The organism is Acidobacteriota bacterium, from assembly GCA_028875725.1.
Taxonomy (GTDB): Bacteria; Acidobacteriota; Thermoanaerobaculia; order Multivoradales; family Multivoraceae; genus Multivorans.
The window spans coordinates 230,687-692,059 of the sequence record JAPPCR010000015.1 but is presented as its reverse complement, the minus strand read 5'-3'; the positions used below and the strand labels follow the sequence as shown (position 1 = coordinate 692,059).

The window sequence follows — 461,373 nt, the reverse complement described above, 5'->3', positions numbered from 1 at the left end:
GACTCCTCGAACTGGACCGTCTTGCGCCACAGGCCGCCGTGCTCGTTCAACTGAAAGCCGTGGTCGCTGGTGAACACGACGATCGTGGAGTCGGCGAGATCGAGCAGCTCGAGGGCGTCCAGCAACTGGCCGACGTAGAAGTCGGTCATCGTGACCATCGCGTGGTACGCGGCGATCGCCTGCTTGCGCTGCCTCTCCGTGTGGGCGGCGTCGTCCGGCAGGATTCGGAACGCCGCGGCGGGCAGGTCGTCCGTGTCGTCCGGCGGCGTCTTCGGCAGTTGGATCTCATCGACCGGGTGCTGGTCGAAGAACTCCACGGGGCCGACCCACGGCTGGTGGGGCTTGTGAAAGCCGGCGGCGATGAAGAAGGGCTTGTCCCGGTTCCGCGCCATCAACTGGACGATGCGCGTCGCCGTGGTTCCGTCCGGCGTCATGCGCGGCGATTCACGCGTCGCGCGCCACGACAGGGGCAGACCCGCCGGCCGCCCCAGGGTTCTGAGGACGTCGGCGCGGGACATGCCGTCCTCGGAGCCGTCCGTCCAGGTGTTGTCGCGTTCGACGGACAGGTCGACGCCGGGCAGGTAGCCCGGCAGGTGAAGGCGCATTTCGGGCTCTCGGGACAGGGCGAAGTTCGACACGTCCCAGGACACCGCGTGCTCGAAGATGTTGTGCGCGATCTTGCCGACCCGGGCCGTGAAGTAGCCGTGGTCGTGGAAGTGCTCGGGCAGCATGCGCAAGTCGTCACCGATCTTGCTGCGGGGAGGCGTCTGGCCGTTGTAGATGTCCGTCGTGGGCGGCCGTAGTCCGCTCAGAAACGAAGTCCGGGACGGGTTGCAGAGCGGGTTCTGCACGTAGGCCCGGTCGAAGCGGATGCCCTCGGCGGCAAGGCGGTCGAGGTTCGGGGTCTTCGCGCCCGCGTACTGCGGGGAAGGCGCCGAGTCGAGGTAGGCGCCGAGCGCGACGTTCAGGTCGTCGGCGATGATGAACAGGACGTTGGGGCGCTCCTCCAGCCCCGTCTCCCGATTCGGCGCCGCGGCTGCCAGCAGGAGTTGGTCCGACCGGTCGGGCGGCTGCGCGACGCTGGGCACGCAAAGCAATGTGCCAAGCAGCAGGAGTGCGGTTTGTTCTCTCATGGTAGGCGTCCCGCGAGTCATTAGAGTTGCACGATTCCGAGATGTCTGTTGTTCTGCTGCCGTCGACGCCGAGATTGAGCGTATCCGCGCCGCTGCTTCTGCTTGCAGGGCTACTGACCTTGCTGGTTGCCTGCACGCCAGAGAGTCGCGCCGACCGGCTGGAGTCGGCCGCCCTGAAGCCGCGTCCCCCCGCCGTCGGCGGACCGCGCTACGGCGGCCACCTTAGAGTGGGCCACTCGCTCGAGCCCACGTCGCTCGACGCGATCCTCGGCCGGTCGGGCGCCGATGCCTACTTCTGGCGGCAGATCTTCGATCAACTGGTCGACGCGGACGCGCAGCTCAATCCTCGGCCGGAGACCTCGCTCGCCACTTCCTGGGAGATCGCGACGGATCCCGACTCGATCACCTTCCACCTGCGGGAGGGCGTCGTCTTCCATGACGGCACCCCCCTCAATGCCCATGCGGTGAAGGTCAACATCGAGCGGATTCTCGATCCGGCTACCGTCGCCACGCCGCGCGCCTCGCTGGCGGTGATCGAAGGCGTCGAAGTGATCGACGAGTACACGGTGCGCTTCGATCTGGCCGGGCCGTGGGGCGCGGGTTTCGGCATGCTGGCCGACCGTGGTGGTGTGATGAGCTCGCCGGCCGCGATCGAGTCGCTCGGCGCCGACTACGGCTGGAGCCCCTCGGGAACCGGGCCGTTCAGGGTGAAGGAAGTGATCACCGGCACCCTCGTGCACTTCGTGAGGAATGAGAACTACTGGGGCCGCGACGAGCACGGCAACCAGCTTCCGTATCTCGACGAGGTCACGGTCCGGGTGATCCGGGACGAGACCGTCCGCGCCGCCGCCCTGCGCACGGGCGAGATCGACGTCACCTACCTTCCGTACAAGGACGTATCGACCTTCGAGCGCGACGAGCGGGTCCGGATCGAGACGATGCCGGGCGGCGGCATCGCGCTGACACTGGTGTTCAACGTCGACAAGCCGCCGCTCGACGACGTGAACGTCCGGCTGGCGATCGCCCACGCCGTCGATCCGGCCGTGATCAACAGGGCGATCTTCTTCGACCGGGCGATAGAGGCGGACGCGGGCATGTGGCCGGTGGGTTCCTGGGTCCACGAGCCGGACGGCGAACGTCCCTACTACGACGTGGACAAGGCGCGCCGCTACCTCGAGAAGGCCGGGCGCGAGAGCGGCCTGGAGTTCACGGCCGTCACGCACCACAACCCCCTGCTCGTTTCCAGCGCCGAGGTGGTGCGGGCGATGCTGAAGAAGATCGGCGTCCACATGGACATCGACGTGCTGTCCAGCGGCCCGGCGACCGAGAGGTTCAATCACGGCCAGGAGTACCCGATGTTCATCACCTCCTGGAGCCGCTATCCCGAGCCGGACTGGATGGCCTCGCTGGCCTACAAGAGCGACGGCTACTACAACCCGGGCAACGTGCTGAGGCCGGACGTCGACGAGCTGGTGGAACTGGGCGCCTCGCTCTACGACAACGAGGCCCGCAAGCAGGTCTACCTCGAGCTCAACCGGACGGTGCTCGGCGAGGCCTGGTTCACGCCGCTGCTCTACGGCGTGACCTTCGCGGCGGCGCCCGGGCGAGTGCGCAACCTCGACCAGTTGATGGGCTGGGACGGCAAGATGAACTTCGCGACGATCTGGCTGGAGGAGTAGCACCAGCCACATGCGCAGCTACCTCGTGCGCCGCCTGTTGCAGGCGGTGCCCGTTCTCCTCCTGGTCACCTTCCTGGTGTTCGCGTTGATGCTGGCGATTCCGGGCGACCCGGCGCGGGCGTTCATCGGCCCCGGCGAGGCGCTCGACGAGGAGCAGTTGCAGCTCATCCGCGAACGTCACCACCTGGACGAACCGGTGATCGTCCAGTACCTGATCTGGCTCGGCAACGTCCTCCAGGGCGACTTCGGCCGTTCGACCCAGAACATGCGGCCCGTGGCGGAGGAACTCGGCGGCCGGGCGCTGGTGACCCTGCAGTTCGGCCTCGCGGCCTGGATTCTCGCCGTGCTCGTCGGCGTGCCGGCGGGGATCGCCTCCGCGGTCTATCGCGGCAAACCGATCGACTACGCGGCGACGGTGGTCTCGATCGGCGGGGTCGCCATCCCGAACTTCTGGCTCGGCATCATGGCGATCCTGCTGTTCGGCGTGGGGCTCGGCTGGCTGCCGAGCCAGGGCTACGTGAGCCTCTTCGACGATCCGTTGCAGAGCCTGCGCCACATGGTCCTGCCGGCCTTCGCCCTCGGCGTGACGAGCTGCGCGCTGATCATGCGCCAGAGCCGCTCGGCGATGCTCGAGGTGCTCGCCCAGGACTACCTGCGCACCTCACGCGCCCGGGGGTCCAGGGAGCGCACGGTGATCTGGTCGCATGCGTTGCGCAACGCCCTGCTGCCGGTCATCACGATTCTCGGCCTGCAGACCGGCAGGATCTTCGCCGGGGCGATCGTCATCGAGACGCTGTTCGGCATCCCCGGCACCGGCCAGTACATCGTGCAGGCGATCTTCGCCCGCGACTTCCTGGTCGTGCAGGCGGCGGTGCTGCTGATGGCGGTCGCCGTGCTCGCCGCCAACCTGGTCACCGACCTGGCCTGCGCCTGGCTCGACCCGAGGATCAAGTTCGGTGGCTAGCGCTACGACGACCGGCAGCCACCCGACGGTCGAGCTGCTGCGCAAGCTCGCCGGCGTGCCGCAGGCGCTCGCCGGACTCGTCGTGCTGGCCCTGATCGCCGCCGCGGCGGTGCTGTCGCCCTGGATCGTCCCGGTCGACGCCGAGGAGATGGACTTCGACAACCTCCTCTCGGGCCCCAGCGCCGCGCACTGGCTCGGCTCCGACCAGATGGGCCGCGACACCCTTGCCCGACTGATCGTCGGCGCCCGGATTGCGCTCTCCGTCAGCCTCGGCGCGGTCGGTCTGGGCGTGCTGCTTGGCGTACCGCTCGGCCTGCTCTCCGTCTACTTCCGCGGCCGCGTCGACGACGTGCTGATGCGCCTCATGGACGCTCTGGTCGTGTTCCCGAGCCTTCTGATCGCGGTCGGCCTGGCGGCCGCGCTCGGCGGTTCGCTACAGACCGTGATCATCGCCATCGGCATCGCCAACGTGCCTTGGATGGCGAGGATCATCCGCAGCCAGGGCCTGTCCATCCGCGAGCGCGACTTCGTCAAGGCCGCCGAGAGCATCGGCCTCAGCCACGGCCGCATCATCCTGCGCCACATCCTGCCCAACTGCATTGCCCCGGTCATCGTCCAGAGCACCCTCAGCATGGGCTACGCCGTCCTCACCGAAGCCGCCCTCGGCTTCGTCGGCGTCGGCATCCAGCCGCCGACACCCACCTGGGGCAACATGCTCCAGCAGGCCTTCCCGATGCTCGAACAGCAGCCACTGCTGTCGATCGTGCCGGGCGTTGCGATCTTCCTGCTGGTGCTGTCGTTCAACTGTGTCGGCGACGCGTTGCGGGACCTGCTGGACCCGCGGCTACGGGGGGTGATTCACTGAGGCGGTGGTGCGCGAGTAGTGTGGAACTCCTGAACCGGCGCTGTCGCGCCGGATGCCGGCGGGGACGCCCGCGCACCCAGTTCCGCGGCGGAGGTCTTGGCCGCCTGGCTACTTCGGCTCCCGCCCGGAAGGCAGCACCCGGCCTTCCGGGTAGTCCGCGCCGTTGACGCTCTTGTCGACAGAGCGGTTCCAGGCCTCCAGTTCCGCTCGCATGCGGGCGGCGATCTCGGGTTGCTCTTCGATCAGGTCGCGCTCTTCGCCTGGATCGTCGATCACGTTGTAGAGCTCGAAGGGATCGGACGGGCCGGAGAAGTAGTTCCTCATCAGCTTGAGGTCGTTGTCGAGCCAGGCGTGACCGCCGCTGGCGCGGAAGCCGATGGGCTGCTCCCGGCGGGCGGGCTCGGACTCGAACACGCGGACAATGGAGATGCCGTCGTGGACCTCGTTGATCGACGACGGGTCGAGCCCGGCGACCTCGATCAGGGTCGGAAAGATGTCCATCGTGCTGGCGGGGAAACTCGTGATCCTCGGGGCGATGCCGCCTGGCCATTCGATGATCGTCGGCACGCGCAGGCCGCCCTCGTAGAAGTCCTTCTTGAAGCCGCGCAGGTGGCCGGTGGTGTCAGGGCGAATGCCGGGATTCTCGGGGCCGTAGTCGATGTCGGGCAGGCCGCCGTTGTCGCTCGTGAACCACACCAGGGTGTGGTCGGCGATACCGAGTTCGCGCAGGCCCTCGCGGAGGGTGCCGATGGAACGGTCCATGGCGATGATCTCGGCATGGTGGGTCTTCGAGGCGTCGTCCAGCGACGCGAAGGGCTCTTCGTCTTCCGGGAAGGCGCCGAAGGGTCGGTGCGGTGAGGCGTACCAGATCACGGCGAACGCGGGTTTGCCGTTCTTCGCCTGCTCGGAGATGTAGCGCAGGGCTTCGGCGACGAGGACTTCGGACGAATCGCCCTCGAACTGCTTCCGCACCCCGTTCTCGCTCAGGACAGGGTCCAGGTTGAACTGGTTCGTATGGCTCAGCCAGTAGTCGAAGCCGAGTTCGCCGGGGTTGTGGGGGTCGTCCGCGGGCATCGGATTGTCGCCGCTCGGATGGACCTGGTTCAGATGCCATTTTCCGAAGTGGGCAGTCGCGTAGCCGGCCTGCCTGAACGCCGCGGCGATCGTCTTCTCCTGCTTGTTGATCGAGTCGCCGACGCGGAAGGCCCCGGTGCGATCGTTCGTGCGGCCGGTCAACACCGTCGCCCGGGTCGGCGTGCAGCTCGGTGCGCCGGCGTAGAACCGGTCCATTCGCAGGCCGGCGTCGGCCATCGCGTCGAGATGGGGCGTCTGGAGCAGTGGATGGCCGTAGTAACCCGTCTGCGCCCAACCCATGTCGTCGGCCATGAGCAGCACGACATTGGGCGGATTGTCGCCGGCTTCGGGTTGGCAGGCGAGGACCGCGACGAGCAGCGCGGCGACAAGAGAAGCGAGCTGTTTCACCATTTCCGTCTATCCTACGGTCGCGAGCAGACACAACACTCTCTAGCTGGAGGACGACATGCACAAGTACCGAGCAACGATTCCCCTGATCTTCGCGGCCTTCCTGGTCACGGCTCTTCCCGCCATGGCGCAGCGCGCTGACGATGCCGACCGGGCGAGCAAGAACGGGATGGTGAAGGGAAAGATCGACGGCGTCGCCATCACGGTGGAGTACGGACGCCCCAAGGTGAAGGGTCGGACGATCTGGGGCGGCCTGGTTCCCTACGGTCAGGTCTGGCGGACGGGCGCCGACGAAGCGACGACGATCACGTTCAGCGCCGATGTCGAGATCGGGGGCCAGAAGCTGGCCGCCGGCACCTATGCCCTCTTCACCGAGCCGGGCGAGAACGAGTGGACCGTCATCTTCAACAAGGTCGCGAAGCAGTGGGGCGCCTTCCGGCACGACGCCGGTCAGGATGCGCTGCGCGTAAGCGCCACCCCGAAGGCCATCGGGGAGCACGTGGAGGAGATGGAGTTCGTGATCGTCGATTCGTGGGTCGCGATGCAGTGGGAGAGGCTCGCCGTGCCCTTCGAGGTGAAGAAGTCGGGCTGACCCTCTTGCTCGATCGGAACCGGGCGCTGAAGTCCCGGGGTGAGCGGGTGCTCCCGGGTGGCATGTACGGTCACATGTCCACCTATCGGCTCCTGCCGCCCCGGTACCCGCAGTACTTCGAGCGGGCGGAGGGCTGCCGGCTGTGGGACGCCGACGGCAACGAGTACATCGACTTCATGTGCTCGTTCGGGCCGATGATCGCCGGCTACGGCAATCCGCGCATTCGCGCCGCCGCGGACGCCCAGCGCGACCGGCTCGACATCGCGAACGGGCCTCCGCCGCTCATCGTCGACCTGGCCGAGCGTTTCGTGCGACAGGTCAGCCACGCCGAGTGGGCCATCTTCGCGAAGAACGGCAACGACGCGACGACCGTCTGCAACATGGTGGCTCGTGCGCGGAGTGAGAAGCGGAAGATCCTCGTGGCCAGGGGCGCGTACCACGGTGCGGCGCCCTGGGCCAACCACATCTCGCGCGGCACGCCCGCGGAGGATCACGTTCACTTCCCGACCTACCGCTACAACGACGTAGCCAGCCTGGACGCGGCCTCCCGGGCGGCGGCCGGCGACCTCGCTGGAATCGTCGTGTCCGCCTTCAGGCACGACGCCGGCCACGACCAGGAGATGCCCGATCTCGCCTTCGCGCGCCGCGTGCGCGAGATCTGCGACGCCGAGGGCGCGGCGCTCATCCTGGACGACGTGCGGGCCGGGCTGCGCCTGTCGCTCGACGCGAGCTGGTCCGAGTTCGGCGTCCAGCCGGATCTGTCGGCCTGGGGTAAGGCGATCGGCAACGGCGAACCGGTGGCGGCCATTCTCGGTAGCGAGGCGTATCGCGAGGCCGCGACGCGCGTCTTCGTGACGGGCTCGTTCTGGTACCAGGCCGCGCCCTTCGCCGCGGCGATCGAGACCCTCGACCTGTTGGCGGAGATCGACGCCCCGACCGTCGTGGAGCGCCTGGGGCAGCAGTTTCGGGACGGTCTGGAGGAACAGGCGCGTCGTTACGGTCACGCGATCCGCCAGACCGGACCGCCGCAGATGCCGGCCGTGTTGTTCGAGGACGACGACAGGCGAGAGAAGGGCTTCGCCTTCTGCAGCCACGCTCTCGACCACGGCGTGTACCTGCACCCCTGGCACAACATGTTCCTGTCGGTCGCGCACACGGAGTCCGACATCGAGCAGGCGCTCGCCGGAACCGATAAGGCGTTTCACGCGCTCGGCTGAACGGGCTCGGTCAGCTCACGCGTTTCCGGTGGCGATGACGTAGAGGCGGTCGGAGATGTCCCGGACCGTCTCCTCCATCTCCGCGTAGAACTCGCCGCGGGTCGTCATCAGGCCCTGGTGCTGGGCCTGCTCCTTGCCGGGCATGGTGTTCGCCGTGTCGATCATCCCGCACATGTGCCAGCCGACGAAGTCGGGCCGGGCGGTCGCGTTCTCCATGAACTCCCGCGTCCACTGGGCGCGCTCCGCCATGTCGCGCGCGTGCTGGCCATGGGGATTGGGCATGCTCTCGGTCGGCGTGGTGTAAGCGGCGTCGCCGTTGAGGAAGGGTTGCCCCACCGTGTCGGTCAGCCGGTCCATCGTCTCGCGCTGACCCTCCCAGCGGGCGTAGTGCTGGGTGTTCACGAGGTCGGTGTACCGGCTCGTTGTGGCTGCGATCGAGTCGAGCCCGTCCGTGTCGCCGTTGATCTTGTCGCCGAGGAAGAGGTGGTTCGGGTCGGTCCGGCGGAGGGCTGTCTTCGCGACCGAGTAGTAGCGCTCGACGCAGGGCAGCAGGAAGGCAGCGTTGTCATCGCGCTCCGCCTGGTTCGAGGGAGCCTGATCGGGTCGCCAGTCCGTCGCCTCGAGCAGGTCTGACCACGCTCCGAAGCCTGTGCCGTAAGTGGCGTTGAAACCGGACACGTCGCCGTAGCGATCCCGCGTGAAGTCGACATAGGCCTGTTTGCCGGGCGCCTCGGCGGCGAAGTTGCGTAGCCGGCGGGGCCACGTCGTGCTGCCGTTCCATTCCGCCTCGTTGTCGGTCAGGGGAGGACAGTCCGCCATGCAGTAGCCCAGCACCATGGGGTCTTCACGGTAGGGCGCGGCGACTTGCCGGGCCGTGCGTTCGCACAGCGCCTCGAACTCCGGGGCGAAGATGTCCGCGTAGGCATCGGGCTTGGGCTTGAGGTAGTGCGACAGCGCCAGCGGCTCGTAGGGCGCGACGAACGGAAACCGGGCCTGACCCGGCGGATGCGTGAGCATCGTGGCGTTCGTGTGAATGCCCAGGGTGTTGAGGCCCAGCCTCCGCAAATCGGCCAGCGCTGCCTCGCGGAAGCCCCGGTTCCAGGCCCGGTCGTAGACGTCCTCCGCGCCGAATCGCCGCAGCCAGTGATCGCGGTTGTAGTCCTGCGCCCACCAGTTCGCGTGGTAGTGGTTGACGCCCCAACTGATGAAGGCGTGGCCTTCGGGAGTGACCAGCCACCATCGTCGTCCGTCGTGCTCGGTGCGAAAGAAGCCCGTGGCGTCGAACTTCAGCCCGGTCCAGCCGCCGAAGCGGTCTCGGTCACTGGCCGGTTGCGCGGCCCAGGTCGGCCCTCCAAGGCAGGCGCCGAACCCGACGAGAGCCGACTTGAGCAAGTCGCGTCGAGCAATGGGGTAAGGCACGGCGTCTTCCTTTATGGCTCCACCGATCGTACCGCCGTGAACGAAGCGACAATGAAAACAGGTTCAGAATCCGTCTTAGTCGCTATGGAGGAGGCTTCGTACGGCGATGGCGATCGCGCGGCCTCTCACACACTTCTGGTTGACGAAGGGTTGCGGTTGACATATGGTTGCATCTGCAAGGACGTAGGAGATATGCCCACGGAGATAGCGATCCAGGAGTTGCGACCCGAAGAGGCGGCTGAACGGCTCTTCAGGGCCCGCGAAGAGGACAGCGCGTGGCTCGACCGCTTTGCCGAGTGCCTCGCTGGCTATCGCGAAGGGCCGGCTGGCGGAACAAGCCTCACTGTCCGCCAGTCCGGTTCGGAACTGCTGCGCACTATCGGTCTGTGGCAACTCAGTCAGGCGAAGGCCGCCGCGTTGTTCGGCGTGAGTCGCCAAGCGTTCGCCAAGTGGCTGGAGCGCGGTGTGCCGGAAAACCGCGTGGTGGCCGTGGCGAATCTGATGAACGCTACCAAGCTGCTGGAGCACTATCTCAAGCGCGACCGGATACCCGCGGTGGTGCGGCGGCCGATACCGAGGCTTGCAGGTGTCTCCCTGCTGGATCTGCTGAGCCGTGGTGACACGAGCCAAGTGCTGTCCGCATGTCGGGACATGTTCGATTTCGAGCGCGCGCACAGGTGACGGCCGAGCTGATAGTCGAACGAATCCCCGACGGTCACTCGTGGTGGCGGATCGCCAAGCGGACTTGGGATGATCCGCTTGACCCTAGCTACGCTCAGCGGCAGGGCCGACGATGGAACCCGCCGGCCAGCTTCCCGACGCTCTACCTGAACGAGGACATAGTCACAGCGCGCCTGAATCTTCGCGCCTTCATCGTTGACGAGCCGTACGAACCGGAAGAACTACGGGAAGACAACGGGCCGGTGCTCGTGGAGTGCACGTTGCCGCGAGGCCAGGTCGTCTGCGACATGCACACGCCTGAGGGTGTGCGTGCCGCTGGGATGCCCGTCACCTATCCTCTCGATGGGAACGGCGACGTGGTCGGACATGAACATTGCTGGGCAATCGGAAAACGGGCCAAGGACCAGGGTCTGAACGGCGTCCGTGCGCGGTCTGCTAAGTCCCGGGACGGCGCGGGACGGGAACTGGCGTGGTTTCCGGCATCCGTTCGCAGCGTCGCCCGACAGGTCGCGACGCTGGCGTTTCCTGTCTGGTTCTGGGGCTAGTCGAACTACGGCGCTCTACCGAACCAGCACGTACATCACCACCAGCGCAACGGCGAGCAGCGCCGCCAGCAGCCGCGGATCCAGAACGCCGCGGATCTCGGACCGGGTCAGGAACGCGTAGGGCTTGTCCCAGGTCAGGCCGTCGATCTGCTCGGGCTTCGGCGGCGGGGTCGCCAGGCTGATGGCCACGTAGATGACGCTCAGGATGCAGAAGTACCACCAGGCCTGGAGGAGGAAGGGGATTCCGAGGCCGTTCACGGGATCGGAGACGTACTGGACGCCGCCGAGGAATCCGAAGCCCATGTCGAACAGGAAGATGATGAAGCCGGCCACGAAGCCGAAGAGCAGGGTGAACGTGCCGGCTTGACGTGTTCCGCGCCGCCAGAAGACGCCCCATAGGAGCACCGTCGCGATGGGAGGCGCGATGAACTGCGCCGGCAGCTTGTTGATCGCCTCGAAGATGGAGCCGAACCGCTCGCCCTGGGTGGACCAGGCGATCGCGACGCTCATGACGACGACCGAGCTGACGCGCCCGATGCGCACCTGCGACGTTTCCGACAGGCCGGGCCGAAAGTGCTTCGCGATGTCGACGGCGACGAGCGTCCCCGTGCTGTTCACCGCGGCCGCGATCGTGCTCATCAGGGCCGCGAGCAACGCCGCCGCCATGATGCCGATGAGCCCGGTCGGCAGCAGCTCGGTGATCAGCGTCGGCAGGGCGTCCGTCGGCTCGGTGATGATGTCCCGGAAGAGCACGTAGGCGAACACGCCCGGCAGCACCATGAAGAGCGGGGGCAGGAACTTGAGCAGGGAAGCGAACAGCGCGCCGTGCTGCGCGTCGCGCAGGGTTCCCGCGCCCAGAACCCGTTGAACGATCGTCTGGTCGGTGCACCAGTACCAGAGGCCGAGGATGGGGAAGCCGAGCAGGAAGCCGTACCAGATCGACCCGGGGTCGAATCCCTCTTCCCCGGGGAGGTGAATCATGCTGAGCTGGTTCGGCTTCGTCGCCTCGAGGAGATCGCCGTAGGAGTCGATCCCCACGCCGGGGAGCCTGGTCATCGCGATGATCGTGATCAGGATGGCGCCGCCGAGCAGGATGACGGTCTGGATCGTCTCGGTGACGACGACCGCCCGGAGGCCTCCGACCACGGTGTAGATCACCGTGATGATCGAGATCATCGCGATCGACATGAACGACGGGATGCCGAAGAACCGCTCGAACACCGCGGCGCCGGCGTAGAGGCTGATGCCGATGTGGATCAGCATCGCCGACATGATGAACATGAAGGAGAGCGTGGTCCGGGCGGCGGGGCTGTAGCGCCGCTCCATGAACTCGGGCAGCGTCGTGATCCGGCTCCTGAAGTAGATCGGCACGAAGACGAGGCTGAGCAGGATGATCGTGAAGGACGCCATCCACTCGTAGTTGCCCACGACCATGCCGACGCCGAAGCCGCTCTCCGCGAGCCCGACCAGGTGAATCGTCGAGATGTTCGACGCGAAGAGCGCGGCGCCCACCACGGGCCACTTCAGGTTGCGGCTCGCCAGGAAGTACGACTCGCTGGTCTGCCGCTTGATCTTGCGCACCGACCACAGGCCGACGAACAGGATGCCCAGCAGGTAGACGACGATGATGAAGAGATCGACGGCTGCGATGGTCATCGGGACGCGGGCTACAGTACACGCCTGCGTTCGCACCCTTCCGCTGCCGTGATCCGTTACGCGCCCGCTCTCCTCGTCGTCCTGCTCACCGCCGCCGCGGCGGTCGCGCCGGCCGCATGGGCCGAGGATCTCTTCGCCGGCGCCGACCTCGAGACGTGGCGGGGTTCGCCGGAGCTGTGGCGATTCGAGAACGGCGAGTTGATCGGCCTCGCCACCGAACGAGTGCCGCGAAACGAGTTCCTCTACGCCCCTGAGCCGGTCGGCGACTTCCATCTGTCGGTGGAAGTGAAGCTCGTGCCGAATCGGCTCAACGCCGGGATTCAGTTCCGGTCGAGCCGCCTCGAGAACGGCCACGCGGTGGGGTACCAGGCCGACATCGGTCTTGGCGTCTGGGGCCGCCTCTACCATGAGTACGGACGCGGGCAGCTCGACTGGACGGACGCCGGCGAGCGCCACGTTCGGCCGGGCGAGTGGAACCGTTACGAGATTCTCGCCGTCGGCCACCGCATCTGGACGGCCATCAACGGGCGCCTGTCGGTGGCGACCCTCGACGAAGCGGGGGAGCTCGAGGGCCTCCTCGCCTTCCAGATCCACTCGGGGCCGCCGCAGGAGGTCCGCTTCCGCGATGCCACGCTTACGCGAGACCCCGTGGTGGAGCTGGCCGGGATGAACGAAGCGGTGCTCGAGGAGGCGTTGAGACCGGCTCCGCTGCTCGGGTTCGGAGGCCCGCGAACCGCCGTCGACGCGCCGGCGCCAGCGGCCGTGGACAGCGTGCGTGATCCGACTAGCGGTACGGCCTTGCGCCGGACACCGCCGGGCGTCGAAGCGATCCTCTTCGCTTCCGAACCGCTCCTGGCGAGCCCGACCAACCTCGACGTCGACCGCCACGGCCGCGTGTGGGTCATCGACGTCATGAACTACCGCGAACACGGTGAGAACGACGAGCGTCCGGAGGGCGATCGCATCCTGATCCTCGACGATGCCGACGGTGACGGCGTCGCCGACCAGGCCAAGGTCTTCTACCAGGGTCGCGACATCGACGCCGCGCTCGGCATCGCGGTGCTGGGGAACCAGGTCATCGTGACCGCGGCGCCCGAAGTGATCGTCTTCACGGACGAGGACGGCGACGACCTTCCCGACTCGAAGGAGTCGCTGTTCACGCGGACCGGCCTCGCCCAGAACGACCACTCCACGCACTCCTTCGTCTTCGGACCCGACGGCAAGTACTACTGGAACATGGGCAACGCCGGCATGTACGTGCACGATGCGCGGGGCCGGCTCGTGTACGACCGCTTCGGTCTGCCGGTCGCCCAGCGCCGCGTCACGCGATTCCGTCCGGGCGAGTTCGACGACATCGAGCCGCACTACCTGGGAGGCATGGTCTTTCGCTGCAACCCCGACGGCAGCGACTTCGAGGTCCTGGGTCACAACTTCCGCAACAACTACGAGGTCGCCGTCGACTCGTTCGGCAATCTCTGGCAGTCGGACAACGACGACGACGGCTACCGCGGCGTGCGGATCAACTACGTCATGGAGTACGGCAACTACGGCTACCGCGACGAGATGACGGCGGCCGCCTGGGCCCAGCCCCGGACCGGGCAGAGCGACATCTCCTGGGAGAGGCACTGGCATCAGAACGATCCGGGAGTCGTCCCCAACTCGGTGTACCTCGGTGCCGGCTCGCCCGCCGGCATCACGGTCTACGAGGGGCGGCTGCTGCCCGACGTCTACTGGGACCGACCCCTGCACGCCGACGCCGGTCCCGGGGTAGTGCGCGGGGTCGCCACCGAGAAGACGGGCGCCGGCTGGAGCGGGGAGATGGTGCCGCTGCTCGGCGGCGAGGATCGCTGGGCCCGGCCCGTCGACGTCGCCGTGGCTCCCGACGGAGCGGTCTACGTCAGCGACTGGTACGACCCGGTCGTCGGCTGGAACCGTCAGGCCGATCTCGATCGGGGACGCGTCTTCCGCCTCGCGCCGCCCGGTCATCGCAGCCAAGGGTCCGAGTACGACTTCTCGACGGCCGCGGGCGCGGTGGAGGCGCTGGAGAGTCCCAATGCCGATGCCCGGTTCGGCGCCTGGCAGGCATTGCGTGCCATGGGCAGCGATGCGGAGGAGGCGCTCGCCGGGCTCTTCGAGTCCGACCGGGCGGTCTTCAGGGCCCGCGCCCTCTGGCTGCTCAGCAGGATCAACGGTCGCGGCCCGTTGTGGATCGAGCGTGCGCTGGCCGATGACGACGAGGACATCCGGGTCGTGGCGGTGCGAGCGGCGCGCCAGTTGGAGACGGGACTCGAGCGGGTGCTGGAACAGGCCGCCGCCGATGCTTCGCCGCAGGTGCGCCGTGAGGTCGCCCTGGCGCTGCGGGGCAACGAGGTCGAGGCCGCTGCCGACCTGTGGGCCCGGCTTGCCCTGCGCCACGACGGCGAAGACCGGTGGTATCTGGAGGCGCTCGGCATCGCGGCCGCGGATCGCTGGGACGAGCTGCTCGCCGCCTGGCTCGCGAGGGCGGGCGACGAGTGGAACGCCGCCGCCGGCCGCGATCTGATCTGGAGGTCGCGGGCCGCCGCGACGCCGGCGCTTCTGCGGAGGATTCTGGCGGACGTTGACCTCGACGCCTCGGATGCCGCCCGTTACCTCCGCGCCTTCGACTTCCAGGCGGAGAGTGCGGCGAAGGAAGACGCCCTCCGGCGTGTCTTTCTCGATGCGGCAGGGGATGCGGGTCCGGCGGCCGCGTTCATCGCCAGCGAGGCGGCGGTGCGTCTGGAGCGCATCGATCTGGAGAACGACCCCGAGGTCGCCTCGGCGCTCTCTACGCTTCTCAGTACGGATGTGGCAGCGGGCCCCTTCGTGCGCCTCGTGAGTCGCTACGAGCTCGATGCCCACTTTCCGAAGCTGGCCGGGATTGCCGCCCGGCATGGCGCCGAGGCGGTCGGACAGGCGGCGGTCAGTGCTCTGCTGGCCGGCGGCCGACACGACGTCATCGAGTCGTTTCTCGCCGGCGCTGCGGGTGCCGAGGCGGCGAAGCTGGTCGAAGCCCTCGGTCGCTCGCGTGAACCCGGGGCGGTCGCCCACCTCGAGGCCGCGGCGCTCGGCGACTCTCTCGACTGGGGACCTCGCGACCAGGCGGTGCGCGGACTGGCGAGAACCAGGGCGGGCGCGGAGCGGCTGGTGGAACTGGGCGAGCAGCGGAAGCTGCCCGAAGAGCTGCACGAAGTCGCGGGGGCGGCGCTCTCGAGCGTGATGCAGGTTCCCGTCCGGGAGCGCGCCGCGGTGGTGTACCCGCTGCCGTCGACGAAGAGCCCCGAGCCGTTGCCGCAGATGACCGACCTGCTCGTCCTTCTCGGCGACGTCGACCGCGGCCGCGAGGTCTTCGCCTCGGCGACCTGCGGCGAGTGTCACATCGTTGCGGGCCACGGCACCGAGTACGGCCCGGATCTCTCGACGATCGGCGCCAAGCTGGCCAAGAAGGGCCTCTACGAGTCGATTCTCGATCCGAGCGCCTCGGTTTCGCCGACCTACGCGCCCCACCTGTTCGAGCTCGCGAACGGCGAGTCCGTGGTCGGGATGCTGGTCTCGGAGACCGACAGTCGTCTGATCGTCAGAACCGAGGGCGGCGTCGTCACCGAGTACGAGCGCGCGGAGGTAGAGAGCGTCGTACCGCAGTCGGTGTCGATCATGCCCTCCGATCTCTCGAGCCAGATGACGGTCGAAGAACTCATCGATCTGGTCGAGTACCTGACGACGCTTCGCTAGCCCAGGAGATTCAGCGTGATTCAACGAACGGATGGTCCTCGTAGGAGAAGCGCTCGTGTTGTGGGCTCTGTGCTGATCGCGACGATCGCCCTCACCAGCGCCGCGTCATTGGTCCTGGCTCAATCGACGCGGACGCGAATCCGGGAGCCACTGCCGCTCGAGATCGCAGTCTCCGTGCACGGCCACCACGCACGCTCGTCGATCAACTTCTCGCCTGACGGAGCCTGGATCGCCCACACGGTGGAGACGGATGAGACCGTGCCGGGGGGGCCCCGCATGGAGGCGACGGTGACCAGGCTCGCGGATTCCGAGTCGATACGACTAGGTGGCGAGCACAGCTCCAGTTGGGCGGGAGTCTGGTCGCCGGACGGCAAGTCGGTGGCCTTTTTCTCGGACGAGGGTGGCGAGGCCGCTCTTTGGATCTGGGATGCAAGCGCGCGCCGGGCCGAGCGCCTGGGCAGCGTGGTCGTGCTGTCGTACTTCGGATTTGAGATGCCGCGATGGAATCCTGACGGCAACGCAATCCTCGTCAAGATCCTGCCAACTGGCGAGTCGATAGCCGGCGCCAACGGTGTGGATAGTCCGGTTCCCGGAGCCACTCCCTCCCGCTTTCCGGACACGGGGCCGGATGCGCCCTCTGTATGGGTGCGGCGCGTCGATGCCCCGATCGAGTCGATCGATCCTCCCGACGTGGAACCGCCGTCCGAACGCCTTCCGCCCACCGGCGACCTTCTCGACGAAGGGGATTTGGGGGTGGTCAGTTTGAGCGGGGAGGTGACAAGGCTCGTCGAGCGCAAGGCGATATGGGACTGGGCCTTCTCCCCGGACGGGCGGCACGTTGCATACACCGTGGAGAAGGGACGCGAGCCAGCGAGCGAGCAGACCAACTTCGATTTGATCGTCCACGAAGTTGCCACCGGCTGGACGCGGACTGTTGGCACCAATGTGCGGCTCCGTTATGGCATCGAATGGAGCTGGTCGCCGGACAACCGCCATGTCGCGTGGTTCCCGGCGGGACGATCCGCCTTCGCTGCGGCTGCCGCCGGCGAACCTGGACGGCTGATGGTTGCTTCCATCGCCGACGGCAACGTCACCGAGATCGGTGAAGCGCATGTACCGAGCCTTGTGCCAGGCCAAGGCTACTTGAGGCCCCTGTGGGACTCGGCCGGGGAGCGGGTGTACGGGGTCGGTGACGGCGACCTGTGGGAGGTTTCGCTCGGCACCGGCTCGCTCCGCCGCCTGACCGACATTCCAGGTTGGCGGATTGGGGTCATCGTAGCCGGTCCGCATGACGAGACTGCCTGGACCACCGATGGAGGTCGGACTCTCTGGGTCATCGCACGCACCGAGAGCGGCGGGGAATCCGGGATCTTTGCCGTCGATCGCATCTCCGGCGCGAGCCGCGCCTCGCTTACCGAGCGGAAGTTGTACTCGGGGATCCTGAACGTCGATGCGAACACCGAGACCGGCGAGCTTGCCTTCGTCTCCACCGACCAGAAGCACCTGGAGGACATCTGGACGTTCGACACGCGTACTGGAGCGTCCAGCCAGCGGTCCCGGATCAATCCGGGACTGCAACGCTACGAGTTGGGCTCCGCCAGGCTCATCGAGTGGCAGAGCCGAGACGGCGCGCCGCTGGCCGGGTCACTCCTGCTTCCTCCCGGATACCGGGAGGGCGAGCGGTTGCCCCTCGTCGTGTGGGTCTACGGAGGTGTTCACGGCTCAAGGTATGCCCGTCGCGGCTCAGACTCCGTCAACCAGTTCGGGCTGGCGGGCTACCCGGCGTTCAACATGCATGTGCTCGCCACCAGGGGTTACGCCGTCTTCTTCCCCAATGCGCCGATCCGCGTGGGGTCGCCGATCAAGGATGTGATGGAGTCCGTGATGACGGGCGTGGACGCCGTGATCGATCAAGGCTACGCCGACTCCGGGCGGCTCGCGCTCATGGGCCAGAGCTACGGCGCGTACAACGTCCTCGGCATCATCACGCGGACACACCGTTTCAAGGCCGCAGTGATTACGGCCGCGGTCACTCACCCGGATCTGTTCGCGGCCTACGTCGGGGGGGTGCATCGCCCGGGATACTACGAGCAGGGCCAGGGCCACATGGGGGGCAGCATGTGGGAGTTTCCCGAGCGCTACCGGGAGAACTCACCGTTGTTCGCTTTCGACCGCATCGACACCCCGCTTCTGATCGGACAGGGCGAGCATGACGGCGATCTGGTGCCCTCCGAGGCTATCTTCGTCGCGTTGGAGCGACTCCAGAAGCCGGTCGAGTACCGCTTGTACGGCGGTGAAGGGCATGTGATCTCCAAGCGGCCCAATGTGATCGACTTCTGGGAGCGGCGCCTCGAGTTCCTGGCCGAACACCTGAGCCTTGAGATCGACGAGGACGGAGCAGTGGTCCTCCCGGCAGAGACACCGTGAATGTGGTCGCTGATGAGCATGCGTGCGAAGGAGATGGGCAGCGCCGTGCCGTGCTCGGGCACCGAGGCGAGGTCAGCCTCACCGGCGCGCCCCGTTTCTTTCAGACGATGATGTCGTCGACGACCAGGCCTTCGACGTCTGTCAGACGGAAGTCGCGTCCCTGCGAGCGGTAGGTCAACCGTTCGTGGTCGAGACCGAGCAGGTGCAGGATCGTGGCGTGGAGGTCGTGGATGTGGACCTTGTTCTCGATCGCGTAGTAGCCGTAGTCATCGGTGCGGCCGTGGCTGTGGCCCGGCTTCACGCCGCCGCCGGCCATGAACATCGTGTAGCCGTGGGGGTTGTGGTCGCGGCCGTTTCTGGCGCCGGCTTCGGCGCCGGGGGTGCGCCCGAACTCGCCGCCCCAGAGCACCAGGGTCTCGTCCAGCAGTCCGCGTGACTTGAGGTCCTTGATCAGGCCGGCGACCCCCTTGTCGACCTCGGCGCAGCTCTGCGGCAGGCCGGTGATCAGGCCCGAGTGGTGGTCCCACTTCGTGTCCGGGCCGTGGGTCGCCTGCACGAAGCGCACGCCCGATTCCGAGAAGCGCCGGGCCAGCAGGCAGCGGAGCCCGAAGTTGCTGGCCACCGGGTCGTCGAGTCCGTAGAGCCGCCGGGTGGCCTCGGACTCGCCCTCGATGCTCATCAGCTCGGGCGCCTCCGTCTGCATGCGGAAAGCGAGCTCGAACGACTCGATGCGGCCCTCGAGCGCCTGGTCGGGGCCGGTCTGCTCGAGCTGGCGGCGCTGCCAGCGCTGGAGGAGGTCGAGCTCGCTCCGCTGGACCTCGGGCGACACCGATTCGTTGTCGAGGAAGTCGATCGTCGCGTCTTCCGTCTTCATCCGCGTCGTGCCGATCGCCGTGCCGTTGTAGGCGGCGGGCAAGAAGGCGGACGAGTAGTTCTGGACGCCGCCGTGCTGGTACGAGGGGCAGATCGTGATGAAGCCGGGCAGGTTCTCGTTCTCGGTGCCGAGTCCGTAGGCGATCCACGAGCCCATCGACGGGCGCACGAAGCGGTCGCTACCCGTATTCATCGCCAGGATGGCCCCGCCGTGGGCGGCGTTCGTGCCCCACATCGAGCGGATGAAGCAGAGATCGTCGACCACGGAGGCGATGTTGGGCAGCAGTTCGCTCACCCAGGCGCCGGACTGGCCGTGCTGCCTGAACTCCCAGGGGCTCTTGAACAGGTTGCCGGTCTCGTTGAACTGGACTCGCGGCTTGGCGAAGGGCAGCGGTTTGTTGTCGTCGCGGATGAGCAGCGGCTTGTACTCGAACAGGTCGTGCTGCGACGGGCCGCCGTGCATGTGCAGGAAGATGATCCGCTTGGCCTTAGGCGCGAAATGCGGCACGCGCGGCGCCAGCGGGTTCGTGGCTGTCGCGGCCAGGACGTCGCGCTGGAGCAGGGAAGAGAGCGCCAGGCCGCCGAAGCCGCAGCCGCAGGTCTTCAGCATCTGGCGGCGGGTGAGCGGTGGCGGCTGGTAGTGGGGGTAGCGCATGGTCGGTGAGCTGAACGTGAACCTAGTTGATGTAGATGAACTCGCTCGCCGCGAGGATCACATGGGCGAGGCGCGTCCAGGCGTAGACCTCCGCTTCGTCCGCCGGCGCCAGGCTCCGCATCTCGTCGAGGAAGGCGAGGCTGTCGGCGATCTCGGTCGCGTCGGCCGGGCGCCCGTAGGCGCGGACGAAGGCGGTATCGATGCGATCCGCGGCGTCGGCGTCCTCGATCTCCAGCAGTTGCCTTGCGAAGCCGAGCGCCGCTTCCTCGACGAAGGGGCTGTTCATCATTAGCAACGCCTGCCGCGGCACGACCGTCTCGGATCGATCGCCTACCGAGTCGCTGGCGTCGCCGAAGTCGAAGCCGCCGAAGATCGGATAGACCGCGGTACGCACGACCGGCATGTAGATCGAACGCCGCGGCGCGTCGTAGATGTCGACCCGGTCGAGTGGGCCGTACTCGCCGAAGACGTATCCCCTGGCCTTGTACTCCTCCACCCGTCCACCGATCGTCAGATCGAGCCGGCCGGCGAGCTGCAGCAGGGCGTCGCGAATCGGCTCGACCTCGAGGCGTCTCCGGTTGTTGCGCCAGAGGAGGCGGTTCTCCTCGTCGACGGCTGCGTTGGCGGCGTCGTAGTCGGTGGACAACCGATAGGTGCTCGACAGCATGATGTCTCGGTGCAGGTCCTTGAGCGACCAGCCGCCCTCAACGAAGCGGCGCGCCAGCCAGTCGAGAAGCTCAGGGTGGCTGGGAACGCTGCCGATCGCGCCGAAGTTGCTCGGCGTGTCGACGATGCCGCGGCCGAAGTGCCAGTGCCAGACGCGGTTGACGATGACGCGCGCGGTGAGCGGGTGCTCGGGGTGTGTCATCCAGCGCGCCAGTTCGAGGCGGCCGCTCGTGTCGCCGGCGACCGGCGGCGGCGGCACCAGGTGGTCCGTGACCTTCAGGTAGCCGCGCGGCTCGGGTTCTTCGGCGAGGTTCAGATGGCTGCCGCGGATATGCACCGGCAGATCGACTGTCGCGGTCTCGTCCACGGCCATGGCGTAAGGCAGTGCGGGCGGGGACGCTTCCTCCAGGCGTTCGACCTCGGCGCGCAGCCCGGCTAGCTGCTCCAGGGCCTCCGGCGGGTAGAGCTTCTCTTCCTCTTCCTGGTCGAGGCAGAGGATGCAGAAGTAGCCGTCGTAGACCAGCCAGCGCAACTCCTCCTGCTCGCGGGGGAGCCTGAAGTCGGAGGACGCGAGGTCGTCCTCGTCCTTGAGCCCGAGTCGCATGAGGTGTTCTTCCCAGGCGATCTCGATCGTCGCGAACAGGCTCGCGTAGCGCCAGGCGACCTCCTCCAGCGTCTTCGGCGCCGGTCCGCGGACGAGGCTTCGGGTGAGGGGCGCGATCAGCACCTTCTCCGAGGCGATGATCGCCCTCAGCTCCTCGGTCACCTGCTCGTAGCGATCGGGCGAGGAGGCCGCGTAGGCGTTCCAGATCACGAAGACGGTACTCGGGCTCGGGGCGTCCCCCTCGACCGGCGGGCCCTCCCGGTAGCGGTAGAAGGCCCTGACCCAGCGCTCGAGGACCGGCGGCTCCAGGCCCCGGCCCTGGGCCACTCCGGCGATCGTCTCGCGGGCTTCCTCCTGCTTCGCCTCGTCGTCGCTCCAGCTCGGGTAGGCCTCCTCCGCGGCGAGCAGGTACTCGGCGAGGGCCGCGCGGCGGGGGCCACGCAGGACGTCGTTCTGCTCGCGGACCACCCCGTCGACCTTCTCCTGCGCCTCGGCGACCAGCCTCTGCGCCGCCTCGTACTCGGCGATCTCGTCTTCCGGGGCCAGTGGCCGCTCCAACCAGCGCATGCCGGCGGCGTCGCTCATCGTCTCGGTCGAGCGCAGGATGCCGGCCATCGCGTAGTAGTCGGCGGTGGGGATCGGATCGAACTTGTGGTCGTGGCAGCGGGCGCAGCCGACCGGCAGGGCGAGAAAGGCACGGCCCAGGGTGTTGACCTGCTCGTCGACGATGTCGATCAGCATCTTGTCGACGTCCTGCTCGGCGAGCACCTTGGGGCCCAGCATCAGAAAGCCGGTGGCGGTGATCTGCTCGAAGCGCTGCGCGTCGGTCTCCGCCGGCATCAGATCGCCGGCGATCTGCTCGCGGACGAAGCGGTTGAAGGGCTTGTCGCGGTTCAGGGAATCGACGACGTAGTCGCGGTAGCGGAAGGCGTTGGGGAACGCGATGTTCTCGTCCAGGCCGTTCGAGTCGGCGTAGCGGGCGATGTCGAGCCAGTGGCGGCCCCAGCGCTCACCGTAGTGAGGCGAGGTGAGCAGCCGGTCGACGACCTTCGCGAAGGCGTCGGGGCTCGAATCGGCGAGGAAGTCCTCGATCTCGGCTTCCGACGGGGCCAGGCCGATCAGATCGAAGGTCGCGCGTCTCAGCAGCGTGCGCTTGTCGGCTGGCGCCACCGGCGCGAGGCCGCGCTCCTCGAGGTGCGACAGGATGAAGCGGTCGAGGTCATGGCTGACCCAGGCCTCGTTCCGGACCTCGGGTAGCGCGGGATCCTCGACCCTGCGGAAGGCCCAGTGCTCGCGGCCGGGGCCGTAGTCGAACGTCTCGGCGGTTCTGGTGGCCACCACCGTCTGCTTCCCGCCGGTGCGCGGGTCGGGCGCGCCGCGGCGGATCCACTGCTCGAAGTCGGCGATCACATGGGCCGCCAGCTTGCCGTCCGGCGGCATCTGGGTGAGACCCTCGTAGCGGAGCGCCTCGATCATCAGGCTGTCCTCGGGTGATCCCGGGACGATCACGGCGCCGCTGTCGCCGCCGGCGCGCACGCCTTCCGCGTCGAGCAGGATCAGGCCGCCACGGATCTTCGCGGGATCGCCGCCGTGGCACTGGTAGCAGCGCTCAGCCAGGACCGGCCGGATCTTCGACTCGAAGAACTCGAGGTCGGCGGGATCGATCTCCGAGGCGCCGGCGACCGTTCCGACCGCCGCCAGCCAGGCAAACAGGAAGGGCGCAGCGCGGATCATTGAGGACTCTGGATTGAACGGTGGATTCTACTTCCTCGTCACGTACACGTAGTAGGCGCTCGCGATGACTTCCCGCCCTTCTTCGAACCAGGTGTGCAGGGCGATGGTGCCCTCGGGCAGGGTCACCGTGAAGGTGGCCTCCGTGTCGTCGGCGCCGACTCGCGTCGTCAGTCCCTCGAAGCCGTAGGGCCTCTTGTCGCCGATGTCCAGGTGATGGTGGTCGCTGATGAACAGGCGTGCCGAGGAGATGGGCAGCGCCGTGCTGCCCTCGGGCGCCGACGCAAGCGGTACGTCGAGTTCCCGGGGCCAGCGCCGGAGCGCGAACTCGTACTCGCCCGCCACGGCCACGTCGAGCAGCCAATAGCCGGTCTTCCGGGTGCCGCGTCGAACCTGCGCCTGCTGGTCGACGAAGACGTCGAGCCACTCGCAGCCGGTCAGCATCATGGGATTCTCGATGTCGTTGCCGATAACGATCCGCTGGGGCTCGTTGGCGGTCGGGGCCACCTCGTCCCACCACTCGTAGAGATGGTCCCGCATCCTGGCGACGACGTCCGGGTGCTGGTCGATCACGTTCGTGGTTTGCAACGGATCGGATGCCAGGTCGTAGAGCTCGCGGTCTTCGAGCAGGCGCCAGTGCTTCCACAGGACCCCCGCATGACTGCGGGTCAGGATCGACTGGGTGTACGGGGAGGGGTAGTTGAATCCGGACGGCATCCGGCTGTAGTTGATGATCAGCATGCGGTCCTCGGGCACAGCAGCATCTCCGCGCAAGACGGGGGCCAGACTCATGCCGTTGAAGTTCCGGGCGGCCGGCGTTTCGATGCCGGCGAGGTCCAGAAGCGTCGGCAGGACATCCTGGACCTGAGTCAGGCCCGTGACGTCCCGCGGGTCCGCCAGGTCGCCGTTCGGCCAACTGATGAAGAAGGGCACCCGATGGCCGCCTTCCCACAACTCGGTCTTCATGCCGCGCATGCCGGCGTTGAAGTAGAGCGGGCCGTGGGTGCTGCCGTTGTCTGTCATGAAGATCACGATCGTGTTCTCCCGAAGCCCTTCCTCCTCGAGGAACTCGGCGAGCTTGCCCATGTTCGTGTCGATGTTCCGGACCATGCCCAGATAGCTGGCCAGCCGGCCCTTCAGTGCCGTGCTCATGTCGGCGAACTCGGGCCTCGCCAGCGCGGCCGCCAGCGCGGCTTCGTCCTCCTCCTTGGCGATCAGCGGACCGTGTGGCGTGTTGGGCGCGATGTAGGCGAGAAAGGGATCGCCGGACTCCGCCGAGCGTCGCATGAAGTCGATCGCCTCGGCGAAGAAGATGTCCGTGCAGTACCCCTTGAACGCCTGCCGCCTGCCGTTGCGGATGTAGGTGTCGTCGAAGTAGTCGTTGCCCCAGAAGTCGGGCACCGAACCGATGTGGGAGGAGGGGAACCACACCGTTTCGTGGAAGCCGCGGTCCTCCGGCCGGAAGGGGTAGTTGTCGCCGAGGTGCCACTTGCCGAACACCCCGGTCCGGTAGCCCGCGTCGGCGAAGATGTTGGCCATCGTCGGAATCTCCGGCCGCAGGAGCGCTCGACCGCTGCTGACGTTGATCGCGCCGTTGCGGGCGGCGTCCATGCCGGTCAGCAGTTGCCCGCGGGTCGGTGTGCACATCGGCGCCACGTGGAAGTCGTCCAGGCGCACGCTCTCGCCGCGTAGCCGGTCGAGATGCGGAGTCTCGAGCACGGGGTTTCCGTGGGCGGACAGTTCGCCGTAGCCCTGATCGTCCGTCATCACGATGACGACGTTGGGCGGCTGCGCGAACGCGGTCGTCGTGGCGAGCGCGGACAGCAGAACACCGGGAAGAGACGTTGTTAGCCTCACGATCGAGTCTCCATGGTGGGTGTTTCCAAGAGCGAGCGGTGGCACGCAGAGTAGCGGAGACCGCGCGCAAGCCCGAAGCCGGGACGGCGTTCCGTGACCGGTACGGCGACTGGGCACTCGTCGCTGGCGCCTCGGAGGGTCTTGGCGCCTCCTTCGCGGAGTGCCTCGCCGAACGCGGCATGGACCTCGTGCTCATCGCCCGGCGCGAATCGTTGCTCGGCGACCTGGCGGGCCGGCTTCGCGATCGGTACGGCGTCGAGGTGCGGCCGCTTGCGATGGACCTCGCCAGTTCCGATCTCGCCGACGGCCTCGCTACCGCCACTGCGGACCTCGACCTGGGCGTGCTCGTCTACAACGCTGCCTTCGTGCCGGTGGGGCGCTTCGTCGACAACGACGCCCGAGCGCTCGAGCGGGCGGTCGACGTCAACGTGCGGGCACCGGTCGTCATGCTGCACACGCTGCTGCCGGGTCTCGAGCGGCGTGGCCGCGGCGCGGTGATCCTGATGTCCTCGCTGGCGGGCCTGCAGGGGACGGCGCGGGTGGCTGCCTACGCCGCGACCAAGGCATTCAGCACGGTCCTCGGCGAGGGCCTGTGGCAGGAGCTCCGCGAACAGGACATCGATGTGGTGGCCTGCTGCGCCGGCGCGATTCCCACGCCGGGCTACAAGCGCTCGGGCAAGGGCCGGGTGCCGGGCATGCTCGACCCCGACGCGGTGGCGCGGCGGACGCTGGATGCGCTGGGCAAGGGTCCGCGGTTTGTGCCTGGACTCGTCAACCGTCTGGTCGCCGTGCTGCTTACGCGTCTCCTGCCGCGCAAGGCGGCGATCCGGCTGATGGCCGGGAACACCGGCGACATCGGCTGAACGCGTCCCACGCTGGGTGCGCCGGCGTCCCCGCCGGCATCCGGCGTGCAGCGCCGGCTTCCGAACTTCTGCTGCGCCTACCGGCGGTCGAACCGCAGCCGCCGCACCCGCGACGAATCGCTGATGTAGAGGGCTCTGACACGTCCGTTGGCATCTCGCTCGAAGCGCGCCGGCCAGGCGACGAAGGTGCTGAACAGCGCGCGGGCCGGAAACCTCTCCAGTAACGGATCGCTCAGTTCGAAGGCGTCCTTGAACAGGGGATCGAGTGTGCGCGGCTTCTCGAGCGGACGGCGAAACAGCAGCTTGCCGTCCTGGAACTCGACCGAGTAGGTAACGTCGAGTTCGTCGCTCGTGTAGGAGCCGACGTACTCCGCCAGCTCCTCGGGCGTGGGAGTCACCGCGGGCATCGCCCTGTAGCGGCGCTTCGGATCGTCCGCCAGGGTCGCCGTTCTCGTGCCGTCCTCGTCCGCGTCGAACGCGACGATGAGGCCGGACAGGCCGACCGCGAACCGGTCCTCGCCCAGGGGCCTGGTTCTCACCGCGCCGAAGTAGAGCCCGCCGTTTCGGACGGTGATCGGGACGATCGAGTCGGTACGGGTATGGAGGTAGGGGTCCGCCCAGCGTTCCAGGTCTTCCAGCGGGACCTCGACGCTCGGCTGCGGACTCTCCGCGTCCGCGGCCTCGTCGTCTGGCCCGAGGAAGACGTCGATCGCGCGGCGACCGATCGCGACCGGATTGATGTCGCCGTGATTGCACAGGAGAGCGAGCGACAGGCGGTCGCGGTTGGGATAGCGGGCCAGCCAGGACCGGTAGCCGGCGGTGCCGCCGCTGTGCGAGATCTCGCGTTCGCCACGGTACTCGCCGATAGCGAGCCCGAGGGCGTAGTCGCTCTCGGTCCCGTCGTTGAACCGTCCGGGAGTCTCCAGCATGTCGACGAGCTGCTGGCCGAGGAGCTTCGGCTCGTCGAGCTCCTGGTTCCAGCGCTGCAGATCGCCCACCGTCGTCAGCAGGCCGCCGTTGCCGAAGACCTCGGTGTTCGCCATGTTCTTGTGGAGCCCGCCGCTCCTGCCGGTCCCATAGGCGGTGGCGCGACCCTTGACGATCTGCGTGAAGTCGTCCCGCCAGAGTGTGTTCGTCATGCCCAGCGGACCGAAGATCCGCTCGGTCGTGAACTCGTTGAACGACTGCCCGGAAATGCGCTCGGCGAGCACCACGCTCAGGATGTAGGGAGCGTTGCTGTAGAGGTACTCCTCACCGGGCAGGAAGTTGAGATCCCTCTGCCGGGCCATGAGGGCCAGGACTTCGGCGTTGGTATGCGCGGCGAAGCCGTCGGGCCGCCCCCGGAGGGCGACCAGCGGCCGGAACGTCCTGAGCCCGCTGGTGTGGGTCAGCAGGTGGCGGATCGTGACCGGCGCGCCGAAGTCCGGCAGTTCGGGAAGATACTCACGCACCGGGTCATCGAGCGAGAGCTTGCCGTCGAGGGCGAGGAGCACGATGGCGGCGGCGGTGAACTGCTTGGAGACGGAGCCGGCCTCGAAGATCGTCTCGGGCGTGATGGCCGCCGGCTGCTCGAGGTGGGCCATGCCGAATCCGCGGGCGTAGACGGTCTCGCCGGCCCTGGTGATGGAGACGGCGCAACCGGCCGTGTCGTCCCGGTCCCACGCCCTGAAGACCGCGTCGACCTGCTCCGCCACCGTTGGCGCCGACTGCTCGACGTCCTGAGCCGAGGCACCGGCGCAGACCGCCAGGCCGAGGAGCAGATACCCCAGGAGGGTCCGGCGCCGGCGTGGGTTCGGTTGACGGAGAGGGTCATGCCTCATGTTTCGATCTCCTCTGCCTGATCAGGATCGCAAGGCCGAGCACGATACGATGCTACGCCCGATGACGCACAACCCGAGGCGGTACCTGGGCGGCGGCAGCCCCAGGCCACGGCCCCTTGTGTTCCTGTCTGCCGCCCTGGTCGCGTCCGCCGGCTTCGCCGCGGACAAGCGGCCCATGACGATCGTCGACCTGATCGACGTGCCCGGTGTTGGCAGTCCGCGAATCTCCCCGGACGGCGCCCAGCTCCTCTACACCCGCAGCGACACGGACTGGAAGAAGAACGGTCGCACCACCCACATCCGCCGGATCGGGATGGACGGTGCGGGAGACGTCCGGTTGACCTACGGCGAGAAGGGGGAGCGTAGTCCGCGCTGGTCCCCGGACGGGAACTACGTGGCCTTCCTCGCGAATCGCGGCGAGGAGGACACTACGCAGATCTACCTCCTGCCGAACGGAGGCGGGGAAGCCGCCCCGTTGACCGGCCACGAGACCTCCGTTCAGAGCTTCGAGTTCTCGCCGGACGGCGAGCACATCTTCTTCGTGGCTGCCGACCCGGAGACTCCCGAGGAGAAGAAGAAGGACGAACTGAAGGACGACGTCTTCGCCTTCGACGAGGACTACAAGCAGCGCCACCTGTTCCGGGTCGCCTGGACCGGCGACGACCGGGGCGGCGTCGAGAGGATCACCGAGGGCGACTTCTCCGTGGTCGGCTTCCGAATCTCGGCGGACGGCGCGCGGATCGCGCACCACCGGGCGCCTTCGCCGCTCTTCGACAACCGCGACGAGGGCGAGGTCTGGCTCATGGATGCCGACGGCGGCAACGCTCTGCAGCTCACCGACAACACGGTGACCGAGTCCGGCGCCGAGCTGTCGCCGGACGGGCAGTGGGTGCTGTTCACCTCCACCTCCAGTGCCGATCTGGAGACGTATTACAACGGCAACATCTTCGTGGTGCCGGCCGCCGGCGGAGCGCACCGTCTGCTGTACGAGGACATGCTGCACGAGGTCAACGGCGCCCGCTGGGCGGACGCCGGCACGATCTACTTCACCGCGAACACCGGGGTGCGAAACCAGCTCTTCCGTGCCGCGGTCGGCGATTCTCAGCCTGTGCCGCTCACCGAGGGCGACCACGCGCTGGGCTCCTGGAGCTACTCGCAGCAAGCGGGCCTGCACGCGTTCGGGATCAACCGCCGCGAGAACGCCGGCGACATCCACGTGATGCCGGCCGGGGGCGGGACTCCGAGGAAGGTGACCGCGGCCTACGACTACCTCGACGAGACCTTCCTGCTGCCTCGCCAGGAAGCGATCCGCTGGCCGGGCGAGGACGGCGTCGAAGTCGAAGGCCTCCTCTACTACCCGCTCGACTACGAGGAGGGCAACCGGTATCCCGTGGTCGTGCAGACGCACGGCGGACCGGCGGCGTCCGACAAGTTCGGCTTCGGCCGCTGGTCCAACTACGTCCAGGTGCTGGCGGCCCGCGGCTACTTCGTCTTCAAGCCGAACTACCGTGGGAGTACAGGCTACGGCGATCCGTTCCTGCGCGACATGGTCGGCCACTACTTCCACCAGGCGCACCTCGACGTGATGACCGGTGTCGACCACCTGATCGAGCTTGGGCTGGTGGACGGCGACCGCATGGCCAAGATGGGCTGGAGCGGCGGCGGTCACATGACGAACAAGATCATCACTCACACCGACCGCTTCAAGGCGGCGTCCTCAGGCGCCGGCGCGGTGAACTGGATCTCGATGTACGGCCAGAGCGACGTGCGGACCTACCGCACCCCCTGGTTCGGGGGCACTCCGTGGCAGGAGGACGCCCCGATCGGGGTCTACTGGGAGAACTCGCCGCTCAGGGACATCTACAAGGTGACGACGCCGACCCTCGTCCTGGTTGGTGAGAACGACGTTCGCGTACCGCCGCCCCAGTCGGTGGAGCTCTACCGGGCGCTGAAGGCGAACGGAGTCGAGACCCACCTATACGTTGCACCGCGGGAGCCCCACGGCTGGCGGGAGCTCCGCCACGAGCTGTTCAAGGTGAACGTGGAGATCGACTGGTTCGAGCGCCACGTTCGGGGCATCGAGTACGAGTGGGAGACCGCTCCGGGGTCTGAAGAAGACGGGGCGGTCGAGGAGACCGGCGCGAGCACCGGCTAGTCGGGATGGATGTGCGCGAGACCGCCGGTGCGGCGGGCAGTGAAACCGGGAGCGCGAAGGGGCCGAAGATCCCGGTCGCGGTCTTCGTCGTCATCGTCGTCGGCCTCCAGACAGCGGCCTGGAACGTGGCGAGTTACCGGCTGCACGGAAGCGTCGATCCGATCTACTTCGTGCTCAGCCTGTTCCTGTCGATCAACCTGCTGATCTGCTACTGGGAGGCCTGCCTGTACCTGCGGCGCGACTACATCGCGCAGCGGGCCGAGTACTGGCGCGGACGCGGCGCGGAGACCGGCCGGCCGCCGGCCATCCTGTTCCTGTTCTCGGGGATCCCGCTCACGGGCATCCTGTCGCCGACGGCATGGTCGGACGTCTGGGCGGCCTACTCCGTGTATGACGACGCCTACACGGATCGGCGGACGTTCGGCTTCAATTGCGACGTGGGCAACGGCTTCGCCACGCCAGTCCCGTCGATGGTCCTTCTTCTGTCGATGACCACCGGTTTCCTGCCGGCCGTCGTCGCCGGGATCCTCGGAGTCGCGCTCTTCTGGCAGTGGGTCTACGTCAGCTCGCTCTACATGGTGAGCTTCTACGTCTCCGGCGGACACCGGGCAATCGGCCGGCTGGACCGGCTCGTGTGGGTGTGGGCGCCCAACACGATCTGGGTCGTCGTGCCGATGTTCGGGCTGTACGTAGCGATCCGCCTGGTTCTGGACGGGACGTATGCCGTACTAGGCCACTAGTCGCCGGTCTCTGCGGCTGCCTTGGCTTCCCGCTGCTGGCGGCGGAACTCGCGGATCCGCTGCATCTGCTCCCTCAACTGCTCGGGCACGATGAAGGTGGGCATGTTCGTCTGCTGCGTCGTGTCGCTGAACGTGTAGTGGATGAAGCCGACCATCATCTCGTCGGTCGTTGCTTCGCCCCAGGTCACGTTCGACGTCGGATCGGGGTTGGCCAGGTTGTCGGTCGAGTTGTCGAACTTCGCGTCGACGCGGATCGTCGTGCCGGCCGGGATCACCCTGGGCGCCGTCGGCGTGTAGGTGAGCTGCCAGTTGAAATCATAGTTCGGCACGTCGAGCAGGACTTCCTTGCTGCCGTCCGGGTACTCGGCCGTGAACGTCATCGACTTGCCCCGCAGGTGCATGTGCGGCGTGAAGTCGAAGAGGACAGCCTCGTGTTCGGTGGTGAATGACGACCAGGAGTGGTAGTCGCTATCGCCCGCCGGAATGTTCAGCGTCGGATCGACCAGCCACAGCGTCTCCACCACGTTCTCGGGCTTCTCGTCGTGGAAGTAGAGGCCCATCGTCGTCTGGTCGGTGCCGCCGGTGCCCGGACCCGGGATCTTGTGGTAGTGCATCTGGAAGAACAGCGTGCTGTTCGGCGGCATGCGCATTCCGTGCCCTTCCGCGAACTGGAGCGGCGCGACGCCCGGACCCCAACCGCCGACGAAGGTGAGGTCCAGGGTTCCGGTCGTGCTCCGCACGCCCGCGATCGTGGCGTCGGGCGGCGCCAGGTACGTCAGTTGGTGATGTACAGCTTCGACGAATCCGGGGTGGATCTCGATCGCACGGATCCAGCGCTCCTCGTCGACCGGGTTGTCCACCTGGAGCCACTCGTAGTGATCCTCGATGTCGTCTGAGACGTGGAACTCCGGCGCCGTGTAGATGACGTCCGGCTCACCCAGCTTCCAGTCGGAATCGAAGGTGGGCGGCTCCGGCGCCTGCGAGAGGTCGCCGGCCGGCGCGCCCACGGCCACCCAGTTGTTCAGGGTCTCGATCTCGGCGTCCGTGAGGCTCGGATCCTCCACGAACTCGCCGTGCTCCGGGTTGGCGAACCAGGGCGGCATGGTGCGCTCGGTCGTGACCCGGCGGATCGACTTTGCCCAGGGGCGCGTCTCGTCGTACGTCAGCAAGGACATGGGCGCGGTCTGTCCGGGCCGATGACAGCTCGCGCAGTTCTTGTGGAGGATGGGCGCTACGTGGTCCGCCCAGGTCACCTCGGAGGGGTCTGCCGCGTTGTTGGCTGGCGGCGCGGCGAGGGCGGCGCCCGCGAGGAAGGCGAGGGCGAGAGCGAGGTAGGGGAGGCGGGACTTCATGGGTTTCTCCTTGGCCCGGTTCGTGTCCGTGGACGCGGCGAGTCTAGCGGGAAAAGGCACCGGAAACCGGCGCTTCGAGAGCTTCAGTCGAACGCCGAAAGAACCTCTTCGTCGATCTGCTGCCAGGCCTCAGGCCGGTTGCCGACGCCGCAGAGGACGATCTCCTCGGCGCCGGCTTCGACGTACTGGTGCAGCAGGTCCTGAACGTGGGAGGCGGTGCCCCAGCAGTACCAGGGCTGTCCGGGCGACTTCGCGGCTTCCTCGTCGTTCGCGAAGAGCCGGAAGGGGAGGCCGACCGTTCTCTTGATCTCCGCCGGGTCGCGGCCGGCGTCCTCGCAGTGGCGGTCGAGGACCTTCTGTTTGTGCCGGAAGACGTCGACGCCGGCGGGATGCCAGAAGTCGAGGTTGCTGATGTCGCCGTAGCGGGCGCAGGTGCGGAGCGTCCGCTTCTCGCCGTTGCCGCCGATCAGGATCGGGATGTGAGGCTTGTTGGTCGAGCCGGGCACGAGCGGCGCCTCGTCCAGGCGGTAGTGGTCGCCCTCGAAAGTGACCTTCTCGCCCTCATCCGCGGTGAACAGCAGGCGGATGAGTTGAGCCGCCTCCTCCAGGCGGTCGGAGCGCTCGCGCAGGGTGGGGAAGTCCCAGCCGTAGGCCTGGTGTTCGCGCTCGAACCAGGCTGCGCCGATCCCCAGCTCCATGCGCCCGCCGCTGATGTGGTCGACGCTGGCGCAGATCTTCGCGAGCAGGGCCGGATTGCGGTAGGTGACGCCGCAGGCGAGCGTGCCGAGGCGCACCCGCTCGGTCACGACCGCCGCCGCCGTGACCAGGGTCCACACCTCGAGGGCCGACAGGTGTTCGTCGTTGGGAGCGGCCGGCGGCAGGAAGTGGTCCGAGAACCACAGGCTGCGCCAGGTGCCGTTCTCGATCGCCTGGACCGTGGCCTCGGTTTCCGACCACGGCACGCGGTAGCTGCTGAGTTGGGCGCCAAACTCCATGGGCCGTAAGTTACTCCAAGTGGTACGCTGTTCCAAGTTTGTGACGCGCGGCGATGACGGACGACACTCAGCCCCAGACGGCCGCCGACTCGCCTGCCCGCCAACGCTCCGATCGTCGGCGAAGAGTGCCGCTGCGCACCAAGCTCGCCTTCTCCTCCGGCGGCTTTCAGGAGGGGATGGTGGTCGCCGGACGGATCACCACTCTGATCTTCTACAACCAGGTGCTCGGCGTCTCGGCGGCTCTGTGCGGCGTCGCCTACCTGATCGCGAGCATCGTCGACGCGGTCTCCGATCCGATGGTCGGAGCGATCTCCGATCGCTTCCGGAGCCGATGGGGGCGTCGCCACCCGCTGATGCTGATGTCGGCCCTCCCGATCGCGACCTCGTTCTACTTCCTGTATCAGCCCGTCTCGGGCCTGAGCGAGGGCGCCCTCTTCGCGTGGCAGGTGTGCTTCCTGGTCCTGCTCCGCATCGCGACGTCCTTCCACAACATCCCGCGCGACGCGCTCGGCGCGGAGCTCACCGACGACTACCACGAAAGGACCTCGGTCTTCGGTTGGTACAACGTCGTCGCCACGGGCGCCGCGGTCGGGCTGAGCCTGCTCGTCCTGAACGCTGTCTTTCCGTCCACGCCGGCGTTCAGCAACGGGCTCCTCGACCCGAGTCGGTACGTCATTCTGGCCGGGTTCGGCGCAGTCGTGGTGCTGGCGGCTGTTCTCGTCTGTACCTTCGGCACGGCCGACCAGATCCCCCATCTGCACGCGACCACGCGCCGGCGCTTCAACTTCCGCGACCACTACGGAGAGCTGCGGCAACTGCTCGCGAACAGGTCCTTCGTGTCGGTGACTGCCTCCTGGCTGACCATCGCCGCGGCCCAGGGTGTGCTGGACATGGTCAACATCTTCACCTGGATCTGGGTGTACGACCTGTCGACGGAACAGTTCTCGGTCCTGGCCTTCGCGAAGATTCCAGGGATCTTCGTGGCCCTTCCGCTCGCCAAGTACATGACGCGCCGCTTCGACAAGAAACCGACGGTCATCTTCACCAGCGCGGTCTCGGCCGTCCTGGTGGCCTTTCCGCACGTCCTGCGCCTGGCGGGTCTGTTTCCCGGGAACGACTCGGCGCTGCTGCTGCCCCTGCTGTTCGGACCGCTGTTCGTCGGCTATGCCCTGGTGACGGTAATGGCCATCGTGGTCGACTCCCAGTTGGTCGACATCGCGGACGACCACGAACTCCGGACCGGCAGCCGGGCCGAGGGCACGATCTTCTCGGTTCGGGAGTTCGCGATGAAGGCGACGGAGGGCTTCGGCGGCCTGATCGGGGGCTTCGGGCTGGAACTGATCCGGTTCCCGCAGAACGCGGAGGCGGAAGGAGTTTCGGCGGGGACCCTCACCGGCCTGCTGGTGATGAGCGGACTGCTCTGTCTTGTGATCTACGGCGTCGGCATTCTGTTCATGATGCTGTACCGCCTGAACGCCGCCAGGCATGAGGAGATCCTGACCGTGCTCGAAACGAGGCGTGCGGCGCGTGCGACGGGAGCCGGCGGCGGATGAGCCTGGAGCAGCTCAAACGGGACTTCGACCGGGATGGCTACGTCGTCCTGCGCGGCTTTCTTTCGCGGGACGAACTCGAAGAGCTGCGTGTCCGCGCCGCGGGATGTCTCAGCGAAGCCAGGAGAAGCGAGGAGTACCCGGGCGTCGTCAAGAACCTGAACGGGATCGATCCGTGGTTCGAGGATCAGCTCCAGCGAGGCAAACAGGCCGAGCTGATCTCGGCATTGCTGGAGGCCGAACTGGAGCCGGCCAGCGCCGGCTGCTTCGAAAGGATTCCCGGCGAGAGCTCGGGGATCAGGCCCCATATCGATGCCATCGGCCGACGGCGCAGGGGCGCGACGGCGTGGATCGCCCTGGACCGTGCCGACCGGGAGAACGGCTGTCTCTTCTACGTGAAGGGCACCCACCGGCAGGACCTGCCGAGTGTCGTTGGCCTGGAAGGCTTCGGCGCGGAGTCCGAGGGGGCGGTGGCGGTCGAGGTCGACGCGGGCGACGCAACAATCCACAACTCCCGCACCGTGCACTGGTCGGAGGCGAACCGTAGCGAGCGGCCGCGCCAGGCGATCACGTACTTCTACTGGGCGACCTCGTGCACGGGGCCGGCGCACCCTGGACGCACCCGTTCATGACCGAGATCAGTTGCCCGTGAGACGGGCAGTGTACTCACGGATGCGCTCTGCATTCGCGCCGACATCGCTGCGGCCCACTCTCGACTTGGATCGGACGTCAATGCGGCTGCCGGCGCCATCTCCGCGCACGCGAATGACGACGTCGTCCTTGAAGCCGTACCAGAAGGTCGTGTCGGTTGCTTCTATGCGTCCCGCCGCGGCGTCGTCAGCCACCAGTTCCCACCCCATTGCCCCGGCTGCGGCCAGCGCCTGGGAGAACGCTTCGGCGGGCGGTACGTCCAGCATCACCGAACGGAGATCCGGATAGCCCTCACGCTGCTGCGCGGCAACTGCGGGGTCGTACTCCGGAGGATTCGGGGCGTCGGCCCGGAGGGGGAGAATCGCGACGAAGGCCGGCGGATCGTCGGTGTCGGTCGTGATGTCATGGATCGGCGGAACCGATCGGGCAAGAGCCTGCTGCCCTGCCGGGACCATGTAGCAAACCGCGCCAAATGCGGCAGCCACCAGGCCGGCCGCGACGTTCTGCCAGTGCAGGCGCCGGAACGTGGCCCAAACCGTCCCGATCAAGGCGATGCCCGCCGCGCCTGCCGAGATGAGAGCGCCCCAACGGAGAACGGTGAAGGACATCCCGAGCCCGAGCAGGCCCGTGCGGTAGCCCAGGGCGGCGGCGAGCGCGAGCAGAGCGCCGACGGCGACGGCGCCGGCACCGGCACAGACCACGGGCGACCAGGTGCGAGACGTGGTTCCGGTCGTGCTGGTCATTCTGGCTCCTCCCCGGAGATCGTGATGAACTTGGCGATTCTATTGTCGCTGAGGAAGGCGCACCGGAGCCGCTTCCGAAGGGACTTTTCAGCGCCTCCGGATCCGTGTATACACAGGTTTTGGCAAGCGACAACGAACGCGACGGGAGAGAACCACGATGGACGATGTGACGAGCGAAGCGAAGTGCCCGGTCCTGGCAGGAGCCGACCGACATACGGCGATGGGGACCATCGCGAATCAGCGCTGGTGGCCGAGCCAGTTGAACCTGAGGGCCCTCCACCAGAACTCGTCCCTCTCCGATCCGATGGGCGAGGACTTCGACTACGCCGAGGAATTCGCGAAGGTCGACCTGGACCAGCTGAAGCAGGACATCGAGGAGGTGATGACCACCTCGCAGGACTGGTGGCCGGCCGACTACGGCCACTACGGGCCGCTCTTCATCCGGATGGCGTGGCACTCGGCGGGCACGTACCGGATCGACGACGGCCGCGGCGGCGGAGCCTCCGGCACGCTCCGCTTTGCGCCGCTCAACAGTTGGCCCGACAACGTGAGCCTGGACAAGGCGCGGCGGCTGCTCTGGCCGGTCAAGCAGAAGTACGGCCGGAAGCTCTCCTGGGCCGATCTCATGATCTTCACCGGCAACTGCGCCCTGGAATCGATGGGCTTCGAGACCTACGGTTTCGCGGGCGGACGCGAGGACGTCTGGGCGCCCGAAGAGGACATCTACTGGGGCTCCGAGGGCACCTGGCTCGGTGACGAGCGCTACACCGGCGACCGCGAGCTCGAGAATCCCTTGGGCGCCGTGCAGATGGGCCTCATCTACGTGAATCCGGAGGGGCCGAACGGCACGCCTGATCCGGTCGCCGCGGCGCGCGACATTCGCGAGACGTTCCGCCGCATGGCGATGAACGACGAGGAGACCGTGGCGCTCATCGCCGGCGGGCACACGTTCGGCAAGGCGCATGGCGCGGCCGACGCGGGCCAGCACGTCGGCGTCGAGCCCGAGGGCGCCGGTCTCGAGGAGCAGGGCCTGGGCTGGCGGAACACGTTCGGCAGCGGCAAGGGCGGCGACACGATCACCAGCGGCCTGGAAGGCGCCTGGACCACCGAGCCGGCGAAGTGGGACAACAACTTCTTCGAGAACCTGTTCGGCTACGAGTGGGAACTGACGAAGGGCGCCGGCGGCGCGTACCAGTGGACGCCGAAGGACGAGGCGGCCGCCGGTACGGTGCCCGATGCGCACGATCCGGCGAAGCGGCACGCGCCGATGATGCTGACCACGGACCTGTCGCTCAGGCTCGACCCGATCTACGAACCGATCGCGCGGCGCTTCCATGAGCACCCGGACGAGTTCGCGGACGCGTTCGCCAGGGCCTGGTACAAGCTGACCCACCGCGACATGGGTCCGCGCAGCCGCTGTGTCGGAGCATGGGTGCCCGCCGAGCCGCAGATCTGGCAGGACCCGGTCCCCGATGTCGACCACGAGCTGATCGACGATGACGACGTCGTCGAACTCAAGAGCCGGATCCTCGATTCCGGACTCTCCGTCTCCTCGCTGGTCTCGACCGCGTGGGCGTCGGCGTCGACCTTCCGGGGCACCGACAAGCGCGGCGGCGCCAACGGCGCCCGCATCCGGCTCGCGCCCCAGAGGGACTGGGCGGTCAACGACCCGGCGCAACTGGGTGAGGTCCTGCAGGCGCTCGAGGCGATCCAGGCCGACTTCAACGGCTCACAGTCCAGCGGCAAGTGGGCCTCGCTCGCCGATCTGATCGTCCTCGGTGGCTGCGCGGCCGTGGAGGAGGCGGCGAAGAGCGCGGGGAGCGAGATCGCCGTGCCCTTCTCGCCGGGTCGGACCGACGCGGTCCAGGAGCAGACCGACGTGGAGTCCTTCGCCGTGCTCGAACCGACCGCGGACGGGTTCCGCAACTACCTCGGCAACGGACATGCGAGACCCGCGGAAGCGCTGCTCGTCGACCGGGCGCAGATGCTGACGCTCACCGCTCCCGAGATGACGGTGCTGGTCGGCGGCCTGCGCGTCCTGGGGGCGAACGCCGGCGGGTCCGAACTCGGCGTCTTCACGGAGCGGGCAGGGACGCTGACGAACGACTTCTTCGTTAACCTCCTCGACATGGCAACCGACTGGCAGGCCAGCGCCGATGCCGAGGGCGTCTTCGAGGGGCGCGATCGCGGCACCGGCGAGGTCCGGTGGACCGGCAGCGCGGTCGACCTCGTCTTCGGCTCGAACTCCCAGCTCCGGGCGATCGCTGAGGTCTACGCCTGCGACGACTCGCAGGAGCAGTTCGTGCGCGACTTCGTGGCGGCCTGGAACAAGGTGATGAACCTGGACCGGTTCGACCTCGCCTGATCAGGTGCTCCGGCAGGGGAGCCGTAAGGTGGCGATTGTGCATTTGAAATGCAGAATCGCCACCTCGGGGGAGCTGTTTCCGAGACTGACGCCTGGCTAGCCGTTAGCCGGCCGGCGGCAGCAGCATCTGCTCCATCGCGGCGACGAACGTCTGGCGCGACGGCAGGCTGTCGATCAGACCGCTGAGCCGCTCCGCGTCGGCACCGACGGGGTTGTGCACCGCGACATCGTCCGCGGTCACGCACTCGAAGATCTTGTCCGCCACCTCCTGCGGGTCCTGCGGCTCACCGTCTCCGACGATCGCGGCGAAGTGGTCGCGGAGCTTCCGCGAGTGCTCGACGAGTTGGGAGTCGCCGGACTCGACGTAGTTGTCCGTATTGGAGCCGAACGCGGTGGTGAGGTAGGCCCCGGGCGCGACGGAAACGACGCGGATGCCGAGCGGTTTGTACTCGAGCGCGAGCGCCTCGGTGAGTCCCTCGGCGGCGAACTTCGACGACGAGTAGACGGAGTTGCCGAGCAGGCCCATCAGGCCCCCCATCGACGTCACGTTGACGATGCAGCCGGAGCCCCGTTTCCGCATGTCGGGCAGGGCGCGGCGCATCACGTTCATCAGGCCGAACACGTTCGTCTCGTAGATGTCGCGGACGGAGGCATCGGGCGACTGCTCGAAGAGCGCGTTGCTGCCGTAGCCGGCGTTGTTGACGACCGCGTCGATCGGGCCGAACGCGGCGGTGCCCTGCTCGAAGGCGGCGTCGATGCTCCGCGGATCCTTGACGTCGAGCCTTGTAACCAGGACGCCTTCGAGGCCCGTGAGCTCCGCTTCCTTCTCCGGCGAGCGCATCGTGGCCACGACGTTCCAGCTGTTGGCTCGGAAGGTGTGGACTGCCAGCTTGCCGAAGCCGCTCGAGCAGCCGGTGATGAGTACGGTGCGGTCTGTCATCTATCTGGATCTCCCTTGGGGTTTCTGGTTGGCGACTCAGTAAAGCGGCAGAATGGTAGACCACGAACGCCAGAACGAGGAGTACACGAACAATGCAGCGACCCACGATCGGTTTCATAGGACTCGGCGCCATGGGGGAGCCGATGGCGGCCCGCCTGCTCGATGCCGGCTTTCGGGTCGTCAGCTCGATCAACCGCAGCCGCGACGCGATCGAGCGGCTTGCGGCGAAGGGGATCGAAGAGCTTGGGACGCCGCGCGAAGTCGGCGAACACGCCGACATCCTGATGACGATCGTCTGGGACGAGGAGCAGACCGACCGCGTGCTGTGCGGTGAAGACGGAGCGTTGAGCACTCTGCGTGAGGGCGCGATCGTCGTGGTCATGAGCACAATGTCGCCGGTCTACTGCCAGGCACTCGCGAGAGAGGTGGCATCTCAACGGGTGGACGTGATCGACTGCCCGGTCAGCGGGCTCGTGGCCGGCGCCAGGGAGGGTACGCTCACCCTGATGGCCGGAGGCGACGCGGCCACGATCGACCGGTGCCGTGAGGCCTTCGACGTGCTCGGCACGACGATGCACTGCGGCGGCGTCGGCGCCGGTCAGGCGATGAAGATTGGCAACAACGCGATCGCGCTTGGCACCTGGGCGCTCGTGCAGGAGGTGCGCGAGGTTGTCGGCGCCTACGGCATGGAACTGGACCGGTTCATGGAGATCCTGAACGTGTCGACGGGCCGGAGCTTCGTCTCGAAGAACTTCCCGATGCCCCGGCGGCGCGTGACCTGGCCGGCGATGCCGGTCAAGGATCTGTCCCTGTGCCTGGATGTCGCCAGGGAGTTCGACGTCGAGGCGCCGCTGGTGAGGGCGAGTCTGGACTCCGGTCAGCCGGAGGCCTGAAGATACGGCCTTCGACTCTGAGGGCCGTTTGGAGGAATCTGGGATGAAGTACACGAAGTTGGGCAGTTCCGGTCTCGAGGTGTCCCGGATCTGTCTCGGATGCATGAGCTTCGGCGAAGAGTCGCCGGGAGCTCACGACTGGAGCCTGGACGAAGCCGCCAGCCGCCCGATCATCGAGAAGGCGCTCGATCTGGGCATCAACTTCTTCGACACGGCGAACGCCTACTCGATTGGCTCGAGCGAGGAGATCACGGGCAGGGCGTTGCGGGACATGGCGAACCGCGACGAGGTGGTCATCGCGACCAAGGTCTACTTCCCGGTTCGCCGCGGGCGCAACGCGCGGGGGCTCTCGCGCAAGGCGATCATGACCGAGCTCGATGCGTCGCTGCGCCGTCTGGGAACCGACTACATCGACCTGTACCAGATTCACCGCTGGGACGACCGGACATCGATAGACGAGACGCTCGGCGCGCTGCACGACGCGGTGACGGCCGGCAAGGTCCGCTACATCGGCGCCTCGTCGATGTGGGCGTGGCAGTTCAGCAAGGCGCTCTACACCAGCGAGATGCGTGGCTTCACGAAGTTCGTCAGCATGCAGAACCAATACAGCCTCCTCCAGCGCGAAGAGGAACGCGAGATGCACCCGCTCTGCGCCGATCAGGGCATCGGGACGATCCCGTGGAGCCCGCTGGGCCGGGGGCTGCTGACCCGCGACTGGGACGAGACCACGCGCCGGTCGCAGAGCGACCCGATGATGGCGAGACGTTTCGACGAGGCGAAGGACCGGCCGATCGTTGATCGGCTGGGCGAGGTGGCGCGGGACAAGGGCGTGTCCCGGGCCCAGGTCGCGATGGCCTGGGTCCTGGCCAATCCCGTCGTCGCGTCGCCGATCGTCGGCGTCACGAAGATGAGCCACCTCGATGAGGCAGTGTCGTCGCTCGACGTCGAGCTGACCGCCGAGGAGAAGAAGCGGCTCGAAGAGGTGTACACGCCGCGGGCGAACCTGTTCTAGTCTGGGACCTCGCGATGGTCGAGGATCAGAAGCCAACCAATGCAGATGCCTCGACCGGGACCGAGGCAGACGAAGCGCCCACTCCGGACACGGGGGCTGTGGTCGGTGGCTTAGCGGGGGTGAGAGCTCTGGTAGGGATCGTCGCGTTTCCGCGGACCAGCTTCGAGATCATCCGCGAGCGCCGGCCGTGGGTTGCAGCCCTCGCGGTGATCCTGGCGGTCCTCGCCCTTAGGACGGTGCTCGGGCAGCGGGATTTGGCTGCCATCATGGGAGGCGGGGAGTCGGCCGTGAACCTCTACGGACCCAGCACGGTCATGGCCGCGGCCGTACTGATTGCACTGCCGATCGAGGCTCTACTGGTCTGGCGGCTGTCACTCGTCTTCGGAGCCAAACTACCTTTCCTGACGTTGTTCTCGCTGATGGTCCACGTCTACGTGGTCGGTCGCCTGGGCGACCTCTTCAGCTACTTGCTGTCGAAGGGCCGTCGGGCGCTTGAGCTACCCGAGGCGTCTTCGGGATTCGAACTCGATTTCTCCAATCCTGCACTTCACACGACCGTCGGGGCGCTGCTCGAGGGGGCCGCCAGCATCGCCGTCTCCCTTTGGACGTTGATTCTGCTTGGCTTGGGCATCGGGGTAGTGGCTCGAGTGTCGAAGTGGAAGGGACTCGGCATCGCGGGGTTCTACGCGGCGGTCATGGCCGCCCTTGGGGAGGGGCTCGAAAGAACGACCAGCGTGTTCGTTCAGTCCGTTCGCTAGGCGCGGCGGAAGCCCAGAAGCCGGCGCTACGCGCCGAATGCCGGCGGGAACCCGTGTGGCGCGGTCCGCGCCACGCGCGTCACAGTCCGTGCGCCCGTCATCGGGCGCACGGATGACACGCCGGCGCACCCAGTGTGGGGCTCAGGCCGATGTCTTGAACGCCCGGTACGGCACGACGACGAAGAGCGGCAGCACGATCAGGGCGATGAAGCCCCAGGCGAGGGTGCCGTAGCCCCTGGCGACGAGGTCGATGATGCCGATGGTGGAAAGGCCGGCGGCGGCCGCCAGGACGAGGACGGCGGTCAGCGCCTTCTGCCTCGGCGTGAGCGCGCCGGAGGCGGGCCTCCAGCGGCGCGGCAGGTCGCCCAGGTTGCGTTCGACGCGATGGAGCAGCGCGTGGATCGAGCCGACCGCGGTCTCGATCAGCGTCCAGCCGGCGACCAGTCCGAAGAGGGCAATCCAGAGGGTCGCGCCGCCGGCGCGTCCGTCGGCCGCGGTTCCGATCAGTCGCAGCCAGGGCACCTCCGCCTCCATCACGGAGGCATGGGGGAACCGGAGGAGGCAGGCCAGGGTCAGGGCGAACGGAATCGTCATCGCCAGGCCGGAGAGGATCCCGGACGCGAAGGTCTCGCTGCGCCGGGTCTGGCGGTGCAGGCAGAAGAGGACGGCCGGCACGACGGCGACGTTGTAGGCGACGTACAGGACGGCCGTGATGACGACCTCTCCCGCTCCGGCCTCGGAGCCGGGCGGTGGCGGCGCGGCAGTGTCGCCGACGGGCGCGGTCAGCACGAGGACCGAGAACGCGCAGTAGCCCAGGTACAGGGCCGCGCTGCCCCAGGTCTTCGCCCGCTCGATGAAGCCGGACCCGCGCCAGGTGAGGAAGCCGACGCATGCCAGGGCCAGGATCAGGCTGAGCGGCTTCGGAAACGCCAGGGTCTGCTGGAGGACTTCGCCGATGGCCGCCGTCATGACCGCGATGACCAACAGCATCATGCTGAGGAAGAGGAGGTCGACGAGCCACCAGAACGGCCCGACCAGGTTCCGGCTCCAGGCCTTGTAGTCGTACGCGCCGGCCAGCCGCGCCAGCTCGAAGGCCAGCGCCATGACGAGCGAGAAGCAGACGGCGATGATCGCGACCGACAGCCAGCCCCAGTTGCCGAAGCGGCCGGCGTACTGGACGACCTCCCGCCCCGTCGCGTAGCCGCCGCCGATGATCATCGACTGCGCGATGATCGCCGGCAGAAGCAGGGTGTGGAAACGGGTTGGCGCCCTGCCTGGCATTACCGACGCCGTCTACCGCTAGATCAGTCGCCGGCGCGCAGGAAGCGGATGGGCGAGACGGACGGCTCGAGCGGCACGGCCACGACGTTGATCTTCCCGTCGTTGCCGTAGTCGAAGCGGACCTTGGCACCGCCGCGGCCTGACGCGGGCGAGCTGGCCGGCAGGTCGTAGGGGACGCTCCACACGTCGTAGTGGTAGTGCCGGAGCGGGAACTCGATGCCGGCGACCTCGAGGACGAGGCCGTCCCCGTCCGTGCGGACGGAGGCCTTGCCGTAGCCCTCGTGCTCGTACTCGCCGGCGTGATCCGCGAGTGGGTGGGAGGGGCTCGTGTCCGCCACCGCGGCCGCGAGGTCCTTCTTCTTCGCTTCCTCGGCCTTCTCCTCAGCTTCCGCGATCTGCTTGCGGGCCCGGCCGGCCCAGTCAATCGGCTCGAGACCGAGCATGCGGTCGAACGCGTTGCGCACGACGAGCGCCGGCACGGTTCCGGTGTGCGACGTGTTGGAGAGTGCGATGACGCCGATCTTGTCGTCGGGCAGCCACTCCATCGCCGAGATGAAGCCGTCGATGCCGCCGCCGTGGCTGATGTGCTTGCGGCCCCGGTAGGTGCTCACCATGAGGCCGAGCCCGTAGGTGGGATCGCCGATCTCCGGGCCGTTCTGCAAACGCTGCTGGAGCGGGCCGGTCAGCACCATCTGGGGTAGCTGCATGAGCCTCGCTGAGGCCTCCTTCAGGAGCTGCTCGTCGCCGACCTTGCCGTAGGCGAGATGGAACCGGACGTAGGCGGCGAGGTCGCGGGCCGACATGTTGATCGATCCGGCCGGTCCGATCGCGTCGATGTTGCGGAAGGGCACCCGCTCGATCTCCTCGTCCGCGCCGTAGCCGTAGGAGAAGTCGTCGTCCTCCTGCATCCGGATCACCGAGAAGGTGGCCCGATCGATGCCGAGCGGGGTGAGGACGCGTTCCTGGACCAGTTCCTCCCAGGACTTGCCGCCGATCCGCTCGGAGACGATGCCGGCGGTCATGAACATGAGGTTCTGGTACTGATACCTGCTCCGGAAGGAGGCGGAAGGCTCCAGGTGGTGAAGGCCCGCCAGCAGCTCCGAGCGGTTCCTGCCCGTGGCGTACCAGTACAGGTCGTGACGCGGCAGGCCCGAGCGGTGGCTCAGCAGGTCGACGGCGGTCATCTCGTCGGTCGCCGCCGGATCGTGGAGCCGGAACTCGGGGAGCACCGTCCGGATCGGATCGTCCCAGGCGAGGGTGCCGTCGTCCACCTGCATCGCCAGCAGGGTGGCGGTGAACGACTTCGTGTTGGAGCCGATGGCGAAGAGCGTGTCGGGAGTCACGGGCAGCTTCTCTTCGACGTTGCGCCAGCCGTAGCCCTTGGCGAACACGGTCTTGCCGTCCTCGACGATCGCCACGCCGAGGCCCGGGACCTTCCACTCCTGCATGATCGATTCGACCCACGGGTCGAAACCGTCGAGCCGCTCGTCGACGGTGTCTGACCACAGCGGGACGGCGACGAACGTGACGGCGAGAGCCGCCAGGACGATGTGTCTAACCGCCGCCCTCGGAGCTCGGCAGCCAAGCGGCCACGATCGCCACGTGCTTGAGGTTGACGCTCTCATCCCCAGATCTCCTCCAGAACCCGGCGGAAGTTGCCGCCGAGGATGCCCCGAATGTCGGGGTCCGTGTAGCCCCGTCGGATCAGGCCCTCGGTGAGGTCGAAGACCCGTTGGGGGTGGGCCACCTCCGGGATGTCGATCTGGTCCCGGAAACGGTACTTGCCCTGCTGGTAGGCGGCCTTGAGCCGCTCGTAGTCCGCCTTCGGCATGTCGTCGTAGCCGTAGAGGTCGATGTCGCTGCCGATGCCCACGTGCTCGGCGCCGATCCGCTTCGTCAGGTAGTCGAAGTGGTCGAGATAGTGCTCGACGGTCGTCGGCTCGTCGGCCTTGACGAACATCCGGATGTTCGTCACGCCGAAGACGCTGCCGGCCTCCTTGACCGCGTCGATGACCTCGTCCGGCTTGCAGCGGACGTGACCGTCCGCGAGCGCCCGGACGTTCGAGTGGGTGACCAGGACGGGCTTCTTCGAGGCTTCGAAGGCGTCGAGCGACGTGCGGTCGCCGCAGTGGGACACGTCGACGGCCATCCCGACGTCGTTCATCCGCTCGATGATCGCGACTCCCCAGTTCGACAGGCCGCCGTCGATCCGGTCGGTCGCTCCGGTGCCGATCAGGTTGCGGGCGTTGTAGGTCAACTGCGACACGCGCTGGCCGAGCCCGTAGAAGTAGTCGACGTCCTCCAGCGAGTGGAAGTGATCGGCGTTCTGCACGCCGAAGATCATGCCGAAGCGGCCGCTTCGAGCCGCCTCGTCGAGGTCTGCGGCTCGAGAGACGCGGAGCATCCGGTGTCCGTTGTGCGCGACGACGCCGTTGACTCCCGCCACCCGCTCCAGGACGGACTCCCTGGCGCCGAAGGGGCCGGTTCCCACGGCGTCGAGAACGGCGTCGATCCCGGAACGGTCGAGATCGTCCCAGAACGACTCGGGGATGTTCTCCGGGTTGCCGTACCAGGCCCGCATGGTCGAGGACGCGAGCGTGAGGGGACTCAGCATGTCGATGACCAGCGAGTCGCCCATCAGGTCGACTGCCCGCGTCGAGTACCGCTCCTCGCTCTGGGCGAACAGCCTGTGCCTGCCGAAGGCGAGGTATGGCGCCCCGAGCGTCGACGCGGCGAGGAGAGCGCCCGCCCCGGCGCCTTGCCCGAGCAGAGTTCGGCGTGACAGGCGGGTACGCGGTGTTGCCTTTGGCATGGTCACCACTCCGTGATCGAGAGTCCGACGTAGGGGCTACGGTGCAGAAGGGTGTATACCATCGACGCTTCGTGGTTCTGGATCGGTCATCTGTAGCAAGAGCGGCCCCGTTTCTCGCCGCGCTTCTCATCGCCTGCAACCCCGCCACAGACGGGAGCGGCGAAGCCGACCCGCAGGAGTTCGACGTCGTCTTCCAGGGCGCCCGCGTCATCGACCCCGAGAGGAGGCTCGACGAGGTCAGGAACGTGGGCATCCGGGGCGACGTGATCGCCGCCCTCACCGAAGAGTCCCTCGCGGACTCGCTCGCCGACGGAGGCGTCCTGATCGACGCGGCCGGGCTGGTGTTGGCGCCGGGCTTCGTCGACCTCCACGCCCACGGTCAGGGTCCGCGGGCCCACGAGTACCAGGCGCGGGACGGCGTCACCACGGCCCTGGAGCTCGAATGGGGCGTGCCGGACGTTGGGTCGTTCCTGGAGTCGAGACGCGGCAGGTCGCTCGTGAACTACGGCGCCACGGTCAACCACGGCGCCCTGAGAGGCCTGGAGATCGTCCCGGAGGAGGAACGTGCGGACCTCGCGGCGGCCTTCGCGGCTGCCGGCGCCGAGGACGAACCGCTCGACTCCATGCGCGATGCCGCGCAAAGGACGTACTACTCGGAACTGCCGCCCGAGCGCTTCCCGGCCATGCTGGAGCATCTGCAGCACGGGCTGGAGCAGGGCGGCCTGGGCATCGGAATGGCGACCCAGTACTACCCAGGCGCCAGCCGCAGGGAGATCTTCGAGGTCTTCCGGTTCGCCGGCGAGAAGCGGGCCACCATCCACACGCACGTGCGCTCGATGAGCATCGACGCGATGCAGGAAGTCCTGGCCAACGCGGTCGGGACCGGGGCGCCGCTGCACATCGTCCACGTGAACAGCATGGCGCTGGGAGAGATCGACACGGTCCTCGACATGATCGGCGGCGCGCGCCGGCTGGGGCTCGACGTGACGACTGAGGCGTACCCCTACACCGCCGGCTCGACCAGTCTCGAGTCGTCCATCTTCGACGAAGGCTGGCAGGACCGCCTGCAGATCGACTACGGCGACCTGCAGTGGGAGGAGACCGGGGAGAGGCTGACGAGAGAGACCTTCGAGCGGTACCGCCGCGAGGGGGGAACGGTGATCCTCCACTTCATGAAGGAGGAGTGGATCGAGACGGCCCTGGACAACGACTGGGTGATCGTCGCTTCGGACGGCATGCCCTACGCCCCGGGCGCGCACCCGCGGACGGCCGGCACCTACTCCCGGATTCTCGGGCGCTACGTGCGCGAGCGGGGCACGCTCGACCTGATGACGGCCCTGTTGAAAATGAGCCTGCTCCCGGCGGACCGGGTGGCGTCGATGTCCGATCAGATGAGGCGCAAGGGACGAATCCAGGTCGGCGCCGACGCGGACATCGTGGTGTTCGACCCGGAGACGGTGATCGACACCGCCACCTTCGAAGGCGGGCTCTCGTTCTCGGAAGGCATCGTCCACACGATGGTGAACGGCGTGTTCGTCGTGCGCGACGGTGAGACCGTGGAGGGAGTCAGCCCCGGTCGCCCGATCGTCGGTCGCTTCGCGCGTTGACCGTCGACACCAGGACCGCGGGCGAAGCCGGGTCGGCGGAGCAGGCCGCCGGCTACCCGTCGCTCGGCGCCGCCAACTACGGCGTCGTCCTCCTGTTCCTCGCCTACGTGCTGTCGTTTCTCGACCGCAACATCCTCTCCCTCCTGGTCGGCCCGATCCGCGACCAGTTCGGAATCACCGACTTCCAGTACAGCCTGCTCGCCGGCGCCGCGTTCGCGCTGGTCTACAGCTTCGCCAGCTTTCCCCTGGGCCGGCTCGCCGACCACTATTCGCGCAGGGTCATCGTCGCCGCCAGCGTCGCCTTCTGGAGTCTGGCGACGGCGGCGGGAGGGCTGGCCAACAGCGTGGCGCAACTGTTCGCTTCGCGGATGGCGGTCGGCGCGGGCGAGGCCGGGCTCGCACCGCCCGCCTACTCGATCATCACCGACAGCTTCCGCCCGGCCCATTTCGGCTACGCGATGTCCTTCTACAAGACGGGCGTGCGGGTCGGCGGCGGCTTCGCCCTGGTGATCGGCGGCCTGCTGATCGACTACTACACACGGATCGGTCCGATCGACCTGCCGGTGATCGGGACGCTGCAACCCTGGCAGGCGACGCTGGTGACGGTCGGTCTGCCCGGGGTTCTGCTGGCGGTTCTGCTGCTGACGATGGTCGAGCCGCAGCGCAAGGAGCTGGCGGTTTCACGGAGCGGAAGGGAGCATCTGCCGGTTTCCGAGTTCGTCAGGTTCATCTGGGAGCGCAAGCGCGTCTACCTGCCGCTGTTCATCGGCTCGTCCATGCTGGCGATGGCCGGCTACGGGTCCTCCGCCTGGTACCCGGAGTTCCTCGTGCGCAACTACGGCCTGAGCCGCGGGGACGCCGGAACGAGCTACGGGACGATCTCGATCATCACCGGGGTCGTCGGCATCATGGTCGCGCCCTGGATCGCCAACCGCCTTGCGGCGCGCGGCTACAGGGACGCCTACGTGCGCACCCTGCTGGCGACGACCCTGATCGCCACGCCGCCCTCGGTCGCGGCGCCGCTCGTGGGCAGCGCCACGCTCACCCTGCTGGTGCTGATCCCCGGGATGATCTTCTCGGGCGCCTACCTCGGCGTGATGGCGGCAGCGTTCCAGCCGATCACGCCCAACCAGATGCGCGGCCAGGCCACGGCCTTCTACATCTTCCTGACCAGCTTCATCGGCATGGCCTTCGGCACCAGCACACTGGCCGCCTTCACCGATTTCCTCTTCCAGGACGACGGCAAGGTCCACTACTCGCTCGCCACGATGCAGGCGATCTTCAAGCCGGCGGGCGCGTTGCTCTTCTGGTACTGCCTGTCCGCGTACCGGAAGGCGATGGAGGAGGCGGGGAAGTGGGAGGTGGATTGAGGGGAGCGTCGGTCGGCCCGCGCCGATCAGAGGACCTCCCAGCGGCCCGCTTTCGTTGAGCCGACGCGACGGATGGCTCCGGCCACTCTCAGGTGGTCCAGGTGGTACTTCACTCCGTCTGGCGTCAGGTCGACCCTCTGGCTTGGCTCATCCCTTCGCTCTGTGGAGCCTTGCAGACACCTTCTCCAAGAGTTCCCTTCTAATGGCTTCTCCGAGGTCCTCCATACCAAGTGCGCCAAGACGACCCTGTCCAGGTAGAGGTGCTCCTCAGAGGCCAGTTCTGCGTCTACCGGAAGCGGCGGTCGATCCTTGTGAGTGTCCAGGACACGCCTCGCCTCGTCTCCGAAACCGAACAGCCCGATCGGCAGTGACTTCATGTCCGTTGCCTCGGCCTTCAGCATGCCGCCACCTAGGTTGGTGCGGCCGGTCGTTTCCCGAAAGAGCCAAGCCAGAGATGAGTTCATGAAAGCCCAAAGGCAATAGTGCAACTCGCCTTCCCACCAGTCTACCGGGAGGTACAGTTCCACGTGGCTGTAAGTGTATGCTCTTCCGAAGTTCATGGTGCAGTAGAACCGGCTTCCGATGCCACGCGGCATGAACAGGGCTGGCACCTGACGTCTAGGAGAGACGGCAACTTCCGCGGTCGTCTCATAGTCCAGGTTTGCGAACTGCACCCTCTTCATCACTACCGGCACGCCTCCGGCGGCACCGGTTGCCCTGGCCATCGGGAAGTTCAAGCCTTGGCCGAATTTGATGGTACCTACTGGCGGCCGGCGCATTGCGGAGGTCTCGGAGAGTCGTCGAAGAGCCTCGCGCAGACAATCGGACATCGCTAGCTGGTGCCCCCACTTCATCGGAGAGGCGGTCTCGATCGATGCTTCCCGCACAACGTCGTTCATGGCGGCGTCGAGCATCTGATATGAAACATGAGCGCCTGCGGTCTTTCTCGAGAAGATCGACACAACGGTGTTGATGTTCTGTGCTCCCGCGTCTGGGAAGAACTTCCTCTCGGAGTCCACGATTTTCTCGAATCGTCCGCGTGTCAGAAACGACTGCTGGAACTTGCGCCCATAGTTCGTGCTGAGCCAGGCGTTTTGTGTGATGAACACCGCCGACCCGCGATCAGCTAGCAGGTGCGCAGCGCGCCAGAAGAAGTAGATAAGTAGATCGCTTCCCTTCGGCACGTCGACATCCCAGTCGTGTGCGGATTGACTCCGATAGGAAGATTTTAGCGTGGAGGGAAAGAGGGCACCGTTTCGCGACTCAACATAGGGAGGGTTGCCGATGACGATGTCGAAACCCTCGGCGACGCCGAACATGTAAGCCGGATCGAACCAATCGGCGCACGCGTTCTGGTCGTAGGGGTTCCAGCTGGCGACCCGCTTGGCAGCAGGTGATGGAAGACCGCGTGTTAGGAGCTCCACTTCGAGTGCCTGACGGATCTCGTAGTCCCGTTCGCGGCACAACAGTTTCTCGCGACGAGTTGCTGCGTGGAAATGCCGCTCGCGGTTGGCATGAAGACTGGCTTCGATCTGCTCCTGGTCGGGAGTGCGGATCGTGGCCTGGCCCGGCACACCGATCAGGGTGTTTGCGGCAAGGATGCGCGTCTCGAGATTGGGCAGAGGTCGGATTCCGAAGTTGCGAGCCGGGTCCTGCGATGTGTCCTGCTCGATCGCCAAGGAAATGAAGAAGCGCAACTTCGTGATTAGACAGGCAACGGGCTGGACATCCACGCCGTGGAGGCCGTTCTGAATCAAGTAGAGCTTCCTCCCGAAGTCCGAGTCGCGGTACTTGGTGAAGATCTCGTCGATTTCAGTGAGTCGTTCCTTCCGGGTCCTATCGTCGTCGGCCTGGAGATACGTGTCCCTCGCCCTTTCGCCCGCGCGGCGGCGCTGTTCCGCTTCCCAAAACTCGTTGTGCGGGTCGAGCCTTCGTAGGACCTGGGTTAGGACATTCAGGACGGAGATCAGGAAGGCACCGGATCCGACGGCGGGATCGAGGACGGTGAGGTCGGCTACGGCGTGGACGATGCCCTCTCGTTCGGCGGGTGTGAAGAGCTCCTCGTCTGACTCGTCGAAGGCGGCGGCCGGATCCAAGAGATAGAGTAGTCGTTCCCTCCACCAAGCAAGGTCGCCGTCGTCAGGCGCAACGGCGTTGGCGAGTGTCAGAGCTAGAGCTTCGTCGACCATGTAGTCCACGACAGGGCGTGGCGTATAGAAGGACCCGGATTGTTTGCGGGCCGTTTCCTTGGTTTCTGGGTTGACCGCCGCCAGCAAGTTCTCGAAAACGCTGCCCAGCAACTCCGGGTCTAGTGCGACCTCCTTCTCAACCTGCGTGTTCTCCTCGACCGTGAAGCGGTAGCGATCGAACAGGGGAATCAGCCCGTCGTCGTCGAAGAAGAGCCCATCGGGGAGGAGGATCTTCTTTCGGTGATCTGTGTTGTCCGTAAAGCAGTCGATTCGGTAGCCACCCCTTGTTTGCGAGAGGTCGGAGTCGAGACACTCGAACAAGCCGCCGTTGATGAACGGCGTCTCGCCGAAGAGCGACACCAGTCGGGCGGAGTCTGCCATCAGGTCCTGGTAGCGGAAGTGGCTCGGAACGCGGTGCGTTCGACGCTTGCGGCTACTGAAACCGCGGCGGTCGATCTCGGTGTTCAGCGTCGCGAAGAACAGGTTCTGCAGCACTGCGCGATACCAGGAGTGGCCGCCCTTCGCGTCGTAGTCCTTGAGCACTGCGTTCAACTTCTCTTGGACGAACAGCTCCTCGGCTACAAGACCCTTCTCCTTGATGAACCAGATGAACATGAGCCGGGTTATGAGCCGAATGACGTGGTGCTCTGGGTCGACGGTGCGGTTCGGATCCGCTGGAAACTTGGCTTCCTCCAGGGCCCGCTCGAACCATGTGAAGAGCTCCTTGTAGAAGCGCTTGTTCAGTTCCTCGGTGTCTAGAGCGTCGAGTACGGCGGCCCGGAGGCCATCGAAGTTCCGGCTCTTCCCCCGGCTCCCCATCCAGGCAAGTCGCTGGTTCAACGACAAATCGGCGAGAATGTCCACATGGGCGCGGTGGGGCGCGGAGGGCTCAACGTCCCGGATCAACGAGACGCCACTCAGGACCTCTCTCTTACCGTCTCGCTTGTGCGGCCTGCGGTCAACGAAGGCGAGCGCCATACGCCCGCCGCCGCGCTCGCGGAACAGGACGAACGCGGGCATCGCGAGGCCTTGGTTCATCTCGCGGGCGAACTGGGAGTAGCGGGTTCTGGAGTATGCGCTCCCGCGCAACTCCACCGCCACGAACAGGAAGCTCTTGGTGGAACCGGCGTCGAACCGCCCCGCGCCTTCAAGCAGGCTGGACTGAGACGCGTGCCGGATCTCGTCATCGCCAAGCTGAAACAGGACGCGAGCCGAAGTCGCTTCGGCCTTGAAGTCCCTGGCGGTCTTCGTGGCCCTTTGGTTTACCGTGAACGCCTCGGGGAGGTCCGCCACACGGCCTGTCTGGCCAGGCAGCGTTCGGTCGCTTCGGAAACCCAGACAGTCCAGCAGCCGGAACGCGGCCTCGTCGAATGGCAAGCCCGCGCCTTGGGCCAACGCATCGCGGACGGCGGTTCGCATCATGGGGTTCACGTCTGGCTCCCGGGTTCCGAGTCGATGATCGCCAGCCACGTCACCAACTCGTAGTCGCCGTCGACTCGAGGCGGTTGCGCCGCAGCGCGCGGCAGCATGCCGTCCTTGCGACCAAGCTGTTGGCCAGCCCGTCGCGCGAAGTTGCTGACGATGTTGCGGACAGCGCGCAGGATCAGGTCGTCGTAGTGGCCCATCTCCGCTCCGTTTCTCGTGCGTCGATCAAAGATCCCGCACAACTCCTCGATGGCCGAGTCTCTGCCTTGGGCGAGATCTCGGAACAGCGCGAGCGTCCTTCTGGCCGAAGTGAATCCGAACTCGACTTCGCCGTCGTCGCGGACGTAGACCAGGTCGTGGCTGCCCAAGGGGTTGATCCGGCGTCGGTCGGCACCCCGGCGACCGCGGCCTCCGGCGCCAGCGTCCTCCGGTGTTTCGTTGTCGCGTTGACGCAGACAGAAGATTGCGCCCGGCGCCACGGTTCCGCTCGGCGTGCTCGGCGGCACAACCGCGTAGAGGCCGAGAGCGGCCGCTTCGAGCGCTTCCCGCTGGGATGCGAGCAACTCCTGCAGGTCGCGGCGGAAGTCCGCCAACGAGAAGTCGGCCAGACTGACGGCGTCCTCGAAGTCCTCCAGATCGACCACCTGTTCCCTGAGCAGCCGCAACTGCTTGTCGCGGAATTGCAGTTCCTCCTGGACGATCTCCCTCGTCTGCTGGTCCTCCAGCAGATCGTCGCCCTGAGCAGCCGTCACATCGACCAGCGCCATTCGCGCCCGAACGCGGCTCTGGACGTTCAGGTAGCGGTCCAAGTCCTCGACGGGCCAGAAGTTCACCAGCTTCACGGACGCGTTCGGGGAACCAATCCGGTCCACGCGGCCGAACCGCTGGATGATGCGCACGGGATTCCAGTGAATGTCGTAGTTGATGACGACGTCGCAGTCCTGGAGATTCTGCCCCTCGGAGATGCAGTCCGTTGCCACCAGTACGTCGATTCCGTCTTCACGCGAGAACGTGCCGGCGTGCGACCCCGGGCTGAAGTTCGCCAGGATCTCGTCGTAGTTGGCTCGCCCGGATGTGGCCCGGTTGCCGCCGCTTCCCCGGACGAGTCCGATCTGGCCGCCTTCCGCCTGCACCGCCGGCGCCAGGTTGTCGTACACGTACTCCGCGGTGTCGGAGAACGCCGTGAAGACGAGGACCTTCCTGTTCGCGTGCCCGTGTTTCGTCCTACTCGGTGCCCGGAGCTTCTCCTCGATGCGCCGACGGAGTTCGGCGAGCTTGGCGTCTCGTCCGGGAACGACCTCGGCCGCCTCCGCCAGAATGTGGCGCAAGATCACCCGATCCTGCTCCAGGAGAGGGCGCCACTTCGCGATGTCGATGTGTCGCAAGTCAAAGCCGAGCTTGCCGCCGACGACGAAGTCGCCGTACTCGACGTCGGGGTCCTCGACGTCGTCCGGCGAGAGCTTCGAGTAGGGGAGGTCCAGATTGCGCGGTTCCGCACGCTCGAAGCGTTCGAACGCCGCGAAGAGGTCGTCGATCTTCCCGAGCGTCCTCTGCAGGGTCAGACGGAAGGACTCGACCGAGCTTTCGAGCCGCTTCAGGAGATTCACCTTCATCATCCCGATCAGGCTACGCTCGCGGCCCACTTGGGTGAAGCCGCTGACTACGTCACGCTCGTACTCGGCCCGCACCACGGGACTTAGGTCCTCGCGGAGGTACCCCGTGGGGTTGTACAGAGCCAGATTCAGGTTCTCGATCTGCTCGACCAGCCCATCGAAGGAGAACTTCGGGTTCTGGAGGTCGATCTCGGCATAGACCGACTCAGGCCGCTCTCGTGTCGGGAATGCGCCGAGTCGGCCCATGTCGTCTTCGTAGTGCTCCAGGATGTGCCGGCGGGACCGGGCGATGCTGACGCCATCCAGGAGACGGAGGAAGTCTGCGTCGAGAACATCGATCAAGCCTTCGCGCTTGCGCTCCGCCTGGGGCTTGCGAGCCCAGTCGGCGAATCGCCTCTGCGCCGCTTCCGTCGTCTGGCGGATGGAGTCGACGTCAAGGCGTTTCGGGCCGCCGAAGAAGCCGTCGGCCGCTGCTTCGCGGGTGACGTCGCCTCCCGCGATGAAGGAGATCTGATTCCGGAGGTCGCGTAGGTCGCAGTTGACCGGCGTGGCCGACAGCATGAGGACCTTCGTGTTGATGCCGCTGCCGACGATGTCCTCGATCAGCTTCTCGTACCGCGACTTTCGCCTGGGTTCGCCGTCGGCCTCGGTGCCCCGGGTGTTGTTGCGGAAGTTGTGGGACTCGTCGATAACGACGAGGTGGTAGTTCCCCCAGTTCACGGTAGCGAGGTCCTGGTCGCCACTCCAGCCGGAGCTACGGGAGAGGTCGGTGTGAAACAGGACGTCGTAGCTGAAGCGGTCTTCAGTAAACGGATTGACCGTCGAGTTTGCCTTGAAGCTCTTCCAGTTCCGCATCAGCTTCTTGGGGCAGAGAACCAGGACCCGTTCGTTCTGCAACTCGAAGTATTTGATGACGGCAAGGGCGGTGTAGGTCTTTCCGAGGCCAACGCTGTCCGCGAGGATGCAGCCGTTCAGTCGATTCACCCGATCGATGACGATCTTCGCGGCCTCCCTCTGGAAGTCGAAGAGCGAACGCCAGATCTCCGTCCGGCCCAGACCGCGCCGGTCGACATCTTCGTCGGTTCCGGCGAGGTCGGCCAGCTCGTCCCCGAAGAGGTGGAAGAGGGTCAGGTGGTAGATGAACTCGGGCGAGTGGTTGCAGTGAAGAAGTTCCAACTCGCGCAGCACGCGGTCCTTCACGTCTTCGGTTCGCTTCGTGTCGCTCCACCACTCCTCGAACCACGCGAGGAGGTCGTTTCGGTCACGGTCCCCGTCGACCACTAGGTTCAGTTCGACGTTCTTGCGCTCGTGGAGACCGAGCCCGGGAAGGGTGAAGTTCGAGCTGCCGATCAGGGCGTGCGCTCGGGCGCCCTGAACGTGGTACATCTTCCCGTGCAGTAGGTCGTCTTTGACCGAGTGGATCTCCGCCTTACGGCGGATCCAGTCGGCGCAGCGCTTCGCCTCGGCACGCTGCGTGAGCTGCCGAGTGGGCGCGAGACCCGCTTCCGTCAGCCCGAAGGCTCTTGCCGGCCGTTTGTCCCGCGACAGGGCACGCAGGTGTTGGGGCGCGCCGTAGAGGAAACGCATCCGCTCGACGCGTTCCAGTTCCGTCCTTAGCGCTTCGTAGGCGCTGATCGTGAAGTAGGCGGAGACGACCGAGAGCTCTGTGCCTTCCTGGAGGTGTGCCTTCAGGAAGTCTCCGGCCATGCCGCGGGAGCGGTTGTCGAGGATGCCGACAGGCGATGGAAGCTGCCTTGGGGCGTTAGGCATGGCCGCGGATGCTAGCCGCATGGCGGCTCGCGCGCACACTTGGTCAGGTATCAGCGTTCAGCTAGCGCGTCCGCGATGATCGTCAAACTGGCGGGACTTCGGCTGCGGCGGAGTGTTCTTCGCGTTGCTTTTTTCCGTCGCCCGTAGGAGAACGCCGAGCGCGGGGGTGTGGCAACTGAAGCCAGTCCGACGCAGCATAAGGCCCGCGCCGCAGCGACGGGGCCAGTCGATGGGAGCTAGGAGTCGGGCCCCGGTCGTCGGAAGCGTCCTGGAGTTCTCCGGTCTGACGATGCGGGGGGCCGCTGGTTGCGCTTGCGGAGCGCAACGATCCGCTCATCTGCCGGATCGTCGACGATTCGGCAAGGCAGTCGCGTCTTGCCGCGCACATGAGCGAGCACCTCTCCGAGGGCAGCTTCTACATCGCGGCCTGTCTCCGTTCGCTGGTTCGTCATGAAAGCTCCAGTCCCCGTCCGCGCCGATCAGAGTACCTTCTAACGGCCTGCTCTCGGTGAACCGACGCGGCGAAGGGCTCCGGCGGCCTTCAGGTTGTTCAGGTGGTACTTCACTCCATCCGGCGTCAGGCCGACCAGCTTGGCGAGCGCCTTCCGGGTGAGTTCGGGCTCGGCCCGCAGATGATCCAGGATCTGGTCGGGAACGGTTCTTCTGGGTAGTTTCTTGGGTAGTCGAGACCGTTTCCTGGGTAGTTTCTTGGGTAGTCTCGCCGGTCTTCCGGGTAGTCCGGCGAGACTTCAGGGTAGCGCCTCGGGCTGTTGGGCCCGCTCGGGTGGCCGAGGAGCGGAGCCGCCCCACCGAATTGACATGTCCATCGCCGTCACACTAAAGTTAGCCCTATGGCTAAATCAAGACAGAGGAGTATAGACCCTTTCCTGAACCCGTTTCGACCGGGAGCTGGTCACGCACCGCCGTGGCTCGCCGGCCGGACGCAGGAGCAGCAGGAGTTCAAGCGGCTGTTGGGACAGGTCCCGGTCTTCGAGAACCTCATCATCACCGGCCTTCGCGGAGTAGGGAAGACGGTGCTGCTGGAGACGCTTCGGCCGCTGGCCCGTGCGGCCGACTGGTTGTGGGTGGGCGCCGACCTTTCCGAGTCCGCGAGCTTGCGGGAGGATCACCTGGCGGTCCGCCTGTGCACGGATCTCGCTCCCCTCACGTCCGGCTTCGCGGTGACCGTCGAGCACCGGCAGGAACCCGGGTTCGGCGGGCAGGAGGTCGCGGTCGAGCAGCGTCTCGACTACCAGACCCTCCGCCGTCTCTATCAGGAGAGTCCGGGGTTGTCTCTCGACCGGCTGAAGACGGTGCTGCAGGCGACCTGGAGGGTCCTTTCCGCCGCACCGTCGAAGCCGAGGGGGATCGTCTTCGCCTACGACGAGGCCCAGAATCTGTCGGACCAACCGCAGCACGAGGAGTTCCCTGTGGCCCTGCTGCTGGACAGCTTCCAGTCGCTGCAGCGGCAGGGCCTTCCGCTGATGCTGGTGCTGGTCGGACTCCCGACGCTCTTCCCGAAACTGGTTGCCTCGCGGACGTATGCCGAGCGAATGTTCCGGGTCCGCTTCCTGGATCGCCTGAGCGAAGCGGAAAGCGAAGAAGCAATCCTCAAGCCCGTCGCCGACGCCCGCTGTCCCCTCCGGCTCACCGACGACTCGGTGCGCACGATCATCCAGATGTCAGGAGGCTACCCCTACTTCATCCAGTTCATTTGCCGCGAGGTGTACGACGTGTTCACGCAGCGAGCGGACCGTGGCCAGACCGCGTCGGTACCGGTGGCGGAGATCGAGCAGAAACTGGACACTGATTTCTTCTCGGGCCGCTGGTCTCGACTGACGGATCGCCAACGAGAACTGCTGTGGGTGGTCGCCCACCTCGACCATAGCGATGGCGAGTTCAGCGTACGGGACATCGTCCAAGGATCCGCGGCGCTCTCGAAGCCGTTCAGCGCCAGTCACGTCAATCAGATGCTCTCGAATCTCGCCGCACAGGGGCTGGTGTTCAAGAACCGCCACGGCCGCTACTCGTTCGCGGTTCCCCTGCTCGATCGCTTCATTCAGCGACAGACGATTGCGGCCGACGGATAGCGGCCAGCGCCGCGGACCGGCCAGCGGCCCCAAGCGGAGAATCGAGAATCGCGCTTTTGATCTTCCCGAAAGTCGAGGTGTTCCCCGGGCCCGCGCGTCCTACTCAGGCCCCGCGCCGACCGCCCGCCGGATCGAGATCATGTAGGCCACAGGATCGGCCGGGAAGGGCGCGGCGGGCGCGGCCATCGACATCCCTTCCGGCAGGAAGTTGCCTCGCCGTGATCGCTGGTGAAGCTCCAGCCGGTCGAGTCCGGTGCGGAACGCCTCGATCAGGCGTTTCGGGTCCACGTCGACGCCGATGGGGTTCCGCGCGAAGTCGCCGCCCTTCATCCACTCCAGGAGCGCTTCCCTGTTCGGGTAGTTGTCGTACTGGAGTTCGAGGCCGTTGCCGTCGGGGTCCTTGTAGTAGAAGGACGTCGTGCCGCCGTGATCGGTGCACCAGTAGGGCTCGACTCCTTCGTCGCGGAGGCGCTCGTAGGTGGCGAAGAGGTCCTCGGGCCCCGCGTACTGGTAGCCGACGTGGTCGAGGCCTTCCTGGGTTGGAGCCTGGTCCTGTGACTGGGGCAAGTTCGCGATGGCGATTCGATGGTGCTCCTGGTCGAAGCTGAGCCAACTGAACATCTCGTTCTCGAAGAACGCCTCGCAGCCGAGCACCAGCTTGTAGAACGCGCGCATCGCGTCGAATCGCTTCGTGCGCAGGAAGATGTGGTGGATGTAGCCGGGGCGGATGGTGGAGTTCGAAGACACGATGGACTCCTTGCTGGGATTGTTGCGGGGTCGAATCGTCTGGTCAGGCCGCCGCGACGACGTTGCGAAGCACGCCGACCCGGTCGGCCTCGAGTTCGACGACGTCGCCAGCGCGGAGGAATTTGCCCTGGAACACCCCGACGCCGGCCGGCGAACCGGTCAGCATCACGTCGCCCGGTTCGAGCTGCATGAAGCGCGAGACGTGCGCCACGCAGCGGGACACCGAGTGAACGAAGTCCGTGGTCCGCTCGTCCTGACGTACTTCGCCGTTGACCCGGGCCCGGAGGCGGATGTCGAGCGGCTCGGCGAACTCGTCGGTGGTGACCAGCGCCGGCCCCATCGGCTTGAACGTGTCGAGGCCTTTTGCGTGGCTCAGGGAGTACTCGGGACCCTCGAAGGACTTTCGCTGGAGATCGCGGGCCGAGACGTCGTTGGCGAGCGTGTAGCCCGCCACGTGTCGCAGCGCGTCGTCCTCGTCGATGGAGGCGCCGCCTACGCCGATCACGGCAGCCAGCTCGATCTCGTAGTCGACCTGGTCGGGCGCGACAGCGGGCAGCACGATCTCCTCGCCGGGGCCGATGACGGCGCTTCCCGGTGCCAGGAAGAACACCGGCTCGGACGGCGGCTCGATGCCTCGGGCCTTGAGGAACTCACGCGTCTCCTCGACGTGGCTGTGGAAGTTGATGCCCATGCCGATGACCTTGCCGGGGCGCAGGACCGGCGCGCGGAGGGTGGCGTCGCCGGGCGCGCAACGCCGCTTCGACTCCGCATCGCGAACGGTGCCGAGTTCCGGGTCCGCTCGGAGCGCCTCGCCGAGGTCCTCGTAGGGGAGATCGAGGATCTCGAGTTTACCGCCGGCCGCCTCGAGGGCGATTCCTTCGGTCGTCGTGAACAGTCTCATGCTTCCTCCACGTTCGCAGGCGTAGCCGTGCAGTAGACAGCGGCGAGCGCGGCTCCCAGACCCGCCTCGAGCTCGGAGCTTCCATCCGGGTCTCTCCAGGCGACGTGACCGTCCGGGCGCACGAGGAGGGCACCATCCGGACCGATGCCGCTGATCGCCTGCCACTCGCCGCGGGGATCCGCCAGCGCCGCGCCGTCGCCGATCGCGTGAGCGGCAAGCCCGAGGGACTCGGCGGCGGCGACCCAGCGCGCACCTCCGGCGCCGCAGATGACGGTCGGCCGGGACGGGTCGACGAGATCCAGGGTGGAAACACGGCCGCCCTCGCCTTCGACCCAGGCGTGGGGCAGACGGCTGCCCGGCCGGGTCGAGGGCACGAAGTCGAAGGTCGACGTTGCGGGCGCAGGTGGCGAGGTCCCGTCCGGAACCAGCGCGCCGCGCTCGTAGTGCTGGCCGAGGTCCAGGCCCAGCATGTCGAAGTGCTCCCTCTGTCCGTCGATCGCCGCCTGGATCGCGCTCCGGCGCTCCTCCTGTTCGGGCAGCCGCCGTAGGTCCGCCCGCGCCTCGTCAGGTGCGAGGCCCGGATCGACCTGCAGGGCTTCGACCACCTCGATCATCTTCAGGTGATTCGACAGGCTCTGCTCCGCGTTCACCGACGCGACGGGTTGCCGCTCCTGGTCGTAGGTGGCCAGCAGCCGCTCGTCGGCGCGTCCTCCGAGCACCGCCGCGATCTTCCAGGCGAGATTGAAGGCGTCGGCGACGCCGGTGTTCATGCCCATGCCGCCGGTCGGCGGGAAGCGGTGCGCGGCATCGCCGACGAGGAAGATCCGCCCGTCGCGGTAGCGGTCGGCCACCTGACAGGTCATCTGCCAGAAGCCGGTTTCCCGAATCTCGAAGTCGGCCTCGGCGCCGATGGCGTCCTCGACGAGCTGCCGGCAGCGCTCAGGGGTGAACGACTCCTGCGACACCCGTTCCGGATCGTACGGGTGCATGAAGATCCAGGTCGAGTCGATGTCGTGGGCGATGAAGACCGCGGGCTCAAGCGGATCGAGGTGCCAGTAGAGCAGGCCGGGGTGCTCCTCCACGACGTGGCGGAGATTGCCCTGGACGAATACCGAGAGGTAGCTCTGGACGTGGGCCGGTCCCTCCATGCCGATGCCGAGCGCGCGTCGCACCGGACTCCCCGCGCCGTCGCAGCCGAGCAGGTAGCGACTGCGGATCTCCAGGTTCTCGCCGGTCTTGTGATCCCGAGCCTCCGACACGACCCCGTTCTCGTCCTGCGTGGCGCCGAGCCACTCGACCTCGAAGTCGATCGAGGCGCCCGCGTCGCTGGCCGCGTCGAAGAGCACGGGCTCCAGTCGATGCTGGGGAATGTTCATCGTGGGCGTCGGCGTCGAGGCGAACGTCTTCATGATGCGTTCGGGCGATCCCAGTTGGAGGTCGCCGATCACCGGGCCGGCCAGCGTCTGGACCCAGCGGATCGAGCCCTGGTCCTGGGGTCTCGTGGCGACGGCGACCGTCTTCTCGGCCGGAATGCCGGCGGCCCGGAAGATCTCCATGCTTCGAGCCGAGACAACATGCGCCTGCGGCGCCGTGTGCAGGCCGGACCGTCTCTCCAGCACCCGGTTGGACACGCCCATCCGGCTGAGCAGCCGGGAGCAGCAGAGCCCGACCGGTCCGGCTCCGACGATCAGAACGTCGACGTCGTTCTCGTGTCGTGTCATGGGTCTCCTTCGTCCTCCACGCGGTAGCGCTCGGCCTCGGCGTCGTAGTCCTCGAATCCGACCATGCGCCGCAGACGCTCGAAGTCCACGGCGCGGTCAGGCTGCTCGCCGCTTCCCAGGGCTCGAAGAGCGTCGAGCATCGCCGCGGTGGCGGCGGAGAGAAGCGTCAGCGGGTAAGCAGCGATCCTGTAGCCGATCTCCTCGAGCCGCTTGGGCGGTAGCAACGGTGTGTCGCCTCCCTCGACCAGGTTCGCCATCTTCGGGCCGGGGACCGCTTCGCAGAACGCGGCCATCTCGCTCTCGGACCGCGGACCTTCGAGGAAGAGGATGTCCGCGCCGAGGTCGGCGAAGGCCCGGCAGCGGGCGATGGCTTCGTCCAGTCCGTCGGTGGCGCGAGCGTCGGTGCGGGCCATGACCAGAATGTCCGCGCCTTCATCGCGCGCGTCGGCCGCGGCGCGGACCCGCGACAGGGCCTCGGCGCGGGAGACGACCCGCTTGCCGCGGGTGTGCCCGCAGCGCTTGGGCGCCTCCTGGTCTTCGATCATCACGCCCGCGAAGCCGGCGGCCGCGTAGCTCGTCACCGTGCGCTTGACGTTCAGGGCGTTGCCGTAGCCGGTGTCGCCGTCGCCGATCACCGGCAGCCGGGTGGCCGCACAGATGTTGCGGCCCTGGTCGAGCATCTCGCCGAAGGAGATGAGACCCGTGTCCGGCATCCCCAGGCGGCTGGCGGAGACGGCGAACCCGCTCATGAAGGTCAGCTCGAATCCCGCCTGCTCGATGAGCCGGGCGGAGAGCGCGTCGAAGCAGCAGGGCATCACCCGGAGTCCGGGAGCGTCGAGCAGGGCGCGCAGCCGCGCCGCGGGGGAGGAGTTCATGCGGCCAACGAACGTAACATCTGCTCTCTAGGGCATCGAGCGGATGACGAGGAGATCCCATGGCTGAGTTCAGCAGGCCTACCCGAGGCCCGATCCGGGGCATCCACCACATCACGGGGCTGGTCGGTTCCGCCGCCAACGACCTCCGGTTCTACCGAGATGTGCTGGGGCTCCGCCTGGTGAAGAAGACCTGCAATCAGGAGAACCCGACCTCCGGCTGGCACTTCTTCTTCGGTGACCGCCTGGGCCACCCGGGGACGATCATGACGAACATCGTCCTCGAGGGCATCCCGATGTCGCCGGCCGTCGACGGTCGCGGTTCGATCACCGACGTGAGCTACTCGGTGTCGTCCGGGAGCCTGGACTTCTGGCGGGAGCGACTGACCGCGGCGGGCTGCACATGCACCGATCGCCCGGCCCGGTTCGGCGACCCCGTCCTCCACTTTCGGGACTTCGACGGCATCTCGTCGGAACTCGTCGGCTGCGAGGACGCCCGGATACCGGAGCTGGCCGACCTTCCCGGGGAGCACCAGATTCGCGGCTTTCACCACGCCACGGTCGCGCCGCGCATTCCCGAGCTGACCCTGCAGTTCCTCGTCGGCGTCCTCGGTTTCGAAGTGGTCGCCACCGAGGGCAGCCGCACGCGGCTCGCCGTAGGCGGCAACGAGCCCGGCAAGCTGATCGATGTCGTCGAGCGAGGCGACGGGCCCTGGGGGCGGCACGGTCTCGGCGGCCTGCACCACATCGCGCTGACGGTCGACAGCGTCGGGGACATGGAACGGTGGACCCGGATCCTGGCCGGTGCCGGCCTGATCGTGACCGGGGCTCGGGACCGCGGCTGGTTTCACTCGACGTACTTCACTGCCCCTGGAGGCATCAACCTGGAGCTGTCGAACCTCGACCCGGGCTGGACGGTGGACGAGGACCTCGACTCGCTGGGGACGATCCTCTCGCTGCCGAAGCACCTGGAACCCCAGCGGGAAGCGATCGAGGCCGCGCTTCCTCGCGTCGAGTTCTGACCGGCCGAGCCGCCATGATCGAGCCCTACGATCGCGTTCCCTTTCCCGTCTTCTTCCGCGAGGAAGCCGACTTTGGCGACGTCTACGGCGGGCCGGGCGGCTTCGTCTTCTTCGACAGTCACCTGCTGCGGCCGCGCGAGCGCGCCTCGAAGACGGTCGTCATCTTCAACCACCCGATCGGCGGCGGCGCCTGGTTGCCGCTGGTGCGGGGACTGGCGGCGGCGGGCCACCACGTCATCTACTGCAACGGGCGCTATCGGGGGAACGACACGGCCCTCATCATGGAGAAGTGCGTGGTCGACCTCGGCCGCACGATCCAGCACGCGAAGGAGGAACTCGGCTACGAGCGCGTCCTGCTCGGAGGGTGGAGCGGCGGCGGCTCGCTGTCGCTCTACTACCAGCAGCAGGCGGAGAACCCGACCGTCACCCACACGCCGGCCGGAGACCCGTACGACCTGACGGCGGCCGGGTTGGTTCCGGCCGACGGCGTGATGCTGCTGGCCGCCCACATCAGCCGCGCCGGAACGCTCACCGAGTGGATCGATGCCTCGATCCTCGACGAGCGCGAGCCGCACCGGAAGGACCCGGAGCTCGATCTCTACAACCCGGACAACCCGAATCAGCCGCCCTACTCGGACGAGTTCCTCGAGCGCTACCGGCGGGCGCAGGTCGCCCGCAACGCGCGGATCACGGCCTGGGCGGTCGAAAGGCTGGCGGCTCTGAAGAGCGAGGACGGCGCCCAAAAGGAACACTGCTTCGTCGTCCAGGGAACGATGGCGGATCCGCGCTGGCTCGATCCGGCGGTGGATCCGAACGGCCGGGCCCCGGGCAGGTGCTATCTCGGCGACCCGGAGACCGTGAACACGGGGCCGACCGGTCTGGCGCGCTTCACGACGCTGCGGAGCTGGCTGTCGCAGTGGAGCCTCGGGAAGTCGAACGCCGATGGCCTGGCGTGCGCGGCGGAGATCAGCGTTCCGGTGCTCGTTGTCAACAACGGCGCGGACGACGCGTGCACGCCGAGCCACGCGCGGCGGCTCTACGCCGCGGTGTCCCACGACGACAAGGAGTTCCGCGAAATCGCCGGGGCCACCCACTACTACCTCGGGCAGGGCGACAAGCTCGCCGAGGCGGTGGCCATCTGCGGCGCCTGGATCGACCGCTGAACCGGAGGTGCGAACGTGAACCGACGACAATTCCTCAGATCGGGCGCCGCGGCCGGCGTCGTCGCCCTGGTCGGCGGCCCCTCTTTAATCCGCGCCGCCGACGGCGGCGTGCTCCTCGGCTTCGTCGGCGACCTGCTCACCGACCGCGACGATCCGGACGAGGCCTACGCGCCGGTGCGCGATCTACTCGCCGCGCCGGACGTGCTGTTCGGCAACCTGGAGGGGCCGTACTCCGACAATCCCCGATCGGTGCCCAGCGCCGGGTTGGCCCTCGTGCCGCCGGCGCGCAATCTCGACGTTCTGAGCCGGGTCGGCTTCGACGTGCTGTCGCTGGCCAACAACCACATCCTCGACGGGGGGCGCGAGGCGATGCTCGAGAACCGGCAGCGCCTGCACGAGCAGGGGGTCAGTACCTGCGGCGCCGGCGGCAGCCTCGAGGAGGCCCGCGCTCCCGCGATCCTCGAGGCCGGCGGCGTGAAGGTCGCCTACCTCGCCTACGCCTCGGTCTTCCCCCGCGGCTACGAGGCACGGGGCAGCCTTGCCGGACTGGCGCCGCTCAGGGCTCACAACTTCTACCAGGACCTGATCGACGACGCCTACACGCCGGGCGCCGACCCGCGGGTATCGACCGTGCCCGACAAGGCGGACCACGACAACCTCGCGGCCGACATCGCGGCCGCGAAGGAGCAGGCGGATCTGGTCGTCGCCAGCTTCCACTGGGGCGACCACTTCAAGGCTCACCACCTGACCGACCACGAGCTGCGCACCGCCCGCCTGTGCATCGACCTGGGGGTCGACATCGTCGTCGGCCATCACCAGCACGTCCTGCGCGGCATGGAGTGGTACCGCGACCGGCCGGTGTTCTACGGCCTCGGCCACTTCGTCTTCGACGTCCGGCTGGACCGCTGGCCGGAGGAGATGGTCGCCGCCATGCCGGTCCTCGACGACGATGCGGACTACTACGGCGTGGCGCCGCGCAGGGGCTGGCCGCTGATGCCGCTGCACCCCGAGGCCCGGATGACCGCTCTGGGCTACGTCAGGCTCGCGGAGGGGACGCCCTCCGAGTTCGGCTTCGTGCCCTGCCGGCTGAATCCGGAAGGCGCCGTGCGCGCGGTCGATCCGGAGTCACCCGAGGGCCGGGAGGTCGTGGACTACGTCGATCACGGCTGTGCGAGCCAGAACCTGAACGGCCGCGTGGACAGGACGGGTTACGTCGACGTGGGTGGACATCGCGGCGTGCGCATCCTGCCGGCGGAGGAGCGGGCAGGAGACCCCTAACGAAGTAGGTCGACGAAGTCTCGGGGACTCAGCACGACGACCCCCTTGTAGGAAGAAACGTCGAGCAGGTCCCGGTCGCCGCTGACCACGTAGTCAGCCCCTGCCGCCAGGGCGCACGCGAGGAACTTGTCGTCGTCGGTGTCCCGGGAAACCGATTCCGGAAGCGGAGGCGACGGAACAAGAGTGGCCGAGACAGCCAGGAGTTCCAAAGCCGGCCTCAAGTCGACGGCCGGGAAGCGATCCGCCAGTTCCTCGCCGACGCGCACATACTCTTCGACAATCTCGCGAGAGAGGACGACCTCCGCCTTGCCGTTCCGCCACGCTTCCAGGACCCGACCTGGGGTGCCTCCGAAGAAGACTCCGGACACGAACACGTTCGTGTCGAGTACGACCTTCACCGGGAGCGAACGGCTGCGATCGCCGAGGCAACGTCCGATCGCTTCATGCCCGCGCGACGGGCCGCTTCGCGTGCTCGCTCCATGACCTCATCGAACTCGCGTATCGAGGGTGCAGCGATCGGTTTGAGCACGATCGTGTCCCCTTCCCCGATGACCACGAACTGAACGCCGGGCTCGAGCCCCAACCGCGTTCGGATGGCACCGGGAATCACAACCTGGCCCTTCGAGGACATCTTGGTCGTCTGAATCTCGGCCATGGCGAGAATCTTACCAGTAAGACGGCCGGTTTGCGACTAGTCCAGCCGCGGAAGCGGCGCCGGCACGTAGAGGATCGGGTCCCTGCCGTCGTAGCAGACCCAGCACTGGCCGGTCTCGCCGCCAGTCACCGCCTCGATGACGGCATCCGCGACCTGGGCGGGCGGCATGAGCCGAAGGTCGGCCTCCCTCACGAACTCGTCGGCCTCGGGGCCGAAGATCTTCGTCTCGACCGCGGCCGGGCAGATCGCGTTGAGCGTGATTCCGCGCTCGGCGAGAGGCGGTGCGAGCCCGCGAACCAGGCCGACCACGGCGTGCTTGGTCATCGTGTAGACGGGGTCCACTTCCCACGTCGCCAGCCCGGCAACCGAGGCCGTGACGACGATCGCTCCGCCGCCCCGGTTCTCCAGCGCTTGCACGGTCGCACCCACGCCGAAGACGACGCCGTCGATGTTGGCCCCCGTGACGCGGCGATAGGCGTCCGTCGGCATGGCGGCGATGTCGAAGGCGGGAAAGCCGCCCCCGGCGGCCGGATAGGTCGTCACGCCGGCGTTGAGGTGGACCAGGTCGAGGCCACCGTGAACCTCGACGACCCCGGAGACGACGCGGGTCCAGGCGTCCCGGTCGCTGACGTCCAGGTACGCGAACTCGCCTCCGACCGCGTCCGCGACGCCCCGCCCCGCGGCTTCGTCGAGATCCGTGACGACGACGTGCGCCCCCCGGCCGGCAAGCGCTTCGCAGGTGGCGCTGCCGATGCCGGATGCGCCGCCGGTGACGAGGCAGATCTTGTTGTCGAAGTCAGCCATGGTGCCTGAGCCCTCAGAGGATGATGGAGAGATTCTCGCCCATCAGCACGGTGTCGTCGATGATTACCGTGCGCCGCCGCAAGCGGAAGTCGCCGTCGCTGCGACCCAGGAGATCGCGGCGCTGGGCGGTGAGGAAGCTCCGCTCCCGCGGGCCGCGGCTCTTGAAGGCCATGAGCCCCGAGAAGACCTCGATCCCGCCGTCTTCGTGGACTTTTCCCGGCTCGACGTTGCCGACGATGCGGCGGGTGATGGACGGCGGCATCTCGGCCCAGGCCATGCCCGACTGCAGCCGTTCGATGCGCGTCCTGATCCCCGCGTAGTCGTCGTCGATCAGGAACACATCGGCTGCCTGGGTGAGCTCCCGCTCGACGGTCCAGGCGCCGAAGTCGCCGACGTCGCCCTGCGCGGTGAGGTAGCGGGTCGGGACCTGGTAGCGGACGCCAACGTCCACCATCTCGAGCCAGAGGTCGTAACGCCGCTCGTCGAGCAGGCGGGCCTCCCGCGCGTACCAGAGCTGCAGGTCGGCGAGCAGTTGAGCGTCGACGGGCGTCATGCCGACTCCCCGGTCATCTCGCGGACCCAGCGCAGGTAGAAGCCGCGCTGGTTGATGTCGCTCGCGGTCAGGCCCACCTCGCCAGGCAGCCCCGCAACCTCCCCTTCGTGCCCCAGGCCCATCGACAGGTTGAGCCGGTGTTTCCGGGCCTGGTGGCCGACCGTGTTTCTCGTCACGCCGGTCCAGTTGGCGGAGTCGTCCTGCTCGAAGGCGCCGGCGGGGCCGAACGCGGCGATCGATCGCTGGATCAGGATGTCCTTGACCCGCTGCGGGGCGTCCCGGTCGACCATGCAGTAGGACCAGAGCTCGACCTCGCCGGGGCCGATCGGGTGAATCACCCGGATGGAGTTGAGGATGGGGATCATGCCGAGCGTGGGGAACACGAGGCCATGGATCGGGAACAGGCGCGGCCTCATCTCGCCGAGGCGCTCCCTCATCTCCCCGGCGATCGATTGCAGGTACTCATTGACCTCCTCGTCGAAGCCGCCGCGCTCTCCGGGGGAGATTTCCTCGGGAATGATGTCGACGCCGATGCCGTGGCCGAGCTCGGGGCGGATCTCGCGGGCCATCGGGATCGGCGCGGCGCGGCTCTCGATCGGTCTCGGCAATTGCGATCCGTGGGTGAAGCCGACGTGGTACTCGTCGCCGACGTGATTCTCGGCGACGACCTTCCAGTTGGCGGGGATCCGCCAGCGCTGCACGCCCAGCAGCTCGGTGCCGCCGGCGCGCCGGTCGAGCAGGATGTCGAGGTACCACGCCATGTGGCCGAGGTAGTCGGCGAGCGGCTCGGCGTCCGGGTCGAAGTTGCCGAAGACGAGTCCCTTGTAGCTCTCGACCCGCGCCACCCGGACGAGGCCCCACTCCTCCTTGTCCAGCTCGCCGTAGTAGAGCTGCTTCTCGCCGGGTGCCGCCAGCAGCTTGCCGTCGCAGGCGTAGGCCCAGCCGTGGTAGCGGCAGTTGAACGACTTCGCCACGCCGCGGTCCTCGTGGCAGAGCTGCGCGCCCCGGTGCCGGCAGAGGTTCAGGAAGGCGCGGACCTCGCCCTCCAGCGTGCGGGTGACGAGAATCGGCTCCTCACCCATGTGGGTGCGAAAGAACGAGCCGGGCTCGGGCAACTGGCTCTCGTGGCCGAGCAGTAGCCAGCAGCGGCCGAAGATCCTCTCCTGCTCGAGCCGGTAAAGCGCCTCGTCGGCGAAGATGTCGGGCCGGATCCAGGAGGCGTCGGGCGCCACGCTCCGTTCGATCAGGTCAACGCAGGCGTTCATCGTGCGCCGCCCGACCAGATCAGGCTCGGGTCGTCGTCGCCGAGCACCTCGACCCGGCGCCGCCAGCCGAGGTCCGGCCCGACCAGGGCGATGACCACGACGCCGGCGACCGCCCAGCCGACCGGCCCGATCATCCCGCCGTACGAGCGGCCGACGAGCTGCTCGGCGCCGAACATGTTGCCGACGTGGTTGAGGACGCCGTGGATGAGGATCGCCGGGATGACGCTGCCGCCCGCGGCGTTGACGAAGTAGAACGCGACGATCGTCATGCCGATCGTCGACAGGAAGAAGATCAGGTGCCACTGCACCAGGGCGGCGAGAGTCTGCTGGCCGGACAGGATTCCCGGGATCTCGCGCGGGAAGTGCCACAACGCCCAGAGGACGCCGAGCACGACGCAGGCAACCAGGGGGTTGCTCCACTTGCGGACGAGCAGCGGCAGGGCGTAGCCGCGCCAGCCGAGTTCTTCGAGCAGCGCGCCCTGGTTGAGAAAGCCCGCGACAAGGAGGGTCACGACGAAGGTCCGCCAGTCCAGCAGCCCGATGTGGGCGACCGCGTTCGGAACCCTGGCCGGGTCGCCGAAGAGCTGCTCGACGATCAGCAGGCTGCTCACGAAGGTCACCAGGAAGCCGACCAGGATGGCGTAGAGCTGGGCGCCTTCGCGAAGGCTCACGTTGCCGCGGATGGGGCGGTAGAGACCGACCAGGGCGCGAAGCCCGAGCCGCTTCCAGCCGATCCAGACGATCAGCAGCGCGGCCAGCGTCGGCGCGAAGGGGAACGAGAACATGGGCAGCAGGATCGACATCTTGCTGGCGGCCGCCTGCATGTACAGCAGGACGCTGTCGCCGTGGTGGTGGAGTGTCGGGTGCGCCGCCCGGGTCGCGTCCCGGTAGCCCACGAACTCGCCGTAGGCGCTGTAGTCGGGGCCGCGTTCCCCCTGCAGCACGACCTCGACCGTCATCAGGTAGATCCAGGCCAGCAGGCCGATCAGCACGGCCGCGGCGTAGAAGGTCCAGAAGGGATGGCGTCGGATCAGGTCGCGCATTGGTGTCTTGCCCTCCTCATCGGATGTGCTCGGCGACGGTCGCGATCAGCGCGTGGTGCCAACCGGTGGCCGCGTCGGTGCGGTTGACGGTGCCGGCGAAATAGATGCCCGCGGCGGGGTCGTGGTCCATCTTCGCGCCCCAGGCGCCCGAGTGTCCCCACAGCTCGCCGGCCTGGTAACCGGTCCTGAACAGCCCGAGCCCGACACCGGTTCGCCGCGGCGCGAGACCCGGCGGCTGCTGCCAGGCGGTCATGTCGCGCAGGGTCGGGTCGGAGCCGTAGAGCTTCCGGTCCATCAGCGCTCGCAGGAAAAGGACGAGGTCTCCGGCGGTGGTGACGAGGCCGCCGCCGCCCCAGTCGAAGGACAGGTTCCCTCCCGAGCTCAACACGGCCGTGCCGCGGGCATGGACGTCGGACTCCGGCTGTCGACGGGGTCCGAGCGGCGGATCGTCCCGGTAGGCCAGGTAGGTGTCGCCGAGACCGCAGGGCTCGATGATCCGGTCCCTCAGGTTCGCGTGGTAGCTCTCGCCGGTGACTCGCTCGACGAGCAGCGCGAGCAGGACGAAGGCGGTATCGCTGTAGTGGAACGCGGCGCCCGGCTCGAACAGCGCCTCGGCCATGTCCGGCTGCGACAGGTAGTAGTTGATGACGCCGCGTTCGTTCTCCGCGTCGCCGTCCGGCAGCCAGGGGGACCACGCGACGGTCATGTCCCGCGTCGCGTTGCTGCCGATGATCGATCCCGGCGCCGCTCCGCCGGCATCCGCTGAGGTCCGGGAGCCGTCGTCGACGAAGGCGTCGCGGAACCCCGAGGTGTGCGACAGCATGTGACGGAGGGTGACGCCGGCCAAGGCGGGCCGCCCGCCCCGTGTGAGGAGCCGCTCCTGCACCTCGTCGGGGAAGACCTCGAACTCGACGTACCTGGCGTCGACCCCGGCGCGCCCGAGGGCGCCTTCCTCGGCGAGCTGAAGCACGAGGAGCGCGGTCATCGACTTGCTCACGCTCGCCGTATGGAAGCGATGCCTGGGCGTCATCGCCTCGCCGGTGTCCTCGCGGGCGACGCCGACGGCGTGCTCATAGGCGAAACCCGCCGCCGGCGCCTCGATGCGCGCCACCGCGTTCCTGGCGCCGGCCGCCGACTGGCCTTCGAGCAGCGAGTCGAGCTCGCGCTCGAGGCTGCTGGAAGCGTTCGTGGCCGGCGCGTTCTGCGTCATCCCGGGACCTGCCGGGTGGTGGCCGACAGCCGCGTCTCGCGGCGGCGAATGAAGCGCCGGATGACGGCATGGCGCTCCGCGGTGAGCGGATAGCGGAACAGGACGACGCCGCAGGCCAGCAGGAACACGGGCGCGACGACGCCGACGATGACCTGGAGCCCGAGGTTCGCCGACGCCGTGTTCTCCGGGATCGCCGGGTCGTACCCGACCCAGGCGAGCAGGAAGTAGCCCAGCGAGTAGCCGACCGCGTTCATGCCCTTGTAGATCAGGTGCTGGAGGGCGAAGTAGTTGCCGGTGCGCTGCTTGCCGCTCTTCATCAGGTCGTAGTCGGCGGTGTCCGTGAGCATCGCCATCGGCATCATCATGTGCGGCGCCTGGAAGATTGAGATCGCGGCGCCGAACAGCGCGATGACGAAGAACGGCGTCGCGCCGGGCGGCATGACGAAGATCAGCGGGAAGACGAGCGCCTGACCGAGAACGCCGAGCCCCCAGGTCCGGTGCTTGCCGAGCCTGAGCGCCAGCCAGCCGGTGGGCGGCATGGCTGCGACCTGAACCACGATGACGATGAGCAGGAAGATGGATACCCGGTCGCCGAAGCCCCAGTAGTTGGACAGCGCGATGATGAGCACGGAGTACGACACGCCGGAGGCGATGTAGTTCAGCGACTCCGCGGTCATCAGCGACCAGAACGGGCCGTTGGCCCGGACCGCCTTGAAGGACTCGATGATCGACGTCTGGGGCTGGCCGGCGCTGCGACCGACCGGCGCGCCGATGCACGCCGCCCCGAGCAGCAGCGGGATCAGCGCGATGCCGATCCAGCCGAACAGGGCCATCGTGTCGCGGTTGAACTCGGCCGAGGCCAGGAGTCCGACGGATTCGTGGGCGAGCAGCGGCGGCAGGATGAAGAAGAGGAGGCCTCCGACGAGTAGCGCCGTCGTCAGGTAGAGCGACAGTCGGGAGCGCTCGCTGTAGTCGTCGGAGAGTTCGCTCGACCACGCGCGGAGCGGGATGTTCATGACCGTCATCGCGACGTAGTAGAGGAGCAGGCCCAGCAGGAAGTACCAGTTGCCGGCGCCGGCCGGGGGCATGAAGAAGACCCACATGGCGAGCATGCCGAGGAGAGAGCCCGCCAGGAGCCAGGGCTTGCGGCGGCCCCAGCGGCCCTTCGTCGCGTCCGACAGGTAGCCCATCGGCGGATCGGTCAGGGCGTCCGCTATCCGGGCGACGAGCATCGCCGTGCCGATACCCGCAGTCGTCGCCGCGGTGTGCTGGGCGTAGAACGCGGCCAGGACCGCCGGCATCGGAGGAATGAACAGCGCGAGCGGAATCCCCGGGCTGGCGTAGAACAGCAGATGTCGCAGCGGGACCCGCTTGGCCAAGCGTCGTTCTCCTTGCCGTAGTCCGGTTCAGTATAGTCAGAAGTGACCCGCAAGTCAGTTTTGCGCGAGTTGGAGGACACCGTGCGCATCGACCACATCGAGACCATTCACCTCTACTTCGAGTACCCGGAGGGGAAGGGCTGGGTGGGGCCCTGGGGCAGGGTCAAGGGCCGCCTCGCTTCGCTGATCCGGGTGCACACCGACGACGGCCGGGTCGGAACCGGCTCCGCCTACTCGCATCCGGAGCTGGTGGAGGTGACGGTCAAGCACCTGCGCCCGTTCCTGATCGGTCTCGATCCGCTCCAGATCGAGAGGATGTGGTGGCGGCTGTTCTTCCGCACCAACTGGTACGGCCGCAAGGGCGTGGCGCTGACGACGATGGGCGGCCTCGACCAGGCGTTCTGGGACCTTCTCGGCCAGCAGGAGGGGAAGCCGGTCTGGGAACTGCTCGGCGGCGAGGATTCCCGCGTCCCGGCCTATGCCAGCGGCCTGCTCTACAGCTCACCCGAGACCGTCGCCGATACGGCGGTCCGCATGGTCGAGAAGGGCTTCCGGCGGGTCAAGTTCCGGACCGGCGTCGACGAGCAGTACGACCGCAAGACCGTCAGCCTGACCCGCGCCGCCGTCGGCCCGAAGATCGACCTGATGGCCGACGGAACCCGGCGCTACAACCTGGAGATGGCGACCTCGCTGGCGCGGCACCTGGTGGAGCACCGGATCTTCTGGTTCGAGGAGCCCTTCCAGCCGCTGGAGATCGACGACCTGGTGGCGTTGAGGCAGGTCGCCGGCCTGCCGATCGCGGTGGGAGAGTGCGAGTTCGGCGTCGAGGGCTTTCGCGAGCTGATCCGCTGCGGCGCCGCGGACATCCTCCAGGCCGACGCCAGCCGCTGCGGCGGCATCAGCGAACTGAACAGGATCGCGGAGATGACGAAGAGCGCGGGGCTCCAGTTCGCGCCCCACAGTTGGTGCGATCCGGTCGCCGTGATCGCAAACGGCCACGTCGTGGCGGCGCACCGGCACGGGCTGACCGTCGAGGTCGATCAGACCGGCAACCGGTTCATCGAGGGTCTGCTGGGGGAGCCCTTGACGGTCGAGGACGGCCTGCTCGATCTCGGCCGGCGTCCCGGACTCGGCATCGAACTCGATCCCGACTTCGTCGAGGCGCACCGGTTGCCCGACGTCACGCAGATTCCGGACGGGAACCACGGCGACATGATCTTCGGGTTCCACGCCACCGACCCGATCCCGCCGTACACGACGCTGGACGGGCGGCGGCTCGACTTCGACTAAGGCGGAGCGTCCTCGGCGCGTCGAAGGCGCCGCACACCGGGTGCGCCGGCGTCCCCGCCGGCATCCGCTCTAACGCCGGCCCGTCTGTTCGACCAGCTGCCGAAACCTCGACGACTTCGGCAGCTCCGGATCGCCCCCGAAGGCGGCCCGGTAGATGATGAGACTGTGCAGGTCGACGAAGGAACGCCGCTTTGCCGGCGTGTGGTGCCAGGCGTCGTCGATGCGATGGCGGGCGAACAGCGCCTGGTCCATGCCGTCGCCGAGAGCGTTGACCAGCTCGCGGAGCGGTCCCCGATCCTTCGCGTCGATGCCGAGGAATGAGACCAGGAACGACACGATCCGGTCGGCGATCTCGCGGTTCCGGCGGTTCCAGAGTTCCGCGAACGGCTCCTCGACATCGGTCATGCGCACCAGGCAGCGGATCATCCCGGAGTTCTTCCGGAACACGTCCGCGTACCAGGCAACGATCGTGCGGACCATGGCGTAGGCGTCCATGTCGAGGTCGAGTCCCGGGAAGGTCGACATCTCGTAGGCGACGTACTCCCGGCACAGCTCCTCGAGAAAGGCGCTCCTGCTGTCGAAGTAGATGTAGAAGGCGCCCTTCGCGACCCCGGCCTGGCTGCTGACCCGGCTGATCATCAGCGAGTCGACGTTGGTCGTCTGCAGCAACTCGCAGCCGGACGCCATCAGGCGAACCCGCGTCCGCTCGCCCTTGGCCTTCCGGAGGCCTTCCTCGGCCGCCAGCGCCTCATGGAAGGCGGCGGGTCGCCGCGGCCTACCCACGATACGCAGACGGGTGGAGACGTTGGCCTCGGGCATCAGGAGGTGCCGCGGTTGAACACGAAGTAGTCGTACGAGGCCCGCGCGATCTCCGCGATCACCGGTTCCATCGCCGCGTTGGACGGCAGCCTGGACTGCTTGACGAAGACGACGGAGATCACGTGCCCCGCATCGCCCGGCAGGGTGATGACGCCCACGTCGTTGGTCGTCTCGCCGATCGTGCCGGTCTTGTGGGCGACCGGGGTGCCCGGCGGCAGCGCTCCCGGGATCCGGTTCTCCCCGGTCTCGCAGCGGGCCATGATGTCGATCAGCAGGGCCGAGCTCTTCTCGCTGAGGATCTCCCGCTTCCAGATCTTCCGCAGAAGGGCGGCCATCGCTCGAGGCGTTGCGGTGTCGCGCGGGTCGGAGTTGAACACCTCGTTCAGCTCGGTCAGCCGGGCCTCATCCAGTTGACTCGAGTTCCCTTCCAGGATGAGACGGTTGTACTCGGCCGGCGGCATCGGCCTGGCGACGGTGGCGTCTTCCCGGCCGAGCCAGTTCGCAATGTACGCCCGGGTCGTCCGGTCCACGCGGATTCCCTCGGCGCCGAACTCCTTCATCCGCCCGGTGATGGCCTCGGCGCCGCCGGCCTCCCGAAACAGCAGGTCGGTGGCGATGTTGTCGCTGATCCGCAGCATCAGGCCGAGGACGTTCTGGATGGTCAGGCGCGAGCCGGGCGTGTCGAAGAAGTCGCTGAGGACGCCGTGAGTGACGACGTGATCGCTGGTCCGCATCGTGATGAGGTCGTCGAGCGACCTCTTGCCCTCGTCGACCTGCGCGAGGATCTCGACCGCGATCGGCACCTTGTAGGTGCTTGCCATCGGGAAGCGCTCGTCGGCGTTGAGCAGTACGCCGCGACCGGACTCGAGGTGGATCGCGGCGACTCCCACCGTCCCGAGGCTGGCCTCGGCGAGGCGTTCGATCTCGGAACCGAGGTGCTTCAAACCGGGATCGTCGCCCAGGAGTTCGAGGCGCTCGGAGGCCGAAGCCGGTGCGGCGACCAGGGCGACGATGGTGCCGGCTAGCAGGAACACGCGCAGGCGGGGACGGAAGAGGTGCAATCGAGACATCGGTTCTCCTGATGATCAGGCGTCGCTCGCGAGGCCGCGGCGCCGCGGACGGAAACTGGTATACGACTGTAACCAAACCAGCAGGGGCCGGGGAGCGGAGCGCTAGCCGGCCACGGATGAGTTCCAGGAAGCTTGGGAGGAATGAAGAGAATGGAGATACGAGGCGCCGTCCTGCGGGTGGCGATGGTCGTCCCGCTCGCGGGACCGGCCGTTGCATTCGCGGCGCAGGACGAGGTGCCTGCCTCGGCCTACGACCGCGCGGCGAAGATGCTTGGCGTCGCGTCGCTGATCTTCAACGAAACGGTGACGCCGCACTGGATCGGGGACAGCGAGGCGTTCTGGTACCGCAGCGACGACCGTGACGGCCACCGATTCTGGCGGGTCGAGCCGCTGGCGAGCGACGAGCGGCGGCGTCCGGCCTTCGATCACGCCCGGCTGGCGGCGTCGCTGAGCGGACTTCGCGACGAGCCCGCGGAGCCCCTGGCGCTGCCGTTCGAGAGCATCGACCTGTCGACGGACGGCGAGGTGTCCTTCCAGATCCCGGGCGAGAAGGGGCCCGAGTCGTTCCGATGCACCGTGGACGGCGCCGGGTGCTCGCGCGTCGAAGCGCCGGCCGCCGCGGTGGAAGAAGAGGACGAGAAGAAGGGTGACGAGGGCGCCGAGCCTGAAGTAGCTCGGCACGAGACCCCGCCACTGCCGTCTCCCGACGGGACGTACAGCCTCGTCGTACGGGATCACGACCTCTACCTCGTTACCACCGGGAGCGGCGAGGAGCGCCGCCTGACCGATGACGGCGTGCCGTTCCACGACTACGCCTCGCGTCCCGAGGCGCGGCTCTCGACGATCACCGAGAAGCGCGCGGGCGTCGTGTTTCCGCCCTCGGCCCTGTGGTCGCCTGACGGCAGGACAGCTCTCACCGTCCGCCTGGACCAGCGCGACGTGGGCGAGATGCACGTCCTGCAGACCACCGATCTCGGCGACAGCGCCCGGCCCATCCTGCACACCTTCCGCATGCCGATCCCCGGTGACGAGGGCGTGCCGTGGAGCGAGCTCCTGCTCGTGGATGCCGAGAGCGGCATGGTGAGACCGGTCGACACCGAGCGGGTCCACACGCCCTTCATGGCGCTGGCCGACCTGGGTCAGCTCTGGTGGAACGACGACGGCTCGAAGGCGTACCTGCTGCGCCGGCCGCGCGGCGCGCGCTCCATGCGGCTCGACGAGATCGACGCCTCGACCGGCGCCGCCCGCACGCTGGTGGCCGAGACCTCCAGGCACCACGTCGAGCCGACCCTCCTGATCGGCACGGGCACGCCCAACATCAGGGTGCTCGAGAGCGGCGAGGTGCTCTGGTACTCGCAGCGCGACGGCTGGGCGCACCTCTACCTGTACGGCCGCGACGGCGGTCTGCTCCGCCAGGTCACCCGGGGCGCCTGGCTGGTGCGTGACCTCGTGCATGTCGACGAGGCGTCGCGAACGGTCTACTTCACCGCGGCGGGCCTGGATCCCGCCGCCGACCCCTACCTGCGCACCTTCGCCCGCGCTTCGCTCGACCGCACGACGTCGCGCCCGGAGATCCTCACGCCCGAACCAGGCGACCACACGGTGACGGCCTCGCCAGGCGGCAAGTCGTTCGTCGACCAGTGGTCGCGCATCGACCAGCCGCCGCGGTCGCGGGTCCTGCTGCCGGACGGCCGCGTCGCGGTGGAACTCGAAGTCGCCGACTTCGAGTCGCTGGTCGAGCTGACCGCCCTGCCGGTTCCCTTCACCGTCAAGGCGCGGGACGGCAAGACGGACATCTACGGCAACGTCTTCTTCCCGCCCGGCTTCGACCCGGACGAGGAAGGAACCAGCTACCCGGTGATCGACGGCATCTATCCCGGGCCGCAGGTGCATCGGGTGACCAAGAACTGGCACGACCCGACGCTGTTCCTGAGCTACGACCTGGCGCTGGCGCAACTCGGCTTCGTCGTGGTCACGGTCGACGGCTTCGGAACGCCGCTGCGCTCGAAGGCCTTCCATGCGCGCTCGGAGGGGAACCTGCAGGAGGCCGGCGGTCTTCCCGACCACCTGGCCGCCATCCGCCAGCTCGCCGTTCGCTATCCGCAGATGGACCTCGACCGGGTCGGCGTCTACGGCCACTCCGGGGGCGGTTTCGCCTCGGCGCGCGCCATCTTCGCCTACCCGGAGTTCTACAAGGTGGCGGTGTCGTCGGCCGGCAACCACGACCAGCGGGGCTACATCCAGCTCTGGGGCGAGTCGTACCACGGCAACCCCGAGACGGTGAGCTACGAGGAGCAGGCCAACGCCTCGATCGCCCACCAGCTCGAAGGCAAGCTGCTGCTCGCCTACGGCGCCTTGGACGACAACGTGCCGCCGGCGCTGACGCTGCAGGTCATCGAGGCGTTGACGAAGGCGAACCGGGACTACGACCTGATCGTCCTGCCCTCCGGCAACCACGGTTTCATGTCCGATCCGTACTTCCTTCGCCGCAGTTGGGACTACTTCGTGCGCCACCTCGCGGGCAAGGAGCCGCCCGCGGACTACCGCCTGTCGCCGCCGGGCTCGTGAAGCTCGTCCTCGGGCACAGCCCGATCTTGGCTACGAAGCGGCTGGTGCTGGGCGCCGGCGCAATGCTCGTTCTCTGCGGTGGGCTGGCGTGCCAGTCCGAAGAGAACACCGTCGGCGTGGTTCTGGAAACCGCTCTCGGCGAGATCGAGGTACTGGTCTACCCGGACCGCGCCCCGATCTCGGCCAACAACTTCCTGGCCTGGGTCGCGGGCGGGCACTACGAGGGCGCGACCTTCTACAGGGTGACGCGCCCCGACAACACGACCGGGCCGAACCCGATCCAGGTAGTCCAGGGCGGACTCCTCGGTGAGGTCCTGCGGAGGGGAGAGTCGTCACCTCCCGGGGGCGGGCCGATACCGCCGATCGCCCATGAGACGACCGACACGACAGGCATCCCCAACGAACGCGGCACGATCGCCTACGCTCGGCTGGAGCCGGGAACCGCCGACTCGGAGTTCTTCTTCAACGTCGCCGACAACCCGGCGCTGGACACCGGCAACACGACGCGCCAGCCCGACGGCCAGGGCTACGCGACCTTTGGGCATGTGGTGCGCGGGATGGAGGTCCTCGAGGAGATCCAGGGTCTCCCGACGCTCACGGAAGCCGGGTCGGAGGTCACACGCGGCCAGATGCTGGAGCAGCCGGTGGTGATTCGGCAAGCCCGGGTCCTGGACGACTAGCTACCGCCCCCAGACCTCCTCGAAGACGCGGAGGTAGTTCTCGCCGAGGAACTTGCGGATCGTCCCGTCGCTGTGGCCTCGGCGGAGCAGTTCCTCGGTGATGGCGGGGACCTTGCCGATGTGCTCCAGGCCCTCGGGCGCGAGTTCGATGCCGTAGTGGTCGCTGCCCATGCCGATGTGGTCCGGGCCCATCACGTCGAGCGCGGTCTCGATGTCGTCGACGACCTCGGACAGGTTGCGGTGGGTGATGTGGATGAGTCCCAGCACGCCGCCGTTCTCGGCGATCGCCTCCAGCATCTTCCGGTCGCGCGGCAACTCAAGGCGCGTTCGAGGGAGCGTACCTCCGCCGAGGCGCGACTCCGGGTCGCTGTTGGGAAACATGGTGGGCGTCGTGTGGGAGAGGATGACTGGACGGTCGACGCGGTCGAGGATCTCCCAGTAGCCGCGCTCGCCGATGTGCACCAGGTCGACGACGATGTTCAGTTCCACCATCCGGTCGATCAGTGCCTTGCCGGCGGCCGTCAGCCCGCCCTGGTCGTCGGCGGCCCAGCAGCCGTCGGCGTAGATGTTGCGGCGGGTGTGGGTCAGGCTGGCCACCCGCAGGCCGAGCTTGTAGTACAGATCGAGGAAGCGCGGGTCGGCGCCCAGCGCTTCGCAGCCCTCGAAGGAGAAGACCAGGGCGACGCGTCCGTCCTTCTTCGCCTGGCGGATCTCGGCCACTGAAGTGGCGAGCACCAGGTCGTCGAGCCGCTCGACCTCGTGGTGCAGGTTCCAGGTCATCTCGAGCCCACGATGCAGCGGGCTGTTGAGCTGCTCGTCGTCGAGGTAGACCGCGCAGAGCTGCGAGGTGATGCCGCCTTCCCGCCAGCGCGGCAGGTCGTACTGGCCCATGCACCCGAACCAGACGGTGTGCGCCGACATCCCGAACAGGGCGAAGGGGCCGATGTCGAAGCCGAGCGGCGGCTGCCAGCCCTCGGAGTCGGGGAGTTCGACCCCTTGGTCGAGCTTCACCTTGCCGTCGCTGACGGGAATCAGGATGTCGCAGTGACCGTCGATCACGATCGATTCGCGGTGAAGAGCGGCGGCGCGCTCAGAGATCTCCATCAGTGTCCTCTCCCGATTCCGGCCGTTGGTGGCGGCTCAGTGCGACAGCGCCAGACCGCTGAGCAGGGTGGTCGCCGCGGCGCGCCGCTTGCCGTCCTCACCGATCGTCGCCCCGACGACGTAGCCGCGCGGCGCCCGCGACTCGATGCCGGCCGGCACGACCTTGATCTGGAGCCCGAGCCCGCGCGCCGCCTCGAGCAGTTCGGGAGAGAAGTCGCCTTCGATGACCTGCGTGCTGGGAGAACCCATGGGGCCGAACGCCGGCAGGTGCGGCGACGGAGCGTCGATCGCCTGCTTGATGTCCATCTCCCAGTCGAGCAGGTTCAGGAGGACGCTGATCGTCTTCTGGTGCAGGCCGGAGCCGATGGAGGCGAGGGCGGCCACCGGCTTGCCGTCCCGCAAGACGATCATCGGCTCGGTCGGGTCGGGGAGCCGCTTGCCGGGGCCGGTCTCGGCGATCAGCGCCTGCTGGAAGGCCGCCGAGTCGGGGATCGAGATGCCGTCGACGAAGATCGCGGTGTCGCCCCAGGCCGACGTGTTGATCGTGTGGACGACCGCGGCGACGTTGCCGTACGCGTCGATGGCGACGATGGCGTCCGAGTGCTTCGGATCGACCGGGGCGGGGACCTTCGTCAGGGGAGCGATGCCCGACTGCATCCTCTTCCAGAGACCCGCGGCGTTCTCCTTGCTGGTCCGGCCCGCCAGGGTGGCGTCGAGGTCGCCGTACAGCGTGCGGCGCATCGGTTCGGGCAGGAAGACGAGGCTCATCAGGTTGGTCATCTGGTTGACCCAGAAGAAGGTCTCCGGCGACTTCGCATAGTGACCCATGTCGCGCAGCCCGGCCGCCTCGGAGAGGTTGAGCACCTCGGCGACGTGGACGCCGCCCTGCGCCGGCAGGCCGTGGCCGTAGACGTCGAAGCCGTTGTAGGTGGAGTGCACGGGCGAGGCTGTGAGGGCTTCGTAGCTCCGCATGTCCTCCATCGAGAGCTTGCCGCCGTCGCGCTGGACCGCCTCGACCAGCCGTTCGGCCCAGGGACCGCGGTAGACGTAGTCGATCCCCTGGTCGGCGACGGCGCGGAGAGTCGAGGCGAGTTCCGGCTGCCGGAGCATGTCGCCCTCGCCAAGAAAGGCGCCGTCGTCGTCGGTGAAGATGCTGCGGGTAGAAGGCAGGCGGGAGAGCGCTTCCTTGCGCCGCTCGATCATGCTCGTGTGGATGGAGCCGAGCAGGACGCCGTTCTCCGCGTAGTGGATCGCCGGTTCGAAGAGGCTGGCCCACGGCAGCTTCCCGAAGCGGTCGTGCGTGGCGCCGAGACCGCCGAAGAAGCCCGGCACCAGGGCGGTGCGTCCGCTCGGCTGGTGCTTGGCGCCGATCGTCGTCGAGGTCGGGATCGTCATCGGCTCGGTCTCGCCACGGACCGTGTCGTAGGCGCCGTTGATGTTGAACACTTCGCCGCTCTCCGCCTCGTAGTAGACGAGGTTGAAGATCCCGGCGTAGCTGACCCAGGCGCCGCCGGCCAGCGAGATCTGGGTGAGCGCGGTGGCGATCACGGCGTCCGCGGCGGTGCCGCCCTGGCGGAGGGCTTCGAGGCCCGCCCTGACCGCCGCCGGTCCGGTGGTGCCGCTGACTACGCCGTTCTCGCCTTCGGCCAGCGGCTTGTCCGTCTCGAAGAAGGCGTTCAGCTCCTCGAGCGCCTCGCGGTCGCTCCAGTTGGCCGGGCTGAGGTCGACCGTCGCCTCGTCGGCCGCGCCGGCGAACGCGGCAGGCGTGGCGAGGACGAACCAGGCGGCGAGGCAGAGTGCGCGGAGCCTTGTCTTCTTCATCGTCTTCTCCTCAAGTGCGGGAAGCGGCTAGCAGAGCTTACGCCGACCGTGACCTGGAAGTGTGCATCCAGCGCACGAGCAGAGGCGTCAGCGCACCGAGGACCGCCGCGACGAGCAGAGCCAGCAGCCCGATCCTGGTGTAGACGTTGCCGTACGTGGAGAGCGCCGCTTCAAAGTCGGCGACCTCTCCTCCGACCGTCGTGGCGCTCGTCAGCCGGGCGATCAACCCCGAGATGTAGCTCGACGCCGCGTAGGCGAGCATGAAGGACCCCATCATCGTCGAGACGATCTTCTTCGGCGAGAGCCGGGTCACCATCGACATGCCGACCGGCGCCAGACAGAGCTCGCCGGTCACCATCAGCAGGAAGGTGAGGGCGAACCAGATCAGAGCGACCTTGCCGTCGTCCGGCCGCAGGGCGCTGCCTAGCACCAGTACAAGGAAGGCGAGACTGATCTGGACGATCGCGAGTACGAACTTGATGGGTGTCGAGGGCTCCCGGCCGCGCCGGCCGAGCGCGATCCACAACCAACTGAACAGCGGCGCCAGTGCGATGACATAGATCGCCGGCAGGGATTGCAGCGTGGAGGCCGGAATCTCGAACCCGAAGAACTCGCGGTCGACCATGCGGTCGGCGAAGAGGTTGAGCGAGCTGCCCATCTGCTCGTAGAAAGCCCAGAAGCCGATGGTGAAGGCCACCAGGACGGCGCAGGCCAGAAGCTGGTCGCGCTCCGTCCGGTCGCACCGTCGCAGCGCGTAGTAGAGGATGAAGAGGCCCAGCGCCGCGCCGGTGGCCGACAGCAGGCCGCCGACGACCGGCGGATGCTGGAGCACCCACCAGACCCCGCCGACGAGGCCCAGGCTCGCGAGGTAGATGGCGCCTTCGCGAGGAAGCCCTGGAATCACGTGCTCCCTCAGAGCTTCCGGCCGCGGCGGATCCGCGTGGCCGCGGAGGTACTTCTGGCCCCTCAGGTAGAGCAGCAATCCGGCGAGCATGCCGACGCCGGCGAGGCCGAAGCCGTAGCGCCAGCCGTAGGTCTGGCCCAGCCAGCCGCAGAGCAGGGGCGCGACCGCCGCGCCCAGGTTGATCCCCATGTAGAAGACGGTGAAGCCGGAATCCCGGCGCGGATCGCCTTTCTCGTAGAGGGCGCCGACGACCGTGGAGGCGTTCGTCTTGAGGAATCCGACGCCGGTCGCGATCAGCGCCAGCGCCAGGTAGAACAGGCTCAGGTGGAAATCGCTGCGCTCGACGACGAGCCCTCCGGCGGACGAAATCTCCGTCGCCGCCGGACCCTCGATCGTCATCAGGAAGTGGCCGGCGACCAGCAGCAGGGCGCCGAAGGTGACCCCCTTGCGCGGGCCGAGCCAGCGGTCCGCCACCGCGCCGCCGAGCACCGGCAGCAGGTAGACCATCGACGCGTAGGCGCCGTAGAGCACGAAGGCGCGGCTGTCGCTGAAGAGAAAGTGCTGCGTCAGGTAGAAGATGAGCAGCGCCCGCATCCCGTAGTACGAGAAGCGCTCCCACATCTCGACCAGGAAGCAGACGCCCAGTCCAGGCGGGTGGTCGCGGAAGACCGGGATCCTTCGCCAAAAGCTCACGCTTGGAGCATCCTCACACGCGCGAGTCTAGGATGGGGCAAGCGAGGAGCACGGACTTGGCAGACAAAGTCGCAATCGTCACCGGCGGCGGCAGCGGGATCGGCCGCGCCGTGACGCACGGATTGGTCAAAGACGGCTACCACGTGCTCATTGCCGGCCGCCGCGAGGATCGGCTGGTCGCAACGAAGAGCGGCGCGGGCGATCCCGACAAGGTCCGGACAGTAGCCGCGGACATCAGCACCGTGGAGGGTGTTCAGGCGGTGTTCGACCGCCTGACGAGCGCGTTTGGCCGGCTGGACCTGCTGTTCAACAACGCCGGCACCGGCGCGCCGCCCGTGCCGATCGAGGACCTGACCCTCGAACAGTGGAACCGGGTGGTCGGGGTCAACCTGACCGGCGCCTTTCTCTGCACGCAACGGGCGGTCAGGCTGATGAAGGAACAGGATCCCCAGGGCGGACGGATCATCAACAACGGTTCCATCTCCGCGCACGTGCCGCGCCCGAACTCCGCTCCGTACACGGCCACGAAGCATGCGATCACCGGGCTCACGCGGTCGACCTCGTTGGACGGCCGCAGGTTCAACATCGCCTGCGGACAGATCGACATCGGCAACGCCTACACGCGAATGACCGCGCGGATGTCCGAGGGCGTGGCCCAGCCCGACGGCAGAACAAAGCCGGAGCCCACGATCGACGTGCGCGCCGTCGTCGACGCGGTGCGCTACATGGCCGCGCTCCCGCTCGACGCGAACGTGCCCTTCCTGACGGTGATGGCGAACCAGATGCCGTTCATGGGGCGCGGTTGAGGTCCCCGTAGCCATCAAAGGCCGAACCTGTCGAGCAGCGCCGTCGGTGAGGGCTCCCGGTCGATGAGAGCGCGAAACAGCTCGGCGGCCGGCGCGGTGCTTCCCGCTTCCAGAATCGTCTCGCGATAGCGGTCGGCGACCTGCGTGTCCCACAGCCTGCCGGGCGCCCGCTCGAACGCACCGGCGACCTCGGCGGCCAGGACGTCGGCCCAGAGGTAGGAGTAGACGCCGGCGGCGTAGACCTCCTCCGAGAAGGTGTGCACGGCGTGGGGGACCCGCAGCAGCGGCTCGACGGCTGCCGGTACGCCGAGTTCGGACAGGACCTCTTCTTCCACCGCCATGGCGTCGATGGCTTGGCCGTCGGCGAGCTGGTGGAGCCTGAGGTCGACGATCGCGGTTGCCAGGTACTCGAGCGTGAGGCTGAAGATCCGGTCGTAGCGCAGCGCCTCGTCGAGCGAGGCGACGAGTTCTTCGGGCATCGGTTCGCCGGTCCCGACGTGGCGAGCGTGCCGGGAGAGCAGTTCCCGATCCCGCAACCAGAGCTCGTTGAGCAGCGCGGGCAGCTCGATGAAGTCCCATTCGACGGCGAGGCTGCCCAGCGACGGATAGCCGGCCCGGCAGAGGAGCATGTGCAGCGCATGACCGAACTCGTGGAAGAGCACGTTGGCGAGTTCCCAGACGAGGAGCGCGGGCTCGCCGTCCCGCGGCCTGGGCAGGCTGGATACGACCACGGTGTGGCCGCGGCTCGGTACCGGGTGAGAGGAGCGAGCCTGCAGTTGCGCCTGCCACGAACCGGGCGATTTGCCGTCCCGCTGATGGAGGTCGAGCCAGAGCACGCCGAGCGGGTCGTCGCCGCGGTGGACCAGGAACGCCTCGACCTCGGGATGGTAGGCGGGCGCATCGTCAAGCCGGCGAAAGCGGAGACCGTACAGACGCTCCGCGCTCCAGAACAGGGCCGACTTCACGGCGTCGAGGGACAGGTAGGGGCGTGCCGCGTCGGCGTCCAGACCGAAGTGCGACTGCCGGTACCTCTCCGCGTAGTAGAGGCGATCCCAGGCCTGCAACTCCCCGTCCAGCCCGTCCGCCCGGGCCAGCTTCTCCAACTCGGCGAGCTGTCGTCGCGTGGTGGCTTCCACGGCGCGCCAGACTTCCAGCAGCAGGTCGAGCGCGGCCTGCGGGTTGGCCGCCATTCGGGTATCCATCGCCAGATCCGCGTAGGACGAGTAGCCGAGCAGCCGGGCCTTCTCTCCGCGCAGACGGAGGATCTCGGCCATCACCGGCCGGTTGTCGTGCTCGCCGTCGTTGGCGCCGCGGCCCATCCAGAGCTTCCAGACCTCCTCGCGCAGTTCGCGGCGCCGCGATCGTGTGAGAAAGGGCCACACCATCGGACGCTGGATCGGCAGCGCCCACTGTCCGGGCCGTCCGCGCTTGTTGGCGGCGTCCGCCATGGCCGCGCGCCGCTCACAGCCTAAGCCATCGAGATCGTCTTCGTCGGCGAGCCAGAGAACGAGCGCGTCCTGCTCGGCCGTCAGATTGCGCATGAACTGCACCTGGAGCTCTGAGAGGCGGGCGCTTACCTGCGTCCAGCGTGCCCGCGCCTCGGGTTCGAGACCCGCACCGCGGAGGCGAAGACGCTCCCGCAGCACTTCGGTGAGTCGCCTTTGCTCCGCCGTCAGGCACTCCTGCTCGAGCACCGCGGCGATTCGTTCCAGCAGGTTGCGCTGGCCCGCGATCTCGTGCTCGAGGGCCGCAAGTCGCGGCGCCATCCGCTGGTGCAGTGCCTGCATCTCCTCGCCCGATCCGGTGCTGGCCAGGTGTCGCAGCAGATTCTCGAGGCGCGCCAGCGGCACGGCGCTGACCTCGAGCGCCTCGACCGTGTTCTCGAACGTCGGTGGCCGCGGATCGCTTGCGATCGCGGCGACGGCTTCGCGACGCTCGCCGGTGGCGAGTTCGAGCGCCTCCTCGAGGCCGCGCGGTTCGAGCCGCTCGAACGGCGGGAGACCGACACCAATGCCGGCTTCGTCCGGCCAGGGCTCGAGCAGCGAGGCTGCTTCGGTACCGGTGGCCACTTCAGGATTCGATCTCGCGCGCGGCTCTGCGCTCGATCGCCGCGATGATGACGGCATGTCGTCGACGGTCGATCGGGAAGCGCCAGATCCACATCGCGGCAATGCAGAGGAACGCCGCCGGCAGCAGCGAGAAGGCGAGCAGCAGGCCGAACCGGCCGCTCGCGCTCTGGGTCGTGACGGTGGCGTCGAAGCCGAACGTCCCCGCGATCAGGAGGCCCAGCGCGGCGCCGATGCCGACGTTGATCTTCTGCACCATGGCGTAGAAGGCGAAGTAGCTGCCGGCGTGGTCGTCGCGAAACCGCAGGCGGCCGTAGTCGACGACGTCCGCCAGCACGGCCGGCGCCGCCACCGCCTCCACCACGATCAGGGCGTTGACGACGAGCAGGGCCGTGATGAGCAGGAGCGCGGCGTTCTCCCCGGGGCCGATGAAGTAGTAGCTGAGCGAGGCGACGCCGGCGCCGACGTAGCCCACTGCCCATGCCTGTTGCTTGCCGAACCGGCGGCAGAGCGTGCCCCAGACGGGAGTGGCGACCAGGCTGATCGGAATGCTGATGACCATCACCACGGAAAGCTGCTCGCCGAGCTGCAGGTAGCCGTCGATGTAGAAGAACGAGAGGCCCGAGGCGATGCCGGCGCCGAGTCCGCCGATGGCGAACATCCCCGTGAAGCTCAGGAGCGGCCGGTTGCCGGCAACGGCGCGTCCGGCGTCCACGAGGGAGGATGATCCGTCGCCGGCCGACGATTCCTCACGCGACCGTCCGTTGGGCACGACCAGGGTGGCGACGAGGGCGGTGCCGAGCAGCGCGACCGCCGCCAGCCCCGCCGCCCAGCGCAGCGTCTCCGGCGTGAAGTCGGTGGAGCCGGTGATCGATTGCAGTGCCATGGGCAGCCCGAAGAAGGCCTGCAGACCGAGAAAGCGACCCATCGTACGCCAGGTGGTGATCCGCGCTCGCTCTTCATAGTCGTCGGAAATCTCCGCCAGCCAGGCGCTGTAGGGCACTTCCGAGACCGTCCAGCCGATGTCGGCCAGGAGATACCAGAAGAGGAAGGACCACATCGTCACCTCGCCGCTGGGCACGTAGAGGAACCAGCAGGCGATGACGGCAATGAGGGAGCCTCCCAGGAGCCAGGGCTTGCGGGTGCCGTGGCGAGCCCGGTAGCGATCGGAGAGAAAGCCGACGATCGGGTCGTTGACCGCGTCGAAGATGCGCGAGATCAGGATGACGAACGCGATCTCCTGGAGACTGAGCCCGAAGAACTTGGCGTAGATGCCCTGCAGGATGGAGATCGCCGGACCGTGAATGAAGGCCTGCGCGAACGAGGGCGCTCCGTAGGCGCCGAGGACGCCGCGGCCGAGCGCCGGGTTACCGCTCATCGGATGGCGCCCGCGAGAGCGCTTGGTCGAGGAAGGCCCGTACCGGTGGCACGACCGTTCCTGGATCGAGGCACAGGGAGTGGTCGCGCCCCGGGAACTCGTGCACGGTCCAGCCGAGCCGCTCAAGCTCGTCCCGCCGCTCCCGAACGGTGCTCGCGATCCGGATGTCCTCACCGCCGGGGTCGACGTCGCCACTGCCGCCGAAGAACACCATCCGGGGACAGTCGATCCCCGCTACGGCCCGCTGCTCCGGCCAGTCGAGCACGCTCTCGTAGAACGTCACCCACTGGGCGTACTGGGCCGCTTCGCGGAGGACGACCCGGGCCGACTGCGGTGGATCGTCGACCTGGCGGCGCGCGGCCCGGAGAATGTCGGCGTACTGACCTCCCAGGGGCGGCCAGCCGCCGATAGTCAGGGCCGACAGGCGATCGCTGCGTGCGGCCAGTTGAAGGCCGGCGGCGGCCCCCCACGAGTACGCCCAGTAGACGAAGTCCTCGAAGCCAGCCGCGTCGGCGGTCGCCAGCAGATCCGAGCAGACGCGCCGGGCCGTCATCTCCTTCGCCGGCGGCGAGGTGCTGCCTCCGATGTTCGGGTAGTCGACGAGCAGGACCCGGTAGGCGTCGGTCAACCGGTCGAGATAGCCGTCGATCGTGGCCGCGCTCTCGGGTCCGAAGATGTCGGTGTGGGACGCCATGAGCGGCAGGCCGAGCATCAGGGGCACTCCGTCCACCGGCCCCACGGTGCGGAATCGGATCGTGGCGCCCGGCGCGACCTCGACGTCGCCGTACTCGTCGATCACGACTCTGCCTTCCGGGGTGAGCCGGCGTCCAGCCGGCCGAGCGTCCGGCGCACGACATCGATCACGAAGTCGGGCGCTTCGTAGAGGAAGTTGTGCGCCGTTCCGGGAGGCGCTACGACACGCTCGGAGAGGTTGGAGAGGGTGAGGTAGCGCTCGCGGCTGCGCATGTAGAAGCGCTGCAGCCGCGCCGCGTCGAGTTGACCGGGCGTCGGCGCTTCCTCGTCGATCGTCTCGGCGACCTGGTCGAAGTCCCGCATGTCGCCGGGCGCGACGAGCCGGACCGGAATGCCGTCGAGGTCGCCCTCGTAGGGGAGAGTCGTCCAGGCGATGGATGCCATGCCTTCGGGCCTGAGTTCGTCGAAGATGGAAGCGCTGGCGCAGGCGGCCCGCGGGCCACGCTCCAGGGCGCGGGCGATGTGCCAGGCCTCGCCCAGTTGCTCGCGGATCAGCCGGTCGAGACGCTCGTACTCGGGGTTCGGCGGTTCCCGGGACAGGCGCTCGGCGAGTTCGTCCAGGCCGAAGAGCTGGAGCACCCCTACGAGTACCGGGCGCCACCGCATGCGCGCCAGGCCGGGAATCGGCGGCCCGTAGACGATCGTGTCCGGGGGAGTCGCGTCCATCAGCAGCAGCGCCGCGACGCTCCGGGGGCTCCGCCGTGCTGCGGCCGCGAAGAGCAGGCCGCCGAAAGAGTGGCCGGCGAGGACGAAGGGCCCCTCCTCTCCGGCGGCTTCGAGAGCCGCGAGCACTTCATCGGCCTCACGGTCGGTCGTGCGCGGGAACGGTCCCGGATCGCTCCAGCCGGTTCCGGGTCGATCGATCAGAATCGAACGCGCTTCCTTGCGCAGCTCACTGTGCAGGTGATGGAGCGCCAGACCACCCGCGTGTCCACCGGGCATCCAGACGACCGGCGGCCGCCCGCCGGCGTCTCCTTCCGCCAGCACGTGAATGCGGCGGCCTCCGACCCTGACCAGCACGCCGGGCGGCAGGTGGAGAGCGCGCGCCTTCCTTAGGCTCAGCAGATGGCGGAGCGTCCCCAGCACGAGCAGAACGCCCAACCCTGCAACAGCCACGGCGGCAATCCGCACTGAGCCGTCGCTTCGGAACGCCACGGCCGTCCCGATCGCCAGTGTTCCGCCGGCGGTCCACACGCCGGCGAGATCACGGCTCAGGAACGCGAGCGCGAGTTGCCGGGCGCCTGTCATCCTGTGAGTTTGACCTGTCGGCCCGCGAATTTCACCGAGGTCCGTAGCGAGGGCGCGGATCCGCGAGCGCAGTAGGAACTCGGTGAAATTCGCGGTAGGTCAGGACTTCATGAACCCTTGGGTCACGACGCGGTTCATGAAGGCGCTGCGCCTCTTGACCATCTCGCGGTGGTACATCGACATGCCGAACTCCTCCTCCGAGAACGGTTCGAGCACGGCCGGTCCGAGAAAGTCGATGACCAGGAAGGTGGCTGCCCACTCCTCGTCGACGTCGTCCTGGAGAAGACCGCGTTCGCGATTCAGCGCGACGAATCGACGCATGATCTCCAGCAGTTGACGGAGGAGAGCCTGGCTCCCCGGCGTCTTCTCCATCAGGGCCGCGCGCACGTAGAGGAGCGCGTCGCGCTCGCGCTCGACCCATTCGACGGCGTCCTCGACGAGGAGGTCAAGGGCCTCGGTGCCCAGGTGCTCACTGGCCCGCGAGCAGAGATCTTCGATCTGGGCAATGACCTGCCGATCGATCTCTTCCCGCAGGCCGGCCTTGGAGCCGAAGTGGGTGCGGATCAGGCCGATCGAGACGCCGGCCTCCGCGGCGATCTCGCGTACGCCCGCGGCCGAGTAGCCCTTCGCGGCAAAGAGATGGCGGCCTGCCAGGATGAGTCTCTGGCGGCGATTCAACTGAGTTGTGGTTGCAGTCTCCGTTGCGTTTTGGGGCATCGGTCGGTTCGCTGGGACGACCGGCTCAGAAGTCGAGCGAAAGCTCGACACCGATCTGCCGCGGATGGTCCTGGGTGTAGATGGTGGGGCCCCTTCCGGAGTTCGCGTAGATCGCGCCGTCTTCGCCCAGCAGGTTGTTGCCGAACAGGTGGATCCCGAACCTCTCGTTGCTGAAGCCGAACCGCGCGCGCATCAGATCGCGTGTGTCGGCCGAAGCTCCCGGCCCGAACTGGCCCAACTGGTCGTCGATGTGGCTCAGCCCGAGGAATGCCTGTCCGGCCCAGGTGTCGCCGAGCGCCCAGGCGTAGCTCGCCGACAGGGTTCCGGTCCACGAGGGCACGAACGGCAGACGGTCGCCGTTGCGCGCCCCTGTGGCGGCCGCGAACGTCGGATTGATGTTCGTGAACTCGGACTGGTTCCAGTTGGTGGAGAACTGGAAGGACAGCCCCGAAACGCTGGCCGGACGGTAGTCGAGTGCCAGATCGACGCCGTAGAGCTCGGAGTCGCCGATCTGGTAGTCGAGGAAGAGTCCGAAGACGGGCACGGCCTGGCGGGTGTCCCTCCAGTCCTGGAAGTAGGGAGCGACGTCGATCAGGAGGCGCCCTCCGCTGAGGGTGTACTTGGCCCCCAGCTCGTAGCTCCACAGTTCGTCGGAGTCGACTGCCACTGAACACGGCAGCCCGCCCAACTCGTGCAGCGCGCAGGTGTCGGGACTGTTGAAGCTGCCGCTACGGAAGCCCTTGGCGATGTTCAGGTAGTAGTTCGCCTGCTCGCTGGCGTCAAGGGCGAGGTTGAAGCGCGGGTTGACGCTGTCGAAGGTCGCCGGTTCCAACTGTGTGCTGAACGAGCTGCTGTACACGGACCGCTCGTCCTCGAAGGAACGGAGCCCCGCCAGCGCCACGAGCCGGTCGTCCAGGAAGGCGTACGAGACTTCAGCGAAGAGGGACAGGGACTCCGAACCGCGGTCAGCCGTGCTGTCCGGGAACACCGGCGGCTCAATCGACGAGAGGACAAGGGCGTCCGTCTCAGAGTAGTAGACGCCGACCAGCCACTGGAACGGAGAGTCGTTCTGCGAGACGAGCCGGGTTTCGTGGTTCAGGGCGTCCCCTGAGGTCTGAGCGAAGATGTCGAGGAATCCGCTCGGCGACAACGGGAACGGCAGGCCGACCTGCACTTCGTCGGTCGCGTCGATCTGCGTCGTGGTGCTGGTGAGCGAGGCGCCGCCGAAGCTGATCGTGAAGCTCCCGGTGGCGAGTTCGTACTCGCCGAGCGTGTAGTCGCCGGCGGACGCGGAGGTCGTCGTCGGGGGATCGAGGGCCGAGAGCAGGGTGCCGCCCTCCTGATCGGCTTCGTTGCCCGCGACCATCAGCCGCAGGTTGAACCGGTCGTTCGGCGTGGTGTCGAAGATGGCGCGGTAGTTGGTCACGTCGCCCGCGCCGAACTGGTCGTCGCCGGTTGTCGCCAGCAACTGGTAGCCCGCGGTGTCTTCGGTACTGGCGACCAGCCGCAGGCCCGTCTTGCTGCCCATGGGGACGTTGACCGCGGCATCGATGTAGTTGCCGTTGCCGCCGCCGTCGGTGCTGGAGTAGCCGCCGCGCAGGCTGGCCCCGAAGCCGCCGTAGTCCGGTGAACGCGTGATCAGGCGCACCGTGCCGCCCATCGAGCCGTTGCCGTAGAGCGTGCTCTGCGGACCACGCAGGACCTCGATTCGCTCCAGGTCGAACGAACGGCCCATCGGAGCGAAGTTCTGCCCGAAGACGAAGAAGGCGGCATCGTCGAAGTAGTAGCCGACGGTCGGATCGCCCAGGGCCTGCCCGATTCCGCGGATCTGGTAGCGGCGCAGGCCGACGTTGTTGGAGAGTTCTTCGGAGGCTCCCGGAACAAGGGTGATGACCTCGTTCAGATCCCGCATGTTGGCCTCCTGGAGAGCCTCGCCGGTGAAGGCCTGCACGGAGATCGGAACCTCCTGCAGTTCCTGCTCGCGCTTCTGCGCGGTGACCACGATGACTTCGCTCACCTCATCCGCGGGGGCCTCTTCCTCCTCGTCCTGTGCGCCCAACGGAGGCGCCAACAGGGTGGCGGCGAGAACGGCGGCGAGCCAGGCGAAGTTGGGATCGAGCTTGCGCATTGTGTCTCCTTGATCGGTCTGTTTGCCCCTGTATACGATCGTATCGTATACGACCGTATCGTGCGGGCGGATAGGGTCGGAACCGATGAACCGACGCTCTTTCCTGAAAGCCGGCGCGGTCGCCGCGGCAATGCCGATCGTCTCGCGGGCGCGGAGCTTCGGTCTGGTCGCGGCCCCACCGGATGTCGCGGTCGACCCGGCCATCCTCCAGCAGCTCGTCGACGATTCCGCTCGCAGCCTCGGCATCGTCGGCGCCCAGCTCGCGGTCTTCGACGGCGAGGCGGTCCACGAGGTTGCAACCGGCCTCGCGGTCCGTGAACGCGACCTGGCGGTCACGCCCGACACCCTGTTCCAGATCGGATCGACGACCAAGGTGTTCAACGCCGCCGTGGTCATGGCGCTGGTCGACGAGGGAACGCTCGACCTCGACGAACCCGTTGGGAGCTACCTCGACGGCGCGCCGGTGACGAGCGACCAGCCGCCGGTCGACATGACGCTGCGTCAACTGCTCTCGATGTCGTCGGGACTCGACAACGGGCCGTACACGGATCACGGTCGCGGCGACGACGCCCTCGGCCAGTACGTCGCCGCACTTGCCGGAATTCCCGGGATCTTCGAGCCGGGGACGGCCTACGGCTACTCGAACGCGGGCACCTGTGTCGCCGGGCTCGCGGCACAGCGGGTGATGGGCAAGAACTGGGAGACCCTGCTCGCCGAGCGGATCCTCGAGCCGCTCGGGCTCGAGCACTCCGCGAACTTCCCGGAGGACCTGCTCTACCACCCGGTGGCCCTCGGCTACTCGCAGACGCCGGTCAATCCCGAAGGCCGGCGGGTGCCGTTCTGGGGTCTGCCGCGCAGCATGGCGCCGGCGGGCGCGACCCTGTGCTGCAGCGCCGGCGACCTGGTGCGGTTCGCGGCCCTGTTCCTGCGCGGCGGCCAGTCGGCCGAGGGCCGGCAGGTGCTGTCGGAAGAGGCTGTCGAGGCGATGCAGACCCCGGAGATCGACATGCCGGCACGGGTCATCGCCCAGAAGTGGTGCCCCGGGCCCTACTGGAAGCGCTGGGGAGGCGAAGTGATCTACGGCCACAGCGGCACGAACACGGGCGGCTCGTCCCTGTTGCTTTGGTGTCCGAGCAAGGGTGTCGCCGCCGCGACGATCTCGAACGTGCCGAGCCAGGGTTATCCGCTCGCCGACCGCGTCTTCGACACCCTGTTCCCGGAGGTCTTCGGCATCGACAAGCCGGAAACCCCCACCCCGGACTCCGTGACGCCGGTGGAGGTCGATCTCGAGCGCTACGTCGGGCGGTTCGAGGCGGTGGGAAGTCGCTTCTCGTTCATCGTGGACGGTGATCGGCTCATGGCGCGGTCGCTGGGAGCCGGCGTACTCGAGTCGGAGCTGATTCCGCTCGGAAACGACCGGTTCCTGCCGCGCGACCCGGCGATGGGCGGCAACCGCGGCTGGGACGTGGCGTTCTGGGGAGACGACGGCAACGGTCGCGCGACGCACTACCTGAACGGCGTCTTCGCGCTGCGCCGCAGCGGCTGAATGGCGGCCGTCGCCGCCTCGCTCCGTCTCGAGGACCTGGCGGTCGATCCCTATCCGCACCTGGCGGAGCTGCGGTCCCGGGGCGACGCGGTGTGGGCGCCGAACCTGGGCATGTGGGTGGTCGCCGGCTACGACGACACGGTGTCCGTGCTGCGCGATCCGGAACGGTTCACCAACGACTCGCAGAAGTCCCTCATCCAGGCCACCTTCGGCCGCCAGATGCTGTCGGTCGAGGGCGAGGAACAGAAGCGCCACAAGCAGGCGTGCCTCGCTCCCTTCACCGGCAAGGCGTCGCGGGAGGTCTGGCAGCCGCGGGTCGACCGGCTCTGCGGGGAACTCCTCGAGGCCCGCGAGAGAACGGCCGCCGGCGGGGCGGCCGAGGTCGACCTGATGGCGGACTATGCCGCGCCGATCGCCCTTGAGACGATGGGAATCGTCGTCGGTTTGCCGTCCAGGGACCTGCCGCGGGTGCGCGCCTGGTACGAGGTGTTCGCCCGGTCGCTGGCGAACTTCGAGGGAGACGCGGAGCTACATCGCGCGGGCCAGGAGGCCGCGGCCGCGATGCGCGAGTACCTGGCGGAGAAGCTGGACGGACAGCAGGCGGCCGGCGGGGCGGGAAGCGGAACGCTGATGGAGGTCCTCTCCGGCCCTGGCGGAGCGCTCGCCCGCTCCGAGGCGCTGGCGAACCTGCTGATCGTCCTGTTCGGCGGCATCGAAACGACGGAGTCGATGATCGGCAACGCACTCCACTACCTGCTGAGCGAACCCGGCCTCCTGGCCGCCGTGCTCGACTCCCGGAACGAAGGGGAAGCGGCCTTCCTGGCCGCGGTCGAAGACGTGATGGAGGAGTCGCTGCGCTACGACCCGGCGGTCCAGACACTCACGCGGCACACGACAGCGGTTGTGAGCATCGGCGGCACGAAGATCGCGGCCGGCGAGACCGTGCAGTGCATGGTCGGCGGCGCCAACCGGGACCCGGCGGTGTTCGAAGACCCCGATCGCTTCAAACCCGGCCGGGCCAACGTCCGCAAGCACCTGGCCTTCGGTCTCGGCAACCACTTCTGCCTGGGCGCGCAGCTCGCCCGCGCCGAGACGCGCTCCGCGCTGCGTGCCCTGCTGGAGCGCTGGCCCGGCGTCGAGCTCGATCGTGCCTCTTCGCTACCGCCCTACGGCCACGAGTTCCGCAAGCCCGGACGTCTCGTGGTGCGCCGGAGGAACTCTTAGGGGCTCGGTACCTCGTTGTCGCGGGTCTGTTGACGATAGGCACACGATCGGCGACAATGGGTACCCGTTGATATGGCCCGTTGTCTCTGGGATCCCGCCAAGAACAGACGCCTGATCGCCGAGCGTGGGGTCAGCTTCGAGGAGGTTGCGACGCTGATCGAAGCAGGCGCGTTGGTTGACATCTTCGACCATCCGGATCCGAAGCGGCGCCATCAGCGGATCGCCGTGATCGAGATGGGCAGGTACGCGTACCTGGTTCCCTACGTCGAGACCGAGGGAGGCGACTTCTTCCTGAAGACGATCATCCCGAGCCGGAAAGCGACCAAGAAGTACCTAAGGAAGGGTGGGGGAAAATGACCCAGCGTTCAACGAAGCTCGACTCAGCAGCACTCGACCCGGAGGAGCGCGAGATCCTGAGAGCCTACGAGGAGGGAAGTCTTCGAAGAGTCTCGAGTTCGTCTCGGGTTGCCGACCGGCTGAAATCCGCGGCCCGCGAGACACTCCGCAAGGACAAGCGCATCAACATCCGACTGCCGAGCCACGACCTGGTCGAAATCAAGCGGCTGGCGGCCCGTGAGGGCGTTCCATACCAGACTCTGATCTCGAGCATCCTTCACAAGTACGCCACCGGGGAGCTTGGGTAGCCGAAGCGGCCTCCTGAGTCCTCCGTCGCAAAGGGTCGGTCGCCTCGGTCGCGACACTGTTGTCACCTCACTCCACGGCGAGCCGCCCGAAGCGGATCGCGGTGCGGCGCCGGTCGGGGCTGTCGGAGCTGTCCCAGACCGCGAGCCATCCGCCCGATTCGTCCGCGGACGGCTCCTCGAGCAGCGTGGGATAGCTGTTGAGGTTGCCGCCGTCGTAGAACGTGCGCTGAGGCGACCAGTCGCCGCCGGGCGCCCGCGTCTTGTAGTAGAGGCCGCGCCGGAACGCACTGTCCCCGTAGACGTAGATGTGGCGGCCGGAGGAGTCCCGGCCGAAGAAACTCTTGGCCCGGTGATTGGGCAGTTCGGGCTCGGGCTGCGCCGTCGACCACGTCCGCCCCCCGTCCTCGCTGCGAGTCGAGTAGGCCAGAGGGGGATCGAGCGGCCGCTCGCGGTCCATCGTGGCCGTCCGCATGACCATCTCGATCACGCCGTCACCGATGGGAGCGATCTTCCCCTCGTGCAGGAAGACCGGATCGTCGTCCGGATACGGAACGTAGCCGGCCAGTTTCCAGTGAAGGAGACTCTTGCTCTCGAGCACGAACTGGCGCCGGTCGCCATGGGGGTCATGTCGTCGCGAGTTGCGGTGGGCGGGCAGCAGGTAGTGACGGACTCCGTCGCGCTCTACCGTCTCGATGCCCGCGACGATGATCAGCGAGCCCTGGTAGCCCATCGCCAGCTCGACGTGGTTCCAGGAGTAGCCGCCGTCGGCCGTGTATGCCGCCACGAGGTCGGCGTTCTCGCTGTCCCGGTAGTGCATCGGAGCGCGCATGACGAAGAGCCAGACGACGTCCTGGTTGGGAGGCCTGAACAGCACGGAGTTGTTGTAGGCGTACTGCACGCTGCCGTTGCGCACGCGGTGGTCGAAGACGGTGATGCGTTCGTCCCAGGTCCTGCCGCCGTCGTGGCTGAGCGAGCAGACGATGTCGCCCATGTCCATCTTGCCGCGCACCTGCAGGCCGTAGGCGGCGATGAGGTGATCGTCGGTCCAGCGCGCGACGAAGGGCTCCCAGATCTTGTCGTAGGGACCTTCAGGGTCGAGCACGTCGATGGTGACGACGTCCTCCACGTCTCCCTGATACGTCTCGTCACCGGCGGCCCACGCCGCGGTGGTGCCCAACGCGAGAAGACACGAGGCGAGGAGAACCGGCGCGGCAAGGCGTTGTGCGTGTTCGAGGGAAAAGACGGGCATGGGTTCCTCCTGTCGCAGAGAGGCCGCGTCGCGTTGATAGCGTCGATGGCTGCTCCAATGATGCCAAGACCCTCCCGCGCCCGGTTCTGCATGACCTTGCTCCTGCCGGGAATGTTCCTGGCGAGCTGCACGCCGGCACCGCCTACGTTGGGCTTGGGGGAGGACGAAGTGGTCGTGCTCACCGGTGGCACCGACATGGTGTATCTGCAGCGGGCGGGCTTTCTCGAGACGATCCTGACGGACGCGTTCGCCGGCGCTCGGCCCACCTTCCGCGATCTCTCCTGGGAGGCGGACACCGTCTTCCGGCAAGGCTCTTCGCTGGAACGCTGGCGCGAAGACGGCTTCGGCGATTGGGACGCTCAGCTCGAACGGGTCGGCGCGACGGTAGTGATCGCGCAGTACGGCAAAGCCGAATCGATGACGGGAGCCGAAGGGCTCGAGTCGTTCAGGTCGGCCTACAACGCGTTGATCGACGGATTCCTGGAGCATGCCGACCGGGTCGTGCTCGTGTCTCCCACGCCCTTCGAGAGGCCGGCGAGCGAGTTTCTACCTGACCTTTCGCATCACAATCGGTCCCTTGCGCGGTACGTCCGGGCAACGAGGAAGATCGCCGCGGAGCGAGGCCTCCTCTTCGTCGACCTCTTTTCGGATGCGAGGCCGGGCTTGACGGAAAACGGCATGCATCTCAAGGAGGAGTCGCTACGGCACGTATCCGAGACGATCGCGGAGAAGCTCGGCTTCGAGGTCCCGTCCTGGGACCGGCTGGCCACGCTTCATGCGGCAGTCGCCGAGAAGCAGCGCCTGTGGTTGGACTACTGGCGTCCCGCCAACTGGAAGCTGCTCTTCGGGGACGACTCGACCCGGCGTTTCACCCAGTCGAGCCACGGCTATCTCACCTTCCGTGAGGAGTGGCAGCAGCTCGTCGGCCTGATCGAGAGCGCGGAAGAGCGTGTCTGGACCGTGGCCAACGGCGGTGCGGACCCGGGGCATCGACGTCCCGAGCCGGAAGAGTTGTTCGGCCATCCGGACGCGGATATCGAGGCGGAGCTCGCTTCGTTCACCGTGCCGGACGGCATGGAGGTCAATCTCTTTGCGTCGGAGGCGGACGGTCTCACCAACCCGATTGCGATTCGCTGGGACACGGCCGGCCGCGCGTACGTGACGGTCTCGACGACGTATCCGCATGTCTTCCCGGGTGATGTCCCGAACGACCGGATCATCGTGCTGGAGGATGCAGACTTCGACGGCGTCGCGGAGAGTTCGACCGTCTTCGCGGAGGGGCTGAACATTCCGACGGCCATGGAACTCGGCGATGGAGGCGTCTACGTCGGCCACCATGGCGAGCTGCTGTTTCTGAAGGACACGGATGGCGATGGACGAGCCGATACCCGGCGCGTTCTCCTCAGTGGATTCGGAACGGGCGATAGCCACCAGACGATCAGTTCCTTCACCTGGAGTCCCGGCGGCGAGCTGTACATGGGGCAGGGCGACGGCATCGAATCGCGCGTCGAGACCCCGTGGGGGTCGGCCGACCTGTACCAGTCCGGGTTCTTCCGCCTGCGCCCGCGCCTGCTGCAGATGCATCCCCTGCTGGACGACTTCATGGGCCCCGGCAACCCCTGGGGCGTCGCGTTCAGTGAATGGGGCCAGATCTACAGCGTCGATGGCGCGGGCGGCGTGACGAATCTCTCGCTCGGCCAGATCCCGACGACTCACCGGAGCCGCCTCGGCACGATCGGGGCGCCCGGCGGATATGCCGGCATCGCGTATCTCGACGGTCGTCACCTGCCGGCGGAGTACAGGGGCCAGTTCGCGATCGGCGACTACCAGGCGAATCGCGTCAAGCGGTTCTCCGTCGCGACCGATGGATCGGGGGCGGCCCTGAAGTGGGAAGAGCCGCTCATCCACTCCAGCCACCGGAACTTCCGCCCGGTGGATGTGAAGGTCGGCCCCGACGGCGCGGTCTACGTCGTCGACTGGTACAACCCGATCATCTGCCACCAGGACGACGAGTATCGGGATCCGACGCGCGACAAGGCGCACGGCCGGATTTGGCGGATCACGTCTTCCTCGGTGCCCCTCGTGAAGCCTCCGAGACTCCTCGATGCGCCGCTTCAGGATGTGGTGGCGGCCCTCGAAGCTCCCGAGCGCTGGACGCGCTACCAGGCGAAGCGGGAGCTCACCCGCCGCGACACGGAGACGGTCGCCACCGCCCTTGGAGAGTGGGTCGCGAGCCTGAACCCGGAAGGCGATGCGTACGAGCGCCACCTCTTCGAAGCGGTAGGCGCCTACGCGACGATCGAGGTTCCGGCCCCGGAGGTCCTGGGGAGGTTGCTCGAAGCGAAGGAGCCCGGCGGACGCGCCTTCGCTTCGCGCATCGTGGGCCGATGGCACGACCGCCTCGAGGATCCGCTGGCGCTGCTCGCCAGGCGCGTGGAAGACGACGACGCGCAGGTACGGATGGAGGCCGTTGCCGCGGCTGCCGCGATCCCCCAGCCGGAGTCCATCACCGTGGTCGCGCGCGCGGTCGATCGCCCGATGGACGACTCGATGGAGTACGTCTTCTCGCAGGCGATTCAGCACCTCAAGCCGCACTGGGAGGCGGCGCACGAACGCGGAGACCTCGAGTTCGCCGAGTCGGCCCATCTCGCCGAAGTGCTCAACCGTGCCGGGGGAAGGGAGAGGCTCGCGGACCTGCGCAGGACCGCCCTGTCCTACCACCTCGACGAAGACACGCGTCTGACCGCGATCGAGAATCTCCTGGCGGTTGGCGGAAAGGAAGAGATCGAAGAGTTCGTGCTCATGCCGGATCGCTATGTGAGCGGCGGGAAGTACGACGCCGGCGCACATGCAGGGATCCTGGCCGCGGCCGCCAGGGCGACGCGCTCCGGAAGCCTCGAGCCGTACGACGATCCCTGGGGTCTGGCGAAGATGCTGGGGCACCCGAATCTCCAGCTTCGCGCCAACGCCGCCGTTCTCGCCGGGGTCTGGAGGGCCGAGGACGCGCGGGAGAATCTGCTCGTAATGGCCCGGGACGAGTCGTTGCCCGAGTTCGTGCGGACGGCCGCTTTCGGCGCCATCGCAAGTCTCGAGGCCGAGGGTGCGCGAGAGCTGCTCGCGGCCCATGCCGGTGCGCCGCACGCTCCCACGCTGCGCGTCTCAGCAATCGAGGCGCTCGTCGGCCTCGACTCCAGGGCGGCGGCGAAGCTGGCGGTCAGGCTGTTCGGGGAACCCGGCCTGGACGACACCACGGCCACCCGGGCGCTCGTCGCATTCCTCAACCACGAGGGAGGTGTGCCGGCTCTGACCGGGGCGATCGAGTCTGCCGGACTCGGCCGCGACGCCGCGAAGTCGCTGCTCCGTTCCTTCTACGCGAGCGGTCGTTCGGACAACGTCCTGCTGGCCGCGCTCAGTACGGCGAGTGGAGCGGATGCGCTTGAGCTGGACTACGACGCCGGCTTCGTGAAGAGCCTCGCCGAAGTCGCGGCGGAGCAGGGCGATGCCGCGCGGGGCGCGGTGCTCTTCGTCGACCTCGGCTGCGACTCCTGCCACCAGGTCGGCGACCAGGGAGGCGCGGTCGGGCCGGATCTCTCGGCGGTCGGCACGACGCTCTCCGCCGAACGGATCGTCGAAGAGACGTTATGGCCGAATCGCGCGATCAAGGAGGGATTCACCGCGCTGGAGATCACGACGTCCGATTCCATGATCCACCAGGGGTACAAGCGCTGGACGAGGGATAGCGAAGAGGCCGGCGATCTCGTGATCCAGGATCTCGCCACGGGGGAGCTGGTCACGATCAAGGCGGAGAACATCGAGGACGTCCGTGTGACGGGAAGTCCGATGCCCACGGGCCTGACGTCGTTGCTGTCACAGGCCCAGCTCCTGGACCTCTTCAAGTACGTCACGACCCTGGGCGCGAGGAGCTAGCAGAGGAGCTGGAGGGAAGTGTGAAGAAGAAGACCTGGAAGTCCGTCATTGCCGTGCTCGCGCTCGTAGCCGCCACGGCGTGGACAGCGGCTGCGGCGCAGCAGGAGGAGGACGCCGGGTTCGTCTCCATGTTCGATGGCGAGACGCTGGACGGCTGGCACGCGGTGCCGGCCGACTCCATCTCGGACTGGTCCGTCGAGGACGGCATGATCGTCGGACGGGGCAGCGTGGACCGCCTCGTCTACCTCGTCTACGACGATGTCGAGTTGACGGATTTCGAACTGGAGGCCAGCTACCGTTTTCCCGGCCGCGGCAACAGCGGAATCCAGATCCACGCTGTGAAGGACCTGAGCGGCAAGCGTCCGTTCGTGGGCTACCACGCGGATCTCGGTCACCTGGGGATCGGGCCGCAGGTTCTCGGCGCCTGGGACTTCCACTTCGCCAATCGCGAGGAGTACGCCTGCTTTCGCGGTACGAGTCTCGTGATCGATCCTGACGGAACGACGCACACCACCGAGATCGAGGATCCGTTGACGGAAAGTGACATCAACCGCCAGGGCTGGAACCGGGTCCGCGTCGTCGCCAGGGGGCGGCACTACCAGTTCTTCATCAACGGAAAGCTAGCCTCCGAGTTCACCGACAACGCGAAGGAAGAACGTTTCGACAGCGGCGCGATCGGCCTGCAGATCCACGATGCGGGGATGCGCGTCGAGTTCAGGGACCTTCGGCTGAAGAAGACCGCTTCCGGCAAGTAGGCTCTGACTCAACCAAAAGTGCCCGCACACGAAGGAGCAATGACGATGACTGGAGTGCATTCGAGCCGTTGGACCGCAGCGGCCTTCCTGGCGCTCGCGATTTCGCTGACCGGCGCACACGCTCAGCCCGGCGCCGACTCAGGCCCGAGCTTCGGCCAGATCAACCCGGAGCAGATGGCGCGGATGGCGAATCCTGGCGAGGACGGGCCCTTCTACATGATCAACCTGATCAAGTACCGGGAGAAGGCGGTCTACGCCGACGGTCGCGAGACCGACCTCACTGGCGAGGAAGCCAACAACCTCTACCGGCCGGTTGACATCCTGGCGGAGATCGGCGCCGAGCCCGTCTTCATGGCCCAGGTCGAGAAGATGCGGCTGGGCGACGGCACGAAGTGGGACCACGTGGCCATCGTTCGCTACCCGAGTCGACGGGCGTTCGTGCAGATGACGCAACGGCCGGACTTCCAGGCCCGATCGGTCCACAAGGACGCCGGCGTCGGCAAGACGATCGTGATGGTGTCCCATCTCATCGACCTCCCGGCGCCCGAAGGCTCCAGCCCGCCGAAACCGGCGTATCCGGCGACTGCCGACGACCGCGCCTTCGAGATGATCCACGTGCTTCGCTATCGCGACACGGCTCGGTACGAGGAAGGCTCAACCGAGTCGGCCATCTCCGGCCGCGAAGCGATGAAGAAGTACGGTACGGCCGCCGGCTCGGTCGCCGGGCCCATGGGTGTCCGCCCCACGGCGTGGTTCAGGATCGAAGGAGTCCTGATCGGCGACGGTCGGCCGTGGGACGAAATGCGGATCAACCACTTCCCGAGCCACGCGACCCTGGCGAAACACCTGGAGAGCGAGGTTCGGGCGGAAGCTCAGCGTCACCGGGCCGCGGCCCTCGAGGACACCTACGCGATCCAGGCGCGCCCGCTGATCAACCGGCTCGGCGGGAAGTAGCGTCCGACCGATCAGTCGGCTCAGTCTGGAAGTCGCTGATTACGCAGGGAGGAAGGATGACGAAACCAGTTTGCTTTGTCATGGGCGCCGGCGCCGGAATCGGTGGTACTGCGGGCAGGAGGTTTGCTCGCGAGGGGTACCACGCGGTTCTCTGTCGGCGGAGCGACGAAGACGGGCTGAACGCGTTGGTCGCCGGCATCCACGAGGAGGGAGGCGAGGCGTCCGGCTTTCTCCTGAACGCCGTCAAGGACCACGTCATCGAGGATCAGATTGTCCAGGTGGAGGAGGAGATCGGCCCGATCGAAGTGATGATCTACAACCTCGGCGCCCAGATCGGCAATCGGGAGCTCACCGATACCAGCTACAAGGCCTTCGAGCTCGGCTGGCGCATGGCGACGTTCGGCCTCTTCCGGACCGCCTCCGTACTCTTGCCGCGCATGGTCGGGCGAGGCCAGGGAACGCTGATCGTGACGTCGGCCACAGCCGCGGCGCGCGGCAACGCCGGGCAGCACTCCCACGCGGCCGCGATGGGCGGGCGACGCCTGCTCTGCCAGACCCTGAACGCCGAGTTCTCCTCAAAGGGAATCCATGTGGCGCATGTGCTCGTCGATGGTTCGGTCGACGCACCGGACACGCTGGGCAAGATGCTCGGTCCGGAGCGCTACGAGGCCCTCCGGAGCACGAAGGGAGCGGTAGACGGCCTCATCCTTCCCGAGCAGGTGGCGGAGACCTATCTCCATCTCGTCCGGCAGCATCGATCTACCTGGACCTTCGAGCTGGACCTGCGCTCGTACAACGACAAGCCCTGGTGGAACTGAGGCGGCGAGGGGCGACGATTCGTTCGCACGCGTCCGAGCCGCAGGCTCGGCCGCGCCGCCGAGATCCCGCTGGGGCCGCCCTCGCGCCTTCGGCGTGTGTTGGTCTTGCTTGGGATTCGTTCGCACGCGTCCGAGCCGCAGGCTCGGCCGCGCCGCCGAGATCCCGCTGGGGCCGCCATCGCGCCTGCAGGCGCGATGGCGTCCCCAACGGGATTCGAACCCGTGTTGCCAGCTTGAAAGGCTGGAGTCCTGACCTGGCTAGACGATGGGGACGCGGATTCGGGCCGTGGCTGCGGTGCCGACCGCTGTCGAGCCGCGGAGTATAGCGGCTGCCAGGCTCTCCGTCGCAGCAGCTCGGCTGCATCGGCCGCGCCGCACTCCTCCGCCCACCCGACGCCATCGGCGGTTTCTCGTCGCGTGTACAGTGTGCGAATGGAGATCAAGGTAGATACACGAGGAAGCGAGGCCGGTCCCCCCGGCTACTTCGACGACGCCGACGGCTTCCTCATGCCGCTGGCTCCAAACACGAGGTCCCGTCGCATTCCCCTCGGCGGTTTTCCGACCGGTCCCGAGATCGGCACGCGACTGCCCGACGTGGTCGCGGTCGACCAGCACGGTCGCTCGGTCGAACTGCATGCCGACCGCGGCGGCCAGCCGGCGGTTCTGGTCTTTTCCCGATCGGCGGTGTGGTGACCCCCCTGCCGAACCCAGCTGGTCGAGCTGGAGCGGGGGATGCCGGCTTTCGATGCCGCCGGGGTCAAGCTCTACACCCTGACCTATGACGAGGTGGATGCGCTCGCCGACTACGCGAAGGCCATGGGCGTCACGTTCACCATGCTCTCGGACCCGAACAGCGAGGTGATTCGCGCGTTCGGGATCCTCAACACGCTGATCCCGCCCGACGAGCATCCCTGGTACGGGATCCCCTTCCCCGGGGCCTACGCGATCGATGCCGACGGCATGATCGTCGCCAAGTTCTTCGAGCGCAACTTCGGTGCGAGATTCGGATCCGAGCAGCTCCTCGCCGCGGCTCTCGGCCGAAGGTTCGAGGTCGAGCCCGCGCCCAGCCCGGCTGAGGAGGTGAGTGTCGACGTGCGCCTCGACGCCGACCGGCTGCTCTCGGGCGTCCTTCACGAGATCGTCGCGACCTTCCGGGTGCCCGAAGGGCAACATCTCTACGGCGAGCCGGTGCCGGACGCTCTGGTCGCCGCCACGATCGAAGTCGACGACGCTCCCGGCATCATCAGCCGCACGCTGGTTGCGCCGCCTACTTCCAGGTTGACCCTCGCCGGGTCGGGCGACACCCTCGAGGTCTACGAGGGCGACGTGGTGCTGCGGCTACCGATCGCGCAGAACGGCAGGGCCATGCAGAAGGCCGACGGCAAGCGCCATGTCGACATCAGCGGCAGGGTCCGTTGGCAGGCCTGCGACGACGTGGAGTGCGGTCTGCCTCAGTCGCGGAGCTTCGACTTCCGGGTTGAAGCCGGTTTCCCGGTCCTGCCGGACATGGGACCGGGAGTGGGACGGGTACCGGAGATGAACGGTGCCGCCCACTTCAAGAAGATGATCGATCGACGGAAGTAAGCTCTCCGACCATCTAGGCGACCGGCCGGTCACCCACGATCGAGACCCGCTCGCCGAAGCGGGACTGCGGGTAGTAGTCCCACACGGCGTGATGCTGGGTGCAACGGTTGTCCCAGAGGGTGAGCGTATTGGGCTCCCAGCGTACGCGACAGGTCAGGGAGACGGTCGTGGCGATGTGCCTGAAGAGCATGTCGAGCAGGCCCCGGCTCTCCCATCGACGCATACGGCGGATGTGTGAGGTGAAGCCGCTGTTGACGAACAGGGCCTTGCGGCCCGTCTCGGGATGGCGGATGACAACGGGGTGCTCGGTCCTCGGGTACTGCTTTCCGTCGGGGGCCGCGTAGCCGTACTTTCCGATGTAGGGCAGTGCGCCGTCGTGCACGGCCACGAGACCCTCGAGGAACTGCTGCATCCGCCCAGAGAGCGTCTCGTAGGCGCGGTACATGTCGGCGAATAGCGTGTCGCCTCCCGAGCCGCACTCGGGAATCTCCTTGATGTAGAGCATCGACGCCATCGGCGGCTTCTCGTCGCAGGACACGTCGGTGTGCCAGCCGTCGCCCGACGTGTACTTCGACTTCTGCGTGGTCTTGATGACGAGGATCTCCGGGTCGTGCCCGCCCTCGTACTCGGCGCTCTTGTGCAGCGGGTGGACGTGCAGCGGGCCGAAGGACCGGCCGAAGTCCTTGTGCTGCTCGCGGGTGAGCTCCTGGTTGCGGAAGACCAGCACCTGCCAGTCCAGCCAGGCCCGCCTGATCTTGTCCTGCTGCGACTGGGAGAGCGGCCGGGACAGGTCGACTCCCTCGATCTCCGCGCCGATATGCGGAGTCAGGGGTCGGATCTCGATGGAGACGGCGGTGGGCGTTCCATCGGGGAGCGTTTCGGAAGCGGTTTGCATGTCCATGATGTCAGTCTCTCCTTGCCTCGCTGTCGTCGATGGTCTGTCTGTACGTGCTCTCCCACAGCCACTGCTGGGCCGACCTGCCCTGTCCCTGGCGCTTGGGCTCCGTGAACCCCACGCGACCTGCGTGCTCCCGTATCAGTTCGGCCGCTGGAACCGGAGAGTGATGGTAGAGAACCTGCGCCACCTGAGGATAGGCGTTCAGGTCTTCAAGCGCCCGCGACCATTCGGTCGGGTGACTCTGCTGAAAGTCGATCGCGAGCCCCGTTGCGATCGCCAGATAGGCGGCGCGAGCGCGCGTCTTGCGGTCCTGTGCGGACAGTAGGGAAGCCTCCACGGCATCCCCCAGTTCCGCCTGCAGTCGCTGCGTTTCATCCGAGAGGGAAGGCAAGGGGGATACGTTCGACGGGTTCTCGACAGGAATGCGATAGACCGCTCCACGCGCATCGGCGACTCGCTGGCCGCCGTTCTCGACGATCACGTGTTCCGCGAGGCTGATCAACCTGTCGGCAAAGGACGTAATGGTCTCGTCCTTGGGCATGAGATCGCGGGTGGTATTCGCGTACCGATCGCGAATCTCCCATTCCTGGGACATCATCCAGCGATACCCCTTCACGACGCCGGCGATGGTCCCGGCCGTGGCGGCGTTGTTGTCGGCGTCCCAGCCGAAGTTGAAGGCGAATCGAAGGGTCTCCGCGAAGTCGCCGTCGCCGTACAGCAACGCGGCGATCGTCGATGCGCCGTTCAGCTCGTAACCGTTCCTGTCGCGCATCGCACCGTCGTGACGACTGTACTTCTCCTTGACCTTCAGGCGGGCGGCGCGCCAGTCGTCAGGGTACTGCCGATGCCAGGCCCGAACGTCGCGGATGATCTCGTTGAACACGCTCTCCGGGTCCAGTGCCGCGACTCCCGCATCCAGGATCGCGGACAGGTCGTCCGTCAGGAACGCAGTAGAGATCATGGCCGTGAAGAGTTGAGTCGATTGCGCAGGCTCTCCGTCAATGGCTACATGGGTGTAGTGGAGCCCGATCTTTCCCGCGGTCCGGGGCATTCCGGGCGCTATCAAGCCGAACGTCTCGCTGAGGAACTGTCCAGAGATGTTGAACTCGGCCCAGGGATTCAGCACGATGTTGCCGGTCATGGGCGGATCGAAGTCGAGATCCATCAACACACGAGCGTACTGGTTCGAGCACCAGATGTTGCGGTTGATTCGCGTCTTCCACAGTTCCGCGATCGTGTCTGACGGCAGGAAGAGCGTTCCATCCCGCTGCATCGCATCGATGTAGACCCACTCGAAATCGGTGTCGTCGTCAGTCCTGGCGCCGGTGGGTAGAGCGGGCGTGTATTCCGATACGTCTCCTGGTTCGCTGATGTAGCGATGCTCGTGAGGTATCCCGTTCAGGTTCCCGAGCATCTGGCCGAGTAGTCCGCCCCGAATCTTGTCCCGCACGACATCAGCCGCCAGGTCGACGAACTCGTCATCGGACGATTGCCCGTATGCGGGTGGTAAATGTGTCGCGAGGACCGCAGCCAACGCGATCGACAGAGCGGTCCTGAGAATGCGCATGGCTTCTTCTCCCTGTTTCGTGCCCTCACGGACTGTCTACTCACGCGGGGAGTAGATGACCCAGATCTTCGTGTAGCCGTCCGTTTCGAAGACTCCGGTCCACTCTTTCGGCACCGTCACCGCCTCGCCGGCGTTGATCACGAGCTCCGTCCCGTCTGAGGACGTCAGAGTGACGCCGCCTTCGAGGAAGTACATGAACTCGTCGACACCGTACGGCTGAGTGATCTCTATCCGTGTTTTCCCGGACTTGTACATGCCGGATGAGAAGCTCCTGTCGCTCGAGACCAGCGACGTGGCCGTCTGCGTCACATGCCCGTCGGCGTGGGTCTGCTCGACCACGTCCGGGCGCTCGAAGATCTTGCCGCCGAGTTCCGGCTTGCTGATCTTGGCGGGCCGAACGGTTTCGTCGCTTGCGGCCACCATGAAACTCCCGAGGACCGTTGCACAGAGGATGATCAGGACGCTTCTCTTCATGGGTGGACTCCAAACGCCACGAACTCCGCCGGGGACTCGTTGCCGCCGATCGCGACGACGATGAACTGGCGACCTTCGTGCAAGTAGGTTATCGGCGCACCGGTGGTACCGGAGGGCAGCTCGGTCTCCCACACCACTTCGCCCGTGGACTTGTCGTAGGCGCGGAACTTCCTGCCCCAGTAGCGGCCTTCTTCCCCCTCGATGCCGGGGATGGCATCGCTGCCTTCACCGATGAACAGCAGCGTCTTCGTCACCAGCGGCGCCGGCCGCCCGGCGACCCCCAGGGGCGGCACGTCGAGGCCCTCGAGCAGGGGATGGTCTCGAGGCCCATCGCCGTTGGCTGCCATCCACACATGCTCGCCGCGATGCAGATCGATTGCGGTGATCCGACCATAGGGTGGTTTCACGATCGGGAGTCCGTCGAGGGTCGGCACATCGGGCGCGTCGTACCCCATGACGTAGCCGAGCGTGGCGTCGCTGGCTTCCGGCTGTTTCAGGGAGTACACGCTCGGCCAGGTGTGGGACACGGCGTAGTAGACGCCGGTCTCGGGATCGAAGGCGCCGGTGTGCCAGTTCCCGGTTCCCCAGAAACCCGGATTCGTCAGAGTGCCGATCTTCCCCTGCTCGTCGTCCATCAGGCCGGGCGGCGTGAAGATCGGCCCGAGCCGGAAGGGCTTGACGAGCTCCAGGGCCCGCGCCCGGAGCTCCGGCGTGAAGTCGATCAGGTCGTCCTCCACGAATCCCTGCCGGTCGAAGGGCGGCGGCTTCGTCGGGAAGGGCTGGGTCGGCGACAGTCGTTCCCCGGGGACCCGTGAGCCGGGCACGACCCTCTCCTCGATCGGCCACACCGGCTCCCCGGTACGGCGATCGAAGACGTAGAGGAAGCCGGTCTTCGAGGGCTGCATGACGGCGTCGATCCGCCTCCCGTCGACCGTGATCTCGCCGAGGGTCGCCGGACCGACCGTGTCCCATTCCCAGACGTCGTGGCGCACCATCTGAAAGTGCCAGACCCGCTCGCCCGTCCTGGCGTTCAGCGCCACGAGCGAGTTGGAGTACAGGTTGTCGCCGGGCCGGTGGCCGCCGTAGTACGCCGCGGTCGGGGCCGAGAGCTGGACGTAGACGTGGCCCAGTTCCTCGTCGGCCGACAGGCAGCACCACGACCCGAGGTCACCCGAGTACTCCCACGAGCCGTCGCCCCAGGTCTCGTGGCCCGGCTCGCCTGGCCGCGGCACGACGTGGAAGGTCCACAGCCGGCGGCCCGTGCGGACATCGTAGCCGCGCACATCCTCCGGCGTCGCCTCCTTCTTGCTGCCGCTGTCGCCGGCGCCTCCGGTGTATCCGGCCACCACGACGACGTCGCCCACGACGATCGGCCCGGCAGTCCAGGTGAAATCGCCTGCCAGCGGTCCCGGGAGGCGGAGGCTGACGCGTCCCTGGTCGCCGAAGTCGCCGTCGAGCTCGCCACTCGATGCGTGGATCGAGTACAGGTAGTTCTCGCGTGCGAGGAACAGTCGTTGCTGCTCGCCGCCCGTCCAGAGGTCGACGCCTCGAGGGCTCAGGCCGCGCGCCTCTTCGATCGTCGGCTCGAACGGCGCCTGAGACCACAGGGTCTCGCCGCTCGCCGGGTCGACGGCGCGCAGCAGGCCGACGAGGTTGGTCAGGAAGAGGCGACCTTCAACCATGATGGGCGTCGATCGCAGGTTGTTGCCCGGGCGCAGTTCGGGAAACTCCTCCTTGAGTTCCGGTTCCAGACCCGGCCGTCGCCACACGATGCGCAGATCGCCGACGTTCGAGGCGTCGATCCGGTCGAGCGGCGAGTAGCGCTTGAAGGTGCGGTCGCCGCCGAAGTACGGCCACTCGCCTTCCTGCGCCGCCAGCGTCGACCCCAGGACCAGCACACCGGTCCAGGCGACCAGGGTTCGGATCATCCGAAGCAGGTTATCCAAGGCCGGCCCACGATGTGCGCCGACCAGCTCGCGTCAGTCGACGATCGCCTGCATGATGGCGTTCTGGAAGTCGACCCGGAGCGGACCGCCCGGCGTCTGCACCATGAGAACCGCGGCCAGGTCCTCCTGCGGATCGACCCAGTAGCTGGTGCCGAACGCGCCACCCCAGCCGAAGCTGCCGGTGGACCGGTGGTCACCGCGGGCCGCGACGCCGTCGAGCACGACGTCCACGCTCAGTCCGAACCCCATTCCGGGGCTCCTCGCCTTCTCGTACAGGTCGCCGACGTGGTTCGACCCCATCAGTTCGACGGTCCGGGAGCCCAGCAGCCGCGTGCCGTTCAGCTCCCCGCCGTTGACCAGCATCTGGGCGAACTGCAGGTAGTCTTCGGCCGTCGACCAGAGACCGCCGGCGCCCCCGTGCAACGTCGTCGTGGCCAGCCACTCCGGCAGCGCCGGGCGGAGTTCGAGGCCGTCGGGGGTGCGAATGTACAGCGTCACGACGCGCTGCTTCTTGTCCTCCGGCACGTCGAAGGCGGTGTCCTTCATTCCCAGGGGCTCGAAGACCCGCAGCCGCAGGAACTCGTCGAACGTCAGACCCGAGGCGACCTCGACGATGCGCCCCAGCGTGTCGATCCCCGCCAGCGCGCTGTACTTCCAGCGGGTGCCCGGATGGAAGTCGAGGGGGGCCGCTCCGAGCGCGGCCGCCCAGTCCGCGACCGTGCCGGTCGGATCGCGAGGGGCGATGCGCGCCGTCGCCTCGCGTGCCGCGCCGCGGCTGCCCAGACCCGACGTGTGGGTGATCAGGTCGTGCACCGTGACCTCGCGCTTCGCCGGCACCGTGTAGATGTCGCCTTCCTCGCCTGCGGCGTCCGATCGCGGCATCGCGACCTTCGTGTTCTTGAACTCCGGAATGAAGCGGGACACCGGATCCGACAGACGGACCTTCCCCTCTTCGACGAGGATCAGGATGGCGACGGCGGTTACCGGCTTCGTCATCGAGGCGATCGGGAAGATGGCGTCCTTGCGCATCGGGGCGTTCGTCTCGATGTCCATGAGGCCTCGCGCCTCGAAGTGGGCGACGCGGCCGCGCCGCGCGACGACGGTGACGGCGCCTGAGATCTGCTTCGCGTCGATGGCGCGCTGGATCATCTCGCCGATTCGCTCGAGACGTTCCGCGGACAACCCCACGTCCTCCGGCACCCCGGCGGGCACCTGGGCGCTGGCCGTCGTGACCGCGAGCAGGAAGACGAGAACGAAGATCGCCGGCCACCGCGGCCAGGCTCCGTCACGGGCACTGTTGACGCGCACCGGCAGCTCCTAGAACCAGTAGCGGAGCGACAGCGTGACGTCGCGCCCGGGCAAGGGCGCGAAGGTCTTCAGGAGCGACGTATGCACGCGCGCCTCCTCGTCGGTCAGGTTGCGGCCCCGCAGGAGCACGTCGACGATCTCGTTCTTCAACGTGAAGCGCCGGCCGACGTGGGCGTTCAGCATCGTGTAGCCGTCGGTCGGCGTCTCCTGCTGTGCAACATCGTTCTGGTCGTCGACCCAGCGCCACTCGACCGCTGCCCGCCAGTCGTGGCCGTGGTAGTGGAGGCCGGCGCCCAGACTCATGGGCGGAATCCTCGGCAGGTTTCCGCCTTCGTCCAGCTCGGCGTCGACGGTGTCGCCCAGGATCTCCATGTGAAGGTCATGCCCGTTCCACTCCGCAAGCTCGATCCGCGCGTGGAGCTCGGCGCCGGTCATCATCGCGTCGGCCTGACTGTAGCGGACGACCGGGAATCCAGCCATCTCCGCGCCGGTGAACGCGTGGTAGATGAAGTCCTGGAAGTCCTGCCGGAAGAAGGTCAACTTGCCCTGGAGGATTCCCTCCTCCTTGCGCAGAGTGAGGTCCAGACCGGCGCCGACCTCCTGGTCGAGATCGGGATCGCCGATGTCGAAGGTCCGGGTGGGTATGTGAGCCCCGTCCGAGAACAGTTCTCCCGGGCTGGGGAGACGAACTGAGCGGGAGGCTGAGAGGCCAAGGTTCCACGCCTCTCCGGCCGACCAGACCAGGCCGGCCGACGCGGAAACGCCGTCGCCGGACCAGGCTGGTCCGTTCGCCGGATTGTGCTCGGCCTGTTCGAAGCGGGCGCCGAACTGCCAGCGGATCGAGCCCCTTTCGATCTCCTGGTTGGTGAAGGCTGCCCAGGTGTTCGAGTGGGTCGGGGGGATGAAGGCCTCGGCGCCGATTGCGGCGAGATCGCGGTTCACATGCTGCACACCGATGCTGCCCCGGCTGGCGCCCCGCTCGCGCTGGAACATCTCGACCCGGGTCTCGAACAGCTCGTTCGTGTAGAGGACGCCGGTGTGGCCGGCTTCGAACTCGACGTGCTCGTAGTCCGTTCCGGACATCTGCACGTCGAACCTCTCGAAGGCGGACGCGAGCAGGTAGACGCTGCTTCTGAGGTCGATGCGCTGCTGCCTCATGTCGAGGCGAATGTTCTCCTCGTCCTCGCCGTGCTCGTCCTCGTGGCCGTGCTCGTCCTCGTGGTCGTGCTCGTCCTCGTGGTCGTGCTCGTCCTCGTGATCGTGCTCGTCCTCGTGGTCGTGCTCATCCTCGTGGTCGTGCTCATCCTCGTGGTCGTCGTGGTCGTCTTCGTGCTCGTCGTGGTCGTCTTCGCCGTGATCGTGATGCGCATGGCTGTGGGCGCCCGGAGGAATGCCGTAGTCGGTGCTGAAACCGCTGAACGAGACGCCCAGAAAACCGCGGTCGCCGAAGAAGCGGGTGACGCCGAAGCGGCCGCTCTCGGTCCTCAGGTCGGTGTTCGGGACGATGCCGAAGGAGTTCTCCTCTTCGTGTTCGTCGTGTTCGTCGTGTTCGTCGTGTTCGTCGTGTTCGTCGTGTTCGTCGTGCTCGTCGTGGTCCTCGTGGTCCTGGTGGTCCTCGTCCTCGTGCTCGTCATGCTCGTCGTGGTCGTCGTGGTCCTCCTCGAGGCGGGCGTAGCCCGGGATCTCGTACGGATCGGCCGTCCGGCTGACGGCCCCGATGTGCCAGGCCCATTCGCCGCCGCCGCCATTGAGCTGGAGCGCGCCCGTCCTCTCGCCGGTCGCCGAACCCCCGATCAGGTCGATCTTGCCGCCGAAGGTCTTTGCCGCCCGGTTTGTTGGAATGCGACCGTCGACGACGTTCACGGCGCCGCCGATGGCGCCCGAGCCGTAGCGGAGCGTGGCCGGACCTCTCAGCACTTCGATCTGATCGGCCAGGAGCGGGTCGGACGTGATCGCGTGATCGGCGCTTTCCACGGAAACGTCGCCGGTTCCCATGCCGCCGTTGAGCACCCGAACACGGGCGCTCGACAGGCCGCGGATGACCGGCCGCGCCGCTCCCGGCACGAACGCGCTCGAGGACAGGCCCGGTTCCCCCGCCAGGGTCTCGCCCAGCGTCGCCCCCGTGCGCAGTTGCAGATCGGCGCCGCCCAACACGGAGATCGCGTTCGGCAGCTCGGACTCGTTCCGGAGATCGCCGGAGGCGGTCACGACGATCTCGTCGAAGTGGGTGACGTGATCGTGTTCCAGCTCGACGGTCGTCTCCCGGTCGGCCTCCACGGTGATCGACTGGCTGGTCCGGCCGACCGACGGGATGTCGACGACCAGGAGATAAGTGCCGGGAGCCACGGCGTCGAAACGAAACGTCCCGTCCGCCGCCACCGGGGCGCTTAGGGACAGCTCATCGAGTCGGGCGACGGCCAGCGAGAGGCCGGCGTCGCCGGAGCTGCTGACCGTTCCGGCGACGGATCCCGTCGCCTGGCCATCGGCTGCGGGCGGACTCAGAAGGAGGGCAAGGGCGAAAAGAGTGGCGCCTGTGATTGCCTGGCGCCAGCGGGGACGGCGTTGCGAATGGGAGTTCGAGTACTTGTTGTAGGTAGCGGGCATGGTTTGGAGTTCCTGGGTAGTTCAGTCCGAGTCGAAGGGTGTTCCGGCGCTGGCTGCGGAATCGGCGGCGGCAGCGCACCGAAGTTGTCGGCCGCGCGATGCCGCGATTCCCTGCGATCAACTACGGCTGACCGCGATGGCGTCGCCGCCATCGCTCCGACGTGGGGCGAGTGACGCCTGGTTTGCTTCCTGGCGGCTCCGACGCTTCGCGCTCAGCGTGGGTCGGAGTCGCTGTCACTCAGCCTGCGGGCGGACCGCGAGCGGCCTGCGGCCTGGACTCGCTACGCCTGGCGCTGCCGTCGTTCTCGGGCCTTGCCACGGCCGTGGCGAGGTCGAGCGGCCTCGCCACGGAGCTTCTGCCGACCTCGTCGGGCTTGGAGCTTGCGGTCCTGCAGGCGACGCAGGAGTGTTCGTGCGGCGCGGCGGCGTTGCCGAGGCGGGCGCCGTTCGTGGCCCCGGTGGCCTCGGCTTCGCGGTCGAGCGTACTCCAGGCGTTGCTCGCTGCCGGTGCGTCGTGGAGGTAGCAGACCACGCCCGAGGCGGTGAGCAACGTGGCGATCGTCAGCGCGAGGGCGTTGACGATGACGAGCGGCGAGTGGGACCGGTGCGGCACGGGAGGGCCTTTTATCACGTATTCGCGGATGCGGACGCCCTGATCTCGAACCGCCCTTGCGAGGGCGAGAACCGGATCGCTTCGGTGTCGAAGGCCTGGCCGACGTCGCCGCTCTGGCTCAGCTCCTCCGGCGTACCGACCGAGAAGCCGCCAGCGCCGTCGAGCAGCCAGACGCTGTCGGCTAGCTGAAGCGACAGGTCGAGGTCGTGGCTCGAGAGGAGGACGACCTGCCGCTTCTGCTTCGCCTGGAAGCGCAGGAGGGCCATGATCTCCACTCGGCTCGGAAGGTCGAGGAAGGCCGTGATCTCGTCGAGGACCATGAGGCGCGGGGTTTGTGCGAGCGCCCGCGCGATCATCACGCGCTGGCGCTCGCCGTCGCTGATATCGCTGAAGTAGCGGCGCAGGAACGGCCCGACGCCGGCCACTGCGACGGCGTCGGCGATTGCCGCCCGGTCGCTGTTCGCCTGCCCACCTTGCCAGCCCGTGAAGGGCTGCCGGGCAAGCGCGATGACGTCCTCGACACGGAGGCCCGGATTGAACTGCCGCTCCGTCAGCACGACGGCGATCCGGCGCGCGCGGGTCGCCGGACGCATGGAGGCGACGTCTTCGCCGTCGAGGAGCACGGCGCCGTCGAGCGACGTCTGCAGCGCAGCGATCGTGCGCATCAGGGTCGACTTGCCGGACCCGTTGCGGCCGAGGATGCAGATGAAGTCGCCAGGCGCCGCCCCCAGGTCGATGCCGGACAGGACGACTCCCCGCGTGTTCCGATAGCCCACGGCGAGGGATCGCAGATCCAGCATCAGCGCCACTGCCTCACGGCCGGCGAGAAGATGAGGATGAGAACCACGACCGGTGCGCCGATGATTGCGAGGATCGCGTTCAGATGCAGGAAGTGCTGCTCCCACGGTGCATGGACGATGGCGTCTCCGGCAAGGGCAAGCAGTGCACCGCCCAGGGCGGCAAGCGGCAGGAGCGGGAGAATCCGCGCCGTTCCGGCCAGCGCCCGCGCGAAGTGCGGCGCGATGAGACCGACGAAGCTCACCGGGCCGCAGAAGGCCACGACGGGCGCCACCAGGAGCACGGCTGCCGCAAGGACGGCATGTCGGAGCGCCGTCACCTTGACGCCGAGGCTGCGCGCGTAGGTCTCGCCCAGAAGCAGCGAACTGAGGGGCTTGGCCGTCGCGACGGCGACGCAGGCGCCGACGAGGATCGGCAGCGAGAGCCACGCCAGCGCCGAAGGGGCGACGCCGGCGAAGCTCGCATCGCGCCATCCGCCATAGACCCGGCCGCCCGCGCGGGCGGCGAAATGAAGAAGCACGCTCGTGAGGCCCTGGGAGGTGAACCCGAGCATCAGGCCGATCACGAGCAGCGTGATGGCGCCGACGCGGCGCCCGAGCGCGAGCATGGCGAGCGCCGCGACCGCGACGCCCGCGGCGGCCGCGAGCGTGATGCTGGGGCCCTCGAAGAAGGTCAGGAAGGACACGGCCGCGGGACCCGCGAAGGCCGCCGCGGTCACCGTGAGCGCGACCCCGAGCTGGCCTCCCGCCAGCAGGCCGAGGGACCATGCGTCGGCAACGGGGTTGCGGAAGAGCGCCTGCATGAGCACTCCAGCCATGCCGAGCGCAGCGCCGGCGATGATCGCGGCGGCTACCCGTGGGAGGCGGATCTCGAGGACGATCTGGCGGGCCAGATCGCTCGACTGCGTCCCGGTCAACGCGCCGACCGTGTCGGCCAGTGGCAGCGCGATCTGCCCGTAGGTCAGGGTCAGCAGCGAGAGGGCGGCGAGCGACCCGAGGAGGGCGGCGCCGCTAGTGCTGACTCGCGCCGCCATGGCCTGCCTCCCAGGTCTCCAGGGCGAGGTACCGCCAATCGCCGTCCCGAAGTTCCGGGTGCAGCATCTTGATGACGTCCCCCAGGCGCCAGTCCGGCCGGATATCCCCCATCTCCCATACTTCCCACGAGTCGGCGGTCGGATGGCGTTTGCCCGGCTCCCAGAAGACGCAGCCCTCCCGGTACGCCTTGAAGCGCGCGAGCACGGCGTGGTCGTCGAACCTCGGGGACAGGGGGTCCCGGATCATCCAGCAATCGGCGTCCGTGGCGTCCCGCAGGAGCCGCTCGGTCGAGAGATCGGAGAAGGTGTCGAGCTCCGGATCGTCCTCGGCGCCCATCACGAGCTCCGCGTTGGCGTCGCGAAGGAGCGCTGCATCGGAGTTCCGCTGCGTGACCGCCCAGCGATTGCCCGCGCTCCGGTACCAGGCCCAGAGAATCGATCGCCGCGGTTGCCCGTCAGCGAGGGACTTCAGACGGTCGACCTCCTGCGCGACCATCTGGACGAAAGCGTCGGCTTCAGCCTCCTTCCCGGTCAGCAGACCCATCAGACGGACCCAATCGACGCGGCCCATGTAGTGCGGCTCAGCATCGATGAAGGTCGGCACGACCGGAACGCCAAGCGATTCGACGCGCTCCATGTGCCGGGTGTGCGTGAGATCGGCCATGCGTGCGATCAGCACGTCCGGCCGCACCGCCACCAGGGCGTCGAGCGTTGGCGGCATGTGCCAGCCATAGCCGATCTGCTGGATCTGACCCGACCGGGCCTTGCGGCGCAGGTCATCGTCGTAACTGGTACTCCCGCCTACGGCGACGATCCGGTCCTCGACCCCGAGTACGCGCAGCATGGCCTCATGAGGGTGATCGTTGACGGCGATCCGTTCGACGGGCGTTCGGATCAGCGAGGCCCCGGCTAGATCTCCCGACAGGGTTGGCGGCTCTATGTCCCGCGGAACCAGCACGAGGCGGGCCCGCTGCGGTGGCCCGCCCGCCGTTCCGCCCCAGGTGACGATGGATGCCTCGATGTCGACAACGCGATAGCCGTGCCGTTCGACGACGCTGAAGATCCCCGTATAGGGCATCTCCACAGCCTTGCCCTCGACGGGTCCCGGATCGTGGGACACGCTGGGCCCGCAGGCGGTCAGAAAGACGCACCAGCTGAGTGCCGTCAGAAGAGACGGCGCCCCGATCCCGGTTGGCGCGTTCCGCGCTAACCGCGACCCACTCCCTGCACCCGTCATCGGGTGCAGGGATGGCACTTGCTTCGCTGCGTTCCGCGGCGCAGGCTCCTAGAACCAGAACCGGGCCGACAGGGTCACGTCCCTGCCGGGCAGCGGCCTGAAGTTCTTCAGGAACGACGTGTGCACGCGCGCCTCCTCGTCCGTCAGGTTGCGGCCCCGCAGTAGCACGTCGAGGATCTGGTTGCCGAGGATGAAGCGCCGCCCGACGTGGGCGTTGACCAGCGTGTAGCCCTCGGTTGGGGTCTCCAGTTCAGCGACGTCGTTCTGGTCGTCGAACCAGCGACCTTCCACCGCGGCGCGCCAGTGGTGGCCGTGGTAGTGGAGGCCGGCGCCGAAGCTCATCGGCGGAATCCGTGGCAGGTTGCCGCCCGCGTCCAACTCGGCGTTGACCGTGTCCGCTATCGCCTGGATGTGCAGGTGATGGTCGTTCCGGTCGAGCAGCTCCAGCCGAAGCCGGAGTTCGGCCCCTTCGGTGGAGGCGTCGGCCTGGGTGTAGCGGAGGACAGCGAACCCGTCTTCCTCTTCGCCGGTGAACCGCTGGTAGATGAAGTCGCTGAAGCTCTGGCTGAACAGCGTCAGTTCGCCGGTCAGCGGCCCTTCCGTCTTGCGCAGCGACACGTCGAACCCGGTGCCGACCTCGTTATCCAGGTTCGGGTCACCGACCTCGTAGCTCAGGGTGGCGACGTGCAGGCCGTCGGAGTGGAGCTCCTCCGCCGCGGGCAGGCGGGCCGAGCGGGCGACCGACACGCCTAGCGTCCAGTCGGAGCCGGCGTCCCAGACCAGGCCCGCTGAAGCGGACACGCCGTCGTGCGAGGTGTCCCGAGAACTCATCGGATTGTGGTCGAGCTGCTCGAAGCGAGCGCCGAACTGCCAGCGGACGGGACCGGCCTCGATCTCCTGTGAGGTAAAGAGAGCCCATCCCTGGGACTGTGTCGGCGGAACGAAGGCTTCCTCGCCGATGGCGGCGAGATCGCGGTCCGAGTACTGGAGGCCGACGGAGCCGCGGCTGCGGCCCCGCTCGCGCTGGAACATCTCGAGTCGGGTCTCGAGGTAGTCGTTGGAGAACGTCGTGCCGACGTCGGGGCCTTCGAGCTCGACGTGCTCGTAGTCGGTCCCCGTCATCCGGACCTCGATCCTCTGGAAGGCGCCCGCCATCGGCAGGGCTTCGGCCCGCAGGTCCACGCGGCGCTGCCTCATGTCTACGCGGATCGGGAGCTCCTCTTCCTCGCCGTGCTCGTCGTGGTCGTCATGGTCCTCGTCGTCATGGTCCTCGTCGTCGTGGTCCTCGTCGTCGTGGTCCTCGTCGTCGTGGTCCTCGTCGTCATGGTCCTCGTCGTCGTGGTCCTCGTCGTCGTGGTCGTGCTCGTCCTCGTGGTCGTGCTCGTCCTCGTGGTGGTGATGGGCGTGGGCGCCGGGCGGGAGCCCATAGTCCGTGTTGAAGCCGCTGACCGAGATGCCGATCGAGCCACGGTCGCCGAAGAAGCGGGTGAAGCCGAAGCGCCCGCTCTCGGTCATGTAATCCGTGTTCGGGACGATCCCGAAGGGGTTCTCGTCTTCGTGCTCTTCGTGGTCGTGTTCGTCGTGATCCTCGTCTTCGTGGTCGTCGTGGTCTTCGTCCTCGTCGTCGTGATCCTCGTCTTCGTCGTGGTCGTCGTCGTCGTGATCATCGTCGTGATCGTCGTGCTCCTCCTCGACCTGTGCGTGGCCGGGAATCTCGTACGGATCGGCTTCCCGGCTCACGGCACCCAGGTGCCAGGCCCATTCATCGCCGCCGCCGTTGAGATGGATCGCGCCCATTCGCTCGTCGGCCACGGACCCGCCGCGAAGGTCGATCGTGCCTCTCAGCGCGCTGACAGGCTTCTCGCTCGGGATCCGGCCGTCGACCATGTTGACCGCGCCGCCGATTGCCTCGGAACCGAAACGGAGCGTGGCGGGTCCGCGAAGCACCTCGATCTGTTCGGCGTGCGCCGGTTCGAAGGTCACGGCGTGGTCGGCGCTGACGACGGAGGCGTCGCCGGTGTCGAGTCCGTTCTCCATGACGCGGATCCGGGCGCCGCTCAGGCCGCGAATGATCGGCCGGCTGGCGCCTGGCACGAACGACGTCGAGTGCACGCCTGGTTCGCCTTCCAGCGTCTCGCCCAATGTGGCGCCGAGACGCAGCTGGAGGTCCGGGCCGGACAGCACGGAGACGGGATTCGCCAGCTCGGAGGCACGACGCTGGTCGCCGGTCGCGGTGACGACGACCTCGTCGAAGTGCGTCCCGTGACGCATTTCGAGCTGGACATCCACCTCGTCGCCGCCCGCCACGGTGATGGTCTCGCTCGCCGTGCCGAAGGCGGGAATCTCGACGACGACGAGATAGGTGCCGGCCGGCACCTCGTCGAAGCGGAACGCTCCGTCCGTGGACACCGCGGTGCTGACGCCGAGTGCGGGGATGCGCGCCACGGCGAGCACGATTCTCTCGCCGTGGGTGTCGACGGAGCCGGCCACGGAGCCGGTCTCCTGGGCGGCGGCCGTCGGCGGAATGAGGAGGAGGGCGAGGGCACAGAGAATGGTGCCCGTCACCGCCTGGCGCCGGCGCCGCTGGTGGGAGTTCAAGGCCTTGGTGTGGTTGGCGAGCATGGTTGCGAGTTCCTGGGTCGTTCAGTCCGAGTCGAAGAAGGTTGTGGCGCTGGCTGCGGAATCGGCGGCGATGGGAGCGCAGCGGAGCACCTGTGGCACGATGCTGCGTCTTCGTGGATCAGCTACGGCTGACCGCGTCGTCCTCGTGATCGTCGCGGGCGAGGGGACGGCCTCCGACGCCTCGCGCTCAGCGCGGATCGGAGACGTGTCGGCTCAGCCGGTAGGCGGTCCGCGCGCGCTTTGCTGCCAACGCTCGCCAGCGCTTGGACCGGACCGGGGATCGGATCCTGACTCGGCCGGGAAGAGGTCAAGCCCGGCGATCGAACTCCTGCGATTCTCGACGGTCCGGGTGCGGCCCAGTTTGCATGCAACGCAGGAGTGGTCGTGCGGGGCCGCGGCCTGGCCCAGCGTGGCGCCGTTGGCGATGCCGGAGGCCTCCGCTTCGTGGTCGGCCACGCAGTAAGCGACGTTCGTCTCGACCGTGTCGTGACCATGGCCGCCTGCCTCCCAGGCTCCAGCGAGCAGGGTGGCGGTCGTCAGCGCGATAGCGGAGAAGACAGCAGGTGGCGAACCGGGCCGGCGCAGCATTGGCTGCGGAGGTTACCAGAGCCGGCGAGGCCCCTAGCGCCGCCGAAGCACCACCTGGTGAGCGCCACGGCGGTCGTCGCCTTCGCCGGCCGCGGCGCTGAGCGCGAAGTCGCCGGCCGGGACCGCGACCCCTTCGAAGGTGGTGTTGCTCTGCTCGGGCGCCAGTTCCTGGCGATGCGTCCCATCCCCGATCTCGAGGAGCACCGGACCGGCGGATCCGGCCACCAGCCGCACCTCGATGTCGAACGTCGCGTCCTCCCTCGCGCCCAACAGCCATCGCCCCCGCGAGGTCGGCCGCCAGCCCTGATCGTCGGTGATCCGCCGCCAGTCCTGGCGCGTGAGGACGGTCACAGGTTCCTGGTCGGTGCCGACGACGATCCGTGGCGGCGCGTAGTTGTCCGGCCGGGTGGAGCTCACGTCCTTGAACCACTCCAGGTAGTCGTCGCTCATCCCGGCTGCGATCTCGGGTGCGTTGTCGATCAGGTTCCGGGTTTCGGCCGGATCCGCCTCGAGGTCGTAGAGCTCGAGATGGAGTTCGCCATCCCAGTCCCCCTCGCCGCGCGGGGAGGGATGGACCAGCTTGTAGCGCTGGCCGACTGCGGCGAAGGAACGAAACGCGGTCGGTTCGTCTCCCCGATGGAACTGGAAGTACAAGGTGCGGTCGGGCCAGACCGCCGCGTCGCCGGCCAGCAGGCCGAGCAGGCTGCGGCCGTCGAGATGGAGCCCAGCGGGCGGTTCGACGCCGGCAGCGTCCAGGAGAGTGGGGGTGATGTCGATGTGTGCGCCGATCCGGTCGACGGCTTCACCGCCGGACGGCAGGCGTTCCGGCCACCGGGCCAGCAGAGGCGACCGGATGCCGCCCTCGAACACGGCTCCCTTGCGGCCGCGGAGTCCGGCGTTGTAGCGGTCACGGTCCGGGCCGTTGTCGACCAGGAAGACGACCAGCGTGTCCTCCGCGAGGCCCAGTTCGTCGAGCCGCGCCATCAGTCGGCCGATGTTGTCGTCGATGTTGCTGATCATCGCGTAGCTGCGTGCCAGCCGGTCGAGGATCTGCTCGCTGGCCTGGTCGGGATCGGGAAGCGCCGCGCTCAGGTCTGCCTGCCGGTAGTGCTCGAGCCAGTCCTCCGGAACGTCGTGGAACGGGCCGTGGGGCGCGTTCGTCGGTACGTAGGCGAAGAACGGCCGGCCGTCCCCGGCCGCCTCCTCCATGAAGTCCAACGCGGCGTCGAAGTAGACGTCCGTGCAGTAGCCCGTCGTCTCCTCGCGCTGTCCGTTGCGAAATAGCACGGCGTCCGTGTACCTGCCCTCGCCGCCGGGTGGGTCCGAGGGCTGTCCGATGCCGCCTCCGCGGTGGACCAGGCTCTCCTGGAAGCCCTGGTCCATCGCGCGCATCGGGTGGGCGTCGCCGAGATGCCACTTGCCGAAGATGCCGGTGGCGTAGCCGGCGTCCCGGAGCATCTCGGCGATCGTCACCTCCTCCGGTTCCATCATCGCCCGGCCGATGTACGTGTCGATGGCGCGGGTGCGGTAGTTGTAGCGACCCGTCATCAGCGAGGCGCGCGTCGGCGTGCAGACCGGGCTGACGTAGAAGCGCTCGACCTGTGCGCTCTGCGCCGCCAGGGCGTCGAGGTGCGGCGTCTGGAGGACGGGGTTGCCGGTGAAACCGAAGTCTCCGTAGCCCTGGTCGTCGGTCATGACGAGAACGATGTTGGGTCGCTCGGCTTCTTCGGCCGGTTCGTCGGCCGGTCGGCCGCCGTCGCAACCCGGCGTCCAGACGGCGAGCAGAACCGCGACGAGCTGTGCGCTACGCTTCATCGGTTTCCCTCCACATGACAGGCCGAGGACAGGATATGGCAGCAGAAGAGGTTCGCTACGAACGACGCGGCCCGGTGGCGGTGCTGACGCTTGACCGCGCCCGCTACCACAACGCCCAGAGCTGGAAGTTGCTCGATGATCTCGACCGCCAGCTCGACCGGGCGATGGCCGACGAGGATGTCCGGGTCGTCGTGCTCAAGGGCAACGGGAAGCACTTCTCGTCCGGCCACGACCTGGGTACGCCGGAGCAGCAGGCGGACGTCGAGGCCCGGGGACTGACCCAGTGGGTCGGCATGGACTGGTACGAGGCGTTCCGCTGGTACAACCTGGACAACACGGTCAAGTGGCGCAACCTGCCGAAGCCGACGATCGCCATGGTGCATGGCTACTGCATCTTCGGTGGCTGGATGATCGCGGCGGCGATGGACCTGATCTTCGCCGCGCCGAGCGCCCGCTTCCTGGCGAGCCTGTTCGAGACCTTCACCGTGCCCTGGGACATCCATCCCCGCAAGGCGAAGGAACTGCTGTTCGAGAGCCGCTTCATCGACGCCGAGGAGGCGCGCGAATTGGGCCTGGTCAACCGGGTCTACGCGGAGGATGAACTGGAACGCGAGACGATGGCCTATGCGGAACGGATCGCCGAGAACGACCCGGCGGTGCTGCGCCTCGGCAAGCTCGCCGTGAACAAGGCCCAGGACGCGATGGGCTACAGCGCGAACGTCGAGGCGGCGTTCGCCGACTACCTTGTGGTCCGGGAGATTCGCGGCAGTACCAGCCGGGTCGAGGGCAACCGGCGGCTCGTCGGCGTCGACCTGGCGCTGCGGGGGCAGCGCGGCGGACGCGCCGGACAGACGCCGTTGGACCCGGTAGACAGCTTACGCGCTTCAGAAACGGGGGAGGACGCATGAGAACAGTTCGCACTGGATTTGCCTTTCTGCTGTGCATGAGCGTGGCCGCCGTGGCGGCGGCGCAGGACGGTGACGGCACGCGGATGTACAACACCGCCAAGCAGAAGCTGATGAGCGGCGAGGGCATCGTCGGCGTCAGCATCTCCTCGCCCGATCCCGACAGCTACTGCGCGGCGGCCAACGCCGGCTTCGACTTCACCTGGATCGAGATGCAGCACAGCCCGCTGTCCTACCAGGACGTGGCGAGGATGCTCTGGGCCTGCCGTGACGCACCGGCCATCCCATTCATTCGGGTGCCGGACGCGACGGAGGGCGACATCCAGAAGGCCGTCGATCTCGGCGCACTCGGCATCGTCGTGCCGATGGTGCGCACCGCCGAGAAGATGGAGCGGGCTGTGCGCTTCGCCAAGTTCCCGCCCGAGGGTCGCCGGAGCCTGGGCGGCGGCCAGTACGGCGCGCTCTGGGGCCGGGACTACCGGGCCACGGCGAACGAGAACATCCTGATCGTGGCGATGATCGAGTCGCCGGCAGGTGTCGAGGCGGTCGAGGAGATCGCGGCCGTGCCCGGCGTCGACGTCGTCTTCGCGGCCTCGACCGACCTCTACAGCTTCTCCGGCAAGCGCCAGGGGGAGCCGGAGTACGAGGCGATGGTCGACCGCATCCGCGACGCGGTGCTCGGTGCCGGCCTCAAGCTGGGCGGGCCGCTGGCCTGGCGTGACCGCGAGGGCTTCAGCTTCTTCCAGGCGCCCGGAGTCGGCAACCTGATCCGCCGCGGGGCCCAGGCGCTGCTGGAAGAGACGGCGTCAGGAATCGCCGAGATCGAGGGCTCGGAGAACCAGTAACCGGCTCAGATGTGCCGGCCCTGGCCGCCGTCGACGTCGATTACCGCGCCGTTGACGTAGGAAGCGGCCTCCGAACACAGGAAGACGATCATGTTGGCGACCTCCTCCGAGGTGCCGTAGCGGCCCACCGGAACGCTCTTGCCGTTGTTCCGGATGATGTCCTCCCAGTCGCCGCCGCGGGCGTTCGCGATCTCCTTCGCGGCCCGCTCCCACATCGCGGTGTGGATCAGGCCCGGCAGCACCGAGTTGAACAGCACGTTGTCGCGGCCGTACTTGCCGGACAGGGCCTTGCCCGTGGCGACCATCGCCGCCTTCGAGGCGCCGTAGTCGATCAGGGCGGCGCCCGGGTACTTCGCGGCGCCGCTCGCGATCATCACGACCCGGCCCCACTTCTGCTTGCGCATGCCGGGCAGGCAGAGCCGCGTGCTGCGCACGGCCGAGAGCAGGTTGAGCCGGAACAGATCCTCCCAGTCGTCGTCGCTCATGTAGAGGAAGTTGCGCGACGGCGAAGCGCCGACGTTGTTGACAAGAATGTCTACCGTGCCGCCGGCCAGCGCGGCCTCGAAGAAAGAGTCGATCGACGAGCGGTCGGCCATGTCGGCGACGTGGCCGTGGGCACTGCCCTCGCCCGCTGGCGGCTCGTAGCCGTCAAGCTCGTTCACCGCCTGCTCGCTGCGGGCGCAGAAGGCGACCTCGGCGCCGTGATCGGCGAGCAGGCGGACGGTGGCGGCGCCGATACCGAGGCTGGCGCCGGTGACGACCGCACGGCGGCCGGTCAGGTTCAGGTCGATCATCGTTGAGGTCTCCTGGCTGGGATTCGGAGGATGAGTGTAGTGCCCGCGGCGTTGCTATGCTCCCCGTTCATCTCTGACGGGACGGGAATGAAGAAACGACGCCAGTTGATCCTGCGACGGCGGCCGGTGTGGCTCGCCGTTCTCCTCTTGATGTTGGGCGTGCCAGCCGCGGCGCAGGACTCCGGCGATGCGACTCCCCGCCACTACGACGGCAATCCCGACATCAACGGCGTCTGGCAGGCGATCAACTCGGCTCACTGGAACGTGGAGGACCACAACGCCGTCGGTGGGCCGGCGGAGTACGGCACCCTCACCACGATGCCGCCGGGGCAGGGCGTGGTCGTCGGTGGCGAGATTCCCTACCAGGACTGGGCTCGCGAGCAGCAGCGGGAGAACTTCGAGAACCGCTGGCGCGAAGACCCCGAGGCGAAGTGCTACTTGCCGGGAGTGCCGAGAGCGACCTACATGCCCTTCCCGTTCCAGATCCTCCAGGGGACGACCCACGTCATGATCGTCTACGGCTTCGCCGAGGCGAACCGGACGATCCACATGGACAAGGAGAATCCGGAGCCGGCGCCGATCGACAGTTGGATGGGCCGTTCGCATGGCCGCTGGGACGGCGACACCCTGGTCGTCGAGGCCTCCGGCTTCACCGGTCAGGCCTGGTTCGACCGTGCCGGGAACTTCGCCAGCGACACGCTGCGCGTTACCGAGCGCTACACGCCGACCGGCCCGAACACGATGACCTACGAGGCGACGCTCGAAGACCCCAACGTCTTCACCCGTCCCTGGACGATCCGCATGCCGCTCTACCGGCGCCTGGAGGAGAACGTCCGTGTGCTGGAGTACAAGTGTGTCGAGTTTTCCGAGGAGCTGCTCTATGGCCACCTACGCCGACGCGAAGAAACCACGACCGGCGACGATCCCTAGCGCTTCGGCCGTTGCGGCCGCTCTGCTGCTGGGACTGACCGCGGTCCCGGCGGCGGCCGGCGACGTCACCGTGCAACTGACCACGTCCGCCCGCAGCGAGGCGGTCAAGTGGTACGAGCGCCACCTGGACTGCGAGCCGATCGAGAGCCGCGCCGAGGCGGTCGACTGCGGCAACGCGACGATCGAGTTCAGGCAGGGCCCGATCATGGGCGCCAGCCAGGGCACCGGCATCGACCACATCGGCTTCTCTTTCGCCGACCTCGAGGAGAAGATGGCCGAGCTGGAAGCGGTCGGCGTACGGGGTTCCGGCGTTCGGCTCCAGCGCTACGACGACGGTTCGACTCTCCGCGAGAGACCCGGCCTGTTCAAGGTCGGACGCATCTTCGATCCCTGGGGGACGCGGATCGAAGTCGTGGAGGACCTGGACACGCTGGGCTTCCACCACGTCCAACTGAGCGCGAGCGATCCGGAGCGGACTCTGGCCTGGTACCGGGAGACGTTCGGCGGCGCGCCGGAGAGCCTGCGCGGGACGCAGGACGGCCTCCGCTTCGGCGAGGTCTGGCTGTTCGCCTCGAAGCACCCGGAAGGCCAGCCCGCGCCGAGTGCCGGCCGGGCGATCGACCACCTGGCCTTCGAGGTCGCCGATCTCGACACGGCGGCCGTGGGGCTGCGCGATCGAGGCGTCCGCTTCACGGCGGACCCCGAGCGGCCGGCGGGAGGCCGTTCCGACGCGAAGCGCGGCTTCGTTTCCGCTCCCGACAACGTGCGGGTGGCGGTGCTCGAACCGGGCTGGCAGGGCGTCGACGCCGACTTCGGGTCGGACGCCGACGAGGTTGCCTCGGCTGAGCCGTACGTCGTGCCGCGGACGCCCTGGGGTACGCCCGACCTGCAGGGAATGTGGTCCGGCAACAAGGCCCACGGCATTCCGCTGGAACGGCCCGAGGAGCTGGCCGATGTCGAGGAACTGACCGCGGAGGAGGCGGCCGCCCGCCGGGAACGCGGCACCCTGGGGAGCATCTGGGGCTACGAGCGCGAGTGGCGCGACACGACTCTCGGCTACGTCAAGTCGGCACCGTCGCGCCAGGTGGCGATGATCATCGATCCGCCGGACGGGCGCATTCCGCCGCTCACGGAGGAGGCCCTGGAGCGACAGCGCAACGCCCGCCAGTCGTTCGGCGATTACGTGAGGCGCCGGCCGGCGGGGCCGGAAGACCTGAGCGCCTACGTCCGCTGCATTACCCGGGGCGTGCCGGGGATGATGATGCCCTCGATCTACAACAACGGACTGCAGATCAGCCAGAGCCCGGGCTTCGTCGCCATCCAGAAGGAGATGATCCACGAGACCCGCGTCGTCCCCACGGCCGAGCGGGAGCCGCTCGGCCCTGGCATCAGGCAGTGGCTCGGCGATCCCCAGGGTCGCTGGGAGGGCGACACCCTGGTGGTGGAGACCACGGGCTTCAACGGCCGCACGAACTACCGCGGCTCGAGCGAGAACATGAAGCTCACCGAGCGCTACACGCGGCTTGGGCCGAACCGGCTCGAGTACCAGTTCACCGTCGAGGATCCCACAGTGTGGACCAGGCCCTGGACCGGCCGGTTCGAGTTCGAGCTCGACAACGAGCAGTACGAACTCGTCGAGTACGCCTGCCACGAAGGCAACTACGGGATGACGAACATCCTCTCCGGCGCCAGGGCGCGTGACCGCGAGGAGGCCGCGGCCGCGGCGGCGGAAACGGGCTCGGGAGCGCGGTAGAGAACCGCACCGACAACGACGCCCGTTCTCTGGGTGCGCGGGTCTTCTGACCCGCTGCCGCCGAAGGCGGCGTCCAATGTCGTCGCCGGCCTTGGCCGGCGGCCACATTGCTTCGGGCTGTGCCGCTCCGCGGCTCCGGCCGAGGGCCGGTCAGAAAGACCCGCGGACTCAGAGCGCCGTGGTCCTGCTGGCGACGCCGCCTTCAGGTTGACTCACGGGGGAATCGGCTTGGCCGTCGGCCGAGATGCGGTTCTGGGCCTTCAATTGTCTGTTCAACCGCGCTAGTGGTTGCGAGAGTGCACCCTCCAGCTTGTCGAAGTGCTTACAGAGCCAAGCGATCATCTCCGGCCAGTTCTCGTCATCGTAGCCGTCGAACGGTTCTGAGCGGCAGATGCGACTCGCCTTCTTGTCGTCCAGCCTTTGCCACTCAAGTTCCGCGCCAAAGGACTCTTCGATTTCTCCTCTGTTTCTTTCGAGCTGATCGAAGATCCACTTGTTCTCGTCTGCCTTGGAGCGTGCGAGAGAGAGTTCAACGCGCGCCGCTTTCTTTAGGAAGATCAGATTGTAGGAGCAGCCGGACACACCTGTTGCGCTAGCGAGCCAATGCTCCTTGGAAGGACTGATGTTCTCGTACCGGGGGACGCCTCGGTCACGCAGTGCGTCCAGAGTCCTCGACCAGAACGCTTGCCGCAATTCATGGCGACGCTTCAGCGTGCTTTCGACGGCTCGTTCTTCGGTCTCCTTGGCAGCCATTCCGATCATGTAGTCCGAGGCCTCGGGCGTGGGAATGATCTGCTGGAGGTCGAGCAAGAGCTCCTCGCCCAAGGTGTAGGGCGACGCCCGAAAGCACTGGACCCGCACGCCGTGTCCGGTGAGCCAAAGCACGGTTGATGTGACCTCTTTTCGGAAGTTGGCAGCGACCAACATGAGCCTCTGGTCATTGCCGGCGTTCAGGATCGTGTCATCAAGGTCCTCAACCTCGAGGAAGGTGCACAGGTTCTCTTCGGCTTTGCCGCCATCAGTCCTGCGGTCGAGGTGTCTCTGGTAAATCTCGAGGATCTGCCTCTTCGTGAGACTGGAGCAGTAGGCCACGTACTTGAGTGCTTGCCACACGACGTCGCGGCCCGTGTCGTCGAGCTTGTTCTCGATGACTACCAGCTGGCCTTCCTTGTCAAGTGCCAGCAAATCGAGCCGTTCGCGGGTGTCGGCGAAGCCGGCAAACTCCTTCTGGATGATCAGGAGCTCCTCGCCGAGCGCCTCGGGCGTGTTCGCGACCCATTCCTGAAGATCGGGGCGTTCCTGCAGATTGAGCGCGGCAAAACGCCTTTGTTCAAGGCGTACGAGGCGTTTCTCGGTGAGGTTGACTTTGAACATCGGCTCGATCCTCGCTCATGTTGCTTTGAACGGCCGAGGCCGGATCTCGTCCGGCGCCATCGTCTTGAGCACCTTGACCGGAGTGAGACACAGCTCGTCAAACCGGCGCATCGTCTGCTTGGACATGAGGCCGGCTTCGGCCAAGCCCACTACAGCCTCGTGCGCGGCCGCTAGTGCCTCACTCTTGTACTGCCTGCTCATTGCATTCCACTTCGATGACCGCTCCAGTTGCTAGCGCCGCCGGGAGGCCCGCCGGGTCCAGCCCCGAGCAACTCTCGATGCGTTGAGAGTGCCTTCGCGACGCTCTCGGGGGAAGTGAACCAGACGGTCGGCTCTCCTTCGGCCGGCTGGAGCTCGCCGCGGGCGATCGCCAGCGCGCGTGCCTTCATCTCGTCGTAGTCAGTGTTGCCGATCTTGAGCGACTTCATGGTCTTCATGGTGGCTACCAAGAGCCCGCCAACGTTACACTCCCACAACCATGGCTGAACCCCTCCGCGGAACCCGGCAGCCGCCACGCGAACCGAGGCGCCCGCTCGTCCCGCGGGACTTTCCGGGCTGCCGCGCTGTGCATCTGCCGGTCGAGGAACTGGACGACCACGAGGGTCGCATCGAGTACTGGGAGGCGCGGACCGGGACGGCGATGGTCCTGGCGGAGCCAGCGACGCTCTACCACGAGGCGCCGTCGGCCGGCGTGACGGGCCTGGTCGAGATGATCTCCCAGGCGCGCGGCTCGAAGATTCTGGCGCTCGGTTCGGCGAGTCTGGTGCAGTTCGGGGTAGAGGGGCAACGTGAGGTTCTGATGCAGCCGGACGCGATGTTCTTCCTGGATCGCCCTTGGCCGCGGGGGCGGACGATCGACATCGACGCCGGTCCGCTACCGGATGTGTTGCTGGAAGTGGACCACACGACCGATGTCCGGCGGCGGAAGCTGGAGGTCTACGCTTCCTGGGGTCTTCCGGAGGTCTGGGTGGAGGTGCCGGCACCGGAGTGGATGGCTCCCCGGAGTTCGGGTCGACCGGGACTGACGATCTACCTGCTGGAGGGCGGCGGTTACGTCGAATCGGCCGTCAGCCGGGCGTTTCCGGGCTGGCGGGCGGCCGAGATCCACCGGGCAATGAACGAGGAGACGAAGTCGGCAGAGACCGTGGCGGCGCTACGCCGGGTGGGCCGCGGGCTGGGCAGGGCGTCGGGCACCAGCCCGGACGACGACCCGTTCCTTGGCGCCGAACGGGCCGAAAGTCGCTCGGAGATGCTCCGGGAGAATCTCCGACAGACTCTCGCCGCCCGGAACATCCGAGTGACTGAAGCCGTCGAGGCGTGGCTTTCAGGTGTCACTTCGGTGGAACGGTCTGCCCAGTTCCTGGAGGCCGCCATCGACAGTCGGGACGCGAGCGACTTCCTGCGCCGGGTCCGGCCGGCCGGCGACGCTCCGCCAGACGACGGTTAGCGCCTCGCGCCGGTGGTAGGGTTGCCGTTCCGCCGAGACACAGCAGCAAGCAGGACGATGCCCATGTACACGACGCGATCTCTCCCGCGCGCGACCCTCCCCGGCCTCGGTTTCGCTCTGGTCGCGGCCCTGGTTCTCCTGGCGTCGCCCGAACCGGCGGCCGCGCACCACGCCTTTGCCGCCGAGTTCGACGCCACGAAGCCGGTGCGGCTGCGCGGCAAGGTGACGAAGGTCGAGTGGGTGAACCCGCACGCCTGGATTCACATCGACGTCACCGACGAGAACGGCACGGTGACGGCCTGGATGGTCGAGTGCGGACCGCCGGGCGCCCTGGTTCGCCGCGGCTGGAAGAAGAACTCGGTTGCTCCTGGGACCGAGGTGCTCGTCGAGGGCTACCAGGCGATCGACGGTGCGCCGCGGGCGAACGGCCGTGACGTGACCCTGCCGGACGGTCGGCGGCTGTTTGCCGGATCCTCGGGCACCGGCGCGCCGTACGACGATCGGGACTCTTCGGGCTAGCCGTAGAGCACAGGCGTTGCGGCGGCTCCGCTCGGACGCCACCTGACGCTCGGAATCTGACAGAGCTACAACGTCACGGTGAACTTCCGGCTCGGCAACGTCGGCTGAGCGTGCGCCCCGGCCGGGGCTCGAGCTGTTTCAGCGCGCTTCGGGCGCCGCACTCGGTGGTAGCGTTGTGGCTACAACCAAACCTGTGCCCGAGGAGGTGCCGGATGAAGCTTGAACGTTTCCTTCTCCTGAGCCTGGCGGTGCTCCTGGCCGCCCCGATCGCCGTTGCCGCGCAGGACGAGATTCCGCGGCGGCCCGATGGCAAGCCGGACCTCTCCGGTGCCTACGACGTGGCGACGCTGACGCCGCTGACTCGGCCGCGGGAGTTCGGCGACCGGCTGACCCTGACCGACGAGGAGGCGGCTGCGATCGCTCGCCGCAAGGCCGAGATCTACGAGGCGGACTTCAAGCCCAGCGATCCGAATCGCGAGGCGCCGCCGGTCGGCGGGGCGCCGATCTTCGACCCGGGCCTCGAGGTCGCGTCCGGCGGCAGCGGCGGCTACAACGCGTTCTACATGGATCCGGGCGACAACGTGATCAGGATCGACGGCAAGTGGCGGACCTCGATCATCACGGATCCGCCGAACGGTCAGTATCCGGAGATGACGCCTGCCGGGATGGCGCGTACGGCAGCTCAGTTCGCGGCGTTCGGCCACAAGAACACGGGAACCGCCTGGTGGCTGGAGGAGAACGAGGACGGCTCCGGTCCCTACGACAACATGGAGCAGCGGCCCCTGCCGGAGCGCTGCCTGATGGGCTTCAGTTCGACCGGCGGCCCGCCGATGCTGCCGGCGCTCTACAACAACCACAAGCGGATCGTGCAGACCGGAAACCACGTGATGATCCTGATCGAGATGGTCCACGACGCCCGCGTCGTGCGGATCGGCGCTGAGCACGCGCCGGCCCAGGAACGGCGGTGGATGGGCGACTCGATCGGCTGGTGGGAAGGCGACACTCTGGTCGTCGACACGGCGAACTTCGGCGAAGAACCGGGTCTCGGTTCGGCCACGAAGGACCTGCACGTCGTGGAGCGTCTCCAGCGTCTGGCGGACGGCGACCTGCTGTACGGCTTCACGGTCCGAGACCCGAACGTCTGGGAGACGGCTTGGAGCGGCGAGTACGTGTGGCGGTCGACGCCCAACAAGGTCTTCGAGTACGCCTGCCACGAGGGGAACTACGCGCTGGGCAACGTGATGCGCGGTGCGCGCCTGCTGGAGGCTGACGCGATCGCCGCGGCGGGCGGCGGCGAGTAGTCGAGCCGGCCGGGCGCGCGAGCCCATGCGCCGCTTCCGCTCTCCCGGCCTGGGAGTCCTGGGTCTGGGACTCCTCCTGGCGGCGGCGAGCCCGCCCGCGCGCGGCGCCGACGAGTCCCCGAACATCGTCGTCTTCGTCGCCGACGACGCCGGCTGGTCCGACTTCGGCGCCTTCGGCAACCGCGCCGTGCGGACGCCGAACCTGGACCGTCTTGCGGCAACCGGGGTCGTGTTCGAGAACGCCTTCCTGACGACGGCGTCGTGCAGTCCGTCGCGGATCAGCATCCTCTCGGGCCGGTATCCGCACGCCACGGGCGCCGAGGATCTGCACACGCCGTTGCCGACCGGGGTGGATCTGCTGCCGGCCTACCTCGCCCGGGAGGGCTACTTCACCGGGCACATGCGGAAGACCCACTACGGCCCGGATGGCGAGCGGCAGTTCGACTGGTTCTCGGAGGAGACCTGGGAAGGGCTGCCCGGTTTCCTGGACGTGGCGGGGGATCGGCCGTTCTTCCTCTGGATCGGCTTCCGGGATCCGCACCGGCCGTACTCAAGTGACGCGGTCGATCCGCCCCATGATCCGGGCGAAGTCTCGGTGCCGCCCTACCTCGTCGACGACGAGGAGACGCGGTCCGACCTGGCCCTCTACTACGACGAGATCTCGCGGATGGACGGTGAGATCGGTCGAATGCTGGCCGAACTGGACCGCCGCGAGCTTCGGGAGGACACCCTGGTCGTCTTCCTCAGCGACAACGGGATGCCGTTCCCGCGCGCGAAGGCGACCGCGTACGACGCGGGCATCCGCACGCCGCTGATCGTCTCCTGGCCGGGCGTCACGCCGTCGGGCGCTCGCTATCCGGGCCTGACCAGCGTGATCGACCTGGCGCCGACCCTGCTGGAGGCGGCCGGGGCGGGGATCCCGGAGAGCTTCCAGGGAGAGAGCTTCGCCGCGGCGCTGACCGATCAGGCCTCGCCGGGGCGCGACTACGTGTTCGCGGAGCGCAACTGGCACAACTGCGACGAGCACATCCGCGCGGTGCGCGGGCCGCGCTACAAGCTGATCCGCAACGCCTACACGGAGTTGCCGCTCTGTACGCCTGCGGATGCGTCGCGCAGCCCGTCCTGGTACAGCCTGACGGCGCGCCGTGCGGCCGGGACGCTGACGCCGGGTCAGGCCCGCCTGTTCGAGGCGCCGAGGCCGGTGATCGAGGTTTACGACCTGGAGTCGGATCCGCACGAACTGGTGAACCTGGCCGGTCGGCCGCAAGTGGAGCAGATGGCCCGGCAGTTGAGCCGGGTGCTCGATGCCTGGATCGAGGAGACGGAGGACTTTCCGGCGAGCCGCCGGCGCCGGGCGGACAACACGGATCGCGTGACCGGCGTGAAGTTCTCGCAGAAGGTGCCGCCGCTGGAGCCCTGACTAGGGATCCAGCACCGGCAGCACGATCCTTGACGGATGCTCCGCCGAGTGGTGCACCGCGTTGCGCGCCACCCGCCACTCGCTCTCGTCGTAGTTGTTGCCGCCGGTGTTCAGGTTGCGGTCGTAGCGGGGGAAGTTGCTGCTCGAGACTTCGATCCGCAGCCTGTGACCGTCGCCGAAGACGTTGGCTGTGGCGAGGGGGCCCAGGGTCACTTCGTAGACCTCCCCCGGATCCATCGAGACGTGGCGGTCGAATCCCTCGCGGTAGCGCATGCGCAGGATGGTGTCGTCGAGGTTGAAGGCGCGGCCGTCCGGGTGGACGTCGATCAGTTTGACCGTGAAGTCAGTGTCCGGCGCGTCTGATGAAACGTGCAGGATGACGTCGACCGAGCCGACGACGGCCAGCGGTTCCTGGAACGGCTCCGTCGTGTAGACGAGCACGTCGCTGCGGGCTTCGACCGAGCGCTGATCGAAGGCGCCGGGCTCGTAGTCGCCCATGCAGCAGAAGGCGCCGCCGTGGGTCGGCACCGGTGAGCCCGGGTCGTAGACAAGGCGGTCGGCGTCGGCACCGCCTCCGCCGCCATCCGCCGTCAGCCTGCCGTCGCCGGCGGCACTGTTCGCGCTGCCGTCGCTGTCCAGGTAGAAGGTCATCGCTTCGGCGCCGGCCGGCGGCCAGTTGGCGGCGTCTTCCCAGCGGTCCTCGCCCATCAGGAAGTAGCGGACCCTGGCGTAGCGGTCTTCGAAGCCGTTCGCCTCGGGCCCGTTCGCCTCGTGCTTCGTGAAGCGGTCGAGAAAGCTCCAGAGCATTTCGTCGAAGGCGAAGTCCGTGTCCCCGAAGTTCCGTTCGCCGACGACGAGCGGGTTGGTCAGCCGGTACATGTTGCAGTGCAGGCTGGGTGCGATGACCATGTACTGGTGGTCGCGGACCTCCGGGTCGGCGTTCTCGCGGACGTGGCCGTAGAGCGCCAGGTTCGGCGACACGGACAGGTCGTACCAGGAGTTGGCCCAAAGCGCGGGCACGCCGAACGGCTCGTCGTCGTGGTACAGGCCGCCTTCGTACCAGGCCGGATCGTCCGGCAGGCGGGCGGCGAACTCCCCGAAGATTCCCTTCGGCCCGCCGACGGATTCGATCAGCGTCTGAACGGGGAGATGCCAGAGGGCCTGCTTCCAGTCGACCTGGGGCATCTTCGCGGCGAGGTCGAAGTAGGTCGCGAGCCGCTCGAGGTCCTCGCGACTGGTGTCCGGCGGGAAGGTGGGGCGTTGCGTGTTCTGCTCGCCGAAGAGCCAGACGGCCATCGGAAGCTGGAGCGCGCCGCCGCGGTAGAAGTTCCCCTGTTCGTGGAACGGTCCCATGCGGCCGATGCCGGCGCCCTGCCCCATCGGTACGGCGGCGGCGTGGGCGGGATGCCGCATCGCGGCGAGTCCCATCTGCCATTCGGCGGTCGAGGAGCAGCCGAGCGTGGCGACCTTGCCGCTGGACCACGGCTGGTCGGCAATCCAGGTCAGCGCGTCGTAGCCGTCCGTGCGTGGCCGGCCGAGGATCTCCCAGTCGCCCTCGGAGAAGAACTTGCCGCGCTCGTTCTGGACCACGAAGGCGTAGCCGCGCGCGATCGCGTCGAGACCGAACTTGAGCAGCGCGCTGGGCCGCTCCAGGTTCGGTTCCGGCAGCGGGCTGAAGTTGTACGGTGTCCGCCAGAAGATCGCCGGAACGGGACCCCCGGCGTTCCGCGGCCTGTAGATTTCGGTGGCGAGGCGGACACCATCGCGCATCGGTACCATGACCATCCGATCGACTTCGGCGAGACGGTGGAGGTCGGCCCGGCGCACCGGGTCCGGCGTCCGGTGGATCTGGCCGAGGACCGGGGGAGTAGCCAGGGCCAGGGAGACAGCGATTGGCAGCAGCCTGATGACCGTTCGAATGTGGTGCATATGACGTTCTCCTGGCGGGCGAAGTCAGGTTCCTTCCTGGTTCTTGCGCTGGGCATTCTGCCAGTTGCGTCCGCTTCGGATTCGGCGTCCGGTCAGATCAGACGGGTCGCCGTGCTGGTCGCCGATGCGGATGACGAGCGGATCGCCATGGCCGCGGAGGCGGTCTCGTTCTGGAACGAGGCGGCCTCTGATCTGGGGCTGGCTGCGCCGTTCCTCGAGCCGGGACGGGAAGCTCCCTCGCAAGGACTGCGGCCATTCGAGAACTACGCCCACCAGCTCTCGCAGCTTGCCGGCCGCCTGCACTCGTCCGACCCGGGGCCCAGGCCGCCCGAGGCGCTCTTCCGGGTGGACGCGGACGTCGTCGTGCTGCTCTCCGCCCAGAGTCTCATGCCCTTCGCCTGGCCCTACGGCGACGATGGCCGCTACTTCGTCGCCATTCCTTCGGGCGACGAGCGCGAGCACGTGGTTCGCAACGTGATTGCCCACGAACTCGGGCATGTCCTTGGCCTGAAGCACACTCGCGAGCCAGGTGTTCTGATGTGCCAGCCCTGCGATACCTCGGCGCGCAATGACGGCCAATCCCGATTCCTGCCGCTGACCGAAGTCGACCGCGAGCGGCTACGCTCCTTCCTGGGAGGAACCCGACCATGACGACCAACTGGACCCGGAGACGCTTCATCGCCACCGCGGCCGCCGCGGCAGCGGCCGGAACCGGACTCGGCCGTTCACCCGCCGTGGGCCAGGACGGCTGGCGCGCCGGCCCGCTCCGGCACCTGATTCCGGCGGCGAGCCACGATCGCGTGGCGCTCAAGTGCTCCTTCGCCGATCCGCTCGATTTCGTGCCGGTGCTCCGCATCGGCGGCCGCCTGGTCGCTGGCCGGAGCACCGACACGGAACGGCGTTTCTTCTCCTTCGACGCGAGCGGACTGGAACCCGACACGGAGTACGCCCTGCAACTGCTCGGCGGCGGCGGCGAGACGCTGTGCGATCCGTGGCCTCTCCGCACGTTCCCGTCGCCCTCGGCTCAACCCGAGTCGGTGCGGTTCCTCGCCTACACCTGCGCCGGAGGCCATCCCGAGTCGGGCTTCTTCCTGCCGCTGGCGGTTCGCCGCCGGCTGTTGAGGCGAGCGCTCTCCTTCCGTCCGCGGGCGCTGATCGCGATCGGCGACCACATCTACTGGGACCAGCGTACGGTGCTCTACAACCGTAGCGAGGAGCGGGGCCGGCGTTCCCGCGAGTTCTACGAACGGATCGGCTGGCTGGACCTCAGCCTGCCCGTGCTGGGAACCAGCAACGAGACCTCGATCAAGGCCGCGGTCGGGCCGCAGATCGCCGAACTCTACGGGGTCATGCTGCGGTCGACGCCCTCCTACTTCGTCAGTGATGACCACGACTACTACGAGAACGACGATGCCGACCCCCAGATGGTCACCCTGCCGCCGGACCGCTACCAGGTGGAGTTCGCACGCTTCACCCGCAACGCCTTCCTGCCCGAGTTCCTGCCCGACGTCGAGCGTCCGCGGGCCATCTCCGGCGCCGGCGCCGGCGACCGGGAACCCGGCATCTCCGAGGCCTTCGGCACGTTCCGCTACGGTCGGCTGGCCGAGGTCCTGATCTACGACTGCGCCCGCTACCTGTCGCTCAAGGGAGTCCACGCCGGTCTCGTGCCGCCGGAGGCCGAGCACTGGCTGCATCAGCGCACCCGGGACCAGTCGGTCGCGCAGTTGTTCCACGTACCGTCGCACCCCTTCGGCTGGTCGGCGGGGAAGTGGCGCGAGTGGTACCCGGACGTCGCCGATCTCGACGACGGCGGCGCCACCGTGTCGCGGATCGGCGACTTCGCCGGCAGCAACTTCAGGCTGACGACGGAGCGCGAGAAGTACTTCTGGCAGGAGGGATGGCTGCGGCAGCATCAGCGTCTGCTGGAGTCGCTGACGTCCCAGTCGCAGCGGACCGGCATCGTGCTGTCGGGCGACCTGCACGCGATCGGCCACTCCGTGCTCGAGCGAAGCGGCAGCCTGGACCTCTCGGCCAATCCTGTCCACGCCGTGCTGACGGGACCGCTTGGCACCCTGACCGGCTGGCCTTCGGCGGCGCGCGGGACGCCGCCGCTGGCGGCCACCGGGGTCGAGCAGGACGTACGGGGCGAGACGTTCGAGAAGAACGGTTTCGCCCTCTTCGACGCGACGCCGTCCGAGGTCACGGTGCGGCTGTTCGCCTGGAAGACGGGGGAACCGGAGTCCGCGATCGACGACCTCGAGCCGTACCACACGGCCGTCATCCGGCGCGGCTGAACGCGCATCTCCGCGCCGCGGGTTTCACCCGCGGCCATGGGTTACTGTTCGCCGGATGGCCGAGGCTCCGAAGCGGCGGAACAGGCGGGCGCGCAAGGGGCCGGGACTCTTCTCCCGCTTTCTGAACGTCGTCGAGTTCCTCGGCAACCTCCTGCCGCATCCGGTCACGCTGTTCGCGGTGCTGGCTCTGCTCATCCTGCTGGTTTCGGGGATGGCGGAGTTGCTCGACTGGCAGGTCGAGGACCCGCGGCCCGCCGGCGTTTCGGGCCGCTCCGAGGACGGGATGATCCGCGCGGTCAGCCTGATGAACCCGGAGGGTATGCGGCGGATCGCGATGAACCTGGTGACGAACTTCACGGGGTTCGCGCCGCTGGGCACGGTCCTCGTCGCCTTGCTCGGGGTTGGTGTCGCCGAACGTTCCGGTCTGCTCGGTGCGCTGCTGCGGGCGCTCGTCCTGGGCGCGCCGCGGAACCTGCTGACCGCGGTCGTCGTCTTTGCCTCGGTCGTCTCGAACACCGCGTCGGAGATGGGCTATGTCGTGCTGATTCCGCTGGCGGCGGTCGTGTTCCGGTCGGTGGGCCGCCACCCGCTCGCCGGCCTGGCCGCCGCGTTCGCCGGCGTCTCTGGTGGCTACTCGGCGAACGTGCTGATCGGCACCGTCGATCCGTTGCTCGCCGGGATCACGACCGAGGCGGCGCGCATCATCGATCCGTCCTACGCGCCGGGTGCGGCGAACGAGATCCCGGCCACCGCGAACTACCTCTTCATGTTGGTCAGCACCTTCATGATCACGGTGATCGGCACCCTGGTGACGACCCGGATCGTCGAGCCCAAGCTGGGGGCGTTCGAGCCGAGCCGGGCGGCGGACGACCTGGAGGATCCGGAGGATGGCCTGAAGACGCTGTCCCCGGAGGAGAAGCGGGGTCTGAAGCTGGCGGGCGTGACCGTCCTTGTCATGCTCGGGGGGCTGGCGCTGCTGGCCCTGCCCGAGAACGGCTGGTTCCGCGATCCGGCGGCGAACGCGCTCCTGATCGACGACCTGAGACCGATGCTGCGGAGCGTCGTCTCCCTCATCTTCGTCTTCTTCATCGTGCCGTCGATCGTCTACGGCCGGGTCACGGGGTCCGTCCGGAACGACCGCGACGTGATCGACGGCATGGGCCGGGCGATGAGTTCGCTCGGGCCCTACATGGTGCTCGTCTTCTTCGCGGCCCAGTTCGTCTCCTTCTTCAACTGGACCAACCTGGGGACCATCACGGCGGTGGTCGGCGCCGACCTGCTGACCCGCTTCGACCTGACCGGACCGATCGTGTTCATACCGTTCATCCTGATGTGCTGCTTCGTCAACCTGATGCTGGGCAGCGCGTCTGCGCAGTGGGCGGTGACGGCGCCCATCTTCGTGCCGATGCTGATGACGGTCGGCTACAGCCCTGAGGTCATCCAGGCCGCCTACCGGATCGGCGACTCGACGACGAACATCATCACGCCGATGATGAGCTACTTCGGCCTCATCCTGGCGGTGGCGATGCGGTACGACCGGAAGCTGGGAATCGGCACCCTGATCGCGACGATGATCCCGTATTCGATCTCCTACCTGATCGGCTGGGTGACGCTGTTCTACGTTTGGGTGTTCGCGCTCGGCCTGCCGGTCGGCCCCGGATCGCCGACCTACTACACGCCCTGAGCCGGCTCAGGCTTCGCTCGCGGTCGCTCTCCGGCACGCTGTCAAGGTCCTGTTACCATGACTCGTTCCGCCCCGGCGCGAGTCGGTGCGGAGGAGGGGAGATCGCCTATGGCCAGACCTGGTCCGACCACTTTCGCGAAACGTCAACGAGAGATGCGCAAGCGCCAGAGGCGCCAGGAGAAGCTGGAACGGCGCGCGCAGCGGAAGATCGAGAAGGAACAGGCCGCCCTGGAGGCGCCGGAGAACACGACCGGAGAGGACCCGGACATCGCGGGGATCGTCCCGGGCCCGCAGCCGCTGCCCGACTGGGACGACTGACCCCGCCTGCCTACGGGCCGCCGCCGGACGCCACGGCTTCGGCCTCCTTGGCGCGGGCGCCGGAAAGGATGTTGTACAGGCCGTAGTTGCCCTCGTGGCAGGCGTACTCGTACAGCGCCTCACCTTTCTTCATCAGCAGGCGGGCGGTGAAGGGCCGGGTGAAGGTCGCCGGGTCGTTCACCGTGTACTCGTACATCAGCGTGTCCTCGTCGACGCGTCGGAACCTCTCCGTGACGTGCATTTCGTAGGCGTCGCCCACGGAGCCGGCCACGCTGCCGCTGAAGCTCGACACCAGGTCGCTGAAGTTCCTCGTCTCGACCACCAGGGTGTCTCCTTCCCAACGACCGCGGGAGTCGCCCATCCACTGGCGCACCGAGTCAGGAAGGTGAGGGCGCCCGTCGAGAGGCACGATGCGGGTGTCATGGACCATCTCGTTCAGGATCGCCACATGGTTGGCGGACTGGAAGATCTGGATGTTCTGGTTGTAGCCGCCCGGCGTGATCGGCGGCCCCACGTTGAAGCCGAGGATGCAGCGCTCGGCCAGTCCGCGATCCTCGTAGCTGTCGAGGCCGATGCCGCCGACCCGAAGTCGCACCGGGCGGTCGATCGGCTTGTCGTCACCGCGCGTCTGGCGCTTGACGTCGGGGAGAGTGTCAGGAAGTCGGCCGTTCGGCGGGTCGATGATCAGCGACGTCCGGAGGTCCTCGACGACCCTGGCGCCACGGTCGAACCAGAAGTTGTTGTAGCCGCCGACTTCGCCGCCCGCCTCGAGCCTTCTCTCCTCGGGGTCGCTGGGCAGATCGGCGACGCGCGCGCGTTCCACGGCCGCCGCCTCTATCTCGCCGGCCCGGGCCTCGTCGATCGTTGCTTCCTGGTCCTCCGGCCGCTGGAGCGGGGTCAGCGTGCGGAAGTCCCAGACTCCCGAGATGTCGGGCTTGCCGTCGGCTGCCAACGGCGGAGTCCAGCCGGGCGCGTTCTGGGCCGGCAGCGCGGCCGGCAGCGCGGCGATCGTCAGCGCTACGGCGAGAGCCGGATTGCGCGGGAAACGGAGGTGAGCGCTTCGGTGGCGACGCATGTCGTCCCTCCTCTTCGTGTCGAGAGTTGTCGGCCAGTGTAGCCCGCGCTCAGCCGCCGGCAGCTTCCGCCGTCTCGGCCGGCGCGCTGAACAACCGCTCGACATGGGCTTCGGGCAGTGGCTGCGTCAGCTTCGACACGATGTACGTCCCGGCGATGGACACGACCTCGCCGACCACCGCGCAGGAGTACGGGTTGATCTGGTAGTGCGCTAGCCACTGCGCAACGCCGGACAGAGGGCCGAGCGAGCCGGGATCGACGATCATCCAGGGCAGACCGCTACGCAGCAGAACGAAGGTCAGCATGCCGCTCACGAGGCCCGTGTAGGCGCCGGCCAGGGTAACGCCGCGCCACAGGCCGCCGACGACCAGGGGACCGGCGAAGGCCGCCATCATGCCGCCGGTGCCTACCCAGACGAGCAGCGCGATGTTCATGTCCTGCATCGCCCAGGCCATCCAGGTGCAGAGGATCAGGACGACCACCGTGCTCCAGCGGCTGATCACGAGCACCTTGCGGTCGACTTCCTTGTCGCTCAGGTGGGGTGAGTACTTGGGAACGATCGACCGGCGGTAGATGTCGTTGGCGACGATCTGGGACGACGACACGACGAGCCCGTCCGCGGTCGACATGATCGCGGCCAGGATGCCGACGCCGATCAGGGCGGCGAGCCAGGTCGGGAACAGTTCGATGAACAGCGCCGGCAGCGCCTCGTTCGCGTTGCGGCCGGCCTCGAGTAACTCGGTACCCAGGACGCCGCGGGCCAGGATGCCGCCGAGCCCGAGCATGCCCATCGTCAGCCCGACGGCGAAGGCAAGCTTGACGAAGCGCATCCGGTCGCCGTCGTTCCTGAGCGCCCACACCTTGTTGCCGATGTGCGGGAGCATGCCGAGCGGGATGTGGGCGAAGAGGACGCAGGCGATGGCCCACCAGGAGTCGTAAAGCGAGTTCGACTTGTTGAGCGGCCCGACGAGGTTCGGGTCCTGCACGCGCAGGTTGTCGACCAATGCGCCGAGCCCGCCGTCCATCCCGGATGCGAACAGGAACATGATGATGACGACGATCGCGACGCCGAGCATCATCATTCCCTGGATGCCGTCGGTGAGGATGTCGGCGTGAGCGCCGCCGAGAACGACGTACACCAGCAGAACACCGGAGGTGATGATCAGGGCCGTCAACGGTTCGAGGCCGAGCATGATCTCGAACATGACCAGCCCCGACACGAGCTGTCCGGCGATGTAGAAGAACAGCACAAGCGAGAAGATCGAGACCAGCAGGCGGACGCCGTCGCTCCGGTAGCGATCGCCGAGGTACTCCGGGATCGAGCGGTTGCCGAACTTGTGGCCCGAATTCGCGACCAGCCTGATCGTAATCAGGACCCCGAAGTAGACCCCCATCGGATAGAGGAACTTGCCCCAGACGCTGGCCATACCGAAGTCGTAGCCGAGGCCGGGGCTGCCGAGGAAGGTGGCCCCGCTGGCGGTGGTGGCAGCGAACGCCAGGGCAAGGAAGTAAGGGCCGTAGCTGCTCCGTGCGGTGGCGAAGTCGTCCGCGTTGCTGATCCGCCGGCTGGCGATCCAGCCGAACGTCAGCATGCCGACGATGTAGAGGACGAGGAACATCCACGACCAGGCAAACAGACTCATATCCCTTTCCTCCTCAACTCCTCAGTCGTCCCGTGTGTGGCCTACCGGGTGCGCCGGCGCCCCCGCCGGCATCCGGTCGCTCGCGACCGGAGATTCTCCGCAAGGCCAGGGCGCACGTCAGTCGACGATCGCTTCGTACGCGAGTCGCTTGCTGGTGAAGCGGGCCCTCGCCGAGGCGCCGAAGTCGCGGCTCTGGATCATGCCGACCACGACCAGGTCCTGCACCGGGTTGATGCCGAACCAGGTGCCACCGATTCCGTACCACCAGTACTCGCCCTTGGCGCGCTCGTGGTCGGTCGCCGGGTTCGGATCGGTGACGATCGAGAAGTCGAGGCCGAAGCGGTTGCCCCGGTAGATCGGCCCCATGTCGGTGACGCTCGCCGGCAGGTGGTCGGTGTGCATCAGCTTCACCGTCTCCGGCTTCAGGATGCGGATGCCGCCGAGTTCGCCGCCGTTGGCAAGCATCTGGGCGAAACGCATGTAGTCCGCGGCGGTGGAGACGAGGCCGCCGCCGCCCGAGAGGAGATTGGGCTTCTGGAGGTACTGACCGAACTCGACCTTCGCCAGCTTGCCCTCGTTCGTCGCGTACATGTGCGAGAACCGGTCCGCCTTGCCGGGCTCGACCCAGAAGGCGGTGTTCGTCATCCCGAGCGGGCCGAACAGGCGCTCGTTCAGGACCTCATCGAGAGGCTTGTCGGCCAGGACCTCAAGCACGTAGCCCTGGACGTCGACCGCGACGCTGTAGTGCCACAGCGATCCCGGCTGCTGGCGGAGGGGGATCTTCGCCAGCTTGTCGATCATGTCCTTGAGCGTCTGGTTGAAGTCGAGGACGTTCGCATTCACGTAGAGCGTGTCCACCTGGGACTGGGAGAACAGCCCGTAGGTCAGGCCCGCCGTGTGGCTCATCAGCTCCCGCATCGTCATCGGATGGTCGGCGTCCTCGGTGATCGGCATGCCGTCCGGTCCGTCCTCCTTCGCCACCTTGAGGTCGGCGAACTCGGGGATGAACTTCGACACCGGGTCGTCCAGGGTGAATCGGCCCTCGTCGTAGTAGGTCATCAGCGCGACCCCGATGATCGGCTTGGTCATCGAGTAGATGCGGAAGATCGTGTCCTTCTCGACCGGGAGCCCGTTCTCGATGTCGCGCTTGCCGTAGGCGTCGAAGTGGACGACCTTCCCCTTGCGCGAGACCATCGTGACGACGCCGGCGAGCTGGCCGCCGTCGACCATGCCGTGCATCGCTTCGTTGAGCTTCTCGAGGCCGGCCGGGTCCATGCCGACGTCGGCCGGCTTGGCGTGCTGGAGTTTGGGCTCGGCGGCGAACGCCGGCGCGAGAACGAAGACCGCCAGCAGCAGGGCAGCGGCGGCGGTGGCGAGCGGGGCGTACTGCCCCCGAGGACGCAATCGGATCACGCGTGGTTCCTCCTTGCGGGGTTGAGCGGAGCGTCGGCGAGAGTACTACGGTTTGCCGAGGCGCAAGCCCGGAATGAGGCAGGGGGTGGAGGCCTTGTACTCCGGGTACGACGGATACCTGGCGGCCGAGATGGACTCCGCGAGCGGTATCGACCCCACGACGAGGCCGATCAGTCCCAGGCAGCCGAAACCGGTCCAGTGGAGCCACTCGCCCGACGCCGCGACGGCGAACAGGTAGAAAGCGCACCACATGCCCATCTCGCACAGGTAGTTCGGATGGCGGCAGATTCGGAAGAGGCCGCGATTCATGAACGGTTGAGCGACTTCCTCGCCGGCCGCGACCCGGCGTTTCTTGTCCTGCTGGAAGGCCCACATCTGCTCGTCGGCGACGGTCTCGCCGATCAGCAGGAGAAGGAACAGCCCGGCGGCCACGAAGTCGAGTCCGCCCAGCGGCGTGTCCCCCGCCTCCCAGGCCGCGTGGATCGGCGACGTGAACCACCAGATCAGCAGCATCTGGCCGGGCGCGATGAACGTCGCGTTCATCACCTGGATGGCGACGGGGCCGAAGCGCTCCCTGACGGTGGCCCAGCGGTAGTCCTCGCCGCCCTTCCAGTAGCCCCCCTTGCGGGCGAAGTTGAAGGTGAGGCGTAGTCCCCAGAGCAGCACGAGGAGGGTCATCACGTTGACTCGCGAGAACTCGAAGTCCGTGGAGAAGGCCACGATCAGGCAGTAGACGGGCGGGCAGATCGACCAGAGGCGGTCCACCCAGGAGTACTCGCGGGTGATGACCGAGCTGAGCCAGCACAGGATCGCCAGGATCACGTACAGGTCGAGCGCAGCGCCCATCGGCGTGCCGACGAGCGGGTGGGGAATGAAGTTGACGTCCGGCATGGGGATCGCTCTCCCGGCCTCAGTCGCCGGACCCGGAACCGGTCGAGGCGCCCGACGCGCTCTGCTCGATCGCCTCCCGCTCCAGCAGCCGCGCGCCCCGCATGATGTTGCCGAAGGCGTAGTTCCCTTCGTGGCAGGCGTATTCGTAGAGCTTGTGCGAGGTCGCGGGCCACGGGTACTCGCCGCTCCAGGCCGTTTCGTAGGCGGGATCGTCGACCGTGAACTTGTAGCTCAGGTTCCCGGCGTCGATGCGGCTGAACTGCTCCGTTACCCGCATGTCGCGCGAACCCCGCGTGACCGAGCCGGGAATCTCCCGGAAGTTCGTCGTCTCGACGACCAGGGTGTCGCCCTCCCACCAGCCGATCGAGTCGCCGCTCCACTTGCGGATCGTGTCGGGCAGATGTTCGGAGTCGAGCCGGATGATCCGCACATCGTGCATCCACTCGATCAGGATCATCACGTGGGTGTCCGTCTGCACGATCGTCTTCAGGTTGTTGTACATCCCCGGCATGGACGGCGGCCCGGAAGCGCCGCGCGTGAGGATGCAGCGTTCGGCGAGGGGCCGTAGTTCGTGATCGTCGTAGGGGCCGACCGGAAGGTCGAGCCACCAGGCCGTGCCCGTGTTCTCGTGGCGGAAGGGAGCCAGCCGATTGCTCCTTTCCTGTCCATGCTCGCTGAGCGACGGATAGCGGCCGTCCGGCGGGTCCGTGATGATCGACGTGCGGTACTTGCCGTCGAGCGTGAAGGCGCCCGTGCCGATGTCGACGAAGAAGGCGTTGTAGCCGCCGACCTTGCCCGCCGCGCCGGTGAACTCGGGCGCGTAGATGCCGGTGCCGCCCTTCGGCGGAGCCTCGCGGTTCGGATCGCTCGGTGCGTGGTCCTTGTCGAAGTTCGTCGACCAGTGCTCGGCGAGCGCTTTGGCTTCCTCCGGCGTCAGCTCGAGCCGGTCGCCGAACTGCTCAGGCCGCTGGGCCGGCGTCAGGGTGGCGATGTCGTAGGTGCCCGAGAGGTCGGGGCGGCCGTCATGGCGTCGCGGAATCTCCTGGGCGTCCGCGGCGGAAGCCGCGAACATCATCAGGGCCGCCGCCACGGCAATCACGACGAGGGCACCTACCGAGATGACCGCGGTACCCCAGACCCTCCAGAACGAAGACCTCCGTCGCCTGATCTGCATCTCGACCTCCCGTCTGATCGGCTGTTCGTGACGATGAGTCTAGCGTCCGCCACGGGGAAGCTGCGAAACCGCGCGATCTGTGACATCCTCCCCTCGCCTCGCGGCGAGGCACGCGAGATCAGGACACGACAAGCGGACTGGGAACCATGGCGGAACCGAACTCTCGACTGACGTGGGCGCGCTGGATCGTACTCGGCCTGATCGGCGCCGGCCTGCCGATAGCCGCCTGCCGGCGATCCCTGTCCGGACCGGTCGACGTGCCCGTGCTGGCGGATGTCGTGACGATTGCCTTTTACGTTCTCGCCATGGTCTGCCTGGGGGTTTCGCTGGCCGCGTCGCTGCCCCGGTCGGGGTAGCTGATTCCCATCCCCCCGGGGTTTCTGACATCCTCGTTCTGCCGCCATGGCAGACAAGCGAACTTCGGCCCCATCCCTGGTGCTCTGGGGCTGCAGCACGTCGCGTACGCTGCGCGCGCACTGGGTGCTGGCTGAGCTGGGGCTCGACTACGAGCACCGGCCGATCGGGCCGCGGACCGGCGAGACGCAGACGGAGGAGTTCACGAGGCTCAATCCGCGCCAGAAGATCCCGCTGCTCCAGGACGGAGCGCTGACCCTCGCCGAGAGCGCGGCGATCGTGAACTACGTGGCCGTGACCTACGGCGAACCGGTCGGCCTGATGCCGGCGGCGGGAACGGAGGAACGGGCGCGGTACGACCAGTGGGCGTTCTTCGTGATGATGGAACTCGACGCCCACACGCTCTACGTGATCCGCAAGCACCGCGACCTCGCCTACCTCTACGGCGAGGCGCCGGCGGCGATAGAAGCCGCGAGCGAGGGTTTCGCCAAGCAGTCGGCGGTGGCGGAACTCGAGTTCGCCGATGGGCGGCAGTACCTGCTCGGCGACCAGTTCACGGGCGTCGACATCCTGCTCGGCAGTTGCCTTGACTGGGCGGTTGCCTACCAGGAGCCGATCGGCCCCCGGCTTGCCGCCTACCGGGACAGGTTGAACGCCCGTCCGGCCTATGTGCGCGCCGCGCAGGCGAACTTCTTCACCAGGCCGGAGTTGTTGCCGCCGTCGCTTCAGGGCGACGCGGCGTTCGCCGGGTCGTCCTGAGCGGTCGAGAGGTGAGAGGATAGAGGGGGCGCATCCCATGTCCCCGCTTGCCATCAAGATCATCGCCGGCCTGGCGATCTTCGGGATCGCCATCGTCGGCGGCATGATCCCCATCCTCGTCGCGAAGCAGCAGGCCAGCCGGCGGTACCTCTCCCTGGGCAACGCGCTGGCTGGGGGGATCTTCCTCGGTGTCGGGTTCGTCCACCTGCTGCCCGAAGCCGATGAAGCGCTCCGGAACCTCGTGGACTATCCCCTGGCGCCACTGCTCGCGGCGCTGGGAGTCGGTCTGCTGCTGTTGATCGACCGGGTCGTCCTCGAAGGCCGCAACTCGATGCTGGGCCAGGAAGGGGAGCGGACCAGGCCGCCCTTCTACGCCTTCGTCCTGCTCATCGTCCTGTCCGTGCACTCGATCATCGCCGGGATGGCTCTAGGACTTCAGCCGGAAGCCGCGGCCGCGCTGGTCGTGATGCTGGGCATCCTGTTCCACAAGGGATCGGCCGCGTTCGCCCTGATCGTGACCGCTCACTCCGCGGGCAACCGGAAGCTGTGGCAGACGCTGTGGCTCTTCTCCGTCATGACGCCGATCGGGATCGTGCTCGGCACGGTGGCGGGACACGTGTTCGAGGGCAGAACAGCCCTGATCTTTGAAGGCGGCTTCAACGCGATCGCCGCCGGCACGTTCATCTACGTGGCGGTGATGGACGTGCTCGATACGGAGATGTCCAGGGAGCGGGACCGGATCGCCCAGTACGTTCGGAGCTCCCTGATGGGTGAAGACGACGTTCCGATGCCCGAGCAGGACCGCGACCGGTGGCTCAAGATCGCACTCGTGGTGATCGGAATCGGGATGATGGCGGTGATGGGCCTCTGGCATCAGCATTCCCACCTCGGCCATTCGCACGATGACGGCCACGATCATGGGCAAGAGCTGCATGAGGCTCACGACCATGATGCCCATGACGAGGCCGGTCACGACGACCATGATCACGAGGACGCGGGCGCCGGGGATCACGACGAGCCCGGCCACGACGAGGACGAGGCCGGCCACGAAGATCATGACGACCATGATCACGAGGACCACGCGTCGGCGGTCGGGCCGCCCGGGAGACGGGGGCTACTGCCGGAAGCAGGTGCGCTGGCCGTCTAGCACGCCAGTGTCGGAGTCGAGTTCGCTGGTGGCCTCGGCGCCGTTCTCGCGCAGAAGGAACGCGACGAGGTCGGCCGAGGCCGCCGGCCCGATCGTCCCCTCCCGACCTTGCGGCATCGTCTCGCGGATCGACCGGTAGAGGCCGCTGGCGGCGCGGTTCTGCCAGTAGCTCGTGAAACTGCGGCCTGCGAGCGCCGCGCCCTGGGTGCCGCCCCGCAGCGTCGGTCCGTGGCACTCGGCACACTCTTCCTGGTAGAGAGCGGCGCCGCGTTCGGCCTGCTCGGCCGAGAACGTGGCGCAGGGCGCCGACGCCTCGAGCAGGGGGGCGTCGATCATGACCATGGGCGGCGGTTCGCCGGCCGCCGCCGCGACGGCCGGCTGTTCGATCGGGCCGCGGCCGGCGCTGTCGGACAGCTTGAAGGCGTAGAGCATGTTGGCGCCGGAACGCGCTCTCAGGTTGCCGAGACGGTTGAACAGGCCGCTCAGGAGGTCGCCGCCGCCCGTGGTCATCGCCGACATCATCCCTGCCGGCTCCTCGAATCGCCACAGGGATTCGCCGGTGCGGGCGGAGACCGCGTCCAACCGCCCGACCGTCGTCTTGTTCGGCGCCAACCGCATGTTGAAGGCGATCCCGTACCCCTGCGGCGGGCCTTCGCCGGTACCGGTGATGGTCGGCGACATGCAGACGTCCTGGAGCGGCGCGTAGACGGCTTCGGTCAACGGGCTGTAGGCCGCGGTCGGCCAGTCCTTGCCGCCGCTCGCGGCGGGGCAGACGACGCCGTACTCCTCGTCCCGGGCCTTCGGGATGACCTCCTCGTTGACCGTGACCGTGCCGGTGTGCGGGTCGATGTGGGTGATCACGTTCTGGAAGACGGTCTCCCGCGCCCACAGGAACTCGCCGGTCTCCCGGTCAAGGGTCCAGAAGATGGCGGTCTTGCCGGGGAAGCCGGTCATCACCCGCCGCCGGTCGCCGCGTTCGAGGGTCGGATTGATGGACCAGGCTGCCTCGTCGTCCGGCTCCATCTCCAGGTCGACGAGGATGCGCTCGAAGGGGTGGTCGAGGTCCCAGTTGTCCCGCGGCAGGTGCTGGAAGTACCAGGCGAGTTCGCCGGTGTCGGCACGGAGCGCGAGGGTGCTGTTCGAGTAGAGGAGCGAGCCGGCGCCGCTGCCGCGCAGGACCTCCGGCGACGGCGCGGGCACCGACGTGCCCCAGTAGACGAGGCCGAGGTCAGGGTCGTACGAGCCGACGTGCCAGGCGCCGACGTGGAACCGGCGCTCGAGCGGCAGGCCACCCCAGGTTTCGTCCCCGGGTTCGCCGGGCCGGGGGATCGTGTGGAAGCGCCACAGCTCCCGGCCGTCGACCGCGTCGTGCGCTGTGAGGTAGCAGCCGCCGGCGACGGACATGTTGCAGGAGCGCCCGCTGATCACCTTGCCGTCGGCGATGATCGGGCCGGACGAGTGGGCGATCCTGCTGTCGCCGACCCGGGTCTCCCAGACCAGCTCGCCGGTGTTCGCGTCCAGCCGGATGATGAAGGCGTCCATCGTGGCGACGAAGAGGCCGTCCTGCCAGATCGCGATGTTTCGCGTGATCCGGCCCAGGCCCTGACCGAAGCGCCGCGCGGGGTCCGCGCCTTCGGGATCGAGGTAGTCGTGCTCCCGGCGGTACTCCCAGATCAGGTCGCCGGTGCGCGCGTCGAGGGCGTGGATCACGTCTCCGGTCTGCGGCAGGTAGACGATGCCGCCTCGCACCAGAGGAGTCGCTTCGTTGGGGCCGTCCTCCATCGGCGCGGCCCAGGCGAAATCGAGCTGGCCGACCGTCTCCGTGTTCACCGCGTCGAGCGCGCTGTAGGCCCAGGCCGACAGGTTGCCGCGGAAGCTCAACCAGTCCCCGTCCGGCGTGGCGGCCAGTTCAGCGTCGGTAACCGCTTCGATCAGGGGGCCGGACTGACCGTGCGCGGGCGGCAGGGTCAGAAACACCAGGACCGCGGCGGCCGCCGCGGTCCCCAGTCGCACGTCGCCGGCTACATGGTTCGAGTTCATGCCACGCTCCCTTGTGCTTCCTACCCGAGCCCCAGTTCCTTCATTAGTTCCGCCTCCGTCACCCTCGGACAGTCGTCGGCGAAGTCGTAGCGGTCGGGCCTGGCGTCGTTGTAGATGTGGCGGTCGAGCGTGAAGTCGCCGTCGTCTTCCAGTGCATCGACGCTGACGATCAGCATGCCCTCCGGCTCCTGCGCCAGGCGCCAGAACAAGCTGGATCCGCAGCGCGAGCAGAAACCGCGTTGTGCCCAGGGAGTGCCCTGGTACCAGGTCAGGCCGTCGTCGTTCAGCCATTCGGTGTTGGGTTCGGGGCAATGGACGGACATCAGCGGGCCGCCGGACCAGCGGCGGCACATGCCGCAGTGGCAGATGCTGTAGGTGCGTTCGGGCACGTCGACTTCGAACTCGACCGCGCTGCAGAGGCACTGGCCGCGCATACGGGTACCGATCGCTGTGGACTCATTCATCGACTTCTCCTGCTTGCGGCGGGGCGACCTGGAACGGCACGGAGGCCATCTGCTTGTCCCAGACTAATGCCAGGCGGCCGCCCTCCGGGGTCACGTCGAGGAATTGCCACGAAAGCTGCTCGAAGGACATGGGCAGGGGCTGGAGCGTCATGTCGGTGCGCAGCACGTCCCGGTCCGGCGTGTAGCCGTAGGCGCCGAAGAGCGCCTCCCGCTCCTGGTAGTCGTAGGTCTCCTGCGCCGGCCACGTCGAGATGATCAGGATCCAGCGTTTCGGGCCGAGCTGGATGAACATCGTGTACTCGCCCGGCTCGAGGCGGGTGTCGTCGATGACGAGTGGCAGCTCGGTGATCAGTCGTGTGGTGTAGTTCGCGCCAGCCCGCCACACCGGGGCGCCATCGTTCAGGAACGCGATGAAGTCCGGCGGCCCGAAGATGTCCCGGCCGCGGCGCAACGGCCGGCCGAACTTGACCTCGATCCAGCCGCCGTTGACGTAGCCGGAGCGGGGGTCGAAGTAGCCACCGATCTGGGTTGCCGCGGAGCCTGCCGGGCTCGCCGGCTTCCGCTGGGCGGTCGCGGCGTCGCCGCCCGCAAACAACTCGACGCCCGCGACGAGGAGCGCCACGGACGCCGCGATTCCGAACCGGCTCAGCGCCACCGCGCCGGGGCTACTTGACTGCGTCGAGTGTGATGTCGAACGACTGGCCCGTGGGCGTCTCGATCGAGATGACGAATTTGTCGTCGGCGGGGCGACTGTAGCCGAGCTTGGCCAGAACTGCTGCTCCTTCGCCCGTGTTCTCGAACTTGATCATCCGGTCCTTCGATTCGACGAGCTTCATCACCAGGAAGCCCTCGTAGCGGGGCTTCATGCCGGCGTCCCACTGCTTCAGGCGCAACACCAGGGAGTCGTTCTCCTCCTCGATCGAGATCAACTCGATCATGTTCGTGGCGCCGTCGCCGGTGAAGCCGCGAACGAGCGCGGCCATCGAGCCGTTCTTGGGCTCAGCCCAGTTCTCTTCCAGCGCACCCGGTCCCATCGCACCGCTCCAGGTCCCGGTCATCCAGGCCAGATCGGCCACCGTGGGCCCGTGGTTGTCGGCAGCGACGCCGGTCACGGACAGAAGACTGGCGATCATCAGAACGAAGAGTGTACGGCGCATGGATTGTCCTCCAGGGGAGTTGAGCGGCCGACCATAGCAGCCGCGGATGCGCTCGAATGCAATCAGCAGTAGGTAGATCGCCCCAACGACCAACAGCGGATAGGCCAGCACCATCAGGAAGCCGAAGCTGAAGAACGCGGTCTTCATGGCGATTGCGTCCGGTTCTGTGACGGCGAGGGTGCGCGCTGGAGCGGCTACTCGGAGCCCCCGCCGCCGGTCGACGCGGCGTCGCCTTCGAGCGCCTCCTCTTCAAGGAGCCGGGCGCCGCGGAGGATGCCGCCCAAGGCGTAGTTCCCTTCGTGGCAGGCGTACTCGTAGACCTTGTTCTTGCTGGCGGGCCAGGGGTACTCGCCGCTCCAGGGCTCGGTCCAGGTGTTCGGGTCGTCGACGGTGAAGCCGTACAGCAGGGTGTCCTCGTCAATGCGGCTGAAGCGCTCGGTGATGACCATCTCCTTCGAGCCCTGGGTGAAGCTGTAGTCGTCGCCGAAGTTCTTCGTCGTCACGACCAGGGTGTCGCCTTCCCAGCGGCCCGCCGACTCACCGAGCCAGCTCTCGACGTTGGCGTCGTGCGCGGAATCGATGCGGATGATCCGGGCGTCATGGTTCATCTCGACCAGGATCATCAGGTGCGTGTCCGTCTGCACGATCCGTTTCATGTTGTTGTACATGACGGGCAGCGCCGGCGGTCCCGCGGTGGAGCCGAAGCCCAGCAGGCACCGTTCGGCGTGCGGCCGGAGTTCCGGATCGTCGTACGGGCCGAAGTCCCGGTCGATCCACCAGGCGGTGCCGGTGTTCTCGTGGCGGAAGGCCGCGCCTTCCGCATACCTCTGCTTCGCCGCATCGGTGAGCGCCGGCATCCGGCCGTTCGCGGGCTCCGTGATGATCGAGGTGCGGTACTCGCCGTCGAGCTGGAAGTTGCCCTCGCCGATATCGACGTAGAAGGCGTTGTAGCCGCCGACCTTGCCTGCAGCGCCCGTGAACTCGGGCGCGTAGATGCCGGTGCCGCCCTCCGGCGGCGCCTCGCGATTCGGGTCGCTTGGCGCGTAGTCCTTCTCGAAGTTCCGTCGCCAGTGGTCGGCGATCGCCTGCGCCTGTTCGGGCGTCAGGGTCAGGTTGTCGCCGTACTGCTGGGGGCGCTGCAGCGGCGTCAGGGTGGCGATGTCGTAGGTGCCGGAGAGATCGGGCTTGCCATCGTGCCGGCGCGGGATGTCGTCGGACGCGACGATGGCGCCGGCGGCCGCGAAGGCGAGCAGGGTGGTGAGGATGAGAGTGCGTCGTGCCATGTGCGGCGTCCTCCGGGTTCTGGTTGCGGACTATGTTCCGGATTGTAGCCGGAAACTGGCTGGCCGGTCAGGATGCTTCGGCTTCGACGATCCGGTCGGTCGTCGTGTCGCGCCGGATCTCGAACCAGCGCCGGCAGCCCTGGGCGTGGAACCAGCGCTCGGTGACGATCCCCTCCTCGTTGTCGTGGTGGAAGGCGAAGTCGAGATCGCGCTCGTCCGGGTCGGTCAGATGGTCCGGTACCCGCCGGATCTCGCCGTGGACGAACTCGTGGACCGAGCGGTCACCGCAATAGGGGCAGGGGATGCGCAGGCTCATCGCTAGTGCGTCCCCGCCGACCCGCGGTCGGCCATCGTGCGGTCGCGGGCGAAGCGGTCGAGCCCGAACGGTGCGATGAGCTCCGGAGTCTCGCCGCTGGCGATGAGTTCGGCCATCTGCTCGCCGCCGGCCGGGATCGCCTTGAAACCCCAGGTGCCCCAGCCGGTCGTGATGTAGAAGCCCGGCACGCCCGTGCGGCCCATGATCGGCGAGTAGTCGGGGCTCATGTCGCAGACGCCGGTCCACTGCCGCAGCACCCGCAGGTTCGCCATGAAGGGCAGCAGGTGGAGCGCGCGCCGACAGACGTCCTGGACGAAGTCGTGGCTCGAGCGGTACGAGAAGCTGGGCTGCGGGTCGATCTCGGCGCCCAGGAGCATCTCGCCGCGGGCGGTCTGCGAGGCGTAGAAGAAGAGCTCCGACGAGGCGACGATGGGCCCGAACTGTCGCTGGTAGTGGTTCGTGACGAACGCCTGGAGCCGGTGGGTGCGGATGGGCAGGCGAAGGCCCGCCATGGCCGCGATGCGGCTGACGTGGCCGCCGACCGCCGAGACGACGGCGCCGGCGGCGACGTCGCCCGCCGCGGTCCTGACGCCGGCGACCCGCTCGCCGTCGAGGATCAGACCTTCCACCGGCGTGTTCTGGTGGACGTGGGCGCCGCGCTCCATCGCGCCTTCGGCGAGCGCCCAGACCACCCGGTCGTGACGGGCGGTGGCCCCCTGCGGATGGTAGGAGGCGCCCAGCACCGGCCAGCGGCCGCCACCCGACATGTCAAGCTGCGGGCAGAGTTCCTGGACCTGGGACGACCCGACGAACTCGGTTTCGGCGCCGAACTCGGTGTTCAGCTTCGCCCGCATCCGTTCGGCCCGCACGGCGGCTTCCGAGTGCGCCATCCACAGAATCCCCTTCTGCTGGTGCATGAGCCAGCGGTCCGTCTCCTCTTCCAGGCCCCGGTAGAGGTCGACGCTGCGCTGGTAGAAGCGGACCGCGGCCGGGATGCCGTAGTTGGCGCGGATGATCGTCGTGTTCCGTCCCGAGTTGCCCCCGCCGATGTAGCCGCGCTCGAATACGGCGACGTTCGACATCCCGTGACGGGTCGCCAGGTAGTAGGCGGTGGCCAGCCCGTGTCCGCCGGCGCCGACGATCACCACGTCGTAGCTCTTCTTTGGCTGCCGCCAGGTCAGCTTCATCTGGCGCTCGACGAACTCGTTCATGAAGCGTCCCCCTCGATCTCTGCGAGTGAGCCGGTCAGGCGGCGCTGGAAGGCGGATGCGAAGGGGGCCGGCGTGAGGATGAGGGTCCTCCCGGCCTCGAGCCAGAGCTTGGCCGGGATGCCGGCGACCTCGCCCTGGGCGAGGGCCGGTCTCGCGTCGGGCCGCCGCCACTCGCACTCGCGGTCGAGGAACCGCTCGGCCGTGACTTCGTCGAGCCAGACGTAGCTGAACGCGGTTTCGCGTTCGACGAGCGCGTGCGGGTCGCCGGCGACTTCGAAGTCCGGCGGCGCCGTCACCAGGAGTTCGTCGGGAGCGGTGCGGAAGGCGAGGGCGCCGGCGGTCCAGGGCGGCCGCTCGACCAGTGCGTCGAGGGCCTTCGACGTAGCCGACACGCGGGTTGCTTCCAGCCGGCGCAGCAGCGGGGGCTCGGCTGGGGCTTCGGCGGCGAGGTCGGTTGCCTCCGAACGCGCAACCGGGAACTCACGGATGTTCTCCGGCGTCTCGCTGGCTGTGTCAACCGCGGTTCGAGCCCGTTCTCCGTCCGGGTCGTAGGTCGGGCCGTCGACCCGTCGCGCCGGTCGGCCATCGACCGTGACCTCGCGGGGCAGTTTGCCCTCCGCACTCAGGTAGAGCCAGCCGAGCATCGGCACGCCGCCGTCTGCTGCCGTGCCGGCGTCGGAGGTCACGTAGCCGGCATAGTGGTCGCCGTCATGGATGGCCGCGCCCTCGGCGGAGGGAGTCTCGACGGTCTCCGGTGGCGGCGGATCGTCCGCCCGGAGCGTGACCAGCCGTTTGTCGAGCGGTTGCTTGTTCGTCCGCAGGGTGGCCTGGCGCCCAACGAAGTCACCCTTGTTCAGGTTGACCGCCCACTCGTGGGCCAGTCGGCGCGGAGTCGAGTCGTAGTCCGTGTCCTGGCCGATGACGATGTGACCCTTCTCGAGCCGCAGACGAAGCAGGGTCTCGAGCCCGTGCGGCTGGACCTTGAACCCGGCGCCCATGGCCAGCAGCCGCCGCCACAGCGTGGGGGCGTCAGCGGCCGGGTGGTGGAGTTCGTAGGAGAGCTCGCCCGTGAAGCTCAAGCGAACGACCCGGCAGTCGACGCCGGCGATCCGCACCGCCCGATGCCGGCCGAACGCGGGAAGCTCCCGGGCGCCGGCGCGCGCCAGCAGTCGGGCCGCCTGAGGTCCGGTGACGTTGATCGCCGCCAGCGACGCGGTCTGGTTCAGGATGCGGACATCGCAGCCGAAGGCTTCGGCCCAGTCGCGCAGCCACAGCTCGAAGAAGCCGGACCCCCCGGAGGTCGAGGTGAGGAAAAAGCGGTCGCCGGCGCCCTGGTCCGCCTCCCGGCAGAGCATGCCGTCGTCGAGGAGATCCCCGCTGCTGGGCCCCGCGGTCACTTCGCGGCACAGGATTCCGTCGTCTAGCAGGTAAGCCCGTTCGTCCAGCATGAGGACATAGCGGCAGCGGCCGGAACGGATCGTCGCGACCCTGGTGGGGACGATCCGTTCGAGAAACGCTTCGGCGTCCGGCCCGGAGATCAGCATCTTGCCGAGCGGACTCACATCGCCGAGCGAGACACGCTCGCGCACGGAGCGATACTCGTCGTCTCTCCGGCCGTAGGTCCAGGGCCGCCACCAGCCGCCGGCGCGGTCCATTCTCGCGCCCAGGCTCAGGTGCTCGTCGTGGAGAGGCGAGCGGGCGGTCACGGCGGTATGCGCGCCGGCGGCCAGTTCGCGCACCGTCAGTTGCCGGTTGAGCGGCCGGGCGGTGAACGCGGGCTGCAGCCGGCCGCCGCGCTCCAGCAGGAAGCTGCGCAGGTAGGGCAGGCAGACGCCGCCCTGGCAGGTCCCGGTGCCGGCTAGCGTCGCCCGTTTGAGCAACTCCATCTCGTGGAAGCCGCGCCCCCAGACGCCGTCCAGGTCGGCAACGGTGACGCCGCTGCAGGGGCACACCGTTCCCTCCCGGGGGCAGGGCGGTAGTTCCGGTTCCGCCGCGGCGCTGCCGACGACTCGCACCGGCAGGTCGAAGGCCATCCGGGCCAGGGCGTTGCGCGGATTGCGGCCGAGACCGAGGATCGCCGTGTCGCATTCGATCCGCTCTTCGGTGGCGCCGGTGTCGCCGTGCCGCCGGACGACCACCGCCTCGATTCGGCCGTCGCCCTCGAAGCGGACAAGCTCCCAGCCGCCTTCGCCGACCGGGAAGTGGGCGGCCAGCGAGTCGGCCGGCAGGCCCGCCGACCTCTCGCCCACGGCGACGGCACGGCCCAGGTCGATACCCGCGGCCACGAGCTCCGCTGCCCCACGCGCCGTGACCAGCCCGTCCAGATCGCTGCCGGGAACGACGGGCTGAATCTCCGCGGCGCCAGTGGCGACGACGATCTCCCGCCGCGGATGGACGTGTAGCACGCGCCCCGCTTTGTCCGAGGCCACGACCAGCGGTCCGGGATAGACGCCGGTGACGTGCTGCCCCTCGCGCGCGTCCAGAGTCACGACATGCAGGCCCGCCTCCCCGGCCTCCCGCGCGGCCTCGCGCCCCGAGTCGCCCTGTCCAATGACGACCGTGTCGCAGTGGACATGACGCACCGGCGCCGCGTTCCCGGCCGATGTCGGGTCCTTGGCCAGCAGGGCCGGTTCCTCGTCGCCGAGGTGTTCGCGCGTCACCTCCATGCCGGCCACGGCCTGTACCTGACAACTCCGCGTGTAGGCGACGCCGTCAACCGTCACGAGGCAGTTCGGGCAGTCACCGCCCGCGCAAAGGCACCCGCCGCCGGTCGGATGCAGACCGACGCGAACCAGCGCGACCAGCAGGCTGTCGCCCGCCTGCGCCTCGACCCGCCGCCCGTCCACCAGAAGAGTCGCCATCCAGACGGGGATGGTACGACGGATCCGAATGCAGACAGCGACGCCGTCCAGCCCGTGCGGTTCGGGAAGGGGTCAGCTGCCAGGTGCGTCTGAACGAGCGACCGCCGCCGACATCTCCGTAACCGGCGACGGACCGGAGCGAGTGAAGCCGAGTGCGCGCAGCCCTTTCCATCACCTCCCAAGCGCGCACGTCATCCTGGCAGCTGACCCCTTCCCGAACCGTACGGGCGGCACCGCTCCGACGGCGCTACGATTGCGGCCGGCCATGACTCCCTCCCTCTCCGGTCAGGTGATTCTCGTCACCGGTTCGACCCGCGGCATCGGCCGGGCGACCGCCGAAGCCGCGGCCGCGCTCGGCGCCACGGTTGCGGTTCACGGGCGGGAACTCGCCCAGGTCGAGGCGGTCTGCGGCGAGATGGGTTCGGAGAGCGTCCTGCCGCTGGCGGCCGACTTCGACGACCCGGAGAACGCGGCGTCGCTCGTCGACGACGTGGTCGAGCGCTGCGGCCGGATCGACGGCCTGGTCAACAACGCGGGCGGCGGCCGCCCGGTCGCCTTTCGCGGCCTCGACCTGGAGTCCTGGCGTGCGACCCAGCGCGTCAACCTGGAGGCCGCGTTCGCTGCGTCGCGCGCCGCCTACAAGGTGATGCGCAAGGCGCGGAGTGGCAGCATCGTGAACATGGCGTCACTGGCCGCCCACGGTCCTGGCGGCTGGATGGGTGCGGACTACGCGGCCTCGAAAGCCGGCATGGTCAGTCTCACCCGCAGCCTCGCCCTCGAGGCGGCCCGGTTCGGCGTCCGCTGCAACGCGGTGTCGCCGGGCTTCATCGAAACGGACATGACGACCGAGCTCTCCGAAGACCAGCGGCAGCGACTGCCCGTGCCGCTCGGGCGCCTGGGAACGCCGGCCGAGGTCGCCGCCTGCGTCACCTTCCTGCTGTCGCCTTTGTCGTCGTACATCACCGGCCAGGTGATTCACGTCAACGGCGGGTTGTCGATGTATGGCTGAGCCACGTCGTGTCGCGGTCACCGGTCTCGGCGTCGCCTGCGCCATCGGCACGGACGTCGAGTCGTTCCGGACCAGCCTGTTCGCCGGTCGCGGTGGCATCGCCAGGCTCGAGTCGCTCGACACGTCGGAGATGAAGGTCGGTATCGGCGGCGAGGTCGATCCGGAGTTCGTCCCGGCCGGGCTCAAGCGCCTGCGCCGCCGGCCGGCGGATCGGGCGGTCGACCTGGGGCTGGTGACCGCCGCAGAGGCGCTCGAGGACGCGGGCCTGATCGACGGCGCTCCGCCCTACGAGCCGCAGCCGGTAGCGGTGATCCTGGGAACGGCGGTCGGCGCGGCCGAGAGCAACACGACGCTGCAGCAGCGTTTCGCGGAACGCGGGGTCCGCGGCCTGCGGCCGACCAGCGTGCCGCGCGTCATGGACAACGCGATCTCGGGCGGCATCTCGATCCACTTCCGGCTCACGGGCGCCAACTTCGTCGTCATCTCGGCCTGCACGTCGGCGACCAACGCGATGGGGGCGGCCTACCGGATGGTGAGGCACGGCTACGCCGACACCGTGCTGACCGGCGGCGCCGACGGCTTCTTCGACCCGTTCTACTACGGCGTCTGGAACAACCTGGGCGTGATGTCGAAGAACCCGGATCCGGCCCGGGCGTGCCGGCCGTTCGACGCCGACCGCGACGGCTGCGTCCTCGGCGAGGGCGCGGGCATGCTGGTGTTCGAGTCGTGGGATCGGGCCCGAAGCCGGGGCGCCCGGATCCGGGGCGAGATCGTGGGCTACGGCGAGTCGTCCGATGCCGCTCACATCACCAGCCCGAGTGCCGAGGGCCAGGCGGTGGCGATGCGGGCGGCTCTGGCGTCCGCCGGAATCGAACCGGCTGATCTCGGTGCGGTGAACGCCCACGGCACCGCCACGCTGGCCAACGACGTCTGCGAGAGCGGGTCGATCTGCGCGGTGCTGGGCGGCGCCGCCGAACGCGCGCCGGTTTCCGCGAACAAGTCCTACTTCGGCCACACGCTGGGGGCCTCAGGCGCGATCGAGTCGGTCGCTTCCCTGCTTGGCATCGAACAGGGTCTGCTGCCGCCGAACCTCAACCTCGAGCATCCCGACCCGGAGTGCCGCGTCCGGCTGGTGAGCGGCGATGCGGAATCGCTCGAACGGCCTTTCGTGATGAAGAACAGTTTTGGCTTCGGAGGCAGCAACGGCGTCCTGGTGCTGGGTCCCGGAGAGTAGGGACAGCTCAGATAGCGCCCGCGGGCGTGGGGCGGTTTCTCCTGCGAGCCCCCGCACGATAGGTAGCACCCACAAGACCTATCTCCCAAATGGAATATGTCCGGGCTCAGTGCTCATCGGCTAGCATGTCGAACTCGCAAGTGGGGCCGGTGTTGAGAGGTGTGCGACTGGTGTATGGCTACGAACCCGAGGTCTTGACCAGCGTCGGGTCGAAGGTGGCGTCCGAAACTCGATGAGAGTGCCGTCCGCGTACTCGGATTCGTACCCGCGGGTTCGGTCCTCCGACCCGGAGGGTGTGGACAGCTACATCCGCCACACGACCATCGGCGACCCCGAACTCGACCCGGTCCTCGAGGAGCTCTCCGACCTGCCGCCAGCGGATCTGCACCGTTACATTCGCGCCATCATCGAGTGGGAGGGCGACACCTTGTGCACCGCGCCTCGGGTGCTCCGCGACTTCTTCGACACCCTCGAAGAACCGACCTGGCTGGACTGGGACGGCCTGGAGCCGGGAATTCGCACGTTCTACAAGAACGCGGATCTCATGCTGGGCGCGTTCGTCACCGGAGTGCTGGTCGAAGGCTTCTCGACCTTGATCGCCAAGTCCTTCAGCATCACGGGAAGGGTGAACTACACCACCAGGCGCCTCAAGCAGAACAACCGCCAGTTGCTGGACATCTTCTTCCCGAGAGGCCTGTATCGGAACGGCGAGGGCTGGAAGCTGTCAGTCCGCGTCCGCTTCGTGCACGGGCGGATGAGAAGTCTGCTCGCGAAGTCCCCGGATTGGGACCACGAGGCCTGGGGCACTCCGCTGAGCGCCGCGCACCTGGGCTATGCGATCTCCGTGTTCTCGAAGCGCCTGCTCGACTACTCGACGCTGCTGGGCGCCAAGTTCTCGGAGGAAGAACGCAAGGGCGTCATGGACGTCTGGCGCTACTCCGGCTTCCTCATGGGCATTCCGGAGAGCATCCTGTACGCCTCCGAAGAAGAGGCCACGCGCGTGTACGAGATGGCCTACCTCTGCGAGCCGCCACCGAGCGTCGAGTCGGGACACCTGGCGAACACGCTGATCCAGTCGATACCCACCGTTGCGCAGATCAAGGACACAGCCGAAGAGAAGAAGATCGTGAAACTGGCGTACCGCCTTTCACGAGCGCTTATCGGCAACGAGCTCGCCGACGGCTTCGGGTACCCGAAGCAACGACCCTGGCACGTCGGAACGCTCGCACTGTTTCGGGCCAGACAGCGTCTGCTGCGGCGCTGGTCGGGCGCCGAGACTCTCCGGGCCAACAACATCACCCAGCTCCTCCAGATCTCGGTGTATGACGAGGGGGGCCTCAGCTACAGGATGCCCGACCACGTCAAGGCCGAGGAACAGAATCCCTGGTAGAAGGCGATTCCGTTGGAATCGCCCCTTGGGTAGAGGCGCGCTCCGTAGCGGTCAGGCGACTTCCGGCTGACTCTCGGCTGCGCCGGCGCCCGTCGCGATGCGAAGGCCGGTCTGAAGGTTCACGTGCAGCATCGCCAGTGCCGGAACGACCAGCATGAGTAGCGGCGTGGCGATCAGGATGCCGAAGCCGAGCGCCGCCGCCAGCGGAACCAGATGCACGGTCGCGGCGTCCGTTTCGAAGACGAGCGGAGCGACGCCGACGAATGTGGTCACCGAAGTCAGGAGGATCGATCGGACGCGGGCCTTGGCGCCGGCGATGATCGCCTCCTGCGCCCCCAGGCCGGCGCTTCTCTTCTCGTTGATGAAGGTGATCATCACCAGCGAGTCGTTGACGACGACTCCGGTACAGCCGACCAGGCCCTGCACCGACATGAAGCCGAAGCTGAGGCCCAGAAGCAGATGGCCCGCGACGGCGCCGACCAGGCCCAGAGGAATGGCGGCCATGATGATGAGCGGTTGAGACCAGGACCCGAAGGGGATGGCGATCAGCGCGAAGATGATGATGAACACGACCAGCATCGAGCCCGACAGGGCGCCGATGATCTCTCTCTGCTGCCTCTGCTCGCCCCCGACTCCGTAGCCGAAGCCTGGGTGCTCGGCCGCGAGCGGGGCCAGAATGTCCCGCTCCAGAGCGGGCGTGATCAACTGGCCGGTGACGACATCCGGGTCCACGTTCGCGGTGACGGTCACAACGCGCCGACCGTCGACCTTGTGAATCGCGGTGGAGGACCGTACGAACTCTGCGGAAGCGACGTGCTTCAACGGCACTTCCGATCCGCCGGGCGTGCGCACGACGAACCGCTCGAGGTCCGCGATCGAACTTCGCTCCTGCTCCGGCAGCCGGAGATACACCCGCATGTCCTCGCGGCCGCGCAGCACCCTGAGGGCCTCGGAGCCGAAGAAGGCGGATCGCGTCTGGCGGGCCAGGTCCTCCAGGGTCAAACCCAGCGTCCGTGCCGGCGGCTTGAGTTCCAGTTGAATCTCCCTGAATCCGTCGTCCTGATTCGTGCGGATGTCGAACACGCCGTCGACCTGCTGTAGCTCCTCCACGAACTCCTGAGCGATGGCCTCCAGCTCGACGGGGTCGGGATGCGAGAGCTCCAGGTAGACGGGCGGCGGGAGTTCGAGCGCCCCCGACGAGAAGACGAGGTGCCTGAGCCCCTGCACCGTGCCGGTCTCTTCCCGCCACAACCGCTCGAATTCACTGGCCGGCACGGCGGCGTCTTCCGGAAGCGCGAACTGGACCGCGCCGACGTGGCTGCGCGGAACCGACGCCCGGTCGCCGCGAAGCGGATTGAAGAGCTCCGCGGGTTCGCCGACGGTGATGGCGCTGTTCCAGTCTTCCGCGGCGGCGCTGCCTGGATGCTCGCTCGCCAGCCGCTCCGCCACCCGGCGCCCCGTCTGCTCCACCAGCTCCCCGACCGCCGCGGTCCGGTCCGCCGGCGATCCGGTGGGCAGCTCGAAGTTCGCGGCGATGACGTCGCCCTCCACCTGCGGCAGGAACTCCACCCTGACCAGCCCGGAACCGATGAGGACGGTTACGAGCAGGACCGCGCCCGCGGCTGTCGCCAGCACGATGGGCGGATGATCCGTGGCGAGACGAAGGCCCCGGTCCAGCGGGCCGTCGATCAGCCACTGCAGACCGCGGTCCACGGCGCGTTGAATCCGCAACAACCGGCGGCCGGCCCACGTCGACGCGGTTCGTCCGGGCGGCGGCAGATGCGAAAGATGACGGGGAAGAATCAGAAGCGACTCCACCAGCGAGATCATCAGGATGATGATGACCACCAGCGGCACGCTTCTCATGATCTTGCCGGTGGAGCCCGGGACGGTCAGCAGGGCGCAGAAAGCCGTCACGGTAGTCAGCACGGAGAAGATGACCGGAGTGCTCATTCGCTGCGCGCCCCGAATCGCCGTCGTCAGCCCGTCGCGGTCCCGTCTTCGTTCCGCGAAGATGTTCTCGCCCACCACGATCGCGTCATCCACGACGATCCCCAGCGCGAGCACCAGAGCCATCATCGAGAACATGTTGATGGAGACGCCCAGGATCTGCATGCCCCACAGCGTTCCCACCAGCGCGACGCTCAGCCCCGCGGCCACCCATAGCGCGAGGCGGATTTCCAGGAAGAACGTCAGGGCGAGAAAGACGAGAAGGAGCCCCAGGACGCCGTTCTCGATCAGGACCGACAGACTGCCGGCGACCAGCGTCGAGTCGTCCCGCCATATCTCGACGCCGACGCCGGCTGGAAGAGCGGGGATCACCTCCGTCGCCAGATAGGCCTTGACGGCTTCCGAGATCTCGAACACCTGCTCGTCCGCGGTGCGGGTGACGTCGACGCGAATGGCCCTGTTGCCGTTGAAACGGGTGATCAGGTCGGTGTCCGCGAAGCCGTCGCGCAGGTCGGCGATGTCGCCCAGGCGAAGCGACGTGCCGTCGGGGCGGGACAGGACGATGATGTCCTCGAAGTCGTACTGCTCGTAGTTCTGGCCGATCGTCCGGACCCGGATCTCCTCCCCGCCCGTCGAGATGTTGCCCGCGGAGAGGTCCATCGAGCCCCGCCGCACGGCGCCGGCGATGTCACCCAGAGTGAGGCCCAGGGCCCGGAGCCGGTGCGACGGGACCTCGATCGAGATCTCGTACTCCCGGAAGCCGCTGGTATCCACGTAGGACACTTCGGGAAGGGCCGCGATGCCATCCTCGATGTCGTACGCCAGCTCCTTGAGCGTCCGCTCCGGCACGTCGCCGTGAACCAGGAGGCGAATGACGCTTTGCCGGCTCGTCACCTCGCGCACCTCGGGCCGTTCCGCTCCAGCGGGGAAGCTGGGAATGCGATCCACCCGCGCCTTTGCCTCGTTGAGAGCGCGATCGATGTCGGTGCCGCTCTTGAACTCGGCGGTGACCGTTCCGAGCCCCTCGGAGGCGGAGGCTTCGACCCGCTTGACGCCGTCCAGTGACCCGAGTTCCTCCTCGATCTTGCGGACGATCGCTTCATCGACCTCCTGCGGGGCGGCGCCCGGGTAGGGAACCATGACCTGAACGCGATCCAGCGATGCGTCCGGGAGCATCTCCTGGACGAGTTGTCCCGCCGCCAGCAGCCCGGCGAACAGCAGGAAGACCATGAGGAGGTTGGCGGCAATGGGGTTGCTCGCCATGAAGGCGATCGGACCGCCACGGACTGTCGGGTCGCCGGCCTCGCTCATCGGTCGCTCAGCCCGGAACCTCCGCCGCCTGCGCCTTCTGGAAGGCGGGTCTGGCCATGCAACGGTCGCCGTAGGCCTCGAGCACCGGCGACTCCGGGAGCATCCCGAACATGCGCAGGAAGACGGCGCTGCTGCCCAGCATCACGTCGGCGGCGCTGAACTCGTCGCCCAGGATCCACGGGCCATCCCCAAGGCCCTTCTCCCAGACCTCGATCGTCTTCTCGAAACTGCCCCAGCCCAGCCGGCCAGGATTGAACGCTTCCGCCTGGTGCTCCTCGGGTACGACGGTCCGGAGGCCCGACTCGAACATCGCCGGCTCGATCATCGCGGCGGAGTAGATCAGCCAGTGCACGAAGCGGGCGCGCAGCGGATCGTCGAGCGCCGGCGCCAGCCGGCCGGAGGCGTAGCGATCGGCGACGTACAGGCAGATCGCCGCCGAGTCCCACATCTTCACGTCGCCGTCCTCGAGTGCGGGCACCTTGCCCATCGGGCTCGCGGCCAGGTGTTCCGGAGTCCGCTCCGGCTTCGTGACGTCGACGTGCACGAGCTCGTAGTCGACACCCGCCTCCTCAAGCATCCAGACGGCGCGGCTGGACCGCGTCTGGGGGCACCAGTAGAGCTTCATTCGTAAGCCTCCGAGTCCAGGTGTTCGGTACCGGCCGGCGCCCGGCCGATCTCCCTCATGTTCGTGAAGAAGCCGCGCACGTCGAGTTCGATCACAACAGGCGCGTCGCTCTCGTTGAGCCAGAACCAGCCATGGTTGCCGGAGTAGCCCGCGGTCAGGCCGCCGCGGCCGCCCGTGACGTCGAACTCCTCGGCGTAGCGGACCGGCTCGTCGTCGAGGTCGTTGAACGGGTCGGCGTGGAAGTCCGAGTAGAGCGTTCCGCCGTCGGTTTGCCAGGAGTAGACGATCGTCATCCCCTCGATCATCTGCAGCTTGTACTCCATCTGTTCGTTGGCGCCGATCTCGATCGTGACGGTCTCGGCCCGTAGCTCACGGTTGCCGGTCATCTGGGCCGAGAGGCCCTCCTCGGCCTCGGCCATCGGCTCGGTGCCGGCCGCCTCGTAGAGCCGGTCGAGGCCGAGCAGGCTGCCGATCCGGGTCGGGTCGATGCCGTACTCGGCCGGCAGGATGACGACTACGAAGACGACCGCCGCGGCGGCGAGCGTGATCGCGAGGGTCTTCAGCAGCTTGCCAGGCGCCGGCGTTCCGAGATCGCCGCCCGGTGCGGGAGAGGAATCCGTCATGACATGAAGTACCCCGTCAACTGGTAGGCGACCAGCAGGAAGCCGGCCGTCATCAGCACCGCGTTCGCGGCATAGCCGTGAGACTGGAATCGGCCGCTGGCTCGCCAGAGGTTGAAGCTAAGCAGGATGATGGCGAGGGCGGCGAACTGCCCGAGTTCGACGCCCACGTTGAAGGAGATGATGTTCCCGACCAGGCCGCTTCCCGAGATCTCGACCGGCTGCAGCTTGGTCGCCAGACCGAAACCGTGGAACAGGCCGAACACGAGCACGGCCGCCCGCGTGTCGATCTGGACCCCCAGAGCCCGGAACCCGCCCAGGTTCTCGAACGCCTTGTAGGCCACCGACAGGCCGACGATCGCGTCGATGAGAAACGGATTCGCGTGGATGCCGCCGAGCACCCCGACCAGCAGGGTCACGCTGTGGCCGACCGCGAACAGCGTCACGTAGAGCGCGACGTCGCGGAACCGATAGAGGAAGAAGATGACTCCGGCCAGGAACGCCAGGTGGTCGTACCCGGTGACCATGTGCTTGGCGCCCAGGTACATGTAGGGCCCGACCGCCAGACCCTCGTTGTTGGTCAGGAAGAGCTCGTCCTGGTCGGCGACTCCGTGCGCCCACAGGCCCGACGACAGGAACAGCGCGGCCAGCGTGAGGACCGCCGCTCTTGTGATGGTCCGGCGGCGGCTCACGCGACTACGCCGGCGAGCGGCTACTGCCGCGCCGCTTGACAGGCGACGAACTCCTCGCCGAGGTCCGGCAGCTCCTCTTCCACGAGCGGAAGGGACGCGATGTCCGGTCCGCTCGCGTACCGCGCGTCGCCGAGCTGTGGGCCGAAGTTCGTGAAGGTCTCCATCATCGCGTTCATGGCGCCCCGGTTTGCCAGCATCCTTCCGAGACCGCCCGGGACCTGCGGATCGCTGACCGTTTCCTGGACAACCTTGACTGTTCCTTCTTCGTCGCCGGGGGTCAGGAACCACCTCAGGTACATGCAGAGCACACGCCTGCCCTCGAACTCGGGCGTCAGATCGTCCGCGCCGACTATGTCGTTGATCACGCGGCCGTCGCTCGTGCGTAGCCAGCCCGAACGGACGATCGTCACGCGCCTCGAGATTCCCGAGCCGGAGATGCGGTTGCGCAGGGACTGAAACGGCTGCTCCAGAGATGTCGCGGTTTCCTCTTCACAGATTCCCTGCCACTCGGGACAGGCGTCGGCATCCTCCAGCATCGCGATCGCCGAGGGGATCGACCCCTCTACGACCACGTCGGCCCGGAACAGGCGGAACTCAGTGCCGTCGATCTCGCAGGATTCGATCGTTACCGGGCCCTCGGCTCTCTCGGGCTCACAGTCCTGCGCCGTGCCGGGTTGCGCGGCGAACGCCCCGAGAGCGAAAGCAAGGGCCAGCACCCTGCCCGCCACTGAACGACCGTCCTTCTCGCGCACCGCCGGCACACTATCAGCAGAGCGCGGGCCGGCCGTGCCGACTTTCAGAGTCGCAGGCGGAGCGACGCGCGGAACGCACGCGGTTCGGCCGGGCTCAGGAAGCGCGGATCCTCGTAGCCGTCGCCGAGCACCTCGTCAGGTTCGCCAAGGGCGCCGAACGTCGCGTACTCACGGTCCGTCACGTTGGACACCTCGAGATCGAGATCGAGCGAAGGGGTAAGTTCGATGCGGCTCCAAAGGTCGCCACGCCACGCCGAGTCGACCGGCTCCAGCAGATTCGCCTCGTCGCCTCGCAGGTAGCGTGTCGAGTCGCCGAGCAGCCGCGCCCCCAACACCGCCCGGTCGCCGATTCTCAGGTCGGCGCCCGCCCGGAACTGGCGTCGCGGCACGCCGGGCAGGAAGTCGCCCGGCTCGACCTCGATCTCCCCATCCTCGGCCAGGGGATGCGGCGGGCTCGACAGGGTCAGGTGGTCCTGGAAGGTCGCGTCGAGCAGGGTGTAGGAGGCATCCCAGTTCAGCCGGCCGTGGCTGCCGCGCAGCCACAGCTCCAGCCCCTGCCGCCGGGTCGCGTCGACGTTCGTGAAGTAGCCGGCGCTGGTGCCGGCGCCGCTCGAGACGAAGATGATGTCGTCCCGACTGTCGCTGTGGAACAGTGCCGCGCTCCACCGCAGCAAACGGCCGCCTCCGCGCAGACCGAGTTCGGCGCTGGTCGTCACCACCTGGTCGAGCGGCGGGTCGGCGACGAAGGCGTTCGGCAGCCGGCACGGGTCGTCCGGATCGGCGCAGGTGAGCTCGACCGGCGTCGGCACGCGGGACGACTGCGACACGTTGCCGAACAGCAGCTGGGACGACCGTCCCTGCTCGCGCGCCTCCCAGACGAAGCCAACCGAAGGCACGAGGCGGGAGAAGCTGTGATCGCCGTCAAGCGCCGTACCGAGTTGATCGTTGAGCTCGATCCGACTGTCGTTGTAGCGGGTCTGAAGGGTCCAGGTCAGCCGGTCGCCGGCAGTCGTCCAGTGCCGCAGCGCCCACAGGCCGGCATGGCCGGTGTCGGCTCTCAGTCCGACTTCGGAACCGGGAAGCAGCATGCCGCTGCCGATCGTCGTCCTGGTGTCGGTGAGCGAGGCGAGTTCCGTCTCGAAGGCGAAGTCGGCGCGCCCGCCGTCCCACGAGGCGCCGGCGAGCCAGCGGCCCGAACCAGTCAGACCGGAGATCTGGATCGAGGCGCCAAGGCCTTCCTGCTCGGTGCGGCTCTGGTTGTTGACCGCGTCGAACTCGTCGTGGTCATCGTCGTCGTCGTGATCGTGGTCGTCGTCGTGATCGTGGTCATCGTCATCGTCGTCGTCACCCTCGAACGCGTCCGCGTTGTAGGTGGCGACGTCGTTGCCACGAAGGTAGACCTGCGCTTCGAGTTCGAGCCCCGGTCCGATCATCCGGCCGATCCGCAATCGCGGAAAGAACAGCTCGTTCCAGGTCCGGTCCGGATGCGTGAAGACCTCGGCGCGGTCGATCTCCAGCAGTTCCACCGGCGTCACGCCGTTTCCGATCAGGTCGTTCTCCGCGAGGCCAACAGCGAAGTCGATCCGCTCGCGCTCGCCGCGATGCGAGAGCTTCACCAGCGCTTGCCGCAGCGAGCTGGGCGAGAAGTCGCGCCAGCCGTCCTCCTCGAAGGAGCGACCGCCGACGAACCAGCCGTACTCGTCGTCGGCACCGAGTGCGCCGCCGGCGCCGAACTCGCCCGCCCGGCGACCGAAGGAACCGGCCTCGAGCGTCAGGTCGACTCGCTCCGAGTCGAAGCCGCTGCGCGTGTTCAGGGCGAGCGCCCCGCCGAGCGTGTTCAGGCCGAACATCGGGTTCGCGCCCGGCAGGAGTTCCACCTGTTCCGCCGCGAACGTCGGCACCAGATCCCAGGCCACGACATCGCCGAAGACCTCGTTGACGCGCACCCCGTCCTCGTAGACCGAGAGGCCCTGGTTCGCGCCCAGGAGCGGCGACGCCCCGAAGCCCCGGTAAAGCACGTCGGACTGCAGCGCGCTTCCCTGCGCCGGCGCCAGGCTCACGCCGGGCAGTTCCGCCTCGAGCAGAGCGCCGACACCGGACACAGCCGCCAAGTCGAGCGCTTTCGGCGCGACACGATGGACGGTCCACGGCACGTGGTCCGGCGATTCGCCGAGGTGGTCGAGAGGAGCGAGACCGATGACGTCGATCTCTTCGCCGAAGTTACCTTGTGGGGCCGAGCCGTGGGGCGGCTCCCTGTCGGCCTCGGCGGCGCCTTGCTCCGCGGGAAGGACAGGCGTCGCCGCAAGCCACAGAGTGACTAGCAGGCTGAGCCGGCTTCCTCGGTACCGCTGCGCCATAGACGCTCGAGGCTAGCCGACCGATCGGTCCCGGCAGCCAGTTGGCCCGCCGCTAGACTGCCCGCCATGCTTCATCTCCCTGCCCGAGCTTCGATTCCCTCACTCGTTTTGGGTGCCTGTTTGGCAGCCCTGTCGCCGGCCGCCGCCCAGCCGCCCCGCATCAACACCGACGAACTGCCCCGGCTCGAAGCGTTCTCGCACGCGACCCGCGTCGGTGACCTGATCTTCGTGGCCGGGACGCTCGGCACGGTCGGCCAGAGCTTCGACCTGGCGCCCGGCGGCATCGGCCGGCAGACGACGCAGGCGCTCCGGAACATCGAGACGATCCTCGAAGCGGCCGGCTCAGACCTGGCCCACCTGGCGAAGTGCACCGTCTACCTGACCGACATGGCCAACTTCGAGCAGATGAACGTGGCCTGGGTCGCCGTGTTGGGTGGCAGCCCTCCGGCCCGGGCGACGATCGAGTCGCCGACCCTGGCGTTGGGCGCCGCGGTGGAGATCGAGTGCATCGCCCAGCGCCGAAGTCCGGAGCCGAACTAGCGCCAGCGACGGTGGCCCCAGAGGTACTGTTCCGGGTCGCGGCGGATCGCTTCCTCCAGAAGTGAGTTCAGGGTTCGGACGATCGCCTCGACGTCCGCGTTCCGGTCGCCGCTCCTTTGCTGCTCGATCAGCGGCGACAGGCTCAGCTCGAAGGTCATCGGCGCCATTCGACGGCAGACCAGGAAAGTCAGCGGCGTCCGGGCGACCAGGTGCAGCATCGCGGCGGTCGTGTGGGTCTTCGCGGGATGGCCGAAGAAGGGCACGTCGATCCCCCGGCGGGCGTGCTGATCGACCAGCAGGGCCAGGATCTCGCCGTCGCCGAGAAGCTTGAGGAAACGCCCAGGATCCGGGTCGTACTTCGGGATCATCCGAAACGCGCCCCGCTGCCGCCGCTCGAGCGCCAGCTTCTGCACCCTCGGGTTGGTCATCGGCCGGGAGATGCCCGCGACCGGCTTGTAGCGCGACAGCCACTGGCCCGCGATCTCCCAGTTGCCGAAGTGACCGGAGACGACGATCAGACCGCGGTCGGGATCCTCCAGCACCGCCGCCACATCGCCGGGAATGTTCACCCGCAACCCTTCCGGGTCGTCGAGCACGAGCGCCGACTTCATCGACTCGACGAGCACCATACCCATGTGGCGGGAAGCGCCGCGGCCGATCGCCCGCGCCTCGGTGGCGTCATGGGTCACGCCCGCGCGCAGGATGTTCGAGATCGCTACGCGGCGCCGCGGCCGGTCGGCGGTCCACCACAGCGAGCCCAGCGCCGCAGCCCAGCGGGAAGCGGCGACAGGCGGCAGTAGATCAACACCGAACAGCGCCAGCCGCGCCGCCCAGTATTCGAGAAGGTGGAGCACCCGGCCCAGGAGGCTGCGCTCAGGCTCCGTTCTGCTGCAGCAGCGTAATGATCTCGCCGACGGTGCGGGTCTTTACGACCTGCTTCGGATCGAGCGCGATCCCGAACTCCTCCTCCACGTCGTAGAGCACATCGAGGATGGTCAGTGAATCGAAGCCGAGCGACTCGATCGGCGTCTCCGAAGCCACCGCGTCCCAGTCATGCTCTTCGACCGCGCTCTCGCGCAGCACGTCCCGCAACCGGGAGAGAACCTCGGAGGTGCCGTCAGCGTCCATGGGCGGAGGTTATCGCCAATCCGAAAGCGGCACAGGCCCGCCTGGTCTCACGAGCCTCCCGCCGCCGTCTGCACGGCCATGCCCTCGGTGGCGAGCCGGACGCCGCCGGTGACGACCGGTTGATTCACCTCGAGCGTTCCGGTGACGTACACGACGTTGTCGGAACGCTGCAGGACCTGCACCGGCACGATGGTCACTTTGCCGTTCCGTACCGCCCAGACCTCGTCCCCGGTCCTGAGCGCCGAGTCCGGCAGCTTGAAGTACTGCGCTGGAGCGAGACCCTGGAGCTCCACGTCCACGAACTTGCCGACCAGCAGAGGCGGAGCCGTGCCGGAGTCGGGGTCGCCGTCTACCGGTGAGCCGCTCGAGAACGGCTTCGGAACACGAACGATCACGTCGATGGTCCGTGTCTGTTCGTCCAGGGTGACGGCGCCCCGATCCAGGTAGCCGTCCCAGGCGTAGATCCCCTCGCCGTACTCGGCGATGACGCGCGCCGCGATCCGGGTGTCCGCCTCGCCGGCCCGCAGATCCCAGAGGCCGGGTAGCAGGGCGGCGGCGTCATCGGAGAGCGGGACCACGACCTCGACCGAGCCGGACGCGTAGAGCCGGCCCACGCTCTGGCCGGCAGCGACGTACTGCCCGACATCTACCGACTCGGAGCGGACGATGCCGTCGAACGGGGCGCGGATCTCGGTCCGCGCCAGGTTCAACGCCGCTTCCCTCAGGACGGCGCCGTCCCGCTCCAGGGCCCTTCGGGCAGCCTGAAGCTGGGGCTCCCACAGGGCCAGGGGGCTCGGAGTGTCGGAGTTCGCCTCGCTGCCCTGACGCTCTCTGAAGCGCTCGTACTGGGAGCGCGCCACGGCCGACTCCTCCTCCACCTTCAACACCTCGACTCGCTGCAACGCGACGTTGGCTCGCGCCTGCTGCACCCTGTTGCGGTAGTCCGTGTCTTCGATGCGGAACAGCGGTTGTCCCTCGCGCACGCGTCCGCTGCTCTCGAAGGCCGGGTCGACCCAAACGACCTTTCCGCTGACTTCCGCGGTGACGTCGACTTCCGCCCGCGGTTGAACCGTGCCGGCGGCGTGGACCGGGATGGCGCCTTCCCCCGCCTCCACCGGCGCCGTCAGCGCGAAGGGGACCAGCGAAGGAGGAGGCCTGGAGGCAGGCTCGGGCCTCAGCAGCACCATCGAGGCGGCGGCGGCGAGGGCTCCGATCAGGATCAGGCCTCCGATGGCCCAGCCGGTTCGTTGACTCATCTGCGGGGATCTTGCCTTATTCCGCAGCCGCCCTGTACGACGTGGCCGCAGATCAGACGGATGTTATCCACCTGCAGGCGCGCGAAGCTCGTTGGTTCGAGTGCGAAGAGGTTCCGCACGCGGTCGACGTCGACGGGGCGTCCTCCAGGTTGGGCGGGGTTCCGGACGATGTCGTCGATCGGAACGGTGACGGTTGTCCACTCCTCCGGAGTGAGCGTTGCGAACGGCAGTTCGAGGGCGCCAGCATCAAGGGAGCCGCTGTCTAGCCTGACCTTCAGGCTGCTCGCTGTATCCGTGGCGTCGCCGAACACGTACAGGTCGAACTGCAGCTCGCCGGCGAAGCCTCCGGTTTCGGAGGCGCTGCCCACGCCGAAGAGCGTCAGCCGCTCCTCGTCGGCCGGGCGGATCGAGAAACTGCCCTCACCGGATGTAGCGACATCGATCACCATCCCGCGACCGGCGCGTGCGACTTCCGCGACGGCAAGCGCTCCGTTCACGCCATGGACGGCGAGGTCGAGCGTCACGGCGTCCTCCTCTCCTGGCAAGTGGAGCGGTCCCGCGGCGTCCACGTAGAGGTCGTAGACGGTCCGGTAGACATCGGCCGGTGCCGGCGGCATGACCGCGGCGGACGTTCGATCGAGGAGATCGGCGCATCCAACGCCGGTCGAGACGCTGATGCCGCATTGGTACACGCGCACGTAGTCGACCCTGAGTTCGCCCGGCAGTGCGCTGGCCACAGGGTCGCCGGGCAGATTGCCGCCGACGGCAAGGTTCAGGAGCAGGTGGAACGGGCGGTCGAACGGTGCCGAAACGCCGCCGGAGACGTGGGCGTTCGTCTCGGCGTCCCTGTAGTAGTTCCAGTACCTGTCTCGCCGGACCGTATAGAAGTGCTCGCCGTCCACGAACCAGCGGATCTCCTCCTCGTCCCACTCGGCGGCGTAGACGTGGAAGCCGTCCGCGGGATCGACATCCGCGTACCTCTTGTGATCGAAGGTGTTGAGCGGCCAGGCCATCCCGTAGTGGAGCGCGGCCTGGGCGAACGGGGCCGGATCGCGGGAGAACACCTCCAGGATGTCGATCTCGCCGCCGGCGGCCCAGCCGCCGTACGCGGAGTCGGTGGGCAGCATCCAGAAGGCGGACCAGAGGCCCTGGCCGCCGGGGGCCTGGATTCGCGCCTCGAAGCGGCCATGGGTCTTGTCCAGCTTGCCGGCGGTGTTGATGCGCCCGGAGGTGTACGCATGACCGTCTCCGGCGTCCTCCTCGCGGGCCGTGATGACGAGGACGCCGTCCGACACGGAGATGTTGGCGGCCCGGTAGCTCTGCAGCTCGTTGTTGCCCCAGCCGGGTATGCCTTCGGCCGTGCCGTCGCCTGTCTGGATGTTCCACCTGGAAGCGTCCAGGGCCGTGCCGTCGAACTCGTCTGACCAGACGAGTTCCCAGCCCTCGCCATCCCCGCCGGACTGGGCGTCGCCGCAGCCGACGAGGAGTAGCGAAACCAGCAGCACGCACTCGATCGCCAGGTACCGCATGGCCCGGCGCCTGGTCGTCACTCCGGCTGCGCGCTTGCCGTTCGGACCTCCATCCCGTCGGTGCCGACCTGGATCCCGCCGACGATGGCGGCATCGCCCGGCTGGAGAGCGCCGGTGACGTACACCTCGTCGTCGGCACGCTGCAGGACCGTGACCGGCAGAATCGTCACCCTGTTGTCGCGCACTACCCAGACTTCGTTGCCGGGTCTGAGGGCCGGCCGCCTGATCCTGAACCAGGCGTCCGGCGCGATCCCCTCGAGTTCCACGTCGACGAACTTGCCGACCAGCAGCGGTGGTCCGCCGGCGTCCGGGTCCGTGCCGCTGCCGTAGGGCTTCGGAACGCGCACGATCACGTCGAGGGTGCGGGTCTGCTCGTCCAGCGCGCCTTCGACCCGGTCCACGTATCCGTCCCAATCGGAACGCCGGCCACCGTAGTCCGCCACGACTTGAACCGCCACGTCCCGGTTGCCGTCGCCGGCCCGCAGATCCCACAGGCCGGGAATGAGCGCCGCTTCCCGGTCGGAGAGCGGGACGACGACTTCGACGGCGTCGGACGCATAGAGCCGCGCCACTCCCCGGCCCGCCGCGACGAATTGCCCCACGTCGACGGACTCGGTCCGCACGACGCCGGAGAAGGGCGCCTTGACCGCCGTTCGCGCGAGGTTCAGTTCGGTCTCGGCAAGGGTGGCTGCGTCCCTGGCCAGGGCGGCTTCGGCGGCTTCGAGTTGAGGCTGCCAGAGCGCGAGCGGACTCGCTTGGGAAGCCTCTCCGCTTTCGGCCTGGCGTTCCTTGAACTGTTCGTACTGCTTGCGCGCGACCTGGGCTTCTTCCTTCGCCTTGAGGACTTCGACCCTCTGGAGCGCGACGTTGGCTCGCGCCTTTTCCACTTCGCGCCGGTAGTCGACATCGTCGATGCGGAAGAGCACCTGCCCATCGCGCACCCGACCGCCGCTCTGGAACGCCGGGTCGACCCAGACCACCTTGCCGCTCACCTCGGCGGCGATGTCGATCTCCGCCCGCGGCCGCACCGTCCCGGCCCCGAAGACGGGGATCGCGCCCTCGCCGGCCTGCGCCGGGGCGGTGATCGCGAAGGGAACCTGCGAGGGTGGAGGTACGCGTTCCGGTTCTGGCCGCTGGGAAACCATGAACACGGCGAGACCCGTGGCCCCGACCAGTATCGCGCCGGCAACGAGAAAACCGGTTAGTCGACTCATTTGCCGGTCCTACTCCGTCTGTGGCGGCGGTTGTGGCGGCGCCTGGGCTGCCGGTACTTCGTTCGCCGAATCCGCTGGCGTCCAGGCGCCTCCCAGGGCGCGGTGGACGGTCAACCGGGAGAGCGCGAGATCGCGTTCGGCGCCGGCCAGGGCGGACTCGACGTTCAGGCGGGTCAGCAGCGCGTCAAGGAAGTCGGCGTAGCCTCCGATGCCCGCCTCGTATCTCTGGGAACGGAGCTTCTCCGTCGCCCGGGCCTCTTCCAGGCGGGAGGCGAGCAAGGCGTGGCGACGGCCCTCGTTCCCGTGCACGGCCAGAGCCGTTTCGACCTCGTTGACGGCGGTCACGACGGTGCGGCCGTAGGTCGCCGCGAACTCCCCGAACCGGGCCTCCGCCAGGGCCACGTTGCTGCGCAGCCGCCCGCCCTGAAGGACCGGCGCGAGCAGGTTGGATGCCAGGTTGGTGAACCACTGGTCCACCTTGAACAGGCTGTCGACCTTGGAACTCTGGAGCCCGATCGAGCCGGAGAACGAGAGGGTCGGAAGGAGCTCGGCGCGCCGGGCGTCAACCTGGAAGCGGGCCGCTTCGAGCCGGTGTCTTGCCGCCCTTACGTCCGGCCTCTGCATGAGGAGGTCGGCCGGGATCCCCGGCGGAACGGGATCGGCCGTGGTTTCTGGCGCCGGCACTTCGGGCAGCAGTTCGGCCAGATTGTCCCGGTAGCCGCCCAGGAGGACGGCGAGACGCCCCTCCGCGTTCGCCAGCCCGTTCTCGAGCTGGGGTTGGATGGCCTGCGTGTTCCGCAACTCCTGGCGGATGCCGTAGAGAACCGAGGAATCGGCGAGACCTCGGTCGTAGCGGGTGGAGGCGACGTCCTCGCGCTCCTGGAGGACTTCGACCATCTTTCGGTTGATAGCGATTCGCCGCCGAAGGTCGACGATCTCGAAGTAGGCGCCGATCGTCTCGGCGAGGACTCCGATTCTCGCGGTCTGGTAGTCGGACTCCGAGGCGAGGTACTCGGCGCCGGCGGCGAGGGCGGAGCTGTTGGCGCGTCCCCAGAAGTCCATCTCGTAGGAGAAGTCGGCGCTCAGGGACCAGGTCGTGATCGCGAGCCGTTCCGGCAGGGTGAAACCGGGGGCGAGCCGTTCCAGCCCGAGTTCCTGAATCTGGGCGCCGAAGCCCGTGTTGGTGGGGTTCGTCAGGTCGTTGATCCCCGCGCCGCCCTGGACGACCGGCCGGATCGCGGCCCTGGCGATCCGCGCTCGTTCCCTGGCCTGCTCCACGCGGGCGACCGCGGCGGCCATGTCCAGATTCGAATCGAGCACCGAGTCGACGATTCGGTCGAGCGCCGGATCGGCAAACGCCTTCCACCACTGCAGCGGCTCATGGGCGTCGGCGGTGACGGCCGCGGGAGTTTCCTCGAAGCTTGCCGGCATCTCCGGCGCCGGACCGGGCAGTTCCGGCGGTGGCGCCAGCGAGCAACCGAGGACCAGAAGCGCTGCACCAACTGGCGAGAGCGGGGCGGCCTTCCTGGAGTTCATCGACACTGGCTCCGCAGTCCTCTAGCACCGCTCTCGGGAACAAGCGCGACGATACCACGCGGGCGCCCAAGACTGCCGCCGCTCTGGCCTGCGCCACCCGCTCGTTGTGCTTCCGCTACCACTCCTCGGAATCCTCGTCGTGAACCGAAGTCGGCAGGGCGAAGGAGGGGCCGAACTCGTCGAGCGCCGACACGTCGAGCATGGCCGTGAACTTGGTCCTCATGAGTCGCGATCCCCATCCGGGTCTGATCTGCTGTAGCGCCCGTTCCAACCGGTTCTTCAGTCGCAGCAGCGGCAGGTCCTTGATCTTCTTCGGCGGCGGATAGTTCAGTTTGTCGGCCAGGTCGTTGCCGATCAGGCTCCTGGAAACCGAGTAGATGTACTTGGCCTTGGCGCGCCGCTCCTCGGTCTCGGTGAATCCGAGCAGAAGCGGGGCGCTGTTGACGATGCTGTTCGCCATGATGATCGCGTCGAGGTCCGGCGCCGGTTCGCACTGCGCGGCCGTGTCGAAGGCGCGGAGGCTGCTTTGCATGTCATGGAACATGATCTGTTCCGGCACTCCCATGACGATGCCGGTGTAGCGCCATACGTGAACGTAGGCGTCGCGTTCTTCGGCGCTGAAGTCGCCGCCCAACGCTTGTACGTGCCTCATCAGCCGCCCGGAGAAGGCGGCCGATGCCAGCAGGAGATGAGCAGCGCTGATTGGGACGCCGTGGGTTGGAGAGTTCCATTCCGCCAGGTCCTTGAGCAGCATTCTCGACTGCGCGTGCACGAGGCGAATCCGCAGCGTCAGCCTCCAGCCGTCACCGCCAGGCTCCATCCCGCCCGGGAGAAACTGCTCGACGAGCTGGATCAGGTTCTGTTTGAGCCGGCGAACTCCGTTCCCCATGATCCTTCCTCGGATGCGGAAGGACTTGCTGATCAGTGTGGAGAAGCCCTCCACGATGGCGGCTCCCACGAGACCAGCCAGGACCATCTCCGAGTTGCGAAGAAACGCCTTGGTTGCCGCGAGGGCCACTTCCGCGTCGTACCAGTTCGGGAGTACGGAAACCTGCTCCACGAGCTCGTGGAGGGAGTGGGGAGCTTTCTCCGGCAGGTCGCCGGGGTTCTGGATCGCCGCAGCCAGTATTGCGGCCGCCTGCGCCGGTTCGAAGTCCCTGGCCAGGTCCTCGACGACCCGGTCCGCCGGAGGATCCCCGATCGTCGTGTGCACGATGTACGTGTCCGCCGTTTCGGCGTCGCGCGCACGAGCCTCGCGGTAGCCGTCGCGATAGCTTGACGGGATCGCCTCATCGGCGGGCATCGCGGTCATGTGCCGCGCCGACTGACGGTTACGGTGACCGGTCCCTTGACGCCAATCCCGTTGCTGAACTGCCTCGGTGGGGCGCTTGAAGCCGGTTCGAGGCGCAGGCGCTGAGCGAAGCCGGCATGCGCGAACACGAACATCCTCTCCGCAAACCCACCGAACGGGCAGCTCCGGTCCCCGACACCGAACGGGATGTAGCCGTGCTCGGGGCATCCGCGGCCTGTGGGTGCTGGATCGTCCAGCCAGCGCTCCGGTCGAAAGTCGTCCGGGCGGTCCCAGTAGTCCGCTCTGCGGTGCAGCACGCGCGCCCCGACGTTCGTGACGGTCCCCTTCGGCACCAGGTGACCGCCGACGACGCGATCCTCTCCCGGGCGCACCGGTAGCAGAACGTAGGCCGGCGGTGCGAGTCGAACCGTCTCCTGGAAGACGGCGCGAGCGTAGGAGAGCTTCTCGAAGTCCGCGACCTGGACCGGACGGTCTCCCAGGACGTCGTCCACCTCCTGCTCCAGGCGGCTGCGCACTTCGGGCACCCGGGCGAGGAAGTGGACGCCGTAGGTCATCGCGGCGGCTGGCGCGTCCGGGTAACCGCAGAGGAAGGCGAGAGCCTCGTCGCGGATCTCCTTGTCGGTGAGGTGAGCCGCGCCTTCGACGCCCTGCTCGCGCGCCTGGACGTAGTGAGCGACCATGTTGTCGCCGGGGTGGGCGGGATCCTGCGCCCGCCGGATGGCCTCGTGGATCACGTCGTCCATCGCCTTGAGCCAGCGGCGGATCGGAATGTAGAACGGCGAGTACTGCTTGGTGAGCACCGATGCTCCCGGGAAGAGAGCCAGGAACAGGTCTACCTTCACGGCCTTCAGCACGTTCATCTGGACGGACGTCGGAACGGCCAGTTCTTTTCCGACGACCGCGTCGAGAAGCGTTCTCGAGGTGAAGAGATCGAACTCCCTCTTGATATCGATTGTGCTTCCCGGCCGACACTTCTTGCGCATGGCCAAAGCGCCCTCCCTGATGATGCCGGAGTAGCCGCGCATGCGTTCCTCGTCCAGCCCGGCCAGCATCAGTGAGCGCCGCTGATCGTGCTCACGATCGAGGAGAGTGGCCAGGCAACTCTCGAGCATCGGGCCGGTGGGGAACCACTTCAGAAAGTGGGGCTCCTGGACGTCCTGGACGAGCTCGGCGTCGAACACGGCGCAGCACTTGAGGAACGGGAGTTGGTAGAAGACGATGTCGCCGTACTCCCGGTGGAGGTCGTCCATGAACCCGGGATAGTCGGATTGCCTTCGAAACAGATTGCCGAGTCGGCGGCCCCTCGGGCCTGGTGGAAGGCTGGGCGACGCGGGGTTGGGTGATGTCATCGTTGTCCCTTTCTCCGGAGGGTACCTAGACGCTGACTGCGTCGGATCTCGCACGCCCCGTCGTGGCGCTGTAGTGCAAGGAAGTCAAGGCAGGCACGACGAGCATCAGAATGCCCGTGGCGAAAACAATGCCAAAGCCGATGGAGGCGGCGAACGGAATGAGGAATTGCGCCTGGATGGACCGTTCGAGCAGGAGCGGTGTGAAGGCCAGGAAAGTTGTCGCCGACGTCAGGAAGATCGGACGGAAACGGGCCTTTGCGCCTTCGATGATGGCTTCCCTGACGGGAACTCCATCTCGTAGTTTCTTGTTGATGAAGTCAACCATGACAAGAGAATCGTTCACGACTACGCCGTTGAGTCCGAGGATTCCCATCATGGAGACGATGCTCAGACCAATACCGATGATCAGGTGGCCGAGGATGGCTCCGATGATTCCGAAAGGAATGACGGCCATGATGATCAGGGGCTTCGTGTACGAACCGAGGGGAATCGCAAGTAACGCATAGATCACCAGCAGGGCCAGGAGGAACCCGCGTCCCAGGGTGTCGGTGGATTCGACCTGCTGCTGTTGCTCGCCCGCGAACGAGTACGTCAGTCCGGGGTTGGCCTCGGCGAGTTCCGGGAGGATGGCGTTCGTCAGGGCTGCCGTGACCTCGGCGCCTGTGGTCGCGCTCGTGTCCACGTCGGCCGTGACCGTCACGGTGCGCTGTCCGTTCTTCCGCCGGATCGATGCGGGCGCGACTCCCAGGTTCACCGTGGCGACCTGGCTCAAAGGAACCGTGACGCCGGCCGGCGTGCGGACCATGTAGCGCTCGACGTCGGTCGCCGTGTTTCGCTCCTCCTTTGGCAGGCGCACGTAGACGCGGACATCTTCCGGACCCCGCTGGAGACGGAGCGCCTCATCGCCGAAGAACGCCGCCCGAACCTGCCGGGCGAGCCCGGCCAGAGTGAGGTCGAGCGTGCGCGCCTCGGGTCGCAGTTCGATCCGGATCTCCTGGAAGCCGGCCGAGTGGTCCGACTGGATGTCGAAGACTCCGTTCACCTCCCGGAGCCGATCGGACCGAGGCGCCCAGAATCCGGGTGCGAGAGCTCGACATGGACGGGGAGGCCCAGGTTGAGCAGCTCGGCGGTGAACCGGACGCCCTGGGCCTCCGGCACGGCGCCGGCCTCCGCCCGCCATTGCTGCAGGAAGGCGCCCGCGCTGATGTCTCGGTGCTGGGCCCCGAGCAGTTTGAACTCTACGCTCGCGATGTTGCCGCCCGGTGTCAGACTCGGTTCCTGAACCAGTCCGCCTCCCCGCTCCAGTCCGGTCTTCATGCCGACCGCCAGCGTGACGGCGCTCAGCAGGGGTTCCGCTTCCCCGGAGCGACCGATCGAGAGCCGGTCGATGGCTCGGCGGCCGGCTTCCTCGAGTTCCCTTGCGATCTCGGTCGTGCGCCACGCGGGCGTTCCCGCCGGCATCTCGAGGTTGGCCGTCACGATGTCGCCCTCGACGGGTTCGGAGAGGATCACGTCGATGATCCCCGCCGGAACCAGCGATACGCACAGGATCACCATGCCGACGGCGCAGGCGAGCACCACCACGGGCTGACCGGTGGCCAGGCGAAGACCCCGGTCCAGCGGGCCGTCGAGGAACCACCTGAACCCGTCGTTGACCCGGGTCTGCGTCCAGTGCAGGAAGCGATCCAGGGGGTTGGAAGGTGTCCACTCCGGCCCCGGCAGATGGGACAGGTGGTTCGGGAGCACCAGAAGCGACTCGATCAGCGAAAGGAGGAGTACGGAAATCACGATGATGGGGAACGCGCCCATCACCTCGCCGAAACCGCCGGGAAGGAAGAGCAGCGGAGAGAACGCCGCGACCGACGTGAGGACCGCGAAGATCAGGGGCCGTTTGATCTTCTGGGCGCCCCTGATGGCGGCGGCGAGTCCGTCGGCGCCCTTCTGACGCTCCAGGTGCACATGCTCGGCGACGACGATCGCGTCGTCCACCATGATGCCGATGGCCAGGACGAAGGCGAACATCGAGATGGCGTTGATGGAAACGTCCAGGACGAGCATCACGGCCAGGGCGCCCGTCGCCGCGATGGCGATCCCGGAAGCGACCCAGAGGGCGAGCCGGAGGTTCAGGAACAGGGTCAGGGCGACGAAGACGAGCAGCAACCCCAGGAAACCGTTCTTGACCAGGACGTAGACCTGTTCACCGTAGATCTCCGCGTCGTTGTTCCAGATGGCGACTTCCACGCCGGCGGGAAGTGAAGAGACGATCTCTCGCTCGACCTGCTCGACGACCGCGTCCGCGACGTCCAGGACCTTCTCGCCGGCTGCCCGGTACACCTCGACGAAGGCGGCGGGCTGCCCGTTGTAGCGCGTGATCAGATCAACGTCCTGAAAGCCGTCCCGCACGTCCGCGATGTCGCGCAGACGAACGACGGTCCCGTCGCTCTTGCTGAGAACGACGATCTCCTCGAAGTCGTACTCGTCGTAGCTCTGGCCCGTCGTACGGACCCGCATTTCCGCGTCCGCCGTCTCGATGCTGCCGGCTGCCAGGTCGAGCGAGCCGTCGCGAACCGCGTGGGCGACGTCGTCGAGCGTCAGGCCGAGAGCTTGCAGCCTGGCCAGAGGCACTTCGATCGAGATCTCATAGTCGCGCACGCCGCGGGTTTCCACGTAGGAGACGTCGGGAAGCGCGGCGAGCTTCTCCTCGGTGCGGTACGCCAGTTCCTTGAGAGTGCGTTCGGGGACGTCACCGTGCAGGACCAGCCGGATCACGCTCTGACGGTTGGCTCGCTCGCGAATCTCGGGGCGCTCGGCTCGTCCGGGAAAGGACTGAATGCTGCCGACCACCGACTCGATGTCATTCAGCGCACGGTTGATATCCGCGCCCGTCTCCAGGACGGCCATGACGGATGCCATGCCCTCGGCCGCGACAGAGGTCACGTCCTTCACGCCGTCGACGGTCCCGACCCGTTCCTCGATCTTGAGAACGATCGACTCCTCCACCTCGTACGGTGTCGCGCCGGGATAGGGCACGGTGATTTCGATGTGGTTGGAAGAGGGTACGGGGTACATCTCCTGTACGAGGCCGGGAATCGAGGCCAGCCCTGCAGCCAGGATGAAGACCATCAGGAGGTTGGCCGCCACCCCGTTTCGCGCCATGTAGGCGACGGAATCGCGCGGGTACGCGTCGTCGTTCCTCACGCGACCGGGTCAGGCCCCTGCCGATTGGGGCTAGAATCAGAAGCGTCATGAAGCCCACAGAATCGAGCTTGACGATCAACGCGTCCCTGGGAACCGTGTTTCGCGCCGTTTCCGATCTGGATCACTTTTCCAAAGCTGTGCCTCAAATCGATCGCATCGAAGTCCTGTCGGACACGGCGGCCGGCGTTGGAACGCGTTTCCGTGAGACGCGGCTCGTGGGAGGAAGGGAGACGGCATCCGAACTCGAGGTGGCCGAACTCGTGGAGAACGAAAAGGTCCGCTACGTGTCGGACACCTTCGGCACCCGCTGGAACAGCACGTTCACGGTCGCGCGGGTCGGCGAGCGGACCCGGCTCACGATGACGATCGAGGGTCGGCCGCACACGCTGCTGTCCAGGTTGGCCGCGCCCCTGATGAGACTCCTCACAGCCAAGGGCGTTGCCGCCGACATGAAGGGCATCAAGGCATACGCGGAGGGCGTGGAGGGGGGCTGGGCCTGACATGACACTCGGTCTTTGGCGTGCTTGCCCTGTGAAGGCCAACGGCTGCACTTTTACAACAGAGTGGCACTCGGTTGCACCTACCATTCGGTAGATCAAAGTACGAACGATCAAAGAGAATCAGGGGCGGAGATCACCAAGATGAAGGCGGTTGGGCACCTGCCAGTTTTGGGGTTCTAGGCGGCTCCTACTAGACTCGTGATTCCTGCCATGGCCGACCTCGAAGATCTTCTGGTCAAGACGAGCAGAACATTCGCGCTTTCCATTCCCCAGCTCGAGGGCGCGACGCGGGATCAGGTGACCCTGGGCTACCTGCTGCTGCGGATTGCCGACACGCTCGAGGACGCGGCAGTCTGGAGCCGGGAGCAGCGGGTCGGGGCGCTGTTCCGGTTCGCCGACCTGCTGGACGACACGGCAGGCGCCACGACGGGAGAACTGGTTACGTCCTGGCTCGCCGAGCCACCCTCGCCTCACGAGGGCTACCTGGAGCTACTCGAGGCGACGGATGAGGTGCTTTCGGCGTATCGCGCTCTTGATCCGCCTGCCCGCTCGGTGGTCGGTCATCACGTTCGCCGGACCTGCGTGGGTATGGCGCACATCGTGCGGCGCGCCGACCGGGGCGGCGAGCTCCGCCTCAAGGGCATCCCCGAGCTTCGGGACTACTGCTACGTCGTTGCCGGCATCGTCGGCGAGATGCTGACCGAGCTGTTCCTGCTTGGCGCACCGCTGGAAGAAGTGGCCGAAGCGCTTCGGCGTCGCGCGGCGGCGTTCGGCGAGGCGCTGCAACTCGTGAACATCCTCAAGGATGCGGCGGCTGACGAGGATGAGGGCAGGTCGTTCATTCGAGACGGCTGCGACCGGAAGCTGGCCTTTGGCCTGGCCCGCGCGGACCTCGAAGTGGCCGGCGAGTACGTGGCTCACCTGCAGCAGGCCGGCGCGCCCCGCGGCTACCTGGGGTTCACCGCGCTTCCCGTTCGCCTTGCCTGGGCTACGCTGGACCGAGTCGAGGAGCGGGGCCCGGGATCCAAGCTGACCCGTCCCGAAGTGGCCGAACTCGTCGCGGCCCTGCACGCCGACCTGGACGCCGGCCAGCCGGCGGCCCGCGCCGCTTCGCGCTGAGCTACCAGTCGCGCGAATCCTCGTCGTGGAGGGTGGTCGGCAGCGCGTACGAGTGCTCGATCTCGCCGAGATCCGAGGCGTCCAGCAACGCGTCGAACCGCTTTCTCAACCGGTTCGCGAACAGTCGGGGGAACACCTTCAGGGCCGCCTTCTCCGCTCTGTTCCTCAGGAACAGCAGGGGTACCTGCTTGACGAACCTCGACTTCGGGAATCTGAAGGAGTCCGCCAGGTCGTTGCCGATGAGTTCCCGCGATACCTGGTAGATGAACGCCGCCCACTCGCGCCGTTCCTTCGTTTCCGTGAAACCGAGCAGGATGGGCGCGCTGTTGACGATGCTGTTCGCCATGATGATCGCGTCGTCGTCCGGGGGCGGCTCGCAGGTCGCCGCGGTCTCGAAGACACGGCACGCCGAGGCGTGGTCGTGGAACATGATCCCCTCGGGTATTCCCATCACGAGGCCCGTGTATCTCCACACGTGGACGTAGGCATCCTTCTCCTCCCGGCTGAAGTCACCACCCAAGCGCGCGACGTGGTCCATCAGTCGGCCTGAGAAGGCGGCCGCGCCCAGCAGCATGTGCGCCGCGCTGAGCGGCATGCCGTGCTCCGGCGCGTCCCATTCGTCCGACTGCTTGAGCAACATCCTCGCCTGGGCATGTACCAGGCGGATGCGCAGGCTCAGCTTCCAGGCGTCGCCGCCGGGCTCCAGACCGCCCGGCATGAACTGCTCGGTCAACTGCAGGGTGTTCTGCTTGAGCCGGCGGACGCCGTTCAGGATGATCCGGCTGCGGATGCGGAACGATTTGCTGATCAGGGTGGAGAAGCCCTCGACGATCGCGCCGCCCACGAGTCCTCCAAGGACCATGTCCGAGTTGCGGAGGAAGGCTCTCGTGGCCTTCATGGCGATCTCGGGATCGAACCAGTCAGGGACGATGGCCGATGACTCGATGAGTTCGCGGAGCGCCTCGGGCGTGTCCTCCGGTGGATCGTGGTAGTGGTCGACCGTCCTGGCGATCGTGCGGTGAACGTGGTGCGGCTCCACGATCGCCGCCAGTTGTTCGACCGCCCGGTCGGCCAGCGGGTCGCCCAGGGTCGTGTAGCGGATGTAGCGCTCTGCCAGATCCGGATCCTGCGCCCGGGCCGCTTGGTAGCCGTCGACGTAGCAGGCGGGAATGTCGAAGGCTTGTTGATCGAGAGGTTGGCGCATCTCCCAATTGGGAGAATAGTCGGCCCGGCGAACGAGTGGAAGGGGCCGTCTTTTGCCGCCTCCCTATACTCCCACCGATGGATCCGAAGCGCGACCCGGCGGAGATGGACCGCCGCGATCCGCTGGCGCCTTTCCGCGAACTGTTCGACCTTCCGGAAGGTCTGATCTACCTCGGTGGACACTCCCTTGGACCTCCGCCACGGACGATGCGGGACCGCGCCGAGGCGCTGATCGGCCGGGAGTGGGGAACTGACCTGGTCGCGGCCTGGAACCGGAGCGACTGGCTGGAGTTGCCCGAACGGATCGGGGCGCGCATCGCACCGCTGGTCGGCGCCGGCGCCGATGAGGTGATCGCGGCCGATTCCGTTTCGCTCAACCTGTTCAAGCTGCTCGGGGCGCTGATGCAGAAGGCGCGGGGCCGCGGAGTCGTGCTTGCCGACAAGGGCAACTTCCCGACCGATCTCTACATGGCGCAGGGCCTTGCGCGCCTTCTGGAGGGATCCGGGGCGACGCTTCGCCTGACGGCGCCCGACGACTTCGAGTCGGCCCTGGGATCCGACGTGGCCGTGGCGACCGTTTCGCACGTGGACTTTCGCACCGGGCGGCGACGCGACCTGCGGGCGCTGACCGCCGCGGCGCGCGCGAACGGCGTACCGCTGGTCTGGGACCTCAGCCACAGCGTGGGCGCCGTCGCCATGCGGCTCAACGACGCTGGCGTCGAGTACGCGGTCGGCTGTGGCTACAAGTACCTGAACGGCGGTCCGGGCGCGCCGGGGTTCCTCTACGTGGCGCGTGAGTTTCAGGACTCCCTCGAGTCGCCCCTCACCGGCTGGATGGGGCATGCCAGTCCGTTCGACTTCGAGACGCAGTACCGGCCCGCGCCGGGAACGCGCCGATTCCTGACCGGAACCCCTCCCATCCTGTCGCTCGCGGCTCTGGAGGACGGCTTGCGGACCTTCGAGGGCGTGGAGATGGCGGACTTGCGTGGCAAGAGCGAGGCGCTGGGCGACCTGTTCCTCCGGCTCGCCGCCGAGCGTCTCGCGGAGTTCGACGTCACTCCGGCGAGTCCCGCCGACGCCGGCCAACGAGGCGCTCAGGTTTCACTGTGCCACCCGGAGGGCGACGCGCTGGTCCAGGCGTTGAATGCCCGGGGCGTGGTCGGCGACTTCCGCGGCCCGGACCTGATGCGGTTCGGCCTGGCGCCGCTGTACGTGCGCTACATGGACGTGTGGAGAGCGGTCGAAGCGCTCCACCTCATTCTGGCGAACGGAGAGCACCGTGACGATCGCTTCCGGCGGCGCAGGCGGGTGCCCTGATCTTCCCGAGAGCCTCCGGCGTTTCAACGGAGTGCGACCAGCGATCTGTGGTACGGTGTTGCAACTAGTACCCAACCGAACCCGACCCGAGGAGACCCGATCCATGAAGCAGGCGCTCGCTTTGCTGATGATCCTCGCGCTCGCCGCTCCGCTCGCGGCGGCGAACAACAACAACGACGCTCCGACAGCCACGCCGACCTACTACGGCGCCGTGCAGTCGATCCTGGAGCAGGAGTGCCAGGTCTGTCACCGCCCGAACGGCGCGAACCTGGGCGGCATGGTGGCGCCGATGGCGTTCACCAGCTACCAGGAGACGCGGCCCTGGGCGCGCTCGATCGCCCGCCAGGTCGAATCCGGCCTGATGCCGCCCTGGCATGCGGATTCACAGCATGCGGGCACGTTTGAAAACGAGCGCTCGCTTTCGGACGAGCAGAAGGCCACACTGATGGCCTGGGCCAAGGGCGGAGCTCCGATGGGCAACGTTGCCGATGCACCGCCGGCCAAGGTGTGGGAACGCAGCGACGGCTGGACGATCGGCGAGCCGGACCTGGTCATGGACATGGGCCAGGACTTCTTCGTCGAGGATGACGTCCGCGACCAGTACGTCAACTTCGAGACCGTGATCACGGAGGAGATGCTGCCCGAGCCGCGCTGGATCAAGGCGGTCGAGTTCCGTCCGGGCGGCCCGGTCGTGCATCACATCATCGCGCGTCCGTTCGGGGGCATCGCTCCGGGCAACGACCCGACGGTTCACCATGACGGCTTCGGCACCCTGGTCAAGCCGGGAACGACGATCCGCTGGAACATGCACTACCACAAGGAGCCCGGGCCGGGTACCGGCACCTGGGATCGTTCCTCGGTGGCGCTCCGCTTCTATCCCAAGGACTACAAGCCGGACCACGTGATGCAGAGCAAGTCGATGGGCAAGTTCGACTTCGAGATTCCGCCCGGCGAGTCGAACTACGTCGCCAAGACGACGACGAAGTTCGAGCGCGACGCGCTGCTGCTCGGCTACACGCCGCACATGCACCTGAGGGGCAAGTCGGCCCACTACCTGGCGAAGTACCCGGACGGCACCGAAGAGGTACTGCTTGACGTGCCCAGGTACGACTTCAACTGGCAGACGCATTACAAGTACCCGGCGGGCGGCAAGAAGATCCCGGCTGGGACCGAGATCGAACTGACGATGGCCTGGGACAACTCGGCGGACAACCCGTCGAATCCCGATCCGACCGCGACCGTCGTCTACGGCGGCCCGACCACGGCCGAGATGATGTTCGGCTTCGTCTCCTACGCCGATGCCGAGGCGGGGTACAACCCGTCGAACACCGGCTTCCTGAATCAGCAGCGGTTCAACCGGGAGGACTTCAGGAAGCTGATCAAGGAGCGTTTCGACGTCGACTGGGACTCGCTGAGCGAGGAGGAGCAGGGCAAGCTGTTCCGCCAGCTTCGCCAGCAGCAGCGTCGGAACGCGGACAGCGACGGGAGCGAGGGCACGGTCAGCGGCCGCTGATCCTTCGCAAACGCCCTCGCTTGGGCGAGAATGGGACCCCGTCCCGGTCGAGACGCTTCGGCCGCGACGGGGTTTCGCCGTCATGACCTTGACCGTCCATGTGTTCGGGCTGCTCAGCGTGCTTGGCGCTGCCGTGTTCGGCGCCGCGGGAGTCCCGCGAGGCGCTGTACCGGGACGCAGGATCTGGTTCTTCCCCGCGGCCGGGTTCCTTGTCACCTGGCCGGTCGCATCCGGGATCGGCGGCGCCGACCCGATGGCCGTCGGCGTGACTGCCGTGGCCATCGCCCTGGCTGCCCTGCTCGGACGCCCGCCGCTCTACGTCGCCTCCTTCGCCTCTGGCGCGGCGGCGGCTCTGTGGGGCCGCTACCTGGAGGTCCTGGGCTTGCCGGTCTGGATCACGGTGCCGGTGGCCGCCGCGATGCCGGCGGTGGCGGTCTGGTTGAGCGCGGTCAGACCGGTGTTCGCGCCGCCTCGGCTCCGCGAGGAGGGACTCCTACTTGTCCTGGCGCTTGGGCTGGCGGTCGCGTTCCTGCCTGAGCTCGTCGTCGGCTGGCAGTCGGCGGCGGCGCTCAACACCGGGTCGCTGCGGGATCCCTCGACCGTCGCGCAGCCTGCGGCCTGGGCACTGGTTGCCGCCGCCGCGGCGGCCGTCGCCGGCGGCTTCGTCGCGGCGCGGCGGAGAAGAGCGCCGGCCGTGGTCGGACGGAGGCGCCGGTGAATCTCCTCGGAACGCTAGAGAACGGCCTGTTCGCACTGAGTCAGGTGCTCAGGTTGCCGGTCATCGTTCTTCTCTGGGTCTGCGTCCTCTCCGCGTTCTTCCTGGCCGGCGGCTGCGTGGCCGAGTACCTCACCAGGCGGCGCGAGCGCCGCGGCTTCGACCTCGACCGCTGGCTCGACCAGGGTCCGGTGCTCTCCGCCGACACGGCGCGGCTGGAGCAGCTCCCGGCGACTCTCCTCAGCCTGGTAGGCGCGGTGACCGGGCGGCTCGGCGATCCGGGTTTCCGCCACGGCGGCCTGGAGCGGGTCTTGCTCGAGCACGAGGCGACCGTCGAGCGGCGCCTGAACGGCTCGCGGCTGCTGGTGCGGGTGGGCCCGAGCCTGGGACTGCTCGGTACCCTGATCCCGATGGGCGCGGCCCTCGCATCGCTGACCGCCGGCGACCTGGAGGCGATGGCCAGCCAGATGGTGGTCGCCTTCACGACTACGGTCATCGGCCTCGCCACCGGCACGGCCGCCTTCGCCGTGCTCGTGGCGCGTCGCGGCTGGGTCGCCGAGACGACGCTGGAACTGCGGTTTCTGGCGGAACGGATGAACGCCGAACTCGGCGCAGTGGAAGAATGAGCCCGCGATGGCCCGGTTTCTGAAGCTCCCGCCTCCGAACGCGCCGATCGAAGAGGACGATCCGCTCGCGGGCGTGGTCAACATCTTCGACGTTTCGGTCGTCTTCATCGTCGGGCTGATGATCGCGCTGTTTTCGGTCTACCGGATCGGCGATCTGATCGACCCGAACAGTGAGGTCACGCTGGTCAAGACGAACGAGGACGGTTTGCGCGAGATCATCGTCAAGCGCGGCACGGAGATCGAGGCCTACGAACTGACGGGCGAGACGCTGGGCGGGGACGGAGAGCGCCTCGGCACTGCCTACCGCCTGGCGGACGGTCAGATCGTCTATGTGCCTGACTAGGCGATCGATTCGGCGCCGTGCCGCGGGCATTCTGATTGGCGCGGCCTTTCTGGCTGTGCCGCTGGCGGCGCAGCAGCGACTGTCGGACGTTCGCCTCTCGTACCTCTGCGCCGACACCAACCTGCCCGCGATCGCGGCGGCGTGGAAGGACCTTCTTGCCGAGCACCCTGATCTGCGCGGCCGGGTGGAACTCACCCTGCTCACCGAATCGCTGTTCGACGAGGTCGATCCCCAGTCCTTCGTCGACGCGGACGCGCTCGTGCTGAGCGTGCACGACCAGCACACGATCGAGCGGTTCGACGCGACCCACGGCATCGACCTGATCGGCCAGGCGGTGCGGCGCGGAACCGTGTTCGGGGTCGGCGAGGGACTCCTGGGGCGCGACCACTACGAGCCGCTCGGCGTGACCTGGGACCAGCGGGCCCGCGCGTACTGGGAGTACTCCGGTTTCGCCAACCAGCTCGGACTGCTCGAGTACGTCCTCTCGGTGGCCGGCGTCGACGGTCTGGCGCCCGGCGAACCGCAGCCGAACCTGGAGGCGGGGTACTACTACCCGGGCGAGCCCCGCGGCCGGGTCTTCGAGACCTGGCAGGAGTTCGACGACTGGAGAGCCCGCGCCGGCGGCAAGCGGCCGGACGCGCCGCGCATCGCGGTGGGCTTCTACGGCGCCGACTTCGACTCGGGGAACACCGGCCTGGTCGACGCCGTGGTTGCCGAGATCGAGCGACAGGGCGCCGAGGCGGTGCCCGTGTTCGGCTATCCGGCCGGTCTCACGTTCGAGGCACTCCTGCTCGACGACAGCGGCGAACCAAGGGTCGACGTCGCCATGGCCTTCCTGTTCCGGTTCGCGGGCCCCGACGCCGGATCGTCGCTGGCGAAGCTCGACGTTCCGGTACTCAGCCTGATCTCCCTCTACGGTCGCGGCGAGCAGGAGTGGCGCGAGTCGGAGATGGGGCTGTCTCTGTTCGAGGGAACGTTCCAGGTCGTGTCGCCGGAACTCGCGGGCCTCGTGGCGCCCACCGTGGTCGGCAGCCAGGAGCGGATCGCCGATCCGGACACCGGGCTCACGATCGTCGCCCGCCGGCCGATCCCGTCCCGGGTGGCGATGGCCGTGCGCCGTGCGCTGCGCTACGCGGCCCTGGCCGCGACGCCGAACGCCGGGAAGAGGCTGGCGTTGCTGTACTACAACTATCCGCCCGGCAAGGCCGACATCGGCGCCAGCTACCTTAACGTCGCCGAGTCGCTGGCGAACGTCCTGGAGCGGCTGCGCGACGAGGGCTACGACCTTGGCGGCGGCGAGATCGACCTCTCCGCCGATGCGCTGCTGGCGAAGATGCTCGACGGCGCCCGGAACGTGGGGAGCTACGCGCCGGGAGAGCTCGACCGGATGCTCGACGGCGGCGATGTCGTCCGTATCGGCATGGACGCGTACCGCGGCTGGCTGGACGCAATCGCTCCGGAACTCCGGGCGAAGATGGTGGCGGACTGGGGGCCGCCGGAGGTGGCGGAAGTCATGGCTGCCGGACCGCGTATCCGCGGCGTCGAGCGGGAACTCGTGGTGCCCGTCATTCGCTTCGGCAACGTCGCCTTGCTGCCGCAGCCTGCGCGGGGTTGGGGCGAGGACCTGACCCAGCTCTACCACGCCGACGATCTGGCGCCGCACCACCAGTACGCGGCCGCCTACTTGTGGCTGCGCGAACCGGAGGACGGCGGCGGCTTCGGCGCCGACGCTGTCGTTCACGTCGGCACGCACGGCACGCTGGAGTGGCTCGACGGCAAGGCGATGGGCCTGAGCGCCGCCGACGCCCCGGACGCCCTGCTGGGGGACCTGCCCGATCTCTACATCTACAACGTCGACGTCGTGGGCGAGGGCCTGGTCGCGCGCCGGCGCGGCATGGCGACCGTGGTCGATCACATGGTGCCGCCCTTCGTCCAGAGCCGGCTGCTGCCGGAGTTGGCCGCCCTGGGCGAAGTGGTGGACGACTACCACCAGAACGTCCACAAGAACGAGACCCTGGCCGAAGCGTACGCGGACCAGATCCGCGAGCGTTCCGAGGCGCTCGGCATCCTCAAGGACCTGCAGCTCGAGTTGGGCGACTCAGGCGTGATCGAGCACGAGGCGCTCCACGAGATCGAGGACTACATGACCGATCTGCGGTCCGAGCACATTCCCTACGGGCTCCACGCCTTCGGGCGGCTGCCTGAGCCGGAAATGCGACGGAGCACCGTGGAGGCCGTGGTCGCGGTCGATCGCAGCCTGCTGCCGGACGCCGCGTCCGTGCTCGCCGCGGACATGGAGCAACGGATCGTCGAGTCCGCGCCGCGCGAGCTGGACAACCTGGTGCGGGGCCTCGGCGGCGCTTACGTGCCGCCTGGCGGCGGCGGCGAGCCGATCCGCAAGCCGGACGCGTACCCCACCGGCAAGAACCTCTACGGCATCGATCCGGACAAGGTGCCCAAGCCGGCGGCCTGGGACCTCGGCGTCAAGCTGGCGGACGAGATGTTGGCGAGTCACGTCGAAGAGCACGGGCGCTATCCCGAGAAGGTCTCGTTCGTGATCTGGGGCGCCGAGACCCTCCGGCACGAGGGGGTCATCGAATCCCAGGTCTTTCACCTGCTCGGGACGCGGCCGGTCTGGAATGTCCGCGGCGACGTCGTCGACGTCGAGGTGATTCCGTCGCGCCGGCTCGGCCGGCCGCGAGTCGACATCGTCATATCGTCCGCGGCCGAAGGCATGTTCAGCAACGTGACCCGCCTGATCGACCAGGCGGTGCAGCGGGTCAAGGCGCTCGACGAGGCGGAGAACTACGTACGGCGTCACTACCTGGCGACCAGGGCCGCCCTGGTCGAGCGCGGCTACAGCGAGGAGGAAGCGGATCGCCGGGCCGGCGTCCGCATCTTCGACGAGCCGCCCGGGAGGTTCAACCTGAACACGTCGCGGATCGCGGCGGCGAGCGGAAGCTGGGACTCGGATGTCGCGCTGGCCGACGAGTACATCTCGAAGATGGGGCACGGCTACGGCAACGGCTTCTGGGGCGAGCCGATGGAGGACGTGTTCCGGCTCACGCTGTCGGGAGTCGAGAAGGTGGTCCACAGCAGTTCGACCATGCTCTACGGCGCCCTCGACAACGACGACTTCTTCATGTACGCGGGCGGCCTGGCGGCGGCGGTGCGGAGCATCGACGGAGAGAGCCCGGAGCTCGTCGTCACGAATACCCGCGACCCGGGCAGCCCCGAGATGACGGGGATCGACCGGTTTCTCGGCGCGGAGTTCCGATCCCGCTATGTCAACCCGACCTGGATCGAGGGCATGCAGAAGGAGGGCTACGCCGGGGCTGGCGAGATGCGGGCCTTCGTTGAGTACCTCTGGGGCTGGGACGCGGTGGTTACCGAGACCGTCGACGACCGGATGTGGCAGGAGTCCTTCGAGGTCTACGTCGAGGACAGGCATGAACTCGGAATGAGGGAGTTCTTCGAGGAGAACTCGCCGTTCGCCTACCAGGACATCGCCGGCCGCATGGTCGAGACGATTCGCAAGGGCTACTGGGAAGCCGGCGAGGAGACCCTGCGCCGGCTCCTGACCGAGTACGCCGGCAGCGTCGCCGAACACGGCGCGGCCTGCTCGGGTCATACCTGCGCCAATCCGCGGCTGCTGCGCTACGTGATCGAGCAGGGCGCGGTCCTGAACGTCCCGGCACCCCTGCTGCAGGCCTTCCGCGCCGCGATGGAGTCGGTGATCGCCATGGACATCGAGCGCGCGGCGGTCGAGGCCGATGCCTTCGCGGAAGCCAACGAACAGCGGATGGAGGCCGAGCGGGAGCAACTCGAGTCAGCGCCGCCGCTTCCGGTCGAGGGCTACCGGATGGAGGTGACGGAGAGCGAGTCTTCGGAGGCGCCGCGGACCGGGGCCCGGACCGAGCGGTGGTGGGGCGGTGTCGCCGCCGGCCTGCCGGTGCTGGCGCTGCTGCTCCTGTGGTGGCTGCGGCGGCGGTAGCTACAGCTAGCGGAGACGGTCGAGCAAGCCGGTGGCGCGGGAGGTCGTCCGCATCACGGCGGCGCGCACCGAACGCCGGGTCGCCAGTACGCTGACTCTGCGCTGCGCCCGGGTCACCGCGGTGTAGAGCAGTTCCTTCGTGTTGACTCGGGACTCGGCCGGGCCGGGAACGAAGACCACGTGCTTGTACTCCGAGCCCTGGGCCCTGTGGACGGTGAGGGCGAAGAAGCTCTCGTGCTGCGGGAGGCGGGAAGGCGCAACGAGGAAGCGCTCGCCGTCACGGTCGAGATCCGGGAACCAGACCCGCGGGTGGCCCGAGTCGCCGGGAACGACGACGCCCGTGTCGCCGTTCGAGAGATTGGTCTGGCGGTCGTTGCGGCTGACGATGATCGGGCGCCCGACGTAGAACTCGTCGTGTTCGGTCCGGCGTCCCAGCTCGGTGAGCCGGCGTTCGACGAGGCGGTTGAAGCGGTCGGTGCCCCAGGGGCCTCGCCGGTGGCTGCACAGGACCCGCCGCTCCGGGAACGGAGCGGCCCGGAGCGGGTCGGCCGCGAGCTCCCTCATGTGGTCGGACCATTCCCGGGCGCATTCGCGGGCGAAGGCGTCGAAGGCGGCCTCGTCATCGATCGGCTCGAGCCGCGTCGTGTCGTCGCTGCCGTCCCGAAGGACGCGCACCGCCCCGTCGGCGTCGCCCGCGACCACGGCGGCGGCGAGCCGGCCGATGCCGGAGCGCTCCCTGAAGCGGTAGTTCTTTCTCAGGGTCGTCACGCAGTGGGTGAGCGGACCGCGGTTGCCCGCCTTGCAGAGGTCGCTGAAGACGGAGCCAGGCTCCACCGAGGCCAGCTGGTTCGCGTCGCCGAGGAGAATCAGCCGGCAACGCTCCGGCAACGCGGTCGCCAGGCGGACCATCAACTGCAGATCGGCCATCGAGCATTCGTCGACGACCAGGGCGTCGAGGCGGTCCATTCGGCTGGTCCGGCTCGCCAGCAGGCGGTGGACGGTCCACGCCTCGGCCGGAAACTCCCGGAGGTCCGGCACCCGGTCGAGGAGACCCTCGCCCAGCTTCTCGCGGACCGACTCCTGGATGCGCGAGGCGGCCTTTCCGGTGGGCGCCGCGAGGCCGATCCGGCGCGGGTGGGCCAGGCCTGTGTCGACGAGCGTCGCGATCAGCTTGGCGGCCAGCGTCGTCTTGCCGGTGCCGGGGCCGCCGGTGACGATGCAGAGCCGCCGCTCCAACGCGATGCGCAGCGCCGCGACCGCCTCCGCGGTTCGATCTTCCCCGGCGTCGAAGACCCGTGCGGAGGTGGACTCGGCGCCGGCCGACAGATCCCTCTCCGCTGCCAGGGCGCGCAGACGCGCCGCCAGCCGGCGTTCGGCGTGGAACAGGCGGTGCAGGTAGAGGCGGTCGCCGTCCAGGACGAGGGGCCGGTCGGTCGCCGCGTCCGCGTCCGCGGTGACGACGGGGCTTCCAGCCAGCGCCTCGCGCAGCGCGGCGCTCGCGGGCAGGGCGATCGCCTGCAGGTCGGCCGCCAGCGTTTCCTCCGGGCGTTCCGAATCGGGTCGCTCGACCAGCGTCGCGATCGGCTTGCCGGCGTTGCCGAGGTCGAGGCAGGTGTGGCCGTTCCGGTGCAGCGCGCTGGTCGTGGCCGCGGCCAGGGCAACGTCCTCGCCGGCGCCGAGGTCCATCGTCAGCCGGGCAAAGTAGCAGTCGATGTCGGCGAGAACGCCGGCTCCTGTCAAGGCGTCGATCTGTTCGTGGCTGTTCATGGCGTTCCGCCAAAGCAGGCGTCGATCGCTTCGATGCAGGTGCGGGACGGACGGTCGTGGAACACGCCGCTGCCGGGAGCGTTCGGCCTCATGCCGCGCAGGAAGAGGTAGAAGGCGCCGCCGATGTGGCGGTCGTAGTCGTAGTCCTTGAGCCGTAGCGTCAGCAGGCGGTGCAGGGCGGTCAGGTAAAGGAGGTACTGGAGGTGGTAGCCGTGGTGGCGCATCGACTCCGCGATGGCCGCTGTCGAGTACGAAGCCGGGTCCGGGCCGAGCCAGTTCGACTTGTAGTCGAGGACGTACCACCGGCCGTCGTGCCGAGCCGTGAGGTCGATGAAGCCGTGCAGGAAGCCGTCGATCCCGGTGTCGCCCCCGGCGAGCCGGTGATCGTAGCCGTGCTCTTCGAGGCAGTGTGCCAGCTTCGCGCGCTCAAGCCCGCGGAGCGGCAGGTGGAACTCCATTTCGGCGACGGGCCGTTGGAGGTCCGACAGCCGGAACACGCCGCCAGCCTCGCCCGGCGCCATGAGTGGCGTCTCCAGACCGTTCTCGACCAGGGTTCGGACCGCCGGCAGCCACTTGTCCTGGAAGCCGTAGCGGGCGAGCGCGTTCTCGCAGGTCCGCTCCAGGCTTCCGGCGTCCGGGTCGCCGAGCCGCCGCTCGAAGATCTCGTGCAGGCACCGGCCGGAGCGGCCGCCGCTGGGGAAGGTGAAGACGGTAGGGCCGTCTTCTTCCCGTTCCAGCGCGTTGGCGGGCGCCGTCTGTTCGACGACGGCTTCTCCGTCGGAGAGGTCGATGTCGTCGCGGTCGCGCACGAGCAAGCCGGCGCCCGCGCCGGCCCCGGCCGACAGGGCGGAGTAGCTCGTCCGCTGCCGGATCCGTTCGAGCTTGCGTTCGAGCTTGCGGGCCTCGAGAGACCCGGCCGCCTCCGCGCCTGCCGCTTCGGTGTCGGCTTCGGCCGCCTCAGTGTCGGCGTCGGCATCCGCCGCCTCGTCGATCATCCGCAGCGAGACGGCGCCGCGGGCACGGTGCGCGAGTGCCTCGACCTCCGCCAGCCACTCGCCCTGCCCCAGTGCCTTGACTCGGGCGACGTTCTCCTTCAAGGCTCCGGCGTCGTCGTCGTGGATCGCCGTTCCGCGGCCGTGAAGGAGCCAGGCCAACGGCGCGTGTTCGGCTCCGGCTTCGGGCGACCAGGTCACCACGCAGCGGTGCTCCGCCCGCGTCAGCGCCACGTAGAGGAGCCGCAGCTCGTCGGCGTGCTCTTCGACGTGCTCGCGATCGTAGGCGTCGTCCGATGGGTCGAGATCGAGCACTGGCGTCCCGTGTTCGGGGTCGTAGTAGTCGGCCGTCGGCTTTCTGTTCCCGCCCGTCGCCTGCGCGCGGCCGTCCCAGGCGAAGGGGTAGAAGACGATCGGGAACTCCAGGCCTTTGGCCCGGTGGGCGGTGACGATCTTCACCAGGTTCTCGTCGCTCTCGAGGCGAAGCTGGGCCGTTTCGTCGTTGGTCTGCGCGTCCCCCCTGGCTTGCCGAAACCAGTCGAGGAGGCCCTGACGCGAGGGCCGCCGCCGGCTCTCGACTTCGTGGAGCAGATCGGTGAGGTGCAGGTAGTTCGTCAGCCGCCGGGGGCCGTTCGGGTAGGCGAGCAGGTTCGCCGAGCAGTCGGCGGCGTCGCTGGCGAACAGGATGCCCCGCATCAGCGCGGCGATACCGTGCTCCTGCCAGACGTCGGCCCACTCGCGCGCGAAACCTCGCCAGTGGCTCCAGGCGTCGTCGTCGTCGCGCAGCGCGGCGAGGTCCTCCAGGTCTAGTCCGAACAGGTCGGCGGCGAGCGCTCCGCGGAGCAGTTGCGTGGCGTTGTACTCCGATTCGTCCAGGCACAGGGCGTGGAGAAGGCGATGGAGGCCGCCCGCCTCGTCGGACTGAAAGATGTTGTCGTCGCCGATCTCGACGCTGTCGATCCCGAGTTCGTGCAGAGCTGCCGCTACTGCCTTGCCCTGGGCGCCCTTGCGCACGAGCACGGCGATGTCGCGGGCGGCCAGGGCCCTGGGCCGGTCGCCGCCTGCCAGTTTCGCCCTGCCGTCCTTGCCCGCCGCTATCAGGCGCGCGATGTCCCGGGCGGCCTGTTTCGCGGCCAGGGCGGTCAGCTCCGGCTTGGTCCGCGGCTTCCCGTCCGCCTTCGGGATCAGGACGAACTGGAACGGGGCCTGATCGTCGTCCTCGTCCTGGATCACGAGCTCCCCGGGTTTCCGGTCGGCCGGCGCCGCCCGCGAGAACCCGAAGTCGGAGAGGACGAACGGCCGTTCCCGCGAGAAGAGCTCGTTGACGGCGCAAATGAGTCCGGGCGTCGAACGGTAGTTCTGTTTCAGTTCCAGCGCTTCGTCCGAAGAGCCCAGGCGCTTGTGAGCCTCCAGATAGGCGAACACGTCCGCGCCCCGGAAGCGGTAGATCGACTGCTTCGGGTCGCCGACGACGAAGAGTCGCCCGCCGGCCACGCCGGCGCCGCCCGGGTAGATCGTCTCGAAGATCCGGGCCTGCAGCCGGTCGGTGTCCTGGAACTCGTCGATCAGGGCGATTGGGTACCGGGAGCGGATTCGACGCGCGAGCTCGGTTCCGCCGGACCCGTCGAGCGCGCGGTGGAGTTCGACCAGCAGGGCGTCGAAGCTCAGGCTGCGGTCGACTCGGGTGGCGTGTCGCAGGGACCGGCCGGCGTCCTCGAGGAGGCTGAGGCGCTGGCTTGCGAGCCACAGATCGCCATAGGCCGCTCCGGCTTCCGCGATGTCGTCGAAGTGGTGGAACAGCGGGGCGGCAGGCGGCGGGTTCTTCTTGTAGAACCCCGCCTTCAGCGCCTTGGCGCCGAAAGCGCCGGCGCAGTCCGGGGCGAGTTTCTCCGGGGCGCCGGTCTCGAACGCCTCGAAGACCATCCGGCCGCGCACGCGTACCCGTGTCTTCTTCCGTGCTGCCGCGGTCCATCGCGCCGGGTCGGCGACTTCCTGGAAGGCGGCTCTCTGCCCCGGGTCGGACCATTCGGTCTGTGCCGCGCGGACCGCTGCCAGCCACGCGCTCCGCTTCGACTCGAGCGCGCTCGGCAGCGCCTCCGGCGAGCGGACCCCCCGGGTTTCCTGGACCTGGGCGTGATGGCGGGTGACCCAGGTCGTCGTGTCTTCGTCCAGCACGAACTTCTGCGACTGCGCGTGCTCCAGCAGCGACACGGGTTGCCCGACCATCCGGCGTCGCCAGAAGTCGCGCGCGGCGTCGCCGACGGCCAGCGCGTTGTCTCCGCTCACTTCGAACGTGAACGGAGTGCCGGCATGAAGGGCGAACTCGACGAGCGTCCGCTGGCAGAAGCCGTGGATCGTCGTGATGTTCGCCCGGTCGATGTCGCGGACGGCGCGGGTGAGGCGTCTCAGGGCGTCCGCGTCCTCGATCCCGCGCCGCCGCCAGCGCCGCCCCAGCCTGCCGGCCTGGGAACCGGGTTCCACGTTGGCGCCGGAGGCGGCTCGCCGGGCCGCCTGGAGGAGTCGCCGCACCCGGGTGCGCAGTTCGCCCGCGGCGGAGATCGTGAAGGTGACGATCAGGAGTTGGTCGATGTCGAATCGCTCTTCGACGATCAGGCGGGCGACCAGGGTGGTCAGAGCGTAGGTCTTGCCCGTCCCGGCGCTCGCCTCGATCAGAAGGTCGGCGTCGAGCGGTCGGTCGAAGGCGTCGGCACGCTCGGTGGCCGCGGTCATGCGCTCGCCTCCCGCAACGGACGGAGCAGTCGTTCGGCCAGGCGCTCGAAGTCGTCGCCGCTCGGGTCGTCGCCGAAGATCAGGCGGTGGCGGGGGTCGTTGCCTTCGAACCATGGCTGCTTCGACCATTCGTCCTGGACCTTGCGGCTCCAGGCGCGCTTCTCCGTCCAGACCCAGGACGTCGAGGCGAAGAACGGCAGCGGCCTGCGCTGGCTCTCGCGCCAGACCTCGACCCAGTCGCCGAGCAGCGACCGCGCTTCATCCCGCTCGGGCCCACGGAGCGCGACGTGTTCGACCTGGTCCTTGCTGCCGAGGAGGTGGGCCGTCGCCGGCTGCTGCCGGCCGGCGACGAGCGCCAGGAGCCGCAGCCAGACGCCGATGCGGTCCTTCGGACGGAGGCTCCCGATGCGCCAGAAGAGCAGTTGGTTCGTTCCCTCGTCGAACTGCCCGACCGCACCGACCAGGCGCACGTTCCCGAACTCGACCTCGACTCGGTGTCGGGGCGCCTCGCGGTGCCGCTGGAACGGTTGGAGTTTCTCCATCAGCGCCGCGACCTGGGCCGCGGACTGCCGGTGCTGCACCAGGCCGAGGTTGCGCGGCGGCAGCAGGCCCCGGGCCGCGGCCAGCTCGATGGTCCGCTCGTCGCCCTGCTCGCCGATTCCCGCCAGGTCGCTCTTCAGTTGCCAGGATTCCAGGGCGTTCAGATCGAGCGGCTCGTCGGCCGCAACGTCGTCTTCGCGGACGTCGAGGAGGATGTCCAGCCGCTTGCGGAGAAAGTCCTGAGAAGGGCTGGCGGCGAAGCGAACGAGATCCTCCAGTTCGAGTTCCACGGTCTCCTCGCGAGGCTCCGCGGCGAGTTCGCCCGCGAAGCGGTCGGGCTCGTCTCCGCTCGCGCGAAGCGCCTCGGCTGCGTTCCGCATCGACTCCGAGTAGCTGAACAGCGCGGTTTCGCCCGGCTCGAAGTACTTCGGGCTGAACGGCTGCAACGGGTGTCTGGTGGCCCAGCGATCACGCTCTTCGTCGTCGTTCTTCCCGCCGGGGTCCGGGAAGATCTGTTCCAGGTACTCGGCCAGCTCGCTTGCCACCGCGGATGGCGGGATCGGCTTGTCCTCCTGGAGGTCGCGCCCGGTGTACGTCAGCACGAAGTGGCGCCGTGCGGCGAGCAGGGCTTCGAGGAAGGCGAGGCGGTCCTCGTTGCGGCGGTCGCGGTCGCCGGGCTGTCGCGCCTCGCCTTCGAAGAGGTCGGCCTGGAAGTCGAACTGCGGGGGCCGCGGCCGGCGCGGGAAGGCGCCATCGTTCATACCGACGGCGCAGATCACCCTGGCCGGGAAGACCTGGCCCGACGCAAGGTCCGCGACCGCGATGCCGTCGTCCAGTCGCGGCGCCGAACGGGCGGCCTTCTCGGCCATGTCGTTCAGCACGTCGCGCAGGACGGGAAACGGGATGGCGCCGGCGGCGCCGGCGCGCTTGCACTCTTCATCGAACTCGGAGAGCAGCCGGGAGACCGTGTTCACTTCGCGGACCGCTTCGGGCCCGGCGCGATGGTCGCTGGTGAAGAAAGCGTCCAGGACTTCGGCCTGAAGGCGCTCCATCCACGCGGTGGCGTCGTGTTCGGCGTCTGTCCAATCGTTCAGCGCGAAGGCGAGGTCGCAGTAGCGGCGAAAGCGGCCGAGCAGTTCGTAGTCGGCGGCGCCGGTGTGCTGGCCCCAGTGGTCGAGCGCGCTGGGCGCGATGCCGTCGACGAGCGTCTCGCCCTCCTGCATCGCGTAGCCGAGCAGGAGCCGGTCCAGGCCACGGCGCCAGTTGTGGTTCGGGGAAGCCGGTACGTCGAGCTCGGTACGGTGTTCGCCGTCCCTTCCCCAGCGGATTCTGGCCATGGCGACCGCACCCCGGATCGTCGCGAGACCGGTGTCAGTGATGCCGAACTGCAAACGCACGGATTCGGCGAGCAGCGGCGCCAGCACATCGTTCGCCGCGTACCGGGAGCCCGGAAGCTCGAGGAGGTCTAGAAAGGCGGCCAGCGCGGCGCCTTCCTTCAGTCGTCGCCTGCCGATGCTGACACCGACCCGGCCGGCGGACCCGAACACCGCCTCGACCAGGGGCGCGTACGTGTCGAGATCGGGCGTGAGGACCAGCACATCGGCCGGCTGGATGTCGGAGTACGTGTCGAAGAGGCCCAGCAGGCGATCGTGCAGGACCTCTACCTCGCGGGTCGGCGAGTGACAGACGTGGATCTGGATCGAGTCGTCCGATCCGGTCCTCGCGCCCGTGGCCACCGGCGCCTCTGGATCGTCTTCGAGAATGCGCCGCTGGACCGAGGCCAGGCAGGTCGGGCGAGCGGCGACATCGGCAAGGTCTTCCGCGGTGCCGCCCGCACGCCCGGTCCCGGCGTCGGCCGGCATGTCGCCGGAGCGCGGATGATCCACGACGACGACCCTGTCCGGTTCGGAACCGATGAGAGCGCGCAGGTCCCGGGCCGAACGGCCCCAGGCGTCGAGCAGTTCGTTGGACTCGACCTCCCCGGCACCCGCCGGCCTGCTCCAGAAGTCGTGGCTGGGGCTGAGCAGGTAGAGGTGGACGTCCATGACTCGCGCGGCGAGCCTGAGCACTTCGACGTAGGTGGGCGACAGTGCGGCGGGGTGAAAGAAGCTCACGCGCTGTCTCGTCCCGGCCGCACGCGGCCGTTGCTCCAGCCGGTCCCGATAGCGGTCGATGGCGTCGACCCAGTGTTCGGCGCCGGGCGCTGCCGGTGCGAGTTCCCGCCACAGCCGTGCGTGCCAGCCACTTCCCTGGCCTTGCTGCCACGCCCTGATGGCGTCGGGCCGGTAGACCCGGCAGCGGTCGTAGGCGACGGCGAGTTGATCGGCGAGTTCGAAACGCTTGCGAGAGTCGCCGTCCTCGAGGTAGCGCGCGATCTCGTCGTCGCCCGTCCAGTTCTTCAGGCGCTCGAAGATCCGCCAGCGCAGGTGAGGCGGCCCGTAGACCGACTCACCGGTCAGTTCGGCGACCTCTTCGCGCATCGCGGCCCAGGCGAACTGCGCCGGTTGCTCGACTCGCAGATGTGCGGCCACCCCGAGATGGGAGGCGAGTTGCAACCGCAGCCACTGGCCGAGCAGTGCATCGGGCACGACGATCCGTTCCGGCTCCAGCGGTTCCGCGGGATGCCGGCTCATCTCCTCGGCGAGCCGCCTCGCCAGCGTCTCCAGCCGGTGCGAGGCGTGGACGCGGAACGCGGCGTCCGGCTGGTCCATCAGCAGCGAGAGTTGCTTGCCCGTCGCGTTCGGCATTCGCGTGATTGTAGGCCGCATCGCGAGGCTGCTAGGGTCCGGCTTCGCAGCCCGATTCTTCAAACGTGATGAGGATCACCAAGCCGAGAGTCTGAGCACCACACCAGGACGCAGGCAGATCGAGGGAAGGGGAGTGAGAATCTCCCACCGCCCCGCGACTGTGATCCGGACGAAGCCGGCGATTGACCACTGTTCCGCACAGGAATGGGAAGGGCCGGTCAGTAGGACGAAGGTAAGTCAGGAAACCTGACTGCCTGCCGAGGCAATCGATGCTCCACCGGCCCGGAAGGCCGCCCGGAGCAGGAATCCCGAGAGGGGGAGGAGAGCCCGAATGAACAGTCGAACAGAAACCGAATCGGTGCGCAGGCGCCTGGGCGTCGTGCTGGCCGTGCTGATGCTGGCGCCGACGATCACGTTTGGCGAGGAAGAAGCCGAGACCGAAGAAGGAACCCCGATCGTCGCGGAGGAGATCGTCGTCAGCGCGAACCGCTACGAGGCGCCTCGCTCCGAGGTCGGCAGCGCGGTCACGGTGATCGACGCCGGGGAGATCGAGCAGAGAAACCAGGTGGCGGTCCTCGATCTGCTCCGAACCGTGCCGGGCGTCGAGGTCACCCAGACCGGAGGCCCGGGGAAGGTTGCGACCGTGAGGGTGCGTGGCGGCACCGGCGGCCAGGCGGCCGTTCTGGTCGACGGTGTTCGGGTCAACTCGGTCACCGGTGGCAGCTACGACTTCTCGAACATGCTGGCCGCCAACATCGAGCGAATCGAGGTCCTTCGCGGGCCGCAGGCGACGTACGGCTCCGAGGCGATGACCGGCGTGATCAGCATCACGACCAGGCGGGGCGAACCCGGCTGGCGGTTGAACGCGACGGCCGAGGCGGGCAGCAACGAGCACCAGCGCTTCGACTTCGGCCTCCTTGGGGCCACCGACGTGTGGGACTACAGCGTCTCCGGGACCGACCTGAGCACCGACGCGGTTTCCCACCGCTACATCGAAGGCCAGCCCCTGGAGGACGATCCCTTCGAGAACCAGACCTTGAGCGCCCGGTTGGGCGCTACCTTCCTCGAGGATGGCCGAGTCGACCTGCGGGCCCGCTCCGCGAGCGGCGATACCGCGCTCGACGGCTTCGGTCCCGAGGATCTGAATGCGATGGCCGCGAAAGACGACGAGACCCTCGCGCTCACGGTCGAGAAGGCTCTTGGTTCCTTCTGGCGCCAGACCGCGCGAATCGGTCGCACCGAAGGACTCCTGGTCGGCACCGATCCGGACACGTTCTGGAACAACTACACGGTCGACTCGCAGATCCAGCAGATAGACCTTCAGTCGGACGTGATGCTGGGCGCCGACAACGTCCTCAACCTGGGCTACTCGACCGAAACGCGCAAGGGAGTGAGCGCCGGCAACTTCGACGAGGAAGCCGACCTCGACTCCTGGTTCGTGCAGGACCAGTGGTCCATCACGGACAACACGCACGTCACGGCCGCCGTGCGCGGCGACGAGCACTCGGCGTTCGGGTCGGAGACCAGCCACCGAGTCACCTTTGCGAGTTCGTGGGCCGAGGGACAGGGCCGTGTCCACGGCAGCTACGGCACGGCCTTCCGGGCGCCTACTTTCAACGAACTCTACTATCCGTTCTCGGGCGACCCGAATCTGCTGCCCGAGACCACGGAGGGCTTCGACATCGGCGTCGAGCAGCGCTTTGGCGAGTCGGGCGTCAGCGCCGATCTCACGTGGTTCGACATGGAGTTCGATCAACTGATCCAGTTCTACTTCCCGACGTTCTCCTTCCGCAACGTGGCGAATGCGAGTTCGAGCGGCGCCGAGTTCACGCTGCGCTACCGCCCGAATGTCGACTACAGCCTGGAGTTGTCTCACACCTACAACGAGACGGAAGACGAGTCGACGGGCGATCCGCTGGCCCGGCGGCCTAAGAACCGCACGACCCTGGTGGCGCAGTTGCGGCCGACGGAACGGTTCTCGGCGGCGGTGATGGCCGCGGTGGTGTCGGACCGTGTCAACTCGGACGGCGCCGTCATGGACGACTACACCAAGGTCGACCTCAACCTCAGCTACACCCGGTCCCTCTGGCAGCCCTTCGTCCGCATCGAGAACGCTCTCGACGAGGACTACTTCGAGGTTCCCGGTTACGTCACGCCTGGTCGCACCTTCGTCGTCGGCTTGCGGCTGCTACGGCGCTAGCCGTCGGGCGGCAGGTACTCCCATGTGTCCAGTGCGAACCGGCACTCCCGCTGGACACGTTCGACCGTGCTTGCATCGATTGCGTAGCGGTTCTTCTGATAGCCGGCGATTCCGCTCAGGTAGCTCTCGATCCCGACCCGCGCCGCCTCCCAGCCCGGCAGGTCCAGCGTTGCGTAGACGGCCTCGAGCTCCGACAGCGGATTCCGCTCGAGATCTTCGAAACGCAGCTCCGCAAGCTGTCCCTTCGGGATGGATGCACGGTCCTCGAGGTACTGATGCAGGGTCTCCCGCAGGAGGAAGAGCGCAAGGTCGTCCGGAGCCTCCTCGGTGATCGAGTGAAGCTGGTGCATCGGTATGACGGAACGGAACATGTGCGCCAGGGATTCGTAAACGACGTACGGATTGCGAACGATGTGAATGAACCGCGCGTCCGGGAAGAGGCGCAAGAGATGGGGTATCCGCCCCGTATTGGCCGGACTCTTGAGCACCAGCCGCCGGCCGCCGGCATCCAGCGTCGCCTTGCGCAGCACCTCCATGTAGACGCGCTCCCACTGCTTCATATCCCTGGCCGAAAGGCCTCGCATGAAGCAGTACCTGTTGAAGTACCACTCTCCCCGCTGGGGGAACGAGAGCGCATGGAGGGAAGAGAAAGGACTCGCATTGGCGACTGCCAGATCCTCCTCCACCGGCATGTCCATGGACACCTTCATGTTGTCCATCGGCCGGGTCGCCGGCGCGAGTCCGGCCATGAGGCGCTTCAACCGGCCACGGCCGGTGAGGAAGAAGGTCGGCACGGCGGCGTGGAAGGTCGAGATCCAGGCGTACTGGGGATCCTGCGACATCAGATTGAGCAGATGGGTCGTGCCGCTGCGGGCAACGCCGAGCACGAAGACGGGCGGTTTGTCGATCTCCACGCGGGCGACGGCCCCGCCCCAGCGCAGTCGTTCGAAGATCCGTAGAGGAGCAGCCAGCGTCGTCGGAATGAGGATCCGCGCCACCTTGCCCCAGTAGGCCGGCGGGGCGCCGCCGTTCTCCCAGAGGAGGCGCAGCCATGTGCCCGGAGGGGCCATCGTGCTCGAGTGCGGGAGGACCTTGTCTTTGCCGGGCACTGGAGTCTCCTCCTCAGGCGGTGAGGGAGGCGTCTCTTTCTCTTCTGCGCCGCGCGACGAACCTGAAGGAATCGGCCGGCCTGGGCGACAGACCGTAGGAGACCTTCAGCCTGTAGCCCGGGGGCCTCATCTCCAGGTCGGCCTCATGGAAGATCGTCGCAAGGGTCAGTGCGATCTGAATCTGGGCGAGGCCCTTTCCCAGGCAACTGTGCGCTCCCGCGCTGAACGGAACGTACACACCGGCTGCCCGATGCTCCGCCCGCTCCGGCGTGTACCGGTCGATGTCGAAACGCTGCGGATCGGGGAAGTGCTCCGGCAGATGGTGCGCTGCTCCGTAGGCGATCACGATGTCTGCGCCGGCCGGAATCGTGTGGCCGGCAAACACGAACGAGTTCGTTACACGGCGCAGCACCGCGGGCGTGATCGAGTACACCCGCATGGTCTCCATCGCGAAGCGGTTCGTGACGTCAAGTCGTGACAGTGGAGGCGCGGCTGCGGCTCCGCTGTCGAACAGGGCGTCCGCTTCGGCCCTCATCGCGTTCAGGAACCGGGGGCGCTTCAGCGCCTCGTAGAGGGCGAAGACCACTGTGTACGCCGCCGTGTGAAGCGCCGCGATGAGGATGGACCCGACGACGCCCGGCAGGTCCTCTTCGGGGAGCAGCCGAGGGTCTCTTCGGTGAAGATCGAGCAGATCGTCCACTACGTTCGATGGTCCGCCAGACGGCTTGTGTCGCTCGTGCACTGCCATGATCTCCTCGAAGAGCGCCCGATAGGACCTTCGAGCGCGAGACACCCGCGGGAGCTTCAGCCACCACCTTGGACGTCGTCGCGCCACCTCCACGTCCAGGATCGTCCCTAGAAGGCGGTCCAGGTCGTCGGAGCCGTCGACCATGTCGAGGTTGGCCAGCAGTGCGCCGGCCTGGCGAGTGATCATGCGCTGAAGCGCGGAGCGGGCGGCAACGGGACCGCCCTGGAGCCAGCCGGCGATTTCCGTTCGGGTGATGCGCATGAAGTCCGGCATGCGCTCCTGGAGGCACTGGGGCGAAAGGCCCGGGGCCATCGTCTTGCGCATGCGGACGTGTGGGGGGCCCTCCTGGGCGATGATCGTCTTGGAGGCCCCCATCTCCCAACTGAAACGCAGCCACTCGTTGCCGGTTCGCAAGTGGGCCTTGCCCTGGCGTTGCAGAAACTGAACGGCTTCCGGACCGGCCAGAACGAGCAGGCGCCGGTTCAGGGCGCGCACGCGAAAGACAGGGCCCAACTCTTTGTACTGTCTGGCGAAGAAGATGCTCAGATCCCCGGTCATGCTGAGGGCGCTGCCGAGGAGCGGCAGACCCTTCACTTCAGGTATCTCGCTTGGCGGCCGGGCCGCCTGCGGCGCCGGCTCGGCGAGACGGTTCTGGCGAATTACCGGGAGCAGGAAGCGGCCGATCAGGTCAAGCTTCCGGATCTGCTCGATCCGTGCCCGCAGCCGGCTCCTCTCCTGCGGCGTGAGGAGGCGACGCAGAACGCCGCTGGCGTCGCTCAGGCAGATGAGCACGACATCGCGCGGATCGGGTATCTCGTCGCTGAACAGCACCCGCATGATTCGCAGGCGCGCTTCCTCCATCTGGCGCCCGTCACGGGTCGGATAGCGCCTGGAACGCGAGACGGCGGACGAGAAGTACATGCCGCCGGCATCGGTTTCCAGGATTCCGTTCTCGACCAGGCGAGCAAGCGCACGCTCACGGATCTCGTTGCCCCGCTCCGCGGTGCGGGCGATCCAGTAGTCCGCGTTGCGATCGCCCGGGCCGGTCGCTACATCCGCCAGGGTCGGGTCGAGAAGCTCGTCGTCAAGAGGCGTCGAGTCCACCAGGACGAGTCTTTCGAGGTCCGTGTCGATCCGTCCCTCCAGTGCCAGATCCATCAACACGGCGCCGGCGACGACGATGTCCAGAAGGTGCTCCGAGTAGGACTTCGGCAGATCGCCGTGCTCTTCGTCGAGGATGAGCAGGAGAATCTCCTCGGCGAACCTGATCGTCATCCCCGGCTCCCTGATCGAACGCGGCGATACTCAGCGAGCGCCGCGAGCGGGAAGTACTGCGCGTAGCCGTGGTAGCGGAGATAGAAGACTCCCGGAAACCCGACACCGGTCCACCAGTGGTCGTACCAGGAACCGTCGATCCGCTGACGCTCCTGAAGAAAGGCGGCGGCACGGTCCAGCGCCGCGCGAGCCGCGCCGGGTTCGCGTGGTTCCGACCGCGCTCCGACGGTCGCGCTCAGGCCCAAGATCGCCCAGGCCGTCTGGGATGCCGTGCTGTTTCCGCGCCCCCTGGCGGTCGGATCCTCATAGGAACGGAGCGACTCGCCCCATCCCCCGTCTCCGTTCTGGACCCGGAGCAGCCAACTCCGGCCGCGCCTCAACGCCAGCTCCAAGGCTTCCGATCGGTCGTGGGGCGCCGCCAAGGCGAACTCACCGAGGGCCCGGAGCGAGAGCCCGGTCCCGTAGATGTGGTTGGCGCCCCAGCGCCCCGGCCAGCTTCCGTCCTCCTCCTGTTGCCGCAGCAGGTACTCGGCGGCCCGCCTGACCGACGCCTCGTCCGGATCGAGCCCCGCAGCAAGCAGGGCGCGGATCGCCCGGGAGGTGATGTCAGGCGTGCTCGGGTCGATCATCGCGTTGTGATCGGCGAAGGGAATGAAGGTGAGGACCTCCTTGTCGCAGCGCCGGTCGAAGGCGGCCCAACCGCCATCGGGGTTCTGCATACCCAGAAGCCAGGACCGTCCCCGGGCCAGTACATCTTGCCGCCGCGCCTCCAGCGCGCCATTGCCCCGGACCCGGGCCAGGACCAGCAGTGCCTCCGCCGTGTCGTCGCAATCGGGGTAGTAGTCGTTCCGGTACTCGAAGCTCCAACCGCCGGGTGCCTCCTGGAGACTTCCGTGGCTCCAATCGCCCGCGACCGAGACCTCCCGGTCCAGCAGCCACTCCAATGCTCCCTGGATCAGGGCCTTCCCGTCGTTAACGCCGGCATCGAGTAACGCGTTCACCGTCAGGGTCGTGTCCCAGACCGGCGACAGACACGGCTGGAGGCGGATCTCCCCGTCCTCCTCGATCTCGAACCGTTCGAGTTCCCTCAGTTGAGCTTGAACCAGGGGATGTCTCACGTCGTATCCCAGGCACCGCAAGGCGATGACGGCGTTGACGATCGCCCCGAAGATCGCGGCTAGACCGTCAGCGCATTCGATGCGCTCGGTCAACCACCTTTCGGCCTTCAGCAGGGCACGGCGCCGCCACCAGGGAAGAGGGCCGATCCACTCGACCACCTTGAGCAGCGCGCTGAGCGCGGTGAACCCCTGCGCCCAGAACAGCTTGATCAGCGGAGGCCGAACAGGAGCGGGGACGAACTCCGTCTCGAGCTCATCCAGCGTGACGTCGAGCGGTACGTTTGGCCTGTGGGCCCAGATCACCGACAGCGGCACGACCATCGCCCGCGTCCACGAAGACATGTCGTAGATGTTGAAGCAGAACCACCGCGGCAGGAGGATCATCTCCGGGGGCACCGCCGGCGCCTGCCGCCAGCGCCACAGGCCGAAGATCGCCAGGTACAACTTCGTGTACGAGTTGCAGGCACGCAGCCCTCCCGCGCCAAGGATCGCGCGGCGTGCCGCGGCCATATGCGGCGAACGCGGGTCGTCGCCGGCGAGCTTCAGGCACAGGTAGGCCTTGACCGACACGCTTGGATCGACCCGTCCGCCTGGATACGTCGTCCAACCGCCGGTCGGCATCTGCTGGCTGCGCAGGCGCCGGCAGCAGGCGGCGATTCTCGGATCGTCGACGCGGCCGAGGAAGTAGAGCAGCAGAACGTATTCCGATTCGAGGATCGTGTCGCCCTCGAGCTCAAAGCGCCAGTGACCATCCTCCTTGCGACTGCTCAGGAGGTTGCGAACGGCGGCCTCGATCGCCTGGCTGAGGTTTCGGGCCGGTGCTGTCTTCGGACGTTCCTTGAGAACTGCTGCGGGGCCGATCACCGGGCACCTCGGCGAGGAGTTGCGGCACTACGTTGAGCGGGGCGACTCAATTGAACTCTGTCCGTTGAAGCTGTCCGACCGAACGGGGAGCCTATAGGAGGCTGTGTGAGATTTTGGCGAATTTGTCGTCTCTTCGAGCGATGTTTTCGTGGCTTGTCCCGGCGGATCGACACAGGTGGCCGACTCCGGATCGCGCGGCGGAAATGCGCGAGGCGATGCCTCGCTCCTTGAGTTCCGAACGGGCTATCGTCGGCATCCGATGGTCAACGTGCTGAGGACGATCTACCGCCGGTTGCACGCGGCCCTGTTCGCCGCCCTGCGGCGGTTGGGGTGGAACGTGGCGCGGACGGCCGACTTCTACTCGCCGTTGCCGGTGCTGTCAGAGGTGGCGGAGTCCCGGGAGTCGTGGGACCGACCGAGCGAGCTGGTAGGCGTCGACTACGACCTGGAGGCGATGAAGTCTCTGCTCGCAGCCCTGGTCGAGACCCATGGCGGAGAGTTCGAGGAACTGCCGCCGCACAGTGAGATCAGGGCATTGGGCTACGGCCCGGGATTCCCGGTCATCGACGCGCTGACGACGTACCTCATGGTGCGGGACCTGCGGCCGGCGCGCTATGTCGAGATCGGGTCCGGCCTCTCGACCTACTACGCGTGGCTGGCCGGGGCGGCGAACGGGCGTGACGGACGTGCCTGCGAGATGACCTGTATCGATCCGTTCCCGACCGGCCGGCTGAGCGAACTGGAGGGGCCGGCCGTGAACGCGGTCGTCTCAAAGGTCGAGGCCACGGACCTCGAACTCTTCGACACTTTGGACGCGGGCGACGTGCTGTTCATCGACTCGACCCACGTGCTGAAGCTCGGTGGGGATGTGGCGTTTCTCTTCCTCGAGGTGCTGCCGCGGCTGCGGCCCGGCGTCGTGGTCCACATCCATGACATCCACTTCCCCTACAACACTCCCTACCCGGCCGAGCAGTACATCTTTCTCGCCAAGTGGCCGCTCTACCGCACGGAGGCGATGGTCCTGCAGGCCTTCCTGAGCTTCAACCGGGAGTTCGAGGTGGTGCTCTCCGCGCCGATGATTCGTCACTTCGACGAGCCCTACCTGGAGCGAACGATTCCCGGCTACCGCCCGGTCGAAGTGGACGACTACGACACCCACTTTGGCTCGATCTGGTTGCGCCGGCGGTTGCCTGCCGGCTGAGCTGGTAGTGCCGCCCAGTGGGCGGCGAGTCCCATGCGAGTCAGCGCTGCGAAGACGCGGCGTTGACTCCTAGCCGGTCGGCAGGGGCTCGATGGCGAGGCCGGCGAGTGCCGGGCGAAGGCGCTCCAGTCGCTCGTTGTCGATGTACACGATGAGCCGGTACGGCGCGCAGGGCGGCTGCTGGCTGACGAACCAGGCGGAGTAGTCGCGGGCGAAGCGGCCGTCGGTGCCGCGGTCGATCTTCCCGGGGGTCACCACCGAGCCCTCGTGGAGCACGAGGACCGCGAGGCGGACCTGGTGGAGATGGTCGTAGTCGGTTTTACCCCAGTTCAGGTGGTACTCGCCGTGGCGAGCGTGATGAGTGGAGGTCAGGCCGAGAGGATCGTGGATCGTCGTTTCGTCGAGGATCCAGCCGAAGAGCCCGATCGCTTCGGCGGCGGCGACGTCGCCGGGCGCAAGGTGGGGCTTCAGGCGGGTCGCCATGAACTGGTAGCAGCTCGTGATCGGATGGAAGGTGAAGCGCGGGCCGGGTGTGGTCTGCCAGGGACTGCGGCTGAGCATGAAGACGGCGCTCACGGACAGCACGGCGAGCACCCAGGCTGAGCGCCGTCTGGCGGGGCCCGGCATGTCCCAGTCCTCGAACGCACTTGAGAGGCAGAGGGCCAGCGGAGCCGCCAGCACCGGTGCGAACACGGTCAACAGCCGGTAGTGAGGCATCCAGTCGCCGCCGTTGACGAGGACGGCCGGCAACTCGGACACCACCACGAGCAGGCAGAACCACAGGGCCCGGTTCGCGGGCCTTCGGACCAGTGCGATTGCGGCGCCGAGGATCAGGGGCGCGTGAGCGATCTCGAAGCGGACGGTATAGGACAGGCCCGACACCAGATTGGCCAGCAGCGTCTCGGTTCCGGCCGAGACGGCGGACTTGGCGGCCACCGAGTTGGGCAGGAGGGCGCCGTAGTAGCCGAGCCGCCAGATCGTGACGGCCCCGACGACCGCGAGAGCCGCAACCGAAAGGGTGACGGCTCGGGTACGCGCTTCCGTCCTCTCGGCGGATTCGGACGTTCCCAGCAACTGATAGCCGGCGACGATCGGCAGGACGACCAGGCTCTCCGGCCGGGTCATGAAGAGCAGCCCCAGAAGGACGCCGATCAGCCGCGTGTCCGCTTCCTCGATGGTCTTGCGCGCGACGAGGATGACCAGGAAGGCGAACAGGCCGCCCTCCAGGCCGTTGCCGGCAACCAGCCAGAAGCGGCCATGGACCGCCACCAGCGCGACCGCGGCGAGGCAGGCGCCGACTGAGGCGCCAAGGCTGCGGCCGAGGAGATACGACTCGCGCAGCGCCAGCAGCGCGAAAGCCACGCCCAGCACGAACGCCGCCGGCTCAACCGGCAGACGAATCGTCTCGACTGCCGCGAGCAGCAGGGTCCACGACAGGCTGGTCGCCCCCTCCACGCGCTCGCCGAGGTTGAAGACCAGACCGTTGCCGTCGGCAAGGTGGCGGGCGTAGCGGAAGGTGATGAAGGCGTCGTCGATCGTGCGGATCGGGAGGAACAGGAGGGTTAGCAGCGGCAGGGCTGCCGCCGAGGCGCCGAGGAGTCTGAGCGTTCGGCGATCCGTCACGAGGTCGTCCCGATGTCCGCGTCGCCCGCTGTCTCGGCGCCGGTCGTGGCGGTGCGGAAGAACCGCCGGTAATCGGGGAGGAAGCGAAGCGTCAGGAGGCCGCCGGCGAGTGCCGCCGCCGCGATGCTGGCGATCAGCCGGGCCCAACTGCCTGTCGGCAGCAAGACCGCGACGGCAATGAAGAACGGTAGGGGCAGCAGGTAGACCTGGGCAAGACTGGCGACCAGCCGGCGTCGTCGGCCCGCGAAGATGCCGAGCACCTTGAGGAACATCAACAAACTGCCGATGCGCAGGAAGTTCGCCCAGGCCATGCCAATGGGGCCCCAGAGGTAGGTGAAGAGGAAGCCGAAGCCGATGAGAGCCAGCATGTTCAGCACTACCGTGGTCACCCACAGGCGGTCCCGGTTCTGCACCTTCAGCGCTTCGCCGCCCGTTGTCGTGAAGACATCGACCAGGGGTACCAGACAGAGAACGCGAAGTAGCGGCACCGTGTCGTCCCACCCGGGCCCGAGAACCACCTGGACTGCCTTCTCGGCGTTGAAGAACAGGAAGTAGGCCGAGACGACGATTCCGGCGAGGAAGACCAGCGTGCCGAGCCGCAGGGTCTCCGCGAACTCTGCAGCCTTCTCGCGGAACTCGACCAGGGCTGGCAACAGCGGCCTTGGGGTCACGGTCAGGGCGACCAGGAAGGCGAAGTAGTAGGCCTGACCGTAGTAGCCGACGAAGGTGGTGGTCGAGAAGATCTCGATGATGTAGATGTCGATGCGGTTGAAGACCTGGGCCGCGGCCCAGACGACGAACAGGTAGCGGCTGGCGCGGAGCAGGCCTCGGAGTCGCTGCCAGTCGACGTCTAGCTTGACCCGGCCTCGCGCTCGCCACAGCAGCAGAACGGCGAAGAGTGCCGATGCCAGCAACTCGCCGCCCACGAAAGACCAGACTCCGGCGCCGAGGTGGGCCAGGCCGACCGCGATCAGGCCGTACACGAGGCTGCGCAGGATTTCGAAGCCGGCGATTTCGCGGATTCGGAGCCGCCGTTCGAAGAAGGTCCGGTAGACCATGATCGCGGCATCGATGACGATCCACACGGCCAGACCGCGCAGGACATTCGGCAGGTCCGGATTGAGGTAGGAGAAGACGCCGGCGAATGCGACCAGGGCCAGGGACATGGCGGCGCCTACACTCAGGCTCCAGGCGAGCACTGTGCCGTAGGACTCGCGCGGATCGCGCATGAGGTGGTGGGTCAGGCCGAGGTCGCGGATTGCGGAGGCCATCACCACGAACTGCAGCGCGAGGTCGAAGAGCCCGTGAAACTCCGGGAGAATCAGCCGGGCCAGGATGGCGCGTGCGGCGAACGCAAGTAGCAAGCGCAGCAGCATCGAGCCATAGGCGCTGACCGAGGAGTGCAGCAGCCGCTGCTTCGCCCCCGGCTCCGCCTGAGCCGAGTCTTGATGCGGGTTCGATTCCACCTAGAACGCGATCGTACGGTAGCTCAGGCAGCCCCAGAGCCGCCCCAACCTCCAGCCGGCGAGCCAGATCCACCGGCCCCGGGCCGATCTCGATAGGAGTTGTGGACTCCGAAGCAGCAGCGACCCGAGTCGCAGCAGGCCTGGCAACGCCTGCAGCCGCGGCATGCCGCGCGGTCGGTACCGCGTGTAGATGTACACGTTGTACTGCCCGTACCGGACCGCCTGGCGGAAAGCGCCCCGAAGGGTCGCCGGGAACCGCACGTGGACGACCGCCTCGGGAGCGAAGACGAGGCGGTGGCCTGCGAGCTGGAGGCGCCAGCACAGATCGGTGTCCTCCAGGGCAACGTACTCCTCGTCGAAACCGCCGAGGGCCTCGAAGACGTGGCGCCGGATGCCGAAGCCGGAGCCGCCCGCGTGGTCGAGGAAGGGCGGGTTGGTGTAGCTGCACAGCCCGTGCTGCTGCGCGGCGTCGCCGTGCAACCGTCGCGCCTGTTCGCCGTTCAGACGCTCGATCTCGTGGCGGCTCGCCGCGGCCTCGTGGCGCTCCAGCTCAGGCAGGAGGCCGTCGATCCAGCCTTCGGCGACTACGTCGTCCGCGTCGCAGAACAGGAGGACGTCGCCCGTTGCCGCCGCCGCGGCGACGTTCCTGGCGTGCGCCGGCCCCTTGCGGTCGGCGGCGGGTATGACGCGCAGGCCGGGCAGCCGGTCGCGCCAGGACGCAGCGAGCTCGGAGGACCCGTCGGTCGACCCGTTGTCCGCGACCAGCACCTCGATCTCGCCCCGCCAGGTCTGCCGGCGGAGCGCTTCGAGCTGCGCGTCCAGGGTCTCGGCGGCGTTCAGGCAGGGGATGATGACGCTGACGCGCTCGATCGTGAACGGCCGCGGCCCTGCCTCGTCCTCCGTCACTCCAGGTAGCCCATCGCCTCGAGCGCCTTGCGCGCGGCCTCGGTGTGCGGCGTGACGTTCTGCGGCGAATCGCGGATCCATCTGCTCAGGCGTCGACCGAGCCGGTCCATGACATCCGGAAACTCGGAGGCCACGTCCTTGAGTTGCAGCGGGTCGGACGGCAGGTGGTAGAGCTCGATCGTCGGCTTCTCATGGTCCCGGTTCGGCGGACGCAGGACGAGTTGCCACTCACCGTCCTGGATGCTCCGCAGGTGACGCTGGTAGGCCCCGGCATCGGCGTAGGCGATCGGATCCGAATCGGCGCCGGTCTCGGCTTCGTCGGCCTGGAGCTGTCCCCGCAGCAGAGGTGCCCAGCTGCGGCCCTCGAAGCCCTCGGGCATCGGTTCTCCCAGCAGCTCGACCAGAGTGGGGAAGAGGCCGATCAACTCGACCGGCTGCTCGACGCGTGCGCCCGTGTCGACCCAGGGCTCGCCGACGAGGACCAGCGGCACGTGGACGCTGCTGTTGTAGGGCACCGGACCGTGTTCGAAGGGGACGCCGTGCTCGTTCAACTCTTCTCCGTGGTCGGAGGTCAGCACGAACAGGCTCCCGTCCCCCATGCCGAGGGCGTCGATCTCGTCCAGCATGGCGCCGATCGCCCGGTCGGTCACCCACACATTCGCGTCGTACTGGGCGACGTAGTAGCGGAGTTCCCGCTGGTCGCCGAGCGCGCGGCCCTCGGCGCCGGTGAGATCGACGATCTGGTCGCTCGTGTAGTGCTCGTCGTCGATGAACGGGTTCTCGGTTCCGGGCTGGAGCAGGTAGGGGGCGTGCGGGTCGGTGTAGTGCAGCCAGACGAACAGCTGCTCCTCGGAGGCCAGTGAGGCGAGCAGGGGATGGGCCAGTTCATTCACGCGGTCGGCCCACACGTGCCGCCGGAACGCCATCGGCCGCTGCTCGACCGGGAGTTCGTCGACGGCGTCGAGGGTCGCCTGGTCGACCCAGGTCTGCTCGTAGTGGTCGAAGCCGCGGCCCCAACCGAGCTCCCGGCTCAGCACCGGGTTGGAGATCACCGCCGCCGTCGTGAAGCCGCGTTCCTGGAACCAGGCCGGCAGCGCGACGTAGTCGTCGGGGATCGTCTGCGCGGCCGTGTTGATCAGTCCGGTCGTGTGCGGGTAGAGGCTAGTGAACATCGAGGCGAAGGACGGTCCGGTCTTCGGCCACTGGACGATTGCCCGCTCGAAGACGACTCCCCGCTCGACCCATTCGTCGAGCCGCGGACTCGTGTTCCGGGGATAGCCATGCCAGCCCAGGTGATCGGCGCGCAGCGTGTCGACCGTGATCAGGAAGACGCGTCGCGGTGCCTCGGCCGCCGGCTCGAGCGCCGACTCAGGATCGGCGCCGCAGGCCAGGGCGAGCGCTGCAAGCGGAAGGAGGGCCAGCGCTTGCAGGCGGCAACATCGCATGGCTTCCTGCCGGAGACTAGCAGTCGGGGGAGGGGCGGCCCAGCGAGTGTAGTGCATCAGCCCAAAGTGTGAGCCGAGCCGCTTGGACTACGGCGTTCTAACTCTCTTCGTCGTCGGTCTTGAGTTCGAGTTGGGGCAGTACCTGTTGAAGGTACGGCAGAAGTTCCTTCTGGAGAACGTCGACCAGATGCTCGGCCCGGTCTACATACACGTTGGCCGCATCTATGCGCTTGTTCACTGCGTCGACGACGACACCTTGTGCCTTCAGGAGTTCTCCCTGTGTGTCGATGACCTTCCTGTTGGCGGCTTGTCGTGCATCCTGAGCCTCCCAAGATCTCTGGTTCGCTGCCTTGAACTCCTTCAGCCGATCGATGACTTGGTCGGACCAGTCCTTGATCCCGTCGAGTCGCTCTTCGATCTTGCCGAGCCGGTCGTTCATGGCTCCGATCGTCTCGGTGTGCAGGCCCGATAGACGTGTATCAAGGTCGCGGTGGTGCCGCTGGCTGTCTTCGCGGAGGTGGTTTAGCTGAGCTTCTAGTTCTTCGAGCTTCGTCCATGTCTTCTGGTGGAGTTCAACGACGGTTTCCTCTATGCCTTCGAGGCGATTCTGGTCTTCCATGCCGTTAGCTCGGGTCGGGATCGTTGACCTCTTCGACTTCGATGTCGAAGAGGGTGCGTTGGTCGTCGCGGCATAGCGCGACAGGGAGGCGTGTCTCAGGGCGCTGCTTCACGGAATCGTGGCTCCTGCGAGTGATCGGCAGGCTCGATTGCCTGTCCGCTCCGGGTTCGGCCATCCCCGAGCCCGAGGTCGCCCACCGTAGCAAGTTCCGTGGTCATCGTGCCTGATTGGCTCACGGTGACTGTGCGGGACCAGCCTCTACGCTGCTCACCACCGGTAGTGACTCGGGCGATTCGACGGAGGAGCCAGGCAGTCCACCACCTCGACCAGGTAGCGAAGGAGGCGGCCGGAAGCCCGGGTCATTGCCCGTGGTCTCGTCCGAGAGGACTTGAGGACCAACCGGCAGTTCACGTCGTCCTTGGTCAAGGACATCGAGATTCGTGGCGAGGCCGCGGCGCAAGCACCCGTACTCGGTCAAGGAACTCGGTCGTAACTCTGCAAGTGGCTGTCAAGCGCCCAGATGCGGACACGGCGGCCCTTGTGCCGGGTGCATTCCGTTTCCCAGGCCTTGATGATCGACAGATCGCTCAGGTCCGGGCCTGCCTTAGCGTGATCCGGATAGTCATTAAGCCATTCTGCGAGCTGCCGTTCGTCCGGGAATCGAATCGGTACCCAAGGCGCCTCTCCTTGGAGGGCCTCACGAATCCGGTCCCGGAACACCTCTGCGTACCGTCGCCGGAGCCCGCCGTTCCGGAGATCAGCGATGTGATCGCCAGTTTCGAAGATGGCTGCCAGTGGCAGAAGAAGGCTGGCACGAGCCTCAAGGAGCGCGCCGAAATCCGCAAGGACCTTCTCGCGGTTCTGATTGAACGATGGGACGTCGAGCACGTTGAGCAGTACGCTCGTGTCGACGATGATGACGGCCGACATCTCCGACTAGCCCGCCTGCTTCTTGATCGCCTCCAGCCAGGCGTGGGCGCGTCGTCGGCGCTCTTCCGGCCTCCGCCGGAACTTCACGACTCGCTCGAGGATTCCCTGCGTCAAGAGGTGGCCCACCGCTCCTTGGGCGATGAGCTCGGGATAGTCCGGAAGGTCGACGAGGCGTTGGAGACAGCTGGACCCAGTCGTCGGATCCCGGTAGCAGAACACCACGTTCGGCACTGCGTCGTCCGGCAGTGCGTCGAGCAGAGCAGGGTTGTGGCTGCTAATGAGAACTCGGAGGTTTCGCTCATTGGCAACTGTGGAGAGCCTGTCTAGCATGAGCTTCGCGCGGCTTGGATGCACGCCGTTGTCTATCTCCTCGATCACGACGATGCTGCCCTCGGGTGCGGACAGTACCGCCGCGGCGATGCCGAGCACGCGGAGCGTGCCATCGGACAACAAGGCTGCGTCGTACTCGGTCTGCTTTCCGCCGAAGGTCTCGGTCAGCTTCACCATCGCCTCGTTGCGCGGAGTCTCGATGAAATCGATCTTCGTGATGTCCTGCTCGGGTAGAGCCTTGATGAAGTGGAGAACCTCGCTCTTGGTATGCGCCTTTCGACAGAGGTTGAACAACACGCCCGAGAGATTCGCGCCGTGGCCGCTCAGCGTCCGTTCCGTCTTGAAGCTGTATGCTCGCATCGTTGACGGTTGCGGGTCGAGGAACACGATGTTCGACAACCAGCCCTGATACCGCGTCGTCGTTTCGGGGATCACCCTTTGCGCCATCTTTTGGTGCTGTCCGAACCGTGCCGAACTCTGGAGTTGCAGCAGCACCGCCATCTGGTCGGTGCAGGTGACCTGAGGCTTCATGCCCCCGCGCGCAAAGTTGTTGTACGCGACGCGAATGTCTCCACCAGCCACCTGTGAAGACACGACTTCGAAGAGCGGGACGCGTTGGAACGACCCGGTGAGTCGTTCGTCCGTGATATGGAGATCCTCGTCAGTCTGTCGCTCGAGCGTGACGGAGTACTGATTCCACTTCGGATCCTTCGTCACGCAGGATAGCGAGAACCTCCGGCGGCCTCCGTGGCCGAGATCGTTTACGGTTCCCCGAATCGCTTGAGCGCTTTCCTGAAGCGCGTAGCGAATGGAGCCGAGCTTGTTGCCCTGTGCGAACCACGAGAGGAAACGGAGAGCCTCGACGGCATTGCTCTTTCCCGACGCGTTCGCTCCAACCAGGACCGTCAGCGGCCCGAGCTTCAGCGTCGCTTTCTCGTAGCTCTTGAAGTTCCTTATCGTGAAGCTGGACAACATCTTCTGCCTCCTGCGGTCTCGGAGCCTCGACCGGTGCGGCCAACTCTACCGGCGAAAAAGGTCAACGCGCCTGCGCCGCGTCCGGTGGTCCGACCTGTAGGCTGACGCCCGTTCAGGGCCAGCCATTCAAACCCCGAAGACCTTCATCACTTCGTCGCCGAGGTGGTTGATGACCTTGACGGCGATCCGGCCGGTGGCGGGTTTAGGGAAGGGGCGGGAGGTGTCGCTGTGCAGAGTGGCCCAGGCGTCGGGGTCGATTTCGGCCTTCAGGGTGGTTCTGAGGGACTTGTAGGGGTCGCCCGCGCCCAGGAAGTAGGCCTGACGGACGAAGAAGCTCTCTTCGTTGTAGTCGGTGTCTACGAACCAGCAGGCAATGCCTTCGGGGCCGTCGCTGCGGACTTCGCCGGCGGATGGGTCGAAGACGTCGACGCCCTTGATCTTGACCTGGAGCCAGTCCGGCTCGCCGTTGGTGCCGGTGGCGGGTTCGATATCGATGTCGGGCTCGCCGAAGATGACGAAGAGGTTGGCGGTGTTTGTCTTCTTGAGGTCGTCGGCCATGTGGAGGTCGGCGTTCATGCGGGCCTTGAGCACGGGGACGCGGCCGAGCTTCGTGAACTCGGTGGCGTGGGCTTCGAAGTTGAAAGCGCAGGCGATCAGGGCGTCGAAGCCGGCATCGGCGGCCTCGCGAGTGGCGCTCACGAGATCCGGGCGGGAGACGGTGCCGAACTCCGGACCGATGAAGACGCCTGCGCTTCGTTCCTTGCCGACACCGTCGGTGTAGCGGCCCTCGGCGCAGACGAGGTCGCCCGGCCACGGCTCCAGAGACGAGAAGACGATCCGGCCAGCCTTTCTGGCTTGCTGAACGCCGGCGGTGCGGAGGTTCTCAAGAATCACGTGGGCGAACTCGTGGCGGGACACGTCCGCGCCCCCGTCGTGGCTCGCGCGGGGCTCGGCGACGAGGAGTTCATCGTCTTCGTCCAGGGCGGCCAGACGATGCGGCGAAACGCTCTCGACGGTGAAGGGGCCGGCGACGCGGACCTTCTTGTTGTTCTGGTAGGGCTTGTCATAGAGCTGCTCGTAATCGGCGCTCGCGGCAATGCAGGCGTCGATTTCGCGCTGGCGGGCGATCCGGGCCTGCCAGAAGCGCTCGTGCGCCTCGCGCGCGGCCTCGTTCCAGTCGCTCTCCGGCTCCCTGGGTACCTCCCATTCGAGCAGGCCGTTGGCCGGGGCCGACTCGCCGGACGGAAGAGCGACTGAGCTTCCTGGTGAAGCCCGGAAGTCGATCTTCTTGCCCTCGCGTGCACCGGTCCCTACGGTGAACGGAATGGCGTGATTCTGCAGCGCGTGATTGAGATCGCTCAGGGCGGCTTCGACGTCGGCTTGCATCCGCTCGTGAATCACGTCGATCTCGGCGTTGTTGGCGATCAGCTTGAGCGTGATGTGGGGGACGCGTTCGTACACGAAGCCCTGGCGGACGTCGTTGTACGTGGGCGCTTCCGATGGAGTCTTGCGGGCGAGCGCGGCTTCCCTGAGTTGGCCCTCGCGACTGTCAGCGAGCAGGTAGTACGGGTAGCGCGCACCCATGATGCGTGCGCGGGCGAGGGCGAGTGCGACGCGGGACGTATCGATGGTGATCCAGCGCCGGCCCCACTGCTCAGCGACGTACGCGGCGGTACCGGAGCCGCAGGTTGGGTCGAGAACGAGGTCGCCGGGATCGGTGGTCATGAGAAAGCAGCGCTCGACCACTTTAGTGTTTGTCTGGACGACAAACACTTTCCGGTCTGTGAACGCACCTGTCTGTGTGTCACGCCACACCGATGTATGCTCAGCAACCGGAAAGTCGGTCAAGAAGCGAACGTAGGCCAAGCTGTTTCGTGAGGGTATGCCTACGCGTTCCGCACGACCGAGCCGATCGAGTCCTTCCTTGGTCGTGGTCCAGTGTCTCGCCTGTCCCGGATGGAAGGTCTGGCCCTGGTACTCAAAAGCCACGGTGCCAGAAGGCGTCGCCCCTTGCGACGTGATGTTGTCATGCCGATAGACTGCATGCCCCTCGTTCGCAAGTTCCGCCACTCGTCTACGCGTTCTGGATACTGGCACCCTTGTTCCGTCGGGTCGCTGAACGCGCGAGTACCGTTTGCCGACATCATCTGCCAGAGTTCGGGAGCGGAACAACTGGCGGTACTTCACCGCGTTCCTACGTCGTGCGTACCAAAGGAGATAGTCACTATCCCTACCCAGCGTTCCGGCTACAAGGTTCGCCGTTACCCTGAAACTGATTTGTGACAGGAAGTTCTCCGCCCCGAACACTTCGTCCATCACCGCCCGTACACGGTGCACGTTTTCGTCGCCGATCTGCACGAACACCGATCCGCTCTCGGTCAGCAGATCCCGTGCCACGTTCAGCCGATCCCGAAGGTAGGTCAGGTACGAGTGAATGCCGTCCCGCCAGGTATCCCGGAACGCCTTGACCTGCTCCGGCTCCCGGGTGATGTGATCCTTCTTCCCATCCTTGACGTCCCGGCTCGTCGTTGACCACTGGAAGTTGGAGTTGAACTTGATGCCGTAGGGCGGGTCGATGTAGATGCACTGCACCTTTCCGCGCAGCCCCTCCCGTTCGGTCAGCGACGCCATGACTTGCAAGGAATCGCCGAGAATCATCCGGTTGGACCAGTTGGCGTCGTGCTGGTAGAACTCGGTCCTGGCGTCGCCGTCCGGCAGGCCGTTGAAGTCGCCGAAAAGGTCGGGCTGGATCGCCTGGTCGCCGGGCTCCTGTTCGCGGGTCTGGCTGCTCACGCGGCCCAAGTCGTCGATCAGTACCTTGGGATGCATCTTCTCCTGGATGAAGAGCGGCGGAGCGGGCACGACGAGTTCGGACCAGTCCTGCATGTCCTTGCCGCGCCAGACCAGTTGAGGGTCGAGGTCCGGGTTGCGCCGCTCATAGGCGACGCGAATCGGGTCCCGGTCGTACGCGTGCATCACCGGCTGGTACTCGGCGGTGGGGATGTTGCGGCGCGTCGCTTCGCGGTGGATCAGCGTTTCGACCTTCTTGGTCTTTTTCGCCATGTCGCTAGCCGTCCACCGAGCCAGGGACGTGGGCGATGCCGAGTTCCTCCGCGAGCTGCCGGAGTTTCCGATCAGTCGTCCACAGGGTCGCATTCCCGTCCTCGAGCACGGCGCCGAGGAGGTTGGCGTCCACGTAGCCGATCCCTCTTCCCATCCAGGCGTGTCGTTCGATCAAGGCCAGGAGGTCATGGTCGGACGGAGTCTTGAGCGACGGCAGACCCTCGAGCTGCTCGAGGAAGCGGTCGCGCTCGGGCAGGTTTCCACATGCGAGCTCGCCGACCACCATGGCATGACAGAGCACTTCCTGGGCCTCCACGCGCTCCTGCAACTCCCGATTGGGAGCGCGGAGATTGTCGATCCAGACGGAGGTGTCCACCAGGATCATCCCGCTTCCGGGCTCCGGCGTCGCGGAATGTACTCGGCGTCGGGCATTGTGCCGCCGATCGCGGCGAGGAACCGGGCGGCCTCCTTGGCGCGCTCCTCACTGGCGAGTTCCTCCAGTGCGGTCGCGATCCCGGCATCGAAGTCGCCCTGCATCTCGTGCGGATCCTCAAGTTCCAGGAACGCCCAACGGCCGTGGCATCCGAGGGTGTTGACCGCAGGCACCCACAAGGAGTCCATGGCCTCTTTCTTGGCTTTCGCGTCTTCTCCACGCTTGCCCTTGACCTCCACCACGACGTGCAGGGGTTCGTCTTTGCCGAGGCCATAGTCGAGGGTCACGATGAAGTCGGGCACGTAGCGGTGGGTGGCGCCGCCGAACCGGTACGGCACGTCGAAGCCGAGGCTGCGGTTCTTCACCCAGGCAAGGACCTGGGGGTGCGAGTCGAGAACGCGGCAGAACTCGCCTTCCCACGTGCTGTCGAGGATCGCCCAGTTCAGGTGGCAGCGAGGCCGGGTGGCGTAGCGTTGGGTGCGCGAGGTAGTGAAGTTCACGCCGCGGGTCGTGCCGATCGGGTTGTAGGGATCGAGCAGCGCCTTGACCGGCTGATGGTCCAGCTCTGAGCGGGTGACGGCATACGCGATCTTCTCGCAGGCGCGGTCTGCGAGTTCGACCATCATCAGTTGCGCGGGATAGGTGTTCCCCTTGCATCTGAGGCAGTCTTGGAGCCATGTGCTGGTTATGCGCTTCAACTGGCCGAAGAGGTGCAGTTTCGGTTCCTCGTTCGCGTCGCGCCAATGCTCGAAGAGCAGCCGCCTGGTCAGTTCGTAGAGCACCGTTGACTGGCGGACGCTGTCCAGCCGCTCGGGCGTGAGATCGTGGCCCTCGCCGATGATGCCCTGATTGTGCGTGATCGTCGGCCCCACGAGCTCCGGCGTGAGCTCGAGCACGGAGTCCTCCGTGAATGAGGCGGAGAGGCGGTCGTTCGGGAGTTCGACGCGGTAGCCAGTCACGCGCGGGAAGCGGATCTCCGCGTCGTCCCGCTCCGGCGAGAGCGCCTTGACCTGCACCGTTTCGGCGGGCGGCTGAGGCGGCGCTACGACGGGCTTGGCGGTGAAATCGAAGGGCACGCCGAAGACGTCCGCGTACTCGACGTCGAAGAGGCCGCCATCGTTGAGTTCGTAGGACTGTCGGCGCAGGGAGCGGCCGATCACCTGTTCGCAGAGCAGTTGCGTCCCGAAAGCCCTCAGGCCCAGGACATGAGTGACGTTGCTGGCGTCCCAGCCTTCGGTCAGCATGGCGACTGAGACGACGCACCGGATGTCGCCGCCGAGCCGGCCGGCCTTGCCGACGGTGTTCATCACCTCGCGCAACAGGTCCTGATCCGTGAGCTTCTCGGCTTGCTGGCGATCGCCGGTGCGTTTGACGATCTCCCGGCGGAAGCGGTCGATCTCGTCCGCGGCGGCCGCACGAAAGCCCCTGTCGAGCGCGTCGCCGGATTCAAGCTGCTGGCTATCGATGAGCAACGTGCGGGGTCTGGGCAGCGGCGCCCCGGCAGCATCGAAGTTGCGGAACAGGGTCAAGCGACCGTTGTGAAACGTCCCCGTGCCGTTTTCGGACTCGCGGTGGAAGCCCGCGATGTAGTCGTAGACCAGCTTCGACGTGGCTGTGTTGTTACACACGACGATGAAGCAGGGCGGCACGTCGATGCCGGATTCCTCCCAGAGGCGGTACGTCTTGTCGTAGTGACCGTAGAGGGCCTCCAAAGCCGTTTGCAACTCCTTCGGCAGCGACATCGGGTCGGGCGTTGCGCCGCTCCCCCGGCCTTTCTTCGGCATCTTCCTACCGATGTGCTCCCACAGGTTCCGATACATCGGCATCTCGGCGCCGGGGACGTTGTCGACTACCGGTACTCGTGGGAGCTTGACGATGCCGCATTCGATCGCGTCCATCAGAGAGAAGTCGCTGACGGTCCACGGAAAGAGCGTGCCCTCCGCGTAGCCGGAGCCGCGCAGGAAGAACGGCGTGGCCGAAAGGTCGATGACCCGTTTCAGGCCCAGTTTGCGTTGGGCCGCCTCCAGGCCGGAGATCCAAACGCGCGCTGCCTCCTGGTTGCGCTTCGCCTCAAGGCGATCATCGCCCTTCAGCTTGCCTTCTTCGCCTTCGCCGGCCTTCTCGCGGTAGCAGTGGTGCGCCTCGTCGTTCAGGACGAGGACGCCCTTCACGGTCATCAGTTCCGGCATCACGCGAACCAGCATCTCGCCTTCGGTCTCGCGGGTCGCGAGCTCCGGGCCGCGGCCCTGGAGCAGCGCGCGGCTGCCCTTGGCTAGTTTCATCGTCTCCCGCCGCCCGAAGGCGTGGTAGTTCGTGATGACGATCTTCGCCTTGTCGATCTCGCGCAACATGTCCGGGGGAACGAGTTCGCGGCTGGCGTAATAGCTGTCCGGGTCGTTCGGCTTGAGTACTCGCAGCCGGTCCCGGATGGTGATGCCCGGCGTGACGACGAGAAAGCCGCGCGTGAAGCGCCGGCTCGCGGGGTGGCGAACGGCGTTCACCGTCTGCCACGCGATGAGCATCGCCATCACGGTGGTCTTGCCGGCGCCGGTGGCGAGTTTCAGCGCCATGCGCGAGAGTCCCGGGTTCGCCTGCTCGCTGTCCGCCTGGATCTTCTCCAGAAAGTCGCGCCCGCGCTTGCCGACGGCGGGTGCGACCTCGGTCAGCCAGATGGCGGTCTCAACGGCTTCGACCTGGCAGAAGAACGGGCGGATGCTGCTGAACCGGTGATGGCGCCAGTGCTTGAGCAGGCGCGCGGTTTCGGGCGTCACGCGCCACTGCGACTCCGGCAGCGTGCGCCAGGCGGCAATCTCCCTGCGCAGGCCGCCGATGAGCTTTGTCAGTTCGTACTGCTGACCATCTTGCGTCTCGAGTGCCTCGATGTCTTCGTCCAGGGTGAGCCGCCGTTGCGCCTTGCGACCGGTCTTTCTCGCCGTGGGAATTGGCGAAATGAAGGACACCGCGCGACGGCCTTCGCCGATTCGCTCCGTCGGCTGACGGCTTTCGTCCAACACCCAGTGCCGCCCAGGCAGTTCGTAGGGCGAATTGAGGATGGGGGACCGGTGGAAGTTCGTGGCGTCCTGCACGGGCGTTTGGAGCTTAGCCGGTGTCAGTCCGCCGCGAGCACCTCCTTCACCGCCCGATGGGCCTCGCGGATCGCCGCGTCCGTGTGGGGGCTCGCGGCGGCGTCGGCGCCGGCGATGACGACCCGGCCGAAGGGTTGCCTCGCCGTTACGACGGGCCGGTCGTCGCCCGCCTCGAAGGCCCACTCCGGCGGATCGAAGAGCGGGTTGTAGGTGTAGGTGTAGCCGTGCGGCCAGCGGTTCACCGTGATCGCCGCGATGTCGCGCTGGTCGTCGAAACCGCTCGGGCCGAGCATCCGGTTGAGCTGGTCCCGGATGTTGGCTTCCACCGCCTCGAACGTGGTGCGGAGAAGGTCCATCCGGCCGGCTCGATGCTGCTCGCGCCGGGACAGGCCCGGCTCGCACGGATAGCGGTACATCGAGATCACCAGCGGCTCGTCCGGCGAGGTCGACGTCCGGTAGTCCCCGAGCGAGAGCTGCTCGGCGAGCCCCACCGAGGTGTGGTAGCCGCCTGGGGCCTCGATGTAGGAGACGCCGGCCTCGGTGAAGGCGCGCCAGTTGCGCAGCAGCACGCTCGTGTACTGGAGCGGCGACTTGACCGGCCAGGACAGGGCGTCCCGCTGGGCTTTCGGAAGTTCGGGAACCAGATGGGGAACGATGTTGTGCCAGCAGGCGAGAATGACCCGTCCGGCCGTGACGGTGTGCCCCCGGTCGTTCCGGACGTAGGTGACCCGGGCCGGGCCACCCTGCCCGGGCTCGACCCGAATCACGGTGGAGGACAGCCGGATCCGGGTGCGGTTCCCCGCCCGATCCAGCATCCCGTAGTCGAGCGGCGCCGTGACGACATCCTCCATGGTCGATCCCGGGACACTGCCCGGAACAAGCCCGCGCACGAGGAGCCGGGCGATCGTGGCGTTTCCGTCCGGGAAGTAGACGTCGGGATCTCCTTCGTACGCCCGCGCCTGGTTCTCCCGGCCGTGCTGGCCGCCCGGCTCGTCCGCCAGCAGATCCGGGGGCGTCTCCGGAATCTCCATGCCCGAGAAGCCGGGCAGGCCCTCCTCCCAGGCGTAGCGTGCCGGGTAGGCGTCGATTCCGGTGCAGTAGATGCTCTTGGGCCGGTGGTCGAAGAACCGGATCACCCCCGGATCGCATTTCGCGTGTTCGAGGAGAAAGTCCCTGTAGCTGATGGTGGCAAGGTACGCCTTCTTCCCGCCCGGCGAGAGGTCCGGCAGGTAGTCCGGCTGCTCCTCGCCGTGGAGCCGGATCAGATCGGCCCGGACCGCCTCCGACAGTGGCGTGTCGGCGAGAAACTCGGCGAAGGGGCGACTCCCGACACCGGCAACCAGCACGTCCGTGCCGAATGTCTCGCGGTCGAAGAACATGCCCTGCTCAAGCCCCAGGTTCTCGTACGTGTCCGCTACCGAGGCGACGGACTCGTAGTAGCGCCCGCGGTCGATCCCGATCTCCTCGAGGAGGCCCCCCGCGATGTCCCCGTACTGGGAGGGCGCCTCGACGTACAGGGTGCCGCCGCTCATCAGGTAGGTCCGCCCGTCGAGCCGGAACTCGTTGCGCTTCGCGTGGCCGCCGAAGTCGTCGTGGTTGTCGAGCAGCAGCACGCGGGCGTCCGGGCCCGCCTGCTTCGAGAAGTAGTGCGCGGCCGCCAGTCCCGAGATGCCGGCGCCCACGACCACCAGGTCATACGCTTCGCCGGTTTCGGTGGCCGTCCACTCCCGCCCCTCCTGGACCAGTTCGTGCGCGACTTCGAACGAGCCGGGGTGGGAGCCGCGCATCCCCGTGCGCAGCGGCGGATAGGCCGCCGTGCTCTCGCGTTCGATCTCCCGCTGGAACGCGGGCACGTCCCGGCAGGCCAGGGCGGCGCCGGTCAGGGCGACGGGAATCCCCGAAAGAAAGTCGCGGCGGCTGATGCCGTCTCCGGACCGTCGCGCCTTCCGGGTTGGTGTCATGGTCTGGAGTCGAGTGTACATTCGGGTTCCGCTAGAGTCTTCTGCGCGACCATGACTCCAACCGTGGCGCCGAACTTGGCAAGCGCAACCGCCAGTCGCCGGCAGTTCGTCGTCGGGGTGTCATCGCTGTTCGCGGGGAAGGCAGTCCTGGCAAGCGCTGCCGCCGCCGCTTCCACGCGCCGCCGGTCCGCCGTTCGCGGGCACGACGTCGATGTCGTGGTGGTCGGCGGTGGCTTCGCCGGTGTCGCCGCCGCGCGCGATTCGATGAAGAACGGCTACTCGACGCTGCTGCTCGAAGCGCGCGACCGGCTCGGCGGCCGCACCTGGACCGCCGACTTCGACGGCGACCAGGTCGAACTCGGGGGCACCTGGATCCACCACACCCAGCCCTTCGTCTGGGCCGAGAAGGAACGCTACGGCCTGGAGATCGAGGAGACCCCCGGCGCGGTGGCGGATACCGGCTACCTGATCGCGGACGGCGAGCGCATCCGGCTGACGGAGGCCCGGTACGTCGAGACCTACGAGGCCTGGCGGCTCTACCACGCGGAGGCGCGATGGATCGTTCCGCGGGCGTGGGACATCCTCCACAACCGCGACGCCGCGCTCGCCGCGGACCGGCTCAGCGCGACGGACCACATCGAGCGGCTCGAGCTCTCGTCCCTCCAGCGGAGCTATCTGCGAGCCGTCATCGCGATCATGGCGAACGGCCAGCCGGAGACGATGTCCTACCTGGAGCTGATGCGCTGGCACCTCGCCGGCGGCGGCTTCCTGCCAACGGTGGAAGACTCCGTCGCGCGCTTCAAGCTGAAGCGCGGCACGCGGAGCCTGCTCCAGGCAATGGTCGCCGACGCGGGATTCGAGGCGAGACTCGAGACGCCCGTCGAGTCCATCCGCGATCGCGGCGACGGGGCCGTGGTGGTCACCGGCGCAGGCGAAGAGATCCAGTGCCGGGCCGTCATCTGCTGCCTGCCGATGAACACGATCGCGGACGTCGCCTTCGACCCTCCGCTCGCCGCCGGCGTGGTCGAGGCGGGCCGGCAGCGCCACGCCGGCGCCGGCTTCAAGCTCCTGCTCAAGGCCGAAGGCGATGTCGGCAATGTCGCCACCTACGCGATCGGCGAGCCGATCGACTTCGTGATGACCTACAAGCAGGCCGCGAACTACACGCTGCTGGTGGCGTTCGGCAAGGACCCCGCCGACCTCGACGTGAACGACGGCGACGCGGTGCAGCGGGCGCTGCGGGCTCACGTCCCGCGCGCGGAGCTGATCGGCAGCATGAGCCACGACTGGAACGGCGACCCGTACTCGCGGGGCACCTGGGCCGTGTACCGGCCCGGCTGGGTGACTCGCCACTACGACGAGTTCCAGCGGGACCGGGGCCGCATCCTGTTCGGCTCGGGCGACCACGGGGAAGGCTGGCGCGGCTTCATCGACGGCGCGATCGGCGGCGGAATCAGGGCGGCGCAGCGGGCGAAGAGCCTGCTCGGCTGAGCATCCGGAACGAGTCTCAAACGAACCTCGAACGAAGATGCGCCCGGAGACCGGACGAGAGCGAGAACCAGGGCGCCAAGGCGCGGCGGAGTTGCCGCGCCGCGCGAGCGTGATCGTGATCGGCGGCGGCGTGATCGGTTGCTCGGTCGCCTACCACCTCGCACGCTCGGGGTGCTCAGATGTCCTGCTGCTCGAGCGCCGGCAGATCACTTCCGGCACGACCTGGCATGCCGCCGGCCTGCTCGGCCAGTTGCGGCAGTCGGTCACGATGACGAATCTCGCCCGCTACACGAGCGAGCTCTACGCTCGCCTCGAGCAGGAAACCGGACAGTCGACGGGCTATCGCCGCTGCGGTTCCTTCTCGGTCACCGCGGACCCCGAGCGGTTCGAGGAACTCAGGCGTGCGGCTTCACTGGCGAAGGTGCTCGGGCTGCCGGTCAATGTGGTGACGGCGAAGACGATCGGGGAGCGGGTGCCGCTGCTCGAGACGTCCGACCTGCTCGGCGGACTGCACATTCCGGGCGACGGCTATGCGAACCCGACGGACGTCACCCTGGCGCTGGCCGCGGGCGCCCGCGCCGCCGGCGCCCGGATCGTCGAGCAGGTGCCGGTGACCGCCGTTCGCACCGTCGGGGGACGTGTCGTGGGCGTGGCCACGGAGCAGGGGGACATCGATGCCGACTGCGTCGTCCTCTGCGCCGGCATGTGGACCCGGGAGTTGGCCGCGTCGATCGGCGTCAACGTTCCGCTCCATGCGTGCGAGCACTACTACGTCCGGTTCGACTCCGTCGAGGGGCTTGACGCGGACCTGCCCGTTATGCGGGACTATGACGCCATCTCGTACTTCCGGTACGACGCGGGCAAGCTGATCGTCGGCGTCTTCGAGCCGAACGCGCGGCCCTGGGGCATGGACGGCATTCCCGAGGACTTCTGCTTCGACGAGATCGCCGCCAACCGCGAGCACTTTGAGCCGTTGCTCCGCGGCGCCAGGGAGCGGATGCCGGCACTCCAGTCGGCCGAGGTCCTGCAGCTCTTCTGCGGCCCGGAGAGCTTCACGCCGGACGTCCGCTACCACCTCGGTCCGGCGCCAGAGTGCGAGAACTGCTTCGTCGCGGCCGGCCTGAACTCGATCGGGATCCAGTCCGCGGGCGGGATCGGCCAGGTCGTCTCCGAGTGGATTCTCGAAGGGCATCCGCCGGCCGATCTCTGGGAAGTCGACGTGCGCCGCAGCATGCCCTTCCAGGGCAACCGCAAGTACCTGCAGGAGCGGGTCTCCGAGAGTCTGGGTCTCCTCTACGCCATGCACTACCCCTATCGCCAGTTCGAGACGGCGAGGGGCGTGCGCCGGTCACCGCTGTACGACCGTCTGGAGGCCGCCGGCGCCTGTCACGGTGAACTCGCCGGCTGGGAGCGACCGAACTGGTACGCGCCGGAGGGCGTACCGGCCCGCTATGAGTACAGCTACGGGCGCCAGAACTGGTTCGAGTACTCGGCCGCCGAACATCGGGCCGTGCGCGAGAACGTGGGACTGTTCGACCAGTCGTCGTTCGCGAAGTTCCGTCTGGAAGGCCGGGATGCGGCGGGAGTACTCAACCGGGTCTGCGCCAACGACGTCGACGTGCGTCCCGGCCGCATCGTCTACACCCAGTGGCTCAACGAGCGGGGCGGCATCGAGGCGGATCTCACGGTGACGCGGCTCGCGGAAGACAGTTTCCTCATCGTCACCGCCACCACCTCGGAAACGCGTGACTTTCACTGGCTCAAGGGCCACATTCCGAGCGACGCGCACTGTGTGCTGACGAACGTGACCTCGGCGATGGGCGTGATCTCCCTGATGGGCCCGGCTTCCCGCGCGCTGCTGCAGTCCCTCACGCCGGCCAACCTGGCCAACGAAGCGTTCCCGTTCGCGACCAGCCGCGAGATCGAACTGGGCTACGGCCTGGTGCGGGCGTCGCGCATCACCTATGTCGGCGAACTCGGTTGGGAGCTCTACGTTCCCACGGAGTTCATGGCCGGCGTCTACGACGAGATCGCGGCTGCCGGCGAGGCCTTCGGTCTCGTCCATGCTGGCTACCACGCCCTGGACTCGCTGCGCATCGAGAAGGCCTACCGCCACTGGGGCCACGACATCACCGATCAGGACTCGCCGCTCGAAGCCGGCCTTGGGTTCGCCGTCGAGTTCGACAAGGCCGGCGGCTTCATCGGCCGCGAGGCGCTGCTCAGGCAGAAGGAGAACGGCGTCCCGAAGCGCCTGATCCAGTTCAGGCTCCGGGATCCGCAGCCGTTGCTCTACCACAACGAACCGATCTGGCTGGGCGACGAAATCGCCGGCTACGTCACCTCCGGGAACTACGGCCACAGCCTGGGAGCGGCCGTCGGCCTCGGCTACGTCCCCATGTCGCTGTTGCCGGACTTCCCCGAACTGCCCAGTCGCTTCGAGATCGAGGTCGCCGGCGTCCGCGTCCCCACCGAGGCCTCCCTCCGACCCATGTACGACCCTGGCAACAGCCGCGTTCGGAGCTGAAACGGAGTAGGCTCGCCCTCGCTACGGACGTCGGTGAAACATGCGGGCTAAACCTACCCAGGCCGTGATCCTGGCCGGTGGCCGGGGCACCCGCCTGGCACCGCTGACGGACACTCTGCCGAAGGCGTTGATTCCGTTCCACGGCAAGCCCTTCCTCGGCCACGTCGTCGACATGCTGCGCGAGCAGGGCTTCGAGCGCGTCCTGCTGCTGCTCGGCTACCGCGCGGAGGCGATGATCGACCACTTCGGCGACGGCTCGGCCTACGGTGTCGAGATCAGCCACCGGGTGACGGCTCCGGATGACCTGACGGCACACCGGGTCAAGGACGCCGCCGATCAGCTCGAGGACCGGTTCCTGCTCCTCTACTGCGACAACTACTGGCCGATGCAGTTCGACCGGATGTGGCGCGCCTACGTCGATTCCGGGGCGGCGGCCCAGATCACCGTCTACGGGAACCGGGACGGCTACACCCGGGACAGCGTGATCGTCGGGGAGGACGGCTTCGTCACCGTCTTCGACCGCGGCCGGACGACGCCCGGGCTCAGCGGCGTCGAGATCAGCTACGCGATCCTCGAGAAGTCGGCGGTGCTGCCGCTCCTGCCGGACCGCCAGGAGCTGTTCGAGGAAGCGGTCTACCCGGCGCTGACCGCGCGCGGCCAGCTTCACGCCTACTGGAGCGAGCACCGCTACTACAGCGTCGGCGGTCACGAGCGGTTGCCGCTGACCGAGGCGTTCTTCGCCCGCACGCCGACGATCATCCTCGATCGCGACGGCGTGCTGAACGTGCGCCCGCCGAGGGCCGAGTACGTCTGCAGGCCGGAGGAGTTCCGCTGGCTGCCGGGGGCGCGCGAGGCGCTCACCGCCTTCAACCGGGCCGGCTGGCGGGTGCTGGTCGTGTCGAACCAGCCGGGAATCGCGCGGGGGCGAATGACCGAGGACGATCTGGCCGCGGTCCATCGGCGTCTTTGCGGCGAAGCGGAGGAGGCGGGCGGACGCATCGACCGCATCTACTACTGCCCGCACGGCTGGGACGAAGGTTGCGACTGTCGCAAACCGGCGCCGGGGATGCTCTTCATGGCGCAGCGGGACCATCACCTCGACCTCACCCGGACGACGTTTCTGGGCGACGACGAGCGCGACGGGCAGGCGGCCGATGCCGCGGGCTGCCCGTTCGGCCTGGTCACCGGGAGCGAACCGCTGCTCGCGCACGCCGAGCGGCTGCTGGGCCTTCAGGCGGCCGGCAGAACGGCGGTGGCGGGATGAGTTCCGCCTTCGTTCGACGCCCGGTCCTGGTCACCGGCCACCGCGGTTACCTCGGCTCGGTCATGGCGCCGTATCTGATCGAGCACGGCTACGACGTCGTCGGGCTCGATACCGGCTACTTCGACGAAGGCACGATCTCCGGCGACCCGCTGCCGATTCCGTCCATCCGCAAGGACATCCGGGACCTGGAGCCGGCCGACCTGCGCGCCTTCTACGCAGTCATCCATCTCGCTGCGCTCTCGAACGACCCGATCGGCAACCTGGACGAGACCTGGACGGAGGAGATCAACCATCGTTCTTCCGTGCGTCTGGCGGAACTCGCGCGGGAGGCCGAGGTGCGTCGCTTCCTGTTCTCGTCGTCCTGCATCATGTACGGCCAGTCCAGCACGGAAACGGTGGACGAAACTTCGCCGCTCGACCCGCGGACCCTCTACGCGCGTTCCAAGGTCCGGAGCGAGGAGGCGATCCGGCAACTCGCGAGCGACGGTTTCTCGCCGACGTTCCTGCGCAACGGCACGGTCTACGGGCTGTCGCCCCGGATGCGATTCGACACGGTCCTGAACGATCTGACGGGGGCCGCCTTCGCCAACAGGCGGGTCGTCGTCTTCGGCGACGGCAAGCCGTGGCGGCCGGTCGTCCACGTCGAGGACGTGGCGGCGGCATTCGGCCGGGTGCTTGAAGCGCCGCTCTCGGTCGTTCACAACGAGGCCTTCAACACCGGGGGCGACCATCTGAACCACCGGGTGATCGAACTCGCCGAGATCGCTGCGGACCTGGTGTCCGGCTGCGAAATCGAAGTCCGCGGCGAGCCGGGCGCGGACCAGCGCACCTATCGGGCCTCGTTCGAGAAGTTCGCTCGCGCCTTCCCCGACTTCGAGTTCCGGGACGCGGCCGCCGGCGCGAAGCGGTTGATCGCGGACTACCGCGACATCGGCCTCGATGCGGGGCTCTACGGCGACCCGCGCTTCGTTCGCCTGCGCTGGCTCGAGCGGCTGCTCGGCTCGGGACGGCTGGACGGCTCTCTGCGCTGGAAGGCCAGCGGTGAAGAGACAGAACGGGAGGAGAAAGGATGATTCAGGGCGTCAAGGTGGTTCCGCTTCGTCAGATCGTCGACGAGCGGGGCAAGATCATGCACATGCTGAAGGCCACGGACGAGCATTTCCTCGGCTTCGGGGAGATCTACTTCTCGACCGCCTGGCCGGGAACGATCAAGGCCTGGCACATCCACCGGTCGATGACCGTCAACAACGCGGTGATCAGCGGCCGGGCCAAGCTCGTGATGTACGACCTGCGTGAGGACTCGCCGACCCGCGGCGAACTCCAGGAGGTTTTCTTCGGCGAGGACAACTACGTCCTGGTCCAGATTCCGCCGGGGATCGCCAACGGCTACAAGGCGTACGGCGACAGGCAGGTGATCATGGCGAACGCCGCCACCGAGCCGCACGACCCGGACGAGATGGAGCGCCTCGATCCCTTCACGGACCGGATCCCCTACGACTGGGCGCTCCGGCACGGCTGAGGCGGCTGGAACTCTCGCAGACGTGGACCAGTCCAGGCTGATCGTGACCCGCACTCCGCTGCGGGTGTCTCTGGTCGGCGGAGGCACCGACCTGCCGGCGTTCTACCGGCGCGAGGGCGGCGCCGTGCTCTCGACCACGATCGACCGCTACGTCTACGTCACGGTGAAGCGCCACAGCGAGCTCTTCTTCGAGCCGGTGCGCGTCAACTACTCGCGGAGCGAACAGGTCGAACGGATCGACGAACTGGACAACAACATCGCCCGCGAGTGCCTGCGCTTCGTGGCCGTCGACCCGCCGGTCTACATCTCGACCGTCGGCGACGTGCCGGCTTCCACGGGCCTCGGCGGCTCGAGCGCCTTCGCCGTCGGCCTGCTGAACGCGCTGCACTCCTACAGGGGCGAGCGCGCCTCGGCAGGGCAACTGGCGGAGGAGGCCTGCCACATCGAGATCGATGTCCTGGGCGCGCGGATCGGCAAGCAGGACCAATACGCGGCGGCCTACGGCGGGCTCAACCTGCTGTCGTTCAAGCCGGACGGCGGAGTGACCGTCGAGCACCTGCGGATCCCCGGCGACCGGCTGCGCGAGCTGTTCCGTTCCGTGCTCATGTTCTGGACCGGACACCAGCGGGACGCCAGCGCTGTCCTCTCCGAACAGGACGACCGCACCGATCTGAACCTGGAATCGCTTTGCCGGATGCGCGACCAGGCGCGCGACCTGCACCGGGACCTCGGCGCGGGCGACGTCGACGTCGAGGGCATCGGCCGGCTCCTCGACGAAGGCTGGCGGATGAAGCGGGAACTCGCGGGATCGATCACCACGCCGCTGATCGACGGCTGGTACGACGCGGCGATTGCGGCCGGCGCCCTGGGAGGCAAGCTCTGCGGCGCCGGCGGCGGCGGGTTCCTTCTGTTCGTCGTGCCGCCCGATCGGCAGGCCGCGGTCCGTTCGGCGCTTGCCGACCTGTACGAGTTGCCCGTCGGCCACGAGTCTCACGGCTCGCAGCTCGTTGCCCCGTTCCACCATGGTTGATTGCCTCGTCTGTGCCGGATCAAGCGTCGAGAGGTTCCTCGACCTCGGCAGCACCGCGCTCGCCAACAAATTCCCGAGCGCCGAGGGCCTGAGCCGCCCCGAACCCCGCTTCCCGCTGCGCGTCGGCTTCTGCCACGGCTGCGGCCATGTGCAGCTCGTCGAACGCGTACCGCCGGCCGCGATGTTCACGGACTACCTCTACGTGTCGTCCGCCTCCGACACGCTGCGGGGCCACTTCGACGATCTGGCGGGCACGCTCACTGCCAGGCATGGCCTCGCCGACGGCGGCCTGGTCATCGACATCGGCTGCAACGACGCTTCGCTCCTCTGCTGCTTCCGCGACCGCGGCACCAGGACCTTGGGCGTCGACCCTGCCGAGAACCTGGCCGAGTTCAGCCGCGAAACCGGGATCGAGCGCTACCGCGGATTCTTCGGCGCGGACACTGCCGGCGAGATCGCTGACCGGTGGGGTCGGGCGGCGCTGGTGACCGCGACGAACACGTTCCCGCACATCCCCGACCTCTCGGGCTTCGTCGCCGGCCTCGACGCAGTGTTGGCGCCCGGCGGCGCCTTCGTCCTCGAGGCGCACTACCTGGTCGATCTGCTCGACCAACTCGCGTTCGACACCGTGTACCACGAGCACGTCTCCTACTGGGCGCTGGGTCCGATGATGCGGCTCTTCGCGGACCACGGCATGGAGGTCGTGCGGGCGGAACGGCTGCCGATCCACCATGGCCAACTCCGGGCCACCGTGATGCGGCGTGGCGAGGGCGAGGTGGACCGCAGCGTGGACGAGGTTCTGACCGCCGAAAGGCAACTCGGCATCGACCGCGTCGACACCTGGCGCGCGTTCGCCGGGCGGGTCGACCGGTTGAAGGCGGAGGTCGTGGACTGCCTCAATGGACTCAAGGCGGACGGCCGCCGTCTCGCTGGCTACGGCGCTCCCGCCAAGGGCAGCACGCTGCTTGAATTCTTCGGTGTCGGCCCGGAAACGCTCGACTTCATCGCCGACCGCAGCCCGCTCAAGCAGGGCCGCTACACGCCGGGCTCCCACATCCCGATCGTCGCGCCGGAGCGGCTGCTGGAGAAACCAGCGCCGGACCACGTCCTGCTCCTGGCCTGGAACTTCGAGGAGGAGATCCTTGAGCAGCAGGCCGAGTTCCGCCGCCGCGGCGGCAGGTTCATTCTGCCGGTGCCGGAAGTCCGCGTCGTGTAGCCGCCAGGCCAGCCGCCGTGTTCCGGTTACGACAAGGCTCCGCGCCTGCCAGCGTTCTGTTGCTCGGCCTCGCGTGCGCCGCGCCGGAGCCGGTGCCGCAGGAGCCGCCGTTTCGGGGTACGGCCTTCATCGACCCCGATCTGATCGTCGCGTCCGATCCCTCGGCGCTGCGGAATCTCGAGTACGCGGGCCGGGACACCCGTAGGATGTTCGACCGACGGGCGGACGCCTTCGTGCTGACGGACGCCTACCTGTTCGACGCCACCTTCGAGGGTGAGACGGTCGTGGAGGTCCAGGTCAACGCGGAGCTCGGCGATCCGGTTCTCGCCGAGCGCCATGCAGCCTTCTACGCCCGGGCCATCGGCCAACTGCCGGCGGGCCTGCGGGCGTTCGTCGAGACTGTGTGGATCCACCGCGGCGACCAGCCCTTCGGCGGCGGCAACGACAACATCCTGATCCACACGGGCAAGGCAGAGGAGTATCTGCGCGACGGTGTGTTGGAAGAGATCCTGATGCACGAGGCCGCGCACACCTCCCTGGATCCGGTCCATGCGGCCGCCGAAGACTGGTTAGCCGCGCAGGCCGCGGACGGCGGGTACATTTCCGACTACGCCCGCGACCATCCCGGCCGGGAGGACGTCGCCGAGAGCTTCGGGCCTTTCTTCGCGGTCCGGCACCGCCCGGAGCGGATCTCCCGCGACATGGCGGAGACGATCGAGGCGACGATGCCGAAGCGCATCGAGTTCTTCGACCGCCTGGACCTCGACATGCATCCCGTCCGGTAACGGGCGGACGCGCTACTGCTCCCGGAAGCTGTACAGCTTCGACCGCGTTCGCATGACCAGCCGGTCGCCGGCCAGTGCCGGGGACGCGAGGGTCATCTCGTCCAGTGGATTCGCGTGGAGCTGCTCGAACTCGTCGCCGGTTCCGAACACGAACGTCGTGCCGGCCTCGTCGGTGGCGAAGACGCGGTCGCGGTAGGCCCAGGGCGAGGTCGTGAAGTGGCCGTTCGAGTCCTCGATCCGCGCCCGATACAGCCGTTCCCCGGTGGCCGCGTCGTAGCGGGCGAAGATGCCGCGGTCGTAGACCACCCACAGGGAGCCTTTGTAGGGAATCGGCGTCGGGATGTAGGTGCCGGCGCGGTCGTCGTTCCAGACAACGAACTCGCTGCTCGTCTCGTCATCGCCGAGGGTGAGATCGCCGGCGGCGCCGGGGCGGATCGCCGTAATCGGGCGGTTCTGGTCTCCGTGAACGCCCGACGTCACGTAGAGCAGGCCGCCGTAGGCGAAAGGCGTCGGCACGGGGAGCAGCGAGTGCCGCGTCAGCCGCCACAGCTCCCGGCCCATCGGGTCGTAGCTGATCACGGTGTAGGGGCCGAGAGCCACGATCTCGGTGCGCTCGTCGTGGCGCCAGACGAAGGGTGTGCTCCAGGAGGTTCGGTGGTTCGGGGCGTGCGGAGCGGCGAGCCGTCCCCGGGCCGCGCGCCAGAACTCGCGGCCGTCCTGCTTGGAGAAGGCGGCGAGGAACGGATGCTCCTGGTTGTCGTTCAGGATGACGACGAGGTCGTCCGTGAGGGCGGGCGAGCCGCCGGTCCCGAAGTCCATGTAGATCTGGAACGGGTCCAGCCGCCGCTCCCAGCGCAGTTCGCCGTCGAGCGAGTAGGCCCACAGGCCGAGACCTGTGCTGTAGACGAAGATCGTCTCGCCGTCGGTGACCGGCGTCTCGGAGGCGAAGGTGTTCTTCGAGTGGCGGCCGCCGGGAGGCGGTCCGGCGAAGAAGGTGCGTCGCCAGAGTTCGGCGCCGTCCTCGAGCGACCAGGCGATCAACTGGTAGTCGAGATCGACTTCGTCGGGGAACTCGATGAAGCGTTCGTCGTGGCGCTTGAGGACCTCCTCCCAGGGAAGCCCCTGTTCGCGGAGTTCGCGCATGAACTCGTTGCTGTACTCGGTGCCGAACTCCGGCCGCTTGGTCGCCTCGGTCGATCTGGCCGCCGTGGTCAGGAAGACGGTGTCGCCGACGACGATCGGCGACGACCAGCCGGAGCCCGGCACGTCGACGCTCCATTCGACGTTCTCGGTGGTCGACCAGTGGAGCGGCAGCCGGTCGTTGTCCGAGACGGGAATGCCGTCTGGTCCACGGAAGCCGGGCCAGAGTGGCCCCGACGCCGGTTCTGCCGCCGACTGCCCGAGCGCGGCCGCGACAATGCTGGGCACGGCGAGTGCAGCGAGAAGGAGGCCGCGCGTGCCACCGGCCGCATACTGGGTGCGCCGGCGTCTCCGCCGGCTGCCGCCGCAGGCGGCTGGGAGAACGCGCCGGCCGCAAGGCCGGCGTCCATTTCGGCGCATGGCGCGGATGTTACCCGCCGGCTCTGCGTTACGCTGACCCGCGTGCTTGGGGAACGAGTACCAACCGTTGCCGCCCTCGTCCTGAACTACAACGGGCGCGACATCACGTTGCAAGCGTTGGCGAGCCTCGAAGGGATGACGTACCCCGCCTGCGAGTTGATCCACATCGACAATGGTTCCAGCGACGGCTCGAGCGAGGCGGTGGCCGCTGCCCACCCGAAGGTCACTCAGATCCGGGTCGAGGAGAATCAGGGCGTCGTCTACGGCCTGAACCTGGGAATCGAGCTGGCGGTGAATCGCGGCGTCGACTACCTCCTGTTGCTCAACAACGACATCGAGGTCGAGCCGGACTTCCTCGACGAACTCGTCGCGGTAGCCGAGGCGGGTCCCGCTATCGGCTGCGTGGGTCCGAAGATCCTCTACCACGGCGAGCGCGACCGTCTCTGGTCCGCCGGGGGCCGCATCCGCTTCCGCGAGTCGATGACCCGGGAGCGCGGCGAAGGCCACGTCGATCGCGGCCAGTTCGACCGCGACGAGGAAGTGCCCTACGTCAACGGCTGCGCGATGCTGGTGCGCCGCTCGGTCGTCGAGGAGATCGGCCTCTGGGATCCGCTGTTCCATCTGGCGCTCGACGACGCGGACTGGTGCATGCGGATGAAGGCGCGTGGCTACCGCTGCTACTACGCGCACCGGGCGGTGCTCTACCACATGGTGGCGCGGACCGTCGGCGGCTACCGGGCCTCGCGTACGTTCTTCAATGGTCGCAGCGCCGCGCTGTTCGTGCGCCGCTACGGCGGGCCGGCGCAGTGGTGCTCGTTCCTCTTGTTTCTCTCGGCGGGCCTCTTCCTGGCCTTCTTTCGCGAACTCGTCCGCGGCAACCAGGGCGCCGTGATCGCCAAGTTCCGCGGCGTGATCGAGGGCCTCCGGGCGCCGATGGAACCGCCGCCGGGGATCGACCTGCGCGAGGACCACGCGCAGGCTGCAGGTTCGGAGCGGTTATGACAGTATTGCCACCTTATGGTGGTACGTGCGACCTACTCGCTCGACGAAGCTACCGTCCGGCGCCTTCGGCGAACGGCGGAGCGGCTCGGCAAACCTCAAAGCCAGATCGTTCGCGAGGCGATCGCCGACTATGCGGCCCGTTGCGACAGGCTGAGCGAGGTCGAGCGGCTCAGGATGCTGGAAGTGCTCGGCCGACTGCGCAGCGCGCACGTGACGGGCTCGGCGGAGGCGGTCGAGGCCGAGTTGCGTGAGATCCGCGAATCCCGTCGCGTCGGCTGGGACCGCGATTCCGATCGGCGATGATTCACCTTGACACCTCGGCCCTGGTGGACGCTCTCGTTCCTCCTCACCGTTCGTTTGACCGGCTGATGTCCTTCGTTGAGGACGGCCACCGTTTGTGCATCTCCACACTGGTTCTGTACGAGTGGCTTCGCGGACCGCGAACGGTGGCGGAGCGACTGGCGCAGGAGCAGATCCTGCCGGCCGCCGCTGCCGTACCGTTCGACGCCGAGGCCGCGGCCCGAGCTGCCGAGATCTACGAAGTCGTCTCGCGGCCCCGCCGCCGCCAGGCGGACATCGCGATCGCGGCGTGCGCCCTGGTTCAGGGCGCCGCGCTCTGGACGCTCAACGAGCGCGACTTTGCGGATGTACCCGAGCTGGAGATCGTCCAGTAACCCCGTGTTGAAGAACCTGCGCGAGGACACGCGCCGTCTGCGCGCGATCAAGACGAAGCCGTTCCCCTTCTATGTCCTCGAGTCGCTGCTCTTCGAGAACGGCTACCAGGCCGTCGTCCTCTACCGGATTGCCCACTGGTTCAAGAGCCGTCGCATCCCGGTCGTGGGGCCGTTCGTCGCCCGGCTGTCGCTGTTTCTGAACAGCGTCGACATCGCGCCGGGGGCCCGCATGGGACCGGGCCTGTTCATCAGCCACGGCATCGGCCTGGTGATCGGCAACGGCGTGCGCATCGGGCGAAACGGAACGTTGCTCCACCAGGTGACGATCGGCGCCCCGACCGGCAGGCGTCTGGACCAGATGCCGACCCTCGGCGACAACGTCTTCGTAGGCGCCGGCAGTCGCCTGATCGGAGAGATCGAGATTGGCGACGACGTCTTCATCGGCGTGAACTGCGTCGTGACCGAGGACATCCCGGCCGGCACCAAGGTCACGACGACCGCGGGCCTGGCGCTGGAAGCCGCCGGTGGCGCGGAGGGCCTTGGTACGCTTGGGAATCGCCCTTGAGAACAGTGAGGAGCCGCCGCTCTGATGCATGAAGTCAGTCGCTTCTACGGGATCATCGTCGAGATGGAGTGTGGAGACACGCCTCCGGCCCACTTCCACGTCCGATACGGCGGCGCGGTTGCGTTGATCGGCATCGAGAAGCTGACCATGTTGAAGGGCCGCCTCCCGCCGCGCGCCCTCGGCCTGGTGATGGAATGGGCCGACCTGCACCGGGCCGAGCTGCGGCAGGCCTGGAAGCGCGGGCAGCGCTCGGAAGACCTGGGGAAGATCGCGCCGCTGGAGTGAGTGCTGGATTCGATGGCGCCGTCAGGCGCTGTACAGAATCCGCTCGCCGGCGTCTTCCCGCTGCAGCTCTCCCAGGTCCTCCAGCCAGCGCAAGTGCGCGATCGCTTCCCCGGTCGCGAACCAGCGCTGCATGATCGGGAAGTCGTCCCAGGACCTCGCGCGGATGTCCCAGGTCATCTCCCTGGCGGTCTCGTAGGCGTTGCGGCCGCCGTTCGCGCGCAGGATGTCGACGACTTCCTGGCCGCGGACTTCGTGGTGCTCACGGAGTTCGCGGCAGCGGCCCTTGAAGTCGTGGATGAGACTCCGGTGGCCTGGCAGGCAGAGGTCGACGTCGAGCGCCTCGACCTTGGCGATGCTGTCCAGGTAGAGGCCCAGGGGATCGTGGTCGTCGGCCCAGGCCTGGATGTTGGGCGTGATGTCGCCCAGGATGTGGTCACCGGCGATGAAAAGGCGTTTGGCCCGGTCGTAGAGCGAGATGTGGCCGAAGGTATGCCCCGGCGTGTCGATGACCTCCAGCCGGTAGCCGGCGATCTCGATCACGTCGCCCTCGTCCAGCGGTGCGTACTCCATCATCCGGCCGCTGAAGCGCGCGCCGGGGTGCCGCTTGAAGGACTCGGCCAGTTCCTCGGGCGGAAAGCCGCTGCGCCTGAGATAGACGCCCATCGGGCTGTCCTCGGACCAGCCGCCGTGGGCCCGACCCATCGAGGCGGCGTCGATGGCGCCCATCGACGCGGTTCGGCCGGGCCGCAGCAGTTCCGGAATCAGGCCGTGGTGGTCGGCGTGGAGATGGGTCGCCAGGAAGTCGGTCTTCTCGAGGTCCACGCCGATCTCGTCGAGGCCGGCGGTCAGGACCTCCCGGCACTCGGGACGGTTCATTCCCGTGTCGATGACAAGCCAGCGGTCGTCCCCGGCGAGGACGTAGCAGTTCACTTCCTTGAGCGGATTCCGCGGCAACGGAACGACGACCCGGTAGAGCGAGTCGAGGACTTTCTCGGCGACTTTGTTGGTCATGGGCGCGGAGGGTAGCAAGCGGCTACGATTCCGTGTCCGGAACGAGAGGAGACCAACGATGCCGCTGACCGAGAGCCACGTTCCCGCCGACACGAGTTCACCCGTTCTCGAGACGACCGTCGGCGGCATTCTCCGGGAAGCCGCGGCCGCGGCCCCGGACACCGTGGCCCTGATCGAGGGCGTGCCGGGCGAGCGGCGGTCCTGGACCTACGCCGAACTCCTGGCCGACGCGGAGCGCGTGGCGCGGGCGCTGGCGGCGCGCTTCGAGAAGGGCGAGCGGGTCGCGGTCTGGGCGCCGAACATCCCGGAGTGGGTGCTGCTCGAGTACGGCGCGGGCCTGGCCGGCGTGGTCCTGGTGACGGTCAACCCGGCGTACCAGCCGAAGGAACTCGAGTACGTGCTGCGCCAGTCGCGGTCGTCCGGCATCTTCTACCTGCGCTCGTTCCGCGGCAATCCGATGGAGGAGTCTCTCAAGCAGGTGGCGGACGGCCTGCCGGAACTCAGGGAGATCATCCCGTTCGACGAGTTCGAGGAATTCGTGGCCTCCGCCACCGAAGACGTCGAGCTCCCCGAGGTGAGTCCGGACGACCCGGTGCAGATCCAGTACACGTCGGGAACCACCGGCTTCCCGAAGGGTGCTTACCTCCATCACCGCGGAATCACGAACAACGCGCGCTTCACCGCCGAACGCCTCGGTGTCAAGCCTGGCGACGCCTACGTCAACCCGATGCCCCTGTTCCACACGGGCGGTTGCGTGCTGGGCGTCCTCGGTCCATGCCAGCAGCAGGCGACCCTGGTCAACCTGGTCATGTTCGAACCCGGGCTCATGCTGGCGTTGGTCGAAGAGCTGCGCGCCACCCACCTCCTCGGCGTGCCGACGATGCTGATCGCCGTGATGGAGCATCCGGATTTCGCGAGCCGAGACCTGTCGTCCATCCACACCGTCTGCTCCGGCGGCGCGACGGTGCCCGCCGACCTGGTGCGGCGGATCGAGAGCACGCTCGGCGTGCAGTTCTCGATCATCTACGGCCAGACCGAGGCGTCGCCGGGCGTGACGCTGATGAAGCCGGACGACAGCGAGGAGGACAAGGCGAACACCCTCGGCCCGGTCCTGCCGCAGACCGAGATGAAGGTGATCGACCCCGAGACCGGCGCCACCGTGCCGATCGGCGACGCGGGCGAACTCTGCTGCCGCGGGTATCTCGTGATGCTCGGGTACTTCGAGATGCCGGACAAGACGGCCGAGACGATCGACGAGGACGGCTGGCTCCACACCGGCGACCTGGTGACGATGGACGACCGCGGCTACACGACGATCACCGGCCGGCTGAGGGACATGATCATCCGCGGCGGCGAGAACATCTACCCGCGCGAGATCGAGGAGCTGCTGTTCGAGCACCCGCAGGTCGCGGACGTCGCGGTGGTGGGCCTGCCGGACGAGCGCTGGGGCGAGATCGTCGGCGCCTTCGTCCGCGACGCCGACCCGGCCGACCCGGTCTCGGACGCGGAACTCCACACCTACTGCCGCGAGAACCTGTCTCCGCAGAAGACGCCGAAGGCCTGGTACCGGGTCGATGAGTTCCCGCTCACGCCGTCCGGGAAGATCCAGAAGTTTGTCCTGGTGGAGGAGTGGCGGAAGGGAGCCTACAGCGCGGCCTGAGATCTGACATGATCGCCGCTCTTCACGCAGACTTCTTGTCGCCGCTCCGCTGCTAGCGGCGTTCTCGCATGCAGGCTCTCAGATCCAACGTCGACGTTCGCTCGGAGCAGTTCAGGAAGAACCGCGCCGACATCCTGGAGCAGATCGACCAGGTCAACGACCTGCTCGAGCAGGTGGCCGGAGGCGGTGGGCCGGAGGCGATGAACCGCCTGCGCAGCCGGGGCAGGCTGCCGGTGCGCGAGCGCGTGGCGAACGCCCTCGACCGGGACAGCCCTTTCCTCGAGATCTCGCCGCTGGCGGCCTGGAACTCGTACTACACGGTGGGCTCCGGCTTCGTGCTCGGCGTCGGCGTCATCTCGGGCACGGAGTGCGTGATCCTCGGCCACGACCCGTCGGTGCGGGCCGGCGCCTTCAACGAGTTCAACTCGAAGAAGCTGATGCGCGGTCTCGAGATTGCGCGGGTCAACCGGCTCCCCTACGTCCAGTTCGTGGAGTCGGCGGGCGCCGACCTGCGCGGCAACACGGGCGACGATCCGGATGCGCAGACGAAGCGCACGGTCGGCCACTTCGCTGAATCCGGCCGGCTCTTCTACGAGATCTCCGAACTCTCCAAGATGCGGATCCCGACGGTGTCGATCGTCTTCGGCGCCTCCACCGCTGGCGGCGCCTACCAGCCGGGGATGAGCGACTACAACATCTTCGTGAGGAACCAGGCGATGGTCTCTCTCGGCGGGCCGCCCCTGGTCAAGATGGCGACCGGCGAGGACGCGGAACCGGAGAGCATCGGCGGCGCGGACATGCACTGCCGCGTTTCGGGACTGGGCGACTACCTGGCCCAGGACGAGATGGACGGCATCCGCCTGCTGCGCGACGTGGTCCACCACCTGAACTGGCGCAAGGAAGGCCCCGGCCCGAGCCTGCCGCCCGACGACCCGGTGCTCGATCCGGAGGAACTGCTTGGCCTCGTCTCCCGCGACCTGCGCTCTCCGCTCGACATCCGCGAGGTGATCGGGCGGGTCGTCGACGGTTCCCGCTTCGAGGAGTTCAAGCCGCTCTACGGGCCGACGATCGTCTGCGGCTGGTCCTCGATCCACGGCTACCCGGTCGGCATCCTGGGCAACAACGGCGCGCTGTTCTCCGAGTCGGCGGAGAAGGCGACCCAGTTCATCCAGCTTTGCAACCAGATCGACGTGCCGCTGCTGTTTCTGCACAACATCACCGGCTACATCGTCGGCACCGACTACGAGCAGGGCGGGATCACGAAGAACGGCTCGAAGATGATCAACGCGGTCGCCAACTCGACCGTGCCGCACCTCTCGGTGATCGTCGGCGCTTCCTACGGCGCCGGCAACTATGGCATGAGCGGCCGCGCCTACGGCACGCGGTTCACGTACATCTGGCCGACCGCGAAGATCGCGGTCATGGGTCCGGAGCAGATGGCCGGCGTGATGACGATCGTCACCCGGGCGGCGGCGAAGCGGCGCGGAATCCCCTTCGACGAGGAGGCCGACCGAAAGCGCGCGGCCGGCGTCATCCACTGGGCCGAGAAGCGCTCGTTGGGTCTCTACGCGACGTCCCGAGTTTCCGACGACGGCATGATCGACCCGCGCGACACCCGCACCGTGCTCGGCCTGTCGCTGTCCGCCTGCCACAGCCGGGCAGTCGAGGGGGCGAAGGGCTATGCCGTCTTCAGGATGTAGCGGCGTCGTGTTGAGGGCGGCATGATCACGCGGCTCCTGGTCGCCAACAGGGCTGAGATCGCGCGGCGGATCTTCCGTTCGGCGCGCGACATGGGGATCGCGACGGTCGCGGTCTATGCCGACGGCGACGCCGATGCACCCTTCGTGGCCGAGGCCGACGAAGCGATCGCGCTCGAGGGTCGGTCGTCGGCCGAGACCTACCTGGACATCGAGAAGGTGCTGGCCGCGGCCGCTCGTACCGGCGCCGACGCGGTGCATCCCGGCTACGGCTTCCTGTCCGAGAACCCGGACTTCGCCCGCGCCGTGACCAAGGCCGGCCTGGTCTGGGTCGGGCCGTCGCCCGAGGCGATCGCCGCGATGGGCGACAAGCTCTCGGCCAAGGAGTTGATGCGCGAGGCGAAGGTGCCGACGCTGGAGGCGGTGGAACTCGGAGAAGACAGCGACCTGGCTGCTGCTGCGGCGGAAGTCGGCTTCCCGGCCCTGGTCAAGGCGGCGGCGGGCGGCGGCGGCCGCGGCATGAGGGTGGTCGAGTCGGAGGCGGAACTCGCCGCTGCTGTCGAGGGTGCTCGCCGCGAGGCGGCGGCTGCGTTCGGCGACGGCACCGTGTTCCTGGAGCGCTGGCTCGCCTCGTCGCGCCACGTCGAGATCCAGATCCTGGGCGACCTGCACGGCAACCTCGTCCACTGCTTCGAGCGGGAGTGCTCGATCCAGCGCCGCCACCAGAAGATCATCGAGGAGGCGCCGTCTCCCGTCGTGAGCGAGGACCTGCGGGCGCGCATGGGGGCCGCGGCGGTGGCCGCCGGACAGGCGATCGGCTACGCCTCGGCAGGGACGGTGGAGTTCCTGGTCGAGCAGCCGGCGGACGGCTCCGCCCCGACCGACTTCTGGTTCCTGGAGGTGAACACCCGTCTGCAGGTCGAGCATCCGGTCACCGAGGAGATCACCGGGCTCGATCTGGTCCGCGAGCAGTTACGGATCGCTCAGGGGGAGCATCTCGGTTTCGCCCAGGACGACCTGGCGATCGGCGGCCACGCGATCGAAGCGCGGCTCTACGCCGAGGATCCGTCGAACGACTTCCTTCCCCAGACCGGGCGGATCGAGCGCTGGCAGCCGCCGTCGGGCACGAACGCCCGGTTCGACTCGGGCGTCGAGAGCGGCAGCGACGTCGGCATCGAGTTCGATCCGATGCTCGCCAAGGTCATCGTCGGCGCGCCGAGCCGGCGCGAGGCGTCGCTCCGGCTCGCCCGGGTGCTCGAGACGACGCGGATGCAGGGGATTCGGACCAACCGCGACTTCCTCGTCGCGACGCTGCGGTCGCCCGAGTTCCTGGCCGGCGACACGACGACCGACTTCATCGAGCGCGTGGCGCCGGAAACCGTGCGCCTGCCGTCGGCCGACGAGGTGGTCGCCGCGGGGATCTGCGCGGTCATGGCCGCCCAGCACGATCGCCGGCAGGCGGCCCGCATCCATCCGACGATCAGGAGCGGCTGGCGCAACACGGTCATGCCCTACGAGCGGGCCGACTTCGAGACCGGCGCCGGCGATGCGCTCCAGATCCAGTACCGGATCCAGCGCGACGGCCGGTTCGATACGCGCGCCACGGCGGGAGAGGGCGATTCGAGCCAGCACACGGTCGAGTTCCGGCGGCGCACCGGGGACGGTGTCGAGGTCGTCATCGACGGGCGCAGGCTGCGGGCGACCGTCACTTCCCGCGGCGACCGCTGGCTCGTGCACGGTCCGGAGGGCGATGTCGAACTGCGAGAACTGCCCCGCTTCCCCGTCGCCGGCCTGGAGGCCGTCGCCGGCGGTCTGACCGCGCCGATGCCGGGCAAGGTGATCACGACCCACGTGGCGGTTGGAGATCGGGTCGAGTCGGGTCAACTCCTCCTGGTCCTGGAAGCGATGAAGATGGAGCACCGCGTGACGGCGCCTGCACCGGGCACGGTCTCGGAGTTTCGCGTCGCCGAGGGCGAGCAGGTCGCGAACGGCGAGCTGCTCGTCGTGATCGACGAGGACGCCGCCCAGGTCGCGGGGCGTTGACGCGAGGAGGATCCGCATGTCGAACCAGCCTGGTACGGAGTGCACGCTCTACGAGGTCAAGAGCGGCGCCGCCTGGATCACGCTGAACCGTCCGGAGCGACGAAACGCACTGTCGCCGACGCTGGTTACCGAGGTCTACGACCACGTTGCCGCGGCGCAGGCCGACGACAACGTGCGCTCGATCGTGATCACCGGCGCCGGCAAAGGCTTCTGCTCGGGCGCCGATCTCAAGCGGCAGCCGGGTGAGAGCGAGCCGGAGCGCATCGTGCCTTATCCGGACGTGCTGACAGCGATCTGGGAAGGCGAGAAGCCGGTGATCGCCGCGGTGAACGGTCACGCCTTCGCCGGCGGCCTGGGCATGGTCGCGGCCTCGGATCTCGTGATCACCGCCGAAGAGGCGATGTTCAGCTTCAGCGAGGTGCGGATCGGCGTCATCCCGGCGATCATCGCCGTCGTCTGCCTGCGCAAGCTCGGGCCGCACCACGGCATGAGGCTCTTCCTGACCGGGGACCGCTTCAGCGGTCGTCAGGCCGTGGACTTCGGCCTGGCCCACAAGGCCGTGCCGCGCGACGAGTTGATGGCGACGGTCCAGGAGGAGATCGACGCGATCAACCTGGGCGGCCCGAACGCGGTCGTCGAGTGCAAGAAGCTGGTCCGGGCGGTTCCCGACATCTCGCTCGCCGAGGGGTTCGAACTGACCCAGGGCTGGAGCCGGCGCATGTTCCAGAGCGAGGAGGCGGCCGAGGGCATGGCGGCGTTCCGCGAGAAGCGCAAGCCGAGTTGGGCGGCGGCCGTCGGGTCCGGCGGAGAGTCCTCGTGACGATCCAGCTCTACCACTGCCAGGGCGCCCGGTCGCTGCGTGCAGTCTGGACGCTGGAGGAGATGGGCATCGACTACGACCTACATGTGCTGCCCTTCCCGCCGCGGGTGTTCAAGAAGGACTACCTGGGGACCAACCTCCTCGGCACGGTTCCCTACATGATCGACGGCGACGTTCACATGACGGAGTCCTCGGGCATCGCCAAGTACCTGGTCGACCGCTACGGTCCGACGCCGCTCGCCGTCGACGTGGACGACCCGGAGTACGGCGCGTACCTGAACTGGCTGTTCTACAGCGACGCGACGCTGACTTTCCCGCAGACGCTGTTCCTGCGCTACACGCGGCTGGAGCCCGAGGAGCGGAGGGTGCCGCAGGTCGCGGAGGACTACCGCCGGTGGTTCCTGGGCCGGTTGCGGCTGGTCGAGTCGGCGACCTCGGACGGCCGTGACTTTCTGTGTTGCGACCGCCTCACGATCGCCGACATCTGCGTCGGCTACGGCCTGAAGTTGGCGGAGTCGCTCGGCATCGACGACTTCGGCGAGAACGTGCGGCGCTACTGGACGCGGCTGCAGGAAGTCCCCTCGTACCAGCGGATCCGAGAGGTCTGAGGCGCGGCCGCGGTGAGACGGCGTCGGCTGGACACGCCTGAGCTGGCGCCGGATGGCCGTCCCTGCGGCCGCTCGCGCTCTCCGGGAGGATGGGAAGGCGGCGCTCGCTTCGGTCGGCTGCGCTGCGAGAGGTCGGAGGTCTCTGGAACAAGTAGGCAGTCGCTTGCCTCCAGCCCGCTGGGACGGCCATCCGGTGCCAGCCCAGGCTGGACGGCGTCGGCGGTCCAGGGCCGCTTGGCTGGCGGTGTCTGGGCTCGGCGTTTCGTTGTCGGCTTGGCTGGGCTTGCCGCGGCTTTGGTGGTGGGTTGTGGGCCTAGGCAGAACCTGCCTACTCCCGAGCAGCCGATCGCGTACGACCACCAGGTTCATATCGAGGCCGGGTTGGAGTGCGTTCGTTGCCATCGGGGTGCTGAGGAGGGGGTTCATGCGGGGATGCCGTCGGTGCAGTCCTGTGCGGGTTGTCATCGGCGGGAGATTCCGGATCACCCTGAAGTCCAGAAAGCGATGCTCGCGAATGAGAACCGGGAGCCGATCCTGTGGGCGAAGGTCAATGTGATTCCCGACTCGGCGATGGTGCACTTCAACCACAGGGCCCATGCGCGGGCGGGGGTCGAGTGCTTGACGTGCCACGGTGACGTGGCTTCGATGACGGTGGCCGAGCCGGTGCGGAATGTGGCCGACATGGGCTGGTGCGTCGAGTGCCACCGCGAAAACGAGGCCAGTGACGACTGCCTGGCGTGCCATCGGTGAGGATGCGATGAGCAGCGGCAACGGCAAGCGCGGCGAACCGCGGGTCACGATCGGGCGGCGGGACTTCTTCAAGGTCTACGCCGCGGCCGGGGTGGCAGTGCTTCAGGGCTGTCGGCAGCGTGACCAGGAACTGATCGAGTCGCCGGTGCGGCGGAGCACGGCTCTGCCCGGCGCCTCCGTGTGGCGGCGCTCGATCTGCGAGCAGTGCGGCGCCGGTTGTGAGATCGAAGTGCGAACGGTCGACCGGCTGCCGAAGAAGATCGAGGGGCTGCCGTCGGGGTTCGTCAACGCGGGCGGTGTCTGCGCGCTGGGGCACTCGGCGCTGCAGGAGCTGTATCACCCGGACCGGGTGACGGAGCCGATGCGACGGGGGTCCTCGGGCGAGTTGGAGCCTGTCTCGTGGGAGGAGGCGCTCGAAACCGCGGCGACGGCGATCGCGGCCGCGCCTGATGCGACAACCGTTGTCGCGGGTGCGCCGTCTGGGCCGCTTCTTGGCCTTTGGCGGAGGTTCGCCGCGACCATCGGTGCGCCGCCACCGGTTCATTGGCAGCCGGCCGACACCGTCGTCGAGCGGGAGGCCACGCGGCTCGCGTTCGGCGAGTCGATACGGCCTGCCTACGATCTGGCCCGAGCCGATTACGTGCTGAGCATTGGTGCGCCCTTCCTCGACGGTTGGCGGAGCGCCGCTCATTTCGCAGGCTCCTGGGCCGAACTGACCGCCGACCGGCGGGGCAAGCTGGTGCAGGTCGAGGCGCGCCACTCGTTGACCGCGGCGAACGCCGACGATTGGCTGCCGGTACGGCCGGGAAGCGAGGGGTTCTTCGCGCGCGGCCTGGCCGGAATCCTCCTCGGAACGGGAACGGTCGGGGAGGAGGGGCGAGCCGCCTACGAGGCGCTCTATCCCGAAGCGCCGCCCGACCTCGCCGCGACCGCAGAGCGCTGCGGTATCGATACCGGCCGGATCGAGCGGCTTGCCGCCGAGCTCTCACGCGGCCGTCGACCGCTGGTGATGGTCGGCGGATCGGCGCTCGAGGGCGAGAACGGCGTCGCCGCGGGTGCCGCCGCGCTGGCGCTCAACCTGCTGCTGGGCTCGGTGGGCCGCGAGGGCGGCGTGTTGGCCGGCATCGACTTCGGTTTCGAAGACCGGCTGGCCGGCGACGCCGCCGCAGCGTTGCGGCCGGGGGCGCTGCCGGATCGGCTGCTCGGGGACGGCGAATCAGGCGTTGTCGTCGTGTCGGAGGCCGATCCGCTCCACGGAATGCCGGGCCTCGAGGCCGCCTTCGAGGCCGCCGGCACGGTGATCGCCTGCTCCGCCTTCTTCGACGACACGACGTTGCGGGCCGACGTCGTGCTGCCAGTCCAGACGGACCTGGAGCGCTTCCAGGCGGTGGAGCCGGATCCGGTGCGGGGCGTTCCGGCCCTGCTCATCGCGTCGCCGACCGTGGCGCCGCGCGGCGAGGCGCGGCATCCCGGCGATGTGGCGCTGGCGCTGGCCGCGGCGGCCGGCAGCGCTTCGCCCTGGCCGGGCTTCCAGGAGGCGGTCGAGTCGGCGCTGAGCGAAGCCTTCGCGGCGACGAGGGCGGCCGGCGACGACGCGAGCGATCCGGTCGCCCTGCCGGCGTCGCTGATCGCAGGCGCGCTGAACGCCCGGCAGTTCGTGCGGCGGACGACCGATGCCGGCGGCCTGGTGGGGACCGAAGAGATGAGGCGCGCGCCGGTTCCGGCCGCCGGGGACGACGCTCCGGCCGGGGTCGCTGATCCGGCTTCGCTGCCGCCGCCGGCCGCCCCGGCGGGCGTCGAGTCCTTCACGTTGATTCCGTTCGAGTCGCTGAAGCTGGGCGATGGCCGCGGCGCCAACCGGCCGTGGCTGCAGGAGTTACCGGACCCGCTATCGACGGTGATGTGGGGATCCTGGGTTGAGGTGGCCACGGCCGACGGGGATCGCCTGGGCATCAGCACCGGCGACATCGTGCGCCTCACCGGAACCGCGGCCGAGATCGAACTGCCGGCGATCGTTCTGCCGACGGTGCGGCCGGGCACCATCGGCGTGCCGGTCGGCGGTGGTCACACGGACTTCGGCCGTTACGCCCGCGGCCGGGGCGTCAACGTGAACGGCCTGCTCGATCCGAACCGTCGAGTGGCCGGCGCCGACGCATTCATCCGAGGCGATCTGCGCGTACGGCTTGAACGGCTGCGCCGACCTCGGCGCAGCGAGCGGCCGGTGATCTACGGCCGCGGCCTGCGCCAGGCCGAGGAGATACCGGTCGGCTGGGCGCCGCATGACTCCAGCCCGGCGCACGCCGCGCTGGAGGAACGCGGCCTTGTGCGCCGACTGGGCCGGCCCCGGCGCGCGGCTGCCGCGGCGACCCGTGAGGAGAAGGCATGACGCGTTGGGGCATGGCCATCGATCTCGACCGCTGCACCGGCTGCGAGGCCTGCGTCGTTGCCTGCGCGGCCGAGAACAACATCCAGACGGTCGGCGAGGAGCAGGCCCGCGAGGGCAGGACGATGCACTGGCTGCGGATCGAGCGCTACTACGAGGGCGAGTTCCCCGATGTCCGCACGCGCTTCATGCCGGTGCTCTGCCAGCAGTGCGGCGCCGCGCCCTGCGAGCCGGTCTGCCCGGTCTACGCGACGTACCACAACCCGGAAGGCCTGAACGCGATGGTGTACAGCCGCTGCATCGGCACGCGGTTCTGCGCCAACAACTGCCCGTACACCGTGCGCGTCTTCAACTGGTTCGACGCCGAGTTTCCGGCGCCGCTCGACTCGCAGTTGAACCCCGACGTGAGCGTTCGGCCCGGCGGCGTGATGGAGAAGTGCACATTCTGCGTCCAGCGCATCCAGGCCGGCAAGGACGAAGCCGCGCAGGAAGAGCGTGAGGTCGCGGACGGCGATGTGAAGACGGCTTGCCAGCAGTCCTGCCCGACGAAGGCGATCGCGTTCGGCGATCTCGAGGATCCGGACAGCGAGGTATCGAAGTGGGCCGAGTCGCCCCGAGCCTTCAGCCTGCTGGGCGATCTCGATACGCGGCCCGGAGTCGTCTACCTGAGTGGTTCCGAGTGGCGGGAGCCGGCCGAGTGACGGCGGCGTCCCAGCCCTCGGCCGCCGTCCTCGACGGTCAACTGCTCGGCCGTCTCGACCGCCGGCGTCCGGGTCTGCTCGTCGGTTCCCTCGCCAGCGGCGCGCTGGCTCTGGTCTTCATCTACTGCTGGGGCTACCAGATCGCGAACGGCATCGGCGTCACCGGCATCAACCGGCCCGTGTTCTGGGGCTTCTACATCATCAACTTCGTCTTCTGGATCGGCATCAGCCATGCCGGCACGCTGATCTCGGCGATCCTGCGAGTAACCAAGGCGGAGTGGCGGCGGCCGGTGACCCGTTCGGCCGAGGCGATCACCCTGTTCGCCCTCGCGATCGGCGGCCTGTTCCCGCTGATTCACCTCGGCCGGGTGGCGATCTTCTACTACATGATCCCGTACCCGAACAGCCGGATGCTGTGGCCGAACTTCCGCTCGCCCCTGGTGTGGGACATTGCCGCAATCACGACCTACATCATCGGTAGCGCGCTCTACCTGTTCCTTCCCCTGATTCCGGACGCGGCGGTGATGCGGGACCGCGCGGCGGCCGGCCTCAAGAAGCGCTTCTACGCGGTGCTGGCGCTCGGCTGGCGCGGCACCGCGCAGCAGTGGCACAGCCTGGAGTGGGGGATCCGCATCCTGGCGGTGGCGATCATCCCGGTGGCCGTCTCGGTTCACACGATCGTGTCCTGGGACTTCGCGATGACCCAGACGCCGGGCTGGAAGAGCACGATCTTCGGGCCCTACTTCGTCGTCGGCGCGATCTTCTCGGGGATCGCCGTGCTGATGATCGCGATGGCGTTGCTACGCCGCGGCCTCGCGCTCGAGCGCTTCCTGACCGACCGGGTGTTCAACAACCTCGGGCTCCTGTTCGTAACGATGTCCCTGGTTTGGGGCTACTTCACGTTCGCCGAGCACCTGACCGTCTGGTACAGCGGCGACCTGTTCGAGAAGAACGTGCACCACGTCCTGCTGCACGGCGACTTCGCGGTCCCGTTCTGGACGATGGTCGTGGTCAACCTGGTGATTCCGGTCGCCGTGCTCTCCTTCCCGCGCGGCCGGCGCCCGCTGCCGACCGCCCTGGTCGGCTGCGGCGTGCTCGTCGGCATGTGGCTCGAACGGTTCCTGATCGTCGTGCCGGCCCTGTCGACGCCGCGGCTGGCCTACAGCATCGGCGACTACATGCCGAGCTGGGTGGAACTCGGGATCATGATCGGAGCGGTCGGTGTCTTCGCCTGCCTCTACTTCACGTTCACTCAGTTGCTGCCGATCGTTTCCGTCTGGGAGATGCGGGAGGGCTGGCGGCACGGGGGAAGTGGCGAAGCGGGTGGTGCGACTTCGGACGCCGCGGCGACCTCGGGGACGGCGGCACCGGTACCTGGCGGAGGTGGGGCATGACGGCGGCCGCAGAGCGGCATGTGGTCGAAGCCGCCTACGAGCGCGTCGAGGACGTGCGGGCGGTCGTCGAAGCCGCGCTCGAGTCGGGCGTCGCGGCCTCGCAGGTCGAAGTGCGGAGTCCGGCGCCGCTGGAAGAAGGCGAACTGCCGCTGCCGAAGCTGAAGTCCCGTGTGTTGCTGTTCGCCCTGTCCGGCGCGGTCCTCGGCGGCCTCACCGCCTTCGGCCTGGCGGCCGGCACGGCGCTGGCCTATCCGCTGCCCACCGGCGGCATGTCGATCGTCGCCGGGCCGCCAATAGGCGTGGTGACGTACGAGGGCACGGCGCTCGGGCTGATCATCATGACCGTCCTGCGCGTGCTCTGGGAGGGTGGCCTGCTCCCGGGCCGGGCGATCCGGAGTGGCCGTGGCCGGGCTTCGGATCTGGACCACCACGTCGCGAACGGTCGGTTGTTGTTGCGGGTCCACGGCCTGAGCGAAGAGCAGGCCGGCCCGCTGCGCGACCTGAGTCGTGCTTCCGCCGTGGAGGTGGGATAGGGCCCGGCGCCTCGCCCCTTTTGAGACGCCGGACCCTGGCCGTCCGCTGCCCACTGACGGGCTAGCGAACGGCTACATGGCTACTAGAACTCGAAACGGATTCCCGCTTCGAAGCGCCGCGGCTGCACGTACGCCGTGGCTGCATCCAGATCCAGGCCGCCCGCGCAACCCTCGACTCGTGTGCAGACCGTCGTGACCTGCTCTTCGTCGAAGACGTTGAACACCGCGCCGATCAGCTCGAAGCGCAGGTCGCGTCCGAAGATGAAGCCCTTCGATACCTGGACGTCCATGCCGTAGCGGTCGTTCGCTTCCCGGCTGCCGCGCGGCTCCGTGAAGATACGGCCGTAGGTCTCGGATGCTACCGTCGGCGCGTAGACGCCCGCGGACGACCAGAAACCCTCGACCGCCAGCCCGAAGTCGAGCGGCAGATCGACGAAGCCGTTCACCTTGACCCGGTGCCTCCGGTGGTCCGAGAGATACCCGTACGTGTTCTCGAAGTGGTCCGGATAGATGTCGAAATCGACCCCGGCGTTCTGCGTATAGCCGACGTTTCCTTCGGACTGGGAGTTCGTGTACGAAGCGAGAACGTGGAACCAGTCCGTGAAGCGGGACTCGAAGTCGAGGACGAAGCCGCTGTAGTCGCGCACCAGTCCCGGCAGGTTCGCCATGACGTAGAAATCGCAGTCCGCCCCGGCGGCCGGCGCCGGCAGGTTGCCATTGCAGGTGTCTTCGAAGATGTCCAGGGTCTCCTTGGTGATGTAGGTCAGGCCGATCGATGTGCGTCGGGTCAGTTCGCGTTCGACGCCGACGCTCCACTGGTCGGCGTAGGTCGGCTCGAGCGCGGCCGAGATCCTGCTCGCGGTACTCGAGAACACCCTGTTGTAGAACCAGCCGTTCGGATCAAACCCTGCAGGGTCGGCGATCCAGTTCGAGAAGGTCAGGCCGCCGACTGTTTGTTCACCGGGGTACGCGTCGCGGCAGTTCGCGCCCAGTTGCGGCCGGAACGACGAGCAGGAGATCCAGCGGACCGTCGGGAACTGGTTGACCCTCGCGAAGCTCGGCAGCGTGAGGGCGTTCGGGTGCATGAAGCGGCCCCAGTTTGCGCGAGCGACTGTCCTGGCGTCGCCGCCGATATCCCAGGCAATCCCGAACCGCGGCTGCAGCTTGGACAGGGCCGCCACCTCGTTGCCGATGTCGTTCTCGAACGCGACTTCATCGTGGCGCAGACCGAGCTTGAGCGTCAGGTTCGGCAGTACGCGCCATGTGTCCTGGACGTACGCGGTGAACTGCCTGCCGTCGTTCTCGGCCGGCGACTCGATGGGCGAAAAGAGGAGCGTGTAGGGCGCGCCGAAACGGTCGCCAAACGAGTAACCGCCTCCGGTGGCGTTGTTCTGGGTGGCGAAGAAGTTGCTGGCGTACTCCACACCCACCTCGACTTCGTGGTCGCCCGCGGCGCCATCGGTGAACCAGACCAGATTCGTCGTTAGGTCGTCCCGGTCGCGGGTCGAGAACTGCTGGTTCGTGTAGTTCACCGAACGCGAGCCGTCGCCGAAGGAGTCGACGTGACCGATCGTGTCGAAGTCGCGGCTCTGCGGGAACGAGTTCAGCTCGCCGCGGACCGTCCCGGCCTTGATGTGCCACTGCAGGTTCGAGGTCAACAGTCCGAGCGCGTCAACGCCGAGAATTGTCTTCGGCTGCTCCTGGTAGCGGGTGGCTTCCGGCGCCACGGAGCGGGAAGCGTTCGCGTTGGTGATCGTTGCGTCTTCGCCGATGTACCGGCCGGTGAGCTGCCACTCCGGGCTGGCCTGCCACGTCAGCTTGCCGTTGAGGTTCATGCCTTCGAAGTCGCGGGTGGCCGGCGACTCGGTGGGGGTGTTCTTCGATCTCACCGGGTTGGCCGCGGCGAAGAACCAGAGTTCGTCCCGGCGGATCGGACCGCCAAGTGTGGCGGCCGTCTCCTGGAACTCGACGACGTTGTCGTCCGTGTCGAAGTGTTCGCCGCTGGTGTTGAAGTCCGTGTCGCGGTAGCGCACGTCCAGACTGCCCGAGAACGAGTTGCCGCCGGACTTCGTGACGACGTTGACCACGCCGCCGGTCGCGTTTCCGTAGCGAGCCTCGAATCCGCTGGTCTCGAAGTTGATCTCCTGGACCGTGTCGAAGTTCATGTTGATGTTCCAGGTCGCTGTGACCGGATCCGTCGTGTTCACGCCGTCCACGACGAAGGAGTTTTCGCCCAGAGTCGAGCCGAAGACGTTCGGGTTCGATCCGCCCGCGACGCCGCCGACGTCGGTCAGCACACTCTGGTAGCTCCGGTTGGCCGAGCCGATAGAGGCTTTCTTGAGGTACTCGGCGCCGAATGTTTGCGAGGTCGACACCTGTTCGGGATCGACTACGGGAGTTTCGGCGACGACCATCACTTCTTCACCGAACTCGCCCGCAGGCATCGAGAAGTGGATTTCGGTGACGCGGTTCAGTCGGACCTCGACCTCGGTCCGTTGTTGCGGGATGAAGCCATCCAACTCGGCTTCGACGGTGTAGACGCCCGGCGGCAGGCTGGGGAAACTGAAGCCGCCGTCGGCGTTCGCGAAGTCGGTTCGAGAGCCCATCAGGTTGGGCGAGTTGACGGTTACCGTGACGCCGGGAAGCGCTGTGCCGTCGGCGTCCATGACCTGTCCGGCCAGCCGGCCCGTGAGTTGAGCGGCCGTCGGGGCGGCCAGGAAAGCAAGCGCCAGAGCGGCGCATAGACCGAGGACCGCGCTTCGGCTCAGGCCGGTGCGGTTTTTTCGGTGCTCGGTTTGAAGATGTGACAACACGGAAGGTCCCTCCTGTTGTGGGGCGCAAGTCCGTTGAGCAAGGCGGATGCCAGTTGTTGTGACGAAGGGCGGCGAGGCACCGGATCAAGCCGTTTGGTGTTGTTCCCGCGCGGGTTTCTGGATTTCGGACCCTGGTTGGCTCTCAGACGTTCCAAGATGGCAATTCACTGCCCTGGACGGATCTCCTACGAGGCTCTGGATCCGGCGGATCCATGATTCGGATCCCGGATTCCGGTTCTTGAATCAGGCGGCCGTCCGAAGTGGCGACCGGGACGCCCGGACTGTGGCGTCTGCCGGCCGGCTGCGATAGCTTCACGGCCTCAAATCACAGAGCCCTGTCTTTCTGGGAGAAGGAGCAAGAGAGCCATGCCCGATCTCGATCCGTTCGGCATCGACGCCGAGTTGTACGACCTTTCGATGTCCGAGGGGGCCAAGCCGCTTCTGACGAAGGTCAAGAACTTCATGGCCGACTACGTCGAGCCGATCACCGAGGAGTACTACCGCCGCGGCGAAGGGCGGGAGGACCGCTGGAGCTACGGCGAGGGGCAGTTGGAGCTGCTCGACGGCGCCAAGGCGAAGGCCAGGGAGATGGGCCTGTGGAACTTCTTCCTGCCGGACGCCGAGACGGGCGAAGGCCTGAAGAACCTCGACTACGCCTACATCGCCCAGGAACTGGGCAAGAACCCGCTCGCCTCGCAGTGCATGAACTGCAGCGCCCCGGACACCGGCAACATGGAAGTGCTCGAGCGCGTCGGCACGGAAGAGCAGAAGGAGAAGTGGCTGGAGCCGCTGCTCAACGGCGAGATCCGATCCTGCTTCGGCATGACGGAGCCGAACCTGGCCTCTTCGGACGCGAAGAACATCGGCACACGCGCGACCCTCGATGGCGACGAGTGGCTGATCCAGGGCGAGAAGTACTACATCTCCGGCGCCGGCGACCCGCGCTGCAAGATCATGATCTGCATGGTCAAGACCAGCCCGGGCGGGCCGGCGCACCGCCAGCAGTCCCAGATCCTGGTGCCGATGGACACCCCGGGTGTGAATGTCCTGGGGCCGATGAAGGTCTTCGGCCACGACCACGCGCCCCACGGCCACATGCACATCAAGCTGGACAACGTGCGCGTGCCGAAGGAGAACATCCTGCTCGGCGAGGGCCGCGGTTTCGAGATCTCCCAGCTCCGGCTGGGTCCGGGCCGCATCCACCACTGCATGCGGTCCGTGGGCCAGGCGGAGAAGGCCCTGGACCTGATGGTCAAGCGCGGCATGTCCCGCGAGGCCTTCGGCCGGCCGATCATCCAGCTCGGCAAGAACATCGAGGTCGTGTCGCGCGCCCGCATCGACATCGAGGCGATGCGTCTCATGGTCCTGCGCGCCGCCAAGGCGATGGACGTTCTCGGCAACCGCGAGGCGCGGGTGTGGGTCCACGCCGTCAAGGCGATGATCCCCGAGCGCACCTGCCAGATCATCGACCAGGCGATCCAGATGCACGGCGCCACCGGCGTCTCGCAGTGGACGCCGCTTGCCGACATGTACACCGGTCAGCGGACGCTACGCATCGCGGACGGCCCGGACGAGGTCCATCACCTCGTCGTCGGCCGCGCCGAACTGCGGCGGTACACCGAGGAGGAGAGCGCCGCGAATTAGTTGGCGTCACCAGCGGCGCGAGGGCGCGGCGGCGTCGGCTACACCCGCCCGGGCGAGCGCCGGAAGGCCGTCCCTGCGGCCGCTCGCGCTTTCCTGGTTGGTGGGGTGTCGGCGCTCGCTTCGGTCGGCTGCGCTGCGTGGCTTTCGAGGTGCGTGGAGCGGCATGGGGAGACGCTTGCCTCCAGCCCGCTGGGACGGCCTTCCGGCGCTCGCCCGGGCTGGACGTTGCCGGTGGTCGCGGCTCAGCGGCCGCGGATGTGGCTTCGGACGCTTTGGGAGGGCGTTGCGAGACCGAAGATCGGCGCCCGTCTACGTCTAAGTCGATAGCGCCTGAGTCGTCTTTGAAGTAGACGTGGATAGCTGTCGTGTGTATGCTCCATACACATACTGATGGACGAGGCGCAGAGGAGAATGGCCAGAGTGCAGTTACTGATCCCGGATGAGGACCGAGACAGGTTCGTCCATCAGGCCAGGAGGGAGGGCATGACGCTGAGCGCGTGGTTGAGGGCGGCCGCACATCAGCGGCTGGCTGCAGGGCAGCGATCCGATCCGTTCGAGACGCCAGAGGACCTCGAGGCGTTCTTCCAGGGCTGCGATGCGATCGAAGGCCCCGATGCCGAACCGGAGTGGGGCGAACACCTCGCGGTCATCGATGAGTCGCGTAGACGGGGCGCTTCCAGTACGTGATCTTCGTTGACACGAACGTGTTCATGTACGCGGTAGGCCGTCCGCACGCGCTAAGGGACACGGCTCGCAAGTTCTTCGCGGACTGTGTCGACAATGCAACGCCTCTTTGCACCTCGGCTGAGGTGGTCCAGGAGCTGGTTCATGCCTACCTGCCAGTGGCCCGACTACGGGCGCTCGACCGGGCGCTGTCGTTGATCACCAGAGCCAGGGTTGAGGTCTGGCCGCTTGAACACGAGGACGTGACGTTGGCCAGACAGCTCCACGAACTGCACCCAGCTCTGGGAGCCAGGGACCTCTGCCATCTCGCCAGTTGCCGCCGTCGCGGTGTGCGAGAGGTGCGTACCTTCGATCAGGCGCTGGGAGCCGTTGCTGGCGCGAGCGCCGGATGAGGGCTTGTTGGGGCCGCGATCGGACGTACACCGGAGTTGAGTAGTTCCTGAGCCTGACCCCAGGCGGACGCGGCGGCCAGAAGGCCGCGGGCGCCAACCTGGAGCCGCAGCCTCACAAGGAGTAGACCCGGGCCGCGGTCCGGTAGAACATGGCGTCCTGTTCGTCGTCCGGGAAGCCGGCCGCGATCTTCTTCAGGCCGTTGTACATCGCGTGGTACGGGATCGAGAGCTTGTCGACGGGGAAGTTGCTCTCGAACATGCAGCGGTCCGGGCCGAAGCACTCGATCGTGTGCAGGTAGTAGCGGCGCTGCGCGGCGACGAGCTCGTCGGAGGTCGCGGGAGTGGCGCGTTCGCTCCAGCCGAAGCCGTTGTCGGGCATCGCGAGGCCACCGATCTTGGCGACCACGTTGGGGCACGCGGCGATCTCGGCGATGTCGTCCTTCCAGGCCTCGAAGATCTCCTCGCGCCTGTCGGCGTAGGGGCCGACGCCCAGCGGCGTACCGAAGTGGTCGAGGATCATCGTCGTCCCGGGCACGGCGCGCGCCAGGGCCGCGAAGTCGCGGTTCTGGTGGTGGTAGTGCCAGGTGTCGAAGGTCAGGCCGCGGTCGCCCAGCACCTTCATGCCGCGCCGGAAGTCCTCGCGGGCGTAGAGGCCCTCGGGCGCGCGCCCGGCGATGCGCAGGTGCTCGGGGTGGGGGTCGCGGGCGCCGGAGTGGCGGATGCCCCGGAACAGTCCGTTGCCGGCCTCCTCGTGGGAATCGAGCACTTCCGCGACGCCTTCGCCCAGGGTCAGGTTCGCGTGGCTGACGATGCCGGAAATCGTGGCCCCATCGCCTTCGGCCGAGGCAGCGGCGTTCTCCGCCACGAATTCCGTCTCACCGACGCACCGCAAGTGCTCCGGACCGTCCTTCCGGTAGCAGGCCCGGCACTCGACGAACACGGTCTTCTCGACGTTGTGGCTCTCGCCGTCGGAGCCGACTGCCTCCGTGTCGCCCCACAGGTCTTCGAGCAGATAGTCGCCGGTGGGACGCCGCCAGAGATGGTGGTGTGGATCGACGATCCGGCGGGACGGGTCGACGGTTTCTTCCTGGACCTGGGCAAGCCACTCGGGCGTGCCGGGATCGGGTGCTGACATGGCGTCTCCTGCGTCGTTGGGGGCGCTACCGTAGCAGCCTTGGGCGTCCAGCCAACGTGGGCGGGCGCAGCTGCAGGCCAGCGCTTCGCGCTGGATGCCGGCCAGAAGGCCGGCGCACCCGGTCTTCTGTCGCGCAGGCTCCTAGTGCTTGTAGTCGCGGTGGTGCTGCGCCAGCAGATCGCGGCCGAAATCGCCGTCGAAATCTCGCCAGACGGTGTGGCTGTGGTTCGCTCGGTTCTGGACGTTGTCGTACTCGATGACGAAGTCCGGCGCCTGCACGCGGTAGTAGTGGGGCGCGCCGGGCTCGCCCGGACCGATCCAGACGAAGTGGATCGCGTCGCCGGCCGCTTCGACCTGGGCGCGGCGCTTCCCGGCCAGGTCCGGCGGAACGTTTCCAGCGTACTCTTCGATCAGGGCGTCCAGGAGGCTCCGCTGGCCGGGCCGGAGGGCGCTTGCGGGCAGGCCCTCGGGTTCCCCTGGTTCCACTCGCGGCTTGTTCGACGTGAAGATGTCGCGGGGCGCGTCGGCGCCGATCACGGCCTGCTTGCGCTGGTCGTTGTCGAGGGAATCGAGCAGCGCGCGGGCGAGGTCCTCTTCGTTGCCCAGGGCGCGTAGCCCTTCGCGCGGGCCGCTTGGGACGCGGTGCGGGTTGGCGCCCAGGAACAGGGGAGTGGAGGCGGTCGCTTCGCCGGCGACGACGGTGAAGTTGAGCGACACGTGGTGTCCCTCGAAGCTCCAGCCCCAGTCGCGGTCCTCGCCGGGCTCGCCGAAGAACGTGACGTGGTAGCGCAGGGGGTCACGCATCGACGTGAAGCGGTTGGCGCCGGCAGCCTCCTCGAGCTTGCGCAGCACGGACTCCAGGCTCATCACGGTGGCCGTCTTGCCGTAGCCCGTGCGGCTGAGCGAGGCGCTGAGCAGGGCGTGGAGCAGGTGGTGCTGGTCGGGGCTCATGTCCAGCATCGACAGCCCCTTGCGCTCCTTGGGGATGAAGTGCCAGTCGACGCGCTCGGCGGCGTCGAAGTCGAGCATGACGGTCGCCCGCTGCTCGTCGCTCAAGGAGGCGAGCAGGTTGTTCGCCGCGGAGGCCATCGTGTTGGAGGTCTTGTCGTTGCCGGCGGCGGTGAGGAGTCCGGCCGCGCCGGCGCAGCCCAGGGCGATCAACAGCATGCGTGCGGACATCGTATGTCTCCTGCGGTTCATCGGCACCGCCGGCGTTGTCGCCGGGTGCCGCGCTCGTTGCGGGTTTGGGCATTGCAGCGTATCGCGCCGCGGCGGGTGCGCGGGTCCCCGGAAGTCCAGGGCTAAGCTCGCGCGATGATTCGGCTCGCCGCGCTCGTCGCCATGGCACTGCTTGCGGCCGTTCCCGCCGCCTCGCAGGGCCGGCCCGGCGTCCGGGCGCTCGGGATCGAGCAGCCGGTGCGGGTCGACGGGGAACTGGCCGATTCCGCCTGGCTGGAGGCTGAATGGGCAGGCGGCTTCACCCAGCGTCAGCCCCGCCCTGGAGAGCCTTCCAGTGAGCCTACGGAGTTCGCCATCGCGTACACGCCGGACACGCTCTACGTCGCGGTGCGGGCGAACGACCGCGAGCCGGCGAGGATTGTGGCGAAGGAGATGGAACGGGACAGCGACCTGTTTCAGGACGACTCGATTCTGCTCCTGTTCGACACGTTCCACGACGGGCGGAACGCCTACCTGTTCCTGACGAATCCGAACGGCGCCCGTACGGATGCACTGCTGACCGACGAGGGCAGGGACGTGAACTGGGCCTGGGACGGCGTGTGGGACGTGGCTGCGCGCAGGACCGGCCAGGGCTGGGTGGCGGAGATCGCGATACCGGTCTCGACGTTGCGCTTCGATCCCCAGAGCGAGGTCTGGGGCCTGAACGTGCAACGGCTGATCCGGCGCCGGAACGAAGAGACCCACTGGGCGCCCCTGCCGCTCGAGGCCAGCCGCAACAGCGACCTGACCCAGTTCGGGCAGGTTGCCGTTTACCGCGTCTCGCTGGCCGGGGAGATGAGCGGATTGCGAGGTCTTCGGCCGTCACGCCAACTCGACATCATCCCCTACGCGGTTGCCGGCCGGAGCGACGACCGGGTCCTCGGGGGCAGTAGCAACGACTTCGACGGCGGACTGGACCTCAAATGGGGGCTTACCCGCTCCCTGGTGCTCGACCTGACCTACAACACGGACTTCGCCGAGGTCGAGGTCGACGACCAGCAGGTCAACCTGACCCGGTTCTCGCTCTTCTTCCCGGAGAAGCGGGACTTCTTCCTGGAGAACGCGGGCGTCTTCGACTTCGGGCCGCGGCCTCGGGTGCCGTGGGGTCAGCCGCTGATGAGGCCGTTCTTCTCTCGACAGATCGGGCTCGAAGGCGGTCGCACCGTGCCGATCGACGTCGGTGCGCGGCTCACGGGGCGCGCCGGGGGCTGGAACGTCGGCGTTCTGGGGGTCGGCTCTGCCGGCCTCCCGGCGGGGGAGGACGGAGAGAGCGCTGTGCCCGCGGCGACGTACGGCGTGGCGCGTTTCACCAGGAACATCGGCGAGCGATCGACGGTCGGAGGCATCTTCACCCAGCGCGGGCGGGAAGGACACGGCAGCGAGCGGCTGCTCGGACTCGACTTCGACCTGAAGCCGACCCAGCGGACGGAGGTCTCGGGGTTTTGGGCGGAAAGCGACCTCGGGCTGGGCGCCGCCGAAGCGGAGGACAACCAGACCCGAGGCGCGGGTCTTGCTTACCAGGGGCCGGAGCTCACCGCCAGCGCGGACTACGTGGAGGTGCAGCCGGACTTCGAGCCGACGGCCGGTTTCCTGCTCCGGCGGGACTTCAGGATGTTCTATCCGCGCCTGGAGTGGCGCCCCAGGATCGAGAAGTGGGGCCTGCTCAATTGGTGGTCCGACCTGGGAGTCGAGCGCTTCGAACGGAGCAGCGACGGCCGGTTGGAGAGCGAGAGAATCGCCCTCTCGCCTTTCGGCTTCGCCACCGAGAGCGGTGAGTTCCTGTGGTTCGGCCGGCGCTGGTCCAAGGAGCAGTTGTTCGAGCCGTTCGAGATCTCCCCGGGCATCGTCGTTCCCACCGGCCTGTATGACAACGAAGGCTTCGCGGGCGGCTTTTCCACCAGCGGCAAGCGGGCGGTCTGGTACGACAACCTGACCTTCTGGGGCGGCTTCCTCGACGGCGACTGGTTGTCGACATCGTCGACCGTGACTCTGCGGCTGTCGAGGCGGCTGCGCGCCTCGACTTCCTGGTCATACACCGACGTGTCGCTTGCCGCCGGCAGTTTCAGCTTCGATCAGTTCCGGCAGCGGTTGGACCTCTCGTGGACCCCCAACCTTCGTCTGAACCTGCTCGCTCAGTACAACACGGCCGACGAACTGCTCGGCGTGAACGCGCGCTTCCACTGGATCTATCGCCCCGGATCGGACCTGTACGTCGTCTACAACGAGAACTGGATGGCAGAGGCGATCCACCGCCGAGTGCCCCTCGGCCGGCAGGTGATCGTCAAGCTGAACTACCGGATGCAGCGCTGACGCCGCATCAGGCGACGCTCGGGTCGGCCTGGACCGCCAGCTCACGGACCACGAAGGACGACCGTCCGCTGTTCTCCTCCCAGATGCCGACCGCCAGGCGGTACGAGCCCGGCGACAGGAGCACTTCGCTGCGGACGGCGATGTACTGGCCTGCCGCCTGCTCGAGTTCGGCGACCGGCACGTTCAGCTCGAAGTCGAAGTGCTGGGGAGGCATCCGGCTGCCGTCGTCGCGCTGGACCTGGACCACGACGCGGAAGAAGCCGCTGGCGACGGGGGTGCGGGTCGCCCGGGTGGGTGCGAGATCGAGGTCGCCGATCGGCAGACTGGCCCTGACTTCCAGCGGCGTGTGCCCGGGCTGGTCCGGCCGCTCGCGCGACGCGGATCTCCTGACCTGGACCTCCATGCCGTGGTTGTTCTCCTCCCAGCCGAACAGCAGCGTTCCCCAGGCCCGGCTGGCGAGGTTCTGCTGGATCGTTACCGGCGCGTAGCTCGCCCGGTAGCGGAGCGAGCCGCTCCGGGCGAGAGGCCGCTGGCGCAGCCGGAGCGTGATCTCGCGAATGCCGGTGTCGCCCATCGAGTCGGGGGGCGTGAAGGAGAGCGAGTAGTAGGTCGAGATGTCGGTGCGGGTCGACTGCAGGAACTCGGCGACGCCGGTATCGGAAACGAAGGAGAGCCCGCCGGTCAGGCCGGCCAGACTGTTCAGGCCGCTCCGCACGTTCGACAGCTCGACGATCGAGCCACGGTCCTTGGCGCTCTCGCCGAGTTCGCTGATCGCCGGGTCGATGACCGGCGGCTTGAGTGGGTAGAAGGTGACCCGGTGGGTGTTCGCGAGTGCCGCCAGTTGATCGAAGGCGTCCGCGCAGCTCAGTTCGGCGGCCATGGTCTGGAAGGCGAACGCGCCGCCGTCGTCGACCTGGACGATGTTCGTCGCCACGCCCATGCGGTCTGCCCGGTCGACGCCGAAGGGCCGGTGATTGCGATCGTTCAGGTCGAGCGAGCCGCGGGCGCTGATCATCTCGTCGCCCTCGATCTGCCGGGAAGCGCCCGCGAGGCGGTCGTACATCGTCTTGGCGGCGCTGTCGAGGGGGTGGCGGGGTAGGCCGTCGCTCACGAACAGGATCGCCTTGCGGCCGGGAACGAAGGCGAGCGCTTCGACCAGCGAGCGAACCGCGCTGACGGTCAGCAGGGTGTCCTGCCGCAGGGCCTGGCCGAAGCTCCGGAGGTTCGCCTCCACGCTGGCGAGGGAGGCCTCGCCGAGACGGTAGCGGCTGCCCTTTGCCGCCATCAGACGCAGCGCCTCCCTCATGGCCAGGGAAACGGAGCGCTGGTGGGTGCGCAGGGTCGTCGTCGGGATGTCTCGGTTCATCGCGGTTTCGATCGTCGCCCGCACCGCCGCGCGGTCGCGGGTGGGCGACAGCAGCGGTTCGAGGCGCTCACCGAAGGCCGCGGCCGCCACCCAGGTCGGGTTGGCTGCAATCTCCTCGTCGAGGGCTCCCGCGATTTCGGCCAGGGCCGCGTCGCGGTGCTTCCGCTGCAGGTGGCGCTCGTCGATGAACAGGAGAATGGTCAGGCGTCCGGTGACGGTGGTGCGGAGGTCCTCTCCTGCGGCCACGCTCAGTATCTCGACGGGTTCGTCCTGGACCTTGAGTTCGAAGTCGTCCTTGGTCAGGCCGGTGACCGGCCGGTCGGAGGAGTCGGTGACGACGGCGTCGAGACTGATCAGCCGGACGTCGATCGACTCGCGGAGCACGATGTCCTCTCGAATCTGCCCCTGCTGCGGCTGACCGTCCTGCGCGTTGGCCCCTGTTGGACCCGCGAAGTGGGACGCGGCCGTGAGCGCCATTGCGGCGGTAGCGACCAGCAGCCTCGGCGGCCGGCGGTGGCATTCGGAACCGGTCAACGGACACCCATGTTAGCGCCAGCTGTTTCGAGCCCGAGTCGCGGGGAACCGGGCGAGCAGGCTGCTATCCTCACCGTTCGCGACCAGAGGAGGCAGTGTGATGAGACGGAGTCTCGTGGAACGGACGGTGTTGACGCTGCTTGCGGCGTTGGTGCTCGCGGTGGCACCCGCGGCGGCCCAGGACACCGATTACAGGGCGCCACGCACTCACGACGACAAGCCGGATCTCAACGGGATCTGGCAGGCGCTCGGTGCGGCCCACTGGGACATCGAGCCGCACGCCGCACGTCAAGGCCCGGTGGTCGAGATGGCCGCGCTGGGCGCGATACCGGGCGGTCTCGGCATCGTCGAAGGCGGCAGGATCCCGTATCTGCCGGAGGCCCTGGAGAAGCGCGATCAGAACCGCGAGAACTGGCTGGCTCTCGATCCGGCGGTGAAGTGCTACATGCCGGGCATCCCGCGCGCCAACTACATGCCGTTCCCGTTCCAGATCGTCCAGACGCCCGATCACGTGCTGATCGCCTACGAGTTCGCCAGCGCCAGCCGCGTGGTCTACATGAACCGGGAGGGTTTCGAGGCACCGTTCGACACCTGGATGGGACACTCGATCGGTCGCTGGGAAGGGGAGACGCTGGTGGTCGACGTGACAAGCCAGGTGCCCGACACCTGGCTCGACTCGAGCGGCAACCACCACACGGACGCGATCCACGTCGAGGAGCGCTGGACCGCGATGAGCCCGTATCACCTCCAGTACGAGGCGACGATCACCGACGAGAACGTCTACAGCCAGCCCTGGAAGATCAGCCTGCCGCTCTACCGCCGGGTCGACACGAACATGCAGCTTCTCGAGTTCAAGTGCGTCGAGTTCGCCGAGGAACTGATGTACGGCCACCTGCGCAAGGGCGCCGACTCGGGTCCCTGACTGGCACGGACATGGAGAGGAGAACAGCGATGAAGTTCCAGCGAATCGTCCTACTGGCAGGGGGCCTCGCCCTGGTGCTCGCCATACCGCTCGCCGCTCATCACGCCTTCTCGGCCGAGTTCGACGCGGATCGGCCGCTCCAGCTTCGCGGCAAGGTGACGAAGATGGAATGGATCAATCCCCACGCCTGGATTCACCTGGAGGTGATGAATGACGACGGCAGTGCGACCGTCTGGATGGTCGAGGGCGGCACGCCGAACACGCTCGCCAGGCGCGGCTTCACGAAGAGGTCGCTTCTGCCGGGGACCGAGATCGTCGTCGACGGCTACCAGGCGAAGGATGGCTCGAACAAGGCGAACGGCCGCGACCTGACCTTCCCGGACGGCCGCAAGCTGTTCATGGGTTCATCCGGCACGGGCGCCCCGCGCGACGGCCGGGATCCGACCGAGCAGTAACGGAAGCAGCGGCTCGGGAGCTACTGGCCGCCGCTGGCGGCGCTGCGCGTCTCTTCCTCGAGTAGTCGCGCGCCCCTGAGGATGTTGCCCATGGCGTAGTTTCCCTCGTGGCAGGCGTACTCGTAGACCTTGGCCGGTGTGCCGGGCCACAGGTACTCGCCGCTCCAGGGCGCGCTCCACACGGTCGGGTCCTCTACCGTGAACGCGTAGAGCAGGTCGTCCGCGTTGACCCGTGTGAAGCGCTCGGTCACCTTGAGGTTCCGTGAGGCCAGGAAGAGCGCCGGGCGGTCGATGAAGTTCGTCGTTTCGACCACGAGCGTGTCGTCCTCCCACCAACCGATCGAGTCGCCAAGCCAGCGGCGCTCGTCTTCCGGGATGTGCTCGCCGCCAATGCGGACGATGCGCGCGTCGTGCACCATCTCGACCAGGATCATCAGGTGGTCTTCGGTCTGCACGATCCGCTTGGCGTTGTTGTAGAGCACGGGCAGCATCGGCGGTCCGCCGGTGGAGCCGAAGCCGATCAGGCAACGTTCAGGCACGCCCAGGTTCTCCGGGCCGTCGTACGGCCCGGTGCCCTCGACCTCGAGCCACCAGGCGGTGCCGTCGTTGCCGCGCCGGCGACCGCGCCGCTCGGACATCCGCTGTAGCGTCTCGGCGGTCAGTTGCGGCATCCGGCCGTTCGGCGGGTCGACGATGATCGAGGTCCGGAACCTGCCGTCTATCGAGAACACGTCGCTGCCGCGATCGGTCCAGAAGTTGTTGTAGCCACCGACGTTGCCGGCGCCGCTCGTCTCCCGGAACTCGTCGCCGAGACCGATTGGCGGCGCGCCGCCGGGCGGCGGCGGTTCGTCGATCCGGCGGACGGCGGCCCGGGCCGCTACGCGCTGGCGCTCCCGTTCGACGATCTCTTCCGCCTGCTCGCGCGTCAGGTAGAGGTTGTCGCCGAACTCTTGAGGTCGCTGCAACGGAGTCAGCGTGGAGATGTCGTAGTCGCCGGTCAAGTCGGGACGGCCGGAGGCCGTGCGCGGGATCGCGTCGTCGTCGGCAGGCGCGGCGGGCACCGTGAGGAAGGCAAAGGCGGCGGCCGTGGCGGCAGCGAGAGTAACTCTGCTCGGCATGTTTTCTCCTCTCATCGATAGCCCGTTGGTGCCACCGTTATAGCAGCATGCCGCGGCTCAGGCAGGCAGAGAGGGTTGGCGCCGGGCCTTGTTGGTCGCCATGCACAGTGGGCACGAAACGCCCTGCCTATTCGCCGAGCGCCGGGAGCGACCCGGCGCCTGGTGTCGACTGTTGTATTCGGCAGGAGACCCGGCTCGCAGGCCCACGGCGCGACGACAACCAACGGCGAGAAGCTACCGCGCGGTCGATTGTCCGTCAAACGACCCGGCCGCCTGTCGGGGTGGGACCGGGCCGGACGCCGATCGTTCCGGTCAGCGTAGGGACGCCGTCATCGCCGCGACCGCCAGGCCCGCCAGACCCATCTCCAGCACCTTGCCGGCCGCCCAGTTGATCGCGGCGATGGCGAAGCCCGCCGGCCTGGAAAGCCGGAACACCGCGGCGGCGCCCAGCCCGAGCAGGAGAAAGGACCAGACGAACACGAAGGAGTGGATCATCAGGTCGAGAATCGCGCCCGGCGCCATTTCGGCTACCTGCCCCAACACGTCCAGGCCGGCATCCGGTCTGCTGTCGAGGACGTTCCGCTGTAGCCCAAGGATGCCGTCGACCCGGGTGGTGCTCAACAGCGAGCGGACCACCAGCCCCACGGCGCCGACGAGGCCGACATGCAGCGCCAGCGAGAGGCACTGTTCAAACCGCGCCCGACCTTTCAGGGCCGCCGCCACGAGCCGGAGCACGACGGCCTCGACCAGGAGCAGGAGGGGGATGGCCGCGAAGGCGAACGAGACCATCCCGTAGGGGATCTCTAGGGGATCGCCGATGCTGTTCATCGCATCGGCGAACCACGATGTCGTCAGCAGAACGGCCAGGACGATCAGAGAGCTGCCCACGGCCAGGCCGGCGACCCACGGGTGGTGCTCGCGGATGACGACGAAGCTCTTCCGCGGGGCGGTGAAGATCCAGATCAGCGCCTTGAACCAGAGGTGACGGCTCGCCTCCGGTTGCCCGCCCATGAGGGGACTGTATCGCCCCGGGATCGGCCTCCGCGACGGCCGCGTCAGGCCGGCATGAGACGGGCCGCCAGACCGGTCGTCGCGGCCGTGACGGCCGTCGTCGCCGCCCAGTAGATCGCGGCCAGCAGCCATGCCTTGCGCTGCGGCACCTCGAACACCGCGGCGGCGCCCAGCGCGAGCAGCGCGAGAAACCAGATCGTGAACGGGTTGATGCTCGCGTAGACGACGTTGAGCGTCTGGTTGTCGCCGGCCAGCAGCAGGTCGAGTCCCATCGGCGCCCGGAGGTCCAGTTGCGATCGGATCGCGTCGGTGCCGCGAACATGGAGGAGAAGGAAGTTGGCCCAGCTCTGGAGATGAGTGATCACGGCCAGGTGGATGATCAAGGCGAGGGACTGGACGAATCGGAGCCGTCCCTGGAGGGCGATCGCCAGGAGCCACACGAGGACGGTCTGAATCGCGAGTCCGACGGCCACGGAGAGGGGACCGGTGGCCATCGCCAGCCAACGCCCTGCCGCGGCTGCCTGTTCGAATTGCGCCATCATGGCGTCGACCTGGTCCGGGCTGCCCGGCATCCGCTCCGTCAGCTGGGCCCGCATGGCCTGGAGGCCCAGCGGCGCCGAGACCAGGGCCAGGGCGGCGTTTCCGGCCAGGACCAGGAGCAGCGTTGCGAGCCATGGGTTGCGGTGCCGGATGATCTCGAAGCTCTGCCGCGGCCACGCGAAGAGCCCGAGCAGCGCCGTGAGCCAGGCGTTGCGGCCCTGTGAGTGGTTGCCGCCGGTTTCGGTGTTGCGTTCGCCGTTGATGCTGCCTGGGTGCTCGGTCATGTCGCACTCCTGTTGCCGATCCAGGAAAGGCGGGAGAACCTCTCGCGCCTGGAGATGCTGAGAATGAGGTTCTCGAGCCGCCCGGCGCCGTCTTCCCCTTCGGCGGCGGGTAGTTCGCGGAACTCCTCGCGGGAGCACGACAGGAGGACCTTGCCGTCCCTGATGACGGCGATGTGGGTCGACACGCGCTCGACGTAGTCGAGCATGTGGGAAGTGAGGAAGATGGCTACTCCCTGCTCGGCCATTTGCTCCAGGATCGACATGACGGTCCGGGCGCTCAAGGCGTCCATTCCCTCGAATGGCTCATCGAGGAACAGGACCCGCGGCGCGTGAAGCGTCGCTGCCGCGAGGCGGATCTTCTTTCTCATCCCGTGCGAGTAGGTCGTGATGGGGCGCCTGGCCGCGTCTTCGAGGTCGAAGACCGAGAGAGCCTCGTCGGTCCGCTGCCCGGCGTCCTCCCGGCTCAGGCCGTAGATGCGGGCGTAGGAGAGCAGCAGCTCCTCGCCGGTCAGGCTCTCGAACATCACGCTGTGATCGGGGACGATGCCGAGTTGTTGCTTGAGGCCTGTGTCGTTGAGGTCGATCGGCCTGCCGAGCAGGCGGACCGTGCCGCTCGTGGGATTCAGCACCCCGGTCAACATGGACCAGGTCGTTGTCTTTCCGGCCCCGTTGGGACCGACGAAGCCCAGGATCTGTCCCTCCCGGACGTCCAGGTCGACACCGTCGACGACGACGTTGCCTCCGTACGACCGGGTCAGGTTCTCTGCCTTGATTACTTCCATCCGTGAGATGTTCCTTGTGGTTGCAGGGGCGGGAGGGGTTACGGGCAGGGGTCTAGTGGGACGGGTCCTTAAGCAGGAGTTCGCGGCCGCGGGTTGCCAGCAGCCGTCTCTGCCTTCGCCGTGAGGCGTATGCGGCCGCGACGGCGAGGAGGAGGACGGCGACCGCGATGATTCCGGCCGTCGGCGGCGTCATGCGCTCGCGTTCCAGGAGCGCCCAGAGAACAAAGGAGAGGGCGCCCGGCAGGCCGACGAGGTGTATGGCGACCATTGTGGCGCCAAGCCTGGCGCCGTCGGGGTCGTGCAGGAGCCCTTCGTTGCGCTGGGGCCAGCGAAGCTGAAGCAGGCCGTACGTTGCGGCGGCCATGAGGAAGCCGGCGAGCATCAGGCAGACGGCGACGAGGAAGAACGGCCAGCCGAACCACTCAAGCGGCGTCAGTCCCAGGATGAACGCGACGGTGAAGAGGATAACGACGTTCATCGCACGGCCGGGTGCGCTGAAGATCCCCCGGACCGGGAACGGCAGCGTGAGCGACTCCCGCCATGCGTGGCAGGTCGGGGGCTGCTTTCCGATGCGAAAGTCGTTCAGAAAGATGGCGAGGAGCGCCGCCAGCCCCACCGCGAAGCCTCCTGCGGTGGGCACCAGGACGAGGGTGGTACCCAGGACCAACGCGAGAACCAGGCGTGCCGGCTTCAGACGCAGGAGGCACTCGATCTCGACCAGCGTCAGGACGCCCGTTGGAGTGAGACGCTTCGCCTTGCGGAGCAGCCTGGCAAGAGGCAGGCTTCCGGAAGCCGTGCGCCGGTCGCCACCGGGACGTTCCAGGTAGCCGCGAAGCAGGAGCCGATTCTCGAGCACGGCCAATACGCCGAGAACGGCCATCAGGACGCCGAGTCTCGCCAGATTCGACGCCGAAGGCCCCGGTTCGTGGACGATGCCGGCGACAAGGCCGGGCGGCGTGTAGCCGAGGCCGCCGAGAAAGGCCGACTCCTCGATCGTCCGAGTGAGCCCTTCGGAAGCGATCTCCCCGCCGAAGGCCAGCACCCCGAGCATGATCGCGCCCTGGCACGCGGCAACGATCGCCACGATGGCCAGGGCGCCGAGCTTGCCTTCGACCGGCCGGTTGACGAGAAGCGACAGGATCGCCGCGGTGCGGCCGAAGATCCAGACCAGGCTCAGGATGGCGAGCAGGGTGATCGGCGCGCCGCTGACGCCTCCCGATCTTGCGACGGCGAGGTAAACGCCGGCTGGACCGAGAACCGGGAGCCAGTAGCCGATCGTGCTAAGAGCGAAACGGAGCCCGTACAGGTCCCGGAAGCCGACGGGGAGCCGCAGCAGGTCCTCCAGGTCGAGCAGCCAGGTCACGGGCACTCGAAGCAGCACCTGGGCGAGCAACGCGATCGCCGTCACGGAGCAGGCGATCAGGCTGAGGAGGTTTCTCCGGAGGACGTCGCTCTCGATGGCGAAGATCGCCGGAAGCATGCCCGCCGTCGCGACGGTCGCGAACGCGAGGAACAGGGCGGCAAAGAAGATCGCCACCGCCAGCGGCTGCTTGCTCCGCCGGACGGCGTCCGGCAAGGCCAGCCGCGCGAGCGTCAGCAGCCGGTCGACCCGGCTTCGCGCTTTCATGAACGCCGCCATCGAGTCCTTGATTCGCAGTGTCCGGCTCTAGGAGGAAGGCCGACACCAGGACTGGCGGCGGGCCGCGCTGGCCGCCTTGCAGAGGAGCGACGAGACCCCCCACCGCTTCGCCTGACGAAGGGAGCGACCCTAGGCCCAGGGGCACTGGCCAAGCAAGGCAGGGGGTCCGGCTCGCAGGCCCACTGCGCCTCTGACAACCAACGGGTGGACGCTAGCGCGCCAGGATGGCGTCCGTCAAACATCTCTGCGGAGTAGAGAGACGATGGCCACGGAGGAGACGTGGGAGGTCGACCCGATGGGTTGGGCAGGGCTCCTGACTTCTTCGTGGCCATCGAACTCTCTATTGACGTGGTCTTACTGCGTCTGAGGGACGCGACCTAGGAGCAGAGCGGAAGTAGAACGGGTGCGTAGGCTCCGGCGAGGGCGAGACCGACGCCGCCGGTCGCAGCGCCTACTGCGAGAGCTGTGAAGCTGAAAGCGAGGACTCCGCCGACGCAACTCCAGTTCGTTCCGCCGATCGCCGCCGCGAGGACGAGGTCATCGGCTTGCCCGGCTTCGGCCGAGTAGCCGCCGTCGGGGACCGGGAAGTCGAGAGCGCTACTGGCCCCTGCCGTTGGAGCGAATGCGAACGCGAGAATGATGAGGAGAACTGTGGCTAGTGCTTTCCTGGACATGTCGTTCCTTTCGAGGATCAAGTGGTTTGGGTTGATTGGTTGACTGACTGGTTGCGTCGAGTGACTGAGCTCAGAAGAACATGGCGCAGGCCATGCCGGCGCCGCCCAACAGGACGCCGGCGACCGTGCCGACGCCGCTCAGGGTGAGAGCGAAGCCGGCTCCCGTGGCGGCTCCGCAGAGGAAGTCGGAAGTGGGGCCCGTTCCTGCTGTTCGCATCAGAACCTGGTCGGTAAGGAGATGCTGGCCGAGTCCAGGGGCAGGCTCGAGAACGGACACGGCTGGGTGTGCGTCGGAGTCCCCGGGCCAGTAAGGCGAGGAATCAGGCGCGTGACCGGCTGCCGAGGACAGCAACGCGGTACACGCAAGGATGGGCAGAAGAGGCTTTGTCATGACTAGAGTTCCTTTCTTTGTCGGAACGAGTGGCTCAGAGCGGGATGTAGCAGTGAAGGGCGATGAGGGCGCCCAGGCCGGGAAACGCGCTGTCGACCATGGTCGCCAGCGCCCAGCAGTTGAAGTCGACGACCCAGTCGACTCCGCCGGTGACAGGCGCGAGGCCTGCCTCGGGCAGGTTCGCGATCAAAGTTGACGTGACATCCATTTCGCTTTCCTTTCAGCGTTGCGATTGGCAGGGACGCTAGAAAGGCAGGGGGATGGGAATGCACTGGTCGGTGGGACCGGGCCAGGGGTTCGGGAACGGCAGAGGAAGCGGGAAGGGCTGGCCCGGCCCGGGAAAGGGTGGGGCGTCGCAGGGCACCGGGAAGTACCAGGCCGTTTGGACCGGCGCCTCCGTCCGGATGGCGTAGCCGTTCCATTCGGCAGCCGGCTCGAGGCCCAAGGCGGCGATCAGCGTGACGTCGCCAGAGTCCGGCGCCCCGCTGGCGGTCGGCGTCGCCATTGCGGTTCCGGCGACGAGCAGGATCAAGGCGGAGGGAAGTGCAATGCGGAGTTTCATTGAGGGCTATCTCCTTCAAGGGTTGTGGGTTGGGGTGAAACGGACGGCATCGTGGCCGTCCGGGGAATCGGTGGCGGGTCGCCGGTGAAGGCCAGAACGACGCCGTCCCAGGAACGTTCGAAGGTCCTGGAAGTCATGCGCAGCCGCCCGAGGGAGGGATCGTCGATGACGAGTTCGTCGCTGGCGCTGCGGATGACGACGAAGTGGTCGCCGTGCACGTGCGCGATCGCGGGCAGCGGGATGTCGCGAAGCCGCTGGACGGGAAGCCGGAGGCCCTGGCTCGTCACGCCTCGCTCCTCCGCGGCCTTCTTGAGCGCCAGCAGGCTGGTGCCGTCCGGCCCGGTTCCGGTGGCGACCTCGAGCTCGGCGAGGGTCGTGTCCCGAATGCCCCAGTGGTCGAGGACCATCTTCAGGGCCGCCGGGCCGCAGTCGGAGCGCCTCTGCTGGCGGACGATCTCGCCTGGGGCCGGCGCCGATGGGTCGAGGGTGGCGGCCCAGGCAAGCCGGTCCATGGTCGGCCCGAGCGCCCGGGCCGCGACGGTCACGAGACCGGCCGCCAGCAGCAGACCGGCGGCTGCCGCGTGCGGTGGGCGAACCCGGAACCTCTCAGAGCGCATCGGTTCCGGATTCCAGAAAGGAGCGCCAGGCGATCTCTGGACGTTCTCCGGTGGTGACCGCGAGGATCCGGGACTGCCCGTCGACCAGGAACACGAGCGGCACGTGGACGACGCCGAAGCGCCTGGAGACGGAGGCGTCCGGGTCGGCGATGGCGAGAAGATCCTGGTCGTTCGCTTCGGGCGCATGGGCGCCGGCGACGACCGCGATCAGGTCGAAGGCCGGACCCTCGGCCCGGGCCATGCGCCGCAAGGCGGTGATGGTGCGGTCGCAGTTTCCGCAGCCCGCCCTGGCGAAGGTCACGACCCGTAGCCGGCCGGGAGAGGCCGGCAGGTCTTCACCGTCCGCGAAGCCCGGCAGCGCGGGGAACACCGCGCCGACTTCGGGGCGCTGAGCCTGCCGGGCTCGGAGCCCGGACTCGAACCAGAGCAAGCCCCCCAGGGGGGCGAGAACGGCCAGGGTGACGGTGGCGATGGCCAGGCGGCGACGGTTCATCGCCGCCCTCCGACGATGCCGGTCGCCCGGCGGCGGATCGCCGGTCTTGCCCGGCTGTACAGCATGGAGACCAGTGGTTCGGACCGCGTGCCCAGCATGCGGAACGCGCGTGCCAAGCCTGCTTCGAGAGCACTGGCCGGAGGCTGGGAGAGCCTGGGTTTCCATTCGCGCAGCCGATAGCGGGCGCGCGGATCTGTAGGCGGTTGCCTGAGAGTCGGAGAGGGGTGTGGGGACGTCATCGTCCAGCTCCAGTGGTTCCGTTCGCAACGGCCGGACGGCCGTTGGCGGGTTGTCGTTGAGGTCGATGGCCGCCGTTCAGTGGCCGCGTGTATCGACTAAGACGCAAAAGGGCCCTCGGAACCCATGGCGGTTCCGAAGGCCCTTCGATGCGGCCGGAAGAACCGGCCTTAACTGGCGCCCGGCGCTAGCTCAACAGGAGCCGGAGATCGTCGGCGGTGAGATCCCGCAGGGACGATCCGCCGCCTTCGAGGATCGCGTCGGCGATCTGCCGCTTCGAGCGCTGGAGTTCCAGCATCTTCTCCTCCACGGTGTCGCGGGCGATCAGGCGATAGGCGAACACAGGCTGGGTCTGGCCGATGCGGTGGGTGCGGTCGATGGCCTGCGCCTCGACGGCCGGATTCCACCACGGGTCGAGCAGGAAGACGTAGCCGGCGGCGGTCAGGTTCAGGCCGACGCCGCCCGCTTTCAGGCTGATCAGGAAGATGTTGGTGTCGGGGTCGTTCTGGAAGTGGTCGACCACCTCGCCGCGGTTCCGGGTCTGGCCGTCGAGGTAGGCGTACGGGACACCCTGCTCCTCGAAGTGGCGCCGCACGTAGGCCAGCAGCGACGTGAACTGGGAGAACACGAGGCACTTGTGCCCCTCGTCGAGCACCTCGGACACCTGCTCGAACAGCGACTCGAGCTTGGCGCTGCCGGCGTCGTTCCAGGACTCGTCGATGAGCCCCGGGTGGCAGGCGACCTGCCTCAGGCGAAGCAGCGCCTCGAGCACCTGCATCGCCGATCCGCCGACCCCCTTGTCCTCGACCTGCTTCAGCAGGCTGTCGCGGTAACCGGCCCGGAGGTGGTCATAGATCTCCTGCTGCTTCGGGTTCAGGGTGCACTGCAGGATCTGCTCGGTCTTCTCGGGCAGGTCCGGGAGCACCTCTCGCTTGCTGCGGCGGAGGATGAAGGGCCGCAAACCCTTGGCAACGAGGGCGAGTTCCTGTTCGCTCGGCGCTCGGCCGCCGGCAAGCACGTCCAGGGCCGGCAGCCGGCCGAGCAGGCCCGGGTTGAGGAACTCGAAGATCGAGCCGAGTTCGCCTAGGTGGTTCTCGATCGGAGTGCCGGTCAGCGCCAGGCGGTGCTGGCCGTTCAGCAGGCGGCAGGCCTTGGCGGTCTGCGAGGTCGCGTTCTTGATCGCCTGGGCTTCGTCGAGGATCACGGTGTCGAAATCGACGGTGGAGAGGTAGCCGATGTCGCGGCGGACGGTGCCGTACGTCGTGACGACGAGGTCGGCGGAGGTGACCTCGTCCCGCAGTTCCTCGCGGTCGCGACCGGCGTACTCCAGCACCTTGAGATCCGGCGTGAAGCGGGAGGCCTCGTCGATCCAGTTGTACACCAGGCTGCGCGGCGCGACGACCAGGTAGGGCAGCTTCGTCGTCCGCGAGGCGGTGCGGTACATGCGAAGCAGCGCCAGCGCCTGGATCGTCTTGCCCAGGCCCATGTCGTCCGCGAGCACGCCGCCGAGGCCGAACTCGCGCAGGAAGCACAGCCAGCCCAGCCCGAGGCGCTGGTAGTTGCGAAGCGCGCCGACGAAGCTACGCGGCTCTTTCTTCGGCTTGATCGACGAGAAGGTGCTCAGTTTCTCGCGTAGCTCGGCGAAGGTCTTGCTGACGTTTACCGGTGGCGTCACCGCCAGGAGCGCGTCGACCAGCAAGGCCTGCGAGGGCAGGAAGCGCAGTCCCTCTTCGCTCGAGGCCTGCGCGAGCTGGCTGAGCGAGCCGTAGTTCTCGACCCAGGCCGCCGGCAGGAGTCCCTTCGAACCGTCGTCCAGCTCGACCGATCGTCGACCCTCCGAGATCGCCGACAGGATCTCCGAGAACTCGATCTGGTCCCCGCCGAAGTCGATCTGGCCGCTGAGCTCGAACCAGTCGACACCGCTCTCGATGCGTAACGCCGGCGGGTTTGGCGGCCGGATCGAGGCGCCGTGGGCTTCGACCTCCCATCCCTCCGCGAGCAGCGGCTCCGCGACCGCGGGCAGGTCGCGCGGCTCGAGCTCCAGGCTGTGGCCGGCCTTGGATGCGACCGGCTTCAGGCCGAGCTCGAGGAGACGGACAAGCGCGTCCTGTTCGACTTCCAGGTCGCGCCTGACGAAGCGGTGTTCCTCCCAGTCGACCACTGCCGACCTCGAATCGCCAGCGTCGACCGTGAGGCTGCCGTAGCCAAAGGAGAGCCGGGCCTCGAGTTGGGGGTTCATCCACTCCGGCGCGTCCTCCGGCTCGAGCGCCAGACGCGGCTGGGGGACCGGGGACTCTTCCGAGAGGTAGACCTCTTCCGGAAGTTCCAGAGGAGGCAGGGTGGGCAGCTCCAGGAGGCTGGTCACGGCCGCTTCCAGGTCTTCGTCCGGGATGACCAGATCGCCGCTCGCGCCGAGCAGGGTGTACCAGGGCTGGTCGCGCTGCGGTTCGAGGTGCAGGCGGCCGATCGAGTTGTCGAGCAGTAGCAGCGTGTTGCCGGCTGCTTCCGTGTCGGCACCGGACGTGACGCCGTTGCCGTTTGGGAACGGCAGCACCAGGGCAGCGCGGCTGAGGGGTGTCGTTTCGTCGCCGCGCTTGAGCAGCCCGCGGAGCCGGATCCGGCTGGCGGCGGCGATCTCCAGTTGCAGGGTCAGGCGCCAGGGCTCGCCGTCGTCGAAGCTCACCGGGTGCAGGTTGGCGAGGGACCGGCCGTCCCACCAGAAGAGCTGGCCGTCCGTACTGAGGCGGGGCAGCAGGTGATCGACCCAGTTCAGGGGCACGAAGACGCGCTGGATCTGAGGGCGCCCCGGTGGTCGGCCACGCCCGGCCTTCCGCTTCCGCCCCTGGCGTTGGGGCGCCTCGGGCGGCAGCGCGGTAACCATCGCCGGCTCCGCGGCCGGGAACGCTCCGTTCGTCGGGGAGGCGTCGGCGTCAAGCGAGTTCAGGCCAAGCAGTTCCTCGACTTTGGCGTGGTCGATGTTGAGACGCTTCAGTTTGCCGAACTCGCCTTGCGGATTCCTCTTGCGGCCGAAGATGTCGATCATCAGGCCGCCGGCGTTGCGGCTCGTCGCCGCGTTGATCAGGAACCGGATCTCGGGCTCTCCGTGCCTTGCCGCAGAGGTCTTCTCGGGAAGGCCCCGCTGGTCGATGTCCTCGCGGACGGCGTCGACGACCGACCTCCAGCTCGTCGTTGCCGGTGTTCGCCTCCGGCGCCGGCTACGGCTCCTGCGGGTGCGCCGGGAAGGGCGGGGAGGTGCGTTCGCAGCGGCGGTCGGTGTGTCCATCGTGTTCAATGCCGATCCTGGTATGGAGACCTGTGGAGGCCGGGTCTTCCGCAGCGAAACGCGGCCTGATCCGGCTGGCTGGCTCTTCGGCTCCTTCGCGGCGAGTTCGAGCAGCGACGCCCAGATGTGGCCGCAGGCCGTGCCGCCGGCGAACTGCGGGCAGTCGCACACCGCGTGGAGAATGCGCTCGTCGGGGACTCTCGACCAGTCAATCTCTACGGTGCTGACGTCGTTCCCGGCCGGAGTGTTCGCGGCGGCGCCTTCGCAGGGCGCCAGCGGTTCGACGATAGCCCGGACGCTCGTACCGTCGACTTCCAGCTTCACGTTTCCCGCCGAAAAGACCGCTTTGCCCCGTTCGCGGTCCTCGGGGCGGAAATGAGACGCACTGCGCTGATGAAGCGCGACCGTGCGCGTCTTGCCCGCGCCGCCGCGTTGACGGGGACGCCGGCGGCGGCGGGTCGGCCGCCGCTTGGAGACGGCAGGTGTCCCGGTGGGGTGTTCGCCTTGCGCTTCTGGCATTCCGGTGGGGTATCGACCCGTTGAGTCCACTGGCGCCGCCGGCTGGCAGTTCAGTTCCTCCCGGAGGACGGGGCGACGTGGTTGACGTCTCGGGAAGCTGAGGCGCGGCCGCTTTGAGGCATCTGGTGGCGACAGCCGGGGTGGACGGTCCCCTGCCTCGCGGCGCCGTGAAAGCTCCGCGATTGTAGCCCAAAACCAGAGATGAGGCCAGACCACCTGTTACGATCGATCGCTCCGACGAGACACCGCCCTGGATCGAGCGAGGAGTCGACGATGGCGCAGACCGCGACGGCGCAACTCGAAAGACCGGCAGCCCGAAGAGAGGCGCGGCCGACACCGGAACGGCAGACCGAGACCCGGCAGCCTTTCGACCTCTCGAACGAGATGGCGGCGACCGTCGAGCAGCTCGGCATGGCGGAGAATGTCCACGACATGCAGGAGCAGGGCTACACCATCCTGCGCGAGGTGGCGCCGCTGGAGGTCACGGAGCAGTTGCGGGAAACCTGTCTGCGCCTGGCGGAGGAGACGGAAGGACGGGCCAAGGGCCGTTCCGCCGCGCTTCTGCTCGGCCGCGACCCGATCTTCGAGGATGTCGTCCTCCGGCCGAAGATCCAGACCCTGGCCGAGGTCATGTGCGGGAAGGGTGCTCTGCTTTCCCAGTTGATCTGCAGCATCCGGCCGCTCGGCGCGGCGAAGCTCCCGCTGCACGCGGACCAGAACTGGCTGCCGGCCCCGTTCCCGGTGCACAACCAGCTTCTGACCCTGTGCTGGGCATGCGACGAGTTCACCGAGGCCGGCGGCTGCACCAAGGTCATTCCGGGAACCCACCGCCTGCGTCGCCATCCGAACGACGAGGAGGTCGCGACCGAACCCGGCGCGACTCCGACCGAGTGCCCGGTGGGTTCCGTCGTGGTCTGGGACGGTTCGATCTGGCACGGCAACTACCCGCGCGCCATTCCGGGCGAGCGCGTCGTGCTGCACATCACGTTCTCTCGTCTGGCCTTGCGGCCGGTCGAGGACTACAGCCATCTCGACGAGGAGTGGCTCGAAGGCAAGCCGTACCCGCTACGCGTGATGCTGGGCCGCGAGGATTTCCTCGGCAGCACGACGATCGAGCGCGGGCACGCGGACTACGCTCACCTGGTCCGCACCTTCAACTGGGCGAAGACGTAGCGCAGGCTCCTACGGCTGGATCAGGTAGGTGAACTTCACCGCGATCTGGCGGTGCGTGCTCTGCCGGTAGCGGAGGTCCTCGGCCATCCAGTTCTCGTTGTAGACGACGAACAGGTCGGAGCCCGGCTTGTAGATCCAGTGCAGGCGGATGTTCGTTCCGAGGTCGCCGGAGAGGTCGTTGTACTGGAGGATCGTGTTGAGCCGCAGGTTCGGGGTGAACGTGAAGTTGACGATCTGGCTGTAGAGGCCGACGTCGAAGGCGCCCTGGGGGAGTTCGACGTCGTTGAAGACCCAGCGGGTTTCCGTCTGCAGGTTCTTCGAGAGGCGGAGAGTGAAGGTGACGCGGCCCGAGGTCTGGGTGCCGTTGTAGAAGTCGCCGGCGCCGATGACCCCGCGGAAGCCGAGCAGGCGGCTCTGGTTGGTAAAGCTGGCTGCCTCGATCGTGTCGAACTCGTAGCGTCCCGGTGGGATCACGATCCCGGGCGACACTTCGAAGGGCGCGACCAGGTTCTCCGTTTCGTGAACGTAGCCCAGCCGCCACCGGTCCTCGGTGGTCATTCGCATGCCGATGGGCGAGAACTGGATCCGCTGGGTTTCCAACTCGCCGTCGTCGAGGGTCTCGTAGTAGTCGACGTACAGCTCCGTGAACCAGGAGCGGACCGGACCCCGTTCGATTCTGGGCAACCACTGGATCTGCGGGTTCAGGTGCCGGACGTTCCGCCGCAGGAGGAAGCCAGCCTTGGTGTCGTAGTCCTTCTCGATCTCCTGGGCGTCCAGGAACACGGTCAGCGCGCGGCCCTGGTAGTCGAAGTTCAATCCGTAGGCCGATTCGCCGGCGTCGGCGGAATCGTCTGACGTGGCGCTCCCGGAACTGGCGGACGGCTCCTCGCTGATGCCGCTGCTGGACCAGAAGCCGCCGAAGATCACCTTCGGGCCCGGCTTGTAGACGAAGTCGACACCGGCGACCCGATTCGCCAGTTCGCCGTCCGGCGCCGCTTCGGTGAGCATCGCGCCGATCGACGACCGCTCGCCGACGTTGCGCTTCAGGCGGGCGACCGTGAACGCGTTCGGAGGCGGTGTTTCACCCTCTCCCTCGAGGCCGGCCGTCGCGACCCGCAGGATGCCGATGTCCCAGCCGCCCACGCGCCCGGTAAGGCGAGCCCCCCAGTCGATCGGTACTTGCCGCCCCGCGTCCAGACCGACTCGCCGCGAGAAGAACGCCTTGAGCACCGGCGGTTCGTAGAAGCGGCGGTGAGGAGGGCCGAAGTCGAAGATTCCGGCGTTCTCGAGGAAGAAGTCGCGCTTCTCCGGGAAGTAGAGCGAGAACCGGGTGAGGTTCGTCTGCAGCTCATCGACTTCGACCTCGGCGAAGTCCGTGTTGTAGGTCAGGTCGAGGGCCAGGGAACGGGTGACGCCCCACTTCAGGTCCAGGCCGTAGTCGCCGTCGGTGGCCGGGTCGAGCTCGAGGCGGGGGTCCTCGCTGACGTCGCCGATGACGTAGGGCTTGATCTGAAGCTGCGCCGACTGGCTGAGTCCGGTCAGCCCGGTCAGTTCTCCCGCCATGGACACCCGGTGCACGGGCTGGACCTCGGAGCCGACCTGGCCGAGGACGCCGACTTCGCGCGGCAGACCGGACCAGTGGGTCATCTCGCGCTTGTGCGCGATGTAGCGCTGGACGTTGAAGCCCCAGGCGGGAGCGGCCGGATCGAAACGGAGTGTCGAGATGGGGATGGCGATCTCGGTGGTCCAGCCTGCAGCCGTCTTCCGGGACGCGACGGACCAAATGCCGTCCCATTCCAGGTTCAGGTCGCGCCCCTCGTCCGTTACCAGAGTGTCGGTCCTGGCGCCGTTCAGGTTCGTTTCAAAGGCGTAGGCGTTCCGCCGATCGTGGAAGGTGTCGAGCAGCAGCATGATCGAGTCGTCCTGGAAGATGCGGCTGTCGCGCTCCATCTCCTTGGCGATGATCGCGTCCGGGTCCGCGTCGAAGGCGGTGATGCCGAAGAAGATCGTGCTGTCCGTGAACACGACCCGGACTTCCGTCTGCTCGGTCGCCGGTACGCCGTCGAGCGGTTCGTGTTGCATGAAGTCGGTGCCGACCTCGGACGCCTGCCAGGCCCGGTCGCTCAGATCGCCGTCGACGTTGGGACCCTGCTCGACCCGGGTGGCCGCCATGGTCGGGCGCTCGTCTGCGGGCGCGGAATCCCGCCGGCCCGCGAGCGGCGGCGCTGTCAGCAGGAGGAGCGCGCCCGCGGTCGCCGCCGCGGTCGTCGTTCGTATGGGCACGGGTGTGGCTTCGGCGGTTGGCGGTGAGAACCTGGACCCGGCGGCGGCGCTGGAGCGCATCCTGTTTACGTCCAGGAACGGGCGGAGGCTAGCAGCACCGTCAGGGCTGGATCAGGTAGGTGAACTTCACCGCGATCTGGCGATGGGTGCTCTGCCGGTAGCGCAGATCTTCGGCCATCCAGTTCTCGTTGTAGACGACGAAGAGGTCGGAGCCGGGCTTGTAGATCCAGTGCAGTCGGATGTTTGTCCCGAGGTCGCCGGAGAGGTCGTTGTACTGAAGGATCGTGTTCAGCCGCAGGTTCGGTGTGAAGGTGAAGTTCACGAGCTGGCTGTAGAGGCCGATGTCGAAGGCGCCCTGGGGAAGTTCGATGTTGTTGAAGACCCATCGGCTCTCGGTCTGGATGTGCTTGGAGAACTTGAAGTTGATCGTCGTGCGGCCGGACACCTGGGTGCCGGTGTAGAAGTCGCCGACGGTGATACGGGAGCGCAGGCCGAAGAAGCGGCTCTGGTTGCTGTAGACGGAGAACCGCGCAGCGTCGAACTCGTAGTAGCCGGGCGGAATCACGACTCCCGGCGAGACTTCGAAGGGTTCGACGAGGTTCTCGGTTTCGTGGAGATAGCCCAGGCGCCAGCGGTCTTCTGCCGTTGTCCGCATGCCGATCGGGGAGATCTCGATTTGGCGGGATTCGAGCTCGCCGCCGTCCAGGGTCTCGTAGTAGTCGGCCCTGATCTCCGTGAACCAGGTGCGGACGAAACCCCGCTCGATCCGTGGCAGCCACTGGATCATCGGGTTCAGGTGACGGACGTTGCTTCGCAGCAGGAACCCCGCCGCCGGGTGGTAGTCCTCTTCGATCTCCTGGGCGTCGAGGTAGACGGTCAGTTCGCGGCCCTGGTAGTCGAAGTTGAATCCGTAAGCAGCCTCTCCGGAGTCGCTGGAGCCACCGGCCTCGGCCGTTTCCTCGCTGGCGCCGCTACTCGTCCAGAAGCCGCCAAAGCCGAGCGTGGACGTGGGCTTGTAATCGAAGTCGACACCGACGACCCGGTTAGCCGCCGCGCCGCCGGGAGCCGTTTCAGTGACCATCGCGCCGACTGACGAGCGCCGGCCGACGTTGCGCTTGAGGCGCGCGACTGTGAACGCGTTGGCCGGAAGCTGGCCGTCTTCCTTTGCGATGCCGGCCGTCGCGACCCGAAGAACACCGAGGTTCCAGCCTCCGACCCGTCCGGTCAGGCGGGCGCCCCAGTCGATCGGGACCTGTTTCCCCTCGTCCAGGCCGACCCGGCGCGAGAAGAAGGTCTTGAGCACGGGAGGTTCGTAGAAGAGCCGGTGGGGTGGGCCGAAGTCGAAGATGCCGGCGTTCTCCAGGAAGAAGTCGCGCTTCTCCGGGAAGTACAGCGAGAACCGGGTCAGGTTCGTTTGCAACTCATCGACCTCGACCTCCGCGAAGTCCGTGTTGTAGGTCAGGTCGAGCGCCAGGGAGCGGGTGACTCCCCACTTCAGGTCGAGGCCGTACTCCCCGTCCGTGCCTGGATCGGCGTTCAGGCGTGGATCCTCGCTCACATCGCCGATGACGAAGGGCTTGATCTGAAGTTGCGCTGACTGGGACAGCCCGGCGAGCCCGGTGAGTTCTCCCGCCATCGATACGCGATGTACGGGCAGGACCTGGGAGCCGACCTGTCCAAGGGTGCCTACTTCGCGTGGCAGGCCCGACCAGTGGGTCATCTCGCGCTTGTGCGCGATGTAGCGCTGCACGTTGAACCCCCAGGCCGGAGCGGCCGGGTCAAAACGGAGAGTGGAGATCGGAAGCGCGATCTCGACCGTCCAGCCGAAGCCGGTCCGCCGCGCGGCGGACTGCCAGATGCCGTCCCACTCCAGGTTCAGGTCGCGACCTTCGTCGGTGACCAGGGTGTCGGTGCGGGCGCCGTTGAGGTTCGTCTCGAAAGCGTAGGCGTTGCGCCGATCGTAGAAGGTGTCCAGCAACAGGATGATCGAGTCGTCCTGGAAGATGCGGCTGTCCCGCTCCATCTCCCTCGCGATGATCGCGTCGGGGTTGGCGTCGAAGGCGGTGATGCCGAAGTAGATCGTGCTGTCGGTGAACACGACACGGACTTCCGTCTGCTCGGTGGCCGGCACGCCGTCGAGCGGTTCGTGCTGGATGAAGTTCGTGCCGACCTCCGAGTCGGCCCAGACAGCGTCGCTCAGGTCGCCGTCGACGTTCGGCCCCCGCTCCACGCGGGTCGCGGCCATGCTCGGGCGCTCGGCGCCGGCTTCCGGTTGCTCCTGACCGGCGACGGGGGCGCCCGCGAGGAAACCCAACAGGCCCACAGTCGCGGGCAGGCTCCGTTTCACGGGACGCAGGCTAGCAGCAGCGTTCTTCGTCCAGCCGCCGCCCGCGCTGCGGTAACGTCCGCCCCCAATGCCTGACGAACACCTGGACCTCCTGGAACTGGCCGAGCGGGCCTGGCGCGGAGAACTCGACCTTCAGTTCGAGCACCACCCGGTGCATCGCTACTACCCGGGCTCCTGCCGGCTCATGGACGGTGTGCTCGGCTTCAAGGGCATCGCCGGCTTCTACGTCGTCGACAGTTGCGACGGTCTGGTGATGCTCGACGCCGGCCACCTGCTCGACGTGAAGCGCTGCTTCGAGGAGACGAGGAGGGAATGGCCCGACACACCGGTCGTCGCCGCGATTTACTCGCACCATCACGCGGACCACGTGTTCTCGGTCACCGCCTTCGACGCGGAGGCGGAACAGCAGGGCTGGCCGCGGCCGACGGTCTACGCCCATGAACGCGTGCCGGCTCACTTCGACCGCTACCTCGCGACCCTCGGCTGGAACACGGCGATCAACCGGCGCCAGTTCGCGATCGACGCGCCTCACTATCGCTGGCCCGACAGCTACCGATACCCGGATGTCCTCTACCGCCGGAACCTGACCTTCCGGCGCGGCGAGCTGACCTTCGAGCTGACCCACGGCCGCGGCGAGACGGATGACATCACCTGGACCTGGATCCCGGAGCGCCGCATCCTCCACACCGGCGATCTCTTCATCTGGGCGGTGCCGAACGCCGGCAACCCGCAGAAGGTGCAGCGCTACGTCGCCGACTGGGCGGACAGCCTGGAGCGGATGCTGCCCCTTGGGGCCGAGATCCTGCTGCCTGGGCACGGCCTGCCGATTCTCGGCGCCGACCGGGTGCGCCGCGCACTGGACGGCACGGCGCGCTACATGCGGTCGATCGAGGAACAGAGCGTGGCGGCGATGAACCGGGGCTTGAGTCTCGACCAGGTGCTCCAGGCGGTGGAGCCTCCCGCCGACCTCGCCGACGAGCCCTACCTGCAGCCGGTCTACGACGATCCGAGCTTCCTGGTGCGGATGGTCTGGCGGCGCTACGGCGGCTGGTGGGACGGCGAGTTCGACAACGTCGTGCCGGCGACGAAGAAAGACCTGGCCGAAGCCTGGGTCGAACTGGCGGGCGGAGTGGATCGCGTAGTCGAACGAGCGCTGGCCGCTTCGGCGGAAGGCAACCACGCCGTGGCCTGCCACCTGATTGAAGCGGTCCAGCACGCGGCTCCCGGGAACGCCGAAGTCCACGAGGCCCGGGCCGCCGTCTACCGGGCCAACGCCGGCACGCAGGTGTCGTCCATGGCGCGCAACATCCTGAACCACGCGGCACTGGCCAGCGACCGGGGCCGCCGCGATCTCGCCTCCGATGAGTGAAGCAGGAACCGCCGACTACGAGGCGCCCGCCATCGGCCGCGCTGTGGCCACGGCCGGAGCGCTTTGGGCGGTCGGCGGGATCGTGGGTCTGCTCCTGTGGGCGGTCTACCGGCTGGCCCGAATCTCGATCGCGGCCTTCGACCACCCGTTCGCTTGGTACCACTGGGCTTCTCTGCTCGCGATCATCCCCTTCATGGCCTGGTCGGAAGGGCTGCGCGGCTTTCAGTTGCGGTTCTCGCCACGCGTGGCGGAGCGGGCGATGACGGTTCGCAGCCAGCCGACCCTGCTGCGGGTCGTGTTGGCGCCCCTCTACGCGGCCGGCTACTTCGAGGGGACGCGACGCGAGCGTCTCGGCGTCTGGTTCGGAACCGTCGGCATCCTGGTGCTGATCGTGCTCGTCCACCGGCTGGATCAGCCGTGGCGGGGCATCCTGGACGCGGGTGTGGTCGTAGGGCTGTCCTGGGGGACGATCGCGACGTTGGCACTGAGCGTGCGGGCCTGGAGGAGCTAGGGCTCGATCGTCTTCAGGATGAAGCGCGCCATCGTCTGGCGCAGGTGCAGCGAGAGGTCGGGATCGGTCACGCCGTGGCGTGACTTCGGGTAGAGCATCATCTCGAAGGGCTTGCCGGCCTTCTGGAGCTTCCAGGCCATTTGCAGGGTGTTCTGCATGTGGACGTTGTCGTCCATCGTGCCGTGGATGATCAGCAGGTCGCCGTGGAGATCTCCCGCCGTCTCGAGCACGGAGGTGCGCTCGTAGCCGTCGGGGTTGTCGTCGGGAGTCGACATGTACCGTTCGGTGTAGATCGAGTCGTAGGCACGCCAGTCGACGACGCTCCCGCCGGCGATACCGGCCCGGAAGCGGTCGGACCGGGTCAACGCGAAGAGCGTCATGTAGCCGCCGAAGCTCCAGCCGTCGAGGCCGATCCGCTCCGCGTCGACCCACGGCTTTGCGCCGAGCCAGTCGACCGCCTCGACGAGGTCGACGAGTTCCTGCTCGCCGAAGTTCCTGTACACCGGCCAGGTCGACTCGACGCCCTTGCCCGAGGCGATCCGGTTGTCGACGACGAGGACGACGATCCCCTGCTGGGCGAGATACTGGAACCACATGCCGCGTGAGCCCTGCCAGCCGTCGCGCACCTGCTGAGCGTGGGGGCCGCCGTAGACGTGGACCCAGGCTGGGTAGACGCGTTCGGGATCGAAGCCGTGCGGCCGGATGAGCATCGCCGCCAGGTCGACGCCGTCGCTGGTCTCGATGGTCAGGAGCTCCGGCGGCGAAACTTCGAACCGCTCGATGTCCGGCACCTCGCCGCCGCCGAGTTCGTGCGTCGCCTCGCCGTCCTCTGCGCGCCGTAGCGTCATCGCGGTCGGCGTGTGGAGGTCGCTCGAGGTGGCGATCCAGTACTTGATCGGGCCGTCCTCCGGAAAGTTCGCGCGGTGGCTGCCGGGTTCTTCGGTGAGCAGGGTCGGGTCCGAGCCGTCCAGAGCGACCCGCAGGACATCGGCACCGATTGCCGAGCGGTAAGTACCTGAGACGTAGGCGGATCCAGCCTCTTCGTCCACCGCGTTCAGGGCGCGCACTTCCCAGCGTCCTTCGGTGAGCGGCTTGCCGAGTTCGCCGTCCGGGTCGTAGCGGTAGACGTGCTGGAAGCCTGTCCGTTCGCTCAGCCAGAGAAAGCCGCCGTCCCTGAGGAAGCGGGGCGGCCCGAGCACGTTGACCCAGGCGTGGGACTCCTCACGCAGGATGCGCTCCGATGCGCCGGTGTCCGGATCGGCCCGATGCAGGTCGAGGAAGGTCTGCCGGCGGTCCTGGACCTGGTACCAGACATTGCCGTCGGGTGAGAAGGCGACGTTGACGATCAGGATCTCGGCGTGTCCGTAGAGGCCTGGATCGATCCAGGTGACGCCCCCGCCACTGGCCCTGGCGACGCCAAGCCGGACGCGAGGGTTCGGATCGCCGGCCTTGGGGTAGGGGTAGACCTCGAGCGGCGGCCGGAACGGGACGTGATCGACCACTGTGAAGCGGGGCACGTCGCGCTCGTCGCTCTGCAGGAAGGCGATGCGGCGGCTATCGGGGCTCCACCAGTGGGCCTGGTAGTTGCCGCGGCCGTAGATCTCCTCCTGGTAGACCCAGTCGAGCTTGCCGTTCAGCGTGTTCTCGCCGCCGTCGGTGGTCAGGCGAAGCTCGTTGCCTCCCAGGTCCACGACGTACAGGTCCGCGTCGCGGATGAAGGCGACACGGCGGCCGTCCCGCGAGAACCGGGCGAGTTCCTCGGCTTGCGGACCCCGGGTCAGCCGGGTAAGCGTTTCGTCGTCGAAGCTCCAGACGAACAGGTCCGAGGCGAGGTCGAGCAGCAGCCGGTCGGCGCCGGGCGACATCCGCAGGGAAGCGGGGCGCGCCCTCGACGCCGCGTCCTGAAGGCTCAGGTCCAGTTGCTCCCGGAGCGCGGTTGCCAGGGGCTCCGGGTCGTAGAACGGGCGGCTTTCGCCCGACGCCGCGTCGATGGCCGTCCACGACCAGCCATCCTCGGCATCCTCTCCCGAGAGGTACTCCTCGCCGCCGGGCAGCCAGCGGAGTCGCGGCAGCTCCGGCGAGAAGTCGAGCGCCTCCGGCCCGTAGATGTGGTGGAGCTCCAGGGGCTCCTGCTGCCCTGTTGCCGGCTGAAAGGCCCAGACGGCTCCGGTAGCGGCAAGGAGATACGCAAGAATCACGCGGCGGGGAGAGTTCGACATGGCAGAACAGTAACGGAGGACCCGAGTCTCGGTGGCGGCTGATCTCTACAGGTGGCTCCGACGGATCTTCTGGCGGTCGTGGTTGGAGGATCTGGTGGAGCGTGTACTGGATGAGTTGCTCCCACCTGGCCGGCGGCTTCTGCCGATCAAGCGGGTACCCGAAGCGTCCGGCATGGCGGGACAGACGACGCCGGCTCCGGATCAGCTTCGCGCGGTGCGCAAGGCGGTCGCCCGTTCCAGGCGGAGGCGCGTCAGGCTGGACGAGTTCATGGAGGACACCTCCGTGGCCTGGAGGGAGTACGCGGTCGACCACGGCCTTCCCGGCCAGTTGATCCTGAAGGGAGTCGCGATCGACCACCTCGACGAGACGCTGGCGCGCCTCGAGGGCAGACGCTCCTAGCGCCCCGAGCCTGCTTCGCTGCGTTCCGCGGCGCAGGCTCCTAGAACTCGAACTCCAGCAGCACGTCCACGCTCTGGCCTTCCGCCGTGACGGTGAACCGGTTCATTCCGAGCCGGAAGTGTTCAGCCAGTTCCTGGAAGTCGACCTCGCCCAGACCGTCGACGACGGAGATCTCGATCCGTCGAATCGTCTGGCCGTTGACGGCGGTGACGTGGGCCTCGTCGGTATCCACCGCCAGCCCCGTGAACAGGAGCGGCAGGCTGGCCAGCCGCACCTCGGGGTCGATGCTGTCGTACGGGATGCTGACTTCGAATCCAGGGATGTCGGCGCGGAGAACCGGGAGATCCCGCGCAGCCATGACGTCCACTCGGCCGGAGCCGCGGTCTGCGCGTCGAAGATGACACCGCGACTCAAGTGCGCCTGCTTGCCCTTGATCAGGATGAAGGGCCAGGCGATGACCTTGGCCAGGACCGCGGCGGTCACGAAGCGGCCCCTGCCGGAACGGTCGTAGCCGCCTGCGAGGCGGATCGAGGTGTCGTCCACCGCGGCAACCGTGTTGGCTTCGACCTCGAGTCGACCCCGGATGCCGGCGACCTTGGCCCGCCGGGCCTTGCTGACTTCGGACCAGACCACGGTGCCCGCTTCGATGACGACGCGGCCGTCGATCACGACATCCTCGGCGACCTTGGCGCGGACGCGGTCTCCCAGCCGGACGAAGTTGCTTGATTTCTTCTTGGTCGAGAGGCTCTCGTCGAGGACGCAGTAGACCGTCGTTCCGGCCGGAATCCGCACGCTTTCGGCGATTCCGGCGGTTGGCAGTGCGGTGAGCAGGACGGCGGCGACCGCCGCCCGGAAGAGACGGGTTTGGTGCACGGATGAGACCTCCCGGGTCGTGAGCGTTGGCAGTGGGATCTACGCCGCGGGGCGGCCTGTGGTTTCAGTGCTCGCCGCCGAACCCGGGATCACCTCGAGGACCGCCGGTCGGCTTGGCCCCGGTCGGCTCCTGCGATACCGTGACCGCTTCGCGCATGAGCTTGATCGTCTGGTCCTGGCTGTTCCTGGTCGTCTATCTGGGCGGCATGCTGGCCTTCGGCGTCATTGGCCGGAACCGGGTCCAGGGCGCCGACGACTTCGCCACGGCTCGGGCCGCCTACGGCCCTTTCTTCCTCGCCCTCGCATTCGCGGCAACGACCGCGAGCGGGGCGACGTTCCTCGGCTTCCCGGGCCTCGCCTACGAGCACGGGACGGCGGCGCTGCTCTCGGCGGTCCTCTACCCGGCGGGCGTCTATCTCGGTGTGCTGATCTGCATGCGTCTGGTGGCGAACGTGGGCGAGCGGTTCGGCTCGCGCTCGATTCCGGAGTTCCTGGGGGACCGGTACCAGTCGGACGGCATTCGCGTGATCGTCACTGTGGCGTCCCTGCTCCTGTTCTTCTACCTGGCCGGCCAGCTCCTGTCGGGTCTGGTCATGTTCGAGACCATGCTCGGTCTGTCGCCGGCCTGGGCGCTGGGTATCACGGCCGTCGTGCTGATGGTCTACGTGTCGCTGGGCGGCGCCCACGCGGACATCCTCACCGACGGCGTGCAGGGCTTCCTGATGCTGCTGATCGGCGTGCTGGTCATCCTCCTGTTCCTCTTCGGCGCCGGCCTGGACGGCGGCTTCGGCACGGTCATCTCGAACATTCGGGGCCAGGACCCGAACCAGGTCGGCTGGATCAACCGCTCGACGCCGCTCTACCACTCCTGGTGGTCGCAGTTGGCGGTGCTGCTCGCCCACATTCCGCTCGGACTGCTACCCCACATCGGCAACAAGATCTGGGCGCTCAAGACGGGCAAGTCCCGTTTCACCTTCCTGCGCTTCGCTTCCGTCTTCGGCGTCACACTGGGCATGCTCGGCCTCGGCGGCGCCCTGGCGCGGGCGGTGCTCGGTGGCCGGCTGTACGAAGAGGGCTCGACCCCGAACGAGGCGCTGCCGGCGCTGTTCATCGAGCTCTTCCCGGCCTGGCTGGCCGCGCTCATCGGCGTCGGCATCCTGTCGGCGGTCATGTCGACGGCGGATGGGCTCGTCGTCTCCTCGTCGCAGATCGTCGCCAACGACCTTTACCGGCGGACGATCGCGCCGCGCTTCCACTCGCACCTGAGCGACGAGCAGCTCGACCGGCGGGTGCTGGTCATCAGCCGCTGGGCGACCGTCGGGGTCATGGTTGCCTGCGTGGCGATGGCCTGGATGCTGATGGACATGAACATCGCGATCCTGGTCTGGACCGGGAACGGCGGCATGATGGCTGCCTTCGCGGGGCCGCTGGTGCTCGGCGCGCTGTGGAGCGGCGTGACGCGTACCGGCGCCTACACGGGGTTGATCGTAGGCCTCAGTTCCTTCCTGATCCTGCACACCGGAATCATCGATCCGGCCTGGTTCGAGGGCAGCTTCCTGCACCCGGTGTTCTCCTGGCTGCACGGCGAAGCGCCGAACCCCACCTCCTGCGCGGCGCTCGCCGGACTGTTCGCGATGGCTTGCACGGCGGCGGTGTCGCTGGCGACGAAGCCGCTGCCTGCGGCCCATGTCGGGTCGCTGTTCCGGCGCGTGCCGGCGACGGACTGAGCGTAGTATCCGCCGCCGGAGGAACGCCATGCCAAAGATCGACGAAGCGGCGAAGGATGTCCTGTTCCGGGACGCCCGCAGCCAGAACAGGTGGTTGCCGCGGGACGTGCCGCGGGAAACCCTGCAGGAGCTCCACGACCTGATGAAGTGGGGACCGACGAGCGCGAACTGCTGGCCGCAGCGGGTCGTCTTCACCGTGAGCGATGAAGCGAAGGAGCGGCTGGCTTCGATCGCCATGCCGGGCAACCAGGACAAGATCCGGCAGGCGCCGGCGACCGCGATCCTGGGCTACGACCTGGCGTTCTTCGAGAAGATGGACGTGCTCTTCGCCCACAATCCGGGCATGGCCGAGATGTTCCGCAACAACGCGGAACTCGCCGAGGTGACGGCGTTTCGCAACGCCACCCTGCAGGGTGCCTACTTCATGCTGGCCGCGCGCTCGCTCGGCCTCGACAGCGGTCCGATGTCGGGGTTCGACAACGCGAAGTGCGATGACCTCTTCTTCCCCGGCACGACGATTCGCTCGAACTTCCTCTGCTCGATCGGCTACGGCGACCCCGAAGGCCTGTTCGGACGCTTGCCGCGGCCGGAGTTCGAGGAGGTCTGCCGCGTCGAGTAGCTCAGCGGCGCCAGAAGGCGGGCAGGAGGATCGCGGCGACGGCGACGATCTCGAGTCGGCCCAGCCACATCAGGAAGATCAGCACTAGCTTCTCCCAGCCGGCGAAGAAGGCGTAGTTGAGCGACGGGCCGGCCGCGCCCATCGCCGGGCCGACGTTCGACAGGCAGGCCAGCGAAGACGACAGCGAGGTCACCAGGTCGTTGCCCGCGAGGGCGAGGATGGCGGCGACTCCCAGCCACAGGAAGGCGAAGAGGGTCATGAAGCCGCCCAGGCTGCGCGCCACCTGGTCGCTGATCGTCCTTTTGCCGATCCAGAGGGCCAGGACCCGGCGCGGGTTGAACATGAGATGGACCTCGCGCAGCGCCATCTTCAGCGTCATGACGAGCCGGCCGACCTTGACGCCTCCCGCAGTCGAGCCGGCGCAGCCGCCGATGAACATGGCAAGCAGCAGCAGCGTGCGCGACGTGTCGCTCCACGAGTCGTAGTCCCTGGTCGTGTAGCCGGTCGTCGTCATCAGGGATACGGAGTTGAACGCGGCTTCCCGAAGGGCCTCCAGCAGCGGCAGGTCCGTGCTGCGCCAGCGGTCCAGCGTGACCAGGGCCACCAGCACGGCTGCGATCGAGGCGTAGGCGCGAAACTCGACGTCCTTGTAGAGCTGGCTGGGCCGTGAGCGGACCGCGAAGATCAGGGAGAAATTGATGCCCGCGATCAGCATGAAGACGATGATCGTCCACTCGATGAACGCGGAGTCGAAGGCGGCAACGCTCGCGTTGTAGGGGGCGAAGCCGCCGATCGACACCGTCGTGAAGGCGTAGCAGAAGGCCTCGTACTGGGTGGCGCCGCCGGCGAGCAGCAGCAGGATGAGGACGATGGTCAGGCCGACGTAGATACGCCACAGCACGGTCGCCGTCTTCTGCACCTGGGGCTGGAACATGTCCTGGGTGGGCCCCGGCACCTCCAGGCGGTAGAGCAGGCGGGCGCCCGGGCCCAGGCTGGGAAAGAGGGCGACGAACAGGAGCAGGATCCCCATGCCGCCCAGCCACTGCGTGAGGCCGCGCCAGAGCAGGATGCTGGGACTCACCAGCTCGATGTCGGTCAGGATCGAGGCGCCCGTCGTCGTGAACCCGGAGGCGGACTCGAAGAGGGCGGAGGCCGGATCCGCGATCTCACCGCTCAGCAGGTAGGGGAGAGCGCCGAAGAAGGAGGCCAGGATGTAGGCGCCGACCACCACCAGGGTCGCTTCGCGCCGGTAGATCTTCTCGTGCGGCTTGCCCCACCAGTGAGCGGCCGCACCGGCGAGAGCAGAGACGATCAGCGACCCTCCGAGTGCCGCCGCGGGCCGGTCTTCGCCGTGCCAGATGGCGAACAGGAAGGGGATCAACTGCGCCCCGGCCAGCAGCAGGAGGAGCCGCCCGACCAGACCGGAGACGGCGCGCAGGTTCATCCGGTACTACGGGGCCTGTTGCCGACGGTCAGGGAGCCGCGGCCACCACGGCTTCGGGCAGCGCCAGGGCCAGCAGCTCGTTTTCGAAGTCCGTGCCGCTGAGCGCCATCACGATGTACTGGCGCCCCTGGTGGAGGTAGGTCATCGGTGCGCCGCTGACGCCGGCCGGAAGCTCGGTCTCCCAGACGACGTCGCCGGTCGCCTTGTCGAAGGCCCTGAACTTGCGGCTGCCCGCGCCCTCGGGCTGGACGACCATGACATCCGAGCCGTCGGCCAGGAACACCAGGGTCTTGGTGACCAGTGCCGAGACCCGACCCTGCTGGCCGAGCGGCGGCAGGTCCAGGTGGGCGAGCGCGGGGTGATCGCGAGGGCCGTCGCCGTTCGGGACCATCCAGAGGTGCTCCCCGGTGTCGAGGTCGATCGCGGTCAGCCGGCCGTATGGAGGCTTCGTGATCGGCAGGCCGTTCGGCAGGGTCGCCCATTCGTAACCGTCTGCCTCGCTCAGGTCGACCCGGTAGCGCAGGTTGGAGCGCGCGGGGTCTGGCGGCTGGCGCAGGCCCAGGATCGCCGGCACGGTGACCGACGGCAGGTAGAGCACGTTCGTCTCCGGGTCGAGCGCGGCGCCGTTCCAGTTCGTACCGCCGACCGCCCCGGGAACCTGGATCGTCGGTTTCGTGTCGGGGCCCTCGATCAGTGTCGGCGGTTGGAAGATCGGGCCGATCCGGTACTGCGAAACGTACTCGAGCGCCATCGCCCGCAGTTCCGGCGTGAAGTCGATCAGGTCGTCGATGGCCAGTCCCTGGAGGTCGTAGGGCAATGGCCAGGTCGGATGCGGCTGGGTCGGCCACGCCTGCTCGCCGGGAACTTCGGAGGGCGGCACGGGTAGCTCGACGATCGGCCACACCGGCTCGCCGGTCTCCCGGTCGAACACGTACAGGAACGCCTGTTTGGAAGGCTGCGCCAGCGCCTTGATCGGCTTGCCGTCAACGACGATGTCGGCGAGCACGGGCGCCGCGGGGAAGTCGTAGTCCCAGAGTCCGTGGTGCACGGCCTGGAAGTGCCAGCGCCGCTCGCCGGTCGCGGCGTCGAGAGCGAGGATCGACTCGGCGAACAGGCCCTTTCCCGGGCGGTGGCCGCCGTACCAGTCGTTGCTCGGGGTGCTGGTTGCCGCGTAGGCGATGCCCAGTTCCTGGTCGCAACTGATCCAGGTCCAGACGTTGGCGGCGCCGGCCTCGGCCGCTTCGGGGCTGTCCCAGGTATCGAATCCGAACTCGCCCGGCTCGGGGATGATGTTGAAACGCCAGCGCAGAGCTCCGGAGCGCGCATCGTAGCCCCGGATCATCCCCGGCGGGTTCTTCCGCCGCGACCAGGCGTCGGACGTCGATTCACCGACCACGATGGAGTCGCCGCAGACGACGGGTGCCGATGTCCAGAAGTACTGACGGCGCGTCACGCCGCTGCCGACGTCGAGCATGTCGGCGCGCCCGCCGTCGCCGAAGTCAGGGTCGAGGGTACCGGTGTCCGCGTCGAGGGCGGTCAGCCGGCCGTTGCCGGTGAAGAAGAGCCGCCGCCTCTCTCCCTCACTCCAGGTCACGCCGCCGCGGACGGAGCCGCGGCCCATGTTCCGTGGCGGTTCGTCCTCGAACGGATCGTAGGTCCACAGAATCTCGCCGCTGGCGGGGTCGAGCGCGGCCGCGGCCAGGCCGGTCGCGACCAGCACCCGTCCGTCGCGCATCATCGGCGTGTTCTGGAACACGAAGGGCGGAATGACGCCCTCGTGGCGGGCGGCGATCCCGTAGTCGATCGACTTCCAGCGCCAGGCGACCTCGAGCTGATGCACGTTGTCGCGGTCGATCTGGTCGAGAGGCGAGTACTTGCTGCTGCGGCTGTCAGCGGCGTAGTTGTGCCATTCGCCGGCAGGCTGGGCCTCGGCAGCGCTGGCTGAGGCCGGTCTCAGGTCCGCGCCTGCCTGGGCGTGGGCCGCGGCCGCGGCTCCGGCCGCGCTCAAGGCAACGGCGACGAGGCGCCGTCGGATCTCGGGGCGCGGGATCATTCGTCGGGTGGCGCCGGGTCGTCGTCCTCCTTCGCGTCCCCGGCCTCGGCGGCTGCACCCTCATCATTCCGGTTTCCCAGCGTCTTCACGAACTCCTGCAGTTCTTCCTCGGTCCTCGGCAGTCCCTGAGCAGAAGAACCGAGCGCCCTGCTGAGGGACTCCTGCCAGGTCAGGCGCTCGCCCGGCGTGCCGTCGGGGTTCGGCTTCGGATCGAGCCACTCGAGGGAGTAGAGGAAGCCGTCCATGCGGGAGACCGTGTCGTCGTACCACTTGTTCCGGTTCTCGCCGTCCGGCCCCCGACCGAAGTTGAAGAAGCCGTGGCCCTGGTCGTGGTAGCTGACGAAGTCGCATCGGTTCTTGTGGTCTCGCAGGCCCCGGCAGAACCGGTCCGCCGTGCTGTGGGGCACGGTCTCGTCGGCCTGGCCGTGGAAGAGGATGGTGGGCGGCAGGCCGGCCCGCAGATGGTGGAACGGGGACATCGATTTCGGCGGCGCGCCGAAGCGTTCCTCAAGCGCCGCGAAGCGCTCACGCTCCTCCTCCGTTGGCGCCGGGTCGCCTTCGACGGGAGCGAGGACGGTCGCCGGATTGAACAGAACCAGGGCGTTGGGTACGGGACTGACGCCGTCGGGATCGGGATCGTGGCCGGGCAGGGTGGCCGTTGCCGCCGCCAGGTGCCCTCCCGCTGAGCCGCCGCCGGCCGCGATGCGGTCGGGGTCGATGCCGAGCCGGTCCGCGTTCGCGCGCAGCCAGCGGACCGCGCTCTTGGCGTCCTCCACGCATTCGTGCGCCGTCACGCCGTGTCTGGTGGCCACGCGGTAGTCGGCGACGGCGGCGACCATGCCCCGTTCCGCGAGGTACTGGCACTGCGGCAGGAACTGCAGCGGGGAACCCGAACGCCAACCGCCGCCGAAGAAGAAGACGATCGCGGGCCGCTGATCGTCCGCCGTGTGCTTCTCGGGGTTGCAGAAGTGCATCTTGAGCTCGACCTCGCCGACCGTGCGGTAGACCTCCGAGGTCGTTCCCTCCATCTCCGGCGGGTAGGGCCGCTGGGCCTTGAGGGCGTCGGCGCCGAGGGCGAAGAGGACGGTGGCGGTCAGCACGGTCGCGAAGCCGGGCGGGCGTCGGTTGGGTCGGATGTTGGTCGAACGGGTCATGGGCACCTCTCGGGAAGGACTTGGACGGAGTCTATCGGCGGGCCGTTTCGCGGATGCCTTCCTCGGCGTCCCCGTCGTCGACGCTCTCGTCCGTGCCGCCGCGGATCCACGTCAGGCGGTACAGCTCGTGCGGTTGCAGTTCAGTCTCCAGGGCGCGCCGGATCACCATTGAAGAGCCTGGACGGGCGTCGAAGGCTCCGCGCTCGAGGAAGGCGAAGACGCGCTCGCGGTCCTTGCAGGCGTCGTCCTGTTCGTCGCAGCCGAAGTCGTTGCCGTCCGTGTCGAGCAGGAACAGGAGCGGGTCGGGCGACACGAACCTGCCCTCCAGGCTGCGGAACGCTCGCCAGAGATCGAGGGAGGGAATCGTCCAGCCGTCTCCCGATTCGGCGAATCCGACCGCCTCGGTGACCGGACCGTCCGGCAGCACGGTGATGACGGCCGGGAACGGATCGAAGACCCGGCGCGACAGCTCCCGCAGGGTGAAGGCGTCGTCATCCGGAACCTCGAAGATCTCCAGCAACGGCTCGCCGGCCTCCAGGAGCCGCTCGATCAACTCGAGTTCGAGGTCGCGTAAGGCAGGCTGGTCCGGCGGCCGCTCGGGGGCAGCCGGCGGAGCGGTGTTCAGCGCGAGCTCCCGCGGCGGCGCGACGAGCGTCGATTCGGGCAGTTCCTCGCCCCGGGCGGCCGCGAACAGGGCCCGCAGGCACTCGAAACGGCGGCCCGGGTTCTCGTCCATGTAGCGCCACAACGCCGCGACGCGCCGGTGGTAGCGGGCGGCGTCGACGGCGAAACCGCGCAGGCCGCGCTCGACGGTGTCGAACTCGCCGGCAGTCGCCTGTGTTCCGCCGTCGAAGACGAACTCCAGCGATACCGTCTGCGGCGGCGGTTGCCGGTCGTCCGGCTCCCGCCGTTCATTGTCCCGGACGGCCTGGGACGGACGGATGGGCGTGTTGGCGAAGAACTCCTGGAGTTCGGCATCCGGGTTGCCGACCAGCGCCCAGCGGCGGTAGCTGGTCAGCTCCCTGCCTGCCCGCTCCCACTCGGCGCCGTCGGCGAGCGGCTCGTACAGGCGGTCGAAGCGCAGATGCCAGACGTCGTAGCCGTTCATCAACGCCTCGGTCCGGTCGTTCAGCCGTCGCTCGATCAGTGCGTGCCCCTCGGGGACCGCGTGGCGGTGGATCGAGACCTCGGCCTCGAGCCTCACGTAGCCGTTGGCGTCGGCCGGCTCGACGATGTCGTCCTCGGCCTGCTGCGTGTCCTCCACCGACGGCGGGTAGAACTCGAGGTGCAGGGTCTCGGCCACCGGGTCGTCGGTGCAGCCGGCGAGCGCGATGGCGAGCAGCGCCGCGATCGCTCCCGGGAGGGCGCGGCGGATTGCGGCTCCGGGCGGGAGGAACGGACGATTGCGGCTGGCGACCATGGCCGGGTGGCCTAGTTTGCAACACGCGTAGGATCGACCGTCTTCCCGCAGACTCGCGTCGAACCGATGAACCTCTTCGCCCTGCTCTACGAGCGTCTCGAGACGGCCCTCGATCGTCCGAGCCTGGTGCCAGCCGGCGCCGCCGAAGGCGCGTGCGGGCCGGCGTGGACGTATCGCCATCTCGACGACGCTTCGGCCCGGTTCTCGGCGGCGCTGCGCCGGCGCGGCGTCGAGCCCGGGGACCGGGTACTGGTCCAGGTCCCAAAGTCGGTGGAGGCTGTGGCGTTGTACCTGGGCGTGTTGCGCTGTGGTGGCGTGTACGTGCCGCTGAATACGGCCTACACCGAGCGGGAGGTCACGTTCTTCGTCGACGACGCGTCGCCGCGGGTCGTCGTCGGGGCAGAGGCCGTCGGACGGCAGGCGGTGGGCATCGACGCGCTCTGGTCGGAAGCCCGGGCGCAAGAACCCGATGCGGCGGTCGAACCTCGCCGAGACGACGACCTGGCCGCCATCTGCTACACGTCGGGCACCACGGGGCGCTCCAAGGGCGCGATGATCACCCACGGCAACCTGACCTCGAACGCCCTCGCCCTGCACGAGATCTGGGGCTTCGAGCCCGGGGACGTGCTGCTCCACGCGTTGCCGATCTTCCACGTCCACGGACTGTTCGTGGCGCTGCACACCGCGTTCCTGAACGCCTCGAAGGTTCTCTTCCTGCCGCGGTTCGACGGCGCGGAAGTGCGCCGTTTGCTGCCGGAGGCGACGGTGCTGATGGGCGTGCCCACGTTCTATTCGCGGCTGCTGGCGGAGCCGGGTTTCGGCAGTGCCGACTGCGAGAGCATCCGGCTGTTCGTTTCCGGGTCGGCGCCCCTGACGGAAGCCGTCTTCGGTGACTTCCAGGCCCGCACCGGTCACCGGATCCTGGAACGCTACGGCATGACGGAGGCGGGGATGATCACCTCGAACCCGCTCTCCGGGGAGCGGTTGGCCGGCACGGTCGGCTTTCCGCTTCCGGATGTCGAAGTGCGGGCCGTGGGTGAGGACGGCAGCGAAGTGGCAGCCGGTGAAGTCGGCACGCTGGAGATTCGCGGCCCAAATCTGTTCCCGGGCTACTGGGGCCTGCCGGAGAAGACGGCCGAGGAGATGCGCGACGACGGCTTCTTCGTCACCGGCGACCTCGCGAGCGTCGACGGCGAGGGCCGGGTGACCCTGGTCGGCCGAGGCAAGGACCTGATCATCGCCGGCGGCTTCAACGTCTACCCGAAGGAAGTCGAGGACCGGCTCGATGAGGTAGCGGGAGTAGCGGAATCGGCGGTGATCGGCGCGCCGCACACCGACCTGGGCGAGGGCGTGGTCGCCGTGCTGGTCGCCGGAGACTTGCCGGTCGAAGACGATACGCTCCGCTCCGCGCTCGATGCGGGGCTGGCGCGCTACAAGCACCCCCGCCGGTTCTACTGGGTCGACGAGCTGCCGCGCAACGCGATGGGGAAGGTACAGAAGAACGTGCTGCGCGAGCGGTACCGCGACGCATACGACGGATGAAGGAGAAGGCTCAATGACGCAGACAGAGAAGAGGCTCGACGGCAGGGTAGCCCTGGTCACCGGAGCGAGCCGCGGCATCGGCAAGGCGATCGCCGAGCTGTTCGCCGAGCACGGCGCGCGAGTCGCCTGCACGGCGCGGACGCTGTCGGAGGGGGGGCACTACCTGGGCGGTTCGCTCGAGACGACGATCGAAGAGATTCGGGCCGGCGGCGGTGACGCGACCGCCTTCGCCTGCGACGTCTCCGAGTACGAGAACTGCGAGCGCCTGGTGAACGAGGTGCGCGACGTCCTCGGACCCATCGACGTGCTGATCAACAACGCCGCCCTGACCTACTTCATCCCGGTCGTGGATTTCCCGATCAACAAGTGGCACCGCTCGACCGCGGTCAACTTCCACGCGCCGTTCTATCTCTCGAAGCTCGTGCTGCCCGGGATGATCGAGCGTGGCGCGGGCAGCATCGTCAACGTTTCCTCGGGCGCGGCGATCGGCCCCGGCCGCGGCCCTTACAAGGGTCCGCAGTTCGCGGGCGGCTCGCTGTACGGCGCCGAGAAGGCGGCCCTGGAGCGCTTCACCCAGGGCCTCGCCTCCGAGGTGTACGAGCACGGTGTCTCGGTGACCTGCTACAGCCCGTCCCAGATTGTCCCCACGCCGGGCGTCGTCCACCACCGGCTGATGGAGGGACGCGACCCGAACGAGGCGGAAACCGTCGAGATCATGGCCCAGGCGGCCCTGCTGCTCGCCACCGAGCCGCTCGACCGGGTCACCGGCCGGGTCACCTACAGCCAGGCGATCCTGGAGGAGTTCGGCTGGATCGAGAAGGGGCGGGGACTCGGCACGGAGCGACAGGGCTCCGGCTACAGCATGATCTGACCTACTCCCCGCCCTTCACCGGCCTGCCGGCAGCGATCCACTCCTTCTCGAGCTGGCGTGCTCCCCTGAGCTGTCCCAGCATCGAGTAGTTGCCTTCGTGGCAGGCGTACTCGTAGTTGTATTGGTCGGTCCTTGGCCACGGCATCTCGCCGCCGTAGGCCGCGGTGTACTCCTCGTCCTCGACCTCGAACTGGTAGAGCAGCGACTGGCCGTCGATCGGGCTGAAGCGCTCCGTGACCTTCATCGCGCCGCGCGGCACGCCGGCCGACTCTCTGCCGTGCAGCATCTGGGGTGCCGCTTCGCGACGGAAGTTCGTCGTCTCGACGACCAGGGTGTCGCCTTCCCAACGGCCGATCGAGTCGCCGGAGTAGGACTGGTACGGCGCGGGCGAATGCTCCGCGTCGATTCGCACGACGCGGGTCCAGTGCATCCACTCGATGTGGATCATCAGGTAGTCGTCCGTCTGCACCAGGGTCTTCAGGTTGTTGTAGGAGATCGTGCGAATCGGGATCGAAGCGCCGGGCTGGTAGATGCAGCGGACGCCCAGGACCATCGTCTCCGGGCTGTCGAAGGGTGTGTCGCCCGACTCCAGCCACCAGGCGGTGCCGTCGTCGTTCATCCAGATGAACCTGGGCAGGGCGCCGCGATGCCTCTGAGCCTCTTCCGTCAGCGGCGGCATCCGGCCGTTCGGCGGGTTCGTCAGGATCGACGTTCGGTACTTGCCGTCGATCCTGAACATCGTGTGGCCTGGATCGAACCAGGCGTAGTTGTAGCTCTGGCGGTCGATGAAGGCGCCCTTCTCCGGTGGCGGCCTGTCCGGGGCGCTGGCCGCGTCGCCGTCCAGGACGCGCTGACGCTGGTTGGCTTCGACCCCGGCCGCCTCCTCCGGGCTGAGGACGAGTTCCTCGCCCCGCTCGGGCCGGCGCTCGAAGGGCGTCAGCGAGCGGATGTCGTAGCGGCCGGTGAAGTCGGGCTTGCCGTTGGGCGTGCGGGGAATGTCGTCTGCGGCCGCTAGGGCGGCGCCGGCGCCCGAGGCGAGCAGTGCGCAGATGAGAGCGATGGTCTTCCGCATCTCCGTTCTCCTTGTTCGTTTCCCTGAGCCTACCGCCCTAACCCGACGCCTCTCCCACCCAGAACGGGCTCGACCACGCCATGCTGCCGTCGATCTGGCGCACACGGAGGTAGTAGTAGTCGCCGGGCCGGACTTCGCCCTGGTCGGTGAAGCTGAACTCCTGGTCGAGGGCCCGTCCCTCGGTCACGATCTGAGCCGAGAGCGCGTCCGTGTGCTCCAGCACCTGGTACTCGCGTCGCTCGACCTGGCCTTTCAGGTCGCCGAGCCGGAACCGCACGGTGTTCGCCGGCAGTTCCTGGGGGATGCGAACGTAGCCGCCCGAGCCGCGCGATTCGGTCGTCGTCTCCATGTCGACGGTGATGACCGTGTCGGCGCTTGCGCCGCGCAACTCGAGAACGAGTGACTTCGGACGCCCACGGGTCGGGAAATCGAAGTCGATCCGGTTGGGGTCTTCCGCGTTGCGGGCGGTTCGCCAGGTCGCGGGCTGCGTGAACCAGGGATCGTCGTAGTCGACCAGCTCGGCTCCGGCGACCTGGATCGCTCCCCTCCACGGTCGGCCGCCGCGCGGGGGCGTGCGCTCGCCGTGGATCTCGGTCGACGACTCGAAGGTGATCTGCACCCTCGATTCGTCGGACAGAGCGCTCTCCAGGTATCTCCTGGTGTAGACGATCGCGCCGTTCTTGATCACGTCGATCGCGTCGATCGGGGCCGTGCCGCTGACCCGGCAGTCGATCCGGCGCACCGCGGCGTCCTCCTGGCGCGTACCCATGCGGGTGCCGTTGAGAGTTGCCTCGAGGAGGATCCGCTCGCCGGTTGTCGCATAGGCGGCCCGGTCGCGGAGCGCGCCGAAGATGGCGTCAGCGTTGTTCTCGGGCGCGTAGACGGCGGCCAGACCGCCCAGTTGACGGTTGCCGGCCCCGGTGTAGCCGGGGTGGCCGTTGTGAGTGTCGGATGCGCCGATGAAGCCGACCTCGAAGCCGTTCTGCAGGTACTTGTTGCCGAACCAGTCGAAGGTGCCGTGGCCGGACTGGATCTCGACCAGTCGCCCCAGGTCGGGGTCGCTGTTCGTCCAGTCGGCGGGCTGGTGGGCGTGGGGGATGACCAGCACGTCGTTGTTGCTGTTCTGAGCTCGCAGCCCCGCGTACAGTTCGTCGAGGAGGGGCGCCTCCTGGTTCGGAACCCGGCTGCGGCCAGGCGTGTCGCGGAAGAACACGTTGTGGTGCCCGCCGAGCGGTGACCGCGACGTCCACTCGAAGCCGAGGATCGTCGTGAACTCGCCTTCGATCCGGTACTCCTCGACCAGCTCCTGCAGCCTCCGCCACTCGCTGTCGTCCATCCAGATGTCGTGCTCGGAGAGGCTCAGGAAGTCGAGCCGGGCGACGTCGCGGCCGAAGCGGTAGTAGCCGTCCGGCGAGCCCTGGCCTTCGGCAAAGGCGGTGTGGCCGTGCGTCTCGCCCCAGTAGACGCGGGCTTCGGGATCGTCTTCGACGCGGAGGGGGTTGCTGGTCGCCCGGATCGTTCCGTCCTCGTTCCGAACGGAGAAGCGGTAGACGCCGGGTTCGGCGAGGCTCACGTTCTCGAATAGCGAGATGGCCGGACTGCCGGCCTCGATCGTCCGGAACGGCTCACCGTCCAGCAGCACGTCGAGCGCGGGCATGACGCCGGACGACAGGTTCTTCAACCGGTCCTCGGCGCGGACGGCGAGGGTGAAGGGTTCGCCGGGCGCAACGATCGACGGGGCGACGGCGTTGACGGAGCGGACCTCGTCCCGGCCCAGCACCTCGAACGAAGGCCAGGCCGGTCGGAACAGGTCGCCCGTGCCCTCGATGTCGGCGTAGACGTGCAGGATCACCTGGTCGTTGGAGGTCTCCTGCAGTGCGAATCCTGACCCGCCGCCGGACGTGTCGCCGTAGGTGATGGTGACCGTGTCGCCTTCATCGAGCGACGCACCGCTCAGACGGAACTGCAGCACGGACCGCGGCACGCCGGGGCGAACCCGGCCGCTTCGGTTGCGGAAGTGCATCCCCAGCCAGTCGCCCCACGGCTCGCTGGAGGTCAGCGTCGCGGCCGGTTTCGACGTTTCGACCGTGACGTAGTTCGGGCCGGCCGGGTCCTCGGCCTGGATGCCCGTCCGTGATCCACGCACCAGGAGACCGCCGCCCTCCGCCATGCCGAGCGTGCCCACGGTGTAGGTCAACCGGACCGTCACCCGGTCGCCGGCGCGGAAGGGACCGGGCGGGTCGAGCGTCAGCGTGCCGACCGCCCCCGGGTACTCGTCCTTGATCTGGAACTCCCGGGTGTAGAGGCGGATGAACTCCGGGATCCGCGGCACCGGAATCGTCGCTCCGCCTCCGAGCCCCCGGAGCGAGCGGTTCGCGTTCGCGAGGAGCTGCGGGAAGACGTCGGGGACCGGTCCGCCGGTGAGTGAGTAGGCGTTCGACCACCGCCACAGCGTGTCGAGCCGATCGCTTAGAACGGCGACGTCTTCGGTGCTCTCGGGCGCTTCCAGCTTCAGCGCCTCGACACGTTGCCGCAGCTCGGGTGTCAGGTAGTCGCCGGAGTCCTGGGTGGTGCAGCCCTGGGCGACCATCGCCAGGGCGAGCGGAGCGAGGAGCACGGGGTGGGTTGCGAAGCGGCGTCGATTCAACATGGCGAACCCTCGCGGTTTGGCTGCCGGTCTCTCAGATTGGCGGGACTCTCCCCAGTACCATAGCGGGCCGAGATTCCTGGGAGGTCCGCATGACGAAACTTGCTTCAGTGTTCGCGACCGTTGTCGTCCTCGCGACCGTGTTCGCCATCCCGGCCGCGGGGCAATCCGAAGCCCCCTCGTACGACCCGCCGCTCGACATCGGCGTCGTCCTGTACGACGGCGCCGAGCCGCTCGACGTCTTCGGACCGGTCGAGATGTGGCTCAACGCCGGGCCGGGTCTGATCCGTGTGCACCTGATCGCGGACTCCGTTCGTCCGGTCGCGCTGACCACGACGACCTATCCGGCCGAGATGGCTCCGAAGGTGGAGGCCCAGTACAGCTACGACGACGCGCCGCCGCTCGACGTGATCATGGTGCCGGGAGGTATCGGCACACTCCGGGAAGTCGAGAACCAGCAGTTGCTGGACTTCATCGCTGAGCGCGCCGCCGAGGTGCAGCTCACCACCTCCGTCTGCACCGGCTCGGCCATCCTCGCCAAGGCCGGCGTCCTCGACGGCCTGCCGGCGACAGGGAACAAGGCCTTCTTCAGCTACATCGCCGGCTTCGGCCCCGAGACCGAGTGGGTGAAGGAAGCCCGCTGGGTCGACGCCGGCCACGTGATGACCTCCTCCGGCGTCTCCGCCGGCATCGACATGAGTCTGGCCGTCGTCGCCCGCTTCTTCGGGCAGGACGCCGCGCGGATGCTGGCCCAGGCCACCGAGTACGAGTGGAACGAGGACGCGGGCCGGGATCCGTTCGTCGGGAACCTGGACTCGGCCATGCCGTACGTGGAACGCCTGGAGGAGGCGGTTTCGGAGTCGTCCGGTTCGGGATTCTGAGCCCGGCCCCTGGCCCCCGGAACGGATAGAAGGCGCGGGCCCTAGGGGTAGGGTGTGATCACGCCGCAGGCCGCTCGGGAACCGCCTGCGCAGCCGGCCGCCTCGCCTTCGGGGCAATAGGTGTCGGGGTTCGTGTGGATGATGAAGGCGCTGCCGTCTTCGTCAAACACGGAGAGCGGCCCGTCGGAGAGCGTCACCCGCGTTGTCGTCACCATGTGGTAGCCGCGGCCCTGGCGGTCCAGGGTCATGTTCGTCAGGTCACCGGCGTGGAACGGGTGGTTGCCGTCCGGGCTGGTGTTCGAGTTGGGGCCGGGGTCGAAGTGCCCGCCCGCGGTGCCACATGGATTGCACGACGCGGTTTCATGGATATGGACCGCGTGCTTGCCTCGCGTGATGCCGGTGTTGGCGTACAGGCGGAGATAGATGTCGACCGCCTTGACGCCTTCGTCCGAAGGCCGTTCCTGTAGATAGCCGAAGCCGACACGGTTCGTCGGAATGTCGCAACTGTAGAGGACGGCCCGTCCGGCCGCCGTCGCACCTGCCGTGGCGGCGGCGAAGTCCTCTTCGAGGTTCTGGGCGGACACGCCGGCGGCTCCGCCGAGCGAGAGCAGGGAGAAGGCGGTGAGCGGAAGGATCGTCGTTTTGCGGCAGTTCGTGCGCATGTGTTTGGGGCTCCTCCAGTAGACATCAAGGCGATGAGTAGAGGTCAAGATGATCCGGGCAGGATTCCCAGTCTAGGGCAACGGCGGTTGCTCGGCTCCGTCGGCCGGTTCGTCGCCGTCGCCGCGAGTCATCGTGTCGACCGTGGTCGCGGCGCCCATGTGGCAGACGACGTTCGCTGCGGAGCGGAAGACGTCGGGCACGCGGTCGATCCCCAGGAGGATGGCGAGTCCCGCCAGCGGCACGCCCACCACGTCCAGAGCCGGAGCAAGCGACACGATGCTGGCGCTGGGCACCGGAGCGACCGTCATCGCGGCGAGGAAGATCGCCAGCACCGCCGCGGCGATCATCCCCGCGTCGAGCGGCACCCCGTACATGGCGGCCAGGAAGACGAGCGACGCGCTCTGGAACAGCGCGCTGCCGGGCCGGTTGATCGACGCCGCCAGCGGCAGGATCAGCGTGTACTGGCGCTCGGACAGGCCGAGCTTCTTCGCCTCCTGCAGCATCATCGGCAGCGTCCCCACCGACGTCGTCGTGGTGAAGCCCACGGTGTACGTGCCCACGGTCGCCGGGATGAAGCGCCAGGGCGGTACGCCGCCCAGGAACCAGACCAGGGGCAGGAGAACGAGGCCCTTCAGGATGAAGAGGCCCACCACGACGGCGACGATGAAGACGGCAAGGTTCTGCAGCATCGCCGTCCCGGTCTTTGCGATGACCGGCGCCGCGAGACCGAAGACGCCCACCGGGGCCGTCCACAGGATCCAGCTCATCAGCTTCGTCAGAGCGTCGCCTAGCGCCTCCGCGAAGGACGTCAGCGTCCGCTGTTTCTCGCTCGGCAGGGCGGTCGTCGCCGCGGCCAGGAGGACGATGAAGATGAGCAGGGAGAGCAGGGCGCCGTCGGCGGCGACCTGGACCGGATTCCGGGGGACCAGATTGACCAGGAAGTCGACGATGCCGACACCGGCCGGTTCCAGCTCCGCCGCGGGTGTAGGCGGCGCCACGTGTGCCGTGAAGGTGAGGGCGAAGCTCATCACCCCCATCCCGATCAGGATCGCCGGCAGGGTCGTCGCCCAGAAGAAGCCCACGGCCAATCCCCCCAGCCGACCCAGCTTGCGCAAGTCGCCGATCCGCCCCACGCCGACGAAGACGACCGCCGCCACCAACGGGATCACGACCATCTGGATCGCGCGCAGGAAGACCTGACCGAGCGGCTCGACGGCCTCGGCGGCCCACAACAGCGCGGGTGAACCCGTTGCCGAGGCGGCGATGCCGAGCCCCAGGCCGAGCGCCAGCCCGATGAGAATGGCGCGTGTGTTCACGCGCTTAGGGCACCTCAGCCTGGTCGTATGCCCGCCTGAACACCACCTCGGACATCCACCGCTTGAAGCCGTCGTCGTCCATGAACTGCTTGAACAGTTCGGTGTCGTCCTTCATCACGTTCTGCATCACGCGGAGCAGCGCTCTGTCGTGCTCGATGCGGGTGTTCTCGCGATCGGAGTTCCGGCGCGCGTTCCGGAAGGCCGTGTCCGAGGCGACCCTGGCTGGGATGTCGAACGCGATCATCCGCTGCACGCGGTCTTCGTCCGCCCATTCGATGCCGCCGAAGTGGTCGTTGAACGCCTTGATGATGTTCGAGAGGTGGTCCAGGTCGGATTCCGGCCGTTGGCCGCCGCTGGCCGGGGGCGTTGGATCGACCTCGGCGTCCTCGTCGGGCAGGAGGATCTTCTGCATCGCCTGCTTCTCGGCCCGGTAGCTGTCCATGTCGACCGCCTCGAGGATGCCCCGCGCCAAGTCCTCCTCTCTTGGCGCCGGCAGCTTCGGGATCAGGAAGTTCAGGAAGATCGACCGCTTCTCCCAGTCGGCGTTCGAGAACGGGAGGATCGAGGAGAGGAAGCCGTAGGCGCGCACGAACGCCTTCGCCTTGCCCTTGAAGTCGACCTGTCCGTCCTCGTCGAGTTCGCTCAGGTAGACCGCGACGCACTGGTCGAGGATCGGGTCGAGGCGGTCGCGCTCGGCGCCGTCCAGATAGCGCTCGACGAACAGGTCGATCTGGTCCGCCGAACAGACCTGCGCCGCGTCGAGGTCGGCCTGCAGGTCGTGCAGCCGGTCGGGGTCCGTCTCGTTGGCCAGGATCGTGCCGCGGTAGTAGTTCGCGAACGAGTCGCGGATGATCTCCGTGTCGTTCAGGAAGTCGAGCACGAAGACGTCGTACTTGCCCGGATGCGCCCGGTTGAGCCGCGACAGGGTCTGCACCGCCTTGATGCCGGCGAGCGTCTTGTCGACGTACATCGTGTGGAGCAGCGGCTCGTCGTAGCCGGTCTGGAACTTGTCGGCGCAGACCAGGAACCGGTAGGGGCGTTCCTGGATCTTCCCCGCAATCTGCCTGGACGGGAAACCGTTGAGCGAGGCTTCCGTGACCTTCGCGCCTCCGTAGTCGTGTTCGCCCGAGAAGGCGACGATGGCCCGGTACGGGCTCTTCCTCGCTTCCAGGCAGTCGCGGATGGCGTGGAAGTACTGGATCGCGCGCTGGACACCGTTGGTAACCACCATGGCCCGCGCCTCGCCGCCGACCTTCCGCGGTGCGGCGACCTGGTCGTGGAAGTGGTCGGCCATGATCTCGGCCTTCAGCCGGACGGCGTGGTTGTGCCCTTCGACGAAGCGCCGCAGTTTCCGCTGCGCCTTCTTGACGTCGAACTCCGGGTCGTCCTCGACGCTCTTCGCGAGCCGGTAGTAGCTCCTGACCGGCGTGTAGTGCTTCAGCACGTCGAGAATGAAGCCTTCCTCGATCGCCTGCTTCATCGAGTAGGTGTGGAATGCGCGCCGCTTGACGGTGCCGTCCGGTTGTCGTTCGGGAACGCCGAAGAACTCCAACGTCTTGTTCTTGGGAGTGGCGGTGAAGGCGAAGTAGCTGGCGTTCGGCAGCAGCTTGCGCGACTCCATCAGGCGGTTGATCTGGTCCTCGTACGTCTCCTCCTCGCCGCGGGCTCCGGCCTCGGAGAGGGCGCCCGAGACCGCGGCGCTCGTCCGCCCGCCCTGGCTGGAGTGGGCCTCGTCAATGACGATCGCGAACCGGCGTCCGCGCTGTTCGTCGCCGATGGCGTCCAGGACGTGGGGGAACTTCTGAATCGTCGTGATGACGATCTTCTTGCCGCCCTCGAGGAACTGGCGGAGGTCCGCCGAGCTGTCGGCGTGGCCGACGGTCGTCGCGACCTGGGCGTACTGCTTGATGGTGTCCTTGATCTGGCGGTCGAGAATGACGCGGTCCGTGACGACGACGATGGAGTCGAAGACCGTGCCGCCGCCGCGCGTCTCCAGCCCGATCAGCCGGTGGGCCAGCCAGGCGATCGAGTAGCTCTTGCCGCTCCCGGCCGAGTGCTGGATCAGGTAGCGCCTGCCGGCGCCGTGCTCCCCCGCGTCGGCCAGGAGCCGGCGGACGACGTCGAGTTGGTGGTAGCGCGGCCAGATCTGGGTCTTCTTCGTCCGGCCCGTCTTCTCGTCCTTTGACTCGACGATCTGGGCGTAGTTCTCGATGATCTCCGTCAGGCTCTCGCGAGTCAGTATCTCGCGCCACAAGTAGTCCGCGGCCAGACCGTCCGGGTTGGGCGGGTTGCCGGCGCCGTCGTTCCAGCCCCGGTTGAACGGTAGGAACCAGGACGCCTTGCCGCGCAGGTGGGTGCAGAAGCGCACCTCCCGCTCGTCCGCCGCGAAGTGGACGATGCAGCGGCCGAACCCGAACAGCTTCTCCCGCGGGTTGCGGTCCTTCCGGTACTGCTCGACGGCGTCGCTGACCGTCTGCTTGGTCAGGCTGTTCTTCAGTTCGAACGTGATGACCGGCAGGCCGTTGACGAACAGCGCCAGATCGAGCGCCAGTTGGGCTTGGTCTCCGCTGTAGCGGAGTTGGCGCGTGACGGTGAAGCGGTTCAGGTCGAAGCGCTGTTGCGCGACCTCGTTGCCCGCCGACGGCGTGCCGTAGAACAGCTCCAGCTCGTGCGCGCCGTGGCCGAGGCCCTTCCGGAGCACGTCGATGGTGCCGCGCTTCGCGATCTCGCCCTGGAGCCGGGCGAGGAGCTTCCGCCGCTCCGGCCCGTCCTCGTCCAGGGCCAGGCCGGCCGCCGCGTCGGGCTGGGTGGCGTGGAGGAAGGCGGAAAGCTGGGCGAGGTCGACGCAGTAGTTCCGGTCGTAGTCGCCGGGGTCGCCGGCGGTCCAGCCGGCGGTGGCGGCGCTCGGCTCGGTGGGTTGGGGGAGTTCGCCGGGCTTCGGCGGATCGCAGGGGTGGCCGGCGAGCGCGGTGCAGATCAGGCGTTCGAGACCGCGCTCCGTCGTGTCGGTTGTCATGACGCGGTCGGCCCCGCGAACGGGTTCACGACTCGTATGCCGTCGTAGTCTTGGTGGTGGCTCAGGTCCTCCGAGTACACCTCCGAGCAGCCGGAGGCACGTGCCGCGGCCAGTATCGCGCCGTCCCAGTACGCGATCTGGAATCGTCGGCTGAACATCACCGCGTCGTAGAAGACGGCGACGGTTGTTGGTTGTACGCGAAACTCGAGGATCGGTTCAAGGAAGGCCAGAGCGTCCGTGTGGGACAGGCGGTCCTCGCGAGTCGGCCGCGTGGCTTGGTGGTAGAACTCCTGTAGGACCTGGACGGACACTACGAGGTCCCTCTCGCGGAGAGTGTCCAGCGCCACCTTCCGCTTCGGAGCGTCCACGGAGCTGCGGCTGGCTCCGTACAGGAGAACGTTCGTGTCGACGAAGCGCCCCGGCATCAAGCGTTCCCGGCGTTCTCGTCGCGCGTTCGAGCCTTGGCCGCCTCAGTTCGAGCCCGGCCACGGTCATAGAGTTCTGAGCGGGATAGATTCGCGGCCATGTCGAGGCCAACGCCGCGTCGCTCAAAGTCCTCCGTCACTTCGCGCAGCAGGCGCCGCCTGCGTTCGAGCGGCGTTTCAGCGGATGCACTTCCGGCTGAGTCCATTGCCAAGGTGCAGAGATAGCTCCGCACGAGTGCGGAGACGGATGTGTCGAGTTCCGCCGCGCGGATGCGCGAGCGCCGGTAGGTTTCGTCGTCGACGGATACGGTGATGTTCCTCATAGCTACAGCCTCACGGTTCCTGTGCTGCACAGCATACTAGCTCGAATCGGCACTCCTGGGCGGCTCGCTGCCTAGCAGCCTTTCTTGGGGCACGGCCGAGGCGGCCTTGCCGGGCCCGGCCGCTACTTGGCTTGAGCGCGCCATTTGCCGCCCTTCTCCTGTTTGACCATGGCTGCCTCGGCTCGCGCCGGGGCGTGATCATAGGGCACCCCGGGGGCCACGCGGTGCGCGTTAACCGTCGCTAACGGCCCGTCGGCCCGATCGTCCCGTCGAACATGCTGTCCCGCGGGTCATGACGACCGGCCTTGAGAATCGGGTCCCGCCGTGCGGAATGCAGGATCACGGGAGGGCTCGGTGTCTACCAACACGGTGATGGCGTTATGGCTACAGCTCGGCGGACCGCAAGCTGTTTCATCAACTGTTCGCAGATTCTCGTGCAGCCGCGACCCGTGCGTTCACCTCTGCCCAGGTCTCAGGCCCCACGGGGGTCGGGAGGCTCGCTTCGAGCTTGCTGAACTCCCTGTGCACTCTACGCCGGGAGGACACGCGATTCCGGACCAGTGTGTAGAGGACGTACATCTCCAGCGACGAGAAGCCGAGCCGGACGCATTGACCGATGTACGTGAGTGTGGGCGCTTCGGCTGGGGCCGTCAACCCGTCCGAAGACTGTGAAGCGGCAATCCTGGAAGCAGCAAAGTGGAGATGCGCGAGGGTGGGCAGGATGTTCACCACGAACTTCCTCGCACCGGTGGAGCGCTTGAGGTCTCGTGGAGTGTCACCTAGAACCGACTGGACGACGTTCAGCGGTTCGCCCTTCATCCAGAGGCCGAGGGCGTTTCGAAGCTTCGGCACGGCGTAGCCAACTCGGTCCCCATCGGTTGCAAGCCTGCTAAAGCGTGAGCCGAACTGCCTTTCGAGATCCTCAGGGCGTAGCACGCGCAGGGCGTGCTCCGGCCAGCGAAGTAGCCAGTCGAAGAGCCACTCGCACCAGTCCATCACGGGTGTGCTGGAGGCCGGGCCGGATTCCAGGATATCGGCCCTCAGGACCGAGACTGTCTCCTCGGGAAAGCCCACGGAGGAAGAAAGCTCTCGTACAGAGGCGGCGATTTCGTCGTCAGGGTCTATGTGTCCGAGAGCCGCAAGCGCCGACCTAGTGCGGCTCTCAATCCAGGCATCCTTCCCCTCCCGGCGCTTCTTGAAGGCGGCGAACGTGCCTTGAAGCGCTCGGCCAAGCTGGGTTTCCGGCGATTCGTCGTCGGCCGAAACGCAGAGGCGTGAGATCACGTAGCGATCAAGCTCATCGGGGGAACGGGCTTCGGCGTGAATTCGATCAAGCACGGCAGTAAGGGGATCGTCAATCGCCAGGCACTGGTCAATCTGTCCGAAGACCTCGCGTAGGCGCATCCACCTTTCGCCGATCCTCGAGTCCGTCTCGTCGAATGGTACGACCCGGCCGGGAATCACGAGGACCATGCCCGTGGCGTTCTTTCCGGCTCGTCCGGCCCGCCCGGCGGCGTTGAGAAGCTCGCGCGAGTCCAACACTTCCAACGCACCGGTCTGCTCATCGAAGCGGCTGTCCTGGGCGATGATCACGAACTCGCTCGGCAGGTTCATGCCCTGCCCGAGCGTGCCCGTGGCGGAGAGAACCGCTAGACCGTCTGGCCGGGCGTACATCGATTCAATCAATCGCCTCTCTTCTGGGAGCAGCAGTCCGTGGTGAGTAGCAGCCCGGGAGATGACTTTGTTGTCCTCGACCTGGAGGTAGAGCTGGTCGCTGCCACCCAGTTCGTCAATGGCGACGCCGACCAATCGGCTTTCCTGCGGTGTCAGCTCGATCCCGGATGGCCCAAGAGCCTTCGAGGTCCGTTCGGCGATCTTGGCTGCGACCGGAATAGACTGCGAGAATACGAGGGTCTTGATTCCCGCCCGTGCTGCTGGAGCAGCGAGTACGGAGGCAACTACTCCCGCGTTTGGGATGAGTCGCCAACTCGCGTTTGCCGAAAGCTCGGGACGTTGCGTGCAGATGGGAAGGTAAGCGTAGGCGTCACGACGCTGCGATGCCCAAGTCTGGCGGACACTGAAGAAACCGTGAGGTTGGGCTGTAAGCCTGCGCTTCACGGCAGCCGGTACAGATTGGGTGGTGCTCTTCTGCTTTTCGGTTTGCAGAAAAGAATTGAGCTTCTTCAGCCGTTGCTGAGGATAGACCACACAGCCCCGGAGCTGACGGGTTGGCTTCCACGGCATCGACAGATGCAGCGTTTCGCGTCCCGTGAGCTCCTTCAGCCATGCCGCCATCTCGTCCGCATTCTTGATCATTGCGGATAGGAGTAGAAGGTCCGCCTCGGGCGCGAGACGGACGACACGGAGAATACACAGCATCGCGTCAAGAGAACGGCGATCTGTCGATTCTCTCGGGTGTATGAGGTGGCACTCGTCGAACACCATTAGACCTACGCCTTCGAGTGCGAGAGGACGGACATGGCTGAGTTGAAGGCAGGCCTCGGGCGTCATTACTTCAATGTCTGCAGGCGTGTCGGTGTCGGTAGAAAAGGAGAACTCGTACTCCCTTACGCTACGTGTTCGGCGCCCAGGAAACGCGGCCCGAAGGTCGGTTACGGTCTGGTCGACAAGTGCGTGCGTCGGCGCCACGAACACGACCCGTCTGCCAGCCAGGAGCGTTGCTGCGATCTTCAGGTGGGAGACACCGGTCTTTCCTGCTCCGGTGGGGAAGGACACTACGGACGACAAGCCGGGGTTGAGGTAGCGGTTGGCTATGGCCTCTTGGAGGTTGGGCCAGAGATAGGGTCTCTGCTCGGCGATCTTCTGGAGAACGAGGTGCCACCGATGAGGCTCGATTTCGGGCGGGGGAAGTACGTTGACTACCGCAGCGGCCGCAAGTCGGTCAGAAACGGCAAGCAACAGCGTCGCCAGGTGAAAGGGTCCGGGGAAGAGTGCCGGGCCTGGGGCCGACTTGGAGCGCCCGTTGCCGAAGGCAGGACGGGAAAACGCATCCCCGGGGTGGAATGCAAGTTCCTGGACGTGGCGCAGGATGGCCGACGCGTCGTCTTCTCCGTCGGGTCGACCGGCGAGGTAAGAGGCTAGAACGCGGGCGGCTAGGAGAATCTGGTAGTAGAGCGCGGCGGTTGGTGCCGCAGGATCGGCTGCATCGACCGCCTCCTCAATGGGAGAGAGGCTGCGTTCGTTTGTCTGGGCAACATGGCCGCGTGCGAGTTCCACCAGCGTCCAGAGGAGTTCGCTTTCAATGCTCGGAGCACTGGGAATCTGAATTCGATGGGCGATCTCGGTGGCGTCAGCGGCGGACTGGGCCACCAGAAACAGGAGCATCGCACTGACGTCTGAGGTGATGGCGTCGGCGGTGAGTCTCGCCGGATTCGCTGCGATGCCCGAGAGACTGTCGATCTGGTAAACGAGCTGATGGGCTGTAGCGGCGACGAAGGCGGCGGAGCGTCGGTCTTCCCGATCTGGGCTCACGGCCACCAGGGCTTCGTTCGTCCGGGCCAGCCGCTGCGCGAAGGTGCGGGTTGTGCTTAGTTCCTCGGGCGGGCTCTCGCCGTCGCGCAGGCGAACCCGGAGCGCGACGATACGCGCGAACGCCTCGGTGAATCTGTCGGGCAGGGTCTCCCGATCTAGGTTCCGAAGCGGCGGGGTAGAGCGAATCAGGCCTGCGGTCACCTGGTCATACATGCTGCTCGTCCAGTACTGCCAGTGCCTTCTCAGCGAGGCCCTGCAGCCAGGGTCGGAGGTCGGCTAGAGGCATGAGTTCGACGCGTCTTCGGAGCAGGTCACCGGGTACGGCTTCTTCGTACCCGGCAAAGAGGCTGGCTCGATCCTGGGGCGTGAACTGGCCCTGGCTCACGGTCGTGGCGACGCGGTATGCGCGCTGGTCGTCCCAAAGAATACTCGCCACGACGTGATCAACTTGCTCTATGCCGTTGCAGTTGAGGATGGTCGAGACGCCGTCGATCAACTCGTGATCTCGCGAGCCGGTCTCGTACTTCTTAAGTTCTGGCAGGATTCCGGCGCGAAACTGCTGCCGTGGATTCTTGGTTGCCTTGTCCTCGCAGACTACGACTCTTGCGATGGCGTCGTCAGAGTACTCGATGATCAGGCCGTCCTGTCCTGATTGTGCTCGCATCATCTGCGGTGGACGGATGAGGGTTCGCTGGGGCGTTGTCTTCGATTGCAGGTGCGCAGCCATCCAAGAGATCACCTGGAAGATCCAACCATCTCGGTGCGCGGGCCCTTCGTCTGGCCTGACCGTCAGAAGGTGTCGTGCACCTTGGAGCCCGGCAGTTGCCATGTCTGGAGGAGCGCATCCGGTCTCCCGCAGGATCTTCTCGACGACAGCGGCTTGGCCGACGGCGACGCGGGCGAGCATGCTCGCCAACTGCAGTTCGTCGTCGACGGTCCAGGTGGAACCGCGCCAGTTGGGGTCTGCGCCGATCGGCGTGAAAGAGATGGGCATCGATTGGGCTTCCAAGCCATTTGTATCAAGCTCTGGCGCAGGACGCCTGCGTTGACCTGGTTTTGGAAGAGGCGTCCTTTGCGAGTTAGGCGGCTTCGTAGGGAGCGGCTGCCCGAGCACAATGGGTATCCACCGGCTAGGCGACATCCCGCCCAGAGTGGCCAAGAGGATCTTCTTCTTCAGGCAGAGCTACGGCTGCACCGCGCACGTCGAGTTTGCCGGTGACCACGTCGGCCAGAAGTCGGACGCTGTACTCGCGTAGAAGACTGATCCTTCGGCGAGAAATCTCAATCTCTGAGGACGCTTGGCGCACGCTTCGGCCAATGGCCTCCGCAATCTCGTGCTGCTCCTCTGGTGCCGGAAAGGGCAGATGAACTCTCGCGAAGTTCTCGAAGCTCAGGTCTTGGCCATCTCGAATGAAGTTCGCCGTCGACTGCAGCGCGGCGATGTAGCCTCGTGATTTGAAGAGACGGCCGAAGTAGTCGACGTTCAGAGGCACGGCAGCTTGAAGCACGATGTAGGAAGACCGAATACAGCCGCTACGCCATGCCCGTTCGAGGCCACCCTGGAAGCTCCTCATGCTGATCACAAAGTCATCCACTTCCACGTGCCGCCGTTGCTGTAGGTTGCGGGTGATCTTGGTCACCTTTCGCCCAATCTTCGCCTCGTACTCCGCCTGCGCAATCACACCGTAGGCCTGAGTCGCCGAAAGCTGAGTGTCTCCGGACCGGGCCAGTTCCTTCCGGGGTCGAAAGACACGCCGGCTCGGTCGAACCTCCCAGTGCTTCGGCACTTCTGGCAGCCAGTCGAGGCCGGACTCCCGATAGGCGGGATAGGGCTCGCCGGTTCGGACATCGATCTGGCCCGTGACAGCCTGATGGATGACGGCCTGCTTCTGCTCCTCCAGCGCCGCGATCAACTTCTCCTTGGCTCGGATGTACTGCCGGATGCGCCGGTCGACGTAGTCGAGGAAGCGAACGATGGCTGTCTGTTCTTCCAGCGGGGGAATCGCAACCGGTACTGCCGACAACCTCGTTTCGGCGATAGCCGGATATGCGACGCCTACTGATTGGGCCATTACGAAATCGGTGAAGGGTTGGCTGCGACAGAGAGAGCCAACGAAGGCTGGTTCGGTCGCGGCTTGGGGCGTCAAGACTGCGAAGCCTGTTGAGGCGACAAGGTCGTCCCCTCCCGCAGGCACATGCAAGACTGCCTTCAGGTAGGTCCTTACGGTGGAGACGATCGTGTCTCCCCCACGAAGGACACGCCTGGCTCTTGACGGAGAAGTGCCGAACCTCATGCGTACGGGATCGCCAACCAGGACGCCCGCCTGGACTGCACCAATGTCGATGTAGTGGAACTCGTAGTCCGGGTCGGTGTCCTCCGGGAGCACGGTCTGGTTCACTCGGAGCCAGTCCTTGATGCGACGTACTTCCCAGTGCGCCGGCACATCCCCGAGCCACTCGACGCCGGAGTCCCTGGTTTCGGCATAGGTGGGTAGGCTCAGGACCATCGCAGAGTCGTCTTCAAGGAGTGGGCTCGGTTGCATGACTACGTCGTCGCCGACAATCGGGGCGGCGGGAATGGCGCGGTGTGGCGGGTTGCCGTTCGCCAACTGTTCACGAGGCCGTTCCCTTCGGCGCGTTGGCTGGCGCGGCATCGCCACTCCCCGGCGGCGCGTTGTCCGAACGCGGGTCGAGAATCCCGTTCCCGCGCCGCTGAGCGGATCGATTTGCCACCCACGCCGTTCCGCTGCGGGTCTCGTGCCTGAGCAGCCCCGTTTTGCCGTTCAAGTGCCTATGCTCCGGGATCTGGACGCGATGTGCCGAGCTCGCTCAGCTTGACTTTGCGGGACCGGTACAAGATGCGACGGAGGATGGGGTCCGTGATCTCTCGGTTGTTGATCGAGTCCACCCGTTCCTCGGGAGTCATGGTCTCCAACTTCCGACTGATGCGGTCCCTCTGCTCGCGCATGAAGCCGACGCAGTCGAAGCTCTTGTCGTTCGGGTCGCGATAGTTCTCGCCCAGGATGGCCGGAGGCTCGTACATCTCGATCGAGGGATGACCGAGTTCCCGGTTGACGGCGTTGAACCGGGGCCTGCGGTAGACGTTCAGGAGGTGCTTGTGGTTCCAACTCGCAAGTGTGTCGACGTTTGCGAGCGTGGCGAAGGCGACGTGCAGGGCGACGGGTCGCGTGGCCGCGCCCGCTTCGATGTAGCGGTCGGCGAGTTCCTCGGCTGCTCCCGACGGTTCCAGAAACTCCGAGTACTCCCGCGGCACTGTACCTGGCAGCGCTCTCGCGGCCTCGGTCGCCGATTCCAACTCGCCCGCGACCGCGGCCGACAGGACGAGGGTCATGTCGCCGGCACGGAACCGCTCCAACAGCTTCCGGGACGACTCCCTGATCCAGTACTTCTCGTTCTCGCAGGCGGAGAACACGGAGGAGTCGACGTACACGCGGGGCGTTTCCGGCCAGGACGGAACCGGGTACATCGCCTCAGCGGTCATCGTCCACCTCCTTCGACGGACCGGGCGCCATGCCGCCCATGATCTCGGCCAGCAGACCCTCGGTCTGCGTCTCCAGCGCCAGGATGTCGGCCTGGATCTCCGCCAGCGGCCGCATCGGCTCGGGCTTGAAAAAGTAGCGGTTGAAGCTGAACTCGTAGCCGGTCCTCACGGTCCTGGGGTTGTACCACGCATCGGGGGCGTAGGGCAGGACCTCGCGGCGGAGGAAGGCCTCGATGCCGCCCTCCTCTTGCAGCGGGATCTGCTCGGTGTCACGAAGTTCGGTGTCCGGCTCGTACTCGACGACGGCAGTCCGGCCGTCGACCTCGGCCTCGAACAGGCCGCGCAGCGGGTCGGCGGCCACGCCCCCCTTGTGGATTCTCCGGATCACGGGCGGCGCCTCTTCACTGTGGCGGCCGGAGGCCTTGAGTTCGCGGATCTCGGGCACCTTGTACGCGCGGTCCGCGTCGGTTCCTTCGATGCGTAGTGGCCGCTCGACGGTGACCTTCCAGTAGCCGAAGGCCTCGTTGTCGAAGATCCTGCTCTCTTCGGTCTCCTTGAAGGCGAGGAAGGCGTCGCAGATGCAGGCGATGTCCGCTTCGCCGAGTTCGCAGTTCTTCTTGCCGAGGTTCTTGCGCAGCGGCTGGAATCGCTTCGTGGCGTCGATGAGCTGCACCTTGCCCTGGCGATGCTCCGGCTTGCGGTTCGTCAGCACCCAGACGTAGGTGGCGATGCCGGTGTTGTAGAACATGTTGAGCGGCAGGGCGACGATGGCCTCCAGCCAGTCGTTCTCGATAGTCCAGCGGCGGATGTTGCTCTCGCCCTGGCCGGCGTCGCCGGTGAAGAGGGAACTGCCGTTGTGGACCTCGGCAATCCGGCTGCCGAGCGGCGTGTTCCGCTTCATCTTGGCGAGCTTGTTGGCCAGGAAGAGCATCTGCCCGTCGCTGCTGCGGGTAACGAGGGAGTACTCCGGGTCGCCGGCGTGCTCGATCAGGAACCGCGGGTCGCGCATGTCCTTCTTGCCGCCCATGCGCGCGAGGTCCGTCTTCCAGCTCTTGCCGTAGGGCGGATTGGAGAGCATGAAGTCGAACTCGCGGGCCGGGAAGGCGTCGTTCGAGAGCGTGGAGTGCTCCGGCCCGCCGACGATGTTGTCGGCGGCCGCGCCCTCACCCTTGAGCAGCAGGTCGGCCTTGCAGATGGCGTAGGTCTCGGCGTTGATCTCCTGGCCGAAGAGGTGCGTGGAGACCTCCTTGCCGCGCTCGGCGGCGAGCGACTGGAGCACGTCCTCGGCCACGGTGAGGATGCCGCCGGTGCCGCAGGCACCGTCGTAGAGGGTGTAGGTGGCGGACTGGAGCCGGTCGGCCACGGGCAGGAAGACGAGGTTGGCCATCAGCTTGACCGCGTCGCGCGGCGTGAAGTGCTCCCCGGCCTCTTCGTTGTTCTCCTCGTTGAAGCGGCGGATCAGCTCCTCGAAGATCGAGCCCATACCGTGGTTGTCCAGGCCGGCGTGCTTCACGTCGCCGTCGCCGTTCATTACCGGTTCGGGCCCCAGGTTGATGTCGGGCGAGGTCAACTTCTCGACCAGCGTCCCGAGCGCGTCGGCTCTCGATAGCCGCGGGATCTGGTTGCGGAACTCGAAGTTGTCGAGGATGTCCTGGACGTTCGGAGAGAAACCGTCGAGCCAAGCCTCGAAGTCGGCCCGGAGCTGTTGCCGGCTCGCGCGGGCGCGCAGGTCGCGTAGCGTGTAGCTGGATGTGTTGTAGAAGTCCTGCTTCGCTGCGTCACGCAGGGTGGCGTCCTGGTCCACGATCTCGAGCTCGTCGAGTGTCGCCTTCACCTGCAAGACATGCTGCTTGCGCGGTTCTAGCACCGCGTCGAGCCGCCGCAGCAGGGTCATCGGCAGGATGACGTCGCGGTACTTGCCGCGGACGTAGAGGTCGCGGAGGACATCGTCGGCGATGCCTCAGATGTAGCCGGTGATCCAGCTCAGGGAGGCGTTGTCCACTTCAGTCGCGACGCTCGGAGGGCAGAGGCGTCACCTGTTGCCGCGAACCTCGTCCAGCAGCGCCATGACTTCTCGTGAGGCCATCGCTCCTCCTGGGGCGGCCGTGTGTACAGCGCGGCGTCGTTGGGCCGGCCTAGACGGACCTCGCCTGCCTGCGCCTGCCGCATCAACTCGGCGTCGGGGTCGGGCGGCTCGACTGGCCAGCGTTCGGCCTCGTATGCCTCGACGAGCGTCGCGAGGACTTCGAGTTCGCCCCCTTCAGGCGTGCCTGACGCTGCACCCATCAGGCGGTCTATGGCCCTCAGCGCCTCGTTGTAGTCCGTCTCGTTCGTGATCGTCTTGATCTTCATATCGCTTCATGGCGCGATGGCCTCGTCAGTGACGTGGTGCAGCCGGATGACCCTGGGCGCCCCTTCGTCGAAGTGGCAGAGCACGGCGTCCCGAACCATCCACTTCAAATCGTCCAAGTTGTCGCCTTCGGTGAAGATGTCGTGGCCGAGCGCCTTGGCGTCGTAGCCGCCCTCGCACGCTTCTGTGACCTCGAAGATGATCTCGGTTTGCCCCATCCGATCTTCTTCCGTTGGGCTGAGGCTAGCCGATCCGACGTGCTGGTCGGGCTGCTACGCCCAGAGACCCCGAATCACCTCGCCCTTCACCAGCTCTCTCGGCTGGTCCAGATGATTCAGGATCTCCATCGCCGGATCGATCCCTAGCGTGTAGTACACGGTGGCGAGAAGGTCGTTCGGGTGAACCGGCTTCTCGCGGGGGGCGGAGCCGGTCTCGTCGGACTCGCCGTAGAGCTGGCCTCGGGAGACGCCAGCGCCGGCGACCAACGCGGTGTAGCAGTAGGGCCAGTGGTCGCGGCCGTCCGGTGAGTTGCTGTTGCCGGAGGTGCTGACGCCGAGCCGCGGTGAGCGGCCGAACTCGCCGACGGCGACGACGAGGGTCTCGTCGAGCAGGCCGCGGTCGTCCATGTCGGACAACAGTGCCGAGAGCGCCCGGTCGAGGACGGGGCAGTGCAGGTTCTTGAGCGGCCCGAAGTTGGCGGCGTGGGTGTCCCAGGAGTCGACTTCGGGGTTGCCGTTGGCGACCGCGGGCCAGTTGAGCTGGACGAAACGGGTGCCGGCCTCGATCAGCCGCCGGGCCATCAGAGCGCCCTGGCCGAAGGTGTTCTTGCCGTAGCGCTCGCGTATCTCGTCGTTTTCGTTCGAGAGGTCGAAGGCCTGGCGGGCCTTGCCGGAGAGGACGAGGTCGTAGGCCTTCTCGTAGTACTCGTCGAGGGCCGAGTCGGCGACCGCCTTCTCAAGCTCGGGGAGCGAGGCGTTCAGGCCCTTGCGGAGCTCGAAGCGGCCGGCGAGGCGCTCGGGCGAGGTCTCCTCGCGGAGTTCCAGGTCGCTGAGTTCGATCGGCTGGTTCGGGTCCTGGTAGAGCCGGTAGGGGTCGTAGGCCTTGCCGAGGAAGCCGGCGGCGCCGCCCTTGCCGATCACGTTCGATTCCTGCAACGGCCTCGGCAGCTCGATGAAGGGGAGCATCGCGTCGTCCAGCGGCTTGAGCCTGGAGATGTGGGAACCGGCAGTCGGGAAGTCGGCCGGGGTCGGCGGCTCGAGCTGGCCGGAGGGCGAGACGCGGTCGGGCGGGTAGCCGGTCAGCATCTGGTAGATCGCAGCGGTGTGGTTGAAGAGTCCCTTCGGCGTGTAGCTCATCGAGCGGATCAGCGTGCACTTGTCGACCTGGTCGGCAAGCAGCGGCATCGTCTCGGAGAGGCGGATGCCGGGAATCTTCGTGTCGATGGCGCCGAACTCGCCGCGGATGTTGGACGGCGCGTCGGGCTTCGGGTCCCAGATGTCGATGTGGCTGGGTCCACCCTGGAGGAACAAGAGGATGACCGACTTGGCGCTGCCGAAGCCCTTGCCGCCAGCGAGCGCATCGGCGGCGACGGTCGCGGCGTGCGCGTCGCGGAGCGCCAGCGTCTGGCTGAGCGAGATGCCGAAGATGCCGAGCGAGCCGACGCGGAGGAACTCGCGCCGGGTCGGGCCGTCGCAGGTGTGGCCGGACTGTCCTGGGATGACGAGCATGGTCGGGGCTCCTTTGCGGCTGCGGGCTGAGAGCTTACGAGTTGAAGAGGAAGGCGTTGGAGTTGAGGAGTGCCCACATCAGGTCCTGGGCCGCCGCGGTGCGGCTGGCCGAGGACTCGAAGTGGCCCTCGGCGAGCTCGGCTTCGTCGCCGGTCGGCAGACGGCCGATGGCGGCGAGGTAGAGCTCGGCGATCAGCTCTTCGTTGTCCAGGCCTCCGAGGACGAGGTTCGCCACCCGGCCCTCGGGGTCGGCGATTGCGTCGGCGATGACGGAGCCGTTCAGCAGGCTCAACGCCTGCGGCAGGCTCATCTCCGTCTTCCGCTCGCACTCGCAGGCGGTCTCACGGTCCGGTTTGCCGAACAGGTCGAGGAAGCCCTCGATGCCCATGCTCGCCGTCATCACGTGCGGATCCGGGAGTGCCGTGGCGTCGAAATCCTCGGGAAGGGTGTCGATCTCGAACCGGGAGTCGGTGGCGCGGGCGACGGCGTCGGCCAGTTGCTCGGCGCTCAAGCGCCTCGGTTCGTGGCGGGAGAAGTTGATCCGGTCGTCCTGGTTCCACTCGTTGGTCTGGAAGGACGACTGGTAAGCCCGGGAGGTGGCGATCGTCCGCATCAGGTGGCGGAGGTCGAAGTCGTTCTCGATCAGGTCGGCGGTCAGCGCGTTCAGGAGCGCCGCATTGACTGGCTGATTCGATGCGCGGATGTCGTCGACCGGGTCGATGATCCCGCGGCCCATGAAGTAGCTCCAGACACGGTTCGCGATCGCGCGGGCGAAGTAGGGGTTGTTCGGCGACGTCAGCCAGTCGGCCAGCGCGGCCCGGCGGCCGAGACCCTCACCGAGGTCCGGCGCGCCCTCGACGGCCACCAGGTACCTGGGCGGCACGACGGCGTTCGTCTTCGGGTGCAGCTGCTCGTTGTCGCGTCGCTTGTCGAAGACGATCTCCTCGCCGGTGCGGAAGCCCGGACGGACGCCCAGGCCGGCAAAGAAGGCCGTCATTTCGAAGTACTGGTTCTGGGTCCAGCGCTCGAACGGGTGGTCGTGGCACTGGGCGCAGACCATCCGCACCCCCATGAAGAGCTGGGTGGTGGTCTCCATCGCCTCCTTCGGATCGCGGGCGGCACGGAAGTAGCTGGCGGCCGGCTGATCGAGGGTGCTGCCGGAGGCCGTGACCAGTTCGCGGACGAGCTGGTCGTAGGGCCGGTTCTCCTCGATCGCCTCGCGCAGCCAGCCGCGGAAGGTCAGCATGCCCTTGTAGCTCATGAACTTCCGGTTGCTGCGCAGCAGATCGCCCCACTTGAGCGTCCAGTGGTCGACGTAGCCGTCGCTTGCGATCAACTCGTCGACCAGGCGGTTCCGTTTCTCCAGCATTGGGGAGTCGTCGGCGAGGAAGGCGCGCACGCGTTCCGGAGTCGGAATCTGGCCGGTGAGGTCGAGCGAAGCGCGGCGCAGGAAGGCGGCGTCGTCGACCGGCGCGGAGGGCTGGACCTCGATTCGCTGGAGCTTCTCGTCGATCAGCTCGTCGATGTAGTTCGTCTGGGGCAGGGCGGTCCACTCGAAGCCCTCGCGGCCGCTGAGCACCGTGACCGGCGCGGTGGTGAACTGCCCTTCGTAGCGGACGAGCAGCGTGCTCTCTCCGCGGCGGAGACCCGTTGCGACGGGGCCGGAGGGCGCGTCCTCGATCGCCATCGTCTCCGTGTTGCTGCTCGTGATGTGCGCCTCGCGGGTCACGTCGCGGCTGCGGCCGTCGCCGTAGTGGGCGATGACGATCGTCTGCTGGCTCATTCCCGGCCGGCGCATGAAGACGTCGCCGGGATGGATCTCAAGCCGCTCGACACGGTCGGTCGCCGGGTCGCCGTAGGGCACGCCGCCGGAGATCCAGTCGAGGATCTGGTGGTAGTAGCGTGAGCCGTAGTCGAGCCGCAGGCCGCCCTCGTGGGCCACCTGCATCGTCGGCTTGGCGAGCATCAGCGAGCGCGCGGGCTCGGCGCGGTTGAAGCGCCGGCCGGACATGTCGTAGAGCAGCGACTGGTAGTCGAACTCCGGATCGTAGCCGCGCAGCGACAGCTTGAAGCCGTTCTTGCCCTTGGCCGCGCCGTGGCAGGTGCCCGAGGAGCAGCCGACCTTGTTCATCGCGGGCAGGACGTCGCGGACGAAGGTGACGGGGGGCGCTGCGTTGGCGGTCGCGGCGGCTTGGACCGTGACCGGTACGGCGGCGCTGAGGCCGCCGGCGTGGATGGTGAGGGAGCCGTTGCCGGGAGTGGTCGGTGTGAAGTAGCCGTCGTCGCCGCGCTCGACGGGGGCGCTCGTGATGTCGACCTCGGCTTCGCCCGTGAGGTCCATGCGTTCGCCGCTTTCGAGGATGCCGGTGACGAGTAGCTTGCGGCCGTCGCGGAGGTTGTCGAAGGTGAGTTCGGCGGGGTGGACAACGAGGCCGACGGGTGTGGTCGCGCTCGGCAGGGCGGCGGCGAAGCCGAAGAGAAGGGTGACGGCGCACCCGACGAAACGTGTCATCTGCCCTTCACCTCCATTCGCGCGCTCACCGGCACCGTAGTGTAGGCGGAGCGGACTTCTCGCTCGCCGGCCAGCCAGGACGACGACGTGATCAAGAAGTCGTAGTCCCCTGCTTCCACCTGGTCGGACGCTTCGCAGGCCAGCCGGAACTTGCCGTCGTCCTCGTCCTCGATTTCGGTGCTGTCGCAGACGACGCCGGTGGGCAGGGCGTCGGCGCGCAGTTCGACGGGCTGGCGGAAGCTCTCCTCACGGTGGAGGACGCCTTCGACCGTGCCCTTTCGGCCGGACTTGACGGTCGCTCCGGTGACCTCGATCCGGTAGCCGGGGACGATCTCGAGCGTCACGCCGGGCGTGTAGAGACGTTCGGGACGTCCGCCCACCGTGACTTCGCCCGTGAGGGTCACGGTGTAGCGGTCGTGCTGCGTGCCGTCGCTGCTTCGGATCAGCTTGCTGCCCTCGGACTTGTTGTAGTCGGCCTTCTCGGTCGTCTCCACCCGGAACTCGCCCACGCCCACGCCGATCAGGGCACTGACGACCATGGGTGGTTTGGTCGCGGTCTCTTCGCCCGGCGGGGGTTCGAACTTCCACCCGAAGTCGAACGGCATGCCCTTGACCAGCCTGACCGTCTCGGGCGCCAGACCGACGAGCCGCGGCCCGGTTCGGCCGGTGAGGAGGACAGGCAGGCGCGTCTCCAGCCACGGAGCGCTGAACGACCGCTCGGCCTCTGTCGTGTAGCTGCGGCCGTCGCCAGCGCGCACGCTGGTCACGCTTCCCGGCATGGTCGCCCGCCGGCGAATGACGGTGCCGTCCTCGAGCACGGCTTCGCCCCAGATCTCCAGGTCGAAGCGCTGGCGCGTCGCGTCGAGATCGGCGGTGACCAGGATTCGGCCGGAGCGCGCCAGCGTGCGGGTGTCCAGGTCGCGAACCTCCCTGGTGATCCACCCGTCCCTGGCCTCGATGCCGGGCGGCGGATCCTCGACGTAGAGGCGGATCGGACCGAGATAGCCGCGGCGCACGGCGCCGACGTCGATCGGCTTCGAAGCGCCGCTGTTGAGCGTCAGTTGGGCCGTGCTCAGGCGCAGCTCGAAGTCGGGGCCGTTCGCCGTCGCCGTCAGCCGGTAGCCGAAACGGGGACCGCCGCGCCCCACGAGGTCCTCGACCGCGACGTGCAGCTCGTCTACCCCTTCCGGCGTCTCGACCAGAACCCAGGGGTCGAAGGAGGTGGCGGTCGGCGACAGCAGCCGGAAGGTGTCGGGATCGGGGATGTCGTCACCGGAGGACGCCAGGAACTCGCCGTCCCGCGTCGTGACGGTCAGCACGCCGAACAGGTCGGAGGAGCCGAGCGCGGCGCCATCGACCTCGATCAGGAGTCTCTGGCCCGGCTCGGCGGCGATCCGGTAGCGGTCCACTTCGCCGGCGTGGTCGATCCGCCCGTTGACGACCACGGGCGTGTCGAGGGCCTCGTCGTCGGCCGTCTCACTCTCCAGCACCTCGGGATGGCTGCCGACGACGACCCGGAACGGCAGGGCTGCGCTGGTCTTCGAGGAGGGGGACGGGCCGACGATGTCGAAGGCGTTGTCCGTCTCGACGGCGCGGGCGGCTTCCCTGGTGGCAGCCTCGCTGCCGCCGGTGAGCCCGAATCGCGTCTCCTCGCCGCGGCGCGCCCCCAGCGGGAAGACCGCGTCGGCGTACGCGTAGTCCGAGGCGGCGATCAGCTTCATGCGGTAGAAGTTCCGCCTCTGGTTGCTGAATCGGGCGTCGTGGACTTCAACGACGTACTCGCCCGCCTCCGGCGGCTGCCAGTCGAGGCGGGCGTCGACGTCGATGCCGGGTCCCTCCTGGTTGAAGGCGATTTCGCGGCCGTCGCTGTCGAGCAGCCGCAGCACCGGATCGATCGCCGAGCCCACGCGCCGCGCCTCGACTTCCAGCACGATCCGCTCGCCGGCTTCGGCGCGGAACCGATAGCGGTCCCGCTCCGCTCCGTCCAGCGTGCCGTTGACGACGACCGGCAGCGCATCGATGCGCGGCGGTTCGCTTGCGGCGCTGCCGTCGCGCAGGCTTTGCTCGGAGACCTCGGACACGGTGTCCACCCGGAACAGCAAGCCGTTCGACAGACCGTCTTCGCTCATGGCGCGTAGCGGGTAGAGCCCCGGCGCGGCGTCGCTGTCGATCTCCACCAGGAAGACGGCGGCCTGGAGGTTGCGGTCGTTCGGCCGCCGCTGTTGCTGCAGCCGGTCCTCGTCGGCGGCCTCGCCGAGACGGGCGAACGAACCGGGCAGCGTGCTCTCGATCTCCATCTCGCCCGCGACGCCGTAGCCCTCGATGACCAGCCGTAGAGCGCGGCCCTGCTGGCCGCCGTGCGGATGCATGTCGACGAGATTCGGCGGCGGCCCCGCGGCGGCGACCGTGGCGATGGCGATGCCGGCGAAGGCTTGGGGCGCACTTCGCAGCAGGTGGCGGCCGTTCACCGTGCTCCCCCGGCGGTCGTCGCTCCCTGGAGCTTGCCTTCGAGCGGCACCGGCACGAACTCGTGCACCAGCTCCCCGCCGTCGGCGCGGTAGAGCCTCAAGCGACCGTCGAAGCCGGCGGTGGCAAGTTCGGCGCCGGCGGGGTCGAACGCCAGCGTGTAGATGCCGGCACGGTGTCCCGCGGCGGTGGCGGTCCGTTCGCCGGTCTCCAGGTCGTAGATCGGCACCGTTGCCGCGGCGCCTCCGACGGCGAGACGCTCGCCGCGCGCGTCCACCGCGAGCGCGAAGATCTCCCCGTCCTGGCGCTCGAACTCCCGGACCAGGGTCGAGTCGTCGGCGATCAGCATTTTCCGGGCGCGGTCCATCCGGTAGTAGTAGGGCACACGATCCTCGCCGCCGATGACGACCGCCTCGATTCGCGGGTTCCGGACGACGGCCGACAACTCGCCGCGCAGCAGGTTGATGTTCTCGACGAAGGCGCCGCTCGAGGCGTCGATCAGCTTCGCGGCCCTGTCGCGGCCAACGGAGACGATGCGGCGACCGTCGCCGCCGAAGACAACGCCGAGCACCCAGTTCTCGTGGTGGTTCATCCGCAGCAGCTCCCGACCGCTGGTCGCCTGGTGGATGCGGACCGTGTGATCGGCGCAGCCGATCGCGAGCCGGCGTTCGTCCGGCGACACGGCGAGGCCGAACAGCGTGTCGTGGCAGAGCATGTTCGAGACGCGAAGCTCCCGGCCCTCGACGTCCCAGATCTGGATCTCGCCGAAGCGCGCGGGCGTGCCGCCGGTAGCGATGAGCCGCCCGTTCCTGAGAAACGCGAGCCCCTGAATGCGCTCCGAGACGCTGCTGAAACGGGCCTCCAGGCTGTCGCCCCTGCCGATCTTCGAGCGACGGTGGAGCAGCACCTCCCGGTTGCCCGACACGGCCAGCCACTCCCCGTCGGCGGAGTAGGCGACCGCCGTGATCACCGGCGGCTGCCGGTAGACGATAGGCCCCGTCGCCGCGCCGAGCCGCATCTCCTCCGGCGTGTCGTCGGCGGCCCCGGCCGCGATCCAGTCACTGATCGCGGCGATCTCCGCCTCCGCCAGCGGTTCCGCCCGCATCGGCATCACCGGCTCGATCTCCCCCCGGAGCATCTGCAGCATCCGGCTCTCATCCGGCTTGCCGGCGACGAAGGCAGGACCGCTCATCCCGCCCGCGGCCAGCCCGTCGAAGCTGGTCAGGTTCAATTCACCACCCAACTGCGCCGGCTGATGGCAGCCCTGACAGCGCTGCTGAATCACCGGCCACACATCCCGGTAGTAGCTGGCGCCTTCCTGCGCAACCACCGCCGAACTCTGGATCCCAAGGAACAGAACCGAGGTCACGGCCATCGCGCGGATCAGGAGCTTCCTGCAGTCGACGGTGTCCAGCCGGGCGGGAGGTCCGGAGGGGCGGACTCCAGCGGGCCTGGAGCGAGCGACTTCCGACGCCCGCCCAGAAACCGACGACCGACCGAAGCGAGCGGAATGAAGTGAGCGCCGGACCCCCATCCTCCTCTGAGCGCGAACGTCCGATGGAGACCGCCCCTCCGGACCTCCCGCCCGGCGGGTGCCCGCCGCCCTACGCCAGGATCTCGTTGACCACATTGCCGTGGACGTCGGTGAGGCGGAAGTCGCGGCCGCCGTAGCGGTAGGTGAGGTTGGTGTGGTCGATGCCGAGGAGGTGGAGGACGGTGGCCCAGAGGTCGTAGATCGTGACTTCGTCCTCGACGACGTGGTAGCCGAAGTCGTCCGTCGCCCCGTGGATCGTGCCGCCCTTGATGCCGCCGCCGGCGAGCCAGATCGAGAAGCCGAACGGGTTGTGGTCGCGGCCGTCGGCGCCCTGGTGGAACGGAGTGCGGCCGAACTCGCCGGCCCAGATGACCAGCGTCTCGTCGAGCAGACCGCGCGCCTTCAGGTCACGAAGCAGGCCGGCGATCGGCTGATCGACCTGGAGCGCCATGTTCCGGTGGCCGACCTCGAGGCCCGTGTGCTGGTCCCACGGGTTGGCCGCCTGGCCCGCGTCGGTCGGTTCCGGCAGACAGCTCAGCTCGACGAAGCGGACGCCGCGTTCGACCAGCCGCCGGGCCAGCAGGCACTGGCGGCCGTAGTCCGCCGTCGTCTGGTTCGCGTGATCCAGCGCGTAGAGCTCACGCGTCGCCCTGGTCTCGCCGCCGATGTCGCAGAGTTCGGGCACCTCGGCCTGCATCCGGAAGGCCGTCTCGTAGTTGCGCACCGCCGCCTCGACGTCGGCGTGCCCACCGAGCCGCTCGAGGAAGGCCTGGTCCATCTCCTTGACGAAGTCGAGCCGCTCGCGCTGCGCCGACGGAGCCTCCAGGGCCTGGATGTTCTGGACCGCGTCGTCGGCGTCACCGCGCAGAATAGAGCCCTGAAACTCGGCCGGCAGGTAGCCGTTGCCGTAGATGCCGACGCCGCCGTGCGGGATGCCGGCCTGGCCGCTCTGCAGGACGACGAAGCCGGGCAGGTTCTCGTTCTCGGTGCCCAGCCCGTAGTTCACCCAGGCGCCGGCGGAAGGGTGACCGACGAGCGGGAAGCCCGTGTGGAAGAAGTAGTTGCCCTGGGCGTGCTCGTTCACCGTGCTGGTCATCGAGCGGATGACCGCCAGGTCGTCGACGCACTCGCCGACGTGGGGGAACATGCTGCTGACCGGGATGCCGCTCTCGCCGTACTGCCGGAAGGGAAAGGGCGAGGCGAAGATGTTGCCGTTCTCGTTGAACTGGGTGCGCTCGATCTTCGTCGGCATCGGCTTGCCGTGATCGCGGTCGAGCCGCGGCTTCGGGTCGAACGAGTCGACCTGGGAGACGCCGCCCGACATGTACAGGAAGATGACGTGTTTGGCGCGGGCTCGCGGAGCGCCGCGGGCGGCCCCGGGCAGGAGCGCCGAGCCGAGCATGCCGTTCAGCGCGATGGCGCCGAACCCGGTGGAAACCTGTGCCAGCATCCGCCGGCGGCTCATCAGGGAACAGGTGTGTTCGGTCATCGGAGGTACATGAACTCCTTCAAGTTGAACATGGCGTGCGCCAGTCGACGCCACGCATCGCCGCCGCCGGCGCTCTGCTCGAGCTGGTCCGCCTCGGCCTCGAGGCGAGCGATGCGGGACCAACTGCCGCGGTAGATCCGCGCCTGCTCCGCTTCCGACGGCGCTTCGATGTTGCCGAGCGCCGAGGCAGCGATGTCGGCAGGGGCCAGGACGCGGTCGTAGAGGCGAGCCTGAAGCACGCCCAGCGGCGCGTCTCCGGCGCCCGCGAACCGGAGGCGACCCTTCTCCATGCTCATCGGAAGTTCCTGGCGGACGCTTTCCGGGCCGGCCTCAACTCCGTTCCGGTACGCGGTCCAGGCGCCCTTGCGGTCCCGCGCCAGGACCAGGTGGACCGGTGCGTCGCCCGCGTCCGCTTCGCCCGGGAGGCCGGCTACCCAGGCCTCGAGCGTGTACTCGTCGAACGTCCGCCGGATCGGCTTCGACGTCACGACATCCGACGTCCCCAGCCACAGTGCGCCGTCGTGCAAGCGGACGTGGCGGCCCAGCTTGAGCGGCAGATTACCGGAGGCGTCGTAGGCCCGGCCGTTCTTGGGCGGGTCGTCGAACTCCCAAGCGGCGACCGCCCTGGGCGCCGACGCCCGGTGGTAGAAGCGGAGCACGCCGCGTGTCTTGTCCGCGGTGAAGTCGCGGATTCCGGCGCTCTCCTCGCGGCGTTCCAGGGCGGCCGCGCTCCATGCTTCCATGTCCTCCCGGGCGGGCTTCCGGTCGACGGCCTGGCTGAGGAACTGTTCGGCCGCGCCGAGTTCCGGTTCGGTCGGGGGTCGGCCGAGGGCGAGCCGGAACATGGCGGCGATTCGTTCCCGATCGCTGTGCAGATCGGGGTCCCGGGCGATCCGGTCGGCGAAGCGAGTGGCCAGGTGCATGACCTGGGTGTTGTTCATCATGAGCAGCGACTGCGCGGGCACGTTCGTCTGGTCGCGCTGGCCCTTGGTCGTCACCGGGGTCGGCAGGTCGAGCGTGTGGAGCAGGGGATCCGGCTGATTCCGGATGACCTGGACGTAGACGCTGCGCCGGTTGGACCAGCCGGTTTGCGGGAGGGTCCCGCTGGCTGCCACCGGTTCGAGTTGACCGGCGGCGAGCAGCATCGAGTCCCGCACCGCCTCGGCCTCCAGGCGGCGGAGATGGGCATGGGAGAGGAGGTCGTTCCGCGGATCCCGTTCACGGGCGGCTTCCGACGGCGTCGACTCGAGCTGGAAGACGCGGGTCGAGGCGAGCCGCCGCACGAACTTCTTCAGGGACCAGCCGTCCTCCTGCAGCGTCGTCGCCAGGTGATCGAGGAGGGCGGCGTTCGACGGCAGCTCGCCCATCTGCCCGAAGTTGTCCGGCGTTGCGACGATGCCGCGGCCGAAGGTGTGGGCCCAGAGGCGGTTCGCGATGACGCGGGCGGTGAGCGGGTTGCCGGGGTCGAGGACGCTGTCGGCCAGGGCCAGCCGCGGGTGGACCGAGTCCGCGTAGGGCTCGGGGTCGATCGCCTCGAGGAAGCGCTGCGGCACCGGTTCGCCGAGCCGCCGGTGGTTGCCCCGCTCCATCAGCGGCTGATCGAAGCGCGGGCCGGCGAGTACCGCGGGAGAGCGGGTCGGCACGGGGATCGCCTCCTCGAGCTGCCTGATCCTGTCGACGATCGCACGCGCTTCCGGTACGTCGCCGAGGTCGTTCGGCAGCAGGCCGCGGCGCACGAAGCTCGCCAGGAAGCGGGCCTGGGCGTCAGTCATCGCACTGTCGCGCCAGGCCTCGGCGGCTCCGCGAAGCGCTTCGCCGTAACGGGCCGCCAGCTCGCCGCGGTCGCCGGGCGCTCCTTCGATCTCGAACAGGGGCGCCGTGAACTCGGCCGGCTCGTCGCGGGGAAACTCGCCGTCTTCGTCGAGCACGACCGCCTCCGTGATCCCGAACCAGGAGCGGTTCGACCGTCCGCCGGAGCTCTCACCCGTCATCGGGTGATCGGCCGCCGTCACCAGCTCGATGTAGGCGTGGTCGCCGTCCCAGTAGTCGAGGTTCCAGTGCTGCCAGCGCCACTCGCCGTCCGAGAGCGTTTCGATCGGATGGACCTCCCCGCGCTGGGGGTAGTTCTGGACCGCGTAGCGTGCGACCGCCCCGCCGCGGCCGGCGATCCGCACCGCCAGTTTCTGCCTGGTCCCGATGAGGAACCGCGGCGAGGAGAAGGTCCCATTGTGGCGGTTCGTGAGCGAGTGCGTGTAGACGCCAGCTGGCAGGATGTCGGCGACGATCGTCCCGCCGCCCTGAGTGACCTCGTAGCTCCCGGCTTCCTGCGGCTTCGCCTCGGGAAGGCCGTTGCCGTGCCGGTACCACTGCTCGACGTCCCCGGTTCGGCTCAGGTCCCAACGCCTGACAGCAGGCGCCTGTCGCCTTGCCTCGAGTTGCTGCCCGCTCCGTTCGTAGGCGGCGGCCAGCTCCTGCCACTGCTTCGCGAAGGCCCCGCGGCCACGGATTCGACCGGCTCGAACCCAGGCATAGAGCGGGTCGTAGGGAGACTGGCCGCCCGTGAGTGCCGCGGCCCACGGGCCGTCCGGCTGCTGCAGCCGGGCCGGCACCTCGGCCGCGGCTTCGATCCATGCGTCGGCCAGCACCTGCCTCAGCTCGCCCTTGAGCCGGACCAGGTCGTCCCGGTGGGCGTTCCGGCGCGCCTCATTGTCTATCGTCTGGACGCCCGGGCGGCCGTTGACCATCGTGCCGTAGAGGGCGTAGAAGTCGGTCTGGCTGATCGCGTCGAACTTGTGGTCGTGGCAGCGCGCGCAGGCGACGGTCATTCCCAGGAACGCCTTGGAGACAACGTCGATCTGGTTCTCGGTGAAGCGGACCTGCTCGTCGAGGGCGTCGGTGGGGCCGAAGCCGTGCAGGACGAAGCGGTACTGGGCGATGCCGATCGCCGATTCGTTGATGCCGAGTTCGGCGTTCATCCGTGGCTCGTCGAGCAGGTCACCGGCCAGGTGCTCGCGGATCAACCGGTCGACGGGCACGTCGGCGTTCAGCGCCCGGATCAGGTAGTCGCGGTAGCGCCAGGCGTAGGGCACCGGTGGGTCGCCCTCGCTGCCGTGCGTCTCGGCGTAGCGGACCCAGTCCATCCAGTGCCGCGCCCAGCGCTCGCCGAAGGCCGGGTCGGCGAGCAGCCGGTCGACTTCGTCCGCCACCGCGGCGTCCCGGTCGATCGCGGCGCGGCGCTCGAAGTCGTCGACCTGCGCCGGCGTCGGTGGCAGGCCGGTCAGCACGTAGGAGAGTCGGCGCATCACGTTGCGCGGCTCGGCAAGCGGCGCGGGCTCGAGCCCGGCGTCGGCGATGCCGCGGGCGAGGAACCGGTCGATCGCGTTGTGCGACCAGTCCGCATCGGCGACGTCGGGAGGTGTGGGCTGGGTGATCGGCTGCAGGCTCCACCAGCTCTTCCGTTGTTCGAGCGTTGCCTGCCATGACGTGACTTCCCTGAGCGCCTCGGCCGAGGGCGGTTCGTCCCGCGGGTCGGGCGCCCCGATCTCGATCCAGCGCTCGAAGTCGGCGACCACGTCGTCGGGCAGCTTCGCTCCGCCCAGGGGCATCCGGAAGTCGAGACTCGGGTGCCTCATGGCACGCAGAAGAAGGCTGCTGCGGGGCTTGCCCGGCTCGATGGCGGGACCTCGCATGCCGCCCTCGAGCATGCCGCCGCGGTAGTCGAGACGCAGTCCGCTTTCCGCGATCTCCGTGCTGTTGTGGCACGTGTAGCAGTGCTCGACCAGGACCGGGCGGATCTTCTGCTCGAAGAACTCGAGATCTTCCGGGGCGAGTTCCGACGCGGCGGCCGGTCCTGCGCCGAGCAGTAGCGCGGCCAGGATCGCGACGCCCGAGCGCGGCGGAAACCTCGGTTTCAGGTTCATTGGAACGCCGTTCAGTTTACAACGTGGGTCGACCTTGCGTAGCGGTCGATCACGCTTCCCGTCACGCCCTCGCGGATGATCCCGAACAGCTCTCCGCGCCAGCCGCGGCCCTTCGATACCTCGGTCGAGATGACGACGACGACCATGTCCTCGGCCGGAGAGACGTAGATGTACTGGCCGCCGTAGCCGCTGGCGATGTAGGCGCCGCGTTCGCGCGGCCCCCTGAGCCACCACAGGTAGCCGTAGCCGCCGTAGATTCGGCCGCGTCCACGGGGGGCGGCGAGTCCTGCGGGGCGGGTCGATCGGTCTACCCACTGCCAGGGAAGCAGTTGCTCGCCACCCCAGCGGCCGCGGTTCAGGTAGAGCTGACCGAACTTCAGCATGTCGCGCGGCCGAAGCGAGAGGTTGTTGCCGCCGACGTGAATGCCCTGCCGGTCACGGGCCCAGGCCGAGGGGCCGATTCCCAACGGGTCGAAGAGGTGCCGGCGAGCGAAGTCGTGGGTGCTCCGGCCGGCGGCTCGGGCGAGGGTCGCCGACAGCAGGTGGGTGCCGCCCGTGCTGTAGGAGAAGCGGGTACCCGGCTCGGCCTGCAGCGGGCGGGCGAGCGCGGCGCGGACCCAGTTGCGCGACGCCACCCACGAGCCGTAGTTGCCGAAGCTGGTCGATTCGAGACCGGAAGTCATCGTCAGAAGGTGGCGCACCGTGATCGCCCGCTTGTCCGGGTCGTCGAGTTCGCGGCCTTCCGGCAGCACGCCGGCGATCTCCTGGTCGAGGTCCAGCAGCCCCCGTTCGATCGCCAGACCGGCCAGAGCCGAGAGGACGCTCTTGGAGGCCGACTTCAGGTTGTGCGGCCGGTGGCCGGCGGAGCCCCGGAAGTGCCGTTCCGCAACGAGCCTGCCGTGGCGAGCGACGAGGACGCCCTGCAGCCCGTCGAGTTCGCCGATCCGTTCGAGGGCCTTCTCGAGCCGTTCGGAGTCGAGGCCGACCTTCGCGGGAGTGGCGGCTCGCCAGTCGCCGGACCAGTCGTCTTCGCCCGGAGGGACCGCTAGTTGAAACTCGACGAGAATACCCGGGTGATCCGAGATCGAATCTGCCTCCGCCCACTCCATCCAGAGGGGCCACCAGCCGGAATTGCGGGCATCGAGCAGGACGTGGTCGATGCCTCCCTCCAGGAGATCGCGGTAGCCGGCTTCCCGAAAGCGGACCAGCGCCGGATGGTCCCCCGGCAGGTTCAGGTCGCCGGCGATCAGGACGGGACGCTCCGGCCGGGCGACGATGCGCTCCAGGAGACCCGCGGCCTGGGCGCCGGCGAGGTCGGCGTCTCCGTTGGCGAGATGGACACCGACCAGGTCGAAGGTCAGGTCGGGGTGGTCGATCCGTGCGGTCAGCGCGATGCGGCGTTCGAAAGCGTCCCGGTCCGGCGCCAGCCGCCATACCTCGGGGTCATCGATGGGAAAGCGGCTGAGGATCGCCGAACCCTCCTCGAAGCCCAGCCATCGCAGCGAGCCGTTGGCGCGGGCGTAGACGGCGTGGAAGCCGATTTCACGGGACAGGCGGTCGGCCAGGCAGCCTTCGTCGACCGTGCACCAGGCCTCCTGCAGCACGACGATGTCGGGTTGCAGGCGCGAGACCTCCGCCGCGAGGCGGCTGGCCCGGATCGACCGATCGGAGGGACTCTCCTGGACCACCAGGCGGTCGCCGGGGTCCGGGTAGCCGTGCCAGGCGTTCAGTTGGAGGATGCGAAGCCGATCCGCTGTCGGCGCGGCCGTGGCCGAGTCCACGCTTCCGGCGGTGCGCGGCTCCGCCGGCGACTGATCGGCCAGGTTCCTCGTGAAGACCGGGCTCGAGGCCACCGCCAGCAGGCCGAGGACCCCCGCCGTAATGCGGACCGCGGGATGGCCCTGACGCAGGACGAGGGCCGCCAGCGCTGCTACCGCTCCGCCGGCCGGCGCGGCGATCAATAGCAGCCGCGCCAGGTCGGGCTGAACGACGGTGAACGATCCGGCGAGCCAGGGCAACGAACCCAGCGCGCCGGCGATCAGGCCGGCTGCCGAGGTCAGGAAGGAGGAGAGGTTGCGCGTCAAGACGGACTCCGGAAGCCCGGAAGCCTAATCCGCCCGCCCTGCGGAGACCGGACCAACGGAGGCCGTTCGAGTAGGAATCCAGGTGCTACCCTAAGGAGTTACAGGGGACGAGCGACATCGAGACAGCGGCTCCGCCGCAGAAAGGAGGTCCGGAATGGGCAATCGAGGAACCCCTCGGAGGATCTCTGCGACCCTTGTGCTCTGCTCGGTACTGGTTCTCGCCGCGGGCTGCGCCGCGCCTCCGGAAGAGCCGCCCGCCCCGGAAGTGGATCCGAGAGCCGAGGCCGAGGCCGCGTTGGGCGAGTTGGCGGCCAAGTACCTTCAGGCCGTCAACCGGGGCGACGCGGATGGACTGGCGGTGCTCTACACCGAGGACGCGATTCGGCTTCCGTCGGACGGCCGGCGCATCGAGGGCAGGGACGCCATCCGGCTGTTCGCCGCCGCGGACTACGCCGACACCGACTGGGACATGCAGCTTCGCGTCGACGACAGCGACTACAGCGGCGATCTGGCCTTCGTGCGGGGCACGTACGCTCTCACCCTCACCTCGAAAGAGGATTCGTCCGTCGTCTACCAGGAAGTGGGCAAGTGGATGGACATGATGCGCCGCGGGGAAGACGGCTCCTGGTTGATCGCGCGGGAGATCTCGAATCGGGACCATCCGCAGGGCCAGATGCCGGCGGACGCGATGCCGCAGGAGGAGGGCTGATCATGAAGAGCACGACCCGCTGGCATGAGCGTCCCGGGATCAGTCTCCTGGCTGTCCTGCTGGTCGGCTTCGTCGTCGTTGCCTGCCCCCCGGTCGAGGAGGAGGTGGCGGAGGATCCGAACGCGGTCGAACCCAGCCGCGGCGACGAGGACGCCCTCAACGCCCTGGTTGCCGACTTCATGGTCGCGCTGAACACGGGCGACGCGGACGCGATGGCGGAGCTCTACGCCTCGGACGCGGTCCGCATGCAGCCGGAAGGCCCTCCGATCAGCGGCCGCGAGACGATCCGGCAGAACATCTCGCAGTTCTTCGAGACCGGCAGCCTGGACGTGCAGCTTCACGTCGACGAGACGGTGTTCAGCGGAGAGTTGGCCTACGTCATGGGCACATTCGCCCTGGGTGTGATTCCGAACGACGGATCGCCGAGGACGGACACGCTCGGACACTGGATGCGGCTGATGCGGCGTGAGCCGGACGGCAGTTGGCTCATCGCGTACGAACTCTGGAACTTCCAGGCGTAGACCGAAGTCGGCGGCTGCGGGGCGGCCGGGTATGATCCGTCGCCGCTCCTGATGTCCGAACCGTTGCCGCAGTCCCTGACCTTCATGGGCGCCCCCGGGTCGCCCTACACGCGGAAGATGCGCGCAGTGCTGCGCTACCGGCGGATCCCGTACCGTTTCCTGATCTCCGGCGCCGACGGCCGTGAGGATCTGCCGGCCGCCAAGGTCCGGCTGCTTCCCACGTTCTATCTGCCGAACGCCGATGGCGAGATCGAGGCGGTCGTCGATTCGACGCCTCTCATCCGGCGCTTCGAACGGGAGTTCGAGGGACGGTCGGTGATTCCGGCTGACCCGGTCGCGGGGTTCATCGACTACCTGCTCGAGGACTTCGGCGACGAGTGGCTGACCAAGGCGATGTTCCACTATCGCTGGGCCTACGAGGCGGACATCGAGAAGGCCGGCCAGATCCTGCCCCGCTGGCGGCAGGTCGAAGGTCCAGAGGAGCAGTTCCAGCAGGCGGCGAAGATGGTCTCCGAACGCCAGATCTCGAGGCTCTGGGTCGTGGGCTCGAACGAGACGACGGGCCGCGTGATCGAGGCCAGCTATCGGCGCATTCTGGAGCTGTTTCGGGATCACCTGACGGAGCGGCAGTTCCTGATGGGCAACCGCCCGGGCGCTTCCGACTTCGCATTCTTCGGCCAGTTGACTCAGCTCGCGGCGTTCGATCCGACGCCGATGGCGGTGACCCTCGAAGTGGCGCCGCGCGTCTATGCGTGGGTCGATCGGGTCGAGGACCTGTCGGGGCTCGAGCCGACAGACGACGACTGGGTCGACCGTGAGCTTCCCGAGACGCTCCGGGCGCTCCTTGGCGAAGTCGGCCGCGTCTACGCTCCCTTCCTGATCGCCAACGGGAGAGCGCTGGCGTCGGGCGCAGAGCGTGTCGAGTGCGAGATCGACGGCCGGCACTGGGTGCAGAAGCCGTTTCCCTACCAGGGCAAGTGCCTGATGTGGCTGCGCGACGAGTACGAGGCTCTGTCAGCTGACGACAGGTCGGCTGTGGACGATCTCCTCGCCGGCACGGGTTGCGAGGCCTTGTTCGAGGGGGCGGGAGCCCCGCCCTAGGTGCCTTCGAGCGGCCGGCCGGGTTTCTGGAAGTCGTTCAACCCGCGGTTCTACGGCTGGCGGATGCTGCCCGCGGCCTGGCTCATCTACGGCCTGGGTGCCGTGCCCTTCTACAGTTGGGGCATCTTCCTGCCTCAGATGCTGGACGAGTTGGGAATGTCCCGCGCGGACAGCGGCTGGGCGTTCGGCATCTGGACCTTTTGCGGCGGCGCCGTGGCGCCGTTGATCGGTGTTTGCCTGACCCGGTTTGGACCCCGTCCGGTGTTCACCGCCGGCTTCCTGGCCGTGTCGGTTGCCTACTATCTGACCAGCCGGGCCCAGGATCGCTGGGAGGTGCTGCTCTACTTCGGTTTGTTCGCTGGAGTTACTCACACGTTCTCCACCGTTCTGCCGACGCAGACGCTTGCAGCAAACTGGTTCCTTCGATGGCGTGCGACCGCCATGGCCTTCCTGCTGGTTGCGGCCGGCGTGATGGCGCCGCTGATCTACCGTTTCGCTCACTCGCTTCTGGACCGGGGCGGCACCTGGCGGGACGGCTGGGTGATCATTGCTGCACTCTGTGCGGCCCTGGGCGTGCTGTCGTTCCTCGTCCTTCGTAACACGCCGGAGTCGATGAGCCAGTTGCGGGACGGGGCCCGTTCGCTGGATGAGCTTCAGGCCGTGGCGATTCGGACCGGCGCCGAGACCCCGGACGAGTGGGTTGCGAAAGAGGCCGTGCGGACGCCGCAGTTCGTGTTGATGGTGCTCTGCGGTCTGGGTTACGCCGTTCCCTGGGGCGTGCTGGCCAACCACGGCAATCTGCATCTGCTCGATGTCGGGTTCGAGAGCGGTGAAGCCGCCACTCTCCTTGCGCTCATGGCCTTCGTGAGCATCTTCGGCCGTGCCAGCGGCGCCCTGGGTGATCGGATCTCGCCACCTCGTCTGCTTGGCCTGGCTCTGGCGATGGAAGGAGCAGGAATGGCGATGCTCCTGTTCGTCCGCACTACGGGGCAGGCGCGCGTCGCTCTGATCCTTCTCGGCCTGGGGTTCGGCATGGCCTACATCTGTCAGGCCGCTACCTTTGCCCGTTTCTTCGGACGCCGCGCGTTCGCGACCACCACCGGGGTCCGTTTCGCCGTCGGCGCCGCGTTCGGTGCGACCATACCCGCCGTCACAGGCTGGGCGTTCGACACTCAGGGCACCTACGCCGTCCCGTTCCTGACGATCGCCGCGGTCACTCTGACCGGCTCGGTGGTCGCCTTTCTTTTGCAGCCGCCGCGGAAGAAGAGCTGACCGCCGTCGCCGTTGCAGCGTCCGGAGGCCCCGGGCGGGGTTGGCCCCGAACCTGGGTGCGCCAGGCGTCGAGGGCCCGCTGGCGGGCCGAGCCGTGGTCGACCATGGGCAACGGATACGTCTCACCCAGCCGAACGCCTGAGCGGTCGAGCACGGCCTGCGGCGCAAGCCAGGGCGCGTGGATTGCGCGGTCGGGCAGCCGGCGCAGTTCCGGCAGCCACTTCCTGAGGTAGGCGCAGGCCTCGTCGAAGCGCCGCGACTGGGTGACCGGGTTGAAAACCCGGAAGTACGGCGCCGCGTCTGCGCCGCTTCCCGCGGTCCACTGCCAGCCACAACTGTTGTTGGCCCAGTCCGCGTCGACCAGAGTGTCCCAGAACCAGTCCGCGCCGCGCCGCCAGTCGATCAGCAGGTGCTTGGTCAGGAAGGAGGCGACGAGCATCCGCACGCGGTTGTGCATCCAGCCCGTGGTCCAGAGTTCGCGCATCCCGGCGTCGACGATGGGGTAGCCGGTCTGGCCGCGCTGCCAGCGCCTCAGATCGGCTGGTGTGTCGCGCCACGGCATGCGGTCGAAGCTGGGTCTGAGGTTCCGGGTCCCCATCTCCGGGTTGTGGAACAGGAGGTGATAGCTGAACTCGCGCCACCCGAGCTCTCGCAGGAAGGCCTCACATGGTCTGCGAGGCAAGGCGGCGGCCGCCGCCGCGACCTGGCGCGGACCGATTTCGCCGAAGTGGAGGTGGGGCGACAAACGGCTGGTTGCTTCGATGCCGGGCCGGTCGCGGTCCTGGTCGTAGTGCTCCGCTGCTCCGGACAGGAAGGCGCGGAGGCGTCGCTGCGCACCCTCCTCGCCGGGCTGCCAGATGTCGCGGAAGCCGGCCGCCCAATCGGGCTCGTGGCAGCGGAACTCCCAGCCTTCCAGATCGTCGCTGCGAGGCCACGCGGCCGGCGCCTCGGGCGGCGGGGCAGCGGCTACCGGGCGGGCGAAGCCGTGCGCGACGCACTTCCGCCAGAACGGCGTGAACACCCGGTACGGCCGGCCGGTGCCGCTTCGGATGTCCTCCGGCTCGAAGAGGAGGCTGGCCTGGAACGTCCGCGTTTCGGTGCCGGCTTCGGCGCAGCGTTCCTCGATCTCCGCGTCGCGTTGCGTGATCGCCGGTTCGTACAGCCGATTCCAGACGACTGCGGACGCACCGGTCTCGCGAGTCAGCGCGGCGATGGTTGGGGCGGTCGTTCCGCGGCGGAGGATGAGCCGACTCCCCTGGCCTCCCAACGTCCGGTCGAGCGCCTCGAGGCTGCCGTGCAGCCACCACCGCGACGCGCCGCCGAGCGGCCGCTCGCCCTCTTCCTCGTCGAGCACGAAGACCGGAACGACGGGACGTCCGGCGCCGGTGGCCCACGACCACGCGGGGTTGTCGTTCAGCCGCAGGTCCCGCCGGAACCAGACGAGAATCGGCTGCTTCGTGGTTGGAGGCATGCAGGCGGAGCGTACGACGGTTGACGACGATGGCTCGACAAAGCAGAGTGTCCAGGCGATGAGGCGACCGAGAAACGGACCGACTGGCCTTCGGGCCGCCGTTTCGACCGTCGTCGTTGGCTTTTTCCTGCTCGTGCTTTCCGTGCCGGTTCCACCGGCCGCCGCCGAGGACTGGCCGCAGTGGCGCGGCCCGGGGCGTGACGGCGTCTCTACCGAGACCGGGCTTGCCGGCCGCTGGCCGGCCGGAGGACCGCCTTTGCTGTGGCGCATCGACGGCCTCGGTGAGGGGTACGGCACGGTCGCGGTTGTCGAGGGCTCGCTCTACGTCCAGGGGACCCGTGACGGTCGAAGCCTCGTGTTCGCCCTCGATGCGTCGGACGGCAGCGTCCGCTGGGAGCGCGAACTCGGCTCGCGGTTGCGGGACGGCCGGGGCAACGGTCCGCGGGGAACTCCGACCGTGGCCGGCGATTCGCTCTACGCGTTGACCGGCGTGGGCGACCTGGCGCGCATCCGGCTCTCGGACGGCAGGGTGGCGTGGCAACGGAACATCCTTCGTGACTTCGGCCAGCGCAACATCAGTTGGGGGATCAGCGAGTCGCCGCTGATCGAGCGCGACTGGGTGGTCGTGATGCCGGGCGGCGACGGCGGTGCGATCGCGGCCCTCGACCGGGAGACGGGCGCCACAATGTGGACCAGCACCGGCCTGACCGACCGGGCCGGCTACTCCTCCCTGATCGCCGTCGACCTGGAGGACGGCGGCGATCCGCTGCGGGCGATCGTCGGCTTCACGGCGCGGGCCGGCGTAGGCGTGCGGGCCTCGGACGGCGAACTGCTCTGGCACTACCGCGAACCGGCGAACCGCACGGCGAACGCGGCGACGCCGATCTACGCGGACGGCCTCGTCTTCTACACCTCGGACTACGGCACCGGCGGCGGCGCGCTCCGGGTGCGGGCGGCGGGCGACAACGTCAGCACCTCCGAGGCGTGGTTTCAGTCACGCCTCCGGAACCATCACGGCGGCGTCGTGCTCCACGAGGGACATCTCTACGGGTTCTTCGGCAGCGCGCTCGCGTGCGTCGACTTCGAAACCGGCGAAACCGTGTGGAGGGACCGCAGCGTCGGCAAAGGCTCGCTCGTACTCGCCGACGGCAAGCTCTTCCTGTTGGGGGAACGCCATCTGGCTGGTCTGGCCGAAGCGACCCCCGACGGCTACGTTGAACGGGGCCGTTTCAGCCTGGACAACCGCGGCCGCCCGAGCTGGGCCCATCCGGTGGTCAGCAACGGTGTGCTCTACGTTCGAAACTGGGACGAGCTGCTGGCCTACGACGCTTCGTCGCCTAGGAGCTCACGCCGCTAGTTCCGCTCCGTCGTGCCCATCAAGTACCTCGGTTCCAAGCGGCAGTTCGTGCCGCTGATTGCCGACATCGTCGAACGGCTTCGACCGGCCGGCACGGTGCTCGACCTGTTCTCGGGCACGTCGAGGGTGGGCGCCGCTTTGAAGCGGCGGCAGTACCGCGTTCTGGCGAACGACTACCTGGCCTGCGGCGAGACCATTGCCCGCTGCTATGTGGAGGCCGACGGGACGTCCGAGCAGCTCCGGCTGGCGCGATTGCTGATCGACGAGTTCAACCGGCTGTCGCCGTCGGCGGGCTACTTCACGGAGGTCTTCTGCGAGAAGAGCCGCTATTTGCAGCCGAAGAACGGCGCCCGGGTCGACGCGATCCGCGAAGAGATCGAGCGCAAGGACCTCGACCCGGAACTCCGGGCGATCGTCCTCGTTTCCCTGATGGAGGCGGCCGATCGTGTCGACAGCACGACGGGCGTGCAGATGGCCTTTCTGAAGCAGTGGGCCCCGCGTGCTTCCAACGACCTGGAGCTACGGCTGCCGGAGATCGCTCCGCGCGCTGAAGCTGGCAAAGGGAAGGCCCACCGCATGGACGCCGCCGACGCCGTGGATGTGCTCGAAGCGGACATCGCCTACCTCGATCCGCCATACAACCAGCACAGCTATCTGGGCAACTACCACCTCTGGGAGAGCCTGGTGATGTGGGACAAGCCGGAGCACTACGGCGTCGCCTGCAAGCGCGTCGACTGCCGCGAGCGCAAGAGCGACTTCAACAGCAAGAAGAAGTTTGGGGCAGCGTGGGAACGAGTCGTCGATCGGGTGCGTGCGCGACACCTCCTCGTCTCGTTCAGCGACGAGGGCTTCATCGGCCGCGAGGAAATGGAAGCGATCCTGGCCCGGCGCGGCGAGGTCCAGGTGATCGAGAACGACTACAAGCGCTACGTCGGCGCGCAGATCGGCATTTTCAACCCGAGCGGCGAGAAAGTCGGCCGCGTGAGCCATCTGCGGAACAGGGAGTACCTGTACGTCGTGTCGCCGCAGAAGCTGCCTGAGGCTGCGGCGCGAGCGACCATCGGATCAGTCGCGCAAGGGACCTGATCGCTCGCTGTCGGCGAAGGCGATCTGGAAGGCCGGCCGGCTTTCGAGTCGGCCCATGTAGGCGACGACGTTCGGGTAGCGCTCGTCCAGCACTCCCAGTCTTTGCGCCAGGGCCAGCGAGTAGCCCATCATGATGTCGGCGGCGGTCAGTTCGCTGCCCAACAGGTAGTCGCGGCCGTCGAGCGCCGCCTCGACGGCGTCGAGGCAGATCTCGGCTCTTGCCCGTCCGTCCTCGACGACGGCTGGGATGCGTTCCGGCTCCGGCTTCAGGATGCGGTGGTGGACCATGTCGCCTAGCGGGCGCGCCAGGCTCGCCTCGGCGAACCAGGACCACTGCAGCAGCAGGGCGCTTTCCGGCGTACCGGGTGGTGGCTCCAGGGCGCCTTCGTCGTAGCGCTCCAGGATGTAGTGGACCATCGCGCCGGACTCGATCATCGTGAAGCGGTTGCCCTCCGCGTCTGAATCCGTCATGGCCGGAACCTTGCCGATCGGGTTGAGCCGCCGCCATTCGGCTGACTTCCGGTACTCCGGGCTGAAGTCGACCGGGACGACTTCGTAGGGCAGGCCGAGCTCCTCGCACAGCCAGATGATGCGCGCCGAGCGGGTGCGCGGCACGTGGTAGATCGTGATCACTTGTGCCGGAGAGGTCGCAGACTGAGCGTGTCTACGCCAGGGCGCGGTCGAACAGGGCCAGCAGCCGGCTCCATGCCCGCTCCGCCTGGGCCTCGTGGTAGACCGGCGTGTCGGGCGGGCACCAGCCGTGCATCGCACCTTCGTAGACCTCGATCTCGGCCGGCAGGCCCGCCGCCTCGAAGGTCTCGCGCAGCACGTCCTTGGCCTCGGGCTGCCTCTGGTCGTCGTTCTCGGCGATTGCGAACAGGTAGTGCGCCGTCATCTTCTCCACGAGAAGGTGCGGGCTGTCCGGCCGGTCGGTGACGAGGCCGCCGCCGTGGAAGGAGGCGCCGGCGCCGACGCGGTCGGGTATGGCGGCGGCCGTCCGCATCGTCATCGGACCGCCCATGCAGTAACCCATCGTCCCCATCTTCCGGTCCTGGTCGACGGAATCCTGGCTGTCCAGGAAGCTCACGAACGCCCTCGCGTCCGTCACGTTGGTTTCCGGGCTCAGCGACTGCATCAGCGGCCGCAGCGTCTCGCGCAACTCGGCGAAGTTCGTCCCCTCCGCTATGGGGGCCTTCTTTGTCCGGTAGTACTGGTTGACCGCGAGGACCGAGTAGCCCGATTCGGCGAGGCGCGTGGCCATCTGCCGGATGGCGGGCCGCAGGCCGAAGGCGTCGGGCCAGATCAGGACGCCCGGATGGGCGCCACTCGCGGGATGGACGAAGTAGCTGTCGCAGACGCCGTCGGGGGTCGTGATCTCGATCTCGGACTCGCTGACGCTCTGGGCGTCGGCCGGCCGCGGCAGCAGCACCGCCAGCCCGGCCCCGGCCGAGACGGCACCGAACTCCCGGCGGGTCAAGCGCTTGCCCTGCAGGTACCTGGCGTTCTCGGCGTTGGTTGTGTCGTCACACATGGTGGTCTCCTTGCTGACTGGAACTTCGATGAACCGTTTCGGACTCTAGCTGGACGTGGCTCTCGTCGGGCTAGTCCTGGCAGCCGCGGAAACGCTCTACGCGCACGCGGTCCGGTAGCCCGAGGGCTTCGGTGCGGCCCACCTTCGACGTGTAGAAGGCGAACAGGGTGCGCCGCTTCAGGTCGCTGAAGAAGGCGGCGCCGGCGACGAGCTCTGAAGGGTGCGCCTCGTGTTCGTCGCTGATCTCGCGCAGCATGTCGATCTGGCGGGCCGCGCCGAGACCGACGAAGGACGAACCGTGGAGTTGCTGCGCGCGACGGTCGATCCAGTCGAGACCGCCTAGCGCCGCGAGTTGTTCATCGCCGTCGGCGAGCGAGAGTTCGAGGTCGATGAACTCGTGGACGGCCGCGTCCCGCGCCCCCGGAGTGTCCGTGCGCGGCAGGATGTGCTCGCAGAGGGTCGCGAGCAGTTCGCCCTGGGCCGGGTTGAGCAGCCGTGGCGTCCAGGTGGATCCCTCGGCCTGGTACGCGGCCACCGCGGGGATCGCGGCGCGGATCGGCTCGGCTTGCAGCGTGGCGTAGCCGAACGCGCCGGCGCCGGCCGCCAGGACGTTCCGCCTCGTCGTCCGCTTGCTCATGCCAGTTCTCCCCGCTTGTGCTGATCGAGCAGGTACTCGCTCGAACGTAGCGCTAGCGCCATCATGGTCAGGGTTGGGTTGACGCAGCCGATGCTGACGTAGCAGGACCCGTCCATCACGAACAGGTTCCTGATCGTGTGGGACTGCTGGTACTGGTTGAGGTACGAGGTCTTCGGATCGTCGCCCATGCGCGCGGTGCCGACCTCGTGGATCCCCGAACCCAGCGGCGCGGGCTCGGTGTTCTGGGTGATGTTTGTGCAGCCGAGCGCCTCCAGCATCGCCCGGCCTTCCTCGATGATGTCCTGGACCATGGCGTACTCGTTGCTGCCCAGGGTGGTGTTCATCTGCAGTACGGGCACGCCCCACTTGTCGGTCACCTCCGGATCGAGCGTGACCCGGTTCTCCGGCCGCGGCAGGATCTCGCCGAAGCCGCCGAGGCCGATCGTGGAGACGGTGCTCGACTGGACCGCGTTCTTGAAGTCCGCGCCGAAGCCGGGTATGCCGTTGCCGTGCTGCCAGGTCGTGATGTTCTCGCCGCCCTGGTAGCCGTAGCCGCGGATGAAGTTGGGGTTCTTCGTCGCCGGGTCCTTCAGGTTCTGGAAGCGGGGGATGTAGATCCCGTTCGGCCGGTTGGCGCGCTCCGGCTGAGCGCCGGCTCTCGCTTCCAGGACGCCGCGCACCCCGGTCGCGTAGATGTGGTCCATCACGTAGCGGCCGAGGCAGTCGCTCTCGTTGGCGAGGCCGCCCTCCGCCGAGTTCAGCAGGATACGAGTCGAGGCCAGGGTCGAGGCGCAGAGCACGACGATGTCGGCCTTGGCCTCCCGGGTCTGGTCCGTGTTCTTGTCGACGTAGGTGACGCCCGAGGCGAGGTCGCCGGCCTGCATGTCGACCTTGATGACGGCGGCGTCCGGCACCAGCGTGAACCGGCCGGTCGCTTCGCAGTCGACGAGCGTCGTCTGCGGCGAGTTGAAGTAGGAGTTCGTCTGGCAGCCATAGTGGCACCAGCCGCAGTAGTGGCACATGTCGCGGTTGTTGTGCCGGCGTGTGAGGACGGCGTTGCGGCCGATCGTCATCGGTCGGTTGAACTTCTCGGCCAGGGTCTCCTTCAGCATCACCTCGCCGCAGGTGAAGGCCATGGGCGGCAGGAACTCGCCGTCCGGCAGGATCTCCAGGCCCTCGTTGCGGCCGTTGACGCCGATGTAGCGCTCGATCCGGTCGTAGTACGGCGCGAGGTCGGCGTAGCTGATCGGCCAGTCCATGCCGTAGCCGTCGAGGCTCGCGGCCCTGAAGTCGTAGTCGCTCATCCGGTACGACTGCCGGGCCCACATGATCGAGCGGCCGCCGACGACGTTGCCCTGGATCCAGTTGAAGTGGGTGCCCGGGGCCTCGGTGTACGGGTTGTCGACGTCGTCGATGAAGAAGTCCGCGTTGACCTGGGTGCAGGCGTAGCAGTACGACTGACGGTGGCGGCGCTGCAGGAGTTCGTTGCGCGGGTCGGGCCGCCCGCGGAACTCCATTTCGTGCGGCAGGGTGTGTTGCCGGAAGTCCTTCTCGGGGTCGAAGGCGCGGCCCGCCTCGAGCATCAGCACCTCCATTCCGGCCTCGGCCAGAACCTTGGCGGCCCAGCCGCCGGTTGCGCCCGAGCCGACGACGACCGCGTCCCAGGTCTTCGTGTCGGAGGTCTGCTTCATGCGGGATGGTCCTCGGCAGGGTCTAGCGGACGACGGCCTCGCTCGACGCTTCGACGTTGTAGGGGAGGGCGTCCTCGCCCTCGAGCCCCAGGCGCTCGTTGATGGCCAGCAGGTGGTGGTCGACGCCGATCTCGGTGCCGGGGCGGAAACCCGGGACCGTGATGACCTGCGCCAGGACGCCGCCCAGCCCGCGGTGGATCACGCCGCGCGGCAGGTAGATCAGGTCGCCGGCACGGACCTCGTGGACATCGAAGAGCTGCTCGGCGAGTTCCGGGGTCATCGTCTCGGGCGACTCGATGTCCTCGACGTGGTAGCTCGTGAGCAGCTTGTCTTCGTCGTTGCTCATCTGCACCAGGTAGAACTCGTCGAAGCCCGTGTCCGCCGGGTGGTAGTGGGTGAACGAGTCGGTGATCCGCACCCGGTGCGCGTTCAGGCCGTGGAAGGTGTAGGCGCCGTTGTCCTTCAACCAGGTGAGCAGGATGCGGCGGTAGGCGCCGGTTTCCGTGGCGCAGCCGCCAAGGACGTCCGTGATGTCCGGGTCCCAGTCGGGGCGGATCGCCGCCGGCACGTTTTCGTCCGGTGCGTCGGGGACATCGAACACGAGCGCTGCAATCGCGGGTTCGACCGTCAGCCGTTCGCCGGGGCGGAGCACCGCGATGTCGCCTACATGGAGCTCGGTCCCGGTCGTGCCGGAGCCGGCGTGGATCTCGGCCGTCGCGGGCGCCTCCTCGACCGGCGTCTGCACGAAGACGATCCGGCTCGAGGCGGCCGCCTCGATCTCCGTGGCCGCGGCCAGAAACTCCATCGCGTAGCCGGGATTGCCCGCTTCGAAGTGCTCCTTGACGCGGGCGAAGGCGGCCTGGCCCTCCGCATCGTCGTCGAAGAGGTGGGCGCGGACGACCTCCGCCCGTGGCTGCGCGCTCACGGGTTCCGGATCCGAGCTGTCGGCTTCGGCTCCCGCTTCGCCGGTGGTGCAGGAAGTGAACGTCACCGAGGCCAGCAGCATCGCCGCCGGCAGTGGCAGGCATTTCCGTGGGTTCACGAGCGGGACGGTACCATGCCGGAATCTTCCCCGAAGGCGCAAGACGGCAGAGGAAACGGCCCATGTCACGCTCCAACCCACCCGGACTTTCCGTTCCGTTGCTTTGCCTGGCGGTTCTCTCCGCGCCGGCGTTCGCGGCGGAGGACGATCCGATGATCGAACTCACCAGACGAGGTGGCGATCGCGTCTTGATCACCGTCGACGGCGAGCCCTTCACCGAGTATCGCCCCGGCGGCGAGGCCGACGGCGGCGGCCACCTGCCGTACCTCTACCCGGTCCTCGGACCGGGAGGGCAGGCGCTTACGCGCAACTGGCCGATGTCCGAGCTGGAAGGGGAGGAACGGGACCATCCGCATCATCGCTCACTCTGGTTCGCTCACGGCGCGGTGGGCCTGGCGGACGGCGGCAAGCGGTACGACATCTGGAATGGCCGCGACGGCTCGGCCATCGTCCATCAGGAGATCGTGACGGTGGAGTCCGGCACGGCCGGGGTGCTGTGCACTGCGAACTCCTGGGTCGACCCGGGCGGCGACGAGATGCTCCGCGAGGAACGGACGATGACCTTCCGCGCCGGTGCGTTCGACACGGGTCAGGCCTGGCGGGCAATCGACTTCGACGTCCGGCTGAGGGCCGGCGACCGCGACATCGTCCTGGGCGACACGAAGGAAGGCACGATGGCCATCCGCGTCGCGGCGACCCTCCGCCACCAGGGCGAGCGCGCCGCTGGCTCGATGCGGAACAGCGAAGGCGTCGAAGGCGTGGACGTATGGGGCAAACGCGCCGCATGGGTCCACTACACCGGCCCCGTCGACGGCAAACGGGTCGGCATCGCGATTTTCGACCACCCGGAGAACTTCCGCCACCCGACCTGGTGGCACGCCCGCGCCTACGGCCTGTTCGCGGCGAATCCCTTCGGAGTCCACGACTTCGAGAAGGCGGAGAAGGGCACCGGCGACTGGACGATTGGGGCCGGAGGCGAGCTGAGGCTGCGGTACCGGCTGCTGTTCCACGATGGCGAGGTGTCGCCAGAGCGGCTTGACGGCGAGCTACGGCGTTACGCAACCGACTAGCTAGCGCTGGTGCGCACCGGCTCTGCGCGCCGGACGGCGGACCCGTCGTGCTAGCCTCCCCGCGGTCGCTCGGGCTTCCGGTCCAGCGTCATCAGAACGTACCGAGAACAACGCCTGGAGAGATTCCCAATGCGGCCAGCCCATTTCGTTCCGATCGCGATTCTCGCTGCCTCCCTGGCGGCCGGCAGTTCGGCGTTCGCCGGTGACGAGAGCGCCGTGGCGGCCGTGAAGGAGGTCTTCGAGACCGGTGTTGCCGCGCTCAACGAAGGCAACCTCGATGGTTTTCTGGACACCGTGCACGACGAGGCGCTGTCCTTCTACGCCTGCGGTCCCACGTCGGGCAAGCAGGGCCGGGAAGCCTGCGCGCTTGACTGGCGCCTCTTCTTCAATACCACGACGAAGGCGCGCTTCGAGACCCGGAACGAGGAATACCGGATCATCGGCGACACGGGAATCGCCTACGGCGAGTACTCGCTGTCGGTGAACTACGACGGGCAGGGACGGCAGACCGTGCACGAAGGCCGCTACACGATGACCTACACGCGAGTGGGCGACGAGTGGCGGATCGCCATGCAGCACAACACGCCGGTGGGCGACTCGCCGCAGCCGGTGCGCGAGCTGGCGCGCGGCGCCCGTTGAGTCTGGCCTAGTCGAAAGCCGGTCTGACCGCCTTCTTCGTCTCCGGCGCCCAGATCCGCACCTGGCTGAAGCGGCCGGTGTCGTCGAACGACCCGAAGCCGACGCGGCCCCAGCCGAGCGGATCGCGGTCGGTCGAGACGGTCGGCTGCTTCCCGCCGTCGAAGTAGACGCGCAGCGCGCCGTCCTGGCGTTCGACCCTGACCCGTTTCCAGCCGCGGCCCCAGTCGACGCCTTTGTCCGGGATCGCGCCCATCGGCGCCCGGTCGGCGTTGTCGACCAGAAAGATGTTGTGTGCCCGGTCGTCGGGTTCGGTGGCCAGGTGGGCGTAGTAGTAGCGGTTCGGGCCCTCGAAGCCGAAGAAGAGACTGAGATCCCGATGGCCGTACTCGCGGCCGGTCTGCCAGGCCTCGGCTTCGAGGACGAAGTCGCCGAGCAGGAGATCGTCGATCAGGGCGATGTTGAGCGGCGAACGGTGCTTCGGCTTGTACCTGCTGCCGCCCTTGAGCTCGAGGTAGCCGCGCCAGTCTCCTGCGCCGTACCCCCACGCCCGCTGGTCGCTGACCGTGAAGTCGTCGAGCGCCGAGGCGTCCGTGAAGTCCTGGGAGTAGACGAGTTCGTAGCCGTCCGGCACGCCTGACTGGGCGTGGAGGCTGCCGGCGACGGTGATGACGATGACGATGAGAGCGGCCGAACCGAACCAGACCGGCGCCTTGCGCCGGATGCCGGCGAGGGCGCGGGCGCACTCAATCGGTCGTACTGTGGGTGTCCGGCGCATCAGACGGTCCGCGGGACGACGAAGGGCTCCCGGTACTCGCGGGTCAGCAAGCGGCTCGCCTCCACGTCGCCTTCGATCGTCTCCGTGTCCGGGTCGATCGTGAGCCACGGGCCGACGATCGGCTGTTCGATCTCGGGATCGATGCCGTTCTTTACCAGGTGGTCGAGGAAGCGGTCGGCGGTGTCGCCGGCATGGCGGAGCTTCGAGGCGATCCTCGACACTTTGGCCGGTCCGCCCGCTTCGCCGCGCAGGTAGGAAATGTTGCCGAGGTGGCAGAGGGCGCTCGAGAGGTGGCCGTCCTCGATCGAGGCGGTCAGATCCCCGCTGCGGCGGCTGCGCACGGCGTCGACGAAGTTCGCGTAGTGATTGGCGCCGCCCTTCCAGGACTCCAGCTTCTTGCCCTTCGCGTCGAATGCCGTGGCTTCCGTGTAGCTGGGGATCTGCAGGTGACCGCCCTCGCAGTGCACGATGACGCCGATCTGCGCTCCGAGGTACTCGTCCATGCCACGCCGGCGCCATTCCTCCTTCTGAGCCTTGGCGTCGCGCGGCAGTCCGCGGACCTCGAACAACAGCGGGGCCCGCTCGTAGTCGTGGTACACGAACTGAGTGTTCGGCGTGTTGCCGTCGTCGACGTAGCCGAACCGGCCGCCGACGCTGATCGTTCGCGGCGGCAACGCGGGCTCGCCCAGCGCCCAGCGCGCGATGTCCATCTGGTGGATGCCCTGGTTGCCCAGGTCGCCGTTGCCGGTGTCGAAGACCCAGTGCCAGTCGTAGTGCAGGCGTTCGCGCATCAGCGCCTTCTTCGGCGCCGGGCCGCACCAGAGGTCGTAGTCGACCGCCGGGTCGATTCTCTGCGCGCCTTCCACGCGGCCGATGCTCTGGCGCGGCTTGTAGCAGAGACCGCGGGCGAGCTGGACTTCGCCGATGTGCCCTTCATTGACCCAGGCCAGTGCGTCCTGGATCGAGGGTGACGAGCGGATCTGGGTGCCGGTCTGGACGATGCGGTCGTACTTGGCGGCCGCGTGGACGATCTGACGGCCCTCCCAGACGTTGTGGGAAACGGGCTTCTCGAGGTACACGTCCTTGCCGGCCTGGCAGGCCCAGACCGCCTGCAGCGCATGCCAGTGGTTCGGTGTCGCGATGGACACGGCGTCGATGTCGTCGCGCTCGAGGAGTTCCCGGTAGTCGACGATCGCCAGCGGATCGGTGGCGCCGTCCTCGATCGCTTTGGCCTTCGCCGCTTCGAGCACGTTGCTGTCGACGTCGCATAGGGCGGCGACCTCGACGCCGGGCAGATCGATGAACTGATTGACGTGGTCTCTGCCGCGTCCGCGGAGGCCGACGACGGCGACGCGGAGCACCTCGTTCGGACTCGCGGCAGCCGTGCCGGCCGAGGCCCGGCATCCCAGAGTCGTCGTGGCGGCGGCGGCGGCGGCCGAGCCGAGGAATACGCGGCGGGTGATCGCGGACATGGTGTTCCTCCCAGAGTCGGAAGCGCCCGTAGGCGGCCTCTGATTGTAACCGTCGCGGCCTGCTAGCGTGGCCGGTTGATGCTGCCGGACGGCTATCGGAGAACCCTTGGCATCCTCGCAGCGGCGGTCTGCGTCGCCTGCCTTGCCGCCTGTGCAGCCGAAACGCCGGCCGAGCCGCCGAACATCGTCTTCCTGCTGGTCGACGACCTCGGCGCCATGGACATCGGCGCCTTCAACCCGGACACCTTCTACGAGACGCCGAACATCGACCGGCTGGCGGCCGCCGGTGTGTGTTTCACCAGAGGCTACGCCGCGAACCCGGTGTGCAGCCCGACACGGTTCAGCATCATGACCGGCCGCTACCCGACCCGGGTGGGTGCGACGAACTACTTCGCCGGCCGCCGTGAGGAGAAGTTCGCGCCGGCCCCGCTCACCGACCGGATGCCGCTCGAGGAGTACACGCTCGCCGAGGCGCTCCGGGACGGCGGCTACAACACCGCGTTTCTCGGCAAGTGGCACCTGGGGCCGACAGAGGAGTTCTGGCCGCTGGCCCAGGGCTTCGACGTGAACATCGGCGGCCACCGCGGCGGCATGCCCCGGAGCTACTTCTCGCCCTATTCGAACCCGACGCTTTCGGACGGTCCCGAGGGTGAACATCTCACCTCCCGACTGACCGATGAGGCGCTCGACCTGATCGATGGTTACGCGGCCGACGAGGAAGGCAAGCCCTTCCTCATCTACCTTTCGTACTACACGGTACACACGCCGCTGCGCGCGCCGGCGGACCTGATCGCGAAGTACGCCGCGAAGGCCGGCGTCGAGGTGGGCGCGCGGTCGAACCCCGAGGACTTTGGACACGAGGAGCAGATCTGGCCGCGCGACGAACCGCGGCGCGTGCGCGAGGTTCAGAACCACGCCGTCTACGCGGCGATGGTCGAGGCCCTGGACACGAGCGTCGGCCGCATCCTGGACCACCTCGACGCGCTGGACCTGACCAAGAACACGATCGTCGTCTTCTTCTCCGACAACGGCGGCCTGTCGACGGCGGAAGGGTCGCCGACCTCGAATCTGCCACTAAGGGGCGGCAAGGGCTGGCTCTACGAGGGCGGCATCCGGGAGCCCATGATCGTGCGCTGGCCGGCCGTCGCGGCCGCTGGCGGCATGACCGCGGCGCCAGTCATCAGCACGGACTTCTACCCGACGCTGCTGGAAGCGGCGGGTGTCGAGCTTCGGCCCGAGATCGAAGTCGACGGATCGAGCTTCCTCGACCTGCTCCGTGGAGGCGAAGCGGGTGAGGACGCCGCGGCCGCAGCCTCCGAGCGGGATCTGTACTGGCACTACCCGCACTACGGCAACCAGGGCGGCTTTCCGGGCGGGGCGATCGCACGCGGTCGCTACAAGCTGATCGAACGCTACGAGGACGGCCAGGTCCACCTCTACGACCTGGAGGCCGACGTCGGCGAGCGGAACGACCTGGCTAGCGAAGAGCCCGAGCGGGTCGCCGAGATGCGGGCTCGGCTTCACGCCTGGTATGGCCAGGTCGGCGCCGAGTTCCTGAGTGCCCTGCCGGACGGCCCGGAACCCTGGCAGCTACCGGTGCGATCGCCGAGCGGCCCGTAACTTCCGGCACGGCCCCGGTTTGATGCTGCCGGTAGGCTTTGACCGGTGAGCACCAGCGGCAGGGTTTGGAACCTGGCGGCGACGACGATGGTGGCCGTTGCCTGCACGGGTCCGGTCGACGACGGCGGATCCGGAGAACTGCCCGTGGAACCGCCGAACATCGTGTTCCTCCTGGTCGACGACCTCGGCGTCATGGACGTCGGCGCCTTCAATCCCGACACCTTCTACGAGACGCCGAACATCGACCGTTTGGCGGCGGGCGGGGTTCGCTTTCTGCGCGGTTACGCCGCGAATCCGGTGTGCAGCCCGACCCGGTACAGCATCATGACGGGGCGTTACCCGACCCGGGTAGGTTCCACGAACTGGTTCTCCGGCCGCCAGGAAGAGACGTTCGCTCCCGCGCAGCTCAACGACTGGATGCCGGTCGAGGAGTACACGCTCGCCGAGGCCTTGCGGGACGGCGGCTACAACACGGCCTTCCTCGGCAAATGGCACCTGGGACCGACGGAGGAGTTCTGGCCGGAGGCCCAGGGTTTCGACGTGAACGTCGCCGGCTACGTTCGGGGGAGGCCCAGTAGCTACTTCTCGCCCTACTCGAACCCGCGGCTCGAGGACGGGCCCGAAGGCGAGTACCTCACCGAACGGCTGACCGACGAGGCGCTGGACCTGCTCGATGGCTATGCGGCGGACGAGGACGGCAGGCCCTTCCTGCTCTACCTCTCGTACTACACCGTCCACACGCCGCTGGAGGCGCCGGCCGAGCTGATCGCGAAGTACGCGGCGAAGGCGGGCGTCGAAGTGGGCGGGCCGGCCGATTCCGACGACCTGGGATTCGAGGAGCAGATCTGGCCTCGCGACGAGCCGCGCCGGGTGCAAGAGGTGCAGAAGCACCCCGTCTACGCGGCGATGGTGGAGAGCCTGGATACGAGCGTCGGCCGAGTCCTCGACCGCCTCGACGCTCTGGACCTGGCCGAGAACACGATCGTCGTCTTCTTCTCGGACAACGGCGGCCTGTCCACCTCCGAGATGTTGCCGACATCCAACCTGCCTCTCCGGGGCGGCAAGGGCTGGCTGTACGAGGGCGGCATCCGTGAGCCGCTGATCGTCCGCTGGCCGGCCGTGGCGGCCGGTGGCAGCGACGTGGCGTCGCCGGTGATCAGCACCGACTTCTACCCGACGCTGCTCGAGGCGGCCGGCATCGACTTGCCTGCCGATGTCGAGGTCGACGGCAGGAGTTTCCTCGACGTGCTGCGCGGCGGCGAGGCGGGCGAAAAGGCAGCCGCCGCAGCAGCGGTGCGTGACCTGTTCTGGCATTACCCGCACTACTCCCACCAGGGTGGCTTTCCCGGCGGCGGGATAGCTCGCGGCCGCTACAAGCTGCTCGAGCGCTACGAAGACGGCCAGGTCCATCTCTATGATCTGGAAGCCGACGAGGGCGAACGGAACGACCTGGCTAGCGAAGAGCCCGAGCGGGTCGCCGAGATGCGGGCTCGGCTTCACGCCTGGTATGGCCAGGTCGGCGCCGAGTTCCTGAGTGCCCTGCCGGACGGCCCGGAACCCTGGCAACCGCAGGTCCAGGCTGGGGATGGGGGTTGAGCCGGCGCTACACGCCTCCGGGCCACCATCGCAGCGTCGCGGCCTTCCGGGAGCACCTGCGCGGGCTCGACCCGGCGTTCGACTGCGCCGACGAGCTGCTCGGCCCGGAGGGGCCGCTGGCGGAGCCGCTCGCCTTGTTTGGCCGCGAGGCCGGCAACCGGTTCGCGGTCCATCCGATGGAGGGTTGGGACGGGAACCGCGACGGCAGTCCGAGCGACCTGACGCTGAGGCGTTGGCGGCGGTTCGGCCTGAGCGGGGCGAAGCTGATCTGGGGCGGAGAGGCGGTGGCCGTGGTGCCGGAGGGGCGCGCAAACCCGAACCAGCTCTTCATCGACGGCGATCGGCTGGATGACTGCGTTGCGTGGCTCCAGGCGCTTCGCCGCGAAGTCCTGACGGGACATGAGGAGAGTGGAGTAGGCGGCGACCGCCCGGTCGTCGGCCTGCAGTTGACCCACTCGGGTCGGCTTTCGCGGCCCGATGCGCCGCCCGCGTTGCCGCGGCCGTTGCGGGCACAGGTCCATCCGGTGCTTGACGCGCGGCTGGGGGAAGCCGCGCACCGTCCTCTCGTGAGCGACGAACAGTTGGAGGAGATCGCCGGCGCCTACGTGCGCGCCGCACGTTGTGCCGAAAGGGCGGGCTACGACTTCGTCGACATCAAGTGCTGTCACGGCTATCTGCTGCACGAGCTGCTGGGCGCGCACACGCGGCTGGGACCCTACGGCGGCTCTTTCGAGAACCGGGTGCGGCTGCCGCTTGAGATCATTGCGATGGTGCGCTCAGCGTGTCCGGACCTCGGCATCGGCGTACGGCTCTCCGTCGGCGACGTGGCGCCCTTCGGCGCGGACGGCGCCGGAGTCGGCGTGCCGGAAGTCGAGAGCGCCAGACCGGCCGATCTCGGCTTCGGCCTGAACCCGACGGATGTCGGGTTGCCCGAGCCGACCTGTTCCGAGGCGATCCGCTACGTCGCTCTGTTGGTCGAAGCCGGCGTCGAGGTCGTCAACGTGACGATGGGGTCGCCCTATAGCTGCCCGCACCTCTCGAGGCCGTTCACCTATCCTGCGTCGGACAGCTACCTGCCGCCGGAAGATCCGCTGCGCTCGGTGCTACGTCAACTTGCTGCGGTGCGCACCGTGCGCGCGGCGTTTCCGCGACTTCCCCTGGTGGGCACCGGCTACAGCTACCTCCAGGAGTGGCTGCCGCACATCGCCGAGGCGGAGGTTGACCAGGGCCACGTCGACTTCGTCGGTCTCGGGCGGATGGTGCTCGCCAATCCGCGCCTGCCGGCCGACGTGCTGGCTGGGCGGCCGCTCGAGCGCAGGGCGATCTGCCGTACTTTCAGCGACTGCACGACGGGACCGCGCAACAACATGGTCAGCGGTTGCTACCCGCTGGACGAGCACTACCGGCAAACGCCCGAGTTCGACCGGATCAGGGACATCAAGAAGGCGGCGGCCTCGTTGTGAGCAAAGCGACAGAAGTTTCTGGCCAGCTTGCCGCAGCGTCGTTGCCGCGGCTCTGCTACGCCGCGCTCCACGTCGTCGTTCGAGACGGCTACGCCCAGGCTGGCCACTCGATGAAACGACCCGGTTCGGCGCGCGAGATCGAACACTGGATCGACTGGAAGGCGACGGCCGGTCTGCGCCGCTGGGTCGACTCGCTCGGCTTCGGCGTCGCGGAAGCGATGGACACGGCCCAGCGCTTCGAGATCGGCTGGCCCAGCGCGCGGCGGTTGATCGAGCTCTGCGCCTCGCTCGAACTCCGCAACGGTTTCGTCGCCGGGGCCGGCAGCGACCAGTTCGATGCGATCGGCAGCAACACGCAACTCATCGACGCGGTAGCGGAGCAGGCGGAGTTCATCGCCGAGTCGGGCGGCGTCCCGGTGCTGTTGCCGATGCCGCGGCTCACCGCGACGGGCGCCTCCGAACGGGAGTACGTCAACGTTTACGGCGCGATCATCGATCAACTCGAAGGTCCGCTGTTCCTGCACTGGCTGGGCGAGATGTTCCACCCGGCAATGCGCGGCTACTTCCCGGGCAACAGCCTGGAGCGGGTCCTCGCCCGCCATGCCGACAAGGTGCGCGGCGTCAAGCTCTCGCTTCTGGACGAGGAGTACGAGGTGCTGCTCCGGCGGCGAATCGGCATGCGCGGCCAGATCGTACTGACGGGAGACGACTACCACTTCGCGCGGTTGCTGGAAGGTCAGCCGGCGGCCAGGGGTTCCAGACTCGGCGGCACGTTCGAACTGAAGGGCCGCACGGTGGCTCTGGGCGACTTCAGCCACGCCCTGCTCGGCGCCTTCGACGCGGTAGCCGAGCCGGCTGCCGCGGCGCTTCGCGCGCTCGGCGACGGGGACGTCGAGCGCTATCGCGAACTGATGGGCCCGGCCGAAGAACTCGCCCGGTTCATCTTCCAGCCGCCGACGCGTCACTACAAGGCCGGACTCGCCTACCACGCCTGGCTGCGCGGACTGCAGGACAATCCGATGCTGGTCAACCGCGAGGATCTGGCGCGGGACGAGGCCTACTACCGCGGGGTCGCGACTCTCGCGCGGCGCGCGGGCACGTTGGGCGATGACTGACTGGCGGTTGACCGGCAGTCTGGTGTTCCTGACCCCGGCGCTGCTGCTCTACGCCGACGCCGCGACGGCTCAGCAGACCGGACGCATCGAAGGGACGGTGACGCTGCGCGGCGCCGCCTCGCCCGACGGCATCGGCATTCTGGCCGAGACCGATGCCGTGCCCCGGCCCAGGTCGACGGTCACCGACGCGTCCGGCCTCTACGCGCTGCCGCGGCTCTACCCGGGCCTCTATCGGGTCACGTTCACGACCCGGGCGGGAGCAAGCCGAACGGTCGAGGCCCAGGTGCTGCTCGGCCAGACGACGACCCTGGACCTGGAACTCGAAGCGGCGGCCGCCGCTGTCAGCGAGGAACTGGTCGTCATCGGAGAGCGGATCGCCGTCCGCGGTCGCGCCTCCGTCGCCAGCGCCATCGACGGCGAGGCGGTGCGGGACATGCCGCTCGGTCCCGACTATCGCAGCCTCGTTCGGCTCGCTCCGGGCGTCCAGGTGACCCAGGACAGCGTGCGGGGACCGGCCAGCGGCGGCAGCGGTCAGGACAACGTGTACCGTTTCGACGGCGTCGACGTGTCGCTGCCGATGTTCGGCACGCTGTCGGCGGAGCTCTCGAGTCATGACGTCGACCAGGTGACGTTCGAGCGCGCCGGCGCCACGGCGGTGGGCTTCAACCGCAGCGGCGGATTCACGATGGACTCGACGGCGAGGTCCGGCACGAACGCCTTCGCGGGCAGCGTCGAGTACACGGTGGAGCCGCCGCGCCTCCAGGCGGAGCCCGAGACGGACCTGGAATCCGTGGCCGGGCACGACACGGACCGCCAGCGGGCCGTCGCCACCCTCGGCGGCCCGATCGTTCCGTCGCGGCTCTTCTTCTTCGTTTCCGCCTTCCGGCCCACGGAGGAGCGGACGAACGCGGCCACGGCCTACGGACCGGTCAAGGACTACGAGAACGCGCGGCGCGAGTTCTACGGCAGGCTGACGCACGCGCCGTCGGACCACCTGCTGCTCAATGCCGGCTACCGAACCTCGCGGCGCGAGGAGAGCGGCGTCTCGGTCGGACCCTACGAAGCCGATTCGGTCTCGCTCGGCGGCGGGGCGGACCAGCGGGTGGCGAACGTCGATGGTGTCTGGCAGACGGGCCTTGGCGCCCTTTCGTTCCGGTTCAGCGACTACGACCTCGAGGGCTCGTCCCGGCCCGACGTGGCGCTGGCCGTTCAGCCGGCGCTCGACGGCGCCCTGGACGTGGAGAATCTGGACCGGATGGGTTACTTCAGCGTCCCCGAGTACGTGGACGGCGCCGATGCCTACAACGCCGCGGTCAGGCCCCTGGTGGAACGCTACGGCTACACGGACGAGCACGGCGCGCGCCGCGGCGGCGGCGCCGTCGGCGCGCATCCGTCGATCAACGACCAGGCGTTCTACCGGCGGAGCTTCGAACTGGCGTTCGATCACGGGTTCGGTCGGGGCGCGGTCAGCCACGACCTCCACTTCGGGTTGCGGGCCGCCGAGGCGCGCGAGACGTTGAGCCGTGAATCGAACGGTTGGGGCGCCATCGAGGCCCCGGGCGGCGTCGACCTGGCGGAGGACGGCACGCCGGTCTTCTACGTCGCCACGGTGCAGCAGATGAGCCTCCGGCGCCCGGACGGCACGGCGGTCTCGCCCATCGACTCCTTCACGGAGACCGCGTCCCTGGAGGTCCACGACCGCCTGACCGCGGGCGACTTCACCTTCGACGCCGGGGTGCTGCTGAGCCAGGACGTCCTCTACGGACAGGGTCTGCGTGCGGCGCCGGGCACTGTGTCCGGCTTCACCCTGGCGCCGGGCGAGAAGTACCGGATGTACACGATCGACTGGCGGGACATGATTCAGTCGCGTCTCGGCGTCACCTGGTCCTACCGGGCGGAGGGCACGGTCTTCGCCAACTACGCCCGCTACCACCCGGAGGCGACCTCGCTGGCGCGCGCGGCCTCCTGGGACCGAAACACCCGCGCCAGCCTCCGCGTTCTGTTCGACGAGGGCGGCCGGATCATCTCCCACGAGCCGTACCCGGGATCTTCCGGCAAGGTGTTCCAGGACGGCATGAAGCCCCGCCGCATCGACGAGTGGACTCTCGGCGCGACCCGGACGTTGTCGCGGGGACTGTCGCTCAGCGCTCACCTGCGCCGGCGGGAGGGCGGACGTTTCTGGGAGGACACCTGGAACGGATCCAGGGGTTACGACAGCGCCCCGCCCCACATCGCCGTCCGCGGCCCCTACGTGCCGCGTCTCGATGCCGTTCGAGCGGAGATCGGCGGTTCGAGCTACGTGATCGCCGAACTCGACGACGCGTACACGGAGTACTCGGAGGCCGCGCTCGAACTGGTGTGGCGGGGTGAACGCGGCTACCTGAACGCTTCCTACGTGCGGAGCCGCTACACCGGCAACTTCGACCAGGACAACACGACCCGGAACAACGACGCCAACCTGTTCATCGGTTCGTCCAACCTCGCTGACGGCTATGGCCGCCAGCTATGGGACAACAAGGACGGGACGCTGCGCGGGGACCGGCCGCATCTCGCCAAGGTGTTCGGCCGTCTCGACCTGCCGTGGCGGGCGAGCGTCGGCGCCTTCGTGTTCTTCCAGTCCGGACAGCCGTGGGAGGCATGGGATTCGGTCGCCTACGGATTGCCCTCCTACTTCTCGTCGACCAACCGCTACGCCGAGCAGGCCGGCAGCCGGCGCAGTCCGAGCCACTGGCAACTGGACCTGGGCTACACGCAAGGTCTCCGCCTACCGGGCGACCTGAGTGCCCGGTTGCGTGTCGATCTCTTCAACCTGTTCGACCGCCAGACGGGCTACAACAACAACCCGTTCCGGCGCGACGCCGCCTTCGGAGAACCCCGCGACCGCTTCGACCCGCGGCGGGTGCAGATCTCCCTGGGCGTCGAGTTCTGATCCGTGCCTCGGAACGTCACGGACGGGGTTGCGGCGGGCGCCGGCAGGGCCGAGATCACGGTCCGCGACGCGCGGCGCCTGGCGCTGGCGCGGGCGGGCCTGTTGAATCCCGGGTGGACCGGTCTGCCGCGCGCGGCTTCGGGCCGCGGCCCGCGGGCGAGGCGGGCGGTCCACACGCTGATCGAGCGCTTCGGTTACCTGCAACTCGACACGATCTCGATCGCCGGCGCCCGCACCCACGCCCTCGTGCCGCTGTCTCGCTGGCCCGGAATCGACCGGAACCTGCCGGAGGAACTCCTCCAGCCGGGCGAGCCGCTCTTCGAGTACTGGGGTCACGAGGCGAGCTGGATCCCGATCGACCTCTACCCGGCGTTCGGCTTCCGCCGCGAGGAGTATCGAAGCGGCAGGACCTGGCACAGCAAGGGGATACGCGAGCACCCCGACGTGGCGAAGGCGATCCTGCGCCGCGTCGAGGCCGAAGGGCCGATGCGGTCCCTGGACCTGACGGGGCCGATGCTGGGAGAGGTGTGGCGTTCGAAGCGGGAACGGTGGGTCGCCTACTCGCTGTGGTCCACCGGGGAACTGGCCATCCGCTCGCGGCACAACTTCCAGCGCACGTTCGATCTGCCCGAGCGGGTGATCCCCGAGCGTTGGCGGAGCGAGGACTGGAGCCTGGAGGATGGGATCCGGGCGCTGATCCTGCGCGCTCTCGAAGGTCACGGCTGGGCGACGATCGGCACGCTGGCCGACACCTGGCGGCTCAAGAATGTGCGACCCCAGATCAGGTCTGTGCTCGAGGACCTGGCGTCGGCGGGCGACGTGGTGTCCTGCGACCTGATGACGGTCGACGGGAAGCCGCGGCCGGGATGGGTGCGCCCCGCCGATCTGGAACTCGCGGCCCGGCTGCGGCGTGTGCGTCCCGCGCGGAACCGCGGCGTTCTGCTCTCGCCGTTCGACCCAGTGCTCTGGCGGCGCAACCGGGTGGCGCATCTGTTCGGCTTCGACCAGATCCTCGAGATCTTCAAGCCGGCCTCGAAGCGGCGCTACGGCTACTACTGCATGCCGGTACTGGCGGGTGACCGTCTGGTGGCGCGCTACGACCTGAAGGCGCACCGGAAGCAGGGTCGGCTGGAAGTGCTGTCGTTGCACTACGAGGCGGTCGGTCCGAAGACGCCGGCCACGGACCGGGCGGCCGCGGAGAACGCGCTGGCGAGGTTCGCGGAGTCGGTGGAGCTTGCCGTTTCGGACTAGGCTTCGTTCCGCGATGGAAGCCCTCAGACTCCCTGATTCGCTTGCAGGCCTCTTCGCCGTCGCCGCGCTCACATTCGCGGGTTGTGGAGGCTCCGGCAGCGATGTCTCCAGCGACGAAGGCGCGGCGCGTCCGCAGGTCGCCCTGGTCATGAAGTCCCTGGCCAACGAGTTCTTCGAGACAATGGCCGAGGGCGCCCGCACGCACCACGAGGCTCACCGGGACGCGTACGACCTGTTGGTCAACGGCACCCGGAACGAGAGCGACCTCGCCCAGCAGGTCGCCCTGGTCGAACAGATGGTGGCCTCCGGCAGCGACGCGATCGTCATCGCGCCCGCCGACTCGAAGGCGCTGGCGCCGGCGTTGGCACGTGCCCAGGCGGCTGGCGTGGTCGTCGTCAACATCGACAATCGGCTCGACGTCGACGTGGCGGCCGAGGCGGGCCTCGACGCGCCGTTCGTCGGCCCGGACAACCGCGACGGCGCTCGGCGGGTCGGCGAGGTGTTGGCGGAACGGCTGGCGCCGGGCGACCAGGTGGCGATCGTCGGCGGCATCCCGACCGCGTTCAACGCCCAGCAGCGGCAGGCCGGTTTCGAGGACGCGATGAACGCGGCCGGCGCCGAGATCGTCGACGTCCAGAGCGGCGGATGGGAGCAGGCGCAGGCGAACACGGTGGCGGCGGCGATGCTGCGCGAGCACCCCGGGTTGCGCGCGATTCTCTGCGCTAACGACAACATGGCGCTGGGCGCTTTTGCGGCGCGACGGCAGAGCGGTCGGGACGACGTGCTGATCGTCGGCTTCGACAACATCGACGCCGTCACCGAACTCGTTGCCCAGGGCGAGATCCTCGCCACCGCCGACCAGCACGCCGACCGGCTAGCGGTCTTCGGGATCGAAGCCGCTCTCGAGATTCTGCGCGGGGGGACTGCGGAGGACCTGAAGACTCCGGTCGACGTCGTCACCTCGTCCGGCTAGGGAGTCTCGTCACGATGGCCTGGCCTGTGGGCAGGGCGAGCGGAGCCTCGGGCCGGTCGGAGAAGAACTCGTCGACGGCGTCCTTCTCTCCGCTGGCGGCGGGGAAACCGTAGTCGTCGAAGACGACGATCCCGCCGGCGGAGAGCCGCGGATAGAAGTACTCCAGGCAGTCGAGCGTCGAACGGTAGAGATCGACGTCTACGTGGACGAAGGCGAAGCGAGAGTTCTCGAGCCCGTCGAAGGTCGAGGGGATCCAGCCCTCATGGATCTCGAGGGTCCCTGAGAAGCGGCCAAGGAGGTCGCCCACGTACCGGGCGGACGTCGCCTTGAAGACGCCTTCTTCGAGATCGGGATCTCTTTCCGGATCGGGCGTCGGGAGCCCCTCGAAGCTGTCGAAGAGATGGAGTGTCTTGCCGCTTCCTTCGAGGACCCTGGACAGGAGGAGCGCCGTGCCTCCCCGATAGACGCCGCATTCGGCGAAGTCGCCGGTCACCGAGAGAGCCTGGCGGCCGAGGCGGTAGAGGACCTGGCAGCGATCGGCCGAAACGACCGTGTACGGCTCGACGCCTTCGTACGCCTCCCGGAAGTCGGGCTCGCCGCGCCAGGGCGCCCAGATCGGCGACGGTGAGCTCCACTCGCGGTAGAAGCTCTCCTCCGTGCTCGCGACGGCGTGAGCGTCTCGCCGCGAGCGGGAGAAGACCTCGAAGTCGTAGCCGAACCGGCGCAGCATGCCCTTCGCCAGCCGGTACGCGACCGCCTTCGAACCCCCGCGGACCCTGCGAACGAGAGAGCGCACTAGGCGGGACGCAGGGGCGTTGTCATGGAATCGGGGCTCTTTGAGCCAGCCGCGACTGTATCCTCGCCTCGATGCTCGCCGGGCGTTCCGACCGATGACGCTGGCCGTTGCCGGCTGGCGCCGCTCGTTCTCTCTCGGTTACCGGGGAGGACTGGTCCTGGTCATCCTCGGCTTGAGCGTGGCCTTCGGCCTGATCACGGATCACTTCTGGAGCGCCGTGACGTTTCGCACGCTGGCGAACCAGTTGCCGCCCCTGGTCATCGCGTCGGCCGGCCTGACGCTCGTGCTGATCGCCGGCGGCATCGACCTTTCCGTCGGCTCCGTGCTGGCCCTGGCGGCGGCCGTGCTGGGCGTCCTGACGGTCGATCAGGGGTTTCCACTGGTGCTCGCGGCGCTTGTGGCACTCGCGGTCGGCGGGTTGTGTGGCGCGATCAACGGCGCCCTGGTCGCGCGCTGGTCCATACCGTCATTCCTGGTCACGCTTGGGATGCTCGAGATCGCCCGCGGCTCGACCTACCTGGTGACCGCCTCGAGGACCAGCTATCTCGGCGACCGGGTAGCCGCGCTGGGCGCCAACCTTCCGGTCCTGGGATTGTCGGTCGCGTTCGTCGGTTCGCTTGCGGTGGTCGGAGGCCTGCAGTTCGTCCTCTCGCGAACCGCCTTCGGCCGCTGGGTGTTCGCGGTCGGCGGCAATCGCACGGCGCTCCACCGCTGCGGCGTACGGCCCTCCCGGGTCCAGTTCGCGGTGTTCACGCTCGCCGGGTTCCTGGCGGCGGCCGCCGGGTTGTGCCAGGTCGGCTACCTGCAGTCCGCCGACCCGAACGCCGCGATCGGCATGGAGTTGTCGGCGATCGCAGCAGTAGTCATCGGCGGCACGTCACTGCTTGGCGGGCGCGGCTCGGTGACTGGCACGCTCCTCGGCGTGCTGGTGATCGCGGTGCTCCAGACCGGGCTTGCGCAGGCCGGCGCCACCGAGCCGACGAAGCGGATTATCACCGGCGCGGCGATCCTGCTGGCCGTGGCGACGGACCTCTGGCGCCGGCGCCGGAGCGCGGCCGCCGTTTCCTGACGCCGGAATGGCGGAGCCGCTGCAGCGGCTATTCTCAACGTGTTGTCCCGGAACTCCGTAACCCTAGAGGAGCCCGCCATGAAGAGTCGACTGGCCATCCGGATGCAGGTGCTGACCTTCGCGGCGTTTGCCGCTGCCGCGCCCGTCGTTGCCCAGGAGCGCGCGATCGAGTTCCCCGATGTCGACGGCTACCGGACCTTCAGTGTCGATCTGCATACTCACTCCGTGTTCTCCGACGGCATGGTGTGGCCGATCATCCGCATGCAGGAGGCCGAGCGGGACGGCCTGGCGGTGCTGGCGGTCACCGAGCACCTGGAGTACCAGCCGTGGCAGGCGGACATCCCGCATCCGGACCGGAACCGCTCCTGGGTCGTCGCCAGCGAGTACGGGGCGGAGTCGGAGTCGGACGTGATCGTGGTCAACGGCGCCGAGATCACCCGCAGCATGCCGCCGGGCCACGTCAACGCCGTGTTCATTCAGGACGCGAACGCGCTGCTCGTGAAGAGCAGTGGTGCGGACTACATGACCCGGCTCCGGCCCTCCACGCCCGAGGAACAGGCGGCCAGCGAGCGCGAGGCTCGGCGGGCGATCGAGGTGGCCAACAAGCAGGACGCCTTCGTGTTCTGGAACCACCCGAACTGGCCGGCGCAGCGCCCCGACGGCGTGGCGAAGCTGACCGACATGCATCGGGATCTCATCGCCGGCGGGCTGCTCCACGGCATCGAGGTGGCGAACGGCGACTTCTACTCGGCCGAGTCGCTGCAGATCGCGCTCGACAACGACCTGGCGATTCTGGGCGTTTCGGATGTCCACTATCTGATCGACTGGGACTACCGCCCCAACGACGGTGGCCACCGCACGGTGACGCTGGTGTTCGCGGAAGAGCGGAGCGCGGAGTCGATCAAGGAAGCTCTGCATGCGAACCGCACCGTCGCCTGGTTTGGCAACTGGCTGATTGGCCGCGAAGACGCGCTGGTGCCGCTGCTCGAGGCTTCGCTTCTGTTGACGAAGGTCGAACGCAGCCAGGGCGACGAGCTGATCGACATCCGGCTCTCCAACATGTCGGACGCCGCATTCGACCTGCGTGTCACCAGTGGGCACCGGTTCAACGGACCCCCGTCGACCATGCGGATCGAGCCGCACAGCGACCTGGATCTGGCGATCAGCGGGGAATCTCGGTCGAGCTTCGAGATGGGGTTCGAGGTGCTGAACGCGATCACGGCGCCGGAGACGCACCCGACGTTGCTACTCGGGGTCCAAGTCCCCGAGTAGCCGGAACTAGTCGCGCTCGCCGCGTCTCTGCCGGTCGACGATCCTGCGCACGGAGTCCAGATCCGCTTCCCAGAACCCCGCCTGCTTCTCGATGGGGGGTTCGACTAGCGGTCGGACAACACGGAAGCCGAGGAAGCGAGCGTTCGTGTGGTACCAGACGCTCTGGGGAATCTGGGGGTCCATCCGCTTCCACGAGAGCTGCGAGCCGCGGCGGGCGGCGCAGCGAAGGGCGGCGGGCTCGTCCTGCCAGGAGCCGCCGCGGACGCTGCGGGGATACTCCTTCTCCGGCCAGGCGATCGGGTCGGTCACGAGCGCGTCGTCGCCAGGCTCCGGGTAGTCCGCGTAGGCGTCGAGGGTCCATTCGGCCACATTGCCGTGCAGGTCGAAGAGGCCTAAGGCGTTCGGTTCGAGTTGAGCCACCCTGCGGTAGCGCCGGTCACTATTGCCGGCGTGCCAGGCGAAGCGGTCCATCTGCGCTTCATCGTCGCCGAAGGACCACGCGGTTTCGCTGCCGGCGCGGCAGGCGTACTCCCACTCGGCCTCGGTCGGCAGCCGGTAGAAGCGGCCGGTCTTCATCGACAGCCACTTCGTGAACTGGCGTGCCGCGAACTGGGTCATGGAGATCGCGGGAAAGCCATCCGTGCCCATGCCGAAGTCCATCGGCCGGTAGGGCGGCGTCGGCCTGCTGACCGCGTCGGCCCAGGCGGCTGCGGGTTCGTCGCCGCCGCGGTCCGTGTCGAACATGAATACGCGGTACAGGTCCCAGGTCGTCTCGTGCGTCGCCATCCAGAACGTGCCGACCTGTATCCGCCGACGCGGGGACTCCAGCGCGCCGCGGCCGGTCTCGCTCTCCGGGCTTCCCTGAAGGAACTCGCCGCCCGGCACCGGAGCCATGTCGAGGTGCGTTTCACCACCATCGGCGCCGACTCCGACGATCCGCTCGCGGTAGGGCCGCATTTCGGCTTCGGTGGCCGCGACGGCGTCCGGTACGTCGACGGCCGGTGGCCGGCCCGGCGGCATGTCCGGGTAGCGGCCGGCGCCCGGTTCCTGGACCGCGGCGGCGAGAAGCGCGACCAGGATCGGGAGTCCCTTCAGCACGGGAACGGTCTCAGCGGCCCCGGAAGTTCGCTCGCCGCTTCTCGAAGAAGGCGGCGATGCCCTCCGCGGCGTCCTCCGTTCGTGCGGCGTCGGCGATCGCCTGCGACTCGAACTCCATCTGGGACTCGAGGTCCTCCGAGAAGGAGCGCATCACGAGTTCCTTGGCGGCCCCGAACGCCCAGGTCGGCCCGGCGGCCAGTTGCCTGGCGAGTTCCCCGGCACGGGCGTCCAGTTCGTCGGCCGGGACGACTTCGTTGACGACTCCCCATTCCTGGGCCTCGGTGGCGGACAGCGTGCGGTTCGTGAGGATCAGCTCCAGCGCACGGTGGCGTCCGAGCAACCGTGGCAGAAAGTAAGTTGAGCTGCCGTCCGGCGTCAGACCGGCGCGCGTGTAGGCCATTGTGAACACAGCCTGCTCAGAGGCCACAACCAGGTCGGCTGCGCAGGCGACGGAGAACCCGGCGCCGGCAGCCGGCCCCTGGACCGCGGCGACGACCGGCGCGCTGCCCCGAGTCAAACGCGTGATCGCGGCGTGGAGGTAGACCGTCATCTCCTTGAGGCCGCGAGGCAGAGCGTCGCCCGCCCTGGCGAAAGAGGCCAGGTCGCCGCCGGCGCAGAACATGCGTCCCTCGCTGCGCAGCAGAACGGCCCGCACCTCGGGGTTCTCGTCGCACTCGATGCCCACTTCCAGCAGATCCTTCGTCATCTGCAGGTTCATCGCGTTCGCCGCTTCGGGCCGGTCGAAGGTCACCCGGGCCACGCCGTCATCGAGTTCGAAGAGCAGCGTCTGGAGTTCGTTCATGGCGGCGGATGGTAGCGAAGTGTTCGCGAAACCGCGTGTATCGGAGATCGCTGGCCGGCTTGAGGATGGACTCCGCTACACTCCGCCCGCTGATGCTCCGGTCGACTTCATCGGTGTGGCTGTTTTGCACTTTGGCCTTCGCGCCGTCCGCGAGCGGAGTGCCGGCGGCGCCCACCGAGTTGATCGGCTACGCGACCAGCGAATCCAGCGTGCGTCTCGCCTGGAAGGACAACTCAACTGGCGAGGACACGTTCGAGGTGCTTCGGTCCGCTTCTTACGCCCCCAGGAACGTGGCCTTCTCCGGGTCGCGGATCCGTTCCGTCAGCGTGAACACTGTACAGGTCGACCTGACGGGTCTGAGCCCCGGCTACCATGCCTTTGCCGTTCGGGCGAGGAACGCGGCGGGCGCTTCGGAAACGAGCAACAGCGTCGCGTTCCTTTTGCCGCGCAAGCCGTGCAATGAGAGCGAGACAGGGACGTGCCTTCAGAGGGGGCGGTTCGATGTCTGGGTGCACTTCGGGACTGACGACGGCACCGGGCATGCCAAGGTCAAGCGCGTCGACCTCGGTGATGCGGCGACCCTCATCTACTTCTTCGACGAGAGCAACGTCGAGATGCTGATCAAGATCCTGGATGGGTGTCGCATCAACAGCCGGTTTTGGGTTTTTGCCGCAGCCGCAACGGACCTGGAGTACTACCTCTACGTTTGGGATACGACGACGGGCGTGGCCGCTATCTACTACAACTCGCCAGGGACGGCACCTCGCGCGGTTACGGACACGCAGGCGTTCGCGACTTGCGACAGGTGAGTGGGGCGGCTACGCTGCCCCCACGTTTTCCAGTAGACAGTCGAGTTCGCAACGGTAACGGGAGAACAGAGATGGACGGAACCTCCAGGCGCAGTTTCATCACCGGGGCTTCGGCGGCGCTGCTGGCCGGCGGCGTCGGCGGCGGGAGAGCGGCCGCCGCCAACACGAATTCGGACGTAGGCCGCGCGCGCGGCGACGCGACGCTGCGAATCGGTCTGATCGGCTGCGGCGGACGTGGCACGGGCGCCGCAGCGCAGGCCATGTCGACGTCGGGACCGGTCGAACTCGTGGCGATGGCCGACGCGTTCGAGGATCGGCTGGAGAACTGCTACGCGCAACTCGCCGAGCTGGGCGAGAACGGGTCGTTCGACAATGGCAAGCGCCTCCAGGTGCCGGCCGAGAACCGCTACGTCGGCTTCGACGCCTATCGCAAGGTGATCGACTCCGGCGTCGACGTCGTCGTCCACGCGACGCCGCCGGGCTTCCGGCCGGAACACTTCGAGTACGCGATCGAGCAGGGCAAGCACGTGTTCATGGAGAAGCCGGTCGCGGTCGACGCGCCGGGCGTCCGGCGCGTGCTCAAGGCGGCCAAGGCGGCCAAGGAGAAGAACCTCAAGGTCGGCGTCGGCCTGCAGCGTCACCACAGCACGATGTACAACGAGACGATCGACCGCATCCACGACGGCGCGATCGGCGACGTCGTCGCACTCCGCGTCTACTGGAACGGCTCGGGCGTCTGGGTGCGGGCGCGCAAGGCGGGCCAGACGGAGATGGAGTACCAGATGCGCAACTGGTACTACTTCAACTGGCTCTGCGGCGACCACATCGTCGAGCAGCACATCCACAACATCGACGTGGGCAACTGGGTCAAGGGTGGACACCCGGTCGAGGCCCAGGGCCAGGGCGGCCGGCAGTGGCGGAACGGTCCCGACCACGGCGAGATCTTCGACCACCACTTCGTCGAGTACACCTACGACGACGGCGCCGTGATGCTGAGCCAGTGCCGGCACATCCAGAACTGCTGGGACCAGGTCGCCGAGTACGCGCACGGAAGCAAGGGCCGGGCGAGCCTCGCCTCCGGCCTGATCGAGGCGCCGGGAGGCTGGAACCACCGCGAGCCGGAGGACGAGAAGAGCCCGTACCAGGTCGAGCACGACCGCCTGTTCGAGGCGATCCGTGAGGACAAGCCCTTCAACGAGGCGAAGAACGGCGCGATCGCGACGATGACGGCCGTGATGGGCCGGATGGCGACCTACTCCGGCAAGAAGATCACCTGGAAGGAAGCGCTCAAGTCCGACGTGTCGCTGGAGCCCGCGACCTACGCCTGGGACGCCGACCCGCCGACCGTGCCGGACAAGAAGGGCCGGTACGCGGTGGCGGTGCCGGGAGTGACGAAGGCGTAGCGGGCGGCGCGCAGCCCGGAACCCCTTGTCGCCATGGCGACGTCAGCTGCAGCGCAGCAGATCACCGAACAGGCTGTCATTGATGCACAGAAGGCCTGGGGCGAGGGCATTGTCGCGATTGCCAAGACTCATGCCGATGGCGGCGACTACGCCGCCCGTGCGACGAAACACATCAAGGACCTCTATGCGTATGGCGAAACCGACGTCATGTTCAAGCCGACCATGGCAGCAGAGAACCAGTTCCGCGACAAGTTTGACGGAGCTCTGAGCTACTTCATCGGGCAAGACGGAACGGAGGACAAAGGGTTCGCGATCTCGGGCTGGACCAATGTTCGGTGGGAGAACAACGGCATCTACACCAACGACGCCTCCGCAATGGCCATGGGCAACTACTACTTCACAGGCCCGGACGGTAGCGAGACAAAGGTCGAGTTCACCTTTGGCTACATCCTTGTTGACGGTGATCTGAAGATCAATCTTCATCACTCATCGCTGCCCTACAGCCCCGAATAGTCGCGGAGCCGGGCCGGTGGCCGTCGATGTCGAGTGGACCTGGTCGCGGCTGGCGGTCGACGGCGCCCGCTAAGGCGCCGCCTTGAACGCGGCCAGGAACTGGTGATCGCCCCAGGCGATCCGCAGCACCGCGCCCGGTTCGACCTCGAGGAACTCGATCGTCAGCTTCTCGGTCGGCTCGTCGGCCCTCGAGTGCTCGAGCGGAACCTCGACGGCGTCGGCCGACGCGTCGCGCTGGCTGCCCCAGATGTCGGCTTCGCCGTTGAACACGAGGCTCCAGCCACCGGCGGTGCGCTTGGGCCACAGGCTGTAAACGCCGGGATAGTCGGGCGAGGCGTTGCCGTAGGGGACGACGATTCCGTCGAAGGAAAGCGAGGCATGGGTGAGCAGCTTGACCGCCCGGCCGCTGTTCCAGGCGAAGACGTCGCCGGCCGCGAGGCTCTCGAACGCTCGGTAGTCGTCACTGTCCGCCAGGAGGTCCGGATAGGAGATCCGGAGTTGCTTGCCGGCCAGTTCGATTTCGGCCAGGTTGCCGTACCGCAGGCGGCGGAACTGCTCCCGCCGGGCCGCGGCCCTTGCTTCGGCGTCGCTGTCCTCGGTCTGGGCGGTCGTGGGAGCGGACCCGGATCGGCCAGGAGTGCTCGGTTCCTGAGCGGCGATCGGGGCTGCCGCGACCAGGATGGCGGCCAGCAGGGCCAGGGAAGCCAGAGGAACCAAGGGGATCTGCGTCGTCGTCGTTCTCACGGCGAACTCCGGTAGAGGTTGCGAAGGATCGGGCGGTAGTGGCGGAGCTTACAGCCCGCGGTCGGCTCCACGGTCGGATCCGCTCGTCGGCAGTAGACTTCGGGCCGAAGTTCACCGTCTGGACACCGTCGCATGACCACTCCTGAACAGGATCCGCGGATCCGGCCCGCCGAGGACGCCAGCCCGCTCCGCTTCGTGACCGCCGCGTCGCTGTTCGACGGACACGACGCGGCAATCCACATCATGCGGCGGATGATCCAGGACCGCGGGGCCGAGGTGGTCCACCTGGGCCACAACCGCGGCGTCGACGAGATCGTCCGCGCGGCCGTGCAGGAGGACGCCGACGCGATCGCGATCAGCTCCTACCAGGGCGGCCACATCGAGTTCTTCCGCTACATGATCGACCGGCTGGCGGAGGAGGGCAGGGAAGACGTCCTCGTCTTCGGCGGCGGCGGCGGCACGATCACGCCGGAGGAGATCGCGGAACTCGAGGCCTACGGAGTCGAGCGAATCTACCATCCCGACGACGGTCTGAAGATGGGCCTGCCGGCGATGATCGACGACGTCGTCGAGCGGACGCATGCGAAGCGGCGGCCGGCGCCCGAACCGCGCTTCAGCGTGCGCGTTGCCTCGGAACCGGGCGGGGACATCGAGTTGTCGCGCCTGCTCTCCGCCATCGAGCGCGGGGCGGTTGGCGAGTCGGACCTGCGCCGCTTGCGCAAGGAGTGGCAGTTGGCCGGCGCCGGCGTGCCGGTCGTGGGCCTCACCGGGACCGGCGGCGCGGGCAAGAGCAGCGTCGCCGACGAGCTGCTGAACCGCTTCCTCGAGTGCATGCCCGAAACGTCTTCCGGAATGCGGATCGCCCTCCTGGCGGTCGATCCGACGCGCCGGCGGACGGGCGGCGCCCTGCTCGGCGACCGCATCCGGATGAACAGCCTGCGCAGCGAGCGGGCCTTCATGCGCTCGATGGCGACGCGGCGGCAGCACCTGGCGACCAGCGAGGTGCTCGGCGACGCGATTGCGCTGCTCAAGGCGTCCGGATTCTCGATGATCCTCGTGGAGACGGCCGGCATCGGCCAGAGCGACAGCGAAATCGTCGACTTGGTCGACCTCTCGATCTACGTGATGACTTCGGACTACGGCGCGGCGAGCCAGCTCGAGAAGATCGACATGCTCGACTTCGCCGACGTCATCGTGCTGAACAAGTTCGACCGGCGCGGCGGCCAGGACGCGCTGCGCGACGTGCGGAAGCAGTGGCGGCGCAACCGGCTCGCCTTCGAGGTCGCCGATGAGGACGTGCCGGTCTATCCGACGATCGCCAGCCAGTTCCAGGACCCGGGCATCAACTGGATGTTCTGGAACGTGTGCCGGCTGCTCCGGGCAGGGCTCGACCTGGACGGGACCGCCTGGACGCCCGAGCTCGACCTGGACGAGCGCGCGCCGCAAGCGGCGGTCCTGATCCCGGACAATCGCAACCGCTACCTTGCCGAGATCGCCGAGGCGGGCCGCGCCGCCGAGGCCGATTCCGAGCGCCGTGCGGCGGCCGCCTCGAAGGCGCACGGCTGCTACCGGGCTCTGGCTGAGCTGGACGACCCGGACCTTCCGAAGCCTCTTGCCGCGTACGCGGCGACGGCGCTCGATGCGGCGCCCGACCAGACCCTGGCGCGGCTGCGCCGGAGCTACCAGGAAGCGCTGGCCGACGTCGGCGCCGAGGCGGCGGAACTCCTGAAGAACTGGCCTGATCGCGTCGACGCCGCGCGCGCCGACCAGTACAGCTATCCGGTCCGCGGGCGCGAGGTCACCGGCGAGAACTACGTGACCACCCTGAGCCACCTGCGCATGCCGAAGCTGGCGCTGCCCGAGTACTCGGACTGGGGCGACCTCCTGCGTTTCCTGATGAAGCACAACCTGCCGGGCGCCTACCCGTACACCGCCGGCGTCTACCCCTACCGTCGCCGGGGCGAGGAACCGACGCGCATGTTCGCGGGCGAGGGGATCGCGGAGCGCACGAACCGGCGATTTCACTTCGTGTCGCGCGGGCAGCCGGCGAACCGTCTGTCCACCGCGTTCGACTCGGTGACGCTCTACGGCTCGGATCCGGGGCTTCGGCCCGACATCTGGGGCAAGGTCGGCAACTCGGGCGTTTCGATCGCCACCGTCGACGACATGAAGCGGCTCTACTCGGGGTTCGATCTCTGCGACCCGGCGACGTCCGTGTCGATGACGATCAACGGCCCGGCGCCGACCATCCTCGCCTTCTTCATGAACGCCGCGGTCGACCAGCAGGTCGAGCGTCACCTGCGGGAAACCGGCGGTCTGGAGCAGGCGCTCGCGGAGATCGACCGGCGTCACGGTGGTGACGGACCGGTCTACCGCGGCGAGCTGCCGGAGGAGAACGACGGCCTGGGACTGGAGCTGCTCGGCATCTCGGGCGACCAGGTGGTCGAGCGCGACGTCTACGAGCGCATCCGCACCGACGCCCTGAGCCGGGTTCGGGGCACGGTCCAGGCGGACATCCTGAAAGAGGACCAGGCCCAGAACACGTGCATTTTCTCGACCGAGTTCTCGCTACGGATGATGGGTGACGTCCAGCAGTTCTTCATCGACCACAACGTGCGCAACTACTACAGCGCCTCGGTCAGCGGGTACCACATCGCGGAAGCCGGCGCGAACCCGATCACGCAGTTGGCGTTCACGCTCGCCAACGGTTTCACGATCGTCGAGTACTACCTGGCGCGGGGGATGTCGATCGACGACTTCGCGCCCAACCTCTCGTTCTTTTTCTCGAACGGGATGGATCCGGAGTACGCCGTGATCGGCCGGGTGGCGCGGCGAATCTGGGCGCGTGCGATGCGCGAGCGCTACGGCGCCTCCGCCCGCAGCCAGATGCTGAAGTACCACATCCAGACCTCCGGCCGCTCGCTCCATGCGCAGGAGATTCAGTTCAACGACATCCGCACCACGCTGCAGGCGCTGTACGGCATCCTTGACCGTTGCAACTCCCTGCACACGAACGCCTTCGACGAGGCGATCACGACGCCGACCGAACAGTCCGTGCGGCGCGCGCTGGCGATCCAGTTGATCATCAACCGGGAGTTCGGGCTCAACCGGAGCGAGAATCCCTGGCAGGGCTCCTTCGCCCTGGACCAGTTGACCGACGCGGTGGAGGAGGCGGTCTACCTGGAGTTCGAGCGCCTCGCCGAGCGGGGCGGCGTGCTGGCGGCGATGGACACGATGTACCAGCGCTCGAAGATCCAGGACGAGAGCATGGAGTACGAGGCGAAGAAGCACGACGGCAGCCTGCCGGTCGTCGGCGTGAACACCTTTCTCGCCGAGGGCCAGGACTTCGCCGAGACGGTCGAGGCGGAGCTCATCCGCTCAACGGACGACGAGAAGCAGCAGCAGATCGACAGTCTTGCCGCCTTCCATCGGCGTCACGGCGACCATTCAGGGGCGTGTCTCGAGCGGCTCCAGGACGTGGCGCGACGCCGCGGCAACGTGTTCGAGGAACTGATGGAGACGGTCAAGCACTGCTCGCTGGGCCAGATCTCGGACGCGCTCTACCGAGTGGGCGGCGAGTACCGGCGCAGCATGTAGCCCGGCGCTAGCCGCACGGAAACGCCGTGATGTCCGACTTCGTGCTCGCGGTCGCGCCCTGCGGGTTGCCATGCGTCCAGCGGCTGCCGTCGGGTCCCGTAATCCACAGGTTGAAGTCCAGGGTGGTCACCGGCGCCACGAACGCCCAGCGGTGGCCGTTGACTCCACAACCGTCGAGCACCTTGACCAGGACTTCCGGGTTGTTGCGGCCGAAGAACCACAGAATGCCTGCCTCGCTGGACCAGGCTTCGGCCTTGACCGGGCCCGATTCACCGTCCTGCGTGACGTAGCACATGCTGACCTCGTAGCCGCCGTCGAATTCAAGGACGACGGTGGTGGGCGTGCAGGTACCGACCGGATCCGGGGCCGGTCCGGGATTCGGATCCGGAGTCGGGTCGGGGCTGGGTCCGGGTCGCGGCGCGCTGCCCCTCCCGGCGAAACCGTCCTTGATCCAGTCGAAGACCTTCGTGTTGGGCACGGTGCCGCGCACGTTCTCGGCCGTGCGGCCGACCGCGTAGATCATCACGTCTTCGCCAGCGTGCGTTTCTATCGCCAGCGGGACCGTAGCCTCCTGCCGGTACGCCGTGTGGCTGGTGCCTGTAGGAACGGCGCCGCCGTGGCCGGGTGTCCTGTCGGTGTTCGGATTGACGCGCGAACCGCTGCGATGCCCGGGTCCGTTGGCGTAGCCCAGGATGGTGTAGGGAATGCCGCTCGAGTCTCCGCTCTCCGCGATCGTGCCGGCGCTGTTGATCTCGTGGACCGTTCCCAGGATGCCGTTGTGCGGCTGGTTCCGGAACGACGCGGGCACCGAGCGGGGGGTGTAGCGCAGATCGCCGAGCGGTCGCATCGGGTAGCCGGCGACCGTGAAGACGTGGCTGTGGTCGGCCGTCGCGAGGATCAGGGTCCTGTTGAGATTCACGCTTCGCTGTGCGGCGCTGATCGCTCGATCGAACATCCGGGTGTCGGTGAAGGCGCGAAAGGCGTTCCCCTCGTGGTGCGCGTGGTCGATTCGTCCGCCTTCGACCATCAGGAAGTAGGGCTTCCCCGTCGCGGCGAGGATCTGGATCGCCTTCCTCGTCATCTCCTCCAGGCTCGGCTCGCCGCTGTCCCGGTCCGTTTCGTACTCCAGGTGACTCGAGGCGAACAGACCGATTGCGCGGCCGGAACCGCCCAGCGAATTGAGCCCCTGCCGGTTCCAGACGTAGCGATAGCCCCTTTGCTGTAGCTCGTTTCTGAGGTCGCGGCCGTCCGACCGTCGTCCCGGAAGACCCTCGTCGTCGCTTCCCGAAGTGGGTAGGAAGTGTCGCCTGCCGCCCCCAAAGATGACGTGGAGCCCCTCCCCGAGCCGCGTGTTGTAACCCCCGCCGCCGGGGGTCATCTGGGCGGCGATCTCGTTTTCCAGGTTCCGGTTGTTGACATGGGCGAACACCGCCGCCGGCGTCGCGTGGGTGACGCGCGTCGTCGTGACGATGCCGACGGCGTAGCCCATCGAGGTCGCCAGTTCGCCGATGTTGGTCAACCGCGGGCCGTCGCCGTTGTCGTTGAAGTCCGCGTACTCGGTAGTCGGGCCGAAGCCGATTACGCCCGTGTTCGTGTTGACGCCGGTCATCATCGCCGACATCGTGGCGGCGCTGTCGGGGGTGATGTAGTCGGCCGACGCCGTGCGGGAAACGGCGGTGTAGGGCATGCGGTCCATCGTCAGTTGTCCGTCGACGCCCACCGTCGCGATACGAGTGAAAGTGACAGTCGACACCCCCATGCCGTCGCCGACGAACAGGATGACGTTGTTCTTCTGGGCGGAGGCGGGCAGCGCCGCGCCCAGCAGGAAGGCGACCGTCCAGCGAGCGCACCAGGACGCCGTGAGGACGCCGTGGCTGCGTCGGATCGATACGAAGGAAATCGGCATGGTCAGCCTCCTGTCTCCATGGCCCGCTTTCCAGCACCAGGCTCTCGTGGGACCGGGCCGCCGCGTGGATCTGTACCTGTTTCTTCTGAAGGATAACGACTGCTAGATTGCGCGGCCATGAGCGACTGGCATCACGCGGACATTCTCGAAGCGATCGCCGAGCACCAGCCGGGCTCGCCGGCGCAGGCGTTTGTAGATCCTCTGGGCGGCGAACCGGCGCGCCGCTACTCGCAGGCCGAGATGCACCGCCGCGCGAACGGCGTCGCGGCGACACTGATCGCGCGCGGCGCGAAGCGCCAGGACAAGGTGGCGCAGTACCTCTACAACGTTCCGGAGTACCTGGAGTCCGTGCTCGCCTGCTTCAAGGCGTCCCTGGTGCCGGTGAACACGAACTACCGTTACGTGGAGGGCGAGCTTCTCTACCTGTGGGACAACGCGGACGTCGTGGCGGTTGTCTTCCACGGTTGCTTCGCGTCGCGGATCGCGGATCTCCGATCGAAGATGCCGGGAATCCACACGTGGCTCTGGGTCGACGACGGCTCGGGTCCCTGTCCCGAATGGGCGATTCCCTACGAGCAGGCCGCTGCCGCGGCGCCCGACGACTCGCTGACCTTCCAAGCGCCGTGGCCGCGCAGCGGCGACGATCTCTGGCTGCTGTACACCGGCGGCACGACCGGCATGCCGAAGGGCGTCATGTGGAGGCTCGACGACCTCTGGCTGCTCGGCAACGACAACCGGCCCGAGCCGTTCGATCTCTCGGGCGGCGTGGAGGGTCTCGTACCCCAGTTCGACGAGCTCCTGATGCGACGGGTTTCTCTTCCCGCCTGCCCCCTGATGCACGGCACCGGATTCCTGACCGCCCTCGGCGGCATGCTGAACGGCGGCACGGTGATCACCCTGGCCAACCGCCGCTTCGATGCCGTGGCCACGCTCGAGGCGATCACCACGGAGAAGATCAACGGGATGGCGATCGTGGGCGACGCGTTCGCCCGGCCCATGGTGCGCGCGCTCGAAGCGGAACCGGATCGCTTCGACCTGTCCAGCCTTGAAGCCGTGGTTTCCTCGGGCGCGATGTGGAGCGCCGAAGTGAAGCGTGAGTTCTTGCGGTTCTGTCCGCCGGAGACGATCCTGACGGACAGCCTCGGGTCGTCCGAGTCGATCGGCATGGGCCGCTCGGACTCGACCGCCGGCGAGGCGACCGAAACGGCCTCCTTCGTGCTCGGTGACAACGCCTGCGTGATCGACGACGACGGCAACAAGGTCGAGCCGGGTTCGGGGGTGCTTGGGCGGATCGCCGTCACCGGTCACATTCCGGTCGGGTACTACAAGGACCCTGAGAAGACGGCGGCCATATTCACCGAAGTCGACGGCGTCCGCTACTCGATGGCGGGCGACTACGCCACCGTCGAGGCTGACGGCTCCCTCAAGCTCTATGGCCGCGGCTCGGTGTGCATCAACAGCGGCGGCGAGAAGATCTTCCCCGAAGAGGTCGAGGAAGTGCTGAAGACCCACCCTGCGGTCCGTGACGCGGTGTGCGTAGGCGTTCCGGACGAGCGTTTCGGGCAGGCGGTCACGGCCGTCGTCGAACTGGACAGCCCCGGGCACTTCAGCGAGCCTGACGTCATCGGTTGGGTGAAGCGGGAACTGGCGTCCTACAAGGCGCCCAAGCGCATTCTGGTGCGGGACACCGTGGGCCGGGCGGCGAACGGCAAGGCCGACTACAACGGTCTGCGCGAGTGGGCGGTCGGGCAACTCGCCGCAGGCGAGGCGGCCCAGTGAGTCAGTCGGCGAAGCAGAAGGTCGTCGTCCAACTGCCGGGGATCGCGAAGACCGCTTCCGTCGATACGCGCTACACCTTTGAACTGGAGGCGCTCCTTCCCGTGGCGGAACTCGTCGAGGTAGCGGCGACGTCGGAAGAGGAGTTCCTGGCCGAAGCATCGGACGCGGCGGCCGTCATCACTTCCTGGGGTTTTCGCATCAGCCGCTCGGTGGTCGCCGGCCTCGACGAGTGCGTCGTGATCGGTGTGGGCAGCGTCGGCGTCGACATGGTCGACGTCGAGGCGGCGACGGAAGCCGGCATCGTGGTGACCAACGTGCCGGATGTGTTCATCGAGGAAGTGGCCGACCACACGATGGCGTTGATCCTGGCCGGCGCGAGACGGATGCGGGAGATGGACTCCATGGTCCGCCGAGGCGACTGGTTCAAGGGGCGGCCGTTGCTCAACGAGGTGCCGCGACTCTGGGGCCAGACTCTGGGGCTCGTCTCGTTCGGGAACGTGGCGCGGGCGGTCGCGCGGCGGGCGAAGCCGTTCGGCATGCACGTCATCGCGCACGACCCGTACGTCAGCGAGCTGAAGATGACGGGAGAGGGTGTCGAACCCGTCAGCTTCAGCGAGTTGCTGGAGCGGTCCGACTACCTGTCGATCCACGCGCCGCTCAACGGGGAGACCCGGCACATGCTCTCGGGTCCCCAGTTCGCGGCGATGAAGGAGACCGCGGTGCTGATCAACGCCGGCCGGGGCCCGACGGTCGACGAGGCGGCTCTGATCGAGGCGCTGGATACCGGCCAGATCGCCGCCGCGGCGCTCGACGTGCTGGAGAGGGAGCCGCCGGCCGCGGACAACCCCCTGCTGGCGATGGACAACGTGATCCTCACGCCGCACGTCGCCTCGGCCACTACCCGCATGCGGCCCGAGACGCGGCGGCGCGTCGGTCGTGAGGTCGCCCTGGCGCTCTCCGGCCGCTGGCCGATGAGCTGCGTGAATCCGACTGTGCTCCCTAGAGTGGAACTCGAACGCTGGCAGCCGGTGCCGATGGAGCGCGGTCCGAACCGCTAGTCCGCCTGCTTCGGTGTACTGAACCAGGCCAGCCGGCCACAGTACGGCTCAACCACGTTCCAGGACGTGATGTCGAGGTACACGCAGGCGACCGCGGCGGTGACGAAGCGGGGCGGATCGTCGCCTGTCAGCCGGCGGACGAGCTCGGCACAGGTGGGCTGGTGGCCGACGATGAGAATCGAGTGCGCTTCGTCGGACTGTTCGCGCAGGAGGTCTACTGCGCTGCCGGGGGAGGCGAGGTAGAGCGTCGGCTCCAGAATCGTCGTGCGGTTCCAGTTGCCCGCCGCGACCGCCAGTTCGATCGTCTGCCGCGTGCGCACCGCGGACGAACAGAGGATCCGGTCGGGCACGGCCTGCCGGTCGGCGAGTCTCCGGCCCATGGTCCGGGCTGCCTTGAGGCCGCGGGCGTTCAGTGGCCGTTCGTGGTCGACGCCGCCGTAGGCGGCGCTCCAGTCAGACTTCGCGTGCCGTAGCACGTAGAGGACGCGCACGGTGGACGACGCTAGCACCCGGCCGCGCTGTAGCATTCGCGACCATGCGGGGTGCGAATCGATGGCGCCGGGCGGCGTGGCTCGCCTTTCTCGGCTTCGCGATAGCGATTGCGGGTGGGGCGCAGTCGACGGATCAGCCTGCCGGTCCGGCGGCGAGTGTCAACGTCGAGACGTTCGATTTCGCCTGGCGGAAGATCGCCGGCACGTTCTGGGACCAGTCGATGGGCGGCGTCGACTGGCAGGCGGTCGGCGATGAGCTGCGGCCCCGTGCCCGGGCCGCCGCGAACAACGCCGAACTGCGTCTCGTTCTGCAGAACATGCTCTCCCGGCTGGGCCAGTCCCACTTCGGCGTTCTGCCGGGGCCGGGTTCGGTCGAGAGCCCGTCGCCGGTGGACGACTCGGGCGACACGGGCAGGTGCACGCGGGCGTTGATGCGGGCCGTGGCGGGCGATGGCGGTTCCGCCGCGTCGGACGCCGGGCCGGGTTTCGATGTCCGCTTCATCGACTCGATGCCCGTTGTGAGCCGGGTCGAACCCGGTTCCTCCGCGGACCGCCAGAGCCTTCGCACCGGCCTCGAGGTGGTTCGGGTCGAGGACCAGAAGCTCGCGGTGCTCGCGAGTTGTCTCGAGCTCGATTCCCTCGATCCGTCGGTCGCGGGAATGGTGCGGTTGCGGGCCGTCGAGGGCCTGCTCTTTGGGGACCCGGGCGATCCGGTCGCGGTGGAGTTCTCGGACGCGGCGGGCGATCTGTCCACGTTCGAACTCGAACGGGCCCACCATCCCGACGCCGTGGAGATCGGCTTCGGCAACCTGCCGAAGATGCGGTACCTGTTCGAGACCGAGGTGCTGGAAACGGGTGCCGGCCGAGTGCTGTCGGTGCGCTTCAACGTCTGGTTGATTCCAGTGGTCGAGGCGTTCGAGGCCGCGCTCTACGGTGAACCCGCCGAAGGCGCGCCGGCCATCGATGGCGTACTGATCGACCTTCGGGGCAATCCCGGGGGTGTCGCCGGGACCGCTGTTGGCGTCGCTGGCTACCTGCTCGGGGACCGGGTCCTTCTGGGCAAGATGAAGAACCGGAGCACGGAGCTGAATCTGAACGTCTATCCGCGCCAGATATCGAGCGCCGGCAAGAGGATCGAGCGATTCGCGGGGCCGGTCGCCGTGCTGATCGACGGCGCCAGCGCCAGCACCAGCGAGATCTTCGCCGCCGGCCTCCAGGACCATGGTCGGGCGCGGCTGTTCGGCGGGCCGACCGCCGCGGCGGCCCTGCCGTCGGTCATCGAGAGGATGCCGAACGGCGACCTGCTGATGCACGCGATCGCCGACTTCGAGCGGCCCAGCGGCGAACGGATCGAGGGCAGGCCGGTGGAGCCCGAATCTCCGGTGTCGCCCACTCGTGAGGGGCTTCTCGCCGGAAGGGACGAGCCGCGCGAGGCGGCGCTGGCCTGGATCGTCTCGGAACTCGAAAGGGATGGCGGATGAACATCAGCCTCTGGAGCGAGGGAGTCAGTCTCGGCCGCTTCGGTAGCGAGGGTGCTCTCGGCCCACCCTGGTTGTGGGTGGTCGCGGGCCTTCTGTTGCTCTTCCTGGGGCGCCAGCTCTACACGGCGTTGATCGGTCTGGTCGGTTTCTTCGTCGTCTATGGCGTTCCGCAGGATCTGCTGCCCCTGGCGAGCGAGATGCGGCTGCTGGTGGCGGTCGGCGTCGGCGTTCTCGCTGCACTGCTTGCCTTCATCGTGCGCAAGGTCGCGGTGGCCCTCGCGGGCGCGATGCTGGGCGCCGGGACGGCGTTGTGGGCGATCAGCTTCTACGGCGCCCGGTGGGACATCCTGTGGTGGATCGTGATCGCGGCGGCCGCGGTGCTCGGCGCGTGGGTGCTTCGCGTCGTCTTCGAGACGGCGCTGATCGTCGTCTCGTCGTTCATCGGCGCCCTGCTCATCATGGCGGCGGTCGGCCTCGAAGGGCTGGCCGCGCATGCCGGTGTCGCGGTGCTGATCGTTGTCGGGGTGGCGTTCCAGATGGGACGCCGGCGCAAGGCCGAGCGGGCCGCGAAGAAAGCGTCCGCCGGCTAGGGTTCCTGGCGATTCGGCTTCGTCAGGGCGACCGTTCCGGGGCCGGTCGCGGTGACGGCCGTCGCGGCCGCGCTCAGCATTGCCGCCTGCCCGGGGAGTAGCCGCTCCGAGCCGGCGGCGTTGAGCACCTCGACTTCGCCTTCGAGTGCGAGGACGATTCGCACACCGTTGTCGTCGGCGAGCGGTGCGGGGGAGCGGCCGGTCAGGTTCAGAACCTCGAGCCGGAAATCGGCCACCGGCGGCGTGAAGCCGACGCGTCGTCCCCAGGGCCGCTCCGCGACTTGTGGCTCCAGCAGGCCTTCGTCGCTCCCCTCGTAGACGAGGATGTCGAGAAGCGCCGCGGCGTCGACCCGTTTGGACGTGAGCCCGAGTCGCAGGACGTTGTCGGAGTTCGCCATGACCTCGACCCCCGACCCTTCCAGGTAGCTGTGGGGCACGCCCGGTCCGGTGAACAGCGCCTGCCCAGGGTCGAGATGGACCAGTCGCAGGATCAAGGGTGCGATGAGCAGCGGATCTTCGGGATGGAAGGTGGCAATCCGGTTGATCCAGCGCATTGCTTCGCTCCGTTCCGGGTCGGCTTCCTCCGCGGCGTGCCGGGCGGCATTGGCGGCCCTGGCCGCAAGCTCCGTCCCCGCGTGCTCCCTCAACGCGGCAAGCAGCGGCCGGTAAGCGGCCGCTCCTTCTGAGCTGAGGCGCCGGACGTGCGGAGCGAGTTCTTCCAGACCGAGCGCGCCGAGCAGGCCGGCTGCTTCCACGGGCGGCCGGAAGCCGGAGAGGGCGGAAAAGGGGGTCAACGCGTAGAGCAGCTCCGGCTTGTGGTTCGGATCCCGGTAGTTGCCAGATGCGCCGGCCGCGAAGCCGCGAGCGGCCTGCTCGCGGCTCGGATGGGCCTGGATCGACAGCGGCCGGCCTGCCGAGAGGACCTTGGTCAGGAAGGGCAGTGCGGAGCCGCCGCCCAGGACCTCGACCGGCCGCTCGGCGATCAACCTGTCAAGCGGAATCGAGCCGGCGTCGCCTGACCCGAGGACGACGTCGGCCGGTGCGTCCGGGTGGCTACCCAACCAGAGCTCGGCTTCCGGCCTGCCCGTGGGCTCGCGGCCGCAGAGACGGGGAATGAAGTCGGCCGTGCCCCAGTCGTAGTTTCGGACGCGCGGCAGCAGCCGGAGGGGGCGGTCGAGCGGTGTCATGGTGTGGCGGACCTCTCGAGCCACGACCGGGCCTCGTCCTCCGTGTCGATGTCGACCAGTGGCAGTTCCGAGTCGAGTTCCAGTTCCTGGACGCGAGCGGCCAGTTCGCACAGCAGGGGACGCGCGCCTTCGTCGCCTCTCAGTCCTTCCAGCCGGGTGAACCAGTCGCGGCCGAACGTGACAGGAGCGCCGCGCCGCCCGCGGAAGGTCGGCACGATGATGGAGCCGGGCCCGTGGAAGACGCCGAGCAGCCGGTCGATGACGGCCGCGTCGAGACCGGGTTGGTCGACCGGCAGGAACATCGCGCCCCCGGCGTCATCGGCGACGGCGGCCAGGCCGCAACGAACCGATCCGCTCTGGCCGTCGGCGTAGGACGGGTTGTGGGCCGCTCGGAGGTCGAGGTCCTCGACTTCCGACTGCACGCGCTCCGCCGCGTAGCCGGTGACGAGGACCACTTCCCCGAGGCCTGACGTGAGGGCCGCCCGGCAGGTTCGGCGGACCAGGCTCTCGCCGCCGATCCGGTAGAGCTGCTTCGGCTTGCCCGCGCCGGTCTCGAACCTTGTCGAGAGCCCGGCGGCGAGGACGACGCCGGAGACCGGGCCGGTCATCGCTTCCCGGCAGCCTGCCTGCCGTTTCGCACGGAGACCAGTTCGGCGGCGATCGCCATCGCGATTTCCTCGGGCTTGCGGCCACCGAGGTCGAGGCCGATCGGCGCATGGATCCCGTCGATCAGCTCATCCGCCAGGCCCGCTTCCCGAAGTGCCGCGACCCGCTTCGCGTGGGTGCGGGAGGAACCCAGGGCGCCGACGTAGCGGACCCCGGCTTCGAGAACGACCTGCAGCGCCGGGTTGTCGAGTTTCTCGTCGTGCGTGAGGAAGACGCAGTAGGTGTTGGCGTGGAGCGGCACCCGGGCCAGGTAGTCCGCCGGCCACTCGACGACCAGCTCGTCGGCATGGGGAAACCGCTCGGCGGTGGCGAAGGCGGAGCGGGCGTCGACGACGACGCTGCGAAAACCGAGGCGGCGCGCGAAGTGCACCAGGTGGATCGCGACGTGAACGGCGCCCACGACGAACAACTGGGGCAGCGGCTCGAAGGTCTCGATGAAGACTTCGACGCCCTCGATCGCGCGCAGACCGGTGGCCGGCAGCGTCTCCGCCGTGGCGAGGGTCAGGGCTTCCCGGTCCAGGTGGGACTCGCCCAGCGTTCCTTCCGCCCGGCCGTCCGGCCACACGAGCGTGCGCGCTCCGAGCCCGCCGCCGTCGGCGCGGGTGAACGCGACGACTCTTTCGCCCGCGAGCAGGGACCGGCGGAGGGACTCGAAACCCATCGGGGCGAGCCTCCCGCCTCAGCCGTCGATGCGTTCGACCAGCACCTCGACCTCGCCGCCGCAGGTCAGGCCGACGGACCACGCCAGCTCGTCCGAGATGCCGTAGCTGAGCCGCTTCGGAAGGCCGTCCTCCAGCACCGACTGGGCCTCCTCGATCACCGCGCCCTCGATGCAGCCGCCGCTGACCGAGCCGGCGATGCTCCCGGTGTCGGACACGGCCATCTTCGAGCCGAGGGGCCGCGGCGAGGAGCCGACCGTGCGGATCACGGTCGCGACGGCCACGCGTTGGCCGTCCGCGCGCCAGCGGTCCACGTCGGGGAGGATGTCCAGCACGGGCCGGATTCTAGCCGGGTGGCGGCCCCCCCGGGGCTATAGTGGCTTGAAGGAGGTGCGGAGCGATGAAGATGCGCCGATCGGGGATGACGTTGTGGCTGGCTTCGGCCCTGCTCCTGGCTGGCTGTGCCGTGCGCATTGGTGAAGGCGCGGCGGAGCCCGAACCCGAGCCGGTCACCGCGCGCAACCAGCCGGGCACTGGCATGGGTCTCTACGAGCCGGAGCAGCACGAGTTGTACGACGGCCGCTTCGTCATCGTGGGCACCGACGTCCACCAGGTCGGCCGGCTGGACGACGAGTCTCCTTGGGACCACATGGGCGACGACGCGAGCAACGTGGCGCCCGTCGGCGGCGAGATCCTGATCGACGTCGACGAGATCGCGAACACGGGCACGTTCCGCGCCGAGCTGCAGCTTCCGGAAGGCGAGTACATCGTCGAACTGGACCGCTTCCACGAGTTCTCGCCGTGCCAGGACGGCGGCATCGCGGCGTACCTGTTCGAGCACGGCGACGCCGGCTGCGGCGACTCGAACTGGCCAAAGAGTCTCCTCTACGTCGCCGGCTGGGGCTACGGCCGCGCGACGCTGGACGGCGAGGAGCTGTACAGCGAGTACCAGATCCACTTCATGGTCACGCAGGGAATGCGCGACCGCGAAACGCTTCAGGTGCAACTCGAGCCGACCGACGGCCCCGCCGGGTCAGTCAACCCCGCGGCCCAGCAACTCGACTTCTACATTCGGAGCCCGGAAAACAACGACGCCAACCACCCCAACCGCGAGGTCTTCGACCACTTCTTCGCCATGGCGGTGACCTGGAAGTAGCCGGCTGCCGATTGCGGCGGCAGCGAGACGGCGGCGGTTGTGGCCGCCCGGCCGGGGAGCGGAGGGGGAGGGTCCCGGCGGCCGCTTGCGCTCCCTGAGTAGAAGGAACGTCGGCGCTCGCTTCGGTCGGCTGCGTTTCACGTCGGCGTGGGTTGATGGGAGGTCGGTGGGCGTCACTTGCCTCCAGCCCGCTGGGACCCTCCCCCTCCGCTCCCCGGCCGGGCTGGACACATCTGAAACACTGCGACGACCCATGATCCGTCTCACTTGCTACTTCTCAGTCATGTTCCTGGCCACTGCTGCGTCCGCGGAGGTGCGGCTGCTCGATACGCCTGCAGCAGAGAAGAGCAGCAGCTATGCCCTGAACGTGGGACCCGGCGGGACGGTCGTCCTCAGTTGGGTCGAGCGCCTGAGCGGGGGCGGTCATGCGCTGCGGTTCACGGAGTTGGACGAAGACGAGTGGGGCGATGCGGCGACGATCGCTTCGGGCAACGACTGGTTCGTCAACTGGATCGACCACCCCGCGGTCGTGTCGTTGCCCGGCGACCGGCTGGCGGCGCATTGGCTGGTGCACGACGAGGATCGGAAGGGTGACTACGGCTACGGCATCCGGCTCGTGTTCTCGGACGACCGGGGTGTGACCTGGCGAGAGGTGTTTCGGGCGAGTGGCGAAGGCGTTGACGGATACGCCGGATTCGTGGCCTATGCCCCGGCCGGGGACGGTTTCGAGATGGCCTACCTGTCTACCGTCGGTGACGACGATGGGAAGCCGGCCGCCGCGGGACACGGCGAGGTGGAACCGCGGATGATCCTTCGTTCAGCCCGCTTCGATTCCGCCGGCGTGCTAGTGGGCGATCGCGAGGTAGACGCCGACGTGTGCAGTTGCTGCACTACGGCGATGGCGCCGGGTTCGGATGGCCTGTTCCTGGCTTTCCGCGACCGGCGCGAGGGCGAGTTCCGGGACATCTCGTTTGCGCGCCTCCAGGACGAACGCTGGAGCAGCCCGGAACTTGTCCACCGCGACGGCTGGCACATCCGGGGTTGCCCGACGAACGGCCCCTCCCTGGCTTCGGGCGAAACCGGTCCGGCTGTCGCTTGGTTCACCGCCGCCGCCGGCGAGTCGAAGGTGCTGGCTACCTTCTGGAACACCAGCGCGCAACGGTTCGACGATCCGATCCGAATCGACGACGGTTCCCCCCGCGGCTGGGCCGGTGTCGCCACTCTCGAAGACGGTAGCGCCGCAGTCAGTTGGGTCGAGCGCTCGGAAGCCGGCCCTTTTGAACTGCGGGTCCGCCGTGTCAGTCGAGTCGGAAGCATCGGGACACCACTCACCGTAGCGCCGGCGCCGTCCGGCCGTAGTGCCGTCGGCGTACCCAAGCTCGTCCGTAGCAAAGACCGCCTCGTCTTTGCCTGGAGAGACGGCGGCGTACACACCGCCGCAGTGCCCGTCGCGGCTTTGGACTAGTCGCCGGCGCCAGTCGCGGCGCCGGACGCGGCGTGCTGTTCGTAGTCCTCCTCGGACAGGAAGACGAAGTTGGTCCAGCCGATCGCCATGTCGTCGACGGTCCGGTTGCCCCAGCCGACCCAGGCGGTCGGGTCGGGGTTGTAGGGGTTGTTCTCCGAGTTGTCGTGGTACGAGGTCACGTGCAGCACGGTGCCGGCGGGGAAGACCGGCGGGTGCTTGTACGGGTAGGCGATCTGCCAGTTGAAGTCGTAGTTCTGGATGCGGGTGAGCAGTTCGCGGCGGCCGTCGGGGTGGATCGCCTCGAGCTCCATCCCCTTGCCCCGGTAGTGCATGTGGGCCTGGAAGCTGATCAACTGGATCGGCCGGTCGAGGACGCGGTAGCCGTCGTGGCGGACGTTGTCGGCGCCTGGCGGGATGGAGAGTTCGTTGTTGCGCCATCCGCGGTTGCTGGGCAGGCCGGCGAAGAGCCGGGTGGAGACGATCCGGTGCTTCGGCACGACGCCTCGGGGGTAGAAGCCGAAGCCGACTCGCTGGCGGTCGCGGATCACCTCGCCGATCGAGTGGTAGTGGCCGCTGAAGCGGATCTTCGCGCCTGCCAGCAGCAGCTTGCCGGTGTTCTCGGCGTAGAGGTCGCCGGTGTTGCCGACCGCGTACTCGATGAGCAGCGAGCCGACCGGGTTGCCCTCGGCGTCGCGGCGGTTCGGGTCGTCGTCGCGCTCGAAGAAGTCCTCGCCGACGTACTCCGCGTCGTCCTGGATCGCGTAGACCATCGTGTGGTGAACGGTCGCGCGGCCCGCCTTGCTCGGCTTGACCTCGATCCAGCGGATGTAGCGGTCCTCGGTGAGGCCGGTGTCGGCGATGAAGTTGACGAAGAGGTCGGGTCCCTCGGCCGGCACCACCATGTCCTCCTGCATCTCGACCACCAGATCGGGCTCGCCGTACTCCCAGGCGTCGCCGTCGGGCCACTCGATCGGCGCCGGCAGGTCGGCGGGGTTGCCGCGCGGGGCGCCGCTGTCGACCCAGGCGGTGACCAGGGCGATCTCCTCGTCGCTCAGACTCGGGTCCGGTTCGTAGATGCCGATCGTGCGGTCGATGTGCCAGGGCGGCATCTGCCGGGACTCGACCCGGCGCTTGATGGACCGCGCCCAGGGCCGGATCTGCTCGTAGCTGAGGAGCGACATCGGCGCGGCGGTTTCGGGCCGGTGGCAGCGCTGGCATGAGCGCTGGAAGATCGGCGCGATGTCGCGGCTGAACGTCGGTGTGTCCTCGTCGGCCGCCGCGGCCGGCGAGGCAGCCGGAGCGGCCAGGAACGCGAGGGCCAGGGTCGCTGCCGGGGTCAACAGGGGGAGTGCGTTCTTCATCGTTCGCTCCCGGTCGTGGCCGGTTTCGGGTCGACGCAGACGCCGTGCTCGGCGGTGGCGGTGTCGACGCGCCTTGCCAGGTGGTAGGCCATGGAGATGTTCTCGATCAGGTAGAGCGTATCGAGGCCGCCGCGTTCCGTGGTCTTCTCGGTGTTTCCGGCCAAGGTCACGGACCAGCCCAGGTTGCCCTCGTAGTCGGCCGGCAGGACGATCAGGCAGACGTTGCGCTGGCGGCCGGATTCGAAGACGGTCGGCTGGCCGCGGTCCGCCGGTCCCGGATCGAAGCCGTTCTCGTCTCCGGCCGCGATCTCGACCGCGACCGAGTTGTGGTTGAAGTAGCCGAAGACGAGGACCGCGGTGCCGTCGTCGTTCGGTACGTAGCCCTCGTAGACCGGGTAGATCGGCCGGGTCGGCTGAGCCCAGGCCGCCGGCGCGAGCATGGCGCCCAGCACCAGGAACACCCACAGCGCCGCGGCCTTCGACGGTGCCTCCTTCATCGCGCGATCAGGCGGCAGGGTAGGTGTAGCTCGCCTGGAGGCCGAGCGGGATGCCCAGCAACCAGTAGCCGATCAGGAAGATCGTCCAGGTGATGAGCAGGGTCACGGCGTACGGGATCATCAGCGACAGGACGGTGCCGATGCCCGCCTTCTTCGTGTATCGCTGGCAGAAGACGACGACGAGCGGGAAGTAGGGCATGAGCGGCGTGACGATGTTGGTCACGCTGTCGCCGACCCGGTAGGCGGCCTGGGTCAGCTCGGGCGAGATGCCGAGGCTCATCAGCATCGGCACGAAGATGACGGAGAGAACGGCCCACTTGGCGGAGGCCGAGCCGACGAACAGGTTGACGACCGCCGACAGCAGAATGATCCCGACCACGGTCGCCTGGGCGGGCAGCCCGAGATCGCGCAGGAAGTTCGCGCCCTTGAGCGCGATGAGCAGGCCGACGTTCGAGCTGCTGAAGGCCGCGATGAACTGGGCGGCGAAGAAGGCCATGACCAGGTAGTAGGCCATCGTGCGCATCGCGTCGCTCATGCCGTCGACGATGTCGCGGTGGGTCTTCACCGTGCCGGCGACGTAGCCGTGGACGACGCCGGGGATCAGGAAGAAGACGAAGATCAGCGGCACCAGCATCTGCATCAGCGGCGCCGAGAACGCGGTCAGTTCGCCGGCCTCGCTGCGAAGCGGCGACGTGTCGGGCCACGCCCAGATCAGCAGGACGACCAGGCCGAGCACCGCGGACCCCATGCCGGCCAGGAAACCGAGGCGGTCCCTCCGGCTCGGCTCCTCCATCTTCGGCATCTCGTCCGGGTCGCCGTCGATCTCGGTGCCGCGGAGTCTCGGCTCGATCACGCGGTCGGTCAGGTACCAGCCGACAGCGATCACGAGGATGGAGGACAGCGCGGTGAACCCGAGGTTGCAGAGCGGATTGACCAGAACCTCGGGGTCCAGGATCTGGGCCGCGGACTGCGTGAAGCCCTGGAGCAGGGGATCGATGCCCGAGGGAATGAAGTTGGCCGAGAAGCCGCCCGACACGCCGGCGAAGGCGGCAGCGATTCCGGCGAGCGGATGGCGGCCGGCCGCGTAGAAGATGACCCCGCCGAGCGGGATGACGAGGACGTAGCCGGCGTCCGCCGCCGTGTGGCTGACGATCGATGCGAGGATCAGCATCGGTGTCAGCAGGCTCTTCGGCGTGAAGCCGAGGATCAGGCGCAGGCCGGTGTTGATGAACCCCGTCTTCTCGGCCACGCCGACGCCGAGAAGCGCGACGAGCACCACGCCCAGCGGAGCGAACCCGGTGAACGTCGTCACCAGCCGCGCCATGAAGGTCGCCAGCGCCTCGCCGGTGAGCTGGTTCTGGATCCGGACGGGTTCGCCGGTCACCGGGTGGATGTCCGCGAACTGGATCGGCGCCAATAGCACCGAGGCGATCCAGGTCAGGAACAGCAGGAGCAGGAAGAGGATCGCCGGGTCCGGCAGCTTGTTGCCGACGACCTCGATGGCGTTCAGGAACCGGTTGAGAAGTCCTTTCGGCTTGCCGTTGTCGGCCTGTTGCGCCTCGTCGCCTGCCTTCGCCATACGCCGGCTCCTCCCGTTTCTACCGCTGTGGACGGAAGCGCCATCTTAGCGCCCGCGCGGCCGCCGGCACCGTCATGCCGCTTCCCATAGTCGCCGAACAGGCACGGCGTACAAGCGGTCGCCGAAACTCGTACTGATCTCGCCGTCATAGAGCACCACGCCGCGGACGAAGCGCTCGCCCGCTGCACTGGCCAGCTTGCGCAGACCGCTGAAGTCCGCCCGCGTGACCGTGGCGCCGGCCTTGACTTCCACCCCGGCCAGGGACCGGGCGCCGCGCTCGATCACGATGTCCACTTCCGCGCCTTCCTTGTCTCGGAAGTGGAAGAACCTCGTGGATGCGCCATGCCAACTGGCCTGGCGCCGCAGCTCCTGGAACGCGAACGTCTCGAGCAACCGTCCCGCCAGGGTGCGGTCGGCGGCGAGCGACTCGGCGTCCACGCCCAGCAGCGCCGACGCAAGTCCGGTGTCGCCGACGTGCAGCTTGGGCGTCTTGATCAGGCGGCTCAGCCGGTTGCTGTGCCATGGCCGGAGCCGTTCCAGCAGGAACAGTCGCTCCAGAAGCGTGACGTACTCGCCGATCGTGGGACGACTCAGGCTGAACGGCGTCGCCAGACTGCTGAGATTGAACAGTCTGGCCGTTTGCGAGGCAGTCGCGGTGAGGAGCGCCGGCAGGACGTCGAGCGACCGGATGCGCGTCAGGTCGCGAACGTCGCGCTGGATCTGCGCTTCAATGTAGTTGTGGTGCCACTCGGCCTGACGCACAGCGGTTGGACGGCGCAGTGCCGCGGGGAATCCGCCGCCGACGATTCGGTCGAGGAGCTGCTTGCCGAGCCGCTCGGTTCGACGAACCCCGAAGCCGTCGCCGAAGAGGGCGCTCAGGAAGCCAGTGCCGGACCAGGAAGCGCCTCGTGCCGCCGGGTTGGCCAGCTCACGTTGCGTCAGCGGATACAGCGGCACGATCTGCAGGCGACCGGCCAGTGACTCCGACAGTGTCGGCAGGAGCAGCACGTTGGTGGAACCGGTGAGCAGGAAGCGGCCGGGCACCCGGCGACGGTCCACCTCCAACTTGATCGCTTCGAAGAGCGCGGGAACGTGTTGGACCTCGTCCAGAATCACCCGCTCGGGCAGATCCGCGACGAAGCCAGCGGGGTCGGCTCGGGCGCCGCCTCTGACGACTGCATCGTCGAAGCTGATGTAGGCGTAGTCCCGGTGTTCAGGTCCCGAGGCCGGCTGGATGCCGGTCCAGGCCGTGAAGTCCTCTCCCCAGGTCGCGTGATCCGCGGTACAGGCGTACTGGGCGAGGGTCGTCTTGCCGCACTGTCGTGGACCGTGGATCAGCACGACCGGCGAGTCTTCCAGCGCCTCGGCAAGCCGCTGCTCGGCGCCGCGTCGGTAGAAGGTCGGCATCGTCATGCGGCTGATCGTAACGTTGGATCCCGTCTGATTGCAAGGTTTGGTGCCGTCCGTTTGAAGGGTTTTGGCCCGGCCGATTGCAAGGTTGCGGGCCGGTCCATTGCAGGTCTCGCGGCTCCGGTGAGCCGGAAGCGACGAGCACCGACTTGAAGCCGAGCCCGAACCTGCCGATCGACGCCGTGTCCCTCTTGCTCGACAGGTGAGCGAACATGAGGGCCGTGATGCCGTTCTCATCAACCGGCAGGCCGTCGTCCGCGCAGTAGAGGCACCCGCCCCGTGTACCTCGGCTGGCCCAGGTAGGCGTTTCGACTTCCCGATCAGACGACGATCCGACCCATCCGCTCCACGAACCAGAACGCCGCGATGATCCCGGTGGCGTAGATCGGCGCCCGCACGATGAGCTCCGGCAGGACGATGCCGACTCGCTTGACCAGGGCCAGCAGGGCAAGCACGACCGCAACGACGAGGAGCTGCCCGACCTCGACGCCGACGTTGAACAGGAAGAGCGCCAGGGCGATCGCCCGCTGCGGCAGGCCGATCTCGGCCAGGGCGCCGGCGAAGCCGAAGCCGTGCAGCAGGCCGAAGGCGAAGGCGATGAGCCACGGGCTCTTCGTCGTGATCGGCGATCGCTGATCCTCGGGACGCAGCAGCTCGACCGCCAGGAACAGGATGGACAGGGCGATCACCGCCTCGACCGGCGCGGGGGAGATCCTGACGACGTCCAGGGACGAAAGCGCGAGCGTGATGCTGTGGGCGAGGGTGAACGACGTGATCACGCCGACCAGGCGCCAGGGATCGCGGACGTAGAAGAGCAGGCCGATGACGAACAGAATGTGGTCGATGCCGAACACCAGGTGCTCGACGCCGAGCCGGAAGTAGGGCCAGGCGTTGCCGGCGGCCTCCCGGTCCACGGTGACCGAGGGCTCTTCCGGCCGGAGCAGTTGGGTGAGGCTGTCGCCGTTCGTGAAACTGATCCGGAGCAGGACGTCCGTCAGGGTCCGTTCCAGACCGTCGATGCCGAAGGTCTCGCCGTGGAACATGCGGTCCGGGTCGCCGTCCGCCGCCTGGCACTCCACGGTCCAGCGCTCGACCAGGGCGCCGGCCAGGTGCTCCGGTGGGTGCCGGACGGTCTCGGTGCAGTGTTGGGGCAACACCGGGTCGAGCACGAGCAGGAGCGCGCCGCGGCGAGGCTGCTTCCAGAAGACCTCGAAGGTTCCGGGCTCCGCCTCGTTCAGTTCGAAGTAGCCGGGACGGACCTCGTGGGCGTCCGCAGGGACGGCCGCTACGAAGAACCCGGCGAGAGTCGCTACCGCCAGGAGCAGGTGGCCGAAGGGGCGGCTCAGGGCTCGTCTCCGCCTTCGTCCGCGGCGCCGCCCTCCAGCTCGGAGACGAAGTCGACCTCCTCGATCACGACCCGGTACCGCTCTCGCAGGCTTTCGTGCGCGGCCCGGTTCGCGGCGTCGCGGGCGTCGCGCTGGGCGTCGTCCAGCACTCGCCGGCGCACGTCCTCGAACATCGCTGGCTGCGCTTCCGTGCGGACGGAGAGCCGGACGACGTGGTAGCCGTAGGCGGACTCGACCGGTCCCGCCCACTCGCCGATCGGCAGTGTTTCCAGTCCGTCGACGAAGGCACCGCCGAACAGTTCGGCCAGGTCCTCGGCGGTTCGGCGGCCGTACTCGCGGCGCAGCATGAAGGGATCGCCCAACCGCCGCCAGAGCGTGTTCTCGGGCGCGGCGTCAGTGCCCTCGGCGCGAAGCTGTTCGAGGATGTCGGAGGCCGCGCTGGCCGCTTCCTCGTCGCTGCCGCGGCGGTCGGGGCTGACGTAGACGTGGCGGAGCGTAAAGCGCCCCGGTTCCCCGTAGCGTTCCGCGTTCTCCTCGAAGTACTGCCTGAGATCGTCGTCCGCCACCGTGTCCGCGACCGCCGTGTCCTCGATCAGGAAGGACATCTTCTGGGCCAGGCGCCGCCGGACGATCGTGTCGTCCTGGTCGAGACCCATGCGCGCCGCTTCGCGTACCAGGATCTCTTCCCGGACGTGATCGTCGATCAGTGAGTCAAGCTCCGCCACCGTCGGCAGCCGGCCGATCTGCGCGCTCCAGAGGTCTGCCAGCCGGATCGCCTGCGCCCGGTTGACGACGACCGTTCGGCTTTCCGCGTCGAAGACCCCGCCGGCCATGCGGTCGAGCGCGAACACCCCGACACCGATCACCAGGAACACGAACAGGGGATCGCGAACGAATCGTCGGAGTCGCGACTCAGGCATGAGCGGGCAATACTACGCTCTCGGCGTCGAAAGCCACGAAAGCTGAGGGAAGGAGCATCGTGATGACCAAGAGGATAGTCACTCAGAATGTCGAATGTCGGTGCGCCGGTCTTCTGGCCGGCTGCCGCCGCAGGCGGCCAGGCAGACGTGCCGGCTTCCGGCCGGCATCGACTTTTCTCATCACCACCTCCCTCCTCCTCCCGATGATGCCCGCTGTCGCCCAGCCCGCCGCCGAGCCGCAGAAAGTCCTCTTCGACTGCGACATCGGTTCGGACATCGATGACGCCTACGCCCTGGCTCTGCTGCTGGCGAGTCCGGAGATCGAACTCGTTGGCATCACCGTCGGTCATGCCCGCACGCCGGATCGCGCGCCGCTCGCTCTGCGCATGTTGTGGGAGACGGGGCGCGACCACATCCCGGTCTACGTCGGCCGGGAGACGCCCCTGGTCACGCTGCGCGACGGCAAGCCCCATGAGCAGTTCGCCGAAGCGCCGTACAACCGGCAGTTCCACTGGGCGCGCGGCTTCGACGAGCTGCAGCCGCGGGCGCAACCGGCCGCGGAGTTCATCGTGGAAACCCTCGCGGCCAATCCAGGCGAGATCACGCTGCTCACCGTCGGCCCGGTGACCAACGTCGGCGACGCGCTGGAACTCGATCCGGACATGCTGAAGAACGCGAAGCGGATCGTCTCGATGTACGGGTCGATCCGCTCCGGCTACGACGGCGGCGACGCCCAGCGGGAGTGGAACGTCCTCGCGGACGCCGCCTCGTCGCGCATCTTCGACATCGGCGTGCAGGCCGGCGGCACGGACGTCGTCTACATCCCGCTCGACGTGACGGACCACGTCCGCCTCGACGCCGACCGGCGACTCCACCTGCACATGCGAGGTACCCCGTTGACCGATGCGGTGACGGCTCTCTACTCCCTTTGGCGGAACGAGGAGCGGAACCAGACCACGCCGCGCCTGTTCGACGCCGTCGCCGTCGGCTACCTCCTGTGGCCCGACCTTTTCGGCGTCGAACACGGTCGCGTTACCGTCGACGAGCGCAGCATGACCCTGTTCGAGTCCGGCGCCGAGCCGGCCTCAACGGTCGCGCTGGAGATCGACGACGACGGGTTCATCGAGCGGATGATGCTTCGCTTCCTGGAGCAGAACCTCCGGCGGTAAAGACTGGGTGCGCGGGTCTTCTGGCCCGCTGCCGCCGCAGGCGGCTGGAAGAACGTGCCGGTCAACGTCCGGCTCCTCATTTACAGTGCCGCCAGCAAGTCCCCCAACTGCTCAAGGCTCGCCAGGTTGTGGACCGGCAGGAAGTCGTCGATGTGGGGGAGAGCCGCCACGATGCCTCGGGTCAGCGGCTGATAGTCCGGTGACCCCAGCAACGGGTTGAGCCAGATGAGACGGTGGCAGCTCCGGTGGAGGCGCTCCATCTCCTTGCCGAGGAGGTCGACGTCGCCGCGGTCCCAGCCGTCGCTGATGATGAGCACGGCGGCGCCCTGGCCGAGGAGCCGCCGGCCCCAGACGAAGTTGAACTCGCGCAGGGATTCGCCGGTGCGGGTACCGCCGCCCCAGTCCTCGATGCGCTGGGCGGCGGCCTGAAGAGCCCGGTCGACGTCGCGTTCGGTGAGTTCGTGGGTCAGGCGCGTGAGGCGGGTGCCGAAGGCGAACGCTTCCACCCTGGAAACGCCCGGATCGGCGGACCGGGGGTGAGAGACGGCATAGATGAAGTGGAGGAGCAGCCGCGAGTAAGGCTCCATCGAGCCTGAGATGTCGCAGATGACGACCAGGGGCCGGCGGCGGTGCTTGCGGTCGCGGCCGACGAGGTCGATCAGCTCACCGCCGTGCGCGAGGTTGCGGCGCAGCGTGCGCCGCAGGTCGAGGCGATGTCCGCCGCGGCTGGGCCGCAACCGCCGTGTGCGGCGCGTCTCGAGTTCCCAGTGCATCGTCGCCATCAGGCGCTTGATGTCGTCGAGTTCGTCGCCTTCGAGTTCAGCGAAGTCCTTGCTGCGCAACGCCTCACGGGCGCTGTAGAACTGCGTGCGTGCCGTGCGGTCCTGGTCGTCGGGACGTTTGCTCTCGCCATCGTTGTCGCTCAAGGCCAGCTTCTGGATCGCGGCCCGTTTCGTCCGTTCCGTCCGGCGCTGGATCATCAGGCCGAGTTCGAGCTGCTCCAGTTCCCGCGGATCGCGCGCCTGCCAGAAGAGCTCGAACGCCTTGTCGAACCACGGCAGATCGCGTCGCCGGCTGACGAGGACCGCCCGGGCGGCCGCCTTCACGTCGCGCTTGCGGGCCAGGTCGACGAGTTCCAGCGCGGCCACCCAGTCGCGCAACTGGGTCGGCGTCACGTCGAGGCTGCCTACACGCAGCAGGCGGCCGAACAGGACGATGTTGCGGAGCAGGTGGCCGCGCGTCGCGGCCGCCTCAGCCATGGTCGCCGAGGGTCAGTTCAACCGCCGAGAAGGTGGCTAGTAGAGTCGTGCCACCCGTAAACCCACGGAGAGCGAGATGACCGAGAGGCCCCTGCGACTTCTGACTGCCGCCCTGGCATTCGCTGTGCTGCTTGCGCCGACTTCCGCCGCCGCGCAGTTGCCCCCGGACACGCAGGTCGATGTGGCGGAAGCCGGGGCCGCGACGACTTCCGCCGGCAGCGGTCGGCGCGTATCGGGCGAGACCTTCCATGACGCGCTGCGTTCGGGTGGGAACGGTCCGGAGATGGTGGTGATTCCGGCGGGCGGTTTTCGTATGGGCTGCGTGTCGGGTGTGCGTTGTGGGGACGGCGAGCTGCCGGTGCACCAGGTGACGATCCCGCAGGCTTTCGCGGTGTCGAAGCACGAGGTGACGTTCGCGCAGTGGGAGGCTTGCGTGTCGGCCGGCGGTTGCAGTCATCGTCCGGACGATGAGGGCTGGGGTCGCGGCAATCGTCCGGTGGTGAACGTGTCCTGGGATGACGCTCAGCAGTACGTGAGTTGGCTGTCTTCCCAGACGGGAGCGGAGTACCGTTTGCTGAGCGAGTCGGAGTGGGAGTATGCGGCCCGCGCTGGTACGTCGACGGCTTACAGTTGGGGGAACGAGATCGGTTCGGGTCGTGCGAACTGCAGTGGTTGCGGGAGCCGATGGGATTGGGAAGGGACGGCTCCCGTGGGTTCGTTTGGCGCGAACGGGTTGGGTCTTCACGACATGCACGGGAACGTGGTCGAGTGGGTGCAGGACTGCTGGAATGGTAGCTACAGGGGTGCGCCCTCGGACGGGAGCGCCTGGCAGTCGGGCGATTGTTCCCGCCGCGTCTTGCGCGGCAGTTCCTGGTACGGCTATCCGAGGTTCCTCCGCTCCGCGAACCGCAACAGGTACACCGCCGGCAACCGCTTCCGCAACAACGGTATCCGAGTAGCCCGGACGCTGACCCCCTGAGCCCGCACGCTCAGAAGCCTGAGCCGACGGGGACGCGGGCGCACCCGGTGCTCGGTCACCGGCGTAGCCGGTTCCTGCCGTGCCAGCTACTCTGACCGGCTCTTCCGTAGCAGCCTCCGCACCGCCTCGTCATCGATCTTGTCGAGGTCGTCCTGGTACTTGAGCAGCACACCCAGGGTGTCGCGCAGGATGGCGTCGGAGAGCGTCTCCTGGTCGAGAGCAATGAGCGCGTTCGTCCAGTCCAGCGTTTCGGCGACGCCGGGATGCTTGAACAGGTCTTCCTCGCGGATCGCCTGGACCAGGCGGACGATCTCGGCGGCGAAGTGCTCGGGCGCCTCGGGGACGCGGCGGAGCACGATCTGCACTTCCTTCTCGTAGTCCGGGAAGTCGATCCAGTGGTAGAGGCAGCGGCGCTTCAGCGCGTCGTGGACCTCGCGGGTGCGGTTCGAGGTGACGACGGCGACCGGGGGCGTTTCGGCGGCGACGGTGCCGATCTCCGGGATCGTGATCTGGAAGTCGGCCAGGATCTCGAGCAGGTAGGCCTCGAACTCCTCGTCGGCGCGGTCCAACTCATCGATCAGCAGCACGGGTGGCGCCTGACCTCTGCGGCTCTGCCGGACCGCCCGCAGGAGGGGCCGTTCGAGCAGGAAGTCGGAGGAGAAGACGTCGTCGACCGCGGTGCGGGCGTCGCCGCCGCCGGCCGCTTCCAGGCCGCGCAGGTGGAGCAACTGGCGGCGGTAGTTCCACTCGTAGACGGCGGTCGAGACGTCGAGACCCTCGTAGCACTGGAGCCGGATCAGCTCCGAGCCGAGGCAGCGCGAGAGGGCCTTGGCGACCTCGGTCTTGCCGACACCGGGCTCGCCTTCCAGGAAGATCGGCTTGCCCATACGGAGCGACAGGTAGATCGCGGTGGCGAGGTCGCGCTCGGCGATGTAGTCCTCGGCGCGCAGCGCCGCGATGACCGCGTCGACGTCGGGGAAGCCCCCGTCGCGCGGTTCCGGCGAGCGCTGGAAGTCGGGGGAGACGGTCATTACAGGTCGATGATCGCTTCGATCTCGTCTGGCAGCGGCTTCGGTTTCGACAGCAGGGAGATGCCGAAGAAGAGCGTCAGCGACAGCAGCAGCGAGATGGCGCCGCCGTGGATGCCGTGGGGCACCTGGATCTCCCTGATCTCGATGAAGAAGTTGACCGCCAGGCTGGAGATGATGGCGACGTTCGCCGCGAGCGCGGTCGCCCGTTTCCAATTGAAGCCGATCGCCACGGTGGGCACGAGCGCCGCTGCGAACGTTCCCCAGCCGAAGGTGCCGAGCAGGGCGACCAGGTCCTCCTTGGAGAGACTCACGAACAGCGCCGCGCCGACGGCCAGGGCGAGCGTCGCCGTGCGCGCCCAGAACAGCTCCTTCTTGAGCGGCTTGCCGGTAATCGCCTTGGGAATGTCATGGATGATCGCCGCCGCGCCGATGTTCAGGAAACCGTCGGCGGTCGACATGATCGCCGCGAAGAGGGCGGCGAAGACGATGCCGGCCAGGATCGGATGCGCGTAGGCTTGGAGGAAGGCGTAGGCTGCGTCATCGGGCTGGCCGAGTTCGGGGTGGTCTCCGCCGACTACGAGCGCTCGCATCGCGAAGCCGATCGCGATCCACAGGAGCGCCGCGAGAACGCCGGCGACCGCGCTGACAAGGAAGATCTGCTTGAACTGCCGGATCCGCTTGTTCATCATCAGTTTGGTGACGATGTGCGGCTGTCCGCAGGCGCCGGCCACGAACAGGAAGTAGTACGACAGCGCCCCCATGATGCCCAGGGTGCCCCAAGGTCCGATCGCCTCCGGATCGTCGTTCACCAGGGTCATGGCGCCGCCGGCGAGGCCGCCGTCGACGGCGTTGACCGCCGCGATGACCACGAGCACTCCGGCGACCGCCATCACGGCGCCCTGGACGACATCGGTGTAGACGCCGGCGATGATGCCGCCGGTCACGCAGTAGAAGACGAGGACGGCGACGGAGATCGCCATCGAGGCGCCCAGGCTCACATGGGGCATGCCGTCGACGCTGTTCAGGATTTCCTGCAGCACGACCGCCATCGCCATGATCTGCGCCGCCAGGTAGCCGACGACGCCGAGGATGATCGCCACGGCGGTCAGGAACCGGGTGACCTCGCTCTGGTAGCGGAGGGCGACCGTGTCGGGCAGGGATACCGTCTGGTACACCTCCGAGAAGATGCGCAGCCGCTTCGCCACCAGGAAGAACGTGAAGCAGCTCGCGACCGTGCCGCAGACGATCATCCACACGGACGTCATGCCCTGGCTGTAGACGAGCCCCGGGCCGCCGACGAAGCCGAAGCCGGAGAGCGTGCTCGAGAAGAGGGCGAAGGCGGTGACGATGATCCCGAGCTCGCGGCCGGCCATGAAGAAGTCCTGGGACGACTTCGTGCGCCTGAGCGCCCAGATGCCGACGCCGATGCATAGCGCGAAGTAGATGAGCAGGCAGGTCAGGACGACCGCGTTGCGACTCTCCTCCATCAGCCGCCCTCCACTTCTCTCTGACCCTCTGTCTCCCTGAGTCGCTGCGCCGCGGCGAGTTCCGTTACCTTCCGTTCGTCCTCCTCGGTGAAGAACCAGCGGTCGAAGATGCGCATGTAGACGACCATGAGGTACACGGGGAAGGGCCACACCGCGTAGAACACCCACGCCGTTGGCCTGGGGAAGCCCAGGAACAGGGTGTGCGTCTCCTCGACCGAGTAGCGCTGGTAGGAGAACACCAGAGCAGTGAAGATCGCCGCCAGGACCAGGGTGCCGAAGACCAGGGGCTGCTTCGCAGGTCCCAGGGAGGCGCCGCCCTCGCGCCGCCGTTCCATGCCCATCGCCAGGCAGCCGCCGAAGAAGAGCACCTGGAAGAGGACGAAGGCCCAGCCGATCCAGAGCGTCGTCGCGTGACGCTCTGCGCCCGGGCCGCCCTGGCGCATCGTGGCGAAGCGATCGTGCTCGAAGCCGCTGCTGCTCACAACCTGCTCGGTCGAGCCGTCCTGTACGACGACTTCCGTTGGCGCGACGAACGCCGCGCCGACGGCGAGGCACATCCCGATCAGCGTGAGGAAGACGAACCAGTGGAGTTTCATGAAGGGCGTACTTGCGCTGGGGAAAGCTGCGGCAGCCTACCCCAGCCGCGCGGCGCTCGGGGAACCGCGTTGCTATGGTCCCCCGCCATGGACGGTGAGGCGGCAGGAAGCCAGAAGCCGCTTGCCCGCCTGTTCGCGTACATGCGCCTCGCCCCCGGCGCCTACGTCCTGGGCGGGATACTCACGCTCGTCTACGCGACCTTCTTTCAGCTCATCCCGCTGTCCATCCGGCGTATCGTCGCCGCCTTCGAGAACGCCCCGGACGAGGTCGGCCGGGCGATCCTCGGGCTGGTCGCCGCCTCGCTCTGCCTGGCTCTGGCGCGGCTGTTCTCGCGCACCGTCATGTTCAACATCGGCCGGCAGATCGAGTTCCGCATTCGCAACGACTACTTCGTCCATCTCCAGAGCCTGCCGCAGTCCTTCTACCTCGCTCACCGCACCGGCGACCTCATGTCGCGGGCCGTGAACGACATCAACAGCATCCGGATGTTCCTGGGGATGGGTCTGTTGAACCTGCTGCAAACGCCGGTGCTGTTCGCGGGCGCCATGATCGTGCTGCTGCCGGTGGACGCCACGCTGACGCTCTGGGCGCTGGCGCCCTTCCCGCTTTTCGTCCTGATCACGCGCCACTACAGCCGCTACATGTTCCAGGCCAACCTGGCCGGCCAGGAGCAGCTCGGCAAGGTCTCCACGGTCGTGCAGGAGAACGCTTCGGGCGCGCTGGTGGTCAAGGCCTACGACCTGTCCAACCTGGAGCGCGACCGCTTCGAGGACCAGAACCAGGAGCTCTTCCGGCGGATGATGAAAGTCGGGGTCATGCAGACGACGATGTTCGCCAGCGTCGGCCTGGTGCCGTCCCTGTCGGCCGCCGTCGTTCTGTGGCTGGGCGGCCAGCGGGTACAGGCAGGCCTGCTGGGGGCCGAGGACCTGTGGCTGTTCTGGGGTCTGATCGCCATGCTGACGTTCCCGACGATGATGCTGGGCTTCGTTGTGTCGATCACGCAGCGTGGCCTCGCGGCGCTGGAGCGGCTGGGCTCCGTTCTGGACATCGTGCCGTCGATTCGTGATCGCGAGGATGTCGCCGCGGTTTCGGAGATCAAGGGACGCGTCGAGTTCCGCAACCTCACGTTCACCTATCCGGGGAGCTACGTGCCGGCGCTCAAGGGCGTCGATCTGACCGTGGAGGCCGGCAGCACGGTCGGCATCGTGGGACCGGTCGGGTCGGGCAAGACGACGCTCGTCAGCCTGGTGCCGAGGTTGCTCGAGATCGACGACGGCGCGATCCTGATCGATGACGTGGACCTCAACCGGATGCCGGTCCGCCTGCTGCGTTCGAGCATCGCGATGGTGCCGCAGGACAGCTTCCTGTTCTCCATCCCGGTGGCCGAGAACATCCGCTACGGCGTACCCGATGCCCACATCTCGGAGGTGAGGCGGGCGGCCGCGCGGGCCCAGGTCGAGCGGGAGATCGAGGAGTTCGAGGACGGTTTCGACACCGTCGTCGGCGAACGCGGCGTTACCCTGTCGGGCGGCCAGCGCCAACGGGTCGCCCTGGCGCGGGCGATGATCCTGCGTCCGTCGATCCTCATCCTGGACGATTCCCTCTCGAGCGTCGACCACGGCACCGAAGAGGCGATTCTGGGCGACCTTGAGGGCCGGCGGCGGGGCCGCACCTGCTTCATCGTGGCACACCGGATCTCGGCCGTACGGCACGCGGATCAGATCGTCGTGCTCGAGAACGGGCGGATCACCGAGCGCGGGACCCACCGCGAGCTCGTCGAGCTGGGCGGCTTCTACGCCCGCCTGCACCATCGTCAGGAGCTGCTGTCGGAACTCGAGGTTGGCGATCGTGGCGCGGCGCTGCCCGAGCCGGCCGCTGGCGTTCCTGCCCCGGCCGCTGCGGACCAGCAGCGGTTGCCCCTGGGGGAGCCGTCGTGAGCGAGGAGCGGAGCGAGTCCGCCCAACTCGGCCGCGAGCGGGATCTGGGCAAGGTCTACGACACGGAGCTGATCAAGCGACTCTGGCCGTTCATGCGGCCGTATCGCGGCTGGATCGGGCTCAACTTCGCGTTGATTCCGCCGCGCGCCGTCCTCGAACTGATGCCGGCGCTGGTCGTGGGCGCCGCGCTGAACTACCTGACCGAGGGGGTGACGACGACCGAGGTGGGTTGGATGGCGCCCTTCGTCGTGCCGCGCCTGGGACTCGGACCCCTGGCCTGGATGTTCGGGCTGGTGTTCGGCATCTCGATCGTCACGTTGATCATGGACTGGCTGCGAGCCTTCACGATGATCTCCCTCGGCCAGCGCACGGTCCGCGACGTCCGCAGGACGCTGTTCGATCACGTCCAGCGGCTGCCGATGCGCTTCTTCGATCGCTACCCGGTCGGCCGCCTCGTGACGCGGCTCACGAACGACCTGGAGCACCTGGCGGAGATGTTCTCGGCTGGCGTCATCGCGATGGTGGCCGACGTGTTCGTCATGGTCGTCATCCTCACCATGCTGTTCGCGATCGACCCGCGGCTGGCGCTGGCGGCATTGGCCCTGGTACCGGTCCTGGGCATCGCGGCGGCGATCTTCCGCTACAAGGTACGGGAGGCCTACCGGGAGGTGCGGGTCAAGATCGCGCGCCTCAACGCCCACCTGCAGGAGACGATCTCCGGCATGAAGGTGGTCCAGTTGTTCGCCCGCGAGCGGCGCAACTTCGAGGACTTCAGGCGCGAGAACGCCTCTCACCGCGACTCCTGGCTGCGCTCGATCCGCTACGACGCGCTGCTGTTTTCGACCGTCGACCTGGCGACGAACCTGACCCGGGCGCTGGTCTTCTGGTTCGGCTTCAGGCTGGCGGGCGCGGACGGGATCACTCTGGGCACGATCTACGTGTTCACCGACTACATGGCTCGTTTCTTCCGCCCGCTGATGGACCTGTCGGCGAAGTACTCCGTCATGCAGTCGTCCATGGCGAGCGCCGAGCGAGTGTTCCAGTTGCTGGACGAACCTCGGGAACCGGAGGGCAAGGTCGAGACGCCGGCCGCGGCCGCGGCTGCGGCGGCGGCGGAGCCGGGAGCGCAACCGGCTGGCTGCGAGGTGGAGTTCGACGGCGTCACCTTCGCCTACGGCGCGGAGACCGTGTTGCGCGACGTCTCCTTCCGGGTCGGCGCCGGCGAGCGGGTGGCGATCGTCGGCCACACGGGCTCCGGCAAGACGACGACGCTCAAGCTGCTGGCGCGTCTCTACGAGCTGCAGGAGGGATCGATCCGGGTCGACGGCAGGGACATCCGGGATATCCCGAAGCCGGAACTGCGGCGGCGGATGGCGTTCGTGCTCCAGGACGTCTTCCTGTTCGACGGCGACCTGCGCTACAACATCGTCCTCGGCCGCGACGTGGCCGAGGATGTGGTCGACGAGGCGGCACGCGCCACCCACGTCGACGACCTGATCGAGCGGCTGCCGAACGGCTGGGCGCACAAGGTCAGCGAGCGCGGCGTCAACTTCTCGACCGGCCAGCGTCAACTGCTCTCCTTCGCCCGCGCCCTCGCCCGAGAACCGCAGCTCCTGCTGCTCGACGAGGCGACCTCCAGCGTCGACACCGAGACCGAGGCGTTGATCCAGGACGCCCTCCGCCACCTGATGGAAGGCAAGACCTCGATCGTCGTCGCCCACCGCCTGTCGACGATCAAGGACGTCGACCGCATCTACGTCTTCCATCACGGCGCCATCTGCGAACACGGCAACCACGACGAACTCCTCGACCGCCGCGGCGTGTACTGGCGCCTCTACCAGTTGCAGTACGCGCAGCAGGAGACGGCGGCGTAGCCTTCCGATGGCATCCACTCAACAGACGGAAGAGCGGCGGCACGTTCGGTTCGAACCCGACGAAAAGCCTCCGCGAGCGCTCGGCCTCGGGCTCGGGGTGCAGCTCGCGATGCTGGCCGTCCCGAGCATCGTGCTCGGCCCGACGATCATGATCACCCTCGCGGGCGAAAGCGACGCCTACCTTTCCTGGGCGGTCGGGGCCGCGCTGGGCATCAGCGGGATCACCACTGTGGTCCAGGCCCTGGGCGTCGGGCGCATCGGCGCCCGCTATGTGCTGCTCATGGGCAGCAGCAGCGCGTTCATCGCCATCTGCATCGCGGCACTGGAGCAGGGCGGTCCCAGCCTGCTGGCGACGCTGGTCGTCATCTCGTCCCTGTTCCAGTTCGTCCTCGCCGCCAAGCTGTCCCTGTTGCGCAGGATCTTCACGCCGACGGTCGCCGGCACCGTGCTCATGTTGATACCCGTGACGCTGGCGCCGGTCATCCTGCGCAAGCTGGCCGACGTGCCCGAAGGCGCGGCGCCGGCGGCCGCGCCTGCGGTCGCGGGCGGTACGCTGCTCGTCATCACCCTGATGGCGCTCCGTTCGTCCGGTGCGTGGCGGCTATGGGCGCCTGCCATCGGGATCGTGACCGGCTGCGCGATCGGGGGGCTGGCCTTCGGCATTTACGACACGGCGGGCGTGCGCGAAGCGGCCTGGATCGGCTTGCCGCGGTTCGCCTATCCCGGGTTCGACTTCGGCTTCGGGCCTGAGTTCTGGGCCCTCCTGCCGGCGTTCGTGATGCTGACCCTGGTCGGCGCCATGGACACGCTCGGCGACAGCATCGCCATTCAGCGGGCGTCCTGGCGCAAGCCGCGGGCGATCGACTTCCGCTCGATTCAGGGAGCGATGTCGGCCGATGGCGTCGGCAACCTGCTGTCGGGCCTGGCGGGCACGGTGCCGAACACGACGTACGCGACGGGTATCGCGATCGTCGAGCTCACGGGCGTGGCGGCGCGTTCCGTCGGCGTCTCCGTCGGCGTCATCTTCGTCGGGCTCGCCTTCATCCCGAAGTTCATGGCGGCTCTCATCGCGATCCCGGGCCCGGTGGTGGCCGCCTACTACCTGGTGCTCGTTGCGCTTCTCTTCATCTTCGGCGTCAAGATCCTCATGCACGAAGGCCTCGACTACCGGAGGGGTCTCGTGGTGGGCGTGGCGTTCTGGCTCGGCGTCGCCTTTCAGCTCGACTGGATCTTCCCTGAGTACTTTCAGGGGCCGTGGAGCGAGTTGCTCGGCAACGGCATGACCGTCGGTGGAGCGACCGTGATCGCCCTGACCCTGTTCGAGGAACTGACCGGGCCGCGCCGCCGACGCCTCAAGGTCCCGCTGAACGCCGGCGCGTATCGGAAGGTCGACGCCTTTCTGGCCCGAGTCGGGGAGCGCGGTCGATGGCCCGAGGAGATGGTCGAGCGGGTCCGGGCGGTGGGGGAGGAGACCCTGCTGCTGCTGATCCGGCAGGACGACCAGCGAACGGCCGGCGACGAGCGGGACCTGCTGCTGATCGGTCACGGGGACCGGGAAGAGGCGGTGCTGGAGTTCGTGGCCGCGACCGACGCGACGAACCTCGAGGACCAACTGGCGGTGCTCGGCGAGCCGGCGGCGGGCGGACCGGTGGAGGAAGAGGTCTCGCTGCGACTGCTGCGCCACTACGCGTCGTCCGTCCGGCACCACCAGTACCACGACACCGACGTGGTCACGGTTCGGGTGACGGCAACGCAGGCGCGGTGAGTTCCGGGTGGCGCTATCGCGGCCGCGACTGGTGCTCGGGCGCCTCGATCTCCGTTTGCAGTCCCGCGTCGCCCTGATCCGCCATCCACGCCTGTAGCTGCTTGTGCAGCGTTTCGATCGTCTCCCTGTGCGCCGGGTCGGCCGCCAGGTTCGTCAACTCGTGCGGGTCCGCCTCCAGGTCGAAGAACTCGAACTCCGGCCGGTGCTGGTAGCGCTCGTAGAGCGCCTGTGCCGCCGGATCCGTTTCGGCGGCGTCCCGCCACGAGAAGTAGAAGCCGTCGCGGTTCTCCTCCGTGACCAGGTTCGTGAAGCGGTTCTCGTGGGCGATGTTCCAGATCAGCTTGTAGCGCTCGTCGCGGACGGAGCGGATGGGGTAGGGCTCCAGGTTGGCGATGATGCCGGTCGTCGTCTGGATGCCGTAGACCACGTCGCGGTGCTTCGGACCGGGCTCGAGCAGCAGGTCGAGCATGCTCCGGCCTTCGATCTCGGGCGGCACGGCGCCTCCGGCTGCCTCGATCCAGGTCGGCAGCAGGTCGTTGATCTGGAGCAGCGCGGCTGAGGTCTGGCCGGCCGGAATCCTGCGAGCCCAGCGGGCGACAAGCGAGGTGCGGATACCCGCTTCGTACAGTGTCCACTTGGCCAGGGGGCCGCTGATCCCCTGCTCGCTGTAGAACATGGTCAGCGTGTTCTCGTGCGCGGCATGCTCCCGGAGCAGGTCGAGGACCTGGCCGAGCTGGCCGTCCATGAAGGTGATCTCGGCGTAGTAGCGGGTCAGCGCCTCGCGGGTTTCCGGCGTGTCGACGAAGTAGGGCGGCAGTTCGAGGGACGCCGCCTCGTACCGGGACGGATCACCCTTGCTCCAGGGCTGGTGAGGTTCCGTCGAGGCGACGATCAGCGCGAACGGCTGCTCCCCGTCGCGGCCGATGAACTCGCCGATCCGCTCAGGATCGAGGTCGCGCCCCGCGACCTTCTCGAACGGGTAGACGTCTTCCGGCGCCACGTGTGACTTGCCGGCCAGGCCGACCCGGTAACCGAGGCCTGTCAGGTAGTGGACGACGCTCTTCGTGCCGGGCTTCGCCTTGGCGTGGTTCGGGTAGGCGCCGCTCCGCACCGGGTACTGGCCGGTGTAAAGCATGTGCCGGGTAGGCGAGCACATCGCGGTTGCCGTGTACATGTGGGTGAAGGTCGTCCCCTGCTCTGTCAGGCGATCGAGGTTCGGTGTGTGAACCTGCGGGTTGCCCAGCGCGCCGGCGTCGCTGAACGTCATGTCGTCGGCGATGAACAGCAGGATGTTCGGCCGGTGGGCGGGCGGCGTCCATCGGTTGGCGGCGGGGGTCGGCGGCCGCCAGGCGCCGGCGGTGCGGATCGCTCCCGGTTTGGAGGCGAGCAGGGAGTCGATCGCCTCGACGCGGGCGGCGTCCTCCTGCGCGAGGTTCGCCGGATCGAGCGGCGACTGCTCGCTCGGGTCGGCGGCGACGTCGAACAGGCGACCGTTGTCGTAGCGCTTGAAGCGTTGGTCGAAGGCATAGCGCGCCGGAGGGCCCGCGTACCAGCGCGACTCGTAGTGGATGAACAGGGCATCGCGGTCGAGCGCCGGGCCGCCCTTGAGCATCGGCAGCAGGCTCTCGCCGTCGACGGCGAGGCCCGGCGGCAGCCGGGCGCCGGCCGCTTCGACCAGGGTCGGGAACACGTCGCCGACGTCGACCAGGGTGTCGTTCACCTGCCCGGTCGGGATCGTGCCCGGCCACCAGGCCAGGTAAGGCACATGGCTTCCCGTCTGCAGCGACCGTCCCTTGCCGCCGGGGACCTCCCGGCCGTCGCGGACCGACGTGATCCGGGTCGAGGTGCCGTTGTCGCCGATGAACAGCACCAGCGTGTTCCGGTCGAGTTCGTGCTCCACGAGTCTCGCCCGGACGCGGCCCACCAGGTGGTCCATGTAGGCGACCATCGCCGCGAACCGCTCCTGGTTCGACTCCGCGTCCCGGTCGTGCGGCGTCGTCACGAACGGATCGTGGGGCAGCGCCATCGGGTAGTAGATGAAGAGCGGCTCGCGGGTCGCGGGATCCGCCGCCGCGTGCTGGTCGATCGCCTCGAGGACGAAGTCATTGGTGAGGTCCGGCCCGAAGACGTCCTCGCCCCAGGTCTCCTTGCGATCGTTCGTCACCAGCGTCGGCCCCCAGTAACGCGAACCGCGACCCTCCCGCCTGAGCTGCCACAGCCGGTGCTCGTCGAAGCCCGCCTGCTGCGGCGAGGCGCCCTCGTGGACCATGTAGAGGTTGTTCGTCAACTGCCACTTGCCCGAGATCACCGTCCGGTAGCCCGCCTGCGCCAGCACGTGGGCGAAGGTCACATCGGCCGGGTCGAGATACATGAACTCCCGGTAGTTCCGGTAGTTGTGCAGCCCGGTCATCAGCTTGACCCTGGTCGGCGTGCACAGCGGCTGCGAGTGCCCGTTCTCGAACCGCACGCCCTCCGCGGCGATACGGTCGAGTTCCGGCGTCTCGTAGGACGTCCCGCCGTACGTGCCGAGCGCCTCGACGCCGAGGTCGTCGGCGAGGATGACGATGATGTTGGGTTGGGAGGCTGGTTGGGCGAACGTCGCACTGGTCGTCGAAAGCAGGGCCAGGTGGACGAGCAGGACGATTGAGAGACGGGACTTGGCGTGCATGGGCGTCAAGTTAGCAGCCGACCGGCACTGGTCCGACGCTCGTTGACGGGCGGAGCGCCTAGGCATAGGCTCGGCATATGCCGAATGTTGACGAACGAGCGGAACCAGTAGTAGCGCGTGTAGCACGCCTGTTCCGCAACGGTCGGAATCAGGCCCTGAGAATCCCCCGGGAGTTCGAACTGGACGCCGACGAAGTGACCATTCACCGCGAGGCGCGGCGCCTGATCATCGAACCGATCGATCGGAAACCCTCGATCGCCGAGGTGCTCGCTGGGCTCGAACCCCTCGAGGAGGACTTTCCCGAGATTGAGGACCCTCCGACCAAGCCGGAAGATCTCCTCTGATTCAGTCGGGCCGTGTTGCGGTACCTGCTGGACACGAACGCCGTGTCCCAACTGATTCGACGGCCCGACGGTCAGGTCGCTCAGCGAGTCGCGGCACTCGAGCCCGGTAGCTTCGCCATCAACGTGATCGTGGCGGCCGAGCTCCGGTACGGTGCTGAGCGTCGCGGGTCTTCGCGACTCACACGACAGTTGGAGGCTGTCTTGTCGGCCATTGACGTCTTGCCGCTCGAGGAACCCGTCGACCGCCACTACGGTGAGATCCGGAGCGAACTCGAAGGATCAGGTCGGCCGATCGGCTTCAATGACCTGCTGATCGCCGCGCACGCAAGGGCGCTTGGCCTGACTCTGGTGACGAACAACGTCGGCGAGTTTCGGCGTGTGAGCGGACTCTCGGTGGAGGACTGGCAGTGAGGGAGCCTGCGGCTACGGGGCCCGATCAGGCGCCCGGCGGCTGCGCCGGATGGCCGCGGCAATCGCCAGCACCACGGCCAACGCGAGGCAGAGCAGGAGCGCGGACGCCTTCGACCGGGTGAACAGCGACGCGATCGCCACCTGCTCCGCGGAAACGTCCGGGTAACGAGTCAGCATGACGATGATCTGGACGTTTTCGAGAAGATCGAGCGCTCCCGCCACCAGGGGCAGCCAGGCCAGCCTCCAGGCCCGTTCCGTTGGCCGGAACCGGAAGACAAACCCGGCAAGGAAGCTGGCATAGACGAGCGGCAGCAACGTGTCCAACGTCGCTGCGGACCATGCGTACACTCGTCGCCCCTGGTCGCCGTAGCTTTCCATCTCGGCGATGACCTCCTGGTGCGTGTAGCCCGCCTTTACATCGAGCATTTCGCCTCCGATGGGCAGCGCCGGGAACACCGCGAACAGGAGAACGAGGGTCGTTGCCAGCGTGAGGCCGAGAACGAGAGTTGCGCTGACGAAGTCGAGATATGCCCTCATGGTTGCCTCTCCCTGTATCGATTCCGAGAGACCAGCCGCCCGACTCCGAGCTTTCAGGCAACCACGGATCGCCGGCCGAACACCGCGGCGCCCACGATCAGGATCGCCGCTGCGGCGTAGGGCAGCGCCAGCAGGCGGATCGCCACCGGCACGTGCGCCATCGAGTGGGCAGAGAAGACGACGTACCACGCGGGAACGCACCAGCCGGCGGCGAGAACGCCGAGCCAGCGCCAGGGCTCTTCCAGGGAACGTCGCCGCTTCAGGACGAGGACCGTCGCGGCGATCAGGGTCAGTGCCGCACCGCCGATCAGGATGAGAGCGACCGCGGTCGAGCCGAAGCCAACGGTGCCCAGGTTGTTTCCGACCCGTTCGAGGAACCTCTCCATGGTCGGCCGGGAGGCGTAGAAGACGTCGATATCGGGATGGATCGAGCTGCGGGGCGCTCCGTAGAGCCGGTGCGTGAGTTGATCCCAGAACTTGAACAGCACCGGCTCCCTGAACACGAACTCGGCGATGACGACGCGGAGCAGGAAGACGGCGGAGAGAGAGCCGACGTAGGCGCCGCCGCAGCGCAGGTAGAGGGCGGGCCACCAGTTCCGGGCGACCGCGACCGTGGCGTGGACGGGGGGCGGCGCCGTGGAGAGGGCGAGGAGCACGCAGACCAGGCCGATCAGGGCGCTGCCAAAGAGGAGCTCGTGGTAGGCGATCGCGGCGCCGAAGCCAGCGAAGAGGAGGACCTGGCGTCCTGGTTTCCAGTTGGCGATCCCGAAGGCCGGCACCGCGACGAGCAGGGCGAGAGTCAGGAGGTTGGAGGCACCGGTGGTGAAGCTCCCCGCGCGACGGTCCAGGTCGAGGAACAGGAACAGGCAGAGGAAGAGGGCGGCGAGGGCGGTTGCCTGGAAGAGGTGCTCGCGCCAGTGTTTCGGGTTGCCGGCGCCCTCTCGGGAACCGCTTTCGGGTTCGCGCCTGGTGAAGAGCAGGACCGTGCGTCCCAGCGCGCCGACGAACCCGAGCCCGAGCAGGCCGAACGTCAGCATGCGCAGCGTTCGTCTCAGGCCGTCGACGCCGAGCGGCGGCAGCAGCCACTGCAGCATCACCCGTTGGCCGGCCCAGTACTGGTGGTAGAAGACGGTCAGGTAGTCCGAGTCGTCGACCGCGCCCAGGCTCAGGCGCTGCTCGAGGGCGTCGCAGGGGCGCTGGGGCCGGGTGTAGCGGTAGACGCGCCGGGGCGAGACGGTGCGTTCGCCGAGCGTGCCGCCGCGGTCGAGCGCCATCAGGCTCAGCAGGCAGTCGTTGAAGCGCTCGGCGGAGTCCTCGAGAGTGCGTTCCGGGTGCTCGTACGAGGCCCGGAGAGCGTCGGCAACGGGCTCTGGGTCGGCGGTAGCCGCGAGCCAGTTGAGGCTGAGGAAGGAGGCTGTGGCGACGATCGTCACCGCGGCTACCAGGACGGCGGCTCGCAAGCCTCCGAGGCGCTGCTCACCCGCGGCCGCGGCGGGCGCCCAGAGCAGCGTTTGGAGGATCCGGAGACCGTCCCGAAAGGCGTGCAGTTTGCTTCGCGACCCTGGCGGGCGCGCGAAGTAGGGGCACTCGATTTCGTCCCAGGCCATTCCCGCCGACGCGGCGAATAGGGTCATCTCGGTCTCGACCTCGAAGCCGTCGGAGTGGGCGGGGAAGGCGTCGACGTACCGGCGGGAGAAGGCACGGTACCCGGAGAGCAGGTCGCGGACGGCTCGGTGGCAGCGCCACCGGGCGAGCAGGCTGAAGAGGCGGTTGCCAAGGCGCCGGATCGGCGTGTAGGCGCCTGGCTCCGTGCTCCGGCGGACCGCCACGACCATGTCCAGGTAGCGCCCGGCCAGGGTGGACACGAGACGCCCGGCGCTGCCGGCGTCGTAGGTGCCGTCACCGTCGGCGATCAGGAAGACGTCGGCGTCCACCTCGCGGAACAGGCGGCGGACGGCCCGGCCCTTGCCGCGTTCCTCCTCGACGAGGACCTCGGCGCCGGCCCTACGGGCGGCCTCGGCGGTGGCATCTTCCGATCCGTTGTCGCAGACGTAGATCGACGCCTCGGGCAGGGCAGTGTGAAACTGGCCAACCACGCTCCCGATCGTCGCCTCCTCGTTGAGGCATGGCAGCAGGACGGCGACTCGCCCGGCGGGCCTCGTCGCCGGAAGCTCGGTGCTGGATCGTGCGGGGCTCACATCGCGCCGTTGCGTCAGGGTGCGTCGCTGCGGCCCCCCGTTGCGGCTGCCCCTTCTTCGGTTGGCGGCCCGAGCGCGAACAGGTGCTCACTGCCGCGGATGTACAGCCGATCGCCGACGATCGCCGGCGTTGCCCAGACCGACTCGCCGAGCGAGAAGCTGCCGAGCACCTCGTGCTCCCGGCCGGCGCGGAAGAGCGCCGCGTCGCCGTCCGTGTTGACCATCAGGATGCGGCCGCCGCCGCCGACCATGGAGGCCGAGTAGCGGCCGCGGATCGGCAGCCGGCCTCCCTCGTAGACGACTTCGCCGGTGCGGGCGTCGAGGCAGGTGATCACGCCGCCGTCGTTGGTCAGGTAGAGGAGTCCGTCGTAGAGCAGGTTCGAGGGCACGTAGCCGGTGCCCTTGCGGTAGGTCCAAACACGCGGGTCGTCGCCGGTCAGATCGCCGCGACTGGCAAGCGGGATGGCGAAGACGACTTTGCCCGGATACCCGGAGGTGAACACGGCCAGGTGGTCCACCGTCATCGGGATGTGGATCGCGTTGTTCTGAAGGCCGGTGGCCCGCCAGAGTTCGCTGCCGTCCGCCGGGTCGTAGGCGATGACGTACTCGTAGCCGGTGGTCAGCAACTGCTTCTGCCCCTCGTGCTCGACCGGGACGGGTGTTGCCCAGCTCGCCTGCACCGGCCGGTCGCGCTTCCAGACCTCCTCGCCTGTGGCGGCATCGAGTGCGACGATGAAGGAGTCGTCGCCGCTGTCCTCGTCGGCCAAGACGATGAGCAGGCCGTCGTGCAGCACCGGCGAGGTGCCGACGCCGAGGCCGACCGTCTTGATGTCGCCGATGTCGCGCTCCCACACCGGCTCGCCATCGACCGTGTACGCGTAGACGCCTTCCGAACCGAAGTAGGCGTAGACCCGCTCACCGTCGGTGACCGGGGTGGGCGAGGCGTAGGAGGAATCGGAGTGACGGTCGTCGTAGACGCGTCCGGCGTAGGCCGTGTGGGACCAGAGCAGGTCGCCCTGTTCGGCGTCCAGGGCGATCACCCTCATCGTGTGGTGGCGGTTTCCGTCGACCGATTGCGGGTGCTTGAAGGGCTGGCCCCCGAAGCTGTGCTCTGGCGGTCCGGCCCCGGGAATCAGGTCGCCCACGATGGCGGTGGTCAGGAACACCCTGCCGTCCGAGATTACGGGCGACGAGTGACCGCGGCCCTCGATCTTCGCCTTCCAGAGGAGGTGGCGGTCCAGGTCGAGGTCGGCTGCCGGGCCGGGGCCGGAACGGGCGATGCCGCTGCCGTCGGTACCGCGGAAACCGGGCCAGTCGTTCGATTCGGCCGCAATCGCGGGCGCTGCTGCGAAGGTTGCGGCGAGGAGGAGGTGGAGGCTCTTCGACACGGGATTCTCCTGAACGTTACGGGGTCTTGATCGGGTCGGCTGGACGGCCGGGCAGCGTCCGTGGATCCTCGGCCAGCTTCTCGAGCAGGAGCTCGACGGCTTTCGCGAGTTGCGGGTCGCGCCCCTCGAGGATGTCCCGGGGCAGGTTCGTGACCTCGATGTCCGGGTCGACGCCGTAGCCCTCGATCACCCAGTTGCCCTCCGGGTCGGCGGAGCCGGCCTCGGGCACGTTGACCGAGCCGCCGTCGATGAGCGGCGCCCGGCCGTAGATGCCGACCACGCCGCCCCAGCTCCTCTTGCCGACGATGGCCCCTAAGCCCGCGCGGCGGAACTGGTACGCGAACTGGTCGCCGTCCGAGGCGGTGTCCTCGTCGATCACGCAGACGAGGTGACCGTGGAAGACGCCCCCGGGCGAGGTGTCGACGGAATCCCGGTTGCGCTCGAAGTCGAGCATCAGCGTCTCGCGCCGCAGGCGTTCGATGATCATGGGCGACACGTTGCCGCCGCCGTTCGAGCGGACGTCGACGACCATGGCGTCCTTGCGGACCTGGCCGTAGTACCACTTGATCCACTCCCGGATGCCGCTCGCCGACATGTCGGGGATGTGGAGGTAGCCGATCCGACCGCCGCCGAGCTCCTCGACGATCCTGCGGCTCCGTTCGGTCCAGGCGAGATAGATCAGCGCGTCCTCGCTCGCGATCGGATCGACGAGGACGTTCCTCGCCTCGCCGCGGTCGGGGCTCGAACCGACGGTCAGTTCCAGCGATCCCCGCCCGGCCTCGCGCAGAAGCTGGAACGGATTCGTGTCCGGGGTCAGCTCGCGGCCCTGGATCGCGAACAGGTAGTCGCCCGCGTCGATGCCGACGCCGATCTCGGTCAGCGGCGAGCGGTAGCGTGGCTCCTCGTTCTGGCCTTCGAAGATGCGGGCGATCCGGTAGCGGCCGGCGTCCTCGTCGAGCTCGAAGCGGGCGCCGAGCAGGGCGGCGCGTGGCCGGTCCGGTGCCTCGTAGTCGCCGCCGCTGACGTAGGCGTGGGAGACGTTGAGCTCGGCGACCATCTCGCTCATCAGGTAGTTCAGGTCACTGCGATGGCCGACGTGGGCGAGCAGGGGGCGGTACTGCTCGCGCAGCGCTTCCCAGTCGTAACCGTGCATGTTCGGGGCGTAGAAGAAGTCCCGGAACCGCCGCCACACCTCGTCGAAGATCTGGACCCACTCGTCGGCCGGCACGCGGTCGATGGTCAGGCCGGCGAGGGAGATGGTCTTCGCCTCGCCGCCGCCAACGTCGAGGAGCCGGAAGCTGCCGCGTTCGCTGACCAGCAGTTTCCTGCGGTCGCCGGAGAGGACCAGACCGCCGATGCCCTTGGCCAGGCTCTTGCTCTCTCGCGCCTTCAGGTCGTACGAGAAGACCTCGGTCTGCACGTCGGAGGAGCGGCCCAGGTAGCCGGCGCCCCCGCGCACGTAGAGCAGTTTGCCTTCGGCCGCGCCCAGGCCGAAGTAGTTGTCCGCGTCGACCGGGACGCGGGCCACGCGCCCTGCGATGCCGTCGAGGTCGATCCGGTCGCCGTCCTTTCCGTCGTCCTCGATGTCGTCTTCTTCGTCGTCGCTGTCGGCGTCGCTTTCGTGCTCCTTGCCGCCGTCGCCGTCCTCCTCGCCTTCCGCGTCGTCGTCTTCCTCTTCTTCCTCGATCTCGACTTCGTCGCTCCGCGGCGGGAAGGGATGGGCCGTGTCCTCGCGCAGGGCGAGCGCGTAGATGTACGTCTCGCGATCCGCGGCATAGTTGTACTCGAAGCTGCCGATCTGTGGCTGGAACTGCCGGTCGGAGAGGAAGAAGAGGTAGTCGCCGCCCGCGCCGAAGACGGGAAAAAAGTCATTCCACATCTCGGACGTCACGCGGGTGAGCGTCCGGTTCTCGACCTCGAACAGGTGGATCGAGCCGAACTCGTTCGGGTCGCCGAGTTCGACTGCCAGGTAGTCCCCTTTCGGCGACCAGTCGTAGCTGGTGCCGAAGGGCCGGGAGTCGTCGGCGACCTCGATGACCTCCCGCGGCCCGGTCGCGGCGCCGTCGCCCGTCCGGTCGCCTGCCTCGACGATGCCGAGCCGTCCCTGCTGGTCGATGAAGGCGATGCGGTCGCTGCCGGGCGACCAGAGCAGGTTGTTGTAGTGGCGGCCGACGCTGCCTTCGGTGAGTTGCACCGGTTCGCTGCTGCCGTCCTGGTCCACCACCCAGATCTCGGTTTCTCCGCTGCGGTCGGAGGTGAAGGCGATCCGCCGGCCGTCGGGCGACCAGGCGGGGTCGCGGTCGTTGGCGCCCGAGCTGTGGGTCAGGTTGCGGGTCGGTCCGTGCTCGACCGGCACGCTGAAGATGTCGCCGCGGGCGGAGAAGGCGGCGCGCTTCGCCTTCGGGCTGAGCGAGTAGCCGGAGACCCGGTTTGACGCCGAGACCCTGCTTGGCCGGCGGGCGAGCTGGTCCGTCGGTACGTGCACGGGGACGGCCCTCGCGCTGCCGGAGGCGGTGTCGAAGATCTCGAGCGAGCCGGCCTTCTCGTAGACGATGCGCCGGTTCGCCTTGTCCGCGCTGGGCCAGCGTACGTCCCAGCGGTCCTCTTCGGTGAGTTGCTCGATGTCGCCCGAGGCCGTGTCGTAGGCGTAGAGGTTCAGGGTGCCGTCGCGGTCGGACGAGAAGTAGATGGTGTCGCCGATCCACATCGGGTCGCGGTCGGAGCGCTTGTGGTTCGTGACCTGGATCGACTCCAGACTCTCGATGTCGAGGATCCAGAGGTCCTGCGCCCAGCCTCCCTCGTAGCGCTTCCAGTGCCGGAAGTCCCGCGTCACCGGCGAGTAGACGACGCGCTTGCCGTCGGGCGAGAGATCGCCGCCGCCCGACTCGGGCATCGGCAGCGCCCGCGGCAGCCCGCCGGAGACGTCGACCAGGAAGAGCTTCGTGTCGCCGAGGTCCCAGCCGTCGCGAAGCGACCGGAACAGCACGGACTCGCCGTCCGGCGACCAGCCGTAGACCTGGTAGTCGTAGCCCCAGCGCGGCGCCAGCGGCCCGGCGGCGGGGTAGAAGGTCAGCTGTCGTGGCGCGCCGCCGGCCGCCGGCACGACGTACACCTGTTCGTCGCCGTCGTACTGGCCGGTGAAGGCGATCCACTGGCCGTCCGGCGAGAACTTGGCGAACAGTTCCAGGCCCGGGTGCGAGGTGAGGCGGGTCGCCGTGCCGCCGGCTGCAGGCGCGAGCCAGATGTCGCCCGCGTAGGTGAACGCGACTCGATCGCCCGCGAGATCGGGGAATCGCAGGAGCCTGGTCGGCTCGCCGGTTTGGGCGAGGCCCGGCGTCGGGATGGTGGCAAGCGCGAGCAGAGCGACGCCGCATCGAGCCGCGCGCTGGAACTGTCGGGTGACGGTCATGGGAACCTCCGGTCGGGGCGCGTCGCTCCGGGGCGAGCAGCGCCGCGGCATTGTCTCACGTTCACCGGTTGGCCGGGCGGCATCCGGGGGAGGCGCCGGCGCTTCCGCTAAGCTGCCGCCGCTTCGCCAGACAGGTCTACGCGTCCTGGTTGGGCAGGTTGCAGCAGAAGGGGAAACGAGACGCCGGCGACAGGCCGGCCCCAGGGGAGACGGCAGCATGAGTGGGATAGAGATCACCGGACCGCGGGACTTCGAGGCGGCGGAACACATCCTGACGCCGGAGGCGCTCGAGTTCGCGGGCGACCTTTGCAGGCAGTTCGAAGAACGCCGGGTTCAGTTGCTCCAGGACCGGGTCGATCGTCACGCCCGCATCCAGGCCGGCGAGGATCCGACGTTCCCGCCCGAGACGCAAGAAGTCCGGGACGGCGACTGGAAGGTGGCGCCCACGCCAGCGGACCTGAACTGCCGCTGGGCCGAGATCACCGGCCCGGTCGATCGCAAGATGATGATCAACGCGCTGAACTCCGGCGCGAAGGTCTTCATGGCCGACATCGAGGACGCGCTCAGTCCGAGCTGGCGCAACGTGATCGAGGGCCAGCAGAACCTGTACGACGCCGTGCGGCGCCAGTTGGAGTTCACGAACCCCGGCAACGGCAAGGAGTACCGCCTCAAGGACGAGATCGCGACCCTGCTGGTGCGTCCGCGCGGCTGGCACCTGATCGAGAAGAACGCGCTGATCGACGGCCGCCCTGTCTCGGCCGGCATCTTCGACTTCGGCCTCTACTTCTTCCACAACGCGAAGGAAGCACTCGGTCGCGGCAGCGGTCCGTACTTCTATCTGCCGAAGCTGGAGAACCGTCACGAGGCGCGGCTCTGGAACGACATCTTCGTCGCGGCCCAGGGCGCGCTCGGCGTACCGCAGGGCAGCGTCCGCGCCACGGTGCTGATCGAGACGATTCTCGCTGCCTTCGAGATGGAGGAGATCCTCTACGAGCTGCGCGACCACTCGGCGGGGCTCAACGCCGGGCGCTGGGACTACATCTTCAGCGCGATCAAGAAGTTCGCGTTTCGCGAGGACCTGGTGCTGCCCGACCGCGGCCAGATCACGATGACCGTTCCCTTCATGCGCTCCTACACGGAGCTCCTGGTCCGCACCTGCCACAGTCGCGGCGCGCACGCGATCGGCGGCATGGCGGCCTTCATCCCCAGCCGGCGCGATCCGGAGGTCAACGCGACGGCGCTGGCGGCGGTCCGCGCCGACAAGGAGCGCGAGGCCGGCGACGGTTTCGACGGCAGTTGGGTGGCCCATCCGGACCTGGTGCCGATCGCCCTGGAAGTGTTCTCCACGAAGATGGAAGGCCGCTCCAACCAGAAGGAGCGGCTGCGCCAGGACGTCTCCATCGAGCCCGGGAGCCTGATCGATCTGAACGTGCCCGGCGGTTCGCTGACCGAGCAGGGGCTGCGCAACAACGTCTCCGTGGGGCTCCAGTACATGAACTCCTGGCTCAACGGCAACGGCGCGGCGGCGATCAACAACCTGATGGAGGACGCGGCAACCGCCGAGATCGCCCGGGCCCAGCTCTGGCAGTGGGTCCACCGCAACGCGCGGATGGACAACGGCGAGAAGGTCACGGCCGAGCTCTACGAGCAGGTGCGCGACGAGGAACTGAGCCAGCTCGGAGGCCGTGAAGCCAGCCGCTACGGCCTCGCGGTCGAGTTGCTCGACGACCTGGTGCTCGGCTCCGAGTTCCAGGAGTTCCTGACGCTTCAGGCGTACCAGCACATCTAGGGGTCCTTGGGGCGCGATCGCTGCGTTACGCTCGCGCCAATGCAGCACGCGATCGAGTTGGACGCGCTGCGAACGGAGATCGGCGCCGCGGCCGCACCGATGGCGGAAGCGGTTTCGGCCTGCGTCCACTGTGGCTTCTGCCTTCCGGCGTGCCCGACCTACGTCGAACTCGGCGAGGAGATGGACTCGCCGCGCGGCCGCATCGTGCTGATGAAGGAGGTCCTCGAGGGCAACCTCGACCTGGAAGAGGCGCTGGGCCATATCGACCCGTGCCTGGGCTGCATGTCCTGCGTGACCGCCTGTCCTTCCGGCGTCGAGTACGGGGAACTGCTGATGCCCTTCCGCGAGCTGGCCGAGGACAGCCGTCGCCGTTCGGGATTCGATCGCTTCTGGCGTGGCCTGATGCTGGACACGCTGGCGAGCCCCGCCCGGTTGCGCTGGATGCTGCGGCTGGGCCGCCTGGCTACGCCATTCCGCGGGTTGCTGCGCGCACTGTTGCCGGCCCGGCTCGCCGCGCCGCTCGACCTGCTTCCGCAGTCCACGGACCGGGCCGAAGTCGGGTTCGGGACGTTTCCGGCGGTGGGCGAGCGACGCGCCCGGGTTGCGCTTCTGGCCGGCTGCGCGCAGCAGGTCCTGGCGCCGCGCATTCACCGGGCGACGATCGAGGTGCTCACCCGTCGCGGCGTGGAGGTCGTCGTTCCCAGGGAGGAAGCGTGCTGCGGCTCCCTCGCCTTTCACGCCGGCGATGCCCGGCGCGCCCGGGCTTCGGCCGGCGCCCTGATGCGGATCTTCCGTCCCGAGGGTTTGCTGGCGGACGTCGATGCGGTGCTGACCAACGCGGCGGGCTGCGGCTCGGGCCTCAAGGAGTATGGCCTCCTGTTCGCGGGACGGCCCGAGGAGAAAGCCGCCCGTGCCCTGGCCGCCAAGGTGCGGGACGTGTCCACCTTCCTGGCCGCCCTCGAAACCGGGGCGCCGCCAGCGCTACCGGAGCCGCTGCGCGTCGTCTACCACGATGCCTGTCACCTCGCTCACGCCCAGCGGGAGCGGACGGCGCCGCGGCGACTGCTGACCGGCGTGCCCAACCTGACCCTGGTCGAGCCGCGCGACTGGCAGATCTGCTGCGGTTCGGCGGGGATCTACAACCTGGAGGAACCCGAACTCGCGGCCCGGTTGGGACGACGCAAGGCGGAGGCGTTGCTGGAAGGCGAGCCGGACGTGATCGCGACCGGCAACATCGGCTGTCTGACCCAGATCGAGAGTCACCTGCGGCGCCTGGGCAGCGGGGTTCCTGTCCGCCACACGATGGAGATCCTGGCCTCCGCACACGGGGCGAACTGAGGGCTCTCCTGGTCGGTTATCCTGCGCCCGTTCGTTGACCGCTTCTTCTTACCCTTTCACTACCTTCAGACCCGGATGACGACAACGACTCGCATTGGACTCCAGGGCTTCGGACTTCTTGGCCGGAGCCTGTTTCGCCTTTCCCTGGACCGCCCCGAAGTCGAGATAGGGGCCGTGGCCGAGACCGCCGACCCGGAGATGCTCCGCTATCTCCTGCAGTTCTCGACCCTGCCGTGGCGCTTCGACGGCGAAGTTGCTCTGGACGATGGAAGCCTGAGCATCAACGGCTGCAGCGCGCCTGTGGTTCCTGCGCGGGGCGCGGGCGAGACTCCCTGGGGCGACCTGGGCGTCACGACGGTCGTGGACTTCCGGGACAGCCAGCCGACGCGGAGCGAACTCGAGGGGCATCTCGCGGCTGGCGCCGAGCGTGTCGTGCTCTGCGCTCCGCCAGGCGGGGAACTGGACCGGACGGTCGTCGTCGGCCTGAACGAGGATCAACTCGAACCGTCGGACCGGATCGTCTCCGCCGGCTCGTTCACCGCGCACTGCGCGGGGCCGTTGCTGCGCATCCTCGATGGGGCCTTCGGCGTCGAACAGGCGTTCATCAGCTCGGTTCGCGCCTACGGGGCGGGTTCGAGGCTGGCCGACGTGCCGGCGCCGGAACTTCGCAAGGGCCGGGCCGCGGGCGAGAACATCATTCCCGCCGCGACGGGAGCGGCCGAAGAGCTCGCGAGCGTGCTGCCTGAGCTGAACGGCAAGTTGTCGGCCTCGGCGATGGATGTGCCGGTGTCGAACGGCTCCGTCGTCGATCTGGTCTGCTGGCACCGCGACGGGGTGACGGTCGACTCGGTCAACGACGCGGTGGCGGCTGCCGCCGGCGGCGAGTGGAAGGGCCGGCTGCGCTTCGAGCGGGAGGCAATCGTCTCCGCCGACACCGCGGGCAGCCGCGCGACCTGCATCTTCGACTCGCAGGCGACGATGACCCTGGGCGAACACGTCTCCAAGACGATCGCCTGGTTCGACAACGGCTGGGGCTACCTGCACCGGCTCCTGGAGCTTGTCGCCGCGCTAGAGGAAGCGGCCGGCGCCGAAGGGGGTGTCTCGTGATCCGCGTCGGCATCAATGGCTTCGGTCGCATCGGCCGCAGCGTCTTTCGCATCCTCGCCGGCCGGCCGAACGTCGAGGTCGTCGGCATCAACGACCTGTTCGACGCGGACCGCCTCGCCTATCTGCTGCGCTACGACACCGTGCAGGGCGTCTTCGATCAACCGGTCGAAGTGGCCGGGAACGGTTTTCGAGTCGGCGGCCGGGACATCCGGCTGTCGGCGGAGCGGGATCCGTCCAGGTTGCCCTGGAGCGACCTCGGCGTCGATGTCGCGGTCGAGTCGACCGGCGTGTTCCGGACGCGCGCCCAGGTGGCGCAGCATCTCGACGCTGGCGCTCCGCGGGTCGTCCTCACGGTTCCCGCGAAGGACGAGATCGACGCCATGATCGTGCTCGGTGTCAACGACGACGATCTGGGCGCCGAGCATCGGGTCGTCTCGAACGCCTCCTGCACGACGAACTGCCTGGCGCCCCTTGCCAAGACGCTGGACGACGCCTTCGGTTTCGAGGAGGGCTTCATTACGACCGTCCACGCTTACACCAACGGCCAGCGCCTCGTCGACTCGCCGCACAGCGACCCGCGTCGCAGCCGTTCGGCGACCGCCAACATCATCCCGACGACGACCGGCGCCGCGCGCGCCGTTGGCAAGGTGCTTCCGCACCTGAACGGCAAGCTCGACGGCATGGCGATGCGGGTGCCGGTGGCGGACGGCTCGATCGTCGACCTGACCTGCCGGCTGCGTGGCGCTCCGACCGCCGAGGCCGTCAACGCGGCGGCCTCGACTGCTGCGGAGTCGAACCTGGCCGGCATCCTCCAGTACTCGGAAGACCCCCTCGTCTCGACCGACATTCTCGGCAACCCCCACTCGTCGATCTTCGACGCGCCGCTGACCCGGGTCAGTCCGGCCGGGGGCGGCGGCGTGTATGCCCGCGTCGTGTCGTGGTATGACAACGAATGGGGCTACTCGAACCGGGTCGCGGACCTGATCGAGCGGCTGGCGCAGTTCGAGTCCTGAGCCGGCAGAACAGGGGACCTGGATCGTGCAGCGTCGAGCCAAGATCGTCGCCACGATCGGACCGGCGAGTTCGAGCGAGAAGACGCTCGCGCGTCTGATCCGCGCAGGCGTCAACGTCGTCCGGTTGAACCAGTCGCACGGCACCAGGGAAGAACACCGGCGTCTGATTCGTCTGGTGCGGGAGGTCAGCAAGGAGGTCGGCCGGCCGGTCGGTGTGATGGTCGACCTGATGGGGCCCCGCCACCGGCTCGATCGTTTCGAGGGGGCGCGGGTGCTCAGGGAGGGCGATGTGGTCGGCCTGGGCGCGAGCACGGAGGCCGATCTGCCCCTCCACCGGGACATGGTCCGGCACGTCCAGCCGGGCGAGCAGATCCTGATCGACGACGGTCGCGTGCAACTGGAGGTGCGCTCGAAGGATGGGGAGAGGATCGAGGCGGAGGTCGTCGTCGGCGGTGCCGTGTCGAGCCGCAAGGGCGTCAACCTGCCGGACAGTCATCTGCCGTTCCGGATTTCCGCGAAGGACATCGAGGACATTCGGCTGGCGGTGGAGGAGGACGCCGACTTTCTCGCGGCGAGCTACATCGGTACGCCGGCGGACGTGGTCCAGGTGCGGGAAGCGTCGCGGGAGGCAGGCCGGCCGCTGCAGATCATTGCCAAGCTCGAACGGCGGCGGGCGCTCGACCACCTCGACGAGATCGTGCTCGAGTCCGACGGGGTGATGGTGGCGCGCGGCGACCTGGGAGTGGAGATCCCCCTGCACCAGGTGCCGGTGGTGCAGAAGCGGATCATCGAGAGCGGTTGGCGGCACGCCCGTCCGGTGATCGTCGCGACCCAGATGCTGGAGTCGATGATCGAGCATCCGCGCCCAACCCGGGCCGAGTCCTCGGACGTGGCGAACGCGGTGTTCGACGGCGCCGACGCGATGATGCTCTCCGGCGAGAGCGCCGCCGGGCGCTATCCGCTGGAGTCAGTCCAGACGATGCACCGGATCATCACCGAGTCGGAGCGCTACAACCTCTCGAAGCACACCTCGCAGCCGGTCGGCTTCCACACGATGGAAGTCGGCCCGTACGACATCGAGCCGCCGCACCGGCCGGGCACCCTGGAGATCCCCGAGACGGTCTCCGCCGCGGCGATCCTGTCGGCGCGCCATTTGACCGCGCAGGGCATCGTCGTCCTCAGCCAGGGCGGTTTCACGGCTCGCCAGGTTGCCTGCCGCCGGCCGTCGACGCCGGTGTTCGCCTTCACGCGCGAATCGCGGTCGATGCGCGAGCTCCAGCTCGTCTGGGGCGTTCACTCCGTGAAGATGGACCAGGAGGTCTACCACCACGACGAGGTCGTCGCGATGGTCGACCGGCAACTCCTGGTCGGCAATCTGGCGCTGCCCGGCGACACGATCGTGCTGCTGATGGGCGACCCGATCCAGGACCGGCCGCCGACGAACCTGATGCGGATTCACCGCGTGCGCCCGCAGTAGCTGGCGCTACGATCACGCCCCATGAGCGACAGCGACCTCCACGTTTCGATCGAGAACGACTACGCCTTCCTCCGCGACCCGGTCCGCCGCATCTGCGAGCAGTTCCCGGGCGAGTACTGGCGGCGGCTCGATGCCGCCGCCGAGTACCCGACGGAGTTCGTGCAGGCGCTCACCGAGCACGAGTACCTGGGCTGTCTGATTCCCGAGGAGTACGGAGGCTCGGGTCTGCCTCTGCGCGCCGCCTGCGTGGTGCTCGAGACGATCCACTCGAGCGGCTGCAACGCCGCCGCCTGCCACGCCCAGATGTACACGATGGGCACCGTGCTGCGCCACGGCAGCGACGAGCAGAAACAGCAGTACCTTCCGAAGATCGCCAGCGGCGAACTCCGGCTTCAGGCGTTCGGCGTCACCGAGCCGGTGACGGGTTCGGACACCACGCAGCTCAGGACCACGGCGGTCCGCGACGGCGACAGCTACGTCGTGAACGGCCAGAAGATCTGGACCAGCCGGGCGCTCCACTCGGACCTGATGATCCTGCTCGCCCGCACGACGGCGGCCGACCAGGTGGAGAAGCGTTCACGCGGCCTGTCCGTGTTCCTCGTCGACCTCCGCGAGGCGCGAGGCAACGGTCTGGAGATCCAGCCGATCGACACGATGATCAACCACGGCACGACCCAGGTCTTCTTCGACGACCTGCGCATCCCGGTCAGCAGCCGGATCGGGGAGGAGGGTCACGGTTTCAGGTACATCCTGAGCGGTATGAATGCCGAGCGCATCCTCCTCGCCTCGGAGGCGATCGGCGATGCCCGCTACTTCATCCGCCGCGCCGTAGAGTACGCCAACGAGCGCGAAGTGTTCGGAAGGCCAATCGGCCAGAACCAGGGCATCCAGTTCCCGATCGCCCGCGCCCAAGCCGAAACCGACGCCGCCGAGATGATCGTCCGCAAGGCCGCCGCCCTCTACGACGCCGGCCGCGAATGCGGAGCCGAAGCCAACAGCGCCAAGCTCCTCGCCTCCGAAGCTGCCTGGAAGGCCGGCGACACCTGCTTCCAGACCTTCGGCGGCTTCGCCTTCGCCACCGAGTACGACATCGAACGCAAGTGGCGCGAATGCCGCCTTTTCCAGACGGCGCCGATCTCGACGAACCTCGTGCTCACCTACCTGGCCCAGCACGTCCTCGGACTGCCGCGCAGCTACTGATGCCGGAACGGCCGGCGGACGCGTGCCGGTCGGAGACCGGTTCCTTGTGTCGGACCCGCGATTCAGCCGAGTCGGGCGAGGTTCTCGTCGCACTCCGCTACGCCGGCGACGATGGGAACGGCGGCGTAGAGCGTCTTTGCCTGTTGCCACAGGAGCCATGCTTCGTCGGTTGCCCCGAGGGCTTCCTTGAGGATCGCCATCGGTCGGATCACGTTCGCGTAGTCGAGCGCAGGTGGCTCGTCTTCGGCGGCATAGAGGGCCAGGGCCTCGTCGTAGCAGGTCTCCGCCACGGCGAATCGCCGCGCGCTGCGATGCGCGTCGCCAACGTGACGGATCGCATGAGCCAGCAAAAGCGGATCGCCGGTCCGGCGCGCGACGGCGACGGCTTCCTCGTAGCGGGCGGCCGCGACGTCGTCGCGGCCGGCATCCTGTTCCACATGCCCGAGCCGCCGAAGGGCTGTCGCCAACTCCCGGTCATCGCCGGCGCCACGGCACAACGCCACCGCTTCGCTGAGCTGCTCTCGAACGAGCCGCGCAGTCTCCTCACGCTCGACGGGGTTGGCAGTCACCGTCGCACGCAGCTTCCAGGCCGCGTTCGAGAGCTCGCGAGCCCGATTCAGCCGGGAACGCCGAGAGGTTTCACCCATTGCCGGGACAGGTTAGCGGGGCATCCCCGGTCCTCCGGATCTCCGTAGCGCCGGCAACCGACGCGGTCCAGCCTGCGGAGAGGGCGGGGGGAGGGTCCCAGCGGGCTGGAGGCAAGTGACGCCCGGCGCCCCTTCAGTCACCGACGCCGACGTGAAACGCAGCCGACCGAAGCGAGCGCGTCCGTACCATCCATCCAGAGAGCGTGAGCGGCCGATGGGACCCTCCCCCCGCCCTCTCCGCAGGCGGGTCCGAACCTCGGCTGCCACAACGCGCCCCAAAGGCGCGAGTCGCGAAGCGACGAGCCTACGAAGCGAGCCTGCTACGCCCGATCCCGGGCCGCCGCCAGTGCTCGCTTGCCGTAGACCTTGCCGACGTGGACGCGGTAGTCGCCGGAGGCGAAGATGTCGCCGATGGGATCTTCGGCGTCCAGGCCGGAGGCTGCGGCGGCGATCGCGTCGTCGGAGAGGTCGGTGCCGACGAGACTTGATACATCGACGGTGGTCGGCGTGGCGGAGACGCCGCCGACGACCAGGCCGGCGGCGGTGCAGCGGCCGTTCTGGACGGTGACGGCTGCGGCGGCGCCGACGACGGCGTAGCCGGAGGCCGGGTGCTCGAACTTGAGGTAGGCGGAGCCGCTGCCGCTGCCGAGCGCCGGGACATCGACGTGGGTGAGGATCTCGTCTTCGCCGACGTCCGTCATCAGCAGGTCCTGGAAGAAGTCGCCCGCGGCGACCGAGCGGGTGCCGGAAGGCGACTGCAGGTGGACGGAGGCGCCGAGCAGGACGAGCACCGGAGGTATGTCGGAGCCCGGGTCGGCGTGGGCGATGTTGCCGCCGATCGTGCCGCGGTTGCGGACCTGGGCGTCGCCGATGTGACCGGCCGCTTCGGCGAGCACCGGGCAGTGGGCCGCGAGCACGTCGGAAGCCGCGATGTCGGCGTGAGTCGTCAGCGAGCCGACCCTGACCGAGCCGCCCGCTTCGGAGATGCCCTTGAGTTCGTCGAGGCGGCCGATGTCGATGACGACTGGCGGCTGGGCGAGACGCAGCTTCATCATCGGGATCAGGCTGTGGCCGCCGGCCATCAGCTTCGCGTCTTCGTGCTCCTGCAGCAGGCCGAGGGCTTCATCGACCGATCCGGCGCGGCGGTAATCGAATTGGGCTGGGTACATATCGGTGCTCCTGATTCGGCAGCTTCGGTTGTTCGGCTGCGGATGTTAGACGGACGCAGTTGTTAGCTGTTGACGGCCCGCCACACCTTCTCGGGCGTGAGCGGCATGTCGATGTGGCTGATCCCGAACGGTGAGAGCGCGTCGACCACGGCGTTGACCACCGCGGCCGGCGAGGCGATCGCGCCCGCCTCGCCGACGCCCTTGACGCCCAGCGGGTTGTGCGGGCACGGGGTCGTCGTGCGGTCGAGCTCGAACGGGATCAGGTTGTGAATCTTGGGCACGGCGTAGTCCATGAGCGAGCCGGACACGAGCTGGCCGCTCTCGTCGTAGACCGCGTTCTCCCACAGCGCCTGGCCGATGCCCTGGGCCAGCCCCCCGTGGAGCTGGCCGTCGACGATCATCGGGTTGATCACGTTGCCGACGTCGTCGACCGCCGCGTAGCGCAGCAAGTCGATCGAGCCGGTTTCCGTGTCGACCTCGACCACGCAGACGTGGGTGCCGAAGGGATAGGTGAAGTTCGCCGGGTCATAGAAGCTCGTGGCGGAGAGGCCCGGCTCCAGGTCGTCGGGGTAGTTGTGCGCCAGGTAGGCCTGGAGCGCCACGTCGCCTAGAGCGAGCGCGCGGTCGGGCGAGCCGGCCACGCGGAAGCTGCCGTCCTCGTACTCGAGGTCCTCGGCCGAGGCTTCGAGCAGGTGGGCGGCGATCCTCTTGCCCTTCTCGATGATCTTCTCGACGCTCTTGACGATGGCCGAGCCGCCGACGGCGGCGCTGCGGCTGCCGTAGGTGCCCATCCCGAACTGGACGAGATCCGTGTCGCCGTGGATCACCTCGACCGCCTCGGGGTCGATGCCGAGCTTGTCCGCGACGATCTGGGAGAAGGTCGTCTCGTGTCCCTGGCCGTGAGACGAGGAACCCGTGTAGACGGTGACCGAGGCGGTCGGGTGGACGCGCACGTCGGCGCTCTCCCACTGGCCGGCCTGGGCGCCCAGCGAGCCGACGACCGCCGACGGCGCCAGCCCGCAGGCCTCGATGTAGGACGAGAAACCGATACCGATCAGCTTGCCGCCGCCGTTGCCGCGGCGCGACGCCTGCTGAGTCCGCAGGTCGTCGTAGCCGATCATCTCCAGCGCGCGGTCCATCGCCGGTCCGTAGTTGCCGGAGTCGTAGGCTAGGGCGACCTGCGTCTGGTACGGGAAGGCGTCCGGCGACACGAAGTTGCGGCGCCTCACCTCGACCGGGCCCAGACCGGTGGCCTCGCCGGCGAGATGCATCAGCCGCTCGACGACGTAGGTGGCCTCTGGCCGCCCGGCGCCGCGGTAGGCGTCGACCGGGGCCGTGTGGGTGAACACGCCGGTGACGTGGCAGTGGATCGCCGGGATGTCGTACTGGCCGGACATCAACGTGCCGTAGAGGTAGGTCGGCACTGCCGGCGCGAAGGTCGAGAGATAGGCGCCCATCGCGGCCGCGGTGTCGACGCGCAGGCCCGTGATGCGGCCGTCCGCGTCGAGCGCCAGCGCGCACTGCGTCGAGTGGTCGCGGCCGTGGGCGTCGGTCAGGTTCGTCTCGGTCCGCGTCGCGGTCCACTTGACCGGCCGGTCGAGCTTCATCGAACACAGGCCGACGATCGCCTCGTCGGCGTAGTGATGGATCTTGCTGCCGAAACCGCCGCCGACTTCGGGAGCGACGATCCGCACCTTGTGCTCGGGCATGCCGAGCGACGCGAGCGTCATCAGCAGCCGGTGCACGTGCGGGTTCTGGCTCGTCATGTGGATCGTCATCTCGCCGGTGGACGAGTCGTAGGAGGCGAGCACCGCGCGCGGTTCGATCGCGTGGGGGATCAGCCGGTTGTTGCGCAGGTCGAGCTCGACCGTGTGCGCGGCGGAGGCGAAGGCGGCGTCGACCGATTCGCGGTCGCCGATCTCCCAGTCGAAGGCCACGTTCCCGGGCGCGTCCTCGTGGACCCCGGGCGCTCCGTCCTCGAGAGCGGCCACGACGTCGGCCACCGCGTCGAGCGGTTCGTAGTCGACGGCGACCCGCTCGGCGGCGTCGCGGGCGAGGTATCGGTCCTCGGCGACGACGACGGCCACCGCGTCGCCGACGTGGCGGACCGTGTCGGCCGCGATCATCGGGTGAGCAGGGGTCTTCAGGTCCGGTAGCAGCCAGCCGACAGGAACCACGCCGGGAATGCCGGCGGCCGCGACGTCACGGGCCGTGAGCACGGCGAGGACGCCGGGAAGCGCCTCGGCGGCGGAGGTGTCGATGCCGCGAATCCGGGCATGAGCGTACGGGCTGCGAACGATCGCGGCATGCGCCATGCCGGCGGCCTGGAGGTCGTCGGTGTACTTGCCGCGGCCGGTGATGAGCGCCGGGTCCTCCCGGCGCTTGATCGAGGTGCCGAGTACCCGTGCCATGTCAGCTCATCCTCTCCGCGGCGTACTTCACCGCTTCGACGATGTTGTGGTAGCCGGTGCAACGGCAGATGTTGCCCTTGAGTCCCTCGCGGATCTCCTCGTCGCTCGGGCTCGGGTTCTGGGCCAGGAGGTAGTTCGCGGAGAGGATCATGCCCGGCGTGCAGTAGCCGCACTGCAGGCCGTGCTTCTCCCAGAAGCCCTCCTGGAGCGGATGCAGGTCGCCGTTCTGGGCCAGCCCCTCGATCGTGGTCACCGAGGCGCCGTCGGCCTGCGCCGCTAGCATGGTGCAGGATTTGACCGCGTCGCCGTCCACCAGCACGGTGCAGGCCCCGCAGAGGCTCGTCTCGCAGCCGATGTTGGCGCCGGTCAGGCCCAGATCCTCGCGCAGGAAGTGGACCAGCAGGCGTCGCGGTTCGACCGCTGCCTGAACGGGCTTTCCGTTGACTTCGAGTTGAATGGACACGGTCATTGCTGGGTGTCTCCTTTCTATGAGCACGCTCGGAGCGAGATGGCGATGGCCGCCAGGGCGACCAGGGCGCCGCCGACCAGGTAGGGCCAGAACTCTCTGGCCATGCCGGCGGCGAAGCGGCCGGCGAAGGCGGCCTGGGACGGGGCCGCGGGGGCGGCTTCGGAGGTGTCGGCTGGAGCGGGTACGGATGCCGGTGCAGGCTGACGCGCGGCGAGTTGCTGCTCCAGGCCCTGCAGGCCCTGTCGGGTCAGCACCTTGGCCGAGCTGTCGAGCAACCGCTGGCCGACGGCGGCGATGCGGCCGCCGACCTGGGCGTCGATCTCGTAGTGGAGCAGGGTGCCGCCGTCGCCTTCGTCTTCCAGGCGGATCGAGCCGTTGCCGTTGACGAAGCCGGGGGCGCCCTTGCCGTCCATCTTCAGGTTGTAGCCGTTCGGCGGATCGAGATCGAGGAGTTCGACTCCGCCCTCGAACACGCCCTGGACGGGCCCAACCTTCATCTTCAGCTTGCCGCGGAAGCGGTTGTCGCCGACCGGCGCCATATCCTCGCAGCCCGGCAGCGTTCGCGAAAGGACCTCGGGATCGAGGATGGCTTCCCAGACGACGCCGCGCGGTACGGCCAGCGTGTGCGAGCCCTTGATCTTCACGTTCCGCGGGGGAGGGCGTCAGGGGCCCGGCGGCGAGCCGCAGTGTGAAGTAGTAGCCGTGGCGGACATGGCGCAGCAGGGTGCAGATCTACCACAGAGTCCGGCGCCCTTCTATGCCCGGACGTAGCGAACGACCGGGTCCTGCTCGGACTCCAGTTCGCCGACGTTCTCGGCCACGAGTTCGCCTCGCTGGTAGAGGTACTCGACGTGCGCTCCGGCCTCCTCCAGGGCGAGCAGCACGGTGTAGCCGCGCACCGCTCCGAAAAGCCGGCGGCTGATGTCCGCGGTGGTCTGCGGCGCCTGGCAGGTGTCCATGATCACGTCCAGCCGTTTGTCGTGGGACTCGCGAATCTCCCCGACCCGCGCCGTCACGTCCTCGATCGGCTCCTCGTGGCCGCCCAGACCGACCCGCACGCCGTCCAGCTTCTCGACCTTGCCCAGCGCATCGAGGTAGTGGCCGAGGCCCATGTTCAGGGTCAACGACTCGGGCGACTGGTGGGGCGTGATCCGCGCCAGCACGTGGTCGGCGGTCAGCAGCACGTCGTCGATGCGCAGGCAGACCTGGCCGGGGCAGTGTCCCGGGACGTGCAGGACCTCGATGCCGAGGTCGGCCCCGTTCCCGTCCCGCACGGGCTGGCCCTCCTCGAGCAGGAACTGGACCGGCACCGAGCCGTAGCGCGCCTTGGGCGCCGTGTACATCGTCATCAACTGCTCGCGCTTACCGGCCGACAGGCCGGCGCGGTGCAGGAACACGCGGAGTTGCTGCGAGGCGACGACGACCCGCTCCTCGTAGTGGGTCAGCACGCGGCGGTCGAGGACGTGGATGCCGACCGGCGCGTCGGTGTGGCTGCGGACGAACTGGAGGCCGCCGAAGTGATCCATGTGGCCGTGGGTGATCAGGATCACGTCGATGTCGGTGAGGCCGACGCGGGCGCCGAAGCGGTCCTCGATCGAGGCCATGCCGCGGACCAGGTTTTCGTTCGAGAAGTCCATGCCCGAGCCGCAGTCGACCAGGATGCGACGGTCACCGTCGTCGATCAGGTAGACGTTGCCGAAGAAGTTCGGGAACACCTCGAAGTTCAACGCGTAGACGACCCGCCCGGCGGCGGTCACGAAACGCCGGGGCGACTCGAGCTGTTTCTTCGCGCTTGACGTACCTGCCCGCATGGGCCTAGCAAGCCCTCGTGTGGGCCGGCGTTGCGGCCCGGGTCAGTTGGTCAGCGCGGAGACGAGGGAGTCGACCGCCTGGTCGGCGATCTCGCCCATCTCGTCGTCCGTGCGGTCCTGGATCGGGTGCCGCACGTAGACGACCTCGGGCGTGGAGCCGAGCGACTTCGACTGCGACTCGGCGGCGTCCTGGAACTCGCACGAGGCGACGAACACGGACGGCAGCCCCATCTCTTCCAACTGGGTCGTGTCGTGCACACTGCACGACGTGCAGGACCCTCAGTCGGCTAGCGCTTCGATCACCGCGTCGCAACGCTGGGCGATCTCGGCGCGCAGGTCGGCCGGCGCCACCTTGGAGAAGGTGGGCTTGGTGAAGCGGAGAACGTTGGCGCCCCGGCTGGCGATCCGCTCCTCGACGCGATCGAGGAAGACGTCGCCACGAGCCTTCGAGATGTCGAGCAGGGCGATCGTCTTGCCGCCGATGGCGTCGAGGCGCGGCGCCGCCGTGCGCGCGGCGGCCGCGGCCTCGTTCGTCGGGTCGATCAGAGTCTGGACCATGGGAGTCTCCTGAGTGAGGCCTGAACGATACACGACGCAACCAGGAACTGGCGCCGCGGAACTGGGTGGTAGGGTCGCCGGCCATGACCGAGGCACCCTCGACCTCCGCTCCGCCGCCGGGCTTCGACCAGGGTCTGGTCGCCGTGGTCAAGAAGGACTGCCCGACGTGCCAGCTGGTGGAACCGGTCCTGGCGGAGGTTCGTCGTCACCGACCGGTCCTCGTCGTGACCCAGGACGATCCGGCGTTCCCCATCGATGGCGATCCCGTCCATGACGAGGACCTGACCCTGTCGCACCGACTGGGGATCGAGATCGTGCCGACGCTCCTCACGCGGGAGGATGGCGCCACGTCGGCCACCGCGATCGGCTGGAACCGAGAGCAATGGGAGGACGTGACCGGCATCGGCGACCTCGGTGTCGATCTGCCGCCGAGCCGTCCGGGTTGCGGCGCCCTGAACGTCGAACCGCCGCATGTCGAGCGGCTCGCCGCCCTCTTCGCCGATGGCGGGGCACGCCGGGTCGAGCTCGGCGACCAGGAGGACGAGGTCGAGGCCTGCTTCGCCCGCGGCTGGACGGACGGCCTGCCGGTCGTGCCGCCGACGCCCGAGCGGGTCGAACGCATGCTCGCGGGCACTCGCCGGGACCGCTCCGAGGTGCTCGGGCTGGTGGCGCCGGACTATGGCGAGTGCACGGTCGAGAAGGTCGCGGTCAACGCCGTGATGGCCGGCTGCCGGCCGGAGTACCTGCCGGTTGTTCTGGCCGCGGTCGAGGCGGCTCTGACCGAGGAGTTCAACTGGCACGGCCTGGCTGCCACGACCTACTTCGCCGGCCCGATCGTCGTCGTCAATGGTCCGGTCACGAGCGCCCTCGGCATGAACTGGAAGATGAACGTCCTGGGACAGGGCAACCGGGCGAACACCACGATTGGCCGCGCCCTGCAGCTCGTGCTGCGCAACGTCGGCGGCGCCCGTCCGGGCGAGGTCGACCGGGCGACGCTCGGCAACCCCGGCAAGCTCAGCTTCTGCTTCCCCGAGCGCGAGGCCGACTCACCGTGGACGTCGCTGGCCGTGGAGCGGGGAGTCGCCGAGGGCGAGTCCGCCGTTACGCTGTTCGCCGGCGAAGGGCCGCGAGGCGTCGTGGACCAGCTCTCCCGCGAGCCGGAATCGCTGGCCCGTTCCCTGGCCTCGGCGCTTCTGGCGGTTGCCCACCACAAGCTCGTCGTCGGCTTCGACGCCATGCTCGTCGTCGGTTTCGAGCACGGCAACGTCTTCCGGCGGGCGGGCTGGGACAAGGCCAGGCTGCGGCAGGAACTCGACACAGTGCTCGTTCGCTCCGGCGCGGACCTCGTGCGGGGCGCGGGCGGCATCGCGGAGGGCCTGCCGGAGAAGATGGCGGGCGCCCAGGTGCCGAAGTTCCGGCCCGGCGGGTTGCTGCTGGTTCATGCCGGCGGCAACGCGGGTCTGTTCTCGGCGGTGGTCGGCGGCTGGGTCAGCGGCCCGGTCGGCAGCCAGCCGGTCACCCGGGTGGTTGGAGACTGAGGCGGCGGACTCCGCTGCGCCGGCACGGCCCGTGTCCACGTTGCTGATGGTCCGCCACGCGGAGAGTACAGCGAACCTGGCGAGCCGGTACACCTGGCACGACCACGAGCCGCTCACCGAGCTCGGGCACCGGCAGGCTCGCGAGGCCGGCCGGTTGCTGGCGGAGCAGTACGAGCCGTCTCACCTGTACTGCAGCCGCTTTCGCCGCGCCCGCCAGACCGCCGACGAGATCGCGGCGGAAGTCGGCGTTCCGGTGGTTGAGGTCGACGGTATAGAGGAGCGCTGCTTCGGAGAGCTGCGGGGCAAGCCCTGGGAGGTCTACCGGACGGCCGTGGCCGATCTCGACGTCGAGGAGTTCTGGCACCACCGGGCGCCGGGCGGGGAGTCGCTCGTCGACGTCGCCTCGCGCGCGGCGCCGGTGGTGGCCGGACTGGCCGACCGTCACCAGGGGCGGCAGGTCATCGTCGTCTCTCACGGCGGCGTGATGGCCGCCCTGCGCGCGTGGATCGCCGGCACCTGGCGGCACCGGCCGACGCCCACGCGCAACGCCAACGGTTTTCGGCTCGATCGCAACGGCTCGCACTGGATGGCGCCGAGCCCACTGTTCGACACCTGAGCGGCGCCGCCCGCGAGGTTGCGTTCCTGCCGCGACGACTCCTAGAATCAAGGATTCGATCGTGCAATTCCGTTTGCCTGGTGCCGGATTGCACGAGACGCCCGGGAGGGCGCGCCGCTTCGATGCCCTGAGGTTGCCGGATGATGGAGAACCTGAAGTGAACAACTTCCGCACTCGTACCCTTGCGCTGCCCGGAGCGCTGTGCCTGCTGCTCGCGGCGGGCTGCGGCCCCGAGGTTCCGACCGTCAACTTCTCGGTCGTCCTGCCGATGACCGGCCCGGCGGGGATCTACGGCGAGGAGATCGCCAACGGGATCCAGTTGCGTCAGGACCGGCTGATGGCCGGCGACGAGGAACTCGCCTACAACGTCGTCATCGAGGTGATCGACTCCGAGGGCGACCCCGATCAGGCCGCGTCGTTGCTCGATACGGCCTTCTCGACGTCGCTGGCGGCGATCGGCGGCGCCACGAGTGACGAGGCCCTCGCCATGGTGCCCGTAGCCGACGACGCGGATCGGGTGCTCGTCTCGCCTTCGGCGTCGAGCCCCGAACTGAGCGGCGCGTCGGAGTACTTCTACCGCCTCTTCCCGAGCGCGGAGATCGAGGCGTCGACGATGGCGACTTTCCTTCGCGACCGGGTGAGCGTCCAGCGGCTCGCCCTGGTGGTCGAGGATTCGGCCTTCGGTACGTCCCTTGCGGACGCGGTGGAGACGGTATGGGGAACGGAACTGGCGGGCCGGGTGACCTTCACTCCATCCTCCGACCAGAACGCGATGGTGCAGGAGGCCCTGGGGTACGAGGCGGACGGCATCTACGTCGCGGCCTCCGGCGCGGCTCTGGCGGAGGCGATCCAGGCGCTGCGTCTGGCGGGTTTCGAGGGTCGGGGCAAGAGACTGGCCACGAGTTCGTCGCTGATGATCGAGGCGGTCCTCGAAGCCGCCGGTCCGGCGGCGAACGGCGTCTACTTCACGGCGCCGGTGTTCGACCTGGAAAGCCCGGACGAACCGATCGCCTCGTTCGTTGCCGACTACCGCGAGAAGTACACCGATCCGGCCGCCTGGACCGCCTATCAGGAGGCGGTAGCGGAGGACGAGCGCGCGAGTACGGTGCTGCAGGGGATGGACCTCGGCGATTCGGGCCTCGCGACTGCCAGAGCCGAGGCCGAAGCGGCCGCGGATGTGCTGGCTGCGGCGGAGGACGCGTTGAACACGCCGGGCTACTACGCCGGCCTCGGCTACGACTCGATGGGGGTCCTGATCGCCGCCCTGACTGAACTCGAAGTGATCAACGTGCCGAGCGACTTCCTGAAGGGCATGCGTGCGATTCGGGAACTCCAGGGGGTCACCGGCACGATCCAGTTCCGGGAGACCGGCGACGTGCAGAAGTTCACCCGCATCTACGAGGTCGTCGACGGCAAGCCGGTCGACTTCGAGAAGTACTGGGATGGGGTCCGTCAGGAGCGCATGCGGGAACTCGAGAGGCTCCAGCAGCAGATCGAGCGGATGAATCGGAACCAGTAACGACACGGCGCGCCGTTTCGGATCGCTATACTCTCTCCGTCAAACCTACCGAACGGTCGGCAGATAGTCCTCCCCGTCAACCAGGAGAACAGTTTCCATGTCCGGAATCGTCCGCTATGGCAGCTACGTACCCTTCAACCGCATCCAGCGGTCCGCCATCGGCGGCGGCCGCGGCGAGCGCGCTGCCGCCAGCTACGACGAAGACTCCGCCTCGATGGCGGTCGAAGCCTCGCGCGAGGCCTTGCGGGAACTGCCGGAAGGCGCCGAGGTCGACACGGTGGCGTTCGTCTCGACCAGCGCCCCCTACTCGGAGAAGCTGAACGCCGCCACCCTTCAGGCGGCAACGAACCTGCCGAAGTCGGTCACCGCCCTCGACCTGGGCGGCTCGACCCGCTCCGGTCTCTCGGCCCTTCTGGCCGGCATCGACATGGCGTCGGCGGGGCGGACGGTCCTGGTCGCCGCCAGCGACGTGGTCGTCGGCGCGCCGAGCGGTCCGCGCGAGTCGGGCGGCGGCGACGCCGCGGCGGCCTTCGTCCTCGCGGGCAACGGCACGGAGCCGATCGCCCGGCTGATCGGCCGCGCTTCCTGTACGGAGGAGGTGCTCGACGTCTGGCAGAGCCCCGGCATGCCCTTCGCCAAGCAGTGGGAGGAGCGATTCGGCGCCAGCATCTTCACGCCGCTGCTCGTCGACACGTTCGCCCGCGCCCTGGCGGACGCCGGAGTGGCGGCTTCCGATCTCTCCAAGGCCGTGCTGGACGGCACGAACGCCCGCGTCTTCCGCGGGTTCATGCGGCCTGCCGGACTCGATCCGGCGCAGCTTGCGGACGGCATGGCGGGCTCAGTGGGCCGCGCCGGGGCCGCTCACGCCGGCCTGACCCTGGCGAGCGCGCTCGACGGTGCGTCCGCCGGCGACCGGATTGCCGTCGCGTGCGTGGCGGACGGCGTTGACGTGGCCGTGTTCGAGGTCACCGAGGCGATCGACGATGGCCGGCCGAAGCACAGCGTGGCTTCGTGGGTGGAGTCGAAGCGCGACGACCTCGCCTATACGACCTACCTCAAGTGGCGCGACGTGCTGCCGTTCGAGCCGCCGAGACGCCCCGATCCCGACCGGCCCGCGGCGCCGCCGATGCAGCGCGCCGAGCGCTGGAAGTTCGGCTTCCTGGGGTCGCGCTGTAACCGCTGCGGCAACACGAACCTGCCGCCGCAGCGCGTGTGCGTCGTCTGCCAGGCCTCCGACGATTCCACGATGGAGCCCTACGCGGACAGCGAGTGCCGGATCAGCACCTACACCCTGGACCGGCTCGCCTACTCGCTGCAGCCGCCCGTGATCGGCGCGGTCGTCGATTTCGACAAGGGCGGCAGGATGCTCTGTCAGCTCACCGACGTCGACCCGGACAAGGTGGCGATCGGCGATGAGTTGGAAATGACGTTCCGCCGCCTGTACACTGCGGGAGGCGTTCACAACTACTTCTGGAAGGCGCGCCCGAGGCGCTGAAGATCGATACAGGAACCACGGATCCGTCCGAAGAACGACCAAGGAGCACCAATGGCCAGCAAGGGAATCTGTGATCGCGTAGCCATCGTCGGCATGGGCTGCACCAAGTTCGGTGAACACTGGAACCGCAGCGCCAGCGATCTGCTGGTCGATGCCGTGCAGGAGGCCTACGGCTCCGCCGGGATCGAGCCCGACAACGTCGACGCCTACTGGCTCGGCACCACCGGCAGCGGCATCTCGGGCCTGACGCTCTCCGAGCCGCTCAAGATCCAGTACAAGCCGGTCACCCGCCTCGAGAACATGTGCGCCACCGGCAGCGAGGCGATGCGCAACGCCGCCTACGCGGTCGCGTCCGGCGCCTACGACCTGGTCATGGCGGTTGGCGTCGAGAAGCTGAAGGACTCGGGGTTCTCCGGCCTCACGGGCAGCGCCCCTCCGGGCGACGGCACCGAGTCCGGCATGACCGCGCCGGCGAACTTTTCGCTCCTGGCGCCCGCCTACGCCGAGAAGTACGGCGTCGACCTGGAGACGATGCGGGACGTTCTCACCAAGATCGCCTACAAGAACCACTACAACGGCGCCCGCAACGAAAAAGCGCAGTTCCAGCGCGAGGTCCCGGTCGAGAAGATCAACTCCTCGCCCAAGATCGCCGGAATGCTCGGCATCATGGACTGCTCGGGCGTCTCCGACGGCTCCGCGGCGGCGGTCATCTGCCGCGCCGAGGACGCCCACAAGTACAACGACAACCCGATCTTCATCAAGGCGCTGTCGTTCGTGGCCGGTCCGGCCGAGGGCGCGAAGAGGCAGGACTACGACTTCACCTCGTTCCCCGAGGTCGTCGAGAGCGCCCGGGATGCCTACGACCAGGCGGGCATCGAGGATCCGCGCGAGCAGATCAGCATGGCCGAAGTCCACGACTGCTTCACGCCGACCGAGCTGGTCCTGATGGAGGACCTCGGGTTCTCGCCGCGCGGTCAGGCCTGGAAGGACACGATGGACGGTCGCTTCGACCTCGACGGCGACCAGCCGGTCAACCCCGACGGCGGCCTGAAGAGCTTCGGCCACCCGATCGGTGCCTCCGGCCTGCGGATGATGTACGAGATGTGGCTCCAGCTCCGCGGCGAGGCCGGCGAACGTCAGATCGCCGATCCCAAGCTCGGCCTGACCCACAACCTCGGCGGCGCCCCTGGCCGCTGCGTCAGCTTCGTCTCGGTCGTCGGCCTGTAAGGCCCCGGCACAGACAGGACGTGCAACGACCCCGCTGGCAGGCCAGCGGGGTCGTTTGTTGTGGCGCGGGCCTTCTGGCCCGCGTGAAGGCTGCCGCCGCGAAGCGGCGACCTACCGCGCCGCCCGCGTCAGCGCCTCGTCCATCGCCGCCAGCGCGAACTCGACGTCGGCGTCCGTCAGCACGAGAGGCGGCTTGATCCGCAGCACGTTGCCGTACAGCCCGCCCTTGCCGACGATGGCGCCGAGGTCCTTGAGCTCGTCGAGCACCCGGCCGGCCAGGGGGGTGCCCGGCGTCCTGGCTTCCCTGTCGGCGACCAGTTCGACGCCGATCATGAGTCCCTGGCCACGGACATTGCCGATGGCCTCGTGACGCTCCGCCAAGGCCCTGAGACCGTCGAGAAGCCGGTTGCCCTGGACCTGGGCGTTCTGCTGCAGGCCCTCCTCCTCGATGACCTCCAGCACAGCCAGCCCGGCCGCCGACACCAGCGGATTGCCGCCGAAGGTGTTGATGTGGAGTCTCTGCGCCAGGGCGGCGGCGATCTCCGAGGTGGTGGCGACGGCTGCCAGCGGCAAGCCGTTGCCGATGCCCTTGGCCATCGTGACGATTTCGGGGACGACGCCGGAGCGCTCGAAGCCCCAGAAGTTGTCGCCGGTCCGGCCGAAGCCGGTCTGTACTTCGTCGGCGATGCAGACGCCGCCGTGGGCCCGGACGATCTCGTAGACCTCGGTGAGGTAGTTCGGCGCGCCCATCGTCACGCCGCCGGCGCCCTGGATCGGCTCCGAGATGAAGGCGGCGACCTGACCCGGGGTGGAGTAGCGGATGAGTTCGGCCACGTCCTCGGCGGAGCGGCTGGCGATCTGCTCTGGCGTACCGGAGAACGGGTTGCGGTAGGGGTCGGGGTTGAGCGCGTGGTGCACCGGCCCGCCACGCTGCACGCCGGACTTCCACGTGTGGATGCCGGTCAGCGCCCCGGTCGGCGCGCTGCCGCCGTGGTAGGCGTTGCGGATGCCGATGACGTCCGCGTTGCCGGTGTGGAGCCGGGCCATCTGGATGGCCAGATCGTTCGCTTCGCTGCCGCTGTTCACGAAGTAGATCCGGTCCAGACTCGGCGGCAGCTTGGCCAGCAGCGCCTCGGCGAACCGCGGCATGTTCGGGTGGAGGAAGGCGGTCGAGCCGTGCGCCAGCAGCGCCATCTGCTTCTGGACGGCGGCGACGATCTTCGGGTGGGAATGGCCGCAGGCGACGGTGCAGATGCCCGCGAAGAGATCGAGATAGCGACGGCCGGTCTCGTCCCAGACGTACTGCCCGCAACCTTCGACCAGCATCACGGGTTCGCTGTAGAGGGTGAACAGGGCCGGGTTCACGTGCTGCCGGCGGAGTTCCAGGATCTTCTCGCGGCCCGGTCCCAGGTAGGGCTCCGGCTGGTGGCTGCACGGCGGCAGCTCCAGGGTGCGGGATCGGGAAGGGGGCGCGACGTCGAGTGCCACGGTCATGGTTACAGTTCCTCGCGGCCCGCCTTGGGGACCGTTCAAGTAGTTCGCTGTTGCGGCCGCGCAGGGGCGCGGCGGCGTGGGCGGTAACCCTAGCTCAAGAGATCGACGATCGTGAGGGCCATCACCTGCGTCGACCGGGTGATGTCCGAGAGCAGGCAGCGCTCGTCGGGCTGGTGGGCCTGTTCCAGTTCGCCCGGCCCGTAGGCGACGCACTGGCCGATGCCGCCGATGCGCTGGAAGTGCTTGTGATCGTACGTTCCGGGGCTCGCCACGAGCTCGGCGGCGGTTCCGGTCGTCGTCTCGATGGCGCGGGTGAGCGATTCGACCAGGGTGCAGTCGTTCGGCGTATGGGTCGGCAGAACGCTCAGCAGCTCCTCGACGTCGAACCGTATGCCGGGCCGGCGGGCCTCGACCGCGTCCAGCACGCCCCGAACCTCGGCGCGCACGGTGTCGGGTCCCTCCTCTAGCAGGTAGCGGCGGTCGACGACGAGTTCGCATGTGTCGGCGACGCAGGGCGACGGCAGGCCCTGGCCGTGGCCGTCCAGGGCAGCCGAGGAATCGAGGCCCTCGATGACCTGGCCGCCGGTGATCGAGTTCATGTTGATCGTCGGCCGGCGCGCTCCTTCCGGCACCACGGGCAGTTCGGTGACGAGGTCGCCGATCGCCTCCTGGAGCCCGAGCGCCGCCTCGGCGGCCGCCTCGATGGCTGAGACGCCGAGGAAGGGCATCGAGCCGTGGGCGATGTGGCCGCGGGCCGTGATCCGGAACCAGAGCACGCCGCGATGGCCGATGCAGATCCGGCCGGGGCTGAAGGGCTCGGGGATGATCACGTAGTCCGTCGTGCGGCTGGTGACCCGACCGCTCGCGGCGAGATGGGCTACGCCCGCCAGCCCGCCGCTCTCCTCGTCCACCGTGCCGCTGATCTCTACCGTCCCGCGCAGCCCGATGCCGGCGCGCCGCACCGCTTCGGCGGCGAACACGGCGGCGGCCAGGCCGGCCTTCATGTCGGCCGAGCCGCGGCCGTACAGGTAGCCGTCGCGGATCTCGCCGCCGAACGGATCGACGGTCCAGCCCTCGCCGGGTGGCACGACGTCAAAGTGTCCGTTCAGGTGCAGCGCCGGCCTCGCCTCGCGGCCGCGTCGCCGGCCGAGAACGTTGATCTTCGGGCGTTGGGGGTCGCCTCCGGGCCCCTGGATGTACTCTGTCTCGAAGCCGTCGGCCTCGAGACGGACGCCGAGCAGCTCGGCGCATTCCCGGTAGGCGTCGCCAGGAGGATTGACGCTCGGGATGCGGATCAACTCGGCCGCGAACCTGGCCGCTTCCTCGCCGCAGACGGCGGCCTCGGCGAGGACGCGATCGGTGAGGCCCGACGCCATGCGGGCGGAACCGCTCTGTACGGACGTCATGAGACGATGCCTTTCCGGTGGATGAGTTCTGCGCCGGTGGCTGCGTTCTAGGAGTCGGTAGTACTCTTGCCAGACTACTATGTTCGGCCAGTGTGGATTGCGGATCGGTGGATTGCGGATCGCGGCTCTCGGAGCGCTGGCTCTTGGCGGCTGGAGTCCGGGCTTGGCTGAGGAGGCCGCTGGCGACCCCGGTCTGACGGCGGTCGACGGACTGCGGGTCGGCCAGTTCACTTACGAGGAGCGGCCCACCGGCTGCACCGTCGTGCTCGCGTTGGAAGGCGCGGTCGGCGCGGTCGACGTTCGCGGAGGCGCGCCGGCGACCCGCGAGACGGCTCTCCTGAGTCCCCACAACATGATCCAGGAGCTCCATGCCGTGGTCCTCACCGGTGGCAGCGCCTACGGTCTCGACGCGTCGGGGGGCGTGATGCGCTACCTCGAGGAGCAGGATGTCGGCTACCGGGTCGGGGCCGGAGTAGTGCCGATCGTGGTCGCCGCGTCGCTCATGGATCTCGGCATGGGCGGCGCCAGCAAGCCGCGGCCGGACGCCGACTGCGGCTATCGGGCCGCGGCCGCGGCCGGCACGGGCCCCGTGGCCCAGGGCAACGTGGGCGCCGGCGCAGGCGCCACGGTCGGCAAGATGGGCGGACGCGGATCGCGGATGAAGGGTGGTCTCGGCAGTGCGTCGATCAAGATGGAACAAGGGCCGTCAGCGGGCCTGGTGGTCGCGGCTCTGGTCGCGGTCAACGCGGTCGGCGACGTGATCGACCCGGCCACGGGCCAGGTGGTGGCGGGGGTGCGCGGCCCGAACGACGAACTGCTCGACGCCCGCAAGCTGCTGCGGAGCGGCCTCGGCCGCGACCGGCGCGCCAGCCGGCGGGAAGCGGAGAACCGGGAGAATACGACGATCGCCGTCGTCGCGACGAACGCGACCCTGAACCAGGCCGAGGCCACCCGCGTGGCGCAGATGGCCCACGATGGTCTCGCCCGCTCCATCGTCCCTTCGCACACGCCGGGCGACGGCGATACGGTGTTCGCGGTCGCCACCGGCGTTCTCGAAGGGCCGGCGGACGTCAGTCGCATCGGCGCGCTCGCCGCCGAAGCCCTTGCCGACGCGGTGCTCAACAGCGTGCGGCACGCGGAGTCGCTCCCCGGCATCCTCGCCGTCCGCGACCTGCCCTGAACTGGTCGTGATGGCTTCACCGAACCCGTTCCGTCTCGACGGCCGCGCGGTCGCCGTGATCGGCGCCGGATCCGGCATCGGCGAGGCCGCGGCCGAGGCCTGCGCCCGCCAGGGAGCGCGGGTCGCCTGCTTCGACGTGAACCTGATCGCCGCCCGGGCGACCGCCGACCGGATCGCTGCCGCCGGCGGTCGGGCCGATGCGGCCGAACTCGACATTCTCGATCCGGAGGCGATGGGATCGGCGCTCGCCTCGCTGGACGATCTGCGTGGTGTGGTGGCGACACCCGGCGTCAACGTGCGCAAACGCTTGCTCGACTACCAGCCGGACGAGTTCGACCGGGTCGTGACGCTGAACCTTCGGGGCGCGATGTGCGTGCTCCAGGTCGCGGGACGCCTGTTCACGGACGCCGGCGGCGGCAGCATCGTGCTGCTGTCTTCGATCCGGTCCCAGGTGACGGAACCCGGGCAGGGCGTCTACGCGGCGACCAAGGCCGGCATCGTCCAGCTCGCGCGCACCGCCGCCGCCGAGTTCGGCCGCAAAGGCGTCCGCGTCAACGCCCTGGCGCCGGGCGTGGTCGACACGCCGCTCACCAAACCGATCCAGCAGAACGAGGCCTGGAACAGCGCCTACGCCGGAAAGACGGCGTTGGGCCGGTGGGGAAGGTCGGACGAGATCGGCAACGCGGCCGCGTTCCTGGTCTCCGACGCGTCGAGTTACATGACCGGCGCCGTGCTCTTCGTCGACGGCGGCTGGACCGCGATCGACGGCCGCTTCGATCCCCCCGCCTGAGCCGCATCGCCGGCACGGCCGCGAGTAGACTCGGCGCCGTCGTGCCCGCCCACGAAGACCTGTTTCGACTCGACGGCAGGACGGCCGTCGTCACCGGCGCCTCGTCCGGCCTCGGCATCGTCTTCGCGCACGCCCTGGCCGCGGCCGGCGCCTCCGTCGTCGTTTCGGCGCGGCGCCTCGACCGCCTCGAGCAGCTCGCCGCGGAGATCGAGCGTGAAGGCGGACAGGCTCTCGCCGTTGCCTGCGATGTCGCCAGCGAGGAGGACGTCGACACGTTGGCGACGAAGGCGGTCGACCGTTTCGGCAAGGTGGACGCGCTGGTGGCGAACGCCGGCGTGTCCGATCCGAGGCCGGCCGAGCAGGAACCGCTCGACGTATGGCAGCGGATCGTGGCGGTGAACCTAACCGGCGTCTTCCTCTGCAACCGTCGCTTCGGCGCCATGATGCTGGATCAGGGATCGGGCTCGATCGTCAACATCGCATCGGTGCTGGGCGTCGTCGGCGCCGGCCAGATCCCGCAGGCCTCCTACACGGCCTCCAAGGGCGGCGTTGTCAACATGACCCGGGAACTCGCCGCACAGTGGGCGAGGCGAGGCGTGCGGGTGAACGCGATCGGCCCGGCCTGGTTCGAGTCCGAGATGACCGAGGAGATGTTCGCGTCGGATCAGGCCCTGCGCTGGATCCGCCGCAAGACGCCGATGGGTCGGCCGGGCCGCGGCGGGGAACTGGCCGGTCCGGTCGTGTTCCTTGCCTCGGATGCGTCGAGCTACATCACCGGACAGACGCTGCTCGTCGACGGCGGCTGGACGGTCGTGTAGCCGGCGGCACGGCCGTTAGCGGCAGCGATGACTCTCGAGATCGCCTTCCTGCTGGTCGTCCTGGCGGCCATGGTCGTCCTGTTTCTGACCGAGAAACTGCCGATCGACCTGACGGCCTTCCTCGGACTGACGCTGCTGGTCTTCACCGGCTACGTGGCCGTCGACCAGGCGTTCACGGGCTTCGCCTCGTCGGCCGTGATCACGATGCTGTCGATCTTCATCGTCAGCGCCGGGCTGATGCAGACGGGCGTCGCGGATCTGGTGGGCGGCGCCATCCATCGCTTCGTGGGCAGCCGCGAGGCGCCGCTGATCGGCGCGGTCATGCTGGTGGCGGGCGTTCTCTCGATGTTCATGAACAACATCGCGGCGACCGCCGTGCTCATGCCGGCGGTGGCGAGTCTGGCGCGCCGCGCGCACCTTGCCCCTTCGCGGCTGTTCATGCCGCTCGCATTCGGCGCGATCCTGGGGGGCACCTCGACTCTGGTCGGGACGCCTCCCAACATTCTGGCGGCGGCGATGCTGCGGGACCGCGGACTCGAGCCGTTCGGACTGTTCGACTTCACGCCCTTCGGTGTGGTGCTGCTCCTGGGCGGCGTCGTCTTCATGCTCACCCTGGGGCGGCGTCTGCTGCCGGGTCGCCGGGCGGCTCCTCCCGGCCGTGGTGAGTCGGAGCTCGCCGACCTCTACGGCCTGCACGAGGGGTTGTTCTCGATCCGCATTCCTTCCGGGTCCGAACTCGACGGCGCGACGCTGCGCGAGACGCGGCTCGGCACCACGCTGGGGGTGCAGCTCCTTGGCGTCGCGCGCGGCGAGGACTGGCAGTTGGCGCCCGGTGACGACACCCGGTTGCTGGCCGGAGACGAACTGGTCGTGCAGGGCGACGCCGAGGAGGTGGAGCAGACGCTGCGCCTCCAGGGCGTCGATCTGGGCACGGCGACGACGCTCGGCACGGCCACGACCGGCGAGATCGGCGCGCCGGAGGCGGGGGTGACCGCCCTCAGGGCGCGCGTGTCCGCCGCGTCGCCCCTGGTGGGAAGCACCCTGGCGGAGACGCGCTTCCGTGAAGAGTGGCGTGTGTTCGTGATCGCCGTGGAACGCGACGGCGATGTGCACGTCGACCGGCTGGGCAGTCTGCGGATCGAACAGGGCGACATGCTCTACGGACTGTTCGGCGACGACGCGCCGGAGATCGGCCCGGACGTGCTCACGATCGAAGAGAGTGGTCCCGCCGCGCTGGACCGCCTCGAGGATCAGCCGCTGCTGGTCATCCGCGTGCCGGAGAACTCGACGCTTCTCGCCAGCGGCGCCGGCGTCGAGTGGATGGGCCGGTTGATGGGACTGACAGTCGTCGCGGTCGAGCGGGAGGGCGAAGTGATCTGGGGGCCCGGGCCGCAGATCCGGTTCGAGGCCGGGGACAGGCTCTTCGTCAAGGGCAGGGAGCGGCGACTGCGGGCCCTGTTGAGGATGGGCGGCGTCGAGCTGACTTCGGGGGTGGCCGCTCCGGCGTTCGAGTCGGAGGAGGTCGGCATGGCGGAGGCGACGCTGGCGCCGCGATCCGGCCTCGCCGGGCGGACCCTCGCGGACATCGAGTTCCGCGACCGCTATGGCGTGCAGGTCCTCGCCATCTGGCGCGAAGGACACCCGATTCGCAGCGGACTGACCCAGCTCGCGTTGCGGGTCGGAGACGCGCTGTTGCTCCAGGGGCGTCGTGGCCGGCTGGGTCTGCTTGCCCGTGAACCCGACCTGCTCGTCCTCTCGGATGTCGCCGATGAGCCGCGCCGTCTGAAGAAGGCGCCGTATGCGGTCGGATGCCTCGCCCTGATGGTGGTCCTCGTGGTGACGGGAGTCGCACCGATTCAGGTGGCCGCGTTCGCCTCGGCGAGCCTGATCGTGCTGTGCGGCGCGCTGACCATGGAGGAGGCCTACCGGGCGGTCGAGTGGCGGGCGATCTTCCTGGTCGCGGCGATCCTGCCCGTGGGGTCGGCGATGGAAAGCAGCGGCACGGCGGCGCTTCTTGCGAGCAGCGTGATGGACCTGGCCGGGCCGGTCGGTCCGTACGCGGTGCTGGCGGCGCTGGTCCTGCTCTCGAGCCTGCTCAGTCAGTGTCTGGACGGCGCGCCGGCCGTGGTGCTGCTGACGCCGGTCGTGCTGGAGGCGGCTTCGGGCCTCGGCCTCTCGCCCTACCCGCTGATGATGGGCGTGGCCCTGGCGGCGTCGGCGGCATTCATGACGCCGTTCAGCCACAAGGCGAACCTGCTCGTCATGGGGGCCGGCGGCTACCGCAGCATGGACTATCTGCGGGCCGGCACGCTGTTGACTGTCGTGCTGCTGGCCGTGATCGTGTGGATGGTGCCGCTCATCTTTCCGTTCTAGGTAGTATCGCCTTCTCGCGCCCCTAACGTGACGGAACCCTCGGGAGATCCCATGGCGTCTTCGAACGAACGAACCCTCCGCATCCTGACCACCTCAGCCTTCGCGCTGGTGGTCGCGGCCTCCGCCGCGGCCCAGACCACGGGTGACATCCGCGGTCAGGTCCGCGACGCCAACGGCGACGGCCTGCCGGGCGTCATGGTGACGGCGACGATCGAGGACCGCGGCGTCTCGCGGACTACGATCGCCGGCGTCGGCGGCAACTTCGTCATCTCGTCGCTCCAGGTCGACGATTACGTCGTGACCGCGTCGCTCGACGGCTTCCGGGACCACCGGGTGGAGGGTGTGCGGGTCAACATCGCCGCCACGGTCAACCTGGAGATCGAGCTCGGCTTGATGGCTGTAGAGGAGGAGGTCACAGTCACGGCGTCGCCCATCCTCGACGTGACGAGTTCCAGCGTCGGGACCAGCTACACGGCGGACTTCATCGATGACCTGCCGACCGACCGGAACTTCTGGGACCTGATGGCGGTGTCGCCCGGGATCAGTCAGTCTTCAGAGGGCAGCACTTCGTTGACGGCGTTTGGTTCGAGTACCGCCTCCAACTCCTGGCGGATCGACGGTCTCGACACGACCTCCTCGGACACGGGTCACGCGTTCTGGTGGCTGAACCCGGCGACTATCGAGGAGGTACAGGTGCTGGGCCTCGGCGCGCCGGCTGAGTACGGAAGCATGTCGGGAGCGGCGTTCAATGTTGTGACCAAGTCCGGCACGAACGACTTCGCCGGCACGATCGACTGGTACCACATGAACGACGGCCTGACGGAAGAGAACGCCGAGATCGATGGTCTTCCGTTCCATCGCGAGGAGTTCGACGATCTGACCGGGACACTCGGCGGTCCGTTGGTGCGCGACAAGGCGTGGTTCTTCGCCTCCATTCAGACCACGGAGGATGCGTACAGCGATCCGGGGGTCGATCCGATCTTCCCGACCGCGTATCCGACCGAGCGCTACGACATCAAGATCAACGCGGCGTTCAACGACAGCAACCTGATGGAGGCGAAGTACCACTTCGAGGACTACGACTTCGTCTACGCGTTCGCGAACGCGACGCCGGACGCGATTACGACCGCGTTTGGCAACAATCCGGCCTGGGGGCTCCAGTTCCAGTCCGTGCTGACCCCGAACGACTACCTCGAAGTGCTGTATGCCGGCTACAGCAGCGACGACAACCAGCTGTCCGCCACCGGCAGTACGGCGCCGCCCTACGTCGACTACTCGCCGCCTGATGGCGGTCCTCCGCAATACAGCGGCAGCCCGACCTACCAGTATCGCTGGGTGCTTGGCCGTGACCAGTTGGACGTCAAGCTCTCGCACCACGCCGACGACCTCCTGGGCGGCGACCACGACTTCAAGTTCGGCATCTCCTACGGTACCGGCACAGGCGATACGCGGTACGGTCTTGGCCCGAACGGCTACCAGTTCTACCGCTACGAGTACTACCCGGGCTATCCCTACTACTACCGGTACTCGGCGCGGCCATACCACTACGGCGCCGACACCAGGGCGATTTCGGCGTTCGTCGACGATTCTTGGCAGGTCAACTCGAACCTGACGCTGAACATCGGCGTCCGGTACGACAAGCACAACGGCGAGATTCCCGACTTCCCTACGCTGAGTGACGACTGGAGCGACACATCGGACATCATTCCTGGGATCAAGGACGTTGTGGACTGGGCGCTGATCTCGCCGCGCATCGGCATGGCGTACCAGATCGGTGACCGGCAGGTCCTGCGAGCTTTCTACGGCAGGTTCTACGACGCGGACGTGACCGGCAACTGGTACGCACCGCCGCCGGATCCGACCCTCTACATCACGGAATCCGGTCCCACGCTGGAGGGCCCGTGGACCTTGTCTTCGACGTTCCAGTACCGGGACAACCTCCACAATCCCGATCTGAGGGCACCGGAAACCGACCAGTTCACTCTGGGTTGGGAACGCCGCCTGGGTGAGAACTTCAGCTTCGGCATCCAGGGGGTCTACAAGGAAGGGAAGAACCTGATCGGCTGGGAGATCCTGAACGACGGCGCCTATGAGGAGGTGCCGTGGACGAATCCGTTCACCGGCGAAACGGAGCAGCTATTCAGCATCATCGAGCAGCCGACCACCCGGAAGGGCAACCGACCGGGCCCCGGCTCCAAGGCTCCGCCGGGGGTGGAGTACAACCAGCAGTACGAGGGTGTCGTGCTCACCCTGAACAAGCGATACAGCGACGGTTGGAGCCTGCACTCGTCATACACCTGGTCCGATTCGACCGGGTTCATTCCGCGGCCCCTCGAGCAGTCCCAAGGAAGTCCGTTCTACACCGCGAGCGACGGTCGCGACCCGAACAACTGGATCAACGCCGAACAGGCGCTGCAGAACGACCGCGAGCACATGCTCCAGTTCCAGGGGAGCTTCGAGCTGCCGTGGAAGCTCCTGGGCACGGCGACCTACAGCTTCATGACGGGGAGACCCTACAACCGCCAACTGAGGGTCGGCTTGGCCAGGTCGCCTTCGCCGCTCGCCCAAGGTGGCGTAGACGTGATCGCGATTCCGGCCAGCGACGACACGCGCTTGCCGGATCAGAACAATCTGGATCTCTCCTTCGGGCGCCGATTCGATGTCGGCCAGGTCCAGCTCAAGCTGGACCTTCAGGTGCTCAACGTATTCAACGAGGACACCTACGACGGATGGGAGACGCTCCAGGTACCAACGGACGAGGTGTACGTACCCAGCGGCTACCTCTTCCCGAGGCGCGTCATGATCCGCTTCGGGCTCGAGTTCTAGGAGTTCACAACCGCCGAGGCTGGGGCTGGAATCGGGGCGCTAGCGCCCGTGGTAGAGCGTCGCGTCCTCGGTGTGCAGCCCGCGCGGGTCGTCCCGCTTCGACTCGTAGAGCCGGCCCTCCGCGTCGACCAGATCGTCCCTGAAGATCGCTTCGTCGACGGCGACCTCGCTCGGGCAGGAGATCTCGATCAGGTTGCCCGCCGGGTCGCGAATGAACATCTGCATCGCGCCGTCGGGCAGCCGTCGCACCTTGCCCCAGGGTGAGGTGTCGATCGCGCCGAGCTCGCGCATGCGGAAGAAGATCGAGTCGAAGTCGTCCACCTGCAGGCAGAGGTGGCCTCGGAAGGAGGCCTGGTCCTCCCACTCCGTGACGTGAAGCTGCTGCTCCTCGTTGATCTTGAAGAACTGGGCAGGGAAGTCGAGGTTGAACGTCGGCAGCGGTTCTAGCCCGAGTTCGTTCTCGTAGAAGGCGCAGGCCTTCTCCAAGTCGTCGACGACGACCGTCGCGTGCTGGATCTGGAGCACCTTGGCCATTTTGGCCGAGGCTATCGAAGCCGACCGGGCTGACGAAACACCGATCTGGAGATGGCGCGACCAACCAGAGCGTGCCAGTGAGAGGCGACTGTGGCATACTTCGCACATCATGTCCGACGTGGCCACACCTGTCAGCGTCCGCTTCGGTGCACAGGGCCGACTCGTCGTACCTTCGCCGCTACGCGAGGCCCTGGGCTTCAAGCCTGGCGACCCACTGGTCGTCCGCGTGCAGGGCGGCCGGCTCGTGGTGGAGAGCAGGGAGTCGGTGGTTCGGCGCATACAGGAACGGTTCGGCCTGCCAGGCAGGAACGTGGTCGATCAGCTCATCGCGGATCGCCGTCGGGAAGCTCGTTTGGAGGACGAGGCGTCCTGAGCGTTGTACTGGACTCCTCTGCAGTCCTGGCGTTGGTGCACTCTGAGCCCGGAGCCGAGCCTGTGGCCGATGCTCTCGGCGATGCGGTCATGTCCACGGTCAACTGGGCGGAAGTGGTCGCACGGGTTCGAGGTAACGCGACGAATGGCGGCGGCGGAGGCCCTTCGGCTCTGCGCTTTGAGCTCTACGCCCTTGGCCTCCGCTTCGAGGAGTTTTCGGCGGAGCAGGCCGACCTGGCGGGTGAGCTCCGCCGCTCGACGAGGGAGTTCGGTCTCTCGCTTGGCGATCGTGCCTGTCTCGCCCTGGCACTCGTGAGGAGTGAACCTGTATTGACGGCCGACCGGGTCTGGCAGCGGTTGAGTCTTGACGTGGACGTCGAAGTGATCCGCTGACGGGCTGCCAGCCGTTGCCGACCGCTCGTTAGCGGATGAGCGGCAGCAGCTCCTCCGCGGAGCGTCTTGTGAGCATCGTGTAGAACTCGTCGCTCAGCAGGTTGCTGCCGTGGTCCTCGATGAACTTCTTCTGCTCCGGCGTGATGTCGGTCGGCTCGGTCTCCACCGCGTTCGGGTGCCGGTTGGCGGGAGTGCGGTCGATCGAGGCCACGAACTCGACAGTCAGGGCGCCGTCGTAGCCGACCTCGCGTAGCGTCCGGACGATCGCGGCCCAGTCGAGGGCGCCCATACCGGCAGCCATCCGGTTGCTGTCGGCGACGTGGAAGTCGACGAGGCGGCTGCCGGCCTGGCGGATCGAGCCGAGCAGGTCGCGGTCCTCCATGTTCATGTGGAAGGCGTCGAGGCAGACGCCGCAGTCGGGGCCCGTCGCTTCTGCGAGGGCCAGCGCCTGGGCGCCGCGGTTGATGAAGTAGGTCTCGAAGCGGTTGATCGGCTCGATGGCCAGCAGAACGCCCGCGGCCTGGCCGTGCTCGTAGATCTCCTGCATGCTCTCGACGGCCCAGTTCCACTCGTTCTCGGGCGTCGAATCGGGATCGACCTTGCCGACGGTGCCCGGCACGATGGAGATCTCGTGGCCGTCGAGTTCCTTGACCATCGTGATGCAGTCCTTGACGTACTGGACGGAGCTGGCGCGCTCCGCTTCGTCCTTCGCGATCAGGCTGCGGCCCTCCATCATCAGGGTGACGGAGCCCCAGCAGCGGATGCCATATTGACGGAGCAGTCCGCGCACCTCCGCCGTGTCGTAGAGCTCCGGCTCGCCACTGATCTCGAGCGACTCGTAGCCGTACTCCTTGAGGCGCACGAGCGTCTTCTCCAGCGGCTCGGCGCGCATCCAGTTGTGCATCGACAGGTGCATCGTCATCGACCTCCGGGTTGCCGCGGGAAGATAACAGGGTCGAGTCGGAGCGGGGCGCTGCGGAGCGGAGCGATGTCGGACGCACCCGCCCAGTCGGGGCCGGAGGGTTCGGCTCCCAGGTGACGCTCCCGCTGAGAGGAGATGGGAGGGGTTGCGCTCGCTCCGCTTCACTCGCTCCGGTTTGGCGTCGGTTTCGGGGAAGGTGTCGGCCGTCGCTCGTTCAGAGGCACCTGGGAGCCGACCCCTCCGGCCCCGACTGGGCTGGAGGTCGTTGCCGAGAGGGCTGACGCACGAGTTCGGCACCGAGACTCGCCAAGGAATCGCCGTTCTCGTGCGTCATACCGATGAGTTGGGATGGCAGAAGCGGTCCAGCACGTCGTCGAGGCCAGGTGGGCATCCGCCGGGCGGTGCTCTAGTGTGACGGGCGTGGTCGTGGGCGACGAGGAACTGGTTCGGGCCGCTGCCGCGGGTGATCGGGGCGCTTTCGAGGAGTTCCTCGACCTTCACTATGACCGGATCTTCCGGTTCAGCTTCCGGCTGACGGGGTGTCGGGAGGAGGCCGAGGACCTGACGCAGGACATCTGTCTCGCTCTGCCGGCGAAGTTGAAGAGCTTCCGCGGCAAGGCACGGTTCACGACCTGGTTGTACAGGGTTGCCATGAACGCGGCGCATGACCGGCGGCGCCGGGCCGCGAGTAGAACGAAGGCGGCTGAAGGCTGGGGAGACATCGAGATAGGTCGCCGCGCGGAGGCGACAGGCAGGGCCGCGGATCTGGACTGGCTGCGTCGCTCGATGGCGGCGCTGCCTGGTGATCTACGGGACACGGTCGCGCTCACGATCGACGGCGAGATGACTCACGCGCAGGCCGCCGAGGTGCTCGGGATCTCCGAAGGCACCGTGAGCTGGCGGCTCTCCGAGGTCCGCAAACGGCTGCGGGCGATGTGGCAAAAGGAAACAGGACGATGACCGATCCACTCGATGATCTGAAGCGCGCATTCGCGGACGCGACGCCTGAGCCGGATGCCGACAGGCGGAAGGCGAACCTGGCTCGCGCCCAGGAACTCTTCGATCGCGTCCAAGACTCGGGCGCCGAGCAGCGTCGTACCGATGGCCGCACCAATCCCTGGGCGGCCATCGAACAAGGAGTACGACGCATGCTCAGCGCACTGACTTCCCGACCTGTCCTGGCTGCCGCCGGCGTTCTGGCCGCGGTTGGGTTGACGGCTCTCTTTGTAACTGCCACGCGGAACGCGACGCCGCCGTCCAGCATGATCGTCGCGGATGCTGGCGTTGCGCCGGAGCCGATCGCCGCACCCGCAAGCGACGCTGACTCGGAACGTTCTACACCCGCACCGACCGACCGACAGGCCGCTGTCGATGGCGACCTGGCGGTGATCCCGACGGCTCCGGTGAGAGAACCTGCCGAGCCCCAGCCGCCGGTCCGCGAAACCGCGTTGCCGGTTGACAGCGAGGCGTCGGAGACGGTCGTTGACGAGCTGGATCGCCAGCCGGAGGCGCCACCTCCGGCTCAGGAACGGAGTTCGCCCGTTACCGTGGCAACGGCTGACGCGGAGTCCTTCAACGCGACCATCGCCGCCCTGGAGAGACAGAGGGAGGCGCTCAGGACTCAACTGGAGGCGTTGGCCGAAGTTGTGGCTCCGCCCCCGCCGCCGCCAGCCCCCGAACCGGTGCTTCCGCCCGGCGCACGCCTGGCTGAGTCGAGCACCGGGAGAGTCGGCAGACTCTCGAGATCGATAGAGGCGCTCTCGTTTGTTGCGGAAACTCCCCTTCCCGCCTCGGCCGTCGATGCGACGGTCGCCCCGCGGTCCAACACTGAAGCCTTCGCCAACGAAGACGCCAGTCCGGTGAAGGTCGCGAGCGAAGAACCCGTCTCGACGTTCTCGATCGACGTCGACACCGCCAGCTACTCCGTCGTCCGTTCCTCGCTGACGAACGGCTACCTGCCGGTGCCCGAGTCGGTGCGGATCGAGGAGCTGATCAACTACTTCCCGTACGGGTACCCCGCGCCGGGGGAACGCGGGGCGCCGTTCCGGCCGACGGTGTCCGTCTCCGAGACGCCATGGAACCCGGACACGCTGCTGATGCACATCGGCATCCAGGGACGGCGGCCCGCGACCGACGACCGCCCGCCGCTCAACCTGGTCTTCCTGGTCGACACCTCGGGTTCGATGGACCAGCCGAACAAGCTGCCGTTGCTCGTGCAGTCGTTCCGGCTGATGGTCGGCCAGCTCGATCCCGCCGACGAGGTCGCGATCGTTGCCTACGCCGGCAGTGCGGGCCGCGTGCTGGACCCGACTCCGGCCGGCGAGCGCGGCGCGATTCTGACTGCGCTCGATCGACTGCACGCTGGCGGTTCGACCGCCGGGGCGGCGGGAATCCAGTTGGCCTACCGGGTCGCCCGGGACATGGCGGCGGAGGGCGAGGTGACCCGGGTCATCCTGGCCACGGACGGCGACTTCAACGTCGGCATCTCCGACCCCGACGAACTCGAGGGCTTCATCGCCCGCCAGCGCGAGAGAGGCGTATACCTCTCGGTGCTCGGGTTCGGCCGCGGCAACCTGGACGATGCGACGATGCAGGCGCTGGCCCAGAACGGCAACGGTCAGGCGGCCTACATCGACACGCTCGCGGAGGCGCAGAAGGTGCTCGTCGACCAGCTCGTCGGCACCCTGTTCCCGATCGCGAACGACGTGAAGATCCAGGTCGAGTTCAATCCGGCCACGGTCGCCGAGTACCGTTTGATCGGTTACGAGACCAGAGGCCTCCGGCGCGAGGACTTCAACAACGACCGGGTCGACGCCGGCGAGATCGGCGCTGGCCACTCGGTTACCGCGATCTACGAGGTGACGCCAGTGGGGTCGCCTGCGGTGCTGCACGACGCTCTGCGCTACGCGGGCCGTCCGGCCGACCCGCCGGTCGCCGACGGGAGGCGTGGCGGCTCCCGGGAACTCGCCTTCCTGCGGCTCCGGTACAAGGAGCCGGGCGAGGAGTCGAGCGAACTCATCGAACTGCCGATCACCCGCGACGCAGGCGGGGTCGACGCTGAGCAGCGCTTCGCGGCCGCGATTGCCGGCTTCGGCCAGCTCCTGCGGGATGGCGCCTACACCGGCGACTGGACCTGGAGCGACGCGGTCGCGCTCGCCGAGGCCAACACTGGCGACGACCGGTACGGCTACCGTCGCGAAGCAGTCACCTTGATGCGCCTCGCGGAGAGCCTGGCTCAGTAACGGGGCCCTGGCGCGGCCGATACTGAGTGCGCCGGGGTCCCCGCCGGCATCCGGCGCGCGGCGCCGGCTTCCGAACCTCCCGCCGCGTTACTTTGCGCCCAGGAAGCCCCGCAGGCAGCGGGTGACGGCGCCGGGCGCTTCGGCCATCAGCATGTGGCCGGCGTCCGCCACGGTCACGAAACCGGCGCCGCCCCTGTCGCCCCCGGGACGCGGGCCGCGGATGCGGTCGGCGAGCGCGCGGCCGGCCCTCGGCGGCGTCATCCTGTCCTTCGCGCCGGCCACGACCAGCGTGGCGCAGCTGACGCCCGCTGCGCTCTCGCTTCCTTCCCACTCGTTGCAGGCGGCGAAGTCGCGGTGGAGTACTTCCGGCAGGCAGCGGTCGAGCAGCGCCATCGTCGACCCGAGCATCCACAGCCCGGGGGACTCCGCGCCGCCGAAGTGGGCGCCGGTCCCGTGCCCGAAAGCGGCGATGAAGCGATGGGCGTCGAGGGGCCGTTTCAGCGTGTCCGCCAGCAAGCCGGGGTTGACCCGGAGCGTCTCGCCGGCACCGAGCAGGGCCAGCCGGCTCAGACGTGCGTCCAGCCGGGAGGCCGCGTCGACCGCGATGCAGGCGCCCATCGAGTGGCCGATGAGCGCGATGTCCGAGCTGCCTGCCCGTTCCGCCGCCGCTTCCGCGAAGTCGGCGGTCCAGGCGGCGTAGTCGGCGATCGTCGTGACGGCGTCCAGGTCCTCGGACGCGCCATGACCGGGCAGGTCGGGTGCGGCGACGTTCCAGCCGTGTTGGGCCAGCGACCGGGCCTGCAGCGCCCATACCGTGTGGTCGCTGCCGGCGCCGTGGAGCAGCAGCGCCAGGGGTAGCCCTTCCCGCCAGGCGGAGCCGCCGGTGCCGCAGTAGGCCTTGCGGCCCTGGATCTCGAGTTCGGTCAGGAGGCCACCGCCCGCGGCCGCTGCGCCCGTCTCTGCGAGCGTTTCAGGGCCCGGTCGAGATCGGCCACGAGGTCCTGGGGATCCTCGAGCCCGACCGACAGTCTCACCATCTCCTGGGTGACGCCCGACTCGGCGAGCTCTTCGGCAGTCATCTGCTGGTGCGTCGTGCTCGCCGGGTGAATGACCAGGCTCTTCGCGTCGCCGACGTTGGCGAGGTGCGACCATAGCTCCAGGCCCTCGATGAAGGCGATCCCCGCCTCGAGTCCGCCGCGAATCCCGAAGGTCAGAAGGGCGCCGCTGCCATTTGGCAGCAGCTTCCGGGCGAGGTCGTGCTGCGGGTGGCTGGGCAGGTCGGGGTAGCTCACCCACTCGACCGCCTCGTGCTGCTCGAGGAACCCGGCGACCGCGCGCGCGTTCTCCACGTGGCGGGCGACCCGGAGCGGCAGGGTCTCCAGTCCCTGAATCAGGTAGAAGGCGGCCTGCGGGTTCAGGCAGGCGCCGAAGTCGCGCAGCCCTTCGAGCCTTGCCTTGAGGATGAAGGCCGGCGGCCCGTAGTGCTCGGCGAAGGCGATGCCGTGGTAGCCCGGACAGGGCTCGGTCATGATCGGGAAGCGCCCGGTGGCGGCCCAGTCGAACTTGCCGCTGTCTACCAGGACGCCTCCCAGGGTGACGCCGTGGCCGCCGATGAACTTGGTCGCCGAGTGCATCACAAGGTCCGCGCCGAGATCGATCGGCCTCGACAGGAACGGTGTTCCGAACGTGTTGTCGATGAGCAACGGTACGCCGATCTCGTGGGCGATCGTGGCGACAGCGGGGATGTCCAGGACGTCGATCCGCGGGTTGCCGATCGTCTCGCCGAAGAACAGCTTGGTGTTCGGACGGGCGGCGCGCCGGAAGTTCGCGGGCTCGGTCGGTTCGACGAAGGTCGTCTCGATGCCGAACCGGCGCAGCGTGTGGTTCAGCAGGTTGTGCGTACCGCCGTAGATGGCCGCCGAGGAGACGACGTGGTCGCCGGCGGAGAGAATCGTCGCCGCCGCCAGGTGGAACGCCGACTGTCCGGAAGCGGTGGCCACCGCGCCGACGCCGCCTTCCAGCGCGGCGATCCGCTCCTCGAACACCGCCACCGTCGGGTTGGAGATCCGCGAGTAGATGTGCCCCGCCTCCTCCAGGTTGAACAGTCCGGCAGCGTGGTCCGTGTCGCGGAACACGTAGGACGTCGAGTTGTAGACCGGCACGGCGCGCGCTCCCGTGGTCGGGTCGGGCCGCTGGCCGGCGTGAAGGGACAGGGTGTCGAACTTGTAGAACCAGTCGCTGCTCATCGCGTTGTCTCCCGGGTTGAGCTCGGCGCGAGGCGGACCGCGAGTGTAGCCGTAGCGCGTCCGGGGATGTGGCAGAGTGGCGTCCCGAGGAAGCCGGATGGGAATCGTCGAAGAGTGGCATGAGTGTCTGGACCGGGGGGAGATCCTGCTCCTCGATGGCGGCACCGGGACGGAACTGGAGCGGCGGGGGGTGCCGATGGACTCGGCGGCGTGGTGCGGCACGGCGGCGCTGGAGCACCAGGACGCGATCCGGGACCTGCACGAGGAGTACATCCGTTGCGGCGCGGACGCGATCATCACGAACACCTTCGCGACTCACCGTCCGTTGCTTGAGGCCGCGGGTCTGGGCGACCAGGTCGCGGTGATCGTGCGGCGGGCGGTGGAGGCGGCG

General features: G+C 67.9%; 358 protein-coding genes, 1 tRNA gene, 3 pseudogenes and 1 riboswitch (2 of these 363 only partly in view). Of the genes and pseudogenes, 163 read left to right on the top strand and 199 right to left on the bottom strand.

Annotation, left to right across the window (positions count from 1 at the left end; all coding sequences use genetic code 11):
- A protein-coding gene (locus OXI49_14345) for a sulfatase (GenBank protein ID MDE2691693.1) crosses the window boundary here: on the bottom strand, positions 1-1,133 show its 5' portion. It extends 472 nt beyond the left edge of the window; only the first 1,133 of its 1,605 coding nucleotides appear in the window; its start codon is at positions 1,131-1,133; the stop codon falls past the left edge of the window.
- Positions 1,134-1,174: 41 nt separating this feature from the next.
- Between OXI49_14345 and OXI49_14340 the strand changes: the two genes are divergently transcribed.
- From OXI49_14340 to OXI49_14330, 3 genes are read left to right on the top strand one after another with little or no spacing between them, the layout of a single operon-like run.
- The gene (locus tag OXI49_14340) at positions 1,175-2,812 is read left to right on the top strand and encodes an ABC transporter substrate-binding protein (GenBank protein ID MDE2691692.1); all 1,638 of its coding nucleotides are present in this window, start codon (positions 1,175-1,177) and stop codon (positions 2,810-2,812) included.
- A 10-nt stretch (positions 2,813-2,822) separates the two neighbouring features.
- On the top strand, positions 2,823-3,776 hold the full coding sequence (locus tag OXI49_14335) for an ABC transporter permease (protein MDE2691691.1): 954 nt from the start codon (positions 2,823-2,825) through the stop codon (positions 3,774-3,776).
- Positions 3,769-4,641, top strand: coding sequence for an ABC transporter permease (locus OXI49_14330; GenBank protein ID MDE2691690.1), 873 nt, complete (start codon positions 3,769-3,771; stop codon positions 4,639-4,641). Before OXI49_14335 ends, OXI49_14330 begins: the two co-directional genes overlap by 8 nt.
- A 108-nt stretch (positions 4,642-4,749) precedes the next feature.
- On the opposite strand, the gene OXI49_14325 is transcribed toward OXI49_14330, so the two are convergent.
- Positions 4,750-6,126: a sulfatase-like hydrolase/transferase gene (locus OXI49_14325; protein ID MDE2691689.1), complete on the bottom strand. Its 1,377-nt coding sequence runs from the start codon at positions 6,124-6,126 to the stop codon at positions 4,750-4,752.
- Positions 6,127-6,181: 55 nt separating this feature from the next.
- Between OXI49_14325 and OXI49_14320 the strand changes: the two genes are divergently transcribed.
- Together OXI49_14320 and OXI49_14315 are read left to right on the top strand one after the other, a co-directional pair.
- A complete protein-coding gene (locus tag OXI49_14320) occupies positions 6,182-6,715 on the top strand; it encodes a DUF2911 domain-containing protein (GenBank protein MDE2691688.1) in 534 nt (177 codons plus the stop codon).
- Between the two features lie 5 nt (positions 6,716-6,720).
- Complete coding sequence (locus OXI49_14315) at positions 6,721-7,932, top strand: aminotransferase class III-fold pyridoxal phosphate-dependent enzyme (protein ID MDE2691687.1); 1,212 nt, start codon at positions 6,721-6,723, stop codon at positions 7,930-7,932.
- A gap of 15 nt (positions 7,933-7,947) precedes the next feature.
- Here OXI49_14315 and OXI49_14310 read toward each other — a convergent pair whose 3' ends face one another.
- Positions 7,948-9,351, bottom strand: coding sequence for a beta-galactosidase (locus OXI49_14310; protein MDE2691686.1), 1,404 nt, complete (start codon positions 9,349-9,351; stop codon positions 7,948-7,950).
- Positions 9,352-9,387: 36 nt separating this feature from the next.
- On the opposite strand from OXI49_14310, the gene OXI49_14305 reads away from it, so the two are divergent.
- Both OXI49_14305 and OXI49_14300 read left to right on the top strand, forming a co-directional pair.
- Positions 9,388-10,032: a hypothetical protein gene (locus OXI49_14305; protein MDE2691685.1), complete on the top strand. Its 645-nt coding sequence runs from the start codon at positions 9,388-9,390 to the stop codon at positions 10,030-10,032.
- Positions 10,029-10,577 carry an RES family NAD+ phosphorylase gene (locus tag OXI49_14300; GenBank protein ID MDE2691684.1) on the top strand — a complete coding sequence of 183 codons (549 nt, stop codon included), beginning with the start codon at positions 10,029-10,031 and terminating at the stop codon, positions 10,575-10,577. The genes OXI49_14305 and OXI49_14300 overlap by 4 nt, the downstream gene beginning before the upstream one ends.
- 15 nt (positions 10,578-10,592) lie before the next feature.
- Here the strand turns inward: OXI49_14300 and OXI49_14295 are convergent, their stop codons facing one another.
- A complete protein-coding gene (locus OXI49_14295) occupies positions 10,593-12,233 on the bottom strand; it encodes a sodium/solute symporter (GenBank protein ID MDE2691683.1) in 1,641 nt (546 codons plus the stop codon).
- A 48-nt stretch (positions 12,234-12,281) separates the two neighbouring features.
- Between OXI49_14295 and OXI49_14290 the strand changes: the two genes are divergently transcribed.
- Together OXI49_14290 and OXI49_14285 are read left to right on the top strand one after the other, a co-directional pair.
- Entirely contained in the window at positions 12,282-15,983 is a 3,702-nt protein-coding gene (locus OXI49_14290) for a DUF1080 domain-containing protein (GenBank protein MDE2691682.1), read from the top strand.
- A 60-nt stretch (positions 15,984-16,043) separates the two neighbouring features.
- The gene (locus tag OXI49_14285; protein ID MDE2691681.1) at positions 16,044-18,410 is read left to right on the top strand and encodes a prolyl oligopeptidase family serine peptidase; all 2,367 of its coding nucleotides are present in this window, start codon (positions 16,044-16,046) and stop codon (positions 18,408-18,410) included.
- A 100-nt stretch (positions 18,411-18,510) separates the two neighbouring features.
- Here the strand turns inward: OXI49_14285 and OXI49_14280 are convergent, their stop codons facing one another.
- Genes OXI49_14280 through OXI49_14270 form a run of 3 tightly spaced genes read right to left on the bottom strand, consistent with a single transcriptional unit; the run spans position 18,511 to position 24,796 of the window.
- Entirely contained in the window at positions 18,511-19,938 is a 1,428-nt protein-coding gene (locus OXI49_14280) for a DUF1501 domain-containing protein (protein ID MDE2691680.1), read from the bottom strand.
- Positions 19,939-19,960: 22 nt separating this feature from the next.
- Positions 19,961-22,942: a PSD1 and planctomycete cytochrome C domain-containing protein gene (locus OXI49_14275; protein ID MDE2691679.1), complete on the bottom strand. Its 2,982-nt coding sequence runs from the start codon at positions 22,940-22,942 to the stop codon at positions 19,961-19,963.
- Between the two features lie 27 nt (positions 22,943-22,969).
- A complete protein-coding gene (locus OXI49_14270) occupies positions 22,970-24,796 on the bottom strand; it encodes an arylsulfatase (GenBank protein MDE2691678.1) in 1,827 nt (608 codons plus the stop codon).
- Between the two features lie 38 nt (positions 24,797-24,834).
- Between OXI49_14270 and OXI49_14265 the strand changes: the two genes are divergently transcribed.
- A complete protein-coding gene (locus OXI49_14265) occupies positions 24,835-25,659 on the top strand; it encodes an SDR family NAD(P)-dependent oxidoreductase (protein ID MDE2691677.1) in 825 nt (274 codons plus the stop codon).
- A 77-nt stretch (positions 25,660-25,736) separates the two neighbouring features.
- Here the strand turns inward: OXI49_14265 and OXI49_14260 are convergent, their stop codons facing one another.
- Positions 25,737-27,479, bottom strand: coding sequence for a serine hydrolase (locus OXI49_14260; GenBank protein MDE2691676.1), 1,743 nt, complete (start codon positions 27,477-27,479; stop codon positions 25,737-25,739).
- Between the two features lie 61 nt (positions 27,480-27,540).
- On the opposite strand from OXI49_14260, the gene OXI49_14255 reads away from it, so the two are divergent.
- Positions 27,541-29,634 carry a S9 family peptidase gene (locus OXI49_14255; GenBank protein ID MDE2691675.1) on the top strand — a complete coding sequence of 698 codons (2,094 nt, stop codon included), beginning with the start codon at positions 27,541-27,543 and terminating at the stop codon, positions 29,632-29,634.
- Between the two features lie 11 nt (positions 29,635-29,645).
- Positions 29,646-30,374 (top strand): hypothetical protein, encoded by a 729-nt coding sequence (locus tag OXI49_14250; protein MDE2691674.1) that lies wholly within the window; start codon positions 29,646-29,648, stop codon positions 30,372-30,374.
- Here the strand turns inward: OXI49_14250 and OXI49_14245 are convergent.
- Both OXI49_14245 and OXI49_14240 read right to left on the bottom strand, forming a co-directional pair.
- The gene (locus OXI49_14245) at positions 30,371-31,726 is read right to left on the bottom strand and encodes a hypothetical protein (GenBank protein MDE2691673.1); all 1,356 of its coding nucleotides are present in this window, start codon (positions 31,724-31,726) and stop codon (positions 30,371-30,373) included. The genes OXI49_14250 and OXI49_14245 overlap by 4 nt on opposite strands.
- 83 nt (positions 31,727-31,809) lie before the next feature.
- Entirely contained in the window at positions 31,810-32,721 is a 912-nt protein-coding gene (locus OXI49_14240) for a TIGR03560 family F420-dependent LLM class oxidoreductase (protein ID MDE2691672.1), read from the bottom strand.
- Between the two features lie 125 nt (positions 32,722-32,846).
- On the opposite strand from OXI49_14240, the gene OXI49_14235 reads away from it, so the two are divergent.
- Both OXI49_14235 and OXI49_14230 read left to right on the top strand, forming a co-directional pair.
- A complete protein-coding gene (locus tag OXI49_14235; protein ID MDE2691671.1) occupies positions 32,847-34,274 on the top strand; it encodes an MFS transporter in 1,428 nt (475 codons plus the stop codon).
- Entirely contained in the window at positions 34,271-34,903 is a 633-nt protein-coding gene (locus OXI49_14230; GenBank protein MDE2691670.1) for a phytanoyl-CoA dioxygenase family protein, read from the top strand. Before OXI49_14235 ends, OXI49_14230 begins: the two co-directional genes overlap by 4 nt.
- Before the next feature lie 6 nt (positions 34,904-34,909).
- Here OXI49_14230 and OXI49_14225 read toward each other — a convergent pair whose 3' ends face one another.
- Positions 34,910-35,665 (bottom strand): DUF1499 domain-containing protein, encoded by a 756-nt coding sequence (locus OXI49_14225; GenBank protein ID MDE2691669.1) that lies wholly within the window; start codon positions 35,663-35,665, stop codon positions 34,910-34,912.
- A gap of 166 nt (positions 35,666-35,831) precedes the next feature.
- Between OXI49_14225 and katG the strand changes: the two genes are divergently transcribed.
- On the top strand, positions 35,832-38,030 hold the full coding sequence (gene katG, locus OXI49_14220) for a catalase/peroxidase HPI (GenBank protein ID MDE2691668.1): 2,199 nt from the start codon (positions 35,832-35,834) through the stop codon (positions 38,028-38,030).
- A 103-nt stretch (positions 38,031-38,133) separates the two neighbouring features.
- Here the strand turns inward: katG and OXI49_14215 are convergent, their stop codons facing one another.
- The gene (locus OXI49_14215; GenBank protein ID MDE2691667.1) at positions 38,134-38,970 is read right to left on the bottom strand and encodes an SDR family oxidoreductase; all 837 of its coding nucleotides are present in this window, start codon (positions 38,968-38,970) and stop codon (positions 38,134-38,136) included.
- Positions 38,971-39,059: 89 nt separating this feature from the next.
- On the opposite strand from OXI49_14215, the pseudogene OXI49_14210 reads away from it, so the two are divergent.
- The 4 genes and pseudogenes from OXI49_14210 (at position 39,060) to OXI49_14195 (ending at position 41,633) form a co-directional block, all read left to right on the top strand.
- A pseudogene (locus OXI49_14210) lies at positions 39,060-39,491 on the top strand (NAD(P)-binding domain-containing protein).
- Between the two features lie 84 nt (positions 39,492-39,575).
- Entirely contained in the window at positions 39,576-39,863 is a 288-nt protein-coding gene (locus OXI49_14205) for an NAD-binding protein (protein MDE2691666.1), read from the top strand.
- A 43-nt stretch (positions 39,864-39,906) separates the two neighbouring features.
- Positions 39,907-40,875 (top strand): aldo/keto reductase, encoded by a 969-nt coding sequence (locus OXI49_14200; protein MDE2691665.1) that lies wholly within the window; start codon positions 39,907-39,909, stop codon positions 40,873-40,875.
- Between the two features lie 14 nt (positions 40,876-40,889).
- Positions 40,890-41,633, top strand: coding sequence for a hypothetical protein (locus OXI49_14195; protein ID MDE2691664.1), 744 nt, complete (start codon positions 40,890-40,892; stop codon positions 41,631-41,633).
- Positions 41,634-41,774: 141 nt separating this feature from the next.
- On the opposite strand, the gene OXI49_14190 is transcribed toward OXI49_14195, so the two are convergent.
- The 3 genes from OXI49_14190 to OXI49_14180 are packed head-to-tail and all read right to left on the bottom strand — an operon-like array spanning position 41,775 to position 45,726.
- Positions 41,775-42,914 carry a hypothetical protein gene (locus OXI49_14190; GenBank protein MDE2691663.1) on the bottom strand — a complete coding sequence of 380 codons (1,140 nt, stop codon included), beginning with the start codon at positions 42,912-42,914 and terminating at the stop codon, positions 41,775-41,777.
- Positions 42,915-42,937: 23 nt separating this feature from the next.
- The gene (locus OXI49_14185; protein ID MDE2691662.1) at positions 42,938-44,539 is read right to left on the bottom strand and encodes a serine hydrolase; all 1,602 of its coding nucleotides are present in this window, start codon (positions 44,537-44,539) and stop codon (positions 42,938-42,940) included.
- Positions 44,536-45,726, bottom strand: a complete 1,191-nt coding sequence (locus OXI49_14180; GenBank protein MDE2691661.1) for a membrane dipeptidase — start codon at positions 45,724-45,726, stop codon at positions 44,536-44,538. Before OXI49_14180 ends, OXI49_14185 begins: the two co-directional genes overlap by 4 nt.
- A 71-nt stretch (positions 45,727-45,797) precedes the next feature.
- Here OXI49_14180 and OXI49_14175 point away from each other — a divergent pair, with 71 nt between their 5' ends.
- Entirely contained in the window at positions 45,798-47,333 is a 1,536-nt protein-coding gene (locus OXI49_14175; protein ID MDE2691660.1) for an amidohydrolase family protein, read from the top strand.
- Positions 47,330-48,703, top strand: coding sequence for an MFS transporter (locus OXI49_14170; GenBank protein MDE2691659.1), 1,374 nt, complete (start codon positions 47,330-47,332; stop codon positions 48,701-48,703). Before OXI49_14175 ends, OXI49_14170 begins: the two co-directional genes overlap by 4 nt.
- Positions 48,704-48,729: 26 nt before the next feature.
- Here OXI49_14170 and OXI49_14165 read toward each other — a convergent pair whose 3' ends face one another.
- Complete coding sequence (locus OXI49_14165; protein ID MDE2691658.1) at positions 48,730-52,314, bottom strand: Eco57I restriction-modification methylase domain-containing protein; 3,585 nt, start codon at positions 52,312-52,314, stop codon at positions 48,730-48,732.
- Positions 52,315-52,319: 5 nt separating this feature from the next.
- Positions 52,320-55,700 carry a helicase-related protein gene (locus OXI49_14160; GenBank protein ID MDE2691657.1) on the bottom strand — a complete coding sequence of 1,127 codons (3,381 nt, stop codon included), beginning with the start codon at positions 55,698-55,700 and terminating at the stop codon, positions 52,320-52,322.
- An 851-nt stretch (positions 55,701-56,551) separates the two neighbouring features.
- Here OXI49_14160 and OXI49_14155 point away from each other — a divergent pair.
- On the top strand, positions 56,552-57,790 hold the full coding sequence (locus OXI49_14155) for an AAA family ATPase (protein MDE2691656.1): 1,239 nt from the start codon (positions 56,552-56,554) through the stop codon (positions 57,788-57,790).
- Positions 57,791-57,889: 99 nt separating this feature from the next.
- Here the strand turns inward: OXI49_14155 and OXI49_14150 are convergent, their stop codons facing one another.
- From OXI49_14150 to OXI49_14135, 4 genes are read right to left on the bottom strand one after another with little or no spacing between them, the layout of a single operon-like run.
- Positions 57,890-58,537 (bottom strand): VOC family protein, encoded by a 648-nt coding sequence (locus tag OXI49_14150; GenBank protein MDE2691655.1) that lies wholly within the window; start codon positions 58,535-58,537, stop codon positions 57,890-57,892.
- A 43-nt stretch (positions 58,538-58,580) separates the two neighbouring features.
- The gene (locus OXI49_14145) at positions 58,581-59,438 is read right to left on the bottom strand and encodes a fumarylacetoacetate hydrolase family protein (protein MDE2691654.1); all 858 of its coding nucleotides are present in this window, start codon (positions 59,436-59,438) and stop codon (positions 58,581-58,583) included.
- On the bottom strand, positions 59,435-61,159 hold the full coding sequence (locus tag OXI49_14140; GenBank protein MDE2691653.1) for an FAD-dependent monooxygenase: 1,725 nt from the start codon (positions 61,157-61,159) through the stop codon (positions 59,435-59,437). Before OXI49_14140 ends, OXI49_14145 begins: the two co-directional genes overlap by 4 nt.
- Positions 61,156-62,034, bottom strand: coding sequence for an isocitrate lyase/PEP mutase family protein (locus tag OXI49_14135; protein ID MDE2691652.1), 879 nt, complete (start codon positions 62,032-62,034; stop codon positions 61,156-61,158). The genes OXI49_14140 and OXI49_14135 overlap by 4 nt, the downstream gene beginning before the upstream one ends.
- 59 nt (positions 62,035-62,093) lie before the next feature.
- Between OXI49_14135 and OXI49_14130 the strand changes: the two genes are divergently transcribed.
- From OXI49_14130 to OXI49_14120, 3 genes are read left to right on the top strand one after another with little or no spacing between them, the layout of a single operon-like run.
- Positions 62,094-63,053, top strand: a complete 960-nt coding sequence (locus tag OXI49_14130) for a VOC family protein (protein ID MDE2691651.1) — start codon at positions 62,094-62,096, stop codon at positions 63,051-63,053.
- A gap of 14 nt (positions 63,054-63,067) precedes the next feature.
- Complete coding sequence (locus tag OXI49_14125; protein ID MDE2691650.1) at positions 63,068-64,216, top strand: alpha/beta hydrolase; 1,149 nt, start codon at positions 63,068-63,070, stop codon at positions 64,214-64,216.
- Between the two features lie 15 nt (positions 64,217-64,231).
- Entirely contained in the window at positions 64,232-65,494 is a 1,263-nt protein-coding gene (locus OXI49_14120; GenBank protein ID MDE2691649.1) for a CapA family protein, read from the top strand.
- Here OXI49_14120 and OXI49_14115 read toward each other — a convergent pair.
- The 8 genes from OXI49_14115 to OXI49_14080 are packed head-to-tail and all read right to left on the bottom strand — an operon-like array spanning position 65,491 to position 72,403.
- On the bottom strand, positions 65,491-65,892 hold the full coding sequence (locus OXI49_14115; protein ID MDE2691648.1) for a putative toxin-antitoxin system toxin component, PIN family: 402 nt from the start codon (positions 65,890-65,892) through the stop codon (positions 65,491-65,493). The two genes, OXI49_14120 and OXI49_14115, sit on opposite strands and share 4 nt — an antisense overlap.
- On the bottom strand, positions 65,889-66,149 hold the full coding sequence (locus OXI49_14110) for an AbrB/MazE/SpoVT family DNA-binding domain-containing protein (GenBank protein MDE2691647.1): 261 nt from the start codon (positions 66,147-66,149) through the stop codon (positions 65,889-65,891). The genes OXI49_14115 and OXI49_14110 overlap by 4 nt, the downstream gene beginning before the upstream one ends.
- A gap of 36 nt (positions 66,150-66,185) precedes the next feature.
- Complete coding sequence (locus OXI49_14105; protein MDE2691646.1) at positions 66,186-66,953, bottom strand: SDR family NAD(P)-dependent oxidoreductase; 768 nt, start codon at positions 66,951-66,953, stop codon at positions 66,186-66,188.
- Positions 66,954-66,966: 13 nt separating this feature from the next.
- A complete protein-coding gene (locus OXI49_14100) occupies positions 66,967-67,506 on the bottom strand; it encodes an aromatic-ring-hydroxylating dioxygenase subunit beta (protein MDE2691645.1) in 540 nt (179 codons plus the stop codon).
- Positions 67,503-68,771, bottom strand: coding sequence for an aromatic ring-hydroxylating dioxygenase subunit alpha (locus OXI49_14095; GenBank protein ID MDE2691644.1), 1,269 nt, complete (start codon positions 68,769-68,771; stop codon positions 67,503-67,505). The genes OXI49_14100 and OXI49_14095 overlap by 4 nt, the downstream gene beginning before the upstream one ends.
- Positions 68,768-69,814: a CPBP family intramembrane metalloprotease gene (locus OXI49_14090; protein ID MDE2691643.1), complete on the bottom strand. Its 1,047-nt coding sequence runs from the start codon at positions 69,812-69,814 to the stop codon at positions 68,768-68,770. Before OXI49_14090 ends, OXI49_14095 begins: the two co-directional genes overlap by 4 nt.
- A gap of 16 nt (positions 69,815-69,830) precedes the next feature.
- Positions 69,831-71,024: a serine hydrolase gene (locus OXI49_14085; protein ID MDE2691642.1), complete on the bottom strand. Its 1,194-nt coding sequence runs from the start codon at positions 71,022-71,024 to the stop codon at positions 69,831-69,833.
- The gene (locus OXI49_14080) at positions 71,021-72,403 is read right to left on the bottom strand and encodes an MFS transporter (GenBank protein MDE2691641.1); all 1,383 of its coding nucleotides are present in this window, start codon (positions 72,401-72,403) and stop codon (positions 71,021-71,023) included. The genes OXI49_14085 and OXI49_14080 overlap by 4 nt, the downstream gene beginning before the upstream one ends.
- Before the next feature lie 42 nt (positions 72,404-72,445).
- Between OXI49_14080 and OXI49_14075 the strand changes: the two genes are divergently transcribed.
- A complete protein-coding gene (locus tag OXI49_14075) occupies positions 72,446-73,693 on the top strand; it encodes a mandelate racemase/muconate lactonizing enzyme family protein (protein MDE2691640.1) in 1,248 nt (415 codons plus the stop codon).
- Positions 73,694-73,762: 69 nt separating this feature from the next.
- Here the strand turns inward: OXI49_14075 and OXI49_14070 are convergent, their stop codons facing one another.
- Positions 73,763-74,512 (bottom strand): TetR/AcrR family transcriptional regulator, encoded by a 750-nt coding sequence (locus OXI49_14070; GenBank protein ID MDE2691639.1) that lies wholly within the window; start codon positions 74,510-74,512, stop codon positions 73,763-73,765.
- Positions 74,512-75,582 carry a class A beta-lactamase gene (gene bla, locus OXI49_14065; GenBank protein MDE2691638.1) on the bottom strand — a complete coding sequence of 357 codons (1,071 nt, stop codon included), beginning with the start codon at positions 75,580-75,582 and terminating at the stop codon, positions 74,512-74,514. The genes OXI49_14070 and bla overlap by 1 nt, the downstream gene beginning before the upstream one ends.
- A gap of 150 nt (positions 75,583-75,732) precedes the next feature.
- Between bla and OXI49_14060 the strand changes: the two genes are divergently transcribed.
- Positions 75,733-78,150, top strand: a complete 2,418-nt coding sequence (locus OXI49_14060) for a DPP IV N-terminal domain-containing protein (protein MDE2691637.1) — start codon at positions 75,733-75,735, stop codon at positions 78,148-78,150.
- Complete coding sequence (locus OXI49_14055; GenBank protein ID MDE2691636.1) at positions 78,147-78,830, top strand: peptidylprolyl isomerase; 684 nt, start codon at positions 78,147-78,149, stop codon at positions 78,828-78,830. The genes OXI49_14060 and OXI49_14055 overlap by 4 nt, the downstream gene beginning before the upstream one ends.
- Here the strand turns inward: OXI49_14055 and OXI49_14050 are convergent, their stop codons facing one another.
- From OXI49_14050 to OXI49_14040, 3 genes are read right to left on the bottom strand one after another with little or no spacing between them, the layout of a single operon-like run.
- The gene (locus OXI49_14050; GenBank protein ID MDE2691635.1) at positions 78,831-79,934 is read right to left on the bottom strand and encodes a membrane dipeptidase; all 1,104 of its coding nucleotides are present in this window, start codon (positions 79,932-79,934) and stop codon (positions 78,831-78,833) included.
- Between the two features lie 36 nt (positions 79,935-79,970).
- Complete coding sequence (locus OXI49_14045; GenBank protein MDE2691634.1) at positions 79,971-81,755, bottom strand: gamma-glutamyltransferase; 1,785 nt, start codon at positions 81,753-81,755, stop codon at positions 79,971-79,973.
- A 37-nt stretch (positions 81,756-81,792) separates the two neighbouring features.
- The gene (locus OXI49_14040) at positions 81,793-83,352 is read right to left on the bottom strand and encodes a peptide MFS transporter (GenBank protein ID MDE2691633.1); all 1,560 of its coding nucleotides are present in this window, start codon (positions 83,350-83,352) and stop codon (positions 81,793-81,795) included.
- A 32-nt stretch (positions 83,353-83,384) separates the two neighbouring features.
- Between OXI49_14040 and OXI49_14035 the strand changes: the two genes are divergently transcribed.
- Positions 83,385-84,158, top strand: a complete 774-nt coding sequence (locus tag OXI49_14035) for an SDR family NAD(P)-dependent oxidoreductase (protein MDE2691632.1) — start codon at positions 83,385-83,387, stop codon at positions 84,156-84,158.
- A gap of 14 nt (positions 84,159-84,172) precedes the next feature.
- Here OXI49_14035 and OXI49_14030 read toward each other — a convergent pair whose 3' ends face one another.
- The 6 genes from OXI49_14030 to OXI49_14005 all read right to left on the bottom strand — a co-directional run bounded on the left by OXI49_14030 (position 84,173) and on the right by OXI49_14005 (position 92,448).
- Positions 84,173-86,227 (bottom strand): M3 family metallopeptidase, encoded by a 2,055-nt coding sequence (locus OXI49_14030; protein ID MDE2691631.1) that lies wholly within the window; start codon positions 86,225-86,227, stop codon positions 84,173-84,175.
- Position 86,228: 1 nt separating this feature from the next.
- Positions 86,229-87,602: an MFS transporter gene (locus tag OXI49_14025; protein MDE2691630.1), complete on the bottom strand. Its 1,374-nt coding sequence runs from the start codon at positions 87,600-87,602 to the stop codon at positions 86,229-86,231.
- The gene (locus OXI49_14020) at positions 87,592-88,401 is read right to left on the bottom strand and encodes an alpha/beta hydrolase (protein MDE2691629.1); all 810 of its coding nucleotides are present in this window, start codon (positions 88,399-88,401) and stop codon (positions 87,592-87,594) included. The genes OXI49_14025 and OXI49_14020 overlap by 11 nt, the downstream gene beginning before the upstream one ends.
- Positions 88,398-89,603 carry an alpha/beta hydrolase gene (locus OXI49_14015; GenBank protein ID MDE2691628.1) on the bottom strand — a complete coding sequence of 402 codons (1,206 nt, stop codon included), beginning with the start codon at positions 89,601-89,603 and terminating at the stop codon, positions 88,398-88,400. Before OXI49_14015 ends, OXI49_14020 begins: the two co-directional genes overlap by 4 nt.
- Positions 89,604-89,702: 99 nt before the next feature.
- Positions 89,703-90,320: a helix-turn-helix domain containing protein gene (locus tag OXI49_14010; protein ID MDE2691627.1), complete on the bottom strand. Its 618-nt coding sequence runs from the start codon at positions 90,318-90,320 to the stop codon at positions 89,703-89,705.
- Between the two features lie 25 nt (positions 90,321-90,345).
- Positions 90,346-92,448, bottom strand: a complete 2,103-nt coding sequence (locus OXI49_14005) for a TonB-dependent receptor (GenBank protein MDE2691626.1) — start codon at positions 92,446-92,448, stop codon at positions 90,346-90,348.
- Between the two features lie 85 nt (positions 92,449-92,533).
- Here OXI49_14005 and OXI49_14000 point away from each other — a divergent pair, with 85 nt between their 5' ends.
- From OXI49_14000 to OXI49_13985, 4 genes are all read left to right on the top strand, one after another.
- On the top strand, positions 92,534-93,994 hold the full coding sequence (locus OXI49_14000; protein ID MDE2691625.1) for a serine hydrolase: 1,461 nt from the start codon (positions 92,534-92,536) through the stop codon (positions 93,992-93,994).
- The gene (locus OXI49_13995) at positions 93,995-95,218 is read left to right on the top strand and encodes a cytochrome P450 (protein ID MDE2691624.1); all 1,224 of its coding nucleotides are present in this window, start codon (positions 93,995-93,997) and stop codon (positions 95,216-95,218) included.
- Between the two features lie 72 nt (positions 95,219-95,290).
- Positions 95,291-95,575, top strand: a complete 285-nt coding sequence (locus OXI49_13990; GenBank protein MDE2691623.1) for a BrnT family toxin — start codon at positions 95,291-95,293, stop codon at positions 95,573-95,575.
- Positions 95,572-95,862 carry a CopG family antitoxin gene (locus OXI49_13985; protein ID MDE2691622.1) on the top strand — a complete coding sequence of 97 codons (291 nt, stop codon included), beginning with the start codon at positions 95,572-95,574 and terminating at the stop codon, positions 95,860-95,862. Before OXI49_13990 ends, OXI49_13985 begins: the two co-directional genes overlap by 4 nt.
- Positions 95,863-95,929: 67 nt before the next feature.
- Here OXI49_13985 and OXI49_13980 read toward each other — a convergent pair whose 3' ends face one another.
- Positions 95,930-97,111 carry a sialidase family protein gene (locus OXI49_13980; protein MDE2691621.1) on the bottom strand — a complete coding sequence of 394 codons (1,182 nt, stop codon included), beginning with the start codon at positions 97,109-97,111 and terminating at the stop codon, positions 95,930-95,932.
- Between the two features lie 60 nt (positions 97,112-97,171).
- Between OXI49_13980 and OXI49_13975 the strand changes: the two genes are divergently transcribed.
- Genes OXI49_13975 through OXI49_13960 form a run of 4 tightly spaced genes read left to right on the top strand, consistent with a single transcriptional unit; the run spans position 97,172 to position 103,565 of the window.
- Positions 97,172-101,038, top strand: a complete 3,867-nt coding sequence (locus OXI49_13975; GenBank protein ID MDE2691620.1) for a HEAT repeat domain-containing protein — start codon at positions 97,172-97,174, stop codon at positions 101,036-101,038.
- A gap of 20 nt (positions 101,039-101,058) precedes the next feature.
- Positions 101,059-101,793: a DUF1080 domain-containing protein gene (locus tag OXI49_13970; protein ID MDE2691619.1), complete on the top strand. Its 735-nt coding sequence runs from the start codon at positions 101,059-101,061 to the stop codon at positions 101,791-101,793.
- A 45-nt stretch (positions 101,794-101,838) separates the two neighbouring features.
- A complete protein-coding gene (locus OXI49_13965; GenBank protein ID MDE2691618.1) occupies positions 101,839-102,747 on the top strand; it encodes a hypothetical protein in 909 nt (302 codons plus the stop codon).
- Between the two features lie 56 nt (positions 102,748-102,803).
- Positions 102,804-103,565, top strand: a complete 762-nt coding sequence (locus OXI49_13960) for an SDR family NAD(P)-dependent oxidoreductase (protein ID MDE2691617.1) — start codon at positions 102,804-102,806, stop codon at positions 103,563-103,565.
- A gap of 196 nt (positions 103,566-103,761) precedes the next feature.
- Here OXI49_13960 and OXI49_13955 read toward each other — a convergent pair.
- A tRNA-Glu gene (locus tag OXI49_13955) sits at positions 103,762-103,838 on the bottom strand.
- A 159-nt stretch (positions 103,839-103,997) separates the two neighbouring features.
- Between OXI49_13955 and OXI49_13950 the strand changes: the two genes are divergently transcribed.
- From OXI49_13950 to OXI49_13940, 3 genes and pseudogenes are all read left to right on the top strand, one after another.
- Positions 103,998-104,258, top strand: a complete 261-nt coding sequence (locus OXI49_13950) for a hypothetical protein (GenBank protein MDE2691616.1) — start codon at positions 103,998-104,000, stop codon at positions 104,256-104,258.
- A gap of 15 nt (positions 104,259-104,273) precedes the next feature.
- Positions 104,274-104,525 (top strand): annotated as a pseudogene (locus OXI49_13945) (redoxin domain-containing protein).
- Positions 104,526-105,149 (top strand): protein-disulfide reductase DsbD family protein, encoded by a 624-nt coding sequence (locus tag OXI49_13940; protein ID MDE2691615.1) that lies wholly within the window; start codon positions 104,526-104,528, stop codon positions 105,147-105,149.
- A 13-nt stretch (positions 105,150-105,162) separates the two neighbouring features.
- On the opposite strand, the gene OXI49_13935 is transcribed toward OXI49_13940, so the two are convergent.
- The 13 genes from OXI49_13935 to OXI49_13875 form a co-directional block, all read right to left on the bottom strand.
- Complete coding sequence (locus OXI49_13935) at positions 105,163-106,050, bottom strand: TauD/TfdA family dioxygenase (GenBank protein ID MDE2691614.1); 888 nt, start codon at positions 106,048-106,050, stop codon at positions 105,163-105,165.
- A gap of 4 nt (positions 106,051-106,054) precedes the next feature.
- Entirely contained in the window at positions 106,055-107,614 is a 1,560-nt protein-coding gene (locus OXI49_13930) for an ADP-ribosylglycohydrolase family protein (GenBank protein MDE2691613.1), read from the bottom strand.
- A 36-nt stretch (positions 107,615-107,650) separates the two neighbouring features.
- Positions 107,651-108,088: a cupin domain-containing protein gene (locus OXI49_13925; protein MDE2691612.1), complete on the bottom strand. Its 438-nt coding sequence runs from the start codon at positions 108,086-108,088 to the stop codon at positions 107,651-107,653.
- Positions 108,085-110,016: a PQQ-binding-like beta-propeller repeat protein gene (locus OXI49_13920; protein ID MDE2691611.1), complete on the bottom strand. Its 1,932-nt coding sequence runs from the start codon at positions 110,014-110,016 to the stop codon at positions 108,085-108,087. Before OXI49_13920 ends, OXI49_13925 begins: the two co-directional genes overlap by 4 nt.
- Before the next feature lie 51 nt (positions 110,017-110,067).
- Positions 110,068-111,342, bottom strand: coding sequence for a serine hydrolase (locus OXI49_13915; GenBank protein ID MDE2691610.1), 1,275 nt, complete (start codon positions 111,340-111,342; stop codon positions 110,068-110,070).
- Between the two features lie 9 nt (positions 111,343-111,351).
- On the bottom strand, positions 111,352-113,946 hold the full coding sequence (locus tag OXI49_13910; protein ID MDE2691609.1) for a TonB-dependent receptor: 2,595 nt from the start codon (positions 113,944-113,946) through the stop codon (positions 111,352-111,354).
- A gap of 238 nt (positions 113,947-114,184) precedes the next feature.
- Positions 114,185-114,559, bottom strand: coding sequence for a hypothetical protein (locus OXI49_13905; protein ID MDE2691608.1), 375 nt, complete (start codon positions 114,557-114,559; stop codon positions 114,185-114,187).
- Between the two features lie 14 nt (positions 114,560-114,573).
- Positions 114,574-115,359: an ABC transporter ATP-binding protein gene (locus OXI49_13900; GenBank protein MDE2691607.1), complete on the bottom strand. Its 786-nt coding sequence runs from the start codon at positions 115,357-115,359 to the stop codon at positions 114,574-114,576.
- Entirely contained in the window at positions 115,359-116,390 is a 1,032-nt protein-coding gene (locus OXI49_13895; protein ID MDE2691606.1) for an iron chelate uptake ABC transporter family permease subunit, read from the bottom strand. The genes OXI49_13900 and OXI49_13895 overlap by 1 nt, the downstream gene beginning before the upstream one ends.
- A complete protein-coding gene (locus tag OXI49_13890) occupies positions 116,368-117,510 on the bottom strand; it encodes an ABC transporter substrate-binding protein (GenBank protein ID MDE2691605.1) in 1,143 nt (380 codons plus the stop codon). Before OXI49_13890 ends, OXI49_13895 begins: the two co-directional genes overlap by 23 nt.
- A 165-nt stretch (positions 117,511-117,675) precedes the next feature.
- Complete coding sequence (locus OXI49_13885; GenBank protein MDE2691604.1) at positions 117,676-120,249, bottom strand: TonB-dependent receptor; 2,574 nt, start codon at positions 120,247-120,249, stop codon at positions 117,676-117,678.
- A 213-nt stretch (positions 120,250-120,462) separates the two neighbouring features.
- Positions 120,463-120,837, bottom strand: coding sequence for a hypothetical protein (locus OXI49_13880; GenBank protein ID MDE2691603.1), 375 nt, complete (start codon positions 120,835-120,837; stop codon positions 120,463-120,465).
- Positions 120,838-120,870: 33 nt separating this feature from the next.
- On the bottom strand, positions 120,871-122,652 hold the full coding sequence (locus OXI49_13875; GenBank protein ID MDE2691602.1) for an arylsulfatase: 1,782 nt from the start codon (positions 122,650-122,652) through the stop codon (positions 120,871-120,873).
- Between the two features lie 35 nt (positions 122,653-122,687).
- Between OXI49_13875 and OXI49_13870 the strand changes: the two genes are divergently transcribed.
- Complete coding sequence (locus tag OXI49_13870) at positions 122,688-123,560, top strand: enoyl-CoA hydratase-related protein (protein ID MDE2691601.1); 873 nt, start codon at positions 122,688-122,690, stop codon at positions 123,558-123,560.
- Positions 123,557-124,402 carry an aldolase/citrate lyase family protein gene (locus OXI49_13865; GenBank protein ID MDE2691600.1) on the top strand — a complete coding sequence of 282 codons (846 nt, stop codon included), beginning with the start codon at positions 123,557-123,559 and terminating at the stop codon, positions 124,400-124,402. Before OXI49_13870 ends, OXI49_13865 begins: the two co-directional genes overlap by 4 nt.
- Before the next feature lie 5 nt (positions 124,403-124,407).
- Here the strand turns inward: OXI49_13865 and OXI49_13860 are convergent, their stop codons facing one another.
- Complete coding sequence (locus OXI49_13860; protein MDE2691599.1) at positions 124,408-125,196, bottom strand: SDR family oxidoreductase; 789 nt, start codon at positions 125,194-125,196, stop codon at positions 124,408-124,410.
- Between the two features lie 87 nt (positions 125,197-125,283).
- Here OXI49_13860 and OXI49_13855 point away from each other — a divergent pair, with 87 nt between their 5' ends.
- Together OXI49_13855 and OXI49_13850 are read left to right on the top strand one after the other, a co-directional pair.
- The gene (locus OXI49_13855) at positions 125,284-126,126 is read left to right on the top strand and encodes a hypothetical protein (GenBank protein ID MDE2691598.1); all 843 of its coding nucleotides are present in this window, start codon (positions 125,284-125,286) and stop codon (positions 126,124-126,126) included.
- Positions 126,077-127,879: a VOC family protein gene (locus tag OXI49_13850; GenBank protein ID MDE2691597.1), complete on the top strand. Its 1,803-nt coding sequence runs from the start codon at positions 126,077-126,079 to the stop codon at positions 127,877-127,879. The genes OXI49_13855 and OXI49_13850 overlap by 50 nt, the downstream gene beginning before the upstream one ends.
- A 168-nt stretch (positions 127,880-128,047) precedes the next feature.
- On the opposite strand, the gene OXI49_13845 is transcribed toward OXI49_13850, so the two are convergent.
- Together OXI49_13845 and OXI49_13840 are read right to left on the bottom strand one after the other, a co-directional pair.
- On the bottom strand, positions 128,048-129,253 hold the full coding sequence (locus OXI49_13845; protein MDE2691596.1) for a DUF4268 domain-containing protein: 1,206 nt from the start codon (positions 129,251-129,253) through the stop codon (positions 128,048-128,050).
- Positions 129,254-129,450: 197 nt separating this feature from the next.
- On the bottom strand, positions 129,451-129,690 hold the full coding sequence (locus tag OXI49_13840; GenBank protein ID MDE2691595.1) for a hypothetical protein: 240 nt from the start codon (positions 129,688-129,690) through the stop codon (positions 129,451-129,453).
- Between the two features lie 41 nt (positions 129,691-129,731).
- Between OXI49_13840 and OXI49_13835 the strand changes: the two genes are divergently transcribed.
- The 4 genes from OXI49_13835 to OXI49_13820 all read left to right on the top strand — a co-directional run bounded on the left by OXI49_13835 (position 129,732) and on the right by OXI49_13820 (position 133,940).
- Positions 129,732-130,700 (top strand): Uma2 family endonuclease, encoded by a 969-nt coding sequence (locus OXI49_13835; protein ID MDE2691594.1) that lies wholly within the window; start codon positions 129,732-129,734, stop codon positions 130,698-130,700.
- Between the two features lie 63 nt (positions 130,701-130,763).
- Entirely contained in the window at positions 130,764-131,219 is a 456-nt protein-coding gene (locus OXI49_13830; protein ID MDE2691593.1) for a DUF6152 family protein, read from the top strand.
- Between the two features lie 212 nt (positions 131,220-131,431).
- Positions 131,432-132,520: a hypothetical protein gene (locus OXI49_13825; GenBank protein ID MDE2691592.1), complete on the top strand. Its 1,089-nt coding sequence runs from the start codon at positions 131,432-131,434 to the stop codon at positions 132,518-132,520.
- A gap of 25 nt (positions 132,521-132,545) precedes the next feature.
- The gene (locus OXI49_13820) at positions 132,546-133,940 is read left to right on the top strand and encodes a sulfatase (GenBank protein MDE2691591.1); all 1,395 of its coding nucleotides are present in this window, start codon (positions 132,546-132,548) and stop codon (positions 133,938-133,940) included.
- Here OXI49_13820 and OXI49_13815 read toward each other — a convergent pair whose 3' ends face one another.
- A complete protein-coding gene (locus OXI49_13815) occupies positions 133,941-135,869 on the bottom strand; it encodes a CocE/NonD family hydrolase (protein ID MDE2691590.1) in 1,929 nt (642 codons plus the stop codon).
- Between OXI49_13815 and OXI49_13810 the strand changes: the two genes are divergently transcribed.
- The 4 genes from OXI49_13810 to OXI49_13795 all read left to right on the top strand — a co-directional run bounded on the left by OXI49_13810 (position 135,870) and on the right by OXI49_13795 (position 140,165).
- Entirely contained in the window at positions 135,870-136,520 is a 651-nt protein-coding gene (locus OXI49_13810) for a matrixin family metalloprotease (GenBank protein MDE2691589.1), read from the top strand. It abuts the gene before it with no gap.
- Positions 136,517-138,163: a hypothetical protein gene (locus OXI49_13805; GenBank protein MDE2691588.1), complete on the top strand. Its 1,647-nt coding sequence runs from the start codon at positions 136,517-136,519 to the stop codon at positions 138,161-138,163. Before OXI49_13810 ends, OXI49_13805 begins: the two co-directional genes overlap by 4 nt.
- Before the next feature lie 55 nt (positions 138,164-138,218).
- A complete protein-coding gene (locus OXI49_13800) occupies positions 138,219-139,847 on the top strand; it encodes an AbgT family transporter (protein ID MDE2691587.1) in 1,629 nt (542 codons plus the stop codon).
- A gap of 108 nt (positions 139,848-139,955) precedes the next feature.
- On the top strand, positions 139,956-140,165 hold the full coding sequence (locus OXI49_13795) for a hypothetical protein (GenBank protein ID MDE2691586.1): 210 nt from the start codon (positions 139,956-139,958) through the stop codon (positions 140,163-140,165).
- Positions 140,166-140,175: 10 nt separating this feature from the next.
- Here OXI49_13795 and OXI49_13790 read toward each other — a convergent pair whose 3' ends face one another.
- From OXI49_13790 to OXI49_13770, 5 genes are all read right to left on the bottom strand, one after another.
- Positions 140,176-141,240: a hypothetical protein gene (locus OXI49_13790; protein MDE2691585.1), complete on the bottom strand. Its 1,065-nt coding sequence runs from the start codon at positions 141,238-141,240 to the stop codon at positions 140,176-140,178.
- Positions 141,241-141,289: 49 nt separating this feature from the next.
- Positions 141,290-142,882 carry a sodium:solute symporter family protein gene (locus OXI49_13785; GenBank protein ID MDE2691584.1) on the bottom strand — a complete coding sequence of 531 codons (1,593 nt, stop codon included), beginning with the start codon at positions 142,880-142,882 and terminating at the stop codon, positions 141,290-141,292.
- 117 nt (positions 142,883-142,999) lie between these two features.
- Positions 143,000-144,295, bottom strand: a complete 1,296-nt coding sequence (locus OXI49_13780) for a serine hydrolase (protein MDE2691583.1) — start codon at positions 144,293-144,295, stop codon at positions 143,000-143,002.
- A gap of 45 nt (positions 144,296-144,340) precedes the next feature.
- The gene (locus OXI49_13775; protein ID MDE2691582.1) at positions 144,341-145,186 is read right to left on the bottom strand and encodes a DUF1295 domain-containing protein; all 846 of its coding nucleotides are present in this window, start codon (positions 145,184-145,186) and stop codon (positions 144,341-144,343) included.
- 19 nt (positions 145,187-145,205) lie between these two features.
- Positions 145,206-146,360 (bottom strand): hypothetical protein, encoded by a 1,155-nt coding sequence (locus tag OXI49_13770; GenBank protein MDE2691581.1) that lies wholly within the window; start codon positions 146,358-146,360, stop codon positions 145,206-145,208.
- A 146-nt stretch (positions 146,361-146,506) separates the two neighbouring features.
- On the opposite strand from OXI49_13770, the gene OXI49_13765 reads away from it, so the two are divergent.
- The 3 genes from OXI49_13765 to OXI49_13755 are packed head-to-tail and all read left to right on the top strand — an operon-like array spanning position 146,507 to position 148,620.
- Positions 146,507-146,716 carry a hypothetical protein gene (locus OXI49_13765; protein MDE2691580.1) on the top strand — a complete coding sequence of 70 codons (210 nt, stop codon included), beginning with the start codon at positions 146,507-146,509 and terminating at the stop codon, positions 146,714-146,716.
- Between the two features lie 46 nt (positions 146,717-146,762).
- Positions 146,763-147,473 carry a glutathione S-transferase family protein gene (locus tag OXI49_13760; protein ID MDE2691579.1) on the top strand — a complete coding sequence of 237 codons (711 nt, stop codon included), beginning with the start codon at positions 146,763-146,765 and terminating at the stop codon, positions 147,471-147,473.
- Positions 147,474-147,510: 37 nt separating this feature from the next.
- Positions 147,511-148,620 (top strand): ZIP family metal transporter, encoded by a 1,110-nt coding sequence (locus OXI49_13755; GenBank protein ID MDE2691578.1) that lies wholly within the window; start codon positions 147,511-147,513, stop codon positions 148,618-148,620.
- Here the strand turns inward: OXI49_13755 and OXI49_13750 are convergent.
- From OXI49_13750 to OXI49_13715, 8 genes are all read right to left on the bottom strand, one after another.
- Entirely contained in the window at positions 148,588-150,660 is a 2,073-nt protein-coding gene (locus tag OXI49_13750; protein MDE2691577.1) for a PQQ-binding-like beta-propeller repeat protein, read from the bottom strand. The genes OXI49_13755 and OXI49_13750 overlap by 33 nt on opposite strands.
- Before the next feature lie 20 nt (positions 150,661-150,680).
- On the bottom strand, positions 150,681-151,124 hold the full coding sequence (locus OXI49_13745) for a GFA family protein (protein MDE2691576.1): 444 nt from the start codon (positions 151,122-151,124) through the stop codon (positions 150,681-150,683).
- On the bottom strand, positions 151,117-151,779 hold the full coding sequence (locus OXI49_13740) for a DUF2911 domain-containing protein (protein ID MDE2691575.1): 663 nt from the start codon (positions 151,777-151,779) through the stop codon (positions 151,117-151,119). The genes OXI49_13745 and OXI49_13740 overlap by 8 nt, the downstream gene beginning before the upstream one ends.
- A gap of 10 nt (positions 151,780-151,789) precedes the next feature.
- Positions 151,790-152,428, bottom strand: a complete 639-nt coding sequence (locus OXI49_13735; GenBank protein MDE2691574.1) for a DUF6265 family protein — start codon at positions 152,426-152,428, stop codon at positions 151,790-151,792.
- 47 nt (positions 152,429-152,475) lie between these two features.
- Positions 152,476-153,564 (bottom strand): hypothetical protein, encoded by a 1,089-nt coding sequence (locus OXI49_13730; protein ID MDE2691573.1) that lies wholly within the window; start codon positions 153,562-153,564, stop codon positions 152,476-152,478.
- 67 nt (positions 153,565-153,631) lie between these two features.
- Complete coding sequence (locus tag OXI49_13725) at positions 153,632-153,880, bottom strand: sarcosine oxidase subunit delta (GenBank protein MDE2691572.1); 249 nt, start codon at positions 153,878-153,880, stop codon at positions 153,632-153,634.
- Between the two features lie 2 nt (positions 153,881-153,882).
- Positions 153,883-155,091 (bottom strand): FAD-dependent oxidoreductase, encoded by a 1,209-nt coding sequence (locus OXI49_13720; GenBank protein ID MDE2691571.1) that lies wholly within the window; start codon positions 155,089-155,091, stop codon positions 153,883-153,885.
- Positions 155,088-157,952, bottom strand: coding sequence for a 2Fe-2S iron-sulfur cluster-binding protein (locus OXI49_13715; protein MDE2691570.1), 2,865 nt, complete (start codon positions 157,950-157,952; stop codon positions 155,088-155,090). Before OXI49_13715 ends, OXI49_13720 begins: the two co-directional genes overlap by 4 nt.
- 265 nt (positions 157,953-158,217) lie before the next feature.
- On the opposite strand from OXI49_13715, the gene OXI49_13710 reads away from it, so the two are divergent.
- From OXI49_13710 to OXI49_13700, 3 genes are all read left to right on the top strand, one after another.
- A complete protein-coding gene (locus OXI49_13710) occupies positions 158,218-158,961 on the top strand; it encodes an SDR family NAD(P)-dependent oxidoreductase (GenBank protein MDE2691569.1) in 744 nt (247 codons plus the stop codon).
- Positions 158,954-160,195, top strand: a complete 1,242-nt coding sequence (locus OXI49_13705) for a beta-ketoacyl-[acyl-carrier-protein] synthase family protein (protein MDE2691568.1) — start codon at positions 158,954-158,956, stop codon at positions 160,193-160,195. Before OXI49_13710 ends, OXI49_13705 begins: the two co-directional genes overlap by 8 nt.
- A gap of 232 nt (positions 160,196-160,427) precedes the next feature.
- Positions 160,428-161,585, top strand: a complete 1,158-nt coding sequence (locus OXI49_13700; protein MDE2691567.1) for an oxygenase MpaB family protein — start codon at positions 160,428-160,430, stop codon at positions 161,583-161,585.
- A 51-nt stretch (positions 161,586-161,636) separates the two neighbouring features.
- Here OXI49_13700 and OXI49_13695 read toward each other — a convergent pair whose 3' ends face one another.
- Genes OXI49_13695 through OXI49_13670 form a run of 6 tightly spaced genes read right to left on the bottom strand, consistent with a single transcriptional unit; the run spans position 161,637 to position 169,892 of the window.
- Positions 161,637-164,846, bottom strand: coding sequence for an efflux RND transporter permease subunit (locus OXI49_13695; GenBank protein MDE2691566.1), 3,210 nt, complete (start codon positions 164,844-164,846; stop codon positions 161,637-161,639).
- A gap of 7 nt (positions 164,847-164,853) precedes the next feature.
- Entirely contained in the window at positions 164,854-165,471 is a 618-nt protein-coding gene (locus tag OXI49_13690; protein MDE2691565.1) for a glutathione S-transferase family protein, read from the bottom strand.
- Positions 165,468-166,094: a hypothetical protein gene (locus OXI49_13685; GenBank protein ID MDE2691564.1), complete on the bottom strand. Its 627-nt coding sequence runs from the start codon at positions 166,092-166,094 to the stop codon at positions 165,468-165,470. The genes OXI49_13690 and OXI49_13685 overlap by 4 nt, the downstream gene beginning before the upstream one ends.
- Positions 166,091-166,783, bottom strand: a complete 693-nt coding sequence (locus tag OXI49_13680) for a HupE/UreJ family protein (protein MDE2691563.1) — start codon at positions 166,781-166,783, stop codon at positions 166,091-166,093. Before OXI49_13680 ends, OXI49_13685 begins: the two co-directional genes overlap by 4 nt.
- A 20-nt stretch (positions 166,784-166,803) precedes the next feature.
- The gene (locus OXI49_13675; GenBank protein ID MDE2691562.1) at positions 166,804-167,535 is read right to left on the bottom strand and encodes a hypothetical protein; all 732 of its coding nucleotides are present in this window, start codon (positions 167,533-167,535) and stop codon (positions 166,804-166,806) included.
- A gap of 44 nt (positions 167,536-167,579) precedes the next feature.
- Entirely contained in the window at positions 167,580-169,892 is a 2,313-nt protein-coding gene (locus OXI49_13670; protein ID MDE2691561.1) for a TonB-dependent receptor, read from the bottom strand.
- A 120-nt stretch (positions 169,893-170,012) separates the two neighbouring features.
- Here OXI49_13670 and OXI49_13665 point away from each other — a divergent pair, with 120 nt between their 5' ends.
- On the top strand, positions 170,013-170,432 hold the full coding sequence (locus OXI49_13665) for a RidA family protein (GenBank protein ID MDE2691560.1): 420 nt from the start codon (positions 170,013-170,015) through the stop codon (positions 170,430-170,432).
- Here the strand turns inward: OXI49_13665 and OXI49_13660 are convergent.
- From OXI49_13660 to OXI49_13615, 10 genes are all read right to left on the bottom strand, one after another.
- Complete coding sequence (locus tag OXI49_13660) at positions 170,429-171,286, bottom strand: hypothetical protein (GenBank protein ID MDE2691559.1); 858 nt, start codon at positions 171,284-171,286, stop codon at positions 170,429-170,431. The genes OXI49_13665 and OXI49_13660 overlap by 4 nt on opposite strands.
- A 19-nt stretch (positions 171,287-171,305) precedes the next feature.
- Positions 171,306-171,560 (bottom strand): acyl carrier protein, encoded by a 255-nt coding sequence (locus tag OXI49_13655; protein ID MDE2691558.1) that lies wholly within the window; start codon positions 171,558-171,560, stop codon positions 171,306-171,308.
- A 47-nt stretch (positions 171,561-171,607) separates the two neighbouring features.
- Entirely contained in the window at positions 171,608-172,816 is a 1,209-nt protein-coding gene (locus OXI49_13650; GenBank protein MDE2691557.1) for an efflux RND transporter periplasmic adaptor subunit, read from the bottom strand.
- Positions 172,813-174,345 carry a glycoside hydrolase family 16 protein gene (locus tag OXI49_13645; GenBank protein ID MDE2691556.1) on the bottom strand — a complete coding sequence of 511 codons (1,533 nt, stop codon included), beginning with the start codon at positions 174,343-174,345 and terminating at the stop codon, positions 172,813-172,815. Before OXI49_13645 ends, OXI49_13650 begins: the two co-directional genes overlap by 4 nt.
- Before the next feature lie 17 nt (positions 174,346-174,362).
- Entirely contained in the window at positions 174,363-175,559 is a 1,197-nt protein-coding gene (locus OXI49_13640) for an efflux RND transporter periplasmic adaptor subunit (protein MDE2691555.1), read from the bottom strand.
- Between the two features lie 9 nt (positions 175,560-175,568).
- Positions 175,569-177,095: a TolC family protein gene (locus OXI49_13635; protein MDE2691554.1), complete on the bottom strand. Its 1,527-nt coding sequence runs from the start codon at positions 177,093-177,095 to the stop codon at positions 175,569-175,571.
- Between the two features lie 115 nt (positions 177,096-177,210).
- On the bottom strand, positions 177,211-178,407 hold the full coding sequence (locus OXI49_13630) for an oxygenase MpaB family protein (protein MDE2691553.1): 1,197 nt from the start codon (positions 178,405-178,407) through the stop codon (positions 177,211-177,213).
- Positions 178,404-179,756, bottom strand: coding sequence for a cytochrome P450 (locus OXI49_13625; protein MDE2691552.1), 1,353 nt, complete (start codon positions 179,754-179,756; stop codon positions 178,404-178,406). The genes OXI49_13630 and OXI49_13625 overlap by 4 nt, the downstream gene beginning before the upstream one ends.
- A 25-nt stretch (positions 179,757-179,781) precedes the next feature.
- Entirely contained in the window at positions 179,782-180,798 is a 1,017-nt protein-coding gene (locus OXI49_13620; GenBank protein MDE2691551.1) for an efflux RND transporter permease subunit, read from the bottom strand.
- Positions 180,795-182,954, bottom strand: a complete 2,160-nt coding sequence (locus tag OXI49_13615; protein MDE2691550.1) for an efflux RND transporter permease subunit — start codon at positions 182,952-182,954, stop codon at positions 180,795-180,797. Before OXI49_13615 ends, OXI49_13620 begins: the two co-directional genes overlap by 4 nt.
- 47 nt (positions 182,955-183,001) lie before the next feature.
- Between OXI49_13615 and OXI49_13610 the strand changes: the two genes are divergently transcribed.
- Positions 183,002-183,454: an SRPBCC family protein gene (locus tag OXI49_13610; protein ID MDE2691549.1), complete on the top strand. Its 453-nt coding sequence runs from the start codon at positions 183,002-183,004 to the stop codon at positions 183,452-183,454.
- A 210-nt stretch (positions 183,455-183,664) separates the two neighbouring features.
- Positions 183,665-184,573: a squalene/phytoene synthase family protein gene (locus OXI49_13605; protein MDE2691548.1), complete on the top strand. Its 909-nt coding sequence runs from the start codon at positions 183,665-183,667 to the stop codon at positions 184,571-184,573.
- 1 nt (position 184,574) lies between these two features.
- On the opposite strand, the gene OXI49_13600 is transcribed toward OXI49_13605, so the two are convergent.
- Positions 184,575-185,777, bottom strand: a complete 1,203-nt coding sequence (locus tag OXI49_13600) for an oxygenase MpaB family protein (GenBank protein MDE2691547.1) — start codon at positions 185,775-185,777, stop codon at positions 184,575-184,577.
- A 77-nt stretch (positions 185,778-185,854) separates the two neighbouring features.
- Between OXI49_13600 and kynU the strand changes: the two genes are divergently transcribed.
- The 6 genes from kynU (at position 185,855) to OXI49_13570 (ending at position 194,284) form a co-directional block, all read left to right on the top strand.
- Positions 185,855-187,093 (top strand): kynureninase, encoded by a 1,239-nt coding sequence (gene kynU / locus OXI49_13595; GenBank protein ID MDE2691546.1) that lies wholly within the window; start codon positions 185,855-185,857, stop codon positions 187,091-187,093.
- Positions 187,094-187,196: 103 nt separating this feature from the next.
- Entirely contained in the window at positions 187,197-188,606 is a 1,410-nt protein-coding gene (locus tag OXI49_13590) for a hypothetical protein (GenBank protein MDE2691545.1), read from the top strand.
- 82 nt (positions 188,607-188,688) lie between these two features.
- Positions 188,689-189,324, top strand: coding sequence for a hypothetical protein (locus OXI49_13585; GenBank protein ID MDE2691544.1), 636 nt, complete (start codon positions 188,689-188,691; stop codon positions 189,322-189,324).
- Positions 189,321-189,947: a MotA/TolQ/ExbB proton channel family protein gene (locus OXI49_13580; protein ID MDE2691543.1), complete on the top strand. Its 627-nt coding sequence runs from the start codon at positions 189,321-189,323 to the stop codon at positions 189,945-189,947. Before OXI49_13585 ends, OXI49_13580 begins: the two co-directional genes overlap by 4 nt.
- A 7-nt stretch (positions 189,948-189,954) precedes the next feature.
- On the top strand, positions 189,955-190,290 hold the full coding sequence (locus tag OXI49_13575) for a DUF2149 domain-containing protein (protein ID MDE2691542.1): 336 nt from the start codon (positions 189,955-189,957) through the stop codon (positions 190,288-190,290).
- On the top strand, positions 190,277-194,284 hold the full coding sequence (locus OXI49_13570; GenBank protein MDE2691541.1) for a cobaltochelatase subunit CobN: 4,008 nt from the start codon (positions 190,277-190,279) through the stop codon (positions 194,282-194,284). Before OXI49_13575 ends, OXI49_13570 begins: the two co-directional genes overlap by 14 nt.
- A 6-nt stretch (positions 194,285-194,290) precedes the next feature.
- Here the strand turns inward: OXI49_13570 and recD are convergent, their stop codons facing one another.
- The 3 genes from recD to OXI49_13555 are packed head-to-tail and all read right to left on the bottom strand — an operon-like array spanning position 194,291 to position 203,060.
- The gene (gene recD / locus OXI49_13565) at positions 194,291-196,051 is read right to left on the bottom strand and encodes an exodeoxyribonuclease V subunit alpha (protein MDE2691540.1); all 1,761 of its coding nucleotides are present in this window, start codon (positions 196,049-196,051) and stop codon (positions 194,291-194,293) included.
- Complete coding sequence (gene recB, locus OXI49_13560) at positions 196,048-199,773, bottom strand: exodeoxyribonuclease V subunit beta (GenBank protein ID MDE2691539.1); 3,726 nt, start codon at positions 199,771-199,773, stop codon at positions 196,048-196,050. The genes recD and recB overlap by 4 nt, the downstream gene beginning before the upstream one ends.
- Positions 199,770-203,060, bottom strand: a complete 3,291-nt coding sequence (locus OXI49_13555) for an exodeoxyribonuclease V subunit gamma (GenBank protein MDE2691538.1) — start codon at positions 203,058-203,060, stop codon at positions 199,770-199,772. The genes recB and OXI49_13555 overlap by 4 nt, the downstream gene beginning before the upstream one ends.
- 122 nt (positions 203,061-203,182) lie before the next feature.
- A riboswitch (cobalamin riboswitch) is annotated at positions 203,183-203,308 on the top strand.
- A gap of 83 nt (positions 203,309-203,391) precedes the next feature.
- On the opposite strand from OXI49_13555, the gene OXI49_13550 reads away from it, so the two are divergent.
- Entirely contained in the window at positions 203,392-205,260 is a 1,869-nt protein-coding gene (locus OXI49_13550) for a TonB-dependent receptor (GenBank protein MDE2691537.1), read from the top strand.
- Here the strand turns inward: OXI49_13550 and OXI49_13545 are convergent.
- The 3 genes from OXI49_13545 to shc are packed head-to-tail and all read right to left on the bottom strand — an operon-like array spanning position 205,257 to position 210,374.
- Positions 205,257-206,369, bottom strand: a complete 1,113-nt coding sequence (locus OXI49_13545; protein ID MDE2691536.1) for a sulfotransferase — start codon at positions 206,367-206,369, stop codon at positions 205,257-205,259. The genes OXI49_13550 and OXI49_13545 overlap by 4 nt on opposite strands.
- Positions 206,370-206,382: 13 nt before the next feature.
- Complete coding sequence (locus tag OXI49_13540) at positions 206,383-208,392, bottom strand: cytochrome P450 (protein MDE2691535.1); 2,010 nt, start codon at positions 208,390-208,392, stop codon at positions 206,383-206,385.
- Entirely contained in the window at positions 208,389-210,374 is a 1,986-nt protein-coding gene (gene shc, locus OXI49_13535) for a squalene--hopene cyclase (GenBank protein ID MDE2691534.1), read from the bottom strand. Before shc ends, OXI49_13540 begins: the two co-directional genes overlap by 4 nt.
- A 268-nt stretch (positions 210,375-210,642) precedes the next feature.
- On the opposite strand from shc, the gene OXI49_13530 reads away from it, so the two are divergent.
- Positions 210,643-211,575: a class I SAM-dependent methyltransferase gene (locus OXI49_13530; GenBank protein ID MDE2691533.1), complete on the top strand. Its 933-nt coding sequence runs from the start codon at positions 210,643-210,645 to the stop codon at positions 211,573-211,575.
- Between the two features lie 69 nt (positions 211,576-211,644).
- Here the strand turns inward: OXI49_13530 and OXI49_13525 are convergent, their stop codons facing one another.
- The 11 genes from OXI49_13525 to OXI49_13475 all read right to left on the bottom strand — a co-directional run bounded on the left by OXI49_13525 (position 211,645) and on the right by OXI49_13475 (position 228,412).
- Entirely contained in the window at positions 211,645-213,198 is a 1,554-nt protein-coding gene (locus OXI49_13525; protein ID MDE2691532.1) for a hypothetical protein, read from the bottom strand.
- Positions 213,195-214,664 carry an oligosaccharide flippase family protein gene (locus OXI49_13520; protein ID MDE2691531.1) on the bottom strand — a complete coding sequence of 490 codons (1,470 nt, stop codon included), beginning with the start codon at positions 214,662-214,664 and terminating at the stop codon, positions 213,195-213,197. The genes OXI49_13525 and OXI49_13520 overlap by 4 nt, the downstream gene beginning before the upstream one ends.
- A complete protein-coding gene (locus tag OXI49_13515; GenBank protein ID MDE2691530.1) occupies positions 214,665-215,570 on the bottom strand; it encodes a glycosyltransferase in 906 nt (301 codons plus the stop codon).
- Entirely contained in the window at positions 215,567-217,015 is a 1,449-nt protein-coding gene (locus OXI49_13510) for a sulfatase (GenBank protein MDE2691529.1), read from the bottom strand. Before OXI49_13510 ends, OXI49_13515 begins: the two co-directional genes overlap by 4 nt.
- A gap of 97 nt (positions 217,016-217,112) precedes the next feature.
- Positions 217,113-217,634 carry a hypothetical protein gene (locus OXI49_13505; GenBank protein ID MDE2691528.1) on the bottom strand — a complete coding sequence of 174 codons (522 nt, stop codon included), beginning with the start codon at positions 217,632-217,634 and terminating at the stop codon, positions 217,113-217,115.
- A 474-nt stretch (positions 217,635-218,108) separates the two neighbouring features.
- Positions 218,109-218,564: a hypothetical protein gene (locus tag OXI49_13500; protein ID MDE2691527.1), complete on the bottom strand. Its 456-nt coding sequence runs from the start codon at positions 218,562-218,564 to the stop codon at positions 218,109-218,111.
- A 6-nt stretch (positions 218,565-218,570) separates the two neighbouring features.
- The gene (locus OXI49_13495; protein ID MDE2691526.1) at positions 218,571-219,869 is read right to left on the bottom strand and encodes an AAA family ATPase; all 1,299 of its coding nucleotides are present in this window, start codon (positions 219,867-219,869) and stop codon (positions 218,571-218,573) included.
- Between the two features lie 126 nt (positions 219,870-219,995).
- Positions 219,996-222,932 (bottom strand): site-specific DNA-methyltransferase, encoded by a 2,937-nt coding sequence (locus tag OXI49_13490; GenBank protein ID MDE2691525.1) that lies wholly within the window; start codon positions 222,930-222,932, stop codon positions 219,996-219,998.
- 4 nt (positions 222,933-222,936) lie between these two features.
- Positions 222,937-223,317, bottom strand: coding sequence for a type II toxin-antitoxin system VapC family toxin (locus OXI49_13485; protein ID MDE2691524.1), 381 nt, complete (start codon positions 223,315-223,317; stop codon positions 222,937-222,939).
- Entirely contained in the window at positions 223,314-226,451 is a 3,138-nt protein-coding gene (locus tag OXI49_13480; GenBank protein ID MDE2691523.1) for a DEAD/DEAH box helicase family protein, read from the bottom strand. The genes OXI49_13485 and OXI49_13480 overlap by 4 nt, the downstream gene beginning before the upstream one ends.
- Before the next feature lie 23 nt (positions 226,452-226,474).
- Positions 226,475-228,412 carry an FAD-dependent oxidoreductase gene (locus OXI49_13475; protein MDE2691522.1) on the bottom strand — a complete coding sequence of 646 codons (1,938 nt, stop codon included), beginning with the start codon at positions 228,410-228,412 and terminating at the stop codon, positions 226,475-226,477.
- 51 nt (positions 228,413-228,463) lie between these two features.
- On the opposite strand from OXI49_13475, the gene OXI49_13470 reads away from it, so the two are divergent.
- From OXI49_13470 to OXI49_13435, 8 genes are read left to right on the top strand one after another with little or no spacing between them, the layout of a single operon-like run.
- A complete protein-coding gene (locus OXI49_13470) occupies positions 228,464-229,903 on the top strand; it encodes an NAD(P)/FAD-dependent oxidoreductase (protein ID MDE2691521.1) in 1,440 nt (479 codons plus the stop codon).
- A gap of 37 nt (positions 229,904-229,940) precedes the next feature.
- Positions 229,941-232,427: an FAD-dependent oxidoreductase gene (locus OXI49_13465; protein MDE2691520.1), complete on the top strand. Its 2,487-nt coding sequence runs from the start codon at positions 229,941-229,943 to the stop codon at positions 232,425-232,427.
- 40 nt (positions 232,428-232,467) lie between these two features.
- Positions 232,468-233,691: an HAD-IIIA family hydrolase gene (locus OXI49_13460; GenBank protein MDE2691519.1), complete on the top strand. Its 1,224-nt coding sequence runs from the start codon at positions 232,468-232,470 to the stop codon at positions 233,689-233,691.
- Positions 233,688-234,764, top strand: a complete 1,077-nt coding sequence (locus OXI49_13455; GenBank protein ID MDE2691518.1) for an SDR family oxidoreductase — start codon at positions 233,688-233,690, stop codon at positions 234,762-234,764. The genes OXI49_13460 and OXI49_13455 overlap by 4 nt, the downstream gene beginning before the upstream one ends.
- The gene (locus OXI49_13450) at positions 234,761-235,210 is read left to right on the top strand and encodes a dTDP-4-dehydrorhamnose 3,5-epimerase family protein (GenBank protein ID MDE2691517.1); all 450 of its coding nucleotides are present in this window, start codon (positions 234,761-234,763) and stop codon (positions 235,208-235,210) included. The genes OXI49_13455 and OXI49_13450 overlap by 4 nt, the downstream gene beginning before the upstream one ends.
- A gap of 22 nt (positions 235,211-235,232) precedes the next feature.
- A complete protein-coding gene (locus OXI49_13445) occupies positions 235,233-236,240 on the top strand; it encodes a GHMP kinase (protein MDE2691516.1) in 1,008 nt (335 codons plus the stop codon).
- A complete protein-coding gene (locus OXI49_13440; protein ID MDE2691515.1) occupies positions 236,233-237,456 on the top strand; it encodes a class I SAM-dependent methyltransferase in 1,224 nt (407 codons plus the stop codon). The genes OXI49_13445 and OXI49_13440 overlap by 8 nt, the downstream gene beginning before the upstream one ends.
- Positions 237,457-237,515: 59 nt before the next feature.
- Positions 237,516-238,241: a hypothetical protein gene (locus OXI49_13435; GenBank protein ID MDE2691514.1), complete on the top strand. Its 726-nt coding sequence runs from the start codon at positions 237,516-237,518 to the stop codon at positions 238,239-238,241.
- 12 nt (positions 238,242-238,253) lie between these two features.
- On the opposite strand, the gene OXI49_13430 is transcribed toward OXI49_13435, so the two are convergent.
- Positions 238,254-239,669 (bottom strand): PQQ-binding-like beta-propeller repeat protein, encoded by a 1,416-nt coding sequence (locus tag OXI49_13430; GenBank protein MDE2691513.1) that lies wholly within the window; start codon positions 239,667-239,669, stop codon positions 238,254-238,256.
- A gap of 174 nt (positions 239,670-239,843) precedes the next feature.
- On the opposite strand from OXI49_13430, the gene OXI49_13425 reads away from it, so the two are divergent.
- From OXI49_13425 to OXI49_13405, 5 genes are read left to right on the top strand one after another with little or no spacing between them, the layout of a single operon-like run.
- A complete protein-coding gene (locus OXI49_13425; protein MDE2691512.1) occupies positions 239,844-240,803 on the top strand; it encodes a glycosyltransferase family 2 protein in 960 nt (319 codons plus the stop codon).
- Positions 240,804-240,818: 15 nt separating this feature from the next.
- A complete protein-coding gene (locus OXI49_13420; protein ID MDE2691511.1) occupies positions 240,819-241,106 on the top strand; it encodes a ribbon-helix-helix protein, CopG family in 288 nt (95 codons plus the stop codon).
- On the top strand, positions 241,103-241,477 hold the full coding sequence (locus OXI49_13415) for a type II toxin-antitoxin system VapC family toxin (protein ID MDE2691510.1): 375 nt from the start codon (positions 241,103-241,105) through the stop codon (positions 241,475-241,477). The genes OXI49_13420 and OXI49_13415 overlap by 4 nt, the downstream gene beginning before the upstream one ends.
- Before the next feature lie 7 nt (positions 241,478-241,484).
- The gene (locus OXI49_13410; GenBank protein MDE2691509.1) at positions 241,485-242,042 is read left to right on the top strand and encodes a serine O-acetyltransferase; all 558 of its coding nucleotides are present in this window, start codon (positions 241,485-241,487) and stop codon (positions 242,040-242,042) included.
- 24 nt (positions 242,043-242,066) lie between these two features.
- A complete protein-coding gene (locus tag OXI49_13405; protein ID MDE2691508.1) occupies positions 242,067-242,327 on the top strand; it encodes a DUF4160 domain-containing protein in 261 nt (86 codons plus the stop codon).
- A 21-nt stretch (positions 242,328-242,348) separates the two neighbouring features.
- Here the strand turns inward: OXI49_13405 and OXI49_13400 are convergent, their stop codons facing one another.
- Positions 242,349-243,338, bottom strand: coding sequence for an MBL fold metallo-hydrolase (locus tag OXI49_13400; protein MDE2691507.1), 990 nt, complete (start codon positions 243,336-243,338; stop codon positions 242,349-242,351).
- A 58-nt stretch (positions 243,339-243,396) separates the two neighbouring features.
- Between OXI49_13400 and OXI49_13395 the strand changes: the two genes are divergently transcribed.
- The 10 genes from OXI49_13395 (at position 243,397) to OXI49_13350 (ending at position 255,927) form a co-directional block, all read left to right on the top strand.
- A complete protein-coding gene (locus OXI49_13395) occupies positions 243,397-244,998 on the top strand; it encodes an AMP-binding protein (GenBank protein ID MDE2691506.1) in 1,602 nt (533 codons plus the stop codon).
- 68 nt (positions 244,999-245,066) lie between these two features.
- Complete coding sequence (locus OXI49_13390; protein ID MDE2691505.1) at positions 245,067-246,698, top strand: acyl-CoA carboxylase subunit beta; 1,632 nt, start codon at positions 245,067-245,069, stop codon at positions 246,696-246,698.
- A 21-nt stretch (positions 246,699-246,719) separates the two neighbouring features.
- The gene (locus OXI49_13385; GenBank protein ID MDE2691504.1) at positions 246,720-248,738 is read left to right on the top strand and encodes an ATP-grasp domain-containing protein; all 2,019 of its coding nucleotides are present in this window, start codon (positions 246,720-246,722) and stop codon (positions 248,736-248,738) included.
- Between the two features lie 16 nt (positions 248,739-248,754).
- The gene (locus OXI49_13380) at positions 248,755-249,558 is read left to right on the top strand and encodes an enoyl-CoA hydratase-related protein (GenBank protein ID MDE2691503.1); all 804 of its coding nucleotides are present in this window, start codon (positions 248,755-248,757) and stop codon (positions 249,556-249,558) included.
- Positions 249,555-250,166, top strand: a complete 612-nt coding sequence (locus OXI49_13375) for a glutathione S-transferase family protein (protein MDE2691502.1) — start codon at positions 249,555-249,557, stop codon at positions 250,164-250,166. The genes OXI49_13380 and OXI49_13375 overlap by 4 nt, the downstream gene beginning before the upstream one ends.
- A gap of 504 nt (positions 250,167-250,670) precedes the next feature.
- On the top strand, positions 250,671-250,916 hold the full coding sequence (locus tag OXI49_13370) for a cytochrome c3 (GenBank protein ID MDE2691501.1): 246 nt from the start codon (positions 250,671-250,673) through the stop codon (positions 250,914-250,916).
- 7 nt (positions 250,917-250,923) lie between these two features.
- Positions 250,924-253,302, top strand: coding sequence for a molybdopterin-dependent oxidoreductase (locus OXI49_13365; protein ID MDE2691500.1), 2,379 nt, complete (start codon positions 250,924-250,926; stop codon positions 253,300-253,302).
- Positions 253,299-254,000: a 4Fe-4S dicluster domain-containing protein gene (locus tag OXI49_13360; GenBank protein ID MDE2691499.1), complete on the top strand. Its 702-nt coding sequence runs from the start codon at positions 253,299-253,301 to the stop codon at positions 253,998-254,000. Before OXI49_13365 ends, OXI49_13360 begins: the two co-directional genes overlap by 4 nt.
- Positions 253,997-255,394: a polysulfide reductase NrfD gene (nrfD, locus tag OXI49_13355; protein MDE2691498.1), complete on the top strand. Its 1,398-nt coding sequence runs from the start codon at positions 253,997-253,999 to the stop codon at positions 255,392-255,394. The genes OXI49_13360 and nrfD overlap by 4 nt, the downstream gene beginning before the upstream one ends.
- A complete protein-coding gene (locus OXI49_13350; GenBank protein MDE2691497.1) occupies positions 255,391-255,927 on the top strand; it encodes a DUF3341 domain-containing protein in 537 nt (178 codons plus the stop codon). The genes nrfD and OXI49_13350 overlap by 4 nt, the downstream gene beginning before the upstream one ends.
- Positions 255,928-256,010: 83 nt before the next feature.
- Here the strand turns inward: OXI49_13350 and OXI49_13345 are convergent, their stop codons facing one another.
- Positions 256,011-258,740, bottom strand: a complete 2,730-nt coding sequence (locus OXI49_13345) for a TonB-dependent receptor (protein ID MDE2691496.1) — start codon at positions 258,738-258,740, stop codon at positions 256,011-256,013.
- 366 nt (positions 258,741-259,106) lie between these two features.
- Between OXI49_13345 and OXI49_13340 the strand changes: the two genes are divergently transcribed.
- From OXI49_13340 to OXI49_13330, 3 genes are all read left to right on the top strand, one after another.
- Entirely contained in the window at positions 259,107-260,384 is a 1,278-nt protein-coding gene (locus OXI49_13340; GenBank protein MDE2691495.1) for an acyl-CoA dehydrogenase family protein, read from the top strand.
- Between the two features lie 390 nt (positions 260,385-260,774).
- Positions 260,775-261,071, top strand: coding sequence for an antitoxin (locus OXI49_13335; protein ID MDE2691494.1), 297 nt, complete (start codon positions 260,775-260,777; stop codon positions 261,069-261,071).
- Positions 261,068-261,460 carry a type II toxin-antitoxin system VapC family toxin gene (locus OXI49_13330; GenBank protein ID MDE2691493.1) on the top strand — a complete coding sequence of 131 codons (393 nt, stop codon included), beginning with the start codon at positions 261,068-261,070 and terminating at the stop codon, positions 261,458-261,460. Before OXI49_13335 ends, OXI49_13330 begins: the two co-directional genes overlap by 4 nt.
- A gap of 112 nt (positions 261,461-261,572) precedes the next feature.
- Here OXI49_13330 and OXI49_13325 read toward each other — a convergent pair whose 3' ends face one another.
- The gene (locus tag OXI49_13325) at positions 261,573-262,595 is read right to left on the bottom strand and encodes an amidohydrolase family protein (GenBank protein ID MDE2691492.1); all 1,023 of its coding nucleotides are present in this window, start codon (positions 262,593-262,595) and stop codon (positions 261,573-261,575) included.
- 141 nt (positions 262,596-262,736) lie between these two features.
- Entirely contained in the window at positions 262,737-263,774 is a 1,038-nt protein-coding gene (locus OXI49_13320; protein MDE2691491.1) for a DUF3500 domain-containing protein, read from the bottom strand.
- A 135-nt stretch (positions 263,775-263,909) separates the two neighbouring features.
- On the opposite strand from OXI49_13320, the gene OXI49_13315 reads away from it, so the two are divergent.
- Positions 263,910-266,123: a DUF5916 domain-containing protein gene (locus OXI49_13315; GenBank protein MDE2691490.1), complete on the top strand. Its 2,214-nt coding sequence runs from the start codon at positions 263,910-263,912 to the stop codon at positions 266,121-266,123.
- A gap of 7 nt (positions 266,124-266,130) precedes the next feature.
- On the opposite strand, the gene OXI49_13310 is transcribed toward OXI49_13315, so the two are convergent.
- A complete protein-coding gene (locus OXI49_13310; GenBank protein MDE2691489.1) occupies positions 266,131-268,023 on the bottom strand; it encodes a VWA domain-containing protein in 1,893 nt (630 codons plus the stop codon).
- A 100-nt stretch (positions 268,024-268,123) separates the two neighbouring features.
- Between OXI49_13310 and OXI49_13305 the strand changes: the two genes are divergently transcribed.
- Positions 268,124-268,945, top strand: coding sequence for a hypothetical protein (locus OXI49_13305; protein ID MDE2691488.1), 822 nt, complete (start codon positions 268,124-268,126; stop codon positions 268,943-268,945).
- 29 nt (positions 268,946-268,974) lie between these two features.
- Positions 268,975-269,400 (top strand): DUF6152 family protein, encoded by a 426-nt coding sequence (locus OXI49_13300; GenBank protein ID MDE2691487.1) that lies wholly within the window; start codon positions 268,975-268,977, stop codon positions 269,398-269,400.
- Positions 269,401-269,420: 20 nt separating this feature from the next.
- On the opposite strand, the gene OXI49_13295 is transcribed toward OXI49_13300, so the two are convergent.
- The 11 genes from OXI49_13295 to OXI49_13245 all read right to left on the bottom strand — a co-directional run bounded on the left by OXI49_13295 (position 269,421) and on the right by OXI49_13245 (position 281,550).
- The gene (locus tag OXI49_13295) at positions 269,421-270,518 is read right to left on the bottom strand and encodes a hypothetical protein (protein MDE2691486.1); all 1,098 of its coding nucleotides are present in this window, start codon (positions 270,516-270,518) and stop codon (positions 269,421-269,423) included.
- A gap of 312 nt (positions 270,519-270,830) precedes the next feature.
- Complete coding sequence (locus OXI49_13290) at positions 270,831-271,529, bottom strand: YIP1 family protein (GenBank protein ID MDE2691485.1); 699 nt, start codon at positions 271,527-271,529, stop codon at positions 270,831-270,833.
- 44 nt (positions 271,530-271,573) lie between these two features.
- Positions 271,574-272,353, bottom strand: coding sequence for a YIP1 family protein (locus tag OXI49_13285; protein MDE2691484.1), 780 nt, complete (start codon positions 272,351-272,353; stop codon positions 271,574-271,576).
- Positions 272,350-273,135: an ABC transporter ATP-binding protein gene (locus OXI49_13280; GenBank protein MDE2691483.1), complete on the bottom strand. Its 786-nt coding sequence runs from the start codon at positions 273,133-273,135 to the stop codon at positions 272,350-272,352. Before OXI49_13280 ends, OXI49_13285 begins: the two co-directional genes overlap by 4 nt.
- Before the next feature lie 52 nt (positions 273,136-273,187).
- Positions 273,188-274,762 (bottom strand): hypothetical protein, encoded by a 1,575-nt coding sequence (locus OXI49_13275; protein MDE2691482.1) that lies wholly within the window; start codon positions 274,760-274,762, stop codon positions 273,188-273,190.
- A gap of 756 nt (positions 274,763-275,518) precedes the next feature.
- Positions 275,519-275,665, bottom strand: coding sequence for a hypothetical protein (locus tag OXI49_13270; protein ID MDE2691481.1), 147 nt, complete (start codon positions 275,663-275,665; stop codon positions 275,519-275,521).
- Between the two features lie 208 nt (positions 275,666-275,873).
- The gene (locus OXI49_13265; protein MDE2691480.1) at positions 275,874-276,047 is read right to left on the bottom strand and encodes a hypothetical protein; all 174 of its coding nucleotides are present in this window, start codon (positions 276,045-276,047) and stop codon (positions 275,874-275,876) included.
- A 36-nt stretch (positions 276,048-276,083) separates the two neighbouring features.
- The gene (locus tag OXI49_13260) at positions 276,084-276,401 is read right to left on the bottom strand and encodes a hypothetical protein (GenBank protein MDE2691479.1); all 318 of its coding nucleotides are present in this window, start codon (positions 276,399-276,401) and stop codon (positions 276,084-276,086) included.
- Complete coding sequence (locus OXI49_13255; protein ID MDE2691478.1) at positions 276,398-277,018, bottom strand: cysteine peptidase family C39 domain-containing protein; 621 nt, start codon at positions 277,016-277,018, stop codon at positions 276,398-276,400. The genes OXI49_13260 and OXI49_13255 overlap by 4 nt, the downstream gene beginning before the upstream one ends.
- A complete protein-coding gene (locus OXI49_13250) occupies positions 277,008-277,511 on the bottom strand; it encodes a hypothetical protein (protein ID MDE2691477.1) in 504 nt (167 codons plus the stop codon). The genes OXI49_13255 and OXI49_13250 overlap by 11 nt, the downstream gene beginning before the upstream one ends.
- 424 nt (positions 277,512-277,935) lie before the next feature.
- Positions 277,936-281,550, bottom strand: a complete 3,615-nt coding sequence (locus tag OXI49_13245) for a DEAD/DEAH box helicase (GenBank protein MDE2691476.1) — start codon at positions 281,548-281,550, stop codon at positions 277,936-277,938.
- Between the two features lie 273 nt (positions 281,551-281,823).
- Between OXI49_13245 and OXI49_13240 the strand changes: the two genes are divergently transcribed.
- A complete protein-coding gene (locus OXI49_13240) occupies positions 281,824-282,723 on the top strand; it encodes a phytanoyl-CoA dioxygenase family protein (protein MDE2691475.1) in 900 nt (299 codons plus the stop codon).
- Positions 282,724-282,732: 9 nt separating this feature from the next.
- Here OXI49_13240 and OXI49_13235 read toward each other — a convergent pair whose 3' ends face one another.
- On the bottom strand, positions 282,733-285,006 hold the full coding sequence (locus OXI49_13235) for a DUF5916 domain-containing protein (protein ID MDE2691474.1): 2,274 nt from the start codon (positions 285,004-285,006) through the stop codon (positions 282,733-282,735).
- A 100-nt stretch (positions 285,007-285,106) separates the two neighbouring features.
- The gene (locus OXI49_13230; protein MDE2691473.1) at positions 285,107-287,353 is read right to left on the bottom strand and encodes a DUF5916 domain-containing protein; all 2,247 of its coding nucleotides are present in this window, start codon (positions 287,351-287,353) and stop codon (positions 285,107-285,109) included.
- A gap of 67 nt (positions 287,354-287,420) precedes the next feature.
- Here OXI49_13230 and OXI49_13225 point away from each other — a divergent pair, with 67 nt between their 5' ends.
- Positions 287,421-288,722 carry an MBL fold metallo-hydrolase gene (locus OXI49_13225; protein MDE2691472.1) on the top strand — a complete coding sequence of 434 codons (1,302 nt, stop codon included), beginning with the start codon at positions 287,421-287,423 and terminating at the stop codon, positions 288,720-288,722.
- Entirely contained in the window at positions 288,715-289,233 is a 519-nt protein-coding gene (locus OXI49_13220) for a hypothetical protein (protein ID MDE2691471.1), read from the top strand. Before OXI49_13225 ends, OXI49_13220 begins: the two co-directional genes overlap by 8 nt.
- Here OXI49_13220 and OXI49_13215 read toward each other — a convergent pair.
- Complete coding sequence (locus OXI49_13215) at positions 289,230-291,452, bottom strand: DPP IV N-terminal domain-containing protein (protein ID MDE2691470.1); 2,223 nt, start codon at positions 291,450-291,452, stop codon at positions 289,230-289,232. The genes OXI49_13220 and OXI49_13215 overlap by 4 nt on opposite strands.
- 31 nt (positions 291,453-291,483) lie before the next feature.
- Between OXI49_13215 and OXI49_13210 the strand changes: the two genes are divergently transcribed.
- On the top strand, positions 291,484-291,852 hold the full coding sequence (locus OXI49_13210) for a hypothetical protein (protein ID MDE2691469.1): 369 nt from the start codon (positions 291,484-291,486) through the stop codon (positions 291,850-291,852).
- 40 nt (positions 291,853-291,892) lie between these two features.
- Here the strand turns inward: OXI49_13210 and OXI49_13205 are convergent, their stop codons facing one another.
- Positions 291,893-292,210 (bottom strand): hypothetical protein, encoded by a 318-nt coding sequence (locus OXI49_13205; protein MDE2691468.1) that lies wholly within the window; start codon positions 292,208-292,210, stop codon positions 291,893-291,895.
- Between the two features lie 56 nt (positions 292,211-292,266).
- Here OXI49_13205 and OXI49_13200 point away from each other — a divergent pair, with 56 nt between their 5' ends.
- The 3 genes from OXI49_13200 (at position 292,267) to OXI49_13190 (ending at position 295,071) form a co-directional block, all read left to right on the top strand.
- Complete coding sequence (locus OXI49_13200; GenBank protein MDE2691467.1) at positions 292,267-292,578, top strand: hypothetical protein; 312 nt, start codon at positions 292,267-292,269, stop codon at positions 292,576-292,578.
- 287 nt (positions 292,579-292,865) lie between these two features.
- Positions 292,866-294,452, top strand: a complete 1,587-nt coding sequence (locus tag OXI49_13195; GenBank protein MDE2691466.1) for a sodium:solute symporter family protein — start codon at positions 292,866-292,868, stop codon at positions 294,450-294,452.
- 28 nt (positions 294,453-294,480) lie between these two features.
- Positions 294,481-295,071, top strand: coding sequence for a malonic semialdehyde reductase (locus OXI49_13190; protein ID MDE2691465.1), 591 nt, complete (start codon positions 294,481-294,483; stop codon positions 295,069-295,071).
- A 1-nt stretch (position 295,072) separates the two neighbouring features.
- Here the strand turns inward: OXI49_13190 and OXI49_13185 are convergent, their stop codons facing one another.
- The 4 genes from OXI49_13185 to OXI49_13170 are packed head-to-tail and all read right to left on the bottom strand — an operon-like array spanning position 295,073 to position 301,142.
- On the bottom strand, positions 295,073-296,515 hold the full coding sequence (locus tag OXI49_13185) for a TrkH family potassium uptake protein (GenBank protein ID MDE2691464.1): 1,443 nt from the start codon (positions 296,513-296,515) through the stop codon (positions 295,073-295,075).
- 28 nt (positions 296,516-296,543) lie between these two features.
- Positions 296,544-298,568 carry a PQQ-binding-like beta-propeller repeat protein gene (locus OXI49_13180; GenBank protein MDE2691463.1) on the bottom strand — a complete coding sequence of 675 codons (2,025 nt, stop codon included), beginning with the start codon at positions 298,566-298,568 and terminating at the stop codon, positions 296,544-296,546.
- On the bottom strand, positions 298,565-299,722 hold the full coding sequence (locus OXI49_13175; protein ID MDE2691462.1) for an alpha/beta hydrolase: 1,158 nt from the start codon (positions 299,720-299,722) through the stop codon (positions 298,565-298,567). The genes OXI49_13180 and OXI49_13175 overlap by 4 nt, the downstream gene beginning before the upstream one ends.
- 31 nt (positions 299,723-299,753) lie before the next feature.
- Positions 299,754-301,142: a hypothetical protein gene (locus OXI49_13170; protein MDE2691461.1), complete on the bottom strand. Its 1,389-nt coding sequence runs from the start codon at positions 301,140-301,142 to the stop codon at positions 299,754-299,756.
- Between the two features lie 66 nt (positions 301,143-301,208).
- Here OXI49_13170 and OXI49_13165 point away from each other — a divergent pair, with 66 nt between their 5' ends.
- Both OXI49_13165 and OXI49_13160 read left to right on the top strand, forming a co-directional pair.
- Positions 301,209-302,684 (top strand): AMP-binding protein, encoded by a 1,476-nt coding sequence (locus tag OXI49_13165; GenBank protein ID MDE2691460.1) that lies wholly within the window; start codon positions 301,209-301,211, stop codon positions 302,682-302,684.
- 13 nt (positions 302,685-302,697) lie between these two features.
- Complete coding sequence (locus OXI49_13160; protein ID MDE2691459.1) at positions 302,698-303,555, top strand: SDR family NAD(P)-dependent oxidoreductase; 858 nt, start codon at positions 302,698-302,700, stop codon at positions 303,553-303,555.
- Between the two features lies 1 nt (position 303,556).
- Here the strand turns inward: OXI49_13160 and OXI49_13155 are convergent, their stop codons facing one another.
- Positions 303,557-304,627 (bottom strand): hypothetical protein, encoded by a 1,071-nt coding sequence (locus tag OXI49_13155; protein ID MDE2691458.1) that lies wholly within the window; start codon positions 304,625-304,627, stop codon positions 303,557-303,559.
- 37 nt (positions 304,628-304,664) lie between these two features.
- Complete coding sequence (locus OXI49_13150) at positions 304,665-307,277, bottom strand: DUF3604 domain-containing protein (protein MDE2691457.1); 2,613 nt, start codon at positions 307,275-307,277, stop codon at positions 304,665-304,667.
- 89 nt (positions 307,278-307,366) lie between these two features.
- On the opposite strand from OXI49_13150, the gene OXI49_13145 reads away from it, so the two are divergent.
- Positions 307,367-308,155 carry a DJ-1/PfpI family protein gene (locus tag OXI49_13145; protein MDE2691456.1) on the top strand — a complete coding sequence of 263 codons (789 nt, stop codon included), beginning with the start codon at positions 307,367-307,369 and terminating at the stop codon, positions 308,153-308,155.
- Positions 308,156-308,196: 41 nt separating this feature from the next.
- On the opposite strand, the gene OXI49_13140 is transcribed toward OXI49_13145, so the two are convergent.
- From OXI49_13140 to OXI49_13050, 19 genes are all read right to left on the bottom strand, one after another.
- Positions 308,197-308,817 carry a superoxide dismutase family protein gene (locus tag OXI49_13140; GenBank protein ID MDE2691455.1) on the bottom strand — a complete coding sequence of 207 codons (621 nt, stop codon included), beginning with the start codon at positions 308,815-308,817 and terminating at the stop codon, positions 308,197-308,199.
- 72 nt (positions 308,818-308,889) lie between these two features.
- Positions 308,890-310,134, bottom strand: a complete 1,245-nt coding sequence (locus OXI49_13135) for a dicarboxylate/amino acid:cation symporter (GenBank protein MDE2691454.1) — start codon at positions 310,132-310,134, stop codon at positions 308,890-308,892.
- Positions 310,135-310,138: 4 nt separating this feature from the next.
- Complete coding sequence (locus tag OXI49_13130; protein MDE2691453.1) at positions 310,139-313,150, bottom strand: type I restriction endonuclease subunit R; 3,012 nt, start codon at positions 313,148-313,150, stop codon at positions 310,139-310,141.
- Entirely contained in the window at positions 313,147-313,575 is a 429-nt protein-coding gene (locus OXI49_13125; GenBank protein MDE2691452.1) for a PIN domain-containing protein, read from the bottom strand. The genes OXI49_13130 and OXI49_13125 overlap by 4 nt, the downstream gene beginning before the upstream one ends.
- The gene (locus OXI49_13120) at positions 313,575-313,898 is read right to left on the bottom strand and encodes a hypothetical protein (protein MDE2691451.1); all 324 of its coding nucleotides are present in this window, start codon (positions 313,896-313,898) and stop codon (positions 313,575-313,577) included. The genes OXI49_13125 and OXI49_13120 overlap by 1 nt, the downstream gene beginning before the upstream one ends.
- Positions 313,899-314,312: 414 nt before the next feature.
- Positions 314,313-317,591 (bottom strand): DEAD/DEAH box helicase, encoded by a 3,279-nt coding sequence (locus OXI49_13115; GenBank protein MDE2691450.1) that lies wholly within the window; start codon positions 317,589-317,591, stop codon positions 314,313-314,315.
- A 4-nt stretch (positions 317,592-317,595) separates the two neighbouring features.
- Positions 317,596-318,384, bottom strand: a complete 789-nt coding sequence (locus OXI49_13110; GenBank protein MDE2691449.1) for a hypothetical protein — start codon at positions 318,382-318,384, stop codon at positions 317,596-317,598.
- Between the two features lie 136 nt (positions 318,385-318,520).
- Positions 318,521-319,999: a restriction endonuclease subunit S gene (locus tag OXI49_13105; GenBank protein ID MDE2691448.1), complete on the bottom strand. Its 1,479-nt coding sequence runs from the start codon at positions 319,997-319,999 to the stop codon at positions 318,521-318,523.
- A 182-nt stretch (positions 320,000-320,181) separates the two neighbouring features.
- On the bottom strand, positions 320,182-320,892 hold the full coding sequence (locus OXI49_13100) for a hypothetical protein (GenBank protein ID MDE2691447.1): 711 nt from the start codon (positions 320,890-320,892) through the stop codon (positions 320,182-320,184).
- Complete coding sequence (locus OXI49_13095) at positions 320,882-322,849, bottom strand: class I SAM-dependent DNA methyltransferase (protein MDE2691446.1); 1,968 nt, start codon at positions 322,847-322,849, stop codon at positions 320,882-320,884. Before OXI49_13095 ends, OXI49_13100 begins: the two co-directional genes overlap by 11 nt.
- Positions 322,850-322,875: 26 nt before the next feature.
- A complete protein-coding gene (locus tag OXI49_13090; GenBank protein ID MDE2691445.1) occupies positions 322,876-323,244 on the bottom strand; it encodes a hypothetical protein in 369 nt (122 codons plus the stop codon).
- 6 nt (positions 323,245-323,250) lie between these two features.
- Positions 323,251-323,460: a 2-oxoisovalerate dehydrogenase gene (locus tag OXI49_13085; GenBank protein MDE2691444.1), complete on the bottom strand. Its 210-nt coding sequence runs from the start codon at positions 323,458-323,460 to the stop codon at positions 323,251-323,253.
- A gap of 54 nt (positions 323,461-323,514) precedes the next feature.
- Positions 323,515-324,969 carry a DUF1501 domain-containing protein gene (locus tag OXI49_13080; protein MDE2691443.1) on the bottom strand — a complete coding sequence of 485 codons (1,455 nt, stop codon included), beginning with the start codon at positions 324,967-324,969 and terminating at the stop codon, positions 323,515-323,517.
- Positions 324,970-325,003: 34 nt separating this feature from the next.
- Positions 325,004-327,481, bottom strand: coding sequence for a DUF1549 and DUF1553 domain-containing protein (locus OXI49_13075; GenBank protein MDE2691442.1), 2,478 nt, complete (start codon positions 327,479-327,481; stop codon positions 325,004-325,006).
- Entirely contained in the window at positions 327,478-329,949 is a 2,472-nt protein-coding gene (locus tag OXI49_13070) for a hypothetical protein (protein ID MDE2691441.1), read from the bottom strand. The genes OXI49_13075 and OXI49_13070 overlap by 4 nt, the downstream gene beginning before the upstream one ends.
- A complete protein-coding gene (locus tag OXI49_13065; GenBank protein ID MDE2691440.1) occupies positions 329,946-331,322 on the bottom strand; it encodes a hypothetical protein in 1,377 nt (458 codons plus the stop codon). Before OXI49_13065 ends, OXI49_13070 begins: the two co-directional genes overlap by 4 nt.
- A 229-nt stretch (positions 331,323-331,551) precedes the next feature.
- Complete coding sequence (locus tag OXI49_13060; GenBank protein MDE2691439.1) at positions 331,552-332,970, bottom strand: DUF1501 domain-containing protein; 1,419 nt, start codon at positions 332,968-332,970, stop codon at positions 331,552-331,554.
- Entirely contained in the window at positions 332,967-336,890 is a 3,924-nt protein-coding gene (locus OXI49_13055; GenBank protein ID MDE2691438.1) for a PSD1 and planctomycete cytochrome C domain-containing protein, read from the bottom strand. The genes OXI49_13060 and OXI49_13055 overlap by 4 nt, the downstream gene beginning before the upstream one ends.
- A gap of 11 nt (positions 336,891-336,901) precedes the next feature.
- Entirely contained in the window at positions 336,902-338,974 is a 2,073-nt protein-coding gene (locus OXI49_13050; GenBank protein ID MDE2691437.1) for a serine hydrolase, read from the bottom strand.
- A 154-nt stretch (positions 338,975-339,128) separates the two neighbouring features.
- On the opposite strand from OXI49_13050, the gene OXI49_13045 reads away from it, so the two are divergent.
- Genes OXI49_13045 through OXI49_13030 form a run of 4 tightly spaced genes read left to right on the top strand, consistent with a single transcriptional unit; the run spans position 339,129 to position 342,577 of the window.
- Positions 339,129-339,683, top strand: coding sequence for an SgcJ/EcaC family oxidoreductase (locus tag OXI49_13045; GenBank protein MDE2691436.1), 555 nt, complete (start codon positions 339,129-339,131; stop codon positions 339,681-339,683).
- A gap of 2 nt (positions 339,684-339,685) precedes the next feature.
- Positions 339,686-340,204, top strand: a complete 519-nt coding sequence (locus tag OXI49_13040; protein ID MDE2691435.1) for an SgcJ/EcaC family oxidoreductase — start codon at positions 339,686-339,688, stop codon at positions 340,202-340,204.
- 51 nt (positions 340,205-340,255) lie between these two features.
- Positions 340,256-341,305 carry a glutathione S-transferase gene (locus OXI49_13035; GenBank protein MDE2691434.1) on the top strand — a complete coding sequence of 350 codons (1,050 nt, stop codon included), beginning with the start codon at positions 340,256-340,258 and terminating at the stop codon, positions 341,303-341,305.
- Positions 341,306-342,577, top strand: a complete 1,272-nt coding sequence (locus tag OXI49_13030; protein ID MDE2691433.1) for an MFS transporter — start codon at positions 341,306-341,308, stop codon at positions 342,575-342,577.
- Here OXI49_13030 and OXI49_13025 read toward each other — a convergent pair.
- Entirely contained in the window at positions 342,519-344,048 is a 1,530-nt protein-coding gene (locus OXI49_13025; protein MDE2691432.1) for a deoxyribodipyrimidine photo-lyase, read from the bottom strand. The genes OXI49_13030 and OXI49_13025 overlap by 59 nt on opposite strands.
- Before the next feature lie 58 nt (positions 344,049-344,106).
- On the opposite strand from OXI49_13025, the gene OXI49_13020 reads away from it, so the two are divergent.
- Together OXI49_13020 and OXI49_13015 are read left to right on the top strand one after the other, a co-directional pair.
- Complete coding sequence (locus OXI49_13020; protein ID MDE2691431.1) at positions 344,107-345,405, top strand: PQQ-binding-like beta-propeller repeat protein; 1,299 nt, start codon at positions 344,107-344,109, stop codon at positions 345,403-345,405.
- Between the two features lie 12 nt (positions 345,406-345,417).
- A complete protein-coding gene (locus OXI49_13015) occupies positions 345,418-346,491 on the top strand; it encodes a DNA adenine methylase (GenBank protein MDE2691430.1) in 1,074 nt (357 codons plus the stop codon).
- On the opposite strand, the gene OXI49_13010 is transcribed toward OXI49_13015, so the two are convergent.
- From OXI49_13010 to OXI49_12990, 5 genes are all read right to left on the bottom strand, one after another.
- Positions 346,471-347,124, bottom strand: coding sequence for a glutathione S-transferase family protein (locus OXI49_13010; GenBank protein MDE2691429.1), 654 nt, complete (start codon positions 347,122-347,124; stop codon positions 346,471-346,473). The genes OXI49_13015 and OXI49_13010 overlap by 21 nt on opposite strands.
- 31 nt (positions 347,125-347,155) lie before the next feature.
- Positions 347,156-348,022, bottom strand: a complete 867-nt coding sequence (locus tag OXI49_13005; GenBank protein MDE2691428.1) for a dienelactone hydrolase family protein — start codon at positions 348,020-348,022, stop codon at positions 347,156-347,158.
- 70 nt (positions 348,023-348,092) lie between these two features.
- Positions 348,093-348,659 carry a gluconate 2-dehydrogenase subunit 3 family protein gene (locus OXI49_13000; protein ID MDE2691427.1) on the bottom strand — a complete coding sequence of 189 codons (567 nt, stop codon included), beginning with the start codon at positions 348,657-348,659 and terminating at the stop codon, positions 348,093-348,095.
- Positions 348,656-350,350 carry a GMC family oxidoreductase gene (locus OXI49_12995; protein MDE2691426.1) on the bottom strand — a complete coding sequence of 565 codons (1,695 nt, stop codon included), beginning with the start codon at positions 350,348-350,350 and terminating at the stop codon, positions 348,656-348,658. Before OXI49_12995 ends, OXI49_13000 begins: the two co-directional genes overlap by 4 nt.
- Positions 350,351-350,372: 22 nt before the next feature.
- Positions 350,373-351,392, bottom strand: coding sequence for a hypothetical protein (locus OXI49_12990; protein ID MDE2691425.1), 1,020 nt, complete (start codon positions 351,390-351,392; stop codon positions 350,373-350,375).
- A 62-nt stretch (positions 351,393-351,454) separates the two neighbouring features.
- Here OXI49_12990 and OXI49_12985 point away from each other — a divergent pair, with 62 nt between their 5' ends.
- Positions 351,455-352,462: a PmoA family protein gene (locus OXI49_12985; GenBank protein ID MDE2691424.1), complete on the top strand. Its 1,008-nt coding sequence runs from the start codon at positions 351,455-351,457 to the stop codon at positions 352,460-352,462.
- 129 nt (positions 352,463-352,591) lie between these two features.
- Positions 352,592-353,101, top strand: a complete 510-nt coding sequence (locus OXI49_12980) for a nuclear transport factor 2 family protein (protein ID MDE2691423.1) — start codon at positions 352,592-352,594, stop codon at positions 353,099-353,101.
- A gap of 7 nt (positions 353,102-353,108) precedes the next feature.
- Here OXI49_12980 and OXI49_12975 read toward each other — a convergent pair whose 3' ends face one another.
- Entirely contained in the window at positions 353,109-353,876 is a 768-nt protein-coding gene (locus OXI49_12975; GenBank protein ID MDE2691422.1) for a hypothetical protein, read from the bottom strand.
- Positions 353,876-355,348, bottom strand: coding sequence for a Gfo/Idh/MocA family oxidoreductase (locus tag OXI49_12970; protein ID MDE2691421.1), 1,473 nt, complete (start codon positions 355,346-355,348; stop codon positions 353,876-353,878). The genes OXI49_12975 and OXI49_12970 overlap by 1 nt, the downstream gene beginning before the upstream one ends.
- 78 nt (positions 355,349-355,426) lie before the next feature.
- Between OXI49_12970 and OXI49_12965 the strand changes: the two genes are divergently transcribed.
- From OXI49_12965 to OXI49_12935, 7 genes are read left to right on the top strand one after another with little or no spacing between them, the layout of a single operon-like run.
- Positions 355,427-356,968, top strand: a complete 1,542-nt coding sequence (locus tag OXI49_12965) for a sulfatase (protein MDE2691420.1) — start codon at positions 355,427-355,429, stop codon at positions 356,966-356,968.
- 45 nt (positions 356,969-357,013) lie between these two features.
- Positions 357,014-358,564 (top strand): sulfatase, encoded by a 1,551-nt coding sequence (locus OXI49_12960; GenBank protein MDE2691419.1) that lies wholly within the window; start codon positions 357,014-357,016, stop codon positions 358,562-358,564.
- Positions 358,561-360,027 (top strand): NADH:flavin oxidoreductase, encoded by a 1,467-nt coding sequence (locus tag OXI49_12955; protein MDE2691418.1) that lies wholly within the window; start codon positions 358,561-358,563, stop codon positions 360,025-360,027. The genes OXI49_12960 and OXI49_12955 overlap by 4 nt, the downstream gene beginning before the upstream one ends.
- Positions 360,024-361,142 (top strand): DUF993 family protein, encoded by a 1,119-nt coding sequence (locus OXI49_12950; GenBank protein ID MDE2691417.1) that lies wholly within the window; start codon positions 360,024-360,026, stop codon positions 361,140-361,142. Before OXI49_12955 ends, OXI49_12950 begins: the two co-directional genes overlap by 4 nt.
- Positions 361,135-364,071 carry a carboxypeptidase regulatory-like domain-containing protein gene (locus tag OXI49_12945; GenBank protein MDE2691416.1) on the top strand — a complete coding sequence of 979 codons (2,937 nt, stop codon included), beginning with the start codon at positions 361,135-361,137 and terminating at the stop codon, positions 364,069-364,071. Before OXI49_12950 ends, OXI49_12945 begins: the two co-directional genes overlap by 8 nt.
- A gap of 3 nt (positions 364,072-364,074) precedes the next feature.
- Positions 364,075-365,322 carry a winged helix DNA-binding domain-containing protein gene (locus OXI49_12940; GenBank protein ID MDE2691415.1) on the top strand — a complete coding sequence of 416 codons (1,248 nt, stop codon included), beginning with the start codon at positions 364,075-364,077 and terminating at the stop codon, positions 365,320-365,322.
- 13 nt (positions 365,323-365,335) lie between these two features.
- Positions 365,336-366,295: a substrate-binding domain-containing protein gene (locus tag OXI49_12935; protein ID MDE2691414.1), complete on the top strand. Its 960-nt coding sequence runs from the start codon at positions 365,336-365,338 to the stop codon at positions 366,293-366,295.
- Here the strand turns inward: OXI49_12935 and OXI49_12930 are convergent.
- The gene (locus OXI49_12930) at positions 366,279-367,091 is read right to left on the bottom strand and encodes a class I SAM-dependent methyltransferase (protein MDE2691413.1); all 813 of its coding nucleotides are present in this window, start codon (positions 367,089-367,091) and stop codon (positions 366,279-366,281) included. The genes OXI49_12935 and OXI49_12930 overlap by 17 nt on opposite strands.
- Positions 367,092-367,185: 94 nt before the next feature.
- Between OXI49_12930 and OXI49_12925 the strand changes: the two genes are divergently transcribed.
- Positions 367,186-368,160, top strand: coding sequence for an ABC transporter permease (locus OXI49_12925; GenBank protein ID MDE2691412.1), 975 nt, complete (start codon positions 367,186-367,188; stop codon positions 368,158-368,160).
- A 78-nt stretch (positions 368,161-368,238) separates the two neighbouring features.
- On the top strand, positions 368,239-369,432 hold the full coding sequence (locus OXI49_12920) for an Sb-PDE family phosphodiesterase (protein ID MDE2691411.1): 1,194 nt from the start codon (positions 368,239-368,241) through the stop codon (positions 369,430-369,432).
- Between the two features lie 6 nt (positions 369,433-369,438).
- On the opposite strand, the gene OXI49_12915 is transcribed toward OXI49_12920, so the two are convergent.
- Positions 369,439-370,530 (bottom strand): formylglycine-generating enzyme family protein, encoded by a 1,092-nt coding sequence (locus OXI49_12915; GenBank protein MDE2691410.1) that lies wholly within the window; start codon positions 370,528-370,530, stop codon positions 369,439-369,441.
- A gap of 10 nt (positions 370,531-370,540) precedes the next feature.
- Entirely contained in the window at positions 370,541-371,332 is a 792-nt protein-coding gene (locus tag OXI49_12910) for an enoyl-CoA hydratase-related protein (GenBank protein MDE2691409.1), read from the bottom strand.
- Positions 371,333-371,490: 158 nt separating this feature from the next.
- Here OXI49_12910 and OXI49_12905 point away from each other — a divergent pair, with 158 nt between their 5' ends.
- The 3 genes from OXI49_12905 (at position 371,491) to OXI49_12895 (ending at position 374,057) form a co-directional block, all read left to right on the top strand.
- On the top strand, positions 371,491-372,141 hold the full coding sequence (locus OXI49_12905; GenBank protein ID MDE2691408.1) for a fibronectin type III domain-containing protein: 651 nt from the start codon (positions 371,491-371,493) through the stop codon (positions 372,139-372,141).
- A gap of 71 nt (positions 372,142-372,212) precedes the next feature.
- On the top strand, positions 372,213-373,544 hold the full coding sequence (locus OXI49_12900; GenBank protein ID MDE2691407.1) for a Gfo/Idh/MocA family oxidoreductase: 1,332 nt from the start codon (positions 372,213-372,215) through the stop codon (positions 373,542-373,544).
- A 33-nt stretch (positions 373,545-373,577) separates the two neighbouring features.
- Positions 373,578-374,057 (top strand): phosphoribosyl-AMP cyclohydrolase, encoded by a 480-nt coding sequence (locus OXI49_12895; GenBank protein MDE2691406.1) that lies wholly within the window; start codon positions 373,578-373,580, stop codon positions 374,055-374,057.
- Positions 374,058-374,126: 69 nt separating this feature from the next.
- Here OXI49_12895 and OXI49_12890 read toward each other — a convergent pair whose 3' ends face one another.
- Positions 374,127-374,801 (bottom strand): DUF2911 domain-containing protein, encoded by a 675-nt coding sequence (locus OXI49_12890; protein MDE2691405.1) that lies wholly within the window; start codon positions 374,799-374,801, stop codon positions 374,127-374,129.
- Positions 374,802-374,933: 132 nt separating this feature from the next.
- On the opposite strand from OXI49_12890, the gene OXI49_12885 reads away from it, so the two are divergent.
- A complete protein-coding gene (locus OXI49_12885; GenBank protein ID MDE2691404.1) occupies positions 374,934-378,398 on the top strand; it encodes a methylmalonyl-CoA mutase family protein in 3,465 nt (1,154 codons plus the stop codon).
- Positions 378,399-378,405: 7 nt separating this feature from the next.
- On the opposite strand, the gene OXI49_12880 is transcribed toward OXI49_12885, so the two are convergent.
- On the bottom strand, positions 378,406-380,304 hold the full coding sequence (locus OXI49_12880) for an alkaline phosphatase (GenBank protein ID MDE2691403.1): 1,899 nt from the start codon (positions 380,302-380,304) through the stop codon (positions 378,406-378,408).
- Between the two features lie 117 nt (positions 380,305-380,421).
- Here OXI49_12880 and OXI49_12875 point away from each other — a divergent pair, with 117 nt between their 5' ends.
- A complete protein-coding gene (locus OXI49_12875; GenBank protein ID MDE2691402.1) occupies positions 380,422-382,083 on the top strand; it encodes an AMP-binding protein in 1,662 nt (553 codons plus the stop codon).
- The gene (locus OXI49_12870) at positions 382,080-383,141 is read left to right on the top strand and encodes a C-terminal binding protein (protein MDE2691401.1); all 1,062 of its coding nucleotides are present in this window, start codon (positions 382,080-382,082) and stop codon (positions 383,139-383,141) included. The genes OXI49_12875 and OXI49_12870 overlap by 4 nt, the downstream gene beginning before the upstream one ends.
- Here the strand turns inward: OXI49_12870 and sixA are convergent.
- Entirely contained in the window at positions 383,138-383,632 is a 495-nt protein-coding gene (gene sixA / locus OXI49_12865; GenBank protein ID MDE2691400.1) for a phosphohistidine phosphatase SixA, read from the bottom strand. The two genes, OXI49_12870 and sixA, sit on opposite strands and share 4 nt — an antisense overlap.
- 44 nt (positions 383,633-383,676) lie before the next feature.
- Here sixA and OXI49_12860 point away from each other — a divergent pair, with 44 nt between their 5' ends.
- Together OXI49_12860 and OXI49_12855 are read left to right on the top strand one after the other, a co-directional pair.
- Positions 383,677-385,113, top strand: a complete 1,437-nt coding sequence (locus OXI49_12860) for a S41 family peptidase (GenBank protein MDE2691399.1) — start codon at positions 383,677-383,679, stop codon at positions 385,111-385,113.
- The gene (locus OXI49_12855; protein MDE2691398.1) at positions 385,110-385,703 is read left to right on the top strand and encodes a hypothetical protein; all 594 of its coding nucleotides are present in this window, start codon (positions 385,110-385,112) and stop codon (positions 385,701-385,703) included. Before OXI49_12860 ends, OXI49_12855 begins: the two co-directional genes overlap by 4 nt.
- On the opposite strand, the gene manA is transcribed toward OXI49_12855, so the two are convergent.
- Genes manA through OXI49_12835 form a run of 4 tightly spaced genes read right to left on the bottom strand, consistent with a single transcriptional unit; the run spans position 385,700 to position 388,550 of the window.
- Complete coding sequence (gene manA, locus OXI49_12850) at positions 385,700-386,890, bottom strand: mannose-6-phosphate isomerase, class I (GenBank protein MDE2691397.1); 1,191 nt, start codon at positions 386,888-386,890, stop codon at positions 385,700-385,702. The two genes, OXI49_12855 and manA, sit on opposite strands and share 4 nt — an antisense overlap.
- Positions 386,887-387,498: a nucleotidyltransferase family protein gene (locus OXI49_12845; GenBank protein MDE2691396.1), complete on the bottom strand. Its 612-nt coding sequence runs from the start codon at positions 387,496-387,498 to the stop codon at positions 386,887-386,889. Before OXI49_12845 ends, manA begins: the two co-directional genes overlap by 4 nt.
- Positions 387,495-388,217: an XdhC family protein gene (locus OXI49_12840; GenBank protein MDE2691395.1), complete on the bottom strand. Its 723-nt coding sequence runs from the start codon at positions 388,215-388,217 to the stop codon at positions 387,495-387,497. Before OXI49_12840 ends, OXI49_12845 begins: the two co-directional genes overlap by 4 nt.
- Before the next feature lie 18 nt (positions 388,218-388,235).
- The gene (locus OXI49_12835) at positions 388,236-388,550 is read right to left on the bottom strand and encodes an XdhC family protein (GenBank protein MDE2691394.1); all 315 of its coding nucleotides are present in this window, start codon (positions 388,548-388,550) and stop codon (positions 388,236-388,238) included.
- Positions 388,551-388,615: 65 nt separating this feature from the next.
- Here OXI49_12835 and OXI49_12830 point away from each other — a divergent pair, with 65 nt between their 5' ends.
- On the top strand, positions 388,616-389,371 hold the full coding sequence (locus OXI49_12830; protein ID MDE2691393.1) for a hypothetical protein: 756 nt from the start codon (positions 388,616-388,618) through the stop codon (positions 389,369-389,371).
- 253 nt (positions 389,372-389,624) lie between these two features.
- Entirely contained in the window at positions 389,625-390,836 is a 1,212-nt protein-coding gene (locus OXI49_12825) for a hypothetical protein (protein MDE2691392.1), read from the top strand.
- Here the strand turns inward: OXI49_12825 and OXI49_12820 are convergent.
- The 6 genes from OXI49_12820 to OXI49_12795 form a co-directional block, all read right to left on the bottom strand.
- Positions 390,833-392,197: a hypothetical protein gene (locus OXI49_12820; GenBank protein MDE2691391.1), complete on the bottom strand. Its 1,365-nt coding sequence runs from the start codon at positions 392,195-392,197 to the stop codon at positions 390,833-390,835. The two genes, OXI49_12825 and OXI49_12820, sit on opposite strands and share 4 nt — an antisense overlap.
- On the bottom strand, positions 392,194-392,694 hold the full coding sequence (locus tag OXI49_12815) for a hypothetical protein (protein ID MDE2691390.1): 501 nt from the start codon (positions 392,692-392,694) through the stop codon (positions 392,194-392,196). The genes OXI49_12820 and OXI49_12815 overlap by 4 nt, the downstream gene beginning before the upstream one ends.
- A gap of 7 nt (positions 392,695-392,701) precedes the next feature.
- The gene (locus OXI49_12810) at positions 392,702-394,273 is read right to left on the bottom strand and encodes an AbgT family transporter (protein ID MDE2691389.1); all 1,572 of its coding nucleotides are present in this window, start codon (positions 394,271-394,273) and stop codon (positions 392,702-392,704) included.
- Between the two features lie 72 nt (positions 394,274-394,345).
- Positions 394,346-395,686 (bottom strand): ATP-binding protein, encoded by a 1,341-nt coding sequence (locus tag OXI49_12805; GenBank protein MDE2691388.1) that lies wholly within the window; start codon positions 395,684-395,686, stop codon positions 394,346-394,348.
- Positions 395,687-396,003: 317 nt separating this feature from the next.
- Positions 396,004-396,840 (bottom strand): HupE/UreJ family protein, encoded by an 837-nt coding sequence (locus tag OXI49_12800; GenBank protein ID MDE2691387.1) that lies wholly within the window; start codon positions 396,838-396,840, stop codon positions 396,004-396,006.
- Positions 396,841-397,025: 185 nt separating this feature from the next.
- Positions 397,026-397,949, bottom strand: coding sequence for a peptidylprolyl isomerase (locus OXI49_12795; GenBank protein ID MDE2691386.1), 924 nt, complete (start codon positions 397,947-397,949; stop codon positions 397,026-397,028).
- 206 nt (positions 397,950-398,155) lie between these two features.
- Between OXI49_12795 and OXI49_12790 the strand changes: the two genes are divergently transcribed.
- Complete coding sequence (locus OXI49_12790) at positions 398,156-399,118, top strand: nucleoside hydrolase (GenBank protein ID MDE2691385.1); 963 nt, start codon at positions 398,156-398,158, stop codon at positions 399,116-399,118.
- An 80-nt stretch (positions 399,119-399,198) separates the two neighbouring features.
- Here the strand turns inward: OXI49_12790 and OXI49_12785 are convergent, their stop codons facing one another.
- Positions 399,199-400,377 carry a VWA domain-containing protein gene (locus OXI49_12785; protein ID MDE2691384.1) on the bottom strand — a complete coding sequence of 393 codons (1,179 nt, stop codon included), beginning with the start codon at positions 400,375-400,377 and terminating at the stop codon, positions 399,199-399,201.
- A 76-nt stretch (positions 400,378-400,453) separates the two neighbouring features.
- Between OXI49_12785 and OXI49_12780 the strand changes: the two genes are divergently transcribed.
- A complete protein-coding gene (locus OXI49_12780) occupies positions 400,454-401,356 on the top strand; it encodes a formylglycine-generating enzyme family protein (GenBank protein MDE2691383.1) in 903 nt (300 codons plus the stop codon).
- An 86-nt stretch (positions 401,357-401,442) separates the two neighbouring features.
- On the opposite strand, the gene OXI49_12775 is transcribed toward OXI49_12780, so the two are convergent.
- Genes OXI49_12775 through OXI49_12765 form a run of 3 tightly spaced genes read right to left on the bottom strand, consistent with a single transcriptional unit; the run spans position 401,443 to position 404,470 of the window.
- A complete protein-coding gene (locus OXI49_12775; protein ID MDE2691382.1) occupies positions 401,443-402,387 on the bottom strand; it encodes a MoxR family ATPase in 945 nt (314 codons plus the stop codon).
- A complete protein-coding gene (locus OXI49_12770) occupies positions 402,387-403,874 on the bottom strand; it encodes a hypothetical protein (GenBank protein ID MDE2691381.1) in 1,488 nt (495 codons plus the stop codon). Before OXI49_12770 ends, OXI49_12775 begins: the two co-directional genes overlap by 1 nt.
- Positions 403,874-404,470 (bottom strand): hypothetical protein, encoded by a 597-nt coding sequence (locus tag OXI49_12765; GenBank protein MDE2691380.1) that lies wholly within the window; start codon positions 404,468-404,470, stop codon positions 403,874-403,876. Before OXI49_12765 ends, OXI49_12770 begins: the two co-directional genes overlap by 1 nt.
- A gap of 87 nt (positions 404,471-404,557) precedes the next feature.
- Here OXI49_12765 and OXI49_12760 point away from each other — a divergent pair, with 87 nt between their 5' ends.
- From OXI49_12760 to OXI49_12750, 3 genes are read left to right on the top strand one after another with little or no spacing between them, the layout of a single operon-like run.
- Positions 404,558-406,408: an ABC transporter ATP-binding protein gene (locus OXI49_12760; GenBank protein MDE2691379.1), complete on the top strand. Its 1,851-nt coding sequence runs from the start codon at positions 404,558-404,560 to the stop codon at positions 406,406-406,408.
- Positions 406,405-408,282, top strand: a complete 1,878-nt coding sequence (locus OXI49_12755) for an ABC transporter ATP-binding protein (GenBank protein ID MDE2691378.1) — start codon at positions 406,405-406,407, stop codon at positions 408,280-408,282. Before OXI49_12760 ends, OXI49_12755 begins: the two co-directional genes overlap by 4 nt.
- Positions 408,283-408,289: 7 nt before the next feature.
- On the top strand, positions 408,290-410,047 hold the full coding sequence (locus OXI49_12750; protein ID MDE2691377.1) for a purine/pyrimidine permease: 1,758 nt from the start codon (positions 408,290-408,292) through the stop codon (positions 410,045-410,047).
- A 13-nt stretch (positions 410,048-410,060) separates the two neighbouring features.
- On the opposite strand, the gene OXI49_12745 is transcribed toward OXI49_12750, so the two are convergent.
- A complete protein-coding gene (locus OXI49_12745) occupies positions 410,061-412,715 on the bottom strand; it encodes a sulfatase-like hydrolase/transferase (GenBank protein MDE2691376.1) in 2,655 nt (884 codons plus the stop codon).
- A gap of 77 nt (positions 412,716-412,792) precedes the next feature.
- Here OXI49_12745 and OXI49_12740 point away from each other — a divergent pair, with 77 nt between their 5' ends.
- Positions 412,793-413,059 carry an AbrB/MazE/SpoVT family DNA-binding domain-containing protein gene (locus OXI49_12740; GenBank protein ID MDE2691375.1) on the top strand — a complete coding sequence of 89 codons (267 nt, stop codon included), beginning with the start codon at positions 412,793-412,795 and terminating at the stop codon, positions 413,057-413,059.
- A 12-nt stretch (positions 413,060-413,071) separates the two neighbouring features.
- Entirely contained in the window at positions 413,072-413,470 is a 399-nt protein-coding gene (locus OXI49_12735; GenBank protein MDE2691374.1) for a type II toxin-antitoxin system VapC family toxin, read from the top strand.
- 12 nt (positions 413,471-413,482) lie between these two features.
- On the opposite strand, the gene OXI49_12730 is transcribed toward OXI49_12735, so the two are convergent.
- Genes OXI49_12730 through OXI49_12715 form a run of 4 tightly spaced genes read right to left on the bottom strand, consistent with a single transcriptional unit; the run spans position 413,483 to position 421,002 of the window.
- Positions 413,483-414,007: a hypothetical protein gene (locus OXI49_12730; protein ID MDE2691373.1), complete on the bottom strand. Its 525-nt coding sequence runs from the start codon at positions 414,005-414,007 to the stop codon at positions 413,483-413,485.
- Positions 414,008-414,060: 53 nt separating this feature from the next.
- Positions 414,061-416,205 (bottom strand): glycosyltransferase, encoded by a 2,145-nt coding sequence (locus OXI49_12725; protein MDE2691372.1) that lies wholly within the window; start codon positions 416,203-416,205, stop codon positions 414,061-414,063.
- 14 nt (positions 416,206-416,219) lie between these two features.
- Entirely contained in the window at positions 416,220-417,593 is a 1,374-nt protein-coding gene (locus OXI49_12720; protein MDE2691371.1) for a PQQ-binding-like beta-propeller repeat protein, read from the bottom strand.
- Positions 417,594-417,609: 16 nt separating this feature from the next.
- Complete coding sequence (locus OXI49_12715; protein MDE2691370.1) at positions 417,610-421,002, bottom strand: S41 family peptidase; 3,393 nt, start codon at positions 421,000-421,002, stop codon at positions 417,610-417,612.
- A 217-nt stretch (positions 421,003-421,219) separates the two neighbouring features.
- On the opposite strand from OXI49_12715, the gene aceB reads away from it, so the two are divergent.
- The 6 genes from aceB (at position 421,220) to OXI49_12685 (ending at position 428,926) form a co-directional block, all read left to right on the top strand.
- Positions 421,220-422,791, top strand: coding sequence for a malate synthase A (aceB, locus tag OXI49_12710; protein ID MDE2691369.1), 1,572 nt, complete (start codon positions 421,220-421,222; stop codon positions 422,789-422,791).
- A gap of 39 nt (positions 422,792-422,830) precedes the next feature.
- Positions 422,831-424,129, top strand: coding sequence for a heterodisulfide reductase-related iron-sulfur binding cluster (locus OXI49_12705; GenBank protein ID MDE2691368.1), 1,299 nt, complete (start codon positions 422,831-422,833; stop codon positions 424,127-424,129).
- Positions 424,130-424,204: 75 nt separating this feature from the next.
- Positions 424,205-425,236: a type I glyceraldehyde-3-phosphate dehydrogenase gene (locus OXI49_12700; protein MDE2691367.1), complete on the top strand. Its 1,032-nt coding sequence runs from the start codon at positions 424,205-424,207 to the stop codon at positions 425,234-425,236.
- Positions 425,236-426,249: a type I glyceraldehyde-3-phosphate dehydrogenase gene (gap, locus tag OXI49_12695; protein ID MDE2691366.1), complete on the top strand. Its 1,014-nt coding sequence runs from the start codon at positions 425,236-425,238 to the stop codon at positions 426,247-426,249. The genes OXI49_12700 and gap overlap by 1 nt, the downstream gene beginning before the upstream one ends.
- A gap of 25 nt (positions 426,250-426,274) precedes the next feature.
- Positions 426,275-427,726, top strand: a complete 1,452-nt coding sequence (gene pyk / locus OXI49_12690) for a pyruvate kinase (protein MDE2691365.1) — start codon at positions 426,275-426,277, stop codon at positions 427,724-427,726.
- Between the two features lie 21 nt (positions 427,727-427,747).
- Positions 427,748-428,926: an acyl-CoA/acyl-ACP dehydrogenase gene (locus OXI49_12685; GenBank protein MDE2691364.1), complete on the top strand. Its 1,179-nt coding sequence runs from the start codon at positions 427,748-427,750 to the stop codon at positions 428,924-428,926.
- A 62-nt stretch (positions 428,927-428,988) separates the two neighbouring features.
- Here the strand turns inward: OXI49_12685 and OXI49_12680 are convergent, their stop codons facing one another.
- The 8 genes from OXI49_12680 to OXI49_12645 form a co-directional block, all read right to left on the bottom strand.
- The gene (locus OXI49_12680) at positions 428,989-429,495 is read right to left on the bottom strand and encodes a tetratricopeptide repeat protein (GenBank protein MDE2691363.1); all 507 of its coding nucleotides are present in this window, start codon (positions 429,493-429,495) and stop codon (positions 428,989-428,991) included.
- A gap of 398 nt (positions 429,496-429,893) precedes the next feature.
- Positions 429,894-430,742, bottom strand: coding sequence for a xanthine dehydrogenase family protein subunit M (locus OXI49_12675; protein ID MDE2691362.1), 849 nt, complete (start codon positions 430,740-430,742; stop codon positions 429,894-429,896).
- A 62-nt stretch (positions 430,743-430,804) separates the two neighbouring features.
- Complete coding sequence (locus OXI49_12670) at positions 430,805-433,153, bottom strand: molybdopterin-dependent oxidoreductase (protein ID MDE2691361.1); 2,349 nt, start codon at positions 433,151-433,153, stop codon at positions 430,805-430,807.
- 1 nt (position 433,154) lies between these two features.
- A complete protein-coding gene (locus OXI49_12665; GenBank protein ID MDE2691360.1) occupies positions 433,155-433,622 on the bottom strand; it encodes a (2Fe-2S)-binding protein in 468 nt (155 codons plus the stop codon).
- A 17-nt stretch (positions 433,623-433,639) separates the two neighbouring features.
- Complete coding sequence (locus OXI49_12660; GenBank protein ID MDE2691359.1) at positions 433,640-434,266, bottom strand: carbon monoxide dehydrogenase subunit G; 627 nt, start codon at positions 434,264-434,266, stop codon at positions 433,640-433,642.
- 111 nt (positions 434,267-434,377) lie between these two features.
- Positions 434,378-435,433: an MBL fold metallo-hydrolase gene (locus OXI49_12655; GenBank protein MDE2691358.1), complete on the bottom strand. Its 1,056-nt coding sequence runs from the start codon at positions 435,431-435,433 to the stop codon at positions 434,378-434,380.
- Between the two features lie 42 nt (positions 435,434-435,475).
- Positions 435,476-435,691 carry a hypothetical protein gene (locus OXI49_12650; protein ID MDE2691357.1) on the bottom strand — a complete coding sequence of 72 codons (216 nt, stop codon included), beginning with the start codon at positions 435,689-435,691 and terminating at the stop codon, positions 435,476-435,478.
- Between the two features lie 21 nt (positions 435,692-435,712).
- Positions 435,713-435,991: a hypothetical protein gene (locus OXI49_12645; GenBank protein ID MDE2691356.1), complete on the bottom strand. Its 279-nt coding sequence runs from the start codon at positions 435,989-435,991 to the stop codon at positions 435,713-435,715.
- Positions 435,992-436,074: 83 nt separating this feature from the next.
- On the opposite strand from OXI49_12645, the gene OXI49_12640 reads away from it, so the two are divergent.
- The 5 genes from OXI49_12640 (at position 436,075) to OXI49_12620 (ending at position 442,386) form a co-directional block, all read left to right on the top strand.
- Positions 436,075-437,529: a thioredoxin gene (locus tag OXI49_12640; GenBank protein ID MDE2691355.1), complete on the top strand. Its 1,455-nt coding sequence runs from the start codon at positions 436,075-436,077 to the stop codon at positions 437,527-437,529.
- A 31-nt stretch (positions 437,530-437,560) separates the two neighbouring features.
- Positions 437,561-438,145 (top strand): histidine phosphatase family protein, encoded by a 585-nt coding sequence (locus OXI49_12635; protein ID MDE2691354.1) that lies wholly within the window; start codon positions 437,561-437,563, stop codon positions 438,143-438,145.
- A gap of 157 nt (positions 438,146-438,302) precedes the next feature.
- Positions 438,303-439,664, top strand: coding sequence for an ABC transporter substrate-binding protein (locus OXI49_12630; GenBank protein MDE2691353.1), 1,362 nt, complete (start codon positions 438,303-438,305; stop codon positions 439,662-439,664).
- 97 nt (positions 439,665-439,761) lie between these two features.
- On the top strand, positions 439,762-441,159 hold the full coding sequence (locus OXI49_12625) for an OB-fold domain-containing protein (protein MDE2691352.1): 1,398 nt from the start codon (positions 439,762-439,764) through the stop codon (positions 441,157-441,159).
- Positions 441,160-441,210: 51 nt separating this feature from the next.
- Complete coding sequence (locus OXI49_12620; GenBank protein ID MDE2691351.1) at positions 441,211-442,386, top strand: acetyl-CoA acetyltransferase; 1,176 nt, start codon at positions 441,211-441,213, stop codon at positions 442,384-442,386.
- A gap of 111 nt (positions 442,387-442,497) precedes the next feature.
- Here OXI49_12620 and OXI49_12615 read toward each other — a convergent pair whose 3' ends face one another.
- A complete protein-coding gene (locus OXI49_12615; GenBank protein MDE2691350.1) occupies positions 442,498-443,880 on the bottom strand; it encodes an aspartate aminotransferase family protein in 1,383 nt (460 codons plus the stop codon).
- Between the two features lie 89 nt (positions 443,881-443,969).
- A complete protein-coding gene (locus OXI49_12610; GenBank protein MDE2691349.1) occupies positions 443,970-445,286 on the bottom strand; it encodes an acetylornithine deacetylase/succinyl-diaminopimelate desuccinylase family protein in 1,317 nt (438 codons plus the stop codon).
- A 112-nt stretch (positions 445,287-445,398) separates the two neighbouring features.
- On the opposite strand from OXI49_12610, the gene OXI49_12605 reads away from it, so the two are divergent.
- From OXI49_12605 to OXI49_12585, 5 genes and pseudogenes are all read left to right on the top strand, one after another.
- Positions 445,399-446,466 carry a P1 family peptidase gene (locus OXI49_12605; GenBank protein ID MDE2691348.1) on the top strand — a complete coding sequence of 356 codons (1,068 nt, stop codon included), beginning with the start codon at positions 445,399-445,401 and terminating at the stop codon, positions 446,464-446,466.
- Positions 446,467-446,476: 10 nt separating this feature from the next.
- Complete coding sequence (locus OXI49_12600; GenBank protein ID MDE2691347.1) at positions 446,477-447,256, top strand: SDR family NAD(P)-dependent oxidoreductase; 780 nt, start codon at positions 446,477-446,479, stop codon at positions 447,254-447,256.
- A 41-nt stretch (positions 447,257-447,297) separates the two neighbouring features.
- Positions 447,298-448,074, top strand: a complete 777-nt coding sequence (locus OXI49_12595) for a glucose 1-dehydrogenase (GenBank protein ID MDE2691346.1) — start codon at positions 447,298-447,300, stop codon at positions 448,072-448,074.
- A 24-nt stretch (positions 448,075-448,098) separates the two neighbouring features.
- Positions 448,099-450,447 (top strand): annotated as a pseudogene (locus OXI49_12590) (SLC13 family permease).
- Between the two features lie 51 nt (positions 450,448-450,498).
- Positions 450,499-453,273, top strand: a complete 2,775-nt coding sequence (locus OXI49_12585; GenBank protein ID MDE2691345.1) for a TonB-dependent receptor — start codon at positions 450,499-450,501, stop codon at positions 453,271-453,273.
- Between the two features lie 39 nt (positions 453,274-453,312).
- Here the strand turns inward: OXI49_12585 and OXI49_12580 are convergent, their stop codons facing one another.
- Positions 453,313-453,807, bottom strand: coding sequence for a VOC family protein (locus OXI49_12580; protein ID MDE2691344.1), 495 nt, complete (start codon positions 453,805-453,807; stop codon positions 453,313-453,315).
- Between the two features lie 109 nt (positions 453,808-453,916).
- On the opposite strand from OXI49_12580, the gene OXI49_12575 reads away from it, so the two are divergent.
- Both OXI49_12575 and OXI49_12570 read left to right on the top strand, forming a co-directional pair.
- Positions 453,917-454,180 carry an AbrB/MazE/SpoVT family DNA-binding domain-containing protein gene (locus OXI49_12575; protein ID MDE2691343.1) on the top strand — a complete coding sequence of 88 codons (264 nt, stop codon included), beginning with the start codon at positions 453,917-453,919 and terminating at the stop codon, positions 454,178-454,180.
- Entirely contained in the window at positions 454,177-454,572 is a 396-nt protein-coding gene (locus OXI49_12570; protein ID MDE2691342.1) for a type II toxin-antitoxin system VapC family toxin, read from the top strand. The genes OXI49_12575 and OXI49_12570 overlap by 4 nt, the downstream gene beginning before the upstream one ends.
- A gap of 28 nt (positions 454,573-454,600) precedes the next feature.
- Here OXI49_12570 and OXI49_12565 read toward each other — a convergent pair whose 3' ends face one another.
- Positions 454,601-455,488, bottom strand: a complete 888-nt coding sequence (locus OXI49_12565; protein ID MDE2691341.1) for a sugar phosphate isomerase/epimerase — start codon at positions 455,486-455,488, stop codon at positions 454,601-454,603.
- A 426-nt stretch (positions 455,489-455,914) separates the two neighbouring features.
- Between OXI49_12565 and OXI49_12560 the strand changes: the two genes are divergently transcribed.
- The gene (locus tag OXI49_12560) at positions 455,915-456,454 is read left to right on the top strand and encodes an RNA polymerase sigma factor (protein MDE2691340.1); all 540 of its coding nucleotides are present in this window, start codon (positions 455,915-455,917) and stop codon (positions 456,452-456,454) included.
- Positions 456,451-458,736 carry a von Willebrand factor type A domain-containing protein gene (locus OXI49_12555; GenBank protein ID MDE2691339.1) on the top strand — a complete coding sequence of 762 codons (2,286 nt, stop codon included), beginning with the start codon at positions 456,451-456,453 and terminating at the stop codon, positions 458,734-458,736. The genes OXI49_12560 and OXI49_12555 overlap by 4 nt, the downstream gene beginning before the upstream one ends.
- A gap of 87 nt (positions 458,737-458,823) precedes the next feature.
- Here OXI49_12555 and OXI49_12550 read toward each other — a convergent pair whose 3' ends face one another.
- Entirely contained in the window at positions 458,824-459,579 is a 756-nt protein-coding gene (locus OXI49_12550; GenBank protein ID MDE2691338.1) for an alpha/beta hydrolase, read from the bottom strand.
- Between the two features lie 80 nt (positions 459,580-459,659).
- Positions 459,660-460,982 carry an O-acetylhomoserine aminocarboxypropyltransferase gene (locus OXI49_12545; protein MDE2691337.1) on the bottom strand — a complete coding sequence of 441 codons (1,323 nt, stop codon included), beginning with the start codon at positions 460,980-460,982 and terminating at the stop codon, positions 459,660-459,662.
- 97 nt (positions 460,983-461,079) lie between these two features.
- Here OXI49_12545 and OXI49_12540 point away from each other — a divergent pair, with 97 nt between their 5' ends.
- Positions 461,080-461,373, top strand: partial view of a homocysteine S-methyltransferase family protein gene (locus OXI49_12540; GenBank protein ID MDE2691336.1) — the beginning only. 621 nt of this gene lie beyond the right edge of the window; the window shows 294 of its 915 coding nt (coding positions 1-294); the start codon lies at positions 461,080-461,082; the stop codon falls past the right edge of the window.

What these genes read in the sequence shown, in the direction of transcription:
- OXI49_14340 (MDE2691692.1), top strand. Translation starts at nt 1,175, where the DNA reads ATGTCTGTTGTTCTGCTGCCGTCGACGCCGAGATTGAGCGTATCCGCG.
- OXI49_14335 (MDE2691691.1), top strand. Translation starts at nt 2,823, where the DNA reads ATGCGCAGCTACCTCGTGCGCCGCCTGTTGCAGGCGGTGCCCGTTCTC.
- OXI49_14325 (MDE2691689.1), bottom strand. Translation starts at nt 6,126, where the DNA reads ATGGTGAAACAGCTCGCTTCTCTTGTCGCCGCGCTGCTCGTCGCGGTC.
- OXI49_14320 (MDE2691688.1), top strand. Translation starts at nt 6,182, where the DNA reads ATGCACAAGTACCGAGCAACGATTCCCCTGATCTTCGCGGCCTTCCTG.
- OXI49_14295 (MDE2691683.1), bottom strand. Translation starts at nt 12,233, where the DNA reads ATGACCATCGCAGCCGTCGATCTCTTCATCATCGTCGTCTACCTGCTG.
- OXI49_14280 (MDE2691680.1), bottom strand. Translation starts at nt 19,938, where the DNA reads ATGCGCTACCCCCACTACCAGCCGCCACCGCTCACCCGCCGCCAGATG.
- OXI49_14275 (MDE2691679.1), bottom strand. Translation starts at nt 22,942, where the DNA reads ATGATCCGCGCTGCGCCCTTCCTGTTTGCCTGGCTGGCGGCGGTCGGA.
- OXI49_14260 (MDE2691676.1), bottom strand. Translation starts at nt 27,479, where the DNA reads ATGAGGCATGACCCTCTCCGTCAACCGAACCCACGCCGGCGCCGGACC.
- OXI49_14255 (MDE2691675.1), top strand. Translation starts at nt 27,541, where the DNA reads ATGACGCACAACCCGAGGCGGTACCTGGGCGGCGGCAGCCCCAGGCCA.
- OXI49_14245 (MDE2691673.1), bottom strand. Translation starts at nt 31,726, where the DNA reads ATGAAGTCCCGCCTCCCCTACCTCGCTCTCGCCCTCGCCTTCCTCGCG.
- OXI49_14240 (MDE2691672.1), bottom strand. Translation starts at nt 32,721, where the DNA reads ATGGAGTTTGGCGCCCAACTCAGCAGCTACCGCGTGCCGTGGTCGGAA.
- OXI49_14230 (MDE2691670.1), top strand. Translation starts at nt 34,271, where the DNA reads ATGAGCCTGGAGCAGCTCAAACGGGACTTCGACCGGGATGGCTACGTC.
- OXI49_14225 (MDE2691669.1), bottom strand. Translation starts at nt 35,665, where the DNA reads ATGACCAGCACGACCGGAACCACGTCTCGCACCTGGTCGCCCGTGGTC.
- OXI49_14215 (MDE2691667.1), bottom strand. Translation starts at nt 38,970, where the DNA reads ATGACAGACCGCACCGTACTCATCACCGGCTGCTCGAGCGGCTTCGGC.
- OXI49_14205 (MDE2691666.1), top strand. Translation starts at nt 39,576, where the DNA reads ATGAAGATTGGCAACAACGCGATCGCGCTTGGCACCTGGGCGCTCGTG.
- OXI49_14200 (MDE2691665.1), top strand. Translation starts at nt 39,907, where the DNA reads ATGAAGTACACGAAGTTGGGCAGTTCCGGTCTCGAGGTGTCCCGGATC.
- OXI49_14195 (MDE2691664.1), top strand. Translation starts at nt 40,890, where the DNA reads ATGGTCGAGGATCAGAAGCCAACCAATGCAGATGCCTCGACCGGGACC.
- OXI49_14190 (MDE2691663.1), bottom strand. Translation starts at nt 42,914, where the DNA reads ATGCCAGGCAGGGCGCCAACCCGTTTCCACACCCTGCTTCTGCCGGCG.
- OXI49_14185 (MDE2691662.1), bottom strand. Translation starts at nt 44,539, where the DNA reads ATGAGAGCGTCAACCTCAAGCACGTGGCGATCGTGGCCGCTTGGCTGC.
- OXI49_14180 (MDE2691661.1), bottom strand. Translation starts at nt 45,726, where the DNA reads ATGCCAAAGGCAACACCGCGTACCCGCCTGTCACGCCGAACTCTGCTC.
- OXI49_14165 (MDE2691658.1), bottom strand. Translation starts at nt 52,314, where the DNA reads ATGATGCGAACCGCCGTCCGCGATGCGTTGGCCCAAGGCGCGGGCTTG.
- OXI49_14160 (MDE2691657.1), bottom strand. Translation starts at nt 55,700, where the DNA reads ATGCCTAACGCCCCAAGGCAGCTTCCATCGCCTGTCGGCATCCTCGAC.
- OXI49_14155 (MDE2691656.1), top strand. Translation starts at nt 56,552, where the DNA reads ATGGCTAAATCAAGACAGAGGAGTATAGACCCTTTCCTGAACCCGTTT.
- OXI49_14145 (MDE2691654.1), bottom strand. Translation starts at nt 59,438, where the DNA reads ATGAGACTGTTCACGACGACCGAAGGAATCGCCCTCGAGGCGGCCGGC.
- OXI49_14140 (MDE2691653.1), bottom strand. Translation starts at nt 61,159, where the DNA reads ATGACACGACACGAGAACGACGTCGACGTTCTGATCGTCGGAGCCGGA.
- OXI49_14135 (MDE2691652.1), bottom strand. Translation starts at nt 62,034, where the DNA reads ATGAACTCCTCCCCCGCGGCGCGGCTGCGCGCCCTGCTCGACGCTCCC.
- OXI49_14130 (MDE2691651.1), top strand. Translation starts at nt 62,094, where the DNA reads ATGGCTGAGTTCAGCAGGCCTACCCGAGGCCCGATCCGGGGCATCCAC.
- OXI49_14125 (MDE2691650.1), top strand. Translation starts at nt 63,068, where the DNA reads ATGATCGAGCCCTACGATCGCGTTCCCTTTCCCGTCTTCTTCCGCGAG.
- OXI49_14110 (MDE2691647.1), bottom strand. Translation starts at nt 66,149, where the DNA reads ATGGCCGAGATTCAGACGACCAAGATGTCCTCGAAGGGCCAGGTTGTG.
- OXI49_14105 (MDE2691646.1), bottom strand. Translation starts at nt 66,953, where the DNA reads ATGGCTGACTTCGACAACAAGATCTGCCTCGTCACCGGCGGCGCATCC.
- OXI49_14100 (MDE2691645.1), bottom strand. Translation starts at nt 67,506, where the DNA reads ATGACGCCCGTCGACGCTCAACTGCTCGCCGACCTGCAGCTCTGGTAC.
- OXI49_14095 (MDE2691644.1), bottom strand. Translation starts at nt 68,771, where the DNA reads ATGAACGCCTGCGTTGACCTGATCGAACGGAGCGTGGCGCCCGACGCC.
- OXI49_14090 (MDE2691643.1), bottom strand. Translation starts at nt 69,814, where the DNA reads ATGCGCGACCTGATCCGACGCCATCCCTTCTGGACCTTCTACGCCGCG.
- OXI49_14085 (MDE2691642.1), bottom strand. Translation starts at nt 71,024, where the DNA reads ATGACGCAGAACGCGCCGGCCACGAACGCTTCCAGCAGCCTCGAGCGC.
- OXI49_14070 (MDE2691639.1), bottom strand. Translation starts at nt 74,512, where the DNA reads ATGCCCGAGGCCAACGTCTCCACCCGTCTGCGTATCGTGGGTAGGCCG.
- bla (MDE2691638.1), bottom strand. Translation starts at nt 75,582, where the DNA reads ATGTCTCGATTGCACCTCTTCCGTCCCCGCCTGCGCGTGTTCCTGCTA.
- OXI49_14060 (MDE2691637.1), top strand. Translation starts at nt 75,733, where the DNA reads ATGGAGATACGAGGCGCCGTCCTGCGGGTGGCGATGGTCGTCCCGCTC.
- OXI49_14050 (MDE2691635.1), bottom strand. Translation starts at nt 79,934, where the DNA reads ATGGAGATCTCTGAGCGCGCCGCCGCTCTTCACCGCGAATCGATCGTG.
- OXI49_14045 (MDE2691634.1), bottom strand. Translation starts at nt 81,755, where the DNA reads ATGAAGAAGACAAGGCTCCGCGCACTCTGCCTCGCCGCCTGGTTCGTC.
- OXI49_14035 (MDE2691632.1), top strand. Translation starts at nt 83,385, where the DNA reads ATGGGGCAAGCGAGGAGCACGGACTTGGCAGACAAAGTCGCAATCGTC.
- OXI49_14025 (MDE2691630.1), bottom strand. Translation starts at nt 87,602, where the DNA reads ATGAGCGGTAACCCGGCGCTCGGCCGCGGCGTCCTCGGCGCCTACGGA.
- OXI49_14015 (MDE2691628.1), bottom strand. Translation starts at nt 89,603, where the DNA reads ATGACAGGCGCCCGGCAACTCGCGCTCGCGTTCCTGAGCCGTGATCTC.
- OXI49_14010 (MDE2691627.1), bottom strand. Translation starts at nt 90,320, where the DNA reads ATGCCCCAAAACGCAACGGAGACTGCAACCACAACTCAGTTGAATCGC.
- OXI49_14005 (MDE2691626.1), bottom strand. Translation starts at nt 92,448, where the DNA reads ATGCGCAAGCTCGATCCCAACTTCGCCTGGCTCGCCGCCGTTCTCGCC.
- OXI49_14000 (MDE2691625.1), top strand. Translation starts at nt 92,534, where the DNA reads ATGAACCGACGCTCTTTCCTGAAAGCCGGCGCGGTCGCCGCGGCAATG.
- OXI49_13995 (MDE2691624.1), top strand. Translation starts at nt 93,995, where the DNA reads ATGGCGGCCGTCGCCGCCTCGCTCCGTCTCGAGGACCTGGCGGTCGAT.
- OXI49_13990 (MDE2691623.1), top strand. Translation starts at nt 95,291, where the DNA reads ATGGCCCGTTGTCTCTGGGATCCCGCCAAGAACAGACGCCTGATCGCC.
- OXI49_13985 (MDE2691622.1), top strand. Translation starts at nt 95,572, where the DNA reads ATGACCCAGCGTTCAACGAAGCTCGACTCAGCAGCACTCGACCCGGAG.
- OXI49_13980 (MDE2691621.1), bottom strand. Translation starts at nt 97,111, where the DNA reads ATGCCCGTCTTTTCCCTCGAACACGCACAACGCCTTGCCGCGCCGGTT.
- OXI49_13975 (MDE2691620.1), top strand. Translation starts at nt 97,172, where the DNA reads ATGCCAAGACCCTCCCGCGCCCGGTTCTGCATGACCTTGCTCCTGCCG.
- OXI49_13965 (MDE2691618.1), top strand. Translation starts at nt 101,839, where the DNA reads ATGACTGGAGTGCATTCGAGCCGTTGGACCGCAGCGGCCTTCCTGGCG.
- OXI49_13960 (MDE2691617.1), top strand. Translation starts at nt 102,804, where the DNA reads ATGACGAAACCAGTTTGCTTTGTCATGGGCGCCGGCGCCGGAATCGGT.
- OXI49_13950 (MDE2691616.1), top strand. Translation starts at nt 103,998, where the DNA reads ATGGAGATCAAGGTAGATACACGAGGAAGCGAGGCCGGTCCCCCCGGC.
- OXI49_13940 (MDE2691615.1), top strand. Translation starts at nt 104,526, where the DNA reads ATGATCGTCGCCAAGTTCTTCGAGCGCAACTTCGGTGCGAGATTCGGA.
- OXI49_13935 (MDE2691614.1), bottom strand. Translation starts at nt 106,050, where the DNA reads ATGGACATGCAAACCGCTTCCGAAACGCTCCCCGATGGAACGCCCACC.
- OXI49_13930 (MDE2691613.1), bottom strand. Translation starts at nt 107,614, where the DNA reads ATGCGCATTCTCAGGACCGCTCTGTCGATCGCGTTGGCTGCGGTCCTC.
- OXI49_13925 (MDE2691612.1), bottom strand. Translation starts at nt 108,088, where the DNA reads ATGAAGAGAAGCGTCCTGATCATCCTCTGTGCAACGGTCCTCGGGAGT.
- OXI49_13920 (MDE2691611.1), bottom strand. Translation starts at nt 110,016, where the DNA reads ATGATCCGAACCCTGGTCGCCTGGACCGGTGTGCTGGTCCTGGGGTCG.
- OXI49_13910 (MDE2691609.1), bottom strand. Translation starts at nt 113,946, where the DNA reads ATGCCCGCTACCTACAACAAGTACTCGAACTCCCATTCGCAACGCCGT.
- OXI49_13900 (MDE2691607.1), bottom strand. Translation starts at nt 115,359, where the DNA reads ATGCTGGATCTGCGATCCCTCGCCGTGGGCTATCGGAACACGCGGGGA.
- OXI49_13895 (MDE2691606.1), bottom strand. Translation starts at nt 116,390, where the DNA reads ATGGCGGCGCGAGTCAGCACTAGCGGCGCCGCCCTCCTCGGGTCGCTC.
- OXI49_13885 (MDE2691604.1), bottom strand. Translation starts at nt 120,249, where the DNA reads ATGCTCGCCAACCACACCAAGGCCTTGAACTCCCACCAGCGGCGCCGG.
- OXI49_13880 (MDE2691603.1), bottom strand. Translation starts at nt 120,837, where the DNA reads ATGCTGCGCCGGCCCGGTTCGCCACCTGCTGTCTTCTCCGCTATCGCG.
- OXI49_13875 (MDE2691602.1), bottom strand. Translation starts at nt 122,652, where the DNA reads ATGAAGCGTAGCGCACAGCTCGTCGCGGTTCTGCTCGCCGTCTGGACG.
- OXI49_13870 (MDE2691601.1), top strand. Translation starts at nt 122,688, where the DNA reads ATGGCAGCAGAAGAGGTTCGCTACGAACGACGCGGCCCGGTGGCGGTG.
- OXI49_13865 (MDE2691600.1), top strand. Translation starts at nt 123,557, where the DNA reads ATGAGAACAGTTCGCACTGGATTTGCCTTTCTGCTGTGCATGAGCGTG.
- OXI49_13860 (MDE2691599.1), bottom strand. Translation starts at nt 125,196, where the DNA reads ATGATCGACCTGAACCTGACCGGCCGCCGTGCGGTCGTCACCGGCGCC.
- OXI49_13855 (MDE2691598.1), top strand. Translation starts at nt 125,284, where the DNA reads ATGAAGAAACGACGCCAGTTGATCCTGCGACGGCGGCCGGTGTGGCTC.
- OXI49_13850 (MDE2691597.1), top strand. Translation starts at nt 126,077, where the DNA reads ATGGCCACCTACGCCGACGCGAAGAAACCACGACCGGCGACGATCCCT.
- OXI49_13845 (MDE2691596.1), bottom strand. Translation starts at nt 129,253, where the DNA reads ATGTTCAAAGTCAACCTCACCGAGAAACGCCTCGTACGCCTTGAACAA.
- OXI49_13840 (MDE2691595.1), bottom strand. Translation starts at nt 129,690, where the DNA reads ATGAAGACCATGAAGTCGCTCAAGATCGGCAACACTGACTACGACGAG.
- OXI49_13835 (MDE2691594.1), top strand. Translation starts at nt 129,732, where the DNA reads ATGGCTGAACCCCTCCGCGGAACCCGGCAGCCGCCACGCGAACCGAGG.
- OXI49_13830 (MDE2691593.1), top strand. Translation starts at nt 130,764, where the DNA reads ATGTACACGACGCGATCTCTCCCGCGCGCGACCCTCCCCGGCCTCGGT.
- OXI49_13825 (MDE2691592.1), top strand. Translation starts at nt 131,432, where the DNA reads ATGAAGCTTGAACGTTTCCTTCTCCTGAGCCTGGCGGTGCTCCTGGCC.
- OXI49_13820 (MDE2691591.1), top strand. Translation starts at nt 132,546, where the DNA reads ATGCGCCGCTTCCGCTCTCCCGGCCTGGGAGTCCTGGGTCTGGGACTC.
- OXI49_13815 (MDE2691590.1), bottom strand. Translation starts at nt 135,869, where the DNA reads ATGCACCACATTCGAACGGTCATCAGGCTGCTGCCAATCGCTGTCTCC.
- OXI49_13810 (MDE2691589.1), top strand. Translation starts at nt 135,870, where the DNA reads ATGACGTTCTCCTGGCGGGCGAAGTCAGGTTCCTTCCTGGTTCTTGCG.
- OXI49_13805 (MDE2691588.1), top strand. Translation starts at nt 136,517, where the DNA reads ATGACGACCAACTGGACCCGGAGACGCTTCATCGCCACCGCGGCCGCC.
- OXI49_13800 (MDE2691587.1), top strand. Translation starts at nt 138,219, where the DNA reads ATGGCCGAGGCTCCGAAGCGGCGGAACAGGCGGGCGCGCAAGGGGCCG.
- OXI49_13795 (MDE2691586.1), top strand. Translation starts at nt 139,956, where the DNA reads ATGGCCAGACCTGGTCCGACCACTTTCGCGAAACGTCAACGAGAGATG.
- OXI49_13790 (MDE2691585.1), bottom strand. Translation starts at nt 141,240, where the DNA reads ATGCGTCGCCACCGAAGCGCTCACCTCCGTTTCCCGCGCAATCCGGCT.
- OXI49_13785 (MDE2691584.1), bottom strand. Translation starts at nt 142,882, where the DNA reads ATGAGTCTGTTTGCCTGGTCGTGGATGTTCCTCGTCCTCTACATCGTC.
- OXI49_13775 (MDE2691582.1), bottom strand. Translation starts at nt 145,186, where the DNA reads ATGCCGGACGTCAACTTCATTCCCCACCCGCTCGTCGGCACGCCGATG.
- OXI49_13770 (MDE2691581.1), bottom strand. Translation starts at nt 146,360, where the DNA reads ATGCAGATCAGGCGACGGAGGTCTTCGTTCTGGAGGGTCTGGGGTACC.
- OXI49_13765 (MDE2691580.1), top strand. Translation starts at nt 146,507, where the DNA reads ATGGCGGAACCGAACTCTCGACTGACGTGGGCGCGCTGGATCGTACTC.
- OXI49_13760 (MDE2691579.1), top strand. Translation starts at nt 146,763, where the DNA reads ATGGCAGACAAGCGAACTTCGGCCCCATCCCTGGTGCTCTGGGGCTGC.
- OXI49_13755 (MDE2691578.1), top strand. Translation starts at nt 147,511, where the DNA reads ATGTCCCCGCTTGCCATCAAGATCATCGCCGGCCTGGCGATCTTCGGG.
- OXI49_13750 (MDE2691577.1), bottom strand. Translation starts at nt 150,660, where the DNA reads ATGAACTCGAACCATGTAGCCGGCGACGTGCGACTGGGGACCGCGGCG.
- OXI49_13745 (MDE2691576.1), bottom strand. Translation starts at nt 151,124, where the DNA reads ATGAATGAGTCCACAGCGATCGGTACCCGTATGCGCGGCCAGTGCCTC.
- OXI49_13735 (MDE2691574.1), bottom strand. Translation starts at nt 152,428, where the DNA reads ATGAAGACCGCGTTCTTCAGCTTCGGCTTCCTGATGGTGCTGGCCTAT.
- OXI49_13730 (MDE2691573.1), bottom strand. Translation starts at nt 153,564, where the DNA reads ATGGCACGACGCACTCTCATCCTCACCACCCTGCTCGCCTTCGCGGCC.
- OXI49_13725 (MDE2691572.1), bottom strand. Translation starts at nt 153,880, where the DNA reads ATGAGCCTGCGCATCCCCTGCCCCTATTGCGGTGACCGCTCGGTCCAC.
- OXI49_13720 (MDE2691571.1), bottom strand. Translation starts at nt 155,091, where the DNA reads ATGAACGAGTTCGTCGAGCGCCAGATGAAGCTGACCTGGCGGCAGCCA.
- OXI49_13715 (MDE2691570.1), bottom strand. Translation starts at nt 157,952, where the DNA reads ATGGCGACTCTTCTGGTGGACGGGCGGCGGGTCGAGGCGCAGGCGGGC.
- OXI49_13710 (MDE2691569.1), top strand. Translation starts at nt 158,218, where the DNA reads ATGACTCCCTCCCTCTCCGGTCAGGTGATTCTCGTCACCGGTTCGACC.
- OXI49_13705 (MDE2691568.1), top strand. Translation starts at nt 158,954, where the DNA reads ATGGCTGAGCCACGTCGTGTCGCGGTCACCGGTCTCGGCGTCGCCTGC.
- OXI49_13700 (MDE2691567.1), top strand. Translation starts at nt 160,428, where the DNA reads ATGAGAGTGCCGTCCGCGTACTCGGATTCGTACCCGCGGGTTCGGTCC.
- OXI49_13695 (MDE2691566.1), bottom strand. Translation starts at nt 164,846, where the DNA reads ATGAGCGAGGCCGGCGACCCGACAGTCCGTGGCGGTCCGATCGCCTTC.
- OXI49_13690 (MDE2691565.1), bottom strand. Translation starts at nt 165,471, where the DNA reads ATGAAGCTCTACTGGTGCCCCCAGACGCGGTCCAGCCGCGCCGTCTGG.
- OXI49_13685 (MDE2691564.1), bottom strand. Translation starts at nt 166,094, where the DNA reads ATGACGGATTCCTCTCCCGCACCGGGCGGCGATCTCGGAACGCCGGCG.
- OXI49_13670 (MDE2691561.1), bottom strand. Translation starts at nt 169,892, where the DNA reads ATGGCGCAGCGGTACCGAGGAAGCCGGCTCAGCCTGCTAGTCACTCTG.
- OXI49_13655 (MDE2691558.1), bottom strand. Translation starts at nt 171,560, where the DNA reads ATGGACGCTGACGGCACCTCCGAGGTTCTCTCCCGGTTGCGGGACGTG.
- OXI49_13650 (MDE2691557.1), bottom strand. Translation starts at nt 172,816, where the DNA reads ATGAGTCAACGAACCGGCTGGGCCATCGGAGGCCTGATCCTGATCGGA.
- OXI49_13645 (MDE2691556.1), bottom strand. Translation starts at nt 174,345, where the DNA reads ATGCGGTACCTGGCGATCGAGTGCGTGCTGCTGGTTTCGCTACTCCTC.
- OXI49_13640 (MDE2691555.1), bottom strand. Translation starts at nt 175,559, where the DNA reads ATGAGTCGACTAACCGGTTTTCTCGTTGCCGGCGCGATACTGGTCGGG.
- OXI49_13635 (MDE2691554.1), bottom strand. Translation starts at nt 177,095, where the DNA reads ATGAACTCCAGGAAGGCCGCCCCGCTCTCGCCAGTTGGTGCAGCGCTT.
- OXI49_13630 (MDE2691553.1), bottom strand. Translation starts at nt 178,407, where the DNA reads ATGACCGCGATGCCCGCCGATGAGGCGATCCCGTCAAGCTATCGCGAC.
- OXI49_13625 (MDE2691552.1), bottom strand. Translation starts at nt 179,756, where the DNA reads ATGACATCACCCAACCCCGCGTCGCCCAGCCTTCCACCAGGCCCGAGG.
- OXI49_13610 (MDE2691549.1), top strand. Translation starts at nt 183,002, where the DNA reads ATGAAGCCCACAGAATCGAGCTTGACGATCAACGCGTCCCTGGGAACC.
- OXI49_13605 (MDE2691548.1), top strand. Translation starts at nt 183,665, where the DNA reads ATGGCCGACCTCGAAGATCTTCTGGTCAAGACGAGCAGAACATTCGCG.
- OXI49_13600 (MDE2691547.1), bottom strand. Translation starts at nt 185,777, where the DNA reads ATGCGCCAACCTCTCGATCAACAAGCCTTCGACATTCCCGCCTGCTAC.
- kynU (MDE2691546.1), top strand. Translation starts at nt 185,855, where the DNA reads ATGGATCCGAAGCGCGACCCGGCGGAGATGGACCGCCGCGATCCGCTG.
- OXI49_13590 (MDE2691545.1), top strand. Translation starts at nt 187,197, where the DNA reads ATGAAGCAGGCGCTCGCTTTGCTGATGATCCTCGCGCTCGCCGCTCCG.
- OXI49_13585 (MDE2691544.1), top strand. Translation starts at nt 188,689, where the DNA reads ATGACCTTGACCGTCCATGTGTTCGGGCTGCTCAGCGTGCTTGGCGCT.
- OXI49_13575 (MDE2691542.1), top strand. Translation starts at nt 189,955, where the DNA reads ATGGCCCGGTTTCTGAAGCTCCCGCCTCCGAACGCGCCGATCGAAGAG.
- OXI49_13570 (MDE2691541.1), top strand. Translation starts at nt 190,277, where the DNA reads ATGTGCCTGACTAGGCGATCGATTCGGCGCCGTGCCGCGGGCATTCTG.
- recD (MDE2691540.1), bottom strand. Translation starts at nt 196,051, where the DNA reads ATGAACAGCCACGAACAGATCGACGCCTTGACAGGAGCCGGCGTTCTC.
- recB (MDE2691539.1), bottom strand. Translation starts at nt 199,773, where the DNA reads ATGACCGCGGCCACCGAGCGTGCCGACGCCTTCGACCGACCGCTCGAC.
- OXI49_13555 (MDE2691538.1), bottom strand. Translation starts at nt 203,060, where the DNA reads ATGCCGAACGCGACGGGCAAGCAACTCTCGCTGCTGATGGACCAGCCG.
- OXI49_13550 (MDE2691537.1), top strand. Translation starts at nt 203,392, where the DNA reads ATGAACAGTCGAACAGAAACCGAATCGGTGCGCAGGCGCCTGGGCGTC.
- OXI49_13540 (MDE2691535.1), bottom strand. Translation starts at nt 208,392, where the DNA reads ATGACGATCAGGTTCGCCGAGGAGATTCTCCTGCTCATCCTCGACGAA.
- OXI49_13510 (MDE2691529.1), bottom strand. Translation starts at nt 217,015, where the DNA reads ATGCGATGTTGCCGCCTGCAAGCGCTGGCCCTCCTTCCGCTTGCAGCG.
- OXI49_13505 (MDE2691528.1), bottom strand. Translation starts at nt 217,634, where the DNA reads ATGGAAGACCAGAATCGCCTCGAAGGCATAGAGGAAACCGTCGTTGAA.
- OXI49_13500 (MDE2691527.1), bottom strand. Translation starts at nt 218,564, where the DNA reads ATGTCGGCCGTCATCATCGTCGACACGAGCGTACTGCTCAACGTGCTC.
- OXI49_13495 (MDE2691526.1), bottom strand. Translation starts at nt 219,869, where the DNA reads ATGTTGTCCAGCTTCACGATAAGGAACTTCAAGAGCTACGAGAAAGCG.
- OXI49_13490 (MDE2691525.1), bottom strand. Translation starts at nt 222,932, where the DNA reads ATGGCGAAAAAGACCAAGAAGGTCGAAACGCTGATCCACCGCGAAGCG.
- OXI49_13485 (MDE2691524.1), bottom strand. Translation starts at nt 223,317, where the DNA reads ATGATCCTGGTGGACACCTCCGTCTGGATCGACAATCTCCGCGCTCCC.
- OXI49_13475 (MDE2691522.1), bottom strand. Translation starts at nt 228,412, where the DNA reads ATGACACCAACCCGGAAGGCGCGACGGTCCGGAGACGGCATCAGCCGC.
- OXI49_13470 (MDE2691521.1), top strand. Translation starts at nt 228,464, where the DNA reads ATGACTCCAACCGTGGCGCCGAACTTGGCAAGCGCAACCGCCAGTCGC.
- OXI49_13465 (MDE2691520.1), top strand. Translation starts at nt 229,941, where the DNA reads ATGCGCCCGGAGACCGGACGAGAGCGAGAACCAGGGCGCCAAGGCGCG.
- OXI49_13460 (MDE2691519.1), top strand. Translation starts at nt 232,468, where the DNA reads ATGCGGGCTAAACCTACCCAGGCCGTGATCCTGGCCGGTGGCCGGGGC.
- OXI49_13455 (MDE2691518.1), top strand. Translation starts at nt 233,688, where the DNA reads ATGAGTTCCGCCTTCGTTCGACGCCCGGTCCTGGTCACCGGCCACCGC.
- OXI49_13450 (MDE2691517.1), top strand. Translation starts at nt 234,761, where the DNA reads ATGATTCAGGGCGTCAAGGTGGTTCCGCTTCGTCAGATCGTCGACGAG.
- OXI49_13440 (MDE2691515.1), top strand. Translation starts at nt 236,233, where the DNA reads ATGGTTGATTGCCTCGTCTGTGCCGGATCAAGCGTCGAGAGGTTCCTC.
- OXI49_13420 (MDE2691511.1), top strand. Translation starts at nt 240,819, where the DNA reads ATGGTGGTACGTGCGACCTACTCGCTCGACGAAGCTACCGTCCGGCGC.
- OXI49_13415 (MDE2691510.1), top strand. Translation starts at nt 241,103, where the DNA reads ATGATTCACCTTGACACCTCGGCCCTGGTGGACGCTCTCGTTCCTCCT.
- OXI49_13405 (MDE2691508.1), top strand. Translation starts at nt 242,067, where the DNA reads ATGCATGAAGTCAGTCGCTTCTACGGGATCATCGTCGAGATGGAGTGT.
- OXI49_13400 (MDE2691507.1), bottom strand. Translation starts at nt 243,338, where the DNA reads ATGACCAACAAAGTCGCCGAGAAAGTCCTCGACTCGCTCTACCGGGTC.
- OXI49_13395 (MDE2691506.1), top strand. Translation starts at nt 243,397, where the DNA reads ATGCCGCTGACCGAGAGCCACGTTCCCGCCGACACGAGTTCACCCGTT.
- OXI49_13390 (MDE2691505.1), top strand. Translation starts at nt 245,067, where the DNA reads ATGCAGGCTCTCAGATCCAACGTCGACGTTCGCTCGGAGCAGTTCAGG.
- OXI49_13385 (MDE2691504.1), top strand. Translation starts at nt 246,720, where the DNA reads ATGATCACGCGGCTCCTGGTCGCCAACAGGGCTGAGATCGCGCGGCGG.
- OXI49_13380 (MDE2691503.1), top strand. Translation starts at nt 248,755, where the DNA reads ATGTCGAACCAGCCTGGTACGGAGTGCACGCTCTACGAGGTCAAGAGC.
- OXI49_13370 (MDE2691501.1), top strand. Translation starts at nt 250,671, where the DNA reads ATGCTCGCGAATGAGAACCGGGAGCCGATCCTGTGGGCGAAGGTCAAT.
- OXI49_13365 (MDE2691500.1), top strand. Translation starts at nt 250,924, where the DNA reads ATGAGCAGCGGCAACGGCAAGCGCGGCGAACCGCGGGTCACGATCGGG.
- OXI49_13360 (MDE2691499.1), top strand. Translation starts at nt 253,299, where the DNA reads ATGACGCGTTGGGGCATGGCCATCGATCTCGACCGCTGCACCGGCTGC.
- OXI49_13350 (MDE2691497.1), top strand. Translation starts at nt 255,391, where the DNA reads ATGACGGCGGCCGCAGAGCGGCATGTGGTCGAAGCCGCCTACGAGCGC.
- OXI49_13340 (MDE2691495.1), top strand. Translation starts at nt 259,107, where the DNA reads ATGCCCGATCTCGATCCGTTCGGCATCGACGCCGAGTTGTACGACCTT.
- OXI49_13335 (MDE2691494.1), top strand. Translation starts at nt 260,775, where the DNA reads ATGGACGAGGCGCAGAGGAGAATGGCCAGAGTGCAGTTACTGATCCCG.
- OXI49_13325 (MDE2691492.1), bottom strand. Translation starts at nt 262,595, where the DNA reads ATGTCAGCACCCGATCCCGGCACGCCCGAGTGGCTTGCCCAGGTCCAG.
- OXI49_13320 (MDE2691491.1), bottom strand. Translation starts at nt 263,774, where the DNA reads ATGTCCGCACGCATGCTGTTGATCGCCCTGGGCTGCGCCGGCGCGGCC.
- OXI49_13315 (MDE2691490.1), top strand. Translation starts at nt 263,910, where the DNA reads ATGATTCGGCTCGCCGCGCTCGTCGCCATGGCACTGCTTGCGGCCGTT.
- OXI49_13305 (MDE2691488.1), top strand. Translation starts at nt 268,124, where the DNA reads ATGAGACGGAGTCTCGTGGAACGGACGGTGTTGACGCTGCTTGCGGCG.
- OXI49_13300 (MDE2691487.1), top strand. Translation starts at nt 268,975, where the DNA reads ATGAAGTTCCAGCGAATCGTCCTACTGGCAGGGGGCCTCGCCCTGGTG.
- OXI49_13295 (MDE2691486.1), bottom strand. Translation starts at nt 270,518, where the DNA reads ATGCCGAGCAGAGTTACTCTCGCTGCCGCCACGGCCGCCGCCTTTGCC.
- OXI49_13290 (MDE2691485.1), bottom strand. Translation starts at nt 271,529, where the DNA reads ATGGGCGGGCAACCGGAGGCGAGCCGTCACCTCTGGTTCAAGGCGCTG.
- OXI49_13285 (MDE2691484.1), bottom strand. Translation starts at nt 272,353, where the DNA reads ATGACCGAGCACCCAGGCAGCATCAACGGCGAACGCAACACCGAAACC.
- OXI49_13280 (MDE2691483.1), bottom strand. Translation starts at nt 273,135, where the DNA reads ATGGAAGTAATCAAGGCAGAGAACCTGACCCGGTCGTACGGAGGCAAC.
- OXI49_13275 (MDE2691482.1), bottom strand. Translation starts at nt 274,762, where the DNA reads ATGAAAGCGCGAAGCCGGGTCGACCGGCTGCTGACGCTCGCGCGGCTG.
- OXI49_13270 (MDE2691481.1), bottom strand. Translation starts at nt 275,665, where the DNA reads ATGCGAACAGCAGGAACGGGCCCCACTTCCGACTTCCTCTGCGGAGCC.
- OXI49_13265 (MDE2691480.1), bottom strand. Translation starts at nt 276,047, where the DNA reads ATGGATGTCACGTCAACTTTGATCGCGAACCTGCCCGAGGCAGGCCTC.
- OXI49_13260 (MDE2691479.1), bottom strand. Translation starts at nt 276,401, where the DNA reads ATGAAACTCCGCATTGCACTTCCCTCCGCCTTGATCCTGCTCGTCGCC.
- OXI49_13255 (MDE2691478.1), bottom strand. Translation starts at nt 277,018, where the DNA reads ATGCGCTCTGAGAGGTTCCGGGTTCGCCCACCGCACGCGGCAGCCGCC.
- OXI49_13250 (MDE2691477.1), bottom strand. Translation starts at nt 277,511, where the DNA reads ATGAACCGTCGCCGCCTGGCCATCGCCACCGTCACCCTGGCCGTTCTC.
- OXI49_13245 (MDE2691476.1), bottom strand. Translation starts at nt 281,550, where the DNA reads ATGCCAGAAGCGCAAGGCGAACACCCCACCGGGACACCTGCCGTCTCC.
- OXI49_13240 (MDE2691475.1), top strand. Translation starts at nt 281,824, where the DNA reads ATGGCGCAGACCGCGACGGCGCAACTCGAAAGACCGGCAGCCCGAAGA.
- OXI49_13225 (MDE2691472.1), top strand. Translation starts at nt 287,421, where the DNA reads ATGCCTGACGAACACCTGGACCTCCTGGAACTGGCCGAGCGGGCCTGG.
- OXI49_13220 (MDE2691471.1), top strand. Translation starts at nt 288,715, where the DNA reads ATGAGTGAAGCAGGAACCGCCGACTACGAGGCGCCCGCCATCGGCCGC.
- OXI49_13215 (MDE2691470.1), bottom strand. Translation starts at nt 291,452, where the DNA reads ATGTCGAACTCTCCCCGCCGCGTGATTCTTGCGTATCTCCTTGCCGCT.
- OXI49_13205 (MDE2691468.1), bottom strand. Translation starts at nt 292,210, where the DNA reads ATGGCTGCGCGGGATCTCCCGGTTCTCCGCGCCGACATCCCTGGATTC.
- OXI49_13190 (MDE2691465.1), top strand. Translation starts at nt 294,481, where the DNA reads ATGCCAAAGATCGACGAAGCGGCGAAGGATGTCCTGTTCCGGGACGCC.
- OXI49_13185 (MDE2691464.1), bottom strand. Translation starts at nt 296,515, where the DNA reads ATGAACCTGCGCGCCGTCTCCGGTCTGGTCGGGCGGCTCCTCCTGCTG.
- OXI49_13180 (MDE2691463.1), bottom strand. Translation starts at nt 298,568, where the DNA reads ATGATCCCGCGCCCCGAGATCCGACGGCGCCTCGTCGCCGTTGCCTTG.
- OXI49_13175 (MDE2691462.1), bottom strand. Translation starts at nt 299,722, where the DNA reads ATGACCCGTTCGACCAACATCCGACCCAACCGACGCCCGCCCGGCTTC.
- OXI49_13170 (MDE2691461.1), bottom strand. Translation starts at nt 301,142, where the DNA reads ATGGTCGCCAGCCGCAATCGTCCGTTCCTCCCGCCCGGAGCCGCAATC.
- OXI49_13165 (MDE2691460.1), top strand. Translation starts at nt 301,209, where the DNA reads ATGAACCTCTTCGCCCTGCTCTACGAGCGTCTCGAGACGGCCCTCGAT.
- OXI49_13160 (MDE2691459.1), top strand. Translation starts at nt 302,698, where the DNA reads ATGACGCAGACAGAGAAGAGGCTCGACGGCAGGGTAGCCCTGGTCACC.
- OXI49_13155 (MDE2691458.1), bottom strand. Translation starts at nt 304,627, where the DNA reads ATGCGGAAGACCATCGCTCTCATCTGCGCACTGCTCGCCTCGGGCGCC.
- OXI49_13150 (MDE2691457.1), bottom strand. Translation starts at nt 307,277, where the DNA reads ATGTTGAATCGACGCCGCTTCGCAACCCACCCCGTGCTCCTCGCTCCG.
- OXI49_13145 (MDE2691456.1), top strand. Translation starts at nt 307,367, where the DNA reads ATGACGAAACTTGCTTCAGTGTTCGCGACCGTTGTCGTCCTCGCGACC.
- OXI49_13140 (MDE2691455.1), bottom strand. Translation starts at nt 308,817, where the DNA reads ATGCGCACGAACTGCCGCAAAACGACGATCCTTCCGCTCACCGCCTTC.
- OXI49_13130 (MDE2691453.1), bottom strand. Translation starts at nt 313,150, where the DNA reads ATGACAACCGACACGACGGAGCGCGGTCTCGAACGCCTGATCTGCACC.
- OXI49_13125 (MDE2691452.1), bottom strand. Translation starts at nt 313,575, where the DNA reads ATGCCGGGGCGCTTCGTCGACACGAACGTTCTCCTGTACGGAGCCAGC.
- OXI49_13120 (MDE2691451.1), bottom strand. Translation starts at nt 313,898, where the DNA reads ATGAGGAACATCACCGTATCCGTCGACGACGAAACCTACCGGCGCTCG.
- OXI49_13110 (MDE2691449.1), bottom strand. Translation starts at nt 318,384, where the DNA reads ATGCCCATCTCTTTCACGCCGATCGGCGCAGACCCCAACTGGCGCGGT.
- OXI49_13100 (MDE2691447.1), bottom strand. Translation starts at nt 320,892, where the DNA reads ATGACCGCTGAGGCGATGTACCCGGTTCCGTCCTGGCCGGAAACGCCC.
- OXI49_13090 (MDE2691445.1), bottom strand. Translation starts at nt 323,244, where the DNA reads ATGAAGATCAAGACGATCACGAACGAGACGGACTACAACGAGGCGCTG.
- OXI49_13085 (MDE2691444.1), bottom strand. Translation starts at nt 323,460, where the DNA reads ATGGGGCAAACCGAGATCATCTTCGAGGTCACAGAAGCGTGCGAGGGC.
- OXI49_13080 (MDE2691443.1), bottom strand. Translation starts at nt 324,969, where the DNA reads ATGCTCGTCATCCCAGGACAGTCCGGCCACACCTGCGACGGCCCGACC.
- OXI49_13075 (MDE2691442.1), bottom strand. Translation starts at nt 327,481, where the DNA reads ATGACACGTTTCGTCGGGTGCGCCGTCACCCTTCTCTTCGGCTTCGCC.
- OXI49_13065 (MDE2691440.1), bottom strand. Translation starts at nt 331,322, where the DNA reads ATGGCCGTGACCTCGGTTCTGTTCCTTGGGATCCAGAGTTCGGCGGTG.
- OXI49_13060 (MDE2691439.1), bottom strand. Translation starts at nt 332,970, where the DNA reads ATGACCGAACACACCTGTTCCCTGATGAGCCGCCGGCGGATGCTGGCA.
- OXI49_13055 (MDE2691438.1), bottom strand. Translation starts at nt 336,890, where the DNA reads ATGAACCTGAAACCGAGGTTTCCGCCGCGCTCGGGCGTCGCGATCCTG.
- OXI49_13045 (MDE2691436.1), top strand. Translation starts at nt 339,129, where the DNA reads ATGGGCAATCGAGGAACCCCTCGGAGGATCTCTGCGACCCTTGTGCTC.
- OXI49_13040 (MDE2691435.1), top strand. Translation starts at nt 339,686, where the DNA reads ATGAAGAGCACGACCCGCTGGCATGAGCGTCCCGGGATCAGTCTCCTG.
- OXI49_13035 (MDE2691434.1), top strand. Translation starts at nt 340,256, where the DNA reads ATGTCCGAACCGTTGCCGCAGTCCCTGACCTTCATGGGCGCCCCCGGG.
- OXI49_13025 (MDE2691432.1), bottom strand. Translation starts at nt 344,048, where the DNA reads ATGCCTCCAACCACGAAGCAGCCGATTCTCGTCTGGTTCCGGCGGGAC.
- OXI49_13020 (MDE2691431.1), top strand. Translation starts at nt 344,107, where the DNA reads ATGAGGCGACCGAGAAACGGACCGACTGGCCTTCGGGCCGCCGTTTCG.
- OXI49_13005 (MDE2691428.1), bottom strand. Translation starts at nt 348,022, where the DNA reads ATGTGTGACGACACAACCAACGCCGAGAACGCCAGGTACCTGCAGGGC.
- OXI49_13000 (MDE2691427.1), bottom strand. Translation starts at nt 348,659, where the DNA reads ATGAGCAAGCGGACGACGAGGCGGAACGTCCTGGCGGCCGGCGCCGGC.
- OXI49_12995 (MDE2691426.1), bottom strand. Translation starts at nt 350,350, where the DNA reads ATGAAGCAGACCTCCGACACGAAGACCTGGGACGCGGTCGTCGTCGGC.
- OXI49_12985 (MDE2691424.1), top strand. Translation starts at nt 351,455, where the DNA reads ATGTCACGCTCCAACCCACCCGGACTTTCCGTTCCGTTGCTTTGCCTG.
- OXI49_12980 (MDE2691423.1), top strand. Translation starts at nt 352,592, where the DNA reads ATGCGGCCAGCCCATTTCGTTCCGATCGCGATTCTCGCTGCCTCCCTG.
- OXI49_12975 (MDE2691422.1), bottom strand. Translation starts at nt 353,876, where the DNA reads ATGCGCCGGACACCCACAGTACGACCGATTGAGTGCGCCCGCGCCCTC.
- OXI49_12970 (MDE2691421.1), bottom strand. Translation starts at nt 355,348, where the DNA reads ATGTCCGCGATCACCCGCCGCGTATTCCTCGGCTCGGCCGCCGCCGCC.
- OXI49_12965 (MDE2691420.1), top strand. Translation starts at nt 355,427, where the DNA reads ATGCTGCCGGACGGCTATCGGAGAACCCTTGGCATCCTCGCAGCGGCG.
- OXI49_12945 (MDE2691416.1), top strand. Translation starts at nt 361,135, where the DNA reads ATGACTGACTGGCGGTTGACCGGCAGTCTGGTGTTCCTGACCCCGGCG.
- OXI49_12935 (MDE2691414.1), top strand. Translation starts at nt 365,336, where the DNA reads ATGGAAGCCCTCAGACTCCCTGATTCGCTTGCAGGCCTCTTCGCCGTC.
- OXI49_12925 (MDE2691412.1), top strand. Translation starts at nt 367,186, where the DNA reads ATGACGCTGGCCGTTGCCGGCTGGCGCCGCTCGTTCTCTCTCGGTTAC.
- OXI49_12920 (MDE2691411.1), top strand. Translation starts at nt 368,239, where the DNA reads ATGAAGAGTCGACTGGCCATCCGGATGCAGGTGCTGACCTTCGCGGCG.
- OXI49_12910 (MDE2691409.1), bottom strand. Translation starts at nt 371,332, where the DNA reads ATGAACGAACTCCAGACGCTGCTCTTCGAACTCGATGACGGCGTGGCC.
- OXI49_12900 (MDE2691407.1), top strand. Translation starts at nt 372,213, where the DNA reads ATGGACGGAACCTCCAGGCGCAGTTTCATCACCGGGGCTTCGGCGGCG.
- OXI49_12895 (MDE2691406.1), top strand. Translation starts at nt 373,578, where the DNA reads ATGGCGACGTCAGCTGCAGCGCAGCAGATCACCGAACAGGCTGTCATT.
- OXI49_12885 (MDE2691404.1), top strand. Translation starts at nt 374,934, where the DNA reads ATGACCACTCCTGAACAGGATCCGCGGATCCGGCCCGCCGAGGACGCC.
- OXI49_12880 (MDE2691403.1), bottom strand. Translation starts at nt 380,304, where the DNA reads ATGCCGATTTCCTTCGTATCGATCCGACGCAGCCACGGCGTCCTCACG.
- OXI49_12875 (MDE2691402.1), top strand. Translation starts at nt 380,422, where the DNA reads ATGAGCGACTGGCATCACGCGGACATTCTCGAAGCGATCGCCGAGCAC.
- OXI49_12860 (MDE2691399.1), top strand. Translation starts at nt 383,677, where the DNA reads ATGCGGGGTGCGAATCGATGGCGCCGGGCGGCGTGGCTCGCCTTTCTC.
- OXI49_12855 (MDE2691398.1), top strand. Translation starts at nt 385,110, where the DNA reads ATGAACATCAGCCTCTGGAGCGAGGGAGTCAGTCTCGGCCGCTTCGGT.
- manA (MDE2691397.1), bottom strand. Translation starts at nt 386,890, where the DNA reads ATGACACCGCTCGACCGCCCCCTCCGGCTGCTGCCGCGCGTCCGAAAC.
- OXI49_12845 (MDE2691396.1), bottom strand. Translation starts at nt 387,498, where the DNA reads ATGACCGGCCCGGTCTCCGGCGTCGTCCTCGCCGCCGGGCTCTCGACA.
- OXI49_12840 (MDE2691395.1), bottom strand. Translation starts at nt 388,217, where the DNA reads ATGGGTTTCGAGTCCCTCCGCCGGTCCCTGCTCGCGGGCGAAAGAGTC.
- OXI49_12830 (MDE2691393.1), top strand. Translation starts at nt 388,616, where the DNA reads ATGAAGATGCGCCGATCGGGGATGACGTTGTGGCTGGCTTCGGCCCTG.
- OXI49_12825 (MDE2691392.1), top strand. Translation starts at nt 389,625, where the DNA reads ATGATCCGTCTCACTTGCTACTTCTCAGTCATGTTCCTGGCCACTGCT.
- OXI49_12820 (MDE2691391.1), bottom strand. Translation starts at nt 392,197, where the DNA reads ATGAAGAACGCACTCCCCCTGTTGACCCCGGCAGCGACCCTGGCCCTC.
- OXI49_12815 (MDE2691390.1), bottom strand. Translation starts at nt 392,694, where the DNA reads ATGAAGGAGGCACCGTCGAAGGCCGCGGCGCTGTGGGTGTTCCTGGTG.
- OXI49_12810 (MDE2691389.1), bottom strand. Translation starts at nt 394,273, where the DNA reads ATGGCGAAGGCAGGCGACGAGGCGCAACAGGCCGACAACGGCAAGCCG.
- OXI49_12805 (MDE2691388.1), bottom strand. Translation starts at nt 395,686, where the DNA reads ATGACGATGCCGACCTTCTACCGACGCGGCGCCGAGCAGCGGCTTGCC.
- OXI49_12795 (MDE2691386.1), bottom strand. Translation starts at nt 397,949, where the DNA reads ATGCCTGAGTCGCGACTCCGACGATTCGTTCGCGATCCCCTGTTCGTG.
- OXI49_12790 (MDE2691385.1), top strand. Translation starts at nt 398,156, where the DNA reads ATGCCCGCTGTCGCCCAGCCCGCCGCCGAGCCGCAGAAAGTCCTCTTC.
- OXI49_12785 (MDE2691384.1), bottom strand. Translation starts at nt 400,377, where the DNA reads ATGGCTGAGGCGGCCGCGACGCGCGGCCACCTGCTCCGCAACATCGTC.
- OXI49_12780 (MDE2691383.1), top strand. Translation starts at nt 400,454, where the DNA reads ATGACCGAGAGGCCCCTGCGACTTCTGACTGCCGCCCTGGCATTCGCT.
- OXI49_12775 (MDE2691382.1), bottom strand. Translation starts at nt 402,387, where the DNA reads ATGACCGTCTCCCCCGACTTCCAGCGCTCGCCGGAACCGCGCGACGGG.
- OXI49_12770 (MDE2691381.1), bottom strand. Translation starts at nt 403,874, where the DNA reads ATGGAGGAGAGTCGCAACGCGGTCGTCCTGACCTGCCTGCTCATCTAC.
- OXI49_12765 (MDE2691380.1), bottom strand. Translation starts at nt 404,470, where the DNA reads ATGAAACTCCACTGGTTCGTCTTCCTCACGCTGATCGGGATGTGCCTC.
- OXI49_12760 (MDE2691379.1), top strand. Translation starts at nt 404,558, where the DNA reads ATGGACGGTGAGGCGGCAGGAAGCCAGAAGCCGCTTGCCCGCCTGTTC.
- OXI49_12750 (MDE2691377.1), top strand. Translation starts at nt 408,290, where the DNA reads ATGGCATCCACTCAACAGACGGAAGAGCGGCGGCACGTTCGGTTCGAA.
- OXI49_12745 (MDE2691376.1), bottom strand. Translation starts at nt 412,715, where the DNA reads ATGCACGCCAAGTCCCGTCTCTCAATCGTCCTGCTCGTCCACCTGGCC.
- OXI49_12740 (MDE2691375.1), top strand. Translation starts at nt 412,793, where the DNA reads ATGCCGAATGTTGACGAACGAGCGGAACCAGTAGTAGCGCGTGTAGCA.
- OXI49_12730 (MDE2691373.1), bottom strand. Translation starts at nt 414,007, where the DNA reads ATGAGGGCATATCTCGACTTCGTCAGCGCAACTCTCGTTCTCGGCCTC.
- OXI49_12715 (MDE2691370.1), bottom strand. Translation starts at nt 421,002, where the DNA reads ATGACCGTCACCCGACAGTTCCAGCGCGCGGCTCGATGCGGCGTCGCT.
- aceB (MDE2691369.1), top strand. Translation starts at nt 421,220, where the DNA reads ATGAGTGGGATAGAGATCACCGGACCGCGGGACTTCGAGGCGGCGGAA.
- OXI49_12705 (MDE2691368.1), top strand. Translation starts at nt 422,831, where the DNA reads ATGCAGCACGCGATCGAGTTGGACGCGCTGCGAACGGAGATCGGCGCC.
- OXI49_12700 (MDE2691367.1), top strand. Translation starts at nt 424,205, where the DNA reads ATGACGACAACGACTCGCATTGGACTCCAGGGCTTCGGACTTCTTGGC.
- OXI49_12685 (MDE2691364.1), top strand. Translation starts at nt 427,748, where the DNA reads ATGAGCGACAGCGACCTCCACGTTTCGATCGAGAACGACTACGCCTTC.
- OXI49_12675 (MDE2691362.1), bottom strand. Translation starts at nt 430,742, where the DNA reads ATGTACCCAGCCCAATTCGATTACCGCCGCGCCGGATCGGTCGATGAA.
- OXI49_12670 (MDE2691361.1), bottom strand. Translation starts at nt 433,153, where the DNA reads ATGGCACGGGTACTCGGCACCTCGATCAAGCGCCGGGAGGACCCGGCG.
- OXI49_12665 (MDE2691360.1), bottom strand. Translation starts at nt 433,622, where the DNA reads ATGACCGTGTCCATTCAACTCGAAGTCAACGGAAAGCCCGTTCAGGCA.
- OXI49_12655 (MDE2691358.1), bottom strand. Translation starts at nt 435,433, where the DNA reads ATGCGGGCAGGTACGTCAAGCGCGAAGAAACAGCTCGAGTCGCCCCGG.
- OXI49_12645 (MDE2691356.1), bottom strand. Translation starts at nt 435,991, where the DNA reads ATGGTCCAGACTCTGATCGACCCGACGAACGAGGCCGCGGCCGCCGCG.
- OXI49_12640 (MDE2691355.1), top strand. Translation starts at nt 436,075, where the DNA reads ATGACCGAGGCACCCTCGACCTCCGCTCCGCCGCCGGGCTTCGACCAG.
- OXI49_12625 (MDE2691352.1), top strand. Translation starts at nt 439,762, where the DNA reads ATGTCCGGAATCGTCCGCTATGGCAGCTACGTACCCTTCAACCGCATC.
- OXI49_12620 (MDE2691351.1), top strand. Translation starts at nt 441,211, where the DNA reads ATGGCCAGCAAGGGAATCTGTGATCGCGTAGCCATCGTCGGCATGGGC.
- OXI49_12615 (MDE2691350.1), bottom strand. Translation starts at nt 443,880, where the DNA reads ATGACCGTGGCACTCGACGTCGCGCCCCCTTCCCGATCCCGCACCCTG.
- OXI49_12610 (MDE2691349.1), bottom strand. Translation starts at nt 445,286, where the DNA reads ATGACGTCCGTACAGAGCGGTTCCGCCCGCATGGCGTCGGGCCTCACC.
- OXI49_12600 (MDE2691347.1), top strand. Translation starts at nt 446,477, where the DNA reads ATGGCTTCACCGAACCCGTTCCGTCTCGACGGCCGCGCGGTCGCCGTG.
- OXI49_12585 (MDE2691345.1), top strand. Translation starts at nt 450,499, where the DNA reads ATGGCGTCTTCGAACGAACGAACCCTCCGCATCCTGACCACCTCAGCC.
- OXI49_12580 (MDE2691344.1), bottom strand. Translation starts at nt 453,807, where the DNA reads ATGGCCAAGGTGCTCCAGATCCAGCACGCGACGGTCGTCGTCGACGAC.
- OXI49_12575 (MDE2691343.1), top strand. Translation starts at nt 453,917, where the DNA reads ATGTCCGACGTGGCCACACCTGTCAGCGTCCGCTTCGGTGCACAGGGC.
- OXI49_12565 (MDE2691341.1), bottom strand. Translation starts at nt 455,488, where the DNA reads ATGCACCTGTCGATGCACAACTGGATGCGCGCCGAGCCGCTGGAGAAG.
- OXI49_12555 (MDE2691339.1), top strand. Translation starts at nt 456,451, where the DNA reads ATGACCGATCCACTCGATGATCTGAAGCGCGCATTCGCGGACGCGACG.
- OXI49_12545 (MDE2691337.1), bottom strand. Translation starts at nt 460,982, where the DNA reads ATGAGCAGCGACTGGTTCTACAAGTTCGACACCCTGTCCCTTCACGCC.